This is a genomic window from Pectobacterium carotovorum, from assembly GCA_016415585.1.
Lineage (GTDB): Bacteria > Pseudomonadota > Gammaproteobacteria > Enterobacterales > Enterobacteriaceae > Pectobacterium > Pectobacterium carotovorum_K.
The window spans coordinates 4,035,351-4,496,723 of sequence record CP066552.1 but is presented as its reverse complement, the minus strand read 5'-3'; the positions used below and the strand labels follow the sequence as shown (position 1 = coordinate 4,496,723).

391 protein-coding genes, 14 tRNA genes, 6 rRNA genes, 5 pseudogenes and 1 riboswitch are annotated in these 461,373 nt (G+C 51.5%); of the genes and pseudogenes, 279 read left to right on the top strand and 137 right to left on the bottom strand.

The window, feature by feature from the left end; translation table 11 throughout:
* The first annotated feature begins 386 nt into the window (after positions 1-386).
* Both aguB and aguA read left to right on the top strand, forming a co-directional pair.
* On the top strand, positions 387-1,271 hold the full coding sequence (gene aguB, locus JFY74_20090) for an N-carbamoylputrescine amidase (GenBank protein ID QQG28314.1): 885 nt from the start codon (positions 387-389) through the stop codon (positions 1,269-1,271).
* Positions 1,272-1,274: 3 nt separating this feature from the next.
* Positions 1,275-2,378 carry an agmatine deiminase gene (gene aguA / locus JFY74_20085; protein ID QQG28313.1) on the top strand — a complete coding sequence of 368 codons (1,104 nt, stop codon included), beginning with the start codon at positions 1,275-1,277 and terminating at the stop codon, positions 2,376-2,378.
* Positions 2,379-2,500: 122 nt separating this feature from the next.
* Here aguA and JFY74_20080 read toward each other — a convergent pair whose 3' ends face one another.
* The 4 genes from JFY74_20080 to JFY74_20065 form a co-directional block, all read right to left on the bottom strand.
* Complete coding sequence (locus JFY74_20080; protein QQG28312.1) at positions 2,501-2,815, bottom strand: BrnA antitoxin family protein; 315 nt, start codon at positions 2,813-2,815, stop codon at positions 2,501-2,503.
* Positions 2,802-3,092 (bottom strand): BrnT family toxin, encoded by a 291-nt coding sequence (locus JFY74_20075; GenBank protein ID QQG28311.1) that lies wholly within the window; start codon positions 3,090-3,092, stop codon positions 2,802-2,804. The genes JFY74_20080 and JFY74_20075 overlap by 14 nt, the downstream gene beginning before the upstream one ends.
* Positions 3,093-3,266: 174 nt before the next feature.
* Positions 3,267-4,034: a triose-phosphate isomerase gene (gene tpiA, locus JFY74_20070; GenBank protein ID QQG28310.1), complete on the bottom strand. Its 768-nt coding sequence runs from the start codon at positions 4,032-4,034 to the stop codon at positions 3,267-3,269.
* 165 nt (positions 4,035-4,199) lie between these two features.
* A complete protein-coding gene (locus tag JFY74_20065; protein ID QQG28309.1) occupies positions 4,200-4,799 on the bottom strand; it encodes a YiiQ family protein in 600 nt (199 codons plus the stop codon).
* 237 nt (positions 4,800-5,036) lie between these two features.
* Between JFY74_20065 and JFY74_20060 the strand changes: the two genes are divergently transcribed.
* The gene (locus JFY74_20060) at positions 5,037-5,459 is read left to right on the top strand and encodes a DUF805 domain-containing protein (GenBank protein ID QQG28308.1); all 423 of its coding nucleotides are present in this window, start codon (positions 5,037-5,039) and stop codon (positions 5,457-5,459) included.
* A 17-nt stretch (positions 5,460-5,476) separates the two neighbouring features.
* Here JFY74_20060 and fpr read toward each other — a convergent pair whose 3' ends face one another.
* The 4 genes from fpr to JFY74_20040 all read right to left on the bottom strand — a co-directional run bounded on the left by fpr (position 5,477) and on the right by JFY74_20040 (position 10,008).
* Positions 5,477-6,223 carry a ferredoxin--NADP(+) reductase gene (gene fpr / locus JFY74_20055; GenBank protein ID QQG28307.1) on the bottom strand — a complete coding sequence of 249 codons (747 nt, stop codon included), beginning with the start codon at positions 6,221-6,223 and terminating at the stop codon, positions 5,477-5,479.
* Between the two features lie 117 nt (positions 6,224-6,340).
* Positions 6,341-7,351, bottom strand: coding sequence for a class II fructose-bisphosphatase (gene glpX, locus JFY74_20050; protein ID QQG28306.1), 1,011 nt, complete (start codon positions 7,349-7,351; stop codon positions 6,341-6,343).
* Between the two features lie 252 nt (positions 7,352-7,603).
* Positions 7,604-9,115, bottom strand: coding sequence for a glycerol kinase GlpK (gene glpK, locus JFY74_20045; GenBank protein QQG28305.1), 1,512 nt, complete (start codon positions 9,113-9,115; stop codon positions 7,604-7,606).
* A gap of 53 nt (positions 9,116-9,168) precedes the next feature.
* Entirely contained in the window at positions 9,169-10,008 is an 840-nt protein-coding gene (locus JFY74_20040) for an aquaporin family protein (GenBank protein QQG28304.1), read from the bottom strand.
* Positions 10,009-10,834: 826 nt separating this feature from the next.
* Here JFY74_20040 and zapB point away from each other — a divergent pair.
* Positions 10,835-11,074, top strand: a complete 240-nt coding sequence (zapB, locus tag JFY74_20035) for a septal ring assembly protein ZapB (protein QQG28303.1) — start codon at positions 10,835-10,837, stop codon at positions 11,072-11,074.
* Positions 11,075-11,193: 119 nt separating this feature from the next.
* On the opposite strand, the gene rraA is transcribed toward zapB, so the two are convergent.
* The 7 genes from rraA to priA form a co-directional block, all read right to left on the bottom strand.
* Positions 11,194-11,679, bottom strand: coding sequence for a ribonuclease E activity regulator RraA (gene rraA, locus JFY74_20030; GenBank protein QQG28302.1), 486 nt, complete (start codon positions 11,677-11,679; stop codon positions 11,194-11,196).
* Positions 11,680-11,813: 134 nt separating this feature from the next.
* Complete coding sequence (locus tag JFY74_20025) at positions 11,814-12,731, bottom strand: 1,4-dihydroxy-2-naphthoate polyprenyltransferase (protein QQG28301.1); 918 nt, start codon at positions 12,729-12,731, stop codon at positions 11,814-11,816.
* 144 nt (positions 12,732-12,875) lie between these two features.
* Positions 12,876-14,207 carry an HslU--HslV peptidase ATPase subunit gene (gene hslU / locus JFY74_20020; protein QQG28300.1) on the bottom strand — a complete coding sequence of 444 codons (1,332 nt, stop codon included), beginning with the start codon at positions 14,205-14,207 and terminating at the stop codon, positions 12,876-12,878.
* A gap of 9 nt (positions 14,208-14,216) precedes the next feature.
* Positions 14,217-14,747 carry an ATP-dependent protease subunit HslV gene (hslV, locus tag JFY74_20015; GenBank protein ID QQG28299.1) on the bottom strand — a complete coding sequence of 177 codons (531 nt, stop codon included), beginning with the start codon at positions 14,745-14,747 and terminating at the stop codon, positions 14,217-14,219.
* 83 nt (positions 14,748-14,830) lie between these two features.
* The gene (gene ftsN / locus JFY74_20010) at positions 14,831-15,703 is read right to left on the bottom strand and encodes a cell division protein FtsN (protein ID QQG28298.1); all 873 of its coding nucleotides are present in this window, start codon (positions 15,701-15,703) and stop codon (positions 14,831-14,833) included.
* 88 nt (positions 15,704-15,791) lie between these two features.
* Positions 15,792-16,835 carry a DNA-binding transcriptional regulator CytR gene (gene cytR, locus JFY74_20005; GenBank protein QQG28297.1) on the bottom strand — a complete coding sequence of 348 codons (1,044 nt, stop codon included), beginning with the start codon at positions 16,833-16,835 and terminating at the stop codon, positions 15,792-15,794.
* 291 nt (positions 16,836-17,126) lie between these two features.
* Positions 17,127-19,325 (bottom strand): primosomal protein N', encoded by a 2,199-nt coding sequence (priA, locus tag JFY74_20000; protein QQG28296.1) that lies wholly within the window; start codon positions 19,323-19,325, stop codon positions 17,127-17,129.
* Positions 19,326-19,638: 313 nt separating this feature from the next.
* On the opposite strand from priA, the gene rpmE reads away from it, so the two are divergent.
* On the top strand, positions 19,639-19,854 hold the full coding sequence (gene rpmE, locus JFY74_19995) for a 50S ribosomal protein L31 (GenBank protein ID QQG28295.1): 216 nt from the start codon (positions 19,639-19,641) through the stop codon (positions 19,852-19,854).
* Positions 19,855-19,951: 97 nt separating this feature from the next.
* Here the strand turns inward: rpmE and JFY74_19990 are convergent, their stop codons facing one another.
* From JFY74_19990 to metJ, 6 genes and pseudogenes are all read right to left on the bottom strand, one after another.
* Positions 19,952-20,362, bottom strand: coding sequence for a type II toxin-antitoxin system HicB family antitoxin (locus JFY74_19990; GenBank protein ID QQG28294.1), 411 nt, complete (start codon positions 20,360-20,362; stop codon positions 19,952-19,954).
* A 27-nt stretch (positions 20,363-20,389) separates the two neighbouring features.
* On the bottom strand, positions 20,390-20,569 hold the full coding sequence (locus JFY74_19985; GenBank protein QQG28293.1) for a type II toxin-antitoxin system HicA family toxin: 180 nt from the start codon (positions 20,567-20,569) through the stop codon (positions 20,390-20,392).
* 99 nt (positions 20,570-20,668) lie between these two features.
* A pseudogene (locus JFY74_19980) lies at positions 20,669-21,679 on the bottom strand (iron ABC transporter permease).
* On the bottom strand, positions 21,676-22,638 hold the full coding sequence (locus JFY74_19975; GenBank protein ID QQG28292.1) for an ABC transporter substrate-binding protein: 963 nt from the start codon (positions 22,636-22,638) through the stop codon (positions 21,676-21,678). The pseudogene JFY74_19980 and the gene JFY74_19975 overlap by 4 nt, the downstream one beginning before the upstream one ends.
* A 9-nt stretch (positions 22,639-22,647) precedes the next feature.
* Positions 22,648-23,445 carry an ABC transporter ATP-binding protein gene (locus tag JFY74_19970; GenBank protein ID QQG28291.1) on the bottom strand — a complete coding sequence of 266 codons (798 nt, stop codon included), beginning with the start codon at positions 23,443-23,445 and terminating at the stop codon, positions 22,648-22,650.
* Between the two features lie 222 nt (positions 23,446-23,667).
* On the bottom strand, positions 23,668-23,985 hold the full coding sequence (metJ, locus tag JFY74_19965; protein QQG28290.1) for a met regulon transcriptional regulator MetJ: 318 nt from the start codon (positions 23,983-23,985) through the stop codon (positions 23,668-23,670).
* Positions 23,986-24,172: 187 nt separating this feature from the next.
* On the opposite strand from metJ, the gene metB reads away from it, so the two are divergent.
* The 10 genes from metB to oxyR all read left to right on the top strand — a co-directional run bounded on the left by metB (position 24,173) and on the right by oxyR (position 36,904).
* Positions 24,173-25,333 (top strand): cystathionine gamma-synthase, encoded by a 1,161-nt coding sequence (metB, locus tag JFY74_19960; GenBank protein ID QQG28289.1) that lies wholly within the window; start codon positions 24,173-24,175, stop codon positions 25,331-25,333.
* Positions 25,334-25,335: 2 nt separating this feature from the next.
* Entirely contained in the window at positions 25,336-27,771 is a 2,436-nt protein-coding gene (locus JFY74_19955) for a bifunctional aspartate kinase/homoserine dehydrogenase II (GenBank protein ID QQG28288.1), read from the top strand.
* A gap of 218 nt (positions 27,772-27,989) precedes the next feature.
* Positions 27,990-29,156, top strand: a complete 1,167-nt coding sequence (locus tag JFY74_19950; protein QQG28287.1) for an ABC transporter ATP-binding protein — start codon at positions 27,990-27,992, stop codon at positions 29,154-29,156.
* A gap of 22 nt (positions 29,157-29,178) precedes the next feature.
* Complete coding sequence (locus JFY74_19945) at positions 29,179-30,312, top strand: extracellular solute-binding protein (GenBank protein QQG28286.1); 1,134 nt, start codon at positions 29,179-29,181, stop codon at positions 30,310-30,312.
* Between the two features lie 73 nt (positions 30,313-30,385).
* Complete coding sequence (locus JFY74_19940; GenBank protein ID QQG28285.1) at positions 30,386-31,225, top strand: sugar ABC transporter permease; 840 nt, start codon at positions 30,386-30,388, stop codon at positions 31,223-31,225.
* Positions 31,222-32,028 (top strand): ABC transporter permease subunit, encoded by an 807-nt coding sequence (locus JFY74_19935; protein ID QQG28284.1) that lies wholly within the window; start codon positions 31,222-31,224, stop codon positions 32,026-32,028. Before JFY74_19940 ends, JFY74_19935 begins: the two co-directional genes overlap by 4 nt.
* Entirely contained in the window at positions 32,025-33,029 is a 1,005-nt protein-coding gene (locus tag JFY74_19930) for a LacI family DNA-binding transcriptional regulator (GenBank protein QQG28283.1), read from the top strand. Before JFY74_19935 ends, JFY74_19930 begins: the two co-directional genes overlap by 4 nt.
* A gap of 47 nt (positions 33,030-33,076) precedes the next feature.
* On the top strand, positions 33,077-33,838 hold the full coding sequence (locus JFY74_19925) for a phosphodiesterase (GenBank protein QQG28282.1): 762 nt from the start codon (positions 33,077-33,079) through the stop codon (positions 33,836-33,838).
* A gap of 512 nt (positions 33,839-34,350) precedes the next feature.
* A complete protein-coding gene (gene metF, locus JFY74_19920; protein QQG28281.1) occupies positions 34,351-35,247 on the top strand; it encodes a methylenetetrahydrofolate reductase in 897 nt (298 codons plus the stop codon).
* Positions 35,248-35,995: 748 nt separating this feature from the next.
* Positions 35,996-36,904 carry a DNA-binding transcriptional regulator OxyR gene (gene oxyR, locus JFY74_19915; protein ID QQG28280.1) on the top strand — a complete coding sequence of 303 codons (909 nt, stop codon included), beginning with the start codon at positions 35,996-35,998 and terminating at the stop codon, positions 36,902-36,904.
* On the opposite strand, the gene sthA is transcribed toward oxyR, so the two are convergent.
* Positions 36,896-38,302: a Si-specific NAD(P)(+) transhydrogenase gene (sthA, locus tag JFY74_19910; GenBank protein ID QQG28279.1), complete on the bottom strand. Its 1,407-nt coding sequence runs from the start codon at positions 38,300-38,302 to the stop codon at positions 36,896-36,898. The genes oxyR and sthA overlap by 9 nt on opposite strands.
* A gap of 212 nt (positions 38,303-38,514) precedes the next feature.
* Between sthA and fabR the strand changes: the two genes are divergently transcribed.
* Both fabR and JFY74_19900 read left to right on the top strand, forming a co-directional pair.
* A complete protein-coding gene (gene fabR, locus JFY74_19905; GenBank protein QQG28278.1) occupies positions 38,515-39,144 on the top strand; it encodes an HTH-type transcriptional repressor FabR in 630 nt (209 codons plus the stop codon).
* A gap of 32 nt (positions 39,145-39,176) precedes the next feature.
* Entirely contained in the window at positions 39,177-39,563 is a 387-nt protein-coding gene (locus JFY74_19900; GenBank protein ID QQG28277.1) for a YijD family membrane protein, read from the top strand.
* Between the two features lie 40 nt (positions 39,564-39,603).
* Here the strand turns inward: JFY74_19900 and trmA are convergent, their stop codons facing one another.
* Entirely contained in the window at positions 39,604-40,707 is a 1,104-nt protein-coding gene (gene trmA / locus JFY74_19895) for a tRNA (uridine(54)-C5)-methyltransferase TrmA (protein ID QQG28276.1), read from the bottom strand.
* Positions 40,708-40,836: 129 nt separating this feature from the next.
* Positions 40,837-41,070: riboswitch (cobalamin riboswitch) on the top strand.
* 65 nt (positions 41,071-41,135) lie between these two features.
* On the opposite strand from trmA, the gene btuB reads away from it, so the two are divergent.
* From btuB to yjfF, 13 genes are all read left to right on the top strand, one after another.
* Positions 41,136-43,004: a TonB-dependent vitamin B12 receptor BtuB gene (gene btuB / locus JFY74_19890; GenBank protein ID QQG28275.1), complete on the top strand. Its 1,869-nt coding sequence runs from the start codon at positions 41,136-41,138 to the stop codon at positions 43,002-43,004.
* Positions 42,949-43,806, top strand: a complete 858-nt coding sequence (murI, locus tag JFY74_19885; protein ID QQG28274.1) for a glutamate racemase — start codon at positions 42,949-42,951, stop codon at positions 43,804-43,806. The genes btuB and murI overlap by 56 nt, the downstream gene beginning before the upstream one ends.
* A gap of 382 nt (positions 43,807-44,188) precedes the next feature.
* Positions 44,189-45,730 (top strand): 16S ribosomal RNA (locus JFY74_19880).
* Between the two features lie 73 nt (positions 45,731-45,803).
* Positions 45,804-45,880: transfer RNA gene (locus tag JFY74_19875), tRNA-Ile, on the top strand.
* Between the two features lie 42 nt (positions 45,881-45,922).
* Positions 45,923-45,998, top strand: a tRNA-Ala gene (locus tag JFY74_19870).
* Positions 45,999-46,221: 223 nt separating this feature from the next.
* Positions 46,222-49,128: ribosomal RNA gene (locus JFY74_19865) — 23S ribosomal RNA — on the top strand.
* Positions 49,129-49,253: 125 nt separating this feature from the next.
* Positions 49,254-49,369, top strand: a 5S ribosomal RNA gene (rrf, locus tag JFY74_19860).
* The 16S, 23S and 5S rRNA genes sit together here with 4 tRNA genes alongside, the layout of an rRNA operon.
* Positions 49,370-49,421: 52 nt before the next feature.
* A tRNA-Asp gene (locus tag JFY74_19855) sits at positions 49,422-49,498 on the top strand.
* Between the two features lie 54 nt (positions 49,499-49,552).
* Positions 49,553-49,628 (top strand) — tRNA-Trp (locus tag JFY74_19850).
* 441 nt (positions 49,629-50,069) lie between these two features.
* The gene (locus JFY74_19845; GenBank protein QQG28273.1) at positions 50,070-51,026 is read left to right on the top strand and encodes an ABC transporter substrate-binding protein; all 957 of its coding nucleotides are present in this window, start codon (positions 50,070-50,072) and stop codon (positions 51,024-51,026) included.
* A gap of 190 nt (positions 51,027-51,216) precedes the next feature.
* A complete protein-coding gene (locus JFY74_19840; protein QQG28272.1) occupies positions 51,217-52,737 on the top strand; it encodes a sugar ABC transporter ATP-binding protein in 1,521 nt (506 codons plus the stop codon).
* Positions 52,724-53,734, top strand: a complete 1,011-nt coding sequence (locus JFY74_19835) for an ABC transporter permease (protein ID QQG28271.1) — start codon at positions 52,724-52,726, stop codon at positions 53,732-53,734. Before JFY74_19840 ends, JFY74_19835 begins: the two co-directional genes overlap by 14 nt.
* Complete coding sequence (yjfF, locus tag JFY74_19830) at positions 53,734-54,696, top strand: sugar ABC transporter permease YjfF (GenBank protein QQG28270.1); 963 nt, start codon at positions 53,734-53,736, stop codon at positions 54,694-54,696. The genes JFY74_19835 and yjfF overlap by 1 nt, the downstream gene beginning before the upstream one ends.
* Positions 54,697-54,717: 21 nt before the next feature.
* On the opposite strand, the gene hdfR is transcribed toward yjfF, so the two are convergent.
* Positions 54,718-55,545, bottom strand: a complete 828-nt coding sequence (gene hdfR, locus JFY74_19825; GenBank protein ID QQG28269.1) for an HTH-type transcriptional regulator HdfR — start codon at positions 55,543-55,545, stop codon at positions 54,718-54,720.
* Positions 55,546-55,665: 120 nt separating this feature from the next.
* Between hdfR and JFY74_19820 the strand changes: the two genes are divergently transcribed.
* Positions 55,666-56,004, top strand: a complete 339-nt coding sequence (locus JFY74_19820) for a DUF413 domain-containing protein (protein ID QQG28268.1) — start codon at positions 55,666-55,668, stop codon at positions 56,002-56,004.
* Between the two features lie 57 nt (positions 56,005-56,061).
* Here JFY74_19820 and JFY74_19815 read toward each other — a convergent pair whose 3' ends face one another.
* Positions 56,062-57,588, bottom strand: a complete 1,527-nt coding sequence (locus JFY74_19815; GenBank protein ID QQG28267.1) for a YifB family Mg chelatase-like AAA ATPase — start codon at positions 57,586-57,588, stop codon at positions 56,062-56,064.
* Between the two features lie 407 nt (positions 57,589-57,995).
* Here JFY74_19815 and ilvL point away from each other — a divergent pair, with 407 nt between their 5' ends.
* The 6 genes from ilvL to ilvA all read left to right on the top strand — a co-directional run bounded on the left by ilvL (position 57,996) and on the right by ilvA (position 64,841).
* Positions 57,996-58,094: an ilv operon leader peptide gene (ilvL, locus tag JFY74_19810; GenBank protein QQG28266.1), complete on the top strand. Its 99-nt coding sequence runs from the start codon at positions 57,996-57,998 to the stop codon at positions 58,092-58,094.
* 140 nt (positions 58,095-58,234) lie between these two features.
* Positions 58,235-59,881, top strand: coding sequence for an acetolactate synthase 2 catalytic subunit (locus JFY74_19805; GenBank protein ID QQG28265.1), 1,647 nt, complete (start codon positions 58,235-58,237; stop codon positions 59,879-59,881).
* Positions 59,882-59,959: 78 nt separating this feature from the next.
* Positions 59,960-60,220, top strand: a complete 261-nt coding sequence (gene ilvM / locus JFY74_19800) for an acetolactate synthase 2 small subunit (protein ID QQG28264.1) — start codon at positions 59,960-59,962, stop codon at positions 60,218-60,220.
* A gap of 25 nt (positions 60,221-60,245) precedes the next feature.
* On the top strand, positions 60,246-61,172 hold the full coding sequence (locus JFY74_19795; GenBank protein ID QQG28263.1) for a branched-chain amino acid transaminase: 927 nt from the start codon (positions 60,246-60,248) through the stop codon (positions 61,170-61,172).
* A gap of 268 nt (positions 61,173-61,440) precedes the next feature.
* Positions 61,441-63,291 carry a dihydroxy-acid dehydratase gene (gene ilvD, locus JFY74_19790; protein QQG28262.1) on the top strand — a complete coding sequence of 617 codons (1,851 nt, stop codon included), beginning with the start codon at positions 61,441-61,443 and terminating at the stop codon, positions 63,289-63,291.
* Positions 63,292-63,296: 5 nt separating this feature from the next.
* On the top strand, positions 63,297-64,841 hold the full coding sequence (gene ilvA / locus JFY74_19785; GenBank protein ID QQG28261.1) for a threonine ammonia-lyase, biosynthetic: 1,545 nt from the start codon (positions 63,297-63,299) through the stop codon (positions 64,839-64,841).
* Here ilvA and JFY74_19780 read toward each other — a convergent pair.
* The gene (locus tag JFY74_19780) at positions 64,838-64,978 is read right to left on the bottom strand and encodes a hypothetical protein (protein ID QQG28260.1); all 141 of its coding nucleotides are present in this window, start codon (positions 64,976-64,978) and stop codon (positions 64,838-64,840) included. The genes ilvA and JFY74_19780 overlap by 4 nt on opposite strands.
* A 175-nt stretch (positions 64,979-65,153) precedes the next feature.
* On the opposite strand from JFY74_19780, the gene JFY74_19775 reads away from it, so the two are divergent.
* From JFY74_19775 to JFY74_19755, 5 genes are all read left to right on the top strand, one after another.
* Positions 65,154-65,363, top strand: coding sequence for a hypothetical protein (locus JFY74_19775; GenBank protein QQG28259.1), 210 nt, complete (start codon positions 65,154-65,156; stop codon positions 65,361-65,363).
* A gap of 28 nt (positions 65,364-65,391) precedes the next feature.
* A complete protein-coding gene (locus JFY74_19770; GenBank protein QQG28258.1) occupies positions 65,392-65,871 on the top strand; it encodes an Hcp family type VI secretion system effector in 480 nt (159 codons plus the stop codon).
* A 138-nt stretch (positions 65,872-66,009) separates the two neighbouring features.
* Positions 66,010-66,600, top strand: a complete 591-nt coding sequence (locus JFY74_19765; protein QQG28257.1) for a calcium-binding protein — start codon at positions 66,010-66,012, stop codon at positions 66,598-66,600.
* Positions 66,597-67,037 carry a DUF1311 domain-containing protein gene (locus JFY74_19760; GenBank protein QQG28256.1) on the top strand — a complete coding sequence of 147 codons (441 nt, stop codon included), beginning with the start codon at positions 66,597-66,599 and terminating at the stop codon, positions 67,035-67,037. The genes JFY74_19765 and JFY74_19760 overlap by 4 nt, the downstream gene beginning before the upstream one ends.
* A gap of 133 nt (positions 67,038-67,170) precedes the next feature.
* Positions 67,171-67,611, top strand: a complete 441-nt coding sequence (locus JFY74_19755; protein QQG28255.1) for a DUF1311 domain-containing protein — start codon at positions 67,171-67,173, stop codon at positions 67,609-67,611.
* 149 nt (positions 67,612-67,760) lie between these two features.
* Here the strand turns inward: JFY74_19755 and JFY74_19750 are convergent, their stop codons facing one another.
* Positions 67,761-68,660, bottom strand: a complete 900-nt coding sequence (locus tag JFY74_19750; GenBank protein ID QQG28254.1) for a hypothetical protein — start codon at positions 68,658-68,660, stop codon at positions 67,761-67,763.
* A gap of 424 nt (positions 68,661-69,084) precedes the next feature.
* Between JFY74_19750 and JFY74_19745 the strand changes: the two genes are divergently transcribed.
* A complete protein-coding gene (locus tag JFY74_19745) occupies positions 69,085-69,828 on the top strand; it encodes a DUF2461 domain-containing protein (GenBank protein ID QQG28253.1) in 744 nt (247 codons plus the stop codon).
* 18 nt (positions 69,829-69,846) lie between these two features.
* Here JFY74_19745 and JFY74_19740 read toward each other — a convergent pair whose 3' ends face one another.
* Both JFY74_19740 and ilvY read right to left on the bottom strand, forming a co-directional pair.
* Complete coding sequence (locus JFY74_19740; protein ID QQG28252.1) at positions 69,847-70,647, bottom strand: hypothetical protein; 801 nt, start codon at positions 70,645-70,647, stop codon at positions 69,847-69,849.
* Positions 70,644-71,534: an HTH-type transcriptional activator IlvY gene (ilvY, locus tag JFY74_19735; GenBank protein QQG28251.1), complete on the bottom strand. Its 891-nt coding sequence runs from the start codon at positions 71,532-71,534 to the stop codon at positions 70,644-70,646. Before ilvY ends, JFY74_19740 begins: the two co-directional genes overlap by 4 nt.
* A gap of 204 nt (positions 71,535-71,738) precedes the next feature.
* Here ilvY and ilvC point away from each other — a divergent pair, with 204 nt between their 5' ends.
* Complete coding sequence (gene ilvC, locus JFY74_19730; protein QQG28250.1) at positions 71,739-73,217, top strand: ketol-acid reductoisomerase; 1,479 nt, start codon at positions 71,739-71,741, stop codon at positions 73,215-73,217.
* Positions 73,218-73,299: 82 nt separating this feature from the next.
* Here the strand turns inward: ilvC and JFY74_19725 are convergent, their stop codons facing one another.
* Positions 73,300-73,962, bottom strand: coding sequence for an NAD(P)-binding domain-containing protein (locus JFY74_19725; protein ID QQG28249.1), 663 nt, complete (start codon positions 73,960-73,962; stop codon positions 73,300-73,302).
* 102 nt (positions 73,963-74,064) lie between these two features.
* Between JFY74_19725 and JFY74_19720 the strand changes: the two genes are divergently transcribed.
* Together JFY74_19720 and putA are read left to right on the top strand one after the other, a co-directional pair.
* The gene (locus JFY74_19720; protein ID QQG28248.1) at positions 74,065-74,952 is read left to right on the top strand and encodes a LysR family transcriptional regulator; all 888 of its coding nucleotides are present in this window, start codon (positions 74,065-74,067) and stop codon (positions 74,950-74,952) included.
* 220 nt (positions 74,953-75,172) lie between these two features.
* A complete protein-coding gene (gene putA, locus JFY74_19715; GenBank protein QQG28247.1) occupies positions 75,173-79,141 on the top strand; it encodes a trifunctional transcriptional regulator/proline dehydrogenase/L-glutamate gamma-semialdehyde dehydrogenase in 3,969 nt (1,322 codons plus the stop codon).
* A 93-nt stretch (positions 79,142-79,234) separates the two neighbouring features.
* On the opposite strand, the gene JFY74_19710 is transcribed toward putA, so the two are convergent.
* On the bottom strand, positions 79,235-79,516 hold the full coding sequence (locus tag JFY74_19710) for a peptidylprolyl isomerase (protein ID QQG28246.1): 282 nt from the start codon (positions 79,514-79,516) through the stop codon (positions 79,235-79,237).
* Between the two features lie 160 nt (positions 79,517-79,676).
* Here JFY74_19710 and rep point away from each other — a divergent pair, with 160 nt between their 5' ends.
* Positions 79,677-81,698, top strand: coding sequence for a DNA helicase Rep (rep, locus tag JFY74_19705; GenBank protein QQG28245.1), 2,022 nt, complete (start codon positions 79,677-79,679; stop codon positions 81,696-81,698).
* A gap of 20 nt (positions 81,699-81,718) precedes the next feature.
* Here the strand turns inward: rep and ppx are convergent, their stop codons facing one another.
* A complete protein-coding gene (ppx, locus tag JFY74_19700; GenBank protein QQG28244.1) occupies positions 81,719-83,215 on the bottom strand; it encodes an exopolyphosphatase in 1,497 nt (498 codons plus the stop codon).
* Positions 83,216-83,221: 6 nt separating this feature from the next.
* On the bottom strand, positions 83,222-84,511 hold the full coding sequence (rhlB, locus tag JFY74_19695) for an ATP-dependent RNA helicase RhlB (GenBank protein QQG28243.1): 1,290 nt from the start codon (positions 84,509-84,511) through the stop codon (positions 83,222-83,224).
* Between the two features lie 118 nt (positions 84,512-84,629).
* Between rhlB and trxA the strand changes: the two genes are divergently transcribed.
* The 24 genes from trxA to JFY74_19575 all read left to right on the top strand — a co-directional run bounded on the left by trxA (position 84,630) and on the right by JFY74_19575 (position 107,740).
* On the top strand, positions 84,630-84,956 hold the full coding sequence (gene trxA, locus JFY74_19690) for a thioredoxin TrxA (GenBank protein QQG28242.1): 327 nt from the start codon (positions 84,630-84,632) through the stop codon (positions 84,954-84,956).
* 532 nt (positions 84,957-85,488) lie between these two features.
* Entirely contained in the window at positions 85,489-86,748 is a 1,260-nt protein-coding gene (gene rho / locus JFY74_19685; GenBank protein QQG28241.1) for a transcription termination factor Rho, read from the top strand.
* A gap of 344 nt (positions 86,749-87,092) precedes the next feature.
* Positions 87,093-88,190, top strand: a complete 1,098-nt coding sequence (wecA, locus tag JFY74_19680) for a UDP-N-acetylglucosamine--undecaprenyl-phosphate N-acetylglucosaminephosphotransferase (protein ID QQG28240.1) — start codon at positions 87,093-87,095, stop codon at positions 88,188-88,190.
* A 21-nt stretch (positions 88,191-88,211) separates the two neighbouring features.
* Positions 88,212-89,258, top strand: a complete 1,047-nt coding sequence (wzzE, locus tag JFY74_19675; GenBank protein ID QQG28239.1) for an ECA polysaccharide chain length modulation protein — start codon at positions 88,212-88,214, stop codon at positions 89,256-89,258.
* A 67-nt stretch (positions 89,259-89,325) separates the two neighbouring features.
* The gene (gene wecB / locus JFY74_19670) at positions 89,326-90,456 is read left to right on the top strand and encodes a UDP-N-acetylglucosamine 2-epimerase (non-hydrolyzing) (GenBank protein ID QQG28238.1); all 1,131 of its coding nucleotides are present in this window, start codon (positions 89,326-89,328) and stop codon (positions 90,454-90,456) included.
* Between the two features lie 350 nt (positions 90,457-90,806).
* On the top strand, positions 90,807-92,069 hold the full coding sequence (gene wecC / locus JFY74_19665; GenBank protein ID QQG28237.1) for a UDP-N-acetyl-D-mannosamine dehydrogenase: 1,263 nt from the start codon (positions 90,807-90,809) through the stop codon (positions 92,067-92,069).
* Positions 92,060-93,133 carry a dTDP-glucose 4,6-dehydratase gene (rffG, locus tag JFY74_19660; protein ID QQG28236.1) on the top strand — a complete coding sequence of 358 codons (1,074 nt, stop codon included), beginning with the start codon at positions 92,060-92,062 and terminating at the stop codon, positions 93,131-93,133. The genes wecC and rffG overlap by 10 nt, the downstream gene beginning before the upstream one ends.
* 42 nt (positions 93,134-93,175) lie before the next feature.
* Positions 93,176-93,907, top strand: a complete 732-nt coding sequence (wecD, locus tag JFY74_19655) for a dTDP-4-amino-4,6-dideoxy-D-galactose acyltransferase (GenBank protein ID QQG28235.1) — start codon at positions 93,176-93,178, stop codon at positions 93,905-93,907.
* A 4-nt stretch (positions 93,908-93,911) separates the two neighbouring features.
* Positions 93,912-95,042: a dTDP-4-amino-4,6-dideoxygalactose transaminase gene (gene rffA, locus JFY74_19650; GenBank protein QQG28234.1), complete on the top strand. Its 1,131-nt coding sequence runs from the start codon at positions 93,912-93,914 to the stop codon at positions 95,040-95,042.
* Position 95,043: 1 nt separating this feature from the next.
* Positions 95,044-96,294, top strand: a complete 1,251-nt coding sequence (wzxE, locus tag JFY74_19645) for a lipid III flippase WzxE (GenBank protein QQG28233.1) — start codon at positions 95,044-95,046, stop codon at positions 96,292-96,294.
* Entirely contained in the window at positions 96,291-97,376 is a 1,086-nt protein-coding gene (locus JFY74_19640; GenBank protein QQG28232.1) for a TDP-N-acetylfucosamine:lipid II N-acetylfucosaminyltransferase, read from the top strand. The genes wzxE and JFY74_19640 overlap by 4 nt, the downstream gene beginning before the upstream one ends.
* A complete protein-coding gene (gene wzyE / locus JFY74_19635) occupies positions 97,373-98,755 on the top strand; it encodes an ECA oligosaccharide polymerase (protein QQG28231.1) in 1,383 nt (460 codons plus the stop codon). The genes JFY74_19640 and wzyE overlap by 4 nt, the downstream gene beginning before the upstream one ends.
* The gene (gene rffM, locus JFY74_19630) at positions 98,752-99,501 is read left to right on the top strand and encodes a lipopolysaccharide N-acetylmannosaminouronosyltransferase (protein ID QQG28230.1); all 750 of its coding nucleotides are present in this window, start codon (positions 98,752-98,754) and stop codon (positions 99,499-99,501) included. The genes wzyE and rffM overlap by 4 nt, the downstream gene beginning before the upstream one ends.
* Positions 99,502-99,809: 308 nt before the next feature.
* Positions 99,810-101,201 carry an amino acid permease gene (locus JFY74_19625; GenBank protein ID QQG28229.1) on the top strand — a complete coding sequence of 464 codons (1,392 nt, stop codon included), beginning with the start codon at positions 99,810-99,812 and terminating at the stop codon, positions 101,199-101,201.
* Positions 101,202-101,340: 139 nt separating this feature from the next.
* Positions 101,341-101,417: transfer RNA gene (locus JFY74_19620), tRNA-Arg, on the top strand.
* Positions 101,418-101,540: 123 nt separating this feature from the next.
* Positions 101,541-101,616 (top strand) — tRNA-His (locus JFY74_19615).
* Between the two features lie 42 nt (positions 101,617-101,658).
* Positions 101,659-101,745 (top strand) — tRNA-Leu (locus tag JFY74_19610).
* A gap of 44 nt (positions 101,746-101,789) precedes the next feature.
* Positions 101,790-101,866: transfer RNA gene (locus tag JFY74_19605), tRNA-Pro, on the top strand.
* A 353-nt stretch (positions 101,867-102,219) separates the two neighbouring features.
* Positions 102,220-103,584: an adenylosuccinate lyase gene (locus JFY74_19600; protein QQG28228.1), complete on the top strand. Its 1,365-nt coding sequence runs from the start codon at positions 102,220-102,222 to the stop codon at positions 103,582-103,584.
* A gap of 9 nt (positions 103,585-103,593) precedes the next feature.
* Positions 103,594-104,136 (top strand): GNAT family N-acetyltransferase, encoded by a 543-nt coding sequence (locus JFY74_19595; GenBank protein ID QQG28227.1) that lies wholly within the window; start codon positions 103,594-103,596, stop codon positions 104,134-104,136.
* A complete protein-coding gene (locus tag JFY74_19590) occupies positions 104,133-104,924 on the top strand; it encodes an amino acid ABC transporter substrate-binding protein (protein QQG28226.1) in 792 nt (263 codons plus the stop codon). Before JFY74_19595 ends, JFY74_19590 begins: the two co-directional genes overlap by 4 nt.
* 138 nt (positions 104,925-105,062) lie before the next feature.
* Positions 105,063-105,734: an amino acid ABC transporter permease gene (locus JFY74_19585; protein QQG30592.1), complete on the top strand. Its 672-nt coding sequence runs from the start codon at positions 105,063-105,065 to the stop codon at positions 105,732-105,734.
* A 9-nt stretch (positions 105,735-105,743) separates the two neighbouring features.
* On the top strand, positions 105,744-106,505 hold the full coding sequence (locus JFY74_19580) for an amino acid ABC transporter ATP-binding protein (protein QQG28225.1): 762 nt from the start codon (positions 105,744-105,746) through the stop codon (positions 106,503-106,505).
* A gap of 77 nt (positions 106,506-106,582) precedes the next feature.
* Positions 106,583-107,740 (top strand): M20 peptidase aminoacylase family protein, encoded by a 1,158-nt coding sequence (locus JFY74_19575; protein QQG28224.1) that lies wholly within the window; start codon positions 106,583-106,585, stop codon positions 107,738-107,740.
* A gap of 58 nt (positions 107,741-107,798) precedes the next feature.
* On the opposite strand, the gene JFY74_19570 is transcribed toward JFY74_19575, so the two are convergent.
* The 7 genes from JFY74_19570 to JFY74_19540 form a co-directional block, all read right to left on the bottom strand.
* Positions 107,799-108,527 carry an amino acid ABC transporter ATP-binding protein gene (locus tag JFY74_19570; GenBank protein QQG30591.1) on the bottom strand — a complete coding sequence of 243 codons (729 nt, stop codon included), beginning with the start codon at positions 108,525-108,527 and terminating at the stop codon, positions 107,799-107,801.
* Between the two features lie 114 nt (positions 108,528-108,641).
* Positions 108,642-109,751, bottom strand: a complete 1,110-nt coding sequence (locus JFY74_19565) for an amino acid ABC transporter permease (protein QQG28223.1) — start codon at positions 109,749-109,751, stop codon at positions 108,642-108,644.
* Between the two features lie 10 nt (positions 109,752-109,761).
* Complete coding sequence (locus tag JFY74_19560; GenBank protein QQG28222.1) at positions 109,762-110,985, bottom strand: ABC transporter permease subunit; 1,224 nt, start codon at positions 110,983-110,985, stop codon at positions 109,762-109,764.
* A 125-nt stretch (positions 110,986-111,110) separates the two neighbouring features.
* Entirely contained in the window at positions 111,111-112,163 is a 1,053-nt protein-coding gene (locus JFY74_19555) for an amino acid ABC transporter substrate-binding protein (GenBank protein QQG28221.1), read from the bottom strand.
* Between the two features lie 221 nt (positions 112,164-112,384).
* Positions 112,385-113,146 (bottom strand): sulfite exporter TauE/SafE family protein, encoded by a 762-nt coding sequence (locus tag JFY74_19550; GenBank protein QQG30590.1) that lies wholly within the window; start codon positions 113,144-113,146, stop codon positions 112,385-112,387.
* A gap of 75 nt (positions 113,147-113,221) precedes the next feature.
* Positions 113,222-114,547, bottom strand: a complete 1,326-nt coding sequence (locus JFY74_19545) for an MmgE/PrpD family protein (protein ID QQG28220.1) — start codon at positions 114,545-114,547, stop codon at positions 113,222-113,224.
* Between the two features lie 63 nt (positions 114,548-114,610).
* Entirely contained in the window at positions 114,611-115,963 is a 1,353-nt protein-coding gene (locus JFY74_19540) for an MmgE/PrpD family protein (GenBank protein QQG28219.1), read from the bottom strand.
* A 337-nt stretch (positions 115,964-116,300) separates the two neighbouring features.
* Here JFY74_19540 and JFY74_19535 point away from each other — a divergent pair, with 337 nt between their 5' ends.
* Positions 116,301-116,951: a GntR family transcriptional regulator gene (locus JFY74_19535; GenBank protein ID QQG28218.1), complete on the top strand. Its 651-nt coding sequence runs from the start codon at positions 116,301-116,303 to the stop codon at positions 116,949-116,951.
* 600 nt (positions 116,952-117,551) lie between these two features.
* On the opposite strand, the gene hemY is transcribed toward JFY74_19535, so the two are convergent.
* The 4 genes from hemY to hemC are packed head-to-tail and all read right to left on the bottom strand — an operon-like array spanning position 117,552 to position 121,574.
* Positions 117,552-118,745 (bottom strand): protoheme IX biogenesis protein HemY, encoded by a 1,194-nt coding sequence (gene hemY, locus JFY74_19530; protein QQG28217.1) that lies wholly within the window; start codon positions 118,743-118,745, stop codon positions 117,552-117,554.
* 2 nt (positions 118,746-118,747) lie between these two features.
* Entirely contained in the window at positions 118,748-119,872 is a 1,125-nt protein-coding gene (gene hemX / locus JFY74_19525; protein QQG28216.1) for a uroporphyrinogen-III C-methyltransferase, read from the bottom strand.
* A 23-nt stretch (positions 119,873-119,895) separates the two neighbouring features.
* Entirely contained in the window at positions 119,896-120,636 is a 741-nt protein-coding gene (gene hemD, locus JFY74_19520; GenBank protein ID QQG28215.1) for a uroporphyrinogen-III synthase, read from the bottom strand.
* Complete coding sequence (gene hemC, locus JFY74_19515) at positions 120,633-121,574, bottom strand: hydroxymethylbilane synthase (protein QQG28214.1); 942 nt, start codon at positions 121,572-121,574, stop codon at positions 120,633-120,635. The genes hemD and hemC overlap by 4 nt, the downstream gene beginning before the upstream one ends.
* Before the next feature lie 331 nt (positions 121,575-121,905).
* Between hemC and JFY74_19510 the strand changes: the two genes are divergently transcribed.
* On the top strand, positions 121,906-124,464 hold the full coding sequence (locus JFY74_19510) for a class I adenylate cyclase (GenBank protein ID QQG28213.1): 2,559 nt from the start codon (positions 121,906-121,908) through the stop codon (positions 124,462-124,464).
* 240 nt (positions 124,465-124,704) lie between these two features.
* Complete coding sequence (locus JFY74_19505; protein ID QQG28212.1) at positions 124,705-125,877, top strand: MFS transporter; 1,173 nt, start codon at positions 124,705-124,707, stop codon at positions 125,875-125,877.
* A 33-nt stretch (positions 125,878-125,910) separates the two neighbouring features.
* On the opposite strand, the gene cyaY is transcribed toward JFY74_19505, so the two are convergent.
* Positions 125,911-126,231, bottom strand: coding sequence for an iron donor protein CyaY (gene cyaY / locus JFY74_19500; GenBank protein ID QQG28211.1), 321 nt, complete (start codon positions 126,229-126,231; stop codon positions 125,911-125,913).
* A gap of 59 nt (positions 126,232-126,290) precedes the next feature.
* Between cyaY and JFY74_19495 the strand changes: the two genes are divergently transcribed.
* The 9 genes from JFY74_19495 (at position 126,291) to JFY74_19455 (ending at position 135,734) form a co-directional block, all read left to right on the top strand.
* Positions 126,291-126,476: a lipoprotein gene (locus JFY74_19495; GenBank protein QQG28210.1), complete on the top strand. Its 186-nt coding sequence runs from the start codon at positions 126,291-126,293 to the stop codon at positions 126,474-126,476.
* A 64-nt stretch (positions 126,477-126,540) separates the two neighbouring features.
* Positions 126,541-127,365: a diaminopimelate epimerase gene (gene dapF / locus JFY74_19490; GenBank protein ID QQG28209.1), complete on the top strand. Its 825-nt coding sequence runs from the start codon at positions 126,541-126,543 to the stop codon at positions 127,363-127,365.
* Positions 127,362-128,066: a DUF484 domain-containing protein gene (locus tag JFY74_19485; protein ID QQG28208.1), complete on the top strand. Its 705-nt coding sequence runs from the start codon at positions 127,362-127,364 to the stop codon at positions 128,064-128,066. The genes dapF and JFY74_19485 overlap by 4 nt, the downstream gene beginning before the upstream one ends.
* A complete protein-coding gene (xerC, locus tag JFY74_19480; protein ID QQG28207.1) occupies positions 128,063-128,998 on the top strand; it encodes a tyrosine recombinase XerC in 936 nt (311 codons plus the stop codon). The genes JFY74_19485 and xerC overlap by 4 nt, the downstream gene beginning before the upstream one ends.
* Positions 128,998-129,714, top strand: coding sequence for a 5-amino-6-(5-phospho-D-ribitylamino)uracil phosphatase YigB (yigB, locus tag JFY74_19475; GenBank protein QQG28206.1), 717 nt, complete (start codon positions 128,998-129,000; stop codon positions 129,712-129,714). Before xerC ends, yigB begins: the two co-directional genes overlap by 1 nt.
* Before the next feature lie 80 nt (positions 129,715-129,794).
* Positions 129,795-131,957, top strand: coding sequence for a DNA helicase II (gene uvrD, locus JFY74_19470; protein ID QQG28205.1), 2,163 nt, complete (start codon positions 129,795-129,797; stop codon positions 131,955-131,957).
* 144 nt (positions 131,958-132,101) lie between these two features.
* Positions 132,102-132,848 (top strand): cyclase family protein, encoded by a 747-nt coding sequence (locus JFY74_19465; protein ID QQG28204.1) that lies wholly within the window; start codon positions 132,102-132,104, stop codon positions 132,846-132,848.
* A 411-nt stretch (positions 132,849-133,259) separates the two neighbouring features.
* Positions 133,260-134,210, top strand: a complete 951-nt coding sequence (corA, locus tag JFY74_19460) for a magnesium/cobalt transporter CorA (protein QQG28203.1) — start codon at positions 133,260-133,262, stop codon at positions 134,208-134,210.
* Between the two features lie 465 nt (positions 134,211-134,675).
* Positions 134,676-135,734, top strand: a complete 1,059-nt coding sequence (locus JFY74_19455; GenBank protein ID QQG28202.1) for an AbrB family transcriptional regulator — start codon at positions 134,676-134,678, stop codon at positions 135,732-135,734.
* Here JFY74_19455 and rarD read toward each other — a convergent pair.
* Both rarD and JFY74_19445 read right to left on the bottom strand, forming a co-directional pair.
* Positions 135,700-136,629, bottom strand: a complete 930-nt coding sequence (rarD, locus tag JFY74_19450) for an EamA family transporter RarD (protein ID QQG28201.1) — start codon at positions 136,627-136,629, stop codon at positions 135,700-135,702. The genes JFY74_19455 and rarD overlap by 35 nt on opposite strands.
* Before the next feature lie 98 nt (positions 136,630-136,727).
* The gene (locus JFY74_19445; GenBank protein ID QQG28200.1) at positions 136,728-137,216 is read right to left on the bottom strand and encodes a thioesterase family protein; all 489 of its coding nucleotides are present in this window, start codon (positions 137,214-137,216) and stop codon (positions 136,728-136,730) included.
* 270 nt (positions 137,217-137,486) lie between these two features.
* On the opposite strand from JFY74_19445, the gene pldA reads away from it, so the two are divergent.
* The 3 genes from pldA to rhtC all read left to right on the top strand — a co-directional run bounded on the left by pldA (position 137,487) and on the right by rhtC (position 140,983).
* The gene (gene pldA, locus JFY74_19440) at positions 137,487-138,353 is read left to right on the top strand and encodes a phospholipase A (GenBank protein ID QQG28199.1); all 867 of its coding nucleotides are present in this window, start codon (positions 137,487-137,489) and stop codon (positions 138,351-138,353) included.
* 132 nt (positions 138,354-138,485) lie between these two features.
* The gene (gene recQ, locus JFY74_19435) at positions 138,486-140,315 is read left to right on the top strand and encodes an ATP-dependent DNA helicase RecQ (protein ID QQG28198.1); all 1,830 of its coding nucleotides are present in this window, start codon (positions 138,486-138,488) and stop codon (positions 140,313-140,315) included.
* Positions 140,316-140,359: 44 nt separating this feature from the next.
* A complete protein-coding gene (gene rhtC, locus JFY74_19430) occupies positions 140,360-140,983 on the top strand; it encodes a threonine export protein RhtC (protein ID QQG28197.1) in 624 nt (207 codons plus the stop codon).
* 56 nt (positions 140,984-141,039) lie between these two features.
* Here the strand turns inward: rhtC and rhtB are convergent, their stop codons facing one another.
* Complete coding sequence (gene rhtB, locus JFY74_19425; protein QQG28196.1) at positions 141,040-141,660, bottom strand: homoserine/homoserine lactone efflux protein; 621 nt, start codon at positions 141,658-141,660, stop codon at positions 141,040-141,042.
* A 128-nt stretch (positions 141,661-141,788) separates the two neighbouring features.
* Between rhtB and pldB the strand changes: the two genes are divergently transcribed.
* Positions 141,789-142,826, top strand: a complete 1,038-nt coding sequence (gene pldB / locus JFY74_19420) for a lysophospholipase L2 (GenBank protein ID QQG28195.1) — start codon at positions 141,789-141,791, stop codon at positions 142,824-142,826.
* 103 nt (positions 142,827-142,929) lie between these two features.
* Positions 142,930-143,730 (top strand): sugar/pyridoxal phosphate phosphatase YigL, encoded by an 801-nt coding sequence (gene yigL / locus JFY74_19415; GenBank protein QQG28194.1) that lies wholly within the window; start codon positions 142,930-142,932, stop codon positions 143,728-143,730.
* A 178-nt stretch (positions 143,731-143,908) separates the two neighbouring features.
* Here yigL and glpQ read toward each other — a convergent pair whose 3' ends face one another.
* The gene (glpQ, locus tag JFY74_19410) at positions 143,909-144,976 is read right to left on the bottom strand and encodes a glycerophosphodiester phosphodiesterase (protein ID QQG28193.1); all 1,068 of its coding nucleotides are present in this window, start codon (positions 144,974-144,976) and stop codon (positions 143,909-143,911) included.
* A 75-nt stretch (positions 144,977-145,051) separates the two neighbouring features.
* A complete protein-coding gene (gene glpT / locus JFY74_19405; protein ID QQG28192.1) occupies positions 145,052-146,401 on the bottom strand; it encodes a glycerol-3-phosphate transporter in 1,350 nt (449 codons plus the stop codon).
* 314 nt (positions 146,402-146,715) lie between these two features.
* Between glpT and glpA the strand changes: the two genes are divergently transcribed.
* From glpA to gntR, 5 genes are all read left to right on the top strand, one after another.
* Positions 146,716-148,383, top strand: coding sequence for an anaerobic glycerol-3-phosphate dehydrogenase subunit A (gene glpA, locus JFY74_19400; GenBank protein QQG28191.1), 1,668 nt, complete (start codon positions 146,716-146,718; stop codon positions 148,381-148,383).
* On the top strand, positions 148,373-149,635 hold the full coding sequence (glpB, locus tag JFY74_19395; GenBank protein QQG28190.1) for a glycerol-3-phosphate dehydrogenase subunit GlpB: 1,263 nt from the start codon (positions 148,373-148,375) through the stop codon (positions 149,633-149,635). The genes glpA and glpB overlap by 11 nt, the downstream gene beginning before the upstream one ends.
* Positions 149,632-150,843 carry an anaerobic glycerol-3-phosphate dehydrogenase subunit C gene (gene glpC, locus JFY74_19390; protein QQG28189.1) on the top strand — a complete coding sequence of 404 codons (1,212 nt, stop codon included), beginning with the start codon at positions 149,632-149,634 and terminating at the stop codon, positions 150,841-150,843. The genes glpB and glpC overlap by 4 nt, the downstream gene beginning before the upstream one ends.
* Before the next feature lie 366 nt (positions 150,844-151,209).
* Entirely contained in the window at positions 151,210-151,905 is a 696-nt protein-coding gene (locus JFY74_19385) for a pirin family protein (protein QQG28188.1), read from the top strand.
* 161 nt (positions 151,906-152,066) lie between these two features.
* Positions 152,067-153,062 carry a gluconate operon transcriptional repressor GntR gene (gene gntR, locus JFY74_19380; protein ID QQG28187.1) on the top strand — a complete coding sequence of 332 codons (996 nt, stop codon included), beginning with the start codon at positions 152,067-152,069 and terminating at the stop codon, positions 153,060-153,062.
* A 9-nt stretch (positions 153,063-153,071) separates the two neighbouring features.
* On the opposite strand, the gene JFY74_19375 is transcribed toward gntR, so the two are convergent.
* Positions 153,072-153,584, bottom strand: coding sequence for a gluconokinase (locus JFY74_19375; protein ID QQG28186.1), 513 nt, complete (start codon positions 153,582-153,584; stop codon positions 153,072-153,074).
* Positions 153,585-153,742: 158 nt separating this feature from the next.
* Between JFY74_19375 and JFY74_19370 the strand changes: the two genes are divergently transcribed.
* Positions 153,743-155,119 (top strand): GntP family permease, encoded by a 1,377-nt coding sequence (locus tag JFY74_19370; GenBank protein ID QQG28185.1) that lies wholly within the window; start codon positions 153,743-153,745, stop codon positions 155,117-155,119.
* A 215-nt stretch (positions 155,120-155,334) separates the two neighbouring features.
* Here the strand turns inward: JFY74_19370 and JFY74_19365 are convergent, their stop codons facing one another.
* Positions 155,335-155,928 carry a YhgN family NAAT transporter gene (locus JFY74_19365; GenBank protein ID QQG28184.1) on the bottom strand — a complete coding sequence of 198 codons (594 nt, stop codon included), beginning with the start codon at positions 155,926-155,928 and terminating at the stop codon, positions 155,335-155,337.
* A gap of 299 nt (positions 155,929-156,227) precedes the next feature.
* Here JFY74_19365 and asd point away from each other — a divergent pair, with 299 nt between their 5' ends.
* Both asd and JFY74_19355 read left to right on the top strand, forming a co-directional pair.
* Entirely contained in the window at positions 156,228-157,331 is a 1,104-nt protein-coding gene (gene asd, locus JFY74_19360) for an aspartate-semialdehyde dehydrogenase (GenBank protein ID QQG28183.1), read from the top strand.
* Between the two features lie 172 nt (positions 157,332-157,503).
* Positions 157,504-158,304 (top strand): MBL fold metallo-hydrolase, encoded by an 801-nt coding sequence (locus JFY74_19355; GenBank protein ID QQG28182.1) that lies wholly within the window; start codon positions 157,504-157,506, stop codon positions 158,302-158,304.
* A gap of 4 nt (positions 158,305-158,308) precedes the next feature.
* Here JFY74_19355 and JFY74_19350 read toward each other — a convergent pair whose 3' ends face one another.
* On the bottom strand, positions 158,309-158,797 hold the full coding sequence (locus tag JFY74_19350) for a hypothetical protein (GenBank protein ID QQG28181.1): 489 nt from the start codon (positions 158,795-158,797) through the stop codon (positions 158,309-158,311).
* A gap of 40 nt (positions 158,798-158,837) precedes the next feature.
* On the opposite strand from JFY74_19350, the gene JFY74_19345 reads away from it, so the two are divergent.
* Positions 158,838-159,233: a hypothetical protein gene (locus tag JFY74_19345; GenBank protein QQG28180.1), complete on the top strand. Its 396-nt coding sequence runs from the start codon at positions 158,838-158,840 to the stop codon at positions 159,231-159,233.
* A gap of 334 nt (positions 159,234-159,567) precedes the next feature.
* Here JFY74_19345 and JFY74_19340 read toward each other — a convergent pair whose 3' ends face one another.
* Both JFY74_19340 and JFY74_19335 read right to left on the bottom strand, forming a co-directional pair.
* Entirely contained in the window at positions 159,568-160,458 is an 891-nt protein-coding gene (locus JFY74_19340; protein QQG28179.1) for a hypothetical protein, read from the bottom strand.
* 370 nt (positions 160,459-160,828) lie between these two features.
* Positions 160,829-162,547: a sensor histidine kinase gene (locus tag JFY74_19335; GenBank protein QQG28178.1), complete on the bottom strand. Its 1,719-nt coding sequence runs from the start codon at positions 162,545-162,547 to the stop codon at positions 160,829-160,831.
* Positions 162,548-162,919: 372 nt separating this feature from the next.
* On the opposite strand from JFY74_19335, the gene glgB reads away from it, so the two are divergent.
* From glgB to glgP, 5 genes are all read left to right on the top strand, one after another.
* Positions 162,920-165,097: a 1,4-alpha-glucan branching enzyme gene (gene glgB / locus JFY74_19330; protein ID QQG28177.1), complete on the top strand. Its 2,178-nt coding sequence runs from the start codon at positions 162,920-162,922 to the stop codon at positions 165,095-165,097.
* On the top strand, positions 165,098-167,074 hold the full coding sequence (gene glgX / locus JFY74_19325; GenBank protein ID QQG28176.1) for a glycogen debranching protein GlgX: 1,977 nt from the start codon (positions 165,098-165,100) through the stop codon (positions 167,072-167,074). It begins immediately after the preceding gene.
* A 35-nt stretch (positions 167,075-167,109) separates the two neighbouring features.
* Positions 167,110-168,387: a glucose-1-phosphate adenylyltransferase gene (gene glgC, locus JFY74_19320; GenBank protein QQG28175.1), complete on the top strand. Its 1,278-nt coding sequence runs from the start codon at positions 167,110-167,112 to the stop codon at positions 168,385-168,387.
* Positions 168,388-168,415: 28 nt separating this feature from the next.
* Complete coding sequence (glgA, locus tag JFY74_19315) at positions 168,416-169,855, top strand: glycogen synthase GlgA (GenBank protein ID QQG28174.1); 1,440 nt, start codon at positions 168,416-168,418, stop codon at positions 169,853-169,855.
* Positions 169,856-169,930: 75 nt separating this feature from the next.
* A complete protein-coding gene (gene glgP / locus JFY74_19310) occupies positions 169,931-172,378 on the top strand; it encodes a glycogen phosphorylase (GenBank protein QQG30589.1) in 2,448 nt (815 codons plus the stop codon).
* Between the two features lie 107 nt (positions 172,379-172,485).
* On the opposite strand, the gene JFY74_19305 is transcribed toward glgP, so the two are convergent.
* The 4 genes from JFY74_19305 to glpD all read right to left on the bottom strand — a co-directional run bounded on the left by JFY74_19305 (position 172,486) and on the right by glpD (position 176,863).
* Complete coding sequence (locus JFY74_19305; GenBank protein ID QQG28173.1) at positions 172,486-174,198, bottom strand: DUF2235 domain-containing protein; 1,713 nt, start codon at positions 174,196-174,198, stop codon at positions 172,486-172,488.
* Between the two features lie 5 nt (positions 174,199-174,203).
* The gene (locus JFY74_19300) at positions 174,204-174,722 is read right to left on the bottom strand and encodes a hypothetical protein (protein QQG28172.1); all 519 of its coding nucleotides are present in this window, start codon (positions 174,720-174,722) and stop codon (positions 174,204-174,206) included.
* A complete protein-coding gene (locus JFY74_19295; GenBank protein QQG30605.1) occupies positions 174,719-174,955 on the bottom strand; it encodes a hypothetical protein in 237 nt (78 codons plus the stop codon). The genes JFY74_19300 and JFY74_19295 overlap by 4 nt, the downstream gene beginning before the upstream one ends.
* Before the next feature lie 408 nt (positions 174,956-175,363).
* Positions 175,364-176,863, bottom strand: coding sequence for a glycerol-3-phosphate dehydrogenase (gene glpD / locus JFY74_19290; GenBank protein ID QQG28171.1), 1,500 nt, complete (start codon positions 176,861-176,863; stop codon positions 175,364-175,366).
* Between the two features lie 338 nt (positions 176,864-177,201).
* On the opposite strand from glpD, the gene glpE reads away from it, so the two are divergent.
* The 5 genes from glpE (at position 177,202) to malQ (ending at position 183,894) form a co-directional block, all read left to right on the top strand.
* Positions 177,202-177,525 (top strand): thiosulfate sulfurtransferase GlpE, encoded by a 324-nt coding sequence (gene glpE / locus JFY74_19285; GenBank protein QQG28170.1) that lies wholly within the window; start codon positions 177,202-177,204, stop codon positions 177,523-177,525.
* 66 nt (positions 177,526-177,591) lie between these two features.
* Complete coding sequence (gene glpG / locus JFY74_19280; GenBank protein ID QQG28169.1) at positions 177,592-178,425, top strand: rhomboid family intramembrane serine protease GlpG; 834 nt, start codon at positions 177,592-177,594, stop codon at positions 178,423-178,425.
* Positions 178,426-178,449: 24 nt separating this feature from the next.
* Positions 178,450-179,208: a DeoR/GlpR family transcriptional regulator gene (locus tag JFY74_19275; GenBank protein QQG28168.1), complete on the top strand. Its 759-nt coding sequence runs from the start codon at positions 178,450-178,452 to the stop codon at positions 179,206-179,208.
* Between the two features lie 42 nt (positions 179,209-179,250).
* Positions 179,251-181,797 (top strand): maltodextrin phosphorylase, encoded by a 2,547-nt coding sequence (gene malP / locus JFY74_19270; protein QQG28167.1) that lies wholly within the window; start codon positions 179,251-179,253, stop codon positions 181,795-181,797.
* A 12-nt stretch (positions 181,798-181,809) separates the two neighbouring features.
* A complete protein-coding gene (gene malQ, locus JFY74_19265; protein ID QQG28166.1) occupies positions 181,810-183,894 on the top strand; it encodes a 4-alpha-glucanotransferase in 2,085 nt (694 codons plus the stop codon).
* Positions 183,895-183,964: 70 nt separating this feature from the next.
* On the opposite strand, the gene nfuA is transcribed toward malQ, so the two are convergent.
* Positions 183,965-184,540 (bottom strand): Fe-S biogenesis protein NfuA, encoded by a 576-nt coding sequence (gene nfuA, locus JFY74_19260; protein ID QQG28165.1) that lies wholly within the window; start codon positions 184,538-184,540, stop codon positions 183,965-183,967.
* 60 nt (positions 184,541-184,600) lie between these two features.
* Positions 184,601-185,302 carry a DNA utilization protein GntX gene (gntX, locus tag JFY74_19255; protein QQG28164.1) on the bottom strand — a complete coding sequence of 234 codons (702 nt, stop codon included), beginning with the start codon at positions 185,300-185,302 and terminating at the stop codon, positions 184,601-184,603.
* A gap of 99 nt (positions 185,303-185,401) precedes the next feature.
* Here gntX and bioH point away from each other — a divergent pair, with 99 nt between their 5' ends.
* From bioH to JFY74_19180, 15 genes are all read left to right on the top strand, one after another.
* The gene (gene bioH / locus JFY74_19250; protein ID QQG28163.1) at positions 185,402-186,169 is read left to right on the top strand and encodes a pimeloyl-ACP methyl ester esterase BioH; all 768 of its coding nucleotides are present in this window, start codon (positions 185,402-185,404) and stop codon (positions 186,167-186,169) included.
* Positions 186,170-186,351: 182 nt separating this feature from the next.
* Positions 186,352-189,465 carry a multidrug efflux RND transporter permease AcrD gene (gene acrD, locus JFY74_19245; GenBank protein QQG28162.1) on the top strand — a complete coding sequence of 1,038 codons (3,114 nt, stop codon included), beginning with the start codon at positions 186,352-186,354 and terminating at the stop codon, positions 189,463-189,465.
* Between the two features lie 99 nt (positions 189,466-189,564).
* Entirely contained in the window at positions 189,565-191,310 is a 1,746-nt protein-coding gene (locus tag JFY74_19240) for an alkaline phosphatase (GenBank protein QQG28161.1), read from the top strand.
* A gap of 12 nt (positions 191,311-191,322) precedes the next feature.
* Complete coding sequence (locus JFY74_19235) at positions 191,323-191,802, top strand: hypothetical protein (GenBank protein QQG28160.1); 480 nt, start codon at positions 191,323-191,325, stop codon at positions 191,800-191,802.
* A gap of 8 nt (positions 191,803-191,810) precedes the next feature.
* Positions 191,811-192,503 (top strand): ABC transporter ATP-binding protein, encoded by a 693-nt coding sequence (locus tag JFY74_19230; GenBank protein ID QQG28159.1) that lies wholly within the window; start codon positions 191,811-191,813, stop codon positions 192,501-192,503.
* Complete coding sequence (locus JFY74_19225; GenBank protein ID QQG28158.1) at positions 192,500-193,921, top strand: FtsX-like permease family protein; 1,422 nt, start codon at positions 192,500-192,502, stop codon at positions 193,919-193,921. The genes JFY74_19230 and JFY74_19225 overlap by 4 nt, the downstream gene beginning before the upstream one ends.
* A gap of 334 nt (positions 193,922-194,255) precedes the next feature.
* Positions 194,256-194,993, top strand: a complete 738-nt coding sequence (locus JFY74_19220) for a LuxR family transcriptional regulator (GenBank protein QQG28157.1) — start codon at positions 194,256-194,258, stop codon at positions 194,991-194,993.
* Positions 194,994-195,172: 179 nt separating this feature from the next.
* On the top strand, positions 195,173-196,684 hold the full coding sequence (locus tag JFY74_19215) for a DUF1933 domain-containing protein (protein QQG28156.1): 1,512 nt from the start codon (positions 195,173-195,175) through the stop codon (positions 196,682-196,684).
* A gap of 2 nt (positions 196,685-196,686) precedes the next feature.
* Entirely contained in the window at positions 196,687-197,439 is a 753-nt protein-coding gene (locus JFY74_19210) for an enoyl-CoA hydratase/isomerase family protein (GenBank protein QQG28155.1), read from the top strand.
* Positions 197,440-197,453: 14 nt separating this feature from the next.
* Complete coding sequence (locus JFY74_19205; GenBank protein ID QQG28154.1) at positions 197,454-198,275, top strand: TauD/TfdA family dioxygenase; 822 nt, start codon at positions 197,454-197,456, stop codon at positions 198,273-198,275.
* A 54-nt stretch (positions 198,276-198,329) separates the two neighbouring features.
* Positions 198,330-199,460, top strand: coding sequence for a proline dehydrogenase family protein (locus JFY74_19200; GenBank protein QQG28153.1), 1,131 nt, complete (start codon positions 198,330-198,332; stop codon positions 199,458-199,460).
* Positions 199,460-199,738 carry a 2Fe-2S iron-sulfur cluster binding domain-containing protein gene (locus JFY74_19195; GenBank protein QQG28152.1) on the top strand — a complete coding sequence of 93 codons (279 nt, stop codon included), beginning with the start codon at positions 199,460-199,462 and terminating at the stop codon, positions 199,736-199,738. The genes JFY74_19200 and JFY74_19195 overlap by 1 nt, the downstream gene beginning before the upstream one ends.
* A gap of 5 nt (positions 199,739-199,743) precedes the next feature.
* Positions 199,744-200,589: a formylglycine-generating enzyme family protein gene (locus JFY74_19190; GenBank protein ID QQG28151.1), complete on the top strand. Its 846-nt coding sequence runs from the start codon at positions 199,744-199,746 to the stop codon at positions 200,587-200,589.
* Positions 200,579-201,112 (top strand): CpmJ protein, encoded by a 534-nt coding sequence (locus tag JFY74_19185; protein QQG28150.1) that lies wholly within the window; start codon positions 200,579-200,581, stop codon positions 201,110-201,112. Before JFY74_19190 ends, JFY74_19185 begins: the two co-directional genes overlap by 11 nt.
* Positions 201,109-201,663, top strand: coding sequence for a carbapenem biosynthesis protein CpmH (locus JFY74_19180; GenBank protein QQG28149.1), 555 nt, complete (start codon positions 201,109-201,111; stop codon positions 201,661-201,663). The genes JFY74_19185 and JFY74_19180 overlap by 4 nt, the downstream gene beginning before the upstream one ends.
* A gap of 92 nt (positions 201,664-201,755) precedes the next feature.
* Here JFY74_19180 and JFY74_19175 read toward each other — a convergent pair whose 3' ends face one another.
* From JFY74_19175 to JFY74_19155, 5 genes are all read right to left on the bottom strand, one after another.
* On the bottom strand, positions 201,756-202,610 hold the full coding sequence (locus tag JFY74_19175) for an asparaginase (protein ID QQG28148.1): 855 nt from the start codon (positions 202,608-202,610) through the stop codon (positions 201,756-201,758).
* 257 nt (positions 202,611-202,867) lie between these two features.
* The gene (gene kduI / locus JFY74_19170) at positions 202,868-203,704 is read right to left on the bottom strand and encodes a 5-dehydro-4-deoxy-D-glucuronate isomerase (protein ID QQG28147.1); all 837 of its coding nucleotides are present in this window, start codon (positions 203,702-203,704) and stop codon (positions 202,868-202,870) included.
* A 12-nt stretch (positions 203,705-203,716) separates the two neighbouring features.
* Positions 203,717-204,673, bottom strand: a complete 957-nt coding sequence (kdgT, locus tag JFY74_19165) for a 2-keto-3-deoxygluconate transporter (GenBank protein QQG28146.1) — start codon at positions 204,671-204,673, stop codon at positions 203,717-203,719.
* 332 nt (positions 204,674-205,005) lie between these two features.
* Positions 205,006-205,794 (bottom strand): IclR family transcriptional regulator, encoded by a 789-nt coding sequence (locus JFY74_19160; protein QQG28145.1) that lies wholly within the window; start codon positions 205,792-205,794, stop codon positions 205,006-205,008.
* 227 nt (positions 205,795-206,021) lie between these two features.
* Positions 206,022-208,355 (bottom strand): RNA-binding transcriptional accessory protein, encoded by a 2,334-nt coding sequence (locus JFY74_19155; protein ID QQG28144.1) that lies wholly within the window; start codon positions 208,353-208,355, stop codon positions 206,022-206,024.
* A gap of 314 nt (positions 208,356-208,669) precedes the next feature.
* Here JFY74_19155 and JFY74_19150 point away from each other — a divergent pair, with 314 nt between their 5' ends.
* The gene (locus JFY74_19150; GenBank protein QQG28143.1) at positions 208,670-209,953 is read left to right on the top strand and encodes a citrate synthase; all 1,284 of its coding nucleotides are present in this window, start codon (positions 208,670-208,672) and stop codon (positions 209,951-209,953) included.
* Positions 209,954-210,069: 116 nt separating this feature from the next.
* Here JFY74_19150 and JFY74_19145 read toward each other — a convergent pair whose 3' ends face one another.
* Both JFY74_19145 and JFY74_19140 read right to left on the bottom strand, forming a co-directional pair.
* On the bottom strand, positions 210,070-211,737 hold the full coding sequence (locus JFY74_19145; protein ID QQG28142.1) for an MCP four helix bundle domain-containing protein: 1,668 nt from the start codon (positions 211,735-211,737) through the stop codon (positions 210,070-210,072).
* 312 nt (positions 211,738-212,049) lie between these two features.
* Positions 212,050-213,765: a lysophospholipid acyltransferase family protein gene (locus JFY74_19140; protein ID QQG28141.1), complete on the bottom strand. Its 1,716-nt coding sequence runs from the start codon at positions 213,763-213,765 to the stop codon at positions 212,050-212,052.
* Between the two features lie 174 nt (positions 213,766-213,939).
* Between JFY74_19140 and greB the strand changes: the two genes are divergently transcribed.
* The 3 genes from greB (at position 213,940) to envZ (ending at position 216,699) form a co-directional block, all read left to right on the top strand.
* Positions 213,940-214,422 carry a transcription elongation factor GreB gene (greB, locus tag JFY74_19135; GenBank protein QQG28140.1) on the top strand — a complete coding sequence of 161 codons (483 nt, stop codon included), beginning with the start codon at positions 213,940-213,942 and terminating at the stop codon, positions 214,420-214,422.
* Positions 214,423-214,621: 199 nt separating this feature from the next.
* Positions 214,622-215,341, top strand: a complete 720-nt coding sequence (gene ompR, locus JFY74_19130; protein QQG28139.1) for a two-component system response regulator OmpR — start codon at positions 214,622-214,624, stop codon at positions 215,339-215,341.
* Positions 215,338-216,699 carry a two-component system sensor histidine kinase EnvZ gene (gene envZ / locus JFY74_19125; GenBank protein QQG28138.1) on the top strand — a complete coding sequence of 454 codons (1,362 nt, stop codon included), beginning with the start codon at positions 215,338-215,340 and terminating at the stop codon, positions 216,697-216,699. Before ompR ends, envZ begins: the two co-directional genes overlap by 4 nt.
* Before the next feature lie 96 nt (positions 216,700-216,795).
* On the opposite strand, the gene pckA is transcribed toward envZ, so the two are convergent.
* The 5 genes from pckA to JFY74_19100 form a co-directional block, all read right to left on the bottom strand.
* Positions 216,796-218,415 carry a phosphoenolpyruvate carboxykinase (ATP) gene (gene pckA / locus JFY74_19120; GenBank protein ID QQG28137.1) on the bottom strand — a complete coding sequence of 540 codons (1,620 nt, stop codon included), beginning with the start codon at positions 218,413-218,415 and terminating at the stop codon, positions 216,796-216,798.
* Between the two features lie 198 nt (positions 218,416-218,613).
* Complete coding sequence (gene hslO / locus JFY74_19115; protein QQG28136.1) at positions 218,614-219,483, bottom strand: Hsp33 family molecular chaperone HslO; 870 nt, start codon at positions 219,481-219,483, stop codon at positions 218,614-218,616.
* Positions 219,484-219,598: 115 nt separating this feature from the next.
* Positions 219,599-220,009, bottom strand: a complete 411-nt coding sequence (gene hslR, locus JFY74_19110; GenBank protein QQG28135.1) for a ribosome-associated heat shock protein Hsp15 — start codon at positions 220,007-220,009, stop codon at positions 219,599-219,601.
* Between the two features lie 12 nt (positions 220,010-220,021).
* Positions 220,022-220,708, bottom strand: a complete 687-nt coding sequence (yrfG, locus tag JFY74_19105) for a GMP/IMP nucleotidase (protein ID QQG28134.1) — start codon at positions 220,706-220,708, stop codon at positions 220,022-220,024.
* Between the two features lie 117 nt (positions 220,709-220,825).
* A complete protein-coding gene (locus JFY74_19100) occupies positions 220,826-222,973 on the bottom strand; it encodes an intracellular growth attenuator family protein (protein ID QQG28133.1) in 2,148 nt (715 codons plus the stop codon).
* Positions 222,974-223,410: 437 nt separating this feature from the next.
* Here JFY74_19100 and nudE point away from each other — a divergent pair, with 437 nt between their 5' ends.
* Positions 223,411-223,968, top strand: coding sequence for an ADP compounds hydrolase NudE (nudE, locus tag JFY74_19095; GenBank protein QQG28132.1), 558 nt, complete (start codon positions 223,411-223,413; stop codon positions 223,966-223,968).
* A gap of 100 nt (positions 223,969-224,068) precedes the next feature.
* Here nudE and mrcA read toward each other — a convergent pair whose 3' ends face one another.
* Positions 224,069-226,624, bottom strand: coding sequence for a peptidoglycan glycosyltransferase/peptidoglycan DD-transpeptidase MrcA (gene mrcA, locus JFY74_19090; protein QQG28131.1), 2,556 nt, complete (start codon positions 226,622-226,624; stop codon positions 224,069-224,071).
* A 111-nt stretch (positions 226,625-226,735) separates the two neighbouring features.
* Here mrcA and pilM point away from each other — a divergent pair, with 111 nt between their 5' ends.
* The 12 genes from pilM to trpS all read left to right on the top strand — a co-directional run bounded on the left by pilM (position 226,736) and on the right by trpS (position 237,073).
* Entirely contained in the window at positions 226,736-227,587 is an 852-nt protein-coding gene (pilM, locus tag JFY74_19085; GenBank protein QQG28130.1) for a pilus assembly protein PilM, read from the top strand.
* Positions 227,588-227,589: 2 nt separating this feature from the next.
* Complete coding sequence (locus JFY74_19080; GenBank protein ID QQG28129.1) at positions 227,590-228,159, top strand: PilN domain-containing protein; 570 nt, start codon at positions 227,590-227,592, stop codon at positions 228,157-228,159.
* Positions 228,152-228,739, top strand: coding sequence for a hypothetical protein (locus JFY74_19075; protein QQG28128.1), 588 nt, complete (start codon positions 228,152-228,154; stop codon positions 228,737-228,739). The genes JFY74_19080 and JFY74_19075 overlap by 8 nt, the downstream gene beginning before the upstream one ends.
* On the top strand, positions 228,736-229,113 hold the full coding sequence (locus tag JFY74_19070) for a DUF2531 family protein (protein ID QQG28127.1): 378 nt from the start codon (positions 228,736-228,738) through the stop codon (positions 229,111-229,113). The genes JFY74_19075 and JFY74_19070 overlap by 4 nt, the downstream gene beginning before the upstream one ends.
* Positions 229,114-229,213: 100 nt before the next feature.
* Positions 229,214-230,488, top strand: a complete 1,275-nt coding sequence (gene hofQ, locus JFY74_19065; protein ID QQG28126.1) for a DNA uptake porin HofQ — start codon at positions 229,214-229,216, stop codon at positions 230,486-230,488.
* A 351-nt stretch (positions 230,489-230,839) separates the two neighbouring features.
* Positions 230,840-231,361, top strand: coding sequence for a shikimate kinase AroK (gene aroK / locus JFY74_19060; GenBank protein QQG28125.1), 522 nt, complete (start codon positions 230,840-230,842; stop codon positions 231,359-231,361).
* Between the two features lie 51 nt (positions 231,362-231,412).
* The gene (gene aroB, locus JFY74_19055; protein QQG28124.1) at positions 231,413-232,498 is read left to right on the top strand and encodes a 3-dehydroquinate synthase; all 1,086 of its coding nucleotides are present in this window, start codon (positions 231,413-231,415) and stop codon (positions 232,496-232,498) included.
* Positions 232,499-232,681: 183 nt separating this feature from the next.
* On the top strand, positions 232,682-233,692 hold the full coding sequence (locus JFY74_19050; protein QQG28123.1) for an SPOR domain-containing protein: 1,011 nt from the start codon (positions 232,682-232,684) through the stop codon (positions 233,690-233,692).
* A gap of 79 nt (positions 233,693-233,771) precedes the next feature.
* Positions 233,772-234,584, top strand: coding sequence for an adenine-specific DNA-methyltransferase (gene dam / locus JFY74_19045; GenBank protein QQG28122.1), 813 nt, complete (start codon positions 233,772-233,774; stop codon positions 234,582-234,584).
* A gap of 113 nt (positions 234,585-234,697) precedes the next feature.
* A complete protein-coding gene (gene rpe / locus JFY74_19040; protein ID QQG28121.1) occupies positions 234,698-235,375 on the top strand; it encodes a ribulose-phosphate 3-epimerase in 678 nt (225 codons plus the stop codon).
* Positions 235,368-236,072, top strand: a complete 705-nt coding sequence (locus JFY74_19035; protein QQG28120.1) for a phosphoglycolate phosphatase — start codon at positions 235,368-235,370, stop codon at positions 236,070-236,072. Before rpe ends, JFY74_19035 begins: the two co-directional genes overlap by 8 nt.
* Entirely contained in the window at positions 236,069-237,073 is a 1,005-nt protein-coding gene (gene trpS, locus JFY74_19030; protein QQG28119.1) for a tryptophan--tRNA ligase, read from the top strand. Before JFY74_19035 ends, trpS begins: the two co-directional genes overlap by 4 nt.
* Before the next feature lie 75 nt (positions 237,074-237,148).
* On the opposite strand, the gene JFY74_19025 is transcribed toward trpS, so the two are convergent.
* From JFY74_19025 to JFY74_18990, 8 genes are all read right to left on the bottom strand, one after another.
* Positions 237,149-238,606 carry an amidohydrolase gene (locus JFY74_19025; GenBank protein QQG28118.1) on the bottom strand — a complete coding sequence of 486 codons (1,458 nt, stop codon included), beginning with the start codon at positions 238,604-238,606 and terminating at the stop codon, positions 237,149-237,151.
* A 94-nt stretch (positions 238,607-238,700) separates the two neighbouring features.
* Positions 238,701-239,570: a transporter substrate-binding domain-containing protein gene (locus tag JFY74_19020; protein ID QQG28117.1), complete on the bottom strand. Its 870-nt coding sequence runs from the start codon at positions 239,568-239,570 to the stop codon at positions 238,701-238,703.
* Positions 239,571-239,648: 78 nt separating this feature from the next.
* A complete protein-coding gene (locus tag JFY74_19015) occupies positions 239,649-240,413 on the bottom strand; it encodes an ATP-binding cassette domain-containing protein (GenBank protein QQG28116.1) in 765 nt (254 codons plus the stop codon).
* Positions 240,410-241,144 carry an ABC transporter permease gene (locus JFY74_19010; protein ID QQG28115.1) on the bottom strand — a complete coding sequence of 245 codons (735 nt, stop codon included), beginning with the start codon at positions 241,142-241,144 and terminating at the stop codon, positions 240,410-240,412. The genes JFY74_19015 and JFY74_19010 overlap by 4 nt, the downstream gene beginning before the upstream one ends.
* Positions 241,144-241,860 (bottom strand): ABC transporter permease subunit, encoded by a 717-nt coding sequence (locus JFY74_19005; protein QQG28114.1) that lies wholly within the window; start codon positions 241,858-241,860, stop codon positions 241,144-241,146. Before JFY74_19005 ends, JFY74_19010 begins: the two co-directional genes overlap by 1 nt.
* Before the next feature lie 487 nt (positions 241,861-242,347).
* The gene (gene cobA, locus JFY74_19000) at positions 242,348-243,727 is read right to left on the bottom strand and encodes a uroporphyrinogen-III C-methyltransferase (GenBank protein QQG28113.1); all 1,380 of its coding nucleotides are present in this window, start codon (positions 243,725-243,727) and stop codon (positions 242,348-242,350) included.
* A 26-nt stretch (positions 243,728-243,753) separates the two neighbouring features.
* Positions 243,754-244,122, bottom strand: a complete 369-nt coding sequence (gene nirD / locus JFY74_18995; protein QQG28112.1) for a nitrite reductase small subunit NirD — start codon at positions 244,120-244,122, stop codon at positions 243,754-243,756.
* Positions 244,119-246,671, bottom strand: coding sequence for a nitrite reductase large subunit (locus JFY74_18990; GenBank protein QQG28111.1), 2,553 nt, complete (start codon positions 246,669-246,671; stop codon positions 244,119-244,121). The genes nirD and JFY74_18990 overlap by 4 nt, the downstream gene beginning before the upstream one ends.
* A 635-nt stretch (positions 246,672-247,306) precedes the next feature.
* On the opposite strand from JFY74_18990, the gene JFY74_18985 reads away from it, so the two are divergent.
* The 7 genes from JFY74_18985 to ppiA all read left to right on the top strand — a co-directional run bounded on the left by JFY74_18985 (position 247,307) and on the right by ppiA (position 254,740).
* Positions 247,307-248,461 (top strand): mandelate racemase family protein, encoded by a 1,155-nt coding sequence (locus JFY74_18985; GenBank protein ID QQG28110.1) that lies wholly within the window; start codon positions 247,307-247,309, stop codon positions 248,459-248,461.
* Positions 248,462-248,563: 102 nt separating this feature from the next.
* Positions 248,564-250,174: an ABC transporter substrate-binding protein gene (locus tag JFY74_18980; GenBank protein QQG30588.1), complete on the top strand. Its 1,611-nt coding sequence runs from the start codon at positions 248,564-248,566 to the stop codon at positions 250,172-250,174.
* A 131-nt stretch (positions 250,175-250,305) separates the two neighbouring features.
* Entirely contained in the window at positions 250,306-251,346 is a 1,041-nt protein-coding gene (locus tag JFY74_18975) for an ABC transporter permease (protein ID QQG28109.1), read from the top strand.
* 38 nt (positions 251,347-251,384) lie between these two features.
* Positions 251,385-252,266 carry an ABC transporter permease gene (locus JFY74_18970; protein ID QQG30586.1) on the top strand — a complete coding sequence of 294 codons (882 nt, stop codon included), beginning with the start codon at positions 251,385-251,387 and terminating at the stop codon, positions 252,264-252,266.
* Positions 252,267-252,300: 34 nt separating this feature from the next.
* Complete coding sequence (locus tag JFY74_18965) at positions 252,301-253,125, top strand: ABC transporter ATP-binding protein (GenBank protein QQG30587.1); 825 nt, start codon at positions 252,301-252,303, stop codon at positions 253,123-253,125.
* A 44-nt stretch (positions 253,126-253,169) separates the two neighbouring features.
* Positions 253,170-253,946, top strand: a complete 777-nt coding sequence (locus JFY74_18960) for an ABC transporter ATP-binding protein (protein ID QQG30585.1) — start codon at positions 253,170-253,172, stop codon at positions 253,944-253,946.
* A 209-nt stretch (positions 253,947-254,155) separates the two neighbouring features.
* The gene (ppiA, locus tag JFY74_18955) at positions 254,156-254,740 is read left to right on the top strand and encodes a peptidylprolyl isomerase A (GenBank protein QQG28108.1); all 585 of its coding nucleotides are present in this window, start codon (positions 254,156-254,158) and stop codon (positions 254,738-254,740) included.
* An 80-nt stretch (positions 254,741-254,820) separates the two neighbouring features.
* Here ppiA and JFY74_18950 read toward each other — a convergent pair whose 3' ends face one another.
* From JFY74_18950 to JFY74_18935, 4 genes are all read right to left on the bottom strand, one after another.
* Complete coding sequence (locus tag JFY74_18950; protein ID QQG28107.1) at positions 254,821-256,098, bottom strand: right-handed parallel beta-helix repeat-containing protein; 1,278 nt, start codon at positions 256,096-256,098, stop codon at positions 254,821-254,823.
* A gap of 176 nt (positions 256,099-256,274) precedes the next feature.
* Complete coding sequence (locus tag JFY74_18945; protein ID QQG28106.1) at positions 256,275-257,399, bottom strand: polysaccharide lyase; 1,125 nt, start codon at positions 257,397-257,399, stop codon at positions 256,275-256,277.
* Between the two features lie 710 nt (positions 257,400-258,109).
* Positions 258,110-259,234, bottom strand: coding sequence for a polysaccharide lyase (locus tag JFY74_18940; GenBank protein ID QQG28105.1), 1,125 nt, complete (start codon positions 259,232-259,234; stop codon positions 258,110-258,112).
* A 668-nt stretch (positions 259,235-259,902) separates the two neighbouring features.
* A complete protein-coding gene (locus tag JFY74_18935) occupies positions 259,903-261,027 on the bottom strand; it encodes a polysaccharide lyase (GenBank protein ID QQG28104.1) in 1,125 nt (374 codons plus the stop codon).
* 844 nt (positions 261,028-261,871) lie between these two features.
* Between JFY74_18935 and JFY74_18930 the strand changes: the two genes are divergently transcribed.
* The 5 genes from JFY74_18930 to JFY74_18910 all read left to right on the top strand — a co-directional run bounded on the left by JFY74_18930 (position 261,872) and on the right by JFY74_18910 (position 265,846).
* A complete protein-coding gene (locus tag JFY74_18930) occupies positions 261,872-262,123 on the top strand; it encodes a hypothetical protein (GenBank protein ID QQG28103.1) in 252 nt (83 codons plus the stop codon).
* A gap of 548 nt (positions 262,124-262,671) precedes the next feature.
* Positions 262,672-262,965: a 2Fe-2S iron-sulfur cluster binding domain-containing protein gene (locus tag JFY74_18925; GenBank protein QQG28102.1), complete on the top strand. Its 294-nt coding sequence runs from the start codon at positions 262,672-262,674 to the stop codon at positions 262,963-262,965.
* A 12-nt stretch (positions 262,966-262,977) separates the two neighbouring features.
* Positions 262,978-263,652 (top strand): hypothetical protein, encoded by a 675-nt coding sequence (locus JFY74_18920; GenBank protein QQG28101.1) that lies wholly within the window; start codon positions 262,978-262,980, stop codon positions 263,650-263,652.
* A 272-nt stretch (positions 263,653-263,924) separates the two neighbouring features.
* Complete coding sequence (locus tag JFY74_18915) at positions 263,925-264,500, top strand: aminodeoxychorismate synthase component II (GenBank protein ID QQG28100.1); 576 nt, start codon at positions 263,925-263,927, stop codon at positions 264,498-264,500.
* Between the two features lie 119 nt (positions 264,501-264,619).
* Entirely contained in the window at positions 264,620-265,846 is a 1,227-nt protein-coding gene (locus JFY74_18910) for an aspartate aminotransferase family protein (protein QQG28099.1), read from the top strand.
* A 158-nt stretch (positions 265,847-266,004) separates the two neighbouring features.
* Here JFY74_18910 and crp read toward each other — a convergent pair whose 3' ends face one another.
* Positions 266,005-266,637, bottom strand: coding sequence for a cAMP-activated global transcriptional regulator CRP (gene crp, locus JFY74_18905; GenBank protein QQG28098.1), 633 nt, complete (start codon positions 266,635-266,637; stop codon positions 266,005-266,007).
* 373 nt (positions 266,638-267,010) lie between these two features.
* Here crp and JFY74_18900 point away from each other — a divergent pair, with 373 nt between their 5' ends.
* The gene (locus JFY74_18900) at positions 267,011-267,418 is read left to right on the top strand and encodes an OsmC family protein (GenBank protein QQG28097.1); all 408 of its coding nucleotides are present in this window, start codon (positions 267,011-267,013) and stop codon (positions 267,416-267,418) included.
* A gap of 115 nt (positions 267,419-267,533) precedes the next feature.
* Here the strand turns inward: JFY74_18900 and JFY74_18895 are convergent, their stop codons facing one another.
* The 3 genes from JFY74_18895 to JFY74_18885 form a co-directional block, all read right to left on the bottom strand.
* A complete protein-coding gene (locus JFY74_18895; protein ID QQG28096.1) occupies positions 267,534-268,403 on the bottom strand; it encodes a phosphoribulokinase in 870 nt (289 codons plus the stop codon).
* Between the two features lie 125 nt (positions 268,404-268,528).
* The gene (locus tag JFY74_18890; GenBank protein QQG28095.1) at positions 268,529-268,765 is read right to left on the bottom strand and encodes a YheU family protein; all 237 of its coding nucleotides are present in this window, start codon (positions 268,763-268,765) and stop codon (positions 268,529-268,531) included.
* Positions 268,762-269,799, bottom strand: coding sequence for a hydrolase (locus tag JFY74_18885; GenBank protein ID QQG28094.1), 1,038 nt, complete (start codon positions 269,797-269,799; stop codon positions 268,762-268,764). Before JFY74_18885 ends, JFY74_18890 begins: the two co-directional genes overlap by 4 nt.
* Positions 269,800-269,905: 106 nt before the next feature.
* Between JFY74_18885 and JFY74_18880 the strand changes: the two genes are divergently transcribed.
* Positions 269,906-270,508 (top strand): LysE family translocator, encoded by a 603-nt coding sequence (locus JFY74_18880; GenBank protein QQG28093.1) that lies wholly within the window; start codon positions 269,906-269,908, stop codon positions 270,506-270,508.
* Between the two features lie 61 nt (positions 270,509-270,569).
* Here the strand turns inward: JFY74_18880 and JFY74_18875 are convergent, their stop codons facing one another.
* Positions 270,570-272,483, bottom strand: a complete 1,914-nt coding sequence (locus JFY74_18875; protein ID QQG28092.1) for an ABC transporter ATP-binding protein — start codon at positions 272,481-272,483, stop codon at positions 270,570-270,572.
* Between the two features lie 125 nt (positions 272,484-272,608).
* Between JFY74_18875 and kefG the strand changes: the two genes are divergently transcribed.
* From kefG to slyD, 4 genes are all read left to right on the top strand, one after another.
* Positions 272,609-273,160, top strand: a complete 552-nt coding sequence (gene kefG, locus JFY74_18870; GenBank protein QQG30584.1) for a glutathione-regulated potassium-efflux system ancillary protein KefG — start codon at positions 272,609-272,611, stop codon at positions 273,158-273,160.
* A gap of 1 nt (position 273,161) precedes the next feature.
* Entirely contained in the window at positions 273,162-274,973 is a 1,812-nt protein-coding gene (gene kefB / locus JFY74_18865; protein ID QQG28091.1) for a glutathione-regulated potassium-efflux system protein KefB, read from the top strand.
* 250 nt (positions 274,974-275,223) lie between these two features.
* Positions 275,224-275,418 carry a YheV family putative metal-binding protein gene (locus JFY74_18860; protein ID QQG28090.1) on the top strand — a complete coding sequence of 65 codons (195 nt, stop codon included), beginning with the start codon at positions 275,224-275,226 and terminating at the stop codon, positions 275,416-275,418.
* Positions 275,419-275,538: 120 nt separating this feature from the next.
* On the top strand, positions 275,539-276,111 hold the full coding sequence (gene slyD / locus JFY74_18855; protein ID QQG28089.1) for a peptidylprolyl isomerase: 573 nt from the start codon (positions 275,539-275,541) through the stop codon (positions 276,109-276,111).
* 98 nt (positions 276,112-276,209) lie between these two features.
* On the opposite strand, the gene JFY74_18850 is transcribed toward slyD, so the two are convergent.
* Positions 276,210-276,428 (bottom strand): SlyX family protein, encoded by a 219-nt coding sequence (locus tag JFY74_18850; GenBank protein QQG28088.1) that lies wholly within the window; start codon positions 276,426-276,428, stop codon positions 276,210-276,212.
* A 282-nt stretch (positions 276,429-276,710) separates the two neighbouring features.
* Between JFY74_18850 and fkpA the strand changes: the two genes are divergently transcribed.
* Positions 276,711-277,529, top strand: a complete 819-nt coding sequence (fkpA, locus tag JFY74_18845) for an FKBP-type peptidyl-prolyl cis-trans isomerase (protein ID QQG28087.1) — start codon at positions 276,711-276,713, stop codon at positions 277,527-277,529.
* A gap of 135 nt (positions 277,530-277,664) precedes the next feature.
* Here fkpA and JFY74_18840 read toward each other — a convergent pair whose 3' ends face one another.
* Positions 277,665-279,158, bottom strand: a complete 1,494-nt coding sequence (locus tag JFY74_18840) for a PLP-dependent aminotransferase family protein (GenBank protein QQG28086.1) — start codon at positions 279,156-279,158, stop codon at positions 277,665-277,667.
* A 103-nt stretch (positions 279,159-279,261) separates the two neighbouring features.
* Between JFY74_18840 and JFY74_18835 the strand changes: the two genes are divergently transcribed.
* Both JFY74_18835 and JFY74_18830 read left to right on the top strand, forming a co-directional pair.
* Entirely contained in the window at positions 279,262-280,074 is an 813-nt protein-coding gene (locus tag JFY74_18835; protein ID QQG28085.1) for a YggS family pyridoxal phosphate-dependent enzyme, read from the top strand.
* A 32-nt stretch (positions 280,075-280,106) separates the two neighbouring features.
* On the top strand, positions 280,107-281,378 hold the full coding sequence (locus JFY74_18830) for a serine hydroxymethyltransferase (GenBank protein QQG28084.1): 1,272 nt from the start codon (positions 280,107-280,109) through the stop codon (positions 281,376-281,378).
* Between the two features lie 70 nt (positions 281,379-281,448).
* Here the strand turns inward: JFY74_18830 and pmrB are convergent, their stop codons facing one another.
* The 3 genes from pmrB to eptA are packed head-to-tail and all read right to left on the bottom strand — an operon-like array spanning position 281,449 to position 284,851.
* Entirely contained in the window at positions 281,449-282,543 is a 1,095-nt protein-coding gene (pmrB, locus tag JFY74_18825; GenBank protein ID QQG28083.1) for a two-component system sensor histidine kinase PmrB, read from the bottom strand.
* Positions 282,540-283,208, bottom strand: a complete 669-nt coding sequence (pmrA, locus tag JFY74_18820; GenBank protein ID QQG28082.1) for a two-component system response regulator PmrA — start codon at positions 283,206-283,208, stop codon at positions 282,540-282,542. The genes pmrB and pmrA overlap by 4 nt, the downstream gene beginning before the upstream one ends.
* Positions 283,205-284,851: a phosphoethanolamine transferase EptA gene (gene eptA / locus JFY74_18815; GenBank protein QQG28081.1), complete on the bottom strand. Its 1,647-nt coding sequence runs from the start codon at positions 284,849-284,851 to the stop codon at positions 283,205-283,207. Before eptA ends, pmrA begins: the two co-directional genes overlap by 4 nt.
* A gap of 370 nt (positions 284,852-285,221) precedes the next feature.
* Between eptA and JFY74_18810 the strand changes: the two genes are divergently transcribed.
* The 39 genes from JFY74_18810 to JFY74_18620 all read left to right on the top strand — a co-directional run bounded on the left by JFY74_18810 (position 285,222) and on the right by JFY74_18620 (position 306,871).
* Positions 285,222-285,944, top strand: coding sequence for a transcriptional regulator (locus tag JFY74_18810; GenBank protein QQG28080.1), 723 nt, complete (start codon positions 285,222-285,224; stop codon positions 285,942-285,944).
* On the top strand, positions 285,944-286,333 hold the full coding sequence (tusD, locus tag JFY74_18805) for a sulfurtransferase complex subunit TusD (protein ID QQG28079.1): 390 nt from the start codon (positions 285,944-285,946) through the stop codon (positions 286,331-286,333). The genes JFY74_18810 and tusD overlap by 1 nt, the downstream gene beginning before the upstream one ends.
* Positions 286,334-286,342: 9 nt before the next feature.
* Positions 286,343-286,702: a sulfurtransferase complex subunit TusC gene (gene tusC / locus JFY74_18800; GenBank protein QQG28078.1), complete on the top strand. Its 360-nt coding sequence runs from the start codon at positions 286,343-286,345 to the stop codon at positions 286,700-286,702.
* Between the two features lie 17 nt (positions 286,703-286,719).
* Positions 286,720-287,007, top strand: a complete 288-nt coding sequence (gene tusB, locus JFY74_18795; protein ID QQG28077.1) for a sulfurtransferase complex subunit TusB — start codon at positions 286,720-286,722, stop codon at positions 287,005-287,007.
* Positions 287,008-287,138: 131 nt separating this feature from the next.
* On the top strand, positions 287,139-287,513 hold the full coding sequence (gene rpsL, locus JFY74_18790) for a 30S ribosomal protein S12 (GenBank protein ID QQG28076.1): 375 nt from the start codon (positions 287,139-287,141) through the stop codon (positions 287,511-287,513).
* Positions 287,514-287,609: 96 nt separating this feature from the next.
* The gene (gene rpsG, locus JFY74_18785) at positions 287,610-288,080 is read left to right on the top strand and encodes a 30S ribosomal protein S7 (protein QQG28075.1); all 471 of its coding nucleotides are present in this window, start codon (positions 287,610-287,612) and stop codon (positions 288,078-288,080) included.
* Between the two features lie 96 nt (positions 288,081-288,176).
* The gene (fusA, locus tag JFY74_18780; GenBank protein ID QQG28074.1) at positions 288,177-290,291 is read left to right on the top strand and encodes an elongation factor G; all 2,115 of its coding nucleotides are present in this window, start codon (positions 288,177-288,179) and stop codon (positions 290,289-290,291) included.
* A gap of 69 nt (positions 290,292-290,360) precedes the next feature.
* Positions 290,361-291,545 carry an elongation factor Tu gene (gene tuf / locus JFY74_18775; protein ID QQG28073.1) on the top strand — a complete coding sequence of 395 codons (1,185 nt, stop codon included), beginning with the start codon at positions 290,361-290,363 and terminating at the stop codon, positions 291,543-291,545.
* 203 nt (positions 291,546-291,748) lie between these two features.
* On the top strand, positions 291,749-291,943 hold the full coding sequence (bfd, locus tag JFY74_18770; protein QQG30583.1) for a bacterioferritin-associated ferredoxin: 195 nt from the start codon (positions 291,749-291,751) through the stop codon (positions 291,941-291,943).
* A 72-nt stretch (positions 291,944-292,015) separates the two neighbouring features.
* Positions 292,016-292,489 (top strand): bacterioferritin, encoded by a 474-nt coding sequence (gene bfr / locus JFY74_18765; protein QQG28072.1) that lies wholly within the window; start codon positions 292,016-292,018, stop codon positions 292,487-292,489.
* Positions 292,490-292,793: 304 nt separating this feature from the next.
* Positions 292,794-293,105 carry a 30S ribosomal protein S10 gene (gene rpsJ, locus JFY74_18760; protein QQG28071.1) on the top strand — a complete coding sequence of 104 codons (312 nt, stop codon included), beginning with the start codon at positions 292,794-292,796 and terminating at the stop codon, positions 293,103-293,105.
* 32 nt (positions 293,106-293,137) lie between these two features.
* A complete protein-coding gene (rplC, locus tag JFY74_18755; protein ID QQG28070.1) occupies positions 293,138-293,767 on the top strand; it encodes a 50S ribosomal protein L3 in 630 nt (209 codons plus the stop codon).
* A gap of 10 nt (positions 293,768-293,777) precedes the next feature.
* The gene (gene rplD, locus JFY74_18750) at positions 293,778-294,383 is read left to right on the top strand and encodes a 50S ribosomal protein L4 (GenBank protein ID QQG28069.1); all 606 of its coding nucleotides are present in this window, start codon (positions 293,778-293,780) and stop codon (positions 294,381-294,383) included.
* Positions 294,380-294,682 carry a 50S ribosomal protein L23 gene (rplW, locus tag JFY74_18745; protein QQG28068.1) on the top strand — a complete coding sequence of 101 codons (303 nt, stop codon included), beginning with the start codon at positions 294,380-294,382 and terminating at the stop codon, positions 294,680-294,682. The genes rplD and rplW overlap by 4 nt, the downstream gene beginning before the upstream one ends.
* A 17-nt stretch (positions 294,683-294,699) precedes the next feature.
* Positions 294,700-295,521 carry a 50S ribosomal protein L2 gene (gene rplB, locus JFY74_18740; protein ID QQG28067.1) on the top strand — a complete coding sequence of 274 codons (822 nt, stop codon included), beginning with the start codon at positions 294,700-294,702 and terminating at the stop codon, positions 295,519-295,521.
* A 16-nt stretch (positions 295,522-295,537) separates the two neighbouring features.
* The gene (rpsS, locus tag JFY74_18735; protein ID QQG28066.1) at positions 295,538-295,816 is read left to right on the top strand and encodes a 30S ribosomal protein S19; all 279 of its coding nucleotides are present in this window, start codon (positions 295,538-295,540) and stop codon (positions 295,814-295,816) included.
* Positions 295,817-295,830: 14 nt separating this feature from the next.
* Positions 295,831-296,163, top strand: a complete 333-nt coding sequence (rplV, locus tag JFY74_18730; GenBank protein ID QQG28065.1) for a 50S ribosomal protein L22 — start codon at positions 295,831-295,833, stop codon at positions 296,161-296,163.
* A gap of 17 nt (positions 296,164-296,180) precedes the next feature.
* Positions 296,181-296,882 (top strand): 30S ribosomal protein S3, encoded by a 702-nt coding sequence (rpsC, locus tag JFY74_18725; GenBank protein ID QQG28064.1) that lies wholly within the window; start codon positions 296,181-296,183, stop codon positions 296,880-296,882.
* A 12-nt stretch (positions 296,883-296,894) separates the two neighbouring features.
* Positions 296,895-297,305, top strand: a complete 411-nt coding sequence (gene rplP, locus JFY74_18720) for a 50S ribosomal protein L16 (GenBank protein ID QQG28063.1) — start codon at positions 296,895-296,897, stop codon at positions 297,303-297,305.
* Entirely contained in the window at positions 297,305-297,496 is a 192-nt protein-coding gene (gene rpmC, locus JFY74_18715; GenBank protein ID QQG28062.1) for a 50S ribosomal protein L29, read from the top strand. The genes rplP and rpmC overlap by 1 nt, the downstream gene beginning before the upstream one ends.
* Positions 297,496-297,750 carry a 30S ribosomal protein S17 gene (gene rpsQ / locus JFY74_18710; protein QQG28061.1) on the top strand — a complete coding sequence of 85 codons (255 nt, stop codon included), beginning with the start codon at positions 297,496-297,498 and terminating at the stop codon, positions 297,748-297,750. Before rpmC ends, rpsQ begins: the two co-directional genes overlap by 1 nt.
* A 161-nt stretch (positions 297,751-297,911) precedes the next feature.
* The gene (rplN, locus tag JFY74_18705) at positions 297,912-298,283 is read left to right on the top strand and encodes a 50S ribosomal protein L14 (GenBank protein QQG28060.1); all 372 of its coding nucleotides are present in this window, start codon (positions 297,912-297,914) and stop codon (positions 298,281-298,283) included.
* A 10-nt stretch (positions 298,284-298,293) separates the two neighbouring features.
* Positions 298,294-298,608: a 50S ribosomal protein L24 gene (rplX, locus tag JFY74_18700; GenBank protein ID QQG28059.1), complete on the top strand. Its 315-nt coding sequence runs from the start codon at positions 298,294-298,296 to the stop codon at positions 298,606-298,608.
* A 14-nt stretch (positions 298,609-298,622) separates the two neighbouring features.
* Positions 298,623-299,162 (top strand): 50S ribosomal protein L5, encoded by a 540-nt coding sequence (gene rplE / locus JFY74_18695; protein QQG28058.1) that lies wholly within the window; start codon positions 298,623-298,625, stop codon positions 299,160-299,162.
* Positions 299,163-299,175: 13 nt separating this feature from the next.
* Positions 299,176-299,481: a 30S ribosomal protein S14 gene (rpsN, locus tag JFY74_18690; protein QQG28057.1), complete on the top strand. Its 306-nt coding sequence runs from the start codon at positions 299,176-299,178 to the stop codon at positions 299,479-299,481.
* A 33-nt stretch (positions 299,482-299,514) separates the two neighbouring features.
* The gene (gene rpsH / locus JFY74_18685; protein ID QQG28056.1) at positions 299,515-299,907 is read left to right on the top strand and encodes a 30S ribosomal protein S8; all 393 of its coding nucleotides are present in this window, start codon (positions 299,515-299,517) and stop codon (positions 299,905-299,907) included.
* Positions 299,908-299,919: 12 nt separating this feature from the next.
* Positions 299,920-300,453, top strand: coding sequence for a 50S ribosomal protein L6 (gene rplF, locus JFY74_18680; GenBank protein QQG28055.1), 534 nt, complete (start codon positions 299,920-299,922; stop codon positions 300,451-300,453).
* Positions 300,454-300,462: 9 nt separating this feature from the next.
* On the top strand, positions 300,463-300,816 hold the full coding sequence (gene rplR / locus JFY74_18675) for a 50S ribosomal protein L18 (protein ID QQG28054.1): 354 nt from the start codon (positions 300,463-300,465) through the stop codon (positions 300,814-300,816).
* Positions 300,817-300,830: 14 nt separating this feature from the next.
* The gene (gene rpsE / locus JFY74_18670; protein ID QQG28053.1) at positions 300,831-301,331 is read left to right on the top strand and encodes a 30S ribosomal protein S5; all 501 of its coding nucleotides are present in this window, start codon (positions 300,831-300,833) and stop codon (positions 301,329-301,331) included.
* A 5-nt stretch (positions 301,332-301,336) separates the two neighbouring features.
* The gene (gene rpmD / locus JFY74_18665) at positions 301,337-301,516 is read left to right on the top strand and encodes a 50S ribosomal protein L30 (protein QQG28052.1); all 180 of its coding nucleotides are present in this window, start codon (positions 301,337-301,339) and stop codon (positions 301,514-301,516) included.
* A gap of 3 nt (positions 301,517-301,519) precedes the next feature.
* Positions 301,520-301,954, top strand: coding sequence for a 50S ribosomal protein L15 (rplO, locus tag JFY74_18660; protein QQG28051.1), 435 nt, complete (start codon positions 301,520-301,522; stop codon positions 301,952-301,954).
* 7 nt (positions 301,955-301,961) lie between these two features.
* Positions 301,962-303,293 carry a preprotein translocase subunit SecY gene (gene secY / locus JFY74_18655; GenBank protein ID QQG28050.1) on the top strand — a complete coding sequence of 444 codons (1,332 nt, stop codon included), beginning with the start codon at positions 301,962-301,964 and terminating at the stop codon, positions 303,291-303,293.
* Positions 303,294-303,326: 33 nt separating this feature from the next.
* Positions 303,327-303,443 carry a 50S ribosomal protein L36 gene (gene rpmJ, locus JFY74_18650; GenBank protein ID QQG28049.1) on the top strand — a complete coding sequence of 39 codons (117 nt, stop codon included), beginning with the start codon at positions 303,327-303,329 and terminating at the stop codon, positions 303,441-303,443.
* 146 nt (positions 303,444-303,589) lie between these two features.
* Positions 303,590-303,946: a 30S ribosomal protein S13 gene (gene rpsM, locus JFY74_18645; GenBank protein ID QQG28048.1), complete on the top strand. Its 357-nt coding sequence runs from the start codon at positions 303,590-303,592 to the stop codon at positions 303,944-303,946.
* A gap of 16 nt (positions 303,947-303,962) precedes the next feature.
* Positions 303,963-304,352 (top strand): 30S ribosomal protein S11, encoded by a 390-nt coding sequence (gene rpsK, locus JFY74_18640; GenBank protein ID QQG28047.1) that lies wholly within the window; start codon positions 303,963-303,965, stop codon positions 304,350-304,352.
* Between the two features lie 30 nt (positions 304,353-304,382).
* Complete coding sequence (gene rpsD / locus JFY74_18635; protein QQG28046.1) at positions 304,383-305,003, top strand: 30S ribosomal protein S4; 621 nt, start codon at positions 304,383-304,385, stop codon at positions 305,001-305,003.
* Positions 305,004-305,028: 25 nt separating this feature from the next.
* Positions 305,029-306,018 (top strand): DNA-directed RNA polymerase subunit alpha, encoded by a 990-nt coding sequence (gene rpoA, locus JFY74_18630; GenBank protein ID QQG28045.1) that lies wholly within the window; start codon positions 305,029-305,031, stop codon positions 306,016-306,018.
* Positions 306,019-306,058: 40 nt separating this feature from the next.
* On the top strand, positions 306,059-306,451 hold the full coding sequence (gene rplQ / locus JFY74_18625; protein ID QQG28044.1) for a 50S ribosomal protein L17: 393 nt from the start codon (positions 306,059-306,061) through the stop codon (positions 306,449-306,451).
* Between the two features lie 207 nt (positions 306,452-306,658).
* Positions 306,659-306,871: an alternative ribosome-rescue factor A gene (locus tag JFY74_18620; protein QQG28043.1), complete on the top strand. Its 213-nt coding sequence runs from the start codon at positions 306,659-306,661 to the stop codon at positions 306,869-306,871.
* 30 nt (positions 306,872-306,901) lie between these two features.
* Here JFY74_18620 and mscL read toward each other — a convergent pair whose 3' ends face one another.
* From mscL to def, 5 genes are all read right to left on the bottom strand, one after another.
* The gene (gene mscL, locus JFY74_18615) at positions 306,902-307,315 is read right to left on the bottom strand and encodes a large-conductance mechanosensitive channel protein MscL (GenBank protein QQG28042.1); all 414 of its coding nucleotides are present in this window, start codon (positions 307,313-307,315) and stop codon (positions 306,902-306,904) included.
* Positions 307,316-307,407: 92 nt separating this feature from the next.
* A complete protein-coding gene (trkA, locus tag JFY74_18610) occupies positions 307,408-308,784 on the bottom strand; it encodes a Trk system potassium transporter TrkA (GenBank protein ID QQG28041.1) in 1,377 nt (458 codons plus the stop codon).
* Between the two features lie 56 nt (positions 308,785-308,840).
* Positions 308,841-310,130, bottom strand: coding sequence for a 16S rRNA (cytosine(967)-C(5))-methyltransferase RsmB (gene rsmB, locus JFY74_18605; GenBank protein ID QQG28040.1), 1,290 nt, complete (start codon positions 310,128-310,130; stop codon positions 308,841-308,843).
* A gap of 67 nt (positions 310,131-310,197) precedes the next feature.
* The gene (fmt, locus tag JFY74_18600) at positions 310,198-311,145 is read right to left on the bottom strand and encodes a methionyl-tRNA formyltransferase (GenBank protein ID QQG28039.1); all 948 of its coding nucleotides are present in this window, start codon (positions 311,143-311,145) and stop codon (positions 310,198-310,200) included.
* 23 nt (positions 311,146-311,168) lie between these two features.
* Positions 311,169-311,681, bottom strand: coding sequence for a peptide deformylase (def, locus tag JFY74_18595; protein QQG28038.1), 513 nt, complete (start codon positions 311,679-311,681; stop codon positions 311,169-311,171).
* Between the two features lie 128 nt (positions 311,682-311,809).
* Here def and dprA point away from each other — a divergent pair, with 128 nt between their 5' ends.
* The 6 genes from dprA to JFY74_18565 are packed head-to-tail and all read left to right on the top strand — an operon-like array spanning position 311,810 to position 315,617.
* Positions 311,810-312,931 carry a DNA-protecting protein DprA gene (gene dprA / locus JFY74_18590; protein QQG28037.1) on the top strand — a complete coding sequence of 374 codons (1,122 nt, stop codon included), beginning with the start codon at positions 311,810-311,812 and terminating at the stop codon, positions 312,929-312,931.
* Complete coding sequence (locus tag JFY74_18585; GenBank protein QQG28036.1) at positions 312,903-313,376, top strand: DUF494 domain-containing protein; 474 nt, start codon at positions 312,903-312,905, stop codon at positions 313,374-313,376. Before dprA ends, JFY74_18585 begins: the two co-directional genes overlap by 29 nt.
* Before the next feature lie 20 nt (positions 313,377-313,396).
* On the top strand, positions 313,397-313,954 hold the full coding sequence (locus JFY74_18580) for a topoisomerase DNA-binding C4 zinc finger domain-containing protein (protein ID QQG28035.1): 558 nt from the start codon (positions 313,397-313,399) through the stop codon (positions 313,952-313,954).
* Complete coding sequence (tsaC, locus tag JFY74_18575) at positions 313,947-314,516, top strand: L-threonylcarbamoyladenylate synthase type 1 TsaC (GenBank protein ID QQG28034.1); 570 nt, start codon at positions 313,947-313,949, stop codon at positions 314,514-314,516. Before JFY74_18580 ends, tsaC begins: the two co-directional genes overlap by 8 nt.
* 19 nt (positions 314,517-314,535) lie before the next feature.
* Entirely contained in the window at positions 314,536-315,363 is an 828-nt protein-coding gene (aroE, locus tag JFY74_18570) for a shikimate dehydrogenase (protein ID QQG28033.1), read from the top strand.
* Entirely contained in the window at positions 315,360-315,617 is a 258-nt protein-coding gene (locus JFY74_18565) for a DUF1488 domain-containing protein (GenBank protein ID QQG28032.1), read from the top strand. The genes aroE and JFY74_18565 overlap by 4 nt, the downstream gene beginning before the upstream one ends.
* On the opposite strand, the gene JFY74_18560 is transcribed toward JFY74_18565, so the two are convergent.
* The gene (locus JFY74_18560) at positions 315,602-316,150 is read right to left on the bottom strand and encodes a gamma carbonic anhydrase family protein (GenBank protein QQG28031.1); all 549 of its coding nucleotides are present in this window, start codon (positions 316,148-316,150) and stop codon (positions 315,602-315,604) included. The two genes, JFY74_18565 and JFY74_18560, sit on opposite strands and share 16 nt — an antisense overlap.
* 488 nt (positions 316,151-316,638) lie before the next feature.
* Between JFY74_18560 and JFY74_18555 the strand changes: the two genes are divergently transcribed.
* From JFY74_18555 to aceK, 9 genes are all read left to right on the top strand, one after another.
* Positions 316,639-318,180, top strand: a 16S ribosomal RNA gene (locus JFY74_18555).
* A gap of 140 nt (positions 318,181-318,320) precedes the next feature.
* Positions 318,321-318,396, top strand: a tRNA-Glu gene (locus JFY74_18550).
* Between the two features lie 232 nt (positions 318,397-318,628).
* Positions 318,629-321,538, top strand: a 23S ribosomal RNA gene (locus JFY74_18545).
* 125 nt (positions 321,539-321,663) lie between these two features.
* Positions 321,664-321,779, top strand: a 5S ribosomal RNA gene (rrf, locus tag JFY74_18540).
* 132 nt (positions 321,780-321,911) lie between these two features.
* Positions 321,912-322,283 carry a hypothetical protein gene (locus JFY74_18535; protein ID QQG28030.1) on the top strand — a complete coding sequence of 124 codons (372 nt, stop codon included), beginning with the start codon at positions 321,912-321,914 and terminating at the stop codon, positions 322,281-322,283.
* Positions 322,284-322,421: 138 nt separating this feature from the next.
* Positions 322,422-323,351, top strand: a complete 930-nt coding sequence (metA, locus tag JFY74_18530; protein ID QQG28029.1) for a homoserine O-succinyltransferase — start codon at positions 322,422-322,424, stop codon at positions 323,349-323,351.
* A 284-nt stretch (positions 323,352-323,635) separates the two neighbouring features.
* Complete coding sequence (gene aceB / locus JFY74_18525; GenBank protein QQG28028.1) at positions 323,636-325,234, top strand: malate synthase A; 1,599 nt, start codon at positions 323,636-323,638, stop codon at positions 325,232-325,234.
* 29 nt (positions 325,235-325,263) lie between these two features.
* Positions 325,264-326,571: an isocitrate lyase gene (gene aceA, locus JFY74_18520; protein QQG28027.1), complete on the top strand. Its 1,308-nt coding sequence runs from the start codon at positions 325,264-325,266 to the stop codon at positions 326,569-326,571.
* Positions 326,572-326,619: 48 nt separating this feature from the next.
* Complete coding sequence (gene aceK, locus JFY74_18515; protein ID QQG28026.1) at positions 326,620-328,395, top strand: bifunctional isocitrate dehydrogenase kinase/phosphatase; 1,776 nt, start codon at positions 326,620-326,622, stop codon at positions 328,393-328,395.
* Between the two features lie 272 nt (positions 328,396-328,667).
* Here aceK and iclR read toward each other — a convergent pair whose 3' ends face one another.
* Positions 328,668-329,498, bottom strand: a complete 831-nt coding sequence (gene iclR, locus JFY74_18510; GenBank protein QQG28025.1) for a glyoxylate bypass operon transcriptional repressor IclR — start codon at positions 329,496-329,498, stop codon at positions 328,668-328,670.
* Positions 329,499-329,883: 385 nt separating this feature from the next.
* On the opposite strand from iclR, the gene metH reads away from it, so the two are divergent.
* The 3 genes from metH to JFY74_18495 all read left to right on the top strand — a co-directional run bounded on the left by metH (position 329,884) and on the right by JFY74_18495 (position 337,347).
* Complete coding sequence (metH, locus tag JFY74_18505) at positions 329,884-333,567, top strand: methionine synthase (GenBank protein QQG28024.1); 3,684 nt, start codon at positions 329,884-329,886, stop codon at positions 333,565-333,567.
* 516 nt (positions 333,568-334,083) lie between these two features.
* On the top strand, positions 334,084-335,040 hold the full coding sequence (locus tag JFY74_18500) for a helix-turn-helix transcriptional regulator (protein QQG28023.1): 957 nt from the start codon (positions 334,084-334,086) through the stop codon (positions 335,038-335,040).
* A gap of 204 nt (positions 335,041-335,244) precedes the next feature.
* Positions 335,245-337,347 carry a TonB-dependent siderophore receptor gene (locus tag JFY74_18495; GenBank protein QQG28022.1) on the top strand — a complete coding sequence of 701 codons (2,103 nt, stop codon included), beginning with the start codon at positions 335,245-335,247 and terminating at the stop codon, positions 337,345-337,347.
* A gap of 73 nt (positions 337,348-337,420) precedes the next feature.
* Here the strand turns inward: JFY74_18495 and JFY74_18490 are convergent, their stop codons facing one another.
* The gene (locus tag JFY74_18490) at positions 337,421-338,875 is read right to left on the bottom strand and encodes a DASS family sodium-coupled anion symporter (GenBank protein ID QQG28021.1); all 1,455 of its coding nucleotides are present in this window, start codon (positions 338,873-338,875) and stop codon (positions 337,421-337,423) included.
* Positions 338,876-339,180: 305 nt separating this feature from the next.
* Here JFY74_18490 and JFY74_18485 point away from each other — a divergent pair, with 305 nt between their 5' ends.
* Positions 339,181-340,827: a Na/Pi cotransporter family protein gene (locus tag JFY74_18485; protein ID QQG28020.1), complete on the top strand. Its 1,647-nt coding sequence runs from the start codon at positions 339,181-339,183 to the stop codon at positions 340,825-340,827.
* 366 nt (positions 340,828-341,193) lie between these two features.
* Here the strand turns inward: JFY74_18485 and lysC are convergent, their stop codons facing one another.
* Complete coding sequence (lysC, locus tag JFY74_18480) at positions 341,194-342,570, bottom strand: lysine-sensitive aspartokinase 3 (protein ID QQG28019.1); 1,377 nt, start codon at positions 342,568-342,570, stop codon at positions 341,194-341,196.
* Between the two features lie 511 nt (positions 342,571-343,081).
* On the opposite strand from lysC, the gene pgi reads away from it, so the two are divergent.
* Both pgi and JFY74_18470 read left to right on the top strand, forming a co-directional pair.
* Positions 343,082-344,731, top strand: coding sequence for a glucose-6-phosphate isomerase (pgi, locus tag JFY74_18475; GenBank protein ID QQG28018.1), 1,650 nt, complete (start codon positions 343,082-343,084; stop codon positions 344,729-344,731).
* 43 nt (positions 344,732-344,774) lie between these two features.
* Entirely contained in the window at positions 344,775-345,119 is a 345-nt protein-coding gene (locus tag JFY74_18470) for a DUF4156 domain-containing protein (GenBank protein QQG28017.1), read from the top strand.
* A gap of 60 nt (positions 345,120-345,179) precedes the next feature.
* Here the strand turns inward: JFY74_18470 and epmB are convergent, their stop codons facing one another.
* Positions 345,180-346,232, bottom strand: a complete 1,053-nt coding sequence (epmB, locus tag JFY74_18465; protein ID QQG28016.1) for an EF-P beta-lysylation protein EpmB — start codon at positions 346,230-346,232, stop codon at positions 345,180-345,182.
* 40 nt (positions 346,233-346,272) lie between these two features.
* Here epmB and efp point away from each other — a divergent pair, with 40 nt between their 5' ends.
* The 3 genes from efp (at position 346,273) to JFY74_18450 (ending at position 347,814) form a co-directional block, all read left to right on the top strand.
* Positions 346,273-346,839 (top strand): elongation factor P, encoded by a 567-nt coding sequence (gene efp / locus JFY74_18460; GenBank protein QQG28015.1) that lies wholly within the window; start codon positions 346,273-346,275, stop codon positions 346,837-346,839.
* A gap of 376 nt (positions 346,840-347,215) precedes the next feature.
* Positions 347,216-347,347, top strand: a complete 132-nt coding sequence (locus tag JFY74_18455; protein ID QQG28014.1) for an entericidin A/B family lipoprotein — start codon at positions 347,216-347,218, stop codon at positions 347,345-347,347.
* Between the two features lie 113 nt (positions 347,348-347,460).
* Positions 347,461-347,814, top strand: a complete 354-nt coding sequence (locus JFY74_18450) for a DMT family protein (GenBank protein ID QQG28013.1) — start codon at positions 347,461-347,463, stop codon at positions 347,812-347,814.
* 39 nt (positions 347,815-347,853) lie between these two features.
* Here JFY74_18450 and JFY74_18445 read toward each other — a convergent pair whose 3' ends face one another.
* The 5 genes from JFY74_18445 to frdA all read right to left on the bottom strand — a co-directional run bounded on the left by JFY74_18445 (position 347,854) and on the right by frdA (position 351,866).
* A complete protein-coding gene (locus JFY74_18445; protein QQG30582.1) occupies positions 347,854-348,378 on the bottom strand; it encodes a lipocalin family protein in 525 nt (174 codons plus the stop codon).
* A gap of 181 nt (positions 348,379-348,559) precedes the next feature.
* Positions 348,560-348,916 (bottom strand): fumarate reductase subunit FrdD, encoded by a 357-nt coding sequence (gene frdD / locus JFY74_18440; protein ID QQG28012.1) that lies wholly within the window; start codon positions 348,914-348,916, stop codon positions 348,560-348,562.
* 14 nt (positions 348,917-348,930) lie between these two features.
* Positions 348,931-349,326 carry a fumarate reductase subunit FrdC gene (gene frdC / locus JFY74_18435; protein ID QQG30581.1) on the bottom strand — a complete coding sequence of 132 codons (396 nt, stop codon included), beginning with the start codon at positions 349,324-349,326 and terminating at the stop codon, positions 348,931-348,933.
* A gap of 13 nt (positions 349,327-349,339) precedes the next feature.
* Positions 349,340-350,077: a succinate dehydrogenase/fumarate reductase iron-sulfur subunit gene (locus JFY74_18430; protein ID QQG28011.1), complete on the bottom strand. Its 738-nt coding sequence runs from the start codon at positions 350,075-350,077 to the stop codon at positions 349,340-349,342.
* Positions 350,070-351,866 (bottom strand): fumarate reductase (quinol) flavoprotein subunit, encoded by a 1,797-nt coding sequence (frdA, locus tag JFY74_18425; GenBank protein QQG28010.1) that lies wholly within the window; start codon positions 351,864-351,866, stop codon positions 350,070-350,072. Before frdA ends, JFY74_18430 begins: the two co-directional genes overlap by 8 nt.
* A 477-nt stretch (positions 351,867-352,343) precedes the next feature.
* Here frdA and epmA point away from each other — a divergent pair, with 477 nt between their 5' ends.
* The gene (gene epmA / locus JFY74_18420) at positions 352,344-353,321 is read left to right on the top strand and encodes an elongation factor P--(R)-beta-lysine ligase (GenBank protein ID QQG28009.1); all 978 of its coding nucleotides are present in this window, start codon (positions 352,344-352,346) and stop codon (positions 353,319-353,321) included.
* A gap of 51 nt (positions 353,322-353,372) precedes the next feature.
* On the opposite strand, the gene mscM is transcribed toward epmA, so the two are convergent.
* The 3 genes from mscM to rsgA all read right to left on the bottom strand — a co-directional run bounded on the left by mscM (position 353,373) and on the right by rsgA (position 358,965).
* Positions 353,373-356,690 carry a miniconductance mechanosensitive channel MscM gene (mscM, locus tag JFY74_18415; protein QQG28008.1) on the bottom strand — a complete coding sequence of 1,106 codons (3,318 nt, stop codon included), beginning with the start codon at positions 356,688-356,690 and terminating at the stop codon, positions 353,373-353,375.
* A 55-nt stretch (positions 356,691-356,745) separates the two neighbouring features.
* Positions 356,746-357,774, bottom strand: coding sequence for a phosphatidylserine decarboxylase (gene psd, locus JFY74_18410; GenBank protein ID QQG28007.1), 1,029 nt, complete (start codon positions 357,772-357,774; stop codon positions 356,746-356,748).
* A gap of 141 nt (positions 357,775-357,915) precedes the next feature.
* Positions 357,916-358,965 (bottom strand): small ribosomal subunit biogenesis GTPase RsgA, encoded by a 1,050-nt coding sequence (rsgA, locus tag JFY74_18405; protein ID QQG28006.1) that lies wholly within the window; start codon positions 358,963-358,965, stop codon positions 357,916-357,918.
* A 183-nt stretch (positions 358,966-359,148) separates the two neighbouring features.
* Here rsgA and orn point away from each other — a divergent pair, with 183 nt between their 5' ends.
* From orn to JFY74_18385, 4 genes are all read left to right on the top strand, one after another.
* The gene (gene orn / locus JFY74_18400) at positions 359,149-359,691 is read left to right on the top strand and encodes an oligoribonuclease (protein ID QQG28005.1); all 543 of its coding nucleotides are present in this window, start codon (positions 359,149-359,151) and stop codon (positions 359,689-359,691) included.
* Between the two features lie 220 nt (positions 359,692-359,911).
* A tRNA-Gly gene (locus tag JFY74_18395) sits at positions 359,912-359,987 on the top strand.
* A 76-nt stretch (positions 359,988-360,063) separates the two neighbouring features.
* A tRNA-Gly gene (locus tag JFY74_18390) sits at positions 360,064-360,139 on the top strand.
* Between the two features lie 446 nt (positions 360,140-360,585).
* A complete protein-coding gene (locus tag JFY74_18385) occupies positions 360,586-361,131 on the top strand; it encodes a hypothetical protein (GenBank protein ID QQG28004.1) in 546 nt (181 codons plus the stop codon).
* A gap of 399 nt (positions 361,132-361,530) precedes the next feature.
* On the opposite strand, the gene JFY74_18380 is transcribed toward JFY74_18385, so the two are convergent.
* The 4 genes from JFY74_18380 to JFY74_18365 all read right to left on the bottom strand — a co-directional run bounded on the left by JFY74_18380 (position 361,531) and on the right by JFY74_18365 (position 366,081).
* A complete protein-coding gene (locus tag JFY74_18380; protein QQG28003.1) occupies positions 361,531-362,124 on the bottom strand; it encodes an aminotransferase class III-fold pyridoxal phosphate-dependent enzyme in 594 nt (197 codons plus the stop codon).
* Entirely contained in the window at positions 362,088-362,837 is a 750-nt protein-coding gene (locus tag JFY74_18375) for an aminotransferase class III-fold pyridoxal phosphate-dependent enzyme (protein QQG28002.1), read from the bottom strand. Before JFY74_18375 ends, JFY74_18380 begins: the two co-directional genes overlap by 37 nt.
* Before the next feature lie 93 nt (positions 362,838-362,930).
* Complete coding sequence (locus JFY74_18370) at positions 362,931-365,102, bottom strand: hypothetical protein (protein QQG28001.1); 2,172 nt, start codon at positions 365,100-365,102, stop codon at positions 362,931-362,933.
* A gap of 637 nt (positions 365,103-365,739) precedes the next feature.
* Positions 365,740-366,081, bottom strand: a complete 342-nt coding sequence (locus tag JFY74_18365) for a hypothetical protein (GenBank protein QQG28000.1) — start codon at positions 366,079-366,081, stop codon at positions 365,740-365,742.
* A gap of 1,051 nt (positions 366,082-367,132) precedes the next feature.
* Between JFY74_18365 and JFY74_18360 the strand changes: the two genes are divergently transcribed.
* Entirely contained in the window at positions 367,133-367,762 is a 630-nt protein-coding gene (locus JFY74_18360) for a hypothetical protein (protein ID QQG27999.1), read from the top strand.
* A 128-nt stretch (positions 367,763-367,890) separates the two neighbouring features.
* Here JFY74_18360 and JFY74_18355 read toward each other — a convergent pair.
* Positions 367,891-369,003 (bottom strand): annotated as a pseudogene (locus JFY74_18355) (IS256 family transposase).
* A gap of 348 nt (positions 369,004-369,351) precedes the next feature.
* Here JFY74_18355 and JFY74_18350 point away from each other — a divergent pair.
* The 4 genes from JFY74_18350 to JFY74_18335 all read left to right on the top strand — a co-directional run bounded on the left by JFY74_18350 (position 369,352) and on the right by JFY74_18335 (position 374,761).
* Positions 369,352-369,981: a hypothetical protein gene (locus tag JFY74_18350; GenBank protein QQG27998.1), complete on the top strand. Its 630-nt coding sequence runs from the start codon at positions 369,352-369,354 to the stop codon at positions 369,979-369,981.
* 732 nt (positions 369,982-370,713) lie between these two features.
* On the top strand, positions 370,714-371,343 hold the full coding sequence (locus JFY74_18345) for a hypothetical protein (protein QQG27997.1): 630 nt from the start codon (positions 370,714-370,716) through the stop codon (positions 371,341-371,343).
* A gap of 1,079 nt (positions 371,344-372,422) precedes the next feature.
* A complete protein-coding gene (locus tag JFY74_18340; protein ID QQG27996.1) occupies positions 372,423-373,052 on the top strand; it encodes a hypothetical protein in 630 nt (209 codons plus the stop codon).
* A gap of 1,079 nt (positions 373,053-374,131) precedes the next feature.
* Positions 374,132-374,761 carry a hypothetical protein gene (locus JFY74_18335; GenBank protein ID QQG27995.1) on the top strand — a complete coding sequence of 210 codons (630 nt, stop codon included), beginning with the start codon at positions 374,132-374,134 and terminating at the stop codon, positions 374,759-374,761.
* A gap of 118 nt (positions 374,762-374,879) precedes the next feature.
* Here JFY74_18335 and JFY74_18330 read toward each other — a convergent pair whose 3' ends face one another.
* From JFY74_18330 to JFY74_18315, 4 genes are all read right to left on the bottom strand, one after another.
* Complete coding sequence (locus JFY74_18330; protein ID QQG27994.1) at positions 374,880-375,368, bottom strand: hypothetical protein; 489 nt, start codon at positions 375,366-375,368, stop codon at positions 374,880-374,882.
* 1,048 nt (positions 375,369-376,416) lie between these two features.
* Positions 376,417-378,561, bottom strand: a complete 2,145-nt coding sequence (locus tag JFY74_18325) for an alpha-galactosidase (GenBank protein QQG27993.1) — start codon at positions 378,559-378,561, stop codon at positions 376,417-376,419.
* Between the two features lie 223 nt (positions 378,562-378,784).
* Entirely contained in the window at positions 378,785-379,789 is a 1,005-nt protein-coding gene (locus tag JFY74_18320; GenBank protein ID QQG27992.1) for a LacI family DNA-binding transcriptional regulator, read from the bottom strand.
* Positions 379,790-379,843: 54 nt separating this feature from the next.
* Positions 379,844-380,452 (bottom strand): HD domain-containing protein, encoded by a 609-nt coding sequence (locus tag JFY74_18315; GenBank protein ID QQG27991.1) that lies wholly within the window; start codon positions 380,450-380,452, stop codon positions 379,844-379,846.
* 278 nt (positions 380,453-380,730) lie between these two features.
* On the opposite strand from JFY74_18315, the gene JFY74_18310 reads away from it, so the two are divergent.
* Positions 380,731-381,378, top strand: coding sequence for a hemolysin III family protein (locus JFY74_18310; GenBank protein QQG27990.1), 648 nt, complete (start codon positions 380,731-380,733; stop codon positions 381,376-381,378).
* Between the two features lie 54 nt (positions 381,379-381,432).
* Here the strand turns inward: JFY74_18310 and ygfZ are convergent, their stop codons facing one another.
* Entirely contained in the window at positions 381,433-382,434 is a 1,002-nt protein-coding gene (gene ygfZ, locus JFY74_18305) for a tRNA-modifying protein YgfZ (GenBank protein ID QQG27989.1), read from the bottom strand.
* Positions 382,435-382,669: 235 nt separating this feature from the next.
* Here ygfZ and sdhE point away from each other — a divergent pair, with 235 nt between their 5' ends.
* The 3 genes from sdhE to rlmF all read left to right on the top strand — a co-directional run bounded on the left by sdhE (position 382,670) and on the right by rlmF (position 384,334).
* Positions 382,670-382,936 (top strand): FAD assembly factor SdhE, encoded by a 267-nt coding sequence (gene sdhE / locus JFY74_18300; protein ID QQG27988.1) that lies wholly within the window; start codon positions 382,670-382,672, stop codon positions 382,934-382,936.
* The gene (locus JFY74_18295; GenBank protein QQG27987.1) at positions 382,917-383,330 is read left to right on the top strand and encodes a protein YgfX; all 414 of its coding nucleotides are present in this window, start codon (positions 382,917-382,919) and stop codon (positions 383,328-383,330) included. The genes sdhE and JFY74_18295 overlap by 20 nt, the downstream gene beginning before the upstream one ends.
* A gap of 68 nt (positions 383,331-383,398) precedes the next feature.
* Positions 383,399-384,334, top strand: a complete 936-nt coding sequence (gene rlmF, locus JFY74_18290) for a 23S rRNA (adenine(1618)-N(6))-methyltransferase RlmF (GenBank protein QQG27986.1) — start codon at positions 383,399-383,401, stop codon at positions 384,332-384,334.
* Between the two features lie 80 nt (positions 384,335-384,414).
* On the opposite strand, the gene fldB is transcribed toward rlmF, so the two are convergent.
* Both fldB and JFY74_18280 read right to left on the bottom strand, forming a co-directional pair.
* Positions 384,415-384,933, bottom strand: coding sequence for a flavodoxin FldB (fldB, locus tag JFY74_18285; GenBank protein ID QQG27985.1), 519 nt, complete (start codon positions 384,931-384,933; stop codon positions 384,415-384,417).
* Positions 384,934-385,094: 161 nt separating this feature from the next.
* On the bottom strand, positions 385,095-386,423 hold the full coding sequence (locus JFY74_18280; GenBank protein QQG27984.1) for an MHS family MFS transporter: 1,329 nt from the start codon (positions 386,421-386,423) through the stop codon (positions 385,095-385,097).
* Between the two features lie 311 nt (positions 386,424-386,734).
* Between JFY74_18280 and xerD the strand changes: the two genes are divergently transcribed.
* The 18 genes and pseudogenes from xerD (at position 386,735) to JFY74_18190 (ending at position 423,183) form a co-directional block, all read left to right on the top strand.
* Positions 386,735-387,634: a site-specific tyrosine recombinase XerD gene (gene xerD / locus JFY74_18275; GenBank protein QQG27983.1), complete on the top strand. Its 900-nt coding sequence runs from the start codon at positions 386,735-386,737 to the stop codon at positions 387,632-387,634.
* Between the two features lie 138 nt (positions 387,635-387,772).
* The gene (gene dsbC / locus JFY74_18270) at positions 387,773-388,489 is read left to right on the top strand and encodes a bifunctional protein-disulfide isomerase/oxidoreductase DsbC (GenBank protein ID QQG27982.1); all 717 of its coding nucleotides are present in this window, start codon (positions 387,773-387,775) and stop codon (positions 388,487-388,489) included.
* A gap of 6 nt (positions 388,490-388,495) precedes the next feature.
* Entirely contained in the window at positions 388,496-390,259 is a 1,764-nt protein-coding gene (recJ, locus tag JFY74_18265; protein ID QQG27981.1) for a single-stranded-DNA-specific exonuclease RecJ, read from the top strand.
* Positions 390,260-390,365: 106 nt separating this feature from the next.
* A protein-coding gene (gene prfB / locus JFY74_18260) for a peptide chain release factor 2 (protein ID QQG27980.1) occupies positions 390,366-391,464 on the top strand; the annotation gives its coding sequence in 2 pieces (ribosomal slippage) (positions 390,366-390,440 and positions 390,442-391,464; 1,098 coding nt in all).
* Between the two features lie 8 nt (positions 391,465-391,472).
* Complete coding sequence (gene lysS, locus JFY74_18255; protein ID QQG27979.1) at positions 391,473-392,990, top strand: lysine--tRNA ligase; 1,518 nt, start codon at positions 391,473-391,475, stop codon at positions 392,988-392,990.
* A gap of 276 nt (positions 392,991-393,266) precedes the next feature.
* Positions 393,267-394,022, top strand: a complete 756-nt coding sequence (locus JFY74_18250; GenBank protein ID QQG27978.1) for an AraC family transcriptional regulator — start codon at positions 393,267-393,269, stop codon at positions 394,020-394,022.
* A gap of 62 nt (positions 394,023-394,084) precedes the next feature.
* Complete coding sequence (locus JFY74_18245) at positions 394,085-394,768, top strand: LysE family transporter (protein QQG27977.1); 684 nt, start codon at positions 394,085-394,087, stop codon at positions 394,766-394,768.
* Positions 394,769-394,850: 82 nt separating this feature from the next.
* A tRNA-Gly gene (locus JFY74_18240) sits at positions 394,851-394,924 on the top strand.
* A 456-nt stretch (positions 394,925-395,380) separates the two neighbouring features.
* Positions 395,381-397,087, top strand: coding sequence for a hypothetical protein (locus tag JFY74_18235; protein QQG27976.1), 1,707 nt, complete (start codon positions 395,381-395,383; stop codon positions 397,085-397,087).
* A gap of 69 nt (positions 397,088-397,156) precedes the next feature.
* The gene (locus JFY74_18230; protein QQG27975.1) at positions 397,157-398,083 is read left to right on the top strand and encodes a D-2-hydroxyacid dehydrogenase; all 927 of its coding nucleotides are present in this window, start codon (positions 397,157-397,159) and stop codon (positions 398,081-398,083) included.
* Positions 398,084-398,306: 223 nt separating this feature from the next.
* Positions 398,307-399,785 (top strand): hypothetical protein, encoded by a 1,479-nt coding sequence (locus tag JFY74_18225; protein QQG27974.1) that lies wholly within the window; start codon positions 398,307-398,309, stop codon positions 399,783-399,785.
* A gap of 289 nt (positions 399,786-400,074) precedes the next feature.
* A tRNA-Gly gene (locus JFY74_18220) sits at positions 400,075-400,150 on the top strand.
* Positions 400,151-400,365: 215 nt separating this feature from the next.
* A pseudogene (locus tag JFY74_18215) lies at positions 400,366-401,532 on the top strand (integrase arm-type DNA-binding domain-containing protein).
* 212 nt (positions 401,533-401,744) lie between these two features.
* Positions 401,745-401,906: a hypothetical protein gene (locus JFY74_18210; GenBank protein ID QQG27973.1), complete on the top strand. Its 162-nt coding sequence runs from the start codon at positions 401,745-401,747 to the stop codon at positions 401,904-401,906.
* Between the two features lie 778 nt (positions 401,907-402,684).
* Positions 402,685-404,385 (top strand): hypothetical protein, encoded by a 1,701-nt coding sequence (locus JFY74_18205; GenBank protein QQG27972.1) that lies wholly within the window; start codon positions 402,685-402,687, stop codon positions 404,383-404,385.
* A 105-nt stretch (positions 404,386-404,490) separates the two neighbouring features.
* Positions 404,491-408,162, top strand: coding sequence for a hypothetical protein (locus tag JFY74_18200; GenBank protein ID QQG27971.1), 3,672 nt, complete (start codon positions 404,491-404,493; stop codon positions 408,160-408,162).
* Between the two features lie 12 nt (positions 408,163-408,174).
* On the top strand, positions 408,175-414,552 hold the full coding sequence (locus tag JFY74_18195; protein QQG27970.1) for a hypothetical protein: 6,378 nt from the start codon (positions 408,175-408,177) through the stop codon (positions 414,550-414,552).
* A 27-nt stretch (positions 414,553-414,579) separates the two neighbouring features.
* Positions 414,580-423,183: a hypothetical protein gene (locus tag JFY74_18190; protein QQG27969.1), complete on the top strand. Its 8,604-nt coding sequence runs from the start codon at positions 414,580-414,582 to the stop codon at positions 423,181-423,183.
* A gap of 133 nt (positions 423,184-423,316) precedes the next feature.
* On the opposite strand, the pseudogene JFY74_18185 reads toward JFY74_18190, so the two are convergent.
* Positions 423,317-424,519, bottom strand: a pseudogene (locus tag JFY74_18185) (IS3 family transposase).
* Positions 424,520-424,696: 177 nt separating this feature from the next.
* Here JFY74_18185 and JFY74_18180 point away from each other — a divergent pair.
* The 7 genes from JFY74_18180 to JFY74_18150 all read left to right on the top strand — a co-directional run bounded on the left by JFY74_18180 (position 424,697) and on the right by JFY74_18150 (position 430,492).
* Entirely contained in the window at positions 424,697-424,795 is a 99-nt protein-coding gene (locus tag JFY74_18180; GenBank protein ID QQG27968.1) for a transposase, read from the top strand.
* A gap of 31 nt (positions 424,796-424,826) precedes the next feature.
* Entirely contained in the window at positions 424,827-425,333 is a 507-nt protein-coding gene (locus JFY74_18175; protein QQG27967.1) for a hypothetical protein, read from the top strand.
* 12 nt (positions 425,334-425,345) lie between these two features.
* Positions 425,346-425,669 (top strand): hypothetical protein, encoded by a 324-nt coding sequence (locus JFY74_18170; protein QQG27966.1) that lies wholly within the window; start codon positions 425,346-425,348, stop codon positions 425,667-425,669.
* 188 nt (positions 425,670-425,857) lie between these two features.
* Positions 425,858-426,535, top strand: a complete 678-nt coding sequence (locus JFY74_18165) for an ABC transporter ATP-binding protein (GenBank protein ID QQG30580.1) — start codon at positions 425,858-425,860, stop codon at positions 426,533-426,535.
* Complete coding sequence (locus JFY74_18160) at positions 426,528-427,775, top strand: ABC transporter permease (protein ID QQG27965.1); 1,248 nt, start codon at positions 426,528-426,530, stop codon at positions 427,773-427,775. The genes JFY74_18165 and JFY74_18160 overlap by 8 nt, the downstream gene beginning before the upstream one ends.
* Entirely contained in the window at positions 427,768-429,234 is a 1,467-nt protein-coding gene (locus JFY74_18155) for a TolC family protein (protein ID QQG27964.1), read from the top strand. The genes JFY74_18160 and JFY74_18155 overlap by 8 nt, the downstream gene beginning before the upstream one ends.
* Positions 429,227-430,492 carry an HlyD family efflux transporter periplasmic adaptor subunit gene (locus JFY74_18150; protein QQG27963.1) on the top strand — a complete coding sequence of 422 codons (1,266 nt, stop codon included), beginning with the start codon at positions 429,227-429,229 and terminating at the stop codon, positions 430,490-430,492. The genes JFY74_18155 and JFY74_18150 overlap by 8 nt, the downstream gene beginning before the upstream one ends.
* A 100-nt stretch (positions 430,493-430,592) precedes the next feature.
* Here JFY74_18150 and JFY74_18145 read toward each other — a convergent pair.
* Positions 430,593-431,705: pseudogene (locus JFY74_18145) on the bottom strand (IS256 family transposase).
* Positions 431,706-432,350: 645 nt separating this feature from the next.
* Between JFY74_18145 and JFY74_18140 the strand changes: the two are divergent.
* From JFY74_18140 to JFY74_18090, 11 genes are all read left to right on the top strand, one after another.
* Positions 432,351-432,427, top strand: a tRNA-Met gene (locus JFY74_18140).
* 217 nt (positions 432,428-432,644) lie between these two features.
* The gene (rimP, locus tag JFY74_18135) at positions 432,645-433,097 is read left to right on the top strand and encodes a ribosome maturation factor RimP (GenBank protein ID QQG27962.1); all 453 of its coding nucleotides are present in this window, start codon (positions 432,645-432,647) and stop codon (positions 433,095-433,097) included.
* A gap of 21 nt (positions 433,098-433,118) precedes the next feature.
* The gene (nusA, locus tag JFY74_18130) at positions 433,119-434,648 is read left to right on the top strand and encodes a transcription termination/antitermination protein NusA (GenBank protein ID QQG27961.1); all 1,530 of its coding nucleotides are present in this window, start codon (positions 433,119-433,121) and stop codon (positions 434,646-434,648) included.
* Positions 434,649-434,673: 25 nt separating this feature from the next.
* Complete coding sequence (gene infB / locus JFY74_18125) at positions 434,674-437,373, top strand: translation initiation factor IF-2 (GenBank protein QQG27960.1); 2,700 nt, start codon at positions 434,674-434,676, stop codon at positions 437,371-437,373.
* 74 nt (positions 437,374-437,447) lie between these two features.
* Positions 437,448-437,846: a 30S ribosome-binding factor RbfA gene (gene rbfA, locus JFY74_18120; GenBank protein QQG27959.1), complete on the top strand. Its 399-nt coding sequence runs from the start codon at positions 437,448-437,450 to the stop codon at positions 437,844-437,846.
* Entirely contained in the window at positions 437,846-438,790 is a 945-nt protein-coding gene (gene truB / locus JFY74_18115; protein ID QQG27958.1) for a tRNA pseudouridine(55) synthase TruB, read from the top strand. Before rbfA ends, truB begins: the two co-directional genes overlap by 1 nt.
* 123 nt (positions 438,791-438,913) lie before the next feature.
* Positions 438,914-439,183 carry a 30S ribosomal protein S15 gene (rpsO, locus tag JFY74_18110; GenBank protein ID QQG27957.1) on the top strand — a complete coding sequence of 90 codons (270 nt, stop codon included), beginning with the start codon at positions 438,914-438,916 and terminating at the stop codon, positions 439,181-439,183.
* Between the two features lie 250 nt (positions 439,184-439,433).
* Positions 439,434-441,554: a polyribonucleotide nucleotidyltransferase gene (pnp, locus tag JFY74_18105; protein QQG27956.1), complete on the top strand. Its 2,121-nt coding sequence runs from the start codon at positions 439,434-439,436 to the stop codon at positions 441,552-441,554.
* A gap of 137 nt (positions 441,555-441,691) precedes the next feature.
* Entirely contained in the window at positions 441,692-442,576 is an 885-nt protein-coding gene (gene nlpI, locus JFY74_18100) for a lipoprotein NlpI (GenBank protein QQG27955.1), read from the top strand.
* A 104-nt stretch (positions 442,577-442,680) separates the two neighbouring features.
* Positions 442,681-442,758, top strand: a complete 78-nt coding sequence (gene yrbN, locus JFY74_18095) for a protein YrbN (GenBank protein ID QQG30579.1) — start codon at positions 442,681-442,683, stop codon at positions 442,756-442,758.
* Entirely contained in the window at positions 442,751-444,649 is a 1,899-nt protein-coding gene (locus tag JFY74_18090) for a DEAD/DEAH family ATP-dependent RNA helicase (GenBank protein ID QQG27954.1), read from the top strand. Before yrbN ends, JFY74_18090 begins: the two co-directional genes overlap by 8 nt.
* An 89-nt stretch (positions 444,650-444,738) precedes the next feature.
* Here the strand turns inward: JFY74_18090 and JFY74_18085 are convergent, their stop codons facing one another.
* The 3 genes from JFY74_18085 to JFY74_18075 all read right to left on the bottom strand — a co-directional run bounded on the left by JFY74_18085 (position 444,739) and on the right by JFY74_18075 (position 447,796).
* Positions 444,739-445,746 carry a luciferase-like monooxygenase gene (locus tag JFY74_18085; GenBank protein ID QQG27953.1) on the bottom strand — a complete coding sequence of 336 codons (1,008 nt, stop codon included), beginning with the start codon at positions 445,744-445,746 and terminating at the stop codon, positions 444,739-444,741.
* A 164-nt stretch (positions 445,747-445,910) separates the two neighbouring features.
* The gene (locus JFY74_18080; GenBank protein QQG27952.1) at positions 445,911-446,789 is read right to left on the bottom strand and encodes a U32 family peptidase; all 879 of its coding nucleotides are present in this window, start codon (positions 446,787-446,789) and stop codon (positions 445,911-445,913) included.
* An 11-nt stretch (positions 446,790-446,800) separates the two neighbouring features.
* A complete protein-coding gene (locus JFY74_18075; GenBank protein ID QQG27951.1) occupies positions 446,801-447,796 on the bottom strand; it encodes a U32 family peptidase in 996 nt (331 codons plus the stop codon).
* 356 nt (positions 447,797-448,152) lie between these two features.
* Between JFY74_18075 and JFY74_18070 the strand changes: the two genes are divergently transcribed.
* Positions 448,153-448,677: an SCP2 domain-containing protein gene (locus JFY74_18070; protein QQG27950.1), complete on the top strand. Its 525-nt coding sequence runs from the start codon at positions 448,153-448,155 to the stop codon at positions 448,675-448,677.
* Complete coding sequence (locus tag JFY74_18065; GenBank protein QQG27949.1) at positions 448,671-449,213, top strand: N-acetyltransferase; 543 nt, start codon at positions 448,671-448,673, stop codon at positions 449,211-449,213. Before JFY74_18070 ends, JFY74_18065 begins: the two co-directional genes overlap by 7 nt.
* 24 nt (positions 449,214-449,237) lie before the next feature.
* Here the strand turns inward: JFY74_18065 and JFY74_18060 are convergent, their stop codons facing one another.
* Positions 449,238-449,537, bottom strand: coding sequence for a GIY-YIG nuclease family protein (locus tag JFY74_18060; protein ID QQG27948.1), 300 nt, complete (start codon positions 449,535-449,537; stop codon positions 449,238-449,240).
* 688 nt (positions 449,538-450,225) lie between these two features.
* Between JFY74_18060 and deoC the strand changes: the two genes are divergently transcribed.
* From deoC to deoD, 4 genes are all read left to right on the top strand, one after another.
* Positions 450,226-451,005 carry a deoxyribose-phosphate aldolase gene (gene deoC, locus JFY74_18055; protein ID QQG27947.1) on the top strand — a complete coding sequence of 260 codons (780 nt, stop codon included), beginning with the start codon at positions 450,226-450,228 and terminating at the stop codon, positions 451,003-451,005.
* A 93-nt stretch (positions 451,006-451,098) separates the two neighbouring features.
* On the top strand, positions 451,099-452,427 hold the full coding sequence (gene deoA / locus JFY74_18050) for a thymidine phosphorylase (GenBank protein QQG27946.1): 1,329 nt from the start codon (positions 451,099-451,101) through the stop codon (positions 452,425-452,427).
* A gap of 89 nt (positions 452,428-452,516) precedes the next feature.
* Positions 452,517-453,740: a phosphopentomutase gene (gene deoB, locus JFY74_18045; GenBank protein ID QQG27945.1), complete on the top strand. Its 1,224-nt coding sequence runs from the start codon at positions 452,517-452,519 to the stop codon at positions 453,738-453,740.
* A 47-nt stretch (positions 453,741-453,787) separates the two neighbouring features.
* Positions 453,788-454,507 (top strand): purine-nucleoside phosphorylase, encoded by a 720-nt coding sequence (gene deoD, locus JFY74_18040; protein QQG27944.1) that lies wholly within the window; start codon positions 453,788-453,790, stop codon positions 454,505-454,507.
* Between the two features lie 80 nt (positions 454,508-454,587).
* Here deoD and JFY74_18035 read toward each other — a convergent pair whose 3' ends face one another.
* The 5 genes from JFY74_18035 to JFY74_18015 form a co-directional block, all read right to left on the bottom strand.
* A complete protein-coding gene (locus JFY74_18035) occupies positions 454,588-456,336 on the bottom strand; it encodes an ABC transporter ATP-binding protein/permease (protein ID QQG27943.1) in 1,749 nt (582 codons plus the stop codon).
* Between the two features lie 48 nt (positions 456,337-456,384).
* Positions 456,385-458,880: a TonB-dependent siderophore receptor gene (locus JFY74_18030; GenBank protein QQG27942.1), complete on the bottom strand. Its 2,496-nt coding sequence runs from the start codon at positions 458,878-458,880 to the stop codon at positions 456,385-456,387.
* Between the two features lie 120 nt (positions 458,881-459,000).
* Positions 459,001-459,963: a FecR domain-containing protein gene (locus JFY74_18025; GenBank protein QQG27941.1), complete on the bottom strand. Its 963-nt coding sequence runs from the start codon at positions 459,961-459,963 to the stop codon at positions 459,001-459,003.
* Positions 459,960-460,502 carry a sigma-70 family RNA polymerase sigma factor gene (locus JFY74_18020; protein QQG27940.1) on the bottom strand — a complete coding sequence of 181 codons (543 nt, stop codon included), beginning with the start codon at positions 460,500-460,502 and terminating at the stop codon, positions 459,960-459,962. Before JFY74_18020 ends, JFY74_18025 begins: the two co-directional genes overlap by 4 nt.
* Positions 460,503-460,741: 239 nt before the next feature.
* Entirely contained in the window at positions 460,742-461,221 is a 480-nt protein-coding gene (locus JFY74_18015; protein QQG27939.1) for a discoidin domain-containing protein, read from the bottom strand.
* Positions 461,222-461,373: the final 152 nt, after the last annotated feature.

Sequence of the window (461,373 nt, the reverse complement as noted above, 5' to 3'; positions counted from 1 at the left end):
GTGGGTGCTTACTCACATTTGGTGAAAAAATGTATATCTAAAAATTGAGGTTTTCGTAAGAAAAACGGGTGCTGTTATGGTTAGGGAAAGTCGATGATTTTGAAGGTGTCGCCAAATTACGCGCCGATTTTTCCTGTGGAATTCATCACGCGAGATCATTCATTTTCAGCATAGTGAAGTGCCGCCATTAACTGGCATAATGCACATGTCATTTTCGGTGAATAGGCTACCTTCGTATCGGGCATAGGGTGGTGTGTTGGCCTAAACTCGTCGGGGTTGAACTCGTTAATGCAGACGAATAGCTGTCATTATCCTGAACGAGCGCACTCACTATTGATATCTGCCGCGCAGGAGCGGGTATACATCGCTATTATTGAGGTTTTCGCATGAAAAAAGTTACCGTTGCCGCAACACAAATGGCGTGTTCCTGGGATCTGCCCAAGAATATCGAAAACGCCGAAAAACTGGTGCGACAAGCGCATGCAAAGGGCGCGCAGGTTATCCTGATTCAGGAACTGTTTGCCGCACCGTATTTCTGTATCGATCAAAGCCCAGAGCACTATGCGCTGGCGCAGGAGCTGGAAACCAGCCCGCTGATTAAGCATTTTTCCGCACTGGCGGCGGAGCTGAACGTGGTGTTGCCGTTGAGCTTCTTTGAGCGTGCCAATAACGCCTATTACAACTCGCTGGTGATGATTGACGCGGACGGCTCCGTGCTGGATGTTTATCGCAAAACGCACATTCCGAATGGCCCGGCGTATCAGGAGAAGCAATTCTTCATTCCGGGCGATACTGGCTTTAAAGTCTGGCAGACGCGCTACGCAAAAATCGGCGTGGGCATTTGCTGGGATCAGTGGTTCCCAGAAACCGCACGCAGCCTGGCGTTGCAGGGTGCCGAGCTGATTTTCTATCCTACCGCGATTGGTTCTGAACCCGCTTACCCAGACATCGACAGCCAGCCGCACTGGACCCGCGTTCAGCAAGGTCACGCCGCTGCGAATCTGGTGCCGGTAATCGCATCCAACCGTATTGGTACAGAAGCCAGCAAATACATCGACGGTCTGGAAATGACGTTCTACGGTTCGTCCTTCATTGCCGACCAAACGGGTGCGCTGTTGGCACAGGCCAATAAGACGGATGAAGCGATTCTGGTGCATGAATTTGATTTAGAAGCCATTGCGGCACAGCGTGCGTCATGGGGCCTGTTCCGCGACCGTCGCCCGGAAATGTACGGCACGATTGCCACCTCTGACGGCAAGACCCGGAGATAAGTGATGTCACAGTTAGCTACTCCTCATCTCACCACGCCGCAGCAGGATGGCTTTGCGATGCCCGCCGAATGGGCACCGCATGATGCCGTGTGGATGATTTGGCCGTATCGTACCGACAACTGGCGCGAGCAGGGCGTTCCGGCGCAGAAAACGTTCGCGCGCGTGGCGGAAGCCATCGCCCAGAACACGCCGGTGATTATGGGCGTGCCTGCACGCTACATGGCAGATGCGCAAAAAGTGATGCCGGTGAACGTCACACTGGTGGAAATGGAAAGTGACGACGCCTGGATGCGTGACACCGGTCCAACCATTGTGCTGAATCAGGCCGGTGAGCGTCGGGGTATCGACTGGCAGTTCAACGCCTGGGGCGGCGAACTGGGCGGTCTGTATGAAGACTGGCGTCAGGATGAGAAAGTCGCAGCACAGGTGCTGGACTATCATCAGGCCGCACGCTATGCCGCTCCGCTGATTCTGGAAGGTGGCTCGATCCATGTTGATGGTGAAGGCACCCTGCTGACTACGGCGGAATGCTTGCTCAATCCGAACCGTAACCCGCATTTAAGCAAGGCGGAAATCGAACAGTTGATGCGTGATTACCTCGATATTTCGACGGTTATCTGGCTGGAAGAAGGTGTGTATAACGACGAAACCGACGGGCATATCGATAACATGTGCTGTTTCGTGCGCCCCGGCGAAGTGGCGCTGCACTGGACGGATGATGAAAACGATCCGCAGTATGTGCGCTCTATGGCCGCTTATCGTGTGTTATCTACGGCCAAAGATGCTCAGGGTCGACAGTTGAAAATCTGGAAATTACCTGCCCCCGGTCCGCTGTATGCAACCAAAGAGGAAGCACAGGGCGTGGACAGCGGCGATGCCGTCGAACGCCTTGCCGGTTCCCGTCTGGCGGGTTCTTATGTGAATTTCCTGATCAGCAACCAGCAGATTATTTTCCCGCTGCTGGATGAGAAGACGGATGACGTTGCACGCGATCTGCTGCAACAGATGTTCCCTGGCTACCTGATTAGCGGCGTGCCTGCGCGGGAAATCCTGCTGGGTGGGGGAAATATTCACTGCATTACGCAGCAAATCCCTGCGACGAAGTAACGTTTCCTATTCTCTGACGGTGGGCGATCACGCTAGCCGTGATTATTCCCCCTGTTAGCATGCTGCTCACAGGGGGATCATCTCATCAGGATTAGCTTAAAAGGCTGGCTTTAGAAGTTGCATCAAATTTTGATGTCGTTTGGGGAATGGTTTTTAAGCCAATCCGCCATCGCTGCATCCATGCGGGTTTGCCAACCGCGACCAGTCGCTTTGAAGGCTGCGATAACTTCTGGAGAGTATCGAATACTGACTTGTACTTTTGGTGCAGGTTTAACGGGGCGTCCCTGTTTGCGCATTGCTTTCAATTTACTGAAAGGCATAAGCTGCACGTTCTCACCTTCAAGCGAGCGTGTATCAGGGTCTTGTGCAATAGCTTCCTGAATTTTACGGTCTTCCTCATCCGTAGGGAGGATAGTACCCTGCTTAAGTTTTGGCATATTTTTCCACCTCCGCTTTAGTGGCTTTCCGCAAACTGATGATGCGGTAAATTTCTTCGTCGTCTCCATCGCTGTAAGTAAATACTACGACATAAATTCGGTTGTTGAGATAAGCAAGGCCGTAAGTGATACCTATGTAACGGTCTTCGCTGTAGTTACCAAGAGAGTCAGATGCGGCAACCATTCGGTCCCAATCAAGATATTTAGCGTCGGCCAAGTAAACGCCGTGTTTTTGCTTATTGCTCTCATTCTTAATCGGGTCGAATATGATTTTCATTTATTTATTGTAGCTACAATAAATATGAAGTCAAACGTGTGGGAACAGGCAGATAAGCTGACTGTGAATCTAGTAGTACTGACAGTTGAATGAGATCAAAAAAAGCCGGTTGCGCGACAGCGTGAACCGGCTTTTTGATTAGACGAACCTTTATCCGCCCGTTTTCGATAAAGCTTAGCCGCGTTTAGCGTCGGCTGCGGCTTTCACGATGACAGCAAAGGCGTCAGCTTTCAGTGATGCACCGCCAACCAGCGCGCCATCGATGTCCGGCTGGGTGAACAGCTCTGCCGCATTCGCCGCATTCACCGAACCGCCGTACTGGATGATCACTTGTTCAGCAACGGCAGCATCTTGCTTGGCGATATGGTCACGGATGAATTTGTGAACAGCCTGTGCTTGAGCAGGGGTGGCAGATTTGCCGGTACCGATAGCCCATACAGGTTCGTAGGCGATAACGGTGTTTTCAAATGCTTTTGCGCCCAGCGTATTCAGCACGGCGTCCAGTTGACGCGCACAAACGGCTTCCGTCTGGCCCGCTTCGTTTTCAGCTTCAGTTTCGCCAATGCACAGCACCGGAATCAGGCCCGCGTCTTTCAGCACGCCAAATTTCTTCGCAATGAATTCATCGCTTTCTTTGTGGTAGGTGCGGCGCTCAGAGTGGCCGATGATGATGTATTTCGCGCTGATGTCTTTCAGCATCTCGGCAGACGTTTCGCCGGTGAAAGCACCGGAAAGGTTCACGTCAACGTTCTGTGCGCCCAGAGCAATGCGGCTGCCGGCCAGTTGGTGATTAGCCTGATCGAGGTAGATAGCAGGTGGTGCAATCGCTACGCCACAGCCGTCAACGGTGCTGAGCGCTTTACGCAGACCCGCGATCAGTTCGTTGACCATGTGAGTGCTGCCGTTCAGCTTCCAGTTACCCATAACTAATGGATGTCGCATCTTTTTTCCTCCAGCCGGAATCGCGAATGAATCAATATGTTAATAAATCAAGGTGTCAATGAACCGATGTATAAATTTTACTGCCGTCAGGCAATATGACCTGCCCACAGTATAGAGACGAAATGTGACCGTGGCTCTGTTTTTCGTCATTAATTACCGGGTTGATCACGGTTCAGATAGCGTTAGCTTAATCGGTTCAACAGCAAAAGTTAGCCCTTTTTCACCATCATCTGCAACAACATAACGCAAGGCTCCTTCCGTTTGCTGATGAAAGCGCTGTCCTTTGCCTTTTTCCAGTAGTCCGGTGACTTTTTTCACACTCTGTTCTTCCGTTAGTGACGGTGCGAACGTGCGTGCCAGCGCAGCCATATAGTCGATAGCCTGCTTACGACGCACTGCGGTTTCTTGTTCGCTCTGCGGCTGCGGCAACCAGGTAATTTGCATCGTTTTGATTTTCCCAGTGCCTTTCTCCAGCGCGGTTGAGGCATAGAGGTGATCGTTAATGCGGCTGGCTGCGCGGGTCAACATGCTGGTGATATTACCGGTGTCGACAACCCGAAATTCACCGATCGGCAGCGTCGGGTTACTCAGGTTGTAGCGAGAACGGAACTGCGTGATGGTTTGATCGAAGGTGGGGGCACCAGCCAGCAGATACGGCGCATTAGCTGAGGTTTTAGGCGGAAACGTCGGATCGGCCCCCGCGAGAGTTTGGTACAGCACCAGCGATGATATAACCAAAAGTGAAGCGATGCGTTTTCGTGTCATAGGGATTCGGGTCAGCCACTTCAGAAGATGTCCAGGCCGATAACGGCAGAATACATTCGATTAAAGCGGCATTTGTACGTCGTTGTCAAAAATAGTACGAGGTTGTGAGAAATCGAACACGGCTGACAAAAATCGCGTAAAGATTGCAGGCAAATACTCGGGTTGAGGTAAAATCAGCCACGATTAAATATAGATTAATTCGGCCAGACAGGCTGACAATTCAGGGCGTTATCGTTAATGACATTACAGCAGTGGTGCTTCTCGTTTAAAGGCCGGGTCGGTCGTCGTGATTTCTGGCTTTGGATGGCGATTTGGGTCGCATTGATGGCGGTGCTGTTTACGCTCTCCGGCCAAAGCTGGCTGGATACGCAATCGACGGCGTTTGGTTTGGTGGTACTGCTGTGGCCGACGGCGGCGATTATGGTGAAACGGCTGCATGACCGTAATAAGAGCGGCTGGTGGGCGCTGTTGTTAGTGGTGGCGTGGATGTTGGCCTCAGGGAATTGGACGATGTTTTCGTCCATCTGGCAGTGGGGCATTGGCCGCTTTTTGCCGATCCTGATTGTCGTGATGACGCTGCTCGACTGCGGCGTTTTTCTGGGGACAAAAGGGGAAAATCGTTTTGGAGCAGCGGCGGAGCCGTTTCGTTTCCGCCGCTAGTTGGTATAAAACGCGGTTTACCAATAGTTTTCGGCGGTCATATGACCGGGCCTGCGGCGCAGGTGCTTGGTCATTTGACGCTCTTCTTTCAGCAACAGTTGAGTGTCGCGTACCATCTGCGGGTTACCGCACAGCATGACGTGGCTGGTTGCTGCATCCATCGGCAAGCCCACGGCGGCTTCCAGCGTACCGCTGCTGATAAGCTGGGGAATGCGGCCCGTCAGCGAGCCCGTTTCCTCTTCCCGGCTGACGACCGTTTGAATACGCAGTTGACCGTGGTAGCGCTGCTGTAATTGCTGCATCAGCGGCAGATAGCTCAGATCGCGTGAGAAGCGGGCGGCGTGAACCAGTACGATGTTCTTAAAACGCTCCAGATCCTTGCCTTCCTGAAGAATCGACAGGTAAGGGCCAATGCCCGTGCCTGTTGCCAGCATCCACAGCGTTTCACAATCAGGCACTTCTTCCAGCACGAAAAAGCCGGCAGCCTCTTTGACGATCATGACGTCTGAACCGGGCTGCAGCGCATGCAGATGCGGGCTGAGCTTGCCTTCTGGTACCGTCACCAGATAGAACTCAAGCGTGGGATCGCTAGGCGCATTCACGTAGGAATAAGCGCGCTGCACTTTCTCGCCATCAATCTCCAGCGCCAGTTTGCCATACTGCCCGGCAGTGAATGCATCGGTGGGCGCGTGAACCCGAACGCTAAACAGACTTTCTGTCCAGTTTTCCACCTGAACCACCTTGCCTGTCACCCATTCAGCCATATTTTTCTGCTCCTGTTGCTTGCATTAGACGCTGCTATTTTTGCATGTAAGTCGTGCATCTACGATACGCCATTTATTAACAACTGTGAAACAATCTGTTAGCCAGGCAGTCGTCTGCTACAGCAGGAATTCGTGCAGCGTGCGATCCTTACGATCCAGGTAGTGCGTTGATTTAATCCGGCGGATCGTGCGGGATTTGCCGCGGATTAGCAGTGTTTCTGTGGTAGCCATATTGCCTTTACGCGCGATCCCGTCTAGCAAATCACCTTTGGTGATGCCGGTCGCGGAGAAAATCACGTTATCGTTGCGCGCCATGTCATCAAGCTTGAGGACACCACCCGCTTTGATGCCCATTTGGCGGCAGCGTGCCAGCTCATCTTCACCGATGCGGCGGTTTTCAACGCTACCGCCTTTGACCTGATGACGTGCCAGCAAACGCCCCTGCATGTCGCCATCAAGCGCACGGATAACGGCCGCTGAAATCACGCCTTCGGGTGCTCCGCCGATGCCGTACAGCACGTCAACTTCGCTGTCCGGCATGCAGGTGAGGATGGATGCGGCGACGTCACCGTCTGGAATCGCGAACACTTTCACGCCCAGTTGCTGCATTTCTGCGATGCAGGCATCGTGGCGCGGTTTAGCCAGCGTTGTCACGGTTAACTGGCTGAGCGGCTTGCCCAGTTTCAGTGCGACATTGCGCAGGTTGTCCGCCAGCGGCAGGTTGAGGTCAATCGACCCTTTCGCCTCGGGGCCGACGATCAGCTTTTCCATGTACATGTCTGGTGCGTGCAAAAACGCCCCTTTTTCGCCGACGGCCAGCACGGCCAGCGCATTCGCCTGACCCATTGCCGTCATCCGCGTGCCTTCAATCGGATCGACGGCGATGTCTACGGCATCGCCCTGACCAGTGCCGACCTGCTCGCCGATGAACAGCATAGGCGCTTCGTCGATTTCCCCTTCGCCGATGACAATCTGACCGTTGATATTGACCTGATTCAGCATGATGCGCATCGCCTGTACGGCAGCATTGTCGGCGGCATTCTTGTCGCCACGGCCTAACCATTTATAGCCTGCCAGCGCGGCTGCTTCGGTGACGCGTGAGAACTCAATGGCTAATTCACGTTTCATAAATACCTGTCTGTTGTCGATCGGGAAAAGAAGCGGCCTCATGTTAGCCACTTAAGCATGGATTTAGGGGAAACACGGTGATGAGGTTCCCGCAGGGACACCTCGCACTGTGGTCGCTCCGGTATCTCGGTTCTTAAACGATCAACATTAGGATGTGGGCGGGGATTTTATCACAATGGGGGAGGGGCGGTTGAGCGAGATTAAAAAACGGGCGCGACAAGCGCGCCCGTTGTTGATGGATTAGTGGATGGATTAGGCGTTGTGATCTTCCCAGCTACGGGCACGGGCGACGGCTTTCTGCCAGCCGCTGTAGCGAACGTTGCGCTCTACCGTTTCGATGCTGGGGCGGAATTCCCGCTCGATAGTCGCTTTGCTCTTCACTTCATCCAGATCGTTCCAGAAGCCAGTAGCAAGGCCAGCGAGGAAAGCTGCACCCAACGCGGTGGATTCACGCACTTCTGGACGTTCCACGCGCGTGCCGAGAATATCGGACTGGAACTGCATCAGGAAGTTGTTGGCAACCGCGCCACCGTCGACACGCAGCGCTTTCAGGCGCGTATTGGCGTCCGCCTGCATGGCATCCAGTACGTCGCGGGTCTGGAAGGCAATCGATTCCAGCGTTGCGCGGATGATGTGGTTAGCATTCACGCCACGGGTCAGACCGAAGATCGCGCCACGGGCATACGGGTCCCAGTAAGGGGCACCCAAGCCGGTGAAGGCAGGGACGACATAGACGCCGTTAGAATCCTTCACTTTCGTCGCGAAGTATTCGGAGTCCATTGAGTCGCCGATCAGCTTCAGCTCGTCGCGTAGCCATTGGATGGAAGCACCACCAACGAACACGGAGCCTTCCAGCGCGTAGTTAACTTCGCCGCGTGGGCCGCAGGCGATGGTGGTCAGCAGGCCGTGTTTGGACAGCACCGCTTCTTTACCGGTGTTCATCAGCAGGAAGCAGCCCGTACCGTAGGTGTTTTTCGCCTGTCCTGGGTTGACGCAAAGCTGGCCGTACAGCGCCGCCTGTTGGTCACCTGCGATACCGGCGATAGGAATACGCGTACCGCCTTTACCACCAATGTTGGTCTGGCCGTAGACTTCTGAAGACGCGCGCACTTCCGGCAGCATCTCGTGTGGAATATCCAGCGCTTCCAGCATGCGGGTATCCCATTCCAGCGTATGAATGTTAAACAGCATGGTGCGGGAGGCGTTGGTGTAATCCGTTACGTGAACACGCCCTTGCGTCATTTTCCAAATCAGCCAGGTATCGATGGTACCAAACAGCAGTTCACCGCGTTTGGCGCGCTCACGGGAGCCTTCAACGTGATCCAAAATCCATTTCACCTTGGTGCCAGAGAAGTAGGGATCGACCACCAGCCCGGTGGTGTTGCGAACATACTCTTCCAGACCGTCTTTCTTCAGCTTTTCGCAGATCTCAGTGGTACGACGACACTGCCAGACAATGGCGTTATAAATCGGCTTACCGCTCTCTTTTTCCCATACGACGGTGGTTTCACGCTGGTTGGTGATACCAATGCCCGCGACTTCATCCGCGTTGATATCGGCTTTAGCCAGTACTTCGACCAGCGTTGAGCTTTGTGATGCCCAAATCTCCATTGGGTCGTGCTCTACCCAACCTGCTTTTGGATAGATTTGGGTGAATTCACGCTGCGAGACGCTAACGATATTGGCATCGTGATCCAGTACGACGGCGCGGGAGCTGGTTGTGCCCTGGTCGATTGCGACAATGTATTTTTTTTCCGGGTTCATAAATCCAATCCTGTAATGATTAACCGTGAAATAGGATGGTCGTGGCGTTAAGTTTAACGGCTTTCACGACGGGGGGTAGTTTCTGCCTCGGGTTCACACACATCGCATGGCAGATTGCGGCCAATCAGTGCGCGATAGCCGAAGGCACCCAGACAGGCACCGATAATGGGGCCGAAGATGGGAACCAGGAAGTAAGGAATGTCGCGTGCACCGGTGAAGGCTACGTTGCCCCAGCCCGCCAGGAAAGCGAACAGCTTAGGACCAAAGTCACGCGCTGGGTTAAGGGCGAAGCCGGTCAACGGCCCCATAGATGCACCGATAACGGCAATCAAAATACCGATCAGCAGCGGAGCGAGTGGCCCACGTGGGATGCCGTTACCATCATCGGTCAGCGCCAGAATCAGGCACATCAGGATAGCGGTGATGACGGTCTCAACCAGCAGTGCCTGCATGACAGAAATGTGCGGATTCGGATAGGTTGAGAAAATGCCCGCTAAACTCAGGCTTTCCGTGCTGCCGCGCACCATATTGTTGGTTTGTTCAAAATCCACGAACAGATTGTGATACAGACCGTAGACCAGTGCCGCGGCACAAAATGCCCCTGCAATCTGCGCCAGAATGTAAGGCACCACCTTGCGGCCATCGAAACAGGCAAACAGCCACAGGGCAATAGTGACGGCCGGGTTGAGGTGAGCACCGGAAATGGCGGCGGTCAGGTAGATTGCCATCGCAACTCCCAGACCCCAAATGATGCTGATCTCCCACTGTCCGAAACTGGCTCCCGCCAGTTTCAAGGCGGCGACACAGCCGACACCGAAGAAAATCAGCAGGCCAGTGCCGAGAAACTCGGCGATGCACTGGCCTTTTAGCGTTGAACGTTCTACTTGGCTCATATTTTTTTCCTGCTGGGTAACATACAGAGTGGTAGGTCTAAGGATACCGTTGGGAGCATCCTCTGTTTTAAATGTATTTATGATGTGAATTTATCGTTAATGCTCGAAAACGAGAAATATCGAAATTAAAATGTGTGTTGTGCGTCAAGAAAATGAGCGTATTCGCTTATAAGATGACTCACGGTGGTTTTTCGCCCATGGTTGATAGTAACGCTCAGGTTAAATTTATTAACACTTCCCGTCATACTTCAAGCTGTAGATGCGTTGGCAATACTCGGCTCATCACTGAGCCTCGCCCTGAAGGGCCGCCGCAAGCGGCGTTCAAATCGGCTAGGCCGATTTGTCTTTACTCACCCCAGTTACTTACTGGTATTAGCTCCTGGGGATTAATGAGGCCCACCCTTCGGGCCAGCGCTAGCGCTGTTCAAATCGGTCTGGAACCGATTTGTCGTGCGATTGCCGCCTTCCTACAACTTGAATTATTTGGGGTCTATAGGAGTAATGGGGAAGCGAACAGGAGTCATTTTCAGTTTACGCCGCTCATTTTTCCGTTTCGGCTGTCCGTTTTTCAGTTTGTACTGCCTGTTTTTCAGTTTGTACTGATAGTGTTACGTAAGAAAAGCTGCCACACTCGCGTAGTGGGGGATGTGCGCTAGACAGGTGGCGGTTGGCTACATACAATTTCGCTATGGTCTGTCTTGTCAGCCGTCCCGCGGTCAGGATTATGCTTACGGGCGGATGGCGACACCGTTGGGTGTTGGTTACAGAGTTCGAAAGCCAGCGTTAACCGATCTTTGCCTTGTTGCGATTAAAAGGGGTTTGAAGAATGTCATTTGAAGTGTTTGAAAAGCTGGAAGCGAAAGTTCAGCAGGCGATTGATACCATCACGCTGTTGCAAATGGAAATTGAAGAGCTGAAAGAGCAGAACAACGCGCTGTCGCAGGATGTTCAGGCGGCAGCGGGTTCACGTGAAGCGCTGGTGCGCGAGAACGAGCAATTGAAAGAAGAGCAAGTGGTATGGCAAGAGCGCCTGCGCGCGCTGTTAGGCAAAATGGAAGAAGTCTAATCGGACTTGCTGGCTCAGACGAAGGAACGGCTTATCGATTGAGCCAAATAAAAAAGGGCGTGTATCGCCCTTTTTTGTGGTGAGGTTTCCGCAATAAAAATGCGACCAACTCAACGATATTATTCAATATCCAGCGGGTCTTCCGCCAAAATAATACCGGTATTATCGGCATACAGATGGTCACCAGAGAAGAAGGTGACGCCACCGAAGTTGACGCGAATATCGCTCTCGCCGATGCCTTCGCTACCTGCACCGACAGGAATCGCTGCCATCGCCTGAATACCGATATCCAGCTCAGCCAAATCGTCAACCTGACGCACTGCGCCATAAACGACAATGCCTTCCCACTCATTTTGCGTCGCCAACCGGGCGATTTCCGCGTTGATCAACGCGCGGCGCACCGAGCCCCCGCCATCGATCAGAAGCACGCGCCCGAGGCCGTTCTCTTCAAGGAGATCGAACAGCAGGCCGTTATCTTCAAAACATTTCACCGTGGTGATTTTGCCACCAAATGAAGTACGCCCGCCAAAATTAGAGAACAGAGGCTCAACAACATTCACCTCTTCGTGGTAGATATCGCACAGTTCGGAAGTATCGTATTTCATAGGATTAACGTCTGTTTGCCGCCGGAATCATGAGTATATCCCTTTCTGGCGGCTGTTGGCAAAATCATCAAATGTTAACTTGATGCGTATCAGTAAATACGCGCTGCTTTTCGCCTGTGCTCACTTTACCCGCACTAACTCAATATCACGCCGACAGCGAACAGAATGTTGGTCAGCAGCGCGCCTTTTACCGTTTTTTCAAGCATCGGGCGCATACTGAACGCACTGGTTTCACGCAGCACATAGCGTGCCTGCTGAATCAGCAACGGGAGCGTCAGAATAAAGAGCCAGCCCGCCAGACTGTGCAGATAAAACGTGGCAAACAGGCCGAGGCAAACCGGAGCCAGCAACAGCAGCATCGTGTGGTAGAAGCGCGCTTTTTCCGCACCCAGACGCACCGCTAGCGTGTTCTTTCCACTGATACGATCGTTGTCGATATCGCGCAGGTTGTTGATGTTGAGCACCGCCGTCGCCAATAGACCGCAGGCTGTCGCAGGTAGCATCACGACGCTGTCGAAATGCCCGGTTTGCAGGTAATACGACCCCGCGACGCTGAGCCAGCCGAAAAAGATCAGCACCGAGATATCGCCGAGCCCGATGTAGCCATAGGGTTTATTACCGACGGTATAGGTGATAGCGGCGAAAATTGCCAGTAGTCCCAGAATCAGAAAACCGAAGATATCCGCTGGTTTTTCACACGCGAGAATGACCAGCGCCACACCGGAAATAATGGTGAGCGCGATGGTTACGATCAGCGCAGTGCGCAGTTGTGCCAGCGTAATAGCACCGGTCTGGATGCCGCGCAATGGCCCGATACGTTCCTCGGTGTCGCTGCCTTTTATCGCATCCCCATAGTCGTTCGCCAGATTGGAAAGGATTTGTAGCAGTCCGGCGGTCAACAATGCTAGTAATGCTACGCCCGGTTTAAAGCTGCTATGCCAGCTCGCAATCGCCGAGCCAGTGACGATGGACGCAAAAGCTAATGGCAACGTCTTTGGACGCAGACTATCCAGCCAGGCTTTGGTTTTGCTGCTATGGATCGATAAGGTCATGGTGTGCTTCAATTTTTATTGACGATTCACTTGCGTGAATCATCCGTTTATAAACAAAAAAGTCAGTGATGGCGGTGTCAGAAACAAAAGTGGGAGGCCAACGCCTCCCACTTTATCGTTAATCGTGCGATCCGCGAAAACGGATTATAAGATAAATCGACTCAGATCTTCATCTGCTACTAATTCATCCAGATGATTACGTACATAATCTGCGTCAATGGTAACGCTTTGACCGTTCATTTCGCTGGCGTCGTAAGAGACGTCTTCGATCAAACGCTCCATCACGGTATGCAGACGGCGCGCACCGATATTCTCGGTGCTTTCGTTTACCTGCCAGGCTGCTTCGGCAATACGGCGGATACCATCGGCGGTGAATGAAATCTCCACGCCTTCTGTCGCCATCAGCGCTTTGTACTGCTCGGTCAGCGAGGCGCTGGGTTCCGTCAGAATGCGCTCGAAATCTTCTGTGGTCAGTGCCTGCAACTCTACGCGAATCGGCAGACGCCCCTGCAATTCTGGAATCAGATCGGACGGGCTGGCAACCTGGAACGCACCGGACGCGATAAACAGGATGTGGTCGGTTTTGACCATACCGTGCTTGGTCGATACAGTGCAGCCTTCAACCAGAGGCAGCAAATCGCGCTGAACGCCTTCACGGGACACATCCGGGCCGGAGCTTTCGCCGCGCTTACAGATTTTGTCGATCTCATCGATGAATACGATACCGTGCTGTTCGACCGCGTCAATCGCCTGCTGTTTCAGCTCTTCTGGATTCACCAGCTTAGCGGCTTCTTCTTCTATCAACAGCTTGAAGGCATCTTTGATTTTGACCTTACGGGCTTTCTGCTTCTGTCCTGCCAGATTCTGGAACATGGACTGTAGCTGATTGGTCATCTCTTCCATGCCCGGTGGTGCCATGATCTCTACGCCAACAGGAGCGGCAGCCAGATCGATCTCGATCTCTTTGTCGTCCAACTGGCCTTCACGCAGTTTCTTGCGGAATGCCTGACGTGCGGCGGAAGGCTCCGGTGTGTTTTCTGCCTGTCCCCAGTTGTTTTTCGCCGGAGGAATCAGCACGTCGAGAATGCGATCTTCCGCCATCTCTTCCGCACGGAAGCGGTTTTTTTCGATGGACTGAAGGCGCACCATTTTGATCGCGGAATCCGTCAGATCGCGGATGATGGAGTCAACTTCTTTACCAACATAGCCGACTTCGGTGAATTTGGTTGCTTCTACTTTGATGAACGGCGCATTGGCAAGCTTCGCCAGACGACGAGCGATTTCGGTTTTACCGACGCCGGTCGGGCCGATCATGAGAATGTTTTTAGGCGTCACTTCATGGCGGAGAGCTTCATCCAACTGCATACGGCGCCAGCGGTTACGCAGCGCGATGGAGACGGCGCGTTTCGCTTTATGCTGGCCGATGATGTAGCTGTCGAGTTCGCTGACTATCTCGCGCGGGGTCATTTCAGACATAGTTGATCCTTACGCCTTGGAGGCTAATTCTTCTATCGTGTGGAATTGGTTGGTGTAGATACAGATGTCGCCAGCAATCCCCAGAGATTTCTCTACAATATCACGGGCACCCAGTTCGGTATTTTCCAGTAAAGCGCGTGCGGAGGCCTGTGCATAAGGGCCACCAGAACCAATGGCGATAAGATCGTCCTCAGGCTGTATAACATCACCATTACCGGTAATGATCAGTGAGGAATTTTCGTCCGCGACGGCCAGCAAGGCTTCCAGTTTGCGCAGCATACGGTCGGTACGCCAGTCTTTCGCCAGCTCGACAGCGGCTTTCACCAGATGACCCTGATGCAATTCCAGCTTGCGCTCAAAAAGCTCAAAAAGGGTGAAGGCATCTGCTGTACCGCCTGCGAAGCCCGCGATGACGCGGTCATGGTAGAGACGACGTACCTTACGCACGTTGCCTTTCATCACGGTGTTGCCCAGAGTGGCTTGTCCATCACCGCCAATGACCACTAGGCCTTTGCGGCGTACGCTTACAATTGTTGTCACGAGTCAGTCCCCGTTTGAAGAAAAAGATCCCCGTATGATTCGGGGCACATTGATTTTATAAATGGGGGAAAGCGCGGGTTTTTTCAACCCCCGCTGGCAAGAGGAATACAGTTTGATGCGCCCGCGCCCTTAAGACGTTGGAGCATGCTATCTGCGGCAGCACGGTTGTTATAAGGCCCCAGCATAATACGATTCCAGCCACCGTTAGAGGTGATGCGGCTTTCAATACCCGCAAACGCTAGCTGTGCTCTTACTGACTCGGCAGGATCGAGGGTTTTGAAGGAGCCGCACTGAATTGCCCAGCGTTGCGTTTTCTCGACTTTTGGTGCTTCAGGCTGTTTGATGGGTTGCTGCTTCGGCGCTTCCTGTTTTGGCGTTTCTGGTCTTGGAATGTCTTGTCTTGGTACCACAGGCGTCGTTTGCGTGACCACAGGTGCCCGCGTGGTGGGCTGCGTCGTCACGACAGGCTGCTGCATCGGTTGTGTCTGCGGCTTAATCGTCACCTGAGAGCGCGGAACCTGCGTCTGGTCGTTATATGGCACCTCGGAAAGCTGCGTTGGCTGACGACGCATATCAGACTGCATCTGCTCCAGCAGTTGGCGCTGTTCGTTCGTCAACTGCACTGGTGACCGAATCTCGCCACCTGCGGAAGGCTCCGTTGGTGTGGTTACGCCCAACTGACGATTTTCCAGCTCTTTGATGTAGCGCCAGCGTTCTTCCGGCTTGGGCGGTAGCCCGTTCCCTTTGCCTACGTTTTGATGCGGCAGGACGGGGGATTCTTCGGGTTTATTATGGGCGATGAAGTACAGACCGCCCGCGAAGGTGACCAAAACGGCAACAGCAAGCGCGACCATCGTTTTGGACGCACCTGAAGCGTTGCCTTTTTTTCGGCTATTTGTCGTTTTCCGACGTGTCCCTGATGAACGTCCTCGGCTCACGTAGTCTCTTTGTGCCACTGTTGTTTCGCTGTGAATTGATAGGTAATTAACATAATTAGGGGGTCATGTTACTGAACCCTCAAATATTTGACCAGCACCTGAAGTCTTAAAGCCTGTTACGGGCGTAATTCGGGGCGGCAACGCTGTCGCGTATGACCAGTTCACTGGACAACAGACGGGAGCCGTTCTGTACCGTGTTACCTTGCAATTGCTCTAAGAGTAGCAGCATTGCTTCGCGTCCGATCTGATAACGGGGCTGGGCGACAGAAGTCAGAGGCGGCCAGCTGTACTGCGCCTGTTCGATATCATCGAAACCGATAACGGAGAGATCGCGCGGGATGTCCAGCCCCATCTTTCTGGCCTGCGCCAGCACGCCCAGTGCCATGAGGTCGCTATGACAGAAGACCGCGCTGGGCGGCTGCGGATGCTGCATCAGCGCAATCAGGCCGTTAATCCCGGTTTCATAGGTGAAATCGCCCCGAAAAATGTATTGGTTATCGATGAGAATCCCGTTGCGGCGCAGAGCCTGAATATAGCCCTGTAGACGATATTGGCTCAGATGCATATGCTCTGGGCCAGCAATGCAGGCGATGCGCTGATGACCCGCCTGATGCAGATGATGTACGGCTTCAAAGGCAGCGGTCAGGTTATCGATATGCACGGTGGGTAATGCCAGATCCGGCGAGAACTCATTGGCCATCACCATCGGTGGGAAATGACGTTGTTCTTCCTGGCCTGCATCAAACGGCAGATTGGAGCCGAGTAACACCATGCCGTCGATCTGCTTGGTAATAATCAGGTCGACGAAGGTTTTTTCTTTCTGATGCTGGTGAGCGCAATCGCCAATGAGTACCAGATAGCCGTGTTCAGCGGCGGTTTCCTCGATCCCGCGAAATATTTCGGAGAAATAGGGATCGCAGATATCCGGGACGATCGCCAGGATCGTGCGTGATTCGTTACGCTTGAGGTTTCTGTTGAGTGCGTGGGGCGAATAGCCAACGGTGATAACGGCCTGTTCGACCTTCTTGCGGGTGGTCGCAGAGACTTTCTCCGGATTCATTAGCGTTCGGGATACGGTGGCGGTGGAAACACCGGCCTCATCCGCCACGTCTTTCATCGTCGCCGTGGTGACGCCTTTCTTCTGCTTCAACGCTTTTCTCCTTGCGTCAGCGTTAAACTGGCGCTGACAGTCAGCAGAACGCTCCTGCCTGCTGACGCTTCTATGATTACGGATAACGCTTTTCGGCGTGGCATGCCGACTGAATAGCACGGTACGTCAGTACCCGACCCAGTTTCAGCATACTGCCTGCGCAGACAGTGATAACAGATTGAACGCTGGTTTTGTTGCTTAATTTGCACAGAAAGTGTGATGAATGTCGTGTTTTCGACGCCGATCGCAAAAAATGAGTGGCAAGAAACCGAAATGATCTAACAGGAAACGCTAACCGTCCGTGGGGTCGACATCCAGCATCCATTTCACTTTACGCGCCTGCGGTAGCGTGCCGATCAGCGTCAGCGACGTTCTGACCAGTTTCTGCAATAGCGCTCTGGAAGGGTGCTGTAGCAAGAGCTGCCAGCGGAAGCGTCCCGCGCGTTTGGGCTGTAAGGCGGGCACTGGGCCCAGCAGCCAGAGTGATTCATCCCGCAGTGGACTCGCCTCCAGCAAATTACGCAGTTGCTGGAGGAATAACGCGGCCTGCTGGTTATCGTGATCGTCAGCGCGGAAGAGAATATGGCTGGTAAACGGCGGCAGAAAGACGCTTTTCCGTTCGGTAAGCGCCTGGCTGGCAAAGGCATCGTAGCCCTGTTGCAGCAGCGTTTGTAATAGCGGATGTTCTGGGTGGTGCGTTTGCAGTGCCACTTCGCCCGCCTTGCCCGCACGTCCTGCGCGACCCGCCACCTGAGTGTAGAGCTGTGCAAAACGCTCCGCCGCGCGGAAGTCGGCAGAGAACAGCGAGCCGTCAACGTCCAGCAAAGCCACCAACGTCACGTCAGGGAAGTGATGCCCTTTCGCCAACATCTGTGTGCCGATGAGAAGGCGTGCACCTCCCTGCCTGACCTGCGAGAGCTGCTGCTCAAGCGCACCTTTACGGCTGGTGGTATCACGGTCGATGCGGGTGATCGGGACATCTGGAAAGATCGGCACAAGGCTTTGTTCCAACTGCTCGGTACCCAGACCGACCGGCACCATATTGGTCGAACCGCAGCCGGGGCACTGTTGTGGAACCGGACGCTGGCTGTCGCAGTGGTGGCAGCGCAACATCTTCTGATGCTGATGATAGGTATAGTAGTGATTGCAGCGCTGACACTCTGCAATCCAGCCGCATTCGTGGCACATCACCACGGGGGCGAACCCGCGCCGATTGAGGAACAAAATAACCTGATTATCATTCGTCAGATGGTGGCGGATGCGGGTAATCAACGGCTGAGATAACCCGGCCGTCAGCGGCAACCCTTTCAGATCGATAACGTGCTGTTTGGCCAGTGCGGCATTGCCCGCTCTTTTGGTCAGATTCAAGCGTCGATACTTGCCGATCTGGACGTTATACAGTGTTTCCAGCGCGGGCGTCGCCGTTCCCATGACGATGGGAATGTCTTCTTCTCTGGCGCGGAAAACCGCCAAATCACGGGCGTGATAGCGCCAGCCTTCCTGCTGCTTGTAGGAACTGTCGTGTTCTTCATCGATCACAATCAGCCCCAAACGGGCAAAGGGAGTAAATAACGCTGACCGCGTTCCGATGACGATAGCAGCTTCACCGCTGCGGGCGCGTAGCCAGACGGCGAGGCGTTCGCTGTCGTTGAGTGCCGAGTGCAGTACATCCACCGGAGCGTTAAATCGTTCGCGAAAGCGGGAGATCGTTTGCGGCGTCAGGCCAATTTCCGGCACTAATACCAGCGCCTGTTTGCCCTGTGCCAGCACGTTTTCCAGCACGCTGAGATAGACTTCGGTTTTGCCCGAACCGGTGATGCCTGCGAGCAGCCAGGCGGCAAAGTGGTTATCTTCGCTGCGGATCGCGCCGACAGCAGTGGCCTGTTCAGTATTCAGGCGCAGGCGGTCGGTTGCCATGCTAAAACTTTGACGCCAGTCATGAAGCGTTTGCTCTGCGGCCTGTAATTCGCATAGCCCTTTGCTACGCAGCGCCTGCAACGCTGTCTCCGTCAGCCCGATTTCGCTCACCTGATGACGATAAAGCGGCGACTGAAGTAAGGCCGCCAGTGCCTGCTGCTGTTTCGAGGCCCGTTTGAGCGTGCTGAGCGGTGTCGTCCGGCCTTGTTCGGTGGCAAACCACTGCCAGAGCGGCGCGCGGTGTGCGGGTTTCCCCTGACGCAGTAGTATCGGCAGCGCGTGGAACAGCACTTCACCAATCGGGTAGTGATAGTACTCGACTGCCCACAGCAAAATGCGCCACAGGCTGGGCGGGAACAGCGGCTGTTCGTCCAGCACGTCATGCACGGGTTTTAATTGCTCAAGCGGAAGTTCGCTGGTGTCGCTCAGCGCGGTAATAATGCCGATCGCTTTACGGTGACCAAAAGAGACGCTGACGCGTGCGCCGACCTGCGGAGCGATGCCTCCTGCGGGTAGCAAATAATCGAATGTACGTGCCAGTGGCACGGGCAAAGCGACCTGAGCGACAGACATAACCTCTCCGTGATAGTTGATGTGGATTTGCGCGGCGATCCACGACATAACTGGATGGTTTTTATCATGTGCGGCGCAGGGTGAAAATAATGCAAGGCGCTAGTGTACATGCTGCGAGGGATAATGTGTGAATGCGATTGCATCGGGGTATCAGATTCTGTATGATCCGCCGCCACTATGCTGTTCGCGCAAATGATGGGTCGCTCACGAAAATCATTGCGCCGTTCGCATAATGAAACTTACTTATACAACTTTCGTGTGGTGTCTGGCGGAACAGGGCTGGATAGCGACACGGCCTTAACTGAGGTTTCCCATGAAAAAAGGTATTCACCCGAATTATTCTGCAGTTACTGTAACTTGCTCTTGCGGTAACGTGATCAAAACCCACTCTACTGTGGGTCGTGACCTGAACCTAGACGTTTGTGGCGAATGCCACCCGTTCTATACCGGCAAACAACGTGATGTTGCAACCGGTGGCCGTGTTGACCGCTTCAACAAGCGTTTCTCCGTACCAGGCGCTAAAAAATAAGTTTTACTGGCCTCATTGGCACAGTAACTTTCGACAAAGGCACCGACAGGTGCCTTTGTTGTTTCTGGGGTGTCAGCATTGTTCATCGAGAAATGGTTCATCGAGAAGACGAGATTCGTTCTAATGCTGCCTGTGCGAGAAAACCCGAACGACTTTTAAATTCTGGGTTACTCGCCACGCAACGATCAATGCGGTCAATCAGCGACTTAGGCAGCGTGACGTTAATTTTTTCTGAACCGCCCATTAAACGCGTCACATCAATATCAACAACCGCCCACGTGTACCCAGCGTATTCTGAGTTTTTTGCTAGTTGGCCTACTGACGACACGGTGGGAATATCCTGACCCATCTCGATCAGCAGTTCGATATGTCCGGTAATCGCCTCTTTAGCATTCGCGATGGCATCGTCTAGCGTATCGCCTGCAGAAAAACAGCCCGGTAGATCTGGCACGGTTACACCGTATGCGTGGGTATCGTCGCCTGCTTCAATTGCAATCGGATAAAACATAATTAAGCCTCTTCGAGTCAGCGATGATCATATTCCTGCCTGTTTCCTGATGCTTTTTACCGTGCCTATCGGTAAATCCTTCTTCGGGTGGGGGATGGTGACTAACCCCGGTTTGCTGGGGTGCATAAAATGGTGGTGGCTTCCGTTCACTCTTATCAGCTTCCACCCATCGGCCTTGATTTCTGCTATTAACGTCCTGCTATCCATCCCTGCACCCCGTTGCCCTTTACTACGATAACGATAACCCCGATAACTCCATCTGGCAATATTTTGGGGTTATTGGAGTTATTTTTAAACCTGCATTTTTCATCCCTGCTGGCGTTTTACCAGCATCCCCAGAACGAAGATGCCGCCCAATCCCGCTGTAATAATCCCGATGGGTAATTCCTAGGGGGCCAGCAACTGTCGGCTGAGCCAATCGCCGCCGCACAGTAGTATCGCGCCCAGTACGGCGGTCAGCGGCAGCAGCTTCTTGTGCAATACGCCACTCAACGGGCGAGCCAGATGGGGAATCATCAGGCCGATAAAACCGATCACGCCAGTCAGCGCGACTAACAGTGAAGTGGCAAACGCGCAGCAGATAAAAATTTCCACCCGTACGCGGGACAGATTAACGCCCATTGAGGCCGCCGTTTGTCCGCCCGCCAGCAGAGCATCGAGCGCACGCCAGCGCAAGGCAGTGAGGCCGAATAGCAGCAGGACGCTGAACACCGCGAACGGTAATGTATCCCAGCGGGCAAGACCCAGCCCGCCCAGTGACCAGAAAAGAATCGAGCTGGCAGCCCGCTGATCGCCGGAAAACACCAGGTAGTTCGTCAGTGCGCCGAACAGAAACGAGATCGCCAATCCGCAGATGATCAGTCGCTCTGCACCCCGCGCCTGTTGCAGCAGGAACAACACCGTTACGGCGACGGCCGATAAAATGCCGCCACAGAAGGCCGCCATCGGCAGCGCCCAGTCACCGAGTTGCTCGCCAAAGCGGGTGATGACGGCGACCGCGCCCGCTGAGGCACCGGCAGACAGGCCGAATAGAAAAGGGTCGGCCAGATCGTTGCGGGTTGCCGTTTGCAAAAAGGCACCGACCATCTCTAAACCCGCACCGCACAACGCTGCCAGCAGGCTGCGGGGAATGCGCAGTTCCAGAATGATGCGTGACGTCATCGGCGAGACGTCTGCCGATGATAACCCCAATACGCTGGCGACCTGCGTAAGGGGAATCGTTGTGCTGCCTGTCGCAATATTTAACAGCATCAGCCCAGCCAATATCAGCAGCGCGATAACGACGGTAGCGGCATAACGTGAAGACGTTGGGTTCACTTAAAGGCATCCGGGTAGAGTGCGCGTGCCAGTTTATCAATAGCGGCGATATTCGCGGGTCCCGGCGTAAGCTCTGCATACTGCAGCTTTAGATAGTGATGCTGCTGTACGGCTGGGGTAAATTTCATTAGCAGATGTGATTCCAGAAAGCGCCTTAACGCATCCGCCCCGTTGCCCGTCTGGTAATCCAGTAAAATAATAAAGTCAGGCTCGCGTGCTGCCACGCTTTCCCACGAGGTGGAAGCCCAGCTCGTTTCCATATCGTCCATTACGTTCTTTCCGCCTGCTGCTTCAATGATGGCGGTTGGCATAGCGAATTTCCCACTGGTAAAGGGCTTATCGTCGCCAGAGTCATACAGAAAAACCTTCTGCTTTGGCTGATTGCCAATGCGGGTTTGCCGTTCGGCAATCTGCTGTTTCCAGCCGTCAATTTGTTCCTGAGCCTGTTCCTGCTTACCGAAGATTTTCCCCAGTTTCAGCATGTCGCCGTAGAGCAGATCCATGCTGGCACGTGGACGCTGTGGCTGTTGGTCGGTGAACACGCAGCTTTCGCTGAGTACCAGCGTCTGAATGCCGTATTTTTTCAGCGATTGCGGGGTGACTTCGCCGCCCACTTTCATGCCGTAGTTCCACCCTGCAAAGAAGAAATCCGGGTGTACGGCCAGCAGGTTTTCTAACGTCGGGTATTTTGCTGCCAGTTCAGGGATCGTGCCCTGCTGCTTGATAAAGTCTGGGGGCGCCTTATACCAGCCAGTGATCCCAGTCAGCCCGACGATATTCTTTTGCAGCCCAAGCGCAAACGCCATTTCCGTCATATTCAGGTCATGGATAACGGCTCGCTGCGGCGGCTGGGTGAAAGTGAGCGGTTGTCCACAACTGTCGACCGTGACCGGAAAACCAGAAGCGTGCGCCCAGCACGACGTCAATGCCAGCAGTCCAGACAGAAGCGTTATTTTCATCATGGTTCCTTAGTGCAGTTCAGGGGCTTCAAAGATGCGAATGGGCGAGCCGTTTAGCGGATGCGGCACCGTAAAGCTTTCCATCCCAAATACGGATTTCACACAGTCGGCGCTTAGCGCGTGTGCGGGCGTTCCCCAGCGGAGTAGCGTTCCCTGCTGCAAAACGGCGACGCGGTCGGCAAAGGGGGTTATCAGTGGCAGATCGTGCAGCACCGCCAGCGTTGAAATACCGCGCTTCCGCGCGAGAGACAGCAACTGCGCACGCGCTAACGGATCGAGATGGTTAGTCGGTTCATCCAGCAGCAGGAGTTGCGGCGTTTGTGCGAAAGCACGCGCCAGTGCCGCACGTTGACGTTCCCCGCCGGAGAGCGTGCCCAGCAGGCGGTGGCGCAGCGATAATAAGCCAGTATCGTCCAGCGCTTCTTCGATGAGCTGGCGATCCTGCGCGGGTGTGCTGAATCCGTGGTGTGGAATTCGTCCTAAGGCGACGTATTCCGCGACCCGCAAGCGCAGATCCGGTGCATCGTTCTGCGCCAGAATTGCGATGCGTTTTGCTCGCTCATGGCGGCTGAGTGTGTTCAACGGCTGGCCGTTCAACTGGATGTACCCCGTTGTCGCGCCGAGTTCGCTGGTTAACACGCGTAGCAGCGTGGACTTGCCGCTGCCGTTGGGCCCAACCAGCGCCAAACGCTCTCCAGTTTGCATGGACAGAGAAATATCACTGAGCCTAGGCGTGCGATTGGCGTCGGCAACGGAAACATGGTGAAGTTGTAGCAGCACGGGTTTAGTGGAGAGAAGCTCTGTCATGATGCGGGCATATCACCGTCATACGCTAAAGATGATGTGTTATAACATAACAAATTAAATGCAATCCCAATTCACAATGTGAGCGGAAAGAAAGGAAGAAGCGCGAGCAGCGAGGTTGAGGTTCAGGTTAATGAGGAGTGATGTGTTAAGCGGGATTCTCTGCATAGCAAAACCCCGCCAGAGGAGGCGGGGTTAGCAAGAAAATCGATAGTGCAAACGCGATCAGTATTCCCACGTATCTGGGTCGATACCCATTTCACGCATGATGATTTTCGCGGCTTCAGGAATTTCATCGCTGCGTTCTTTACGCAGGTCTTCGTCATTCGGTAACGGTTGTCCCGTGAACGCGTGCAGAAACGCCTCGCACAGCAGCTCGCTGTTGGTGGCGTGGCGCAGGTTGTTCACCTGACGACGCGTGCGTTCGTCAGTCAATATTTTTAATACTTTCAATGGGATAGATACTGTTATCTTCTTGACTTGCTCGCTTTTTTTACCGTGTTCAGCGTAAGGGCTGACATACTCGCCGTTCCACTCAGCCATGGGATACCTTAAAAATTAATCTAATGAAGACAGCATCTGTCATGAAATGCCACAATTCTAGCGGTTATTATGCTTATGCTCAATCTATACGCAAAGAAGTTTAGATGTCTAGATGTGTTGACGTCCATTAAAACTGCGTTTACTCTTAAGTTCCTATCTTTTCAGCCTCCAGCCAGGAAATGAGCCGATGACGCGTAAACAGGCAACGATCGCAGTCCGCAGTGGGTTAAATGATGATGAGCAGTATGGCTGCGTCGTCCCACCCATTCACCTTTCCAGCACGTATAACTTTACCGGATTCAACCAGCCACGCGTACACGACTATTCGCGTCGCGGTAACCCCACGCGTGATGTCGTGCAGCGTGCGCTTGCCGAACTGGAAGGTGGTGCAGGTGCGGTAATGACGAGCAGCGGAATGTCGGCGATTATGCTGGTTTGCACGGTATTCCTGCGTCCCGGCGATCTGCTGGTGGCACCGCATGATTGCTACGGCGGCAGTTATCGTCTGTTTGACAGCCTGAGCAAGCGTGGCGCGTTTCGCGTCAAATTTGTCGATCAAAGTGATACCGATGCGCTCAATGCGGCGCTGGTAGAAAAGCCGAAGCTGGTGCTGGTGGAAAGCCCGAGCAATCCGCTGCTGCGCGTTGTGGATATTGCCGCGATTTGTCAGGCTGCGCGGGAAGCAGGCGCGGTCAGCGTAGTGGATAACACCTTCCTGAGCCCAGCGTTGCAGAAGCCGCTGGAGCTGGGTGCCGATCTGGTGGTGCATTCCTGTACCAAGTACCTGAATGGTCACTCTGACGTGGTGGCGGGTGCGGTGATCGCCAAAGATACCGATACCATCACTGAACTGGCCTGGTGGGCGAACAACATTGGCGTTACGGGCGCGGCGTTTGACAGCTATCTGCTGCTACGCGGCCTGCGTACCTTATCGCCACGTATGGCAGCCGCGCAGCGTAATGCGCAACAAGTAGTTGAGTTCTTACAGACGCAGCCGCTGGTGAAGGCGCTGTACCATCCTTCACTGCCGAACAATCCCGGCCATGATATTGCCCGCCGTCAACAATCCGGCTTTGGCGCTATGCTAAGTTTTGAGCTGGATGGAGATGAAGACACACTGCGCCGTTTTCTGGCGTCGCTGGAGCTGTTCACGCTGGCTGAATCGCTGGGCGGCGTTGAGAGCCTCATCTCTCATGCGGCAACGATGACGCATGCTGGCATGGCGCCAGAAGCGCGTGCCGCAGCGGGTATCTCTGAAACATTACTGCGTATTTCCACCGGCATTGAAGACGGCGATGATCTGGTTGCCGATCTGGATCGTGCGTTTCAAGCCGCTGCCAAGAGGTAAGAATGAGTGCATTAGGAGTAGCGCCATCGGTAATAGGGCGACAGCTGCATAAGTTTGGCGGTAGCAGTCTGGCCGATGTGAAGTGTTACCTGCGCGTAGCCGGTATTATGGCGGAGTATAGCCACCCCGGTGATTTGATGGTGGTGTCTGCCGCAGGCAGTACCACAAACCAGCTGATTAGCTGGTTGAAACTGAGCCAGAGCGATCGCCTGTCGGCACATCAGGTTCAGCAGGCATTACGCCGCTACCATAGTGAACTGATTGCCGGGCTTCTGCCTGCGCAAGAGGCAGAAGCGCTGACCGCCCAGTTTATTCGCGATCTGGAGCGTTTGGCTGCGCTGCTGGATGGCAAGATTACGGATGCCGTCTACGCCGAAGTGGTCGGGCACGGTGAAATCTGGTCGGCTCGCCTGATGTCTGCCGTGTTGAATCATCTGAATATGAATGCAGCGTGGCTGGATGCGCGTGATTTTCTTTGTGCGGAACGTGCCGCGCAGCCGCAGGTGGATGAAGGCCGTTCCTGGCCGCTGTTGCAGCAATATCTGACACAACACGCAGGGCAGCGTTTAGTGGTAACGGGTTTTATCAGCCGCAATGACGCGGGTGAAACGGTGCTGCTGGGGCGCAACGGGAGTGACTATTCCGCCACACAAATTGGTGCGTTGGCGGGCGTTGAGCGCGTGACCATCTGGAGCGATGTCGCCGGGGTGTATAGCGCTGACCCGCGCAAAGTGAAAGATGCCTGCCTGCTGCCGCTGCTGCGTCTGGATGAAGCCAGCGAACTGGCACGTCTGGCCGCACCGGTATTACATACGCGTACCTTACAGCCTGTTTCCGGTAGCGATATCGATTTGCAACTGCGTTGCAGCTATCAGCCTGAACAGGGATCGACGCGCATTGAACGCGTGTTGGCCTCAGGTACGGGTGCCAAAATTGTCACCAGCCACGACGATGTCTGCCTGATTGAAGTTCAGGTTCCTTCCGAACACGATTTCGCGCTGCTGCAAAAAGAAGTCGAACAGCTTCTGAACCGTGCACAGTTGAAACCGCTGGCGATCGGCGTTCATCAGGATCGTAACCTGCTGCAACTGTGCTACACCTCCGAAGTGGTGGATAGCGCGCTGCAATTGCTGGCACAGGCTGCGTTACCCGTTGAGCTCAACCAGCGTGACGGATTGGCGATGGTCGCGATGGTCGGTGCAGGCGTGGGTAAAAATCCGCTGCACAGTCACCGTTTCTATCAGCAGTTGAAAGATCAGCCGATTGAATTTGTCCGCCAGGCCGATGATGGCATCAGTCTGGTTGCTGTGCTGCGCGTTGGTCCGACGGAGCATTTGATTCGTGGGCTGCACCATTCGCTGTTCCGGGCAGAAAAACGTATCGGGCTAGTGCTGTTTGGCAAAGGGAATATTGGTTCACGCTGGCTGGAGCTGTTTGCGCGTGAGCAGAGTAACCTGTCTGCACGTACCGGTTTTGAGTTTGTACTCGCTGGCGTGGTGGACAGTACGCGCAGCCTGTTGAACTATGACGGACTGGATGCCAGCCGTGCGTTGGCTTTCTTCGAAAGTGAAGCGCAAGAGCGGGATGGCGAAGATCTGTTCCTGTGGATGCGTTCGCATCCCTTCGATGATTTGGTGGTGCTGGACGTCACCGCCAGTGAATCGGTCGCCGATCTGTATCTGGATTTCGCCAGCTATGGTTTCCATGTCATCAGTGCCAATAAATTGGCGGGTGCATCAGGCGGCAATAACTATCGCCAGATCCGCGACGCGTTCGCGAAAACGGATCGTCACTGGTTGTATAACGCGACCGTTGGCGCAGGGTTGCCAGTCAACTTTGCGGTACGCGATCTGCGGGAAAGTGGCGACAGTATTCTGGCGATTAGCGGGATTTTCTCCGGTACGCTTTCCTGGCTGTTCTTGCAGTTTGACGGCACCGTGCCGTTCACCGAACTGGTCGATCAGGCTTGCCAACAGGGGCTGACCGAGCCGGATCCGCGTGTTGACCTTTCCGGTCAGGACGTCATGCGTAAGCTGGTGATTCTGGCGCGTGAGGCTGGCTATGATATCGAACCGAGTCAGGTTCGGGTTGAGTCGCTGGTGCCGCCGGGCTGTGAACAGGGCTCTGTCGATTACTTCTTCGAGAACGGCGATTCGCTGAACGAACAGATGCTGCAACGTCTGGAAGCAGCACAGGAAATGGGCTTGGTTCTGCGTCACGTCGCACGCTTTGACAGCAATGGTAAAGCGCGCGTGGGCGTTGAAGCGGTTCGCCCCGATCATCCGCTGGCCTCGCTGCTGCCGGGTGATAATGTGTTTGCAATTGAAAGCCGTTGGTATCGGGATAACCCGCTGGTTATCCGTGGGCCGGGCGCGGGGCGCGATGTCACTGCGGGTGCGCTTCAATCTGACCTAAACCGTTTGGCGCAGCTGTTGTAGAACCTGTTGTAAGCGCAACACACCGTTGGCCATCTCCGCGTATGGGGAGATGGCCAATACTCAAGAGACCCATTCCCTCGTTTCCCTTCTCGCTAAAACGTTTTCGCTGCTATTTTCCCCGTAATTCGTGTCATTGAAATGTCACGATGGCAACACGCCACTGACACGATGTCACCGCACAATCAGCGCATTGTTTGATTATCGTGGAATGCACAGCTGTGCAAAAAACAACTTCCTCTGCGGCAGCCCCGCACATTGTCATCGACCATCTACATGTTGGATACGGCACGACAGCCGTATTGAACGATATCCATCTGGAGATTGCACAGGGCGAGTTCGTGGCGTTGCTCGGTTCGTCAGGGTGCGGTAAGACGACGTTACTGCGTACGGTTGCTGGCTTCTCGTCACCGCGTGCGGGGGCGATTCGCGTTAACGGACAGGATATGACGCAAGCGCCGCCAGAGAAACGTGGAATGGCGCTGGTGTTTCAGAGCTATGCGCTGTGGCCGCACATGACGGTGGCACAGCATATTGCTTATGGACTGCGTTTGCGCCGCGTCCCGCGTGCGGAGATTGCCAGCCGTGTAGCGGAACTGGAAACGATGCTGGGTTTGACGGGCCTGAGCGCTCGTAAACCTGCGGAACTGTCCGGTGGACAGCGGCAGCGCGTCGCCTTGGGCCGTGCGCTGGCGGTGCGGCCCGATATTCTGCTGCTCGACGAACCGCTCTCCAATCTGGATACCCGTATTCGCCTACAGCTACGTGATGAGATTCGTGCGCTGCAACAGCGGCTGGGGCTGACTGCGATCCACGTGACGCACGATCGGGAAGAAGCGATGGTGATGGCGGATCGCATCGTGATTTTGAATCAGGGCCGCATCATGCAGGCGGGTAACCCGCAAGAGGTGTACCACCATCCGGCCAGCGCGTTTGTCGCGGCGTTTATGGGCGCGGAAAATCGGCTGGTGCTGGAAGCGCGTTATGACGGCGATACGCTGATGATTCCCGGTGATGCCGAGAGCCATTCGCTGGTCCCTGACAATACGTCGCTACCGCCCGGCCCGATAGAAGCGCGCTTTCGTGCGGAAGCCGCTCGTCTTTACGATCCGGCAGATGTCCCGCTCATCCAGCCCGGCATGTTGATACGCTACGGCACGGTACAAGCACAGAGCTACCCCGGCGGATACTGGCAGCATACGATTTCCAGCGGCGCCTGGCGGATACAGGTTCATGCCTCGCATCCCTATGCCATCGGGCAGCGGGTTGCCGTGCAGATCCCTGCCGAGGCGCTGTTTCTTTTCCCGCTGGCAGAAGAGGCTATGCCTTTGACGGCGGTACCAAATACCACTTCACGTTATTCCTCGCTTCCCGGCCTGACGGCCTGATCCTGAATTGGAGACAAATGAGATGAAACGCATTTTTGCTGCAACGCTGATGATGAGTACGCCGCTGGCGGCGGTACAGGCACAGGAATTAACGGTGTTGACGGCGGGTGACCAAAACATGGTCGACTATGTGAATGAATACTTAGGGCCGCTGTTTGAGAAGCAGCATCCCGGCGTAAAAGTACGCGCCGTCGGTACTGGGCCAGGTGATGCGGGGTCGCAGAAGATTCTTGAGCGTTTCAATGCACAGCAGGCCGCTGGTGCCAAAGTCTGGGACACTGATGTGGCGGTTGTGCATGAGAAGTTTGTCGGTCCGATGGTGCAAAAGGGCGATCTCCTGAAATATCGCGATGATATCGCCAGCGGCAAGCTGGTCAGCATGGCTGCTGCGGATAAAGCCATGGGTACAGACGTGAAAGGCTACGTCATGCCGATGTTCAGTAGCCAGACGGCGCTGGCCTATAACCCCAGCATGGTAGCGAATCCGCCTAAAAGCTATGACGAAATCCAACAGTGGGCAGCCGCAAATCCGAAAATGTTCGGCTACAACGGCATTAAAGGCGGCGCATCGGGAGTGAGCTTCGTCATGGGCTGGATTTACGCTTACGGCGGCGATGCCCAGAAGCTGATGAACGGACCGTTTGATGAGGCGGAAGCGAAGAAATGGCAACCCGCGTTTGAACGCCTGAAAGCCTTTAACAAGAACGTGACGCTGACGCCGGGCAACGCTGGCACGCTCGACATGCTGAGCCGTGGTGAAATCGCGATGGGGCCGGTGTGGGTCGACATGTTCTATTCCTGGAAAGCGAGTGGACAACTGCCGGACAATTTCAAGTTGCTGCTTCCTGCGCCCGGTATGCCGGGGCAGCCGATGCACTATGTCATCCCCGCGCAGGCACCGAACCGCGAGCTGGCTAAACAGTTTGTCGAACTGGCAACCAGCGCCAAAGTGCAGGCCGAAGGGATCGTTGAACGCTTTAACTGGTATCCGGGGATCGATGCCAAGTACGTTCAGGCCGAGCTGAAGCCCGCTGTCTGGCAGCGTCTCTTCACGGACGTAACGCCTGATGAACTGGCGAGCAAAGGCAAGACGTTCCCTATCGCGCCTTATCATACTGCGATTTTGAACGCCTATGAGCAGGCGATGGCGAAGTAATCATTCCCTAAATTTTTATACCCTTAGCATCACATGCGCACTGGCGGGATGAGGCCAGAGCGCGGAGACATTCATGTTGCAAGTATCCCAATTCTCTTCCCGACTGGCGGGTATCGCGCTTGTGTTACCCGCGCTGGCAGTGGTGGCTGTCTGTTTTATCACGCCGCTGGGGCTGTCGGTTGGGGGCGCTTTTGTCAGTCAGAATGGCGTGGGCATTGATAATTTTGTCACGGCATTGACGCTGTACCTGCCCGATATCCTGTTTACCTTACTGATTGTGAGCCTCGCGACGCTGCTGATCGGCCTGCTGTCTGTCATGATCGGCGGCTACCTGACGCTAGGGGAAAGCCCGCGCATGGTGGCGCTGCTGCGCTGGGTCTATCGCTGGCCGCTGTTTATCCCGTTTATCGTGACCGGGCAAATTTTACGCACGTTTCTGGCCAAGAACGGCTGGTTGAATGGCGCGCTGGATACGCTCGGTATTGTCGATATGGCCAGCGCCAGCAACTGGCTGGATTGGCGCGGCATTGTGTTCGCTTTCGTCTGGAAGCAGACGCCGTTTGTGGCATTGCTGGTTGCGGGCGCGATGGCATCGCTGGATCGCACGATGATAGAGTCCGCCCGTAATTTAGGCGCATCTCGCCTGCGTATCCTGTGTGAAATTGTGGTGCCTCAGGTTGGGCAAACGCTGCTCACCGGGCTCATTCTCTCTTTCGTCACCATGATGTCGGTGCTGTCCGTACCGATGATGATCAATGCCCAATCGCCGACGATGCTCACTGCCAACATTGCCTTTCGCATTAACGCCTACGGCGATTACGGCGTCGCGAATGCGTTGGGGGTGATTTCCCTGCTGATGACTGGCCTGTTTGCCGTGATTTATCTCCGCTTGAACATGAGGGAGAAGGCATGAAGAACGTATTGTGGTGGATCCCGAGGATGCTGATTCTGGGGACGCTGATCTTCTTGATCTTTGGGCCATTGGCTAACCTCCTGCTGTGGTCGGTAGCGGAGAAATGGTTCTATCCTCATCTGCTGCCCAATGAGTGGGGCTTCGCCTTCTGGAAGCGGGTGTTTTCGCCGCGCAGTGTGGCCTGGGAAGCGTTGGGGAATAGCGTGCTGGTGGCGGTGTTCACCGTGCTGGCCTCGTTGTCTCTGGCGATTCCGGCGGGATATGCACTGGCGCGACTGCCGTTGCCTGCTCGTGGATTGATACTGCTGGTATTCCTGATCCCGCAGGCGTTCCCGAATTTGACGGTGTACGTCAACATCGCCCGCCTGTTTTATCAGTGGGGACTGAACGGCACGCTGCTGGGCGTCGTGCTGGTTCACACGGTTCACGGGCTGGTGTTTGCGGTCTGGATTGCCTCGGCGGCGTTCTCGGCGGTGGGGCGTGAAATGGAACAGGCGGCACGGTCGATTGGTGCCGGTCCGTGGCGTGCCTTTGTCGATATCACCCTGCCGCTGGCTATGCCAGGACTGATGGCATCTGCCATCTTCGTTTTCCTCGAATCGCTGGATGAGTTTACTGGCAGCTACTTTGTGGGAGCACCGGATGTGCAGATGATGCCGCTGCTGCTCTATACCGCTGGGGCGGGCGGTAACTATCAGATCGCTTCTATTACTGCGCTAGTGCTGCTGATTCCTTCCGTCCTATTCATGCTGGTGGTGGAGCGTTTTTTGAAGGCCGACGTAATGGCAAGGATAGGGAAATGACGGTGGGTAAACAGGGTTACGTCAGCGCACAGGATGTTGCGCGTCGGGCTGGTGTATCGCGCTCGGCGGTGTCCCGCAGTTTTACTCCCGGTGCCAGCGTGTCGGCTGCCACCTATGCCAAAGTGATGACGGCAGCGCAGGAACTGGGGTATCAGGTTAACGATCTGGCGCGCGGCCTGCTGGCGAACAGCAGCCGTCTGGTTGGGCTGGTGGTGACGCACCCTGAGGTCGGGTTTCGCGCCAATTTGGTCGCAGAGCTGTCGCAGGCGTTAATCCAACGTGGTTCGATTCCGGTGCTCATCAATACCGGCCATGTGCGGGAAGCGATGGCCGCTGCGCGCTCGATCCTGTTTGGTCACCGTGCGGAAGCGACGATTGTGCTTTCCGGCTCGCCGCCAAAAGAATTTGTCGAACTGGCGCAGCTAAATGGCCAGCCGCTGATTGTTATTGGGCGGCACGAACCGGCGTGTGACAGCGTACACATCGATAATGACACAGCCGCGCGTATGGCTGCGCGGCTGCTTGCCTCGTCGGGCAGAACGCGTCTGGCTTTGGCCGGAGCAGCGTCGGCAACGCCCAATATCATCGAACGTGAACAGGCATTTTGTGAAGAGGCGCGTTTGTTAGGGCTGCCCGTGGCCGTGGTGCGCGGTGATGATACAGATTATGACGACGGGCTGGCGGTGGGGCAGACGCTGTTTTCGCTCCCAGAAGGTGTCAGACCAGATGCGGTGTTCTGCGTTAACGATTTGGTCGCGTTCGGCGTGATCGATCGCGCAAAGCAGTGTGGGCTTGCCGTTCCGCAGGATCTTATGGTCATCGGGTTTGATGATATTCCGGCCGCGGGGTGGGATGCCTATGCGTTGACGACGTTTCGTCAGGATCCCGCAACGATGGCGGCTCAGGCGTTGGCGTTGCTCGATCGACGCCAGTCTCAGGTACAAGAACCCGCGTGTCGAGCGAAAGTGGCTGCCCCGCTCATCCGCCGCCAGTCGGCGTAACGGTACTGGCAGGCGATAGTGCGTGGATAGTGAAACCGAGGATAAATATGAAACTGATTCAACTTTCCGACCTCCATTTGACCGCACAAGGCGGCAACTTGCATGGCCGTGACCCGGAACAGCAACTGAAAGCGGCGATTGCCGACATCAACACACACCATCGCGATGCCGATCTGGTGGTCATCTCCGGCGATCTGTCCGATGACGGCAGTGCGGCATCCTATGCGTTTCTGGCCTCGGCGCTGGCTGAACTACAGCTTCCCTGGCGTGTGACAATGGGAAATCACGACGACCGGGAGACGTTTTTGGCCCAGTTCCCGACGCTGGTGGATGAAAACGGGTTTGTGCAGAGCGTGACAGCAGTTGGGGAGGATTGCGTCATTCTGCTGGACTCGTTGCAGGCTGGTGAGGTGGCCGGAACGCTGTGTTCAGTGCGGCTAGCGTGGCTGGAACAGCAGCTTCATGCTGCGGAAGGAAAGAACGTGTTCCTGTTCCTGCATCATCCTCCTATGGCGATTGGGCTTCCGGCGCTGGATAGCGTTCGATTGGCACCCGAAGCGGCAGAGGCGCTATATCATGTGTGCCACCGCTTCGGTAATGTGCGGCATATTTCTGCGGGGCACGTGCATCGGCCTGCCAGCGGCGGCTGGCGAGGAATATCATTCAGTACGGTACGCGGCACCAACCATCAATCCGCGCTGCGTTTCGCTCCCGGATTTGAGGTCAGTCTGGAAGCCCCACAGTACGCTATTTTTCTGACGACAGAGGAAGGGCATACCGTACATTTTCACGATTTTCCTGGTGGCTGACGGCGTGTTTCCTTTCGTTCATGCAGCCTGAGAGATGGTTTTGCTGTTATCCGGCGTAAAAAATTATGCTGAGGAGATAGCTGGATTAGGATGAGCCGCAGGACGCGGCGAGAGCTTGCGCCACGTCGGGAACGTGTCGCAAGCGGTCCGTAAAGCCAGATACCGACGAAGGCACCGCGTCAGCGGCATAATTTCCGCCGAAAGCCTGGGGTCACGGGGCGAGCGGCGTCTGAGCCGCCCCGTGTCGGGCGTGTGCGACGAAGTAGCATGGAATAGCAATATTGTGACGCACGAAACCGTCTCCGCATCTACATAACAATGTGACGAAGAGGCAGCACTTTTGCTGGAAACCCATCATGAACTTTTTTCATTTACCGTGAGCAATCATCACGGCTTGTCGTGCTAAAAAACGTTGACTCTTTAAGCGGATTACGTCATTTTCTATATAGACGTCTAAACGTATAGACGTGTAGCGAATGATAATAACAGTCACGGTCAACGGGGTAGCAGGTATGAGCTTTTTTCACGCAAACCAGCGGGAAGCGCTGAATCAAAGTCTGGCGGAATTACAGGGACGCATTAATGTGTCATTCGAATTTTTCCCGCCGCGTACCAGCGAGATGGAAGACACCCTGTGGAGTTCTATTGATCGACTGAGCAGCCTGAAGCCCAAGTTTGTTTCCGTGACCTACGGGGCGAATTCTGGCGAGCGTGACCGTACTCACAGCATTATCAAAACGATTAAAGAGCGTACTGGTCTGGAAGCGGCACCTCACCTGACCTGCATTGATGCTTCACGCGAACAGCTGCGTGACATCGCACAAGATTACTGGGAGAGCGGTATCCGTCATATTGTCGCGCTGCGCGGCGACTTGCCTCCAGAAGGCGGCAAACCGGACATGTACGCGGCGGATCTGGTATCCCTGCTGAAAGAGGTCGGTGATTTCGATATTTCCGTTGCTGCCTATCCTGAAGTACACCCTGAAGCGAAAAGCGCACAGGCTGACCTGATTAACCTGAAACACAAGATTGATGCTGGTGCGAATCGCGCTATCACACAGTTCTTTTTCGACGTAGAAAGCTATCTGCGATTCCGTGACCGCTGCGTGGCGACCGGCATCGATGTAGAAATTGTGCCAGGCATTCTGCCGGTATCGAACTTCAAGCAGTTGCAGAAATTTGCCACGATGACCAACGTCCGCGTGCCGAACTGGATGACGACCATGTTTGACGGTCTGGATAACGATCCAGAAACCCGCAAAATGGTGGGCGCGTCTATCGCCATGGATATGGTGAAAATTCTCAGCCGCGAAGGCGTAAAAGATTTCCATTTCTATACGCTGAACCGCGCGGAGCTGAGCTATGCGATTTGCCATACGCTGGGCGTCCGCCCTGATGTGGCACGCTGAGGCAGCACGCAATATTTCAGGAAGAAAGAGGCCGCAACGCGGTGACGAAGAGTAACGGTATTGGAATGCCTTTCAACGTCACTCACGGCGGCTCTGAAAAGGAGGAGTCTCAGGGATGAGATTCCTATTCATGCGGTTTGACCGATTGCTACTGACCGATTTAATGATTATCTCCAGCGCCTGTTTTTATCTCTTATCCCGTTTTTATCGCTAGTAGTTCCTATAAATAATCGTTTCTATCATTCATAACAGTACGATGACCGCTCGCGGTGTTATGAGCACTTCCCTGACTATTCGAATCCTCTATTTCTCTCCGGCTATTCCCATACCGTTAATTGCTTTGCCTGCTGGTCAGATTTCCCGGTGTCGATCGCCGGAGTATCGTTGGCCGACACACACAAAATGCTGTCGCTGCCAAATCGCTTGAAGAGGTTAGTCTGCTTGTTATAGCGTGGCTGAAGGCTAGTAGGTATACCCGTCATACTTCAAGGTGCATGTGCGTTGGCTGCGCTACTCGCCCTAGCGGGCCAACGCTTTGCGTTGTTCAAACGTTAACGTTTGTCCTGCAACGCGAATTATTTAGGGTATATATCCGTGGTACCGAAATCGTAAAAATATTGTTTTATTCCTGTAGAAATAAATAGATACGCTTTGGTGGGATATATTATTCATTTTGGATATTGATAGGGATTGTCGTTCATTGATATCCTATCTATCGTTGTTAGCTATCATGATAAGGAGAATAATAATGAATATTCGGGACTTAGAGTATCTTGTCGCGCTGGCAGAACATCGTCACTTTCGGCGCGCGGCAGATTCCTGCCATGTGAGTCAGCCAACGCTCAGTGGACAGATTCGTAAACTGGAAGATGAACTCGGCGTGATGCTGCTTGAGCGCACCAGCCGCAAGGTTTTGTTTACGCAAGCCGGTCTGCTGCTGGTCGAGCAGGCACGAACGGTATTACGCGAGGTCAAAGTATTAAAAGAGATGGCGAGCCAGCAGGGCGAAACCATGTCTGGGCCACTGCATATCGGCCTGATCCCCACCGTGGGGCCTTATCTTTTGCCGCAAATTATTCCGATGCTGCATCGCACGTTTCCCAAACTCGAAATGTACCTGCACGAAGCGCAAACCCATCAACTGCTGGCCCAGTTGGACAGCGGCAAACTGGACTGCGCCATTCTGGCGATGGTGAAAGAGTCCGAAGCCTTTATCGAAGTTCCTCTGTTTGACGAGCCGATGAAGCTGGCGATTTATCAGGATCACCCTTGGGCGAACCGCGAACGCGTGGCAATGTCCGATCTGGCGGGCGAAAAACTGTTGATGCTGGAAGACGGCCACTGCCTGCGCGATCAGGCGATGGGCTTCTGTTTTCAGGCGGGGGCGGATGAAGATACGCATTTCCGGGCGACCAGTCTGGAGACGCTGCGCAACATGGTCGCAGCCGGAAGCGGGATTACGCTGCTGCCAGCATTGTCTGTTCCGCGCGAACGCGAACGTGATGGCGTCTGCTATTTGCCGTGCTATAAACCGGAGCCCAAGCGCACTATCGCGCTGGTGTACCGCCCTGGTTCACCGCTGCGCGGACGCTATGAGCAACTTGCTGATACCATCCGCGAGCATATGCAGGGCTATATGGAAACCCTGTCAAAATAAGCGGTTAAGCCCGTTTAGCGCCGCTACGCGGTACGCTTCTGCCATGGTTGGATAGTTGAAGGTGGTATTAACGAAATATTCGATAGTATTACCTTCACCTTTCTGTTCCATGATGGCCTGCCCGATGTGGATAATCTCCGCGGCGCGCTCACCAAAGCAGTGAATACCCAGAATCTGTTTCGTTTCGCGGTGAAACAGAATCTTCAAACTCCCCACATTCATCCCGACAATCTGCGCCCGTGCCAGATGTTTAAACTGTGCCCGCCCGACTTCGTAAGGCACTTTCATCGCGGTGAGCTCTTGCTCGGTTTTCCCCACGGAGCTGATTTCCGGGATGGTATAAATACCGGTCGGGATATCTTCGATCAGATGCGCGCTGGCATCGCCTTTGATAATCGCCTGTGCGGCAAGCCTACCCTGATCGTACGCTGCCGATGCCAGGCTCGGATAGCCAATGACATCGCCGATGGCATAAATATGCGCCAGCGCCGTCTGGTACATGCTGTTGACCTTGAGCTGCCCGCGGCTGTCGGTGCTCAGGCCGATATTCTCTAGCCCCAGCGTTTCCGTGTTCCCCGTGCGTCCGTTGGCATAGAGCAGGCAATCCGCCTTCATCTTTTTGCCTGATTTCAGGTTGACGATAACGCCGTCAGCCAGCCCTTCAATACTCTCGAATTCTTCGTTGTGGCGGATAACCACGCCGTTGTTCCAGAAATGGTAGGACAGCGCATCCGACATTTCCTGATCGAGAAAGGCCAGCAGCCTGTCGCGGGTGTTGACTAAATCGACCTTAACGCTCAGGCCGCGAAAGATAGAAGCATATTCGCAGCCGATGACACCCGCACCATAGATGATGACGTGCTGGGGTTCGTGGTCGAGTTGCAGTATAGAGTCGCTATCGTAAATGCGCGGGTGATCGAAATCGACATCTGCCGGATGATATGGACGTGAACCGGTCGCAATGATGATATTCGCGGCGGTCAGCGTCTCATGGGTATTGTCTGGATAGTGAACGGCAATCGTGTGTGCATCGATGAAACTGGCTTCACCGGAAAACAACTCGCACTGATTACGCTCATAAAATCCTTGTCGCATACGGGTTTGCTGACCAATGACGCTGTCGGCATGGCGTAGGATATCGGAAAATGAGGAGCGAATAATGCGGGAGTTGTCACTGTAGAGGGGGTTTTGATTGAACTCGATAATACGGCTGACGGCGTGGCGGAGGGCTTTGGAAGGAATCGTACCCCAGTGGGTACAACCGCCGCCGACATTGTAGTGACGTTCAATCACCGCAATTTTGGCACCATGCTTGGCCAATCCCATTGCTGCACCTTCACCGCCGGGACCGGAGCCAATCACAATGGCATCATAATCGAATTGATGTTGTAGAGTCATGGTAGGTTAAACCTGTTTTTATACAAAATAATAACGTGGCCTTAACATCGTGCGATTGTAACATCGACTGAGACAGAACCCAATCATCCCTGCCTTTACTATGGAAACAGATTCTCACATTCTTAATATGGCAAACTTTGTCTCATTCTGCGGACAATAAAGTTTGCTATAGTGCCCCTCTGGAAAAGGGAGTAGATCATTTGGGCAGCATAATGGGTGTCAGAGCACAACAAAAAGAACGGACTCGTCGTTCCCTTATTGAAGCTGCATTTAGCCAGTTAAGCGCTGAGCGCAGCTTTGCTAGCCTGAGCCTGCGTGAAGTTGCCCGCGAGGCGGGTATCGCGCCGACCTCTTTCTATCGTCATTTTCGTGACGTAGATGAGCTGGGGCTGACAATGGTCGACGAAAGCGGGCTGATGCTGCGCCAGTTAATGCGGCAGGCTCGGCAACGTATCGCCAAAACCGGTAGCGTAATCAGGACATCGGTTTCCACCTTCATGGAATTTATCGGCAATAATCCTAATGCGTTCCGGCTGTTGCTGCGTGAACGTTCAGGTACATCGGCGGCATTCCGTGCGGCGGTCGCGCGGGAGATTCAGCATTTTATCGCTGAACTGGCGGATTATCTTGAGGTGGAAAACCACATTCCCCGCAGTTTTGCGGAAGCGCAGTCGGAAGCGATGGTGACCATTGTTTTCAGCGCGGGGGCGGAAGCCCTGGATGTTTCCTTGGAACAGCGTAAACAGCTAGAAGAGCGGCTAGTACTGCAACTGCGGATGATCGCTAAAGGTGCTTATTACTGGTACAGAAAAGAACACGATAGTAGCTTTACCGTGCCATAAATCCTCTATACCAACATGAGAAGGGATAAACCATGACACACAAACCTCATCAAGAAAAAGGTACGCTGGTGCTGGCGTTGATTGCGGGCCTATCCGTAAACGGCGCATTTTCCGCCCTGTTTAGCAGCATTGTTCCATTCTCGATTTTTCCCCTGCTTGCGCTGATATTATCCATTTATTGTCTGCATCAACGTTATTTGCACCACAGTATGCCGGAAGGTATTCCGATGCTGGCAGCGGCCAGTTTTCTGCTGGGATTGTTGATTTACAGCGCCATCGTGCGCGTTGAATATCCCGCGATTGGATCGAACTTTATTCCTTCAATCCTGTGCGTGGTGTTAGTTTTCTGGATTGGCCTGAAGCTGCGTCGCAGAAAAGAGACGGATGCTGTATCTGCAGAAGAGAGCGAGACGCTGTAGCGGATGGATACTGGCGGGGTGACCCGCCAGATTATGTGCGTTACTGACGTTTTTCCAACAGCACGCCGCACTCCATATGATGGGTGTAAGGGAATTGATCAAACAGCGCCAGACGGCGAATGTCGTGGGTTTCCGATAGCGTTTGCAGGTTGTTGCTCAGCGTTTCCGGGTTGCAGGAAATATAAAGAATGCGCGGATACGCCTGCACCAGTTTCACCGTTTCGTCATCCAGTCCGCTGCGCGGCGGGTCAACAAAAATGGTCTCGCACTGGTAGCTCGTCAGATCGATACCCTGTAAGCGGTTAAACTGGCGTACGCCCTGCATAGCCTGAGTAAATTCTTCCGCTGCCATACGGATAATCTGCACGTTCTCTATCTGGTTCGCCGCGATATTATACTGTGCCGCCGCGACGGAGGGCTTGGCGATCTCCGTCGCCAGTACGCGTTCGAAATTTCTTGCCAGCGCGAGTGAAAAATTGCCGTTACCGCAATACAGCTCCAGTAAATCTCCTGTTGATCCCGCTGTCGCATCCAGCGCCCATTCCAGCATCTGAATATTTATCGCGGCATTCGGCTGCGTGAAGCTGTTTTCTACCTGTCGGTAAATCATATCCCGACCTGCAACCGGCAGGCACTCATCGACATAATCGCGATCGAGGCAGATTTTGGTTTTTGTCGCGCGACCAATCAACTGTAGACGGAACCCCTGCGCTGTCAGGCTATCGCGCAGCGCGCGGGCATGTTCCTGCCATTCCTCATCCAGTGCGCGGTGATACAGCAGCGAAACGATCACTTCGCCGCTCAGGGTGGACAGGTAGTCTATCTGGAACAGTTTGCGGCGCAGGACAGAATCGGGCTGAATGACGGTAAGCAGCTCCGGCATCAGGCGGTTGATCAGTTCACTGGCAGCCGGAAAGCGATCAACCCGAATGCGCTGTTTGGTTTGCTGGTCAAACATGATGTGATAAAGCTCGTCGCCATCGTGCCAGATACGGAATTCGGCACGCATCCGATAGTGAGTGACGGGAGAACGGAAGACGACAGGCTCCGGTGCATTGAACGGTGCCATCATCCCACGCAGACGCTCGGTTTTCTCTGCAAGCTGGTCGTCGTATTGTTCGATGGGCAGGATTTCTGGCGTCATGGTTTTCTCGTCAACAGCGTCTAAAAGGGTGTTATTGGCCGGGAATTGTAGGGAATCCGGCCAGGAAGTCCAGTTTTGTTACGTGATTATCCTGTAGTGATATAGAAGTCTAGACTTCCACAATTCGCGATTGTAGGATGAGCGTCCGGCCTTGTACCACAAGTTAAAAGGGAATCCAGTGTAAATCTGGAGCTGACGCGCAGCGGTAAGGAATGCCCCGGCGATAGCATTATTATGCAGACACTGTCTTCAACTTTTGAGGATGGGAAGTCATCGCTTTCGTTGTATCCCCTACCGTTGTTGACGGTTTGTGGCGACAACGGCATCCAAGCCCGAAGACCTGCCGGAATACGTCGCAATTGGTTCTGCATATCGCGTGCTATTAACAGAGCCTGCGGCATCCTTATTATTTCTCGGATGCTTTAACAATGATTAAAAAAGTTTCGCTGCTGACGGCGCTTTCCGTCACGGCATTTTCTGGCTGGGCACAGGAAAGCCAAAATCCGTCATCGGAAAAAAATGCCGATGATATGGTAGTCACAGCAAATCGTTTCGCACAGCCGGTTTCTTCGGTGCTGGCGCCTACGACTGTAGTGACAAGAGAAGAGATCGACCGCTGGCAGGCGAAAAACCTGACTGATGTTATGCGCCGTTTGCCTGGTGTGGATATTGAACAGAGTGGTGGATTGGGACAACAAAGTGCATTACGCATTAGAGGTTCTGAGAGCAGACATGTTCTTATTTTGATAGATGGCATTCGTTTGAATCAAGCTGGTATTAGCGGTTCTTCCGACCTCAGCCAGATTCCTCTTTCTTTGGTTCAAAAGATAGAATATATCCGTGGTGCACGTTCCGCTGTCTATGGTTCTGATGCTATTGGTGGTGTTGTAAACATCATTACCACCAGAGAGAAAAATGGCACAACATTGGTTGCTGGTGTTGGCTCAAAAGGCTACCAAGCCTATGATTTGGCAACCCAACAGACTTTGGATAGTGGCACAACAGTCACGTTAGCGGGTAATTACACCTATACCAAAGGATTTGATGTCGCTGCTGCTGATGCGCCGCGTCAGCCAGATCGTGATGGATTCATGAGTAAATCCATCTATGGTGCTGTAAAGCAGCAGTTCAATGATGAATTTAGTGGTTTCGTGCGTGGATATGGTTTTGATAATCGAACCGATTATGATGGTTATGATGCCCTTGAGGACGTAACGTGGGTTTTTTTGGGTACACCAAGTATTCGGCAGCTTTATAGTCAAACGTGGGATGCAGGCCTGCAATTTAACCGAGATATTTATTCGAGCCAATTAGTCGCCAGTTATAGCTACACCAAGGATCTAAATTTTGATCCTGCTAAGGGACGTTATAGCCCTGCATCATCGTTGGATGATGTAAAACAATATAACCTGCAATGGGGCAATACATTTGCTGTTGGCGCGGGGAGTGTTAGCGCGGGTGTGGATTGGCAAAAACAGATATCACAACCAGGTACAGGTCGCGTAACGGCTGGGCATGAGCAACGTAACGCTGGTATCTACGCCACCGCCCAACAAAAAATAAGCAGTGTGACGCTAGAAGGGGCTGTTAGGGGCGATGACAATAATGTTTTTGGCTGGCATAACACTTGGCAATCGAGCGCTGCGTGGGAGTTTATTGAGGGGTACAGCATTTTTGCCTCTTATGGAACTGCTTATAAAGCGCCGAACCTGAATCAGGTCTATAGCGAAAAATACGGTAACCTCAATCTTAAGCCAGAAGAAAGTAAGCAGTGGGAAGGCGGCTTCGAAGGTTTGACTGGCCCGGTTAACTGGAGGCTGTCTGGCTATCGCAATGATATTGACAACCTCATCAATTTTGACTCAACAAATCGTTACGGCAATATCCAAAAAGCGCGTATCAAAGGTGCTGAAGCAACGGCATCTTTCGATACTGGTCCTCTGGCTCACACAGTTTCTTTTGATTACCTTGACCCGCGTAATAGCCAGACGAATAAAGTGTTATTACGTCGCGCCAAGCAGCAGGTTAAGTATCAGTTGGATTGGGCGGTGGCTGATATTGATTGGTCGGTGACTTACCAGTATCTCGGACAACGTTATGACACGGACTACAACACGTTCCAGCCTGTGAAATTAGGCGGCGTAAGCCTTTGGGATCTCGCAGCCTCATATCCGATCACCTCTCATCTGACAGTTCGTGGTAGAATCGCCAACCTGTTTGATAAAGATTATGAGACGGCATATGGCTACCGCACGGCAGGGCGAGAATACTATCTCACAGGAAGCTATACCTTCTAACTTGCCATCCCGTCCTACGATTCTGGTCTTCGATTCCGGCGTAGGCGGGCTGTCTGTTTATGATGAGATCCGGCAACTCCTGCCGGATCTTCACTATATATACGCATTCGATAATGAAGCGTTTCCCTATGGTGAGAAATCACAGCAGTTTATTATCGAGCGCGTGGTTGAGATTGTTAGCGCAGTCCAACAACGTCATCAGCTCGCATTGGTTGTGATTGCTTGCAATACGGCGAGTACGATTTCCCTTCCTGCGCTACGTGAGCGCTTTACTTTCCCTGTCGTGGGCGTCGTCCCAGCGGTTAAACCGGCGGCTAAGCTGACACGCAACGGTGTTGTTGGCCTATTGGCGACGCGCGCAACGGTTCAACGTCCCTATACGCATGAACTGATTGCCCGTTTTGCGACGGATTGCCAGATTCTGTCATTGGGATCGTCAGAACTGGTTGAGTTAGCAGAAGCGAAATTGCAGGGTGAGGCGATCTCAATTTCCGAACTGCAAAAAATTCTGCGCCCTTGGCTACGTTTACCGGAACCGCCAGACACGGTCGTGCTCGGGTGTACGCATTTTCCATTATTAGCAGAAGAGCTGAAAATGGCCTTGCCAGATGGTACACGTCTTGTAGATTCTGGTGCTGCTATAGCCAAAAGAACAGCATGGCTGATTGCTAATCTGGATAATCCTCCACTTTCGACAGATAAGAATCTGGTTTACTGCCTGGCGATTACGCCTAAAGTCGCTACGCTGTGGTCAATATTGCAGCGTTATGGCTTCGATTCGCTGGAAAAACTGCCACTTTGATAGCCTTGTGGGCAAATAGTAGACAAACGATAATTTTTTTGCATTTAGCGCTTGTCAGTGGCCGAGAAGTCCCTATAATGCGCCTCCACTGACACGGCAACAGCGACACGCGGTTGTGGTGACAGGAAAAAAGATTCAACGAAGGCGGTCAGTAATGACTTGACTTCACAGCGGAAAAGCATAATATATGCGGCCCGCGCCACGGAAGATGTGGCACTGCTCTTTAACAATTTAATCAGACAATCTGTGTGGGCACTCACAAGACCGTATCTTAACGATATAAAAAAGTCTTGAAGAGTGAACAACAGTAAAATTCATTACGAATGAACAGTGACTAATTCTTTGAGCATCGCTGACGAGTTCAGCAAATCAAACAAATCTTAAATTGAAGAGTTTGATCATGGCTCAGATTGAACGCTGGCGGCAGGCCTAACACATGCAAGTCGAGCGGTAGCACAGGAGAGCTTGCTCTCTGGGTGACGAGCGGCGGACGGGTGAGTAATGTCTGGGAAACTGCCTGATGGAGGGGGATAACTACTGGAAACGGTAGCTAATACCGCATAACGTCTTCGGACCAAAGAGGGGGACCTTAGGGCCTCTCGCCATCGGATGTGCCCAGATGGGATTAGCTAGTAGGTGAGGTAATGGCTCACCTAGGCGACGATCCCTAGCTGGTCTGAGAGGATGACCAGCCACACTGGAACTGAGACACGGTCCAGACTCCTACGGGAGGCAGCAGTGGGGAATATTGCACAATGGGCGCAAGCCTGATGCAGCCATGCCGCGTGTGTGAAGAAGGCCTTCGGGTTGTAAAGCACTTTCAGCGAGGAGGAAGGCGGTAAGGTTAATAACCTTATCGATTGACGTTACTCGCAGAAGAAGCACCGGCTAACTCCGTGCCAGCAGCCGCGGTAATACGGAGGGTGCAAGCGTTAATCGGAATGACTGGGCGTAAAGCGCACGCAGGCGGTCTGTTAAGTTGGATGTGAAATCCCCGGGCTTAACCTGGGAACTGCATTCAAAACTGACAGGCTAGAGTCTTGTAGAGGGGGGTAGAATTCCAGGTGTAGCGGTGAAATGCGTAGAGATCTGGAGGAATACCGGTGGCGAAGGCGGCCCCCTGGACAAAGACTGACGCTCAGGTGCGAAAGCGTGGGGAGCAAACAGGATTAGATACCCTGGTAGTCCACGCTGTAAACGATGTCGATTTGGAGGTTGTGCCCTTGAGGCGTGGCTTCCGGAGCTAACGCGTTAAATCGACCGCCTGGGGAGTACGGCCGCAAGGTTAAAACTCAAATGAATTGACGGGGGCCCGCACAAGCGGTGGAGCATGTGGTTTAATTCGATGCAACGCGAAGAACCTTACCTACTCTTGACATCCACAGAATTTGGTAGAGATACCTTAGTGCCTTCGGGAACTGTGAGACAGGTGCTGCATGGCTGTCGTCAGCTCGTGTTGTGAAATGTTGGGTTAAGTCCCGCAACGAGCGCAACCCTTATCCTTTGTTGCCAGCGATTCGGTCGGGAACTCAAAGGAGACTGCCGGTGATAAACCGGAGGAAGGTGGGGATGACGTCAAGTCATCATGGCCCTTACGAGTAGGGCTACACACGTGCTACAATGGCGTATACAAAGAGAAGCGACCTCGCGAGAGCAAGCGGACCTCATAAAGTACGTCGTAGTCCGGATTGGAGTCTGCAACTCGACTCCATGAAGTCGGAATCGCTAGTAATCGTAGATCAGAATGCTACGGTGAATACGTTCCCGGGCCTTGTACACACCGCCCGTCACACCATGGGAGTGGGTTGCAAAAGAAGTAGGTAGCTTAACCTTCGGGAGGGCGCTTACCACTTTGTGATTCATGACTGGGGTGAAGTCGTAACAAGGTAACCGTAGGGGAACCTGCGGTTGGATCACCTCCTTACCAAGAAGATGTGTGTTAAGTGAAGTGCTCACACAGATTGTCTGATGAAAATAACGAGCAGAAATACCTTAATAGGCTTGTAGCTCAGGTGGTTAGAGCGCACCCCTGATAAGGGTGAGGTCGGTGGTTCAAGTCCACTCAGGCCTACCAACTCTTCCGTGAGTGGTATCTAAGGTATCTGTAAGCAACGATGGGGTTATAGCTCAGCTGGGAGAGCGCCTGCCTTGCACGCAGGAGGTCTGCGGTTCGATCCCGCATAGCTCCACCATCACTACTCGCTGCATAGAAAACTTCAGAGTGTACCTGCTTGGGTGCACTGCGACGTTTTGCTCTTTAACAATCTGGAACAAGCTGAAAATTGAAACATGACAGCTGAACATACTGACACAACAGTAATGTGGTGTGAGTGATGCATCAGTCTGTCAATGAGTCTCTCAAATAATCACAGCGCGATGTTGGCTTTATTTATTAAAGACACCTTCGGGTTGTGAGGTTAAGCGACTAAGCGTACACGGTGGATGCCTAGGCAGTCAGAGGCGATGAAGGGCGTGCTAATCTGCGATAAGCGTCGGTAAGCTGATATGAAGCGTTATACCCGACGATACCCGAATGGGGAAACCCAGTGTGTTTCGACACACTATCATGACATGAATACATAGTGTCATGAGGCGAACCGGGGGAACTGAAACATCTCAGTACCCCGAGGAAAAGAAATCAACCGAGATTCCCCCAGTAGCGGCGAGCGAACGGGGAGGAGCCCAGAACCTAAATCAGTTTGTGTGTTAGTGGAAGCGTCTGGAAAGTCGCACAGTAAAGGGTGATAGTCCCGTACACAAAAATGCACAAGCTGTGAGTTCGATGAGTAGGGCGGGACACGTGACATCCTGTCTGAATATGGGGGGACCATCCTCCAAGGCTAAATACTCCTGACTGACCGATAGTGAACCAGTACCGTGAGGGAAAGGCGAAAAGAACCCCGGCGAGGGGAGTGAAATAGAACCTGAAACCGTGTACGTACAAGCAGTGGGAGCCTACTTGTTAGGTGACTGCGTACCTTTTGTATAATGGGTCAGCGACTTATATTCTGTAGCAAGGTTAACCGAATAGGGGAGCCGCAGGGAAACCGAGTCTTAACTGGGCGTTAAGTTGCAGGGTATAGACCCGAAACCCGGTGATCTAGCCATGGGCAGGTTGAAGGTTGGGTAACACTAACTGGAGGACCGAACCGACTAATGTTGAAAAATTAGCGGATGACTTGTGGCTGGGGGTGAAAGGCCAATCAAACCGGGAGATAGCTGGTTCTCCCCGAAAGCTATTTAGGTAGCGCCTCGTGAACTCATCTTCGGGGGTAGAGCACTGTTTCGGCTAGGGGGTCATCCCGACTTACCAACCCGATGCAAACTACGAATACCGAAGAATGTTATCACGGGAGACACACGGCGGGTGCTAACGTTCGTCGTGAAGAGGGAAACAACCCAGACCGCCAGCTAAGGTCCCAAAGTCATGGTTAAGTGGGAAACGATGTGGGAAGGCACAGACAGCCAGGATGTTGGCTTAGAAGCAGCCATCATTTAAAGAAAGCGTAATAGCTCACTGGTCGAGTCGGCCTGCGCGGAAGATGTAACGGGGCTAAACCATGCACCGAAGCTGCGGCAGCGACACTCAGGTGTTGTTGGGTAGGGGAGCGTTCTGTAAGCCGTCGAAGGTGGCCTGTGAGGGTTGCTGGAGGTATCAGAAGTGCGAATGCTGACATAAGTAACGATAATGCGGGTGAAAAACCCGCACGCCGGAAGACCAAGGGTTCCTGTCCAACGTTAATCGGGGCAGGGTGAGTCGACCCCTAAGGCGAGGCTGAAAAGCGTAGTCGATGGGAAACAGGTTAATATTCCTGTACTCGGTGTTACTGCGAAGGGGGGACGGAGAAAGCTAGGTTATCCGGGCGACGGTTGTCCCGGTTTAAGCGTGAAGGTGGATGACTTTGGTAAATCCGGGTCATTATTAACACTGAGGCGTGATGACGAGTCACTACGGTGATGAAGTAACCAATGCTACGCTTCCAGGAAAAGCCTCTAAGCTCCAGGTAACATCAAATCGTACCCCAAACCGACACAGGTGGTCAGGTAGAGAATACTCAGGCGCTTGAGAGAACTCGGGTGAAGGAACTAGGCAAAATGGTGCCGTAACTTCGGGAGAAGGCACGCTGATGGTAGGTGAAGTGACTTGCTCATGGAGCTGAAATCAGTCGAAGATACCAGCTGGCTGCAACTGTTTAATAAAAACACAGCACTGTGCAAACACGAAAGTGGACGTATACGGTGTGACGCCTGCCCGGTGCCGGAAGGTTAATTGATGGGGTCAGCCGCAAGGCGAAGCTCTTGATCGAAGCCCCGGTAAACGGCGGCCGTAACTATAACGGTCCTAAGGTAGCGAAATTCCTTGTCGGGTAAGTTCCGACCTGCACGAATGGCGTAATGATGGCCAGGCTGTCTCCACCCGAGACTCAGTGAAATTGAACTCGCTGTGAAGATGCAGTGTACCCGCGGCAAGACGGAAAGACCCCGTGAACCTTTACTATAGCTTGACACTGAACCTTGAGCCTTGATGTGTAGGATAGGTGGGAGGCTTTGAAGCGTGGACGCCAGTCTGCGTGGAGCCAACCTTGAAATACCACCCTTTAATGTTTGATGTTCTAACGTAGACCCGTAATCCGGGTTGCGGACAGTGTCTGGTGGGTAGTTTGACTGGGGCGGTCTCCTCCCAAAGCGTAACGGAGGAGCACGAAGGTTAGCTAATCCTGGTCGGACATCAGGAGGTTAGTGCAAAGGCATAAGCTAGCTTGACTGCGAGAGTGACAGCTCGAGCAGGTGCGAAAGCAGGTCTTAGTGATCCGGTGGTTCTGAATGGAAGGGCCATCGCTCAACGGATAAAAGGTACTCCGGGGATAACAGGCTGATACCGCCCAAGAGTTCATATCGACGGCGGTGTTTGGCACCTCGATGTCGGCTCATCACATCCTGGGGCTGAAGTAGGTCCCAAGGGTATGGCTGTTCGCCATTTAAAGTGGTACGCGAGCTGGGTTTAGAACGTCGTGAGACAGTTCGGTCCCTATCTGCCGTGGGCGTTGGAAGATTGAGAGGGGTTGCTCCTAGTACGAGAGGACCGGAGTGAACGCACCACTGGTGTACGGGTTGTGATGCCAATTGCATTGCCCGGTAGCTAAGTGCGGAAGAGATAACCGCTGAAAGCATCTAAGCGGGAAACTTGCCTCGAGATGAGTCTTCCCTGGGCACTAGATGCCCCTGAAGGGCCGTTGAAGACGACGACGTAGATAGGCTGGGTGTGTAAGCGTAGCGATACGTTGAGCTAACCAGTACTAATGACCCGAGAGGCTTAACCTTACAACACCGAAGGTGTTTTGAGAGTGACTCAAAGAGATTTTGATAATCAGCTTGTTTTAGGATTGGTTCTGATGGTTATGCGAGAGCGAGAGCAAAGCATGACGGTTGGAATGAAACAGAATTTGCCTGGCGGCGATAGCGCGGTGGTCCCACCTGACCCCATGCCGAACTCAGAAGTGAAACGCCGTAGCGCCGATGGTAGTGTGGGGCTTCCCCATGTGAGAGTAGGGAACTGCCAGGCATCAAATTAAGCAGTAAGCCGGAGCGATCTGGTGGTTGTAGAGAAATTCGGTGGAGCGGTAGTTCAGTTGGTTAGAATACCTGCCTGTCACGCAGGGGGTCGCGGGTTCGAGCCCCGTCCGTTCCGCCACTTATTTAACATTATGTCTGCTAACTTTAGCAGGCATAATGTTAAGCGTAATTTAGGGGCGTAGCTCAGTTGGTAGAGCACCGGTCTCCAAAACCGGGTGTCGCGAGTTCGAGTCTCTCCGCCCCTGCCAAATAAAACCCTTCACGTTATCGTGAAGGGTTTTTTTTGATCTGTACTTTATGCTCGATCCTGTCTCGTATCCCTCTTTCCAATTTCTCCGTTATTTCTCCCCTCTGGATGTCTAATTAATCTAACGTGTTGTTATTTAATAGATAAATTTTTCTGATGTGTTGTTGATAGATCGTGCTGATTTAGCTGTAAATATGCACAAAATCACCGTAATACCAGGTTGTGAACTTGCTCATTCACCTTGTTCGATATTTGAACTAAAACTATCTACAACCTGAGTGAACGGTAAATCGTTTTTTCAGAACGATCCTTCAGGTCGCATTCACTTGTTAGTGATACCTGCCAACATCACATCGGTAGCGCTATAGCAGAAATTCGTAGCGCTATTTTGTACCTGAAATCTGACTAAGTAGCTGTAAGACTACGCAGAAGGAGTTTAAGTATGTACAGACGTTTACTGGTAGCTGTTGCTGTAAGCACTGCGTTGTGTGGTGCCGTACAGGCAAAACCCTTAACTGTTGGTTTTTCCCAGATTGGTTCAGAATCAGGATGGCGCTCTGCGGAAACTAAAGTATCAAAGCAGGAAGCCGAGAAGCGTGGAATAACGTTAAAAATAGCTGATGCTCAGCAGAAGCAGGAGAATCAGATTAAGGCTGTGCGGTCGTTCATCGCTCAGGGCGTAGATGCCATATTTATTGCGCCAGTCGTCGCGACAGGTTGGGCACCAGTCTTACAGGAAGCTAAAGAAGCAAAAACCCCAGTGTTCCTGCTTGATAGAACGATTGAGGTTAGCGATCCATCGTTGTACACCGCTGCTATCGTCTCTGATAGCGTCTATGAAGGAAAAGTAGCAGGGGAGTGGCTTGTGAAAGAAGCCGCAGGCAAACCTTGTAATGTTGTTGAATTACAGGGAACGGTTGGGGCTAGCGTTGCGATAAACCGTAAGAAAGGGTTTGCTGACGGTATAGCTTCAGATCCACAGATAAAAATTATTCGCTCACAGTCGGGAGACTTTACTCGCAGTAAGGGTAAAGAGGTTATGGAAAGCTTTATTAAAGCTGAGCAGAACGGAAAGAATATCTGTGCGGTTTATGCACATAATGATGACATGGCTATAGGCGCTATTCAGGCAATTAAAGAAGCTGGCCTGAAACCTGGTTCACAAATAAAAGTTGTCTCCATTGATGGTGTCCCTGATATTTTCAAAGCCATGATGAATGGCGAAGCTAATGCCACCGTTGAATTAACACCTAATATGGCCGGGCCTGCTTTTGATGCTTTATTAGCGATGAAGAAAGACGGAAAACAGCCTGAAAAATTCATTCAAACCGAATCACGTTTATTACTGCCTGACACAGCAAAACAGGAATATGAAACCAAGAAAGACCTTGGTTATTGATATTTATATTGTGGATTTATCATTGATATAAATTTTGCTAAATACCTGGCAGAAATATGAATATGGGAAAGTGGGCTTGCGATGCTTTCTGTACCGTTAAATGACAGGACAGTGAATATTGTCAGCCTACTTACCATAATATTGCTCAGGTGTGACGTAGCCTTGTTAAGTTGTCGCATAGGTGATGCTGATGGAAACGACACGGTTGTTAGATATTCGGGGCATGAGCGTTGAGTTTCCGGGGGTAAAAGCATTAGATCAAGTGGACTTCACGCTTAATCGTGGCGAAATAGTGGCGCTATTAGGAGAGAATGGCGCAGGGAAATCAACATTAATTAAGGCGTTGACTGGCGTTTACCATCGCTCAGCTGGTGAAGTTATCCTCGATGGTATCGCGATTAATCCTGTAAATACGGCTCATGCTCAGTCGTTGGGTATTGGTACTGTCTATCAGGAGGTCAATCTATTACCGAACCTGTCCGTTGCAGCAAATCTATTTATTGGCCGTGAACCCACACGCTGGGGTATCGTGGATCAACATAAAATCTTACATCAGGCCGAAGCACTTTTATTGAATTATGGGCTGATGATCGATGTTAGCCATCCGCTTGGTAATTACTCCATCGCAGTTCAACAAATTGTAGCCATTGCCAGAGCTATCGATCTTTCCGCTAAAGTTTTAATTCTTGATGAACCGACCGCAAGCCTTGATGCAAAAGAAGTCGATATGCTACTGGATATATTACGGAAGTTGCGCGACCGCGGAATCGGTATGATATTTGTGACGCACTTTCTGGATCAGGTTTATCGCATTAGCGACAGAATTACCGTTTTGCGTAATGGAAAACTAGTGGGGACATTACCTGCCGCAGAATTGCCACGTATTGAATTAGTCCAAATGATGTTGGGGCACAGTTTTGATGAAACATTATTGAAGCGTGGCGAACATAGTGACGTCTCAGGTGAGCCCATCGTGCAGTTTAAACACTATGGTCGGCGTGGCTCGATTAATGACTTCGAGCTTTCCGTGCGCCCAGGAGAAATTGTTGGCCTCGCTGGTCTACTGGGTTCCGGCCGGACAGAAACCGCGCAGCTGATATTTGGTATTAACGTGCCTGATGCTGGCGAAGCCAGAGTTGATGGCAAACAAGTCAGCATCCGTACGCCGCGTGCAGCAGGAAAGCTCGGCTTTGGCTATTGCCCTGAGGATCGCAAGACTGATGGCATTGTCGGTGCTGCAACGGTACGAGAGAACATCATTTTGGCGCTTCAGGCGCAGCGCGGCTGGCTGAAGCCCATTTCCTTACGTGAGCAAACCCGTATCGCTGAAAAATTTATCAGCCTATTAGGGATTCGTACGCCCGGTCCAGAGCAGGAAATTCAGTATCTATCAGGAGGGAATCAGCAAAAAGTATTGCTATCGCGCTGGCTGGCAACAGAACCGCGCTTCTTGATTTTGGATGAACCAACACGAGGGATCGATGTTGGTGCGCATGCTGAAATTATTCGCCTGATCGAAAAACTGTGTGAGCAGGGGATGGCCTTACTCGTGATCTCTTCTGAATTGGAAGAACTGACCGGTTATGCGGATCGCATCATTGTACTGCGTGACAGGCAGCACGTTGCGCATCTCGAACATAATGAGATCTCGGTTGCCGCAGTGATGCAGGCAATCGCAGTACAAGCGGGAGCAACTGATGACAGACAATAACGTCAAACCTGCCAAAAAAGTCCGCCTAACGTTCACCAAAGGGGTGCCACAGCTTCTCGCGCTCGTTGCCATCTTGTTGATTGATAGCATGGTCGCGCCCAACTTCTTCTCCCTCCATATTCAGGACGGGCGCTTGTTCGGTAGCCTTATCGACATCCTTAACCGCGGTGCACCCGTTGCGCTGCTGGCATTAGGTATGACGTTGGTGATTGCCACTGGCGGTATCGACTTATCGGTGGGCGCAGTTATGGCGATTGCTGGAGCGACAGCCGCAACACTGACCGCTGCTGGTCATCCACTCCCTTCTGTATTACTGATTGCGCTATTGGTTGGTGCGCTGTGTGGGCTATGGAACGGTTTTCTGGTTGCGGTGTTACAGATTCAGCCGATTGTAGCGACGTTAATGCTGATGGTTGCTGGGCGAGGCATTGCTCAGTTGATTACCGAAGGTCAAATTATCACGTTTGATAACGCCGGGTTGGCTAAGCTGGGCAGCGGAACCCTGTTCTATCTACCCATGCCAGTGATTATTGCCTGCGTAATGCTGTTGGCGCTGTGGATTTTGACGCGTAAAACGGCGCTTGGGCTATTTATCGAATCAGTCGGTATTAATTTGCGATCGGCTCGCAACGCTGGCGTGAGTACGAAGCTGGTATTGGTCGCAGCTTATGTCATATGCGGCGTGTGTGCGGCCGTAGCGGGCGTTATCGTGACGGCAGATATCCGTGGGGCGGATGCGAACAACGCGGGCCTCTGGTTGGAATTAGACGCGATTCTGGCCGTGGTGATCGGTGGCGGGTCGCTACTTGGGGGGCGTTTTAATTTGCTGCTCTCTGTCGTCGGTGCCTTGATTATTCAGAGTATGAATACCGGCATCCTGCTGTCTGGCTATCGGCCGGAATTCAACCTGGTTCTGAAGGCTCTCGTCGTTCTGCTGGTTTTGGTTATGCAATCTCCACGTATTTCGCTGCACCACCTGTTCAGGAGGAAAACATAATGTTGAAACGCCACTTCCCCCTGTTGATGACGATTCTGGTCTTTATTGCTGGCTATTTATTCTGTCTCAGCCAGTTTCCCGGCTTTGCGTCGACGCGAGTTTTCTTTGATTTACTGACGGATAACGCTTTTTTGGGGATCGTGGCGGTTGGGATGACGTTTGTCATCCTGTCTGGTGGGATCGATCTCTCTGTAGGGTCAGTGATTGCATTTACGGGTGTGTTACTGGCCAAACTGATTGGTACGTATGGCATTGATCCTTTCTTTGCGTTCGCAATAGCGCTGGTGATGGGCGCCATGTTTGGCGGGTTGATGGGATGGATTATCGATACGCTCAAATTGCCAGCCTTTATTATCACGCTGGCGGGTATGTTCTTTGTCCGAGGAATGAGCTTTATCGTCTCACAGGAGTCGATTCCAATCGATCACCCGGTCTATAGCCAACTGGCGGGTTTAGCATGGCGCATGCCGGATGGAGGACGGTTTACCTTTCTGGCGCTGGTTATGTTGATTGTGGTACTGCTGGGGATCGTGATGGCGCACCGTACCCGTTTCGGTAACCGTGTTTATGCGATCGGGGGTAGCAGCTATTCAGCGGAACTGATGGGGGTGCCCGTCAGGCGGACGACGATTCATATCTACATGCTTTCCAGTACGTTAGCGGTGCTGTCAGGTATTGTTTTCTCTCTCTACACCTCTGCCGGTTATGCTCTGGCGGCAAGCGGTGTAGAATTGGATGCCATCGCTGCCGTTGTAATCGGCGGCACGCTACTGACCGGCGGTGTCGGAACCGTATTGGGAACCCTGTTTGGCGTGCTGATTCAGGGCCTGATTCAGACGTATATCACGTTTGACGGCACCTTGAGCTCATGGTGGACAAAAATCGTCATTGGTTTCCTGCTGTTTGCTTTCATTGGGTTACAGAAGGCGTTAAGCACATTCTGGTTAGCCAGACGTGCTTAAGTGGGTTGTGAGCAAAATAGCTCATGGATTAATCACAATAGGCGTTTTCAGCAATTGACGAATCATCGTCTGCTGATCGCTGTTTTGTAACCAAACGGCGTAAAACGGGCGCACGACGGGCTGACTGTCGCCAACTATCCGCAGGTTGGAATAGGTTTGTAACCAATGGCTGGGTAAAAACGCGCAGCCGCCGGTTGTTTCAAGCAGTTGGCGGGTCAACTGGGCTGATGTTGTTGTCAAAACGGGAAGCTGATCGCTGGCTAATAGGCGATGTTCCTGCTGATGAAAGTCTGCGCCCCACTCCAATTTTATATAGGGCAGTTCCTGCCCGGGTGGGTGCGCTTCTGCAGCAAACAGCGAAAGGGAGAAGTTGCCCAGCAGCTGACTTGCCAATTCTTCCATTTTTGGTTGTTCGGTCGTAATCAACAGATCCAACTGACGCTCATGGAGTTGTTTTACCAGCGAGTGACGTAAGGCAATGCGCGCTTCTAGCTGGAGCAGCGGGCGCTGTTGATACAGCGATTGTAGCCAGGGAGTCAGATATGCCTCCCAGAGTGACGCCGTTGCTCCTACCGAAAGCAGGCTGTGTTGCTGCGAGCGTGCGACTTCTTTTTTGGCAATCTGCCAGGTACCGATAAGGCTTTCCGCATAGGGCAGAAGCCGTTCTCCAGCGGGCGTCAGGCGTATGTTGTTCCGATGGCGCGTGAACAGGTTGGCACCAAGCTGCGTCTCTAACTGGCGAATCCGAAAACTCACCGCTGACTGCGTGAGATACAGGGATTCGGCGGCACGGCCAAAGTGTCTTGTCCTGCTGACTTCCAGAAAGGTTTTTAGTAATTCGGTATCCACGCCCATCTCCAAAAAATTTTTGTCGTAATGATTTAAATGTTTTGTTTTACACAATGTCAAGCCTATCTAATACTCCGCGCCATAAACAACACGACCATAGAAGAATTAGGAGCGTGTAAGATGGCAGAAAGCTTCTCTACCACTAATCGTTTTTTTGATAACAAGTTCTACCCGCGTGGTTTTTCCCGACATGGCGACTTTACGATTAAAGAAGCACAATTGTTGGAGCGCCACGGTTACGCGTTTAACGAGCTGGATTTGGGTAAACGTGAACCAGTGACTGAGGAAGAGACATCGTTTGTTGCAATGTGCCGCGGCGAACGTAAAGCGGAAACGGAACTGGAAAAAATTTGGTCCAAATATCTGGATCGTATCCGTCGTCCTAAACGCTTCCATACGTTGTCTGGTGGTAAGCCGCAGATGGATGCGGTGGAAGAATACACTGAAAGCGATGATTAATTAAGAATGGGGCGTTAGCCCCATTTCCTTTTGTGGCGAACCCATATAGCGCTCTCGCTATTCAAGGCTTTTGTGGAGCTGGATGAGCAATCGATCCATACAGCGATAGCTCAGCGCTTCGGCAAGGTGTTTTCTCTCTATGTTGTCCCGATCGCCGAGGTCAGCTATCGTGCGCGCGACTTTCAATATCCTGTGCCACGCACGTACAGATAAGCCAAGTTTGTTCATCACCTCTTCCAGATAGGCCGCATCAGCCATCTCCAATCCGCAGTGTTTTTCTATTTCGCGTGAAGTGAGCAGTGCGTTGATTTTATTTGCCCGCTTCAGCTGTATTTGCCGTGCGGTCAGCACGCGTTCGCGAATCGTCGCGCTGCTTTCGCCTTGATAATGCTGCTGAGATAACACCCCAGGTGGCAGCAAAGGGACTTCGATAGAAAGGTCAAAGCGATCCAAAAAGGGGCCGGAAAGTTTGCTGAGATAGCGCAGTATTTGTTGTGCTGGCAATCGGTTATGAACGCCCTGATAGTGGCCTGAAGGGCTGGGGTTCATTGCGGCGACGAGCTGCACCCGTGCTGGGTAGCACACTTTAGCCCGAGTGCGGGAAATGATAATTTCACCGGACTCCAGAGGCTCTCGTAGTGAGTCTAAAACGCGTCGCTCAAACTCCGGTAATTCATCCAGAAATAGCACGCCGTTGTGGGCGAGCGAGATCTCTCCGGGTTTGGGCAGCGACCCTCCGCCCACGAGCGCAGCCATGGAGGAACTATGGTGAGGTGCTCTGAATGGCCTGGCTCGCCAGCGCGTCATGGTGGCATCAATGTTGATTAGACTGTTGATAGCGGCGCTTTCCAGCGCTTCTTCATCGCTTAATGACGGCATCAGATTGCCTAATCGGCTTGCCAGCATGGTTTTCCCGGTTCCCGGTGGCCCCAGTAAGAGCAAGTTATGGCCGCCTGCCGCCGCGATTTCCAACGCGCGTTTAGCCTGCTCCTGACCGATGATATCCTTCAGATCGAGGGTATCTTCCTCGATCGGTGGAACGGGCGTCATGTCGGAGCAACTGAGCAATTCCTCTTCCCCACTGAGAAAAGCACACACGTCCAACAAATGCCCGGCCATTAGCGCTTCACCCTGTGGTATCAGTGTCATCTCCCGTTTATTGTCATCTGGCAGGATAAGCTGGCGGCCTGCTTTTATGGCTTCTAATGCGGCGGGAATCGCGCCATTGACGCCACGTAAGGTGCCAGACAGACCGAGTTCGCCAAGAAACTCGTAGCGGCTTAGCTTTTCACCATCGATTTGTTCTGAGGCCGCCAGAATCGCCAGAGCAATCGGCAGATCGTAGCGTCCCCCTTCTTTTGGCAAGTCTGCGGGAGCGAGATTGACCGTGATGCGCTTTGCTGGAAAGGTAAATCCGCAATTGATGAGTGCGCTGCGCACGCGATCGCGCGCTTCCTTGACGGTGGTTTCAGGTAAGCCCACCAGCGTTAGGGCCGGCAGCCCGCTGCTGATGTGAACTTCGATATAAACGTCCGGTGCTTGTACACCAATCATTGCCCGAGTATAGGTAACTGCCAATGACATGCTATTTCCCCTTTGCTGATGGTTTGCATCATGTCTGGCAAGGGAGAAGAAGTAGAGACCGTCTTCGCCACTCTGCGCGGCGGTGTCATGAAATAATTCACTGTTGCAGTAATGAGTAACATTTGTGCGCGATGCGCCGCAATTATCTAAGGTGAACCGATCGCTTAACGCTATCCGACGATCGACGGCTCCCGCTTTTATCTGCCACGTTTCTCGGACAACGCTCATTTTTACGCCAATGAGCGAAAATAATTTGGTGTGCTTCTACCTTATGATTACGTTGTATTTTTTCCCGTATCATAGGTAATCCTTACGGGTGGCAATGAAAAAAAATGGTTGTCAGGCCATGTCTGACTGTGATAACTCTGTAGGCATTCGTTCGACAGAAGATTAATGAACAACCTATTATGAAAGCCCTATCCCTAGTGATTAGCCTAGTCGTGATTAGCGTGGTGGTGATTATTATCCCACCGTGCGGGGCTGCACTTGGACGAAGAATGGCTTAGAAATCAAGGCCTAATTCAAGAAAACCCCCGCACCGAAAGGTCGGGGGTTTTTTGTTGGGCGTAATCTATAACGGAAAGGAACAGAAAATGAACATCAGCATAAAATTCTGTTATTCCCATAAGATGTCGGGGAAATAACTATGAATGGAGCACAGTGGGTGGTTCAAGCGTTGCGAGCGCAGGGAGTGGAAACCGTTTTTGGTTATCCGGGGGGCGCGATAATGCCAGTCTATGATGCACTTTATGACGGCGGCGTTAAACACCTGCTGTGTCGCCACGAGCAAGGCGCGGTGATGGCGGCGATTGGCTATGCTCGCTCCACAGGCAACGTGGGCGTCTGCATTGCGACATCTGGCCCAGGAGCAACGAACCTGATCACCGGTTTGGCCGATGCGCTGCTGGATTCTGTCCCTGTGGTCGCGATCACTGGGCAGGTGGGATCGGCGCTGATCGGCACCGATGCTTTTCAGGAGATCGACGTGCTGGGGCTGTCGCTGGCCTGTACGAAACACAGTTTTCTGGTTGAGTCTCTTGAATCACTGCCGGAAGTGATGGCAGAAGCGTTCGCGATTGCCAACAGTGGTCGCCCTGGCCCTGTTCTGGTCGATATTCCTAAAGATATCCAACTGGCGGTGGGGGATTTCACTCCAAACTTTGCGCCCGTTGCTAACGATGTTGATTTCCCCGAGCAAGATATTGCGCAGGCGTACGCTCTGTTAGCGAAAGCGCAAAAACCGGTGCTGTACGTTGGCGGTGGGGTCGGCATGGCGAATGCGGTTCCGGCACTGCGTGAATTCCTGAGCGTAACGGATATCCCTTCCGTTTCTACCCTGAAAGGGCTGGGTGCCGTGGATGCCAATCATCCCTATTACCTCGGTATGATTGGTATGCACGGCACGAAGGCGGCGAACCTGATTGTGCAGGAGTGCGATTTGTTAATCGCGGTCGGGGCGCGTTTTGATGACCGCGTGACCGGCAAACTGAACGCCTTCGCGCCTCACGCCAGTGTTATTCATATGGATATCGACCCAGCAGAATTGAGCAAATTGCGTCATGCTAATGTCGCGTTGCAAGGCGATCTGAAAACGATATTACCTGCGCTGCAACAGCCGCTGAACGTCAGCGCGTGGCGCCAGCAGGCGGCCATGATGAAGGCAGAATACCCGTGGCGTTATGATCATCCCGGTCAGGCGATTTATGCGCCTGCGCTGCTGAAAACGATCTCCGAACGAATGGATGCGGATACGGTGGTCACGACCGATGTGGGCCAGCACCAGATGTGGGCCGCACAGCATATGACGTTCAGCCGTCCTGAGAATTTCATCACCTCCAGCGGCCTCGGCACGATGGGCTTTGGTGTACCCGCTGCGGTAGGCGCACAGGTTGCGCGCCCGGACGACATGGTTATCTGCATTTCCGGCGATGGTTCTTTCATGATGAATGTTCAGGAATTGGGCACCATCAAACGAAAACGGCTGCCGTTGAAGATCGTGCTGCTGGATAACCAACGGTTAGGTATGGTGCGCCAGTGGCAGCAGTTATTCTTTGATGAACGCTACAGTGAAACCGACCTCTCCGATAACCCTGATTTCCTGACGCTGGCAAGCGCGTTTGATATCCCTGGCCAGCGCATCACCCGTAAAGATCAAATTGATGTCGCGCTGGATGCCCTGTTTAACAGCGAAGGACCCTATTTATTACACGTATCGATTGATGAGTACGAAAACGTTTGGCCACTGGTTCCGCCGGGTGCGGGCAACGAAACGATGCTTGATAAAACCAAGTAAGGCTCGATAAAACCAAACTAAGCTCGACAAAACCGAACAATGGCCGACTTACACAGAATAAGTGCTGGAGACAACAGAATGACACACCATCAACTTTCGATTCAGGCGCGCTTTCGTCCCGAGGTTCTGGAGCGTGTATTGCGTGTTACCCGCCATCGCGGTTTCAAAGTTTGCGCGATGAATATGGTGCAAACCACCAATACCGATCACATTAATATTGAACTGACCGTTGCCAGCCATCGTTCGGTAGATTTATTGTCAACGCAATTGAGCAAGCTGTTGGATATTGCCTGCGTTGACATTAAACCGATGACGACATCACAGCAGATCAGCGCCTAACGTAAAAGAGTAAGGAAAAAGAAGAATGACAAAAAAAGCGGATTACATTTGGTTCAATGGCGAGATGGTTCCATGGGCTGAGGCAAAAGTACACGTCATGTCGCATGCCCTACATTATGGCACCTCCGTCTTTGAAGGCGTTCGTTGCTACAATTCACATAAGGGCCCGGTGGTTTTCCGTCACCGTGAGCACATGCAACGTCTGCGTGATTCGGCAAAAATCTACCGTATGCCCGTCGCGCAAAGCGTAGATGAGCTGATGGAAGCCTGCCGTGAAACGCTGCGTAAAAATAACCTGACCAGCGCCTATATTCGTCCACTGGTGTTCATTGGTGATGTGGGTATGGGTGTTAACCCGCCAGATGGTTATCAAACCGATGTGATCATCGCCGCCTTCCCGTGGGGCGCGTATCTGGGTGAAGAGGCGCTGGAAGCAGGCATCGATGCGATGGTGTCGTCCTGGAATCGCGTGGCGGCGAATACCATTCCAACCGCCGCAAAAGCGGGTGGCAATTATCTGTCCTCTCTGCTGGTGGGTAGCGAAGCGCGTCGCCACGGCTATCAAGAAGGGATCGCGTTGGATGTCCACGGTTATGTTTCCGAAGGTGCTGGCGAGAACTTGTTTGAAGTGAAGGACGGTATTATCTTCACGCCGCCGTTTACCTCTTCGGCGCTGCCAGGTATTACGCGTGACGCTATCATCAAACTGGCGAAAGACGCAGGTTATGAAGTGCGTGAGCAAGTGCTGTCCCGCGAGTCACTGTATCTGGCCGATGAAGTTTTCATGTCCGGTACTGCGGCAGAAATTACCCCCGTGCGCAGCGTCGACGGCATTCAGGTCGGTGCTGGCAAACGCGGCCCGGTCACCAAAGCCTTGCAGCAGGCGTTCTTCGGCCTCTTTACGGGTGAAACCGAAGATAAATGGGGCTGGTTGGATCCGATAAATCGTTAAATTATATACCCTAAATAGTTCGAGTTGCAGGACAAAACGTGTTCGTTTTGAATAACGCAAAGCGTTAGCCCTTTAGGGCGATGCTCAGTCATGAGCATCGTAACGCGGCGACGCAGAGAATCCTCAGGAGCTTACATCAGTAAGTGACTGAGGTGAGCGATGAATGCCAACGCACATGCAGCTTGAAATATAACGGGTATAGAGACAGACAGTCAGGCGGTGACTCGTTCCGTCATCGCCAAATTCGTAATTTTTGGAGTAAAAGAGCATGCCTAAGTACCGTTCAGCCACAACCACACACGGCCGTAATATGGCGGGTGCCCGAGCCTTGTGGCGCGCCACCGGGATGACCGACGACGATTTTGGTAAACCGATTATCGCGGTGGTTAACTCCTTCACCCAATTCGTGCCGGGCCATGTGCACTTGCGCGATCTGGGGAAACTGGTTGCCGAGCAGATCGAAGCCTCCGGCGGCGTCGCGAAAGAATTTAACACCATTGCAGTTGATGACGGTATCGCGATGGGACACGGCGGCATGCTCTATTCCCTGCCTTCTCGTGAACTGATCGCCGACTCCGTGGAATACATGGTCAATGCCCACTGTGCGGATGCAATGGTGTGTATTTCCAACTGCGACAAAATCACCCCGGGGATGTTAATGGCGTCTCTGCGCCTGAATATTCCGGTGATTTTTGTTTCCGGTGGCCCGATGGAAGCGGGGAAAACCAAGCTATCCGATCAGATCATCAAGCTGGATCTGGTGGATGCGATGATTCAGGGCGCGGACCCGAAAGTCTCTGATGAACAGAGCGAGCAGGTGGAGCGTTCTGCCTGTCCGACCTGCGGCTCCTGCTCCGGTATGTTTACCGCTAACTCCATGAACTGCCTGACCGAAGCGCTGGGCTTATCTCAACCGGGCAACGGTTCGCTGTTGGCGACGCACGCCGACCGTAAGCAACTGTTCCTGAACGCAGGCAAACGCATTGTCGGTCTGGCGAAGCGTTACTACGAGCAGGATGATGCAAGCGTATTACCGCGCAATATCGCTAATAAAGCCGCATTTGAAAACGCCATGGTTCTGGATATCGCGATGGGCGGTTCCACTAATACCGTTCTGCATCTGTTAGCCGCAGCGCAGGAAGGTGAAGTGGACTTCACCATGACCGACATCGACAGACTGTCACGTCAGGTTCCTCATCTGTGTAAGGTGGCGCCGAGTACGCAGAAATACCACATGGAAGACGTACACCGCGCGGGCGGCGTGATCGGTATTCTGGGCGAGCTGGACAGAGCGGGTCTGCTGAACCGTGAAGTGAACAACGTGCTGGGCAAAACGCTGCCGGAAACGCTGGAAGCCTACGACGTCATGCTGACGCAGGATGACAGTGTGAAAAGCATGTATTCCGCTGGCCCTGCGGGTATCCGTACGACCAAAGCGTTTTCTCAGGATTGCCGCTGGGATTCACTGGATACCGATCGTCAGGAAGGCTGCATCCGCTCGCGTGAATATGCCTACAGTCAGGATGGCGGTCTGGCCGTGCTGTACGGCAATCTGGCAGAGAATGGCTGTATTGTGAAAACTGCAGGCGTGGATGAAGGTAGCCTGGTATTCCGCGGTCCGGCAAAAGTTTATGAAAGTCAGGATGATGCGGTAGAAGCTATTCTGGGCGGTAAAGTTGTGGCGGGCGATGTGGTTGTGATTCGCTACGAAGGGCCAAAAGGCGGGCCGGGCATGCAGGAAATGCTGTATCCGACCACCTACCTGAAATCGATGGGACTGGGTAAAAGTTGTGCGCTGATCACTGACGGCCGCTTCTCCGGCGGTACCTCGGGTCTGTCTATCGGCCATGCGTCTCCTGAAGCGGCCAGCGGCGGCACCATTGCTCTGGTACAGGACGGTGACACCATCGCGATTGATATTCCGAACCGCAGCATTGCGCTGGTTCTAGATGATGCAGAGTTAGCGAGCCGCCGCGAAGCGGAAGAGGCGAGAGGTGAGCAGGCCTGGACGCCACATAACCGTGAACGTCAGGTCTCTTTTGCGCTGCGTGCGTATGCCATGCTGGCAACCAGCGCAGATAAAGGCGCTGTGCGGGATAAAAGCAAGCTGGGAGGCTAATGCTGATGGCTGTGTCACAACCTCTTCCTGCCGCGCCGGGGGGCGCGGAGTACCTGCGGGCGATCTTGCGGTCGCCAGTGTATGAAATCACGCAGGTCACACCGCTGGAGAAGATGGATAAGATCTCTTCGCGGCTGGGTAATGTCATTCTGGTAAAACGTGAAGACAGACACGCGGTGCACAGTTTCAAACTGCGTGGCGCGTACGCGATGATGGCGGGTCTGAGCGATGAGCAAAAATCACACGGTGTGGTAACGGCATCAGCCGGTAACCATGCGCAGGGTGTTGCGCTCTCTTCCAGCAAGCTGGGGATTAAATCTCTGATTGTGATGCCAGTGGCGACGGCTGATATCAAGGTGGATGCGGTGCGGGGTTTTGGCGGCGAAGTGCTGCTACACGGTGCCAACTTTGATGAGGCCAAGGCTAAAGCCATTGAACTGTCACAGCAGCAACATATGACCTTTCTGCCTCCGTTCGATCACCCTGCAGTGATTGCTGGACAGGGCACGTTGGCGATGGAACTACTACAGCAGGATGCGCATCTGGATCGCGTGTTTGTGCCGGTCGGCGGTGGTGGTTTGGCGGCAGGTGTTGCTGTGCTGATCAAACAGCTGATGCCGCAGATTCAGGTGATCGGCGTAGAAGCGGAAGATTCCGCCTGTCTGCGTGCGGCGCTGGATGCGGGTCAACCGGTCGATTTGGCACGTGTCGGGCTGTTTGCCGAAGGCGTGGCGGTGAAACGTATCGGCGATGAGACTTTCCGCCTGTGTCGGGAATATCTGGACGACGTGATTACCGTCGACAGCGATGCCATTTGTGCGGCAGTGAAAGATCTGTTCGAAGATGTCCGTGCGATTGCTGAACCCTCTGGGGCGTTAGCCTTGGCGGGGATGAAAAAATACATCCAACAGCATCAGATTAAGGGCGAGCGTCTGGCTCATATTCTGTCCGGTGCAAACGTCAACTTCCACGGGTTACGTTACGTTTCCGAGCGTTGCGAGCTAGGTGAACAGCGTGAGGCCTTGCTGGCCGTGACGATCCCCGAGAAACAGGGAAGCTTCCTGAAGTTTTGCCAACTGTTGGGCGGCCGTTCTGTTACCGAGTTCAACTATCGCTACGCGGATGCCAAAGACGCCTGTATTTTTGTCGGTGTGCGTTTGACGCGCGGCTATGCGGAACGGCAGGAGATTATCGCCGAGCTGTCCGCAGACGGTTATGAAGTGGTGGATTTGTCCGATGATGAAATGGCGAAGCTGCACGTTCGCTATATGGTCGGCGGACGCCCTTCCAAACCGCTACAAGAACGGCTGTACAGCTTTGAGTTTCCAGAGTCGCCGGGGGCGTTACTGAAATTCCTGCATACGCTGGGGGCGCACTGGAATATTTCGCTGTTCCATTACCGCAGCCACGGTACGGATTTTGGCCGCGTTTTGGCTGCGTTCGAACTGAATGCGGGCGATCGGGAATTCGAGCAGCACCTACAGGCACTGGGCTATGAATGCCACGATGAAACCAATAACCCGGCGTTCCGCTTCTTTTTAGCGGGTTAAGTTAGTTGATTACGCGCTGAGTTTTCTCCTAACGCCGCCGATGGTGTTTCGCCGTCGGCGGCGTTATCTTTAATGCCATCTGACAGCAACAGGGATGGCATTTCTTTATGGCAACGCAGTTCACGGGTTTTTCTCAAGCGGGTTTAACGTTTCTTCAGCAGTTTTCTCAAGGCGTTGTTGAATAAATCTAATTACGGCGTGTTATTAATTTAAAATCAATTATTCATTGCTTTTCTAATTCTCTTTAATATTGATAATTATTATTTTCTAGGTTAGCTTGGTGAAACGTGGACTAACACATGGAGACCGAGTGTGAAAAATAAAGAGAAACTTGCCATTCAGTTAAATGAACAATTAAAAAGTAGCCTTATTAATAGTTCGTTACCTCCTGAGGAAATACTCGCATTGATGATGAGGTTATGCCTTTCTCTGATGCAAGTGACCCAAAGTAATCTTGTTGAAATGAAGACGTCAGACGGGCGAAAGCTTTCACTCAAGCTCGATACACCGTCAGTGCATTAATAGTATTTACTCTTAGAGGCCGCTAAAAATGTCGAGTATTATCTATTTAGAGTTGACGGGTGATAAACAGGGGTTAATTTCTTCTGGTTGTTCAACATTACAGTCAATTGGTAATAGAAGCCAAATTGGTCATGAAGATCAAATTCAAGTATTAAGTTTAAACCATTCAATGAGTCATGCTGATAATCTATCTTGTCATCCCGTTGAAATAATTAAGCTTATCGACAAATCTTCCCCGTTGCTGGGTGTTTCTACTTCTTCCAATGAAAAGCTAAGTGCAAATTTCTTTTTGTATAGAATAAATGCCGCTGGGCAATTAGAGTTGTTTTATGTCATTAAATTAACCGATGCCCGCATTGTTGATATTTCTTGTAGCTATCCGCATTCGATTAATGATAATGACGTCATGCCATATGAAAAAGTTTTATTGAAGTATGGTTCTATATCATGGGAGCATAAAGTCGCGGGAACATCAGGTTATAGTATCTGGAATGATAGTGGCATTTAGTTTTATTTGGCAATAAAACATACAGCCATTGATAATTATGTTATTTGTGGCTGTTTTTATTGATTAATCACTAACCGAAAGAGATGCTAAATAATTTTGTACATTGGCGCTACGTATTAATAAAAAGGAATTTACTCAATGCTAAGAGTACCTCAAGGACAAATAACCTTCGATGGAGAGGGGGATGATGTCTCTGGTAGCCCTTTTTTTAGCCGAGTCATTCACTGGCCGGGAAATCCTGAATCAGGTGTGACACTGGGGCGGGGTTATGACATGGGGAAGAGAACCAAGGGCGAAATTTATTCGGATATGCTCAGAATTGGTATTGGAAGTGAAAAAACGAGTTTAATAGTGACGGCGGCTGGATTAAAGAGCAGTGCTGCCGCCACTTTCGTGAAAGAGTACAAAGGAAAAATTGGTGTGATTACACATCAACAGCAGGTGGATTTGTTTAATATGATTTATGGTGGGTATATAAAAATAGCGAAAAATCGATACGCAGATTATTCCGCTAATGTACCTGATAGGGCGAACTGGAATGAGCTTCACCCTGCTATCAGAGATATTCTGGTGGATCTTGCCTATCAAGGGATTCCTGGAAGGAAGACGATTCCTGTTGCCGCAAAAAATGATATCGATCTGTTAATAAAGTTTATAGAGAATGAGCCTGAGTTGCTAAAATATGAGGCTGCAAGAAATCGAGCGGGCTATTTAAGGATGAAAAAATGAAAAATGTCTATTTATGTATGTTGATGCTATTTTCTGTAAGCGGTATATCGCCTGCGTTTGGCGAGATTTACTGGAGCAAACTGGACGTAATGGAAAAAACGCTATGTAAAGATCTGATGAAAGAGGGCGGTTATAATAAAGTTGATCTATGTATTAATCTGATGCTCTCGGATTCGACAGAAAAACTGGAGAAGAGGAATAAAGAAATAACAGATGATTTATCTAAACTTGAATCTTTTGAAAATTTTGAAGATCTTTCTAAGTTTTTAAAGATGGAGCAAGCTGCGTGGAAAGATTATATTGATAGCCGTTGTTCATATAAACAATTGGTATTCATAAAAGATAGTCCTATTTATTTTTCCAGTCATCGTCTTTGCCATGCTGTAGAAAATTACAGACGGATCGAGTCGCTAGAAGGTGAGCTTAATATCCCTTAATGCTCATCCTTTGGATAAGTGTGTCACGCCGCCGATGGTGTTTCATAGACGGCGTAAATAAAATAGAGACTGATGCTTATTTATTGAGATTTGAGGCAGGAAGAAATCGAGCGGGTTATTTAAGGATGAAAAAATGAAAAATGTCTATTTATGTATGTTGATGCTATTTGCGGTGAACGGTATATCGCCTGCATTTGGTGAGATTTACTGGAGTAAATTAGATTCGATGGAAAAAATATTATGTAAAGATATTATGAAAGGGAAAAGCTATCACGAAGTGGATATTTGTATTGAGCGAATGCTTGCCGATTCTACAGAAAAACTAGAACAAAAAAATAAAGAAGTAATAAGCTTTCTGTCCACACTTATTACTATGGAAGATGAGGAAAGTGCAGTTAAGCTCTTCAAAACAGATCAAGCCGCGTGGAAAAATTATGTTGTCCATCGTTGTGCGTATAAAGTACACCCGTATATTAAAGATAGCCCTATTTATTTCTCAGATAAAAGCCTTTGCGAGGCGGTCGAAAACTACAGACGGATCGAGTCGCTAGACGGTGAACTCAATATCCCTTAATACTTATCCCTTGGATAAGTGTGTAACACCGCCGACGGTGTTTCTCATACGGATTATTTAAGGATGAGGGGGGTGAAATATATACTTATTTCTATGTTATTATCACAAAGGCCATTTCATTATGGCCTTTGTGTAAAAATAAAATTTAATTATTTAGCCAAAATACCATAGCTGAATAAATATCCTGTTTGATGAATGAAATCGTTATATTTCTCATTTTGCTCAACGGAGTGGGAGGATGTTTTTCTGGTACTGGTAGAGGCTTTTACTAGATCAATGTTCAGTTGAGTGAATTGTTTTCTTAATTTTTCATGAATAGCGGTGTCATCAGTTTCTTTTAGGTTTTTTAATAGCTCTACTAGTTTTTCTGCTGGTGCCTGAATACTAGGGTTAAGCCCATTCGTGGCAGGAACATCATAACTAAATACCATATTTATGGAGTCTTTATTTTTTTCTTCGATAGAATTAGCCGCAAGGTTCTCACCATATACCTCTGCAATGTATTCGACTAACTCTGGCTTATCAAAGCATTTAGATTGGATGTTACCACTCGATGTTCTATCATGGACGGTGATTGATTCAGGAAATACTTCGCCTAATTGATAGGTACATTTGAACATGTTTGCATCAATTACAGAAGCATTGGCGCTTCTGACAGCCATCTCTAATTGGTGACCATTAATCATTACCTCATAGGTCATGGGGTTAAATCTTTTTTCCTTGCCTTCGACAGCATAAGCTTCTGATAACGTATAATAAGTATAATTATTGGGATTGATAATTCCACCGTTGTTATTATCAAAAACCATGAATGAAAAACTCTCACCTTTGCTATTTTCTAATATATGTTTGCCTGGTGAAAGTTTTATCGTGTCGCGATGATTCGGTAAAACATCATAATTTTTTCCATCAACCTTAAATGTAAGGTTACTGGCAGTGGGGTTGCTGTAATAAAATACGCCTTTCTGACTGGTTGGATCTAAACTATCACAAGCAGAAACGGAAAGGACGACAATACCGATTAACCCAACTTTTAATGCTGTCTTCATTATATGATTGCCTTGTTACAGATATTTTGTTGTTAATAATTATCGAGATTAAATTATACTAATGTTAACATATTGGTTGCAGTGGTATGTTCTAAATTAAGTCAAATCCTACGGTTATTTGCCTATGACGCCTCAGAAATAAATCACATAGATGTATTCTGGGGGAGTCCGTGAAGAAAAACGGTAATTATAAAATGGTTAACGTTTGTAGAAGGTCAGCAGGGAGCCCTTATTCCTCCTTTGGGAAAATAAAAAATATGTTGGTTTGGGTGGTGAAGTGCCGTCATGCGTGACTAACGTTAATAAGACTAGGTTGATTGCCTTGTTGTCACGGTAGAATATGGCCTTCCACCGCTGATGGTGTTTCACCGTCGGCGGCGTTATCTTTAATGCCATCTGACAGCAACAGGGATGGCATTTCTTTATGGCAACGCAGTTCACAGGTTTTTCTCAAGCGGGTTTAACGTTTCTTCAGCAGGTGCGTCAGTACAACGATAAAGCGTGGTTTGACGAGCATCGTGCAATTTACGACGAGCAACTGGTTGCGCCGTTCCGTACGCTGGTGGATGAGCTCAGTCTGACCATGTTGCAGATTGACGACCATTTTGAAACGCGTCCTGCCATCGGCAAAACGCTCTCCCGTATTCACCGCGACACGCGCTTTTCTCACGATAAATCACGTTATCGCAGCCATATGTGGCTCACTTTCAAACGGACACGTAAGGACTGGACGGACGCGCCGGTGTATTTCTTTGAAATCACGCCGGATACCTGGCGTTACGGGCTGGGCTATTACAGCGCGACGCGTAATACGATGGACCTGTTCCGTCAGACGCTGCGCGGGAATCCGTCACAGTTTCTTGAAGTGGCGAGTTGTTTAGGCAATACCTTCACGCTGGAAGGCGAAAGCTACAAACGCCCGCTGATTAAAGGTCAGGATCCGGAGCTGGCTGACTGGTATAACCGTAAGTCGTTTGCTGCGATATGTACCCGACAGGATATGGACGCGCTGTTTTCCGGTGACCTGGTGACGGTTCTGTCACAGGGTTTTACCCAGCTTGAACCGCTCTATCATTACCTGATGAATGTCGAGACCATGAAGAAAGCCGCGCAGGAAACGGAGTCCGATACGCGGGCATTTTCGCCGGATAAGTGGTTTGAACGCTAGAGCCAAAGTGAGCCAACGCTACGGCGTTTTCTGCTGCTCCAGTGGGTTTTTATCGCGCTCCAGCAAATAGTTAAACAGGTAACCTTCTTCCCGATTGCTGCCGAAGGTGGCGATTTGCAGATGATCATCGTCAATGCAGGTGAGCAGTATTTTCACCTGCTGGCCGAAGCTGCTTTCGCCTTTGCCAATCGCTTGTACATCGCTCATCTGACGGGCCGTGAAGGCAGAATCATCCAGCTTGTTACCGTAGCGGAATGCAATGGATGCGCCGCCCTCAATCTTGCCGCGCTGGTTGGTCATCGTCAGGCTGACGGCGTGGTAGGGCGCTTTCTGGTCATACATTTCCCGAAAATAATCACCCAACTCGCGGTACTCTTCGGCAGAAAGCCCTGACATCACATACTCATAGCTGAATGAACCGTGGAAGCAGGACGTATTTTTCACCGGCGTAATCGGTGAAGGGAGTGCGTGCTGCGCGATGTCATTCAGATAGCGCAGCCGGTTTAACTGCTGCTGATAGCGTTGGCGCAGACAGTCTTCGTCTTTGCATTGATCGCGTGTGGTCAGCCAACTGCGTTGAAACTGGTTGAGCGTTTTTTCCCACGGTGTGCTGTTGTCGTACGCTGTCAGGGACGCACGGGAGGTCTTCCATGCCTGTGCCAGTTCTTCATCCAACTGTCCGAGCAGCGGGCTGGCGCAAATCAGCTTCTCCTGCGCTGAGGCGGCTTTTTCGCAGGGAAAACTGGCGGCTTGCGCAGTGTGGCAGAGGGAGGCTAACGTCACCGCTGCGGCGATGAGGGCAGTGAAGGCTATCTTCATGGCGTGTCCTGTAATATGTCCCAAAAGGCGGCAATCAGCGGTTCGCTAAGCCGTTTTTTCTGTACGCACACGCCGAGTTCTAGCGGTTCCATCACCTGTTCGACAAGGACAGAAACGCGGTTGCGTACCGGTTCTGGGCTGTTCTCCAGCACGACGTTGGGAATCAGCGCGATGCCGCAGCCCAGCGCGACCATCGATACCATCGCTTCATGCCCGGAGATGGTGGCGTAAATTTGCGGATTGGTGATGTGGTTGCGTCGGAACCACAGATCGATGCGCTTACGCACCGGACCGTGTTCCGGCAGGATGAATGGAATCTGCGACCAGTCTGGGTCTGTTTGCCGCACCAGCGACTGCACGGGGCAAGGAAGTGCCGGGATAATCAACGCCAGAGGCAGCTTATCGAGCGGCATGAAGTCAACGCTGGCCGGGAGCGCCTCCGGGCGTCCTGCAATCCCTAAATCCCCATCATTCGACTGAATTTTCTCAACGGCATCAGCGGCATCGCCGGTTGTCAGCTTAATTTCTACCAGCGGGTGCAGCGCCCGAAAGCGATCCAGAATCGGCGGCAGGTGGCTGTAGGCGGCGGTGACGGAACAGAAGATCCGCAGTTCGCCGCTTAATGACGGCCCATGCTGGTCTATCGTGTGGCGTAGCTGCTGGTATTGCAGCAGCGTTTGCTGGGCGAACAGCTTTAGGTGCTCTCCGGCATCGGTGAGCTGTACGGTACGGTTATCACGCAGAAACAGCGTCTGCCCTAAATCCTCTTCCAGCCGCTGAATTTGCCGCGACAGCGTGGACGGGCTGATGTGCATCGCCTTGGCGGTACGGCCAAAGTGTCGGCTTTCCGCGAGGTGCAGGAATAATTTGAGATCACGTAAATCCATGCGATGCAGGCCCCGTTTTTTATCTTGCAGCCGCTTTTTATCTTGCAACCGCTTTTGATCTTGCAAATAGTGCAATGTGACGTTGTTAATATATCAATTTAAGCAACGCAATTCCTGTCATATGATGGGGTCATAGTGAATTCCCATCTGACGGGAATCCTTTTTACGAATAATAGACAAACAAAACCGTATACGGAGCACAACATGGCTAACTATTTCAACACATTAAACCTGCGTCAGCAGCTGGAGCAATTGGGCAAGTGCCGCTTTATGGGGCGTGATGAATTTGCCGATGAGGCGAGCTACCTGAAAGGGAAGAAAGTGGTGATCGTCGGCTGTGGTGCTCAGGGGCTGAACCAGGGTCTGAACATGCGCGATTCTGGTCTGGATATCGCTTACGCCCTGCGTGCTGAAGCGATTGCCGAAAAACGCGCATCATGGCGCAAAGCGACCGAAAACGGCTTCACCGTTGGTACATACGAAGGTCTGATCCCGCAGGCTGATCTGGTGGTTAACCTGACACCGGACAAACAGCACTCCGCAGTGGTTCAGGCGGTACAACCGCTGATGAAACAGGGCGCAGCGCTGGGCTATTCTCACGGTTTCAACATCGTTGAAGTGGGCGAGCAAATCCGTAAAGACATCACCGTTGTGATGGTGGCTCCGAAGTGCCCAGGTACAGAAGTACGTGAAGAATACAAACGTGGTTTCGGCGTGCCAACGCTGATCGCGGTTCACCCAGAAAACGATCCGAAAGGCGAAGGCATGGCCATCGCTAAAGCCTGGGCTGCGGCCACCGGCGGTCACCGTGCTGGCGTTCTGCAATCTTCTTTCGTTGCAGAAGTGAAATCTGACCTGATGGGTGAGCAAACTATTCTGTGTGGTATGTTGCAAGCGGGCTCGCTGCTGAGCTTCGACAAACTGGTTGCTGAAGGCACCGATCCGGCTTATGCAGAAAAACTGATTCAGTTCGGCTGGGAAACCATCACCGAAGCGCTGAAGCAAGGCGGGATCACGCTGATGATGGATCGCCTGTCTAACCCAGCGAAACTGCGTGCTTACGCACTGTCTGAGCAGCTGAAAGGCATCATGGCGCCGCTGTTCCAGAAACATATGGATGACATCATCTCCGGCGAATTCTCCAGTGGCATGATGGCTGACTGGGCGAACGATGACGTGAAACTGCTGACCTGGCGTGAAGAGACCGGTAAAACGGCATTCGAAAACGCACCGCAGTTCGACGGTAAAATCGCTGAGCAGGAATACTTTGATAACGGCGTGCTGATGGTTGCGATGGTGAAAGCGGGCGTTGAGCTGGCGTTTGAAACCATGGTGAGCTCTGGCATCATCGAAGAGTCGGCTTACTACGAATCACTGCATGAGCTGCCGCTGATCGCCAACACCATTGCGCGTAAGCGTCTGTATGAAATGAACGTGGTTATCTCTGATACTGCAGAATACGGTAACTACCTGTTCGCTAATGCCGCTGTTCCATTGCTGAAAGATGCGTTCATGGCATCTCTGCAACCGGGCGATCTGGGCAAAGCGGTCGCGGGTACCGAAGTGGACAACGCACAGCTGCGTGATGTTAACGAAGCTATCCGTAACCACCCAATCGAAACCGTAGGACACACGCTGCGCGGTTACATGAAAGACATGAAGCGTATCGCCGTTGCGGGTTAATGTTGTTTTGACGTTTACCGAAACACGATGATTTCTATGCTGCTCCCTTGGGGAGCAGCATTTTTTTATCCACGGTTATCCCTCACCTCGCGTTATCTAGATCCTGTACTGGCCGTGTGTTGCGTGAGGCTAGCGCCAGCGCAGTAGTTAATTCTGCTTTTGTCATCCGTACGCAGTAAGACGGCATGTTTCTTTCAAAACGCCAGCCTTCATACAAAGCTCCAGCGTCTACCACATCAAATCCGAACGCGTCATAAAGCTCAGCCACCATCGCTTTTCCTTGAGAATCATCACCCGCAAGCGGTAGCGCTCGTCGATTAGGATGACCTGCGGATAAACCGTCTTTTTCCAGGTCCGTCATCGGGATCGCGTTAAATGCTTTGATGATTTTTGCACCGGGTAACGTCTCGGCCAGGAGTTCACTGGTCGTTGTTTTCTGTGCATCAAGCGTTATCACGCTGCCATCTCGTTCTGGGTAATAGTTGACGGCATCGATCGCTAACTTACCGTGTAATGCCTGCGCAGGAAGATTGCCGATAGCGGAGAGCGGAACCGCGATAACGACAATATCGCCAAACGCTGCGGCTTGTGTTGGGGTGCCAATGTCGCAGCCAATCATCGGCCGTAGGCTGAAAAGCGTTTGAGGGTCGCGTGAGTTGCTAAGCATGGTTTGATGTCCGGCTTGGATCGCCAGTTTAGCGATCGCCCGTCCGACAAAACCCGCGCCAATAATGCCAATTTTCATCTTTTTTCACCTTAATGGTTTTGAGATGAAAAGGTTAACCCTCTACTTTTTGAAGATAAAGTGTGTTATCTGAGAAGGATAAACAACAAAAATGAGGGAATCATGGATCGGTTTACCAGTATGAACATTTTTGTCAAAACTGTGGAGCTGGGATCTTTTGCTGCCGCCGCTGATGCACTCACCCTTTCGCCACAGATGGTCGCAAAGTATGTGGCGTGGCTTGAGGCCCGGCTTGGTTCTCGGTTACTCAACCGTACGACCCGTCGTCAGAGCTTGACCGATGTCGGTCAGCGCTATTACGAACGCTGCAAAGTCGTGCTTGCTGAATTGCAGACGGCGGATGATATTGCCCGGGAAATGCAGACGACGCCTTCGGGCATTATTCAGGTTAACGCCCCTGTAACCTGGGGATCGCATTTGCTTGCGCCGTTCATCACTCGTTATCTCGAACGTTATCCAGATACGCAGATCGCGTTAACGTTAAACGATCGTCAGGTTGACCCCATCGAAGAGGGGTTTGAAGTTGTTATCCGCATCGGAGAGTTGGCCGATAGTACAATGGTAGCCTGGCCGCTTCAGCCTTACTCGCTCATTGCCTGTGCATCGCCAGATTATGTGGCGCGCGCTGGTCTGCCTGATACGCCATCAAGCCTCGTCAATCATACATGCCTGATTTATGGCATGAAATCCGTCCTTACGCCGTGCCGATGGATTTTTCAAAAAGAGGGAAAAACGGAAGAAGTCAGGCCGAAGGGCAGATTGTATGCAAATGACTGGAATGCGTTATTGCATGCCGCGATAGAAGGGTACGGCGTGACTCTTGGGCCAGAAGCGGTGTTGCGCAAGGAAATTCAACGTGGGCGTCTGATTCAGGTGTTGTCTGATTATGACGGGCCTGTGCGTCCCGTACATGTCATGGTGCCTTCTGTGAGGCGATCAACGGTCAAAGTGAAAACGTTTGTTGATGCGATCAGAACGAATTTCGGATAGTGGCGGTATGCTGCTTCTGCTTGATTGAAGCGGTCGGTAATCGCTTTTGATGGTGCTTTACCCAGCAGGCTGAGGATGAAAATAGTCAGGCAGTTGAAGATAAAACCGGAGATGATGGGCTGCAATCGCTCCATTTGTTAACAAGGTTGCACAAAGTTGCAACATGGTCGATATTGACGTTTCCCCGATGTGCATCTTCTAAATTACAGGAGTGGACGCTATGGGCTTTACCACGATGGGTGTAAAACTCGATGAGGAAACGCGCGAAAGCATTAAAGCCGCAGCACAGCGTATTGATCGCACGCCACACTGGCTGATTAAACAGGCCATTTTCCATTATCTCGAACGCCTCGAAAGCGGCCTCGACACTCCTGAAATACCGCAATGGACGAACGCCAGCCACATTGAAGCGGAAGAGATTATGCCGCAATCTCGGGAAGAAGAAACCCACCCACCCTTTCTTGGTTTCGCTGAACAGGTGCTTCCTCAGTCGGTTATCCGTGCTGCCATTACGTCCGCTTATCGCCGCCCTGAAAATGAATTAGTGCCTATCTTGCTTGAACAGGCAAGACTTACCGATGAAATGTCGCAGTTAACGCAGAAACTGGCTTATCAACTGGCAGAAAAATTACGCGGTCAGAAAGCCGGAAATGGGCGTGCGGGCATTGTGCAAGGGCTGCTACAGGAATTCTCACTTTCTTCTCAGGAAGGGGTGGCGTTGATGTGTTTAGCCGAAGCGCTGCTGCGTATTCCTGATAAATCCACGCGTGATGCGCTGATCCGCGACAAGATCAGTCGGGGAAATTGGCAGGCGCATCTTGGTCACAGTCCGTCTCTCTTTGTGAATGCTGCAACCTGGGGGCTGCTGTTTACCGGAAAGCTGGTGGCGACGCACAACGAAGTGAATCTTTCGAATTCGCTGAACCGCATTATCGGGAAAAGTGGTGAGCCGCTTGTCCGCAAAGGCGTCGATATGGCTATGCGGCTGATGGGGGAGCAGTTTGTCACAGGGGAAACCATGGGTGAAGCGCTGGCGAATGCCCGCGAATGGGAGAGTAAAGGCTTCCGTTACTCCTACGATATGTTAGGTGAAGCCGCGCTGACGGAGCACGATGCTGCCGCCTATCTGACGGCCTATCAGCAGGCGATTCATGCTATCGGCAAAGCCTCGAACGGGCGCGGGATTTATGAAGGGCCGGGCATCTCCATCAAGCTGTCGGCGCTGCACCCGCGCTATAGCCGGTCACAGTATGACCGTGTGATGGAAGAGCTTTATCCACGTTTGTTGATGCTGACGCTGCTGGCGCGTCAGTACGATATCGGGATCAATATCGACGCAGAGGAAGCCGACCGACTGGAGATCTCGCTCGATCTGCTGGAAAAACTCTGCATGGAGCCACAGCTGGCGGGGTGGAACGGTATCGGATTTGTCATTCAGGCTTATCAAAAACGCTGCCCGTATGTAATCGATGCGCTGATTGAGCTGGCACAGCGCAGCCGTCGACGGCTGATGATTCGTCTGGTGAAAGGGGCGTACTGGGACAGCGAAATCAAGCGCGCGCAGGTTGACGGGCTAGAAGGCTACCCGGTTTACACGCGTAAGGTCTATACCGATGTGGCTTATCTGGCGTGCGCCCGCAAGCTGCTGGCCGTACCGAATCTGATTTACCCGCAGTTCGCCACGCACAACGCGCAGACGGTAAGCGCGATCTACCACATGGCGGGCAACAATTATTATCCCGGTCAGTATGAGTTTCAGTGCCTGCACGGCATGGGTGAACCGCTCTACGATCAGGTGGTGGGCGCGGTTGCTGACGGAAAAATGAACCGTCCGTGTCGTATTTATGCTCCGGTCGGAACCCATGAAACGCTGCTGGCTTATCTGGTACGACGCCTGCTGGAAAACGGCTCGAATACCTCATTTGTTAATCGCATTGCGGATACCTCAATGGCTCTGGAAACGCTGATTGCCGATCCGATTCGTGGCGTAGAGGCGCTGGCAAAAGTGGAATGGATCATGGGCGCACCGCATCCCAAGATTCCTCTGCCACGTCAGCTATATGGGCGGGAACGGCAAAATTCGAGCGGGCTGGATCTCTCGAACGAGCATCGGCTGGCTTCGCTTTCCAGCGCGTTGCTAAATCACGCGTCACAGCCGTGGTATGCCGCACTGATGATTGAGGGGGAAAGCGAGGTAAGTGAAGAAAGGCCTGTCGTGAATCCCGCCGATGTGCACGATGTGGTGGGCTATGTTCGCGATGCCTCCGTGGCAGATGTTGAGCAGGCGGTAGAAGCCGCGGTGCATGCGGGTACTATCTGGTTTGCGACGCCGCCCGCAGAGCGTGCTGCGATATTGAATCAGGCTGCCTCACTGATGGAAAGGCAGTTGCAAAGCCTGCTGGGGCTGCTGGTGCGGGAAGCGGGTAAATCCTTCAGTAACGCGATTGCGGAAGTGCGCGAAGCGGTGGACTTTTTACGCTATTACGCGGCTCAGATTCGGGATTCATTCACCAATGATACCCATCGTCCGCTGGGGCCGGTGGTTTGCATCAGTCCGTGGAATTTCCCGCTGGCGATCTTCACCGGTCAAATTTCTGCCGCACTGGCGGCAGGAAACAGCGTGCTGGCCAAACCGGCTGAACAGACGCCGCTGGTTGCGGCACAGGCGGTGCGTATTTTGCATGAGGCGGGCATTCCTCAGGGTGTGCTGCAACTGCTGCCCGGCCAGGGAGAAACGATTGGTGCCGCGTTGGTGAACGATGAACGGGTACGCGGCGTGGTGTTTACCGGATCGACGGCCGTTGCCAAAACCTTGCAACGTAGCATCGCGGGCAGGCTCGATCCGCAGGGGCGTTTGACGCCGCTGATTGCCGAAACGGGTGGCCTGAATGCGATGATTGTCGATTCGTCTGCGCTGACGGAGCAGGTAGTGAATGACGTTATCGCCTCTGCGTTCGACAGCGCCGGACAGCGTTGCTCGGCGCTGCGCCTGCTGTGCCTGCAAGAGGATATTGCGGATCGCACTCTGGCTATGCTGCGTGGCGCGATGGCGGAATGTCGAATGGGGAATCCTGAGCGGCTATCGACCGATATCGGCCCGCTGATTGACGCGGAAGCGAAAGAGAACGTGGAGCTGCATATCCAGACGATGCGGGCGAAAGGCCATACGGTATTTCAGGCAGCGTATCCGCAGGATGAGGATACGTGGCGGCACGGGACGTTTGTGAAACCGACCCTGATCGAACTGGGCAAGATAGACGAGCTGAAAAAAGAAGTTTTTGGTCCAGTTTTACACGTCGTTCGCTATCAAAGCCAGCAGTTGGATGCAGTGATTGAGCAGATCAACGCGGCTGGATACGGTCTGACGCTGGGTGTGCATACCCGTATTGATGAAACTATCCTGCGTGTGACGGGCAAGGCGAAAGTGGGCAACCAATATGTGAATCGCAATATGGTCGGTGCCGTTGTCGGCGTTCAACCGTTTGGCGGGGAAGGCTTATCGGGAACCGGGCCAAAGGCGGGCGGGCCGCTTTACCTGTATCGCTTGCTGGCACATCGGCCGGACGACGCGCTTGCGGCTGAATTCGCACAGCAGAACCGTGAGCAGGCACTGGATGCGTCTGCTCGATCGTCGCTGCTGGCGGGGCTACAGGCGCTGGAAGGCTGGGCGATTGCCGGGGAGCGTCACGGGCTAGCGACGTTATGCCAACGCTACAGAGAATATAGCGTCAGCGGGACAACGCGATTGCTGCCCGGCCCGACAGGAGAACGTAATTCCTATACGCTACTGCCGCGTGAGCGGATTCTGTGTCTGGCGGATAATGAGGACGATCGCTTGATTCAGACGGCAGCGGTGCTGGCGACAGGCGGGAAACTGCTGTGGCCGGAAGGTGAGCAGGAGAAAACGCTTTATGGCCGTTTACCCGCAGGTGTGCAGTCGCATATTCAGTTCACGCCTGACTGGCAGCGGCACGAGGTGTCTTTTCATGGCGTCATTTATCATGGGGATGCCGATCGGTTACGGCAGTTGAGTGAGGGGCTTGCAGAGCGCGATGGCCCGATTATCCTGCTGTTAGGCTATGCGCAGGGCGATACCTACATTCAGTTGGAACGTCTGTTGATTGAACGTTCTCTGAGTATCAATACCGCCGCCGCAGGCGGCAATGCCAGCCTGATGACGATAGGCTAGTCAGGCATTTAATAGAAAAAGCGCGCTAAACCAGAAGGTGGGCGCGCTTTTTATGTTCGGGACGTCGGCGTGACGACTGAGTTGCAGGACAACTTAGTTGCGGTATAGCACTTTGATCACATGGTAGCCAAACTGGGTTTTCACCGGACCAAATGGTTTCAGCAACTCGCAGGAAAACACCGCTTTATCGAAAGCCGGCACCATGTCGCCTTTACGAAACTCACCTAAATCGCCGCCGTTGCGTTTTGACGGGCAGGTCGAGTGCTTCTGTGCCAGTTTCTGGAAGTCTGCACCTTTTTCCAGTTGCGCAAGAATGTCATTAGCTTCCTGCTCAGTGTCTACCAGGATGTGTAGGGCTGCTGCGGTATTTGCCATGTTATTACCTTTTTTGCAAAAGAGATTCCGGCGCGCAATGTAACATTTGCAACGCAAGATGTGGACTGCGATGTGCTTTCCTTAATAACAAATCCCTGGTCAAGATCGATACGGCTTTCTGCTACAATCGCCTTCCGTTTTATGAGTGAGCAAGATCGTTATGCGCTTAAACCCCAGCCAACAACACGCCGTCGAATTCGTCACCGGACCTTGTCTGGTGCTGGCGGGCGCAGGTTCAGGCAAGACCCGCGTTATCACCAACAAAATCGCGCACCTTATTCGCCAGTGTGGCTATCAGGCTAAGCACATTGCCGCCGTGACGTTTACCAACAAAGCGGCGCGTGAGATGAAAGAGCGCGTGGCGCAAACGCTGGGGCGCAAAGAAACGCGTGGGCTGATGATCGCGACCTTCCATACGCTGGGGCTGGAGATCATCAAACGTGAATACGTCGCGCTGGGCATGAAATCTAATTTCTCCCTGTTTGACGATCAGGACCAGATGGCGTTGCTGAAAGAGCTGACGGAACAGTGGCTGGAAAACGATAAGGTTCTGCTGCAACAGCTGATCTCGACGATCTCAAACTGGAAAAACGATCTTATCGATCCTGCCGGTGCGGCAGCAACCGCTCGCTCCGAACGCGACAAGCTGTTTGTGCATTGCTACTCGCTCTATCACGACCACCTTCGTGCCTGTAACGTACTGGACTTCGACGATCTGATTTTGCTGCCCACGCTGTTGCTGAAGCAGAACGCGGAGGTGCGTGAACGCTGGCAGAACCGCTTACGCTACCTGCTGGTGGATGAATATCAGGACACCAATACCAGCCAGTATGAGCTGGTTAAGCTGCTGGTCGGCACCCGTGCGCGTTTTACCGTGGTAGGGGATGACGATCAGTCGATTTACTCCTGGCGCGGTGCGCGACCACAGAATTTGGTGTTGCTACAGCAGGATTTCCCCGCGCTTGATGTGATCAAGCTGGAACAAAATTACCGTTCATCAGGGCGTATTCTGAAAGCCGCCAATATTCTCATCGCCAATAACCCGCACGTCTTTGAAAAGCGTCTGTTCTCGGAGTTGGGTTACGGTGATGAACTTAAAGTGATTACCGCCAACAACGAAGATCACGAAGCAGAGCGGGTCGTGGGTGAGCTGATTGCCCATCACTTTATTAAAAAGACCCAGTACGGCGATTATGCCATTTTGTATCGTGGTAACCATCAGTCGCGTCTGTTTGAAAAGATGCTGATGCAGAACCGTATTCCGTATCGGATCTCTGGTGGCACGTCGTTTTTCTCCCGACCTGAAATCAAAGATTTACTGGCCTACTTACGCGTACTGACCAACCCAGAAGATGACAGTGCGTTCTTACGCATTGTGAACACGCCTAAGCGTGAGATTGGCCCGGCAACGATGAAGAAGCTAGGCGAGTGGGCAGGGCAACGCAATAAAGGCCTGTTCAGCGCGAGTTTTGATCTCGGGCTGAGCCAGTCGCTGACTGGTCGTGGGCTGGAATCCCTACAACGGTTCACCCAGTGGCTGGCGGAGATTGCCCGTCTGGCAGAGCATGAACCGGTTGCCGCCGTGCGGGATCTGATTCATGGGCTGGACTACGAAAGCTGGCTGTATGAAACCTCACCCAGCCCAAAAGCCGCAGAAATGCGGATGAAGAACGTTAATCAGCTATTCAGCTGGATGACGGAAATGCTGGAAGGATCCGATCTGGATGAACCGATGACACTGACGCAGGTGGTGACGCGTTTCACGCTACGGGACATGATGGAACGTGGAGAGAGTGAAGAGGAACTGGATCAAGTTCAGCTAATGACGTTGCATGCGTCCAAAGGTTTGGAATTCCCGTACGTCTTTTTAGTGGGGATGGAAGAAGGTCTGTTGCCGCATCAGAGCAGTATTGATGAAGATAACGTCGATGAAGAGCGGCGTCTGGCATACGTAGGAATTACGCGTGCCCAGCGTGAACTATTCTTCACATTGTGCAAAGAGCGCCGCCAGTATGGCGAGTTGGTGCGCCCCGAACCGAGTCGTTTCCTGCTTGAACTGCCGCAGGATGATGTGGTGTGGGAAACGGAAAGAAAAGTGGTTAGCGCACAAGAGCGCATGCAGAAAGGTCAGACGAACGTCGCCAATATCCGGGCGATGTTGGCGAAAGCAAAAGGGGGATAATCCTCCCCCTTATATGCTCGTTAAGCCGGGGTTTCTTCCAGCATCAGCGGCCAGTGTACGTAACTCTGCCAGCGGCTTTCCTGTTCCAGCATTTCTGCCCGTAACGGGTGCTGAGCCAGCCATCCAGCAGGCAGAATCAAACGCAATGCTTCACCTTCTACGCGCAGCCGTACTGCTGGCAGCGTGTCATCGCGGCGGCGGCTTGCAAAAATAATCGCCAGACGCAACAGCCGGCACAGGCGCTGTGCTTGATTGACCGGCAGCGCATTTTGCTGACTGAGCGGCATTAAATCGACAGGGTTAATCTGGTTTTGCAGGAGTGTAGCTAACAACTTCTTCTGGGCGGGTGTAAAGCCGGGGAGATCGCTATGGCGAATCAAATAGGCTGCATGCTGGGGTGATTGGCGAAAATCAATGCTCAAACCGATTTCGTGCACCAGACAGGCGCTGCGCAGTAACTCGCGACATCGGTTATCTAACTGCCAGTCACGGGCAACCTGTTGCAGAAAGTTGTCCGCCAGTGTGCTGACACGTTTAGCCTGCTCGGTATCCAGCAAATAGCGGCGTTGCAGCGTCGCTAACGTACGGTGACGGATATCTTGATCGACGGGCAGATGCAGCATGCCATAGACCAGTCCTTCACGCAGCGCGCCTCCGGCCAGCGTCATCGTTTTGATATCGAGTTCCTGGAAGATCGCCAGCAGAATAGCCAATCCGCTGGGGAAAACCAGCGCGCGTTCCAGTGTCAGGCCATCAATTTCCAATTCTTCCAGCTTATCGCATTGAATCGCATGCTCTTTAAGCTGTCTGAGCTTCGGCAGAGTAATGTATTCATCCATTCCCTGCGCGACCATAATTTCCTGTAGCGCTTGAACTGTGCCGGAAGCACCGACGCAGATTTGCCAGCCCTGTTCGCGCAGAGAAGCCGCGACAGGACGCAGCATTTCACGCGCCGCCTGTTCAGCGCGTTCAAAGTTACCGGCTTCCAGATTGCGGTCGCTGAAATAACGATCCAGCCAGGTTACGCATCCCATCGGGAGGCTGATTAACTGAGTCGTCTTTGCGCCGATTCCCGTTGCCAGTTCGGTACTGCCACCGCCAATATCCACGACCAGACGCGCATCTGAGCCACCTGTCGTATGTGCCACACCTTGATAAATCAAGCGTGCTTCTTCTTCACCGCTGATAACTTGAATCGGCAAGCCCAGAATTTCCTGAGCCCGTTGCAGAAACTCGTCAGCGTTCGTTGCCAGACGCAGGGTTGCGGTCGCGACGACGCGCACCTGATCCTGCGGAATGTCCTGCAACCGTTCGGAGAACAGTTGTAGACACTGCCAGCCACGCTGCATCGCTTCCTGCGAGAGCCGATTCTGTTTATCCAGCCCTGCCGCAAGGCGGACTTTACGCTTTATTTTCGCCAGCGTCTGAATGCTGCCTGCGGTTTCCTGGGTGACCAGCATATGGAAGCTGTTCGAGCCGAGATCGATGGCAGCGTAAAGTGAAGAAGAGCTCAGCATCGACGGTTATTCCGCTCGTTTACGGTTATTACGGGGCGCTCCGCTGCGGCGCGGCGCATTGTGTCGGCGCGGGCCATTATTGGAACGCGGTGGACGCGTTAAACGCTTCGGCGCAGGCAAATTATTCATCAGCGCGTCACTGTTATATTTGCTGACCGGGATACCGTGACCGATATAGGTTTCGATAGCCGGGAGGTTCAGCGCATACTCTTCACAGGCCAGGCTGATAGAGAATCCGCTTTGTCCCGCACGGCCCGTACGACCAATACGGTGAACGTAGTCTTCGCAGTCGTCCGGCAGGTCGTAGTTGAAAACGTGGGTAACAGAAGGGATGTGCAAACCACGCGCTGCCACGTCCGTTGCTACGAGAATATCCAGATTACCCTGAGTAAAATCTTCCAGAATACGCAGACGTTTTTTCTGTGCGACGTCACCCGTCAGCAATCCAACACGATGACCATCGGCAGCCAGATGGCCCCAGATATCTTCGCAGCGATGTTTGGTGTTCGCGAAAATAATGCAGCGGTCAGGCCACTCTTCTTCCAGCAGCGTCTGGAGCAGGCGCATTTTTTCTTCGTTGGACGGATAAAACAGTTCTTCTTTAATCCGGTGGCCGGTTTTCTGTTCCGGTTCAACTTCCACATACTCTGCGTTATTCATTTGTTCAAACGCGAGTTCACGCACCCGGTAGGAGAGCGTAGCGGAAAAGAGCATATTCAGACGCTGTGACGCTGCCGGCATACGGCGGAACAGCCAGCGAATATCTTTGATGAAACCGAGATCGTACATGCGATCGGCTTCGTCCAGCACGACGACCTGAATCGCGCCCAGATTGATATGGTTTTGTTTGGCGTAATCGATCAGGCGGCCAGTGGTGCCGATCAGAATATCAACGCCGTTTTCCAGCACTTTAAGTTGCTTGTCGTAGCCGTCTCCACCGTAGGCTAAACCCAGTTTTAACCCGGTTAGGTGAGATAGCGCTTCTGCATCAGAGTGAATCTGGACAGCCAGTTCACGGGTTGGTGCCATAATTAAAGCACGTGGCTGATTGGTCTGGCGCTCTGCGTTTGCAGGGTGTGAAAGCAAATAATGGAAAGTAGACGCGAGAAAAGCCAGCGTCTTGCCGGTACCGGTTTGCGCCTGACCTGCCACATCACGCCCTGACAGAGCCAATGGCAGAGCTAACGCCTGAATAGGCGTACAGTTATGAAACCCTTTATTTTCAAGAGCTTCAATAACCTGCGGGTGCAGGGCGAAGTCGGAAAACTTCTGTTCAGTTAAGTGTGTTTTGCTCATAGTGTGGTAGAATATCAGCTAACTATTGCTTTACGAAAGCGTATCCGGTGAAATAAAGTCAAGCCGTTGTTGGTTAATGCTACACCAACAAGGTAGAAATAATCCTGCGGAGTAAAATATGAGCGATAAAATAATTCACCTGACTGATGACAGCTTCGGCACGAAAGTATTGCAAGCTGAGGGCGCTATCTTGGTTGATTTCTGGGCTGAGTGGTGTGGTCCTTGCAAAATGATCGCTCCTATTCTGGATGAAATTGCTGAAGAGTTTGAAGGTAAACTGACGGTTACCAAGTTGAACATTGATGAAAACCCGGCTACCGCACCAAAATATGGTATCCGTGGCATCCCTACTCTGCTGCTGTTTAAAAACGGCGAAGTCGCTGCGACGAAAGTCGGCGCGCTGTCCAAAGGGCAACTGAAAGAGTTCCTGACGGCAAATCTGTAATTAGCTTGATACCCTTCTAAAGGGTGTTGCCGACGGGCGCAATTGGGCAATATGTAATTCTCATATTGACTGCTTGCCGCTCGTCGGGAAGCATGTTAGATTCTTCATCACTGCATATCGTACTTGCCTATGTTTAAGCCCTTAGGCTTAAGCCTAAAAGTTAGAGTCTAAAGCATTATTCTGTGTCGAAATCGAAAAATCGTTGTTTTGCAAAGTAATTTTTTACAGAGCGATTTTTTTCAAACATGACGATTTTTTTCAAACATGATGATTGTTTTATAGCACGTTTGTTATCCGATTTGGACAGTCTGCTAGTTTTACAATAATTGGTTTTATGTGTCTTCGATCTCCTGCCGTTGATTTATGCAGATATCGTTTATGCGGATGTCGTTTTGCGCGGATTTAATGCGCTTCAGGTGTGAAACCAGACAGGAATCCGGTGGTTGAAGGCAGCTATAGAGGCACGGATGATCCTGCCATACCATTCACGTTAATAGTTCGAGATTTACCCCGAGTTAAAGAACCCACCACTATGAATCTTACCGAATTAAAGAATACGCCAGTTTCTGAGTTAATTACTCTTGGCGAAAATATGGGCCTGGAAAACCAGGTTCGCATGCGCAAACAGGATATTATCTTCGCGATTCTGAAACAGCATGCAAAAAGCGGCGAGGATATTTTCGGCGATGGTGTGCTGGAGATATTGCAGGATGGCTTCGGCTTTCTCCGCTCCGCAGACAGCTCCTACCTCGCAGGCCCCGATGATATCTACGTTTCTCCCAGCCAAATCCGCCGTTTTAACCTCCGCACTGGTGACACCATTTCTGGCAAGATTCGTCCGCCGAAAGAGGGTGAACGCTACTTTGCGCTGCTGAAAGTTAACGAAGTCAACTACGACAAACCTGAAAACGCCCGCAACAAGATCCTGTTCGAAAACTTAACACCGCTGCATGCAAACTCTCGTCTGCGTATGGAGCGTGGTAACGGTTCGACAGAAGATCTGACGGCGCGTGTGCTGGATCTGGCTTCGCCGATCGGCCGTGGTCAACGTGGTCTGATCGTTGCACCGCCAAAAGCGGGTAAAACTATGCTGCTGCAGAACATCGCACAGAGCATCGCTTACAACCATCCTGACTGTGTGCTGATGGTGCTGCTGATTGACGAACGTCCGGAAGAAGTTACCGAGATGCAGCGTCTGGTGAAGGGTGAAGTGGTTGCGTCAACGTTTGACGAACCGGCTTCCCGTCACGTTCAGGTTGCTGAAATGGTGATCGAAAAAGCGAAGCGTCTGGTTGAGCATAAGAAAGACGTTATCATCCTGCTGGACTCCATTACCCGTCTGGCGCGTGCCTACAACACCGTGGTTCCGGCTTCGGGCAAAGTGTTGACCGGTGGTGTTGATGCTAACGCCCTACATCGTCCGAAGCGTTTCTTCGGTGCGGCGCGTAACGTCGAGGAAGGCGGTAGCCTGACAATCATCGCCACCGCGCTGGTTGATACCGGTTCCAAGATGGACGAAGTGATTTACGAAGAATTTAAAGGTACAGGTAATATGGAACTGCACCTGGCGCGTAAAATCGCAGAAAAACGCGTGTTCCCGGCGATTGATTACAACCGTTCCGGTACGCGTAAAGAAGAACTGCTTACCACCTCTGAAGAATTGCAGAAGATGTGGATTCTACGCAAGATCATCCACCCAATGGGTGAGATCGACGCGATGGAATTCCTCATCAACAAGTTGGCGATGACAAAAACCAACGATGAATTCTTCGATATGATGAAACGTTCATAAATCCGGGCGTTCATCTATATATACCCTAAATAATTCGAGTTGCAGGACAAAACGTTAACGTTTTGAACAACGTGAAGCGTTGACCCTTTAGGACGAGGCTCAGAGATGAGCCGAGTATTGCCAACGCACATGCGACTTGAAGTATGACGGGTACATTACGGATAACTCGGGGAACGCCACGCTGGGTCGTGGCGTTTTTTTATCCCCTAATTGATCGGATGTGGAGGGGCTTTCTACCGGGAAGTCTCGGTTATCACTCAATTTGTACTGGCGATCAACGTGGGCGATAGGATATAAGGCGTAAACCGAGTCTATACTGAACAGCTACAGCGCAGCTGTTAACGGTGAACTTACTCACTATGAGTACCGAATTACTATTTATTTTCTTGTTTTCTTTAGGCTTCCTTTTTTTTGCTCGCAGCATCGCGGGTAAAATAGGGCTTGTCGATCGTCCCAACTACCGTAAACGCCATCGGGGTCTTGTGCCTCTGGTTGGTGGTATCTCCGTGTATGCGGGTATCTGCTTTACTTACTTCATTACCGATCAATATATCCCCAACTTCCGTCTTTACCTGCTGTGCGCGGGTGTGCTGGTATTTATCGGCATGCTGGACGATCGTTTTGATATCAGTGTGAAAATTCGTGCTGTTGTGCAGGCGTTTGTTGCCGTCGTGATGATGGCTTTCGCTGGTTTGACGATACACAATCTGGGATATATTTTCGGTCCGTGGCAGATGGGGCTGGGGCCGTTTGGCTATCTGGTCACGCTGTTTGCCGTTTGGGCGGCGATCAATGCGTTCAATATGGTGGACGGGATCGATGGATTGCTCGGCGGATTGTCCAGTGTCTCATTTGGGGCGATGGGGATTTTGCTGTATCTGAGTGGCCATACGAATTTGGCATTATGGTGTTTCGCCATGATTGCCGCGACCTTACCTTATATTCTGCTTAATCTCGGCATGTTTGGACCCCGCTACAAGGTGTTCATGGGCGATGCAGGTAGCACGATGATTGGCTTCACGGCCATCTGGCTGCTGATTCAAATAACGCAAGGCCCACGGCATCCGATTAACCCGGTTACGGCACTGTGGATCATCGCTATCCCGCTGATCGATATGATTGCCATTATGTACCGGCGCTTGCGCAAAGGGATGAGCCCGTTCTCGCCTGACCGACAGCATATCCATCATTTAATGATGCGGGCTGGCTTTTCTTCCCGCCAGGCATTTGTGTTGATTACGCTTGCCGCCGCCTTGTTGGCAGCGGTCGGCGTGTTGGGAGAATATTTCTTTTTCATACCCGAATGGTTCATGTTGGCATTGTTCTTGCTTGCATTTCTACTGTATGGCTACTGCCTGAAACGAGCATGGCGGGTCGCCCGTTTTATCAAGCGAATCAAACGCCGTATGCGGCATTCTGATGAGCAAAAGCAGTCATCCTGACCAAATAATTTTGGGGAAGTAATGAAATCAGAGAACTTGTCTACCGGGAATGCGTTGATTGATAACGAATTGGATATCCGTGGTTTATTTCGCCTGCTGTGGCGTGGAAAGGTATGGCCGATAGCGATCGGCCTGCTTTTTGCCATTGTGGCATTATGCTATTCCTATCTTGTTAAACAGGAGTGGAGCGCGACAGCGATTACTGACAAGCCGACGGTCAATATGCTGGGCGGGTATTATTCGCAACAGCAATTCCTGCGTAACCTCGACGCTCGCTCTTTTTCCACGCCTCAGCCAGAGCAACCGTCTATTTCGGCTGATGCTTATGACGAATTCATCATGCAATTAGCGGCCTATGATACTCGCCGCGATTTCTGGTTACAGACTGACTATTATAAGCAGCGTCTGGAAGGTGATGGAAAAGCTGATGCGGCTCTGCTGGATGAACTGGTCAACAATATTCAGTTTACGCCGCGTGACGACGGGAAAAAAACCAATGATTCCGTGAAGCTGGTGGCGGAAACCTCTAAAGATTCCAACACGTTGCTTCGTCAGTATGTGGCTTTTGCCAGCCAGCGTGCAGCCAGCCACCTGAATGAAGAGATCAAGGGTGCCTGGGCGGCCAGAACCATTTTCATGAAGTCACAAATCAAGCGTCAGGAAGCGGTAGCAAAAGCGATTTACGATCGCGAAGTCCGCAGCGTTGAACTGGCGTTGAAAATTGCCCAGCAGCAAGGTATTAGCCGTAGCCAGACGGATACACCCGCAGACGAAATCCCCGCATCGGAAATGTTCCTGCTTGGCAGGCCGATGCTTCAAGCCCGACTGGAAACGTTGCAGACCAGCGGCCCGCACTACGAACTGGATTATGATCAAAATCGCGCGATGTTGGCGACGCTGAACGTTGGCCCAACGCTTGAGGCGGCTTTCCAGACGTATCGTTATTTGCGTACGCCGGAAGAACCGGTGAAGCGAGACAGCCCACGCCGGGCATTCCTGATGGTGATGTGGGGGGCGATTGGTGCGCTCGTCGGTGCGGGTGTTGCCTTGGCTCGCCGTCCGCGCTAACCAGCTTGCTGATTCGCGTCTGATGCTCTGCGAGCGTCTGCGTCTAACCTGATTAAAGAGATTCAATGTGAAAGTATTGACTGTTTTCGGCACCCGGCCGGAAGCCATAAAAATGGCACCGCTGGTTCATGCCTTGGCTCAGGATGGAGCCTTTGAATCGAGAATTTGCGTAACAGCCCAGCACCGGGAGATGCTGGATCAGGTGCTGCGTTTGTTCGATATTACGCCGGATTACGATCTGGATATTATGCGACCGGGACAGGGACTCAGTGAGATATCCTGCCGGATTTTATCGGGACTTGAACCCGTTATGGCGGAATTCAAACCGGACTTGGTGTTGGTACACGGCGATACCACCACAACGTTGGCAACCAGTCTTGCGGCGTTTTATCAGCGTATCCCCGTCGGCCACGTAGAAGCGGGATTGCGTACTGGCAATCTCTACTCGCCCTGGCCGGAAGAAGCTAACCGCAAACTGACCGGACATTTGGCGATGTACCATTTCGCCCCGACGGAAAATTCCCGCCAAAATTTACTGCGTGAGCATCTGTCTGACCGGCATATTTTTGTGACGGGTAATACGGTGATTGATGCGTTGTTCTGGGTGCGCGATCGCATTCTAGGGGACGCCGCATTACGCCGCAGCCTCGATGAAAAATATGCTTTTTTAGACGACAACAAGAAGCTGATTCTGGTTACCGGACACCGTCGCGAGAGTTTTGGCGGTGGTTTTGAACGCATTTGCAGTGCGCTGGCCGATATCGCCCGTCGACACCCTGAAGTACAAATTGTGTATCCGGTCCATTTGAATCCTAACGTCAGTGAACCTGTGAATCGCATCCTGAGCGGCATTGATAATGTGATGCTGATTGCGCCACAGGACTATCTGCCTTTCGTGTACCTGATGAATCGTTCTTACATGATTTTGACCGACTCGGGCGGCATTCAGGAAGAAGCGCCGTCGTTAGGCAAGCCCGTATTGGTGATGCGTGATACGACAGAACGGCCGGAGGCGGTTGAAGCGGGTACGGTCAAGCTGGTAGGTACGGAAGTAACCAGTATTGTCGATGCGGTATCTATGCTGTTGACGGATGAAGAGGCGTATCAGGCAATGAGTCGCGCTCATAACCCTTATGGTGATGGACAAGCCTGTCAACGCATCGTTGATGCTTTAAAAAATCGCCAGGAGCGATTTTAAACGTCGCTATGCGACGGCCCGACATAAAAAATCGCTAAGTACATTTTCGGGCTGCGAAGAGCCGATTTACAGAATGCAAACGGTGATAATGGGATAGAAGAGTAAAGCGTTTGCGCCATGGACAAAAACGTCAGGAACGTTTTTGAACGTCGCTAGCGACGGCCCTGAAAGGGTGAATCTCAGGGATGAGATTCATATCTGCGCAATCCGAGCGTACAGGGAGGTATTCACAGCGTCTTTACGATCTACCCATTATCACCGCTCAATGCATCTATCAGCATCCGAGAATTACTCAGATCCATGTTAAACGCCGCTCTGCGGTGCAGACATAAAAATTATCAGGTGACACTATGAGCTTTACTACCATTTCCGTAATCGGTTTGGGCTACATCGGTTTACCCACCGCCGCGGCGTTTGCGTCGCGCCAAAAAAAAGTCATCGGTATCGATGTGAACAAACTGGCGGTCGAAACCATTAATCGCGGCGAAATCCATATCGTCGAGCCCGATCTGGATTCGTTGGTCAAAGTGGCAGTGGAAAATGGTTACCTCCAGGCGATGATAAAGCCTGTGCCAGCAGATGCTTTCCTGATCGCCGTTCCTACCCCTTTCAAAGGCGATCACGAACCCGATCTGGCCTATGTTCAGGCTGCTGCGGCGTCCATCGCGCCTGTTCTGAAGAAAGGCGATCTGGTGATTCTGGAATCGACATCCCCCGTGGGGGCGACGGAGCAAATGGCCGAGTGGCTGGCTGACGCGCGTCCTGACTTGACGTTTCCGCAGCAGGTTGGGGAAACGGCGGATATCAATATTGCCTATTGTCCTGAACGCGTGCTGCCGGGGCAGGTCGTGGTCGAGCTGATTAAAAACGATCGCGTCATTGGCGGCATGACTCCAGTGTGCTCTGCTCGCGCGAGCGAACTGTACAAAATCTTCCTCGAAGGTGAGTGTGTGGTTACTAACTCCCGCACCGCCGAAATGTGCAAGCTGACGGAAAACAGCTTCCGCGACGTCAATATTGCTTTCGCCAATGAGCTCTCGCTGATTTGTGCCGAACAAAACATTAACGTATGGGAACTTATCCGATTGGCAAACCGCCATCCCCGCGTCAATATCCTGCAACCCGGCCCTGGCGTCGGCGGGCACTGCATCGCTGTCGACCCCTGGTTCATCGTGGCGCAGAATCCGCAGCAGGCTCGGTTGATTCATACCGCCAGACTGGTGAACGATGGCAAACCGCTCTGGGTGGTGGATCGCGTAAAAGCAGCCGTGGCGGATTATCTGGCGCAAACGGATAAACGCGCGAGCGAGGTTACGGTGGCCTGCTTCGGGCTGGCGTTCAAGCCCGATATTGACGATCTGCGTGAAAGTCCCGCGGTAGGGATTACGTCCATGATTGCACAGTGGAATACCGGCGTGACGTTAGCCGTCGAACCGAATGTCAAACACCTGCCGTCCGTGTTGGCCGGACAGGTAAAACTGGTCGATACCAGCAGTGCATTAAAAGAAGCCGATGTGCTGGTAATGCTGGTCGACCACCGTCAGTTTAAAGCGGTTAACCCAGAAGATGTGAAACAACAGTGGGTTATTGATACCAAAGGAGTATGGCGTTGAAACGTATTTTAATTACCGGTGGTGCTGGATTTATTGGTTCGGCGTTGGTCAGATACATTCTGACGGAAACGCAGGACAGCGTCGTTGTTGTCGATAAGCTGACCTATGCGGGCAACCTGTCTTCGCTGGCTCCCGTTGCTGATAGTTCACGCTTCGCGTTCGAGCAGGTGGATATCTGCGATCGTGCTGAATTGGACCGTGTCTTTACGGCTTACCAGCCTGCGCTGGTGATGCATCTGGCGGCAGAAAGCCACGTCGATCGCTCTATTGATGGCCCGGCGGCGTTTATCGAAACTAATATTGTCGGCACCTATACGATGTTGGAAGCGGCACGCCACTACTGGCAGAACTTGGCTGATGCGGACAAGCGTGCGTTCCGTTTTCACCATATCTCTACCGATGAAGTGTTTGGTGACCTGCACGGGACGGACGATCTGTTTACAGAAACCACGCCTTATGCGCCAAGCAGCCCTTATTCCGCATCGAAAGCCTCCAGCGACCATCTGGTTCGCGCCTGGCTGCGCACCTACGGGTTCCCGACGGTTATCACCAACTGCTCGAATAACTACGGCCCTTACCATTTCCCAGAGAAGCTGATTCCGCTGGTGATCCTGAATGCGGTCGCGGGCAAACCGTTACCGGTTTACGGTGACGGCGCGCAAATCCGTGACTGGCTGTTTGTCGAAGACCACGCTCGTGCATTGTACAAAGTAGTAACGGAAGGCGAAATCGGTGAGACGTACAACATCGGTGGTCACAACGAGCGCAAAAACATTGAAGTGGTGCAGACCATTTGCGCGCTGCTGGAAGAGCTGGCACCGAATAAGCCCGCTGGCGTGGCGCATTACCGCGATCTCATCACCTACGTGAAAGACCGTCCAGGTCACGATATGCGTTACGCGATCGATGCCGGGAAAATTGAACGTGAGCTGGGCTGGCGTCCAGAAGAAACGTTTGAGACGGGCATGAGAAAAACCGTCAGTTGGTATCTGAATAACGAAAAATGGTGGCGCAGCGTGCAGGATGGTTCTTATACCGGCGAGCGTTTAGGGCTGAACGACTAAACCCGTGCCTGAACCAGATGGCGGAAACGAAGGAGCGAAACGATGACCCATCCGATATCAATAGGAAAGGAAGAGATTCGTGCCACGGTTGAACCACTGGGCTGGGAGAGTGAATTCTTCCAGATTGACAGCGGTAAGCTGAATTTTTCGCCTTCTGCACCTGCGTTGACGCCCGATGCGCTGAACGCATTGACGCTGACGCAGGCCAAAATTGCGGCGGACAATTTGGTGCTGGCGGATGCGCTTGCCGATCTTGGTTTTCGATTGGTGGAAGGCGAGATCGATCTCAGTCTGCCGCTGCAACGGGCGACTGTTGTGACACCGCTACCGTGCTGGCGTGAAGCTACGCTCGACGATATCCCTGCACTGAGGGATGCAGCGTCACGTGTTTTTGCACTGAGCCGTTTTCGTTCTCCGTGGTATCAGTCGGAGGATAGCGGACGTTTCTATGCGCAGTGGATTGAAAACGCCGTGCGCGGTACGTTCGACCACTGCTGTTTACTGGCGGAAGATGCCGCTGGCAATCCGCAAGGATGGGTCACGTTACGTAGAATGGATGACACGGATGCACGTATCGGGCTACTGGGCGTCTGGCCGGGCGTTACGGTACAGGGCATTGGTTCACAGCTGATGGCGCTGGCGGAAGCGTGGTGTCGACAACAAGAGTTGATATGTCTTCGGGTCGCGACGCAGGTTAGCAACGTGGCGGCGCTTCGTCTTTATCTTCGCCGTGGTGCCATGATTGAGAGCACGGCGTATTGGTTATACAGGTGATCACATGATTCCATTTAACGCGCCACCGATTGTCGGTACGGAACTGGATTATATGCAGGCTGCTATGAGCAGCGGCAAATTGTGCGGCGATGGTGGCTTTACCCGCCGTTGTCAGCAGTGGCTGGAACATTATTCCGGCAGCAAAAAAGTCCTGCTCACGCCTTCCTGCACCGCTTCGTTGGAGATGGCTGCGATACTGCTCGACGTTAAGCCTGGCGATGAAGTGATCATGCCGAGCTATACCTTCGTTTCTACCGCCAACGCCTTTGTGCTGCGCGGTGCGAAAATCGTGTTTGTCGATATCCGCCCGGATACCATGAACATTGATGAGACGAAGATCGAAGCAGCAATCACGGAAAAGACGCGCATTATCGTGCCGGTTCACTATGCGGGCGTGGCCTGCGAGATGGACGCGATTATGGCGCTGGCGAAGAAATACGATTTATATGTCGTGGAAGATGCCGCGCAGGGCGTGATGTCCAGCTACAAGGGCCGTGTTCTTGGCTCCATCGGCCATATCGGCTGTTTCAGCTTTCACGAAACCAAGAACTACACCTCGGGCGGTGAGGGCGGAGCCACGCTGATTAATGACGCAAGGTTGGTGGAGCGCGCGGAAATCATCCGTGAAAAAGGCACCAACCGGAGCCAGTTTTTCCGCGGACAGGTGGACAAATACACCTGGCGGGATATCGGTTCAAGCTATCTGATGGCGGATATTCAGGCTGCCTACCTCTGGGCCCAGTTGGAAGCGGCGCGGCCGATCAACGAGCGTCGCCTGAAACTGTGGCAGAACTACTACGCGGCATTTAAATCGCTAGCTGATGCCGGGCGTATTACCCTGCCGACCGTACCTGCCAATGGGATTCACAACGCGCACATGTTTTATATCAAACTGCGCGATCAGGACGACCGCAGCGCGTTTATCAATTACATGAAAGAAGCGGAAATCATGACGGTCTTTCATTATATCCCCCTACATAGCTGCCCTGCTGGCCTGAACTTTGGTCGTTTCTCCGGTGACGATCGCTACACCACGCAGGAAAGCGAACGGTTGGTGCGGTTACCCTTGTTCTACAACCTCTCGGACGTCAACCAGCGGACGGTCATCAATACTATTCTGAGCTTCTTCTCCTGATATGTCGTTGGCGAAAGCATCGATATGGACGGCAGGCTCCACGCTGATAAAAATCGGCGCAGGGCTGGTTGTTGTCAAACTGCTGGCGGTCGCTTTTGGCCCCAGCGGCGTGGGGATGGCAGGAAATTTCCGCCAGCTTATTACGGTGTTGGGCGTATTAGCCGGTGCCGGGATCTTCAACGGCGTCACCAAATACGTGGCGGAGTATCAGCAACAGCCGGAACGGCTGAGGCCGCTGCTCGGTACGTCTGTCACGCTGGTGCTGGGCTTCTCCACGCTGCTGGCGATTCTCTTTCTGGCGGCCGCAACGCCTATCGCTAATCTGCTATTTGGGCATGACGACTATCACGACGTAGTGCGGGCGCTGGCGTTTATCCAAATGGGTATCGCCTACGCCAACCTATGTCTGGCGATCCTTAAAGGCTATCGGGATGCGATAGGCAACGCGCTGGCCGTCATCGGTGGCAGCCTGATCGGGCTGGTGGCCTTTTGGCTCTGCCTGCAACTGGGTGGCTATGTTGGTGCGTTGGCAGGGCTGGCGCTGGTGCCTGCGCTGCTGGTGATTCCGGCAGGAATCATGCTATTGCGGCGTACGCCGCTGGCGCTGACATCGCTAAAACCCGCGTGGGATCGTGCGATTGCTGGACAGTTGGGCAAATTTACGCTGATGGCGTTAATGACGGCGGTGACGCTGCCCGTTGCGTACATCATGATGCGTAACCTGTTGGCGGCACATTACAGCTGGGATGAAGTGGGTATTTGGCAGGGCGTCAGCAGTATTTCCGATGCTTACCTGCAATTCATTACCGCCTCCTTTACCGTGTATTTGTTGCCGACACTCTCGCGTCTGACGGATAAAGCCGCGTTGGCGCAGGAGATTGTTCGCTCTCTGAAATTTGTGCTGCCCGTCGTGGCAGGCGTCAGCTTTTGTGTGTGGCTGCTGCGAGATTTTGCCATCTGGCTGCTGTTCTCCAGCGAGTTCACGGCAATGCGAGATCTTTTCGTTTGGCAATTGGTAGGCGATGTAATGAAAGTGGGCGCTTACGTCTTTGGCTATCTGGTCATTGCGAAAGCGGCGTTGCGCTTTTATCTGCTCACTGAAGTGAGCCAGTTTCTCCTGCTGACTGGGTTTTCCCACTGGCTGATTCCGCTTTATGGCGCACAAGGTGCGGCGCAGGCCTATATGGCAACCTACCTGGTCTATTTTTTGCTTTGTTGTTGCGTATTCATTATTTACCGTAGGCGAACATGACGACACTGATTCATGTATTGGGATCTGACATCCCGCATCATAACCAGACCGTTTTACGTTTTTTTAACGACGTACTGGCGACGGAACTCCCCGAACAGCAGATTCGGCATTTCATCGTGGCGTCCCGCGACGGCATTTCATCGGCCGATTTCCCCGCGCTGCGTATCGAAACCTGCGTGGATAAGAAAACGCTGGCTGAGGCGGTCATCGCCAGAGCGAAAGCAAACCGCAAGATGCGTTTTTTCCTGCATGGGCAGTTTAACCCCACGCTGTGGCTGGCGTTGCTGAGCGGAAAAATCAAATCTGAGCAGGTTTACTGGCACGTTTGGGGGGCGGATTTGTATGAAGAGGCGAGCAGCCTGAAGTATCGCCTGTTTTATCTGCTGCGGCGTATGGCGCAAAAGCGTGTCGGGCATGTATTTGCCACGCGTGGCGATCTGGCGTGGTATCAGCAGCGTTCACCTCGGGTTCCGACGTCATTGCTGTACTTTCCAACGAGAATGAATCCAGCACTAACGGGCATGGAGGTGGATAAACCACTGGCTGGGCCGATGACGATTCTGGTCGGCAATTCTGGCGATCGCACCAATCGCCATCAGGAAGCGCTGCGGGCGATTCACAAGCAGTTCGGGAAAAATGTGCGGGTGATTGTGCCGATGGGCTACCCCGCGAATAACGCGCTCTACATCGCACAGGTGGAAAAGGACGGTTTGGCGCTGTTCGGCGTGAAAAATTTCCAACTGCTGAAAGACCAACTGGCGTTTGATGATTACCTCAATATGCTGCGCACCTGTGATTTGGGCTATTTTATTTTCGATCGCCAGCAGGGGATCGGGACGTTATGTCTGCTGATTCAGTTTGGCGTGCCGTTCGTGATCAGTCGGCAAAATCCGTTCTGGCAGGATCTGACGGAGCAAGGGCTGCCCGTGCTGTTTTACGGTGACGAGCTGGATGAGGCGTTGGTGCGTGAAGCGCAGCGCCAGCTGGCATCGGTCGATAAGCACCAGATCGCGTTCTTCAATCCCAATTATCTGCAAGGCTGGCGGGATGCGCTGGCGTTGGCAGCGGGAGAACCGACATGACGCTGGGGCAATTTGGTGGGCTGTTTGTCGTCTACCTGATTTCAGTCATCTTTATCCTGAGCCTGACCTGGATGGAGTTTCGGCGGGTGCGTTTTAATTTTAACGTGCTGTTTTCCCTGCTCTATTTATTGACGTTCTATTTTGGTTTTCCATTTACCTGCGTGCTGGTGTTCCGGTTTGGCGTTGAAGTGGTTCCCGTGCAGTTTCTGCTGCAGGCGATGCTGTCTGCGACGGCGTTCTATGCGATCTATTACGTCAGCTATAAGACACGGCTACGCCAGAAAGCCTCCGCGCCGCGTGCGCCACTCCTGACGGTAAACCGGGTTGAAGCCAATCTGACCTGGCTGCTGCTGGCGTTGATTGCGGTAGCCACCGTCGGTATTTTCTTCCTCAACAATGGCTTCTTGTTGTTTAAGCTGCGTTCGTACAGCCAGATATTTTCCAGCGATGTGTCTGGCGTGGCGTTGAAGCGCTTCTTCTACTTCTTCATTCCGGCGATGCTGGTCGTGTATTTCCTGCGCCAGACGCAGCGTGCGTGGCTACTGTTCCTCATCGGAACGGTCGCGTTCGGAATGCTGACGTATGTGATTGTCGGCGGAACGCGTGCGAATCTGATCATCGCCTTCGCCCTGTTTTTGTTTATTGGTATTGTGCGCGGCTGGATTACGCTTTGGATGCTGGTTGCCGCTGGTGCATTCGGGATTGTCGGGATGTTCTGGCTGGCGCTGAAGCGCTATGGGCTGGACGTCAGCGGTGATTACGCATTTTATACGTTCCTTTATTTAACCCGCGACACCTTCTCGCCCTGGGAAAATCTGGCGCTGCTGTGGCAGAACTACGACAAGATTGAATTCCAGGGACTGGCACCGATTGCCCGTGATTTCTACGTCTTTATTCCCTCTTGGCTATGGCCGGATCGTCCGAATCTGGTGTTAAACAGTGCGAACTATTTCACCTGGGAAGTGTTGAATAACCACTCTGGGCTGGCTATATCTCCCACGCTGTTGGGCTCGCTGGTGGTGATGGGGGGCGTGCTGTTTATCCCGCTCGGCGCGATTGCCGTAGGGTTGGTTATCAAGTGGTTCGACTGGGTGTACGAGTTAGGGAAGAACGACAGCAATCGCTATAAGGCCGCTATTTTGCAGGCGTTCTGCTTCGGGGCGGTGTTCAATATTATTGTGCTGACGCGTGAAGGCGTTGATTCTTTTGTTTCGCGTGTGGTGTTTTTCTGTCTGGTCTTCGGCCTGTGCCTGCTCGTTGCCAAGCTGCTCTACTGGCTGCTGGAAAGCGCCGGGCTAATCCGGCAACGTCTGATGCGTATGCGTGCCACGCCGACACCCAACACCGTACAGGATCCTGTGATAAAGGAGCAGGTATGACAGCGTTAAAAACCACAGAGACCATTCCTCTGTATACCATTCGTGGTTTGCCCATTCACGGTTTTCGTAACATGGCGCAGTTTGTTGATTACCTGTTTGCGGGCGAGCGGGTTGAAACGGGCACGCTCGTTGCGATTAACGCTGAGAAAGTGCTAACGGCGGAAAAAGACGTGGCGCTGCGTGCATTGCTCGATCGTGCAGAGTACAAGTATGCGGACGGCATCAGCATCGTGCGCTCCATTCGGCGCAAGTATCCGCAGGCTGACGTCACGCGAGTTGCGGGCGCTGACCTGTGGGAAGCGCTAATGGAGCGGGCAGGCAAATTAGGCACGCCGGTTTTTCTGGTGGGCGGCAAACCTGATGTGTTGGCACAAACGCAGGCGAAGCTGCGGGCGCAGTGGAACGTGAATATTGTCGGCAGTCAGGATGGCTATTTTGCGCCAGAGCAGCGTGATGCCCTGTTCGAACGTATCCGCACCAGCGGTGCACAGATTGTTACCGTCGCGATGGGGTCGCCACGACAGGAAATCCTGATGCGCGATTGTCGCCACCACTATCCTGATGCGCTCTATATGGGCGTGGGTGGAACCTATGACGTCTTTACCGGGCATGTGAAGCGCGCCCCGCTCGTGTGGCAAAACTTAGGGTTGGAATGGCTGTATCGCTTGCTGTCCCAGCCGAGCCGTATTTTTCGGCAGCTTAGGCTGTTGAAATATGTTGCCTATCACTACAGCGGCCACCTGTAGCGTCATTGAATTGGCGCGTTAAACGCGCCAACCTTGCTCCACAATCTTTCCTCGCAATATATAAACCTGATTTCTCATTCCTATTCGATTTTAATTGTCTGTTTGCTAGTCAATCAGAAATACAGAATTCTATCTTTGGCGTATTCGTCATCCCTTATGTGTTATTCAAACCTACATTACGGTATTTTCATGGCCGCTAATTTGAGGCGAAGGGTACGTTCTTTCTCATCGGCAGTCGGCAGTATTTCTGAAATAAGAACAATAACTGGCAGCAGCCGGGATAAGCACAACATAAAGACAGAGGATATATGGCAGAAGATGTAAAGCAGGAAAAACTCCATCGAGGGTTGGAAGCCCGGCATATTGAGCTGATTGCGCTGGGCGGCACGATCGGCGTTGGGCTGTTTATGGGTGCCGCCAGCGCGCTGAAGTGGGCGGGGCCGTCAGTATTGCTGGCCTATATTGTCGCCGGAATCTTCGTTTTCTTCATCATGCGCTCAATGGGCGAAATGCTCTATCTGGAGCCGGTTGCGGGATCGTTTGCCGTCTACGCACACAAATACATGAATCCCTTTTTCGGTTATCTCACCGCATGGGGCTATTGGTTTATGTGGATGGCGGTCGGAATTTCGGAAATTACCGCTATTGGCGTGTATGTTCAGTACTGGTTCCCCGATTTGCCGCAATGGATACCGGCTATTGCTGCAGTTGCGCTGGTGGCGGGCGCAAACCTTGCTGCGGTCAGGCTGTATGGCGAAATCGAATTCTGGTTCGCGATGATAAAAATCACCACCATCGTCGTGATGATCGTCGTCGGCGTGGGCATTATTTTCTTCGGCTTCGGTAACCACGGTCAGGCAACCGGATTCAGTAACCTGACCGAACACGGTGGCTTCCTCGCGGGAGGCTGGAAAGGCCTGCTGTTCGCACTCTGTCTGGTCGTGGCGTCTTATCAGGGCGTGGAACTGGTCGGCATTACGGCGGGTGAGGCGAAAAACCCACAGGTGACGCTGAAGCGCGCGATCAACAACATCCTATGGCGCATCCTGATTTTCTATGTGGGCGCGATCTTCGTTATCGTCACGATTTTCCCCTGGAATGAAATCGGCACCTCGGGCAGCCCGTTTGTGCTGACCTTTGCGAAAATTGGTATCACCGCAGCGGCAGGGATCATCAACTTTGTGGTGCTGACAGCCGCGCTGTCCGGCTGCAACAGCGGCATGTATAGCTGCGGACGTATGCTGTATTCGCTGGCCAACAACCGTCAGCTTCCCGCCTGGCTAGGTAAAGTGACGGCCAGCGGCGTACCCGCAGCAGGCGTCATGATTTCTATTCTTTGCCTGATGGCGGGGTCGGTGTTGAATTACATCATCCCTAATCCGGAAAAAGTGTTTGTTTATGTTTATAGCGCCAGCGTACTGCCGGGCATGGTGCCGTGGTTTGTGGTGTTAATCAGCCAATTGCGTTTTCGTGAGCAGCATCGTGCCGCGCTGGTCGCACATCCGTTTAAATCGGTGTTGTTCCCGTGGGTAAACTACCTGACGATGGCGTTTTTGCTGTGTGTGCTGGTGGGCATGTACATCAATATCGATACGCGGATGTCTTTATTGGTCGGCGTCGCGTTTTTAGCTGTGGTTAGCCTGTGTTATTTTGCGTTAGGACTGGGCAAAAAAATGTCGCTGACAGAGGGTAAATCGTAGTAGTTGGGGGTGGGAAGGGCGGAACTGTGTGTTATTTAGCTTGGAATGAGCAAATCATAATCAAACGCATCATTTCGATAAAAAAGCACTAGACAGCCAGTCACTAAGCCCGTAATATCCCGCCCCGCAACGGCGCTAAGCGCCCGTAGCTCAGCTGGATAGAGCGCTGCCCTCCGGAGGCAGAGGTCTCAGGTTCGAATCCTGTCGGGCGCACCATTATATTGTGTAAACGAGTATGTTGTGTGCAAGAGCTGCGGTGGTACACTTTTCTTCGTAAAGAAAGTATCCCGTAAAAAGGAAGTACCGCGTAATAAGTAGTTGATGTAAAGTGTGGTGATGGTGGCTATAGCTCAGTTGGTAGAGCCCTGGATTGTGATTCCAGTTGTCGTGGGTTCGAGTCCCATTAGCCACCCCAGATTTTGCAGCGATAGTAGTTGATTGACGGTTTGTGAGTTATGCGAAGGTGGCGGAATTGGTAGACGCGCTAGCTTCAGGTGTTAGTGTTCTTACGGACGTGAGGGTTCAAGTCCCTCTCTTCGCACCACACACAAACGAGAACATCAGTGATGTTCAAAAAAGCAGTACATTCGGCGAGTAGCGCAGCTTGGTAGCGCAACTGGTTTGGGACCAGTGGGTCGGAGGTTCGAATCCTCTCTCGCCGACCAATTACAAAAAAAAGCACATCGAAAGGTGTGCTTTTTTTTCGTCGGTGATCCTCCAGTAAATGGCGTTGACACATTTAACTCGTACACTGAGGAAAATGTTATGAACCAATATGTTAAATGCACTCAGTGAGATTACCCTCTATCCTGTAAATTGGCTGTTGCCGCCCCGCTTTGGAAAGCATGCTAGCGAACATTTCTGCATGCATATCTATATGCATAGTTTGCAATCAAACTTTTTGATCTAAGATAGATCCCAAAGGTATAAGGCGCATAATTTCCGCATGTTATATTTTTAAAAATTAAAAAGACGACATAAATCCCCGCCTGATAAATCCAACACTAACGAGTTAATTATGGCATCACATCTTATTGATTTTCTTCTTATAGGGAATAATTTTGGCACGCCTGAAATGCGCGGCGTATGGTCCGAGCATAACCGCCTGACTAAACAGGTCGAAGTCGAAGTTGCCCTAGCACTTGCCGAGGGTGAACTGGGTGTCATTCCGCTGGATGCGGCAAAAACCATTGCAGAAAACGCTGACGCAAGCGCGCTTAACGTTGAAGAGATTGCAAAAGATGCCGCGCGCATGAAGCATTCTCTGATGCCGACGATTGCCGCGATTCAGAAACAGTGCGGTGCCGCGGGTGAGTTTATTCACTACGGCGTGACCACGCAGGACATCGTTGATACTGCGACGGTGTTACAGCTGAAACAATCTTTTGATATTGTCGTCAGAGATACACAACTGCTGGCCGTTGAATTGAAACGTCTCGCCAAGAAATACCAGCATACGCTGATGGCCGGTCGTACCCACGGTATGCAGGCGCTGCCCACCACGTTTGGCTTCAAACTGGCTGTCTGGCTGGATGAATTTATCCGTCACCTCGAACGTCTGGGTGAAATCAAAGAACGTGTTTTGGTTGGCAACATCAACGGTGCGATTTGTACCTATGCCTCTTTTGGCGAGAAAGGGCCGGAAATCGAGCGTCTGACGCTGGATAAGCTGGGGCTGAATACGCCGAATATCGGTTGGCAGTCTGCCCGCGATCGCTTCTCCGAATATGCTTCTGTTACGGTTCTGATCAGCGGTACGCTGGGCAAAATCGGCAACGAGCTGTACAACCTGATGCGCACCGAGATTAACGAAATCGAAGAGCCGTTCTCCGAAGGGAAAATCGGTTCTACTACGATGCCGCATAAACGCAACCCTGCCGCGCTAGAAGGGCTGGCGAGCCTGACGGCTCCGCTGTTTAAGAGCGCAGCGTTGATTCATGAATCCATGAAAGTTGAGCATGAGCGTGATGCGATGAGCTGGCGTGCGGAGTGGATCGCGCTGCCGGAAATCAATATCTATCTGTCTGCTCAGCTTCAGAACGCGCTTGGCATCCTGCGTGGCATGTCCGTCAATGAGAAGCAGATGCTGGCGAACCTCGATCTACAAAATGGCCTGCTGCTGTCCGAGAAAGTGATGTTCGAGATTGGCAAACGTCTCGGCAAGCAGACTGCTCACCATCTGGTTTACGAATGTTCTATGCAGGCATTCGAGCAGAATCAGTCCTTTAAATCGGTACTGCTGGCCCACTCGGTGCTTTCTGAACAGGTGACCGCCGCCGATCTGGACGAATGGCTGAATCCGGCTAACTACGTTGGCAGTGCGCCGCAGAAGGTTGATGACGTGATTCGCTATGCGGATAACTCCGGCCTGCTGCCAGCATAAGGTGACATCATGAGTATCGTATTTCGTCAGGCTACGCTTGCGGACGATGAGACCTATCTGGCACTGGCGCTGGCGGCATTTGAGCCGATTCGCCAACTGGGTATCAACTTTTCCGCCGCCCATGCGGATATCGACATGGTGCGTACGCATATTGCCTCACACGGCGTTTATGTGATGGAAAAAGACGGCGAAATGGTGTCGTCATTTACCATCCGCTATCCGTGGGGGCCGGAGCCTGGCCCGCTCGGTTTGCCCCATTTGGGCTGGTTTGCGACGCACCCTGGCTATAAAAAACAGGGGCTGGGTAAGCAAATGATGAACTGGCTGGAAGAAGAGATTCTGATTAACCAGCTCAAAGCCCCTGCGGTGTCGCTTGGCACCGCGCAAAACCACCCGTGGCTGATTGAGATGTACAGAAATTATGGTTTCAAGGAAGTCGGGCAGACGAATCTGGGAAAAGGACACCTGACAATCTGGATGGAAAAAATCCTTGATAACCAATTGTATGACCAGTGGAAAGATAAAAAATCAAAAAGAGAGGCAGTAAAATGATGAAAAAAGTAACGTTGTCTGTTCTGGCGCTGACGACCGCCTTTCTTGTTGCTGGCTGTGATTCTGGGAAGAGCGGCTCTGAGCAGGAAAAAGTATTGAAAGTGGGTTCAACAGGCCAAAGTTATCCAAGTGGCTTCAAGCAGGATAACAAGCTGGTCGGGTTTGACGTTGAAGTCACGGAAGCCATCGCGAAAGATCTGAACTACAAAGTTGAGTGGGTCACCGCCGATTTCAGCGGCCTGATGGGTCAACTGGAAGCGAGAAAACTGGATACTGTGGCGAACGTGGTAGCCATTACGCCGGCGCGTCAGGAAAAATACAACTTCGCCCAGCCGTACAGCTTCTACGGCAGCCAGATTGTGACGCACAAAGACAACGCGGACATTAATACACTGGCCGACCTGAAAGGCAAGACGGTTGCCGGGGTTCTGGGTTCTAACCACGTTAACAACCTGAAAAAAGCGTTTGCCGATGGCAGCGTGAATATTCGCACCTATGAAACACGCGATGGCGCGATGAACGATGCGCTGTCTAAACGCGTTGAAGGCTACGTGAATTCACGTCCGATTCTGCTGGCCGAAATCAATAAGCGTAACCTGCCGTTCAAGCTGGTTGGCGAGCCGCTGGTGATTGAAGAAGTGAGCTTCCCGTTCCATAAGGACGAGAAAGGTGATGCATTGCGTAAACAGTTCGATGCGGAATTGACGAAAATGCGTGCAGATGGACGCCTGAAAGCGTTCTCCGAAAAATATTTTGGTGAAGACATCACGGTATCACCGGCTAAATAACCTCACGCCGTCATTCTGGCGAGCCGTTACGTAGCCAGATGATTTGTTATGTAGCTAGATGGTTCGTTATGTAGCAAATAGTTATAACCCTGTTCCACCGGTGCAATATGGCCGGTGGAAGCATTAATGGTATTACTCATGAATATCGATCTTGCCTACCTGCTAAAGGTCTTTCCCCAGGTACTAATGTATTTGCCAACCACGCTGTTCCTTGCCGTGGTTTCGATGTTTTTTGCTATGGTGCTCGGCCTTCTCCTGGCGTTAGTCCGTGAAAGCAAGATCGTCGTGGTCGTAAAAATCGTCGAACTGTATATCTCGCTGTTCCGCGGTATTCCGTCGCTGGTTCAGCTGTTTATCATCTACTTCGGCCTGCCGCAGCTATTCCCTGGCTTATCCAATCTGGATGCGATGACGGCCGCGATTATCGGCTTTAGCCTGAAAACGTCCGCCTACATGGCTGAGATTTTCCGCGCGGGCTTGGCCTCTGTGGATTTCGGCCAGACGGAAGCAGGCCTATCCATTGGCATGAGTAAAGCGCAGGTCTATCGCCGCATCGTGTTGCCTCAGGCCATGCTGAATGCGCTGCCAGCGACGGGGAACACCTTCATTTCCCTGATTAAAGATACCTCGGTAGCCTTTGCGCTGGGCGTCTCCGAACTGTTCGCGGAAGGCAAGATGATTGCCGCCGAATCTCTGCGTTTCTTTGAGACCTTCCTGGTTGTGGGTCTGATTTACTGGTTGGTGATCATTGTTTACTCCTGGCTGCAAAAACAGCTGGAGAAGAAACTGAATCACTCGCTACAGCGATAAGGGGCTGACATGATCAGTGTAAAGAATCTTTCTAAACGCTTTGGCGATCAGGTGGTGTTGGACAACATTAGCCTGGATATCGCGAAAGGCGAAGTCGTCGCGATCATCGGTCCATCGGGTTCGGGTAAGTCCACGCTGCTGCGCTGTCTTAACCTGCTGGAAACGCCAGAGTCGGGCACGATCGAAATTGGCGAACAAACGCTGGATACGCGCCGTTACAGCTCTAAAGAAGCCTATGCGCTGCGCCGCCAGACGGCGATGGTATTCCAGAGTTACAACCTGTTTAAGAACAAAACAGCGCTGGAGAATGTGACGGAAGCGCTGATTGTCGTGAAAAAAATGCCGAAGAAGCAGGCGGATGAAATTGGTTTGGCGCTGCTGGAGCAGGTCGGTCTGCTGCCGCAGGCGGCGCAGTATCCGGTAACGCTGTCCGGCGGACAGCAACAGCGCGTCAGTATTGCGCGCGCGCTGGCGGTGGATCCGAAGGCGATTTTGTTTGATGAACCGACCTCGGCACTTGACCCGGAAAGGGTACACGAAGTGCTTCAGGTGATTCAGAAGCTGGCGAAAAACGACACCACGATGGTGATCGTCACCCATGAAATGCAGTTTGCGAAAGAAGTGGCTGATCGCGTGATCTTCATGGCGGACGGGCACATCGTTGAGGAAGGCCCGGCGGAGCAGGTGATTAGCTTCTCGGACAACCCGCAAACCCAGCGTTTCCTGCGTCAGTTGACCAAGCTGCCTGAGCCGCTTGAGTACGATATTTAACGCATACGTAGATACACCTGCACGCCTGAACAAGGCAGCCCTGTCAGGCAGGGCACGATAATGTGGAGCAAGTATTCATGAGAACAGCATCTCAGCACGAGCCTCTGGCTCAGTTTATTCAGGCGTTTCGCCACGATTTACATCGCCATCCTGAACTGTCGAATCAGGAGTTCGAGACCACGAAGAAGATTCGTGCGGTATTGGAAAAAGAAGGGATTCGTATCCTCGACCTGCCGTTGAAAACCGGTCTGGTTGCGGAAGTGGGCGGCTTACAGGAAGGTCCACTGGTCGTGGTGCGTTCCGACATCGACGCCCTGCCGATTGAGGAAGAATCTGGCGTAGAATTTACGTCGCTCAACAAGGGCGTGATGCACGCCTGCGGTCATGATTTTCACTCTTCCGCGGCGCTGGGCGCGGCGATTCTGTTGAAGAAAATTGAGCCGGAGCTGAAAGGCACGGTGCGAATTTTGTTCCAGGCTGCTGAAGAGACTGGATTGGGCGCGCCGGAAGTCATCGCCGTTGGTGCGTTGGACAATGCGGTAGCGATTTTTGGCATTCACAACGATCCAACGCTGCCGGTTGGCGTTATCGGTGGGAAAGACGGCGCATTGACGGCGGGCGTTGACCGCTTTGAGATCAAGATCGCAGCGAAAGGCTGTCACGCCGCGAAGCCGCATGAAGGCAACGATCCGATTATCATTCTGGGTCAGCTGATTTCTGCTGTACAGACCATTATCAGTCGCACGGTATCGTCCGACAATAATGCAGTCGTGTCGATTACGCAGGTGCATAGCGGCAGCACCTGGAACGTGATCCCAGACACGGCCTATGTTGAAGGCACGGTCAGAACGTTCAATCAGGCCGCGCGTGATTTAATTGAACAGCGTTTCCGTCAGATCGTAGCGGGTATCGCCAGCACCTTTGGTGCAGAAATTGAATTCCTGTGGCATGCCGGGCCGCCGTCGGTGATCAACACGCCAGAGTGGGTTGAGTTTGCGCTGAATGTGGCGAGTGATGAAGGGTTTGAAGCGCGTCGCGTGGAAGCCAGCCCGATTGGTGAAGATTTTGCGTTCTATCAGCAGAAATTGCCGGGTACGTTCATGATGGTCGGCTCCGGCGGGCCGTATGCGCTGCATCACCCGAAATTCCGCGTCGATGATAGCGCGCTGTTCCCGACTGCGCATTATCTGTATCAGGTGGCGAAGCAGAGTTTAGAACAGCTGTCCTCCCGCTAATTCACGGTTAAGCCATGCTATCCGCGCCGATTCCTCGACGCGGATATTTTTTTGCTTATCAATGGCTCAGAATCTGATCCAGGAATTGGCGCGTACGCGGGTGTGATGGCGTGTTGAAGAAGTCTTGCGGCGGGGCGGATTCCACAATGCTGCCATCTGCCATCAGAATGACTTTGTCCGCGACCGTTTTGGCAAAACCCATTTCATGGGTGACGACGATCATCGTCATGCCGGATTCCGCCAGATCGAGCATCACATCCAGCACCTCTTTAATCATCTCTGGGTCCAGCGCAGACGTGGGCTCATCAAACAACATAATTTCCGGCTGCATGCACAGTGCCCGGGCAATGGCCACGCGCTGCTGCTGGCCGCCAGAGAGCTGTAGCGGGAATTTATGCGCCTGATTGGCGATATGCACCTTTTTCAGGTAGTGCATCGCTAAATCAATGGCTTCCTGCTTCTTACGCTGTTTGACCAGCGTCGGGCCGATCGTCAGATTATCCAGCACGCTCAGGTGGGGAAACAAATTGAACTGCTGGAACAGCATACCGATGCCGGAGCGCACGCGGTTGATGTTCTTGATATTGTCGTTAACTTCAATGCCGTTCACGCGGATATGCCCGTCGTGGTGCTCTTCTAATCGATTAATGCAGCGGATGAGCGTGGATTTGCCGGAGCCGGAAGGGCCGCAAATCACCACGCGTTCTCCCTTCTCTACGTTCAGCGTCACGTTATTCAGCGCCTGAAATGCACCGTACCACTTGCTGACAGCGTCGATCTCAATAATGACGTTGTTGTTTGTAACGATACTGTTTGTCACTGCATTGTCTGTAACGAAAGCGTCTGCGGCTAAGCTCATGATAACAAAGCTCCTGTCTGTGTTTTCATCAACGGCTATCGCTTAACCGTGATACGTTTCTGGGTTACGGCTGGCATCGATGCGTTTTTCCACCCACAGCGCGTAGCGTGAGAGCAAGAAGCCAAACAGCAGATAGATAGCCGAGATGAAAAGGTACGTTTCAATGTAATAACGCCGCCATAGCGGGTCCTGCATCACCGAACTGGTGGCGGTGAGGATGTCGAACAGCCCGATAATGATGACGAATGAAGTATTCTTCATGGCGGCGATAATATGGTTGGTCATGGCGGGCAGGCAGATACGCAGCGCCTGCGGCAGGATGATTTTGGTCGTCGTGTGCCAATAGCCGAGGTTGAGCGCCATCGCCGCTTCGTATTGCCCGCGTGGAACGGACTGTAAACCACCGCGAATCACCTCAGCCTGATAGCAGGCGAAAAACAGCGCGATGCCGATGATGATGCGCAGTAGCTTGTTGATTTCCATGCCTGCGGGCAGAAATAACGGGAAGACGTTAACCGCGACGAACAGAATCGTGATGAGCGGTACGCCGCGCAGGCCTTCGATAAAAATAACCGACAGACCGCGCAGAAAGGGCAGCGGTGAGCGTCGGCCTAACGCCAATAAAACCGAAACCGGCATACCGATGACGACCGTGCCGCTAAACAACAGAATTGTCAGCGGCAGTCCGCCCCATTCGCTGGAAGGCACGTAAGATAGGCCAAACACGCCACCAGACATCAGGATGGCGATGCTCACTACCGCGACGATCCACAGCGGTAAGAGGATGCGCGAATGCCAGAAGCGCGGCATCAGCGACAGGCCAAGCGCCAGAAACCAGATTCCCATCGCCAACACCAGACGCCAGTGTTCATCGTAAGGATAAAGGCCAAACAGGATGGGGCGATGTTTTTCCACGATTACCGCCCAGCAGGCACCAGCGGCTACACGGCAGATGTCTGGGTCAGTGGTGTACCACACGGCATCGAGAATGCCCCAGTGCAGCAGTTTATTGCCGACGTTCCACATCAGCACCGCTAGTAGCAGTGTGAGTACGGTTTGCGGCACGCTGCTGAACAGGTGGCGACGCAGCCACAGCAGCGGCGTGCGTAAGCGGCTGGGAACGGCGGAGAGTGACAGTACCGGAAATAACATTCAGTGCTCCTCAGCGCTCTTTGATGGCGACGACGCGGTTAAACAGGTTCATCAGCAGCGATGTCACGATGCTGACCGTCAGGTAAACCACCATCATGATGGCAATCACTTCGAGCGCCTGACCGGTCTGATTCATCAGCGTGTTACTGATGTTTGCCAGCTCTGGGTAACCCACCACGACTGCGATTGAGCTGTTTTTTGACAGGCTGACATATTGGCTGGTCAACGGTGGAACGATGACGCGCATGGCCTGTGGAATGATGATATGGCGCATCATATGCCAGGGCGAAAAAGACAGCGCGCGCGCCGCTTCCAGTTGGCCTTTGGGGATAGATTGAATGCCTGCCCGCACGATTTCCGCGATAAACGCAGAGGAATAGAGCGCAATGCCAAGCAGCAGCGCAGTGAATTCAGGGCTGACGGTAAAGCCACCGCGGAAGTTAAAGCCGCGCAGGATAGGTCGGTCAAGCTCTGCTGGAGCGCCAGAAAGCCACCAGACCAGCAGCGGTAACCCGATGATTGCGGCCAGCGTCAGGCGACCTGTAGGCAGAGAGCGGCCCGCATTTTCCCGCATGTAGCGGGCCACGCGCTTCTGGATCAGACTAATCAGGACGGCGGCGAGTAGCGCGATCCCCGTCCACAGCCAGCCGTGATGCGCGGCGGGGACGGAAAAAGACAGCCCGCGATTGGTCAGAAATCCCAGGCTACCAAGCTCGATGGCGTCGCGTGGCGAGGGCAAATTACGGATCACCACCGACCAGAAAATCACCTGCAAGATCACGGGGATATTGCGCATCAGCTCGATGTATCCCCCGGCAAGCCGCGCCAGTAGCCAGTTGCGGGAGACGCGGGCGATCCCGACGGAGAAACCGAGCAACGTGGCGAGTACGATGCCGCAGAGCGTGACGTACAGGGTATTCAATAACCCGACGCCAAGTGCGCGCAGATAGCTGTCTCGCGGGGTAAACGCGATGAGCTTTTCACCAATCTCAAACTGTGCGGTGTGATCAAGAAAACCGAAGCCGGTGGCAATGTTTTGCGAACGCAGGTTTTCGACCACGTTGGCGTACAGCCAGTAGCTGAAAGCGACAATCAGGAGGCCGAGCAGGCACTGATAAATCCAGGCGCGTAGGGACTTGCTGTCAAACGCATTCAACAGACGGCGCGAATAAGGTAGTGTTCCCAGCCACGGTGGTGCAGAGGCTGACGATAGCGTCTTCTGTGATGATTTCATTACCGGCGGTCTTTTCTTCTGGTCAGTACCGCTGCTCAACATGCGATCTGATAGCGGTAGGGCGTGAATGCGATGGCATGGCATCAGCTCAGAGATTTCCGGGCTGATGCCGATGGTGTAGCGAATTAACGAATGGGCAGGCCGTAGAGCAGACCGCCTTTCGTCCAGAGATTATTCAGGTCGCGCTCCAGTGGTGCCGGAGTATCTGGCCCGAAGTGGCGGTTATAAATATCGCCGTAATTGCCTACCTGCTTAATCAGGTTGTAAGCCCACTGGTTATTCAATCCCAGCTTCTGACCGTAATCGCCAGTGACCCCAAGCAGTGCCTGTATATCCGGGTCTGTTGATTTGAGCTTGCTGTCCACGTTCTGCTGGCCGATTTCCATCTCTTCCGCGTTGAACGTGGCATACACCACCCATTTCACGATGTCGTACCACTGGTCGTCACCCTGACGGACTGCCATTGCCAACGGCTCTTTTGAGTAAATCCCCGGTAGAATGACGTGGTCAGAGGGCTTTTCCGCGTCGAAGGTGCGCACGCCGGGCAGCGCCACTTTATCGCGGGCAATGACATCGCAGCGTCCAGACAGGTAGGCTGCGACGTACTCTTTATTGTTCTCGATGACCACTGGGGTGTAATGCAGGTTGCGTGATGCAAAAATCTGCGCCACGTTGCGTTCGGTGCTGCTGCCCGGTGTGATGCAGACGGTTGCGCCGTCCAAATCTTCCACCTTCTTCACATTGGCGCTGGTGCGCACCATAAAGCCTGTTCCGGTATAGAAGGTCGGCGGTGCGAAGTTCAGGCCCAGCGACGTATCGCGCGACAAATCGGCAGTGATATTGCGTGACAGCACGTCAACTTCACCAGACTGAATCGCCGGGAAGCGCTGTGCGGTAGACAGGGCGGCAAAACGTACTTTGTTGGCATCGCCAAAAATAGCGGCAGCTAACGCGCGGCAATAATCGACGTCCAGCCCGGTCCACTGTCCTTTGCTATCAATCGCAGAAAAGCCGTGGCGCGCCGGGTGCACGCCGCAAACCAGCTCACCGCGTGCTTTGATTTTTTTGAGTGTTTCACCATTTCCAGCGTCAGCGGCAGTGGCCTGAGCAACAGGCAGCAGGAGACTCCCTAAAGTTAGCGCTGTGGCGGTCGTCAATGAGAGTAGTTTTCTCAGCATAGTATCCTCAGAATAGTCGGTGTTGTTTTAACGTGTTGTAATTAATTGTTTTTATTATGGTGCGTTCATTTGTATACAAATGTTCTCAATGTTACATTCAAATGGCAAATAGCATATTTCTCTATCTAAAGCTGAATAGTGGATATAGCCATTTTGGGGATAACGTGAAGGGGAAAAGAGAACTGTGCCTCGCACGCTAAGCAAGGCACAGAAGGGAGAGATTAGTGAGCGAGCAGGCCTTGTACGCCTTGCCAAATGAGCTGAGCGCTGAGAATCAACATGGTGAGGCGAAAGGTGGTACGGAAAAGTTTTTCGGGCAGATTATCCAGCAGACGCGTGCCCAGCCAGGTACCCAGCACACCGCTGGCAATCATTGCGGCCAGCATCGGCAGCCAGTCGTGATAGGCAAACCCCATCATCCCGAATGCCAGAATCTTCAAGCAGTGCTGTAACACCATGCAGAGCGCATGAGTGGCGATCAGCGGCTGTTTGGTCAGCCCTTGAGAACTGATAAGCCCGGCGACCATCGGGCCTGTTGCGCCGACGATCATAGTGCCGAGGCTGGTGAGCGCGCCGCCCAGAATGAAGAACAGCCGGTTAACCGGTTTTGGTGCGGTACGTTTACGAAAAACTGACCACAGAATGAAAAGAGCCAGCGCGATTTTTGCCACGTTGTCTGGGATCCAGACTGCAATAGGGGCACCCACTGCGATGCCAATGACGCTGCCAATAAGAAACCACAGCGCCAGCGGCCAGACGATATACAAACGTTGGATTAGGCTACGGCTGAGGTTGGAGCCTAGCTGGACAATGCCGTGAACCGGCAGCAGGCTGCTGACTGGCATACCCAGTCCCATGATGGCAAGCAAGGTGACGCCGCCGCCCAAGCCCAGCGCTGCCGTTAGCGCCGATGTCAGGAAGCTGCAAAAAATCAGGATACCGGCAAAGAGCGGAGAGATGTCGGGTGGAACAAGATCTAGCATGGTGGAACCCATCGCGTGGTAGAGCGAATGATAGTGCCTGATGCGATCAAGGCGTATCAAGCATCCTTCCTGTTGTTAACGATAATCGTCGCGTAACAGGCGTTGGTATAACGCCAGCGCTTCGGTGCGCGGCAACGCCTGACTGGCGCAATCGATAAATTTCTCCGCGATCAGGTTGTCCGGCAGCGGGTTCTCTGCGCTGGAGCCGAGTGCGCCCGTCACGCGACGATGATAGGTGTTCCCATCATGAGCCACCAGCGTGACGTGCGCCGTATGCGTAGTGGTTTCGTCATGGCAGATCAGCTCAACGCGTGCCATCAGCGACTGCGTGGTTGGGTCGTGTAGTGCTGTATCGTCAATAAAATCATCCAGCGTCAGCTTCCCTTGCACCCAAGCGCGGGCAATGCAGTAATGCAGGCTAAACTTCCCTGCCAACGGTGTATCTGGCGTAGGAATGTTGATATGTGGAAAGCGAATGGGGTGAATGGCAATCTGAATGCGCTCCAAGGATTTGGGAGCCAGCCCAGTTTCCTCACGCAGCGCCAGCAGCCCGTCCAGCGGTGCCAGAATGGCGTAGCAGCAGGGGAAATATTTAAAATTATTGCCTTTTACGGGGTCCAGAATATGGGACGGTGCAGACCAGGGCTCGGTTAACGGCGTGGTGTCGACGTTTTCAGCTGCACGGTTGTAGACGTTGAAATAGCCGTGGTGATGTTCAAACGCGGTATCTCCCGCACTGTATCCCTGACGCGCCAATAATACTGCCATGACGGCGCTGCGGTTGGCGTGGCCGACCGCCAGTGATTTCGTCTGGCTGCCAAAGTTGGATTTTATGCCGGAGGCTAGCGATGCGGTGATTGCAAAGGCGGTCGCCGTTTCTGCTTCGCTAAGCTTCAACAGCACCGCGCAGGCGGCTACGCCCGCGAAAATGCCGACGGACGTTGTCGGGTGCCAGCCGTTGCGATATTGGAAAGGGCTGACGGCTTTGCCCATGCGTGCCGCGGTTTCATAGCCGCACAGATAGGCGTGCAGGACGGCTTCTCCATCGGCTTCCTGCTCATCAGCCAGTGCCAGCAGCGCGGGAAGCACGGCAACGGAAATATGCCCGTGCAGCCAGGAATTGGAATCGTCAAAATCAAGTAAATGTGCAGATGTGCCGTTCAGCAACGCGGCGTCCAGCGCGTTGAGTTTGAGGTCCGTACCGAAAATCCGGCTCTTTCCCACAGCAGCAGAGGGAACTATCACCGCCCTGAGTTTTTGCGCGCCGTCCTGAATCCCCCCGGCGAGTGTGACGCCCAGCGTGTCAATCACAGCGGTTCGTGCGTGTGCCAATACGTCGGCAGGGAACGTCTGGCGAGAAAATTCCAGCAGATTATGGGCAAGCTGGCGGGCAATGGTCATGAAAGTATCCTGTCGTTATCGTGAAATTTTTATATCGAATCGTTTATGCCGAACGGCAACGCGTTAGCCCGCTAATAGCTCAGTGAGTGCTGCGAGTGAACCCGGCTGCTCAAAGTGGAAAGCTGCCTGATAGAGTCGATCGCTACGGGCTTCTCCTAACACGGGAATAGCCAGGGCGTCGAACTTGGCACGCAGCTCGGCGTCGGTCAGGGGATTTTGCGGATGGCCGCGATAAACATCGGTTTCCGCATGCAGTGTTTGGCCGTCTTCCAGTTCGATATCGATAAACGCGGAACTGGCCGATTGCCCCTCGACTGCGTCGATCTGCAAGCGCGACAGCAGTTGGCGCGGTGCTGGGTCGTCGACGGTCTGCTGCGTGAAATCGGTATCGTTGAGGCGATAGCCGCTCAGCGCCAGCGCAATGCAGTGTGGAATGCTGAATTTGCTCTCCAGCGGATTTTGCGGGTTGGCGGTCCCAGCGTTTACCATCCCCATTGGATGGACCTTGGCATGAATGCGGGCGATAGCGCGGCCTTTTAGCTGTGGATAGAGCTTAAGCGCGGTTTCGATTGATGCATGCGTTCCCCGACAGCTGGCATACAGCTTGTAGCCGTTACCCAGTAGCTCCCAGCTCTCGCCAAAATCGAGCGGCGGGATGACGGCACTACCGTCTTGCACAAATGTTTTCACCCAGCCATCGGTTTCATAAAAGTGATGGGCGGCAACAAAGCCCTCATCAGCCAGTTCTGCTGCTGTGATGCCGTCCATTGCCGCTTTGCCAGCATGAAACGGTTTGCCGTGCGTACCGGATGATTTCTGTAATCCCCCCATCATGGTCGCAGCTGCGCCCAACGCATTGGCAATCGCGTTGGGTTCAAGGCGAAGAATGGAAGCGGCGACGGCAGCAGCCCCCGCGCGCCCGACAATCGACGTCGGGTGAAAGCCTCGGCGTTGTAAGTTGCGGCCCACGCCGGGCACCCAGCCGCCACCCAGTCTGGCCATGACTTCAAAGCCGGTGATGAAAGCGATAAGCGTTGTGCGCTCGTCCGCGCCGTAGTGCTGCGCCATCGCCAGCGCGGTAGACCAGCACGGGCCGCTGGGGTGTCCTGCGCCAGCCGGATGCGTATCGTCATAGTCGGCCGCATGAGACAGCGTGCCGTTGATCAGGGCTGCCAGCGACGGTGTAGTTTTCGCACCGAGAATGATTTGCGCATTGCCCTGAGCCTGCCAGCGTTGTGCCACGCGCTGAACCGCGCTGGCCGCGTCGTCCCCTACTGCGCCAATAGAGACGCCAAGGTAGTCAATGAGTGCTCGCTTGGCTTCGTGCCAGACGGCGTCGGGTATCGTAATCGTGGAGGCGGTGTGAATAAACTGGCTGAGCGCGTTGCCGCGAGGAAACGTCGGAGTGGCAGACATCGTAGGAGCTCCTTAGGCGAAAACGCGATGATATTGCCAGCACAGTTGAACGGTTCTGGGATTCACGTTTTGTCTTGTTGAATGCATTTGTATACAGTGTGTGGCGAAAAGCATATGCAATCGTCCATTCACTGACAAAGACGCTTTTTCGCTAAGCTAAGCACAAAATATGCGATTCGATATCTTGCTAAAGGCAGGGCGTCGGGCAAACTTGAATTTTTCTCAATGCATGACGATCCACGGCGTAGCATAAATGCGCGAACCGCCATAAAGGCGAGGTGTTTTACCCGTCTGCGCGTGCTCCCGTTTTGATCGTCACACGACATATCAAGGGATTATGAACTTAACACTTAACGACAAAGAGCTGGCGCTGTCGCCGTTCGAGATACTGATTAACGCGATCGAGAAGGGCGAGCTGCTGCCTGGTGAACGTTTGCAGGAAACACGGCTGGCGCAGCAGTTTGGGCTGAGCCGTACGCCGATTCGTGAGGCATTGCATCGGCTTGAAGCGCTGGGATTGGTGGAACCGGGCCCGCAGCGCGGGCTGATGATTGCGCAGATCAGCTATGAGCGGCTGCGTCAGCTTTTCGCCGTGCGTGAAGGGTTAGAGAGATTGGCGATGGAACTCGCCGTGGCTTCTGCGTCGGCAGAAGAACTGGAACTACTGCAAGATATGGTTGAAGTGGAGAAGACGCTCACCGGCAGTAGAAAACTGCACGATCACAACCGTCTTTTCCATCGGCAGATTTATCGGGCGACGCATAATCCCTATCTGAACGAGATGCTGGAAAATCTGCGTATTCATCTGTCACTACTGCGCGGAACCACCTATGAGTCGACGGAACGTACCGAGGAAGCGCGGCGTGAACATCAGGCGATTGTTGAAGCGTTGGTGCGGCGTGATAAGGACGCCGCACAAGAGGCGGCTTGCCAGCATATTCGTAACGGTTACCGCGCCCGGTTAAGCATGTTGAATCAACAGCTTTGATAAGGCTGTCTGAAAAACACGACACTCCAGGGGTTCTGCTGTCGCAAAAAAGAGACATTTAATTCATTGATTAATAATCATTAATATTTTATCTGATAAATGCGTCTCTGAATGGCGACAGATTTTGTGAGCGCGATCTCGTTTTTGTCGCCCATCGCGTCTTGAACTCTCTCCCAGTGGATAAATAAAAATATTATTTATTATTAGCTGGTTATTATGATTTTATGAGTCGATAGCAATAAAATTATGCATGTTGGCATAATTTATGCTTAAATAAATGGGTAGATGCTCATTCCACCTTCTATGCTTGCTTCGGCTTCATAATCCTGGGAATGACGCAGAGCCAATTTGAGGTGCCTATCGTCCAACTCCAGATGAAGATGCAAATCTCCATCGGGCTTTCCGGACATAACGTTGAGTGAGGCACCATTATGTTGTCTGACAGACCTGAAATTTTCAACGCTTACCGTTTATCGGTAAGCGTTTTTTTTCGTCTGAGGAAAATATTCGTTAACCGCCTTCTGTCGGGCTATTCAGGACGGGTCATACAAAAGAATAAGGCTCCAAAAAAGGAGCCTTATGAAAGGAACCGCGCAGTGACTAGTCGGTAGGCTGCTGTAGCGTGAGCAACAGCCCTTCGCGCCGCATTTGGGCCGCTTCATCCGGCAGACGTAACCGATCGAGTGCATCGGCACGCCAGGCATAATCATAAGCGTCTGGGCGTAACTCTAGCGCGGTGCGGAAGGCATCGCTGGCCTGCTGCCATTCGCCGTGTTTCATCAGCAATTGGCCTAACGTGCTGCTCAACAGCGGCGTTGCTCCCTGTTGCTTGATGTACTGATGCAGCATTTTTTCCAACTGTTCCGGGTTTCCGGCTTTGAGGCGTGGCATTAGCAGGATCAATCGTTCGTCATACTGACGTTTGAGACCGTCGAGAATGATCTTCTGGGCGGTATCATGATCGTCACACTCGATCAGATGCTCAACCATCGCGACCTGAAGCGGGATCTCATGGCGAACTTTACGGCTCTGATTATTCCACCACGACTTCAGCCCTTCGCTGCCGCCATCCGCCATCGCCTGATTCATCAGACCGATATAGGCCTGCTGTTGCAGATCCAGCAAACGTTCTTCAGGGTACAGATTGATCTTGCGCATCGCAGGCAGAATATCCAGCAGCGCACTATAGGCGTGAGTGCGCAGGAAAGCCTGCTCCGCTAAACGCAGTACCTCAGGATGGCGGGGCGCAACCTCCAGCAGTTTGTCCACGCCGTGACGTGCAGCATGATCTTCATTACGCGCCAACTGAATACGCACGCGCGTAATATCCACCGGAAGCTGATCGGTATCTGCAACCTCGGCGGCACGCTCCAGATATTGCTTGGTGCGGAATTCGTCGCCGCGCTGCTGAGCGGCTTCGGCTGCCAGTAAATAGTTCACCACGGGCTGCTCGGCATGGTCGGCATTGCGAGTCAGCAGCTTCTCTACCTGCAAATAATCTCCCTCGGCCAGCTTGAGCAGTGCGGCTTTGGTCTGTTTTCTGGCGCGACTACGCTTGCGGCCGAGGAACCAACCGCGCGTGCGGGAACCGGTACGAAAGATCCTGCGGAGCACCCATTCCACCGCCAAAAAGGCGAGGAAGAACAGCACCAGCATGATGACCAGACCGGTCACGCTGGTTTGAATATCGTAGTTATCCGTCTGGATCAGGACGTAGCCTTGGTGACCCGCGACGATCGGGCCGATCACCACGCCTGCGATCAGGATCAGGAACAGCAATAAGACTTTCAGCATGTTCACTCTCCCTGCTGTGTGGCTGGCGCCTGAGCCAGCAGGTTACGAACGCGCGTTTGCATCAGCTTTTCCAACAGCACCTGACTTTGTAGCTCCGTTGGGACATCCAGTGAAACTGACTGCTGGCTTAAGGCATCGAGCTGATCCAAAAAGGCCTGCGTCGTGGGGTCGGTGGTATTGAAGTAGGCGCGAACCCAGGTTGCTGCCGTTTCCAGCGACTGTTTGTACACTTCATTCTGGTGGCGAGGAATGGCCTGTGCGGCAACCAGCAGACGTGAGCGGATATTCTCGCGCAGATACACATCCTGATTCGGTGCCAGCAGCGGTTCGGCCGCGCTGTCGCGGCGGCGAATGGTGATAAAATCAGCCAGGAAATTGTGCCAGCTCTTGCTTAGATTTTGTCGCCACTCGCTCAAAGAGGCGGACAGCTCTGTGCTGTTGGCGTCCATCGGCGCTTCATCGGTGTTGTTGTCGGCGAGCTGCAAGTTATCCAACTGATCGGTGAGCTGATTTACTTTCAGGATGATGCCGTCAAAATCGACCTGACTGACGCCAGCCAGTGCCCCAATATCGTTGGTCAGCGCGCGGCGGATTTCTATCAGGCTGGGATCGTTCATTTCCGCCAGACTAGCATCCGCGCTTTTCAGCAACGCGCCTGCGGTGGTGACGTCTTTGTCGCTCCACAGCTTGCGCCCTGCCAGTTTCACCAGAAAATCTGCCTGAGCGATTAGCCAGGTATTGGTGTCATGGCTGGAAAGCGCTGCTAGCTTATCGCGCAGCTCGTCTGATTGACGCGTTAGCGCCTCAAGACGCTGTGCGGCAGTCTCCTGTGCTTTGCTTTGCTGTTGTTGAGCGTCCAACCATTGCTGCTGCTCTTGCTTGTGCTGCTGCTGCAATGTGTTTAACTGCGTTTCCAGGCGTTGAAGCGCGGCAGTTTCTTTCTGCGCCTGCTGGTGGCCGTGGTAATACAATCCCGCGCCTATTGCCAGCGCAATCACAATCGCGATCGCCCCCAGCACGGCACCGCTACGTTTCGGCTGTGGTGCGGGATCCTGCTGCTGATGCGCGGGTTCAACCCGTTCAGCAACCTCGTCGGATGGAGCTGTGGGGGTATTGTGTTCCGTCATAATGGTACATCCCATGATCAGGTTTATTGTAGTGCGCGCACGAGCGCATCGTTATCGGCGTTATCGGCCACCCGGATATCGCGCCAGCCAAGCTGACGAGCCTGTTCTGCCAGCCGTTCGCTGACGACGATCAGTTGGCAGCCGAGTAACCAGGAAGCCCGATAGTAATCAGGTACTAAAGTATAGATCCGTTGTAGCATTTCTCCGCTGGTGATCACCAGTTTGTCGATGCCTATTTGTTGCCAGTGGCGGCTTTGCTCCGGCCCATCATAGTGAACGTCCCTACGCTGATAGCATTCACAGTAGGTTACCTGCGCGCCTCGCTCGGTTAGCGTCTCTCCCAGCAGTTCCCTTCCACCATTGCCACGTAATAATAGTGCACGTTTCCCAGCAACATCTTGTAGGTCAGGCAGTTGCAATAGCGTTTCGCTGGTTTCGCGCTCAGGCGGATAGGTTACCGGATGTGCGCTGATTTTATGTAACGCCAGTGCCGTGGTACGGCCGATGGCGTAATAAGCGAGGTGGGCAGGCCAGCTGATGCTCGTACGTGCCAGCATCGGATCGGCGTAATGAATCGCGTGTTGTGAGAGCGCAAACACCAGATCGTCGGCGCTCAGTGCCTGCAACAAGGTCGGCAGGCTGGCGAGTTCTCGTCCGGGCGAAAACTCGATCAGCGGGCTGTGCCAGGCGTTGTAGCCGAGCTTTCTTAAACGGGTCACCAGTTGTTCGCCAGTTGGTGACGGACGGGTAACCAGAATAGTCATGATAAGCTTGACCCTTGATAAACGGCTTGAAGGATGGCGCTGGCCCCTTTTGCCAGTAGCTCTTCAGCCAGTGCAATCCCGAGTTGTTCGGCATCAGAGACGCTTCCTCTCCGTTCACCGACGATCATTTGGCTGCCGTCTGGCGCGCCAACCAGCGCACGCAGCCACAGCGTATCGCCTTCCAGTTCAGCGTAGCTGCCAATCGGTACCTGACAGCCGCCTTCAAGGCGCACATTCATCGCGCGTTCAGCCAGTACGCGGGCCGCGGTAGCGGGGTGATTCAGCGGGGCAAGGAGTTGACGGACATGCTCGTCATCCAAACGGCATTCGATGCCGATAGCACCTTGTCCGACGGCTGGCAGAGATTCTTCCGGGCTTAACGGACAGCGGATGCGCTCTTCAAGGCCGAGACGTTTCAGACCGGCGACCGCAAGAATAATGGCGTCATACTCGCCGTTGTCCAGTTTTGACAGGCGTGTGCCGACATTGCCGCGCAAATCACGAATCACCAGACCGGGGCGTCGGGCGCGCAGCTGGCACTGACGGCGCAGGCTGGAGGTGCCGACGCAGCTGCCTTCCGGTAACTGTTCGAGGCTGTCGTAATGATTGGAAACAAAAGCGTCGCGCGGGTCGTCGCGTTCGCAAATGGTGGTCAGGCCTAGGCCATCAGGGAATTCGACGGGCACATCTTTCATGGAGTGGACGGCAATATCGGCACGCCCTTCAAGCAGCGCCAATTCCAGCTCTTTAACAAACAATCCCTTACCGCCGACCTTCGCCAGTGGCGTATCGAGGATGATGTCGCCGCGGGTTACCATCGGCACCAGCTCCACGTGTAAATCTGGGTAGAGGTGATTCAGACACTGCTGAACATATCGTGCTTGCCACAGGGCGAGCGGGCTTTGTCGGGTGGCAATTCTAATAATATTGGCTAACATGCTTGATACCGTTTTTATCATTTTCCGCCATCGTATCATTGATGGTGCGTTGGTGTCAGGTTGTGGGCATTAGCGGTGCGCCTTTTAAAACGGTCTGAAATTCGGGTGCCGCAAGTCGAGTAAGAAGCCGTGCTGATGCAGTCGGGTAGGGAAATTCGTAATAAAGCAAGATAGGTAAGTCTAACTTTCTTTACTTTCTTTACGCCCAATCAGCAAGGTGTTAAATTGATCACGTTTCCAGCAATAATTCGCTAAACATTCTTCTAATTTCATCATGCGGATTTGGAACACGGGGTTTTTCTAGGCACTGGGATAAATCAGGCGAGACGTCTTGTACTTCTACATCGAGACTTTGAAGCAAAGACTGGATGCGATCAACCAACTGCGTGTTGATCGTGCTCTGGGAGCAATGAAGCCCGCTTTTCAGCAGGTTTACAGTCTTCTGCCCATTTTATTACATCATCATCACCCGTTGATGCCCGGCTACCTTGAAGGCAAGGTGCCTCACGGTATCTGCACTCACACGCCTGATGAAAAACAACAACAGTACCTTGATGGCATTGCGCTGCGCTGGGGTCAGTTTGACTGTTCTCATCCGCAGGGCGAACTGCCGATCACGGGCATCTATTCAATGGGAAGCACCTCATCTATCGGGCAGAGCTGTAATTCCGATCTCGATATCTGGGTGTGCCACCAATCTTGGCTGGATAGCGAAGAACGCCAACTCCTACAGAAGAAATGTACGCTGCTAGAGCAGTGGGCCGCGGCGCAGGGCGCTGAAGTCAGCTTCTTCCTGATGGATGAAAGCCGGTTCCGCCACAATGAAAGCGGCAGCCTGAGCGGTGAAGACTGCGGCACCACGCAGCATATCCTGTTACTCGACGAATTTTACCGTACCGCCGTGCGTATGGCCGGTAAACGTATTCTGTGGAACATGGTGCCGGTCGAAGAAGAATCTCACTACGACGAATATGTGCTGTCGCTGTACTCACAAGGGGCGCTGGCACCTAATGAGTGGATGGATTTAGGGGGCTTAAGTTCACTGTCGGCGGAAGAGTATTTCGGCGCGAGCCTCTGGCAGCTTTATAAGAGTATCGACTCTCCTTATAAAGCCGTACTGAAAACGCTGCTGCTGGAAGCCTATTCCTGGGAATACCCCGATACCAGTCTGCTGTCGACTGAGATTAAAAAACGCCTGCATGATGGAGAGATCGTCTCTTTCGGTCTGGATCCTTACTGCATGATGCTGGATCGCGTGACGCACTATCTGACGGCGATCAATGATCCCACGCGCCTCGATCTGGTGCGTCGATGTTTCTATTTAAAAGTGTGTGAAAAGCTCTCCAGAGAAAAAGCTTGTGTCGGCTGGCGTCGCCAGATTCTGAGCCAACTGGTGCAAGAATGGGGATGGAGCGACGAACATCTGGCCATGCTGGATAACCGCGCTAACTGGAAAATCGAACAGGTACGCGAAGCACATAATGAGCTGTTGGATGCGATGATGCAGACCTATCGCAACCTGATTCGCTTCGCCCGCCGCAATAATCTGAGCGTCAGCGCCAGCCCGCAGGATATCGGTGTGTTGACCCGTAAACTGTACGCTGCGTTTGAAGCGCTGCCGGGTAAAGTTACCCTGCTGAACCCACAAATTTCGCCCGATTTGTCGGAGCCGAATTTAACCTTTATCTATGTTCCACCGGGTCGTGCGAACCGTTCTGGCTGGTATCTGTATAACCAGGCACCGTCGATGGATGCGATCGTCAGCCATCAACCGTTGGAATATAACCGCTATCTGAACAAGCTGGTAGCGTGGGCTTATTTTAATGGCCTGCTGACGCCAAGCACGCGTCTGTATATTAAAGGCAACGAGCTGTGCGATATCACGCGTCTGCAAGTGCTGGTGGACGACGTCGCCAGCCACTTCCCGCTGCGTCTGCCTGCACCGACGCCGAAGGCGTTGTACAGCCCGTGTGAAATTCGTCATTTGGCGATTATCGTCAATCTGGAACACGATCCGACAGCGGCCTTCCGCAATCAGGTCGTGCATTTCGATTTCCGTCATCTGGATGTCTTTAGCTTCGGCCAGCAGCAGCAGTGTCTGGTTGGCAGTATCGACCTGCTGTATCGCAACTCGTGGAATGAAGTGCGTACGCTGCATTTCAGCGGCGAGCAGGCGGTGTTGGAAGCGCTGAAAACCATTCTGGGCAAAATGCATCAGGATGCCGCGCTGCCGGAATCACTGGAAGTCTTCTGCTACAGCCAGCATCTGCGCGGGCTGATCCGTACCCGTGTGCAGCAGTTGGTGTCCGAATGTATTGAGCTGCGCCTGACCAGTACGCGTCAGCAGGAGCCAGGGCGTTTCAAAGCAGTGAAAGTCGCGGGTCAAACCTGGGGCCTGTTCTTCGAACGGCTAAGTGTCTCGGTGCAGAAGCTGGAAAATGCGGTCGAGTTTTATGGCGCGATTTCCAACAACAAACTGCAAGGCCAGCCGGTTCAGGTTGAAACCAACCATATACATTTACCGCCAGTGGTCGATGGCGTCGCCAGCGAAGGGATCATCCAGTTCTTCTTTGAAGACCTGACAGAAAATCAGGGCTTTAATATCTATATTCTGGATGAGTCGAACCGCGTTGAGGTCTACCACCACTGTGAGGGCAGTAAAGAAGAGCTGGTGCGCGATGTCAGCCGCTTCTATTCGTCTTCGCATGACCGCTTTACCTACGGCTCCAGCTTTATCAATTTCAATCTGCCGCAGTTCTACCAAATCGTACAGCTGGACGGCCGCACGCAGGTGATTCCGTTCCGCAGCAGTGCGCTTTCTCATCTGTGCATTACGCCCGTGGTGGATGATGAAGCGATGACGATGAAGCAGCGGCTACAGATTTTATAACCACTCTATACCCTAAATAATTCGAGTTTCAGGACAAAAACGGCAAGGCGTTTTTGAACAGCGCTTGCGCTGACCCCGAAGGGGTGAGGCCATAAGGCCGAATAACGCGGCGAATGAGGGAATCCCGATGAGCTTACTCAAGTAAGTGATTCGGGTGACCGAATGAAGCCAACGCACATGCAACTTGAAGTATGACGGGTATATACTCGGGTTTCAGCGTATTCAGCAAAGGATGTATTGATGGATTCGTTGCAACGCCGAAACCTGATACTGCTGGCGCTCGGACAAGGGCTGACCGGCAGTATTATTTCCCTGATGACGCTGTGTTCTACGCTGGTTGGCGTATCGATGACGCCCGTTCCGCTGTTGACCACGCTACCGATTACCGCGACGGTGTGCGGTGCAGCGCTGATGATCTACAGCGTTTCATCGCTGATGAAAAAACATGGCAGGCGCAATGCGTTTATCATCGGCACGCTGATCGGGCTAGTGGGCGCATTTTTGGCGGCGCTGGCGATTGCGCTACACAGTTTCTCCCTCTTTGTCTTTTCGACATTTATTCTGGGGACGTCCTGCGCCTTCAATCAGTATTATCGCTTCGCCGCGGCTGAGATATTTACCGATAATCAGCAGAAAAACCGGGCGATTTCATGGGTGATCAGCGGCGGTATCCTGGGCGGTTTTCTCGGCCCGTTCGCGGCGAGCCAATCTTCTCAGCTCTGGGCGTCGTACCCGTTTCTCGGCAGTTTTATTGCGGCGGCCTTCATCTGTGTTATCACGTCTCTGTTGTTGCTTGGCCTTAAACTGCCTCCAATGTCCGTTACCATGCCCAGCACCCAGCGTAGTGAACCGCTGGCGGCGATTCTGAAAAGCCGGGCGTTTGTGTTGGGAACGGCAAGCTGTTTCGTCGGGTTTGTGGTGATGACGCTATTGATGAACTCTGTGCCATTGGCAATGCACCAGCACCACTTTTCCGTCAGCCACAGCGCGACGGTGTTGCAATGGCATTTTGTGGCCATGTATGCGCCCGCGCTGCTGTTAGTGCTGCTGGCGAAGCGGCTGACGCCGGTTCAGGTCGTGGTGATTGGCATGGTGTGCAACGTTGTCGGGGTGGTGATAGCGCTGAGTGGCTTGACGTTCTGGCACTTCCTCTTTGCACTGATGTTGTTCGGCATCGGGTGGGCGTTTATGTTCAACGGCGGGACATTCATGCTGAATGCGTTTACCCATTCCGTGCATAAATCCCGTTTGCAGGGGATTAACTCGCTGGTGATTTATGTGCCTAACGCGCTAGCCTCGTTGTCTGCTGGTAGCCTGATGGCGCTGGCCAGCGGCTGGCCGTTGGTCAATATGGTGGGTATCGGCATGCTGTTGTTGCTGGTTATGGGGTTGATAATTCTGGGACGGCGCTGATGTGTGGAGCGCCGTGAAGTCGTTGAAAGACCGTTACCCGAAGTGAACGGTTTCCCCAGCCTGAGCCGAACAGGCTGCTGACAGCAACGCGATAAAATCTTCACCGCTGCGGTCGCATACCCAGCATGCTTCCTGACGGTTGAAGTGGTAACCGCCCGTTTTGGTCGCCAGCCAGATTTGGTGCAGCGGTTCCTGCCGATTAATCACGATTTTGCTGCCGTTTTCAAAACTCAGCGTCATCACACCGCCGTTGGTTTCGTAATCGATGTCGGCATCACCCTCAAACCGATCCAGTGTTTCTTCCAGTTGAAGCATGAGTTCGTCGGTTAATTGGTGGAACTCGCTATCGTTCATTTTCGATTCCTATTGATTTTCATGATCCACCTGCGATTATAGAGAGCATACGAGTATTAATGACAGGTCTTAACGTGATGAAGAACGTATTTCGCCAGTCTTTTCTGGTGTTAGCCGTAGTGAGTTTATTCGGTTGTGGTCTGAAAGGTCCGCTTTATATGCCTGCCGATGGCAAATCCGGTGCGTCAACAACTCAGCAAAATGAGAACCAGCCGCCGCAAAAGAAAACGTCAATGCGTCCTTAGTGCGTGACGACAGTAATAAATAACAGGTCACGCGCCCGGTTAAGCAAGCGGGGGAGTCAGGATAATGCAGTTCGCTAAGATGCACGGGTTAGGCAACGATTTCATGGTTGTTGATGCCGTTACGCAAAACGTTTATTTTTCACCCGAATTGATTCGCCGTTTGGCGGATCGACACTGTGGTGTAGGGTTCGACCAACTGCTGGTTGTCGAGCCGCCCTACGATCCTGAACTGGATTTTCATTACCGCATTTTTAACGCGGATGGCAGCGAAGTGGCACAGTGCGGTAATGGCGCGCGCTGCTTTGCTCGCTTTGTCCGCTTGAAAGGGCTGACCAACAAGCGTGATATTGCCGTCAGTACGCAGACTGGCCGGATGGTACTGTCGGTGACGGACGATGAACTGGTGCGCGTCAACATGGGTGAACCGAATTTCGAGCCGCAACAGGTGCCTTTTCGCGCGGTCAAAGCGGAGAAAACCTACATCATGCGTGCCGACGAGCACACGGTGCTGTGTGGCGTGGTGTCGATGGGCAACCCGCACTGTGTGATTCAGGTTGAGGATGTGGACACGGCGAAGGTGGAAACGCTGGGGCCGCTGCTGGAAAGCCACGAGCGTTTTCCCGAGCGCGCCAACATCGGTTTTATGCAAATTGTTGATAGCCACACTGTCCGTCTGCGGGTGTATGAACGCGGTGCGGGAGAAACGCAGGCGTGCGGTAGCGGCGCGTGTGCTGCTGTGGCGGTAGGGATCCAGCAGGGGTTATTGTCCGCGAACGTTCGCGTATCTCTGCCGGGCGGGGAGTTGGATATCCAGTGGGATGGGCCGGGACATCCGTTATTCATGACCGGGCCTGCAACGCATGTCTACGATGGATTTATTCATTTATGAAGAATGTCGAGGAACAGGCAGAACGCGAGATCGCACTCAGTGACGAGATGGTTTTGCAGTTCCTGCAACAGAATCCCGATTTTTTTATCCGCAATGCGCGTCCCGTCGAGCAGATGCGCATTCCCCACCCTGTGAGGGGAACCGTGTCGCTGGTGGAATGGCAACTGGCACGTCAGCGTAACCACATTACTCAGCTTGAGGAAGAAATCACGCTGTTGATGGAACAGGCGGGGGCGAACGAAGTGTTGTTCAATCGCCTGCTTGAGTTACAAACTGAATTGGCATTAGCGGACAGCCTGACAGACATGTTGGAGCGCTTGCAGCGTTGGGCGCGTCAGCTTGGTCTGGCGGGCGCAACTGTTCGTCTGTTCAGCGATAAATGGCGCCTTGGCGCGCCTTCTGGTTTTACCCACCTTGGGCTAAATCACTCCACCTTTGAGCCGTTGCGCATTCAGCGCTTCGGACAACATAACCACTATCTTGGCAGTCTGAACGGGCCAGAGCTGTTGCTTCTGCTGCCGCAGGCCAGACAGGTTGGGTCGGTCGCGCTATCGCTGATGGGAAATCATCACGATTTGGGCGTGCTGATTTTCAGCAGCCGCGACAGCCACCATTATCAGGATGGCATGGGAACCGTGCTGCTCCAGCAAATGGCCATGATGCTGCCAGCGATGCTGGCGCGCTGGGTTGAGCGGGTATGAGCCGGCAGCCTGCGCCATCGGAGGCTCCTTCCTCTTCGCCGTTACAAACCGATGTTGATGCGTTCCTGCGCTACCTGAAAGTCGAACGTCAGCTAAGCCCGCTGACGCAGACCAGCTATTTACGTCAACTGTCAGCGGTTATCACGATACTCTCCGCTGCGGGTGTGGCTGACTGGCGCAAGCTAGACGCCTCTGGCGTGCGTTCCGTGGTGTCTCGCAGTAAGCGCGATGGGCTCCATTCCAGCAGTCTGGCGCTACGTTTATCGGCATTACGCAGTTTTCTCGACTGGATGGTGTCACGCGGTGCGCTGGTAGCAAACCCGGCTAAAGGGGTATCCACGCCGCGAGCGGGTCGTCCATTGCCCAAGAATATGGATGTGGATGAGACGAATCGCCTGCTGGAAATCAATTTGGACGATCCCCTTGCGGTGCGCGACCGCACGATGCTGGAAGTGATGTACGGCGCAGGGCTACGTCTGGCGGAGCTGGTGGGCATGGACTGCCAGCATATCGATCTGGCAAGTGGTGAAGTCTGGGTGATGGGGAAAGGCAGTAAAGAACGTAAATTGCCGATAGGAAAAACGGCGGTAACCTGGCTGGAACGTTGGCTGGCGTTGCGCGAATTGTTTGGTCCGCAGGATGATGCCGTGTTTGTTTCCAATCAGGGGCGACGCATTTCGATGCGTAACGTGCAGAAGCGTTTTGCCGAATGGGGGGTTAAACAGGGCGTTAATAGTCATGTGCATCCGCATAAGCTGCGTCACTCCTTTGCGACGCATATGCTGGAGTCCAGCGGTGATTTACGGGCGGTACAAGAGCTGCTCGGCCATGCCAACCTGTCCACGACGCAGATTTATACCCATCTTGATTTTCAACATTTAGCCTCCGTGTACGATGCCGCGCATCCACGCGCCAAACGAGGGAAACCCTGATGCATTTTTACCGATCTCTTGGCCCGATCCGGGCGATCACGTTCGATCTGGATGATACGCTGTACGATAATGCGGAGGTCATCCGGCGCACGGGGAAAGAGTCAATCCGCTTCCTGCAACAGTACCATCCCGCGCTTCGTGATTTTCAGGCGGATGATTTCCAGGACTTACGCCAGACCTTACTTGAGCGCGAACCGGGCATTTACCATGACGTGACCGAATGGCGTCGTCGTGCGGTTGAACTGGCAATGCTGGAACGTGGACTGAGTGCCACAGAAGCTAAGGATGGCGCAAAAGCGGCAATGGAAAACTTTGCCCACTGGCGTAGCCAAATTACGATTACGGAAGAGACGCACCAGACGTTGGCGGCGTTAGCCGAGAAAGTGCCGCTGGCGGCAATCACCAATGGCAATGCTGAACCGCACCGATTTGGCTTGGATCGCTATTTTTCGTTCATCCTGCGAGCTGGCCCACATGGTCGTGCTAAACCGTTTGATGATATGTACCATCTGGCGGCAGAAAAGCTCAATCTGCCGTTGCAGGAAATCTTACATGTCGGTGACGATCTCACCACCGATGTGGCTGGGTCGATCCGCTGCGGTATGCAGGCCTGCTGGATTAACCTGCGTGAAGGCAGTCTGATGCAAATTGGTGACGTCCGACTGTTGCCGCATATTGAAATTTCGCGGTTGGCATCGCTGTCGGCATTGCTATAATCACGGCATTAATCTGTATAAATCACCAGTGGAAATGCCTTTGTTATGCGGTGTTTCCCGCCACCGGATAACCCGTACCTATGGACGTTTCTGATCTGCTCGATGGCCTCAACGACAAACAGCGTGACGCGGTAGCCGCGCCGTGCAGCAATTTATTGGTGCTGGCGGGGGCAGGCAGCGGCAAAACTCGGGTACTGGTACATCGTATTGCCTGGCTCTTGTCCGTCGAAAACTGTTCGCCGTACTCCATCATGGCGGTGACGTTTACCAACAAAGCGGCGGCGGAGATGCGCCACCGTATCGATCACCTGATCGGCACCAGCCAAGGCGGCATGTGGATCGGCACCTTCCACGGGCTGGCACACCGCCTGCTGCGTGCGCACCATATGGACGCCAATCTGCCGCAGGATTTCCAGATTCTGGACAGTGAAGATCAGCTGCGCCTGCTGAAGCGCCTGATTCGGGCGCTCAATCTGGATGAGAAACAGTGGCCACCGCGTCAGGCGATGTGGTTCATCAACGGGAAGAAAGATGAAGGCCTGCGTCCGCAGCACATTGAAAGCTACGGCAACCCGATCGAGCAAACGTGGCAGCGCGTGTATCAGGCCTATCAGGAAGCGTGCGATCGCGCCGGGCTGGTGGATTTCGCCGAACTGCTGCTGCGTGCGCACGAGCTGTGGCTGAACAAGCCGCATGTGCTGAATCACTATCGCGAACGTTTTACCAATATTCTGGTGGACGAATTCCAGGACACCAACCGTATTCAGTATGCCTGGATCCGTATGCTGGCGGGCGACAGCGCCAAGGTGATGATCGTTGGGGATGACGACCAGTCGATTTACGGCTGGCGTGGGGCGCAGGTCGAAAATATTCAGCTGTTCCTGAAAGATTTCGCCGGCGCAGAAACGATCCGTCTGGAGCAGAACTACCGCTCGACCAGCAATATCCTGAAAGCGGCGAATGCGCTGATTGCCCACAACGGTGGACGTCTCGGCAAGAACCTGTGGACCGATGGCGCAGAAGGCGAGCCGATTTCGCTGTATTGCGCATTCAACGAGCTGGATGAGGCGCGTTACGTCGTCAACCGAATTAAAGCCTGGCAGGAAAATGGCGGTGCGCTGAGCGATAACGCCATTCTGTATCGGAGCAACGCCCAGTCGCGTGTACTGGAAGAGGCGTTGTTACAGCAGAGTATGCCGTACCGTATCTACGGCGGCATGCGCTTCTTCGAACGGCAGGAAATCAAAGATGCGCTGTCTTATCTGCGCCTGATCTCTAATCGTAACGATGATGCGGCGTTCGAGCGTGTGGTGAATACGCCGACGCGCGGCATCGGCGATCGTACGCTGGACGTGGTGCGCCAGACTGCGCGCGATCGTCAGTTGACGTTGTGGCAATCCACACGGGCGCTGTTGCAGGAGAAAGTGCTGGCTGGGCGCGCGGCGGCCTCGCTGCAACGCTTTATCGAACTGATTGATGCGCTGGCCTATGAAACCTCTGAGCTGCCGCTGCATATTCAAACCGACCGGGCGATTAAGGATTCCGGCCTGTGGAGCATGTACGAACAGGAAAAAGGTGAGAAAGGGCAGGCACGAGTAGAAAACCTGGAGGAATTGGTGACGGCTACGCGCCAGTTCAGCTATCAGGAAGAAGAGCAGGATCTGATGCCGCTTCAGGCTTTCCTGTCGCATGCTGCGCTGGAAGCAGGCGAAGGTCAGGCTGACGCCAATCAGGACGCAGTGCAGCTTATGACGCTGCACTCGGCGAAAGGGCTGGAGTTCCCGCAGGTGTTTATCGTCGGTATGGAAGAAGGCATGTTCCCAAGCCAGATGTCGCTGGATGAAGGTGGGCGTTTGGAAGAAGAGCGTCGTTTGGCTTATGTCGGCGTCACGCGTGCGATGCAAAAGCTCACGATAACCTACGCTGAATCCCGCCGTTTATACGGCAAAGAAGCCTATCACCGACCTTCCCGGTTTGTCGGCGAACTGCCGGAAGAGTGTGTTGAAGAAGTGCGGCTACGCGCCAGCGTCTCTCGCCCTGTCAATCACCAGCGCCTCGGCACACCAATCACGCAAAACGACAGCGGCTACAAACTGGGGCAGCGGGTTCGCCATGCCAAGTTCGGCGAAGGCACGATCGTGAATCTGGAGGGCAGCGGCGATCACGCTCGTCTTCAGGTTGCGTTTCAGGGGCAGGGTATTAAATGGCTGGTCGCCGCTTACGCCAGACTGGAAACGGTGTAATCGTCACGATGCGACCAGGAGTATGACGGGGTTATATAACTTATAAAAACCCTGTCTTAGTCTTTATCGTCATTTTCGACAATGCTAGGTGGCCTGCCGCGTATCCATGGATGTGTGGTATCACAATAAAAAAGGAGCCTGCCCATGACGCTAGACCAGATTATTGCCGAGTTACAGAAGAAAAAATGGGTCGATCTCACGCATACGGTGACGGAGTCGATTCCTATTTTTAGCGCGTTTGAAGGCGTGTTGCAGCGTAAGACCCTATTCAACGTTGAAGATCATGGCTTTTTCGCTCAATCCGTGACGTTTGCGACACAGACGGGAACGCATATTGATGCGCCGGGGCACTTTGTCGCGGGTAAGCGCTATCTGGATCGCATTGATAATAAAGAGCTGTTGCTACCGCTGGTGGTGATCCACAAACAAGACGCCGTCGCGCACGATCCCGATTACCGCCTGTCGGTTGACGACATTCTGACGTTTGAGCGCGAATACGGGGAAATCCCGTCAGGCAGCTTTGTCGCGTTTGCCAGCGGCTGGAGTACGCGCTGGCCTGATATTGACGCCTTCGCCAATAAAGATGAAGAAGGCAACAGCCATACGCCGGGGTGGTCGCTTGAGGCACTGACGTTCCTGTTTGAAGAGCGCGGCATTAGCGCGGTGGGGCACGAAACGCTGGATACGGATTCCGCCGCGGATTTCCGTCGCAATAACGGGCTTATTGGCGAGTTCTTCGTGCTGAACCAAAATGCCTGGCAGGTTGAGGTCCTGAATAACCTGCATCAGCTGCCGTCTACCGGCGCTTATATTCACGTCAGCTACCCTAATTTCGCTGGTGCGCCCGGCTTCCCCGTCCGTGCCATCGCCTATTTACCCGACAACGCTTAATCGATAAACGCAGTTCTTTTTTTACTCTTAGGACTGCGTTTTTTACCACTTTCCGCGCCGAATTTATTGGATAAACCTTATCCATTTAACCAATATTTTACAGCGTGTTTCAGCCGCGGTTTTAAAGTTGAAGTCTTTTTCATCTCGGCGTAACATGCGCGCATCATTATTCTCGGAGGACTAACGCCTTGGACACACCCAGTCGATACTGGCTCACTAACCTGTTCATTAGGTACAACTTCTAAGGCTATCTTCCTCTGCTGATACCCTTCGTGGTTGTCAGCGATGCTGTTTTTGTCGCTACGAGTCAGATCCGTCGAACGGACTGAAACCTGCTGGTGACACCTCACCTTTGTTTCTGTGCTTCAATCGCGTTGTCCATCTCTGCTACTGAAAGGGGAGCTATGGCCCATGCTGAGCGCATTTAAACTGGATAATTGCCGTTTATCTCGTCTGGAACTGGATGACTCCGATGATCTCACCACGTCAGTTTGGGTCGATTTGATCGAGCCGGAAGACGATGAGCGTGAAAAAGTACAAAACGAACTGGGACAAAGCCTGGCAACCCGCCCGGAACTGGAAGACATTGAAGCGTCGGCACGTTTTTTTGAAGATGAAGACGGCCTGCACATCCACTCCTTTTTCTTTTTTGAAGATGCTGACGATCACGCGGGTAATTCGACCGTGGCATTTACCATTCGCGATGGTCGCTTGTACACGTTACGCGAGCGTGAACTCCCTGCGTTCCGCCTGTACCGCATGCGCGCCCGTAACCAAACTCTGGTAGACGGTAATGCTTACGAACTGCTGCTCGACCTCTTTGAAACTAAAATTGAGCAACTGGCGGACGAAATCGAGAATATCTACAGCGATCTGGAATCGCTGAGCCGCATCATTATGGAAGGGCGTCAAGGCGAAGAGTACGACGATGCGTTGTCCACGTTGGCGGAACAGGAAGATGTGGGCTGGAAAGTTCGCCTGTGTCTGATGGATACCCAACGTGCGCTGAACTTCCTGGTGCGTAAAGCCCGCCTGCCATCCGGTCAGTTGGAACAGGCGCGTGAAATCTTACGCGATATCGAATCTCTGTTGCCGCACAACGAATCCCTGTTCCAGAAGGTTAACTTCCTGATGCAGGCGGCGATGGGCTTCATCAATATCGAACAGAGCCGGATTATCAAGATCTTCTCGGTGGTCTCCGTGGTGTTCCTGCCACCGACGCTGGTGGCGTCCAGCTACGGGATGAACTTTGAATTTATGCCAGAACTGAAGTGGTCGTTTGGCTATCCGGGCGCGATTGTGCTGATGATTCTCGCTGGACTGGCGCCGTACCTCTACTTCAAACGTAAGAACTGGCTCTAAACCTGTCCGAATGCGCCTGATGGGATTGACCATCAGGCGCATCGCGTTTCTTCCCTTCAATGCAAAATTCCTTTCCTACTTGATAGTTTACGACCTTACTATTTCTGTTTATTCTCCAACTATTCTGTTTATACTCGTCATACTTCAAGTTGCATGTGCGTTGGCTGCGTTCAGTCACCCGAATCACTTACGTGAGTAAGCTCATCGGGATGAGGGAGAGACATCCTGTCTCTCACCGAAGGCCAGCCGTTGGCTGGTCAAATTCGTTCCCGACGAATTTGTCCTTCGCTTGCCGCGTTATTCGGCCTTATGGCCTCACCCCTTCGGGATCAGCGCAAGCGCTGTTCAAAAACGCCTTGCCGTTTTTGTCCTGAAACTCGAATTATTTAGAGTATGGAATGGTGGACTGCTTTTCTGTTCTTGCTTTCTATTTTTACTCTTTATTCCTAAACAAGGGTCGTGTGCATGAAAGGGATGTCACCGTGGGTGCAATGGGGAATCCTGCTGTCGGTCTCATTAATTCTGGGGTTTGGGTTACAGGTTTACCACGTTCCTGCCGCGCTGTTGCTGGGGCCGATGATGGTCGGCGTCGTCATGGGGTTAAACGGTGCGACGATTCGCATCCCGCCCGTCTGCTTTGCTGGCAGCAATGCCGTTCTGGGCTGTCTGGTTGCACAAAGCCTATCATTTTCCATCCTGAAACCGCTGATGAGCGAATGGCCGCTGGTGCTGTTCATTCTGCTCGCGACGCTGGCTGCCAGCGGGCTATCTGGCTGGTTACTGGTCAAATTTAGCGAGCTGCCCGGAACGACCGGAACCTGGGGGGCATCGCCGGGCGGTGCGTCTGCGATGGTCGCGATGGCCGGAGAGTTCGGTGCGGACGTGCGGTTGGTCGCCTTCATGCAATATTTACGCGTATTGATGGTCACCGCTTCAGCTGCGTTTGTGGCGCGCCTGAGTTTGGGCGACGAGGCGGCGGAAAACAGCGCGATGCTGGTCTGGTTTCCCGCACTGGACTGGCGCTTTCTGGCAACGCTCGGCGTGGCATTTGGCAGCGCCTGGCTGGGAAGACGTTTGCGCATTCCATCCGGTGCGCTGTTAGGGCCAATGATTATCGGCTCGATGCTGCATGCCAGCGGCACCTTGCAGCTGCAAACCCCGGAGTGGCTGCTGGCGTTGGCCTATGCCTTTATCGGCTGGAGTGTCGGGCTATGCTTTACTCGCCCCATCTTTTTACTGGCGATACGCACGCTGCCGCACATGATGGCGTCGATAGTCGGATTGATGCTGCTGTGCGGTGGAATGGCGTGGATGGTGACGAAAATGATGCCGGTGGATATGCTGACCGCCTTTCTGGCGACCAGCCCCGGCGGGCTGGATTCGATTGCGATTATCGCCGCAGGCAGTCGGGTCGATATGGCGTTTGTCATCGCCATGCAGACGCTGCGGCTGTTTTCGACGCTGTTGTTCAGCCCGATCTTATCGCGCTTTATTTCCCGTCGTGTTGAGGCAGGGACGTTGTAGCTGGCGTGCGACGTAGCTTACGCTGCGTATAAAGCGCATCCAGAATAAACAGCGCCAGCGCACCCCAGATAAAGCCAAACGTCACCAGTTTGTCGCTGCTAAACGCTTCACCGTAGAACACCACTGCCAGCATAAACATGATGGTAGGGCCGAGGTACTGGAAAAAGCCGAGCGTCGACAGGCGCAGACGCATCGCTGCCGAGGTAAAGAACAATAGTGGTACCGTGGTGACGATGCCTGCCGAGAGCAGCAGCAGATTCAGCGACCAAGGGTTGGCTGTCAGGTGGCTGCTTGGCGTGTCGGCAATGAAAAACAGATAAATGACGGCTACTGGCAGCAGCCACAGCGTTTCGATCAGCATGCCGGTTTGCCCGTCGATGCCAATCTTCTTACGCAGCAAGCCGTATAACGCGAAGCTGAATGCCAGCCCTAGCGCGATAATCGGCAACGATCCAAACGTCCACAGCTGAACCAGTACGCCAGTCACGGCAAGCAGCACGGCCAGCCATTGCAGGCGGCGAAAGCGTTCGCCCAGAAAGATCATGCCTAACATGACGTTGACCAGCGGGTTGATAAAATACCCCAGACTGGCTTCCAGCATGTGATGGTTGTTGACTGCCCAGATATACAACAGCCAGTTTCCGCCGATAAGCACCGCCGTTAATGCCAACAGAAACAGATGCTTGACGTTGCGGCAGGCTAGGCTCACCTGACGCCACTTCCGACCGATGGTCAGCAGGATCAGCATAAAGAAGAATGACCAGATAATACGGTGCGTCAGTATTTCATTGGGCGGAACGTGCTCAAGCAGCTTGAAGTAAACGGGAGCAATTCCCCAAATGAAATACGCGGCGAGGGCGAAAAAGATCCCCTCACGGGTTTGTTGCGCGTTCATGGGTGACTCGATAAGGACGGCGGGAAAACGCTAAGTCTACCCAAAACGGTGAGCGCTTTCACGTAAAGTGTTGATGACAATTTTTTCTAACGTAAAGGTTACCCGACAATATAGGTTGCGGTGGCGCTGGCGAGATGTGAACCCTGTTCGTTATGCAATTCGGCGCGTGCAACGGCGATTTTATTGCCGCCGCGCAGCAGCGTGCTGGTAATGGTGAAGTGTTCTCCATAGCCCGGACGCAGATAATCTACCCGCATATCAATCGTTCCCATGCGGGCGAGCCGATGATGAAACTCCTGATCGCTGATCGTCTCATGGCGCAGCAGCGTGTTGCCGACGCAGACCAGTCCTGCAGCCACGTCCAGCCCGGCAGCAATCACGCCGCCATGCAGGATTTTTTGTGCTGCGTTGCCGATGAGCTTCTCTTGCCGGGCGAACGTCAAGACGGCTTTGTCGGCTTCAAATTGCTGTAACTCAAGGCCCAGCTCAATGTTGAAGGGCATTTTGTAAATGAAAATCTCCCCAACGAGCTGGCGCACGGTCTCTCTGGTTAGTGTGGTTCCGTGAAACGATGGAATGTCAGCCATAGTGGTTTCCTGTTTGGGTGAGAGAGACTTGTTAAATGTAGTTGATTTGATGCGGTAAGGTTATGTGATTGTTTGTTTTGTGCGTTGATTTTGTTTCTTTCCAGAAAAGGCAGAGAAACGGGAGAACGATAATTCAAACGTCGCTGAACTGTGTAGAATGGCGGGCTTGAGTGGGGAAGGCTTATCACTATTTAGATAAATGAGTTTATTTAGATAAAAGATTTTATTTGGATAAAAGCATGCTGGAGAAAAACATGTCGGAGAAAATGAATGCATAAAATCGGATTCGTACTGGCAGTATTACTGACAGCACAGGCTCATGCCGAAGACACAACAAACGCACCTGCGCCAAATCAACCTGCGGTACGTGGCAGCATTATTGCCAGCTTGTTAGAAGAGCACAACACCCCGTTTGTTCTCTATCCTTACGAGAGCAACTACATACTGTATACCTATACCAGCAACATCAATAAAACGGCGATACAGAGCTATAACTGGGGCGATGAAGCACGTAAAGATGAAGTGCATTACCAGTTGAGTCTGGGATTCCCGATCTGGCGTGGCATTCTGGGTGATAACTCGTTACTGGGGGCTTCCTATACGCAGCGCTCGTGGTGGCAGTTGTCTAATAAGAGCGAGTCTTCTCCGTTCCGTGAAACCAACTATGAGCCACAGGTCTTTTTGGGCTGGGCAACGAACTACACATTAGCAGGCTGGACGCTGCGGGATGTGGAAACGGGCTTTAATCACCAGTCTAATGGCCGCTCTGACCCGACGTCGCGTAGCTGGAACCGCGCTTATGTCCGCCTGATGGCGCAGAACGGCAACTGGCAGGTTGATGTGAAGCCGTGGGTGCGTTTCTCCGACAGTCAGGATGACAATCCAGATATCACCAAATACATGGGCCATTACCGTTTGCGCGTCGGCTATGTGTGGGGCGACAGCGTGTTTAGCGCAGAAGGGCGCTATAACTGGAATAGCGGCTACGGTGGCGGTGAACTGGGTTGGAGTTACCCGCTGACGCGTCATGTCCGTTTCTACACCAAGGTGTTTAGCGGCTACGGCGAATCCCTGATTGATTACAACCACCGCCAGACCCGCTTTGGCGTTGGTGTGACGCTGAACGACATGTTCTAACGACCATGTTTTCGCGATCGGGGTTTTAGCGATTACCGCTTTAGCCCTGTCGTTTTACCAAACTAACGATTGCAGTTTTACCCAACGGCGCTGAAAATAGCGCCTGTTTGATTTCATTGAATTGGGGAAGGCGTGTCTACGGCGGAAGTATTGAATAAGGAAGCGCTGGCGGTTCAGGTTCTGCGGGACACGTTCGGCTACCAGCAATTCCGACCGGGTCAGCAGGAAATTATCAGCGCGACGCTCAGTGGGCAAGATTGTCTGGTTATCATGCCGACAGGCGGCGGCAAATCGCTGTGCTATCAAATCCCCGCGCTGGTGATGGACGGGCTGACGCTGGTGGTGTCCCCGTTGATTTCTCTGATGAAAGATCAGGTCGATCAGCTTCAGGCCTATGGTGTCTCCGCCGCTTGCCTTAATTCGACGCAGACGCGCGAGCAGCAGCTTGAGGTGATGGCAGGTTGTCGTACTGGTCATATCAAGCTGCTTTATATTGCGCCGGAACGTCTGACGACGGACAGCTTCCTCGATCATCTTGCCCATTGGCAGATTTCCCTGATCGCGGTGGATGAAGCGCACTGCATTTCTCAATGGGGACACGATTTCCGCCCCGAATACCGGACGCTGGGGCAGATTAAACAGCGCTTCCCTCATCTTCCTTTTATTGCGTTGACCGCTACCGCCGACGAGGCCACGCGTAACGATATCGTTCGCCTGTTGGATCTCCAGTCGCCGCTGATTCAGATCAGCAGCTTTGACCGCCCGAATATTCGCTACACGCTGGTGGAAAAGTTCAAGCCGCTCGACCAGCTCTGGATGTTCGTGCAGGCGCAGCGTGGAAAAAGTGGCATCATCTACTGCAATAGCCGTTCCCGCGTGGAGGACATTAGCGCGCGTTTGCAGGCGCGTGGGTTGAGTGCAGGGGCTTACCACGCTGGATTGGATAACGAACGACGTGCACAGGTGCAGGAAGCGTTCCTGCGTGACGATCTCCAAGTAGTCGTGGCGACTGTGGCGTTTGGTATGGGTATCAACAAGCCTAACGTTCGGTTCGTGGTGCATTTTGATATTCCGCGCAACATCGAATCCTACTATCAGGAAACGGGGCGAGCTGGACGTGACGGCCTCGCCGCCGAAGCTGCGCTGTTCTACGACCCAGCGGATATGGCGTGGCTGCGTCGTTGTCTGGAAGAAAAATCGGCTGGGCCGCAGTTGGATATCGAGCGTCATAAGCTCAATGCGATGGGCGCATTTGCCGAAGCGCAAACCTGCCGGCGTCTGGTGTTGCTGAATTATTTCGGTGAAGGACGTCAACAGGCCTGCGGCAACTGCGATATTTGTCTCGATCCGCCGAAGCGCTATGACGGGCTGGTAGATGCGCAAAAAGCGCTCTCCTGCGTATACCGCGTTGGGCAGCGTTTTGGTTTAGGGTATATCGTTGAGGTGCTGCGCGGGGCGAATAACCAGCGTATCCGTGACTTCGGCCATGACAAACTGCCGGTTTACGGTATTGGTAAAGAGAAATCGCAGGAACACTGGGTCAGCGTGCTGCGCCAGCTGATTCATCTGGGCTTGCTGAACCAGAACATTACAATGCATTCTGCTGTACAGCTTACCGAATCTGCGCGTCCGGTACTGCGGGGAGAAATGCCGCTACAACTGGCCGTGCCGCGTGTGATTAACCTGAAGCCCCGCGCCAATCAAAAATCGTACGGTGGAAATTACGATCGTAAGCTGTTTGCCAAATTGCGCAAACTGCGTAAATCCATCGCGGATGAAGACAATATTCCGCCTTACGTGGTGTTCAGCGATGCCACGCTGCTGGAGATGGCCGAAATGATGCCGATCACCGCAGGTGAACTGCTGAATATCAACGGGGTTGGACACCGTAAACTCGAACGTTTCGGTGCGCCTTTCATGAACATGATTCGCGATCATGTCGATAATAATGATGACGAGTGATGCTCGTCTTGTCTGACTGCATTTAAAAAAACAGGAAAACCAACATGCTGATGCTATTTATGACGGTGGCGCTGGTGCATTTCATTGCGCTGATGAGTCCAGGGCCGGATTTCTTTTTCGTTTCACAAACGGCGGCCAGCCGTTCCCGCCGTGAAGCGATGATGGGCGTGTTAGGTATTTCGCTGGGCGTTATGGTTTGGGCGGCTATCGCGTTGCTGGGGCTGCATCTGCTGTTGCAAAAAATGGCCTGGCTGCATACGGCAGTTACCGTCGGCGGCGGGCTGTACCTGTGCTGGATGGGCTGGCAGATGCTGCGCTCCGCACGAAATAAAGCACAGTTAGAAACCACGCAGGAAACGGCGGCGGTACTGCCTCAGCGCGGTAAAACCTTCATGCGTGGATTATTGACGAATCTGGCTAACCCGAAGGCGCTGATCTATTTCGGCAGCGTGTTCTCGCTGTTTGTTGGCGACAGCATCGGCAGCGGCGCGCGTTGGGGCTTGTTCGCACTGATCTCGATTGAAACGCTGATCTGGTTCAGCCTGGTCGCGATGGTTTTTGCCCTACCGGCAATGCGTCGTGGCTATCAGCGTTTGGCTAAATGGGTGGATGGCGTGGCGGGCGTGTTGTTTACTGGGTTCGGCCTGCACCTGATTTTCTCTCGCTAACCTTTCCCTCTGAACGATAGGCGTGCGCCGCTAGCCGATACGGCGCACTGCCTTCATCAGGCCTTTCTCGCCGTGGCGAGTAACGCGCCGACCAGCACGAACAGCGATCCGAATATCCGGTTGAGTGTCTTCATCTGTCGTGGGCCTTTCAGCCACCCAGCGATACGCGTGGCTAGCGTGGCGTAGCCAATCATCACGATGATATCGACCACAACGGTGGTGATGCCCAATACCAGATACTGTGCGGCCTGCGGCTGGTGGGGGATAATGAATTGCGGGAACAGCGCCGCCAGAAACACGATGCTTTTCGGGTTGGTCAGATTCACCAGCACCGCACGTTTAAAGAGCCTGCGACGCGGCATAGCGCTGGCGATCGCCTGAAGGTCAAGTGCGCCTGCGGCGCGCCACTGCTGAATTCCCAGCCAAATCAGATACGCCGCGCCCAGCCATTTCAGTACATCGAAAGCCAGTACAGATTGGTTAAGCAACGCGCCTAGCCCAATGCCGACCAACACGATATGAATCGCTAGCCCGACCTGTAAACCACAGATCGAGGCCGCCGCACCGCGATAGCCGTGGCTAATTCCGGTGCTCATGGTGTTGATGGCACCAGAGCCGGGCGACAGGCTGAGAATAAGCGTTGTGAGTAAGTAAGTTAACCACCAGTCCAATGTCATGAAGCATGCCCCTGAATCACGTTCTGTATTACGAGAGTCTGTCTGTTTTTTATGTCACAATACGCTTGTGCTCCACAGCTTGTCATGTTCTTCCGCTAGCTTTTTTTCCCGCGTCACCGGAGGGTGTGATGATTCAACGCCACAATACGTTGTTTACGTCGGAACGGTTAACGCCCGAATGGTTAACCTCGAACCTGTTAACGCGAGAAGCGCAGTTTGCCGCTTTTGCGACCGGAGAATTACTGGATTTCTGGCGTCAGCGCGAAGAGGGCGAATTCTCTGGCGTAGACGATGTGCCGATCCGGTTCGTTCGCTTTACTGCGCCGCAGCACGACAAAATTGTCGTTGTCTTTTCAGGCCGTATCGAAAGCTATGTCAAATATAGCGAAGTGGCTTACGATCTCTTTCATAGCGGCTATGATGTGCTCATCATGGATCACCGTGGGCAAGGGCGGTCGGGGCGAGTATTGCAAGACGGCCACCGTGGACACGTGCTGCGCTTTAGTGACTATGTCGATGATGCCGAAATGCTGTGTCAGCAGCATATTGGCCCGAAACACTATACCCGCCGGTTTGCCTTGGCGCATTCAATGGGTGGGGCGATTCTGGCGCAGCTTTTGATCCGCCAACCTGAAACGTTTGATGCCGTGGCGCTGTGCGCGCCGATGTTTGGTATTCGTTTGCCGCTTCCTCACTGCGTTGCTGGCTGGATCGTCGATTGGGCGGAGCGTCGCCCAGCAATACGTGATTACTACGCTATCGGCACTGGGCAATGGCGTCCTTTGCCTTACCGGATGAATGTGCTGACGCACAGCCGTGAACGCTACCAGCGCGGTATTCGCTTTTATGCGGATTCACCGGATTTACGCATCGGCGGCCCCACCTATCATTGGGTGCGAGAGGCGATACTGACGGGGAAACAGCTACTGGCTCAGGCCAGCGCCGTCACCACGCCGCTTCTGCTGTTACAGGCGGGAGAAGAGCGCGTGGTGGATAACCGCAGCCAGAATGCGTTTTGTCAGGCACTGGCACAAAGCGGTAACGCCAATTCAAACGGTGTTTTGCAGGTTATCCACGGTGCGCGGCATGAAATTCTCTTTGAAACGGATAACCTCCGCGCTCAGGCATTTGCGCTGATTCTGGCGCACTTTGCGCGTTATCATTAATTTTAGCCTGCTGGCAGGCCGTTCAACGGACGCTGCCAGCAACTTCGTTAATTTTTTTGCGGCGGGTGCCGCCGCAACACACCAGAAGTGAGATCTCATCGCTATGTACCATGTCGTTGCTTCCGATTTAGATGGCACACTGCTGTCACCTGACCACTCGCTGTCCCCCTATGCGAAAGAAACCCTCAGGCTGCTGACGGAAAAAGGGATTCACTTTGTGTTCGCTACCGGACGGCATCACATGGATGTCGCGCAGATCCGCGATAACCTCGGCATCAGCGCGTTTATGATTACCTCGAATGGTGCGCGTGTGCACAACTCGCAGGGCGAGCTGATTTTCAGCCACAATCTGGATCAGGACATTGCCCGCGACCTTTACAGCGTCGTACACAATAACCCCGATATGCTGACGCACGTTTACCGCGATGATGAGTGGTTTATGAACCGTCCGCGTGCGGAAGAAGAACGTTTCTTCAAAGAGTCGATCTTTAAATACAAGCTGTTCGAGCCTGCCCTGCTCGAAACCGATGGCGTCAGCAAAGTGTTCTTTACCTGCGATTCCCATGAACAGCTGTTGCCGCTGGAAGAAGCGATCAACGCGCGCTGGGGTGACCGCGTCAACGTGAGCTTTTCGACGCTGACCTGTCTGGAAGTGATGGCGGGCGGCGTGTCTAAAGGCCATGCGTTGGAGCAGGTGGCGAAGATTATCGGCTTCTCGCTCAAAGAGTGCGTGGCGTTTGGTGATGGCATGAACGACTACGAAATGCTGTCGATGGCCGGAAAAGGCTGTGTGATGCAGAACGCGCATCAGCGCCTGAAAGATATGCTGCCGGATCGCGAAGTGATTGGCTCTAACGCGGACAGCGCGGTGCCGAATTACCTGCGTGAACTGTTTCTGAAATAATCGATGTGTTATCGAGCCAACGCATCATCGGGCACACCGTGCCCGATGGGAAAGCTGAGCCTCAGCGATTGTTTAAGGATCGAGATACCGAGGGCGACCACGGTGCGAGGCATCCCTGCGGGAGCATCATCATCGTGTTTCCCTCTAAATCCATGCTTAAGCGATCAGTATTAGCGCTTCAGCGCGGTTTTTTCAGGAAATCGACCGCTTTGTCGGGAAAGTCGGTGAACAGGCCGTCAACATCCGCCTGATAGTAGAGGATGTCGTAGAGACGATCGATATCCTTGGCGTACGCCGGTAGCCTGTCGGCTCTTGTCGTAAACGGGTGTACCTGAAGTTTATGCTGATGGGCTTCCTTCACCATGTCGGTAAAGGTGATGCTGTCAGGCGTCGAACCTTTCTGGACGAGCATGTGATAGTCCGGGCCAATACCGTCGGCATAGGTCGCAATTTGCTGCATAGCGCCGGGCTTTTGCATCCAGTCGTAGTGGTAATTCGCCCACGTTCCATCGGCCTGCTTCTCGTAGGTTTCATGCCAGTCGGTATAGGCAATCAGTTGAATCAGGTTCAGATCCATCTTCATCTGCGGCTGCAATTCGGTTTTGATGCGCTTTAGCTCGGCAACATCAAACGATTGCAGGAAGACCTTATCGCTTTTTTTCGTATAGCCATACTGCTTCAACACGGCCAGCGTTTCGCGCGCGATGTCTTTTCCTTCCTGATGGTGAAACCACGGCGCTTTGATTTCGGGATAGAGTCCGATGTTTTTGCCAGTTGAGTGGTTCAGCCCCTGAATAAATTCAATTTCTTCCTGAAAGGTATGAATACGGAAGTCGGATTTCCACATCGGAAAACGGTTCGGGTAGCTCTGTACCTGCTTGCCGTCTTTGATGTCGAACCCTTCGGTAAATTTCAGTGACTTGATTTCTTTCAGCGTGAAATCGATGGCGTAAAAGCGTCCATCTTTGCGGGCGCGCTGCGGAAAGCGTTCTGCCACGTCGGTCACGCGATCCAGATAGTGATCATGCAGGACAATGAGCGCGTTATCTTTGGTGAGCACCAGATCTTGCTCCAGATAATCGGCCCCCTGAGCGTAGGCCATCGCTTTCGCCGGAAGCGTATGCTCGGGCAGATAGCCGCTGGTACCGCGGTGGGCAATAACGATTTTGTCGGTAGATGAAGCGAAAGCACTAAAGGATACGGAGAGCGCGAGGGCGGAGAGTAGGGATGTTACAGTAACGTTCATGCGATCAAACCTCTTTCTGTTGAGAGAAAGGCGGCGTCATCAGGACGCCGCCAGAGGGATGCTTACAAGAGCGGGTTAGGCGCGGTTGGCTAACTCTGCTTTATGCTTTTTCTCATTCAGCATAACAACAACCAGCAGAAGTACAGCCAGAATGCTGCCGCCGATCATGACTATAAAGCCGCCGTCCCAACCGAAGAAGTCAACGGTGTAGCCGACGATGGCGCTAGCGGCAACAGAACCGCCGAGGTAGCCGAACAGGCCGGTGAAGCCCGCAGCGGTACCCGCTGCTTTTTTCGGTGCCAGTTCCAGTGCATGCAGACCAATCAGCATGACTGGGCCGTAAATCAGGAAGCCGATGACGATCATACAGGCCATGTCCACACCCGGGTTACCGGCTGGGTTCATCCAGTAAACGATAGTTGCTATTGTCACCAGCGTCATGAAGAACACGCCTGTTGCACCACGGTTGCCTTTGAAGACCTTGTCGGACATCCAGCCGCACAGCAGCGTGCCCGGAATACCCGCATATTCGTAGAAGAAATAGGCCCAGGAAGACTTATCCAGTGCGAAGTGTTTAACTTCCTTCAGGTAGGTCGGTGACCAGTCGAGGATACCGTAACGCAGCAGGTAAACGAAGACGTTGGCGATCGCGATGTACCACAGCAGTTTGTTGGGGAAAACGTACTGCATGAAGATCTGCTTAGCCGTCAGTTCTTCTTCCGCTTTTTCATTGTAATCAACCGGATAATCGTTTTTGTACTCTTCAATCGGTGGCAGACCACAGGATTGCGGCGTGTCACGCATCAGTGCAAAAGCGATCATGGCAATCAGAATGGCGGCGAAGGCCGGCATATAGAGTGCTGCTTTCCAGTCGTTGAACCAGGCCATACCCAGCAGGAACAGCAGAGGAGGAATACCACCGCCGACGTTGTGAGCACAGTTCCATACGGACACGATGCCACCACGTTCTTTCTGCGACCACCAGTGAACCATCGTACGTCCGCACGGCGGCCAACCCATACCCTGGAACCATCCGCACAGGAACAGCAGGACGAACATAATCGCAATGCTGGACGTTGCCCACGGCACGAAGCCCATGAACAGCATGACCGCACCTGACAGAATCAGACCCGCAGGCAGAAACACGCGCGGGTTAGAGCGGTCAGATATCGACCCCATGATGAATTTGGAAAAGCCGTAGGCGATGGAAATGCCGGACAGCGCAAAGCCAAGATCGCCGCGTGAGAAGCCCTGTTCAATCAGATAAGGCATGGCGAGTGCGAAGTTTTTACGCACCAGATAGTAGGCGGCGTAGCCAAAAAAGATCCCCATGAAAATCTGCCAGCGCAGGCGGCGATAGAGCGGATCAACGTGTTCTTGCGACACGCGCGGCTGGTGGGCTGCGGGCCTAAAAATACTCAGCATAGATATCTCCAATACGAAAAAAAACGATAGCTTTTTTGTTCTATTACGAACGTTATTGTAAGGGGATAGCGTGCAAATGAGTGTGATTCATGACGCTAATGTTACACTTTTATGAAACTGTGACGATTTTTGCGCTCATGTTAACAGAATAGGAAAATTCCACAGTGTGGTTTTAGTGACCTAAATCACACTTATTGTTTTTAAATCCCACTTTATTTTCGTTTAGTGTTCGTTTTTGCTCTTTATCAAACATTAACCCTTCTTTCTGTGTCCCAATAGCAACATGTATACCCTCCGCCTGAAGTGAGAGCAGAATGAAAAACATGGGGAACTGGCGTGAAACTGACGTGGTTGTCATCGGCGGTGGTGCGACGGGTGCGGGTACAGCACGAGACTGTGCTCTGCGCGGACTGCGCTGCCTGCTGCTTGAACGTTATGACATTGCGACCGGGGCGACCGGGCGTAATCACGGCTTATTACACAGCGGCGCCCGCTATGCGGTAACCGATGGCGAGTCTGCCCGCGAATGTATTGAAGAAAACCAGATTCTCCGGCGGATTGCTCGCCACTGTATTGAGCCTACCGACGGTCTGTTTATCACCTTGCCAGAAGACGATCTCGGCTGGCAGGCGCAGTTTATTACCGCCTGCCAGCAGGCTGGGATTCACGCTCAGGCGTTGGATCCACAGGAAGCGCTACGGCTGGAACCGGCGGCAAACCCAGCGCTGATTGGCGCGGTGCGTGTGCCGGATGGCTCCGTCGATCCCTTTCGCCTGACGGCGGCCAACATGATTGATGCCTGCGAGCACGGTGCGGAAGTGCTGACCTATCATGAGGTTATCGGGCTGATTCGTCAGGGCGACCGTATTACCGGTGTGCGCGTTTTCGACCATAAAAAAGGTATAGAAACAGAAATCTATGCACAGGTGGTGGTCAACGCGGGCGGTATTTGGGGGCAACACATTGCGGAATATGCCGATCTGCGCGTGCGCATGTTCCCGGCAAAAGGCGCGCTACTGATTCTTGGACACCGCATTAACAACATGGTGATCAACCGCTGCCGTAAGCCGGCGGATGCCGACATTTTGGTGCCGGGCGATACCATTTCGCTGATTGGTACCACCTCAACTCACATCGATTACGATCAAATCGACAACATGCTGGTGACGCCTGCCGAGGTGGAAACGCTGATGCGGGAAGGCTCGATGCTGGCACCGACGTTGGCGAGTACGCGCATTCTACGTGCCTATGCGGGCGTCCGACCGTTGGTTGCCAGCGATAGTGACCCCAGCGGGCGTAGCGTGAGCCGCGGTATTGTGCTGCTCGACCATGCCATCCGCGACGGGCTGGAAGGATTTATTACCATCACCGGCGGCAAGCTGATGACCTACCGCCTTATGGCGGAATGGGTGACTGACGCCATCTGCAAAAAACTGGGTCATGACGTGGCCTGCTCGACGGCACAGACGCCGCTGCCCGGTTCTGAATCGCTGGAGGAAGTGAAATCTGCCCCTCACGCCCTGTCTGCTTATCCTGTGGCAAAACCGTTATCTGCACCGCTGCGCGGTTCGGCGATTTATCGTCACGGTGAACGAGCAGGACGAATGCTGTCCGGTGAGCGTCTGGATCGCAGCCTAGTGTGTGAATGTGAGGCGGTGACGGCGGGGGAAGTGCGCTACGCTGTGGAGTCGTTGCAGGTGAATAACCTGATTGATTTACGTCGACGCACTCGCGTGGGTATGGGCACCTGTCAGGGGGAGCTGTGCGCCTGTCGTGCGGCGGGTCTGCTGTGCCGTTTGGGTACCGCGACGCCGGAGCAGTCGCTCACGCAGCTCAGCCAGTTTTTGAACGAACGCTGGAAAGGCATTCGCCCGATTGCGTGGGGCAATGCGCTGCGCGAAAGCGAGTTTACCAGTTGGATTTATCAGGGATTGTGCGGCCTGACGGCCAGCGACAGTCAGGAGGATCGTCATGCGCTATGACGTTGTGATTATCGGTGGCGGGCTGGCGGGATTGACCTGCGGCATTCGCTTAGCGGAGCAGGGAAAACGCTGTGCGATTGTCAGCGCGGGGCAGAATGCGCTGCATTTTTCTTCCGGTGCGCTGGATTTACTTTCCCATCTCCCTGACAGACAGCCCGTGAGCCAGCCGCTCGATGCGCTGGATGAGTTGGCGCGTCAGGCTCCTCATCATCCTTATTCCCGTATGGGCGCGACGGCAGTGGCGGCCCTGTTGCCACAAGTTGAGGCGCTGCTGGAACGCAGCAATATCACCCTGCAAGGCAGTCATCACCAGAACCACTGGCGCATGACGCCGTTAGGTAAGTTTCGTTCATGCTGGCTGAGCCCGGTCGATGGCGTCACGCGTGGTCTGCCGGATGCCCGCTTTGGCGACAATCCGCTGATTGCCGGTATCGAAGGCTTTCTGGATTTTCAGTCCCGTATTGTGTCCGGCACGCTTCAGGCGCAGGGTATTGCGGCACGCAGCGATGAACTCAAGCTGCCCGTGCTGGATCGGCTACGCCAGAACCCCAGCGAATTCCGCGCGGTAAATATCGCCCGCGTGCTGGATCGGCCGGAAAGCCGCTCGGCGCTGGTAGAAGAGCTGTCGCTTCTGGCTAACGGTAACGATGCCATCATCATGCCTGCATGTCTGGGATTAGACAGCCCTGAAATCATCAATGAACTCGCTGATGCGTTAGGGAAACCGGTACTGCTGTTACCGACATTACCGCCGTCAGTACTCGGATTACGGCTGCATCAGGCACTGTCGCAGCGCTTTCGCCAACTGGGTGGCATGGTGATGCCGGGCGATCGCGCGGTGCGCGCCTCGCTGTCGCCGCAGGAGATTGCGATCCATAGCCTCCACCACCGTGATATTCCGCTGCGGGCGAAGCATGCGGTGCTGGCGAGCGGTAGCTTCTTTAGTAACGGACTGGTGACGCAGTTCGATCGCGTGACCGAACCGGTCTTTGGGCTGGACGTTCGGTTTGCTGACCAGCGCGAGGGCTGGAGCCAGCAGGATGTGTTTGCGCCGCAGCCTTATCTACAATTTGGTGCGATTGTCAATGAACACCTGCATCCGCGCATTGAGGGTGAAACGGTCAATAATCTGTACGCGATTGGTGCGGTGCTGGAAGGCTTTGACCCCATTGTGCAGGGGTGTGGAGCGGGGGTTTCCTTGCTCAGCGCACTTCATGTTGCCGAACAGATTTTGAAGGAGGGCAATCCATGAGCCTGCTTAGCGATAACAGTTTTGAAGATTGCATCAAGTGTACGGTCTGTACCACGTACTGTCCGGTGTCGCGCGTGAATCCGCTTTATCCCGGTCCGAAACAGGCTGGCCCGGACGGCGAACGCCTGCGGCGTAAAGATCCGGCGCTGTATGATGATGCGCTGAAATACTGCACCAACTGCAAACGCTGTGAAGTCGCATGTCCGTCGGATGTCAAAATTGGCGACATTATTCAGCGTGCGAAAGCCACGCACAGCAGTCACAAGCCGACATTGCGTGATGCGATTCTGAGTCATACCGACTTCATGGGGTCAATTGCTACACCGTTTGCGCCTCTGGTGAATACGGCGACTAGCCTGAAACCGGTACGCCAACTGCTGGATAAGGCGTTGAAAATCGACCACCGTCGCCAGTTGCCGAAATACTCGTTCGGCACCTTCCGGCGCTGGTATCGCCAACAGGCGGCAAAACAGCAGGCCTATGATGAGCAGATCGCTTACTTCCACGGCTGCTATGTGAACTACAACCATCCACAGCTAGGTAAAGATCTGGTTCAGGTCTTTAACGCGATGGGTATTGGCGTCCAGTTGCTGAATAAAGAGAAGTGCTGCGGCGTGCCGCTGATCGCCAATGGTTTTCACGACAAGGCCAGAAAGCAGGCGCACGCGAATATCAAATCGCTGGATGAGGCGATTAATCAGAAATCCCTGTCGGTGGTTGCGACGTCATCCAGCTGTACGTTCACGCTGCGGGACGAGTATCCACATCTGCTGGGCGTGGATAACGGTCACGTACGCGATGGCGTCGAACTGGTGACGCGTCAGCTCTACCGTCTGCTGGAAGAAGAAGGGCGAACGCTGCCGCTGGGTAAATTGCCGCTGCGGGTGGCGTATCACACGCCTTGCCATCTGGAACGAATGGGCTGGACGGCGTATACCCTGGCGCTGCTGCAACGCATTCCCGGTCTTGAGCTGGTGATGTTGGATTCCCAGTGCTGTGGCATTGCGGGTACCTACGGCTTCAAGAAAGAGAATTACGCCACGTCGCAAGGTATTGGTGCACCGCTGTTTCAGCAGATTGAAGAGAGCGGAGTTGATATCGTGGTGACGGACTGCGAAACCTGTAAATGGCAGATTGAGATGTCGACCAGCAAAAAGTGTGAACACCCGATCACCCTGCTGGCAAGGGCATTAGCGCAGCCAGAGTAGCAAACAAAAGGGGAGCAAAACGGGCTGTTCCGCAGTCCGTATTGAGAATAAGAATTTATCGCAAAAAGCACTTTACAAGTGCGAATGATAATGATTATTATTGCTGTGCATTCTGGGGAACGATGTCATGCGCCTGTGTTAGTTATTGATGGTGTTCACGACGATCCGGCTTCCCTGTGAAGGCACGACATTGCTCACATTGCTTCCAGTATTATTTAGCCAGCTCGGGTGCTGGCTTTTTTTTTGCAATTCCTTTCCAGCCATTATCCCGTTCTGATTTTTCGAACAGAGCGATGAGTTTTTTGCGCTATCTTATTTACCACCGCCCGTTACACTTTCCTTATCAAAAACGCGGGAGGAAATAACATGATCTATTTACGTCAAGCGCAAGATCGCGGACATGCGAATCACGGCTGGCTCGACAGCTGGCACACATTCTCATTCGCCGATTATTACGATCCTGATTTCATGGGATTTTCGGCACTGCGCGTCATTAATGAAGACTATATCGAAGGCGGTCAGGGCTTTGGTACGCATCCACATAAAGATATGGAAATTCTGACCTATGTTTTGTCCGGTGCGGTTGAACATCAGGACAGCATGGGAAATAAAGAGCAGGTGCCAGCGGGCGAATTCCAGATTATGAGTGCGGGAACGGGTATTCGTCATTCTGAATACAATGCCAGCAAGGACGAGCAACTGCACCTGTATCAAATCTGGATTATCCCGGAAAAAACCGGTCTGACGCCGCGCTACGAGCAGAAACGCTTTGATGTGCTGCAAGGGCGTCAACTGGTGCTGTCTCCGGATGCGCGTGAAGGCTCGCTGAAGGTCTTTCAGGACATGACGCTGTGGCGCTGGGCGCTGAAAGCGCAGGAGCAATCGGTGTATCAGATTCAGGCTGACCGCCGCGTCTGGGTTCAGGTGGTGCGCGGTACGGTAGAGATTAACGGCCAGAAAGCGGAAACCAGCGATGCGTTTGCCGTGTGGGATGAAACGGCGATCTCCGTACACGCCAGCGAGGACAGCGAAATCCTGCTGTTTGATCTGCCGCCGGTATAATGACGAGTGAGAAAAATGAAGAAGCCCGCGTAGGAAAAGACGCGGGTTTTTTATTTGTCACTGCCTGACGTCATCATTCAGATTCTGCCCCTTTGCCTTTACTTTCTTTATGCTTTTTTTGTTAGACTTAGCTTACTGTTTTTCAGGCATTTTAGTCGACGATGAAGAAAAAAAGACCCGTTCTCCAGGACGTTGCTGACCGCGTTGGGATTACCAAAATGACGGTAAGCCGTTATTTGCGTAATCCCGCTCAGGTGTCCGCCGCGTTGCAGGAAAAGATCGCTATTGCATTGGATGAGCTGGGCTATATCCCCAATCTCGCGCCGAATATGCTCGCCAGCTCCACCAGTCGGGCGATTGGCGTGCTGCTGCCGTCATTAACCAATCAGGTTTTCGCCGAAGTCTTGCGCGGGATTGAACGCACGGCGGAAGCGCACGGCTACCAGACTATGCTGGCGCACTATGGCTATCATCCTGACAGAGAAGAACAGCGTCTGACCTCACTGCTGTCGTATCACATCGATGGGCTGATTTTGGCTGAACGTACCCACACGCCGCGCACGCGCCAGATGCTGGACGTTGCCGGCATTCCGGTAGTCGAGTTGATGGATTCTGTCTCACCCTGTCTGGATATGGCTGTCGGTTTTGATAACGTCGAAGCCGCGCGGCAGATGACATTGCGTATGGTCGTGCTGGGGCATCGTCATATCGTTTATCTAGGCGCACGGCAGGATGAGCGTACGATTATGCGTTGCCGAGGCTATGAGCAAGCGATGTGGGAAAGCGGACTCAAGAGCTATTGCGTGATGAGCGAGCGGGCGTCTTCCTATTCGCTTGGTGGCGAACTGCTGCGGCAGACGCAGGCGGAATACCCGCAGGTCGATAGCGTATTTTGCACTAATGACGACTTAGCCGTCGGTGCGATGTTCGAATGCCAGCGGCAGGAGCTGCGTGTGCCGGATGACATTGGCGTAGCGGGTTTCCACGGGCACGACATTGGTCAGGCGATGGTGCCGAAGCTGGCTAGCGTACTGACGCCGCGTGAACACATGGGGCGCGTCGGCACCGAACAACTGCTGGCTCGTCTGCGGGGCAAGCCAGTCGCACAGGATAGAATCGATGTCGGTTTCACCGTGCTGGACGGTGAAAGCCTCTAAGCAGAGGCGTTAGCCTGCCGCACGCAGTGCTTCAACGCAGCGCTGTACGACGTCCTCTCGGGTGCCGTCAATATCGACCTTCAGGACATCCGGTTCATCGCTGCCCGGTTCTTCCAGCGCATCGAACTGGCTTTTCAGTAGATCTGTCGGCATGAAGTGGCCTGCTCTAGCTTTGTGACGCTCAAGAACCAGCTCAAAGCTGCCTTTCAAATAGAGAAACACCATCTTTTCGTTCCCTTCGCGCAGGCGGTCGCGGTAACGCTTTTTCAGCGCGGAACAGACGATGATGCCCGTCTCATTTTTGTGCGCCAGGCTGTAGGCAACATCGCTCAGTCGCTCCAGCCACGGTGCGCGGTCGTCGTCATTCAACGGCGTACCGCTGGCCATCTTCTGGATATTTGCGCGCGGATGCAGATCGTCGCCGTCAATAAATTTTGCCTGAATGGCGCGGCCAAGTTCAGCGCCAACTGAGGATTTTCCACTGCCTGATACGCCCATCAGAATAATGCTTCGACCCGACATAATTTGATCTCTATCCCAAACTGTAAATTAAATGATACTTAATGGTTCCATACTTTAACATGTTACCCGTATCATGTTACCGGTATCAAATGATGATGTGATACACCTCACAAACAATTAGCCAACCCAGACCGAGTGCCCTAAAGAGATTATTAACGATGACAGAAATCACCTCCGCCTATAGCGCCAGTGTGTTGTTGACCATTGCCGCTGGTGCAGTCGCACTGTTACTGGTACTGATTATGCGCTTTAAAATCCATGCGTTCCTGGCGCTGACGTTGGTCAGTGTGGTCACCGCACTGGTAACGAAAACGCCTTATGAAAAAGTGGTTCCCATGCTGCTCAGTGGTTTCGGCAGTACGTTGGCATCTGTCGCGCTGCTGGTGGGGCTGGGAGCCATGATTGGTCGCCTGTTGGAGGTGACTGGGGGGGCGAATGTCTTAGCCGATACCCTGATTAATAAATTTGGTGAACACCGTGCGCCTTTCGCGCTGGGTGTTGCTTCGCTCTTGTTTGGTTTTCCGATCTTCTTTGACGCGGGTCTGGTTGTGATGCTGCCGATTATTTTTAGTGTCGCGAAACGCTTCGGTGGTTCGACATTAAAATATGCTTTCCCTGCTGCGGGTGCGTTTGCGGCAATGCACGCCTTAGTTCCACCGCATCCCGGTCCGGTCGCGGCGAGCGAATTATTGGGCGCTAACATTGGATTACTGGTGATTGTCGGTACCATCATTGCGCTGCCAACCTGGTATTTCGGCGGTTATCTCTATGGCCTGTACGCGGGGAAAAAATTCGATATCAAGCTGCCATCGAGCTTCCTGTCTGCGGTTGAAACCGATTCTACGGTTGAACCACCGCGTTTTGCCGTGGTACTGAGCATTTTGCTGCTGCCACTGGTGTTGATTTTCCTCGATACCGGCCTGAATACGCTGACGGTTATGGGGATGGTGAGTGGCGATAATGGTGTTGTTCAGTTCTTGCGGATGCTGGGGAAAACCCCGATTGCGCTATTGATTACGGTGTTTTTCGCGCTGATGGTCTTTAGCGGTCGCAAGAGTGGAGCGCATCTTGAAAAGATTTGTGACGGAGCGTTAGGTCCGATTTGTGCCATTATTTTGGTAACGGGTGCAGGTGGGATGTTCGGTGGCGTTCTGCGTTCCAGCGGCATTGGTAATGCGCTGTCAGGCGCACTGGCGGATACGGGAATGCCCGTCATTGTTGCCGCATTTGTGGTATCGATGGCACTTCGCGTAGCGCAGGGGTCTGCCACTGTAGCGCTGACAACCACGGCTGCCTTGATGGCACCAATGGTGGCGGCGACGCCTGGCCTCAGCCAGTTCGATCTGTGCTTTATCGTGGTGGCGATTGCGGGTGGTGCAACCGTGCTGTCGCATGTGAATGACTCGGGTTTCTGGTTGGTCAGTCGTTTCCTCGAAATGGATGAGAAAACGACCCTGAAAACCTGGACGGTGATGGAAACGCTGCTCGGCACCATCGCGTTCCTGATAGCGCTGGTGGGGAGTATTCTCCTCTAACGCTCCTGCGCGGAGGGCGTTAAGCAAGCCTGACGCGCGGTGATAATGGATAGATCGTAAAGACGCTGTAAATACATCCCTGTACGCTCGGATTGCGCCATCCCTGGCGCAAACGCTTTACTCTTCTATTCCATTATCACCGTTTTCATTCTGAGAATCGTTTTGTAATGATTAGAGTAGAGCTTCGTTATCTGCATGATGGCGAAGCGCTATTTCTATAACTTCATATAAGCACGCACGCCGTCGAGGAACATCTGCGTCGATAGCATCACCAGAATTAACCCCATCAATTTCTCCAACGCACTCACGCCTTTCTCACCCAGCAAACGCAAGAACAAATCAGACATCAGCAGGATGATGAACGAGATCGTCCAGGCGATAAACAGCGCCAGCGTCAGGTGGGGGAGCTGATCGGGATACTGGTGGGAAAGCAGCATCAGCGCCGCGAGGATCGACGGCCCTGCGACCAGCGGAATCGCCATGGGCACCAGAAACGGTTCCTCTCCGGCTGGCAGACCGCTGCTATTGCCTTCCTGCGAAGGGAAAATCATACGAATCGCGATGAGGAACAGCACGATACCGCCGGAAATCGACACGGTTTCGGTGCGCAGATTCAGGAACGCCAGAATGTGTTCACCAGCGAACAGGAAAATCAGCATCAGCCCGAGTGCGATCAGCATTTCACGGATCAGCACCACACGTCGGCGTTTGGGGTCGAGGTGTTTGAGTACGGACATGAAAATCGGCAGGTTGCCGAGTGGATCCATAATGAGCAACAGCAGCACTGTTGCGGAGATCATTTCTGTCATTTTGGTTTTTTACTCCCGAAACCTTGTTTCCTGACCTGGGCCATCTTTACGGGCTGACCAACATTGTTATCCTGTGCCAGGTTGATGATATTAGAATGACTGCTGAAAATTGCCGTACTATCGAATAAATTCACTTGCGACTTTATGTACATTTTGTAAGGTTGAATGACACGATTATTTACAGGTTTACGACACGACGCGCGCGCGACCTCTGCGGGAGATCACCGAGCCAGCAATCACTAAGCGCTATCGACGTTAGCCAGAATTCTTTTTGTTACCCCCAAAGCAGGACAGTTACCATGAAAAATGTTGGTTTTATTGGCTGGCGCGGTATGGTCGGCTCGGTTCTCATGCAGCGCATGGTGGAAGAACGCGACTTTGATGTGATTCACCCGGTATTCTTTTCGACTTCTCAGCACGGCGACGCTGCTCCAGCGCTGGGCGGTCATAAAGGCGTGTTGCAGGATGCTTATAATATCGAAGCCCTGCGCGCGCTGGACATCATCATTACCTGTCAGGGCGGCGATTATACCAATGAAGTTTACCCAAAGCTGCGTGAAAGTGGCTGGCAGGGTTACTGGATCGACGCCGCATCCTCACTGCGTATGAAAGACGACGCGATTATTATTCTGGATCCGGTGAACCACGGGGTGATTCAACAGGGTCTGGATAAAGGCATCAAAACCTTTGCAGGCGGTAACTGTACCGTCAGCCTGATGCTGATGTCATTGGGCGGCCTGTTTGCTAACAATCTGGTGGAGTGGGTTTCTGCTGCGACGTATCAAGCGGCTTCTGGCGGCGGTGCGCGTCACATGCGTGAACTGCTGGCCCAGATGGGTTCGTTACACGGTGAAGTGGCGAAAGAGCTACAGGATCCGGCTTCTGCGATTCTAGATATTGAGCGTAAAGTGACAGCGCTGACCCGTAGCGGCTCACTGCCGACCGATAACTTCGGTGTGCCATTGGCGGGCAGCCTGATTCCGTGGATCGACAAACAGCTGGATAACGGCCAGAGCCGTGAAGAGTGGAAAGGTCAGGCGGAAACCAACAAGATTCTGAGCACCAGCAGCGTCATTCCTGTTGACGGTCTTTGCGTCCGTGTCGGCGCACTGCGCTGCCACAGCCAGGCGTTCACCATCAAACTGAAAAAAGACGTCGCGCTGCCGGAAATCGAACAGCTGCTGGCAACCCACAACGACTGGGTGAAAGTGGTGCCGAATGATCGCGACATCACCATGCGTGAACTGACGCCTGCTGCGGTAACGGGCACGCTCTCCACGCCGGTGGGTCGTCTGCGTAAGCTGAACATGGGGCCGGAATACCTGTCCGCCTTCACGGTCGGCGATCAGCTGCTGTGGGGAGCCGCTGAACCGCTGCGCCGTATGCTGCGCATCCTGCTGTAATCCTGCTGCTTTTCTGGCGCAACATCGGTTGGTGTTGCGTCATATCTTGATGAACGTCATACGTGTTACATGAATGCCGCAAAGCGTCAACCGTCTGTTAGATTAGTTAGCGACAGTTGCCCAGTCCGCGCTCATAATGCATTGAACTATAGTGGAATGGGATTCCCTGTATATGACATTAAAAATGAGCGTGTTAGTTGATAACCATAAAGCTGTTGGTGCTGATAATAATCTGATAACCAGACCAGGATTTAGCCTCCTTCTTCGCTCTGGTACCGATTCCGTTTTATTTGATACAGGTCCAGACGACACTTTCCTTCACAACGCGAAATTGATGGGGATATCATTGGATTCGTTATCTGCTGTTGTGTTGTCTCATGGTCATTATGATCACTGTGGTGGTGTAAAATGGTTGCTTGATAATACGAAAATCATTTGCCATCCGAATATAAACAGTAAGCGTTATGCGGCACTTGATTTTATGGGGCACATAAAAAAAGTAAAATCTTTATCAGTCAATAACGATTATTCTCGGTTTGCTATGCAATACACTCGCGTGCCTTTTCAAATAAGCGAAAAATTGATATGGTCTGGTGAAATCAAAGTTGATAATCCTGTCGCTTACGGTTATTTAGAAAAAGAAGAGAGTGTGCCTGACTATATTGATGATGAAGGTGCGCTCATCTATCTTTCTTCAAAAGGTCTCGTTATTATTACGGGGTGTGGGCATCGAGGGATTATTAATATTGTTCGTCATTGCCAGAATATTACTGGGGTCCGTCATATCCATGCTTTGGTCGGTGGTTTTCATCTCAGACGTGCATCAGTTATGAAATTATTGGAAATAAGGCGATTTCTGAAAATAATAAATCCAGACTTTATTATGGGATGCCATTGTACTGGTCACTGGGGACGATTGTGGCTACCAGAATGTAGCCATCCAGCAACCGGAAGTGAGATTGTAATTTCATGATTTTTTATGGGTAAATAAAAAATAATACGGTAATTCCACTGCATAATACAAAAGATGCAGTGGCCTTCATTACATATCTCCCATTTTTTATAAAATAAACTGAAGGGATGATAAATACGGTTGCTATAATGATAGGAACAGACAGGTTGGAGATTATTTTTATAATGCTTGGATTTATTGTTCCAACAGCGATACAAATTATAGCATTAACAATAAGAACAAAAAATCTATTTTTAAAACCTAGTGACTCAGCACTGTCTACTATTCCCATTAATGTTCCGGCATATGCACCGGAGGTTACGCAAGCTATCAAAAGCGTAGATGCGATACAGATAATGTAGTTATTGGTGTGTTTTGCCGCATATGATAGAGCGTCATTATTATTTTCTTTTATAATAAATAAATCATGGATAGAAAGCACCTTGCTTAGAGAAAATATTGTCAGAGACACAAATAAAAAAATAATAATTACTCCAGTAATAATTGTGCTCACATCTTTCTTCGCATGGCTATCCATTCTGGAAAAACGCTGGATGCATGGTGAAAAATTAAATATAAATAAAACAATTGGGATAAGTGAAAATAGGTTTATGTTACTATCCATAATCGTTGATGGGGGAGTATATCTAGGCTGCGAAGTTATAAAAAAAGTAGAAATAATTAGAATGATAATCACGGAGGGTAAAAATATTTTTGATATTAATTTCTCTATTTCTTTGTTGTATTTGAATGAACCCATTGAAAGTATATATATTATTATGCACGAAATTAAAAATCGATTAGTGAGCGAGTCTTCAAAATATCCAATGATAAGATTGACGAGAGTGATGAAATTTATTAAAGCAATCAATAGCATAGAAAACAAAAATAGCAAACATAAAACTCTAGCAGCATGTTTTCCTATGAATAGTGATGTGGAGGTAAGATAATCATTCTGTGGGCATGCTCTGATGAATTTTAAAAAAAGAATATGTGCCAAACATGAGGTGATTGCTGCAGAGATCATAAGGAATAAAAAATAGTTTGTTCCAACAATATTAGGCCCGACAGACTGGGGGAGAAAAAATATTCCGGCACCAAATGCGGTCGAAAAAAAAGTTACGGGCCAATAAAAGTAAGATATTCTCATATCAATCTTCCTAGTGTTGCTAGTTGCAAATGTTCAACTAACTCAGTCCATATGTGTCATATTTCAAGCTGTATGTGCGTTGGCAATGCTTCACCGTTTGCCTACAACTCGAGCTATTTAGGGCATAAATGTGTCTATTGAAAGCAAGATTTACCAAAAAATACTAATAGTGAGGGAAGTTCAAAGTCATCGTAAAATGCTGATGCTGCACGATAACCGTTAAGAACGTTTTGCTTTGAGCATAAAGGGAATACACCAATATGTGACGTATAGTTGTCTGCAGTTTTATTTGGGGAGATTCGATATCTTATCGCTCGGAATGTCGCTGCATTACCTGCTACACAGGTTGGTTTATTGTTTTTTATAACTTCGAATTCTTCTCCTCCTACATTCATGTATAAAGTTTCGTTTATTTTTTTAAATAACACATTATTCTTTTGGTTTTTTATATGTCGTTTAAAACGATCCGCCATATTTTTTTCACTAACGTAAAACGATGTGATATCCGTGTTGTTTTTCATACAGCTATCTTTAATATAACGGTTGATCCTCTCTGATATAATATAGGGGGATGTCGCTATTTTTCTAAAATGATTTTCTTTACCTATTTCACTTCCATCACTTTTTTCCATGTAAAAATCATTAATTTCCATTAAAAAATCAGGTTTTATTTTAAACTTCTTTATAGATTTTATGATGTAATCGATACAAAATTTTGCAGACCTTTCAACTTCTGGACTTACAGAAAATCGGTCATTAAGATTCACAACGGTGTGCCCACCTGATATGATAATTTTCTCACTGAGATAATGTGGTGATAGTTCAAGCAGTGTATTTAAATTATTTTCATTTATGTTGTTGTTAATAACTTCAGTGATACCTGATTTGTCCGCTTTGTACACAATGAAACGATCCTCATCTTTCCAGCCTTTTTTACAGTTACACTGATAATCTTCAAAAATAATTTTTTCTGCTGTTTTATAAAACTCAATATTTTTTAAAGGCATTAATTCAAGATCTGGCATTTCCTATTCCTCACAATAAAAGACATTATTATAGTCTAATTGAAACTAAAATTTGTGAGCAGTAAGTTTTTATTATCGATGGTAGATAGGAATGTTTATGGGGATTGATGTATGTCAATTTTTCAGCAAAAAAATTACTTTCTTGATAATCATCTCATTTTTTTATATTAAAGCGCCCCGAATACCTATAAGTAAACGCTGATCTTTCCGACGTAGACTTCTCTCTTCAACTGAGATTTTTCTACATAGATGTAAAAATAAGCCTTGTTAGCACACGTTAGGCTATATTTAAAATAAAATAGATAATGCAAATATTATTGCATTATCTATAAGGATGGCAGGTAAGGAGAGATCGTCTCTGATTGTGCGTTTACGCCACGCTATCCAACTGTTCCAATGCCTGACGGGGTGAGATCAGTGGGACGCGAACTTCTACGCGGGTGAATTTATCCGCTTCGCTGACTACCGTGATGCCATAGCGGTTGCCGTAGCGTGCTTTGATGCGGCGGTCGACCAGATTCATACCTAGCCCATCGCCGCCGCTGCGGGGCTGATAGGTGCCAGCGTTATCTTCTACGGACAGTTCCAGCGTGTTGGCGTGCAGGTGTCCGCTGATGTGGATGTGCCCGTTTTCAATCATCTGCGAGATACCGTGCTTAATCGCATTTTCGACAATCGGTTGCAGGGAAAACGCGGGTAATCGCGCCTCACGCAGCGCTTCCGGCAGCGAAATGTCTACGGTCAGGTGATCGGCAAAGCGCGCCTTTTCGATTTCGAGGTAGGCGTTAACGTGCTCCAGCTCGTCATTAAGCGACACTTCATCGTTGCTGCGCTTGAGGTTTTTACGGAAAAACGTCGATAGGGACAGCACCAGCTGGCGAGCGTGAGCAGGATCGCGTCGTATCACCGCGGACAGCGTATTCAGTGCGTTAAACAGAAAATGCGGGTTGACCTGCGCGTGTAGCAGCTTGATTTCCGACTGGGCCAGCAGCTGTTTCTGCTGTTCAAAACGGCCCGTCAGAATCTGTGCGGAAAGCAGGTGGGCGATCCCTTCCCCTAGCGTGCGGTTAATGCTGGAAAATAGCTTATTCTTGGGCTCATAAAGCTTGATCGTGCCGACAACGCGCTGATCTTCGCCCCGCAGCGGGATCACCAGCGTGGAACCGAGTTTGCAGTGTGATGAAACCGAACAGGTATAAGACACCTCGTTGCCGTCGGCGTACACCACCTGATTGTTATCTATCGCCCGACGGGTGTGTGATGACGTGATAGGCGCGCCGACGTTGTGGTGGTCGTCGCCCAGTCCGATGAAGGCCAGCAGCTTGTCACGATCGGTAATGGCTACGGCACCCACACCTAACTCTTCATATAAAATACGGGCAACGCGCATACTGTTTTGCGGGTTAAATCCCTGACGCAGCGCCCCTTCGGCGCGGGCGGCGATTTGCAGCGCCTTGGCGGAAAACGCGGAGGTGTATTTTTCAAAAATGGCGCGTCTGTCGAGCAGGATGCGCATGAACATGGCAGCACCGATGGTGTTGGTGATCATCATCGGTAAGGCGATATCTCGAACCAGTTCAACCGCATTATCAAACGGACGGGCGACCAGCAGGATAATCGCCATTTGTAGTATCTCCGCAACCAGCGCGGTCAGACCGACGACGAGGGGCTGAAACAGCAAATCGATACGGTTGCGGCGTGCCAGATAGCGGTGTAACAGCCCACCGAGCAAGCCTTCGGCAATCGTCGACAGCATACAGGCCAGCGCGGTCATTCCGCCCATCGAATAACGGTGTAATCCGCCCGTTAATCCGACGAGAAAACCGACGGAAGGGCCGCCCAGCATGCCGCCGAGCACGGCGCCCGTCGCGCGGGTATTGGCAATAGAATCGTCTATATGCAGGCCGAAATAGGTTCCCATAATGCAAAACACGGAAAAAACCAGATAGCAGACCAACTTGTGCGGCAGGCGGATGGTGACCTGCATCAGCGGGATAAAAAGCGGTGTTTTACTGAGCAAATAAGCGATAACCAGATACACACACATCTGCTGTAAAAGGGAAAGAATCAGATCAATCTGGCTAACCATGGACGGGGTCTCATCATACGCAATCCGCCAAATTGTACTGCTTTTTGCTAGCGGACGAATCGATCTTTAAACAAAAGATGCTAATTATCCCGTGTCATCACTTATTCATATAAATATAAACGGAAAAATTTCATCAGTTCTCTGATATTTCTCCGTTCTTTGACTACGCTGAATTAGGGGGCGTGGTTCAAGAACTCTTTCATAGTATTCATTATTTTTACACGTCGCTGTTATTCATTAGCAAGCTAATAACCCGTTATTTTTATTGGTTTTTTGTTAAAAATAAGTAACGGGGGAATATAAACGCAACGTAATGCGCTTTTTATATTACTTATTTATTTAATTCAAATGGTTAATCAGAGGATGGATACCATGTCAGCGTTTTCTGAGGCGATTAATTCACTTATTTCTGGGCACTATGCCGACCCATTTTCGCTGTTAGGTATGCATCATTCCTCCAAAGGTCTTGAAGTTCGGGCACTGCTGCCAGATGCGCAGGCAGTCTGGGTTGTGGATGCCAGCAATGGACGAAAAATCGTCGAGCTGGATCGTGTAGACGAACGCGGTTTTTTTTGTGGCCTGGTGCCACGTCGGAAGCAGGCTTTTCACTATCAATTAGCCGTGACCTGGGGTGAAGAAACCTGGGTCATTGAAGATCCTTACCGTTTTGGCCCGCTGTTGCAGGATATGGATATTTGGCTTTTGGCTGAAGGCACCCACCTGCGCCCTTACGAGCGACTGGGCGCACATCTGGAAACGCTGGACGGGGTCGAAGGCACGCGCTTTGCCGTCTGGGCACCGAATGCGCAGCGCGTTTCAGTGGTGGGGCAGTTCAACTTCTGGGACGGTCGACGTCACCCGATGCGGTTGCGACAGGAAAACGGCATTTGGGAACTGTTTCTGCCCGATGTGAAAGCGGGACAGCTCTACAAATATGAAATGATCGACAGCCACGGCAGCGTCCGACTGAAGGCCGATCCGTATGCGTTTGAAGCGCAGATGCGCCCGGATACCGCGTCGCTGATTACACCGCTGCCTGAGAAAGTCCCGACCAGCGACGCCCGGCGTGAGGCGAATGGGCTGCGTTCACCGATCTCCATTTATGAAGTTCACCTGGGTTCCTGGCGGCGGCATACGGATAACAATTTCTGGCTGAGCTATCAGGAATTGGCGAATCAGCTGATTGATTATGTTCAGTACATGGGCTTCACACACGTTGAGCTGATGCCGATTAACGAACATCCGTTCGATGGCAGCTGGGGTTATCAACCGCTGGGGCTGTATGCGCCAACCCGCCGTTTCGGCACGGCGTCGGAGTTCAGAGCCTTTGTTGATGCGCTCCATGACGCGGGCATCAACGTCCTGCTGGACTGGGTGCCGGGGCATTTTCCCGGCGACGAATACGGTTTGGCACAGTTTGACGGCACCGCGCTGTATGAATACGCCGATCCGCGCGAAGGCTATCATCAGGACTGGAACACGCTGATTTATAACTATGGCCGCCATGAGGTGCGTAACTATCTGGCGGGTAATACGCTGTTCTGGATGGAGCGCTATGGCATCGATGGGCTGCGGGTAGACGCCGTGGCGTCCATGATTTACCGCGACTACAGTCGTAGCGAAGGCGAATGGGTGCCGAACCATTATGGTGGTAAAGAGAATCTCGAAGCTATCGCGTTTCTGCGCTACACCAACCACATGCTGGGTCATGCCGCACCGGCGGCGATCACGCTTGCTGAAGAGTCCACCGATTATCCGGGCGTCACGCTGCCGCCGGACTGCAACGGCTTAGGGTTTCACTACAAGTGGAACATGGGCTGGATGCACGACACGCTGGCCTACATGCAACTCGATCCGGTTCACCGCAAATACCATCACGATTTGCTGACATTCGGCATGTTGTACGCCTATAGCGAGAACTTCGTGCTGCCGCTGTCTCACGATGAAGTGGTGCACGGCAAGCACTCGCTGCTGGATCGCATGCCCGGCGATGTCTGGCAGAAGTTTGCCAATTTACGTGCTTATTACGGCTTTATGTGGGCGTATCCCGGCAAGAAGCTGCTGTTTATGGGCGGCGAATTTGCGCAAGGGCGTGAGTGGAACCACGATGCCAGTCTGGACTGGCATCTGTTGGATGAACCGGAAGGCTGGCACCGTGGCGTGCAGACACTGGTGCGCGATCTCAACCACTACTATCGCCAGCAGCCGTCGCTGTATCAGCTGGATTTTCAGCCGCAGGGCTTTGAGTGGCTGGTGGTGGACGACCGGGAAAACTCGGTCTTTGCCTTTGTCCGGCGTGATGAGCAAGGCAATGAAGTGCTGGTCGTCAGCAACTTTACGCCGGTTCCGCGCTATGGATACCGGATTGGCATCAACCAGCCTGGCGGCTGGCGAGAAGCGATCAACACAGATTCTGTCCACTACAACGGTAGCGATGTGGGCAATGTCGGGACGATTTACAGCGAAGAGCACGCCAGCCACCAGCGCCAGCATTCTCTGGTGCTGACCATTCCGCCGCTTGCCACGCTGTACTTGGTGAAGGAGGCGTAAATGGCGGAATTGCAGACGGGCAAGCCGACGCCGCTGGGGGCCAGTTTTGATGGGCAGGGCGTGAATTTCGCCCTGTTTTCGGCGGATGCTGAGCGGGTCGAGCTGTGCGTGTTTGATGAACGTCAGCAGGAACAGCGTATTGAGCTGACGGCACGCAGCGGCGATATCTGGCATGGCTATCTCCCCGATGCGCAGCCGGGGCTACGCTACGGTTTCCGAGTCGATGGGCCGTTCGAGCCTTCTCTGGGTTTGCGTTTCAATCCGCATAAGCTGCTGTTGGATCCGTGCGCACGTCAGCTTGATGGCTGGGTGGTGGATGACGCTTGCCTGCAAGGCGGGATTGACCAACGAGATGAGCGCGATAGCGCTGCCATCATGGCGAAGTGCGTGGTTACGGCTGAGGATTACGACTGGCAGGATGACCAGCATCCGCAAACGCCCTGGAATCAGACGGTGATCTATGAGGCGCACGTTCGCGGGCTGACGCAGTTGCACCCTGATATTCCCGAAGACATTCGCGGTAGCTATGCGGCGTTAGGCCATCCGGTGATGATTGACTATCTGACGTCGCTGGGCGTGACGGCGCTGGAGTTGCTCCCGGTGCAGCAGCATGCCGATGAACCCCGACTTCAACAGTTGGGGCTGCGTAACTACTGGGGCTATAACGTGCTGCTGCCGTTTGCCGTCGATAACAGCCTGGCGGCGGGTGACGACGCGCTGAATGAATTTCGGGATGCGGTGAAAGCGCTGCATCACGCGGGTATCGAAGTCATTCTGGATGTGGTGTTCAACCACAGCGCCGAGCTGGACGTCGAAGGGCCTACGCTGTGCCAGCGCGGCATCGACAACCGCAGTTATTACTGGCTGGGTGACAACGGCGAATACCATAACTGGACCGGCTGCGGCAATGTGCTGCGCCTGAATCATCCGGCGGTAATTGATTGGGTGATGGACTGCCTGCGCTTCTGGCGCGAGGTGTGCCACGTTGACGGTTTCCGCTTCGATCTGGCAACGGTGCTGGGGCGTACCCCGGATTTTACCGCCGCCGCGCCGCTGCTGTCCGCCATGAAAAATGATAGCCGCTTGCAGGGCTGCAAGCTGATCGCCGAACCGTGGGACATCGGGCATGGCGGTTATCAGCTCGGTCAGTTCCCAACACCGTTTGCCGAGTGGAGTGACCGCTACCGTGACGACATGCGCCGCTTTTGGCTGCATGGTGATATTTCTCTCGGCGCATTTGCCCGCCGCTTTGCCGCCTCCAGCGACATCTTCCAGCAGCGCGACCGCCTACCTTACGCCTCTATCAATAAACTGACCGCCCATGACGGCTTTACGCTGCGCGATCTGGTGAGTTTCAACCACAAGCACAACGATGCCAACGGCGAGGGCAACCGTGACGGCACAGGCAGCAATTTCAGCAATAACCACGGCACGGAAGGACTGGAAGCGGACGACGACATCCTTCAACGCCGACTGGCCAGCCAGAAGGCGCTGCTGACGACGCTGATTCTGTCGCAGGGAACGCCAATGCTGCTGGCAGGTGATGAACTGGGACACAGCCAGCAGGGCAACAACAACGCCTACTGTCAGGATAACGAATTGACCTGGCTACACTGGGAAAACGCGAATAGCGCACTGCGCGAATTTGTCGCCGGATTGATCCAGTTACGCCGCACGATTCCGGCATTACAGCAGGAAACGTGGTGGCAAGAAGGGGATGGTGCGGTGCAGTGGTTGAACCGAGAAGGACAGCCTTTGACGCCGCAACAGTGGGAGCAGGGGGAGCATCAGCTACAGATTTTACTTTCCGGTCGTTGGCTCGTGTTGTTTAACGCCAGCCTGCATGCCGGTGCGTTCATTTTGCCAGAAGGCCACTGGCAGGTTTCACCGCCGTTTGATGAGACGAATCCGCCTGAGGGTGGAATTTGGCACGGACAAGCGCAGGCGGTAGGCGTCTTGATAAAACAGACCGCCTAAGCGCAAGCCATTAAAAGAATAATCAGGAGATAGCCATGGTGAATAACGACAAGCATGACCCTCTGATGTTGGCAAGACAGCTCCCTTTGAAATCCGTGGCATTAATTTTGGCCGGAGGCCGTGGAACGCGACTGAAAGGGCTGACGGCATTGCGTGCCAAGCCCGCCGTCCATTTTGGCGGCAAATTTCGCATCATTGATTTCGCGCTCTCTAACTGCCTGAATTCCGGTATCCGCCGTATTGGCGTGATTACGCAATATCAGTCGCATACGCTGGTGCAGCACATTCAGCGCGGCTGGTCATTTCTGAATGCGGAAATGAACGAATTTGTCGATTTGCTTCCTGCGCAGCAGCGCCATTCTACCGATCACTGGTATCGGGGAACGGCGGACGCGGTTTGTCAGAATCTCGACATTATTCGGCGCTACCGTGCGGAGTATGTGGTGATCCTCGCGGGCGATCACATCTACAAAATGGACTACTCACGTATGCTGATCGATCACGTGGAGAAGGGCGCGGAATGTACCGTCGCCTGCCTGCCCGTGCCGATAGAAGAGGCCAGCGCCTTTGGCGTCATGAGCGTGGACAAACAGCATCGCATCCTCGATTTTGCTGAAAAACCGGATAACCCGACGCCGATGCCGGATAACCCCGATATGGCGCTCGCGAGCATGGGGATCTATGTTTTTAATGCGGACTATCTTTATCAATTACTGGAAGCGGATCGTAACGCGACGGACTCTGCCCACGACTTTGGGCAGGATTTGATCCCGAAGATTGTCTCGCAGCGTCTGGCCTGGGCGCATCCTTTTACGCTGTCGTGCGTCACGTCGGGCGAAGATGAAAACCAGTATTGGCGGGATGTCGGCACGCTGGAAGCCTACTGGCGTGCCAATCTCGATTTGGCGTCAGTGACGCCGGAGCTGGATGTGTACGATCGGCACTGGCCGATTCGTTCCGCGATTGAATCGCTGCCGCCCGCCAAATTTGTTCAGGACCGTTCCGGCAGTCACGGCATGACGATGAACTCGCTGGTGTCCGGGGGCTGCATCGTCTCCGGTTCTGTTGTCACGCATTCGGTGCTGTTCCCGCGCGTGCGGGTGAATTCGTTTTGCAGTATCGATTCGACGGTGATCCTGCCGGACGTCAACGTGGGGCGCTCCTGTCGTTTACGCCGTTGTGTGATCGATCGCGCCTGCCACTTGCCGGAAGGCATGGTGATTGGTGAAAACGCGGAAGAGGATAGCCGCCGTTTTTACCGTTCGGAAGAGGGGATCGTGCTGGTCACACGATCAATGTTGGAAAAGCTGTAAACACCATCGGAACAAAACGGGAGTAATAATGCGGGTCTTACATGTTTGTTCAGAGCTATTTCCACTATTGAAAACCGGTGGACTGGCTGATGTGGCTGGTGCGTTGCCCGGCGCGCAGATTGCGGCGGGGATGGATGCCCGTGTCATCCTGCCTGCCTTCCCCGATCTGAAAAAAGGCATCGCTAACCTAGAGGTCGTGCGTGAGCTGGATACCTTCGCGGGGCATGTCACGTTGCTGTTCGGCCATTTTAACGGCGTCGGTATTTATTTGATTGATGTGCCTGAGCTGTATGAACGCGCGGGCAGCCCTTATCACGACCCGGCGCTTTATGCTTATGCCGACAACTACCTGCGGTTTGCGCTGCTGGGGTGGATGGGATGTGAAATGGCATGCGGTTTGGATCACTATTGGCGACCTGATGTTGTCCATGCTCATGACTGGCACGCGGGGTTGACCTGTGCCTATCTGGCGGCGCGCAACCGTCCGGCGAAATCGGTCTTTACCGTTCACAACCTGGCCTATCAGGGGCTGTTTGATGCCCGGCATATGCCCGATATCCATCTACCGAGCGATTTCTTTCAGGTGTACGGGCTGGAGTTTTACGGTCAGATTTCCTACCTCAAGGCGGGATTGTACTACGCTGACCATATTACGACCGTGAGCCCAACCTACGCGCACGAGATTACGCTGCCAGCTTATGGGTACGGCATGGAGGGCTTGCTGAAAACGCGTGAAGAAGAAGGACGGCTGTCCGGTATTCTCAATGGCGTAGACGAAACGATTTGGAATCCAGCGCACGATCCTTTACTCACCAGCCATTACACCCGAGATGCTTTAGCGGACAAAGCCGCAAACAAGCGGCATCTGCAAACGGCGATGGGCCTGAAGGTTGACGACAAGGCACCGGTTTTTGCCATCGTCAGTCGCCTGACCAGCCAGAAAGGGCTCGATATCGCGCTAAGCGCGGTGCCGGACCTGCTGGAACAGGGCGGGCAACTGGTGGTGCTGGGCGCAGGAGATGCCGATTTGCAGGAGGGCTTTCTGGCGGCGGCGGCAGAATATCACGGTCAGGTTGGCGTACAGATTGGCTATCATGAGTCCTTCTCGCACCGCATTATTGGCGGCGCGGATGTCATCATGGTGCCAAGCCGATTTGAGCCTTGTGGGTTAACACAGCTCTACGGCCTGAAATATGGCACGTTGCCGCTGGTGCGCCGAACCGGCGGGCTGGCGGATACAGTCGCTGACTGTTCTCTGGAGAATCTGGCGGATGGGCTGGCAAGCGGGTTCGTCTTTAACAATTGCAGTGTGGGATCGCTATCCCGCGCGATTCGTCGTGTGTTTGTGTTGTGGTCCCGACCCACGCTATGGCGCTATGTGCAGCGTCAGGCGATGGCGATGGATTTTGGTTGGCAGGTTTCTGCTCAGGCTTATGGTGCGCTATATCAACGCTTGTATACCCACTAGTTTTCCTGCTGCGCGTCATCCTCGTGCAATCTGAAAGCGACAGGGTAGGGTAACACTCACTTGGGAATGAATATTATGAACTCGCCGTTTATCTATACTTCACCAACGCTCAGTGTGGAAGCGCTGAAACACTCCATTGCTTACAAGCTCATGTTTAGCGTAGGGAAAGATCCCTCCATTGCGAATAAACATGACTGGCTGAACGCCACGCTGCTGGCCGTGCGTGACCGGATGGTGGAACGCTGGCTGCGTTCGAATCGGGCACAGCTTTCGCAAGATGTGCGGCAGGTCTATTACCTGTCGATGGAATTTTTGCTGGGGCGGACGTTGTCGAACGCACTGCTGGCGATGGGATTGTATGACGATCTGAAGGCCGCGCTGGATGGTATGGGGCTGGAACTGGACGATCTGCTACAGGAAGAAAACGATCCCGGCTTAGGGAATGGCGGCCTGGGGCGTCTGGCTGCCTGCTTCCTGGATTCGCTGGCGACGATGGCGCTGCCGGGGCGCGGCTACGGTATTCGCTACGAATACGGCATGTTTAAACAAAATATTGTTAACGGCAAGCAGGCGGAATCGCCGGACTACTGGCTGGAATACGGTAATGCGTGGGAATTCCCCCGTCATAGCACGCGTTACAAAGTGCGCTTCGGCGGCCGAATCCAGCAGGAAGGCAGCAAAATGCGCTGGCTGGAAACGGAAGAAGTTATTGCCTGTGCCTACGACCAAATCATTCCCGGTTTTGATACGGATGCCACCAATACACTGCGTCTGTGGGGCGCGCAGGCCAGTAACGAAATCAATCTGGGTAAATTCAATCAGGGCGACTATTTTGCGGCGGTGGAAGATAAAAACCACTCGGAAAACGTGTCGCGTGTGCTGTATCCCGATGATTCCACCTATTCAGGCCGCGAGCTGCGTCTGCGTCAGGAATACTTCCTGGTTTCCGCTACAGTGCAGGACATTCTGAGCCGCCACTGGATGATGCATAAGACCTACGCCAATTTGGCGGAGAAGTTCGCCATCCACCTGAACGATACGCATCCGGTGCTGGCCATCCCTGAGCTGATGCGTTTGCTGATTGATGAGCATAAATTCAAATGGATAGAGGCGTGGACCGTGGTGAGGAAAGTCTTCTCCTATACCAACCACACGCTGATGCAGGAAGCGCTGGAAACCTGGCCGGTTGATATGCTGGGTAAAATTCTGCCGCGCCATCTGCAATTGATTTTCGAAATTAACGAACATTTTCTGGAGTACGTCCAGAAAGAAGTCCCTGATGACAACGAGCTGCTGGCGCGAGTCTCCATCATTGATGAAAACAACGGGCGTAAAGTGCGGATGGCGTGGCTGGCCGTGGTCGCCAGCCATAAGGTGAACGGCGTATCGGAGCTGCATTCGGATCTGATGGTGCAGTCCCTGTTTGCCGACTTTGCCCGACTTTTCCCCAACCGCTTCTGTAATAAAACCAATGGTGTGACGCCGCGACGCTGGCTGGCGCTGGCCAACCCGTCGCTTTCCAAGCTTCTGGATGACACCATTGGGCAGACTTGGCGCACCGATCTGAGCCAGTTGAGCGAACTGAAACAGCACATCGATTATCCGGCATTTGTGCAGAAAATCAGCAAGGTGAAGCTGAAGAATAAAGTGCGTTTAGCGAACTATATGGCGGAAAACCTGAATATTGTGGTTAACCCGGAATCGCTGTTTGATGTGCAGATCAAGCGTATTCACGAATATAAGCGCCAACTGCTGAACGTGTTGCACGTCATGACACTCTATAACCGCATTAAGGATGACCCCGAGGTCGAGCGTGTGCCGCGTGTCGTCATTTTTGCGGGCAAGGCGGCGTCAGCTTATTACATGGCGAAGCACATTATTAACTTGATCAACGACGTCGCGAAGGTGGTCAACAACGATCCGACCCTGCACGATCGGCTGAAAGTGGTCTTCATCCCGAACTACAGCGTGAGTCTGGCGCAGCTGATCATCCCAGCAGCGGATCTCTCTGAACAGATCTCGCTGGCGGGAACGGAAGCATCCGGGACCAGTAATATGAAATTTGCGCTGAACGGCGCACTGACGATCGGCACGCTGGATGGGGCGAATGTCGAAATGCTGGAACATATTGGCGAAGAGAATATGTTTATCTTCGGCAACACGGCCGATCAGGTCGAAGCGCTACGGCAGAACGGTTACAACCCACGGCAATATTACGATCAGGACGAAGAATTACACCGCGTGCTGACGCAAATCACCACGGGCGTTTTCAACCCTGACGATAGCCGACGCTACAGCGATCTGTTTGATTCACTGGTGAATTTTGGTGATTACTACCAGTTACTGGCAGACTATCGCAGCTATGTGGATACGCAGGATCGGGTGGATGAGCTGTATCAGAACAAGGACGAATGGGCGCGCTGTGCCGTCCAGAATATTGCCAACATGGGCTATTTCTCGTCTGACCGTACCATTGGCGAATACGCAAAAGACATCTGGAATATCAAACCGATACGGTTGTGATGAGAGAAGGGCTTCTCTCTTATGACTAAGTTTTAAAAAGACAACAGGCGTTCAATGAACGCCTGTTTACTAAGGTTGGGGGAGAGCCGTGTTTAGAGTTGCAACGATCATGCAGCAGCTTCGTCATCGGCAGCAACTATCTCGATTCCGCGTGGGACGAAGAAGTTATTGTTCCTCAACATCGTACCCGCCTGATCGTTCAGCGTAGCGAACTTGAGTTCCTCTGACGCAAAATCGTGCATAAAATAATTGAAGAAAATATCTACCTCACGCGGCACTCGCTTAGTTTCATCAAAAAACTTCACCAAATTGGCTCCCTGATACATCTGTCGGCGCAGCCCCCGGCTTCTCAACACGTTCTCCGCATCGCGCCCGACCTGTATCAACCAGCCCCACTGCGCGTTCAGCTTCTCCCGCTCACTGCCTGTCGTGTTTTGACGGAGTATCTTGTAATCATGCAGTTTTTCCCCCAGCCAAACGCAATAGTGGATCATGTGCAGTTCAAACGCTTCCGGTGTCGGGTTCATTTGCCCCACCCATTTGCTGTAGAACTCACTGTATGCCTTCGCCGAGTAGCCCAGCCGGCTATCCTGCATGATGAAATATTGGGCTACTCGTGGGTTTTTAGCATCAAGAGTGAGAAAATTGGGGAAAGGCACCTGTGCCTTGCGCGCCGTTTCGAACATCTGTCGCAGCGGCACCCGACACAGCTCGGCGCTGGGGCGCTGTTCGTTGGGGAGCAGCCCACCCGTCACATCTTCACTGATGCCGGGGCAGAGCACTTCACGCCAGCCTGATTTGAGCGGCCCCAACGGCAACAGAGGACGGGATTCTCGCCGTTCATGTGCCGCTATCAGGTGCAAGGCGTTTTTTACTGCCGGATGAAGAGGTTTATCGAACGCAATCACTTTCGCGCCAAAAGCCGTGGTGATCATGCCAACAACAGGGTGCCGGGCAACGAGTCCGGCTCCGTCAGAGACGGTTGCCACCGTATCCCCCATGTCCAGCGAGCTGCGGCGCGTGCAGTCGAACAGGCCAGCAAAAATGACCTCGACTTTACTGTCCTCATAACGGTATTCGTTTCCCACCTTGGTACAGACCGACTCCAATAACTCGTCGATAAAGCGCCGAGCCAACGCCGCTCCCAGATCGGCACCGAACACCGAAATCTGGATCAATTTGATGGGCAGTTGATTAATTTTTTTTACATCCGCCACGTTTAGCTTGAATTGGTTCTTTGCTGAATCCACCCGCGCATCAACGCCAGTCATGAGCAACTCAGCCACGATCGGATTATCCCGAATAGGCTCGGCGGCCTCGAGCAACGAGCGGGTTACCGCCTTTTTGGCAGCGGACGCTGCAGCGTCGAGGCCACTCTTCATGGTCCGCAGGTCGTCCAGTTTATTGGAGAGCGCCTGACTCCAGTCTCCCTTAAAAGCACCCCTAACGGTATCGACCGCCGTTTCTTTCCCCTGTTCAACCAGTGCATCGGCATAGTCCTCAGGCAGCGCCTTCTGTCTGGCGTCCATAATGCTATCTAGTCTCTCGGACGGCGTATCGTCAAGGGGGGTTCCCAGGCCGGGGACATAAATTTTGGCGTAAGAATACGAAGAGGTAAGACCTGCTTTTATCTCCAGAGGGTGAGCACGAAACAAACGGCCCACGTTAGTCAGACGCTGGCTTTCTTCATCCACATTGATATTGCGTTTCAGACCATCGAAGAAGAAACCTATCTGTAACGCCAGAGAGCAGGTGCCTATCCCCGCCTGATGGCGGCTCTCTTCACGCGCAACGCGACATTCAAGATCATCCCAATCCACCTTATTTATCTCCTTGTTCTATAGGTATCGACGATGCTATCCATTTCAACGACACAGCTTTCAGCCCACCGAATCATCGGTTTATTATCAGGTAACATCAGCACACAGAAACCATTCTGCCCCTTATCTCGTTTAGGCATCGGTAAGACCACAGAGTGGATCTCTGGACGATATCCAAGCTCATCATATTGTTTACGAGTCATCGCAAGTTCCCATTTAATATTGACCTTGTCCCCATCTATCCGATAGGGGCCAGCGCTTCCTCCTCCTCCTGCATGAAATCCATCAAACGCATCAGTATTGCTACCCATATTGCCATTGACGTACACATAGCTAATGGGGCGATCGATCACCGAATGAACAACGATTGACGCTCCGCCATGCCGTTCCTGAATCAGAAACGTCCAGCCCAGCCAAAGTACCAGCAGAATGCTTGCCACCCACCGCCCCCAGCGCGGCAAGATCTGCCATATCGCCGTTATCAACCCCGAGATTGCTCTAATCAAACCATTTGCCGCACTCATGTTCGTCCCTTTTGTTTTTCTAAAGCCTGACGACCACCTTCCAGATAGACTAATGCCCACAGCCGTCTTTGAGCTTCTATCGCACCAGCCTGATCGGCTTTTCTCAGCGCCTTGCGAACGATGTTCATTCTTTCACTGGGTGGGAAATGTCTGATGCTATCCTCCATTACCACAGAGTGAGTAGGCGTTGCTCGCCAGAGTGCCTCGTGTTGCTCGACAAGTTGATAAAGCATCACATTGATAACCACGCTACGCAGGCGAAAAGCGCAAAACATTTAAGTTGAGCGGAGAGTCGGTGTGTTCACGTCGTGGGAGACAAGAAGGTTGCAGGGTTGAAGCGGTGTGAAGAGTAATGAAAACGTTCCATGTGGCATCCTTGACGCTATTCCTTTTAAGACAGTACGCGTAAAGGATAACAAGATTTTTTCAGAGTCAATAGCACAAAAAAGGACTAAAACTAAGCAAGTCCATTGATTAATATTGAAATAATCTCATGGGGAATAAATTAGAGGGCGAATCAAAAAGACTCAATCATCATCGGAGAACAGGGTTCGTACGATAAGAGTATTTTGGACGTCTGCTATTTATAGTAGGAAGGCTTCTCGATCAGGAGGCCTGATCGAGAAGTAGGGCTGGAGCAATTAACCCGCTTTTGCCATCTGCTGGTAATGGTTTGCCAGCCAGTCGCTGACGCGTTGTTTCTGGGCGTCATCAAAGCGCATGCCCAGTTTGGTACGGCGCCAGATGACGTCGTCCAGCGTGACAGCCCACTCTTTTTCGACCAGATAACGTAGCTCTGCTTCATACAGGTCATGGCCGAAATCTTCACCCAGATCGCTGAGACCTTTCGCGTTTGCCAGAATCAGTTCGCTGTTTGAACCGTAGGTGCGGCTGTAACGGCGCGTCAGTGATTCAGGCAGATTGAAGCGGCGACGCAGCGCGGCGGCGTAGTCATCACGCGTGCCAGCGATATCGCCACCCGGCAGTACTGCACCTTTCGTCCAGGCTTTACCCGCTTGCGGGTAGTATTTGTGCAGCTTATCCAGCGCGTGTTCTGCCAGCTTACGGTATGTCGTCAGCTTGCCGCCAAATACGGAAAGCAGTGGAGCCTGACCGTTATCATCATCGACTGACAGCGTGTAGTCACGGGTAATCGCCTGCGGAGAATCGGATTCGTCATCACACAGTGGACGCACGCCAGAGTAAGTCCAGACGATATCATCACGCGTAAGCTGCTGTTTGAAATGGTCGTTATACACATCCAACAGGTAGCCGACTTCGTTATCATCGATCTTCACATCGTGCGGATTGCCTTTGTACTCCACGTCGGTCGTGCCGATGATTGAGTAGTCATCCTGCCACGGGATTACGAACACAATACGGTGATCTTTGTTTTGCAGAATATACGCTTGCGGCTGGTTATGGACTTTTGGCACCACAATGTGGCTGCCTTTGATCAAACGGATGCCGTAAGGCGATTTCAGCTGTAGGCCGTCATCAAAGAATTCTTTCACCCACGGACCCGTGGCGTTCACCAGACCTTTGGCGCGCCAGGTGAAGGTTTCGCCGGTCAGTGAATCAACCGCATCCACAATCCACACGCCTTGCTCACGGCGAGCGCGAGTGACTTTGGTGCGGGTACGGACTTCCCCACCGCGTTTTGTCACTTCCTGCGCGTTTAACACCACCAGACGCGCATCGTCCACCCAGCAGTCAGAATATTCAAAGCCCTGTTTCAGCTCAGGCTTAAGCACAGAATCTGCGCCGAATTTCAGGCCTTTACTGGCGGGCAGGCTGACGCGTTTGCCAATGTTGTCGTACATGAACAGGCCGATACGAATCATCCAGGCCGGACGCAGGTGCGGCTGATGGGGCAAACGAAAGCGCATGGGGAAAATAATGTGCGGAGCCATTTTCAGCAGCGTTTCGCGCTCGGACAGTGCTTCGCTGACCAAACGAAACTCATAGTGCTCAAGGTAACGCAGGCCGCCGTGAATCAGCTTGGAACTGGCGGAGGACGTGGCACAGGCAAGATCCTGCGCTTCCAACAACAGGACTGATAACCCTCGCCCAGCCGCATCTGCGGCGATGCCTGCACCGTTAATTCCGCCGCCGATAACGATTAGATCTTTGGTTTCCACGTTTCTTCCTCCACCCTCGAATAAATCAAAATGTTCGTTTTCGAGCATTATAATAATCGAAAACAAACAAATCAGCCAATGGTTAACCAAATAAAAACATTTATGCGTGACGAGCCTAACAATATGATGATAATTGTCACATTAAAAGAAGGGATATTGGGCTGAAATTGTGCTGTTTTGTCGTCACTCTCCACATTAGTGAAGCACTGTTTTTATAAATAACCTTATAATCATATGGGTTTTATGCCGTTGAAGGCGGGTTACAATGACGCCTCGGGTTGCCATGAGGTCAGTGGTTACTAACATCCTGTCCATTATTAACAAGGTTGTCACTTTCGATGGAACAATTTGAAGCTATCAGTATTGAGCAAGCCCATTCCCGCTGGCAGGAAGGGGGCGTTGTCGTTGATATTCGCGATCCACAGAGTTTTGCCGCAGCCCATGTTCCTGGCGCGACGCACCTGACGAACGAGACGCTGTCTGACTTTGTGCGCAGCGCTGACCTCGAAGCACCAGTCATGGTGATTTGCTACCACGGCATTAGCAGCCGCAATGCTGCACAGTACCTGATTAGCCTAGGGTTTGATTCGGTGTTCAGTATCGATGGCGGCTTTGAAGCCTGGCAAAATCGCTACCCACAAGATACGCAGGCACAAGCCTGATCGCATGACGATTAGCTTTTTTATTCTCATGTTCTTTACTCAACCCACACATTGGCGCTTCCCGTTATGACAATCCGCGTTATTGCTCTCTCCAACCCGCGTCTGGCTCAGGCATTTGTTGATTACATGCGTACACAGCAGGTCTATCTGGAAATGCGGCCTCAGGGACATGAAGCTGAACTGTGGCTGGAGGATGAAACCCAACTGAGTAAGGTTCAGGAAGCGCTGGAGATTTTTCTGCGCGACCCGACAAACCCGCGCTATCTGGCGGCCAGTTGGCAAACGGGATCGATGGATACCGGTATTCAATACCAACGCTACTCTTACCTGCAAACGCTGAAACAGAAGGCTGGCCCGCTGACGCTATCCCTGATGGTCGTGACGATTGCGGTGTTCATCCTGATGCAGATTTCGGGCTATGAGAGCGTGATGGTATGGCTGGCGTTCCCGGCTGAAGGGCAACAGGTCGAGGTGTGGCGCTGGTTTAGTCATGTTTTGTTGCACTTTTCCCTGCTGCATATTTTGTTCAATCTGATGTGGTGGTGGTATCTGGGCGGCCCGGTTGAAAAAGTACTGGGAACCGGGAAATTGCTGGTCATCACGCTGGTTTCCGCGCTGGTTAGCGGCTGGGCGCAGTCCTGGTTTAGCGGCACCCATTTTGGTGGCCTGTCTGGCGTGGTTTATGCCCTGATGGGCTATGTCTGGCTGCGAGGGGAACGAGAGCCTGACGGTTATTTATCCATGCCGCGCAGTCTGATGGCCTTCGCTTTACTGTGGCTGATCGCCGGATATTTCGATATTTTAGGCATGTCGATTGCGAATGCGGCGCATGTAGCTGGGCTGGTTGTCGGGCTATTGATGGCCTTTTGGGACACGTATAATAAAACAAACCCCCGGTAAATCGGGGCGTCTTAGGGGATAAATGTGAAGCAGACACAACGGCATGACGCCATTATTGAGCTGGTGCGCCAGCAGGGCTATGTCAGTACTGAAGAGCTAGTGGAGCATTTTGCGGTGAGCCCGCAGACCATTCGTCGCGATCTGAACGAGCTGGCCGAGCAGAATAAAATCCATCGCCACCACGGCGGTGCGGCATTGCCGTCCAGCTCGGTTAACACGGCCTACCATGACCGTAAAATGATGTGGTCGGATGAAAAAGCGCGCATTGCCCGTCGGGTAGCGAGCCAGATTCCAGACGGGGCCACCTTGTTTATCGATATCGGTACCACGCCCGAAGCGGTGGCCTATGCGCTGATGCAGCATAAGGATCTGCGCGTGGTCACCAATAACCTGAATGTGGCAACGCTGCTGACGGCAAAAGAGGATTTTCGCCTGATCTTGGCCGGTGGCGAAGTGCGTACCCGCGATGGCGGCATCATGGGGGAGGCGACGCTGGATTTTATCTCTCAGTTCCGTCTGGATTTCGGCATTTTGGGCATCAGTGGTATTGACATGGATGGGTCATTACTGGAGTTTGATTACCATGAAGTGCGCACAAAACGGGCGATTATTGAAAACTCTCGCTGCGTCATGCTGGTGACGGACCATTCCAAGTTTGGTCGTAATGCGATGGTGAATTTGGGCAACATGGATTTGATCGACTATCTTTTTACCGATCAGTCACCACCACCCAGCGTACTGAAAATCATTGAACAACATAAGGTACAGTTGGAGTTGTGTTGAACCCGATGTGCCTTTTCCATGATGGACAAAGGAGGAGGCACGATGTCAGATTCTTCAAGAAAGTCGCATTCTGCAACGCGATCAGAATCATCAAAAGTATCAGGATCGCCAAAACGTTCAGCGGCTGCAAAAAAACCAGATGCGTTAACGCAGCCCATTTCCTCCGCCCATCCCGCTATCGCCTTTGATGCATCAGAATTTACCGCCGCGCTGCGCCGCCAACAGCGGCTCGGTGGCGTCGCCTCGCTTAACGCGATGACGCCAGTGCAGTGCTGGCGTGCTGTCAGCCTTGCGCTGTCTGAACAGTTGCTGATGCATTCAGCCTCTTCAACGTCTCCTACAGCTAATACCCATACGCCTCAGCGCCATGTGAACTACCTGTCGATGGAATTTCTCCCCGGCCGTTTGACGGGCAACAATCTGTTGAATTTGGGATGGTATGACGCGGTAGCCGCCGTGCTGGCCGAGCAAGGGTTGAACCTGAGTGATATTCTGGAGCAGGAAACCGATCCGGGGTTAGGCAACGGCGGGTTAGGTCGGCTGGCGTCCTGCTTTTTGGATTCGATGGCGACGGTGGGGCAGCCCGCAACGGGTTACGGCCTCAACTATCAGTATGGCCTGTTCCGCCAGCACTTTGCGCAGGAAAAGCAGCAGGAAACGGCCGATGACTGGCAGCGCGATACCTATCCGTGGTTTTTACCGCGCGCGGAGCTGGCGGTGGATGTCGGGTTTGGCGGGCGTCTGCAACCCCAAACTGACGGAACCTTGCGCTGGCTGCCGGATACCGTTTTCAGAGGTGAAGCCTGTGACCTGTCGGTGATTGGCTATCACAACGGCGCTGCGCAGCCGCTGCGTTTGTGGCGTGCGACGCATCGCGATCCGTTTGATTTGACGCTATTCAACGAAGGGCACTATCTGCGTGCGGCACAGGCGGGGATTTCCGCCTCCAGCCTGACCAGCGTGCTGTATCCGAATGACAATCACGCGGCGGGTAAACGCCTGCGCCTGATGCAGCAGTATTTCCACTGCGCCTGTTCGGTGGCCGACATTCTGCGTCGTCATCTCAACGCGGGGCGCGCGCTGTCCACGCTGCCGGATTATGAAGTCATCCAGCTTAATGACACCCACCCGACGTTGGCGATCCCTGAACTGATGCGTCTGCTGCTGGATGAGCATCAGATACCGTGGGATGAAGCCTGGTCGATAACCGGACGCACCTTTGCCTATACCAACCACACGCTGATGCCGGAAGCGCTTGAGCACTGGGACGAACGACTGTTTAGCCGGCTGCTTCCTCGCCACCTGTCTATCATCCGGCAAATTGATACGCAGTTTAAGGCGCAGGTTGAGCAGAAATGGCCCGGCGATCGGCAGGTATGGGCGAAGCTCGCGATTCGCCATCAGCGCCAGATTCGCATGGCAAACCTGTGCGTCGTCAGTTGCTTTGCGGTCAACGGCGTGGCGGCGCTGCACTCGGAACTGGTGGTGAAAGATCTGTTCCCGGAATACCACCAGTTGTGGCCGACCAAATTCCATAATGTCACCAACGGCATTACGCCACGCCGCTGGCTAAAACAGTGTAACCCGGCACTGTCCGCGCTGATCGACGACACACTGCACACGCCGTGGGTGAATGACCTGCCTGCGCTGCAAGGGCTGGAACCTTACGCTGACGATGCTGGCTTTCGTGAGCGCTATCGACAAATCAAAGCCGAGAATAAAACGCAGTTGGCGACCTATCTCCGCCAGCAGTACGACATTGTTATCGATCCGCAAGCGCTGTTTGATGTGCAAATCAAGCGATTGCATGAGTACAAACGCCAGCATTTGAATCTGCTTCATATCCTCGCGCTATATCGTCAATTGCGTGACAATCCGCATCTGGATATAGTGCCGCACGTCTTTTTGTTCGGTGCCAAAGCGGCACCGGGCTATGTATTAGCGAAAAATATCATTTATGCCATTAACCGGGTCGCTGCGGTCATTAATCAGGATCGCCGCGTTAACGATCGCCTGAAGGTGATCTTCCCGTCGGACTATCGCGTCTCGCTGGCTGAACGGATGATTCCTGCTGCGGATGTCTCTGAACAGATTTCGACGGCAGGTAAAGAAGCGTCCGGTACGGGCAATATGAAGCTGGCGCTGAACGGCGCGCTGACCGTCGGTACGCTGGACGGAGCGAATGTAGAAATGGCGCAGCAGGTCGGTGAAGACAATCTGTTCATTTTCGGTCACACCGTCGAACAGGTAAAAGCGCTACAGACGCAGGGCTATGATCCGTCTGACTACCTCGCCGTGACGCCGCTGCTACGTGAAGTACTGAACGAGCTAGCGAGTGGAGCGTTCAGTCAGGGGGATAAAAACGCGTTTGCTCCGCTGTTGGATAGCCTGCTGAAGCTGGGCGATCCCTATATGTTAATGGCCGATTTTGCACCGTATTGTGAGGTGCAGCAGCGTGTTGATGCGCTTTACCGTGAGCCGGATGAATGGACGCGCCGCTGTGTGCTGAATACCGCCAGAATGGGGATGTTCAGTTCGGACCGGGCGATTCATGATTACCAGACGCGCATTTGGCAGGCGCATCGTTAGGAAAAGGAGAGGGTGTTCAAGGTGGATAAACTGGCAAGCCAGCAGACAGGCATCGCGGAAAGCTACACCGATGCGTATGGCAAAGAGCACATGGTTGCGGCCGCAATCAGAAACCAGATTCAGGCAATGATGGACGTTTCTGATAGCGGTAATGCACCCTTGCCGCCCGTTCGGGTCTTTTTGCAAGGCCGGGATGCGGTCATCGAACTTGCTGGTCACGGTGAATTCCTCTGGACGCTGATGTATGAAAATGGCGGTCAAATTCAAGGACAGATCACCGGCGGTTCAACGCTGGCTCTGCCGGGTGTGCTGCCGCTGGGTTACCACTACCTGACGTTAACGCAAGCCGACCAACGCTGGAGCTGCCGGATTATTGTCGCGCCGCACCGCTGCTATGAACCCGAAGCCTTATTACAGGGTAAACGCTGGTGGGGCGTGACCGTCCAGCTTTACACCTTACGTTCGCAGAACAACTGGGGCGTCGGGGATTTTGGCGACCTGCGCCAACTGGTGGAGCAAATTGCCCGACGCGGCGGTGCCTTTGTGGGGCTGAACCCACTGCATTCGCTGTATCCCGCATTGCCAGAGGCTGCGAGCCCTTACAGTCCTTCATCCAGACACTGGCTGAACATTATTTATATCGATGTCAATTGGATCGATGATTTTCAGCAGAGCGGGGAAGCGCAGGCATGGTGGCACCGTGAGGATACGCAAAGCGCAATCGTTTCGCTGCGAGCGGGGCGCTGGGTCGATTATGAACCGGTGACGGCGCTTAAGCTGACCGCTTTACGGCTGGCTTTCCGCTACTTTACGACACGCAGTGCGCTGGACCCGCGCATTAGCGCCTTTCGTCAGTTTGTCGTCAGCGGCGGGCAGAGTTTACAGCTTCAGGCGACGTTTGATGCGTTGCAGGCTCACCTGAAAAAACAGGGCGAGAATTATGCGGACTGGCACCAGTGGCCGGCCAGCTATCATGATGTACACAGCGAAACCGTAAAATCCTTCCGCCGTGAATACCACGACGAGATTACGTTCTACAGCTGGCTGCAATGGGTGGCGCACGAGCAACTCGCGGAGTGCTACGCGCACAGTAAACAGCTTGGCTTACCGCTCGGCCTGTATCGTGATTTAGCCGTTGGCGTTGCACAAGGTGGCGCGGAAACGTGGGACGAACGGCAGCTCTATTGTCTTGATGCCTCTATCGGCGCACCGCCGGACCCGCTCGGGCCACAGGGACAAGACTGGCAGCTTGCGCCGATGAATCCCACCATGATGCAACTGCGTGGCTATCAACCGTTTATCGACGTACTGCGCAGCAACATGGCGCATTGTGGTGCCCTGCGTATCGATCATGTGATGGCGCTCTTGCGCCTGTGGTGGATACCCAAGGCGGAATCGGCGGGCAACGGAGCTTACGTGCATTATCCGGTCGACGACCTGCTGGCCGTGCTGGCGTTGGAAAGTCAGCGTCATCGCTGCCTGGTTATCGGCGAGGATTTAGGCACGGTGCCGCCGGAAATTATCAGTAAGCTACATGACTACGGTATTTATTCTTACAAGGTGCTGTTCTTTGAAAAGGACGACGAGAACCACTTCCGCGCACCGGAAGATTACCCACGTCAGGCAATGACAACCATTACCACGCACGATCTCCCAACGCTGCGCGGCTACTGGCAGACCGTGGATTTATCACTGGGGCGGGAATTGGGGCTGTATCCGACGGAAGCGTTACTGCAAGAACAAATGCAGCAGCGTGAGAAAGCAAAACAGGGGTTGCTCAACGCGTTGCACGAATTCGGGCTATTGCCGCAGCGGGTTGGCCGCAACTCGGCGCTGACGACAATGGGCGCACCGCTAAGCCGTGGCGTTCATCGCTATGTCGCCGACAGCGCAAGCGCACTGGTGGGATTCCAGTTGGAAGACTGGCTGGATATGGCGACACCGGTCAATGTGCCGGGCACCAATCGTGAATACCCCAACTGGCGGCGTAAGCTCACGCGTCCGCTGGAGTCGATCTTCGCTGACCGCTGCCTTGAGCGACTGGTTCGGGATATGGATTTGCGTCGTGGCGCGCCGATGAAAGCGCAGAAAGCCTGACAACAGAACAAATACTCTTCCTCCCCTGAATCGGGGAGGAAAAGCAAAGATAAATCAGCAGGGGAGACGATTAATAGTAGGAGTGCTCGCCGCGCTGGTGTTCGGTGAGATCTCTCACGCCTTTCAGATCGGGGAATTTTTCCAGTAGCTCTTTCTCAATCCCTTCTTTCAGCGTGACGTCAACCATAGAACAGCCGTTACAGCCGCCGCCAAATTGCAGAATCGCCAGACCATCGTCGGTAATTTCCATCAGCGTCACACGGCCGCCGTGGCCCGCCAGCTGTGGGTTGATCTGCGATTGCAGCACATACTCCACGCGTTCCATCAGCGGGGCGCTGTCGTCCACTTTACGCATTTTGGCGTTCGGCGCTTTCAGCGTGAGCTGAGAACCTAGCTGGTCGGTCACGAAGTCGATTTCAGCGTCTTCCAAATAAGGCGCGCTGAGTTCGTCCACGTAAGCGGAAATCTTCTCAAACTTCAGTACGGTATCGCTGGCTTCTACGGCATCCGGCGGGCAATACGACACACCGCACTCGGCGTTTGGCGTACCTGGATTGATAACAAATACGCGAATCTGTGTGCCTTCTTCCTGTTTTGCCAACAGTTTCAGGAAATGCTCCTGAGCAGCATCGGTAATACGGATCATAATAGTAAGCTCGATAGTTGACTGCACTTATCGGTTATAATACGCCCATCCTCCCCCCGACTACAAGGTTCGGCACAAACACCAGACCTGAACGCCCGCTGCACCTTGGGCCAGCAGCAGCCTGCTGATTTCGGCTGCGGTACTACCCGTCGTAACCACATCATCCAGTAAAACCACCTGTTGCCCAGACAGCGAGACATCACAGGAAAACGCGCCCCGTAGGTTTCGCCGCCGCGCGCTGGCGCTGAGCGTTTGCTGTAGCGGCGTGCGTCGGGTGCGCTGCAATTCGCGTGGCTCGTAAGTACAGTTCAGCCAGCGGGCGAGAGGCCGAGCGAGCAGCTCGGTCTGGTTGAAGCCACGCCGCCACTGGCGGTTCCGGTGCAGGGGAACGGTAAACAGGCGGTCAGGGCGAAACAGGGGAACGTGTCCGGTGAGCTTTCGTTCGCGGTAGGTCATCTGCCAGCGCAATAACAGCTGTCGGGCGAGTACCGCTGCCAGTTCGGTTTTACCGTGAAATTTGAAATGCTTCAGCAGCGTGTTGAACGGTGGCGCGTAGTCGCTGATAAAGGTCATCGACTGCCAGGGCGGCGGGTTCTGTAGGCAGCGTCCGCACTGATGCGTGGTGTCGGCTGAGGGCAAGCCACAGCGCGGGCAGCAGAGAGGCAAGCGGGGCAAATGGCGCTGGCAGTACGAGCAAATACCCTGCTGGCTGTGATGAAGCGGCAATAAGCATAGCCAGCAGCGTGCGGAGATGGTTAACATTGTTTTCCTTAAAGATCGTTTTTCCTAAATATGGTTTTCCCTGAAATATATTGACCCCATGCAAGCGTTAAGGGGTTCCCTGAGAAAGGAAGATAACTGATGGCGGCGTTGTATTGGCAGACCGAAGGTGCAGGAAACACGGATCTTGTGTTGCTGCACGGATGGGGATTGAATGCGCAGGTATGGCAAAGCATTATTGCGCGACTCGCCCCGCATTTTCGTCTGCATCTGGTCGATCTGCCGGGCTATGGCAGAAGTCAGGGATTTGGGCCGATGTCGCTGAGCGACATGGCGGACTACGTGCTCGCGCAGGCACCGGAGCGTGCCGTCTGGTTAGGGTGGTCGCTGGGTGGACTGGTTGCCAGCCAGATTGCGTTGAGCGCCCCTGCGCGGGTGGAAAAGCTGATTACCGTGGCGTCATCGCCCTGTTTCAGCGCACAGGACGGCTGGCCGGGAATCAAGCCAGACGTCTTGCAGGGGTTTCAACAGCAGCTTAGTGAAGATTTCCAGCGTACGGTCGAACGGTTTCTGGCGCTGCAAACACTGGGAACGGAAAGCGCACGGCAGGATGCCCGACTGTTAAAAAGTGTGGTGCTGGAACAGCCGATGCCGTCAGTCGAGGTATTAAACGGCGGGCTGGCCATTTTGCGTGAAGCGGATTTACGCCAGCCGTTAGCTGACTTGGCCGTGCCATTCCTGCGGCTCTATGGTGCCTTAGATGGGCTGGTACCACGCAAGGTGGCTGGGTTGTTGGATGATCAGTGGTCGGACTCAACCTCGGTAGTGATTCCAAAGGCTGCGCATGCACCGTTTATCTCGCATCCTGACGCTTTTATCGAGCAGGTGATCACGTTCGCTCAGGCGTAGCCGACGATAATTTACATTTTCTCCTCAATTTCTCCACGATTTAGCTGACGTCGGCAGTTAAGGTAACTTGGCACCCTGTGCGCAGGGTTTTTCTCTGGGGTGAGTGAATCTATTCCGGTTGATAATAAGTAGGCTGCTCGTGAAGCAGCCACGTCAAAATAGGGCTGAGGAGTGTAGGAGAGATGGCGAACTTTTTTGTCGACCGTCCCATTTTTGCGTGGGTGCTGGCTATCCTTCTCAGCCTGTGCGGTATGTTGGCCATCAAGTCATTGCCGCTGGAACAGTATCCCGATCTGGCACCGCCCAGCGTGCGGATCACGGCGAGCTACCCCGGTGCATCGGCGCAGACGCTGGAAAATACCGTTACACAGGTTATCGAACAGAGCATGACCGGGCTGGATAACCTGATGTACATGTCCTCGGACAGCAGCAATACCGGGCAAGCCAGAGTCATGCTGACCTTCGAGGCAGGCACCGATCCCGATGAAGCCCGCCAGCAGGTGCAAAACCAGCTTCAGTCTGCTATCCGCAAACTGCCGCAGGAAGTCCAGCAGCAGGGCGTCACCGTCAGTAAAACTGGCGATACCAATATCCTGATGGTCGCGTTTGTCTCTACCGATGGCAGTATGGATAAACAGGATATCGCCGATTATGTCGCAACCAATATTCAGGAGCCGATCAGCCGCATCAGCGGGGTGGGCGAGGTTTCTGCCTATGGATCGCAGTATGCGATGCGCATCTGGCTGGATCCGGCCAAACTGATGGATTATGCGCTGACCACCAGCGACGTGGTACGGGCCATCGAATCGCAGAACAGTCAGGTCTCGGTAGGGCAGGTTGGCGGTGTACCGTCGGTGGATAATCAGGCGCTGAACGCTACGATCAACGCACAATCGCTGTTAGAGACGCCACAGCAGTTTCGTGATATCACGCTGCGCGTCAATCAAGACGGCTCTGCCGTGACGCTCGGCAATGTCGCAGAAGTCGAGCTTGGTGCCGAACGCTACGATTTTCTCAGCCGTTTCAACGGTCAGTCCGCCTCCGGTCTGGGGGTGACGCTGGCGTCTGGCGCGAATGAGCTGGAAACGGATAAGCGCGTCAGAGAACGTATCGAGGAGCTGTCGCAGTACTTCCCGCACGGGCTAGAAGCCAAAATTGCCTTCGAAACCTCCCCCTTTGTAAAAGCTTCGATTACCGATGTGGTGAAAACCCTGTTTGAAGCGGTGCTGCTAGTCTTTCTGGTGATGTACCTGTTTTTGCAGAATTTCCGCGCCACCCTGATTCCCACGATTGCGGTGCCGGTGGTGTTGCTCGGCACGTTTGCCGTGCTGTATGCCTTCGGCTTTAGCCTGAACACCCTGACGATGTTCGCGATGGTGCTGGCGATTGGCCTGCTGGTTGACGATGCCATTGTGGTGGTGGAAAACGTAGAGCGAGTGATGAGCGAGGAAGGGCTCTCACCACGGGACGCGACGCGAAAATCGATGGGGCAGGTGCAAGGGGCACTGGTCGGGATTGCGCTGGTGCTGTCCGCCGTGTTTGTGCCGATGGCCTTCTTTGGCGGCACCACAGGGGCGATTTACCGCCAGTTCTCCATCACGATTGTGACCTCAATGATCCTATCGGTGCTGGTGGCGATGACGCTGACGCCTGCGCTGTGTGCGACGCTGCTCAAGCCGCTCGCCAAGGGCCAACACCACGGCCGCAAAGGGTTCTTCGGCTGGTTTAACCAGAGCTTTACCCGCACATCGCTGAAGTATGAGCGTGGCGTCGGCAAGATATTAATTAGCAGCGGACGCTGGCTGCTGCTGTATATGGGCATCATCGGGATTATGGCCTTTCTGTTTTTCCGGCTGCCGACTTCGTTTTTGCCGCAGGAAGATCGGGGCGTGTTCACGACACAAGTACAGCTCCCGCCGGGCTCGACGCAGCAGCAGACCTTACAGGTGGTCAACAAGATCGAGCAGTACTATCTCACGCAGGAAAAAGACACTGTGACGTCTGTGTTTTCCACCATCGGTTCGGGGCCGGGTGGAAATGGGCAGAACGTCGCGCGGCTGTTTGTGCGCCTTAAAGACTGGAATGAACGCACGACGCCGGAGAGCAGCTCGTTTGCTGTGATCGAACGCGCGACCAAAGCCTTTCGCAAGATTCAGGAAGCGCGGGTGTTCGCCAGCAGCCCGCCATCGATTAACGGGCTGGGGAGTGCCGCGGGTTTCGGTATGCAGCTACAGGATCGCGGTGGGCTGGGGCACGACGCACTGATGGCCGCGCGGGATCAGTTGTTAAGTATGGCCGACAGTAATCCTGAGCTGACACGTGTGCGTCACAATGGTCTGGACGACAGCTCGCAGCTGCGGATTCATATCGATCAGCGCAAAGCACAGGCGCTGGGCGTGTCGGTGGATGACATTAACAGCACGCTGAAAACGGGCTGGGGATCGACCTATGTGAATGACTTCCTTGACCGTGGTCGTGTGAAAAAAGTTTACGTTCAGGCGGCGGCGAAGTTCCGCATGCTGCCGGACGATGTCAGTAAATGGTATGTGCGCAACAACAGCGGCGGAATGGTGCCGTTCAGCGCCTTTGCGCAAACCGTCTGGGAAACCGGATCGCCGCGCCTTGAGCGTTACAACGGTTATTCCTCGCTGGAGATTGTTGGCGAGGCGACGCCGGGCGTCAGTACCGGTACGGCGATGAATATTATGGAATCGCTGGTGGCGCAACTGCCGGAAGGTTTTGGATTGCAATGGACGGGCATGTCGTTACAGGAGCGGTTGAGCGGGGCGCAGGCACCTGCGCTGTATGCGATTTCGCTGCTGGTGGTATTTCTGTGTCTGGCCGCACTATATGAAAGCTGGACGGTGCCATTCTCCGTCATGCTGGTGGTGCCGATGGGCGTGCTGGGGGCGCTGGTAGCAACCTGGGCGCGCGGTCTGGAAAACGATGTCTATTTTCAGGTTGGGCTACTGACGGTGGTCGGGCTATCGGCGAAGAACGCCATCCTGATCGTGGAATTCGCCAACGAGATGAACCAGAAAGGGAAGGATCTGGTCGAGGCTACGCTGGAAGCCTCCCGTCAGCGACTGCGGCCGATATTGATGACGTCACTGGCGTTTATTTTCGGCGTCTTACCGATGGCGACCAGCAGCGGCGCGGGTTCGGCGAGTCAGCATGCTGTGGGAACGGGCGTGATCGGTGGCATGCTAGCCGCGACCTTCCTCGCTATCTTCTTTGTGCCGCTGTTCTTTGTCGTCGTGCGCCGCCGCTTTCCGTTAAAGGAAAGAGCGGAGTAGGTTAGATATAAGTGAAATAATTTATGGTGAAATTCATCAAACTGTAAAAAAAGGTAACTACGTTATGTCCTGCTCAATGACGCAACCAAGGACATAACAATGAAAGCTCGCTGGTTACTGCCTTTACTGATTTCTGCTGCTTTGCCGGGGATGGTTCAGGCTCAGGCCATTTATCCCATTGACCGCGCCACCATGCTGGCAGGCGGAAAATTCGATTTTAAAGTCGAGTTTGATGAAGTACTTAAGCCGGAAGATATCCGTATTCTGATCAACGGCAAGGATTACCAGCAGGTGCTGGGCAAAACGGCCTCGTTTGTTGAGCGTGAAGACGGCGGCAACGCGTCCACGATCTGGCTGCGCGACGTGAACTTGCCGGAAGCAGGCAAGTATGTGGTAGAGGCGGAAGCCAAAGGTAAAAAGACGCAGGTGAACTGGGACGTTTATTCGGCGTCCGGTACGCGTAAAGCCAAAAACGTGATTCTGTTTATCGGCGATGGCCTGTCCGTTGCGCACCGTACTGGCGCGCGCATCCTGTCCAAAGGGGTAACGGAAGGGAAAGCGGACGGTCGTCTGGCAATTGATGACCTGCAATATATGGCGTTTGCCGGTACGTCCAGTACCGACTCTATCGCGGCCGACAGCGCCAACACCATGAGCGCCTACATGACCGGCCACAAATCCGGCGTAAACGCATTGGGTGTGTACGTCAGCCGTAGCAAAAATTCACTGGAACACCCGAAGCAGGAAACGCTGGGTGAGCTGTTGACGCGTTCTACCAAGATGTCTGTCGGTGTAGTCAGCGATGCTGAACTTCAGGACGCCACGCCAGCGGCAGTTGTCTCTCATACTCGCCGTCGTGCGGATAAAGCTGAAATCGTCGAGATGTTCTACAACGTGCAGCCTACCGTCATGCTGGGCGGCGGTTCTGCTTACTTCCTGCCGAAAAGCACGCCGGGTTCGAAGCGTAAAGATGAAACCAACTACGTTGAGAAATTCCAGCAGGCGGGTTATTCACTGGTTACCGACGCAGATTCACTGAAGAAAAACGCGGCGCAGGCTACCAAACTGCTGGGGCTGTTCCACACCGGCAACATGGATGGCGTGATAGATCGTCGTTTCCTGAAAAATGACGTCGCCAAGAAATTCCCGAACCAGCCTGACCTGACGGACATGACGCAGGCGGCGCTGGATGTGCTGTCCAAAAACCAAGACGGCTTCTTCCTGATGGTGGAATCCGCGCTGATCGACAAAGCGTCTCACCCGCTGGATTGGGAACGCGCCTTCACTAACACCATCATGCTGGATCAGTCTGTCGCGATCGCCAAGAAATTCGCCGAGAAAAACCCCGATACGATGATTATCGTGACGGGCGACCACACGCACGGTCTGTCCATCATCGGAACCGTTGATGACAACAAACCGGGCACCGAGATGCGTGAGAAGGTCGGCGTGTATGAAGATGCGGGTTACCCGAACTATAAGGATGCCAACAAAGACGGCTATCCGGATGACCTGAACGTTTCTAAACGTCTGGCTGTATTCTTCAACAACTTCCCTGACTATTACGAGACGTTCCGTCCGAAGCTGGATGGTCAGTTCGTTCCTGCTATCAAGAACGAAAAAGATGAATACGTAGCCAACAAAGCCTACGAGAAAGTGCAGGGTGCGGTATTCCGCGAAGGGATTCTGCCACGCTCTTCCGATACGGGTGTTCATGCCGTTGACGATATGGTGATTCAGGCGAGCGGCCCAGGCGCAGAGCGTATCCGTGGTTACATGGAAAACACCGATCTGTTCCGCGTGATTGTTGATGCACTGGCGGTGAAACCGCAGGACAAAAAGTAATCCTACGACGCTATGAATAATGCGAAATGCAGCAAAGCGGGGGCAACCCCGCTTTTATTCTCTTGGTTGCGTGCGGTGCTGGTGATCCTCCTCCTTGGTGGCATCACTCCGGTAAACGCTGCGCAGCCTGAACTCTCCTTCGATAAGCTGTACGCCTCTTACGGCGTGCTGGGTCTGGAATTCTCCAATGACGTTAAAGCGCTCTCCGGTAAACGGGTCAAGATGCGCGGCTTCATGGCACCGCCGCTCAAGGCAGAGTCACAATTCTTTGTCTTAACCAAAATGCCGATGGCGCTGTGCCCCTTCTGTTCGTCTGATGCGGACTGGCCTGAAGATATCCTCGTCGTTTACCTCGCCAAACGTCAGACCTTCGTACAGAACAACACCATGATTGAGGTGGAAGGCGTGCTGGAACACGGATCGTGGACCGACCCTGAAACGGGTTTTGTCAGCCTGCTGCGACTGCGTGAAGCCACGTTCGATACCCTTTAGGAGCGCTGATGGCTGAGTTATTGATTCAACACCTGAGTGTGACTTTTCCCGATACGTCCGAGGCGGTGCTGGATATTCCTGCGCTGTCTATTCGTTCTGGCGAGCGGGTCGCGGTGATGGGGCCTTCCGGCTCCGGTAAGACCACGCTGGTGAATGCCATCACTGGGATGGATCACAGCGGAACGGGCTGTGTGCAGTGGGAAAAGCAGGATATCTGGCAGATGAACGAAGCGGAACGCGACCGCTGGCGGGCACAACACATCGGGCTGGTGATGCAAGATTTCCATCTTTTCCCCGGCCTGAGTGCGATAGAGAACGTCTTACTGCCCGCGCAGTTTCACCACTGGCGGATCCCCGCGGCGCTCAGGCAGCGGGCGGCAGATCTGCTGGCGCAGGTCGGGCTGGATACCGCGAAACGTCCGATTGAAGTGCTATCACGCGGCGAGAAGCAGCGGGTGGCCGTCGCGAGAGCCTTGCTCAGCAAGCCGGACATCATCGTCGCCGATGAGCCGACGGCCAGTCTGGACGCGCAGAGCGGTGAACAGATTGCCGATCTGCTGGTGACGCTGGCGCGCGATAGCCGTGCGACGCTTATTGCCATTACGCACGATGCACGTCTGGCATCGCAGATGTCGCGCCGTATTCAACTGGAAAAAGGACGCCTCATGGCGGACACGCCGTATCAGGAGGATCGCGCATGATTCCTTGGCGTCTTATCTGGGTCGACTGGCGTCGGCTCTGGCCGGGTGTGCTGGTCGTGGTGTTGCTGATCGCGACGGCGACAGCGTTAAGTATTTCAGTGAGCTTGCAGGAAAGGGCGCTGCGCATGGGTAGCGCCAAAGCAGCTGACCGTTTCGATCTGGTGATCGGTGCGCCGGGGAGTGAAACCCAGTTGGTGCTGTCGTCCGTGTTTCTGCAACCGTCGGCGCTGACGTTGGTTCCCGCGCAGGTGTTGACCGATCTGGAGAAGAACCCGCTGGTCGCCTGGGCGGCACCGGTTGCGTTTGGTGATTTTTATCAGGGGATGCCGATTATCGGCACCACGCCGCCACTGGTCACGGATAACGGTAAGCGACAACTCACTGCCGGACGTGTGTTCAACGACGGCTTTGAAGCCGTGGTGGGGGCGCAAACGGGGCTGACGGTTGGGAGTACATTTAGCCCAATTCATGGTCAGGTGGGGACGGAAGGGGCGCACGCGCACGATGACGTCACCTACACCGTAGTTGGTGTTTTGCCTGCTGACGGCAGCGCGTGGGATAAAGCGATTCTGGTACCAGTGAACGCGGTGTGGCGAGTACACGGCATCCATCCACCGCATGGTGCGGACGATGATCACGACCATAATGAGCATGCCGATCATGATCATGGCGCGCATGAGCATGAGGGGGAACATGATCATGAGAGTGAACATGGCGACCATGCGCATGATGAAACCGCGCATGCCGATGAGCATCACAACGACGTGCATCCAGCGGAAGGCGCGGAAAGTGATGATCATCATGCTGCTGTCGCTCAACCGGTAACGGCTCCACACGATGACGAGCACGGCGAAGCAGAAGCTCACGGGCACGCGCATCAGGCTGGTTTGCCCGCGATTGTCGTTAAACCGAAAACGATCGCTGGCGCTTATCAACTGCGTTCGCTGTATCGCAGCAACACGACGCTGGCGGTGTTCCCCGGCGAAGTGCTGGTGAAGCTTTACTCGATGCTGGGCGATATTCGTGAACTACTGACCTATATCTCGCTGGGTACGCAGGGGTTAGTCGGTGTCGCGGTGGCGATGGTGGCGGTTATCCACCTGCGGCAGCGACAGAAACAGATTGGTGCACTCCGTGCCTTTGGCGCACCGCGCTACGGCATTTTCACGCTGATTTGGAGCGGGTTGATGTCGCTGGTGAGCGTCGGCGTGCTGCTGGGCGTCGGTCTGGGTTACGTTGCCGCACGCGGTATTGCAGTGGTGATGAGCGAGAAAAGCGGCTTCGTCCTGCCAGTAACGCTGGAATGGGAGGATATCCACTTCGTCCTGCTCCTGTTGCTGGTTGCTGCTGTCGTCCTGACGATTCCGGCGATGTTATCCTATCGTCAGTCTCCTGCTACGGCGCTGCGTGGTGAGTAGGTCGCTAGGCTAGTTGTATTCACATCGGATGTGTCGTTTCTGCGTCCGATGCTCTTTTTTTTCCTTACCTATTAACGCCTTCCGATTTTCATACTCAGTAAATGATCTGCGGCACTTCGGTATTATGGCTTGGGGGCAGTAGCGCACAGCAATCCTGTTACTATTATTTATTGCGTTAAGTTATGTATATAAAATGTTGACTATTTGTACGGTAGTTGATAACTTCTGGCCTTGATAAATATTAGTGATTATTCTGATATAACTAAAAATAATTATATTTACTCTTTGGGAATTATTTTTTTAATCTTTTAGCAAAGTCGGTAAGAGAGGTAATATGGATCATGAAATCCATTATTTTATTAAAAGGAAGTTGAAAGGGGTCGGTGATGTATGGTTTTCTTATTTTATGATGAGTAAAAACTCCACCGGTAAACCTTATATTATTTCAAATTACCCAGAATCATGGATGAGAGAATATATAAAAAAAGAAATGTTTCTGAATGACCCTGTAATTGTTGCTTCATTAGCCCGTATCACACCGTTTTCCTGGGATGATAACGATCTTGTGATGCTAAGAGCCAAGAATCAGGATGTCTTTATTTCTTCAGTACAGCACGATATAAGTTCAGGCTATACTTTTGTTTTGCACGACCATGATAATAATGTGGCGACGCTGAGTATAGCGAACCATTTGGAAGATGTGAATTTCGAAAAATGTATGAAAAATCATGAAAATGATTTGCAGATGTTACTTGTGAACGTACATGAAAAAGTGATGGCCTATCAGCGAGCTATCAACGATCAAGATAAATCCCCCGATAAGTCAAGAAATGCTTTACTCTCCCCGCGTGAAACCGAAGTGCTTTTCCTGGTTAGCAGTGGACGAACTTACAAAGAAGTTTCTCGTATATTAGGTATTAGTGAAGTCACCGTTAAGTTCCACATTAACAACTCAGTCCGTAAATTGGATGTTATCAATTCCCGCCATGCTATCACTAAAGCACTTGAGTTAAATCTTTTCCATTCCCCTTGTGAACCTGTAATAATGATGAAAAATATAGACGCCCGTTAGCCCGTATGAATCATTGCTAATAGGGAGGGACCTATCCAAAAGAATAGTTACTCCCTATCTAAAGGAAATACATTAGCTGAACTTTTAAACGGTTAATATTTACCTTTGCTTTTTCTATGATATGTGACGAATTCAAACGTTGTTTCTCTCATGTTGTTATTAAGGTAAGGGTTATTACTGTGAGCAATAGTTTTTGCGTTGTTTATAAAGGTTCTGATGCCGATATAAATAATATCCAACGCGACTTCGACGGAAAGGGCGAAGCATTATTTAATGGCTATCTTTTTATCGAACAGAATGGCCATTATCAGAAGTGTGAGATGGAAAGAGGGTCGGCCTACCTGATAGGGGCGCTATACAATCGGACGTTTCTGATCGGATTGGCTGGCGTGTGGGAAGGCGAGGCTTATCTGGCTAATGATGCCGAGCTGCTGGCGTTGTTGTTCACGCGTCTGGGTGCGAATGCACTGGCGCTGGCTGAAGGTGACTTCTGCTTTTTCATTGATGAACCAAACGGCGAATTGACGGTGATTACCGAGTCGCGTGGTTTCTCACCGGTTCATGTCGTACAGGGCAAAAAAACCTGGGTGACCAATAGCCTGAAGCTGGTTACTGCGGCGGAAGGTGAAGACGCGCTGTGGTTTGAAGAAGAGGCGTTGGTGTGCCAGTCGATGATGCGGGCGGATACCTATACGCCGGTGAAAAATGCGCAGCGTCTTAAACCGGGTGCGGTGCATGTCCTTACGCACGATAGTGAAGGTTATCCTTTCGTTGAAAGCCGTACGCTGACCACACCAGCCAGCAACCAATTGCTAGCGCTCCCGCGTGAACCGCTGCTGGCATTGATTGAGCGCTACCTGAATGCGCCGCTTGAGGATTTAGCGCCGCGCTTTGATACTGTGGGGATTCCGTTGTCAGGCGGTCTGGATTCCAGCCTGGTAACGGCGCTCGCCAGTCGTCATTTCAAACAGTTGAATACATATTCGATTGGTACGGAACTCAGCAATGAGTTTGAGTTTTCTCAACAGGTTGCTGATGCACTCGGCACGCACCATCAGGTGAAAATTCTGTCCGAAACCGAGGTGATCAATGGCATCATCGAATCCATCTATTACAACGAAATATTTGACGGCTTATCCGCTGAAATCCAATCCGGATTGTTCAATGTCTATCGTCAGGCGCAGGGGCAGGTGTCTTGCATGCTCACCGGATACGGTTCCGACCTGCTCTTTGGCGGCATACTGAAACCGGGAGCGCGGTATGACAATCCGAATCAGCTGCTTGCCGAACAAGTGTATCGGACGCGTTGGACGGGGGAGTTCGCCACTCACGGCGCTTCCCGTTACGGCATTGATATTCGCCATCCCTTCTGGAGCCATTCCTTAATTTCGTTGTGTCATGCGCTACATCCTGATTACAAAATTTTCGATAACGAAGTCAAAAACATCCTGCGTGAATACGCCGATTCGCTGCAATTACTGCCGAAAGACATTGTCTGGCGCAAGAAAATCGGCATTCACGAAGGTTCTTCCGTTAATCAGGCCTTTGCGAATGTTCTCGGTTCAACGGTTGATAACTACCAGACTAAAAGTCGCTTTACCTACCGTGTTTATCAAGCCTTCCTCCGTGGCCGTCTCTCCATTACAGATGTGACGTCATTTCAGCTTAAAGAATTGATTAAAAAGGACTAATTATGGTTTTGGCAGAGAATGCCGGTGAGGTTCGAGTGATCACGCTGGATCATCCGAACAAGCATAACCCCTTTAGTCGTTCGCTGGAAACTAGTGTGAAGGACGCGCTGGCGCGGGCCAACGCTGACGATAACGTGCGAGCTGTCGTGGTCTATGGCGGGGTAGAGCGCTCCTTTTCCGCTGGCGGAGATTTCAACGAGGTTAAGCAGCTATCGCGAAGTGAGGACATCGAAGAGTGGATTGACCGCGTGATTGATTTGTATCAGGCCGTCCTGAATGTGGATAAACCAACGATCGCGGCAGTGGATGGCTATGCGATTGGTATGGGGTTCCAATTCGCCCTGATGTTTGACCAGCGACTGATGGCATCGACAGCAAATTTTGTGATGCCGGAGCTTAAGCATGGTATCGGGTGTTCGGTTGGCGCCGCCATTCTGGGATTCACCCACGGATTTAGCACGATGCAGGAAATCATTTACCAGTGCCAGTCGCTTGATGCTTCCCGCTGTATGGACTATCGGCTAATTAATCAGGTCGTTGAGGGTTCTGCGTTGCTGGATGCTGCCATCACACAGGCGCACGTGATGGCCAGCTATCCGGCTTCTGCATTCATTAATACGAAACGAGCGGTCAACAAGCCGTTCATCCATTTACTGGAACAAACCCGCGACGCTTCCAAAGCTGTCCATAAGGCAGCGTTCCAGGCTCGTGATGCTCAAGGGCATTTCAAAAATGTGCTTGGCAAAAAATACTGAGGATAAGGAAGAAAATGAGCGAAATAGTGAAGTTTAATCCGATTATGGCGTCCGGTTTTGGCGCGTATATTGAGCATCGGGATTTTCTGGAAGCCAAGACAGAAACAATTAAGAACTTACTGATGCGTCAGGGATTTGTCGTGGTCAAAAATCTCGATATTGATGGTGATACATTCCGCGATATCTACTCGGCTTACGGTACGATCGTGGAGTATGCGGATGAAAAGATCGGCGTAGGCTTCGGCTATCGCGATACGTTGAAGCTGGAAGGGGAAAAAGGAAAGATCGTAACCGGTCGCGGTCAACTTCCTTTCCACGCTGACGGTGGCCTGCTGTTGTCACAGGTGGATCAGGTTTTCCTCTACGCGGCCGAGATTAAAAACGTCAAATTCCGTGGTGCGACGACGGTATGCGACCATGCACTGGCCTGTCAGGAAATGCCGGCTCATCTGCTGCGCGTACTGGAAGAAGAAACATTCGAAGTTCGTGTGCTGGAGCGAGGCTATTATGTGGATGTTTCTCCGGACGGTTGGTTCAAGGTTCCGGTCTTCACCGATCTGGGATGGGTTAGAAAGATGCTGATTTATTTCCCATTTGATGAAGGGCAACCGGCTAGCTGGGAGCCGCGGATTGTCGGTTTCACCGATCACGAAACCCACACGTTCTTCCAAGAGCTTGGGGCGTTTTTGAAACAGCCACGCTACTACTACAAACACTTCTGGGAAGATAGTGACCTGCTGATTATGGACAACCGTCGTGTCATTCATGAGCGTGAAGAGTTTAACGATGACGCCATCGTTCGTCGTCTGTATCGCGGACAAACCGCTGATATCTAATTCTCATGATTCCGGCACGAAAACGTGCCGGATTGATATGGATCTGGAACCATCATGCCTAACGATCTTTACGCTATCTACAATCGTTACACGTCAAGAACCCTGTTTTTTAAATACTGTGCGACAGCAACGCTAACGCACAGGCTGACACGTCGGCTGTCGCTTTTTACGTTGAAAAAGTGCCTTGCCCGGCCACGGGGACGCCTTTTCTCTCTGGTTAATAGCATTTATTTTGGCGGAGAAACGCTGGAGGAGGTAAAGAGCACGGCAACCTTTCTGGCGCGCTCTGGCATTGCCTGCGTGCTGGACTACGCCGTGGAAGGGGAAAATGATGAGACGCAGTTCGATAAGGCGATGGAAAATACGCTGCGCCTTATCGAGATGTCGCAGCAAACGGATAGCTTGCCTTTTGTCGTGATCAAACCGTCGTCACTGGGTAGTGTTACCGTCTATGCCCGGCTAAGCGAAGGATTAGCGCTGGATGAAATATCCGCTAGCGCGTGGTCACGCATCGTCGCGCGTTTCTCACACCTATTCGACTATGCCCGCTCCCATGGCGTGCGTGTGATGGTTGACGCGGAGCAAACCGCGATTCAGCCCGCGGTAGATCGTCTGGTTCTGGACATGATGCGTGAGTTTAATCGCGAGAGCGCGGTGATCACGCTGACGCTGCAATTTTATCTGAAGGATCAACTGCGTTTTCTCGATGAGTGCTATCAGCAAGCCTGTCAGGATAATTTCCTGCTGGGAGTGAAAGTCGTGCGCGGTGCTTATCTGGAAGAAGAGAAACGCGTGAACGGTGGCGTACGCTGTTTTGCGACCAAGCAGGAAACTGACCGTAGTTATAACGCGGCGGTGGACTATATTGCACAACGCTTAGATCGAATAGCCCCGTTTTTTGCCACGCACAATGAAGAAAGCCTCGCATTGATTATGAAAAATGAGTCGCTACGAGCGGGGCGAACCTGGGTAGGTCAGCTTTACGGGTTGGGCGATCATATTACGTATTCGCTGCTGCAAACTGGTTTCCGCGTGTGTAAATACCTGCCTTACGGCCCACTTGACAAGTCGTTGCCCTATTTACTCCGAAGGATTGAAGAAAACGCGGTTGCCTCAGCAACCTTCAAAAAGGAAAATAAACTCTTGCAGAAGGAGTTGCTGCGCCGTCTCGTAGGAGGGATGTAATGTCAAAATTTCACTGTCATATTCGCGATACGACTATCGATTTTCCGGTATCGGAGAATGAAAGTGTGCTCAGTTCAGCCTATAAGGCCGGTGTCGAACTGCCTTATCGCTGTGCCTCTGGCTACTGTGGCGTATGCAAAGTGCGACTGACATCCGGCAACGTCAACATGGATCATTCTGGTGGGATCTCGCGTAAAGATATCGCTGATGGTTACATTCTACCTTGCTGTTCCGTGCCACACTCTGACCTCGAAATTGAACCCGTATCGCCATGTTGAAGAAAATGCTAATCGTTGGACTGTGCTGTGCCTTTTCCGCTCAAGCAGCGAATGTTGTTCCCGACGAGGTGGTGGTTAAGGGTGGCAATTTCTATGTTGGATCGGTCTTCGGCTCGGAAGACTATGTCGCCCATACCAACACGTCTGTCGCATCTTTCGCCATGACGAAAACGGAAATCACCTATCAGCAATACCATGCTTTGCTGGAGTGGGCTGACGCGCACGGTTATCAGCTCAGCGGCGGTTGCAATGGTGCCACCTTCGAGGATTGCTTACCGCCTGAACAGGATGGTGGCCTTCATCCTGTCACCAATGTGTCGTGGTGGGATGCGGTGATTTTTGCCAATGTGCTCAGCGAACGGCAGCAGTTGCAACCCTATTACCTCACGATTGACGGTAAAACGTTGAAACGCGTGCCGGAGGACGATAACGATAAACTCATTCGTGAGAATCCGCAGGCCTCAGGTTACCGTTTACCGACGCTGGCAGAATGGCAGATTGCAGCCAGAGGTGGAAAGAAGGGACTGGCACAAGGAACGTACGGACAGCGCTATGCCGGTAGCGAACAGCCAGGGAGTGTGGCGCATTTTCCCTCTGAATCCTCCTCGTTTGGCACGGTGCCAGTGGCGTCGAAGTGCCCCAATGCACTCGGGCTTTACGACATGAGCGGTAATGTATCCGAATGGCTGAATGAGCCTTATGCGGTGGAGGGCGGCAAAACGATGTACTACTTTTGCGGCGGAAGTTATCTGGAACAGACGCACAGTCTTGCAAGCTGCGATCTGCACACGCCCGGTTTTTTCATGCCAGATATTGGTTTTCGATTAGTAAGGACTCTTGATGCTAAGTAAATTTGTAGGGTGGTTGGCACTTTGCGCGATTAGCAGTACGGCTGCGGCACTATCCCCAGTGGCGTTGAAAGACGGTATTAACTGGGTTGATCTCAATCAGGGGGGCGGGAAAGATTATGTCGTCGTTGCCCAGTTTGATAACAATACCTCGCACCCTAATCTTGGTATGACTTTTTTCGTTCGCCGTCCAGATGGGGGACATAGCATTATGCCGGTTGCCAACAGTAATACGTTTACCTGGTTTGACTATCGCCTGTCCGCGGCGGCGGATTTTCTGGTGCAGGATAATCGACTGTTCCTATCTGGAAAACATTACTTTCTGGTGACGGCAAGGAAGCAAGGGGAAAACGTCTTTGATCCGACAAAAGTCATTTTAACGATTTACGACTTTAAAGCTTCACGGGACGATCCCGGTGTACCGCTTTATGAATGGTCGGAGCGCAAGCGTGTGGTAACGCAAAGTGCCTACCAATCAGTTGATGAGGCCTACAAAGAAGTGGATGAGGCGATGCTGAAGAAATGAAAACATCGGTATTAATTGCATTCGGGTTATTGGCACCCTTCTCTGTGTGGGCGCAGCTCAGCGAGCAAGATTATCAGCAACGTGTACAGGAATTTTTTGATGCGGAGCCGCCGTTGTGTCTGGGCGAGAAGCAGTGGCCAGTTCATAGTCCTAAAGGTGATTCCCCCTGGAGCAGTGGACGTTTGCATGCGCTCGTGGAAGCGGGATTGGCACACGCGACGTCTGAGGGAACCGACAAGGTATACCGACTATCGCCTGTAGGTGAGAAGAATTGGCGTCAACATGGTGACCTGTGCTACGGCCGTATGCAGGTGAGCCGTATTGAGAAAATTGATCGTGTGAATCAGGAACTGACAGTGGTGTATTTCACTTATCACCTGGCACCGTTGGAAAGTTGGGCTCACAACCGTTCGTTACGTTTTGCCTTTAGCGAGCTGGATAATCTTGTTGGAGGAATGGAAATCACACGCTATTCAGCCACGATTCGTGAGACGTTAGGCGGGGCGGCAAAATTGCAGGATTACCCCGTGCCAGTAGAACTGGATTACTAACGCGATCATAGCGGAAATCATAAGCCATTTTGAAAAGATATCCCGACAGATTAACGTGGCGGGATACCTCAGTATTACGGTTTACCCTGCGATTATTGCTCGAAATAGGTGCGGATTTTCTCGATGTTGCCACCATTAGACAGTGCCAGCGAAAGCAGAATGCGTGCTTTCTGCGGGTTGTAGAATCCGCTGCCGATAGCGCCGTCTTTCTTCTTATCGGTCACATAGCCGTTGCCAGTACGCGTGCTTATCACCACCGGAATGCCTTTAGCGACAGCTTTCTTGATGTCTTCTTTGATACGCGTTGGCGTAGAGCCGTTACCGCTACCCGCGATAATGATGCCTTTTGCGCCCTGTTCAATAGCGGCATTTAGCAGGCCGCTGTCTTGATCTTGATAGCCGTACAGAATGTCGACCTTCGCCAGCGACTCCTTACTGCTTACATCAAAGAACGGCTTGTGTTCGGGAGCGGCTGGCTGGTAAAAGAAGCGTGGAACGCCGCCGTAGAATGCGCCCAGATAACCTTGTTCATTGGCTTTGAACGTATCCAGCGACGCGGCATTGGTTTTGGTGGTGTAGAAGGCGGAACCGATGCGGTCATTCAGCAGAACCATCGCGCCGCGTTTTTCTGCGTTCTTGCTCGACGCCAGCGTGACGGCTTCCAGCAGGTTCATGGAGCCGTCCGCGCTGATGGCGGTGTTGGCGATTTGCTCGCCCGTTACCGTCGCAACATCGCCAATAGCTGGCACGGCGTTCAGCAGTTCCTGAATGCCGATAGTCCCTGCCTGATAGCCTGTCGTTGCCGTATTGGATTCTGCTTTTCCGGCGATGGTGCCACCGGTTGCGTATATCGTGATGCTTGGTTTGGCGTCATCGGCCAGCAGCGCATGACACGACAGCATCAGGCAAGCGGCAGTGATGGTGCGGGCGATGGATGAGAGTTGCATTAGCAGGTTCTTGCTTTTGGTATGGGGAAACAAGAACAAAGCAACTTCTATACCAATGTTTATTCATATGTTAGTCAGCTAATTAATTGCAGGGAGTCTTTGGTTTGGTACACTGCGTGGGGCGTTGGCGGCTGTATTGCAACCGCAATGGTGAGTGCGGTAGCAGCAGAAGTGGGTTACTGGCACCACATAAAAAAACAGGGTGAATAGGGTTCACCCTGCTGTATTTTACTGTGTCGGCGTAATGCCAGAGGGGATTAGCGTAAATCCAACATCGCGATATGGTCCATATCGTCAAATGTCAGGTTTTCGCCGATCATGCCCCAAATAAAGGCGTAGTTTTTAGTGCCGACGCCGGTGTGAATCGACCAGCTCGGGGAGATCACCGCCTGTTCGTTGTGCATCACTAGATGGCGCGTTTCATGCGGTTCACCCATCATATGGAAAATAATGGTGTCTTCCGCCATGTCAAAATAGAAGTACACTTCCATTCTGCGCTCATGGGTATGCGTCGGCATGGAATTCCAGTTGCTGCCTTCCGCCAGACGCGTTAATCCCATGCTCAGCTGGCAGGTTTCCACCACTTCTGGCACCAGATATTTGCAAATCGTCCGCTTGTTACAGGTTTTAACATCGCCCAGTGGTGCCTTGATCGCTTGATCCTGCGTAATGATGCGTGTCGGGAAAACGGCATGCGCTGGTGCGCTGTTATAATACAGTTTCGCTGGCTTGGCGCTATCCAAACTGCTGAACGCTAAGGCTTTGGCTCCCTTTCCAACATAGAGCGCTTCCTCATTACCAACTTCGTAGCTTGTGCCGTCGATGACAATTTTTGCCGGGCCGCCGATATTGATAAGCCCCAGCTCGCGACGCTCAAGAAAATAGTTCACGCCAAATTGTTTGCCGATGCCATCATCAAACGTTATCTCGCCATCCACCGGCATGATCCCGCCCACCACGATACGGTCGATGTGGCTGTAGGTCATGGTGTATTGGTTTGGCGTAAATATCTGCTCAATAAGAAATTTCTTTCTCAGCTCAGTGGTATCAAGCGTTTTCGCATGTTCACTGTGTACACTTTGTCGTACGTCCATTTTGCTACCTTCTTATGCGGTTTTAGGTGAAAAGCGTTTTGCCCATACTGCCGTAAGGATGGGCACCAGTACTGATGTCACGATCACACTGGTGGCGACTAACGCTGTTGCCTGTTGAGCGACCGGAGCGAATTCCGGAGCCATATTCGCGATCAACAGGGGAGTGGCGACGGCGGCACCGGCGCTGCTGGATGCGGCTACGCCTGCGGTGCCATTACCACCGCCGATAAATTTATCCGCCAGAATCAACGGGATACCTGTAACAACAATCACCAACAGGCCGAGGAAGATACCTGCGAAGCCCGTCTGGAGGATCACTGATAAATTAATGGTGTTACCCAACGCAAAGGCGAAGAAAGGAATCAGCGTTTGTACTGAATTACCGAACAGCTTTCTCAGGTCTGGGTCCAGGTTGCCCAATGCAAAACCAATCAGGAACGGCAGTACGGCACCGACAAATAACTGAGGTTCAAAGGTGGCTATACCGCTGGCACCCAGAATGACCATGGTCATCAACGGACCGGATTCCAGAGACATCAGTACGAAGGCGCCCGCTTCTTCTTTAGAACCGTATTGGTTCATCAATGCAGCGTACAAACCACCGTTAGTCATGTCCATTGCCGCGACCAGTGCCAGCACGGAGATCCCAGCCAGCATGCCGTTTTGGATGCCGTCTCCCGGCAAGAATGTGCCAGCGATCAGCGCCACAATCCAGGCGGTAGCGATTTTGGTGACCACCAGAACGCCTGATTTTCTCAGCATCGTTCCCGTTGCTTTAAATTCAATGGATGCACCCATGCAGAAAAACCATACCGCCAGAATCGGGATTGTGCCAGTAATCAGCCCGTTACTGAAAGAACCTAAGTATTTTCCGGCTCCTGGCGTAAAGGTATTACAGAGTGCGCCCAAAAAGAGCGGCACTAGCATTAATCCCCCAGGGATTTTATCAATAGCTTGTTTGATTTTCATAAAAGACCTCATTAAAAGATAAAAGCATGTTCAGCCCGCTTTCAGTGAAAGCGGATGGAGTATTGGTATTCAGTAATAAATAGGGGGAAATAAAACCCAAGGGGTTATTACCCGATTTCATTAACTAGTGAAGATGGTTGTCCCCATTATAAAATTGATAATTACTATTTTTCGTCATCTTAATGATGGCTTATGTAATGCTTTTTTAGTTATAGAGAGTCTTCCTGTAATGCTTAATTAGCGTTTACAGGTAATTATGTTGTGGCTATTTCCTACTTGGATTTCAATAAATTACAAATTGAAATTCACTAGGGTTATTTCCGATAAATATATTATCTACTATCAATATTCCGACTGTTAATATGAGCGGTAATCGCTTTGCTGGTTTTAATCAGGCTTGCCAGATGTTTTTCTTTTTTTCCATTAGCATATTGCGACTGCATACCGTTAACGCCGATAGCGGCGATGACTTCACCATTTTGGTTAAAGATTGGCGCGGCCATGCAGCAGATCTCTTCTATATCTTCGCCGTCGTCTATTGCCCAGCCCTGTTCCTTGACGATTTTCAGATGTTGTAGGAAATCTTCTTTGTTGGTAATCGTCCGGGGCGTCAAATACTCAAAGGTGCAATCGGCAATCAGTGATTCAATTCTTTCCTGTGGCAGCCAGGCGACGAGCACTTTCCCCAGAGACATACGGTTAAATACAATTTTCTTACCTTCCCAGGATGTTTTTACAATGGCCTTGGGAGATTCCACTTTACTCAGGAAGAAACCGTTATCGCCGTCCATAATACCAAGATGGCAGGTCAACTCCGTCTCTTTGACTAATTCATGCATAAAGTTAATCGTGTCTTTACGCAGATCAATATTCTTTATTACCAAACCGCCAAGCTCAAACAGTCTTAACCCCAAAACATAACGACCGTCAGCGCGCTGACGTAACAATTGCGTCACCACCAGCACTTCCAGTAGATGATGTACGCTGCTTTTAGGTATAGACAAATCAGTGCAAATCTCAGTGAAGCTGGCTTCGTCATGTTTGGCGATGTAGTCAATAATCATCACTAAACGGACGGCTGCCGGCGCTTTACTGTGTTCGAGCTGTTGGAATATATTCATGTTGTTCTATATATAAAACTATGGTTTCCTATATAGAACAATAATAACGCAGCGGTAATTTATTTACCTAGATGCAGATCACAAAACACTCGTGAAGTGGTTGAATATTTCAATATAAATGAAACGTAGTTTTATTAGGGAAACAGAATAGCGATATTTTGGCAGGAAAGATGCCTGACCTTATGAAAACGAGGTCAGGCATCTTTTAAATAATAGTGGGGGTTGCGTTAACGTTTTTTAAAGGCGGCGGCCAGGGCGTCGCCCATCGCGCTGTTGCCTGCGACAGGGGCGCTAGCGGGACGAGGACGTGATTTACCGGCTGGCTGACGTGATGACGTATTGCTATCGCCACGCGCACTGCCACCGCCACGACGTGATGCGGTGTCGCCCGGCTGCTCATCAAGGCGCATGGTCAACGCGATACGCTTACGTTGCAGATCCACTTCCATCACTTTCACTTTGACGATATCGCCTGCTTTCACGACCTTGTGCGGATCGTCGACGAAATGGTCGGCCAGTGACGAAATATGTACTAAACCATCCTGATGGACGCCGATATCCACAAACGCGCCAAAGTTGGTGACGTTGGTGACTGCGCCTTCCAGAATCATGCCCGGCAGCAGATCGTTTAAGGTTTCCACCCCGTCGGCGAAGCTGGCGGTTTTGAACTCAGGGCGCGGATCGCGACCCGGTTTTTCCAGCTCCTTGATGATGTCGGTTACCGTTGGTACGCCGAAACGCTCGTCGGTGAAATCCGAGGGTTTCAAGTTACGCAGTGCGTTAGGGTTCCCCATTAGCTCCTGCAACGCCTGTTCCGTCGCGGCCAGAATACGCTCCACAATCGGATAGGCTTCTGGGTGAACGGTAGAGGCATCCAGCGGGTTATTGCCGTGGTTGATGCGCAGGAAGCCTGCACATTGTTCAAAGGCTTTTGGCCCCAGACGGCTGACTTTCAGCAGCTGTTCGCGGTTATGGAAGCGGCCATTCTCATCACGCCAGGTCACAATATTCTGCGCCATCATGCGCGTCAGCCCGGCGACACGCGTTAACAGCGCCACGGACGCGGTGTTCAGATCAACGCCCACGGCGTTTACGCAGTCTTCGACCACCGCATCCAGCTTCTTCGCCAGCAGGCTTTGGCTTACGTCATGCTGATACTGACCCACGCCGATGGATTTCGGATCGATCTTCACCAGTTCCGCCAGCGGATCCTGCAAACGACGGGCGATAGACACCGCACCGCGCAGCGAGACATCCAGATCGGGGAATTCCAGCGCGGCCAGCTCGGACGCGGAGTACACCGATGCGCCTGCTTCGCTGACGATCACTTTCTGTGCTTTGATATCCGGGAACTGCTTCTGCGTGTCGAGGAAGAAACGCTCGGTTTCACGTGAGGCAGTTCCGTTACCAATCGCCACCAGCTCAACCTGATATTTGAGGCATAGTGCGGCCACAATAGGAGCGGCTTTCGCTGCCTGACCGGTATGCGGATAAATCGTGTCGGTTGCGACCAGCTTGCCAGTAGCGTCCACCACCGCAACTTTCACGCCAGTACGCAGGCCGGGATCGAGACCCATCGTCGCGCGCATGCCCGCCGGAGCGGCCATCAGCAGGTCGTGCATGTTGCGGGCGAAAACGTTGATCGCTTCGTCTTCAGCCTTTTCACGCACGCTGCCCATCAGCTCGGTTTCAAGGTGCAGCAGCACTTTAATGCGCCACGTCCAGCTAATGACGGCGCGTCGCCAGCTGTCTGCTGCGGCATTCCCTAAACGCAGATTCAGGTGGTCGATAATAATTTGTTCGCAGTAGCTCTCGCGAGGCGCTTCTTCGTGCTGCGGATCGGCGTTCAGCGCCAGTTGTAGCACGCCTTCGTTACGGCCACGGAACATTGCCAGCGCGCGGTGTGAAGGCACCTGAGCAATCGGCTCGTGATGATCAAAATAGTCACGGAACTTCGCGCCTTCTTCCTCTTTCCCTTCTACGACGCGAGAAACCAGATGGGCATTTTTCCACAGGTAGTTACGCACTTTTGCCAGCAGCGTGGCGTCTTCGGCAAAGCGTTCCATCAGAATGTAACGTGCGCCGTCCAGTGCGGCTTTCACGTCCGCGACGCCTTTCTCGGCATCGACATAAGCCTGTGCCGTCAGCTCCGGCTCCTGGCTTGGGTCTTGCCACAGGCTGTCGGCCAGCGGTTCCAGACCCGCTTCAATCGCGATTTGTCCACGCGTGCGGCGTTTAGGTTTGTACGGCAGGTAGAGGTCTTCCAGCTCGGTTTTGCTCAGCGTGCCTTTTATGGCGGTAGCGAGCTGCGCGGTTAACTTTCCCTGATCGTCGATGGATTTCAGAATAGTCTGGCGTCGGTCTTCCAGTTCACGCAGGTAACCGAGGCGTGTTTCGAGCTGGCGCAGTTGGGTGTCATCCAGCCCGCCGGTCACTTCTTTACGGTAACGGGCGATAAAAGGGACGGTGTTTCCTTCGTCCAGCAGGCGGACTGCCGCGTCTACCTGCTCCGTACGCGCCTGCAATTCGCTGGCGATAATGTGGCTTAATGAATCATTCATGGGTCTGATATCAATCGTCATCAAGTGAATTAAATAAGTGGGGACAGTTATACGGATTGAGCGTGCAAAATGCCAGCCGCTGCCGTCTGGAAAACGCGGATGATCTCGCGTTGTTCAGTGCAACAAAATTTACCTACATCAATATTCCGTCAGATTCTTGCAACCCACTCACTATTTTAGCGTATGACATACGTTGGCTTTATGCCGTTGTAAATCGAGTATTACTTTACATTGAGTGCCGCACGGGATGACCTATCCAGAAGCCCGTGAGAGCGGACGGGAACAACATCATTATTCGGGCAGGAGAACGGTTCATGACAGTCAGAACGTCCACGTTGACGGCAGAAGGGCAGGCGGATATCACGCTGGATATGCGTTCCGGCGTGCTGGGAAAAACAGCGGTGGATATTCGTCCACTCGGTGAACACGGGCTGTGCAGTTATGACCCCGGTTTTGCCAATACGGCAGGGTGCGAGTCGGCGATTACCTATATTGATGCGGTGAATAGCGTGCTGCTGCATCGGGGCTTCCCTGTCGAACAGCTCGCTGAGCAGTGTGACTTTACTGAAGTCTGTTACATCCTGCTGCATGGCGAAGCGCCTTCGGCGGAAGCGTATGCGAAATTTGCCGACAACATCACCCGCCATACGCTGGTTCATGAGCAAATTACCCGGATGTTCAGCGGCTTTCGTCGCGATTCCCACCCGATGGCGCTGATGTGCGCGGTGGTGGGCGCGCTGGCCGCGTTCTATCACGATGTCTTGGATATCCATAACGCGGAACACCGCGAGCTGGCGGCGGTGCGACTGCTGTCGAAAATGCCGACGCTGGCGGCGATGTGCTACAAATATTCCATCGAACAGCCGTCCGTGTACCCCCGTAATTCGCTTTCCTATACGAGCAACTTCCTGCACATGCTGTTTTCGATTCCGGCGGAGAAATATGAAGTGAATCCGGTGCTGGAACGGGCGATGAACCGCATCCTGATTTTGCATGCCGATCATGGTCAGTGTCCGTCTACGATGGCGGTCAGAGCATCGGGTTCTTCCGGTGCGAACCCGTTTGCCTGCATTGCGGCTGGGCTGGCGTCGATGTGGGGGCCGTTACACGGTGGGGCGAACGAGGCCTGTATGCGCATGCTGGAAGAAATTAAAACGGTCGATCGCGTCCCTGAATTTGTACGACGCGCGAAAGACCGCTGTGATTCATTCCGCCTGATGGGATTCGGTAACTCTGTCTACCAGCATTTCGATCCACGCGCGGCGATTCTGCGTAAAACTTGTTATGAAGTGCTCAATGAACTCGGCACGGAAGACAGCCTGTTGCAGGTGGCGATGGAGCTGGAACATATCGCCATGACTGATGCCTATTTTCTGGAGAATAGACTCTACCCGAGCGTCGATTTCTACACCTCGGTCATTCTCAAAGCGATGGGGCTGCCTTCATCGATGTTTACGGTTATCTCCACCGTCGGCAGAACGATCGGCTGGATTGCGCATTGGGATGAGATGCATAAACAGGAAGACATCAGCATCTACCGTCCACGCCAGATTTATACCGGGCAGCCTCGCCGGGACTATATTTCTCAAAAAGCGTAAGTTTCCAAAAAACCATTTAGTTTCCTAAAAATGGCTTTTCTTAAGGGAAAGACTGACGTGATTGTCACCATGATACCGATACCGGGTATCATGGTGAGTGTGGGCAGGGAAAGGCGCTAGAATTTTTCCCAGTTATCCTGTGTGTTGCTGGCTTGCGCGAGGGCTAAACGGGCGGGTTGTGCTTGCTTCGCCACTGGTGCTGGTCGCGCCGCTGGCGTGCCTCGCAGGTGGAAGTGGTTCATGAGCGTGACCAGATGGGATGACTGCTCGCGCAGGCTGGTTGCTGCATTGGCTGACTCTTCTACCAACGTCGCGTTCTGCTGGGTGACCTGATCGAGCTGGTTCACCGCGTCATGAATTTGCGAAATGCCGGATTCTTGTTCCTGCGTGGTTGTCCCGATCTCGTTGATTAAATCTGCCACGCTGCGAGCCTGACGTACCAGCTCATCAATGGTGCTGCCGGTGTCTTCGACCAGACGATTCCCCGCTTCTACTTTCTCGACGCTGGTGTTAATCAGCACCGCGATCTCTTTCGCGGCAGAGGCGGAGCGCTGTGCCAGTGAACGCACTTCTCCAGCCACCACGGCAAAGCCACGACCTTGCTCACCCGCGCGTGCCGCTTCGACCGCCGCATTTAGCGCCAGAATGTTAGTCTGGAAAGCGATGCCATCAATGACGCTGATGATATCCCGGATTTTGTGCGAGCTGACAGAGATCTCTTTCATCGTAATGACCATGTCGCTGACGGCCTCGCCGCCTTTCGTCGCCGTTTCGCTGGTTTGGCTGGCGAGTCGGGTGGCGTTACGCACGGTATCCGAATTCTGACGAATAGCCTGACTCATTTGCTCCATCGACGCTGCGGTTTGCTGCAAGCTGGCGGCCTGCTCTTCCGTGCGCTGACTCAGGTTTTCGCTGCCTGCGGCGATTTGGCTAGAACCGGAAGCGATAGCTTCGCTGCTTTGCCGCACCTGTTCGACGATATCGCCCAGGTTATGACTCATGTGGTGCATGGTGGCTAACAGGCTGCTCTGATCATGTGGCTTGATGTCGATGTCGACGGCCAGATCGCCATCGGCCACCTGCCGAGCAATGTGAGTAGCGTAGAGCGGCTCACCACCCAGTTGGTTTTTCAACGTGCGGGTAATCAGCCAGGCGACGACAGCGGCCATGGCGGCGGCGGCAAGCGCGAGAATCAGCATGATGACGCTGCCGGAGTACGCGCCAGTCTGTGCGTGGCTGACAATCTCGTTGGTATCCTGCTGCTGTGAGGCCATCATCGCATCCAGCACGTTGAACAGCGCGTTTTGTGCGGGCTGCATCTCATTGAGAATAATGGCATTACCCTGTAGGCGTTGCTGCGGGTCGGTGGATTGCACCAGCTCCATGGCTTTCAAAAAGGCCGCAAGGTAAGGTGGGCGGGTGTCCTGAAACTGCTTCAGCAGCGCGCTGGTACCTTCGGTATCCAGCTGTTGCCCCAGCTTTTTCAGGTTGGCGGTATTGCGGGCGATTTGCTCGTCGACGAACTGCTTTTCCTGCTTGATTTGCGCAGGGTCGTTACTGATTGCAATGTTGCGGATCAGACGAGCATTAGCGTCAAAACCGGCTTTAACTTCCTGAATCAATAACATATTTGCTAGCGTAGTGCCGGAAAGTCGGTTGATGTCGTTACCCAGCCCAACCAGTTGGAGCCGTCCGAAGAATGCCACCATCAGACTGATGATGATAACCAGAGAAAATCCCATACCCAGCATCTTGCCGAGTTTGATTCTGTTCAGCATATTCATAAACATCCTTAATTTTTTGACATGCTATGAAGGCATAACGGAGGGGGCTTGCTATCGTAATCGATGCAAGTAATGACAAGGTATTATAGCTAATTTTCGCGTTTTCGGGATACATCGGTAACTCCCGCGTTCAAAACAGATAGATAAGAATATCTTTAATATCGGCAAGAAAAGCGTTCAGTTGATCACGTAAATTACGACAAATGGGATTTCGTATGAAATGTGTGATCTGAGAGACAAAATGCGCGGGATTATGGTGTTGGTTAATGGGAGTGGTGCGTTAACCCTTTTAGAGGGTAACGCACCAATCAATCAAGACGTTTGCTCGCTGGTAAAAGGGGCGATATAGCGCTGATAGCGTGACGCTTTCAACTGCTTCAGATCGACGAGCACCAGACCGTCGATGCAGTTATTGAAATCGGGATCGATGCCAAAGTCGATAAACCGCACGCCTCCCGGCTCACACAGCTCTGAATACTGCTTGTAGAGCGTGGGGATCGCACACCCCATGTTGCTGAGCATGCTTTTCAACCGCGTGAGATCCTGCTGGTAGTCTGTTCCCTCAAACTGTTTCAGCACGTCAGGCAGCGAGGCCGGATAAGGGCGGCGTGACGTAGCCAGCGGCTGATCGGGCGTGAAGTGCAGACGATAAAATGCAACCAGCAAGTCGCGTGCATGCGGCGGCAAGGTGCCGGAAAGTGACACCGGGCCGAACAAATAGCGGTGTTCTGGATAGCGCGCCAGATAGGCACCGATACCCAGCCAGAGATAATCCAGTCCACGCTTACCCCAGTATTTGGGCTGGATGAAACTGCGTCCCAGCTCAATCCCTGACGCCAGTATCGGATCCATTTCGTCACCGTACTGGAACAGACTATGGCTGTAGAGGCCGCTTTTCCCTTTTTCTGCGATCAAATTGGCCGTCGAGACAAAGCGATAGGCACCGACAATCTCCAACTCGCGGTCATCCCATAGGATCAGATGCAAATAGTCATCGTCATAGCTGTCCAGATCGCGGCGTTGGCCGGATCCTTCGCCCACCGCGCGGAAGGCGATTTCGCGCAGGCGTCCGAGTTCGCGCAATAGCGGCACGTAATCTTCTTCACCGCGCCGATACAGATAGACAATCTTGCCATCCGGCGTGCTGCCCAGCGTTTCACACTCTGACAGCGCGCGCTTCAGCAGCACGCGGTCTTCGGCCAGCGCAATGGGTTTTTCACCGGCAAAACAGCCGGGCTTTCCTTGTCCCAACCGATAAACGTGACGTCGGAAACGGGCCGCCAGATCATTGGCGTTCCACTCGCCCTGACTCCAGGACGCATAGGGAACTCGGGCACCGATACGCAGCTTGAGAGTTTGTCCGCGCTGACCAAACATTTCTCTCACCAACAGAAGGGTGGACAGCGGGCGATAAACCATGGAGGAGAGATAGAACAGCGTACTGTTGCGTCCGCCGATATGAATCGGAACCACGGGCGCGCGGGCTTTGCTCGCCATGCGGATAAAACCATTATGCCAGTGACCGTCGCGAATCCCTTGCAGGCTAGCGCGTGAAACCTCGCCTGCCGGGAAGACGATGATCGCGCCGTCACCTTCCAAATGCTGCTGGATGGCGTTGACCTGTTGGCGTTTGGTGCGGTTATTGAAGTTATCGACGGAAAAAAACAGATTTTTGAGTGGGGCGACATAAGAGAGTAGCTGGCTGGCGACGATGCGGACATCGGGCCTGACGCTGGCAACGGTGCGGAGTAGCGCCAGCCCGTCCAGTGAGCCAATAGGGTGGTTGGCAACCAATACCACCGGCCCTTGACTGGGGATATTTTCTAAATCCCCTTCGACCATTTCACAATTGAAGTTGAAGTAATCAAGAATCTGTTCGACCAGATCCAATCCTTTCAAATGCGGGTAACGCCGCGCAAATTGCTGCATTTCATTTTCAAATAGCAGAGAACGCAAAACCGTTTTCTGCCAGGGTGGCGTATGGCGATGCGGGACAAGATCTTGCAGAATGGCGTCTAAGCTAAACATAAATCGTTCTCCGTAGCTCTCCGTGGCTAAAAGTACGGGATAGAAATGACATATTTATGTCTGTCGATAGATTATTAGCCAAAACTGTAAATCTGTGTAATGAACGCGCGATTTTTTGCGTGTAGAGATAGTGAAGAACGTGGTACGCGCTAAGCGCCTAACGGGGTTAACGACTTGAAAACCAATCTGATTACCCGCGAGGGGTATGACAAACTGCGGGCAGAGCATGATCATCTCTGGAATGTAAAGCGCCCGGAAATTACGAAAATTGTCTCTTGGGCGGCCAGCCTGGGGGATCGCTCAGAAAATGCTGACTACACCTACAACAAGCGTTTATTGCGCCAGATCGACAGGCGTGTGCGCTACCTGAGAAAATGCCTGACGGAATTGAAAATCGTCGATTACTCGCCACAGCAGGACGGCTGCGTATTCTTTGGTGCCTGGGTCGAGATCGAGAATGAACAAGGGGATGTGAAGCGTTTGCGGATTGTCGGGCCGGACGAGATCTACGGTGATAATAAAGACTATATTTCGATCGACTCCCCCATGGCGCGTGCGATGCTGAAAAAAGCAGTTGATGAGGAGTTCACTGTAAACACGCCAGACGGTCCACGTGAGTGGTGCGTTAACGCGATTGATTACGTTAAATCGTCGTAAACGACAATCCTCGCTAACCACAACCTGTGTAAATCGCCGATGGTTTTATGACTGACAGCAAAGGAAATGATTGATTACACGAATTTTAATATGCTTTGTAACAATTTTGCCTAGAATGTATACCAGAAACGACTGTCAGTAATTCGTATGTTTCTGAACAATAGCAGCGTCGGCGCTATTACGCCTTTGGAGAAAGAGAATGCAAGAGAACTATAAAATTCTGGTTGTAGATGACGACATGCGTTTGCGGGCGCTATTAGAGCGTTATCTGACCGAGCAGGGTTTTCAGGTACGTAGCGTAGCCAATGCTGAACAGATGGACCGTTTACTGACCCGTGAATCCTTTCACCTTATGGTGCTGGATTTAATGCTGCCGGGCGAAGATGGGCTGTCCATCTGCCGTCGCTTGCGTAGCCAGAGCAACCCAATGCCGATCATTATGGTGACGGCGAAAGGGGAAGAAGTTGATCGTATCGTCGGACTGGAAATCGGCGCGGACGACTATATTCCTAAACCTTTCAACCCGCGTGAACTGCTGGCGCGCATCCGTGCGGTGCTGCGTCGTCAGGCGAATGAACTGCCAGGTGCGCCGTCGCAGGAAGAAGCCATTATCGCGTTTGGTAAATTCAAGCTGAACCTGGGCACGCGCGAAATGTTCCGCGATGATGAACCGATGCCGTTAACCAGCGGCGAGTTTGCCGTGCTTAAGGCGCTGGTGAGCCACCCGCGTGAACCGCTGTCTCGCGATAAGCTGATGAATCTGGCCCGTGGTCGTGAATACAGCGCGATGGAGCGTTCCATCGACGTACAAATTTCTCGTCTGCGCCGCATGGTGGAAGAGGATCCGGCGCATCCGCGCTATATCCAGACCGTGTGGGGTCTTGGCTACGTGTTTGTCCCGGACGGCAGTAAGGCATGATGCAATGGCGCTTTTCTCCGCGCAGCTCATTTGCACGGACGTTGCTACTGATTGTCACGTTGTTGTTTGTCAGTTTGGTCACCACCTATTTGGTGGTGCTCAACTTCGCTATTCTGCCGAGTTTGCAGCAGTTTAATAAGGTGCTGGCATATGAAGTAAGAATGCTGATGACGGACAGTCTGCAACTGGAAGATGGCACCACGCTTGAGGTGCCGCCAGCGTTCCGGCGTGAGATTTACCGCGAATTGGGTATATCGCTGTACACCAATGCAGCGGCGGAAGAAAGCGGCCTGCGTTGGGCCCAGCACTACAAGTTTTTGAGTGACCAGATGGCGCAACAGCTGGGTGGCCCGACGGATGTGCGGGTTGAGGTCAGCAAGAATACGCCGGTGGTGTGGCTGAAAACCTGGCTTTCACCGGATATCTGGGTGCGCGTTCCCCTCACTGAAATTCATCAGGGCGATTTCTCGCCGCTCTTCCGCTATACGCTGGCGATAATGCTGCTGGTGATTGGCGGCGCGTGGCTATTTATTCGGGTGCAGAACCGACCCTTGGTTGAGCTGGAGCATGCGGCTTTGCAGGTCGGGAAGGGCATTATTCCGCCGCCGCTGCGTGAATATGGTGCCTCCGAAGTGCGTTCCGTGACGCGCGCCTTTAACCAGATGGCCTCCGGCGTGAAGCTGCTGGCCGATGACCGTACGCTGTTAATGGCGGGCGTTAGCCATGACCTGCGTACGCCGCTGACGCGAATTCGTCTGGCGACCGAAATGATGGGCAAGGAAGATGACTATCTGGCGGAGTCGATCAATAAGGACATTGAAGAGTGTAATGCGATTATTGAGCAGTTCCTCGACTACCTGCGCACCGGTCAGGAAATGCAGACGGAAGTGGCCGACCTGAACGCCATTATGGGCGAAGTGGTAGCATCGGAAAGCGGTTATGAACGCCAGATCGACAGCGAGTTTGCTACTGGCGAGTTGCTGGTGCGTATCAGTTCGCTTTCGATCAAACGTGCGGCGTTGAATCTGGTCGTGAATGCGGCGCGTTATGGGAACGGCTGGATAAAAGTCAGTACCGGACGTGAGCTACAGCGCGTCTGGTTTCAGGTAGAAGATGACGGAGAAGGCATTGCGCCCGATCAGTTGAAGCACCTGTTCCAGCCTTTTGTTCGCGGCGACAGCGCGCGAACCACCAGCGGTACAGGGCTGGGGCTGGCGATTGTGCAGCGTATTATCGATGCACACAATGGCGTGCTGGATGTCGGCAGCAGCGAACGCGGTGGGCTCTGCGTCCGCGCGTATCTGCCGCTGCTCTCGGACGTCGCAGTAGCGGATACGGGAGCCGCGAAAGAGTCATAAGCATTGTTAGGCAGCACTGGCATTAAAGCTGTTCAGATATGAATAAAAGAAAGGCGCGGAATCCGCGCCTTTTTCGTGATTGATACTCTTCCGCGTTTACCGCTTTGGTCCTGCTTTCACCAGCGCTGCGCCTGCCGGAGCATCGGTGTATTTATCGAAGTTGGTGATAAAGCGCTGTGCCAGATCGTCCGCTTTTTCCTGCCACTGTTCGACGCTCGCGTAGGTATCACGTGGGTCGAGAATGTCAGGATTGACGCCGGGCAGCGAGGTCGGGATTGCCAGGTCGAAGACGGGCAGCGTCTGCATTTCTGCATCATCAATACTGCCGTTCAGAATAGCGTCAATAATCCCGCGCGTATCCTTAATCGAGATACGTTTGCCGCTGCCGTTCCAGCCAGTGTTCACCAGATAGGCCTGTGCGCCAGCCGCCTTCATGCGCTTCACCAGCACTTCAGCGTACTGCGTCGGGTGCAGCATCAGGAATGCCGCGCCAAAGCAGGCGGAGAAAGTCGGTGTGGGTTCCGTCACGCCGCGCTCGGTTCCCGCTAGCTTGGCGGTAAAGCCGGACAGGAAGTGATACTGCGTTTGATCGGACGTCAGGCGAGAAACCGGTGGTAACACGCCGAACGCGTCCGCCGTCAGGAAGATCACTTTCGTGGCATGGCCCGCTTTGGAGACCGGTTTAACGATGTTGTGAATGTGGTAGATCGGATAAGAAACGCGGGTGTTCTCGGTTTTGGAACCGTCGTTGAAGTCCACGTTGCCGTCTGCCAGCACGGTGACGTTCTCCAGCAGCGCATCGCGTTTGATGGCACCAAAGATATCCGGTTCTGCTTCCTTAGACAGCTTGATGGTTTTGGCATAGCAGCCGCCTTCAAAGTTGAAGACGCCATCGTCGTCCCAGCCGTGCTCGTCATCGCCAATCAGCTGGCGTTTCGGATCGGTGGACAGCGTGGTTTTACCCGTACCGGATAGGCCGAAGAAGACCGCCACATCGCCTTTTTCGCCAACGTTTGCCGAGCAGTGCATGGAGGCGATACCTTTCAGCGGCAGCAGGTAGTTCATGATGGAGAACATCCCTTTCTTCATTTCGCCGCCGTACCAGGTGCCGCCAATCAGCTGAATGCGCTCTGTCAGGTTGAACGCAACAAAGTTCTCAGAGTTCAGACCCTGTTCCTGCCAGTTCGGGTTGGTGCATTTTGCGCCGTTCATCACGATGAAATCCGGCTCAAAGCCTTCCAGTTCTTCATCGCTCGGGTGGATAAACATGTTTTTAACGAAATGCGCCTGCCAGGCCACTTCCGTCACGAAACGTACGCTGAGGCGGCTGTCTGGGTTGGCACCGCAGAAAGCATCGATGATGAACAACCGCTTGCCGGACAACTGCGTGGTGACGAGTTGCTTCAGCTGCGTCCAGGTTTCCTGGCTCAACGGGTGGTTATCGTTCTTACCTTTGCCTTGATCGGACCACCACACGGTGTCGCGGGTCACGTCATCGCGCACGATGTATTTGTCTTTCGGGGAACGACCGGTAAAGATGCCGGTATCGACGGCGACGGCACCCAGTTGGGTTTCGATGCCGCGTTCATAGCCTTGTAGGGTAGGGGAGAGTTCTTCTTCAAAAAGCAGTTCATAGCTGGGATTGTAGACAATATCGCGGACATCGTGGATTCCATAACCCGCCAAGGCTTGCGGGGTAATACCGTTGATCTGCATGTTGCTACTCCTCAAGTTATAGTCGTACTACTAAACATTGTAGGGAGTGAGCTTATTTTAACCGCGATAGCAGTCATAAAATTAAATAAATTCATTAATAACTTTGCTTATTTAGGGTGTTTGAAAAATAACCACGGTGGTTTGCAGGTGGGGAAAATAAGCAAAATAAAACGAGTACTTTCGTACCCGTTAAAATGATTAATGTAACAAATTTCCTGATGAGTCGTGCCGTATGGCGCGGATGTCCAGCGAATTAAACAGGTAGTGCGTACCACAATAATCACAGTGCATGTCAATTTCGCCGTCCTGCTCGATCATCTCATTCACTTCCTGATCGGACAGCGTCATTAATGCATCGGCGCAACGATCGCGCGAGCAGTGGCAGCGGAATTCGACATCTTGTGGTTCATACACGGTAACCTCTTCCTGATGGTAAAGGCGGTACAGAACCTCGGTGGCAGGCAGGGAAAATAGCTCTTCGGCTTTAACCGTCGTGGTGAGCTGGGCCAGATGATCAAAATCGTTACGATCGGCATCCTGTGCAGGTAATACCTGTAGCAGCATGCCTGCGGCAGCCTGATTGCCCTCGTGTTGGCCAGTGCGGATAAATAACCGCGTCGGCAGCTGCTCGGACTGCTGGAAATAGCTTTCCAGACATTCGGCAACGGTGTCACCTTCTAAACCGACGACGCCCTGATAACGCTCGCCGTCAGTCGGTGTAATGGTAATGACCAGATAGCCATTGCCCACCATCTCTTTCAGCGAACTCCCCGGTGCGATATCCCCTTGCAGACGGGCAACGCCGCGCATCTGCTGCTGGTGATTACCGTTAATCACCGCCAGTTTCAGTGGGCCATCGCCCTGAAGCTGAACGGTAATATCACCGCTGAATTTCAGCGTGGCCGTCAACAGGCTGGTGGCAACCAGCATTTCGCCTAGCAGCGTTTGTACCGCAGCTGGGTAGTCGTGGTTGGTTAAAATACGTTGATACGTCTCGTTAACTGTCACCAACTCGCCACGAACGGCATAATTTTCAAACAGATAACGATGTAGTTGGTCGTGAGCCATAATATTTTCTCGTATTTGTGCGGAGATCAGTGGTGCGACGATGAGTAGTGCGGCAATCGCTGAGTCTTCTCTCTGTGGTCATCAGTTTGATGACCAACAAATGAAGGGCAGAGCGCTATTCCTGATCGCTGTATTTAAATTTAATCAGATCGCGTCGCTCTTTTTTATCAGGGCGGCGATCGGGGTGTGGCATTGTCAGCGCATTCATTTTCCGCGCCTGCGCCAGCTTTTCTCGTTTCTCAATGCTTGCAGCCGTTTCCTGATACAGCGCCTGCGCCTCTGTCGCGCTTCTGCGCTGGCCGCTGACGGCCAAAATGATGACGGTGCGTTCATCATTGCCCTGACGCAGTTTAATCTCGGCATTCAGTTCAACCTGTTTGCTTGGCTTACCGCGTTGACCGTTATAGTGCACTTTGCCGCCGTCGATCATCTCGCGGGCCATTGCTCGGGTTTTGTAGAAGCGGGCGGCCCAGAGCCATTTATCCAGACGAACGGCGTCGTCGGCCTGTTCGGTAGCTTTCACCATAAATCCCCCTGATTACCCTGCATTAACGGAGTGACGCAGAGCGGGTAGCAACGCAAGGTAGTCATTCATTGACGGATGTTGCAGGAATACCTTTTCCGGCTGGCCGGAATCTGGATTACGCACACCCAGACAGTAATGTATGCCGAAGGTTTTCGCGGCATCCAGAATCGGCTCGCTGTCATCCACGAACAGGGTTCTGGCAGGATCGAAGCCGGTTTGCTGCTGTACGGCCTGCCACAAGCGCTGATTCTCTTTCGGATACCCATAAGTATGGGTGGAAAGTAATAAATCAAGGTGCTGATCCAGCCCCGTGTGTTCGATTTTTACTGCCAGACTGTGTGGGTGGGCGTTGGTCAGCAGAATTGTCTCTTTACCGCATTCTCGCAGCGCCGCTAAAAACGGCGTGGTGTCATCGCGCAATCGGGCTCGCGCGCCGATATCCGTCGTCATTTGATAGATATCCAGATCGAGACGTTCTGACCAGTAATCGAAACAGTACCAGTTTAGCGTGTGCTGAACGGCTCGGTACTCCTGTTCGATAAGCTGGTGCGCTTGTTCAAGGCTGATGCGACGTTTTTCACTGAGCGACTGCGGCACCAGTTGAAGCCAGAAATAGCTGTCAAACGCCAGATCGAGCAGCGTGCCATCCATATCCAGTATCACGGTGTCGATATCGTGCCAGTTAACGTGGGGATTCATAACGACTCCAGATGTCGCGCCGTGCTATAGGGGTGATGCAGCAGAAGACGCGCAATGCAATTGTGACAAGAGTGACGGCCGCTAGGTTAGCATAACCGCAGAGCGGGCACGATGCCGTTAGCGGGGGAGCTGGGGACGATTGTCCGGGAACGAATTCGTCATCATATTGAACCGTGAGGCGTAATAGCGCTGAATATCGGTCACTCGCTTCTGGCTTTTACGCATCTTAATGCCGGTCAGAACCGCATTAACGATAAACGTCGCAGAAAAGAGCAGTAGCAGCAGACACGTGCCGAGATAGCGCCAGACGGTAATGACGTCGGGTTCGCTGTACAGGCTGATGTGCTGGGTTCCATTGGCATCGGTATTAAGCTGTGTGATAACGCCCGTGGCATTAAATGGTGTATGCAACAGCATCGCGGAAAGCCGCTGGAGTTCCTGCCACTGATCCGATGGACGATATTCATTGAGCGGCATCGGAGGGAGCGGGTGGCTAACGAACTGCCGTCCTTCATCGCTGCGAATCAGGAATCCACCGGGCGGTGGGCTGTTTAGTGACTCTGTTGCACTATTGATTTCCTGATAGAAGAATTGATCGGTAGAACTGTTGACCAATGACTCCAGCGTTTCTGCACTGACGGCGGGCAGTACCACATTCATGCCTTTCAGCGTGCCTGAATTTGCGTCTTTGACCAGAGTATTCCAGTTCTTGACGTCGCTTAGGTTCACCAGCGCATTTTTCAGGCGGGAGCAATCGTTTTCCTGCCAACACAAATCTTGTGTTCTCAAAACGACGTCAGCGAAGTTTTTCATCAAAATCAGCCCTGATTTCTGGATCGTAGAGGCTAATTGAGAGTTGACCTGGCCCTCTTTGTCCGTTTGTGGATGAAGCTGGCTGTTGACTGATTTAAGCAAGGCGGAGGCTTTTTCAATCGTCTCGGATTCCGGTAATGGCAGCGGCGCGGCTTTATTCCAGTATATGGCCGAACAGTCGAAAGGGCTGAACGCATAAGGGGACGGTGTGGAAACGGGACGAATGCCTGCAGGCACATAACACATGCCGCTGCCACGCACTGCTAGCGTGTCGCCAATATGGAGTTGAGCCTTTTCCAGATCGCTGACCTGTGTGACCTGAATACGTTGCGCGCCTTGCAGCCAAGCCAGACTGAGCTTTAACGGCAGTTCAAGCGGCACGTTAGTAACAAGCAAAATCAGGCTGAGCAGTGAGCCAACGGATAGCAGTAGATTCTTGCCCCAGCGCTGTAGTGGAAAGTTTTTTACTTCATCATGCAACGACAGGTGTTCCCCTTGACGGATCACCTGTCGGTTGAGATAGATATCGACATCTGTTTTTCGCCCCAAGTCTTGCGTGATATAGGGTTGCCAATGAGGTGGGTAAATCAGATCGATATTACCAAGCGAGATATTACCGAGCGGCCCCTGATTGGATTCGCCAAACAGACCCAAGCCTTGCGGCGTGCCATGAAGGCAGTGCACATCGCGCAATTCCTGAGCGGACGGCGAGCGGAAAAGTTGCCACAGGCTCCAGACTGCTAATAATGATGCGGTACCGATCAGCCATGGGAGCAGGGCGATAGGGCTATTCAGGCTGATGAAAAAAAGCAGAAAAGATACGCAGAGCACAGCCGTTTCCTTCAAGCCCCCAGAGTGATGCATCGCATGTTCTTCACGCGTTTCCTTACGGATGGTGACCAACTCGGCATGTTCACTACCTGCCTGACGGATGGAGGCATTCGGGACGGGAACTTTGCTCGGTAGTGGGGTCAGCGGCTGAGCGTCGAGACACTCGGTTAGCGAGTGCCCGTTCAAGGAAATGACTAGCGGAATCGAGCGTGTCTTAATCAGTTCGACGGTGTTATTTTCGGTAATGAACTGTTCCCAACTGGGCGGCAGATGGATTTCTTGCGTATCGATATAATAGCGCCACTTACTCTGAGTATCAGTGCTCAGGCCGTAGCGTGTAATTGTATGGGTGACAGGGTAAACCCGATTGTTTTGCAGGGAACGCGGCAATTTAGGCTGCTCATTGGGAGTATCAAGTGGCGTGGTTTGCTGACTGTTTTCCTGAGCCAGATAACGCTCAACGGCGATCCGTTCGTTTTCAGTTAACCGCCGGGGCAGCGATTGCGAAACGGGTAATGGCGGAGTGGATAAGAAACGGTGTCGCATGCGGTAGGCGATAAGGCCTCCGACAACGATCAGACAGGCAAGCAATATCGCCAATAGGATAAATATTGTGCTCATCTCATATCCCTTCCAACACGCGAGGCTCCTTGTTCTTGTCGGAGTTTAACAAACTTATACAATCGATGATAACCCGTATGACATTGTTTTCTTAGATTAATAACGCAATTGGGAATAAAATTCATCATATAAGGTGATGATAGTAACAAGCAAAAAATGCCTATTGAATGAGGATATTCTTATTTTTTTTAAGTTATTGACTTTTACTGGTGGTTTCTCATACAGGATGTATCCTTCATGTTGCCCATACGTAAATTCATCGTCACGATAGTTGCAGCGAAGGTGACTGTTAACGCACAATGTGAGCAGAATCAAAAAGGAATATTTACGATCTCTTCTTAATTTCCACCGCATGTCGTATTCAGGTTGTGGTAAACGCAGCCTCCAGACGCGTTGGTCTAAGATGTTGTTTTGGTCGTAACGCTCTGGGGGCATCAATGAGTCATAATCTGCAAAAACCTAAAATCCTCAAGGTGGAAACGGTAGCGCGTTCGCGCCTGTTCAATGTGGAATCCGTCGATCTTGAATTTAGCAACGGGGTACGTCGGGTTTATGAACGGATGCGTTCAAGTGGCCGACAGGCAGTGATGGTTGTTCCGATCATTGATGATGAATTGTTGTTGATCCGTGAATACGCTGTCGGCATTGAGGAATACGAACTAGGGTTTCCCAAAGGGCTGATCGATTCCGGCGAAACGGTCTTTGAAGCCGCGAACCGTGAACTGATGGAAGAAGTCGGTTTTGGGGCGGAAAAACTGGAATTGCTGGCGACGTTAACCATGGCACCCTCCTATTTTTCCAGCCAGATGAATATTGTGGTGGCTCGCGGGCTTTACCCGCAGAGCCTCGAAGGCGATGAGCCGGAGCCGATGCCGCAAGTTCGCTGGCCGATGCATGACATGATGTCGCTGTTGCAAGAACCTGATTTCCGTGAGGCTCGGAATGTCAGTGCGCTATTTTTGGCTCAGGACTGGCTGCGCCGTACACCCCGCTGATTTTTAATAAACCAACCTGTTTTTAATAAGCCAACATAGCAAGAAAGAAGGCGCAGTTTCCTGCGCCTTCTTTGCTTTGTCTGATGCTATCGAACGCTGGCTAGAATAGCTCTTCGCTTTGTCCGTTATCCATCAGCGTGGTGCCGACTTCATGCACTTCGTATTCTTTCGGCTGTGTACCGTCAATGAAGTATTCGGAACGGCTGTTCCCGCCACCGTTAGACAGCTTGCCGCTGCTGCGGTCAATGACGACACTGACGATGCCTGGTGGCGGCGTCAGCGGTTGTTCCGGTACGCCATCTAGCGCGGCTTTCATGAAATCATCCCACGCAGGCTGCGCTGATTTCGCACCGCCTTCATAGCCGGAGATTTGATCTTTGATGACGCCAGATGCGCTGCTGGCACCCAGATCGCGACGGTGATCGTCGAAGCCAATCCAGACCGACGTCACCAGATTCGGGCCATAGCCGGAGAACCAGGCGTCTTTGGAACTGTTCGTTGTACCGGTTTTACCGCCGATATCACGACGTTTCAAATCACGACCTGCGCGCCAGCCTGTTCCCATCCAACCCGGTTCGCCAAAGACGTTACTGTTCATCGCATCTTTAATCAGGAATGCCAACGGTGTGTTGATAACGTGCGGGGCGTAAGGTTGCGCGGCGCTTTGCTGTGCGGCTTCTGGTGTGACAGGCTCCAGCTCGGGCTGTGGCAAGCCTACCGGCGGTGCTTCGTTTGACGTGGCAACATCTTCAACGTTAGTGGTCGCTAACACCGGAGAACGTGGCGTGTCACCGTAGACCAGCGGTAGATTACAGGTATCGCAGACCACTTTCGGCGTCGCGGTAAATACCGTACCGCCTGCCTCGCTCTCTATCTTACTGATCAGATAAGGGTCGACCAGATAGCCGCCGTTTGCCATGACGGCATAACCACGTACGACCTGTAGCGGCGTAAATGAGGCCGCACCCAGCGCCAGCGATTCGGTATGGACGATATTCTGCGCCGGGAAACCGAAGCGTTGCAGGTAATCCGCCGCATAGTCCACGCCCATCGCACGCATGGCACGTACCATCACTACGTTTTTGGATTGACCCAGTCCCTGACGCAAACGGATCGGACCATCGTAGGTTGCCGGTGAGTTTTTCGGCCGCCAGTCAGATCCTGCACCAGCATCCCAACGGGTGATTGGGACGTCGTTCAGAATCGTTGCCAGCGTTAAACCTTTGTCCATCGCCGCGGTGTACAGGAACGGTTTGATGTTGGAGCCAATCTGGCGAAGTGCCTGCGTCGCACGGTTGAATTTGCTTTGGTTAAAGTCAAAACCGCCAACCAGTGCTTCTATCGCACCGTTTTTCGGGTTAAGCGAGACAATCGCAGAGTTGACGTCCGGCACCTGTGCCAGCCACCAATCATCGTTCACTTTACGTACCCAGACCTGCTGGCCTGCCTGTACCACGTCCGTGACGCGCTTCGGCGTTGGCCCTTGCTGCGTATCGGAACGGTATGCACGTGCCCAGCGCATGCCTGCCATCGGCAAGGCAATATTGCTGCCGTCAGACAGGATCGCAATCGCGTTGTCAGCCGTGGTGCTGGTGACGATGGCCGGAGAGAGCGGGCCGTAGACCGGCAACGCTTTCAGGGCGGCAATCATCTTCGCCTGATCCCAGACGCCTTCGCCTACTTTCCATAGCACTTTGCTTGGGCCGCGGTAACCGTGGCGCATGTCATAGGCGAGGATGTTATTACGCAGCGCATCCTGTGCGGCGGTTTGCAATTTTTTGGTGACCGTCGTGTAGACCTTATAACCGTCGTTATAAGCATCTTCGCCGTAGCGTTTGACCATCTCCTGTCGTGCCATTTCTGCGACATACGGTGCGGAGAACGAAATATCCGGCGCGTGGTAATTCGCGACCAGTTTTTCGTTACGTGCCGCATCGTATTGCGACTGCGTGATGTAGTTTTCATCCTTCATACGCGCAAGGACGACGTTGCGACGGGCAACGGCACGGTCGTAGGAATAGAGCGGGTTGAACGTCGATGGCGCCTTCGGCAGACCGGCGATCATCGCCATTTCGCTTAGCGTCAACTGGTCAACTGGGCGGCCAAAGTAAACCTGTGCCGACGCGCCAACGCCATAGGCGCGATAGCCGAGGTAAATCTTGTTCAGATAGAGCTCAAGGATTTCATCCTTGGTCAGCAACTGCTCAATACGGATAGCCAGAAACACTTCCTTGATCTTACGAATCAGGGTGCGCTCTGGGCTCAGGAAGAAGTTCCTGGCGAGCTGTTGCGTAATGGTACTCGCCCCTTGAGAGGCATGACCCGATGTGAGCGCGATGGATGCGGCACGGATGATCCCGACGGGATCGACACCGTGGTGATCATAGAAGCGGCTATCTTCGGTCGCGATAAAAGCGTGTACCAATTCAGGGGGAATCTGGTCCAGCTTGAGCGGGATACGGCGCTTTTCACCAAACTGAGCGATCAGTTCGCCATCGGCACTGTAGACCTGCATAGGCGTTTGCAGCCGAATGTCTTTCAGCGTGGCGACATCGGGCAGTTGGGGTTCGATATAACGGTACAAACCATATATCGAGGCAGCTCCCAGCAGAATGCAAGAGACTGCAAGGATGAATAGATACTTTACGAACTTCACCTGGGATTTTCCATTCAGTAGCGTTTGGACAGTTTATAAACAATCGGGCGCTAGTATAAAGGTAAGCCAGCACTGTGGATATGTTTATTGGATAAGGAAATCGGGTTGAACATGGCTTATCACATCTGGCAGGTTGGAGTAGATATACAAAACGGCTTCATGCGCGCGCTGGCGGTTCAACGCCGCCGCGATGGCTGGCAGCTTCGTCATTGGTGGCAATATCCACTACCCGACGATACGTTGCGCTCGGGTAGTTTACACCATACTGAGGCGCTTTGTGAGGCCTTACATACATGGCGTCGTTTGCTGCCTGCACACATTTCGCTACGGGTGGGGTTTCCTGCTCAACTGATTTTGCAGCAGCATTTACCGCTGCCTGACTCACATTTACGAGAACCGGAACGTAGCCTCTACATTGAAACCATGGCGGCGCGTAAGCTGCCGATCAGCAGCGAATCACTGGCGATAGACTATCGGGAGGACCCGCAGAAGCAAGGTTCGCTGCTGGTGACGGCAGCACGCCGACAGGAAATCGATAAATGGTTGGCCTGCCTCAATAGTGCGGGGTTACACCCTGATGTTCTTGATGTCTCAACTTGTGCGCTTCGAGCGATGGCGCAGCGAGCTAGGCTTGACGCTAACCGTCTGCTGCTGCATCGCCTGTTGGATGGCTGGCTGTGGGTCTCTCCGTTGAACCATGCCTTTCACTCAGGCGTGATACACCTTGATGAGCTGAATGACGAAACGGATATCTTATCGGTTGTAAGTACTCGCTATCAGCATGATGTAGATGACATAGCCTATTACTCTAGCGTCTCGCCTGATTTACCCAGTCAGCAGACCGATGTATTACAGACGTGGTCGCCGTTAACGGTGTGTAATCACATGCAGCCGCCTCTGCCGAGTTTCCCTTCGGCTTATGCGATCGCGGGTGGGTTGGCATTGCGTCCTGAGGATGTCTGACTATGCTGCTGATTAATCTTTTACCCTGGCGTAACACCCTGATGCGCCAGCGAGCACGTCGTTGGTTGGGGCTGCTGTGGCTACAGACGGGGTTGATGCTATGCCTTATCGCCACGAGCTATCTGTTTTGGCAGCACAGACAGCAACGTGCGCAGGATGAACTCAATGTAGCGCTGACCCAGCAACAGCAACTGACGGCATTGTATCAGCAAACGCATCAGGCGCGGGAAGCGTTGCGTCGCTATCAGGCGCAAGAACGCGCCGAGGTGATGGTCCGGCATGACAATCGTCGTAACCTCCACTTGCTCGAGCAGCTTGCTGGCATGATGCCCGCGCGTCTGTGGCTGACGGAAATTGCCGACCGTGGCTCGCACCTGCTGCTTTCCGGCGTGAGCGAAAACTATCACTACATCATTACGCTACAGCACGCGTTATTACGCCATGCTTCCGTCGAACGCGTACAGCTGCTGCAGACGTCCCGAGAGCGCGGTGTGAATACCGGGCTGCGCTTTTCCTTTCAGGCCAATTGGCGCGATACAGGCGCTTCCCTGCGGGAGGAAGGCCATGATTAATCCATCGGTTTTGACTGACGTCGTGCTGAATCGGCCTGAGCTAGTGAATAAACCGCTCTGGCAGCAGTTGGCGCTTCAATTGGCGTTTGTCGCCGCTGCCGGGCTGCTATCTGGCTGGCTCCTCATCGGTGACGTTCGTAGGGCCGTGATTGGCATAGAAAAGCAAACCGTTCAGGCGCGTCTGGATAGACAGGACGTCCAGCAAAAGCTCGATGCGATGCCGTTACTGTCGGTGCTACGCGAGCAATTAGCGGAGAAAACTGCGCAAGACGATCCCTTTCAGCCTGACAGGCTGGCACAGCTTATCGTCGAGCCTCTGTCGCAGGCAGGGGCTTCGCTTCTATCCTGGCAGCCCGCTCCGCCTCACGCGGAGGCATCTCATCAGGAACGTTGGCAATTGGCATTTAGCGCGAATTACACGGGCGTGTTGCAGGTGCTTCGTGCGCTGGCGGAGTTACCTTATGTGCTGCGAATAACGCAACTGACCGTAAAGCCTGATGCCGTTTCAACGGAGTCGTCGTCAGAAATACCACGGTTACAGGTTGAGCTGTCGCTAATCAGGCCGGAGGGAATGCCATGAGTCATATCTCGATCCGTATCGCCTTGATGTTGCTCTTCGTGCCCCATAGCGTGCAGGCAGAAAAACTCGAAGAACGCATCGACCCTTTTCAGCCTCTGGCTACTGCGCGTTGTCTGCCCTCAGCGACATTGCCACCGTGGCAGCTAAAAGGCGTGATTGGCTCTGGCGATCGCTGGATTGGTTGGCTAGCACAGCCGGAGGTTGGTTGGATCAAGCTGACAAGTGGCGAAACGATCCCACCGGGATACTGGCTAGTCAGCCAATTGGATAAATCAGGGGCCAAACTTGTCCCGACAGCGCGTGAGGCAGGTTGTGATGGTCTGCCAGATAGCCTGCTGCTGGTTTCTCCGTTTATCACTAAGCCCGCGGAATAGGTGAGATTTGTCTGGCGACACGTATTTTGAACGTAATTTTTGGACAACCGTTCGTTGAAAACAATGTTGATAACAGCGTATCTCGATAACAAGGAAGGTTATGAATATGAATAGGTTATGTCGAGTGGCGGCGTGGAGCTGGCAACTTCTTCTCGCCGCGCCGTTTCAGGCCAGTGCGGAAAGCTCGGTATCGATGGCGTTTGAAGATTCACCGATACCTCGGGTGCTACAGGCGTTAGCCGATCACCAGCAGCTCAATGTGGTGATCGCTCCGGGCGTGACGGGGAATCTTAGCCTGAGGCTGGCAGATATTCCCTGGCAGCAGGCACTGGATATTGTTTTACGCATGGGGAAGCTTAGCGTCGAACGGAACGGCAACGTGCTGATGGTTTTCCCTGCCGATCACCTTGAGTCCTTGCAGAAAGAACGGGACGAACATGCGGCGGAGCAGGCGCAGAAATTACCGCTGCATAATATCTCTGTTGCATTGCAGTATGCTGACGCGACGGAAGTGGCGGCCAGTGTTCAGGCTCAGCGTGGAACGCTACTCTCTACGCGTGGCAGCGTAACCGTGGATAAACGGATGAATACTTTATTGATTCGTGATACGGAAGAGGCTTTGGCACAGCTCGAACCGTGGGTGAAGGAGCTTGATCTGCCCTTGGCACAGGTACAGCTGGCAGCGCATATTGTCACTATCAGCAGCGAGCACCTGCAGGCGCTGGGCGTAAACTGGGGTCTGGGAGAAGGGGACGCGGCGAACAAGGCGCTCAGGCTGAATAATTTTAACGTTGGCCTGCCTGTGGATACGCCAGCGATCAATGCCGGGTTCCATTTGGCGCGGCTGAATGGCCGCTTGCTGGATCTGGAGTTAATGGCGCTGGAACAGGAAAGTCAGGTCGAGATTATCGCCAGCCCTCGCTTGTTTACTGCGCACCAGCAGACCGCCAGTATTAAACAAGGCACGGAAATTCCGTATCAGGTCTCCAGCGGTGCCAGCGGCTCGACGTCTATCGAGTTCAAAGAAGCGGTATTAGGGATGGAGGTTACGCCGGACATCCTGCGTGCCGGGCGGATTACGCTGAACCTGAAAATTAGCCAAAACATGCCGGGGCAGACGATCAAGCAGGGTGATAATGGTGAAGCGTTAGCGATCGACAAACAGGAAATCCAAACCCAGGTGACGGTTGCTGATGGAGAAACTATCGTTTTAGGCGGCATTTTCCAGCAGCAAAAAAAGAACAGTGACAGACAGGTACCACTATTGGGCGAGGTTCCCGTATTTGGTCATCTGTTCAGAAACCATACTCAGCAGCATACGCGACGAGAATTGGTCATTTTCATTACGCCGACGTTGATACCCGCATCATCATGAGTAAACCCAGGCGGGCTCTGATGTCATACGGTGTTTTTTTTTCGGATTGGGCGCAATATTTTGTCACGTTCAGCGCTTATGAGTTTGACGCTGCGGCGGATTTAGCTTACAAGGGTTAGCGAATTGAGCACTGAAGTGTTGTTCCACCGAAAATGTCGATAAAACATACTACATTGACCACCTGTGGTCGGTGTGACATTTTATTCGGTTGCCAAACTACCCTGAGTCTTGAGATAATTTTTTGTCTGATTCTCGCACTATCGCTCATGAGGTTTCAGTTTAGGTCCCGCCGCTGGGTTGATTGGCGGGGCGGGTTATCATTAACGAATTGTCTTAGTAATACCAAAAAACATGGCAGAGAAACGCAATATCTTTCTGGTTGGGCCTATGGGTGCCGGCAAAAGCACTATTGGCCGTCAGTTAGCTCAACAACTCAATATGGAGTTTTTCGACTCCGATCAAGAAATTGAGCGACGCACTGGGGCTGATGTGGGCTGGGTATTCGATGTGGAAGGCGAAGAAGGCTTCCGCGATCGTGAAGAGAAAGTCATTAATGAATTGACGGAAAAGCAAGGCATCGTACTGGCGACAGGCGGTGGCTCAGTCAAATCACGTGAGACGCGCAATCGTCTTTCCGCGCGCGGCGTTGTCGTTTATTTGGAAACGACAATCGAGAAACAGCTTGCCCGCACGCAGCGTGACAAGAAGCGTCCGTTACTTCAGGTTGAAACCCCTCCACGTGAAGTATTGGAAGCGTTGGCGAAAGAGCGGAACCCGCTTTATGAAGAAATCGCTGACGTGACCATTCGGACTGACGAGCAAAGTGCCAAGGTCGTTGCTAACCAGATTATCAATATGCTGGAAAGTAACTAAGAGCATACCTTATCCGCATTGAGCGGATCCTGAACGGGTTGTTTAACGCGCATGGAAAGAATTACCGTAACACTAGGGGAACGTAGTTATCCCATTACGATAGCCGCTGGATTATTTGATGATTCGGCTTCTTTTATGCCGTTGAAAGCGGGGGAGCAGGCCATGCTGGTGACGAACCAGACGTTGGCTCCTCTGTACCTTGACCGCGTTCGTGGTGTGTTGGAAAACAGTGGCGTGCATGTCGATCAGGTTATCTTACCTGACGGCGAGCAGCACAAATCGCTGACCGTATTGGATCAGGTTTTTACCGCACTGTTGGCGAAACCGCATGGTCGTGATACGACAATTGTTGCCTTGGGTGGCGGTGTCATCGGCGATTTAGCCGGTTTTGCCGCGGCCAGTTATCAGCGTGGCGTCCGGTTTATCCAGGTGCCGACAACGCTGTTATCGCAGGTAGATTCCTCCGTCGGTGGTAAAACCGCCGTCAATCACCCGTTGGGTAAAAATATGATCGGGGCGTTCTACCAGCCCGTATCAGTTGTGATCGATCTGGACTGCCTGAAATCTTTACCGGCACGGGAGTTGTCATCCGGGCTGGCGGAAGTCATCAAGTACGGCATTATTCTGGATCGCGATTTCTTTCTTTGGCTCGAAGAAAACATTGAAGCCGTGCGTGCGCTACAGCATGACGCGCTAGCTTACTGCATTCGACGCTGCTGCGAAATTAAAGCCGCAGTGGTTGCTGCTGATGAACGTGAAAGCGGCATGCGTGCGTTGCTTAATCTGGGCCATACTTATGGGCATGCTATCGAAGCGGAAATGGGCTACGGTAACTGGCTTCACGGCGAAGCGGTTGCGGCAGGCATGGTGATGGCTGCGCATACGGCACGTCGCCTTGGGCAGTTTTCCGTTGAGGATGTCGAACGAGTCAAATCTCTGCTGGTTCGTGCTGGTCTGCCGGTGAACGGCCCGACGCAAATGGCACCTGAGGCCTATCTTCCCCATATGATGCGCGACAAGAAAGTTCTGGCGGGTGAGTTGCGTTTGGTACTGCCAACGGCAATTGGTCAATCAGAAGTTCGTGGCGGCGTAGCGCATGACATGGTATTGGCTTCGATAGCAGATTGCCTTGCCTGATGCGTAATGCTACCGGGTTATGAGAGACAATCCATTATGAAAGACTATCCGTTATGAAAGATAAGTATTAACGACAGACACGCCCTGATGGGTTATGGTTAATAAAATACAATGCGTTACGATTTAATGATTCGCCTTGGCGACCGCGTGGCGAATTCGAGCTTTTTAGTGGGGAGATGTTAAATGGATGAGTTCAAGCCGGAAGATGAGCTGAAGCCTGATACCAGTGACCGTCGACCTACTCGTCAGCAGAAAAGCAGCAACTTTGCGGTACCCAAGATCGCACTTTCTAGACAGCACCTGATGATTGGCATCGGGATTGTGGTGCTGGTGTTGCTGATCGTGGGCATTGGATCTGCTTTGCAGGCACCTTCTCAGCCACAAACATCACAGACGCAGAATCAAGCGAGTGGCGAGCGAAATATCGATCTCTCTTCATCGTCCTCCATGGCTCAGGGCGCTCAGCCTTCTTCGCTGGGGGAAAGTCCTGCGGCGATTTCTGGCGATGCCAGCCATGGTCAAACACCAGCACAGGCGTCTTCTCAAGCGCCGATGTCGCCTCAAACGTTAAGCGCTCCACCGATTTCTGGTACGCCGACTGATGCGCAGGTTCAACCGCCTGTGGCAGGCCAGCAGCGTATTGAGCTGCCTGGCAATATCACTGATGCGCTGTCGCAACAGCAAGGGCGCGTTAGCGAATTCTCTCAGGGTGCGACAGGAAACTCGACGTTGCCGACCGCACCTGCGACGGTAGCTCCGACGGGAAAAACGCCAGCGACCTCATCAGCGAAAAATACACATAATACGACCCCTGCGTATGCTGGTAGCAACGCTACGAATAATGCATCGAAAGCGCCAGTAGCAAGCAAACCTGCAACTAACGCAAAGGTTGCTCCTGCGGCTGCCGGACAGAATGTATCCGTGCAGAGTGCGCCTGCGAGCCACTTTACGCTGCAACTGAGCAGCGCCTCACGCGCGGACACATTGAAAGCCTACGCGAAACAGAACAACCTCACCCATTCATGGGTGTATGAAACCAAACGAGACGGAAAATCCTGGTATGTGCTAGTGACCGGAGTCTATGCGTCTTCTGCTGAGGCGAAACAGGCAATTGCTACGTTGCCCGCAGAAGTACAAGCGAAAAAACCATGGGTTAAGCCGATCCGTCAGGTGAAGCAGGACTTGAATAAGTAACACCAATTTTAGCCCTGATGTGCTGTCTGACACAGAGTACAATCCGCGGCTCTGAAACGTATGAGTAACTAACGACGGCATGAAGAAGAACCGCGCTTTTTTAAAATGGGCTGGTGGTAAATATCCGCTGGTAGAAGAAATTCGTCGCTATTTACCCGCAGGAGACTGTCTTATCGAGCCCTTTGTTGGCGCGGGTTCCGTATTTCTGAATACGGAATACGAGCGCTACATACTGGCTGATATTAATAGCGACCTGATTAACCTGTACAATATCGTCAAATCGAATGCCGATGAGTTTGTTCTCGACGCCCGTAAACTTTTTACGGATGAAGTGAACACGTCTGAGGCATTTTATCTGCTGCGTGACGAATTTAACCTTTGCAGTGATGCTTATCGGCGCGCGCTGTTGTTTCTCTATTTGAATCGCCACTGTTATAACGGCCTGTGCCGCTACAATATGCGCGGTGAATTCAATGTCCCTTTCGGGCGCTATAAGAAGCCCTATTTTCCTGAAGAGGAAATTCGCTGGTTCGCCTTTAAAGCGCAAAATGCCACCTTCGTCTGTGAGCATTATCAGGACACGCTGGAAAAAGCAGAGAAGGGATCGGTTATTTATTGCGATCCGCCTTATGCTCCGCTGTCTGCTACCGCAAATTTCACTGCCTATCACACTAATAATTTTAGCCGTGCCGACCAGCAGAGTTTGGCGCAATTGGCACGCCGCCTGTCTGTAGAAAGCCAGATTCCGGTTCTGATTTCCAATCATGACACGTTGCTGACCCGTGAGTGGTATCAGGAAGCCGTGCTTTATGTGGTGAAAGCGCGCCGAACGATTAGCCGTAATATTTTAGGGCGTAGTAAAGTAAACGAGTTATTAGCCCTATATCGGTGATTCCGTTTGGGGTAAAACAGAGCGAGGTGAATCGGCTAATGTCGTCTGAAAGGCGTTATTAGCCGAGAAGAGGTTACCCGCAGGCATTCAGACTTTACCGTTTGGAGAAATGAATGAAACCGTTTTTAATCGCGCCGTCCATTTTGTCGGCTGATTTTGCCCGTCTTGGTGAAGATACCGCTAACGTATTAGCTGCCGGGGCTGATGTGGTCCATTTTGATGTCATGGATAACCACTATGTGCCAAATTTGACGATTGGCCCACTGGTACTGAAATCCCTGCGCGATTACGGCATTACCGCGCCGATTGACGTTCATTTGATGGTGAAACCAGTCGATCGTATCATCCCTGATTTCGCCAATGCGGGAGCCAGTTTCATAACCTTTCATCCCGAAGCCACGGATCACCTCGATCGTTCACTCCAACTGATCAAAGATCACGGCTGTAAAGCCGGGCTGGTTTTTAACCCGGCGACCCCGCTAAGTTATCTTGATTACGTCATGGACAAGCTGGATATCATTCTGCTGATGTCAGTTAACCCAGGATTTGGCGGTCAGTCCTTTATTCCCAGCACGTTGGATAAACTGCGTCAGGTTCGTCGCTTGATCGACGACAGCGGTTACGACATTCGACTGGAAGTCGATGGCGGCGTAAAAGTAGAAAATATCGGCGCGATTGCTGAAGCGGGCGCGGATATGTTTGTGGCGGGATCGGCTATTTTTGGTCATCCAGATTACCGTGCCGTCATTGATCAAATGCGTAGTGAAATTTCAAGGACGACACATGACTGAATTAACCGCAGTTCGCGGATTAGCTTTTGATTTGGATGGGACGCTGATTCACAGTGCACCGGGTCTGGCGGCGGCTATCGATCAGGCCTTAGTGGCGCAGTCGTTGCCTGCTGCGGGCGAAGCGCGTGTCGCAACCTGGATTGGTAACGGTGCGGACGTGATGGTTGAACGGGCGCTGCGTTGGGCTGGTGTTGAGCCAACGGCTGCACGCTTGCAGGAAACCCGTGAGCGGTTCGATAGCTATTATGCGCAGACGGTGGATAGCGGTAGCACGCTGTTCCCGCAGGTAAAAGAGACGCTGGCGCAGTTAGCGCAGCAGGGCGTTCCGATGGCGGTGGTGACCAATAAACCCACGCCGTTCGTTGCGCCGTTGCTGGCAGGATTAGGGATCGGCGACTATTTCTCGCTGATCATCGGTGGCGATGACGTTATTGTGAAAAAGCCGCATCCTGCGCCGCTCTATCTGGTACTCGGTAAGCTGGGGCTGCGTGCCAGCGAACTCCTGTTCGTCGGCGATTCCCGCAATGATATTCAGGCGGCACAGGCGGCGGGTTGCCGCAGTGTCGGCATGACGTATGGTTATAACTATGGTGAAGCGATCGAGCTGAGTCAGCCGGATGTCGTTCTGGATCGTTTTGCCGATATTTTGCCCCTGATCGGGCATTCTTCTTCACACAATCAGGAACCCTTAGTATGAGCAAGCCCATTGTATTTAGCGGTGCGCAGCCGTCTGGTGAATTGACCATTGGTAACTACATGGGGGCGTTACGTCAGTGGGTCAACATGCAGGACGATTACGACTGCATCTATTGCATTGTGGATTTGCATGCCATCACGGTACGTCAGGATCCGCAGGCGCTGAGAAAAGCGACGCTGGATACGCTGGCGCTGTATCTGGCCTGTGGTATCGATCCGAAAAAGAGCACCATTTTTGTTCAGTCGCACGTGCCTGAGCACAGCCAACTGAGCTGGATACTGAACTGCTACGCGTATTTCGGCGAACTGAGCCGCATGACGCAGTTCAAGGATAAATCCGCGCGTTACGAAGAGAACATTAACGCCGGTCTGTTTAGTTATCCGGTGCTGATGGCGGCAGATATCCTGCTGTACCAAACGAATCAGGTACCAGTGGGTGAAGATCAAAAACAGCACCTGGAGCTGAGCCGTGACGTTGGTCAGCGCTTCAACAGCCTGTATGGCGATATTTTCAAAGTACCAGAGCCGTTCATTCCGAAATCGGGTGCCCGCGTGATGTCGCTGCTGGAACCGACCAAGAAGATGTCCAAGTCTGACGATAACCGCAATAACGTTATCGGGCTGCTGGAAGATCCGAAAGCGGTGGTGAAGAAGATCAAACGCGCGATGACAGATTCCGACGAGCCACCCGTCATTCGCTATGATGTGAAGAATAAAGCTGGGGTATCCAACCTGTTGGATATTCTGTCTGGCGTGACGGGAAAACCCATCCCTGAGCTGGAGCAGGAATTTAACGGCCAGATGTATGGTCACCTGAAAGGCGCGGTGGCGGATGCCGTATCCGGTATGCTGTCTGAGCTGCAAGAGCGTTATCATCGCTACCGTAACGATGAGGCGTTCCTGCAACAGATCATGCGTGAAGGGGCTGACAAAGCCAGCGCTCGCGCACAGGAAACGCTGAAGAAAGTCTACGACGCTATCGGTTTTGTTGGCCGCCCGTAAGTCTTAATTACCGTCAGGAGGCTCTCTCCTGACGGTTTCCTGCTACTACTTATCTATCCCTTCGAATCCGCTACCTTATCCCCGTGGGATAGGCGGAAACACGTCGTCTGGAATCGGGTTCTCAAACGGTGTCTGCTGCAATCTTTCCTGATGGTCGGCTTTTGCCTGTGCAATCAGTTCGGGCGTGACCAGCAGGTCGATAGCCAGTGAGGCCATCGCTTTCGCCGCGTATTCCGTGCCCTTGTGTGCGGCACCGGTTTTTCCCTGTGCGACCAACTGCCACGAATGCGCTGGTGTGCCGATGGCGTAAGTGGCGCTGCGAATCTGCACGGTCGGCACAACCCAACTGACCGTCCCCACGTCGGTAGAGCCAATGAAGGCGTCATTCGGGCTATACAGCGGATAAATTCCGTCGTGTAGCGTTAAACCCGGCTGCGGTTTAACGCCGAAACGCGCGTAGGATTCGGCAATGTCTTCGGCGCTCAGCGCGGTCTGGAACATCGCTGCCATTTTGCGGTCTTCGTCATCGAACGGTATCGGGCCGAGCGCCAGCAGATGTTCGTGCATACGCGCTTCCAGCGGCGGGTTCGCCAGCAGATTGGCATCACCGCTAATCACTTCGCTGCTGACTTCGGTTTCCGTCATCAGCGCCGCGCCTTCGGCAATTTTCTTCACGCGTTTGACCAACTGGTGCAGCTCCGGCAACTGACGTGCTCTTACGAGGTAACGCACGGTGGCGTTGGCCTGAACGACGTTCGGGGCGTGGCCGCCGCTGTCGGTAATCGCATAGTGGATGCGGGCAGAGGACGGCATGTGCTCGCGCATGTAGTTCACGCCAACGTTCATGAGTTCCACGGCATCCAGCGCGCTGCGTCCCAGATGTGGGCTGCTGGCGGCATGAGCCGCACGACCTTTGAAGTAAAAATTCAGTTCGTTACAGGCCAGCGATACCGGGCTGTTGACGCCGGTGAAGGTCGCCGGGTGCCAGCAGAGGGCGATATCGACGTCGTCAAAAACGCCTTCCTTGACCATAAAGCCTTTGGACGATCCGCCTTCTTCCGCAGGGCAGCCGTAAAAGCGTATGGTTCCGGCCAGGGCGTGCTTTTGCAGATAATCTTTCACTGCCGTCGCCGCCTGTAGCGCTGCGGTACCGAGCAGGTTGTGTCCGCAGCCGTGGCCGTTGCCACCGTTTTCCAGCGGCTTTGGCTCAGCGACATTCGCCTGCTGGCTCAGGCCCGGCAGCGCATCGTATTCACCCAGAATGGCGATAATCGGCAGACCTTCGCCGAATTCACCCAGCAGTGCAGTCGGCATGTCGGCGATGCCTTTCGTCAGACGGAAGCCTTCTGCTTTCAGGATGGTTTCGTGCTGTGCCGCTGAACGATGCTCTTCGTAGTTCAGTTCCGGCGTATCCCAGATGCCGTCGCTCAGCGTACAGAACTGCTGTCGCTTGGTGGCAATCAGATCGCAGATCTCTTCCACGTTCTGGTGATTAACGGCCGGCAGCGTTCCTTCAGTGTGTGTTGCATTCATGCGTGGTGTGCTCGTTTGATTTCTTTGATGGCATTAGCGAGGGGCGTGTCACAGCCAGTCAGCCATGACACGCGATTTAGCGATTGAGTAACGCTTAGAGCGGCGTGGTGTCCATGCCGAACCATTTTTCGCTCAGCTTTCTGATGGTACCGTCTTGTTTAGCCTGATCGATTGCCTTGTCGAACATAGCTTTCAGCTCAGGATCGCTTTTACGCAGGCCAACGGAAGAACCGCTGCCCAGAATACCGCCGATGAACTGTGGCCCTGGCATCACGATGTTCTCATTGCCTGGTTTGTCCGTTGTGCTTTTCAGGTACGGTGCGGAAGCGATGACCAGATCCACACGGCCTGCTTTCAGATCCAGATCGTGTTCCTGTGTGGTTTTATATTCGCGTACTTTCATCACGCCTTTCATATATTTATCCAAAAAGGCGCTGGCAATAGAGGCGGATTGTACGCCAATAGTTTTGCCTTCCAGCAGCGGTTTCAGCTTCTCAACCTCTGCCAGTGCTTTCGCTTCATCGGCGGGCTCAATGGAGAAACGCACGCCCGCGTCTGGGAAATCTTTGGCGAGCGAGCTGGATTTCAGCACGGCGAAAGTCTGCCCTGCCTGCGTGTACGGCTGGCTGAAATCAATCACCTCACGGCGTTTTGCTGTGGCGGACATACCTGCGATGATCGCATCATATTTACCCGCGTTCAGCGCAGGAATAGCGCTGGCGAAGGGCTGAACCATGATCTCGCATTTCACCTGCATGTTGTTACACAGCACTTTGTACAGCTCGATCTCCATACCATCCAGCGTGCCGTCTGGTTTGGTGAAGTTATACGGGTGGTAAGCGCCTTCGGTTGCGATGCGGACGGTCGTCCATTTTTTCTCTTCTGCTGAGGCAGTGAATGAGGCAGCTAGCGTTCCTGCCATACACAGCGAGCAGGCGAGCAGTGTGAGTTTTGATTTGATCATATTATTTTTCTCCCGGCATTTTATATCGTTATATTTTGTTTATTTCCCACCACTGTAACGAGAGTGGTGGGGTTGTGTTTACCAACTGGCAATAAATTGCCGGAAGCGAGCCGACTGGCTGGCAGTGAAAACGTGCTCCGGCGTTCCCTGTTCTTCAATTTCCCCCTGATGGAGGAAGACGATGCGGTTGGAGACTTCGCGGGCAAAATCCATTTCGTGAGTCACGACCAGCATGGTCATCCCTTCGTCCGCCAGCGTGCGCATGACGCGCAGCACTTCACCGACCAGCTCTGGGTCGAGCGCGGAGGTCGGCTCATCAAACAGCATCACTTTCGGTTCCATCGCGAGCGCACGGGCAATCGCGGCGCGCTGCTGCTGTCCACCGGACAAATGCGCAGGATAGTAGTGACGCTTATCCGCCAGACCGACTTTCTCTAACAGCTGCTCGGCGTGCTCTACGCACTCTGCCTGTGGACGCTTTAAGACGTGCACGGGCGCTTCGATGATGTTTTCTAGCACGGTCTTGTGTGACCAGAGGTTAAAATTCTGGAACACCATGCCTAACTGAGTGCGAATTCTGTCGATCTGTTTGAGGTTCGACGGGCGGTTCTGCCCTTTGCGGTTCGGCTTCATTTCAATGGCTTCTCCGCCGACGATAATCTCGCCCTGATCGGGAAGCTCAAGCAGGTTGCTACAGCGCAGCAGCGTCGATTTACCTGAACCGGACGATCCCAGAATTGAGATGACTTCCCCCTGATTGGCTTCAATCGAAATCCCTTTCAGGACGTCCAGAGAGCCGAAGCTTTTATGAATGTTGCGCAGGCTAATGGCGGGTGTCGTCATTGCAGATCTCCCAATTTCTTAATTTTTTTCGCTGCCGGTTGCGCACCCGGCGCACGGAGATGAGGGGTAAGCGTAAATTCTGTCCACATCAGTAAACGTGTCAGAATAAGGTTAATAAACAGATAAATAGCACCTGCGACCAGGAACACTTCAAGCGCCCGATAAGTTTCCGCGATGAGGCGTGCAGCGATCCCAGTGATTTCCATCAGCGTGATGATGGAAGCCAGCGAGGTCGACTTGACCATCGAGATCAGCTCATTACCGTAGGCGGGAAGCGCCTGACGGATTGCCAGCGGAAAAACGATACGCTTGAAAATCATGAACGACGGCATGCCGCAGGCGCGTGCAGATTCGATCTGGCCAATCGGAACGGACTGCAATCCGCCACGGATAATTTCACTGGCATAGGCACCGGTACACAGGCTGAGCGACAGCAGGGCGCACCAGTGTGGCTCCCGCAGGAATGGCCAAAGCATACTTTCCCGAACCCAGGGGAATTGCCCCAGCCCGTAGTAAATCAGGAATAGCTGAACCAGCAGCGGCGTACCGCGGAAAAACAGCACGTAGGTTCGGGCAATGGAGCGCAGGACGGCAAAGGATGACAACTGCATCAACGCCAAGCCTAGCGCCAGAAAGAAGCCCAGAAAGACCGAGCTGACTGCCAGTTGCAGGGTTAACGGGATACCGGGAATAATCTCCAGAAACGTTTCGTACAGAAAAGGAAAATCCATCAGCGTTTCACACCCCGGGAATAATGAGACTCAGCACGGCGCATAATCCAGCCGGAACAGATTGAGATAGCCAGATAAAGCAGCGCGGCCGCCATGAAGAAATCAAACGGTTTGCCGGTAGAACCCGCACCCGTTTGCGCCTGCGTCAATAGTTCAGCGACGCCGGTAACGGAAACCAACGCGGAGGTTTTCAGCACCAGCTGCCACACGTTGCCGAGTGGGGGGATCGCGTGGCGCAGCAGGAGCGGTATGATGATGCGGCGCAGGCGCAGTAGCGTTGGCATACCGCAGGCTTTGGCTGCCTCAATTTCCCCTTTGGAGACGGCGTAAAACGCGCCGCGGTAGACTTCCGTCTGCTGTGCGCCGGAGGAAATGCCGACGGCGATTACCCCTGCGAGGAAGCCGGGAAAGCCAAAGAACTCATTGCTGCCAAACAGTTTGGCGAGCAGGGTTAACGCAGAGCTGCCGCCGAAATACAGCAGGTAGATGATGAGTAGATCGGGGACGCCACGGATAAGCGTCGTGTAGCCATCAGCCAGATAGCGCACGGGGCGATTGCCGCAAATTTTGGACCAGGCACCGATCGTGCCGATCACCGCTCCCAGCAGGAAGCCGCCGATCGCCAGTGCGAGCGTCATTCCTGCCCCAATCAGTAATAATTTCCCCCAGCCATGTTCACCAAAACTGATGAGCTGCCAGAAAGTAACGTCTTCCACAAGTGACTCCAAACTGCTTGCTTATTGTTCTGTTAAACAGAACTGTTTTTGTGATGAGAGGACTACATACTCCGTTCAGGAACGAGAGTAGAAATACGTAATGACGCGATGTATCACCCTTCGATATGGACTCGTTAGATGAGGCACTCATTTCGATAACCGCGATGGCTTGACGATGAAATCGGTTCGATAGGAACGATTCAGAGGTCGTGCCGCGAATCTATTAGAAAGCTAAGCAATAGTCGGGCCACGTTTTACGTAAACGATTATTGATTATTTATTCATATAGTCTGCTTATTAATGGGTTTTGTTTTAGCCAAAATAAGGCAGATGTGGCCTGCGGTAAAGCATTAAAGTGACATTTTGTAAGGGAGTATGTTTAAAATAGTGCATTGTTATGCTATCTGGCGGGGCGTTGCATTATGATGGTGCAATAACCGCTATCCGGCAGAACGGATAGCGGGTGAGTAGGGTGGTAGGGAGAGGATTATGCTGTCTGGTCAGAGAACCAGCTCAATTTTTCCCGCAGCCCGACAACGTTGCCGATGATGATCAAACTTGGACTGCTGGCTTGTTGTGCTAATTCACTCAGTTGCGAGAGTTGTCCACTCAGGACTCGCTGTTTAGTTGAGGTGCCGTTTTCGATAATGGCGACAGGTACGGTTTCCGGTAGCTGTTGCTCGATCAGCTTGTTTTGAATGTACTCGGCCTGCTGAAGCCCCATATAAAATACCAGCGTTTGCTTTTCCGCGGCGAGGCTGGACCAGTCCAGATCGGTGTCGTGCTTGACGTGTCCGGTGATCAGCCTGACGCCCTGCGAGTGATCGCGATGGGTGAGCGGGATACCGCTGTAGGCTGAACAGCCCGACGCGGCAGTAATACCGGGGACGACGGAGAACGGTATGCCCGCCTGTTGCAGGTGCTCTAGCTCTTCAGCACCGCGGCCAAAGATAAAGGGGTCACCGCCTTTCAGCCTGACAACGCGATGGCCAGCCCGCGCCTTTTCTTCCAATAGCTGATTGATTTGATCCTGAGGGACGCTGTGATAGCCAGAGGCTTTGCCGACGAAGATTCGCTCGGCGTCACGGCGTGACAGATTGAGAATCTCTTTCGATACCAGCCGATCGTAAACGACGATGTCGGCCTGCTGGAGATGCTGTAGCCCTTTCAGCGTCAGTAATCCTGCGTCGCCCGGCCCTGCACCGACCAGCGTGACTTCACCCCGGTCATCGAGCGGCGCGGAGAAAAGTAGCTCCGTCAGCTGGTTAACACTTTGGCTATTGTCATTGGCCAGCGCCTGCGCCAGCCGATCGTGTACGAAGAGCTTTTCCCAGAAGCGACGGCGCGCGCTCATATTGCGGAACCGGCTTTTGACCCGACTGCGCAATTCACCTGCGTATGTCGCCAGCTTACCGAGATTTTGCGGCAGAATACTCTCCAGTTTTTCCCGCAGTAGCCGAGCCAATACCGGTGCTGCGCCGCCAGAAGACACCGCGACCATCAGCGGTGAACGGTCAATGATCGACGGCATAATGAAGCTGGCGCGTTCTGGTGAATCCACTACGTTACAGAAAATCCGGCGCTCGCTGGCGCTGGCATAGACATGGTTATTGACGCCCTGATCGTCGGTAGCGGCAATCACCAGCCACACCTCGTCCAGTAACGTGGGATCGAAGGTGCCGTGTACCAGCGTTAATTGAGCATCCTGCTCCCAGGCTCGAAATTGATCGTTAAAATCTAGCGCATTGACGGTAATCACTGCGCCAGCATCCAGCAATAGCCGGGCTTTACGCTCGGCTATTTCCCCTCCTCCTACCAATAGACAAGGTTTATCGTGCAACTGACAGAATATTGGCAGGTAATCCATGTAATGCCTCTTGAAAGCTCAGGTTATTAGGGTAATGGTTGGCTATTATCAACCGCGATGTCACGGTCTGCGATAGATATTTGCACATTACCGTTTGTTACCTGAGTATCATAAGCTGCAACAGAATAGGCTCCATCCTCCAGACAGAAGCCATCATAAAGGCGGAAATGCTGTTTTTTCAATGGGCTTGCGACCCAAAGATCGTCTTGATGCTCGCCTACTATCCCACGGCTTAACACGCTAGCCTGCGCGAACGGATCGATATTGCTGATGGCGTAAACCTGCTCATCGTTACGTGGGCGGAACACGGCAATCTGTTGCTGCTCGACGAGTGCGCAAACGCCGGTGCCGGGCAGGATGTCGTCTAACTTACATACGGTTGTCCACTGGCTCATGCGCTTTCCCCTTCCAGTTCAATCTGTTTCACCGGAATGCGCTCGGCAGGGCGCGCCGGACGGTGTTGTTGACGTTCACTCACCATTTGCACATTCGGGTCACGTACTGGGCTGTTAATGAAGTGGGCAAAGCGTTTCTGTGCTTCTGGATCTTCCAGCGTCGCCTGCCATTCGCAGGTATAGCCTTCTCGCAGCCGTGCGATATCCGCTTCAAGCTGATCGTTAATGCCAAGCTTGTCTTTCACAATCACATTGCGCAGATAGTCGATGCCGCCTTCGAGGTTATCCAGCCAGACAGACGTGCGTTGGAGCTTATCGGCTGTACGGATATAGAACATCATGAAACGGTCCAGGTAGCTGACTACCGTTTCGCGATCTAAGTCGGCTGCCAGCAGGTCGGCGTGGCGCGGCTTCATCCCGCCGTTGCCGCATACATAGAGGTTCCAGCCTTTTTCGGTGGCGATAATCCCCACGTCTTTACCCTGTGCTTCTGCACATTCCCGCGTACAGCCGGAGACGCCAAATTTCATTTTGTGTGGGGTGCGGATGCCTTTGTAGCGGTTTTCCAGTTCTACGCCAAAGCCCACGCTGTCGCCGACGCCAAAGCGGCACCAGGTGCTGCCGACGCAGGTTTTTGCCATACGTAACGCCTTGGCGTAAGCGTGGCCGGTTTCAAACCCGGCTTCGATGAGCTGAGCCCACACGTCAGGTAGATCGTCTTTCTGTACGCCGAATAGCGCCATGCGCTGAGAGCCGGTCATTTTGGTGTACAGGTTGTATTGCTTCGCGATGCGGCCAATGGCGATCAGGCCATCCGGTGTGATTTCCCCGCCTGCGGAGCGTGGGATCACGGAGTAGGTGCCGTCTTTCTGGATATTGCCGAGGAAGTTATCGTTAGAATCCTGCAACGGCGTGTGCTGCGGTTTGAGCACGTACTCGTTCCAGCAGGAAGCCAACAGAGACGCGGCGGTTGGTTTACAGACTTCACAGCCGTAGCCTGAACCGTGTTTCTCCAGCAGTTGATCGAACGTTTTGATTTTTTCGATTTGGATCAGGTGGTACAGCTCCTGACGCGAATAGGCGAAGTGTTCACACAGGTGATTATTGACTTCGATCCCCTGTTTGCTGAGTTCCGCGTTTAACACCTGCGTAAGCAGCGGGATACAGCCGCCGCAGCCAGTACCGGCTTTGGTGGTTTCTTTAAGCGCCGCGACGGTATGACAGCCGCCGTTAATCGCTTTGATGATGTCGCCTTTAGACACGTCGAAGCAGGAGCAGATTTGCGCACTTTCTGGCAGCGCATCGACACCCAGCGTCGGTTTCGCACTGCCAGCGGATGCCGGAAGAATCAGCGCTTCAGGAGAATCCGGCAGCGGGATTTTGTTCAGCATGAATTGCAGCAGGTTGCCGTAATCCCGCGTGTCGCCGACCAATACGGCCCCGAGCAGCGTTTTATTGTCGGCGCTGACGATCAGGCGTTTGTAGGTTTCTTTATTTTCATCCAGCCACATGTAGCTGCGAGAGCCCGGCGTATGGCCGTGTGCATCACCAATCCCGCCAACATCCACGCCCATCAGCTTGAGTTTGGCGCTCATGTCGGCACCCTGGAATCGGTTTTCATGCCCTAACAGGTGGTCGACGGCAACCTGCGCCATCTTGTAGCCGGGTGCGACCAGCCCAAATGGACGGCCCTGCCAGGCGGCACATTCGCCGATAGCGTAGACGTCCGGATCGGAGGTTTGGCACCAGTCGTTAATCGCGATACCGCCGCGTGGGCCGATTTCCAGTGCACACTGACGCGCCAGTTTGTCCTGTGCACGGATACCGGTCGAGAACACGATGAAGTCGACTTCCAGCGTGCTGCCGTCGGCAAACACCATCGTCTTGCGGTTTTCCAGACCGGAATGCTGAATGGCCTGCGTATTCTTGCTGGTGTGCACACGCACACCCATGTTTTCAATCTTGCGTTGCAGCAGGGCGCCGCCCTGTGCATCCAGCTGTTCAGCCATGAGCACCGGGGCGAACTCAATGACGTGCGTTTCCACGCCAAGGTGTTTCAGCGCGCCAGCCGCTTCCAGACCTAATAGACCCCCGCCTATTACTGCGCCGCGTTTGCTGCGGCGTGCGCAGTTTTCGATGGCGTTCAGATCTTCAATGGTGCGGTAGACGAAACAGTCCTGCCCGTTTGATCCTTTGATTGACGGGATCCACGGATAGGAGCCGGTGGCCATGATTAACTTGTCGTAATACACGGTACGGCCGGAATTGGAGTGAATGGCTTTTTCACTGCGGTTGATGGTGATGGCGCGTTCACCGAGCAGGACTTTAACGCCATTCTTTTCGTAGTAGCCTTCGCGTACTAAAGAGAGCTCTTCTACCGTGTGGTGAGCGAAGTAGGAAGAGAGGTGGACACGATCGTAGGCAACGCGGGGTTCTTCACAAAAAACGGTAATATCGTAGGTGGACGTTGGGGCCTTATCCAGCAACTCTTCGATAAAACGGTGGCCAACCATCCCGTTACCGATAACAGCGAGTCTGACTTTGTTCATTTTTGCCTCAAAATTGCTTCTTCTGAGGTTACCTTATCGCTCCACCGTGGGCGCTTATTGATGTACATCAAATTGTCTTTTATATACTACTTTATGAGTATCTTGCTGATTTTGCTTATTTTTTCTTAAGCCTTGGTTTTTGTTGGGGTTTTAGCGACTGACAAAAATGAGACCTATAGCACGCTTTTGGTCAGAAGCCGACTGGTTAGCGGCCAATCTGCTATCAGAGTAATCGTCCCCCTCGTCAATCATTCACGTTCCTGAGCGTTTAAAAATAAAACTAAGGGATTATCCATTTGTTTAATAAGGATATGAAATTTTCTGGTGATAATGCTCACAAGGTTGTGTGCAATTGCACAGTTATCGGCGACATAATTTCGTCATATGGAAGAAATTGCCTAATGACTAACGGCGTCGCAACCTTAATAATTGAAAATAAAACGCCATTTTTTTTTAATTAGCACACTATTTCTTTTCTGTGATGTTGATCGACTTATGAGGCCGTACCAGAAAGATAGTGATGTTTTTTATCGACAGGACCAACACAGTTAGTGAAGTTATTCTTTAATTATTTATGTGGCTTACATTCGTCATCGTGTACATGAGTTGTGTTAAACATCAAGGCAGGTAACAACGTGAAAATAGAATCAATTGATGTCACCGTCTTCACTTATCCCACACGCCGGGTTTCCGACAGTGCGGGTCATTCACACCCGGGAGCCGAGAATCAGGCCAAGATGGCGCTGTTAACCATCACGGCAGATGACGGCCAAAAAGGTTACGCTTTCGCTCCGCCGGAAGTGATTCGTCCTCATATCGTTAATGCTTTCTTCCGCAAAGTGCTGATCGGGCAGAATCCGTTCGATCGTGAGCGCCTGTGGCAGGATCTGGTGCACTGGCAGCGCGGTAGCGCCAACCAATTGACCGACCGTGCGCTGTCGATTGTGGAATCCGCACTGTGGGATCTGCAAGGCCGTGTGCTGAACATGCCTGTGCATAAACTGCTCGGCGGCTACCGTGAAAAAGTCCCTGCTTACGGCAGTACCATGTGTGGCGATGAGCTGGAAGGCGGTTTATCTACGCCAGACGAATACGGCCAGTTTGCCGAAAAGCTGGTGCAGCGCGGCTATAAAGCCATCAAGTTGCATACCTGGATGCCACCGGTGTCGTTCGCGCCTAGCCCGAAGATTGATGTACAAGCCTGTGCAGCGGTGCGTGAAGCGGTTGGTCCGGATATCTGCCTGATGCTGGATGGCTACCACTGGTATAGCCGTAGCGATGCGCTGTACATCGGTCGTGAACTGCAAAAGCTCGATTTCACTTGGTTCGAAGAGCCGATGGAAGAACAGAGTATGGCGTCCTACAGCTGGCTGACCAAGAGCCTGGATATCGATGTCATCGGGCCGGAAAGTCTGTCAGGTAAATACTTCAGCCGTGCTGACTGGGTTAAAGAAGGCGCATGCGACATTTTACGTGCGGGCGTGCAAGGCGTGGGCGGTCTCTGGCCGTGTATGAAGGTCGCGAGCCTGGCAGAATCCTTCGGTATGGACTGCGAAGTCCACGGTAACGGTGCGCCAAACCTCAACGTCGTTGGGGCGATCAAAAACTGTCGCTGGTATGAGCGCGGGCTGCTGCATCCTTTCCTCGATTATGACGAACCTGCTGCGTATCTGAATTCGATTGTCGATCCGATGGACAGCGAGGGCTTTGTGCATCTGCCGCAGCGTCCAGGGCTGGGAGAAGATATTAATTTTGACTGGATTGAGGAGCATACCCTAAGTAAAGAATAGCTTTGTGTTCTATATGAATAGTTTTGTTCGATCTGAAAGATAGCCTTACCTAAAAAATAAAAAGTTGTCGTCTTCCATGCTCCCACACCTTGGAGAATAATGATGAAAGCACGAGCAATACTCCGTACCCTGCTGTTAGGTTCACTCTGTATGGCCGCCACACCGGCCATTCTATCGGCAAAAACCCCTGACGATCAGCTGATCGTGGGGATGAACATGAACAACATGCTCTCACTCGATCCGGCTGCCATGACCGGTAACGAAGTGGTGGGCATTATCGTCAACCTCTATGACTCGCTGGTGGTGTTGGATCCCGCCAATCTGAGTAACATCCAGCCTTCTCTGGCGAAAAGCTGGAGCGTCAATGATGCGGGCAACGTCATTACCTTCAATCTGGTGGATAACGCCAAGTTTCATTCCGGTAACCCCGTGACGGCGCAAGACTTTGCCTGGTCGATGAAGCGTCTGCTTAACCTCAACATGGCACAGGCAACGACGTGGAAATCCTACGGCTTCACTGCGGAAAACGTGGAGAAGATGATCCGCGCCAAAGACGCACACACCGTTGAAATCGAACTGCCAAAACCGAACGATCCAAAACTGGTGCTTTACTCGTTGGCGACGCTGGGTAGCGGTTCCGTGCTGGACAGCAAAACGGTTCTGCAGCATGAGAAAAACGGTGACTGGGGTAATGGCTGGCTGACCACGAACGAAGCCGGCTCTGGCCCGTTCAAGCTGGACGTGTGGCAGGCGAAAGACGTTCTGCGCATCAGCAAGGTTGAGAACAACTGGCAGGGCGACGCGAAAATGCGCCGCGTGATTTTCCGTCACATGACTGAGTCACAGGCGCTGCGCCTGATGATTGAAAAAGGCGATATTGATGTTGCCTCTGGGATGTCGGTGCCGGATATCAATGCATTGAAACAAGATAAAGACGTTGTGGTTGATGAGGTGAAAAAAGGCACGTTGTACTACGTTGCAATGAGCCTGAAAAACGAATACTTCGCTAAACCGAAAGTGCGCGAAGCGGTTCGTTACCTGATTGATTACGATGGCGTCAATAAGACGGTAATGCCTGGCTATGGTTTCTATCATCAGCGCCCTATCCAGAAAGGGATGGATGCGACGTTGCCGGATCCTGGCTACAAGCTAGATGTGCCACGCGCCAAGGCGCTGCTGGCCGAAGCGGGCTACCCGAATGGATTTGAAACTACGCTGCGTGTCCTGTCGGATCAGCCGTTCCTGAATTTGGCGACGTCGGTACAGTCCACGCTGGCACAGGCGGGCATCAAAGCCAAAATCATCTCCGGCACCGGTAATCAGGTTTACGGCGCGATGCGCGATCGTAACTTCGATATGCTGGTCGGCCGCGGCGGTGGCGGCGTCGATCCGCATCCTCACTCCAGCCTGCGTTCTGTTGTCTATAACCCAGATAACAGCGACGAAGCCAAACTGACCAACTTCCAGGGCTGGCGCACCTCTTTCTACGACAAACCTCTGAACGACATGATCGATCAGGCGCTGTTGGAGAAAGATCCTCAGAAACAGAAGCAGATGTATATCAACGTGCAGAATCGCTATGAAGAACTGTTCCCGGCCATCATTCCGGTGTCGCAGATGATCGATTCTGTGGTGTTGCGTAAGGACGTGAAAGGCTATGTGCCGCATCCGTCTTCTACGACGCATCTGCGTGAGGTGTATAAGCAGCGCTAGTGTCCACACGTTCAACCGGATAATTAGCCGATACGTTCGCGGCTAATTATCCCGATCAGATTCGTTAAAAGAGATAACCGCGTGAGTGGTGGTTTGCTGTCGCCGCTCACCGGGATATCAGGAGAAAGAACATGGTTTTCTCTGATTGGATCAAGCCGGGTGGAGTACTACGTCGTTTGGCAAAACGTCTGTTTCAGGTGGTCGTCACGCTGTTCGGGTTATTAATCCTGACGTTCGTGATCGGTCGCGTGATGCCAATCGATCCAGTCCTGGCTATTGTCGGACAGGATGCCGACCAAAGTACCTATCAACAGGTTTACCAACAACTGGGGTTGGATAAACCACTGTATGTGCAGTTCTTTATTTACTTCAATTCGTTGATGCATGGGGATTTGGGCAATGCACTCCTGACTGGGCGACCGGTGATGGATGACATTATCCGTGTTTTCCCTGCCACCATCGAACTTGCCACCATGGCCATTATCGTCGGTGCTGGTTTGGGCGTGCCGCTAGGCGTGCTGGCTGCGGCGCGACGCGGCAAATGGGCAGATTATGTGGTGCGTTTTATCAGTCTGGCCGGTTATTCCACGCCGATATTCTGGGTCGGGATGATGGGGTTGCTGGTGTTTTATGCCTGGCTGAACTGGGTTGGCGGCGCCGGACGGGTTGATATGGCCTACGACGGTCTGGTGGAGAACCGTACTGGCTTGCTGCTGGTAGATTCGCTACTGGCGGGTGAGTGGGATGTGTTCCGTAGCGCGCTGAACCATCTGGTGTTGCCAGCCACGATTCTTGGTTTCCACTCGCTGGCCTATATCAGCCGTATGACGCGCAGCTTCATGCTGGCGCAGCTTTCGCAGGAATACATCATTACCGCACGAGTGAAAGGGCTGTCTGAGTTCCGTGTCGTCTGGGCGCACGCGTTTCGCAATATTCTGGTTCAGCTTTTGACGGTGGTGGCGCTGGCGTATGGCTCGCTGCTGGAAGGGGCGGTACTGATCGAAACGGTCTTCTCATGGCCGGGCTTTGGTTCCTATCTGACAGGCAGCCTGCTGCTGGGGGATATGAACGCGGTTATGGGATGTGTGCTGCTAGTCGGGTTGATCTTCGTGACGCTTAACCTGCTGTCGGACATGTTGTATCAAATCTTTGATCCGAGGACGAACGCATGAATATTTCCTCTGAGCCGCCGGTCAGCCGTGAATCGGTAATGCGGACACCGCCGGAAAAACGTGTGAGCCGCCTGCGGCTACGCGGTGCGCGAATCGGCGGGTTTCTCTTGACGATGATGCGCAATCCGCTTACCGCGATTGGTTCCGCGATTGTGCTGATGTTGATGCTGGTTGCCATCTTCGCGCCGTGGATCGCCACGCACGACCCACTGGTACAGGATTTGGCTAACGCGTTACAGGCTCCAAGTGCGGCGCATTACTTTGGCACCGATGAGTTTGGGCGCGATGTGTTTAGCCGTCTGGTCTATGGTTCACGCATCACGCTGTATATCGTGGCGCTGGTGTCGGTCACTGTCGGGCCTATCGGGCTGGCGCTGGGCGTGGTAGCGGGGTATTACGGCGGTATCGTCGATACCATCCTGATGCGTATCACCGATATCTTCATCTCTTTCCCTAGTCTGGTGTTGGCACTGGCGTTCGTTGCAGCGCTCGGCCCCGGTCTGGAGCATGTGGTGATCGCCATTACGCTGACGGCTTGGCCGCCGATTGCCCGTCTGGCAAGGGCGGAGACGCTGTCACTGCGTCACGCGGACTTTGTTTCTGCCGTGAAGCTGCAAGGCGCATCCTCTATCCGTATCCTGCTGCACCACATTGTGCCGCTGTGTCTGCCGTCGGTGATTATTCGTATCACGATGAATATGGCGGGCATCATTCTGACAGCGGCGGGTCTGGGCTTTCTGGGGTTGGGGGCACAGCCGCCCGATCCTGAATGGGGCGCGATGATCTCTGCGGGTCGTCGTTACATGATGGAGTGCTGGTGGTTAGTAACTATTCCGGGGCTGGCGATTTTAATTAACAGCCTGGCGTTCAACTTCCTTGGAGACGGCCTACGTGACATCCTCGATCCCAGAACTGAATAAGTCTTCTCAACGTGCGCCGGGAAGCTCGCCCCTGATGGAAGTGGAAAATCTGCGGGTAAGCTTCGTGAACCGTGGTGCTGTGACGGATGCCGTGCGCGGCGTCTCCTTCACGCTGGGCTGTGAAAAGCTGGCGATTGTTGGTGAATCCGGCTCCGGTAAATCGACGGTCGGCCGTGCGCTGTTGCAGTTGCATCCGCACAGCGCGCGGATTACGGCGGATAAACTGCGCTTCGGCGATACTGACCTGCTGAAAGCGGATGAGGCGCGGATGCGTCAGATCCGCGGCAAGCGCATCTCCATGATTATGCAGGACCCAAAATATTCGCTGAATCCGGTGGTGTGTGTTGGCGATCAGATTGCCGAAGCCTATCTGGCGCACCATCGGGTGTCGCACCGCGATGCGAAGGAAAAGGTCATGGCGATGCTAGACGTGGTACGTATTCGTCAGCCAGAGCGCGTATACAATCTGTACCCTCATGAGATCTCGGGCGGACAGGGGCAGCGCATCATGATTGCGATGATGCTGATTACTGAACCCGAAATCGTGATTGCCGATGAACCGACCTCCGCACTGGATGTGTCCGTGCGACTGCAAGTGCTAGCGATGCTGGACGATCTGGTCAGCGAGCGCGGTCTGGGGCTGATTTTCATCAGCCACGATATCAATCTGGTACGTAGCTTCTGCGATCGGGTGCTGGTGATGTATGCCGGACGCGTCGTGGAATCCATTGCCGCCGCCGATCTGGACAACGCGCAGCATCCATACACGCGTGGGCTGCTGAATTCGCTGCCGGATATCGACCATCGACGCCCGCGTTTGCCGGTGATGAATCGCGATCCAGCCTGGATCAATGGATAAAGGGGATAATCATGGCAACTGAAGCAATGAGTCAGCGCAAGCCGATGATCGAAGTGAATAACCTGAATCTCTCTTTTGGGCAGGGCAGCACGGCGAATCAGGTATTGTACGATGTGAATCTTACCGTCAACGACGGCGATATCTTTGGTCTGGTAGGGGAATCGGGTTCCGGTAAAACCACAGTGCTGAAGTGTTTGGCCGGGCTTTTTAATCATTGGGAAGGCACGTTGCATATTGACGGGAAGAAACTGGCACACCGAATCGATCAGGCGCGTTGTCGCCGGGTGCAGATGGTGTTTCAGGATCCGTACGGATCGCTGCATCCTCGTCATACCGTGGAGTCGATTCTGGAAGAGCCGCTGTCGATCCACCGCTTTGACGATCGTGACGATCGTATCGATACCTTGCTGGAGAAGGTGGGGCTGGGAACGCACTTCCGCCGGCGTTATCCGCACCAGCTTTCGGGTGGACAGCGTCAGCGTGTGGCGATTGCCCGAGCGCTGATTCTGGAGCCGAGAGTTCTGCTGTTGGATGAGCCGACGTCGGCGCTGGATGTGTCGGTGCAGGCGGAAATTCTCAATCTGCTAACGGAGTTGCAGCAGCAGGAAAAGCTGACCTACCTGATGGTGACGCATGACTTAGGCGTGATTTCCCACCTGTGCCATAAAGTGGCGGTGATGCAATACGGTAAGATACTGGAAACGTTGGAAACCGACGACCTGACCAGCGATATGCCGAAGGATGCCTATACTTCCATGCTGGTGGACGCCAGCCGTCAGTACAGCCGCGATCTGGCGGTGCGTTCGGAGCGCATGGGCTAGGTACTTATTGACTCGTCGCGCTGCGTGATAATCATCATGATGAGGGCCGAGGAATCGGCCCTTTTTTTATCTTGGGCACAGGTTTTTGCTCACAGTTGGTTACGAACAGACTTTTATACGTAAAAAAAGGTAAATGGGTAGCGTTGAAGAGTGCGGATACTTACAATCATTACGCTTTCTGTAGTCGGCCTCTTCAAAAAGGAATTCTCATGTTCAAACGTACTCTGGTTGCTGCGGCAGCCCTTATTTCACTGACGGCATTTTCTTCCGCCTTTGCGGCTTCCGACGCCACCACGCGTGTGCTGTTGACGACGTCCGCAGGTAATATCGAACTGTCTTTAGATAACCAAAAGGCACCCGTTTCGGTAAAAAATTTCGTCGAGTACGTTAACAATGGCTTTTATGACGGGACGACATTTCACCGTGTGATCCCTGGCTTTATGGTTCAGGGCGGCGGCTTTTCTGGCGAAATGAGCCAAAAAGCGACCAATGCACCGATCAAGAATGAAGCCGATAATGGTTTACGTAACCAGCGCGGCACGATCGCCATGGCGCGCACGTCTGATAAAGACAGTGCGACCAGCCAGTTCTTTATCAACGTCGCGGACAACGCGTTCCTCGATCACGGCCAGCGTGATTTTGGTTACGCAGTGTTCGGTAAAGTGGTGAAGGGCATGGAAGTTGTAGATAAGATCTCTCAGGTGCCAACGAAGAATGTCGGGCCTTACCAGAATGTGCCGACCACGCCAGTCGTGATTCAGTCTGCGAAAGTGCTGCCTGGATTGGCAAAATAGATAAGCAAAGAACCGAGAATACGACAAAGGCCACTGATGTGGCCTTTGTCGATCTTAACGTTAACGTACCAACGACTGCATTATTCCAACGCTTTAGCCATTTGCTGTAGCCACGCGTCCACGCCAGTGCTAGGTACGTTCAACTGACGGTAGGTCGCTGTTGCAACGGGATAGCCGCCGACGTCTTCCTGGCTGTTCACGAAGCCACCTTTCCGCTGTTTGAAATTCTCCACGATACGTTTATCAACGGCATCACGATCTTTAGGACGCGCGCCTGCGCTTTGCAGTACCTGATTGGTGACGGCGCTGGCCGGTGATGCCGTTAAGCCCGCAGGCCAAATAGGGGACACTTTGAGTAAATTAATCCCGCTGCCTGACGTTTGCGGTGCCGCTTTGCCCTTGGCATCGTACGCGAGATTATCTGACATCCAGACATCGCCGGAGCTGTTGCTGCCTACCAGCCCTAAACCTGCTTTGGTATTCGCACCGTAGTGCATCACGTTACCCACAACGGAGACGCGTGGGCTGGCGGGCATGGTTTTCCCTTCCCACTCTCCTTTTACGCCACCGACGCGAACGCCCCAAATGCCGGGGTTGTAGATCAGGTTATTGACCATGACACCTGTAGAACCGGCTTTAAACCAGGCATTGCGCTCGTTGTTGTGCGCATACAGGCTGCCCACGATCGATACGTCGGTCACGTTATCGTGAACCAGCGTCCCCATCGAGTGAATACCTTTGGTGTGAGCCGAATCATATAGGCCTTCAGCAACGATATTATTCGAAAGCGTGATGCGGTGTGCGGTGCCCTGCGGCCCGTCATAACGTGGGCCGGAAATAGACAGGTTTTCGTCCGTACCCCAGGCGAAACTAGAGTGGTCGATCACGACGTTGTAGGCATCTTTGCCGTTGATGGAAACATCGCGTTCAAAGCCGCTTTTTTTACCCGTCCCGGCATCGCCGATGCGAAAACGAATATGCTGCATCAGCACATCATGTGTGCTGATCCCCATTCCGCCGCGAATGATGGTGATACCGGGAGAGGGAGCGGTCTGGCCAGCGATGGTGACAAATGGCTCGCTTAATCTAAGATCACTTTTATTTAGGTCGATAATGCCGCCAACCTCAAAAACGATAATGCGCGGACCTTTGGCAGCCAGTGCTTCCCTGAGTGAACCAGCTCCAGAAGAGGCTAGCGTGGTGACGCGAATAATGCGTCCACCGCTGCCTGCTACGGTATCCGCTCCGAATCCTTTCAACTCTGGTGCAGCCGGTGTGGCGGCGCTCGCCATCGGTATGCCAACACTAAACACTAAGCCGGTGCTGAACAGTGCGGCGAACAGAAGAGAACGTTTCATTTCATTTCCTTGAATATTAACGATAAAAATGAGCGAGCCCTTAGGGCTCGCTCAAGTGCGGCCCGAACGATAAACCGACGGGCGTTAAGCTCGCTTGCAGGCTCCGGTTAGCACAGGGCAATGAGGGTCGGAGCCTGAAGTCCGCTTATTTACCTTTCATGCTTTACACATCGCAATTAGTTGCAATTTGCTGCCGTCAGCACCGCAAGATTTTTGTTCACGCCAGCATAGTTCGCCAGTTTGTCCTTCACGCACTGTGCCGAAACCGGAGAGTAGCTGTAAGGAACAGAAGCGAACGTACCGGTGCTTTTCCAGTCTTCGGCATTCACGTAGGGTTTGGCATCTTTATCCCAAGTGATGTTGTATTTAGCGAAGTCGGCTGGGCTCATGACGTTGTTATTACGCAGTTCCCACGTACCGAAGTTGGAACCATCGTAACGTGAGGTCACTGGGTTTTTCGCATTCTCGAACCAGTTACGTTCGATCAGCGCAATCCCTTTCTGACGCACGTTCAGGCCAGAGCTGGTGATGCCAGTATACAAGTTGTTGTACGCGTGAACCTGACCACCACGTTGCAGTGGGAGGCGAGCGTTAACGTCGTCGTAAATATTGTGATGATAAGTCAGGTCACGGCCCGTATCGCTGCTGCTGAAGCCGCTCAGCCCCACTTTTTTGATGCCATGAATGTAGTTGTACGACACGGTCACGTTGGTTGACGCTTTCTTAATATCAATTGCGGATTCGAATGTCGTGTCACCGTCTTTTGTACCTGCGCATTCAAAGTTTTTGGCGAAGATTTCGTTGTGGTCGATCCAGACGTTCGGCGTGTTATCGATACGAATGGCATCACCATCCTGCGCGCCGCCTGGCATGTAACCAAAGCGCATGTTACGTATGACGATATCGGATGATTTTGTCAGCCAGATCCCGAAGTTGGCGGACGATCCATTGGTTCCGATGATGGTAATCCCTTTGGTGAATTCTTTGATTTCCACACCGCGTGCGTCTTTCTTCCATTGACCACAGATGTCGTTCTCTGCGGCTTTGATCAGCGCGTCTTCATTACCGTTATAGGTGATGACGAGCGGATAAGCGCCACCTTTGACTTTCTTACCATTGGAATCCAGCTTCGCGGCTTCGATGATATCAATGATGTCTTGCATGGAGCGCGCCGTTTTTTTCACGGCACCGGCAACGTCACCACCGTCAGTGGTAGCATAACCCCCCGTATTTGCCGCCATCGTTGGTTGGGCCGCAAGCAATAACAGCCCAGCGGCTGCAGAAGGTAGTAGGTATTTCATTAAGGTACTCTCCTTGGAATTGAATTTTTGTTTGGGCATTTATGATCCACATAACCCAGATTATATTATTTAGGTGTTTCAATAAAAATGAAATCAGGGTTTATTGAAATCCCAATTAAGTCTTACCATAAAAATAAAAGAATTCAATATTTCGATATTAAATATATAGGATGAATAACGATGGAAATACGTATGGATAATAAGTAACTATTTTAAAAGATAATATTTTTTTCATTTTTTCTAAAATTAAGCCGCTTTGAATTTTTATGAAAAATAAAATTATATTTCGTTTTATTACTTACTGTTGGATGCGATTTGATAGAGGCGATAACTGTGAGCGACATCAATAAATAAGTAAAAATTTCTCATTGAGAGGATGGCGTAAGAAATATTTGATGCCGATCAAATTATTAATTAATCATGTGTTGATTGAATGCTGTTATTTTTATCGATTAATCCTTAATTAAAGGATGGTTTCTTCATTAATAAATCAAGCCATTAATTTACCATAAAAATAATTAGCTTGGTATTTAATGTATGCATACTTTTTAGGAATGCCTATCCACTCTCATGCGTAGATTCCATAAAAAACGAGCGAGCTCTTAGAGCTCGCTCGGATAGAACCATGTCTTAGCGCGAAGAGTCATGGCCGCGAAACATTCAGGCTTATTGCTTCCGGTCTTGATTCGACAGAGAAAGCCTGACCACGTTTATTTGCAGTTAGCCGCTGTCAGTACTGCCAGGTTTTTGCCTACACCAGCATAGTTTGCCAGTTTATCCTTCACGCACTGCGCAGAAACTGGGGTGTACTTATAGGAGATGGAAGGGAACTTACCAGTACTCTTCCAGTCATCTGCATTGATGTGAGGAGAGGAGGGTTTGCCCCAGGTGATTTTGTATTTAGCAAAATCAGATGGGCTGGTAATGTTGTTGTTACGGAGTTCCCAAGTACCGAAGTTGGAACTGTCGTTACGTGCTGTCACTGGGTTGAGCGCATTTTCGAACCAGTTGCTTTCAATCAGCGCGATCCCTTTCTGACGCACGTTAAAGCCTGAACCGGTGATGCCGTCATACAGGTTGTTGTACGCGTGAACCAGACCACCACGCTGCAGCGGCAGACGTGAGTTAACATCGCGATAGATATTGTGATGGTAAGTCAGGTTACGACCCGTATCTGTATTGCTTGCACCGCTCAGGCCAACTTTCTTGATGCCATGAATATAGTTGTAGGATACGGTGACGTTAGTTGACCCTTTCTTGATATCAATCGCTGATTCAAAGGTGGTGTCATTGTCTGGCGTACCTTTACACTCAAAATTCTTGGCAAAGATCTCGTTGTGGTCGATCCAGACGTTCGGTGAGTTATCGATACGAATGGCATCGCCGTCTTGCGCGCCGCCCGGCATATAGCCAAAGCGCATGTTACGTACCACGACGTTAGAAGAATTCACGATCCAAACACCGAAGTTGGCAGATGAGCCATTGGTGCCTTGGATAGTAATGCCTTTGGTGAACTCTTTGATTTGTACGCCGCGTGCGTCCTTACTCCACTGGCCGCAGATATTCTTTTCAGCCGCTTTGATTAATGAATCTTCGTTACCGCTATAGGTGATGATGAGCGGGTAAGCACCGCCTTTGACTTTCTTGCCTTTTGAATCCACTTGCGCGGCTTCAATAATATCCACAATTTCTTTCATAGAACGTGCCGTTTTTTTCACGGCACCGGACACGTCCCCACCATCCGTAGTGGCATAGCCGCCCGTATTGGCGGCCATTGTGGGTTGAGCCGCGAGTAATAGCAATCCGGCGGCTGCCGTAGGCAATAGGTATTTCATTATCACAGTCTCCTTGGAATAGAATTTTCATGGGCATTTATCGATCCCTATGCCCGATGTAACAGATACAAATTTTTCAACAAAAATGAATTTCAATTTTTGTGAAAAACCAAGGGGAGTGTGGTCAAAAAATAAGATCAGTTCAAGGGTGAAATGTTAAATGTATTGCAGTTGAAACATTTTGTAATATTGATGATTGGATAATTATGATTTTATAGGAAACAGTTTTCTTTTAAAATAACCTTAAATCATAAGGTTAGTTTTTTAGCGGATGATAAATGCACTCGGGTTTCTTTATTGGTTGGGTTTTAAATGGTTATTTTCTCTTGTGGCAATCGCTGTTGCTAGGGTAAGGAAGTCATCTTAAGTCAAAATATACTATCACAGGCCTATTCAATATTGTTTACGTGATGAATCAATTTTATAGTGAATTTTAGTTTGTTAAAAAATAATTATTATGAGTCGCTATATGGCGTTTCTTTATGTGATAAGCGGAAAATAGACTTCATCATTCATCGCGGTTTATTGGCTAAATGATCATTAGCATGACGTCTGTTTTCATGAAGGTCACGCTGACAACCTTGCGCTGGTCCCTTAAAAATGAGCGAGGCCGAAGCACTCGCTCAGGAAGCACCCGGCGCAGAATGAATGCGTCGGGCTTAACGCGTTTATTTACAGTTGGCTGCTGTCAGTACTGCCAGGTTTTTACCTACGCCTGCGTAGCTTGCCAGTTTATCCTTCACGCACTGTGCAGAAACTGGAGAGTAGCTATATGGGACGGCTGGGAATTTACCGGTGCTCTTCCAGTCATCCGCATTGATGTGCGGTGTGGATGGTTTACCCCAGGTGATGTTGTATTTAGCAAAATCAGATGGGCTGGTAATGTTGTTGTTACGGAGTTCCCAAGTACCGAAGTTGGAATCGTCATTACGTGCGGTCACTGGGTTGAGCGCATTTTCGAACCAGTTACTTTCGATCAGTGCGATCCCTTTCTGACGGACGTTAAAGCCTGAACTTTTGATGCCGTCATACAGGTTGTTATAAGCATGGACTTGGCCACCACGTTGCAGCGGCAGACGTGAGTTAACATCGCTGTAAATATTGTGATGGTAAGTCAGGTTACGCCCTGTATCCGTGTTGCTTGAACCGCTCAACCCTACCTTTTTCACGCCATGGATATAGTTGTACGACACGGTGACGTTGGTTGAGGCTTTCTTGATATCAACCGCGGATTCAAAAGTGGTGTCGTTGTCTGGCGTCCCAGCACATTCGAAGTTTTTGGCGAAGATCTCGTTGTGATCGATCCAAACGTTCGGTGTGTTATCAATACGGATGGCATCGCCGTCTTTTGCGCCGCCCGGCATATAGCCGAAGCGCATGTTACGTACGATAACGTTGGAAGAGTTAACCATCCAGATACCGAAGTTAGCGGAAGAACCGTTGGTTCCGAGGATAGTGATCCCTTTGGTGAACTCTTTGATTTCCACACCGCGTGGATCTTTGCTCCACTGGCCGCAGATGTTAGCTTCGGCGGCTTTGATTAGCGCATCTTCATTACCGTTATAGGTAATCACGAGTGGGTAGGCCCCACCTTTTACCGCTTTACCGCTTGAGTCCTTTTTCGCAGCCTCAATGATATCGACGATCTCTTGCAGAGAACGCGCAGTTTTTTTCACAGCACCAGAAACGTCGCCGCCGTCAGTGGTGGCATAACCCCCCGTATTTGCCGCCATTGTCGGTTGGGCAGCGAGCAGCAACAGCCCAGCTGCTGCAGAAGGCAGTAGGTATTTCATTATGTACTCTCCTTGACATAGAATTTTTTTGGGTATTTATCACTACACACCCTGTGTAATTTAAAAAGGCCATTTCAACAAAAATGAAATTAAGGTTTGTCTATAAAGCCAAGCTAAGTGTTAACAGAAAAAATAAACAATACAAGATGGGGCGTTAAATATATTAATTAAATAACAGAGGACAGTTGAGAGGATTTGTGTCTATCTATTTTAAATAGAAACCAATTTCTATTTAAATCATTTTAATTCATGGTGTTATGTTTTTTTATCTTTGTTCTTTCAATCTGGATTCTTTATTTTTCATCCATTTGATATGCGTGATTTATTCGCTTATTGAGCAACTGTGATCGCCATCAAAAATATTACTTTAAAGCTAATTTTCTTAGCTTTCCTGCCTTTTTAAAAACTGAGTTAATTCATAGGCGGTTTTTGTTTATTATTTTTTTTGTTAAAAATAATTTCAAAGTAATCGTTTTTTATATTGAATCTAATAAATAATACCTATTAATAAAGGTGGTGGTTGCGGAAATAAATTATTAATTACATATATAATTATTATCTTGCTAATTTTATGTTCTGACATCGCGTAAACACATAGCCCCGATTTTCCTCTGTCTGCAGAGAAGTTGTACCGCTGAATATTGTCGCTCACTGCTGTGAGGCGCTAAGAAAAAACTAAAAAATAGAGAAGCCATCGATGGGCCGCAGACGTTGAACTGCATAAATATTTTTCGCCACATATTTTTTGTTGACAAGGTATGTTTTTCTTGACTGTTAAATGTGTGAGGGGTAGCGTTATTAGAATGCATGAAAGCCATTTTCGACACGCCACTAGGATCGTAAGATGTTCATCTCAGATAAAAATATCGCAGAAAATTTAATTGAAAAATCAATTGTTCTTATCGAGCAAATCAAAGCAGAATTAGTCGTGCTGAAAAGCTCTTTGCCTCAGGATGAATATGAAAAGTGTCGGCATATTGCTGGGCACTTAATTTATACGTTAACGGGTAAGGTTATAAATGATATTTCAATTGATCATCCAGATTTAAAACCAGATGGCTTCACGGTTTATGTGAATAAGGATGTCAATCTGTAGGTTATTTGTAAAATGGTTGATTTTTTTCATAAAAATTATGATTTCCCTAAGTTTTCTTGGCTGTGGAAGTATAAATCCAAGAGTTAAAAATATTAATTAACATACTTTTAAAGGATTGAGTTTTGTTGAACGTATCCCCTCCGATGGCATTAATTTTATTGTTGTTTTCTGGTAACGCAATTAGCTCGGATAGCAAACCACTTCCTATCGATTTTTTAAAAGGAAAGATAAATTTTATAGAAAGAAACAATTCTTGCATTGTTAAAAATAGAAAAGTGAATAAGGTTTTCATTAATGAGAAATATTCGCTATCCGAAGTTGATAGATGTATCGCCGAATGTTCATACCTATTAAATATACCTGGTGATTATGGAAGTACAAATTTTCATAGTTGCGTTGCACAATGTAAAGGACAGATTCCGTCGTGTGACTTCTAATTTTTATATAAATAAGATATAAAATTGGTAATTTAATATTGTTTTTATTTTGTTAATTATTAATTAATGTGGCTAATTTTTATTAATTATTTTAAAAGGATGATATAAGTCATGGCTTCATATAAGATAAAGATTTTGGGGTGCAGTGGTACCCAAGAAATAATGTGTCCAGATGATCAATATATACTTGATGCTGCTGAAGAGGCTGGGGTTGATCTTCCTTATAGTTGCCGGGCTGGGGCGTGCTCATCATGTGCATGTAGGGTGATTTTTGGAAGTTATGATGATAGTGACCAATCTTTCCTCAATGGAACTCAGAAAGGAACGTTTATATTGTCTTGTGTAACATATCCTTTATCAGATATGACAATAATGTCTCACGCTGAGGCTGATTTGGTTGGGTAGGAGGATTGACTAATGATTAGCAGAAGGAATTTTATCTTATCTAGTGTAGCACTTAGTCTGTGCGGTCTGACATATCGTGCCAATAGTGAACCCAATGAAAAATTTATAATAATAAATGCAGCATTAATTAATAACAAGGATGATATTAATGAACGGTTGGATAAATTTATATTTAAAAACGGGCAATGTAATTCTGTTAAATCAATACAACAGAGTGCTGTAAAAGTTATTATTAACGTTATCCGTAAGTCTACGATGGAACCTTTAACCGGAAGCAAAGTGGGTTTATGCCTTTCGGATGCTTTCAAATCCAAAGGAAAGCTTGCTTCTGCGGCTGAGAGCTGCAATGTAACGTGGGCTGAAATTAGAGATGAAGCACCTGTTGAGTTCATTACCTACATTCCTAAATTGTCCTTAAAAGGTAAGAAGGTGATGAATCCTATGGATGTTATCATTAGAGAGGGAAATAAATTTGGCGTCTATCGGTTTAATTTCCCCTTGGATTATTTATCATCGATCGGTGTATTCCAATCGAGTGCGAAAGAAGCGGTAACAACGACTACCCTGACAGATAAAGCAATCGAGCTATATGGGGCAAAGCCAGATACCTCAGTTGCTGAGCTAAGGCCTGAATATGTTGATGGTTTTTATCGGGTACCGATAACCTTTATCCTGGATGACGTTTAACGATCTTGCTTGTCGCTCTAATAAATATCGAATCAAACCAGAGATTCCGCGATGTTTTCAAATTTCCTTCGGAATCTCTGCCTCCTATCATCTGCCCCCTAGATTTAGACAGCATTAATCTCTTGTCATCATGCTAATCACGTATACAGGTACAATAGCCTGTGTTACACCCGCTTATGAAAAACGCATCGACATAATTTTCAGGTATTATTGCGGGTATCAAAAGTAGGATGAATTAAAATAACCAATATCTATCAATATATTAAGTCAATATGCTGCTAATTATCGATAACTACGACTCCTTTACCTACAACCTTTACCAATACTTTTGTGAGCTTGGCGCACAGGTCGTGGTGAAGCGTAATGATGAACTGACGCTGCGCGAGATTGAACGGCTTGCGCCTGAGCGATTGGTCATTTCACCTGGCCCTTGTACGCCGGATGAGGCGGGCATTTCACTGGCTGCTATCCGTCACTTTGCCGATAAACTGCCTATTCTGGGCGTGTGTCTTGGCCATCAGGCGATGGGGCAGGCGTTCGGCGCGCGTGTGGTGCGAGCACGGCAGGTCATGCATGGGAAAACCTCTGCGATTGCGCATAGCGATACGGGGGTTTTCACGGGGCTGGCTCAGCCTTTGACGGTCACCCGTTATCATTCGCTCATTATTGATTCTACCTCGCTACCCGATTGCTTTGAGGTCACGGCCTGGAGCGAACATGAAGGAAAGCGTGATGAGATTATGGGGATCCGCCATCGCACATTGCCGCTGGAAGGGGTGCAGTTTCACCCAGAGAGCATTCTTAGCCAGCAAGGGCATCAGCTTTTGGATAATTTCCTTAAAATTTAGCCATATAAAAAGTTATTCTCCTCAGTAGCCGATTTAATATTGCCTGAAATTGATTTTTTATGCATATTTATTGACTATATTTTCATTCCGATATGATGGACAGCAGAGTGAGGCAGCAAATGGCAGCAGAGCAGAAAGCAGTGACACGGGATACTCACGATAAAGTGATTTTGCCGGTTTATGCACCCGCGAAGTTTGTACCTGTGAAAGGTAAAGGGAGCCGCGTCTGGGATCAGGAAGGCCGCGAGTATATCGATTTCTCCGGCGGTATTGCGGTCACGGCGCTGGGCCACTGCCATCCTGCATTGGTGAACGCGTTGCAGCAGCAGGGTGAAAAGCTGTGGCACACCAGCAATATTTTCACTAATGAGCCTGCGCTACGCCTCGCCAGCAAATTGATTGATGCCACTTTTGCCGATCGCGTGTTCTTTGTTAACTCCGGTGCTGAGGCTAACGAAGCCGCCTTTAAGCTGGCGCGTCACTATGCGGTTAAACGCCATAGTCCGTATAAAACCAAGATCATCGCCTTCTACAATGCGTTCCATGGCCGGACGCTGTTTACCGTCTCGGTTGGCGGACAGCCTAAATATGCTGATGGTTTCGGGCCTAAGCCTGCGGATATTGTGCATGTTCCTTTCAACGATCTGGCTGCGGTAAAAGCGGTGATGGACGATCACACCTGTGCGGTCGTGCTGGAGCCGATTCAAGGCGAGGGCGGGATTACGCCTGCGACGCCTGAGTTTTTACAAGGCGTGCGCGATCTGTGCGATCAACACAAAGCACTGCTGGTATTTGATGAAGTGCAGAGCGGGATGGGGCGTACCGGTAAATTATTCAGCTACATGCACTACGGTATTACGCCGGATATTCTCACAACGGCTAAAGCATTGGGCGGCGGGTTCCCGATTAGCGCGATGCTGACGACGGAAGAGATCGCATCAGCCATGACGGTTGGGGTACACGGCACGACCTATGGCGGCAACCCGTTGGCCTGTGCGGTGGCGGAAGCCGCGCTGGATATAATTAACACGCCGGACGTGTTGTCGGGCGTGGCGGATCGTCACGATCGCTTTGTCAGTGAGCTTGAGAAAATCAATCAGCAGTACGGCGTATTCGAACAGGTTCGCGGTATGGGGCTGCTGCTGGGTGCAGAACTGAAACCGCAATGGCACGGTCGCGCGGGCGAGTTCCTGGCTGCCGCAACGGCTCAGGGGCTTATGGTGCTGATGGCTGGGCCTAACGTTATCCGCTTTGTACCGTCTTTGATCATTGATGAAGACGATATTGCGCAGGGGATGGCGAAGTTCGCCAAAGCTGTCGCGCAGGTCGTTAACGCAGCAAACTGATTATGCTCTCAAAAGATCAGCCATAAAAAAACGTAGGGAACGTTTTTCAACGTTGCGTCAGCAACGGCCCCAAGGGTGGCGAGCAGGAAGCTCGCCATAAAAAAAGCGTGAGGCCGAGGCTTCACGCTTTTTTATTGGTAGGGTACAGCGACAGGGGTTTAGCGAGTGCCGTAAACGACAATCGTTTTACCGTGTGCAGAGATCAGGTTCTGGTCTTCTAACATTTTCAGAATGCGGCCCACGGTTTCACGCGAGCAGCCAACGATTTGCCCAATTTCCTGACGGGTAATTTTAATTTGCATGCCATCTGGATGCGTCATGGCATCAGGTTGTTTGGCCAGGTTTAGTAGGGTTTGGGCAATACGGCCGGTCACATCAAGGAAGGCGAGGTTGCCGACTTTCTCAGAGGTAACCTGAAGTCTGCTTGCCATTTGCGCAGACAGACGCATGAGAATATCCGGGTTAACCTGGATGAGCTGGCGGAATTTTTTATAGGAAATTTCAGCCACTTCACAGGCGGTTTTGGCCCGTACCCAAGCGCTGCGTTCCTGACCTTCTTCAAACAAGCCGAGCTCGCCGATAAAATCGCCCTGATTGAGGTAGGAGAGAATCATTTCCTTACCTTCTTCATCTTTGATTAGCACTGCGACAGAGCCTTTCACGATGTAGTAAAGCGTTTCTGCTTTTTCACCTTGGTGAATCAGCGTGCTCTTCGATGGATATTTGTGAATATGACAATGGGAAAGGAACCATTCGAGAGTTGGGTCTGTTTGCGGTTTGCCGAGAACCATTCGCTATCATCCTCTGTTGTAATTCACTGCGCAAATTACAGGGGTCAGAGTTCCCTGTACGGCGTGTTTAACTGCTAAAAAATAAAATTCAGTCTAGGCAGAATGACGTCAGGGAATATACTGGAACCACTGTACCCTTGATTTTCCGGTTGCTGCCTTGCCGCATCGTAAACGTGGCTGGGTATGTCTGGTCACGTAATCATCTTCTTCGTTTCTGGGTTTGTCCAGAAAAGGTCTATTCTATTTTTGTTTTAACACAGCTTTAAGGATGTGTCTTGTGTTGTCTCGCTTCAGCATGACAAAGCGCTGATTAACGCTGGTTTTTGTACAGTAACGATATAAATTTTCAAAAAATTTTTAGTGGAGAGGCATCATGCAGGCTCGGGTAAAATGGGTTGAAGGCTTAACGTTTTTGGGCGAATCCGCATCAGGGCATCAGATATTGATGGACGGCAATTCTGGCGATAAAGCGCCCAGTCCGATGGAAATGGTATTGATGTCTGTAGGAGGATGCAGCGCGATTGACGTGGTGTCGATTCTGCAAAAAGGTCGCAACGATGTGGCTGATTGTGAGGTGAAATTAACGTCAGAGCGTCGGTCTGACGCGCCGCGTTTATTTACCCACATCAATCTGCATTTTATCGTGACGGGAAAAGGACTGACTGACAAAGTTGTTGAGCGAGCTGTCGCCCTGTCGGCGGAAAAGTACTGTTCTGTGGCATTGATGCTGGGCAAAGCCGTTGAGGTGACGCACAGCCACGAAGTTAGGGTGCTGGCTTAATCTCTCTTTCACTGGGTACTAATTCTGGTCACTTAAGCCCGTTATTAGGGGAAACACAGGGGGAGGTTCCCGTAGGGAGGCCTCACCCCTGTGGTCGCCCCGTGTATCTCGATGCTTATTCGATCGTTTTCCCTTCGATTAACCGCTGCACCAGCGGGGCCATGATTAATTCCATCGCCAACCCCATCTTCCCGCCGGGAACGACCAGCGTGTTGATATGGGAGATAAATGAACCCTGCAACATGGCGAGCAGATAGGGATAATCAATATTATCCAATCCCTGAAAGTGAATCACGACGAAGCTTTCGTCCAGTGAGGGAATCGACTTGGCGGCGAACGGGTTGGAGGTGTCCACGGTAGGCACGCGCTGGAAGTTGATGTGTGTGCGAGAGAACTGTGGCGTGATGTAGGTGATGTAGTCTTCCATAGAGCGGACGACGGAATCCATCACCGCTTCACGCGAGTGGCCGCGCTCATTGACGTCACGAATCAGCTTTTGGATCCATTCCAGGTTGACGATTGGCACCACGCCGACGAGCAAATCGACATGCTGCGCTACGTCGTTTTGCTCGGTGACCACGCCGCCGTGCAGCCCTTCATAGAACAGAATGTCGGTGGGTTCCGGCATCGGTTCCCACGGTGTGAACGTCCCAGGAACCTGATTATAGGGAATCGCTTCATCGTAGGTATGCAGATATTTGCGCGTCTGGCCGCGCCCGTGCAGGCCATATTCGATAAACGACTGTTCCAGCAGGCTGAAATCATTCGCTTCTGGGCCGAAATAGCTGATGTGGCGTCCTGAATCACGCGCTTTACGAATCGCCATATCCATTTCCGGGCGGGTATAGCGGTGAAAGCTATCGCCTTCCAACTGGGCTGCACGCAGATCAAACTGCTGGAAAATCTTACGGAAGGCCAGACTGGTTGTTGTGGTTCCTGCTCCGCTGGAGCCGGTAACCGCAATAATCGGATGCTGATGTGACATAAGGCGCGTGACTCCGTGATCGCGAGGTTAGCATAGACCGAAGGCCTGCGCGTATCCTCAAAAAAGACGTAATTAGTTATCATTGTTAGCATGTTTGGAGCGTTCTTTCACGACTTTCGCCATGCTCAATAAGGGGCATGTCCTCCGGCATTGAGCTGGTTGCGGGGCATGATATTGAGGGTTTCATGTAACTCAGACCACACCAACACCACCTCGCCAGATTGGAGCTGGCTGCGGATATCTTCCACTTTCTGCGCCAGCGATCGTTCCTGTTCGCCGTAATCGGTGCCTTCCCGCAGGACGAAAGATTCAATGATGTTATCCAACGTTTCTGGATCGAGCTGTTGCCAGGGAATAATCACGCTATTCCTCCTGAATGAAAAGTTCCTGAATAAGAGGTTCCTGAAGAAAAAGAATCGGTGGCATGGTCCAAAAATGGGCTAAGCCAATTGGGAATGCGCTGTTCCAGCCACATTTCCGGTTTCAGCAACGTTCCACCGACGAAGCCGACATGACCACCATGTTCCGTCAGCTGATACTCAATATTAGACGGTAACTGCGACAGATCGGGAATCACCTCAGGCGTCATGAAGGGATCGTCCTTCGCATGGATGATGAGCAGCGGTTTGCGTATCTGAGGTAACAGCGGCAGGGCGCTACAGCGTCGATAATAGTCGGCCGCATCGCGGAAGCCGTGGATACGTGAAGTAATGACGTCATCAAACTCTCGCAGTTGGCGGATTTGCTTCAACTGTGGCAACTGAATCGGCAGCGTGTCTGGATAAGCTGCTAGCTTGCGCCCGGCGTTTTGTTTCAACAGTCGCAGCAGGTAGTGCTGATAGACGCGGGAGAAGCCTTGCTCCATTCGACGGCTACAGGGTTCGAGCATCAAAGGGGCGGAAACGATAACGGCGGCAGATAGGGTACAGGCTGCGCCCTGCTGAGCGAGCAGGTAGGCCAGCATGTTACCGCCGAGAGAAATGCCAATAGCGGCGGTAGGCGCATTGCCCAGTGTCTCCTGCATCCAGTGCAGAAAATAGCTCGCATCACCGGTTTCGCCGGAATGATAGATACGCTTCATCCGATTGGGCTTACCGCTGCATCCGCGGAAATGCATGATGACGGCCAGCCAGCCGCGCTGTTTACAGGCGTGCAGCAGGCCGTGAGCGTAAGGGCTGTGAAAGCTGCCTTCCAGCCCGTGAAACAGTACCACTCGCGGTTTGTGCCGCGCCTGTTCAGGCGCTTCGCTCCACGCCAGATCGACGAAATCGCCGTCGGGTAATTCGAGCGCTTGCCAGATTGGCAAGAACTTCGCGTGACGGCGAATCAGGCGCGGCAATAGCGTTTGCAGATGTGGGTTACGAGCGCCGCTTAGCGGACGGAAATGGTCATGCATAAAGGATATGAAAATCTTGTTGTCGGCTCTTGTACGATCAATATCACACTGTTAGCTTCAATGCTGCCAGTTGGTACGACATTTGGGTCAGGAGCGCCCACAAATCATGGAACTGAGTTTATTTCTTTCGATGTTGGGGTTTTTGTGGGTAGCGGCCATCACGCCGGGGCCAAATAATATGCTGTTGACCACCTCGGGCGCGAATTTTGGCTTTATGCGTTCGCTGTGGCTGATGGTCGGCATCATGCTGGGCATGCAGAGCATTTTGCTGCTGGTGGCATTCGGTGTCGGTGGGTTGATTCTGATTTATCCTTCGCTGCACTTTATCCTGAAAGTCCTCGGTAGCGCTTATCTGTTCTGGCTGGCGTGGAAAATCGCCACGGCGGCTTATGAACGGCTGGAAACATCCGCTGCGCCGCCGCAGCCGATCCGGTTTTATCAAGGGTGGTTGCTGCAATTCCTGAACCCAAAAGCGTGGCTCATGGCGCTTGGCGCGGTTGCCAGCTTTAGTCTGGCGGGGGAAGGCTATAACCAGTCCGTGATCGCGATAAGCATCGGGATTGTGCTGGTCAATCTGGTGTCCGGCGTCATCTGGCTCGGGTTTGGCACGATGATTGGGCGACTGCTGCGTAGTAAGAAAGCGTGGATTATCTTTAATGTATCAATGGGACTGCTGACCGCCGCCTGCGTGCTGTTGATTTGGCATTAATGCTTCGTTCACGAGTATAGCGAGCGGTTTTCCGCTCGCTATGCCTTTCAGGACACAAATCTTAAAGCGAGTCGCTCTGCATCATCTGCTCTAGCTGTTCCTGCGCGTCCAGCCAGGACATTTCCGTTTCTTCCAGCTCGATTTTGACTTTGGTTTGTTGTTGCAGGCAGTCGGTGAGCTCGGCTTTGCGGCTGATGTCATAGATGGCGCTGTCCGCCAGTCGGGTTTCCAGCGCCGCCAGCGTTTCCCCCAACTTTTCCATCTGCTGCTCAAGCTTGGTTATCTGTTTGCGCAGCGGCTGCGTTTGCGTTCTCAACTCGGCTTCGCGGCGTTTCTGATCTTTTCTGCCCTGCGCACTGTTGGCGGTATTCTCTTTTGGCGTTTCATCGGCCATATTTTCCTGACGTTGCAGGCCGACCAGCCACTGCTGGTAGTCTTCCAAATCGCCGTCAAATGGTTCCACTTTCTGGTCGTGTACCAGATAGAGATCGTCCGTAGTAGAACGGATCAGGTGTCGATCGTGCGAGACGACAACCAGCGCGCCTTCAAAATCGATTAACGCTTCGGTCAGTGCCTGACGCATATCCAGATCGAGGTGGTTGGTGGGTTCGTCGAGCAGCAGGAGATTCGGACGCTGCCAGACGATCAGTGCCAGCACCAGACGGGCTTTTTCGCCGCCGGAGAAGCGCTCGGTGATCTCCGTGACTTTGTCGCCTTGAAAACCGAAGCCGCCAAGGTAGTCGCGCAGTTGCTGTTCCGTTTCCCGCTCTGCCAGACGTACCAGATGCTGCAAGGGCGATTCGTCCGCACGCAGAAACTCTAACTGATGCTGAGCGAAATAACCGAGCTTCACGCCTTTCGCCAGCCCAATTTCCCCTTTCAGTGGGGCAAGTGTGCCAGCAAGCAGCTTGATCAGCGTGGACTTACCCGCGCCGTTATGGCCGAGGAGCCCAATGCGGGAACCCGGCACTAAATTAAGTTTGATCGATTCCAGAATCAGCTTGTCGTTATAGCCTGCGCTGACCTTTTCCATCTTCATAAGTGGATTGGGCAACGATTCTGGGGCGCGAAAACTGAAGCGGAAAGGGTTATCAACATGTGCTGGCGCAATCATCTCCATGCGTTCCAGCATTTTTATTCGGCTTTGCGCCTGCTTGGCTTTGGTCGCCTGCGCGCGGAAGCGGTCAATGTAGTGTTGCAGGTGCGCGACACGCTCCTGCTGGTGCTCATAGAGCGATTGCTGCTGTGCGAGGCGAGTAGCGCGCTGGCGTTCAAACGAAGAATAGTTACCGGTGTACTCGTTGAGCGACTGCTGTTCGATGTGCAGAATCTTGGTCACGACCGGATCGAGGAAATCGCGGTCGTGCGAGATCAGTACCAGCGTACCGGCGTAGTTTTTCAGCCACTTTTCCAGCCAGATAACCGCATCCAGATCGAGGTGGTTGGTCGGTTCATCCAGCAACAGCAGATCTGAACGACAGATCAGCGCCTGTGCCAGATTCAAACGCATCCGCCAGCCGCCGGAAAAGGCGCTGACGGGCTGTTGTAACTGTGACTGAGAAAATCCTAGCCCATTGAGCAGGCTTGATGCTCTGGCCTGAATCGTCCAGGCTTGGATGGCATCCAGCTTGCCGTGCAGCGTGGCAATTGCGTTACCATCGTTCTCTTCGTTGGCGGTCTGCAACGCGGCTTCCAGTTGGCGAAACTCGCGGTCGCCGTCAATCACGTAGTCCAGCGCGGGTTTATCCAACGCGGGGGTTTCCTGATTAACCCACGCCAGTGACCAGTTTTGCGGGAATGTTGCGCTGCCACCGTCGGCGCTGATTTCACCTTTCAGTAATGACAGCAGCGTAGATTTACCACAGCCGTTCTTGCCAACCAGGCCGACTTTCTGGCCGGGATTAACTGTTGCTGTCGCGTTGTCGATCAGAACGCGTACACCACGTCGAATTTGCAGCGAAGAGAAAACAATCATAAAGCGCCGTATGTTCAGAGTATGTTAAATTGTGGACATCTCAGGACACGCGGTGTCCTGTTTTTAGTCGTTGCGCTGCATGGTAACGGAAAACGATTATCATGACGACGCTTTGGAGGGGAATGATGTCGCAGCCACCGAAGATTTTGCTGCTGTATGCCCATCCGGAACCACAGGACTCGGTAGCAAACCGGGTCTTATTGCAACCGGCTCAGCAGTTGGCGAATGTAACCGTGCACGATCTTTACGCACACTATCCTGATTTTTTTATCGATATTCATCACGAACAACAGCTGCTGCGTGAGCATCAGGTCATTGTTTTCCAACATCCGTTTTATACCTACAGCTGTCCGGCTTTGTTGAAAGAGTGGCTCGACAGGGTGTTATCCCGCGGTTTTGCCAATGGGATCGGCGGTAATGCGCTGGCGGGGAAATACTGGCGTTCGGTGATTACGACCGGTGAGCCGGAAGATGCTTACCATCCCAACGGGAACAATCGCTACCCGATGGAAGATTTGCTACGCCCGTTTGAGCTAACGGCAGCAATGTGCCGTATGCATTGGATGCACCCCATGATTGTTTACTGGGCGCGTCGTTTACAGCCCGATGTGTTGTCGAGTCAAGCCAGAGCTTACGGTGAATGGCTATCCTCCCCTTTACCTGAAGAGGAACGCTAGTATGGAGAGTTCTGCGCTACTGACCGCCAGCGTCTTATTTTTGTTTGTGGCGGTAGTAGCCGTACCGATCGCTGCCCGATTAGGGATTGGTGCCGTATTGGGCTATTTGATCGCTGGGATTGCCATTGGCCCCTGGGGGCTCGGCTTTATTCGCGATGTGGAAGCCATCCTGCATTTCTCGGAGCTGGGCGTCGTTTTCCTGATGTTCATCATCGGGCTGGAGTTGAATCCCTCCAAGCTCTGGACGCTGCGCCGCTCGATCTTTGGTGTGGGGGCCGCTCAGGTTGGCCTGAGTGCGCTGATTTTAGGCGGAGCCTTGTATCTGACGGACTTCTCGTGGCAGTCCGCGCTGATCGGCGGCGTGGGGCTGGCGATGTCGTCAACGGCCATGGCGCTGCAGCTGATGCGCGAGAAGGGCATGAACCGCAATGAATCGGGGCAATTAGGTTTCTCCGTTCTGCTGTTTCAGGATTTGGCGGTTATCCCTGCGTTAGCGCTGATTCCGATTTTGGCTGGTGTGCAGGGTGATTTCGGCGATTGGGAACGGATTGGTCTTAAGGTCGCTGCGTTTCTCGGCATGTTAATCGGCGGCCGCTATCTGGTGCGCCCGCTGTTCCGTTTTATTGCGGCATCCGGCGTGCGTGAGGTGTTCACCGCCGCCGCGCTGTTGCTGGTGCTCGGCTCTGCGCTGTTTATGGAAGCATTAGGGCTTTCCATGGCGTTAGGCACCTTTATCGCTGGTATTCTGCTGGCGGAAAGTGAGTATCGGCATGAACTGGAAATCGCTATTGAGCCGTTCAAAGGTTTGCTGCTTGGCCTGTTCTTTATCTCTGTCGGCATGGCGCTGAATCTCGGGATTCTCTACACCCACATCGTGAAGATTATGGTTGCGGTATTGGTGCTGGTGGCGGTGAAAGCGGCTGTTTTATACTTTCTGGCGCGGATTAACCGAATGCGCCGCTCCGAGCGCTTGCAGTTTGCCGGGGTGCTGAGTCAGGGCGGCGAGTTCGCTTTCGTCCTGTTTTCCGCTGCGGCTTCATTCAACGTATTGAAAGGTGAGCAATTGCCGCTGTTGTTGGTGACGGTGACGCTATCAATGATGACGACGCCGCTGCTGATGCAGTTAATCGACCGCATTCTGGTGCGTCGTTATAACGTGCAGGATGTACCGGATGAGAAGCCCTATGTCGAGGATGACGAACCGCAGGTGATCGTGGTGGGCTTCGGGCGTTTCGGGCAGGTGATTGGCCGCTTATTAATGGCGAACAAAATGCGGATTACCGTTCTGGAGCGTGATATCAGCGCCGTGAGCTTGATGCGCAGCTATGGTTATAAGGTTTATTATGGAGATGCCACGGAGCTGGAACTGCTGCGTTCGGCGGGGGCGGATAAAGCGCGTTCCATTGTGATCACCTGTAATGCGCCGGAAGATACGATGGAGATTGTGCATCTCTGTCAGCAACACTTTCCAAATCTGGAGATTCTGGCGCGGGCTCGCGGACGTGTTGAAGCTCATGAGCTGTTACAGACAGGCGTAAAACATTTCTCGCGCGAAACCTTTTCCAGCGCGCTGGAGCTAGGGCGGAAAACGCTGGTGACGGTGGGCATGCACCCACATCAGGCGATGCGTGCACAACAGCATTTCCGCCGTCTGGATATGCGCATGCTGCGTGAGCTGATGCCGCAATTGACGGGGGATGTCGCGCAAATCTCCCGTGTCAAAGAGGCACGCCGTGAGCTGGAGGATATTTTTCAGCGGGAAATGCTGCGCGAGCGCCGTCGGCCGAGTGTATGGGATGAGGACGACGAGTAAGAACCTATTCTCTAGGCTATTTTACTTGCCATTTTGAACCTGGGCAGTGCTCGCACAAACGCAATTGCGTTTGAACGCCTCTTGGGGCGGCCCGTAGGGTGAGCGAAGCGAATAAATCCTCACGTACTACGTGTACGCTCCGGTTTCTGCGCGCTGTCCGAGTCCAAACTGTCTGCGCCAATAACGCCTAGTAGAATAGGTTCTAGATTCCAGGTTCTAGGTTTTAGAACGGCGATAAATTGGAGTTATCATGCGTAAACGCTTTATTGCAGGGGCCGTGTGCCCGACGTGTCAGGCTCAGGATACGCTGGCGGTTGGACGAGAGGATGATGTCGAGGTTGTGGTGTGTGTGAAGTGCGGATATCGCCAGAGCCAGGCAGATGAGCCCACGACGGCACTCGCCCCACAGGCTAACGAGATTATCGGGATTTTCCGGCCAGAATGAGGGATGAGTCTCATGGTGGCATTGTCGCCAACCGTTGACGTTTTTTGATTCCAGACGGTACATAGGGATATTTTTCAGCTACAATTTGCGCCAGTTTGATTTCCAACGGTAGGAGATATCATGAAAGTAGCAAAAGATCTGGTGGTCAGCCTGGCCTACCAGGTACGTACAGAAGACGGTGTGTTGGTTGATGAGTCTCCGGTGAGCGCGCCGTTGGACTATCTGCATGGTCACGGTTCCCTGATTTCTGGTCTGGAAACTGCGTTGGAAGGCCGTGAAGCGGGCGCGAAGTTTGATGTGAACATTGGTTCCAGCGACGCTTACGGCAACTACGATGAAAATCTGGTTCAGCGCGTACCGAAAGATGTCTTTATGGGTGTTGACGAGTTGCAGGTTGGCATGCGTTTCCTGGCTGAAACCGATCAGGGTCCAGTACCCGTTGAAATCACCGAAGTTGAAGACGACCACGTTGTTGTCGACGGCAACCACATGCTGGCAGGTCAAAACCTGAGCTTCAACGTTGAAGTTGTGGCTATCCGCGAAGCGACGGAAGAAGAGCTGGCGCACGGTCACGTTCACGGTGAACACGATCATGAACACGGCGACGGCTGCTGTGGCGGTCACGGCCATGATCACGGTCACCAACATGGTAAAGGCGGCTGCGGCGGCAAGGGTGGATGCGGTTGCCACTAATGAGTCGTAGCGCATAAAAAAAACCTCAGGTTGATGAACATCGCCTGAGGTTTTTTTATATTTGGCTTACGTTGATTTTCAGTGTAACGACGCGCCTCTCAGTAATGCGGTGGTGGCGTTTCTTCCGACTGGGGGGCAACGAGCGAGGTTTGCTGGCTTCGCAGCCGGTCGGTGAGTAGACGGACATGCTCACGCAGGCGGCTAATTTCCCGCTCGTGTTGAATAACCGTTTGGTTAAGCTCTTCTATGGTTAATTCCTGAAAGGCCTGTCGGCTTTCCAACTGTTCAAGTCGTTCTTCAAGTGCTGATGGTGACATCGGTGTTCCCCTTACTTCTTGTTACCCGCGAGTTTGTCAGAAAGCGGAAACTTCTGGTAGTAAAAACGGTCGCAGTAGGGCGCAATGCACTATCCGGATTGGGGCATATTGTTGCCAGAAGGCCTTAGGACGACACAAATGATGTCGGAAAAGCTTCCTGACGTTTTTTATCAAAGGATTGTCGCGTGCGTCGTTGTGTTGTCTTCGTCCGCACAGTTATAGTAGGCGCGAATTTATTTTAATGATGGCTGGAGCGCGTCGCTCCAGATGCTGGAGAAATGGATGAAATCACTGTTTAAAGTAACGCTGTTAGCAACAACGATGGCTCTGGCTCTGAACGCAGGCCAGGCTCTGGCGGCAGACAAGGCGCAGGCATCTGATACCACTGCGGCAGCCAAATTCAAGAACGATGAGCAGGCAGCGGCTTATGCGTTAGGTGCATCTTTAGGGCGTTACATGGATAACTCTCTGAAAGAGCAAGAAAAATTAGGTATCAAACTGGATAAGGATCAGCTGATTGCAGGCGTTCAGGATGCCTTTGCTGATAAGAGCAAGCTGACTGACGAAGAAATCGAAAAAACGTTGCAAGGCTTTGAAGGTAAAGTGAAAGCTGCGGCTGAAGCCAAGATGAAGCAAGATGCGAAAGATAACGCGGATAAAGGCACTAAGTATCTTGAGTCCTTCGCCAAAGAAAAAGGCGTGAAGAAAACTGAATCTGGCCTTCTGTATCAGGTTGAGAAAGAAGGTAGCGGCAACGCGCCGAAAGACAGCGATACTGTAGTCGTTAACTACAAAGGTACGCTGGTTGACGGTAGCGAGTTCGACAACTCCTACAAACGTGGTGAGCCACTTTCTTTCCGTCTGGACGGCGTGATCCCAGGTTGGACTGAAGGTCTGAAGCACGTTAAGAAAGGCGGCAAAATCAAGCTGGCTATCCCACCGGCACTGGCCTATGGCGAAAATGGTGTGCCTGGCATTCCAGCTAACTCCACGCTGGTGTTTGACGTTGAACTGCTGGACATTAAATCTGAAGCTGACCTGAAAGCAGCGGATGATGCGAAAGCTGAAAAACCAGCAGCCGAAGAGAAAGCCGCTAAGTAAGCATCTCGATAGTCGCAATATGACCGCAGGCACTGGCCTGCGGTTTTTTTTGTTTCACCATCACTTCCCTGCAATTGAATCCCTTTCCCGTTAACTGTGACGGCCTATCTGTCATCCACCACCTGCTACCCATCATCAGCACAGCGCGCGTAGTACCTTCGCCAATGTCTTGACCGCAGCTTCCAGTTCATGCGGTGCGTGGGCGGCAAATCCCATGAGGAAACCAGCTTTATGCTGGCCCGATGCATACAGCGCTGTCAGCCCGAGCAGATCGATACCGGCCCGACGCGCGGATTCCACCGCGTTGTGCTCAGGGATGTCACGGATAAAGATACAGGGCATCTGCATGCCTCCGGTTGGCACTCGTGGCTCCACGAAGTCCGTCAGATGCTGACGCACCAGCCGTGCCAGCACATCGCGGCGTTCGGCATAAACGGTACGCATCGTGCGTACGTGGGCACCGAAGTGGCCTCCTTCGATAAAACGTGCCAACGTGAGCTGTGGAATGGGTGCGCTGTGTCCATCCATCAGCGTACGGGCCACGGTCATTGGGGCAACCAGCTGTGGCGGCAGTACCATGTAGCCGATACGCAGGCCGGGAAACAGCGATTTGGTGAAGGTGCCGATATAGATCGTTCGATCGTGCGGGTCGAGCCCCTGCACGCAGGCAGTAGGTTTGCCTGCATAGTGGAACTCGCTGTCGTAGTCGTCTTCAATAATCCAGCTCTGTTGTTGCCAGGCCCATTCAATCACGGCCAGCCGTCGATCCAACGTCAGCGTCGCGCCGGTTGGGAACTGGTGTGAGGGTGTCAGGAATACAGCTTTAGCGGGCACACTGTGTGCGTTGCTTGTCTCAAGCAGGTGATCAATCTGCAAACCATCGGCATCTAATGGAATCGGTACACAGGCAAGTCCGGCGGCTTCGAATGCCTTGCGGGCACCGTGGTATACGGGATCTTCAAGGAAGATCGGGTCGCCAGCATCCAACAATACGGTCGCACACAGGGTGAGCGCTTGCTGGGAACTGGTCAGCACCAGTACGCGATCGGGCGTAGCACGGGCTCCCCGTTCGAGATTGACATAATCTGCGATGGCACGTCTCAGCACTTCCATGCCCTGTGGCGGGCTATGTAGCAGCGCCCGCGTGCCATATTCTTTTAGCACCTGTCGTTCTAGCCGTTCCCATATCTGGAGGGGAAAGCTGCGGGTTTCCGGCACGCCGGGCGCGAACGCACGCGGTATGATGAAATCGCGAACTCCACCATTCTGGAACATAGCGCTGCCGCGTTGACTGAGGTGCAGTTCTGCTTTGCTATCTCCCGTTTTTCGGGCTTTGCCACGTCCCGGCAGACGTTTTGCCCGCGCTGACACGAAACTGCCGCTGCCGACGCGACGTTCGATAAATCCTTCTGCATGAAGCTGGCTGTAAGCCGATTCGACCGTATCACGTGAAACCCCGAGTGATGTAGCCAGCGCGCGCGAGGCGGGTAGGGGCTTGCCCACGTCGAGAACGCCATCGAGGATTAACTGGCGAATCGCTCGCTGGATACGAGCGTGTAAGGGTAAAGCACCGTGCGCGGGGTCGCCAATCCAGGCTTTGACCGATTCAAGCTGGGCGTGTTTGAACAATTGGTCTGCCTCTTATCAAGAAAATGGTGGGGAACATCCGGCTATTTTAAATCTATAAATACGTTTCACAATCCATTCATCTTCTTCATCAGGAGTTAAGCTGATGCCGATACCTTCCGATACACCCACTCGCCACGATAGCCACGGTTGCTATCCCGAAGCCGCCACGGTTGAGGATTTCCAACTTAATCTGGCGGCGGTACAGGTGCGCATCGCAGCAGCTTGTCAGCGCGCTGGTCGCGATCCTGCCACCGTACGACTGCTGCCTGTCAGCAAGACCAAGCCCGAAAGTCGCCTACGCATGGCCCATGCGGCAGGTTGTCGGATATTGGGCGAAAACAAGGTGCAGGAGGCGTTTCGTAAATGGGAAACCATGCAGGATTTAACCGATTTACAGTGGTCGGTCATTGGTCATCTGCAAACCAACAAGGCTAAGCTGGTGGCACGCTTTGCTACCGAATTTCAAGCGTTGGACAGCCTGCGACTGGCTGAAGCGCTGGATCGTCGCTTGCAGATTGAAGGACGTTCGCTGGATGTATTCGTGCAGGTTAATACCTCTGGTGAGGCCAGTAAGTACGGCCTGTCTCCTGAAAACGTATCCGCTTTTATTCAGGCTCTTCCCGCATTCCCTACGCTACGTGTGCGTGGGCTTATGACGCTGGCGTTGTTCTCCAGCGAGGCTGAACGCGTGCGCCAGTGTTTCATCCGACTACGTAACCTACGCGATAAATTGCAGCAAAACGCCCCTGTTGGTATTGGGCTGGATGAATTATCTATGGGGATGTCTGGCGATTTTGAAATAGCCATTGAGGAAGGTGCCACCGTTGTACGCGTCGGTCAGGCGATCTTTGGCGCACGGCCTCTGCTGGATAGCTACTACTGGCCTGATAGCTCCATTACAGAATCACATTGTTAAGAACCCCATGATTAACGCATAGGACGATGCCCATGTATGACACCTCTTTGACTCTCACGGATTTTGACCCCGAGTTGGCCGATGCCATCCTGTATGAAGAACACCGTCAGGAAACCCATATTGAACTTATCGCTTCAGAGAACTATGCCAGTCCGCTGGTGATGGCGATCCAGAATTCCGTGTTCACCAACAAATATGCAGAAGGTTACCCCGGCAAGCGCTACTACAGCGGCTGCGAGTATGTAGACGTAGCCGAACGTCTGGCTATCGATCGAGCTAAAGTGCTGTTTGACTGCGATTATGCCAACGTCCAGCCTCATGCCGGTGCTCAGGCTAATGCGGCCGTGTTTCTGGCATTGACTAACCCGGGTGATACCGTGATGGGCATGAATCTCGCTCAAGGCGGGCATTTGACTCACGGTAACCCATCCAACTTTTCTGGTCGCCACTATAAGATCGTACCTTATGGGCTTGATTCTGAAACAGGGTTGATCGACTACGACGAAATGGAACGTATTGCCTTGGAAACCCGGCCAAAAATGCTTATTGGAGGGTTCTCTGCCTATTCACGCCACAAGGATTGGGCGCGGATGCGCGCGATTGCTGACAAGGTGGGCGCGATCTTTTGGGTGGATATGGCGCATGTTGCTGGTTTAGTCGCCGCAGGTGAATACCCGAATCCGCTTCCTCACGCACATGTCGTAACGAGTACAACCCATAAAACCCTACGTGGCCCGCGTGGTGGGATTATTTTAGCAAAAGGGCAGAGCGAGGATTTCTACAAAAAGCTCAATTCCGCCGTGTTCCCTGGTATTCAGGGCGGCCCGTTGATGCATGTTATCGCTGCTAAAGCCGTGGCATTCAAGGAGGCATTACGTCCTGAATTCACGGTGTACCAGCGTCAGGTTGTGGCCAACGCCCGGGCCATGGCTCATGTTCTCCAGCAGCGCGGTTACAAGATCGTCTCTGGTGGCACCGACAACCACTTGCTGCTGATCGACCTGTCCGACAAGCCGTATACCGGTAAGGATGCCGATGCTGCGCTGAGCGATGCTTACATCACTGCAAATAAGAATTCGGTGCCTAACGACCCACGTTCGCCTTTTGTTACCTCGGGCCTGCGTATTGGTACGCCAGCCGTGACGACGCGCGGTTTCGGTGTAGCGGAGTGTGAGCAATTGGCGGGGTGGCTCTGTGACGTGCTGGATGGGCTTGGCGCGGGTGATGAAGCGTTAACGGCAATACGCGATCGGGTACGCCAGCAAGTGGTGACGTTGTGCGGCCGCTATCCTGTATACCGGTAGGGCACTCGAGGCTGAGCACAGGGAGGTGTTCCGTCTCTATATTGCTGAGTAGACCCACTATTATTGCTCTTCAGGCCTCATCCGGGGATTCGTCAGGGGCGGTGAGTACCACGCGAGCGAGGGCGCCGGAACGTTGTGGCCGGTTGCAGAGGAAAAATTTTCCATCGTGTAACTGAGCAATGCGTGTCACGATACTTAGCCCGAGGCCGATACCGCCATAGCGGCTATCCATACGAACAAACGCCTTACTCAATTCACCGACTTTGCTTTCATCAATACCCGATCCTTCATCCTCAACCTGGAGTTCAATATGTGGCAGCTTGCTCAGGCTCACGGTGATCTGACTTGCTTCTGGGCTATAGCGATAGGCGTTTTCTACCAGATTGCGTAGCAGTAGTTGGAGCAACGTCGCATCGCCGCGCAGAGTGATATCTTCTGGTGGCAATACCCATTTCAGCGTCTGCTGACGCTTTTGCAGCATCTCGGCCAGTTCATCCTGCATAGGAAAAATGACGTCTTGCAGGAACGCGACATTCTGGTGGTGGCCCGCCGAAAACTCCTGTCCGACACGGGCAAGCAGCAAAAGCTGCTCTACCGTCTTCACCATTTTATCGATACGTTTGATGAGCGAACTGCAATCAATCTGATGTTGCTGCTGGTGTAGTTCAAGGTGCAGACGAATTCCGGCTAGCGGGGTTCGTAACTCATGCGCGACATCCGCAGTAAATTGCCTGTCGCGTTTCAACGTTTCGTCCAGACGCTGAAAAAGCTGGTTGATGGTATGCGTGACCGCCGCAACCTCTTTTATGTCACTCTGCTGCGGCAGCGGTTCCAGGTTTTCTGCCGTGCGATCTTGTAATTCTTCCTGTAGGCGGGAAAGCGGGCGTGTGATCCAACTGACCGCCTGAAAGCACATGAGCAACGTCAGGATGACCATTACCAGACTTGGAATACTGAGCGAGGCGATCGCCTCATTGATCTCTTGATCGATCTGCATGTTCTGGGCGCTGGCGCTCAGGGATTTATCAACCAGCAGGCCAATCTGTTCTTCGCTTTCGTGCCAAAGCCAGAATACGCTAATCATCTGGCAGACGAGCAGGATGCCGCCTAGAGCCAGCACCAAACGACGACGCATGCTAGTGACGGCGTCGGTATCGCCCTTCATGGTTGTTCACCTTTAGTCAGCAGATAGCCAAAGCCTCGCAGGGTTCGGATGCGATCTTTCCCTATCTTGTGCCGCAGATTGTGGATATGCACTTCCAGCGAGTTGGAAGACGGATCATCGTTCCAGGCGTAAATATCCTGATGCAGAACCTCGCGATGTACCTGGGAACCGGCTTTCAACACCAGACGGGACAGGATCGCAAACTCTTTTGGCGTCAGCACCACCGGCTTGTCATCCAGCAACACCTGTTGATTGTTTAAATCCAGCGTAATGTTGTCGACCTGTATTGTGCTGTTGCTTGAACCCTGATTGCGGCGAATTAGCGCGCGTACGCGCGCTTGTAATTCCGTCAGAGCGAAAGGCTTGGCAAGGTAATCGTCTGCGCCGACATCCAGCCCGCTGACGCGATCATTTACCTTATCCCGCGCGGTTAAGATGAGCACGGGATGCTGGTAATGATTCTTACGCCAGCGTGACAGCAAGGTGAGTCCATCTTCATCTGGTAGGCCAAGATCGAGAATAACCAGACTGTAATGTGCGCTGCTGATGAGCGCGTCCGCTTCTTTGGCCGTGCCTGCGCAATCGCAGGCATAACCTTCATGACTCAACGCCAATAATAATCCTTCCTGCAACAGTTTATCGTCTTCAACAATCAATAATTTCATGTTGCCTTATCCCTGCACGGCTGAAGGATATCGAGCTGAGGCTGATATTCTTTCGTGGCGATAGTAAACATCCCCAGTATGGTATGGAAAAGATTATCTTGCGAGTAATCCAGCTGTTTCGCGTTCTGGCGCAGGCAGGTGTCCTGAATGGCGTGTTGTTGCTGATAACCCGTTGATAACCACATCAACATCGGGACGTGCGTTTGCTGCTTCGGCGCAATAGAGTAGGGCATGCTATGCAGGTAGATGCCGTTTTCCCCTAACGATTCGCCGTGGTCAGACAGGTAAACCAGTGACGTATTAAATTTATCCTGATGCTGTTTTAGTACATTGATCGTTTTATCCAGAACAAAATCGACATACAGGATCGTGTTGTCATACGTATTGGTCAGCGCTTCCTGCGTACAAGTTTGAATCTGATTGGTATCACACGTTGGGGGAAATTTCTTAAAGGCGTCAGGATAGCGCTGGTAATAGCTCGGGCCGTGGCTGCCTATCGTATGTAATACGATAATGCCGTCGTTATCGAGCTTATTAATATAGTCTTCGACGCCGTGGAATAACGCTTCATCGTGGCATTCGCCGTTGGTGCATAGTCCTGGCAGTTTCAGCGATGTCACATCAACCGTTGGCACACGTGTACAGGCATCTTTGCAGCCGCCATCATTTTCCTGCCAGAGCACGTTAACTTTTGCCCGCTGTAATATATCCAGCAACCCTTCCTGATGGTTGGCTACGTCACCATTAAAGCTTTGGCGCGGCATGTTGGAAAACATGCAGGGAACGGAAACGCCCGTTGAGGTGCCACACGATGACGTGTTTTCAAAATAGATAACGTTGTCTTTCGCCAGCAGCGGATTGGTCTCTTTCCCGTAGCCTCCCAGCGAAAAGTTTTGCGCTCGCGAGGTTTCACCTACGACCAGAATAACCAGATTCTTTTTTGCCGTCGGGGAGGGTGGGGCCGCTTTGTGGGCATCCAGACCAATTTGGTCCAGAGGCAAATTAGCCAGAACGCTATGTTTATGGTACGACAAGCTGGCTGCTACAATATTGCTAGGCGTAATCGCTTTGACCAACTCTTTGTTATTACGCATGAACGAGGCGTAATCTTTATAAAAGAATGCTGCGACAGATAAAATGGCGAATAATGAAATAATGACGCTGAGAAAGCGCATGCCAATATAGAGCGTTGTCGGCTTGGCGGGCTTTATTTTTATCCAGACGGCGAGCGCCGCAGGAATGACGCCAATAAAGAATACCCAAGCGACAAGCTGCGGCGTAAGTAGTGAAAAGGATTCGCCAGCTGTTGTCTCCAGGATATTCTGGATCATGGTTCGGTCAATGATAATGCCGTAGTTCAGCATAAAGTATTGCGCGGCGGCACCAGTCAGCAGGAAAAGAACAATGACGGCCTTACGCAGATAAGGGACTGCCAGCAGTGTGAAAATAATATTCAGCACCGCGAAAATCACAACGGGCATGCTGAGAAAGAAAGGAATACTGACCCAGTCTGTCATATCCAGCAGTTGCAGCGTCTGACGATAGTAGGCGATGTTCTGAACCAGAGTAATAAAGGCAGAAAATATCAGCACGAAGGTGATGCTGCTCACGTGTGGTCTACCCATCGGTATTGGATTTTTCATACACGTCTCTCGTGATTTCCATTATGGAGAGGAAAGAAGACGCTGACTCTAGCGGGGTTAAATTAATACAACCTTAAGAGGTAGCCCGTTAAATTCAGGGACGCGAGTGTGGACATTTGCTAGACTATGCCCCTTGTCAATACAAAATAAATAGACCCGTCATACTTCAAGCTGCTTGTGCGTTGGCCGCTCTTACTCACCTCAGTCACTTACTGAGTAAGCTCCTGGGGATTTACGCAGTTGCCGCGTTACAAGGCCATAAATGGGTCTTGCCCTAAAGGGGCAACGCAGAGCGTTGTTCAAAACGCTAACGTTTTGTCACGCAGCTCGAATTATTTAGGGGATAATGACGTTGAGGGTGGTGTCTGCCATGTCTAATTCGCTTGTATCTGGCGAATCTTATGAGCTTGATTTGCTGGATGAACGTCCTTTCAGTCAAACGGACTATGAGATCCTGAAATCGTATGAAGCGGTGGTTGATGGCTTGGCCATGTTGATTGGCGAGCACTGTGAGATTGTGTTGCACTCGCTTGAGGATCTTAAATGTTCCGCCGTGCGTATTGCGAATGGGGAACATACTGGTAGGAAGATTGGCTCGCCGATTACAGATCTTGCATTGCGCATGCTGCATGACATGGCAGGTGAAGATAGCAGCGTGTCGAAAGCCTATTTTACCCGTGCAAAAAGCGGCGTGTTGATGAAGTCAGTGACGATTGCGATCCGTAATCGCGATCAGCGCGTGATTGGGCTGCTGTGTATCAACATGAATCTGGATGTGCCTTTCTCTCAGATCGTGCAGACCTTTATTCCACCTGAAACGAACGATGCCGCTTCTTCCGTTAACTTTGCGTCATCCGTTGATGATCTCGTGGCACAAACGCTGGAATTTTCGATTGAGGAAGTTAATGCGGATCGCAACGTCTCCAATAATGCGAAAAATCGCCAAATCGTACTGAGCCTGTATGAGAAAGGCATCTTTGATATTAAAGACGCCATCAACCAGGTCGCCGAACGCCTCAATATCTCCAAACACACGGTCTACCTTTATATCCGTCAATTCAAAAGCGGTGACTTCAGCGGGCACGAACGTTAATGCTGAGTTACTGTTTGCTGGTGACTGGCCCGGCTTATGGCACACAGCAGGCAAGCAGCGCGTTGCAGTTTGCACAGGTGCTGTTGGCTGAAGGGCACAGACTGAAAAGTGTGTTCTTCTATCGCGAGGGCGTGCTAAATGCCAACCAGCTAACGTCACCCGCTAATGATGAGTTTGATCTTGTACGCGCCTGGCAGAAGTTGGGTGAAATGCATCAGGTTGCGCTGAATGTCTGTGTCGCCGCTGCATTACGCAGAGGTGTGACCGATGCACAGCAAGCGACTCAGCTCAATCTTGCTGGCGCGAATCTGCAACCCGGCTTTGTTCTGAGCGGGCTGGGGGAGCTGGCGCAATCGGTGCTGACCTGCGATCGGGTTATTCAGTTTTAAGGTAGCGTTATGAAGCGAGTCGCATTTGTTTTTACGCATTCTCCACATGGGAGTGCTGCTGGGCGAGAGGGGCTGGATGCACTATTGGCTATGTCAGCACTGACGGAAGAGATTGGCGTATTTTTTGTTGGCGATGGCGTGCTTCAACTGCTGCCGCATCAACAGCCGGAAAAGATTTTGATGCGTAATTACATCGCAACGTTTGGTGTGCTGCCATTGTACGATATCGAATGTTGCTATCTGTGCGAGACTTCTGTGCGTCAGCGCGGGCTGAGTATAGAGACAGACTGGGTTTTGGATGTCGAACTATTAGCGCCGCAAGCATGGCGCAGTAAGCTGGCCGATTATCATTCCATCCTTTCATTCTAGCGACGGGTTTCCCCTTTATGCTGCATACGCTCTCACGTTCTCCTTATCACGTTGACTTGGATGCACTTCTGCTCGCTTTGGGTCAGGGTGATGCGTTGGTCTTATTGCAAGACGGTGTGATCGCTGCGCTAGCTGGTGGAGATATTATTCAGCGTCTCCTTGATTCAGCTGTTCTTCTCTACGCGCTCCAGCCTGATACGGCGGCAAGAGGAATGACTGAACAAATTTCAAACAATGTGACGCTCATTGACTATAATCAGTTTGTTCAACTGACAGTGGAACACCCGCAGCAACTCGCGTGGTAACGCCGAATTTTTGTATATTTCTTGACTCCTTCCACTGCCAGCCCTAAAATTCTGCGTCCTCATACTTTGCCTTGCGCAAACATGAGGCGATTTATTACGTGTTTACGAAGCAAAACCCAGGAGCTTTTTGAATGGCAACGATTAACCAGCTGGTACGCAAACCACGCTCCCTGAAGGCTGCTAAAAGCAACGTTCCGGCGCTGGAAGCATGCCCGCAGAAACGTGGCGTATGTACCCGTGTATATACTACCACCCCTAAAAAACCGAACTCCGCACTGCGTAAAGTATGTCGTGTTCGTTTAACTAACGGTTTTGAAGTTACCTCCTATATTGGTGGTGAAGGTCATAACCTGCAGGAGCACTCCGTGATCCTGATCCGTGGCGGTCGTGTTAAAGACCTGCCAGGTGTGCGTTACCACACCGTTCGTGGCGCGCTGGACTGCTCAGGTGTTAAAGACCGTAAGCAATCCCGTTCCAAATACGGCGTGAAGAAGCCAAAGGCTTAATGGTTCTCCGTTAAGTAAGGCCAAACGTTTTAACTTAAATGTCAAACTAAACTCGTAGAGTTTTGGACAATCCTGAATTAACAACGGAGTATTTCCATGCCACGTCGTCGCGTCATTGGTCAACGTAAAATTCTGCCGGATCCTAAGTTCGGATCAGAACTGTTGGCCAAATTTGTAAACATCCTGATGGTAGATGGTAAAAAATCTACTGCTGAAGCAATCGTCTATACCGCGCTGGAGACCCTGGCTCAGCGCTCTGGTAAAGATCATCTGGAAGCTTTTGAAGTAGCTCTGGACAACGTTCGCCCGACTGTCGAAGTTAAGTCGCGCCGCGTTGGTGGTTCTACTTATCAGGTACCAGTAGAAGTCCGTCCGGTTCGTCGTAATGCGTTGGCAATGCGTTGGATCGTAGAAGCTGCTCGTAAACGCGGTGATAAATCTATGGCTCTGCGCCTGGCGAACGAACTTTCTGATGCAGCAGAGAACAAAGGTACTGCTGTTAAGAAACGTGAAGACGTTCACCGTATGGCCGAAGCTAACAAGGCGTTCGCTCACTACCGTTGGTAATCCCTTCGTTGTAGTCATGCTAACCAAGCGGGCGCTAAAGATAGCCAACCCGCTTGGGTTAACTAAATTGAACGCCCTAGTAAACAGAGGATACAAATGGCTCGTACAACACCCATCGCACGCTACCGTAACATTGGTATCAGTGCGCACATCGACGCCGGTAAAACCACTACTACCGAACGTATTCTGTTCTACACTGGTGTAAACCATAAAATCGGTGAAGTTCATGACGGCGCAGCTACCATGGACTGGATGGAGCAGGAGCAGGAGCGTGGTATTACTATCACCTCCGCAGCGACTACTGCATTCTGGTCTGGTATGGCTAAGCAGTATGAACCGCATCGCGTAAACATCATCGACACCCCGGGACACGTTGACTTCACTATCGAAGTAGAACGTTCCATGCGTGTACTGGATGGTGCGGTAATGGTTTACTGCGCAGTTGGTGGTGTTCAGCCGCAGTCTGAAACCGTATGGCGTCAGGCAAACAAATATAAAGTTCCACGCATTGCGTTCGTTAACAAAATGGACCGCATGGGTGCGAATTTCCTGAAAGTTGTTGGTCAGATCAAATCCCGTCTGGGCGCGAACCCTGTTCCGCTGCAGCTGGCAATTGGTGCTGAAGAAGGTTTCACTGGTGTTGTTGACCTGGTGAAAATGAAAGCCATCAACTGGAACGATGCCGATCAGGGCGTGACCTTCGAATACGAAGAGATCCCAGCTGATATGCAGGATCTGGCTGAAGAATGGCACCAAAACCTGATCGAATCCGCAGCAGAAGCTTCTGAAGAGCTGATGGAGAAATACCTGGGTGGTGAAGAACTGACTGAAGAAGAGATCAAAAAAGCTCTGCGTCAGCGCGTTCTGAACAACGAAATCATCCTAGTAACCTGTGGTTCTGCATTTAAGAACAAAGGTGTTCAGGCGATGCTGGATGCGGTAGTTGACTACCTGCCATCCCCAGTTGACGTACCTGCAATCAATGGTCTTTTGGATGACGGTAAAGACACTCCAGCTGAGCGTCACGCAAGTGACGAAGAGCCATTTGCTGCACTGGCGTTCAAAATTGCTACCGACCCGTTTGTTGGTAACCTGACGTTCTTCCGCGTGTACTCTGGTGTAGTTAACTCCGGCGACACCGTACTGAACCCAGTTAAATCAGCACGTGAGCGTTTTGGTCGTATCGTTCAGATGCACGCTAACAAGCGTGAAGAGATCAAAGAAGTTCGTGCGGGCGATATCGCTGCTGCTATCGGTCTGAAAGATGTAACGACGGGTGACACTCTGTGTGATCCAGATAACGTCATCATTTTGGAACGTATGGAATTCCCTGAGCCGGTAATCTCCATCGCGGTAGAACCGAAAACCAAAGCTGACCAAGAAAAAATGGGTCTGGCATTGGGCCGTCTGGCTAAAGAAGACCCGTCTTTCCGCGTATGGACTGACGAAGAATCTAACCAGACTATCATCGCTGGTATGGGTGAATTGCACCTCGATATCATCGTTGACCGTATGAAGCGTGAATTCAACGTTGAAGCGAACGTGGGTAAACCACAGGTTGCTTATCGTGAAGCGATTCGTGCGAAAGTTACCGATATCGAAGGTAAACACGCCAAGCAGTCTGGTGGTCGTGGTCAGTATGGTCATGTTGTTATCGACATGTATCCGCTGGAGCCGGGCTCAAATCCGAAAGGTTACGAGTTCATCAACGACATCAAAGGTGGTGTAATTCCTGGCGAATACATCCCTGCCGTTGATAAAGGTATTCAGGAACAGCTGAAAGCGGGTCCGCTGGCTGGTTACCCAGTGGTTGATCTCGGCGTGCGTCTGCACTTCGGTTCTTTCCATGACGTTGACTCCTCTGAATTGGCGTTTAAACTGGCTGCTTCTATCGCCTTTAAAGATGGCTTTAAGAAAGCAAAACCTGTTCTGCTTGAGCCGATCATGAAGGTTGAAGTTGAAACGCCGGAAGAGAACACTGGTGACGTCATCGGTGACCTTAGCCGTCGTCGTGGTATGCTGCGTGGTCAGGAATCTAACGTTACTGGCGTTGTGATTCACGCTGAAGTTCCGTTGTCTGAAATGTTCGGATACGCAACTCAACTGCGTTCTCTGACCAAAGGCCGTGCTTCTTACTCCATGGAGTTCCTGAAGTACGATGATGCACCTAACAACGTTGCTCAGGCCGTAATTGAAGCCCGTGGTAAATAAACCTCAGGGTTAAAACAAAATCCCGTGCTCTCTCCATAGGGGGAGAGCATTTGAGTAAGGAATATCGCCGTGTCTAAAGAAAAATTTGAACGTACAAAACCCCACGTTAACGTCGGTACTATCGGCCACGTTGACCATGGTAAAACTACTCTGACCGCTGCAATCACTACCGTTCTGGCTAAAACCTACGGTGGTAACGCGCGTGCATTCGACCAGATCGATAACGCACCGGAAGAAAAAGCACGTGGTATCACCATCAACACCTCTCACGTTGAATACGATACCCCGTCTCGCCACTATGCGCACGTTGACTGCCCAGGACACGCCGACTATGTGAAAAACATGATCACCGGTGCTGCTCAGATGGACGGCGCGATCCTGGTTGTTGCTGCGACTGACGGCCCAATGCCTCAGACCCGTGAGCACATCCTGCTGGGTCGTCAGGTTGGCGTTCCTTTCATCATCGTGTTCCTGAACAAATGTGACATGGTTGATGATGAAGAGCTGCTGGAACTGGTTGAGATGGAAGTGCGTGAGCTGCTGTCTCAGTACGACTTCCCAGGCGACGACACCCCAGTGGTTCGTGGTTCTGCTCTGAAAGCGCTGGAAGGCGAAGCTGAGTGGGAAGCCAAAATCATCGAACTGGCAGGCTACCTGGATTCTTATATTCCAGAACCAGAGCGTGCGATTGACAAGCCGTTCCTGCTGCCAATCGAAGACGTATTCTCCATCTCCGGTCGTGGTACCGTTGTTACCGGTCGTGTAGAGCGCGGTATCGTTAAAGTGGGTGAAGAAGTTGAAATCGTAGGTATCAAAGATACTGCGAAATCTACCTGTACTGGCGTAGAAATGTTCCGCAAACTGCTGGACGAAGGTCGTGCAGGCGAGAACGTTGGTGTTCTGCTGCGTGGTATCAAGCGTGAAGAAATCGAGCGTGGTCAGGTACTGGCTAAGCCGGGTTCAATCAAGCCGCACACTCAGTTCGAATCAGAAGTGTATATCCTGAGCAAAGATGAAGGCGGCCGTCATACTCCGTTCTTCAAAGGCTACCGTCCTCAGTTCTACTTCCGTACGACTGACGTAACGGGCACCATCGAACTGCCAGAAGGCGTAGAGATGGTCATGCCGGGCGACAACATCAAAATGGTTGTTACCCTGATCCACCCAATCGCGATGGACGATGGTTTGCGTTTCGCAATCCGTGAAGGCGGCCGTACAGTAGGCGCGGGCGTTGTTGCTAAAGTTATCGCTTAATCGCTGATAAACTCAATGCATGAAAAAGGCACTCCGGTGCCTTTTTTACGTCTTAATGATTAAATGGAAATTGAAATAAAAATAATTCTTATTTAGAATAACTTCGTTGGTTAAAAAATCGCTAGGAGCGGTTTCAAATACCGTTTGCAGTGTCCCGAAAGGTAGCGTGAAAGACACTCGCGATAACAATGAGTCATTCTGGTATGTATGTTTGTTTGTGTAACGCAATTTCTGACAAAGTCATTCGTAATGCTGTTCGTCAGCACCAGCCTCAATCTATGCAACAATTACGCAAGCTCGTTCCTATTGGGACAGATTGTGGTAAGTGTATTCGCCAGGCGCGTGTCATTTTTGAGGAAGAGCAGGCTAAAATTCCTGATATGTATGAAGTAGCATAAAATGTAGGGTCGTTTTTTTGACTCTCTGCTTACCGGTTCTACACTTTAAGAACTGGAGCGGAGGAGCATGTCATGAAAGGCGATAAAAAAGTCATCACCCACCTGAATAAATTATTGGGCAACGAGCTGGTAGCCATTAACCAATATTTTCTTCATGCCCGAATGTTTAAAAACTGGGGCTTAACCCGTCTAAACGATCACGAATATCATGAGTCTATTGACGAAATGAAGCATGCTGATCGCTACATCGAACGAATCCTATTTCTTGAAGGCATCCCGAATCTACAGGATTTGGGTAAGTTAAATATTGGCGAGGATGTCGAAGAGATTTTACGTTCTGACCTTCAACTTGAATTGGATGGTGCAAAGAATTTGCGTGAGGCAATTGCCTATGCTGATTCGGTGCATGACTACGTCAGTAGGGATTTAATGATAGAAATTCTTGCCGATGAAGAAGGTCACATAGACTGGCTGGAAACAGAATTAGATTTGATTTCACGTCTTGGCATACAAAACTATCTTCAAGCTCAGCTAAAAGCTGAGTAACATAGCAGGTACGATGCTATGTATTGTTATCCCCAATCCGGCTGGAGTCGCACACATCGTCCGGCCGGATTTAAAATCATTTCATCCCGCTTGTTGCTTCCCCTGCCAATTTGCGTATAATGCGCGAGCTTACCGAAACTAGGTAAGCCTGATTCAATCCGAATCAGACGGTCAATATTCATTTATTGCCCAAAACAATACTCCCGATATGGGGGTTATGTGCTGACGATTACACTCCCCCATCAATCGAAATGGGTGTGAGGAGTAGTCATTTACGTTTATAAATAATTGGAGCTCTGGTCTCATGCAGAACCAAAGAATCCGTATCCGCCTGAAAGCGTTTGATCATCGTCTGATTGATCAATCAACTGCGGAAATCGTCGAGACTGCTAAGCGCACTGGTGCGCAAGTACGTGGTCCGATCCCGCTGCCGACCCGCAAAGAGCGCTTTACCGTTCTGATTTCTCCGCACGTCAATAAAGATGCGCGCGATCAGTACGAGATTCGCACTCACAAGCGTCTGGTTGACATCGTTGAGCCAACCGAGAAAACCGTTGATGCTCTGATGCGTCTGGATCTGGCTGCTGGTGTAGACGTGCAGATCAGCCTGGGTTAATCAGGTCATTGAGCGATTGAGAGGTTGAAACAATGATTGGTTTAGTCGGTAAAAAAGTGGGCATGACCCGTATCTTCACTGAAGATGGCGTATCTATCCCCGTAACCGTTATCGAAATTGAAGCAAACCGCGTAACTCAGGTTAAAGACCTGGCTAACGACGGTTACCGCGCTGTGCAAGTAACTACTGGTGCTAAAAAAGCAAACCGTGTTACCAAGCCAGAAGCAGGTCACTTTGCTAAAGCTGGCGTAGAAGCTGGCCGTACTCTGCGTGAATTCCGTCTTTCTGAAGGCGAAGAGTTCACTGTAGGTCAGAGCATCAGTGTCGAAATTTTCGCAGACGTTAAAAAAGTAGACGTTACTGGTACATCTAAAGGTAAAGGTTTTGCTGGCACAGTTAAGCGCTGGAATTTCCGTACTCAGGATGCTACTCACGGTAACTCCTTGTCCCACCGCGTTCCGGGTTCTATCGGTCAGAACCAGACTCCGGGCAAAGTGTTCAAAGGCAAGAAAATGGCAGGCCAGCTGGGTAACGAACGTGTAACCGTTCAGAGCCTGGACGTAGTGCGTGTTGACGCTGAGCGCAACCTGCTGCTGGTTAAAGGTGCTGTTCCGGGAGCTACCGGTAGCGACCTGATCGTTAAACCAGCTGTGAAGGCGTGAGGAGATAGCAATGGAATTAGTATTGAAAGACGCGCAAAGCGCGCTGACTGTTTCCGAAACTACCTTCGGTCGTGATTTCAACGAAGCGCTGGTACATCAGGTTGTTGTTGCTTATGCAGCAGGTGCCCGTCAAGGTACTCGCGCCCAGAAGACCCGTGCTGAAGTAACTGGTTCCGGTAAAAAACCTTGGCGTCAGAAAGGTACTGGCCGTGCGCGTTCTGGTTCTGTTAAGAGCCCGATCTGGCGTTCCGGTGGTGTGACCTTCGCTGCTAAGCCACAGGACCACAGTCAGAAAGTTAACAAAAAGATGTACCGCGGTGCGCTGAAAAGCATTCTGTCCGAACTGGTACGTCAAGATCGTCTGATCGTTGTCGAGACGTTCTCTGTAGAAGCACCTAAAACTAAGTTGCTGGCGCAGAAACTGAAAGATATGGCACTGGAAGACGTGTTGATCATCACCGGTGAACTGGATGAGAATCTGTTCCTGGCTGCGCGTAACCTGTACAAGGTTGACGTGCGTGATGCAGCAGGTATCGACCCAGTTAGCTTGATCGCCTTCGACAAAGTCGTTATGACTGCTGATGCAGTTAAGCAAGTTGAGGAGATGCTGGCATGATCCGTGAAGAACGTCTGCTGAAAGTACTGCGCGCGCCGCACGTATCTGAAAAAGCATCTACCGCGATGGAAAAAACTAACACCATCGTTCTCAAAGTTGCTAAAGACGCGACTAAAGCAGAGATTGTTGCTGCTGTAGAGAAACTGTTCGAAGTAGAAGTTAAAGACGTAAACACCCTGGTAGTTAAGGGTAAAGTTAAGCGTCACGGACAGCGTATTGGTCGTCGCAGCGACTGGAAAAAAGCTTACGTCACCCTGAAAGAAGGCCAGAATCTGGACTTCATCGGCGGCGCTGAGTAAGTCGGAGGAGAAAGACAATGGCAGTTGTTAAATGTAAACCGACATCTCCGGGTCGTCGCCACGTTGTTAAAGTGGTTAACCCTGAGCTGCACAAGGGCAAACCTTATGCCCCGTTGCTGGAAAAGAACAGCAAATCCGGTGGCCGTAACAACAATGGCCGCATCACTACCCGTCACATCGGTGGTGGTCACAAACAGCAATACCGTCTGATTGACTTCAAACGCAATAAAGATGGTATTCCTGCGGTTGTTGAGCGTCTGGAGTATGATCCGAACCGTTCCGCGAATATCGCGCTGGTTCTGTACAAAGACGGCGAACGTCGTTACATCCTGGCGCCGAAAGGCCTGAAAGCCGGCGATCAGATTCAATCTGGCGTTGATGCTGCGATTAAAGCGGGTAACACCCTGCCGATGCGTAACATTCCAGTCGGTTCAACGGTTCATAACGTAGAAATGAAACCAGGTAAAGGCGGCCAATTGGCTCGCTCTGCTGGTGCTTACGTTCAGATCGTTGCTCGTGACGGTTCTTACGTTACCCTGCGTCTGCGTTCTGGCGAAATGCGTAAAGTCGAATCCGACTGCCGCGCTACGCTGGGCGAAGTCGGCAACGCTGAGCACATGCTTCGCGTTCTGGGTAAAGCTGGTGCTGCACGCTGGCGTGGTGTTCGTCCTACCGTTCGCGGTACGGCAATGAACCCAGTCGACCACCCACACGGTGGTGGTGAAGGTCGTAACTTTGGTAAGCACCCGGTTAGTCCGTGGGGCGTTCAGACCAAAGGTAAGAAGACCCGCAGCAACAAGCGTACTGATAAATTTATCGTACGTCGCCGTACTAAATAATCTTAGAGGATAAACCATGCCACGTTCTCTCAAGAAAGGTCCATTTATTGACCTGCACTTGCTGAAGAAGGTAGAGAAAGCGGTGGAAAGCGGAGACAAGAAGCCTTTGCGCACTTGGTCCCGTCGTTCAACGATCTTTCCAAATATGATCGGTTTGACCATCGCTGTCCATAATGGTCGTCAGCACGTTCCGGTGTTTGTTTCCGATGAAATGGTCGGTCACAAACTGGGTGAATTCGCGCCGACTCGTACTTATCGCGGCCATGCGGCCGACAAAAAGGCCAAGAAGCGCTAAGGTAGGAGGAAGAGATGGAAACTATCGCTAAACATTGCCACGCTCGTTCTTCTGCTCAAAAGGTTCGCCTGGTGGCAGACCTGATTCGCGGTAAGAAAGTGTCGCAAGCTCTGGAAGTTCTGACCTACACCAACAAGAAAGCTGCTGGTCTGGTTAAAAAAGTGCTGGAGTCTGCTATTGCTAACGCAGAACACAACGATGGCGCTGACATTGATGATCTGAAAGTCGCGAAAATCTTCGTTGACGAAGGCCCAAGCATGAAGCGCATTATGCCGCGTGCTAAAGGTCGTGCGGATCGCATCCTGAAGCGTACCAGCCACATTACTGTGGTTGTGTCCGATCGCTGAGACTCTGGAGACTAGCAATGGGTCAGAAAGTACATCCTAATGGTATTCGCCTGGGTATTGTCAAACCTTGGAACTCTACCTGGTATGCGAATACCAAAGAATTCGCTGACAACCTGGACAGCGATTTTAAAGTTCGTAAATACCTGACGAAGGAACTGGAGAAGGCTTCCGTTTCTCGTATCGTTATCGAACGTCCGGCCAAAAGCATCCGTGTGACTATTCACACTGCTCGCCCGGGTATCGTGATCGGTAAAAAAGGTGAAGATGTTGAGAAACTGCGTAAAGTCGTAGCGGATATCGCTGGCGTACCTGCACAGATCAATATCGCAGAAGTTCGTAAACCTGAACTGGACGCAAAACTGGTTGCTGACAGCATCACTTCTCAGCTGGAGCGTCGTGTGATGTTCCGTCGTGCTATGAAGCGTGCGGTACAGAACGCCATGCGTCTGGGCGCTAAAGGTATTAAAGTTGAAGTAAGTGGCCGTCTTGGCGGCGCTGAAATCGCGCGTACTGAATGGTACCGTGAAGGTCGTGTTCCGTTGCACACACTGCGTGCGGATATCGACTACAACACCTCCGAAGCGCACACCACTTATGGTGTTATCGGTGTGAAAGTGTGGATCTTCAAAGGTGAGATCCTGGGTGGTATGGCTGCCGTTGAACAACCGGAAAAACCGGCTGCTCAACCTAAAAAGCAGCAGCGTAAAGGCCGCAAGTAAGGAGAGTCGCTGATGTTACAACCAAAGCGTACAAAATTCCGTAAGGTGCACAAGGGCCGCAACCGTGGTCTGGCGCAGGGTACGGATGTTAGCTTCGGCACTTTCGGTCTGAAAGCTGTTGGCCGCGGTCGCCTGACTGCTCGTCAAATCGAAGCTGCACGTCGTGCCATGACCCGTGCTGTTAAGCGTCAAGGTAAGATCTGGATCCGTGTATTCCCGGACAAACCGATCACCGAGAAACCGCTTGAAGTTCGTATGGGTAAAGGTAAAGGTAACGTAGAATATTGGGTTGCCTTGATTCAGCCAGGTAAAGTCCTGTACGAAATGGACGGTGTGCCGGAAGAGTTAGCCCGTGAGGCATTCCAACTGGCAGCAGCGAAACTGCCTATCAAAACCACCTTTGTAACTAAGACGGTGATGTAATGAAAGCAAATGAGCTGCGTGAAAAAAGCGTCGAAGAGCTGAACACTGAACTGCTCGGCCTGCTGCGCGAGCAATTTAACCTGCGTATGCAGGCTGCCAGTGGTCAGTTGCAACAGACTCACCTGGTAAAACAAGTGCGTCACAATATTGCACGTGTTAAGACTTTACTGACTGAGAAGGCGGGTGCGTAATGACCGATAAAATCCGTACTCTGCAAGGTCGTGTTGTAAGCGACAAAATGGAGAAATCCATGGTTGTTGCTATCGAACGTTTTGTGAAACACCCGCTTTACGGTAAATTCATTAAGCGTACGACTAAGCTGCACGTACATGACGAGAACAATGAATGCGGTATCGGTGACGTGGTTGAAATCCGCGAATGCCGTCCGCTGTCCAAAAATAAGTCTTGGACACTTGTTCGCGTTGTAGAGAAAGCGATTCTGTAATAAAGTAGCGCTCTTCTCTTATGATAAACGGCTCTGCAAAGGGCCGTTTATTTTTTCTACCCATACCAAGGAAGCGGTGTTATAATGCTGCGCCCTCAATTATGGGGTATTTAATGGCCCGAAAGGGTCCTAGAGTAGTAGTTGACAAGCGGAGCACTAAAATGATCCAAGAACAGACTATGCTGAACGTGGCCGATAATTCCGGTGCACGTCGCGTAATGTGTATCAAGGTTCTAGGTGGCTCGCACCGTCGCTACGCAGGCGTCGGCGATATCATCAAAATTACCATCAAGGAAGCAATTCCTCGCGGTAAGGTGAAGAAAGGCGATGTTCTGAAGGCGGTAGTGGTGCGCACCAAGAAGGGTGTTCGTCGCCCGGACGGTTCTGTCATTCGCTTCGATGGCAATGCTTGCGTTATTTTAAACAATAACAGCGAACAGCCTATCGGTACGCGTATTTTTGGGCCGGTAACTCGTGAACTGCGTAATGAGAAGTTCATGAAAATTATCTCTCTGGCACCAGAAGTACTTTAAGGAGCGAATCATGGCAGCGAAAATCCGTCGTGATGACGAAGTTATTGTGCTAACCGGTAAAGATAAAGGTAAGCGCGGTAAAGTAAAAAATGTCCTGTCTGCTAGTAAGGTCATTGTTGAAGGTATTAACCTGGTTAAAAAACATCAGAAGCCGGTTCCGGCCCTGAATCAACCAGGTGGCATCGTTGAAAAAGAAGCTGCAATTCAAGTTTCTAACCTTGCAATCTTCAATGCGGCAACTGGTAAGGCTGACCGTGTAGGCTTTAGATTCGAAGACGGAAAAAAAGTCCGTTTCTTTAAATCTAATAGCGAAACTATCAAGTAATTTGGAGTAGTACGATGGCGAAACTGCATGATTACTACAAAGACGAAGTAGTTAAAAAACTCATGACTGAGTTTAACTACAATTCTGTCATGCAAGTCCCTCGGGTCGAGAAGATCACCCTGAATATGGGTGTTGGTGAAGCGATCGCTGACAAGAAACTGCTGGATAACGCAGCAGCTGATCTGGCAGCAATCTCCGGTCAAAAACCGTTGATCACCAAAGCACGCAAATCTGTTGCAGGCTTCAAAATCCGTCAGGGCTATCCGATCGGCTGTAAAGTAACTCTGCGTGGCGAACGCATGTGGGAGTTCCTTGAGCGTCTGATTTCCATTGCTGTACCGCGTATTCGTGACTTCCGTGGCTTGTCCGCTAAGTCATTCGATGGTCGTGGTAACTACAGCATGGGTGTGCGTGAGCAGATCATCTTCCCGGAAATCGACTACGATAAAGTCGATCGCGTTCGTGGTTTGGACATTACCATCACCACTACTGCGAAATCCGATGATGAAGGCCGTGCGCTGTTGGCCGCCTTTAACTTCCCATTCCGCAAGTAAGGTAGGGTTACTAATGGCTAAGCAATCCATGAAAGCACGCGAAGTTGTTCGTGTGAAACTGGCTGAAAAATACCGCGCTAAACGCGAGGAATTGAAAGCTATCATCTCTGGTGTGAACTCATCCGACGAAGATCGTTGGGATGCGGTTCTTAAGCTGCAGACTCTGCCGCGTGATTCCAGCCCGTCTCGTCAGCGTAATCGCTGCCGCCAAACTGGCCGTCCACATGGTTATGTGGGCAAATTCGGGTTGAGCCGTATTAAGCTGCGTGAAGCCGCCATGCGCGGTGAAGTACCTGGCTTGAAAAAGGCTAGCTGGTAATTGTCACCAATTGAATCACGGGAGTAAAGACAGATGAGCATGCAAGATCCGATCGCGGATATGCTGACCCGTATCCGTAACGGTCAAGCCGCGAACAAAGTTGCGGTCACCATGCCTTCCTCCAAGCTGAAAGTGGCAATTGCCAACGTGCTGAAGGAAGAAGGTTACATTGAAGATTTCAAAATCGAAGGCGACACCAAGCCAGTTCTGGAATTAGAACTTAAATATTTCCAGGGTAAGGCTGTGGTAGAAAGTATTCAGCGAGTAAGCCGTCCAGGTCTGCGCATCTATAAAAGAAAAGATGAGCTGCCAAAAGTTATGGCCGGTTTAGGTATCGCAGTTGTTTCTACCTCTAAAGGTGTTATGACTGATCGTGCAGCTCGCCAGGCTGGTCTTGGTGGCGAGATTATCTGCTACGTAGCTTAATCGGGAGGAAAAATGTCTCGTGTTGCAAAAGCACCCGTCGTCATTCCTGCCGGCGTAGAGGTAAAACTCAACGGTCAGGATGTTTCGATTAAGGGTAAAAACGGCGAGCTGAGTCGTAAAATCCACGATGCTGTTGAAGTGAAACAAGCTGACAACGCTTTAACTTTCGCCCCGCGCGAAGGTTTCGTTGATGGATGGGCTCAAGCGGGTACTACTCGTGCTCTGTTGAACGCAATGGTTATCGGTGTTACCGAAGGCTTCACTAAGAAGCTGCAGTTGGTTGGTGTGGGTTACCGTGCTGCTGTTAAGGGCAACGCTGTTAACCTGTCTCTCGGGTTTTCTCACCCAATAGAGCATGCACTGCCGGCAGGTATTACTGCAGAATGCCCAAGCCAAACTGAAATCGTACTGAAAGGTGCTGATAAGCAGGTTATTGGTCAGGTTGCTGCGGAATTACGCGCCTACCGTCGTCCTGAGCCTTATAAAGGCAAGGGTGTCCGTTACGCCGACGAAGTCGTGCGTACCAAAGAGGCTAAGAAGAAGTAAGGTAACACTATGGATAAGAAAGCAGCTCGTATCCGTCGTGCGACCCGCGCACGCCGCAAGCTCCAGGAACTGGGTGCGACGCGTCTGGTGGTACATCGTACACCACGCCATATTTATGCGCAGGTCATTGCACCGAACGGTTCTGAAGTCCTGGTAGCCGCTTCTACTGTAGAAAAAGCTATCGCTGAACAACTGAAGTCTACCGGTAATAAAGACGCAGCAAGTGCAATAGGTAAAGCTATTGCAGAACGCGCGTTAGAAAAAGGCATCAAAGATGTCTCTTTCGACCGTTCCGGTTTCCAATATCATGGTCGAGTCCAAGCACTGGCAGATGCTGCCCGTGAAGCTGGCCTTCAGTTCTAAGGTAGAGGTGTAAGATGGCTCACATCGAGAAACAAGCTGGCGAACTGCAGGAAAAGCTGATCGCGGTAAATCGCGTATCTAAAACCGTTAAAGGTGGTCGTATTTTCAGCTTCACCGCGCTGACTGTAGTGGGTGATGGCAACGGCCGCGTTGGTTTTGGTTACGGTAAAGCTCGCGAAGTTCCAGCAGCGATCCAGAAAGCGATGGAAAAAGCCCGTCGCAATATGATGAATGTCGCGCTGAACAACGGCACCCTGCAGCACCCAGTTAAAGGTGCTCACACGGGTTCTCGTGTGTTCATGCAGCCAGCTTCCGAAGGTACTGGTATTATTGCCGGTGGTGCAATGCGCGCCGTTTTGGAAGTTGCAGGGGTTCACAACGTATTGGCTAAAGCCTATGGTTCCACTAACCCGATTAACGTGGTTCGTGCAACGATTGATGGTTTGGCCAATATGAAGTCCCCGGAAATGGTCGCTGCCAAGCGTGGTAAATCCGTTGAAGAAATTCTGGGGTAATGACCGTGGCAAAGACTATTAAAATTACTCAAACCCGTAGTGCAATCGGTCGTCTGCCGAAACATAAGGCGACACTGCTTGGCCTGGGTCTGCGTCGTATTGGGCATACAGTTGAACGTGAGGATACTCCTGCGGTTCGCGGTATGGTCAACGCGGTTTCCTACATGGTTAAAGTAGAGGAGTAACAGATGCGTTTAAATACTCTGTCTCCGGCCGAAGGTGCTAAACACGCACCGAAGCGTTTAGGTCGTGGTATCGGTTCTGGCTTGGGCAAAACCAGTGGTCGTGGTCACAAAGGTCAGAACTCTCGTTCTGGCGGTGGCGTACGTCGTGGTTTTGAAGGTGGTCAGATGCCTTTATATCGTCGTCTGCCGAAATTCGGTTTTACTTCTCGCAAAGCTATGATCACGGCAGAAGTTCGTCTGTCTGATTTAGCTAAAGTAGAAGGCGACGTGGTTGACCTGAATACGCTGAAAGCCGCTAATGTTATTGGCATTCAGATTGAGTTCGCGAAAGTGATTCTGTCTGGTGAAGTTGCTCGTCCGGTAACGATTCGTGGTCTGCGTGTCACTAAAGGTGCTCGTGCTGCTATCGAAACTGCTGGCGGTAAAATTGAGGAATAAGTAGCAGATGGCTAAGCAACCAGGATTAGATTTTCAAAGTGCTAAAGGCGGAGTTGGTGAACTGAAGCGCAGACTTTTGTTTGTTATCGGTGCGCTGATTGTTTTCCGTATTGGCTCTTTTATCCCAATTCCTGGTATTGATGCCACTGTGCTTGCCAAATTGCTTGAACAGCAGCGAGGCACCATCATTGAAATGTTTAACATGTTCTCTGGTGGTGCTCTCAGCCGTGCTTCTATCTTTGCACTGGGTATTATGCCGTATATTTCGGCGTCGATTATTATCCAATTGCTGACGGTGGTTCATCCAGCGTTGGCTGAAATAAAGAAAGAAGGGGAAGCTGGCCGTCGTAAGATAAGCCAGTATACTCGCTACGGTACCTTGGTATTGGCTATATTCCAGTCGATCGGTATTGCTACCGGTTTGCCGAATATGCCTGGGATGCAAGACTTGGTGATAAATCCAGGTTTTGCTTTCTACTTTACCGCTGTTGTGAGCCTGGTTACTGGGACAATGTTCCTGATGTGGCTGGGAGAACAGATTACGGAACGTGGTATCGGTAACGGTATCTCGATCATAATCTTCGCTGGTATTGTTGCGGGACTACCGTCGGCCATTGGCCATACCATCGAGCAAGCTCGGCAAGGCGACCTGCACTTCCTCCTGTTGCTGTTGGTTGCAGTTTTAGTGTTTGCAGTAACCTTCTTCGTTGTTTTCGTTGAGCGTGGTCAACGTCGTATCGTCGTTAACTATGCAAAACGTCAACAGGGTCGTCGTGTTTATGCAGCACAGAGTACGCATTTACCGCTGAAGGTGAACATGGCTGGGGTTATCCCTGCAATTTTCGCCTCCAGTATTATTCTGTTCCCAGCCACGATTGCATCTTGGTTTGGGGGCGGTACCGGTTGGAACTGGCTGACAACTATTTCGCTGTATTTGCAGCCCGGACAACCGCTTTATGTGTTACTCTATGCGTCTGCAATCATCTTCTTCTGTTTCTTCTACACTGCGTTGGTTTTCAACCCACGCGAAACAGCAGATAACCTGAAGAAGTCCGGTGCATTCGTGCCAGGAATTCGTCCGGGAGAGCAAACGGCGAAATATATCGATAAAGTGATGACTCGCCTGACTCTGATTGGTGCGATGTATATTACTTTTATCTGCCTGATCCCGGAGTTTATGCGTGACGCAATGAAAGTACCTTTCTATTTCGGGGGTACATCTTTATTGATCGTTGTTGTCGTCATCATGGACTTTATGGCTCAAGTGCAAACTCTGATGATGTCAAGTCAATATGAGTCTGCATTGAAGAAAGCAAACCTGAAAGGCTATAACCGTTAATTAGGTGAGCTTGAGAAGTTACGGAGAGTAAAAATGAAAGTTCGTGCTTCCGTCAAGAAATTATGTCGTAACTGTAAGATTGTTAAGCGTAACGGTGTCGTTCGTGTGATCTGCAGTGCCGAGCCGAAGCATAAACAGCGTCAAGGCTGATTATCTCGCATATTTTTCTTGCAAAGTTGGATTGAGCTGGCTAGATTAGCCAGCCAATCTTTTGTATGTAGCTGCAACATTATTTGAGTATCCTGAAAACGGGCTTTTCAGAATGGTGTTGCTGTATAAAATTGTAGGAGTGCATAGTGGCCCGTATAGCAGGCATTAACATTCCTGATCATAAACATACCGTTATTGCGTTAACGTCGATTTTCGGTATCGGTAAAACCCGGTCGCAGGCTATTTGTGCTGCAACAGGGATTGCCGAAGATGTTAAGATCAGTGAGCTGTCTGAAGAGCAAATCGATAAGCTGCGTGACGAAGTTGCCAAGTTTGTTGTAGAAGGTGATCTGCGTCGTGAAGTTACCCTGAGCATCAAGCGTCTTATGGACCTTGGTACTTATCGTGGTTTGCGTCATCGTCGTGGTCTGCCGGTTCGCGGTCAGCGTACCAAGACTAACGCCCGTACCCGCAAGGGTCCGCGCAAACCGATCAAGAAATAATCGGGGTGATTGAATAATGGCAAAGGCACCTATTCGTGCACGTAAGCGTGTAAGAAAGCAAGTCTCTGACGGTGTGGCTCATATCCATGCTTCTTTCAACAACACCATCGTAACCATTACTGATCGTCAGGGTAATGCGCTGGGTTGGGCAACTGCCGGTGGTTCCGGCTTCCGTGGTTCTCGTAAATCTACGCCGTTCGCTGCTCAGGTAGCTGCAGAACGTTGCGCAGAGGCCGTGAAAGAGTACGGTATTAAGAACCTGGAAGTTATGGTTAAAGGACCTGGTCCGGGCCGTGAGTCTACTATCCGCGCATTGAACGCGGCTGGTTTCCGCATCACTAATATTACTGATGTGACTCCGATCCCTCATAACGGTTGTCGTCCGCCGAAAAAGCGCCGCGTATAACGCCGCTTTTAGGATTGTTGGAGAAAGAAAATGGCAAGATATTTGGGTCCTAAGCTCAAGCTGAGCCGTCGTGAAGGCACCGACCTGTTCCTGAAGTCTGGTGTTCGTGCGATCGATTCCAAGTGTAAAATTGAACAAGCTCCTGGCCAGCACGGTGCGCGTAAACCGCGTCTGTCTGACTATGGTGTACAGTTGCGTGAAAAGCAAAAAGTTCGCCGTATCTACGGTGTTCTGGAGCGTCAGTTCCGTAACTATTATAAAGAAGCTGCACGTCTGAAAGGCAACACAGGTGCAAACCTGCTGCAACTGCTGGAAGGTCGTCTGGATAACGTTGTTTATCGTATGGGTTTTGGTGCCACTCGTGCTGAAGCACGTCAGATGGTAAGCCACAAAGCTATCATGGTAAACGGTCGCGTTGTTAGCATCGCTTCTTATCAGGTATCCCCGAATGACGTAGTCAGCATCCGTGAGAAAGCGAAAAAGCAATCTCGCGTGAAAGCCGCTCTGGAGCTGGCTGAACAGCGTGAAAAGCCAACTTGGCTGGAAGTTGATGCTGCCAAGATGGAAGGTGTGTTCAAACGTATTCCTGAACGTACCGATCTGTCTGCGGACATTAATGAACACCTGATCGTCGAGCTTTACTCCAAGTAAAGCTTAGTACCAAAGAGAGGACACAATGCAGGGTTCTGTGACAGAGTTTCTAAAACCGCGCCTGGTTGATATCGAGCAAGTGAGTTCGACGCACGCCAAGGTGACCCTTGAGCCATTAGAGCGGGGCTTCGGCCATACTCTTGGCAACGCACTGCGCCGTATTCTGCTTTCATCCATGCCAGGTTGCGCGGTGACCGAGGTTGAGATTGATGGTGTACTGCATGAGTACAGCACCAAAGAAGGCGTACAGGAAGATATCCTGGAAATCCTGCTCAACCTGAAAGGGCTGGCGGTGAGAGTTCAAGGCAAAGATGAAGTTATTCTTACCCTGAATAAATCTGGCATTGGCCCTGTGACTGCAGCCGACATCATCCATGATGGTGATGTCGAAATCGTCAAGCCGCAGCACTTAATTTGCCATCTGACCGATGAAAACGCATCTATTAGCATGCGTATCAAAGTTCAACGTGGTCGTGGTTATGTGCCGGCATCTGCCCGTATTCATACGGAAGAAGATGAGCGCCCGATTGGTCGTCTGTTAGTTGATGCTTGCTACAGCCCTGTAGAGCGTATTGCCTACAATGTTGAAGCAGCTCGTGTAGAACAGCGTACTGACCTGGACAAGCTAGTCATCGAAATGGAAACCAATGGCACGATCGATCCTGAAGAGGCGATCCGCCGTGCGGCTACCATTCTGGCTGAACAACTTGAAGCTTTTGTTGACTTACGTGATGTTCGTCAGCCAGAAGTTAAAGAAGAGAAACCAGAATTCGATCCGATCCTGCTGCGCCCTGTTGACGATCTGGAATTGACTGTCCGCTCTGCTAACTGCCTTAAGGCAGAAGCTATCCACTACATCGGTGATCTGGTACAGCGTACCGAGGTTGAGCTGCTCAAAACGCCTAACCTTGGTAAAAAATCTCTTACTGAGATTAAAGACGTACTGGCTTCCCGTGGTTTGTCTCTGGGCATGCGCTTGGAAAACTGGCCACCGGCAAGCATTGCTGATGAGTAACCAGATCACAGGTTAAGGTTTTACTGAGAAGGATAAGGTCATGCGCCATCGTAAGAGTGGTCGTCAACTGAACCGTAACAGCAGCCATCGCCAGGCTATGTTCCGTAACATGGCTAGTTCTTTGGTTCGTCATGAAATCATCAAGACGACCCTGCCGAAAGCGAAAGAGCTGCGTCGCGTTGTTGAACCGCTGATTACTCTTGCCAAGACCGACAGCGTTGCTAATCGTCGTCTGGCATTCGCCCGTACTCGTGATAACGAGATCGTGGCAAAACTGTTTAATGAACTGGGCCCGCGTTTCGCGAGCCGTGCCGGTGGTTACACTCGTATTCTGAAGTGTGGCTTCCGTGCTGGTGACAATGCGCCGATGGCATACATCGAGCTCGTTGATCGCTCAGTTTCGCAGACAGAAGAAGTTGCTACTGCAGAGTAATCTGTAAGAGCGTAAAAAAACCGGGGAAACCCGGTTTTTTTATATCTGAAATAAGTCATGCTTTTGCATAAATATACATGGTGGGCAACTACCTGTGTCTGAGTGAACTGAAAAATACACCCCACCTGTTCTCATCTACCCATTTCGACTATATACTCTGCACGTTTTATTGATGTACATATCCCCCCGAGTTTCTTAGGAGTAATGATGACCACATACCGACATAAACGTGGGAAAATCCAAGACAACGCCATTGAGGCATTGCTACATGACCCACTGTTTCGCCAACGAATTGAAGTGAATGAAAAAGGGAAGGGAAGTTATCGTAGAAAAGAGAAGCACATGAAGAAAGGTAATTGGGAGGCCAGTGGTAAGCAATCAAATGATTATTTACCTCTGGCCTTTCTACTTTCTGCGTAATGAAGCAGAGGTCTAATAGAAACTCAATTTTTACTGTTTGGGCTGCTGTTCTTTAAGTAAATCGCGAATTTCAGCTAATAGCTTCTCTTCTGCGCTAGGTTTTGGCGGTGCGGCAGGCGTATCTTCCTGTTTCCGACGCATTTTATTCATAAGCTTGATCGCTATAAAAATCGCGAAAGCGACGATGATAAAGTCGAAAATATTCTGGATGAAAGCGCCATAGTTCATGACAACGGCGGGAATTTCACCTTGGGCGTCACGAAGAATAAGGCTGAATTGTTTAAAATCGACCCCACCAATCAAAAGTCCAAGTGGCGGCATAATAATATCTGATACCAGAGAAGAAACGATCTTGCCGAAAGCTGCACCAATAATGACACCCACCGCCAAATCGACAACGTTGCCACGCATGGCAAACTCTCTGAATTCTTTAATGATGCTCATATCCGTTCTCCTTGCCAAAAAATTATAAATTAATTCTAACCAATAGCCGTATCTTTGCCAGATTATCGATTAGCAATAAATCTGTTCCTACATTACAAAAAGAAGGGACTTGGTTGAAATAGACGTTCAACATCAGGCACAAACTTCTTGTCAGCCAAGAACATGATGACATGATCACCTTGTTCAATTTTGCTATTTGCGTTGGCAATGATGACGTCATCACCGCGAACAATTGCGCCGATAGTGGTACCGGGTGGAAGCTTAATATCTTCGATCATTCTGCCGACAACTTTCGATGTGCCCTCATCACCGTGGGCGATGGCCTCGATTGCTTCGGCTACACCACGACGTAAAGAGGATACGCTTACGATATCCGCTTTACGGACATGGCTGAGTAGCGCAGAAATTGTTGCCTGCTGCGGAGATATTGCGACATCGATGACGCTGCCCTGAACCAGATCGACATAGGCTCGACGCTGAATAAGTACCATTACTTTTTTCGCGCCCATGCGTTTAGCCAGCATTGCTGACATAATATTCGCTTCGTCATCGTTGGTAATGGCGATGAATACATCGATCTGCTCGATATGTTCTTCGGCGAGGAGCTCTTGATCTGAAGCATCACCATGGAATACGACCGTGTTTTGCAGAAGCTCAGCCAGTTCCACAGCTCGGTCTGCATTTCGTTCTATCAACTTAATGCTGTAATCTTTTTCTAACCGCTGCGCTAACCCTGCACCGACATTCCCGCCACCAACGATCATGATCCTTTTATAGGGTTTTTCAAGGCGCTGCAATTCGCTCATCACCGCGCGAATATGCTGCGAAGCGGCGACAAAAAACACTTCATCTCCAGCTTCGATGATGGTGGAACCCTGTGGGCGAATAGGTCGATCGTGACGAAAAATAGCCGCAACGCGGGTATCTACGTGCGGAATGTGTTCGCGGAGGGAGGTAAGGGCATTACCCACTAGTGGGCCACCATAGTAGGCATTAACTGCGGCAAGACTCACTTTGCCTTCAGCGAAGTTGACGACCTGAAGTGCTCCAGGATATTCGATCAGTTTGTAAATGTTATCGATAACCAACTGTTCTGGGGAGATCAAGTGATCGATGGGAACCGCTTCTGGTAAAAACAGCTGTTCTGACTCACGAATGTATTCAGCGGCGCGAATGCGTGCAATCCGGTTTGGGGTTTTAAAAAGAGAATAAGCAATCTGGCAGGCTACCATATTCGTTTCATCTGAATTGGTAACGGCGACCAGCATATCGGCATCTTCTGCCCCTGCTTCACGCAGCACTCGTGGGTGAGAGGCATACCCTGTAACGACACGCAGGTCAAACTTATCCTGAAGCTGGCGTAACCGATTTGCATCAGTATCAACGACAGTAATGTCATTGTTTTCACCCGCTAGATTTTCCGCCAGTGTTCCGCCGACCTGACCCGCGCCAAGAATGATAATTTTCATAATAAGCCATGCCGTTTATTGATTGCCGTCTGTTGCAGACAATACTGGGTTCAATATCAGTTTTTTACCAGCTTCGCATAAAAGAAACCATCACCACCATCTGCATGAGGAAGCATCTGTATACCTGGCATTTCTCTTGTACCTGTATCAACCAGTTTTGCATCGGCATGGCGAGTTAGGAAATCTGTAACTTGTTGAGCATTTTCTTGCGGCAGAATGGAGCAGGTAGCATAGACCATTGTGCCGCCGGTTTTGAGATGTGGCCAGATGGCATCAAGGATCTCTTTTTGTAGCGCAACCAGCTCTTCAATATCTCTGTCTCGGCGCAACCACTTAATGTCAGGATGACGACGAATCACACCTGTGGCTGAGCATGGGGCATCCAACAGAATGCGATCAAACACACGTCCTTCGTACCATGAATCGGGGTAACGTCCATCGCCTTGTTTTACTTCGGCATGCATTTGTAGCCGTAGTAAATTTTCTTTTACCCGACCTAAACGTGTTTCATCTACATCGACAGCGAGCACATGAGATTTTGGTGCCGCTTCTAAAATGTGTGTCGTTTTGCCACCGGGTGCAGCGCAGAGATCGAGGATCTGTTCGCCATCTTGTGGATCGAGCCAATAGACGCAGCCTTGAGCCGATGCATCCTGTACTGTTGCCCATCCTTGCGAAAATCCTGGCAATTGATCGACCGCACAGGGAGAGGCAAGTCGTATCGCATCGCTGTATTCAGCATGAGGAAATGCCTCGATTCCCTCTTGTACTAACAAGTTTAAATATGCTTCACGTGTGTGGTGTAACCGATTTACACGTAGCCACATCGGAGGGCGTTGATTATTCGCCTCAACGATGTTTTGCCAGTGATTTGGATAGGCACGCTCAATGCGCGCCAGCAGCCAACTCGGGTGCAGGTAGTGAGATGAGTGAGTTGCCTCACGTTGGATCAGTTCTTCCTGCTGACGCTGGAATTGGCGTAATACGCCATTAATCAGCCCCTTGAGTTGCGGTTTTTTTAACGCTACAGCACCTTCTACTGTTTCAGCCAGCGCTGCATGTGGCGGGATCCGCGTATATTGCAGTTGATAGATGCCGACCATAATGAGGTAATGCAATGTGCGTTGTTTGCCCGTCAGGGGTTTAGCCATCAGTTGTTGAATACACCATTCCAACTGCGGTAAAACGCGTAATACGCCGAAGCAAAGCTCTTGCAAAAGTGCGCGATCTTTATCGGAGACTTCACGCTGATGGACAGGTAATAAGGCACTGAGTGATTGTCCCTGATCCAGAACCTGTCCCACCACTTTTGCGGCAATACTGCGTAGATTGTATGAGCTTTTCATGTGTTAGCGATGACGTATACGTAAAAGAGAGAGGATATACCGGCATAGCGCCGGTATGAAAAATAGATTAGTCCAGTGTATTACCGGGAACGAACCACTCACGACGTGAGTTAAGCAGATCCTGCGCACCCATGACTTTTTTGCCTGCGGGCTGCAATTCCTGAATATTCAGGATGCCATCGGCTGTTGCTACCTGAATGCCCTGCTTGTCTGCCTGTATGATTGTACCGGGCTGTGAGGCATGTGCTTTGGCGATGACCTCAGCTTTCCAGACTTTCACTGGCTGTTCATCTACGATGAAATAGCTGACTGGCCAAGGATTAAAAGCACGAATACAGCGCTCAAGCTGCTCGGCAGATAACTGCCAGTTTAAACGAGCTTCTTCTTTGCTGAGCTTTTCTGCATAGGTGGCAAGGGCATCATTTTGCGCTTCAGAAACAGCGCTGCCATCAGCAAGCTGTTCCAGCGTTTCCAATAAGCCACGTGGGCCCAGCTCCGCAAGTTTATCGTATAACGTTGCGCTGGTATCCTGCGGCAGGATAGGGCACGAAATTTTGTGCAGCATTGCGCCAGTATCGAGCCCAACATCCATTTGCATGATCGTCACACCGGTTTCACTATCTCCAGCCCATAATGCACGCTGAATAGGGGCTGCACCACGCCAAAGAGGCAACAGAGAACCGTGGACATTAATGCAGCCGAGACGAGGCATGGATAATACGGGCTGCGGCAGAATTAAGCCGTAGGCGACAACGACCATAACATCGGCATCTAACGCCTGAACCATCGCCTGATTTTCTTCTGGTCGCAGAGATTTAGGCTGGAAAACGGGGATGCTATGTTGTTCTGCCAGTACTTTTACTGGACTGGGAGTGAGCTTGTTGCCTCTGCCTGCTGGGCGATCGGGTTGGGTGAAAACGCCAACGACCTCATGGCCCGATGATAAAAGCGCGTCAAGGTGACGCGCTGCAAAGTCAGGGGTTCCGGCAAAGATTATGCGTAAAGAATCAGACACGGTGCTTCCTGTCAGGATGAAAATTATCGGGCTCGGCTATTCTGCTTAGCCAGTTTTTCCAGTTTTTGACGAATGCGCTGGCGTTTAAGTGGGGAAAGGTAATCGATAAACAGTTTCCCAACCAGATGGTCCATTTCATGCTGAATACAAATGGCGAGTAGTTCGCTTGCTTCAAGTTCGAACGCTTTACCTTCACGATCCAATGCGCGCACTTTCACATGCTCTGCACGAGGAACCAGCGCACGCGTTTCAGGGATCGACAGGCAACCTTCTTCGATGCCCGTATCACCGCTCTTTTCAATCAACTCAGGATTGATCAGCACCAGTCGTTGGTCTCGTTCTTCAGAGACGTCAATAACAATAATACGTTGATGAATATCGACTTGTGTCGCTGCCAGGCCAATACCTTCTTCTTCGTACATGGTATCGAACATATCATCCACGATACGTTGAATATCTGCATTGACTTCTTTTACGGGCTGCGCAGTGATGCGGAGCCGCTCGTCTGGAAAATGTAATACCTGCAAAACTGACATATATGTTTAGATCTGTATCTGAATAGTGAGAGAGTCTTAACGCTCATTCTAGACATTTCCTGCCCCGATTGACAGCATCAGCACTGAATTGCAGCACTTATCTGAACAGAGTTGAGTAAGGGACGCCGATGCTATCAACGGAAATCTGGCTACGTATGACGGGCGTACGGCACCTCGGTGTCAGGCGTGCCCGGGCGATTGTCAGAAAGCTTATTGATTTAAACACGTTCGATAACGAGACCTTGAGAGCGTTAGGCCTGTCTGATGCTCAAATAGCCCAATTCTGTACCTATGATCGTAAGATTCTGGAAGGAACACTCAATTGGTTGTCTTACCCCAATCACCATATCGTTACGTGTGAAGATGCCTTGTATCCCTTTCTGCTGAGCAATGTTCGTGATTTTCCGCTTCTGCTCTTTGTTTCTGGTTCTCCTGAGTTGCTGGCATCGCCACAAATATCGATTATTGGTAGCCGGGGGAACAGTGCTTACGGTGAACGCTGGGGATGCTTTTTTGCTCAGGAGCTGGCCGCAAATGAACTCACGGTGACAAGCGGGCTCGCGATTGGCATTGATGGTATTGCTCATCGTGCCGCTTTGGATACGGGAGGGAGAACCATTGCCGTGCTGGGAAGCGGACTGGAGAATATTTATCCTAAGCGGCACGCTAAGCTTGCCGAACGTATTTGTGGTGATGGTGGCGCGCTGGTTTCCGAATTTCCCCTCGCTATGCCGCCTTTCCCAACTAACTTTCCCAGAAGAAATCGTATTATCAGCGGGCTAGGGCTGGGTGTCCTGGTCATTGAAGCGTCTATCCGCAGTGGGTCGTTGGTTACAGCGCGTTATGCGTTGGAACAAGGACGGGAAGTTTTTGCTCTGCCGGGGCCTATCGGTAACCCTATGACTGAGGGGACACACTGGCTGATCCAGCAAGGGGCGAGCTTGGTTACACATCCTAAGGATATTCTTGAACAGTTGGTGAGTGAATTGCAGTGGCTACCGATGCAAAGCGGACAAACTATTTCTAACGAAGAAGAGGATGGCGAATTGCCATTTGCCGACGTGTTGGCTAACGTAGGAGATGAGGTTACACCTGTTGACGTTGTCGCTGAACGTGCCGGCCAACCTGTGCCAGAGATAGTCACTAAGCTATTAGAGCTGGAGTTAGCAGGGTGGATCGCAGCAGTACCCGGCGGCTATGTCCGATTAAGGAGGGCAGGCCATGTTCGACGTACTCATGTACTTGTTTGAGAGTTACATCCACAATGAAACTGAAATGCGTGTCGATCAGGATACGTTAACTGATGACCTCACCCGCGCTGGATTCCATCGTAACGATATCTATAGCGCGTTGAGTTGGCTGGAAAAACTGGCCGATATTCAGGAAGGGCAGACTGCGCCGCTTTATTTAGCGAACGATCCTCTGGCTATGCGGATCTATACGCAGGATGAGGCGCTGCGTCTTGATGCGGAATGTCGTGGCTTTTTATTGTTCCTTGAGCAAATTCAGGTTCTGAACCTTGAAACGCGGGAAATGATTATTGAACGCGTCATGGCGTTAGAAACGCAGGAGTTTGATCTGGAAGATCTGAAGTGGGTCATTCTCATGGTGCTTTTCAATGTACCTGGTTGTGAGAATGCTTATCAGCAAATGGAAGAATTACTCTTTGAGGTCAATGACGGTTATGTGCAATAGCCAGAGGAATAACAGTTCGAATGGCTAAACCTGCACTGTTTGCTGAAAAAAAACAGGAAATATGTCCAGACTGTGGGTCAGTGCTGGTTATCCGTTCTGGTCGGCACGGCCCATTTCTTGGCTGTTCTGCGTATCCAGAATGTGAGTTCATTCGCCCGCTGAAAGCACAAGCTGACGGACATATTGTCAAAGTGTTAGATGGGCAACAATGTCCGCTTTGTCAGTCGACCTTGGTCTTACGACAAGGTCGTTATGGGATGTTCATCGGCTGTGGCAATTACCCCGAATGCCATCATACCGAGACTATCGATCGCCCTGATGAAACGGCGATTCGATGTCCACAGTGTAATGAAGGCACGCTGTTGCAGCGTAAATCTCGCTACGGCAAGGTGTTTCATTCTTGCGATCGCTATCCCGATTGCCAGTTTACGTTAAACCATAAGCCGATAGCGGGTGAATGTCCTTCTTGCCATTACGCTTTATTGTTTGAGAAAAAAACGGCACAGGGCATTAAGCTATTTTGTGCCAGTAAATTATGTGGAAAACCGATAGCGGCAGAAGTTGATAAGAATGAGTGATGTATCTGATGAACTAATGACTCCCGTTTTGCGGGAATTATACAACGAGCAGGTTATTGCGTACCCGACTGAAGCGGTATTTGGGCTGGGATGCGATCCTGATAGTGAAGTGGCGGTTAATCGCCTGCTGGCGTTAAAACAACGCCCCTGGCAAAAAGGGTTGATCCTGATTGCAGCAGATTTTAGCCAACTGGCTCCTTATATTGATGACAGTGCGTTATCCGATGAGCAGAAGGCGGTGATGTTTTCCACATGGCCAGGTCCGGTTACTTGGGTATTGCCAGCAAAACGCACGACTCCGCAGTGGCTAACAGGGCAATTTTCTTCGCTTGCGGTGCGTGTTAGTGACCATCCGCTAGTCAAGGAACTATGCCAGCGTTACGGTAAACCGTTGGTGTCGACCAGTGCCAATTTAAGTGGTCAACCGCCCTGCCGTACTGCTCAGGAAGTCTCTCAGCAGTTTGGTGATGATTTTCCTGTGCTAGTTGGGGACGTAGGTGGAAGAATGAACCCATCAGAAATCAGGGATGTATTAACAGGCGAGCTTATTCGTCAGGGGTAACGACAAGTTGGAGAGGAACGTGTCTGAAGTAACGTCTTTTGCGGTTTTTGGTAATCCGATTGCGCATAGTAAATCACCTCGCATACATGAGCTATTTGCTGCACAGACGGGGATAACGTTGACGTACCAGCGCGTGTTAGCGCCTCTGGATAATTTTGAGCAGATGCTGCGCCAGTATTTTCGTGATGGTGCTGGTGGGGCGAATGTGACAGCGCCCTTTAAGGAGCTGGCCTTTGCCGAAGCCGATGAGTGTAGCGAGTGTGCTGCGCTTGCGGGGGCGGTCAATACATTGAAGAGATTGAGCGACGGTCGCCTGTTTGGTGATAATACCGATGGCATCGGTTTGCTCAGCGATCTACAACGATTGGCGCTGGTGAAACCGTTGGATCGTGTTTTGCTAGTTGGTGCAGGTGGTGCGGCGAGGGGTGTTATCCAACCCCTGCTTGCCTATGATTGTACAGTGGTGCTGGCGAATAGGACCTTTTCCAAGGCCGATGCCTTAGCTAAGATCTTCCGTGACATTGGTGATATTCACGCTGTTGCTCTCGATGATTTACAGGGGCAGTCGTTCGATCTGATCATCAACGCTACATCGTCTAGTATGTACGACAGCGTTCCTAACTTACCGCCAGAACTCATTTCGCCGGAAACGTGCTGTTATGACATGTTTTACCTGCCACAACTAACCCCCTTTTTGTCATGGTGCGTACAGCATGGCGCTCTCCATTATGCAGATGGTTTGGGAATGCTGGTGGGGCAAGCGGCACATGCGTTTAAACTTTGGCATGGTGTTATGCCGGACGTGGAGCCAGTGATTGCTTTACTAAAGCAGGATCTTGCTAAATGAATCAGGCGATCCAGTTCCCCGATCGTGAAAGCTGGGATGATAAGGTCATGGCGATCCGCTTTCCCGTTTTAGTGAATGGCTTTCAGCAGGAATGTTTAGTGAGCGCGGAGCTGCTCCAGCAACGTTATGGCGGTGATAGCCCTGAACGGTGGCTGGCACTGTTCAGGGAATATCGATGGGATCTTGAAGATGAACTGGAGCAAATGATCGTTGCTGAAGAATGGGATGATGAAGGTTGTTACTCGTTGTCCTGAGCAAGGTATTCATCTTTCCAACGAACATAGTTTTTTGCCGAGTAAATCAATCCCTCTATTTCTTCTTGTGTGAGTGGTCGAATTTTTTTGACTGGGCTGCCGAGGTATAGATGCCCCTTCTCCAGTCGTTTTCCTGGGGGGACCAAGCTACCAGCGCCAATCATGACATCATCTTCAACAACCGCTCCATCCAGAAGTATTGATCCCATTCCGACCAGAACCCGATTTCCTATTTGGCAACCGTGCAGCATCGCTTTATGGCCTACCGTGACGTCTTCACCAATAATAAGTGGATTACCTTCTGGTTTTTTCTCTGAGCAGTGGGTGATGTGAAGTACAGATCCGTCCTGAACATTACTCCTTGCACCAATAGTAATGTAGTTAACATCACCGCGTATGGCGACAAGAGGCCATATGCCGACATCATCGCCTAGTGTTACCTTACCAATCACCACGCTGGAATGATCGACCATGACTCTTTCGCCTAAAACGGGAGAAATGCCGTTATAACGACGGAATGTTTTTGTACTCATCGACAGCCTCGTAGTTATTTGCCACATACTGATTACTCGTTATTAGACAAAATATCGACAGATATGGGATGTCGGCAACTGAAAAGTGGCGTGGATCGAGTAAGATCTCATCGAAAGGGGCGAAAAACACGCGAACAGAAAAAAAGATCAAGAAAGTTGTTGTGTAACGAAAACGGATCCCTATAATGCGCCTCCATCGACACGGCGCTGTGAACACACAACCGGGTCGATAAAGAAAGAGAAAACACTTTAAAATAAGCGTTGACTCTGAAGGTGAAAAGCGTAATATACGCCACCTCGCGAAGTGGTTAAGACTACAACGCACTGCTCTTTAACAATTTAATCAGACAATCTGTGTGGGCACTCACAAGACCGTATCTTAACGATATAAAAAAGTCTTGAAGAGTGAACAACAGTAAATTCATTACGAATAAACAGTTTTAATTCTTTGAGCATCGCTGACGAGTTCAGCAAATCAAACAAATCTTAAATTGAAGAGTTTGATCATGGCTCAGATTGAACGCTGGCGGCAGGCCTAACACATGCAAGTCGAGCGGTAGCACAAGAGAGCTTGCTCTCTGGGTGACGAGCGGCGGACGGGTGAGTAATGTCTGGGAAACTGCCTGATGGAGGGGGATAACTACTGGAAACGGTAGCTAATACCGCATAACCTCGCAAGAGCAAAGAGGGGGACCTTCGGGCCTCTCGCCATCAGATGTGCCCAGATGGGATTAGCTAGTAGGTGAGGTAATGGCTCACCTAGGCGACGATCCCTAGCTGGTCTGAGAGGATGACCAGCCACACTGGAACTGAGACACGGTCCAGACTCCTACGGGAGGCAGCAGTGGGGAATATTGCACAATGGGCGCAAGCCTGATGCAGCCATGCCGCGTGTGTGAAGAAGGCCTTCGGGTTGTAAAGCACTTTCAGCGAGGAGGAAGGCGGTAAGGTTAATAACCTTATCGATTGACGTTACTCGCAGAAGAAGCACCGGCTAACTCCGTGCCAGCAGCCGCGGTAATACGGAGGGTGCAAGCGTTAATCGGAATGACTGGGCGTAAAGCGCACGCAGGCGGTCTGTTAAGTTGGATGTGAAATCCCCGGGCTTAACCTGGGAACTGCATTCAAAACTGACAGGCTAGAGTCTTGTAGAGGGGGGTAGAATTCCAGGTGTAGCGGTGAAATGCGTAGAGATCTGGAGGAATACCGGTGGCGAAGGCGGCCCCCTGGACAAAGACTGACGCTCAGGTGCGAAAGCGTGGGGAGCAAACAGGATTAGATACCCTGGTAGTCCACGCTGTAAACGATGTCGATTTGGAGGTTGTGCCCTTGAGGCGTGGCTTCCGGAGCTAACGCGTTAAATCGACCGCCTGGGGAGTACGGCCGCAAGGTTAAAACTCAAATGAATTGACGGGGGCCCGCACAAGCGGTGGAGCATGTGGTTTAATTCGATGCAACGCGAAGAACCTTACCTACTCTTGACATCCAGAGAATTAGCTAGAGATAGCTGAGTGCCTTCGGGAACTCTGAGACAGGTGCTGCATGGCTGTCGTCAGCTCGTGTTGTGAAATGTTGGGTTAAGTCCCGCAACGAGCGCAACCCTTATCCTTTGTTGCCAGCGATTCGGTCGGGAACTCAAAGGAGACTGCCGGTGATAAACCGGAGGAAGGTGGGGATGACGTCAAGTCATCATGGCCCTTACGAGTAGGGCTACACACGTGCTACAATGGCGTATACAAAGAGAAGCGACCTCGCGAGAGCAAGCGGACCTCATAAAGTACGTCGTAGTCCGGATTGGAGTCTGCAACTCGACTCCATGAAGTCGGAATCGCTAGTAATCGTAGATCAGAATGCTACGGTGAATACGTTCCCGGGCCTTGTACACACCGCCCGTCACACCATGGGAGTGGGTTGCAAAAGAAGTAGGTAGCTTAACCTTCGGGAGGGCGCTTACCACTTTGTGATTCATGACTGGGGTGAAGTCGTAACAAGGTAACCGTAGGGGAACCTGCGGTTGGATCACCTCCTTACCAAGAAGATGTGTGTTAAGTGAAGTGCTCACACAGATTGTCTGATGAAAATACTGAGCAAGCGCACCTGTTGATGCGATGAGTGTAAACTCATGCTGACACGATAGTGCCGAATTTCTGATTCGGTACGGATTTTTCGTGTCCCCATCGTCTAGAGGCCTAGGACACTGCCCTTTCACGGCTGTAACAGGGGTTCGAATCCCCTTGGGGACGCCAATCCGATAATGAGTGAAAGACATTATCATGAATATCTTAAAGATGATTCTTCGGAGTCATGTTTACGATATTGCTCTTTAACAATCTGGAACAAGCTGAAAATTGAAACATGACAGCTGAACATGCATTGGTACCTTCAGGTATGAATGGTGTATCAGTGTGTCAATGAGTCTCTCAAATAATCGCAGCACGACAGTGACTTTGATTTATCAAAGACACCTTCGGGTTGTGAGGTTAAGCGACTAAGCGTACACGGTGGATGCCTAGGCAGTCAGAGGCGATGAAGGGCGTGCTAATCTGCGATAAGCGTCGGTAAGCTGATATGAAGCGTTATACCCGACGATACCCGAATGGGGAAACCCAGTGTGTTTCGACACACTATCATTACGTGAATACATAGCGTAATGAGGCGAACCGGGGGAACTGAAACATCTCAGTACCCCGAGGAAAAGAAATCAACCGAGATTCCCCTAGTAGCGGCGAGCGAACGGGGAGGAGCCCAGAACCTGAATCAGTTTGTGTGTTAGTGGAAGCGTCTGGAAAGTCGCACAGTAAAGGGTGATAGTCCCGTACACAAAAATGCACAAATTGTGAGTTCGATGAGTAGGGCGGGACACGTGACATCCTGTCTGAATATGGGGGGACCATCCTCCAAGGCTAAATACTCCTGACTGACCGATAGTGAACCAGTACCGTGAGGGAAAGGCGAAAAGAACCCCGGCGAGGGGAGTGAAATAGAACCTGAAACCGTGTACGTACAAGCAGTGGGAGCCTTGATTAATCAGGGTGACTGCGTACCTTTTGTATAATGGGTCAGCGACTTATATTCTGTAGCAAGGTTAACCGTATAGGGGAGCCGTAGGGAAACCGAGTCTTAACTGGGCGTTAAGTTGCAGGGTATAGACCCGAAACCCGGTGATCTAGCCATGGGCAGGTTGAAGGTTGGGTAACACTAACTGGAGGACCGAACCGACTAATGTTGAAAAATTAGCGGATGACTTGTGGCTGGGGGTGAAAGGCCAATCAAACCGGGAGATAGCTGGTTCTCCCCGAAAGCTATTTAGGTAGCGCCTCGTGAATTCATCTTCGGGGGTAGAGCACTGTTTCGGCTAGGGGGTCATCCCGACTTACCAACCCGATGCAAACTACGAATACCGAAGAATGTTATCACGGGAGACACACGGCGGGTGCTAACGTTCGTCGTGAAGAGGGAAACAACCCAGACCGCCAGCTAAGGTCCCAAAGTCATGGTTAAGTGGGAAACGATGTGGGAAGGCACAGACAGCCAGGATGTTGGCTTAGAAGCAGCCATCATTTAAAGAAAGCGTAATAGCTCACTGGTCGAGTCGGCCTGCGCGGAAGATGTAACGGGGCTAAACCATGCACCGAAGCTGCGGCAGCGACACTCAGGTGTTGTTGGGTAGGGGAGCGTTCTGTAAGCCGTCGAAGGTGGCCTGTGAGGGTTGCTGGAGGTATCAGAAGTGCGAATGCTGACATAAGTAACGATAATGCGGGTGAAAAACCCGCACGCCGGAAGACCAAGGGTTCCTGTCCAACGTTAATCGGGGCAGGGTGAGTCGACCCCTAAGGCGAGGCTGAAAAGCGTAGTCGATGGGAAACAGGTTAATATTCCTGTACTCGGTGTTACTGCGAAGGGGGGACGGAGAAAGCTAGGTTATCCGGGCGACGGTTGTCCCGGTTTAAGCGTGAAGGTGGATGACTTTGGTAAATCCGGGTCGTCATTAACACTGAGGCGTGATGACGAGTCACTACGGTGATGAAGTAACCAATGCTACGCTTCCAGGAAAAGCCTCTAAGCTCCAGGTAACATCAAATCGTACCCCAAACCGACACAGGTGGTCAGGTAGAGAATACTCAGGCGCTTGAGAGAACTCGGGTGAAGGAACTAGGCAAAATGGTGCCGTAACTTCGGGAGAAGGCACGCTGATGGTAGGTGAAGTGACTTGCTCACGGAGCTGAAATCAGTCGAAGATACCAGCTGGCTGCAACTGTTTAATAAAAACACAGCACTGTGCAAACACGAAAGTGGACGTATACGGTGTGACGCCTGCCCGGTGCCGGAAGGTTAATTGATGGGGTCAGCCGCAAGGCGAAGCTCTTGATCGAAGCCCCGGTAAACGGCGGCCGTAACTATAACGGTCCTAAGGTAGCGAAATTCCTTGTCGGGTAAGTTCCGACCTGCACGAATGGCGTAATGATGGCCAGGCTGTCTCCACCCGAGACTCAGTGAAATTGAACTCGCTGTGAAGATGCAGTGTACCCGCGGCAAGACGGAAAGACCCCGTGAACCTTTACTATAGCTTGACACTGAACCTTGAGCCTTGATGTGTAGGATAGGTGGGAGGCTTTGAAGCGTGGACGCCAGTCTGCGTGGAGCCAACCTTGAAATACCACCCTTTAATGTTTGATGTTCTAACGTGGGCCCGTGATCCGGGTTGCGGACAGTGTCTGGTGGGTAGTTTGACTGGGGCGGTCTCCTCCCAAAGCGTAACGGAGGAGCACGAAGGTTAGCTAATCCTGGTCGGACATCAGGAGGTTAGTGCAAAGGCATAAGCTAGCTTGACTGCGAGAGTGACAGCTCGAGCAGGTGCGAAAGCAGGTCTTAGTGATCCGGTGGTTCTGAATGGAAGGGCCATCGCTCAACGGATAAAAGGTACTCCGGGGATAACAGGCTGATACCGCCCAAGAGTTCATATCGACGGCGGTGTTTGGCACCTCGATGTCGGCTCATCACATCCTGGGGCTGAAGTAGGTCCCAAGGGTATGGCTGTTCGCCATTTAAAGTGGTACGCGAGCTGGGTTTAGAACGTCGTGAGACAGTTCGGTCCCTATCTGCCGTGGGCGTTGGAAGATTGAGAGGGGTTGCTCCTAGTACGAGAGGACCGGAGTGAACGCACCACTGGTGTTCGGGTTGTGATGCCAATTGCATTGCCCGGTAGCTAAGTGCGGAAGAGATAACCGCTGAAAGCATCTAAGCGGGAAACTTGCCTCGAGATGAGTCTTCCCTGGGTACTTGATACCCCTGAAGGGCCGTTGAAGACTACGACGTAGATAGGCTGGGTGTGTAAGCGTAGCGATACGTTGAGCTAACCAGTACTAATGACCCGAGAGGCTTAACCTTACAACACCGAAGGTGTTTTGAGATGGACTCAGAGAGATTTTGATAATCAGCTTGTTTTAGGATTGGTTCTGATGGTTATGCGAGAGCGAAAGCGAAGCATGACGATTGGAATGAAACAGAATTTGCCTGGCGGCGATAGCGCGGTGGTCCCACCTGACCCCATGCCGAACTCAGAAGTGAAACGCCGTAGCGCCGATGGTAGTGTGGGGCTTCCCCATGTGAGAGTAGGGAACTGCCAGGCATCAAACAAGTGGAAAGCCCCTGTCGGAAGACAGGGGCTTTTTGCTATGGGAAATTTTTGGTGTTAGCTGCAAAGATTTGCTCACCGTTTGTACGTAGAAACCCATACGGAATAATAAATATAGGGAAATAAATGACGATCTTATATATCCAGATCCGTAAGAATAAAATGGTTGTTCGTGATCCTGAAACGTCTCAGGAGCTAAGTGATTCCAGCCAGGTTTTTAGTAATTCACGCTTACTGGTTGCTGATTTTTTTCGTGCAGAGAAAGTTCTTCAAGATTTAGCCGACAAGTTTATAAAACGTAGCTGGTTTAAATTTGGTCAGGATGTGCTGATTATTCATGCTCTTGAAATGAATGAGGGTGGATTGTCTCAGGTTGAGGAACGTATTCTTCAGGAAATAGCCGTAGCTGCTTCACCGAGGGCGCGATTGATTGTAATAGAAAGCTCTCAGGCGTTAGTCGATGCAGAACTTATTGAACTGGCAAGGAAAAAAAGATAAAGCATGTGGCTCGTTCTCTGGACACAGTGAAACATTTTCACCTTATGCGTTGAGCGCTCGACATTAGTACGAAAACTCGCTATCTTCGGGCATCTGGATGTCTAAACGTTTAAACGTATGCTTTGAGGATATAAGGTTATGCCAATTCGGGTTCCTGATGAGTTACCAGCTGTCAATTTTCTGCGTAATGAGAACGTCTTTGTGATGACGTCCTCGCGTGCTAAAACGCAGGAAATTCGTCCCCTCAAAGTGCTGGTTCTGAACCTGATGCCTAAAAAGATCGAGACTGAAAACCAGTTTCTGCGCCTGTTATCTAACTCCCCCTTACAGATCGATATCCAACTGCTACGTATCGATAGCCGTGAGTCGAAGAACACGCCAACCGAGCATTTGAATAACTTTTACTGCAATTTCGACGATATTCAGGACGAAAATTTTGATGGCTTGATTGTGACCGGTGCACCGTTGGGATTGGTCGATTTCTGTGATGTTGTCTATTGGCCGCAGATCGCACGTGTCATCGAATGGGCAAAAGAGCATGTTACCTCCACATTATTCGTGTGTTGGGCTGTACAGGCTGCTCTCAATATCCTCTACGGCATTCCCAAGATGACCCGTAAGGAAAAGCTATCTGGTGTTTACTCGCATCACACGTTGCAACCTCACGCTTTGCTGACCCGCGGCTTTGACGAAACATTCCTGGCTCCACATTCGCGCTATGCAGATTTTCCGGTTGATGTGATTCGGGAGCATACGGATTTGGATATTCTGGTCGAGTCGGAGCAGGCTGGTGCTTACCTGTTTGCCAGTAAAGATAAACGTCTGGCGTTCGTTACCGGGCATCCAGAGTATGATGTCTTGACGCTCGCAGGAGAGTTTTTCCGTGATTGTGATGCTGGGCTGGATCCGACTGTTCCGGTTAACTATTTCCCCGATGACAATCCTGAGCTGGAACCGAAAGCGAGCTGGCGTAGCCACGGTCATCTGCTTTTTGTTAACTGGCTGAATTACTATGTTTACCAGATTACGCCTTACGATTTACGTAGGATGAACCCTACGCTGGACTAGCTCATCCCAATTCTTTTCTCTGAGGCACCTTTAAGGGTGCCTTTCTTTTTTTCTGCTGAACCATTCCATTCTCATTATTTGGTGAAAGTCATTTCTCTTCTTTTTTTATTTTAATCTTCATTTTTATCATAATCTTACTTTTGCTTTTACATAAAAATGGAAATTGTTTTTGATTTTGTTTTTTCTTGTATTACGCTTAATTCTGTCGGCTAAGAAATGTACATACTGATTTGCCGATCTGGCGGTTGTTGATAAATGAAGCGGAATCTGAAAAGGAACCACGAATGATGCAGCAGACGATAAACAGAGAATTGGCGTTTAGTCAGCGTTTTGGCGAAGGTGAGAAGCAAATTCTTACGGAAGAAGCGATTGATTTCTTAACGGAGCTGGTCGCACATTTCACGCCAGCACGTAATCAATTACTCGCCGAACGGCAGGTACAACAGCGTAATATCGATCAGGGTAAGTTACCTGATTTTATTTCAGAAACGGCTTCCATTCGTGAAAAGGCATGGACAATACGCGGCATTCCCGATGACCTTCAGGATCGTCGCGTTGAAATTACCGGTCCGGTCGAACGCAAGATGGTGATCAACGCATTGAATGCAAACGTGAAAGTGTTCATGGCGGATTTTGAGGATTCGCTGTCGCCGGGATGGGAAAAGGTGATCGACGGGCAAACCAACTTACGTGATGCCGTACGCGGTACGATTTCCTACATCAATGAAACTGGAAAGATCTACCAACTGAAACCCAATCCTGCCGTGTTGATTTGTCGTGTACGCGGTTTACATTTGCCCGAGAAACACGTGTCCTGGCAGGGGGAAGCGATTCCCGGCAGCTTGTTTGACTTCGCGCTGTATTTTTTCCACAACTATCAGGAACTGCTGAAGAAGGGGAGTGGCCCTTATTTCTATCTGCCAAAGACGCAGTCATGGCAGGAAGCGGCCTGGTGGAACGATGTCTTCTGCTACACGGAAGATCGTTTTGATCTGCCGCGCGGGACGATCAAAGCAACTGTATTGATTGAAACGTTGCCCGCCGTTTTTCAGATGGACGAGATCCTCTACCATCTACGCGATCATATTGTTGGGCTGAACTGTGGCCGCTGGGATTACATCTTCAGTTATATCAAAACATTAAAGAACCACAGCGATCGCGTTCTACCCGATCGTCAGTCGGTGACGATGGAAAAACCCTTCCTTAGCGCTTATTCGCGGCTGTTGATCAAAACCTGTCACCGTCGCGGTGCATTCGCCATGGGCGGGATGGCGGCGTTCATTCCGAGTAAGGATGCGGAACGCAATAATTGGGTGTTGGATAAGGTACGTAAAGACAAAGAGCTGGAAGCTCACAATGGTCACGATGGCACCTGGGTGGCTCATCCGGGGTTAGCTGATGCCGTGATGGAGGTGTTCGACCGAGCATTAGGTGAGCGTAAAAATCAGCTTGATATCAGCCGTGAACAAGATGCGCCTATTCGTGCAGAAGAGCTGCTGGAGCCTTGCTCGGGAGATCGCACGGAAGTGGGGATGCGCGCGAATATCCGCGTTGCGGTGCAGTACATCGAAGCATGGATATCCGGTAATGGCTGCGTCCCGATTTATGGACTGATGGAAGATGCGGCGACGGCAGAAATTTCTCGCACGTCAATCTGGCAGTGGATTCGCCACGGCAAGACGTTGAGCGATGGTCGTGTGATCACCAAAGCACTGTTCCACCAAATGCTGGCCGAAGAGATGTTTGTGATTCAAGAGGAGCTCGGTGATGCCCGTTTCAGCGGAGGGCGCTTTGATGAAGCCGCTCGGCTGATGGAAAAAATTACCACGCAAGATGAGCTGATCGACTTCCTGACGCTACCTGGCTACGCATTGCTTGATTAATCCTGACTGATAATAAAGGAACCTCTGCTATGACGACCTCTCGTACCCAACAAGTCCAGCATATCGAAAAAGAGTGGAAAACCGCCCGCTGGGAAGGTATTACGCGCCCCTACAGCGCAGAAGATGTGATTAATCTACGGGGATCGGTGAACCCGGAATGCACGCTCGCGCAGCTCGGCGCGGCAAAGCTATGGAACCTGCTGCATGGTGATTCTCGCAAAGGCTACGTTAACTGTCTGGGCGCGCTGACGGGTGGGCAGGCTTTACAGCAGGCGAAAGCGGGTATCGAAGCGATTTATCTTTCCGGCTGGCAGGTGGCGGCGGATGCCAATCTGGCATCCAGCATGTATCCCGATCAGTCGCTCTACCCAGCAAACTCCGTACCTGCGGTGATTGAACGCATCAACAACACCTTCCGGCGCGCCGATCAGATTCAGTGGGCGAACCGCATTGAGCCGGGTGATAAACGTTATACCGACTACTTTTTGCCGATTGTTGCGGATGCAGAGGCGGGATTTGGCGGCGTGCTTAATGCGTTTGAGCTGATGAAGTCGATGATTGAAGCGGGTGCGGCGGCGGTTCACTTTGAAGATCAACTGGCATCGGCGAAGAAATGTGGCCATATGGGCGGCAAAGTACTGGTGCCGACTCAGGAAGCCGTTCAGAAGCTGGTGGCAGCGCGTCTGGCTGCGGATGTTTTGGGGGTGCCCACCTTACTGGTTGCGAGAACCGATGCGGATGCGGCAGATTTGTTGACCTCCGACTGTGATGAGTATGACCGTGACTTCATTACCGGAGAGCGCACGGTGGAAGGTTTTTACCGTACGCGTGCCGGGATCGAGCAGGCGATCAGCCGGGGTCTGGCGTATGCGCCTTATGCCGATTTGGTGTGGTGCGAAACTTCAACGCCGGATTTATCGCTGGCGCGCCGTTTTGCCGAGGCTATCCATGCGAAATTCCCTGGTAAGCTGCTGGCGTACAACTGCTCGCCTTCCTTTAACTGGAAGAAGAATCTGGATGACAGCACGATTGCGCGTTTTCAGGATGAGCTGTCGGCAATGGGCTACAAATACCAATTTATTACGCTGGCTGGCATCCACAGCATGTGGTTCAACATGTTTGACCTGGCACATGCCTATGCGCAGGGAGAGGGGATGAGGCACTATGTAGAAAAAGTACAACAGCCTGAATTTGAAGCGATTAAAGACGGTTATACCTTCTCATCGCATCAGCAGGAGGTCGGTACTGGCTACTTTGATAAGGTGACGAACATTATTCAAGGAGGCGAGTCTTCGGTGACGGCGCTGACGGGATCGACGGAAGAACAGCAGTTCTGATCCTGCCCGGTCAGCGTTTGGCTGGCCGGGTCTCATCTGGAGATCATGATGACGCGTGACCTTGAAAAGCTGGTGGCGCAAACGATCCTGCAAGGGTTTGATGCGCAATATGGACGTTTTCTCGAAGTGACAGCGGGTGCACAGCAGCGCTTTGAACAGGCTGACTGGCCCGCCGTACAGCAGGCAATGAAACAGCGTATTCACTTATACGATCACCACGTTGGTCTGGTGGTCGAACAGCTGCGCTGTATTACCGGTATTCGCTGCGATGATGCGGATTTTTTGGCTCGCGTGAAGCATATCTACACCCGTTTATTGCCGGATTATCCGCGTTTTGAGATTGCAGAGAGTTTCTTTAATTCCGTCTACTGTCGGCTGTTTAACCATCGGGAACTGGCGCCTGACAAACTGTTTGTTTTCAGTTCTCAGCCTGAACAGCGATTTCGCGAGATTCCCCGGCCTATCGCCAAGACGTTTGTGCCCACTGACGGCTGGCAGAGCATGCTGGAAAAGCTGCTGGGTGACGTGCCGCTGCGTTTGCCGTGGGAAGATTTGCCGCGTGATATTGGCTATATCACTGCGTATTTACAGCGCACTTTCTCAACGGAGCAGCTTGCGCACGCGACGTTACAGGTGGCGAATGAGCTGTTTTATCGTAACAAAGCGGCCTGGCTGGTGGGCAAACTGTCGCTCCCTGACGGTGTTTTTCCGTTCCTGCTGCCGATTCACCACAACGAACGCGGTGCGTTATTTATTGATACCTGCTTAACCAGTCAGGCTGATGCCAGCATTGTGTTCGGTTTCGCCCGCTCTTACTTCATGGTGTATGCCCCTCTGCCGTCGGCGCTGGTGGCTTGGCTGCGTGACATTTTACCGGGGAAGACGACAGCGGAGCTTTATCTGGCCATCGGCTGCCAGAAGCACAGTAAAACTGAGTATTACCGCGAATATCTGCACTACATTGCCGAATCAAAAGAGCAGTTTATTATCGCTCCCGGCGTGAAAGGTATGGTGATGCTGGTGTTTACGCTGCCTTCGTTCGATCGCGTATTTAAAGTCATCAAAGATCGTTTTGCGCCGCAGAAAGAGGTGAGCGCCGAGCGCGTCATGGCATGCTATCAGTTGGTGAAAGAGCACGATCGTGTTGGGCGTATGGCAGATACGCAGGAATATGAAAACTTCGTCATTGATAAGCATCGCATCAGCCCAGAATTGTTGGATGAGCTGTGGCGGGAGGTGCCGGAAAAACTGGAGGATCTGGGCGATCAACTGGTGATCCGACACTTGTACATGGAGCGCAGGATGACGCCGCTGAACCTCTATCTGGAGCAGGCAAGCGCTCAGCAGCTGCATGATGTGATTGAAGAATACGGCAATGCCATCAAACAGCTGGCTGCGGCGAATATTTTCCCCGGCGACATGCTATTCAAGAATTTCGGCGTCACGCGTCATGGGCGAGTCGTCTTTTATGACTACGATGAGATCTGCTACATGACTGAGGTGAATTTCCGCAAGATTCCGCCGCCACGTTACCCAGAGGACGAACTGGCCGCAGAGCCGTGGTACAGCGTTGCACCGAATGATGTCTTTCCCGAAGAGTTCCCCCATTTTCTGTGCAGTGACCGCCATATTCGTACGCTGTTTGAGGAAATGCACGGCGATCTGTTTTGTGCGGACTACTGGCGAGCACTACAGCAGCGTATTAGAGAAGGGCACATTGAGGATGTTTACGCCTACCGACGGAGGAAGCGTTTTAGTCAACGTGTTGAGCCGGTACATACAACGGCTGAGAATGGTTCTGACTTTTGTCGTTATCCGGCGTAAAAAATTATGCTGAGGAGATAGCAGGCTTCGGATGAGCCGCAGGACGCGGCGAAAGCTTGCGCCACGTCGGGAACGTGTCGCAAGCGGTCCGTTAAGCCTGATACCGACGAAGGCACCGCGTCAGCGGCATAATTCCCGCCGAAAGCCTGGGTACACAGGGCGGCGGCGACTGAGCGCCCTGTGTCGGGCGCGTGCTACGAGGTAGCATTAAATAACGATATTATTGCGCACGAAACCTTCCCACAGTCTGCGTAAACATGCGGCTAAAAGGCTCATAACCCGCTGTATTCCTGCATGACCTGCTTAGCGGCTTTGATCACCAGCGCGCCGAGTTCTGTGACACGGTCGTCCGTGATGCGCGACACAGGGCCAGAGATGGAAATGGCGGCGAAGGCTTCATGATGTTCATCCAAAATACAGGCTGCGATACAGCGTAGCCCCAGCGCGTGCTCTTCGTCATCAAACGAATAGCCCTGCTTGCGAATCAGAGACAGGTTTTCTTTCAGGGCTTGTGGTGAGCTAAATGTGTGTGGCGTATAGCCATGCAGCCCTTTCTTGTGCAGCAGTTGAGTGACCTGAGCATCGGGTAAATGCGCCAGAAATGCTTTCCCAGCCCCCGAAGCATGCATCGGCAATTTACCGCCGATGGGGGCAGACATGCGCATCAGCGCCGTACATTGCACCTGATCGATGATGATCGCCTGGCTATCGGTCTGATCGAGCACGGCCAGATTGACGGTTTCGCCAGAATCTTCCATTAGCTTGCGTAGTATCGGATGCACAATGGCCAGCAGGTTGCGGCTTTGCAGAAAGCTGCTGCCGACGATAAACGCGTGTGAAGCAATCGTCCACAGCCCCAAGTCGCCAACCTGACGCACAAAGCCCTGTTGCTGCATGGTGGTGAGCAGGCGGTGGGTTGTGGAATTCGGTAAACCGGCCTGTTGAGCGAGATCGGTTAGCGCCACGCTGCCGTTTGCTTTGGCGATATATTCAAGCAGCGTCAGGCCACGGGTCAGCGACTGAACCTGCCCGGTTGGCTGCGCGGTGGTGCCCGTACTGGCTCTGGGTTTCTTCCCGCGTTTGGCTGGCTCTGGTGGCGTCATGGCGTCGATTCCTTTTTAGGGTTATGGAATTGATTTTCGTTTTTTTACCACAGAATGCAACTCTTCTTTCTCTGCGCTTTTTATCGGCGAATGATCTGAAAAAGTCTCATGCTACACGGCGTTAGCGTGCTCATAACTTATGCTAGGATATACCCGTCATACTCCAAGCTACATGTGCGTTGGCAATACTCGGCTCTCTGAGCCTCGCTCTGAAGAGCCGCCGCAAGCGACGTTCAAATCGGCTTAGCCGATTTGTCCTTACTCACCCCAGTCACTTACTTATGTAAGCTCCTGGGGATTCGTGCGGTTGCCGCCTGCATGCAACTCGGATTATTTTGGGTATAGACACTACATATCGTATTTATTGGCCGGGGATGGGGTTCGCGTGAGTAATCGGGTAGACGAATTGCGGCGTCAGTTGGCGCAACGCATTATGGTACTGGATGGTGGTATGGGAACCATGATCCAGGGTTATCGCCTGCAGGAAGCAGATTACCGCGGTGAGCGCTTTGCCGACTGGCCGAGCGATGTGAAGGGAAATAACGATCTGCTAGTGCTGACCAAGCCGCAGGTGATTAGTGAAATCCATGACGCCTATCTGGAAGCCGGTGCCGACATTCTCGAAACCAACACCTTCAACGCCACCACCATTGCGATGGCGGACTATGACATGGAAGCGCTGTCGGCGGAAATCAACACCGTCGCCGCACAGCTGGCGCGTGCCAGCGCGGACAAATGGACTGCCTTAACGCCGGATAAGCCGCGCTATGTTGCCGGTGTGCTTGGCCCGACGAACCGCACCGCGTCGATCTCCCCCGATGTTAACGATCCCGCGTTTCGTAACGTGAGTTTTGATCAACTGGTGGAAGCGTATCGCGAATCGACACGTGCATTGATCGCGGGCGGTGTCGATCTGATCATGATCGAAACCATTTTCGATACATTGAATGCTAAAGCAGCGAGTTTCGCCGTCGAAAGTGAATTTGAAGCGCTAGGGATCGTGCTGCCCGTGATGATTTCCGGCACGATCACGGATGCGTCAGGGCGTACGCTATCCGGCCAAACGACGGAAGCCTTTTACAACTCCCTGCGTCACTCCCGTCCGCTTTCCTTCGGCCTGAACTGTGCATTGGGACCGGATGAGCTGCGCCAGTATGTCGCCGAACTATCACGTATTTCAGAATGCTATGTGAGCGCACACCCGAATGCGGGGCTGCCTAATGCCTTCGGGGAATACGATCTGGATCCGGCCGATATGGCGAAACATATCGGAGAATGGGCGCGATCCGGCTTCCTGAATATCGTGGGCGGTTGCTGTGGTTCGACGCCTGCGCACATTGCCGCTATGGCGAAAGTGGTGGAAGGCGTGCCGCCACGTAAGCTGCCAGAGATTCCAGTGGCCTGCCGTTTATCCGGCCTGGAACCGCTGACTATCGATGCCAACACGCTGTTTGTTAACGTCGGGGAGCGGACGAACGTTACCGGCTCCGCACGTTTTAAACGTCTGATCAAAGAAGAGAAATACAACGAAGCGCTGGATGTCGCCCGTCAGCAGGTGGAAAGCGGCGCGCAGATCATCGATATCAACATGGATGAAGGCATGCTGGATGCGGAAGCGGCAATGATTCGCTTCCTGAATTTGATTGCCGGTGAGCCTGATATCGCCCGTGTGCCGATCATGATCGACTCCTCAAAATGGGATGTGGTTGAGAAAGGGCTTAAATGCATTCAGGGCAAAGGGATTGTTAACTCAATCTCCATGAAGGAAGGCGTTGAGGCCTTTATCCATCACGCTAAGCTGGTGCGGCGCTATGGCGCCGCCGTGGTAGTGATGGCCTTCGATGAAGTCGGGCAGGCAGATACCCGTGCGCGTAAAATTGAAATTTGTAGCCGGGCGTACCGCATCCTGACGGAAGAAGTCGGCTTCCCGCCTGAAGACATTATTTTCGACCCGAACATTTTCGCCGTGGCAACGGGGATTGATGAGCACAACAACTACGCGGTGGATTTCATCGAAGCCTGTGCGGACATCAAGGCGCAATTGCCGCATGCGATGATCTCTGGCGGCGTCTCCAACGTGTCGTTCTCATTCCGTGGTAACGATCTGGTCCGTGAGGCGATCCACGCCGTCTTCCTGTATTACGCGATCCGCAATGGGATGGACATGGGGATCGTGAACGCCAGCCAGTTGGCGATCTATGACGATCTGCCTGTTGAACTGCGCGATGCGGTTGAAGACGTGATCCTTAACCGTCGCAGCGATGCCACCGAGCGCATGCTCGATCTGGCCGAGAAATATCGCGGCAGCAAAACGGAAGATGAAGGCAGCAAAACGCAGGCGGAGTGGCGCGGCTGGGACGTTAAGAAGCGTCTGGAGTATTCGCTGGTTAAAGGCATTACTGAGTTTATCGAACTGGATACCGAAGAAGCACGCCAGCAGGCGACGCGGCCGATCGAGGTGATCGAAGGCCCGCTGATGGACGGCATGAACGTGGTCGGCGATCTGTTTGGTGCAGGCAAAATGTTTTTGCCGCAGGTCGTGAAATCCGCTCGCGTCATGAAGCAGGCCGTGGCCTACCTCGAACCCTATATTGAAGCCAGTAAAGACAAAGGTTCGTCCGCTGGGAAAATCCTGCTGGCGACCGTAAAAGGTGACGTCCACGATATCGGCAAGAATATCGTCGGTGTGGTGCTGCAATGTAACAACTACGAAATTATCGATCTGGGCGTGATGGTACCGACGGATAAAATCCTGAAGACCGCGCGTGAAGAGAATGTCGATATCATCGGGCTGTCCGGGCTGATTACGCCGTCGTTGGATGAAATGGTCAACGTGGCGAAAGAGATGGAGCGTCAGGGCTTCACGCTGCCGCTGCTGATTGGCGGCGCAACGACTTCTAAAGCGCATACCGCTGTGAAGATTGAGCAGAACTATAGCGGCCCAACGGTTTATGTGCAGAATGCCTCGCGCTCTGTTGGTGTGGTGTCTGCCCTGCTGTCCAGTACGCAGTATGACGACTTTGTTGCGCGCACTCGTAAAGAGTATGAAACCGTGCGTATTCAGCACGCGCGTAAAAAACCGAGAACGCCGCCCGTGACGCTGGAAGCGGCTCGTGCTAACGCCTCCGATTTAGATTGGGAAAACTACACGCCGCCAGTTGCGCATCGTCTGGGTGTCCAGGGAGTGACGGCCAGCATTGAAACGCTGCGTAACTACATCGACTGGACGCCGTTCTTCATGACCTGGTCGCTGGCGGGGAAATATCCTCGCATTCTGGAAGATGAGGTTGTGGGGGAGGAAGCGAAGCGCCTATTTGCCGATGCCAACGTGATGCTGGACGACTTATCCGCACGTGGCGCACTGAATCCTCGCGGCGTGGTAGGGCTCTTCCCGGCGAACCGCGTGGGTGATGACGTGGTGATTTATACCGATGAACGGCGTGAAACGGTGCTGTCAGTGAGCCACCATCTGCGTCAACAGACGGAAAAAACCGACTTCCCGAACTACTGCCTGTCCGACTTTGTCGCGCCGAAGTCCAGCGGCAAGCCGGATTATCTGGGAGCCTTTGCCGTGACCGGCGGGCTGGAAGAGGATACGTTGGCCGATCTGTGGGAAGCTCAACATGATGATTACAACAAGATCATGGTGAAAGCGATCTCTGACCGTCTGGCGGAAGCCTTTGCGGAATATCTACATGAGCGCGTGCGCAAGGTGTACTGGGGCTATGCGCCGAATGAGAACCTCAGTAATGAGCTGCTGATCCGCGAAAACTATCAAGGCATTCGTCCTGCACCGGGCTATCCGGCTTGTCCTGACCACACGGAGAAAGTGCAAATCTGGCAGTTGCTCGATGTGGAAAAGCATACCGGCATGAAGCTCACTGAATCCTATGCCATGTGGCCGGGTGCGTCGGTATCCGGCTGGTATTTCAGCCATCCTGACAGCAAATATTTCGCCGTCGCGCAAATCCAACACGATCAGGTGGAAGATTACGCGGTACGTAAAGGGATGAGCGTGAGTGAAGTTGAGCGCTGGCTGGCGCCGAATTTGGGCTATGATGCGGATTAAGGAATTGAGTAAGTGACTTACTGATATTGTTGTCTGAATTATGTATTGCAGGGGGGCGTTTCGTGCGTGATAAGCCACATTTTTCTCTGTGACACTAGCGCCACGCCCGACATAGGGCAGCTCAAACGCCGCTTGCCCTATGTACCCAGGCTATTGGCTGAAATCCTGCCGCTACGCGGTGCCTTCGGAATCATTGAACGCTTATCGAGCCGCCAGTGACGCGTTCCCTACGCGGCACTGGCTTTCGCGACGTCCTGTCGCTCACTCGGCGTTCACTGATACCTCAGCATGATTTCTGATGCCAGCCAAAGAACCTTCCCTACGCTAACTAAGGTGTTCAGGATTTAGAATGTATTTCAATGAGAATAGTTATCAGTCTTATTGATGCGATTTCATGGTAATGGTAAGGTGAGCATCAATTAAGCAGAAAGCGCTGTTCTGTTTTCATTCCACGCATTTCCACTAACCGCAGGCCTGATTCTGGGCGTTAAACAGGATGAGGGTATCTTCCCGCTCATGCTAAAACGACTCTTTTCCATTGAGGATTTCTTCGATATCGGTGAACGTTACGGGATTGATTACCACTTCCCGCAGCTGTCGTCCTGTCGTGAGCGCGCGAAAGAAAAGCGTATCGTGGTGCAGGGCGATGTCGAAGAGATGACGCTGTCCTCTGGGATTTGCCTGACAAATTCCAACGTGCGTGTGTTGCAGCCTTACGAATCGACGTCTTTGCACTGCTGTCCGTTCTATACGCTGGTGGTGCTGGAAGGTCGCGTCGCGCTGCGTCTGAACAGCAAGGAATTTGTTGTGCGTTCAGGTATGGCATTCAGCACCCGACTGGGTGACCCATTAGTCATGAACGCCAGCCACCTTGCGGACTGTCACCTTCGTACCGTGTCGCTGGGTATCTTCCCCACCACTTTCGCTTTGGAGCCGCTGTTGGGCTCGCTGCTGAGCGAGTGGGAACAGGGCGGTAATCCGACGTTTTTATGGCAGGTTCCCGGCTATTTATTATCTGGGCTACAGCACGCGCTGGAAAACACCGTGTCGGGATTATCGCGCCAACTGATGCTGGAAGGTGTGATGCTACAGTTGCTAGGGCAAGGCCTGTCATTCGGGCAACGTGGGGGAGAACGGCGCGTATTGCCCCCGCCCGGCGAACAGGATCGACTGGAGAACGTTCGTCGGCTTCTGGCGCAACAGCCTGAAAAAGAGTACACCCTCAATGAACTGGCGCAGATGGCGGCGATGAGCACCAGTAGCCTGCGAACCAAGTTTCGTCAGGCGTATGGTCATTCGGTTTTTGACTACCTGCGTGACTGCCGGCTGGAACTGGCCCGGCGCTATCTGGTGCAGGGATACAGCGTTCAGCAGGCGGCCTGGATGTCGGGCTACCAGCACGCGACCAACTTTGCCACGGCTTTCCGGCGGCGTTACGGTATGGCGCCGAGCGATGCACGCATGGTCAGCTAACGTTTCCTTCCTTATCAACATCAATCCATATCAACTCATTGACCCTTTACGCCTGACTTTTCCGCAGTGCCGCTCATCTGGGGTTTTCTCGCTGAGTTCCCGTTTTGTCATTGCGCATACGTAAGCTGTCACTGCGCATAGCTATCGCCAGACCGAAAACGGTAATAATTCTTATTTACAATAATAAGGTCTGTGGAGATTCCCATGTTCAGAAAAACGCGGCTGGCGCTGGTGGTTAGCTGTTTCACCAGTGGATTTACGGTGTCGGCACTCGCGCAGGATACGCCCTCTTCCTCTCAGGGCGAGACGCTAGTCGTGACGTCTCAAACACAACGTGGTGCAACCAAGCTGGAAACGCCCGATATTGAGACTCCTCAGGCCGTTTCTATCATTACGCGCGACCAGATTCAGGAGCAGGGTGCGACCAGCGTTCGTCAGGCGGTCGGTTATACGCCGGGCGTGTATAACAACCAAATCGGCGCGTCCAACCGTTTTGACTACATGGTACTGCGCGGCTTTTCCGATGGCAGCCTTGATAACGTCTATCTCGACGGGCTGAAGATGATGGGGGATACCAACTCCCATAGCTCACTGGTTATCGATCCCTGGTTCCTCGACAGCATTGAAGTGGTCAGAGGCCCGGCGTCCGTACTCTACGGGCGTTCTTCTCCGGGCGGGATTGTGGCGCTGAATTCCCGTCAGCCGTCGTTCGATCGCAGCGGGCAGATCAAACTGTTCGCAGGCAATAATGCGCAGCGTGGCGCGGCGTTTGACGTTACCGGACCGTTAGATGATGACGAACGTTTTGCGTTCCGCCTAGGCGGGATGGTGCGTGAGGCGGATACGCAATTTGGGCCGCTGAAAGAAGAACGCTATGCGATTGCGCCTAGCCTGCTGTGGCGGATTTCCGACAAAACCCGTCTGGAATTTATGGCTTACCTGCAACGCGATCCTGAGGGCGGTAGCCATTCAGGTTTACCGTATGAAGGCACCGTGGTGGCGCATAACGGGCAGAAAATCTCAAACACCTTCTATGAAGGGGAAGAGAATTATGAGAAATACGACCGTAAGCAAAACATGGTGGGATACAACTTTGAACATGGTTTTGATAGCGGCTGGGCTGTACGTCAAAAAGTGCGTTATCTGCGTACCAAAGTGCATTTGGATCAGGTTTACGCCTATGGTTGGACGCAGCCTAACGCCGACACGTTGACCCGTTATTACTCGGGTTCCCGCGAGTCGCTGTCTGCGTTAACGTTAGATAATCAGCTCGATGGCAGCGTGGATACCGGTGCGGTGAACCACCGTCTGCTGGTGGGAATCGACTATCAGCAGCGTAATAATAATGTGGACTGGCCTTCGGGTTCTTTCCCTGCGATCGATGCGTTTAACCCTGTCTACGGTTCTGGCCCAACGGCCATGTCCGGCACGCTGGAAAAGCACAAGCTGCAACAGACGGGCATCTATATGCAGGATCAAATGAGCTGGGAACGTTGGCGCTTAACGCTGGGCGGTCGCCACGATCGGGTGAAAGTGACCCACGTTAACCATACCAACGGCACACACAGTGAGTTGGATAAAAACAACTTTAGCTCGCGCGCCGCCTTACTCTACCTATTTGATAATGGCCTTGCGCCGTATGTCAGCTATTCCACGGCCTTTACGCCAACCAGCTTCGCCGATGATAACGGCAACGTGCTGGAACCGATGAAAGGCAAGCAGTGGGAAGCCGGGATGAAATATCAGCCTGAAGGTTCTCAGGATCAATACAGCCTGTCGGTATTCCGTATTAACCAGAAGAATGTGGCGACGAAAGTTCAGCCTAACGATCCTTATCGCTCCGTGGGTGAAATCGAATCTGAAGGGGTGGAACTGGAGGCTGTGAGCCATATTACCGACAATCTGCGTCTGCAAGCGGCCTATACCTATACGGATATTCGCTATAAGAAAAGCAGCGTAGCCGAGCAAGGAAAACGTGCGGTGTACGCGCCGCGCAATCAGGCCAGCGCCTGGGCCAGCTATGATGTTAAAAGCGGTCCGCTGGACGGTCTGACGCTTGGTTCTGGCGTGCGTTACGTGAACGGTGTGACTTCCGATCGTGCCAATACTCACACGCTGCCTTCTTATACGCTGGTGGATATAGCGGTGGGGTACGATCTCTCGAAGGTCGGTCTGAAAGGGCTAAGTGCGCAGCTTAACGTCAACAACCTGACTGACAAACGCTACGTAGCGGCCTGTAACTCGCTGGAGTTCTGCTACTTCGGTGCAGAGCGCAGTGTCGTCGGCAGCGTCTCTTATTCGTTCTGATCGCGCGTGTTGCGGCAATGAAATGAAAAAGCCGGGGTAACCCAGCTTTTTCACATCTTATGTGAGCTAACGATCAATACAGGCCAATCGCTTTCCACCACAATAGGCCTGCGCTCATGAAAATCGCCTGATTCACCAGACTGACGACGAAACCGGTGCGCCACCAGACGGCGGTGGGCACGTAGCCCGCGCCGAACAGGATTGGGCCACGCGCGTGCGTATATTGCGTCAGTGAACAGTACAGGCTGCTGGTAAACGCCAGCATGAACGCCATTGGCACCGCTGGAATATTCAGGTTGATCCCGACACCGAGGAACACGGCAAAAAGCGCGGCGATCTGCGCGTTGCCGCTGGCGAAGAAATAGTGAGTGTAGAAATAGGCGGCATTCAGTAGTAACAGGACCAATACCCAGCTGGTTCCCTGCATTAAATGACCGATGTTGCTGCCGATGAGATCGCCAAACCAGTTGGTGAAGCCGAGCTTTTTCAACTGATTTGCCATCATCAATAGGGCGGCGAACCAAATCAACGTATCCCATGCCCCTTTCTCGCTCTTCACGTCTTCCCAGCTTAGTACGCCGGTTAACAGCAGGAAGGAAAGCCCGACGAACGAGGCCGTTGTCGCATCCACACCTAAGCGGTCGCCAAAAATCCACAGCACCAGTAGCAGGATAACAGTGAACGCCATCAGCCATTCACCACGGCTCATGCTGCCCATCTTTGTCAGTTCGGCGACGGCCAGTTTTGGGGCATCCGGCGTATGGCGAATTTCTGGCTTGGTCAGCCAGTAGACGAGCAGCGGGACGACCGCCAGAGAGATTAAGCAGGGGACGAGCGCTGCCAGAAACCAGCTTCCCCAGGTAATCGTCACGCCTGCGTTGGCTGCCAGTTTCACCGCTAGCAGGTTGCCGGTGTAGGCGGTCATAAACATCGCCGCCGTCACATCGTTAACGTTACCGATACAAGTGATCAGAAAGGTGCCGATTTTACTGCGTGACGCGTCTTCTGGTTTGGAATCGAAGCTGCGTGACAGCGAATCGGCAATGGGATAAATAATCCCGCCACAGCGTGCGGTATTGCTTGGCATCGCGGGAGAAAGCACCAGATCGGCAAAGGCTAACCCGTAAGCCAGACCCAGCGTGCGTTTTCCCAACATGCGGATCATCTGCAAGGCGATGCGGCGACCCAGCCCTGTTTTGATAAAACCGCGTGCGATCATGAAGGCAACAACAATTAGCCAGATCAGCGAGCTGTTCAGATCGCTGAGTGCGGTTTGTATCGCGCCGCTGGCCGTTTTATCCCCCGCGGCGTAGGTCAGCGCAAAGAGCGTGATGCTGATAATGCCGATAGCTCCAATTGGGAGTACGTTAGCGACAATACACACGATCGTTGCCACGAAAATGACGGCAGAGTGCCAAGCTGCGGGATTTAAGCCTGTCGGGGGTTCCATTTGCCAAAAAAAAGCGGCGATGGCAAGAATAACGATCAGCGGGAACCAGTTCAGTCCATATGAAGTTTTTGTTTTCATCCATTTTCCTTACTTGGAGCGAAAAAATTTTACGGGGACATAACCCATAAGAATTATAGGGATAAAAAGAGCATAGCGTTAACCAGGAAAGGTGTGAGGTGAAATCGTTGGCTTATTGATTTGGATTCTGTTTTTTTTAAATTGTCAGTTAATTAATTTTTATCATTAATTGATTATTGGATGATTTTTCTTTGGTGCGGCCTGCCTCGCAGTACAGTCAGTCAACATCTGGTAAGATAGCTGTTCATTACGTCATCAACACATTGTATCTATCAACATATGGCTTAATTGGAGGCGCGGACTTTTTGTTAACACTGCTGAATCTCCTCTCTGCGATTGCGTTACTGGTGTGGGGCACTCACATTGTCCGTAGCGGCATCATGCGGGTTTATGGTACCCAGCTACGGCGCGTTCTCAGCGATAGCGTTGAGAAAAAACCGTTGGCTTTTATGGCTGGTATTGGCGTCACTGCGCTGGTGCAGAGCAGCAATGCGACCGCGTTGCTGACCACCTCTTTTGTCTCACAGGGGCTGGTGGCATTAACACCAGCGTTGGTGATTATTCTCGGGGCTGATGTCGGTACGGCACTGATGGTGCGAATTCTGACGTTCGATCTCTCCTGGCTTTCTCCGCTGCTGATTTTTCTGGGCGTGATATTTTTCCTCAGCCGTAAGCAGACGCGAGTTGGTCAGGTTGGTCGCGTGGCGATTGGGCTCGGGCTGATTTTGCTGGCGCTGGAAATGATTGTCGTGGCTGCGGCCCCGATCACGCAAACGTCTGGCGTGAAAGTGCTGTTTTCCTCGTTGACGGGCGACGTCATGCTGGATGCACTGGCTGGTGCGCTGTTTGCAGTGATCACCTATTCCAGTCTGGCAGCCGTGCTGCTGACGGCAACCTTGACGGCAAGCGGTGTGATCTCGCTGGAAGTGGCGATGTGCTTGGTCATTGGTGCCAATCTGGGCAGCGGATTACTGACGATGATGAGCACCTCGACGCAGAATGCGGCAGGCCGACGCGTCGCGCTCGGCAGTATGCTGTTCAAGCTGATCGGCTGTTTGGTTGTGCTGCCGCTGGTTGAACCGCTGTCGCGCTGGCTGACACGTATTCCGTTGGGTGCCGAAGAGCTGGTGATCTACTTTCATCTGTTCTACAACCTGATTCGTTGCTTGCTGCTGATCCCGCTTACCGGCGTGGTGGCGCGGCTGTCCTGCGTGATGATTGCTGACTCGCCGCAGGTCGATCTCCAGATGAAACCGCGTCATCTGGACACCAGCTCGCTGGACACGCCAGCGCTGGCGCTGACCAATGCTGCACGAGAAACGCTGCGCATTGGCGATGTGCTGGAGCAAATGCTGCGTTTGTACCGCGAAGTCTTGCAGGGCGACCCTATGCAGCGGCGGGAGATTCGTCGACTTGATGATGATGTCGATATCCTTTACACCGCGATTAAGCTCTATCTGGCGCAGATTCAGAAAGACGGATTGGATGAGCGGGATTCTCGGCGTTGGGCTGAGGTGATCGAGGTGGCGCTGAATCTGGAACAGGCGGGAGACATTATCGAACGCATGGCAGATGACATTGCCAATCATTCCTCTGGCGTACGCATGGCGTTTTCCGCGCAGGGGCTGGAAGAGTTGAACCACCTGCATGAACAGCTGCTGGCGAATCTGCGTCTGGGGTTGTCGGTTTTCTTGTCTGAGGATGTCACCAGTGCTAAACGTCTGCGCCGTGCCAAACATCGCTTCCGTATTATGAACCGCCGTTATGCGCATGCGCATGTCGATCGTTTACATCAGCACAACGTACAGAGTCTGGAAACCAGTTCGCTTCATTTGAGCTTGCTTGGAGACATGAACCGACTGAATTCACTGTTCTGTGCAGTAGCGTATAACGTCTTGATTGTGCAACAGGATGGGGAAGAGGAACGCGAAGAGTCACCGCTGACGTTGTGACCCCTTTGTGGGGTTTCACTGGACACAGCAGTCTATTTTTATGCTGACTGAGAGATAGTTTCGTGCGCGATAATGCTGCCATTTTCATGCTACCTTGTAGCACGCGCCCGACTCGGGACGGCTCAAACGCCGCTCGCCCCGAGACCCCAGGCTTTTGGCGGGAATTATGCCGCTGGCGCGGTGCCTTCGTCGATATCAGGCTTAACGGACCGCTTGCGACACGCTCCCGGCGTGGCGAAAGCTTTCGCCGCGTCCATGCGGCTCATCCTAAGCCTGCTATCTCCTCAGCATAATTTTTTACGCCGGATAACGGCAAAATCGCGTCCCCATAAAATATGACGAGGAGACCGACTAGACGTCGTGAATCTACTCGAACAGGCTGCGGTGCAGTGTCTGTACCACACGCTCGGCGTCGTCTCCCGGTACCAAGAAGCACAGGTTGTTGCTGCTGGCGCCGTAGCAGATCAGGCGAATACGGAAAGGTTCCAGTACGCCAAATACTTCCTTCCCGACGCCACAGGCCTGAGACAGATTGTTGCCGATCAGTGCGACCAGCGACAGATTCTCTTCAACCTCAACCCGACACAGCGATGACAGCTCGGTCAGCAAGGCGCTGGAGAGCAGGCTGTCGCCCGTTGAGGTGGAGCCGGTTGTGTCGAGCGTCAGCGCGACGTTGACTTCTGACGTCGTGATCAGGTCAACGGAGATGTTGTGACGCGCCAGAATGCTGAACACTTCGGCCAGAAAACCGCGTGCGTGCAGCATGTTCAGGCTATACAGCTTAAGCAGCGTTTGTTTACGACGCAGCGCCAGTGCGCGGAACAGCGGCGGGTTTTCGGTTTTATTGCACACCAGAGTACCGCCAGCGGCCGGATCTTTGCTTGAACCAACAAACACCGGAATATCGCTACGCACCGCAGGCAGCAGCGTGGCTGGGTGCAGGACTTTCGCGCCAAATGTCGCCATTTCGGCGGCTTCTTCAAACATAATTTGGTCGATGCGTTTTGCGGTCGGCACCACGCGTGGATCGGTGGTGTAGATGCCTGGAACATCGGTCCAGATATCAATCCGGCTGACGTTGAGCGCTTCGCCCAGCAGTGCCGCCGTATAATCGCTACCGCCGCGACCCAACGTGGTCGTGCGACCTTTCGCTTCGCTGCCGATAAAGCCCTGAGTGATCACCAGACCTTGATCAAGACGCGGCTGTAACTGGCTGCGAGTCAGTTCACCTAAAACCTCGAAGTCTGGCTGTGCACGGCCAAAGTGATCGTCGGTACGCATGATCTTGCGTACATCAAACCACTCAGCTACAACATCACGCTGGCGCAGAATCTCGACAAACAGCAGGGTAGACATGAGTTCGCCGTGGCTGACCAGTTCATCGGTCAGGGCGTTAGATGTTGCGAGTGCCGCCGCTTCAGACAGCGTGGTGACGCTGTCCAGCATGCGATCAATCTCATCGCGAATCACGCTTTGGTTGGTCAGTTTGTCGATGATGGCGTATTGGATTTGGCGGATTTTCGCCAGATGCTCGGCACGCGTTTCGGGCGTTTGACCTTCCGCGAGCGCGACCAGTAAATTGGTGATACCTGCCGACGCCGACAGCACCACAACGCGCACATTCGGGTTGGATAACACCACATCGGCACTGCGATTCATGGCGTCAAAGTCCGCCACGCTGGTGCCGCCAAATTTGGCAATAACGGTAGAGTTCGCGTTTGCGGATACTTCAATTGCAGACATGTCAAAAAACCTCGTGTCAGGGGGTAGGCTGTTTTCAGTAAACAGCATTCCATTAATCAGCCTTGGCACAGGGGGAGAGCAAAAGTAGGGGGCAGGCGTAGAAAAAATTACTACGATACACCCAGAAGCGCTCCACCTTGCTGGACGTCCGTCAGGACTAATCCGGTGACAACCCAGAGGATTCAGCCTCTGTAGTCGATAGGGTGAAAGCCGTATTTCACCGCATCTCGGCGTCGCTCCCCCTCGGATATCATCAGCGGATTACGGTTCCTCCGATATCTTACCTGGGCGACGCGCCTCTTCTGGCTTGCACACTGAGTGTGCAAGTACGGTGTTAGAAATAACGGGTTATGCCGTTTCTGTCAATAAACAATCTGCCTGCAAACGACAAGCTGTCAGTAAACGACAGGGCATAAACCGCTTTTAGCAAGAAAAGGGATCTCAATCGGGATTTTAAGGGATACAATCGATTCAGTCACTTTGAACTCATGCTTAGAGAGAAAGTCGCATTATGAAAAATATTAATCCAAGCCAAACTGCCGCCTGGCAGGCATTACAAACCCATTTTGATACGATGAAAGAGGTGCAAATCAGCGAGCTGTTTGCACAAGATAGCGATCGTTTCGCGCATTTTTCCGCGACGTTCGACGATCAGATGCTGGTGGATTTCTCCAAAAACCGCATCACGGCAGAAACGATGGAAAAACTGCACGCGCTGGCACGAGAAACCGACCTGTCTGCGGCGATTCAGTCCATGTTTGCCGGTGAGAAAATCAACCGTACGGAAGACCGCGCGGTTCTGCACGTTGCCCTGCGTAACCGCAGCAACACGCCGATTCTGGTGGATGGCAAAGATGTGATGCCGGAAGTCAACGCGGTGCTGGCGAAGATGAAAGATTTCAGCGAGCGCGTGATTGGCGGTGAGTGGAAAGGCTATACCGGCAAAACAATTACCGACGTGGTTAACATCGGTATCGGCGGCTCCGATCTGGGCCCGTTCATGGTAACGGAAGCGCTGAAGCCTTATAAAAACCACCTCAATATGCACTTTGTCTCTAACGTTGATGGCACGCATATCGCAGAAACGTTGAAGCCGCTGAACCCAGAAACCACGCTGTTCCTCGTCGCGTCGAAAACGTTCACCACACAGGAAACCATGACCAACGCGCACAGCGCTCGCGACTGGTTCCTGAAAACGGCGCAGGACGATAAACATGTTGCCAAGCACTTTGCTGCGCTGTCCACCAACGCGAAAGCCGTCGGCGAATTTGGTATCGATACCGACAACATGTTCGAATTCTGGGACTGGGTTGGCGGACGCTACTCCCTGTGGTCGGCGATTGGGCTGTCGATCATTCTCTCTCTGGGCTTTGATAACTTTGAAAAACTGCTCAGCGGTGCGCACGCGATGGACAAGCACTTTGCTTCCACTCCAGCGGAGAAAAACCTGCCCGTGCTGCTGGCGCTGATCGGCATTTGGTACAACAATTTCTTCGGTGCCGAAACTGAAGCGATTCTGCCGTACGACCAATACATGCACCGTTTTGCCGCCTATTTCCAACAGGGAAATATGGAATCCAACGGGAAATCTGCCGATCGCAACGGCAATCCAGTGGATTACCAGACCGGGCCGATTATCTGGGGTGAGCCGGGCACGAACGGCCAGCATGCGTTCTACCAGTTGATCCATCAGGGCACCAAGCTGGTTCCGTGTGATTTCATTGCGCCAGCGGTTAGCCATAACCCATTAAGCGATCATCACAGCAAGCTGCTGTCGAACTTCTTTGCACAGACGGAAGCGCTGGCGTTCGGTAAGAGCCGTGAGGTGGTGGAAGCGGAATTTGCGGCGGCAGGCAAAAGTACAAAAGAGGTGGAACACGTCGCGCCGTTTAAAGTATTCGAAGGCAATCGTCCAACCAACTCTATCCTGCTGCGTGAAATCACCCCGTACAGCCTGGGCGCGCTGATTGCGCTGTATGAGCACAAGATCTTCACTCAGGGCGCGATCCTGAACATCTTCACATTCGATCAATGGGGCGTGGAGTTAGGGAAACAACTGGCGAACCGTATTCTGCCAGAGCTGGAAAATGACAGTACGATCGACAGCCATGACAGTTCTACCAACGGACTGATCAACCGCTTCAAAGCGTGGCGTAACTAATCGGGCCTGTGCCCTTTGGTTTTTCAATCGCAAGGAGGAAGACATGCAGGTTCGTATTTTGTTGGGGCTATCAGCGGCAGTTTTGTTGGCGGGGTGCAGTAGCACCAGTCAACTCAGCGCAGCCGGGCAAGCCGTGACGTTCACGGATACCAAGCCAGGAAGCGAATGTCAGCTGTTGGGGCAAGCCAGCGGTAGCCAGTCTAATTGGCTGGCGGGGAATCATAGCGACGGCAGTTCTATGCGCAGTGCGGCAAACGATCTGCGTAATAAAGCAGCGGCAATGGGAGGCAATACCATCTATGGCGCTACCAGCCCAAGTGAAACTTTCTGGTCAAGTTTTGCGCCGCTGGACAGCAAGATGAACGGCAGCGTCTACAAATGTCCTTAAGCTAAAGAAAAACCCGGTGAGAGTGACATGATGCTCTCACCGCTTTTCCTAACGTATTGTTCAACCGACTATCCCAGCGTCATCCTGATGCTGCTTCATCCCTAAATCCAGCGGCGTTTTGCTGGCTTCCCCACCGATTTCCCGCGCCAGACGGGGCACCAGATAGCCGGATACCTTCTTCAGCAGCGCTTTAACTAAGACGCGCGCCTCGTTGTCATCTACCAGAAAATGCGCGGCACCCTGAACCTTATCCAGTACGTGCAGGTAATAAGGCAGAATTCCTGCGTCAAATAGCGCATTGCTGAGCCGGGCGAGCGTCTCTGCGTTGTCATTCACCCCGCGCAGCAGCACGCTTTGGTTGAGCAGCGTCACACCTGCGCGGCGCAAACGCGCCATACTTTGTGTTAAATCAGGATCAATTTCCTGCGGATGATTAATATGCGTCACCAGCAGCACCTGAAGCGAACTGCGTGACAGGCGATCGCACAGTGCGTCGGTAATGCGTGCAGGGATCACCACAGGCAAACGGCTGTGAATGCGCAGGCGTTTCAGATGTGGGATGTGTTCCAACTCGGTGATCAGCCAGTCCAACTCGTGGTCTTTGGCCATCAGCGGGTCGCCACCGGAAAAAATAATTTCATCCAGTTCTGGGTGCTGGCGGATATAATCCAGCGCCTGACGCCAGTTTGCCTTGTTGCCCTGATTATCCTGATAGGGGAAATGGCGGCGGAAGCAGTAGCGGCAGTTTACCGCACAGCCGCCTTTTACCAGCAGCAGGGCGCGGTTGTGATATTTGTGCAGTAACCCCGGAACGACGCTGTGTTGTTCATCAAGCGGGTCATGGGTGAAGCCTGGGGTGGCGATAAACTCCTCACGCGCGGTCAATACCTGTAGCAGCAACGGATCGTCAGGATTACCTTTTTGCATCCGTGCAGCGAATGCGCGCGGTACACGCAACGCAAAAAGCCTGCGAGCATCACTGCCTTGCCGGAGTTTAGCGTGATCGTTCAGAGCCAAAAGTTGCAGTAATTCATCAGGATCGGTAATTACGTCCGCAAGTTGCTGCAACCAATCTTCTCTGGAAGGTATATTTAGGGTTACAATGTGTGCCATTTTTTGGCTTCGTACCAGTATCAAATTGTAGAGGGCCTTTATGGCGACTTATTCTAGCAACGATTTCCGTTCCGGTCTTAAAATCATATTCGAAGGCGAGCCGTATGCCGTCGAATCCAGTGAGTTTGTTAAGCCGGGTAAAGGCCAGGCTTTTGCTCGCGTAAAAATGCGTCGCCTGTTGACGGGCTCTCGCGTTGAAAAAACCTTCAAGTCTACCGATTCTGCAGAAGGCGCAGATGTCGTTGATACCAACATGAACTACCTGTACAACGACGGTGAGTTCTACCACTTCATGCACCCTGAGACGTTTGAACAGCATCAGGTTGAAGAGAAGACTGTTGGTGATGCGGCAAAATGGCTGCAAGACAACGCCGAATGTATCGTTACCCTGTGGGATGGTCGTCCTATCGCTGTTCAGCCACCGAATTTCATCGAAGCTGAAATCACCGATACCGATCCAGGCCTGAAAGGCGACACTGCCGGTACCGGCGGTAAGCCAGCAACGCTGAGCACTGGCGCAGTCGTTAAAGTACCATTGTTCGTGCAGATCGGCGAAGTTGTCAAAGTTGACACGCGTTCTGGCGAATACGTATCACGCGTTAAGTAATTTATACCCTTCATACTTCAAGCTGCGCGTGTGTTGGCTTTCCTCGCTCACCCCAGTCACTTACTGATGTAAGCTCCTGGGGATTAATGGACCTCATAAATGAGGTCCACCCTTCGGGCCAGCGCTAGCGCTGTTCAAATCGGTCTCGAACCGATTTGTCACTGCGTCGCCGCCTTCCCGCAGCTCGAATTATTTTGGGTATACTCTAAAAGGCCGCCTTCTGTGAGGGCGGCCTTTTGGTTTACTCCTCACTTCAGTCTTCCTTTTTTATTTCCCCGCCTTATAAAGTCTTCCACAACAATCAAAATTGGCTACGCTTAAAAAGCAGTCACTTTCGTACCGTTGAAATCCTACTCTCATAAAGAAGGAACCGAGTATGTTGAAGAAAGCGTTTGTTGCCATTTTCTCTCTGGTTATTCTCTCTGCGGTGGTTGGATGCAATACCACCCGAGGCGTTGGGCAAGATGTTGAAGCGGGTGGGAAGGCTATTCAGCGCAGCGCCCAATAGCCCAACGTGGGAAATAAATCGTAATAACTTTTCCGGGTGGAAGAAAATGCCGTGATGGTGTTTTCTTCCCCGCGGCGAGATAATGTGAAAGTGGATCACTCGGAGAAGTAATAATGTCGCCTCTTTTCATTACTGTCGGCATGCTGACGTTGAGTAATATATTTATGACGTTTGCCTGGTACGGGCATCTACGCTATTTCAGTGGCCGAACCTGGATAATTGCTGCGTTGATCAGTTGGGGGATCGCATTATTTGAATACCTCTTGCAGGTGCCAGCAAATCGGATTGGTTATCAGGTTGCCTCTGCCGGTCAATTGAAAATATTACAGGAAGTGATCAGCCTTTCCGTATTTATCCCTTTTTCTATGTTCATTTTAAAAGAACCGTTCCGCACCGATTATATTTGGGCGGGGCTGTGCCTGCTGGGCGCGGTTTTCTTTATGTTCCGCGATAAGATTATGGGATAACCCACCGGTTACCCCATTGTTGCGGTCGATATGCACCGATTACTGATTGACCCAGATAAGTGCTTCTGTCGGGAAACCGTAGCGTTTGGCTGTAGCGACCAGTTTGTCGCGTGTTGCAGCATCCAACGTTGGCGTGCGTGAGAGTATCCACAGGTAGTCGCGGTTCGGCCCACAAATCAGGGCGTAGCGGTAGTCGTCGTCCAGTTCAATAATGTTGTAACCGCCATAGAACGGCCCGAAGAACGACACTTTTAGTGCGCCCCGCTGAGGTGAACCCGTGAAATACGCTTTCCCGATGCTTTCTTTCCATTCCTGTTTTTCGACGTTAAAGCCACGATTGATCACCTTGATGCCGCCGTCATCCCGCGGGCTGTAGGTTGCCGTCACACGTTCCATATTGCGTTCAAAGCGGTGGTCGAGGCGGGCAATCTCATACCATGTGCCGAGGTAGCGATTAACGTCAAAATTTTCCACGACGGTGACGTTATCGGGCGGCGTTACGCTACAGGCGACAGAAAAGAGTGCTATCAGCGCGGCAACGCACGCTTTCCCACGTCGTCTGATTTTGAAGAGAAGGTTTTTGAATAACGTGGTGTTAAAGCGAATAGCGTTAAAGGGCATCATATTGACATCTCATCGTTTTCATCTCTGTTCCAGTGTAGACGATGGATGTAGTCAGGCGGGGAAAATAAAACGGCCTGCAATATTGTGCAGGCCATTAAGCATTACATTTATAGCGCTGTATCTACAGCGTAACCACACCGATAACGGTAACCACGGTCAGGATTGCCGCCAGACCGTAGAACACCCACTTCCCGGCAGGAACGTGGATTTTCAGGTCATGCATCGCATGGTGGATACGGTGCAGGCCACACCAGAGCGGCAGCACAATCATCAGCAGTAAAAAGACGCGACCGATGAAGCTCTGGCTGAACGCGGCGATGCGCTCATAGGTTAACGCGTCTGGGAACAAGCCCAGAGGCAGCATCACACCGACCAGCAGGATGATCACTGGAGCGAAGAACGCGCTCCACATCCCACCGGCACCGAACAGGCCCCAGAAAGGCGGTTCGTCAGAACGTTTTGGCGTTGGGTTAATCACGTTATTTCTCCTGTTCAGAATAGTAAGGCGATCGCCAGAACGGCTACGGTTACCACCACGGTGACAGCCCACAGCCCTTTAATGATCGGCTCTGGCCCCATTTTTTCATCTTTAATCACGATGATGCTGGCCTTCGGTGCCAGTTCAAACCAGGTTTTGGTATGCAGCGCAGCAGCGAGCAGAGCAACGATATTAATCAGCAGTACCAGCGGGTTTTGCAGGAAGCTGACGAAGTTTGCCCAGCCTTCCGGCCCATTTTTCAGCGCGAAAACGCCAAACATCAGTACGATGCTGAACCAGACGGCAGGGACAGCAGTCCCTTCACGCAACATATAAAAGCGGTAGAACCCCAGCTTTTTCCACCAGGTCGGCGACATACCGCGAACATACGCTTTACGTTTAGATGTCATCATTGTCCCTCCCTTATTGTGGTTTCAGCATCGCGATCATGAAGTCTTTCGCACTTTCGACTTTGCCTTGCTGAATAGCTGCGGCAGGGTCGACGTGCTTCGGACACACTTCTGAGCAGTAGCCCACAAACGTACAGGTCCAGACGCCATTATTCCCGTTCAACTGCGCCATACGCTCTTTCTTGCCATGATCGCGGTTGTCCAGGTTATAACGGTGCGCCAGCGTAATTGCCGCCGGGCCGATGAACTCAGGGTTCAGGCCGAACTGCGGGCACGCCGCATAGCACAGACCACAGTTAATACAGCCGGAGAACTGGTGATACTTCGCCATTTGCGCCGGAGTTTGCTTGTTCGGGCCGTCAGCCGGTTTACGATTGTTGCCGATGATATACGGTTTGATGGCTTCCAGACTCTCGATAAAGTGGGTCATATCGACCACTAAATCGCGCTCGATGGGGAAGTTGCCCAGCGCTTCGACTTTCAGACCGTTCGTGTATTCACGCAGAAAGGTTTTACAGGCCAGTTTAGGGACGTTATTCACCATCATGCCGCAGGAACCACAGATCGCCATACGGCAGGACCAGCGGTAGGAGAGGTCCGGTGCCAGGTTATCTTTGATATAACCCAGCGCATCCAGCAGGGATGTCTGCGTGTTGTACGGGACATCGAACGTCTCAAAATACGGTTCGTTGTCCTGCTCAGGGTTATAGCGCATGACTTCCATTTTCAGGGTTTTGATCATCTCAGCCATTCGCCTGCTCCTTCTTGCTGCCTTCCTGCGTATCACCTTCTGCACCGTATACGCGTTTGGCCGGTGGAAGTTTGGTAATCTTCACATCGCTATACTCCAGATGAGGTGCGCCTTCCGGGTTATAGAACGCCAGCGTATGCTTCAGGAAGTTAACGTCATCACGCTCGGTGCAACCTTCATCCAGACGCTGGTGTGCGCCGCGGGATTCTTTACGGTTGATCGCCGAGTGCGCCATACATTCCGCCACATCCAGGCTATGGCCCAGCTCAACGGTGTACAGCAGGTCGGTGTTGAACACGCTGGAGCGGTCGGTGATTTTCACGCGTTTGAAGCGTTCTTTCAGCTCTGCCATCTTATCGACGGTTTTCTGCATCAGATCGGTGGTGCGGTAAATACCACAGCCTTCTTCCATCGACATGCCCATTTCGTCGCGGATTTTCGCCCAGCTTTCGGTGCCTTCCTGATTCATCAGGTCATGCAGACGCTGTTCGATGTCGCGCGTCTGTGCATCCAGCGCCGTGCCGTTGGCCGGTGCCGCCGCCTGTGCGCGCTGTACGGCATGCTCACCCGCAACGCGACCGAAGACCACCAATTCGGCCAGCGAGTTGGAACCGAGACGGTTCGCACCGTGCAGGCCAACCGAGGAGCATTCGCCGACGGCAAATAGACCTTTGATGCGGGTTTCGCAGTTTTGATCGGTTTCAATGCCGCCCATCGTATAGTGCGCGGTAGGACGGATAGGAATCGGCTCTTTCACTGGATCGACGCCGACATAGGCTTTTGCCAGTTCACAGATGAACGGCAGACGTTCCAGAAGCTTCTTCTCGCCGAGGTGGCGCAGATCGAGGTAAACCACGTCGCCCAACGGGGTTGAGACGGTGCGGCCTGCGCGCCATTCGTGCCAGAACGCCTGCGAGACTTTATCGCGCGGCCCCAGCTCCATGTATTTGTTTTTCGGTTCGCCGAGCGGCGTTTCCGGGCCCATGCCGTAGTCTTGCAGGTAACGGTAGCCGTCTTTGTTGACCATGATGCCGCCTTCGCCGCGACAGCCTTCGGTCATCAGGATACCGGAGCCGGGCAAACCGGTCGGATGATATTGAACGAATTCCATATCACGCAACGGTACGCCGTGGCGGAATGCCATGCCCATGCCATCACCCGTGACGATGCCGCCGTTGGTGTTGTAACGGTACACGCGACCTGCGCCGCCTGTCGCCAGCACCACGGCGTTAGCGCGGATCTGAATCAGCGAACCTTCCATCATATTGATGGCAACAAGACCGCGCGCCTGGCCGTCATCGACCAGAACGTCGAGGACAAAGTGCTCATCGAAACGTTGGATTTGTGGATATTTAAGGGAAGTTTGGAACAGGGTATGCAGCATATGGAAGCCGGTTTTATCGGCAGCAAACCAGGTGCGTTCGATCTTCATTCCACCAAAGCGGCGAACGTTGACTGAACCATCCGGTTTACGGCTCCAGGGGCAGCCCCACTGTTCTAATTGAATCATCTCTTCCGGGCAGCGTTTGACGAAGTGCTCAACAACGTCTTGTTCACACAGCCAGTCCCCACCAGACACGGTGTCGTTGAAGTGATAATCGAAACTATCGTGTTCCTGAGTCACTGCTGCTGACCCACCTTCTGCCGCCACGGTATGGCTACGCATTGGGTAGACTTTTGAGATCAGCGCAATTTTCAGTTGAGGGTTGGCTTCTGCGGCAGCAATTGCCGCTCGTAGGCCAGCGCCTCCAGCCCCGATAATGGCTAAATCGGCGTTAAAGGTTTGCAATGCATTCCTCCAGTTACTTAAGTTAATTAAGTTAAAATAAAAAAATAATATCTATTCGTTTCTGTCTTTATATCCGAGCTTAATATCAAACCCGCTGAAAATTATGTGATAGATGTATAAAGAATAGATAAACCTATAATTTTTGTGTGGGAATGATTATACCGAATTATAGGTAGATTAATTTGATGTGATCCCGCATTTTGTCGTTTTTTCAGCGAGTCTCGTATTCAAGGGTAAAAATGTGATCGAAAGGATTATGTACGAAAAAATAGCGCGTTTATGTTTTCAATAATAACCCTTTAGAGAAAGATATAAGAAAACGCTTCACTGAGTATAATTGACGGCTGCTATCCTAGTCGCCTCTTCCTGAAGGGGAGATTCAGCTTTGCTGAAAAACACGTCTGACCTTTTTTCCGCTGGAAATTTGGGCTGATGCGGGTAGACTGCCCCCCCTATTTTGACTTTGGAGTAAGAACCATGAGTGAGACGACAAGTTGGCAGCCAACTGCTTCTGTCGCTAATTTGTTGAAACGAGCGCCGATCGTTACGGCTGTCCGACGTTTCTTCACCGATCGTGGGGTACTCGAAGTTGAAACACCGGCGATGAGTCAAGCGACGGTAACGGATGTTTTCTTATGTCCATTCCAGACTCGCTTCGTTGGTCCCGGTGCTGCGGATGGTATGACGCTGTATTTGATGACCAGCCCGGAGTACCACATGAAGCGCCTGCTGGCTGCTGGCAGCGGTCCGATCTTTCAACTGTGTCGCAGTTTCCGTAATGAAGAATCAGGCCGACACCACAACCCAGAATTCACTATGCTGGAATGGTATCGCCCTCACTATGATATGTACCGCCTAATGAATGAGGTCGATGACCTGTTGCAGCAGGTACTGGATTGTGAAAGTGCGGAAATGCTCTCCTATCAGCAAGCGTTTTTACGCCATCTGGAGATCGACCCCCTATCTGTTGATAAAGCGCAACTGCGCGAAGCGGCAGAAAAACTCGGGCTGGGCGATATCGCCTGCCGTGAAGACGATAGTGATTCACTGGTGCAGATGCTGTTTACTTTCGGTGTTGAGCCGAACATTGGTCGCGATAAACCAACGTTTGTCTACCATTTCCCTGCAACGCAAGCCTCGCTGGCGGAGATCAGTTCGGAAGATCATCGCGTTGCCGAGCGTTTTGAGGTCTATTTCAAGGGGATCGAGCTGGCGAACGGCTTTCGCGAATTGACTGATGCGAATGAGCAACGTCAGCGTTTTGAACAGGATAACCGCAAGCGTGCCGCGCGTGGTTTGCCGCAACAGCCGATTGATGAAAACCTGCTGGCAGCGCTGAAACATGGCCTGCCAGATTGTTCCGGTGTGGCATTGGGCGTGGATCGTTTGATTATGCTGGCGCTGAATGCCGAAAAGCTGAGTGACGTGATTGCGTTCTCCGTAGAGCGTGCGTAACCGGTTTGAAGCAGGGCGGTGCCACATCTGGCTGCCGCCCGTTTTCCTTTCTTATAAGCTGCCCGGCTGCCGTGGCGTCAGCGTTTTTCCACTGCGCGACAGATTGTCCATTTTCACCTGGAACGGTGGGAAAGGAAGCTCCAGATTGTGTTTACGGTAGTTTTCCAGAATCAGCTGATGCAGTTCGTGACGCAGCGGCATACGGTGGCCCATTTCGGCGGCGAACACGCGCAGCTCGAAAATCTGGATGCCTTGTTGCAGGTCAACGAGGAAGGCTTCGGGCTCTGGCGTATCCAGAATCAGCGAACAGCGCTTCACTGCGTCCATCAGCAGTTCCGTGACTTCCTGACTGTTCGCGTTTGCGGGAGCAGGCACCGTCATCACAACACGCGTGACCGAATCTGACAGCGACCAGTTGATAAACTGCTCGGTGATAAAGGCCTTGTTCGGCACGATGATCTCTTTGCGATCCCAGTCTGAAATCGTGGTGGCACGGGTGTTAATCCGCATGACGCTACCCGTGAGATCGCGGATGGTGACCGTATCGCCGATACGGATCGGTTTCTCGAACAGGATGATCAGGCCGGAGATAAAGTTGGCGAAGATCTCCTGTAAACCGAATCCGAGCCCCACACCCAGTGCAGCAACCAGCCATTGCAGTTTCGACCATTCGATCCCGATCAACGAGAACCCCATCAGACAGCCGATCAGCATCAGAATATATTTGCTGATGGTGGTGATGGCGTAACCGCTGCCCGGCGATAGATCCAGATGCTGTAGAATCGCCAGCTCCAGCAGGGCGGGCAGGTTACGCACCAGCTGCGCGGTAATAATGAAGATCAGAATCGCGATCAGTACCGATCCCAGCGTAATCGCCTGTACGCTTTCCACGCCCTTGACCGTGCTGGAGACATCCCACAGGCTAATATTTTCCATGAACGCGAAGGCGGAATGAATTTCCGACCACAGTGCGATAACGGAAACCAGTGCGATCAGCGTTAGGATGGAACGCACCAGCTGCAAGGATTTGGCGCTGATGGCGTCCAGATCGACAACGGGTTCTTCCACCGCTTCCGAACTGCTTTCATGGGATGATGCAGACGGCGTGTCTTCCTCACCTTTGGCACGCTGCGCCAGAATTTCCGAACGTCGCTGTTTGGCGCGATCGAAGGCGATGCGGCGTCGCTGAATTAACATCCAGCGGCGAATAATGTGGTAAACCACCAGCAGGAAGAACCAGATAGAGACGGAGGTTTCCAGACGGGCTAGCAGCGCCTGTGCGGTTGCCAGATAGCCGATGCAGGAGGCTAGTGCGGCAACGAGCGGCATGGCGATCAGGATGTTCCACATCGCACGGTTAACGGAGTTTTCCCCCGAGCCTTCTTTATCCAGATACAGCGGGATACCCGCGCGTTTTAATCCGGTTGTGACCAAACTCAACGCCATACAAAGCAGGATGAAACAGAGCCGCCCGAGCGTGCTAGAGAACTCGCGATCGTTGAGCTTATCGAAAGTAATTAGCGCCATAATCAGCGGCACGATAAAGGCGATGGAGAGACGATAGTAGCGCATCGCTCTGGCTACGCGCTCCGGCGACCAGCGGAAGTGGATAATGAACAGCCCCTGCGGATGCGAGAATGAGGCACTGATCATCACCAGCCACATCAGCGGCACGGTGGCGGTCACGCTGTCGCCGATAGCGACAGCAATCGGGTAAGGCCAAGCGTTTTGCAGCCCGTATCCCAGAGCGGCCCAGAGCACTGGCAGCGGCAGAGCGGTAAGGATGGACCAGAACACGGTACGCAGCGTCAGCATAAAGTGATCGAGCGTGACCTTGCCGACGCGGCTGCTGGCGCGCTCCATAAACGCATGATAGTGGCGACGTGAGCTGATACTAAAACCAACCAGCAGCAGTGCGCCCAGCAGCGGCAGCACGGTTTCCTGACTGGTTACCATCATCACCAGCGCGCCACCCAGCTGCGTCAGCGTATCTAATGACAACAGGCGCGTCAGATCCTGTACCAACTTGAGCGGATAGGCGAACGTTACGGGGTTGACATCCGCAACCCAGAACAGGTCGCGATGGGCTGCTTCCCGTGTTTCGGTTAGCGCATCCGCTAGTTGGTTATTGGCGACTTTGAGCTTGGTCAGTTCTAGTATCTGTGTATCACAGCCGGATATCAGTGACGTCAGCAGGTCGCGTTGGGTTCGCATCTGATCGGCCAGAATACGCTGCTGTGCGCTGGTCAGCGGATCGCCGTTATCCAGTTTGGCATTATCAAGATCTTGCGGTTTGTTGATCAGGTCCTCAAAGTGCAAGCGCTGTACGCGCAGCTGCGCCATGTCACTATCCAGTAGCTGAGGTTTGGGCATTTCCGGCAGGCGGGCAATTTGCGCCCGTAGCGTTTCTCCCAATATCGGTGACACGCCGAGCCACTGTGCCTGCTCGCGGATGGTGCTCAGCGCCTGGCGAACCTGAATGGTGTGCGTGGCTGCCTGACGCTGCTGAGAAGCGATAAGATCCATCCGCTGCGCCTGTTGGTTCAGTGCGACGGATAGCTCGCGGTTAACTTGTAGCTGCTTGCTGATGACGCTGGGTAAGTCGCCACTTTGTTCCGCCAGAAGCTCTGTACGTTCTAATGCTTGCTCGGCTTCGCGCTGGCGCAGATTGTTGAGTCTGCTGCGTAAATTTTGTTGCAGCAGATCCAGCCTGTCGTGACGCTTTTTATATAGTTCGACGCGTAGCCGGGACAGCTCTTGACGATTGCTGGCTGAAAGCTGCGCCAGCTCCAGTTCGTCCACTCGGCTTTTGCGCAGTGAGGATTCGGCCTGAAGCGCAGTGAGTTGTGCTTGTCCCAGTGGGGTCGCAGGTGTGCCGAGCGATTGAATACGGCGTTCCGCCTCACTTTGCATGCGGCTGGCTTCAGTTTGCTGCTGCGGAAGCTGGCTCAGTGAATCGCCGATTTCACGCAGCCGGTCCTGTTCCTGCTGGAGCTGGCGAGCTTGTTCCAACAGCTGGCTGCTCGTTTGCAGCAGTTGCTGTTCAAGATCGTTACTGGAGAGACTCTCTGGAATAGACGAAGGCTTGCCGTCTTCGGCATTAAGCTGGCGGCGCAGTTCCTGAACCAGCTTGGGGAAATCATCAATAACGCGCTGATACTGTGTGGCGCGCTCCTGCGCCTCTTTACGATCCTGTAAAGTATTCAGTGCCGCCTGATATTCTTCAACGATTTTTGCCTGATCGGCCGCGCCTTTGTTGGCTTCCGCTTGCTGCAACTGCTGGCGTAACTGCGCCTCATTGGGCGCAGTGGCAGCCAACGCGGCAGTTGATAATAAACATCCCAAAAGAAAAGTCAGAATCAGACGCACGTTAGCTACCTTATTGCAAACAACAATCTTACAAACGACCAAGGTCGGCCGTTATTTACGGCGCGTCGGGCTTGTGTCTCGTCTGGCCGGATGCGTCTGCCGCAGGATTTTTCGCCTCAGCCTGAGCTGACTCAGACGGTGCAGCGGCAGGTGATAGTGCAGACTCATGTGTTTCCAGCTCGGTTCCTTCCGGGAAGACGACAGACGCTTGCTCATCTTGGCGTATTTCGGCAAACGGTTCACCCATGCGGGTCACACTCATGGTATTCAGATGTGCGGCAAACTGGAGATCATTGCCTGCGGCAAACAGGTTAATCACGGTTGAACCCAGTTTGAAGCGACCCATTTCCTCGCCTTTCGCCAGCACGACTGCGCCTTCTTCACCCGCCTGCGGGTAAGTCCAACGCTTGATGATGCCTTCACGCGGTGGCGTGACCACGCCTGACCATACGGTTTCGATGCTGCCAACAATGGTTGCGCCCACCAGAATCTGTGCCAATGGACCGAATTCAGTATCAAACAGGCAAATGACGCGCTCGTTACGAGCAAACAGGTTCGGCACGTTATCCGCCGTCAACAGATTGACGGAGAATAGGTCGCCCGGTACGTAAATCATTTCGCGTAGCACGCCATCACACGGCATGTGAAGGCGGTGATAATCACGTGGCGACAGGTAAATGGTTGCGAACAGGCCATCGCGGAACAGGTCGGCCATCATGTAGTTGCCTGCCAGCAATGCTTCCAGCGTGTAGTCGTGGTTCTTTGCCTGAATCAGCTTGCTGTCGGTAATCGAACCAAACTGCGACAGCACGCCGTCAGCGGGCTGCACCAGACGATGCGCATGAGGATCGACTGGGCGAATGCCAGGACGCAACGGGCGAACGAAAAATTCGTTAAACGTGCGATAGGATGCGGTATCCGGCTGCAATGCTTCCTGCATGTTGACGTTGTATTGGCGGACAAACAGATCGATCACCAGCTTGGTGAGTCTTCCCGCACGCTTATTCGCTCCCCAGCCCGCTAAGCGGGTCAGCCAGATCTTGGGAAGCCAATACTGTAATTTGATTTTGATATTATCCAGCACTGTGAGCCTCTTGGATTAATAGTGCGCCATGAATGTTTCCGCCGGTTAGTATGACAGAGCTGTCAGCGGTATCCCGGCGAACGGTGGGCTGCGTTGCTCACCAATAAAGGGTGCGCATTGTAACGATGGTCATGATAAATGTCAGTTATCTGTATCCGAAAAGCCTTTACGCGTTTTTACTTGCGCCATGCTCTCCAGAATCCGGTGATAGTTATCAAAGCGCTCTGTGGCAATCTCGCCGCGCGCAAGTGCGGCATTGATCGCGCAGCCTGGATCGTTTTCATGTTTACAGTCGCGGAACTTACACGAGCCGATGTGTTTACGTAACTCAATGAAACCACTCGTCACTTGTTCAGGCTCCAGATGCCACAGACCAAATTCCCGCACGCCCGGTGAGTCGATCACGTCGCCGCCGTGCGGGAAGTGATAAAGCCGAGAGGCGGTGGTGGTGTGTTGCCCCAATCCTGAGTTATCAGAAACCTCATTCACCAGAATGCGTTCTTCACCCAGTGCGAGCAGCGCATTAAGCAGGCTGGATTTCCCGACACCTGACTGTCCGGCGAAAATACTGATACGGTCAGTGAGTGCCTGCTCCAGTTCAGGGATACCCTGTTGAGTATGGCTGGAAACCATCAGCACGCGATAGTCGAGGGCGCGGTAGATATCCATTTGTTTATCAACAAACTGGCGGGATTTGTCATCCAGCAGGTCAATTTTGTTCAGCACGATCAGCGGGTCTATCTCCAGCGTTTCGCAGGCGACCAGATAGCGATCGATAATGTTCAGCGACAGCTCAGGCAAGATCGCTGAGACGATCACGATCTGATCGATATTGGCGGCGATCGGTTTAATGCCATCGTAATAGTCGGGGCGGGTCAGGACGGAATGGCGAGGGTGAACGGCTTCCACGATCCCGCTGATGCCAGCGAGTGATTCATGGCCGGGTCGCCAGACGACGCGGTCGCCCGTGACCAGCGATGAAATGGTCCGACGAATGTTGCAGCGGCGCACCACACCATCGGTGGCTTCGACATCGGCGTGCATACCGAATCGGCTGATGATAATACCTTCCTGCGCATCGCCCAGTTGGCTATCTTCCCATTCGACTTTGCTTTCCGTTTTTTTCAGGCGACGCTGGTGGTTTGCGCTAACCCGACGCTGCTGACCTTTCGACAGTTTTTTTTTGCTCACTGAGCCTCACTTAAGACGATTTATCGTTCACGACAGCGGGTTATCGCTCGCCGCGTTTGAACAGACTATAATACACCCTATTTGATTTTAATTAACTGATACCACCTTATCGGTATCAGCATTGAGATTGATACTGGTATCCTTGCCTCGACGACAGGGCACAATGCAACAGGAATTCCCACGATGGTAGATGAAAATAACCTGATCTGGATCGATCTCGAAATGACTGGTCTGAACCCGGATCACGATCGCATCATTGAGATCGCAACGCTGGTGACGGATGCAAACTTGAATGTGTTGGCCGAAGGACCGGTAATGACGGTGCACCAGTCAGATAGCCAGTTGGCACTGATGGATGACTGGAATGTGCGTACGCACGGTGCCAGCGGCCTGACGGATCGCGTCAAAGCCAGCACGACAGATGAACGCGCTGCTGAGCTGGAAACGTTGGCGTTTCTACAAAAATGGGTACCAGCGGGTAAATCACCAATCTGTGGCAACAGCATCGGTCAGGATCGCCGCTTCCTGTTCCGCTATATGCCAGAGCTGGAAGCTTACTTCCACTATCGCTATCTGGATGTCAGCACGCTCAAAGAACTGGCGCGACGCTGGAAGCCAGAAATCCTGACGGGTTTTAAGAAGCAAGGCACGCATCAGGCGATGGACGATATTCGCGAATCACTGGCGGAATTGGCCTATTACCGTGAGAACTTTCTGCGACTGTAGTTGGTTGGTGACGCAAAACGTGCAGTGCGTGATGTCCAGCTATCTGCTGCTATTTACGCCATAACGCCTGTTTTGTCAGCGCATTGTTTTTTTTATCAGCAGTCAGACAATTTTTCATTTTTGGGGGCTTGCGGTTAAACGGATTTCTCGTATAATGCGCACCCCATACCGATGAAGAATTTCAATTAAAGAACGTCAACATCGTATGAAAGTTTCCCGAGCGGGAATAGCTCAGTTGGTAGAGCACGACCTTGCCAAGGTCGGGGTCGCGAGTTCGAGTCTCGTTTCCCGCTCCAAGTTTTCTCACGGTTTGTCACCATACAAACCGTGTGCAGTAGTCAGACGTAACACCTGTTATTGTCTATCCAATATGCGGGAATAGCTCAGTTGGTAGAGCACGACCTTGCCAAGGTCGGGGTCGCGAGTTCGAGTCTCGTTTCCCGCTCCAAATTTTTAGTATCCCACCCTGATTCAGTATCCTTTTTTATGATGTGTAATGCACATTAAACGACTTCTTCTTTTTTCACACTTCATTGCGTAGAAACATGTACTGTATGCTGAACGCTTTCTCAAGGTTGAGCATTGATATCGTAGATAAATAAATTTACTAAATACTTAGCTTGATCATATTTATTTATGATTTTTATTTTTTATCGATTTGATTTTGACGTAATATTAATATTTGACTATGTTTATAACCAGAATGAATTTATAAAATTCACATCATTTAAAATGATATTGATTGTTATTGTCTTTTTCAGTGGTTTTTCTCTTTTAATTTATCTGAGAAGTATTATTTAAATTTCATGAGGTACTCCGGCTAGTTATTTAATAATTAACGGATTCTTATCATGAATCATATGGTTATCCCTAAAGATAAAAGAGGATGGAAAAATGAATGCAATGAATAATACGATTTTACATATTGTAGCAACGGCGACTCTAGTGATGAGCAGTTTTGCTCAAGCTGATGATATGGCAAAAGCACATACCGGAAAAGAGCAAGTTGAATTAAAACATATTCATGCTGTACTGCAAAACGGAACGCCCAGCCCTCAGCACGATACGATGTGTGAGAAACAGCTTAATATGCCTGAATCTAAATACGTTGGCATGAAAGTGACAACAGAATATAACATTAATACCCAGTCAATGATGATGTCAGCAAAATCCATGTTCCCTTCGCCACACAGTACGCAACCAATGGAGTTAACGGCCGATTTGTCCGCTTTGGGGCTATCTGATAGCTATTCATTTGGTGCATTTAGTCCCAGTGTTTTACCTGAAGCTAATGTTCTTTTCTCTCTTGATAAAAAAATGAAAAATCCTGTTAGCACTTTCATGATTATTAATAAAAATGAAAGTTACAATTGTGTTATTAGCAGTTCAACACATGGGTTAAGTAAAAATGAGATAAAAAGCATTGAAATGAAGAAATAATAATTTTTATTTTCTACCGTAGATTACAGGCAATCATCTGCAATCTACGGTTATTCACCGGACAATCAAGTTTAGTGAGCAAAGGCTCAATGTCGTCGGTATAGCTCTGATCCATCTGGGTTGCCAGTGTCGATCATAACGTTACTATTATTTAGTATCCTGATCGTGATTAATTACGCTCCTTTAAGAAAAACACCCCGCCAGCGTGATGCTTACAGGGTGCGGTCGTCGATCTCATTAATCTGGAAATTTAACGTTCCCAGATTTTTCATACTATTGGGATCGGTCTATGGCTTCTTAACCGATCGATATCAGGTAGTTAGGCTTTTTTAGTAGAATCCATCTCTCTCCTGAATGGCTAATCTATTGCAACGTTTTGGGGGGCGGGGTTCATCTGACTTATGATTCAAAGGTTGATAGCTCCTCGCATACCTTACTCAGTGCCCTAACAAAGGTGTCAGCTTCTTCCAGTGATAAAATCAACGGTGGCTGTATGCGCATCACGCGGTTGTTATTTGCTGTCACGAAGGTCAGCATATGATGCTCTTTGGAAAGCTTGGTCATAATTCTCAGTACGAACATGTCCGCCAGTGTGGACTCCAATGCCTTTATTGTGGCTTCCAGCTGTTTCCGCAGGAGCGTGGCATTCTCGGCCAGATTTTCACGTTCGATTACATCCGGCGCCGCCATCGCGGCAGCGGCGGCAAAGTTACCCCCGCCAAACGTCGATGTGTGGAGCGCGAAACGATCGATATTGCCATAGGCTCGCTGCCAAACGTGCTTTGATGATAGTGTCGCCCCAATAGGGATAAGGCCACCAGATAGGGACTTTGATTGCACCATGATGTCGGGAGAAACTTCCTCCCACTGGCAGGCGAACATTATTCCAGTACGACCAAGCCCTGTCTGAATTTCGTCGAGAATCCATAGACACTCATGCTCGGAACATAGTGCTCTCACGGCGTTAAGATAACCATTTGGCGGTATAACCACGCCCCTTCACCCTGCATAGGTTCCATGATAAAGGCTGCGATGTCTCCTTTTTGTAGTCTGGCTTGCAAGGCTACGACATCACCAAACGGAATTTCCTCACAGCGGGGTAACAGAGGCTCGAATACCTGCCGATGTTTCGCTCGTCCTGTTACGGACAACGCTCCCAGCGTTTTACCGTGATAACCGTTGGTGCAATAGAGCAGTGTTGGTTTATCACTGGCTGCTAGCGCTAATTTTAACGCAGCTTCCACAGCTTCTGTGCCCGAGTTGCTCAGGAACACACGTTCCAGCCCATCAGGCGCAAGTGCCGCTAAACGTTTCGCCAGCAGGCTGGCGTGAAGCGGTGCAGACAGGTACTGGACAAAGGTGGGGTGCTGCTGCGCCAGATATTGTTGCAGATTGGCTGCAATATCTGGATGGTTATGCCCAGTATTGAGGCAGCCATAGCCTGCCACAAAGTCCAGATAATGCTGCCCATCCAGATCCGTCAGCCAGCCGCCTTGTCCGTGGCTGAAAAACCGCTCGACATGGTTGAAAGCATAAAACTCTCGTAGAACGGGGTTGATGTGTTCCCCGAAGAATCTCAGCACTTCTTCACGAAGGTGTTCAGGGTTTAGTTCACGATCATCGGGGATTGTGTTTCGTTGCTTGCCATGGAATCGACGTAGTTCGTTGAGTTTCACTTCATCCACATTTTCACCGCGACTTGACATAGGACGGGGCAGAAAGCCATGCCGTTCGGCAATCCGGCCAATCTCCAGAACCCGTTCGACTGGCAGCTCCCGACCAATCGAGAACGGTTCGGCCTAGCCTTCCAGAGCCAAAATGATGGTCTCTGCCAGGCAACCGTTGAGATTACGTTTGGGATCCAATCCTAATGTCATCGCACCGAAGCTGACGGCATCGGTTGCCGAGACTAATCCACCATCAATCACCAGAATGTCATCACGAGTTTCCCAACCCTTTTGGCAGGGCACCATTGCCCGGGCGCCATCGCCGATGAAAGCTAAAATATTGTGCTCGTTCTTCAGGGCGATATAGGGTAAGGACATCAGGCCATCCCCCATTAATGCGCGGCCATACCAGCCGGAGAAACCAGGATCGGTACGTGGTACATTACGGATAGCTGATAAGCTGCAACGACCCACATCGTAGATCCCTGTATACCGGTAGCCGTGGTTCTCAATAAGTTCGGTGATGAGTTGGCCGAGCTTGTGGAAGAAGTGATTGGATGTCATTGGCATTGTCTCGATCATATTGCTTGGCAGCGCTGTCGGCAGCTGCCGCAGCCGCTTAAGGCGAGCCTGACGACAAGATAATACGGCGTTGTCTATTTGCAGACGAGGTTCCAGGTAGTCTAGAAAATCAGATAGCTGAATATCCATCCCCAGATCGGTAAAGGGGGAAATGTGTACTGGGTTTCGGTTAACCTGAGCGATACGAAAATTACGTTTGAGCTTACCTTCGGAGTAAGGCGTTGCTGACTGTTCAACTTTACCTTTTAAGAAAAACAGCCAAGTCGTACCTTCTCCTTCTTCGGCTGGTGTTTCCAGAAACTCATAGACGGCACGGTTGAAGCCATACATGGAAAGTGTACCTAGGTAGTTCTCCACTGGAACCCCATTACTATAAGCAGACACACTTCCGGGATGAATGATGCTGTCAACGAGTCCTATACCAGCACGCTCTGCCAGTGCCAGGATGCGTTTGCGTTCTCCATCAGTAAGCCGCCCGCAGTGCCACAGAATGCGGGTGTTATCATGTTTGATGGTTGACACTGCCTGATCCATTTGTTCGCGCTGCTGTGCGGAAAGTTTCTCCTCCCTGAAAATGGGGGGGGGGGGAATCTCGATTGTGAGATTGTCCGCTTGTGATTCAAGTACGTTTTGCGTGGCTAAAACAAAGGTAGGTGCCGGGCGTTCATCCAGTGAGCGAAAAGCGCTTTCCAAGCTGGTTGGCAATTCATTGGGCGTGCGAATGAAGCAGTACCATAAGCCACGGGCGGCAATAACCTCATGCCCGTCATTGTCGGCATCAAGCGTCCCCTGAAACGGATACCAAATGGTTTGTGGCGAATCTGCGCAGACAATCAGGCCAGGTGCGGCAGCACGTTTGAGGTTTGCTAATGTACAGCGTGCTTCGTCGATCATACCGGATGTTATTGCAATCACATAAGCACGCCCATATAGCTGCCATCCCGCTAGTGTGCTGACGGTAAGCGCGTGCTCATTGTTACCCGTCAGACAGCGGTTTCCTGAACCGTGAAGTAATGTTTTCATAGAGTCAATGAACCCTGCCACCATTGACCCGGTGTAGAAGTGAAAGTCCCATTGCTCTCCCCAGCGCTCGGTCATATGACGATAAATTGTCTGCGCTAATATCCCCGGGCTTTCAGTTTTTTGGCAAGCACGTACTAGCAGGCGATTGAAGTGTGCATGTTCAAGATGGTCTAACACCAAGCGAAGGATATCGGCTCTCCGTTGCCACGGGCAGTTGTGAAGTATCCTGACTAATCGATTTCTTCCCAGCCTGCACATCCATTTCCCCAGAAGCTCCTCTTTGCAGAGCAACATGGCTGAGCATGGTGAAAATCGCGACTCAGATGATCTTTGTGTGAATTGAGTAAAGGGATCTTCTGAACCATGCAAATCTTCATGGTGTGTATCCAATAACACGTATTCGATAGGCGGTGGTGGATGATGTGCTGTCATCGCATGATTGGCCATTGCTATTGAATCAAAGCGCTGCAACGCCAGTGATAACGTTTTGTCACGCCGTTGTGATGATAGGTATTGACTTGCCTGGGACAGAATCCGTCGATAAGGCAGACAGGTTCCGTCTGACGATATACTGGCAGGTACACCAATATTGCCACAGAGCAAGTTATTGACACTCTTCAATACGACATCCAAGTCTTGTGTTAATTCGTCGTCTTGGCTAACCAGACAAACGCCAATGGTTTGTATGTCTTGCCGCATAAGCAGGTACTCCTCTTTTTTTGGTTGCTGCTAATGACATTAATCTTTTTAAGATCACAATTTCCCTTGGCTCAGTCTTCAATTGACGTAAACGGAAGTGATGTTTTCCGTGACGTCTTAGAATAAAATAATTAACTAAAACAGCATGATATGTCACCAAATTGATGCGCCGTCAATCCGGTGGCGTAGAAATGCTATCTGACAGCAGAACATCGCAATGGTTTTTTATTATATATTTTCACTGCCTTTTATAGGCGACATGATTCCTAGCGAAAATATATCTTCGCCTCTAAGGTTTAGTTTATTTTTTATTATAAATTGCGAATGTTATTTATAGCTGATGCTGATGAAATGGCAATGAGCTAGATGAGTTTTTTACCTTTTCGTGCTTTATATTGAATAGTATGATAATAATGAATGAGTAATTAAATTTTTATCAGGGTTTTATTCACAACTATGTCTTGATTATTTAAATTGACAAGGCTAAATGTCTAACATGGCGATACTCGGTAGTCAAAAATAATAAAAAATCCATCAATAAATGGAAAGGAATTTAACTAACCGGAAAAATGCATTAGATTCGCCTTCGATAGTCATTTTTGAGAATAGTAAACGATAGTCACAGCAATATAGCATTTCAAAAGAGACATAAGGCTCGCCCCCTTCCTATTGAAAGGCCATTTCCGGCATTCTCATCGAGATAAAAATAGTTTTTAAAAACAATATTCAGCTTTTTATTATGATAACCAATAACATAATCTTTCTCATAAAAATGAAAGTCGGTCGGATCGCCGACTAACTCGCATCCTTGGGAAACCAGTTCTAGCGGAGAAAAATCCTTAAGCCGAAAAATGTCTGGATGCCGAATGGTCGATTCTTTCTTATATCTGATAAAGAGATTAAAGAAAGATATTTTCAACATTGTTTTATCACTGGCTGCCTGCTTTGCCGTCGGGGCAACGCTTGCGTTGATCCTCACCTACAATCACGCATAATCGATGTCTACTACACCGTGGAACAGACTATTGACACTATCATTCCTCGTCGTGCTTTTGGGGGTTAACTGTGTGCTGACAGCCGCGAAGCCCGTCCCTGTGAAGAAACGATTCATTGATGCGGAGTAACCTGCATTTATGAAATACCACCGTTTCCTGTTTGATCTGTACTGCATAGGTAGCTACTGGTTCAATGCTGGTGGAGCCCCTACAAGGTCACACGCCTTAGGAGGCACGGAGAACGGCTTTGATGCAGACATTAACATTCGACCTTTTGCCCGGTGGTGATAAATATTTTCACGTTAGAAAGCATGCTTTTCTTGTTACATGAAGCCGAGTACCATTCAATGAATACGGGTATATACCCGTCATACTTCAAGCTGCATGTGCGTTGGCTACGCTACTCGGCCCACTTTCGTGGACCTCGCCCCGTTGGGGCCGCTGCAAGCAGCGTTCAAATCTGCCCTTGGCAGATTTGTCACTCACCCGAATCACTTACGTGAGTAAGCTCATCGGGATGAGGGAGAGACATCCTGTCACTCACCGAAGGCCAGCCGTTGGCTGGTCAAATTCGTTCCCGACGAATTTGTCCCTCGCTTGCCGCGTTATTCGGCCTTATGGCCTCACCCCTTCGGGGTCAGCGCAAGCGCTGTTCAAAAACGCCTTGCCGTTTTTGTCCTGCAACTCGAATTTTCAATGTTATCTAATTATATAATGAGAGGGGGGCTAACAGGTTTGAAGTAAGGCTTTTTATTGAATATTTCAAATAAAAGATGGAGGTAAATATGTTTTGTTAATAGGGGGGGGTATATTATTGAATATGTTGTGGTGATTTTTATTTTTCAAAGGTTAATTTGGGGGGTTATTATTTATTTTCCTATTTAATAGGGGGGTGTTTTTTAAATTTTAAAACACATTTGCAAAGCTCAAGATTATTGACAATAATTAAATTGTTAATTCTGGTAGAGGATATGTTTTTACGTTGTCTTTAACTACCGTTCCCATATCTCATTTATACTGAAAGGAAATAAATTCATGTCTTCCTATCGTGTTTCTGTGTCAAATGAAAGTGGTGCTGCAGCAAACATTGCCATCTATCAAACTTACCCTAATATCACTAGTGGTTTTCCCCTGATCTGGTTACGGCAAACGGTCAACGATGGAAATACCAATGTCTACAGTTGGTCTGTCGATTGGGCGCTGAATTGGGGGACAACTGACCAGCCCTTGGCTCCGGGGGTTCAATGGCGTTCTGGTGGGCCGATGCAAAACATGGACCCTACAACGTCCAGCGGATACAACGCGATGGGAATCCGTTACTCCGGTGATCAGTTCCAAACACTGCCTTTGGCGCACTATAATAAAGACGTACCTAGTGGCAGTATGTTAATAAGTACAGACACATCATTTACCGTAAGAGACTCAAATGCGTTGAGTATTGCTATTTACATGAATTCTTTGCCAGCATTTGCTATGCAAGGTAAACCAAATGGGAATTTCATGTTTAATGCACGTCCAGTCTATTGGATTTGTTGCACTGACTCAAAACAGGGTGTTGCTGTCCAAGGTACATTTGTTAGCAGTCCAACTCAGCTTTCCTTCCCTGATGGGGTAACCTCGTTAAATTTCAAACTCAATGAAACGTTGAAATTTATCAAAAACTAATATTTTAGCTTTCTTCGGAAAAAATAGAGCCTCATTATGCATGAATAAGTATCCTCTTGGTGTAGCTGGGGACGTGTGCGTTTGTAAAAGGCTGACCCTGTTAATAATCCAGTGTAATTGCCATCCCATTAAAGGTGGTCGTCCAGGCGATCACCGAACTCAATAATAAAACGGCTCATCGCCAGCCGCCAGTTCTGGAGCGGCATGCTCCATTTTTTTGACGCCGATTGTATCGCCAGATAAATAACCTTCCGCACAGAGTCGTCGTTCGTGGTGTAAATAGCCTTGCGAATATCCGGCGGGTAGCCAAAGAAGGTATTGATATTTTCCCAGTGCGCCCGCCTGGTTTTGCTGATTTGCGGGTATTTCTCATCCCAGACACCGGAGAATTCATCCAGCGCCATCAGCGCGGCTTCCTCTGTCGAAGCCTGATACACCGCTTTCAACCCGCTGGTGACCCCTTTGTAATCTTTCCACGACACGTATTTCAGGCAGTTGCGCACCATGTGGATGATGCACAACTGGATATGTGTCTGGGGATACACGCGGTTTATCGCATCCGGGAAGCCTTTCAGACCGTCCACGCAGGCAATGAGAATATCCTGAAGCCCCCGATTTTTTAGCTCACTCAGGACACTCAACCAGAACTTCGCGCCTTCATGTTCTGCCAGCCACATGCCCAGCGCGAGGAACACCGGCTTGTTTATCACGCTGCCACTGTGCCGAACCTTCACCACGATACAGTAAAGATAAACAATGGGATACAGCGAGTCTAACGGAAGATTTTGCCATTCGGCCACCTGTTCTTTAACGGCATCAGTCACTTTGGATATCAGCGTGGGCGAGACATCTGCGTCATACATCTCTTTGAAGGTAGCGACGATTTCCCGCGTGGTCATGCCTTTGGCGTACAGGGATAAAATCTTGCTGTCCATCTGCGTGATGCGCGTCTGATTTTTCTTAATTAACTGAGGCTCAAAAGAGCTTTCACGGTCACGTGGTGTATTGATTTCAAGCTCACCGTCATCGCAGAGCCACGTTTTTGTCGAGTAACCGTTTCGGGTATTAGAGCCTGTTTGAGGGGGGTTTTTCTCGTGACCGAGATGGTCGGTGAGTTCCGCACTGAGCGCGGTTTAGACGGTGAGTTTCGTCAGCATACGTGAAAACGGGTTGAGAGCCGCTTCTGTTTTGAGGCCTTTGGCCAATTCGGCAGCGAGTGCCTTAAGCTTCTTTTCGTCCATATTTTGCCTGTCTCCGTTGTTGGAGTGAACATATCAAAAACAGGCAATGACACTATTTAAATTACTGCCTCCTCTAGGTACAACGCTAAGCCACCATTTAATTAGCATTATTACATCTTATTGAATGTGTTGTAATAATTATTTGTGAATCGATAATTAAATTTACAAATAACTATTGGTTTTTCTATTAAATAGGCTGGTGTTGTTTTTAAAGTTTCAAAAAAACATATTTGCAAAATACGAAATATTGACAATAATTAAATTGTTATTTCTGGAATTGAATGTTTTTTTTAATTTGGCTTGAAATACCGTTTCCATACCTAATTTATACTGAAAGGAAATAAACTCATGTCTTCCTATGATATCTCTGTGTCAAATGAAAGTGGCGCTGCAGCAAACATTGCTATCTATCAAACTTACCCTAATATCACTAATGGTTTGCCCCTGGTCTGGTTACGGCAAACCATCAATGATGGAAATAATAATACCTATAGCTGGTCCGTCGACTGGGCGCTAAATTGGGGGACAAGTGAGAAGACCTTGGTTCCGGGTGTTCTTTGGCAATCTGGTGGGCCGATACAAAACATGAATCCCACTGTACCCGAAGGAAAAAATGCGATAGGTGTTAGTTACTCCGACGGCCAGTTTCAAACATCGTCTTTGGCGCACTACAATAAAGACGTATCTAGTGGCAGTATGCTAATAAGTACAGATACATCATTTACCGTAACAGAATCAAAATTGATGAGTGTTGCTGTTTACATGAATGCTTTGCCGACATTTGCTATGCAAGGTAAACCAAATGGGAATTTCTTGTTTGACACACATCCAATTTATTGGATTTGTTGCACTGATTCAAACGTGGGCGTTGCTGTCCAGGGGACATTTGTCAGTAGCCCAACCCAATTTTCCTTCCCGGATGGGGTAACCTCGTTGAATTTCACACTTGATGAAACGTTGAAGTTTGTTCGATCCTAATATTGTGGTTTTCTTCGGAAGAGAATAGAGTCTCTTGAGCATGAGAAAACCAATTTGTAATAAACGACAGATTGGTTTTCTCAATTTCACATTAAGTTCTAATATCATATATAAATATGATGCTTCCAATTATTTTGGCTCATTATATAATGCTCGCGTCTAAAATTCTTTCATAATCAGCGTTAATATTCATTATCCCCATTGCTAGTCTGCTCAGGTTTATCATCATCAGATTTCGCTATCATGATGACCACGTTTGTACGTTTGTACGCTTGTTAAGCCCGCAAGCCAGCTATCAAAGAGCGGAGCGCCGAAATGGCTGTCAATAATGTCGTTTTTGCGGTGGATTTAACGTAGTGAGTGCAACTTATGTTTGATCGATTTGCATGAAACTCATAGGCGCATTCATTAAAAAATAGACGCGCTATTAATTTTAATTACTGTTGTTTATAATAATATATATAAATAAAAGAAAGGTGATTTAATTTTTAACTAATATGATAGTCTGTTAATTGTTTTTAAGGTTATTTATTTTTGTTTTTATTGTTGTGTTCAGATTGTTTTTGAGAAAAGTTAAATTTTAAATAACTACTTAACTCATTATTAAATGATTTTTATTTTTTAAATTTTCAATATATATTTGCAAAATACGAGATGTTAGCAATAATTAAATTGTTCCCTCTGGATTGGAATATCGCTCTTATACCTCATTTTACTGAAAGGAAATAAATTATGTCTTCCTATAATATTTCTGTGTTAAATAAAAGTGGTGATGCAGCAAACATTGCCATCTATCAAACTTACCCTAAGATCTCCAACGGTTTGTCTCTGGTTTGGTTACGGCAAACGGTCAATGATGGAAACACCAATGTCTATAATTGGTCTGTCGATTGGGCGCTGAATTGGGGGACAAGTGACCAGCCGTTGGCTCCGGGGGTTCAATGGAAATCTGGTGGGCCAATACAAAACATGGATCCTACAACCGCTGGGGGTAAAAACGCGATGGGCGTCAGTTACTCAGGTGGTCAGTTCAAAACAGAACGTCCAGCGCACAATAATCAAACTATATCTAGTGGCAGTATGCTAATAAATACAGATGCATCATTTACCGTAACAGAATCAAAGGCACTGAGTTTTGCTGTTTACATGAATGCTTTGCCGACCTTTGTTATGCAAGGCAAACCAAATGGGAATTTCTTGTTTGATACACACCCAGTCTATTGGATTTGTACCACTGATTCAAAACAAGGTGTTGCTGTTGAGGGTACATTTGTCAGTAGCCCAACCCAGTTTTCTTTCCCAGATGGGGTAACATCGTTGAATTTCATACTGGATGAAACGCTAAAATTTGTTCGAGCCTAATATCGTAGCCTTCTCCGGAAGGAAATAGAGCATTTTGCGTATGATAAAACCAATCTGTAATAAACGACAGATTGGTTTTATCAATGTTACATTGGGACCTAAGAGTTTATGTAGTTCCCCTGTTTTGAGTACCCCCTCAAGAAGCCCCGAAACTGGCTGAACGCATTAGCTGAGGTGTGTCGTGCTGTCAGGAAAAACAGCGTTATGGTGCGCCACGTCTGACGGACGAACTTCGTGCTCAGAGTCTGATGTACAACGTAAAAACCGTGGCGTGCAGTACTGCTCGGCAAATTATCAGGCACTGCTGAAACGGGGTTATCTACGTGGCAGCACGAGTGCCTGTGGTGGATTTAGCCCAGAACAGTTTGAAAAGTAGCCCTTCGCTTAGGGCTGCGTCCACATTACGTGGGTAAGAACAGTATTATTTTCAGTGAAATGCGCTTTCTTCATGACGAATCTTAATTGGTTGCATTTTAATCAATAAGGGATGATTACACAAAAGTGGTGAATAAAACGCGTGACAAAGCAATGGAAAAAATTTCATGAGTATAAATTTTTGACTGTAAACATCTATGAATTATAAAATATAATTAGGAACGTATTATTTCATAGGCAGGATGTGAAAACTAAACCTTATTTTCAACTGGTTTAACATTTAAATGATTTTTTTATAATATTAACTCATGGTGTTTTTTATTTTAATGATTAAAAAATAAAATCTTATCAAATTATATGGTGGTTTATGTATGTCGATTATATTGAATGAATTATAATAAAATTAAGTGCATTAAAATAATGATGAACGCAAATTAATTTTTTGGGTTAATAAATGATTGTTTTTTGTTGTTGTTAATTTATTATCCTATTTAATGTGTTGAAGTGATCTTTATGGTTAAATTTATAAATAATTATTCTTTTTGCTATTAAATAGGGTGATGTTGTTTTTTAAATTTAAAGAATATATTTGCAAAATATGAATTTTTGGCAATAATTAAATTGTTCCTTCTGAGTTGGAATATCTCTGTGAATTGGTTTTGAATGCCGTTTTTATACCTCATTTTACTGAAAGGAAATAAATTATGTCTTCCTATAATATTTCTGTGTTAAATAAAAGTGGTGATGCAGCAAACATTGCCATCTATCAAACTTACCCTAATATCTCCAACGGTTTGCCTCTGGTTTGGTTACGGCAAACGGTCAATAATGGAAATACCAATGTCTATAATTGGTCTGTCGATTGGGCGCTGAATTGGGGGACAAGTGACCAGCCGTTGGCTCTGGGGGTTCAATGGAAATCTGGTGGGCCGATGCAAAACATGGATCCTACAACCTCTGGGGGTAAAAACGCGATGGGCATCAGTTACTCTGGTGGTCAGTTCAAAACAGAGCATCCAGCGCACCATAATCAAACTATATCTAGTGGCAGTATGCTAATAAATACAGATGCATCATTTACCGTAAAAGAATCAAAAGCGATGAGTGTTGCTGTTTACATGAATGCTTTGCCGACATTTGCTATGCAAGGTAAACCAAATGGGAATTTCTTGTTTGATACACACCCAGTCTATTGGATTTGTACCACTGATTCAAAACAAGGTGTTGCTGTCGAGGGTACATTTGTCAGTAGCCCAACCCAGTTTTCCTTCCCAAATGGGGTAACATCGTTGAATTTCATACTGGATGAAACGCTAAAATTTGTTCGAGCCTAATATCGTAGCCTTCTCCGGAAGGAAATAGAGCATTTTGCGTATGATAAAACCAATCTGTAATAAACGACAGATTGGTTTTATCAATGTTACATTGGGACCTAAGAGTTTATGTAGTTCCCCTGTTTTGAGTACCCCCTCAAGAAGCCCCGAAACTGGCTGAACGCATTAGCTGAGGTGTGTCGTGCTGTCAGGAAAAACAGCGTTATGGTGCGCCACGTCTGACGGACGAACTTCGTGCTCAGAGTCTGATGTACAACGTAAAAACCGTGGCGTGCAGTACTGCTCGGCAGATGATCAGGCACTGCTGAAACGGGGTTATCTACGTGGCAGCACGAGTGCCTGTGGTGGATTTAGCCCAGAACAGTTTGAAAAGTAGCCCTTCGCTTAGGGCTGCGTCCACATTACGTGGGTAAGAACAGTATTATTTTCAGTGAAATGCGCTTTCTTCATGACGAATCTTAATTGGTTGCATTTTAATCAATAAGGGATGATTACACAAAAGTGGTGAATAAAACGCGTGACAAAGCAATGGAAAAAATTTCATGAGTATAAATTTTTGACTGTAAACATCTATGAATTATAAAATATAATTAGGAACGTATTATTTCATAGGCAGGATGTGAAAACTAAACCTTATTTTCAACTGGTTTAACATTTAAATGATTTTTTTATAATATTAACTCATGGTGTTTTTTATTTTAATGATTAAAAAATAAAATCTTATCAAATTATATGGTGGTTTATGTATGTCGATTATATTGAATGAATTATCATAAAATTAAGTGCATTAAAATAATGATGAACGCAAATTAATTTTTTGGGTTAATAAATGATTGTTTTTTGTTGTTGTTAATTTATTATCCTATTTAATGTGTTGAAGTGATCTTTATGGTTAAATTTATAAATAATTATTCTCTTTGCTATTAAATAGGGTGGTGTTGTTTTTTAAATTTAAAGAATATATTTGCAAAATATGAATTTTTGGCAATAATTAAATTGTTCCTTCTGAGTTGGAATATCTCTGTGAATTGGTTTTGAATGCCGTTTTTATATCTCATTTTACTGAAAGGAAATAAATTATGTCTTCCTATAATATTTCTGTGTTAAATAAAAGTGGTGATGCAGCAAACATTGCCATCTATCAAACTTACCCTAATGTCATCAGTGGTTTGCCTCTGGTTTGGTTACGGCAAACGGTCAATGATGGAAATACCAATGTCTATAGTTGGTCTGTCGATTGGGCGCTGAATTGGGGGACAAGTGACCAGCCGTTGGCTCCGGGGGTTCAATGGCAGTCTGGTGGGCCGATGCAAAACATGGATCCTACAACCGCTGGGGGTAAAAACGCGATGGGCATCAGTTACTCTGGTGGTCAGTTCAAAACAGAGCATCCAGCGTACCATAATCAAACTATATCTAGTGGCAGTATGCTAATAAATACAGATACATCATTTACCGTAACAGAATCAAAAGCGATGAGTCTTGCTGTTTACATGAATGCTTTGCCGACCTTTGCTATGCAAGGCAAACCAAATGGGAATTTCTTGTTTGATACACACCCACTCTATTGGATTTGTACCACTGATTCAAAAGTGGGTGTTGCTGTCGAGGGTACATTTGTCAGTAGCCCAACCCCGTTTTCCTTCCCAAATGGGGTAACATCGTTGAATTTCATACTGGATGGAACGTTAAAATTTGTTCCAGCTTAATATTGTGGTCTTCTTCGGAAGAAAATAGGGTATCTTGAGCATGATAAAACCAATCTGTAATAAACGACAGATTGGTTTTATCAATTTTATCTTGAGGGCTGATTATACACTGCTCATTTCAATACTGACTGCGCCAATAATACTTGCTGGGATAGGCTGTTACATGGTTTTGTGCATAAGATAAATGTGTTGTATTTATGTCATGAGGGTGAGGTGGGGTAGTTGTTAAATTCGACGGTTGTAATTGGCTGTTGCCCATAATGAAATTTATTTTCTCTATTCTCTCGTTGTTTTTATTTATGAATTTTCTTTCCAGTGTTATTCTCTTGATGTTATTCCCATGTGTGTATTTCTCTATCGAAGATGTATCTATCGAAGGTGTATTTTTCGAAGATATATCTATCGAAGATATACTTTTCGCTATTGATTCTATTTCTCTGTTTTTTTTCTGCATTTTTATTATTTTTTTATCGGCTATTCCATTTTCTTTATTAATTATTGAAATTGCAATGGCGCTATACTTTTTGGGATCTTTCAGCGCTAGTTTATAAGCGGAATTACTATTGTTGTTGAATAAATGAACTCGTAAGTAGCTTGAAATTCTCATTTGAAAAAATTCCTTTTGTATCTGTTGAATTTTGTCGTTGGCAAAGGCTAGTTGTTTTTTAGGTTTCTTCTATCAAAAAACAATTGTGCTTGATAATTTTCTAATAGATGCAATGTATAATGATGGCACTGGTATTCAGCGCATGGTCTGCGGTAAAATGCAACATATCCCTCATTTAATCCCGATAGGCCGTAATTTTTTATCTGTCAAGGAAAAATATCAAGTGTGGCTGTTGAGGAGGACTATAAGTACGCCGTAATTTGATAGCTTACTCGGATCTTCTTTAATTTTTTCATTTAGATGCGATGTAATGCCATTGTTAATGCACTTAAGTTCCTAAATTATGGAGATATTAAAGTATGATTGGAATAATTAATTCAACAAAAAGTCAATGCGTAAACGCATATAAAAGTTCACTGCTTAATAACAAATTTGACATAAGAGGGATTTTATCCCAGAATAAGTAAAATTTCTAGTTCTCCGTCTGGAATAAGCTTATTTCGAGGAAACCATAAGCTAACTATTCAACACCAATGCCCCCCAATGGAAAAGGTAATAAATAAACACGGTACCCTTTTTCAGGGGCTAAAATCTGATCCTCAAATACCCATTTCAGAAAATGGCGAAAACCTTAAAAAGGTTAATACTGGATTTACCTCTGAATACTATAGGCTCACCTACTAGTAAATTGGTCTCTGATGAAGGATTGGGTTATTCCCTCGAAAGTAACACCTGTGACGCCTAAATAACTTGAAATACGCGAGCTCAGGAAGCGGTTTTCTGTTGCACATTTTGTGCAATGTGTTCGGGCTCATCGTCGTCGCTATAAATACTGGCGCAAGCCAAAAGAGCGCGATGCCACTCGAGCGGTGTTACTGAGTCTGGTGCGTGACGTTCATTGTGCAAGTAGTTGAAAGAACGATTCTGAGTGACACAGATCGCGAATAAACCTGCTTGCAAGTGTCTTTACGATCTACTCTGTATCACCGCTCGACATTACTTTTAATGTGAAGCCTAAAAATTCATACCCGTTGTACTGGGAAAAAGACTAACTTCTGGTGGTATCCGGCACCGCAGAAAGCGCGACCAGAATGGCGGTTTCCGGCGTCAGGACGGGTAGGGCAAGGCCGGCCTGCATCAGCCAATCACCGGAAACCACGATCGGTTGACGTAACCAAGGCGGGAGCTCACGCATGGTGCCGCCGCCTTCTCGCACCGTTTTGATTTCTGGGCCGTCCAGCAGTGTGACTTCATAGCGTGCGTCGGGCAGCAGACCAGGGACGCGGAGCGTCCCCGCCAGCGAATAAGCCGGCATACGTAGCTGAGCTACCTGGAAAACGGCGTGTTGCTGATTGCGGCTCACTACTCCGGTGGCCTGCACCGTATCGGCCGGCATCTCGACCCGCCAGGTGGTGCCGCTGTGCAGCAGCGGGCGCAGCGTTTTGTGCAACTGGATGTAGTGGCGATAGCCTTCTAGCTCGTCGTCATCGGCCTTCACGGGATCCAGCTCAATGCCCATGTGACCGAACAGGGCGGTCAGGCCGCGAAAGGCGATGGTGTGACGCCGATAGGTGGCGTGACAGCGAGCGTGCCCGATGTGTTGCCCCATCACCTCCGGCGGGAAGAAGTAGCTCATGCCGCGCTGAATGGTCTGGCGTTCTAATGCATCGTTGTTATCCGACACCCAGAAGCGCTGGGTACGCTCCAGCACGCCGTAGTCGATGCGGCCGCCGCCGGAGGCGCAGGATTCGAATTCAACATGGGGAAAACGCTGGCGCAGGGTATCGAGCAGACGATAGAACTGTCGGGTTTGCGCATCGGCTGCCAGACGCCCCTCATGGCCGGGTTGCACCAGTTCGCGGTTCATATCCCACTTCACATAATCGATCGGATGCTCACCCAACAGCCAGCTCAGCCGCTCCAGCAGATAAGCGAAGACCTCGGGCTGGTTTAAATTCAGTACGTACTGGTAGCGGCCCGTTGGCTGCGCGTAGCCGGGTAATTGCAGCACCCAGTCTGGATGGGTGCGGAACAGGTCGGAATCGGGATTGATCATCTCTGGTTCGACCCAAATGCCGAACTCCATCCCCAAGGCTTTGACATGCTCAATCACGGGCATCAGCCCGTTAGGGTACTTTTCCTCGTCCAGATACCAGTCGCCGAGCGCGGCTTGGTCGTGGTGACGCCCACGGAACCAGCCGTCATCGATAATGAAGCGCTCTACGCCGACGTCGGCGGCTTTGCTCGCCATCTGCATGATGTACTCGGGGTCATGATCGAAATAGATCCCTTCCCACGTATTGAGATGTACCGGACGTGGCTTATCGCCGCTGAATTGGATCAGGGACTGGCGCAAGAAGGTGTGATAGCGCTGGCTCATGCCGTTTAAACCGGCATCGGAGAAGGCGGCGTAGACCCACGGCGTCGTGAGGGATTCCGACTGTGCCAGCGTGATTTCACCCGGCAGATACAGGGCTTCCGCCTGTATGACGCGACGGCCATCCGTTTTGATATCAGCACGCAGGCGGTGGTTGCCGCTCCAGCCTAAATGCACGCCCCAGACAGCGCCACGCTGTTCGCTGAATGCGGACTCGCCGAGGATAAAGGCGGGGAAATACTCGTGGGAGCTTCTTCCCCGACGGCTTTCCTGAATAAAACCGCCGTGCTGTAACGTGAGGCGGTGAGTCTGAAACTCGCGCAGCCAGCGGCCGTGAAACGCCATGACGTCGCTCGCCCGTTCTGGGACAGGCAGCGTGACGGCGAGGCGCTGCACTTGCCAGGCATCCGCACGCAGATTCTCTAGCGTGTGGCGCAGTTGCAGGACGTCGGTCTGCGGATCCAGACGCAGTTCGCTGATCAGTCGCAGTCCTGCCTGTGCATCTTCCGCCGTGATGGTGAGCGTATTGTCCTGAACGTCAGTCTGCGTCGTCGTGAAGATCGGCGCGGCGTCATAGCCTGAACGGTGCCCCTCAATACCCGGCGAACCGAACTGACCACGCCCGTATTCCATCGCCAGCGTCAGAGGAAGATCCACGTCCAGACGACCATTAGCGACGGGGCGTTGTAGAGAAACGATATCTTCTGGCGAAAAACCGCGCAGCCGTGGTCCCCAGTAGAGAATTTCCGCTGCCGGGGCGCAGCGTACGATGACATCGCACTGCGCGCTGGTTAATTGAACAATATCACGCTTCATGAGGAAGGCTCCAAATTACGACGACCAAATGATGAATAGTGGATCTTAGTAAGAACTTAAACGTTTAAGTTATCAACTTAAACGTTTAAGAAATGTGATATTGTTAAAATAATCGTTAGAAAATGGAAAAAGGTTGCGATGAGGATGTGAAGGGCATCTCGCTGACGGCTGGCGTAACAAACCAACCGGTGGCTTTATAAAATGTGGCAGAGAGCGGAATAGATTAGGCGGGAAAGCTCGTGTTGCCGAGGCGTAATATTGGTTGCCACAACACCTGCAAGTTTTCTACGGCTTCGCCCGCGATCAGCGCCTGCATCATGCTGGCAATCTGTTCGCCAACCTGCTCGCGTGTCGCCTGCTCGATGGCGGTCACGGTGATGTCGGTCAGGCTATCCTGCGGCAGGCCGTCATACATCACTAACGCGATAGGGTGTGAACCGGAAAGCCGACCCGCCTGCTGCAATGCGGCAACGGCACCGTCGCCGTGGACGTTGCCGTCCATCACCATCGCGGTGGGTGGCTCAGGCAGCGCCAGAAGGTCGAGCATGGCCTGATAGCCCGCGCGGCGCGTGGGGTTAACACAGCGCAGATAGGCATCGTGAAACGGCAGGCCGTGGCGTTGCAGGGCATCGCGATAGCCCTGACGACGCTGCATAATAAACGCCTGCGGGTGGTCTTCACTTAAGATAGCGATACGGCGATGGCCGAGCGCGATCAGGTGTTCGGTTGCCAGCATCATGCCAGCGCGGTTGTCAAAATCGAACCAGGCGTAAGGGTGGGGAAGCTGGCTGCGCCCCAGCGCCAGAAAAGGCACGTTGTGGCGTTGCAGTAACGTCAGCCGTGCATCCTGTTCACACGTATGCGCGACGATCAGCGCATCGATACGGCGGCTGGCGATCAACCGGGCAGCGCCCTGACAGGCATCTTGCTCGCCAGCTAGCAGGAGAAAATCGACCTCATGCTGCGCCAGTTTGCGGCTGATCGCGCCAACCATCTCAAAAAAAATATCGTTACTCAGGGAAGAGGCATAGGGATAGACCAGCCCGACGGCGTTGCTTTTGCCCGTTTTTAGGCGGCGTGCGTGCGTATTGGGACGATAGCCAATACGTTCCGCTTCCTCCTGAATACGCTGGCGCGTGGCGTCGGAGATATCCCGATGGCCGTTCAGCGCACGACTCACCGCCGCCACGGACAAACCCAGGTTATTCGCGATTGTTTTTAAAGACATCACCCTCTCCTGACGTGAATGCCCGGCGACGGGGCGTCTAGCGGGAAAACCGAATTATAGCAACCAGCCCTTGGCTTTGGCGTCTTCCAGATGCTGTTGGAGGTATTGCCACAGTTCCGGGTTGATCGTGGCGATGAACTCGGCGCGGTCAAGAACCTGTTCCAGACGGATGCCGTTTTCTACCCAGCTTTGGCCGCCGTTGTACAGGTTCATCAGCATCGGCATGACGCGATCGAGCACCAGAGCGAACTGGGCGCTCGGAGTTTCATTCGCTTCGTATTCTTCCCACAGATCGTGGAATTGTTGGCGCTGTGGTTCTGGCAGCAGGCCGAAAATACGGGCAGCAGCAGCCACTTCCTGATCGTGAATCGCCAGACGAGCGGAAAGATCGTAAACGATCACATCGCCCGCATCGATTTCGACGATGTCGTGAATCAGCGCCATTTGGATCACGCGCTGGATATCGACGCCTTCACCGGCATAAGGCGCCAGCGCCATCGCGGCGACGGCAAAATGCCAGCTGTGTTCGGCAGAATCTTCGTGACGTTCGCTGCCGATAATCTTGGTGCGGCGCTGTACGCTTTTTAATTTATCGATTTCTATCAGAAAGCCGAAGACATCGGTCATGGAACCGAAATTCAGAGTAGATGGGGCAGATGACATGAAAAACTTACCTCTAAACAGGGAGATATCGACGTCGATCATTGTAGGGGATGTCGCCCGAGATTGACATGCATGATTACAGGCTAAGCGAGAGAGCAAGCCGGAAGCAAGGCAAGAGTAAATATTTTAGCTTACACGTGTACACTGAAACTATTCTCAGTTAATCTGCTCAAAGGTTAAACACCTACGCCTGTTTCATCCTGTACGAAAGCAGGAAAGGCGGGCGAATAACGTCAGCACACGACGTGTTCTGTTGCCGAATACTGCGGAATCGATTGATGTCAAAAAATGAACAAATGTCGGATTACTCTCTGGCAGAGGAAATTGCGAACAGCATAAGCCACGGAATCGGTGTGATTTTCGGGATTGTGGGGCTGGTTTTATTGCTGGTGCAGGCAGTCAACAATGACGCCGGCAGCGTGGCGATTACCAGCTACAGCCTCTATGGCGGCAGCATTATTCTGCTGTTTCTGGCGTCGACGTTGTATCACGCGATTCCGTCTCAGCGTATTAAGCCGTGGCTGAAGAAATTCGATCACTGCGCCATCTATCTGTTGATTGCCGGAACCTATACGCCATTTTTGCTGGTGGGGCTGGATTCGCCGCTGGCGCATGGCCTGATGGTCGTCATCTGGAGCATGGCGCTGCTGGGCGTGATTTTCAAACTGGCGTTTGCTCACCGTTTTGAAGTACTGTCGTTGATTACCTATCTGGTGATGGGCTGGCTGTCGCTGGTGGTGATTTACCAGATGGTGATGAAGCTGGCGGCGGGGAGTGTGACGCTGCTGGCGGTGGGCGGCGTGGTGTACACGCTGGGGGTGATTTTCTACGCCTGCAAGCGGATTCCCTATAATCACGCGATTTGGCACGGCTTTGTGTTGGGCGGCAGCATCTGCCACTTTCTGGCGATTTATCTTTATATTTAAGTCTACATAAAGCGCATGAACCAACCTGACTCATGCGCAGTACCGCTTGTCAGATTAATCCGTTATTTCATACGGCAGAGGCTGGACCGTGAGCTGGCTTTCGGCATCTTCACGTACGCGCAGAAGGTTCTCTGCGTTCAGATCGTTATTCAATACCGCCTGAACCCACACATCATCGTTCTGCAATTGGCTAGCGGCCAACACGGTACCGGTACGACGCCAGTTTTCACCGAGTTGCAATTCGAGATCGTCCCCCGCCTGCGGCACCTTATTTGCCTTGCCCGCCAGCCAATAAAGCGCGCGCTTATTAGCCCCGCGATATTTTGCCCGAGCGACCATTTCCTGACCGGTATAGCACCCTTTGCTGAAGCTAATCCCATTTAATGCCTGTAAATTAGTCGCTTGCGGGATGAACTGCGCACTGTTTGCGCTGTCAATGATGGGCTGACCTGCTTCAATATCCAGCGTCAGCCATTGGCGGCTGTCATTCAGGCTGACTTTATCGCCGAGTTGTTCAAGCAGCGACGCACTGTGCTCAGGAGACAGTACCAGCAAGAAACGTTCTGCAGGATGGGCAAAATGCAGTAAGGTAGCCCCTTCGTGCTGCACGACAGGGTGTTCAGCGTCTGGAAGCTGGTTAAATACAGAGGCCAGAAGCTCACGGATGCCCGCACCCGCTGCGCCCAGCAGGATGGTGTTATCGTCTGGTGCGATGGTCGTTTTTGAGAAAACGGCGTATTTTTTCAGTTCGCTAAGCTGGGCGTCGCGTAGATTACGGCGCTCAATAAACGCAAAGCCTTCGCCGTGATGGAACAGACGCAGGTTGCTCCACATTTTCCCTTTCGCGTCGCAGTGGGCGCAAAGGATGTGCCGATCGTCAGGCAGCGCCCCGACATCTGCGGTGACCTGTCCCTGAAGATATTTGACGGTATCCGGCCCGACCAGCGTGGCGAGTGCCCAGTCATCCAGCGAGATGAGCGTGGCGGCCAGTTGGGCGGAAGCAAATGGGGGCTGTGAGGCAAAAGGAAGTTGATGAGCCGTATGTTGATTAACCATATAGTACAATCCTGCGCTAAGGGCGATACCCGAATGGCCTAATGGTAAAAGAGCGCTCAGGGTTTGCAAGTGGTTATTCACGCAGCGTTACGGCATAGCACATCCTGATACTGCTGAGCGCATTCGGCGCGGTGCGCGTCGGTAAATTATGTCAAAATGTTACTATCAGTTGATACCCGCTACCGGAATCGGAGTACACTAGCGGCAAGCAGCGATAACAAGGTGGACATGAAATATGGAAATCGATAATAAATCACGCATTCATTGGGCATGCCGCCGTGGTATGCGCGAATTGGATATCGCGATCATGCCGTTTTTTGAGCATGACTATGACACACTTAATGATACTGATAAGCGTACGTTTGTACGTTTGTTACAAAGCGACGATCCCGATTTATTCAACTGGCTGATGAACCACGGTGAGCCGGAAGACGGAGAGCTGAGACACATGATTTCCCTTATTCAGACGCGAAATAAAGACCGTGGCCCAGTGGCAATGTGATCTTCGCGTTTCCTGGCGTATGCAACTGCTGTCGTTGGTGGTGCATGGTCTATTAGTATTACTCATTCTGCTGGCACCGTGGCCGGACGGTTATGCATGGCTGTGGCTTTGTCTGGTCACGATGGTGATGTTCGGTTTTATCCGTAGCCAACGGAATATCAAATCCCGACAGGGGGAAATCGTTCTGCTCAGCGAAACGACCCTGAACTGGCGGCAGCAGGAATGGCAAATCGTTAAGCGACCGTGGCTGCTGAAGAATGGCGTGTTGCTGTCATTGCAGGCGGTTAACGCTAAAGACAAGCAACAACTGTGGCTGGCATCGGACAGCATGGGCGATGACGAGTGGCGCCATCTACGTCAGCTTCTTTTGCAGCAGAAACACTGGGCGAGATAGCAGTGCGTTGGAAATGTTTTTATTCGGCCAATATTTGGCCGTGCTTTGAAATTGATTGGATATAACTGATGACTAAGCCCGCAGTGCAAAAAAATGGTCTGCATCCTCGTAATCGCCATCGTGACCGTTATGATTTTCCCGCGCTCAAACAGAGCTATCCTGCACTGATTCCGTTTGTAAAGGTGAATGCCTACGGTGATGAATCCGTGGATTTTGCCAATCCCGAGGCGGTGAAAACGCTGAATCAGGCGTTGTTGCAGCATTTTTATCAGATTGAGCACTGGACGATTCCAGACGGCTTTTTGTGCCCACCCATCCCCGGTCGTGCTGACTACGTCCATCATCTTGCCGATTTATTGGCGGAAGATAACCGTTCGGTGGTGCCGCGCGATGCGTCCGTGCTGGATGTCGGCTGCGGTGCCAACTGCGTCTACCCGCTGATTGGGCATCGTGAGTACGGCTGGCGTTTTACCGGCAGTGATATCAATCCGCTGGCGATGAAAGCGGCTAATGAAACGATTGAGGCAAACCTCGGTTTGAATCGGTCGATTCGCCTGCGCCGTCAGAAAAATAGCAAAGCAATACTGGCAGGGATTATTCATAAGAACGACACGTTTGATGCCGTCATGTGTAATCCGCCGTTCCATGCGTCTGCAGAGGATGCCCGTCAGGGATCGCAGCGCAAACTGCACAATCTGGGGCTGGATAAGCGTTCACCGCTGAATTTTGGCGGGCAACAGGATGAGCTGTGGTGTGAAGGTGGCGAGTCCGCTTTTATTGGTCAGATGATCAAAGAGAGCGCCGGTTTTGCCCGTCAGTGCCTGTGGTTTACGTCGCTGGTGTCACGTAAAGAGAACCTGCCGGAGATTTATCGTGCGCTGGAAGCGGTTGATGCGGAGAAGGTCAGAACGATAGATATGGCGCAAGGCCAGAAGCAAAGCCGCTTTGTGGCGTGGAGCTTCCTTGATACCGCTGCGCGTACCCGCTGGTTACAAAAGCGCTAAACGACTTCAACCTTTACGGATATCAATATTCGCGGATACCTGTTGCAAAGGTATCCGCTCACATCACCATTCAGCTCAGATTACAGTAATGACGCCATCTCTTGCAGGATCTGTTCGCACCACTGTTCCAGCCGTTCATCGCTGAGATCGTATTGGTTCACTTCGTCCAGCGCCAGCCCGACAAAGTGTTTGCCGTCGGCAGTCAGCGGTTTCGGACTGGTGAAGTCGTAGCCCTCTATTGGCCAATATCCAATAAATGTTACGCCCAGCGGCAGCAGTTGGTCATGCAGCATGCCCAGCGCATCAAGGAACCATTCGCTATAGCCAAGCTGGTCGCCCATACCGTAGAGCGCGACGACTTTGCCGTTGAGGCTTAGCGTCGCTAATTGACCCCAAATGTTCTCCCAGTCTTCCTGAATCTCACCGAAATCCCAGGTTGGGATGCCGAGAATCAGCGTACTGTAATCTTCCATACGTTGAGGGCCGACATCCTTAACGTTGTGCAGATCCACCAGTTCTTCACCCAGAATGTCGCGAATTTTTTCCGCCGCCATTTCGGTGTAGCAGGTGCTTGAGCCGTAAAATAGACCGATTTTCATATTCAGTTCTTTATAAACAATTGCTATCAGTAAGGGCGCACTCGCTTCAGGCCATAGAGATAACGTGACAGGCGAAGGGTGCCGCTGGATGTCGGTATTCTAAAAGGAGAACAGGAGTAAGAAAAGGTGCAGTGAGGGCCGTGGCCCCCACTGAAGGGAAATTATCCCAAAGACTGGTGACGCGTTTCTTTGGTGAGAAGCAGTGCAATCAGCGTCAGTGATGCCATAGCAGCCAGATAAACGCCGACATAGAACAGGCCGTAGTTGGCCGTCAGCCATGCGGCGATATACGGTGCGACTGATGCGCCCAGAATCGACGAGACGTTATAGGAGAATGATGCGCCTGTGTAGCGCACTTCCGTCGGGAACAGCTCCGGCAGCAGGGCACCCATCGGGCCGAACGTCAGCCCCATGATGCTCAGACCCAGCACCAGGAAGCCCATCACCAGCGCCTGATTACCTGAACCGAGCATATAAGGGAACAGCATAGCGAAGACGATCATGAGGCAGGTGATGGTAATCATGGTCTTACGGCGGCCAAAAGCATCCGCCAGATAGCCCGCTACCGGCACCATCAGACCAAAGCCGATCACCGCGATCATCAGCATCAACAGGAAACTGTTACGTGAGAAGCCAAGCCCCTTAGGTTCTGGCGTCGTACCGTACGTCATGGAGTAAACGGTCATGATGTAGAACAGCGTGTAGGTCGCCAGCATGATGAAGGTGCCGAGGATCGTGACTTTCATATGCTTGCTGAGCAGCGTGCCCAGCGGCATACGCACCTGCTTACCGGCTTTGACTGCTTTGGTAAAGACCGGGGCTTCATGCAGAGAGATACGGACATACAGGCCAACCAGCACCAGCGCGGCGGACGCGACGAACGGCACACGCCAGCCCCAGGTCATGAACTGCTCTTCCGTCAGCAGCCAGGACAACAGCAGAAAGGTACCGTTAGCGAAGAAGAAGCCAATCGGCGCGCCAAGCTGGGGGAACGACCCATACAGCGCACGTTTATGGGACGGGGCATTTTCGGTCGCCAGCAGCGCCGCGCCGCCCCATTCACCGCCCAGACCCAGACCCTGGCCGAAGCGCGCCAGTGCCAGCAGAATCGGTGCAAAAATACCAATGGTTTCGTAGGTCGGTAACAGCCCAATCAGAACGGTTGAAATCCCCATGGTCAGCAGAGAAGCGACCAGCGTGACTTTACGTCCAACGCGGTCACCAAAGTGACCGAAGACTGCCGAGCCAATAGGGCGAGCCACAAAGGCAATCGCAAAAGTGGCAAGCGACTGTAGCGTCGCGGCAGTCGGATCGCCTTGTGGGAAGAAAATGTGCGGGAAAATCAGCACCGCAGCAGTGGCGTAGATATAAAAATCGAAAAATTCGATAGCGGTGCCAATTAATGACGCAACAATCACTTTATTGCGTGAGTTTACGGGTGGCGCTTCCGCTTCGGCATCGAGAGTGGGAGTGATGGTGGTGGCTTGCATAATGTTTCTTTATTTTAACAACACGAACAGCCATTCTACGCACAGAAAAATCGGCTTTTCAACGTTGATTCAGTAAGGTCAATGCCAGTAGACACACGGCTTCAAGGAGCCTGTTCCGATATATTGACGATACATAAAATATAATGTGCCGTGGCCTTATTTTTGCCGGAGAATGTTATGGTGATGTTGATGCTCGCGGAATATGTGAGATCACGCACAATTCTGTTTACGAGAGAATGCGGACCTGATGAAGGTGTAAAGTCGCTGCTTCATCGGCATAATATTGCCAATCAGTGAAGAAGGACACGGCGATGCAAGAACACGATCGGGCGCTTATCGAACAGTTTCTCGATGCGCTGTGGCTGGAAAGAAATCTGGCAGAGAATACGCTGGCCTCTTATCGGCTGGATCTGCGAACGCTCGCGGAGTGGCTTGCACATCATGAGAATGGTTTGCTACAGGCGCAGTCGCTCGATCTTCAGGCGTTTCTCGCTGACAGAGTCGAGGGGGGCTACAAGGCAACCAGCTCGGCCCGCTTGCTGAGTGCGATGCGCCGTTTCTTTCAGTACCTTTATCGGGAAAAGCTTCGCAGCGACGATCCGAGCGCAGTGCTGTCATCGCCAAAACTGCCACAGCGTCTACCCAAAGATTTGAGCGAAGCGCAGGTTGATGCGTTGCTCAACGCCCCAAGCATTGAACAACCGCTGGAATTACGCGATAAGGCCATGCTTGAGGTATTGTATGCGACGGGGCTGCGTGTTTCCGAGCTGGTTAGTTTGACGATGAGCGATGTCAGCCTGCGGCAGGGCGTGGTACGAGTGCTGGGGAAAGGGAATAAAGAACGACTGGTACCGTTGGGTGAAGAAGCGGTGTACTGGATCGAGTATTATCTGGAACATGGTCGCCCGTGGCTGCTGAATGGGCAGACGCTGGATGTGCTGTTTCCTAGCAGTCGCGCACGGCAAATGACGCGCCAGACGTTCTGGCACCGCATCAAGCATTATGCGGTACTGGCGTCCATCGACAGCGAAAAGCTCTCGCCGCACGTCTTGCGCCACGCGTTTGCGACCCATTTATTGAACCACGGCGCGGATTTACGGGTCGTACAGATGCTCTTGGGGCACAGCGATCTTTCCACGACGCAGATTTACACCCATGTCGCGACGGAACGGCTGAAGCAGCTTCATCAGCAGCACCATCCGCGCGCATAGGGATAACGTAACCACCAAGTCATTATACAGAGTAACAGGATGTTATCTGGCTGGCGGGATTTCCCGCTTACTATCACAGCGCATTGGTACAATGCTATTTTGCTACGAACCATGTTGCGAAAACACAGGATTGATGAAATGAAAAAAGGGTTATTACTGCTTTCTTTGCTGGTGGCCACGGCGACCCATTTTGCACACGCCGATGATGCTGCGATCAAGCAGACGTTGACGCGTCTGGATATGCAAGGGGCGGAAATCCTGCCTTCGCCGATGGCGGGTATGAAAACCGTCATTACTGATAGCGGCGTGCTGTACATCAGCGAAGACGGCAAGCATTTGCTGCAAGGCCCGCTTTACGACGTGAGCGGCACCATGCCGGTTAACACCACTAATAAGATCCTGATCGGCAAGCTGGATGCACTACAGGAACAAATGATTGTTTATAAAGCCGCGCAGGAAAAACACGTTATCACCGTGTTCACCGACATCACCTGCGGCTATTGCCACAAACTGCATGAACAGATGAAAGACTACAACGCGCTAGGCATTACCGTGCGCTATCTGGCCTTCCCGCGTCAGGGCATGAAATCGCCGGCAGCGAAAGATATGCAGTCCATCTGGTGCGTGGCCGATCGCAATAAAGCGTTTGATAGCGCGATGAAGGGTGACGCGATCTCGGCAGCAACGTGCAAAACCGATATCGCCGCGCATTACCAACTGGGCATCCAGTTTGGCGTGCAGGGCACCCCTGCCATCGTGCTGCAAGACGGCCTGGTCGTGCCGGGATATCAAGGGCCGAAAGAAATGCTGGCGATGCTGGAAGCACACAACGCTTCGAAGAAAACCGGCGGTTAATGCTACGTGGATATGATTACCCAACTCCGTCGGCGTCCGCTGGCGGAGGACATTGATTTACCTGACACCGTTCCGCCCTTGCTGCGTCGCCTTTATGCGCAGCGCGGCGTGAAAGGTGCGCAGGAGCTGGAACGTAGTCTGAGTGGTTTACTCAATTACCGTTTGCTCAGCGGCATTGATAAAGCGATTGATCTGCTGCAACACACGCTGGCAGAGAAGCGCTGCATCGTCATCGTTGGCGATTTTGATGCCGATGGCGCCACCAGCACCGCGCTTACCGTATTAGCGCTGCGCAGTATGGGCGGCGTGAACGTGAAATATCTGGTGCCGAACCGTTTTGAAAACGGCTACGGGCTAAGCCCTGAAGTGGTGGCGCAGGCTGCCGCGCTGGGTGCGGAAGTGATTGTGACCGTGGATAACGGAATCTCTTCTCACGCGGGGGTCGAAGATGCGCATCGGCGCGGTATCTCGGTGCTGGTGACCGATCACCATCTGCCAGGCGAAGTTTTGCCTGCTGCCGATGCCATGATTAACCCCAATCTGCCTGACTGTCAGTTTCCCTCCAAATCACTGGCTGGCGTGGGCGTCGCGTTTTACCTGATGATGGCGCTGTTCGTGCGCTTGCGTGATAGCGACTGGTTTACGCAGCCCTTTTTTACGCAACAGGGTCTGGCGAAGCCGAATCTCACTGAATTACTGGATCTGGTCGCGCTGGGCACGGTGGCTGACGTCGTACCGCTGGATGCCAATAATCGAATTCTGGTTGCACAGGGGCTGAACCGCATTCGTGCGGGCGAGTGTCGCCCGGGCATTCGTGCACTGCTGGAAGTGGCTAACCGCGATGCCAGCCAACTGGTCTCCAGCGATCTAGGTTTTGCGCTTGGGCCACGATTGAACGCCGCCGGTCGGTTGGATGACATGACGGTCGGCGTTGAGCTGTTATTGAGTAACGATATTACTCAGGCGCGCATGCTGGCTAATGATTTAGATGCGTTGAATCAGGACAGGCGGGAGATCGAACAGGGAATGCAGGTCGAAGCGCTGCGTCTGTGTGAATCGCTGGAGCGCACTCGTACTGAATTGCCTTACGGGCTGGCGATGTATCACCCAGAGTGGCATCAGGGCGTCGTCGGTATTCTGGCTTCGCGCATTAAAGAACGCTTTCATCGTCCGGTAATTGCCTTTGCGCCCGCGGGCGACGGCATGTTGAAAGGGTCGGGGCGTTCTATTTCTGGTCTGCATCTGCGTGATGCGCTGGAGCGGCTGGATACACTGTACCCCGGTATGATGGATAAATTCGGCGGACACGCGATGGCGGCAGGGTTATCGCTGCATGAAGATCGGTTCGACGATTTCCGGCTGCGTTTCGGCGAACTGGTTGGCGAATGGCTGGACCCATCTCAGCTTGAAGGCGTTGTCTGGTCTGATGGTGAACTGGCTCTGCCGGAGCTGGATTTGTTATCGACGGCAGAAATGCTGCGCTACGCCGGGCCGTGGGGGCAGGCATTCCCTGAACCGACGTTCGATGGTTGCTTCCGTATTCTGCAACCCCGTCTACTCAAAGAACGCCATTTGAAAGCGATGTTTGAACCGATAGGCGCAACTGGCGCTGTGCCGCTGTTAGATGGTATCGCATTCAATGTCGATACCACCATCTGGCCGGATCCGAGCATTAAAGAAGTGGAAATGGTGTATCGGCTGGATATTAATGAGTTTCGTGGTAAACGCTCGGTGCAATTGATGATCCAACATCTGTGGCCGCGCGCGTGAACCACATACGGTGGGCAGAAAGTCTATAAAATGCGCCTTTTATCCGCTAGAATGGCGGGTTACACCATTCCGTTGTCAACGACTTAACGTAAGAATATAAAAAATCATGTTTGAAATTAATCCGGTAAAAAACCGCATTCAGGATCTGTCTGAACGTAGTGCCGTTCTTAGGGGGTATCTTTGACTATGATGCCAAGAAAGAACGCCTCGAAGAAGTAAACGCAGAACTGGAACAGCCTGATGTCTGGAATGAGCCTGAACGCGCTCAGGCATTGGGGAAAGAACGCTCCTCGCTGGAAGCTATCGTAGACACTATCGATCAACTGACTCAGGGTCTGGAAGATGTGAATGGTCTGCTTGAGCTCGCGGTGGAAGAAGAAGACGAAGACACCTTTAATGAGACGTCGGTAGAACTGGATACGCTGGAAAATAAATTAGGCCAGCTCGAATTCCGTCGTATGTTCTCCGGCCAGTATGACAGTGCGGATTGCTATCTGGATATTCAGGCGGGTTCTGGCGGTACGGAAGCGCAGGACTGGGCCAGCATGCTAGTGCGTATGTACCTGCGTTGGGCGGAAGCCAAAGGGTTTAAAACCGAAATTATTGAAGAGTCAGACGGTGACGTGGCCGGTACGAAATCCGCCACCATCAAGATCATCGGTGACTATGCGTTTGGCTGGCTGCGTACTGAAACTGGCGTACACCGTCTGGTGCGTAAGAGCCCGTTCGATTCCGGCGGCCGCCGTCACACCTCATTCAGCTCCGCGTTTGTCTACCCGGAAGTGGATGACGATATTGATATCGAAATCAATCCAGCCGACCTGCGTATTGACGTGTACCGCGCATCCGGTGCGGGTGGTCAGCACGTTAACCGGACAGAATCTGCGGTGCGTATTACCCACATTCCGACCAACATTGTCACGCAGTGTCAGAATGACCGTTCCCAGCATAAAAACAAAGATCAGGCGATGAAACAGCTGAAAGCCAAGCTGTACGAGTTTGAGATGCAAAAGAAAAATGCTGAGAAACAGGTGATGGAAGACAACAAATCTGATATCGGCTGGGGTAGTCAAATTCGTTCCTATGTTCTGGATGATTCGCGCATCAAAGATTTACGTACCGGAGTGGAAACACGTAACACTCAGGCGGTACTGGATGGCGATCTGGACAAATTTATTGAAGCAAGTTTAAAAGCGGGGTTATAAGAATTCACATGGCTGAATCACAATCACAGGGTGCCGATCAGGCGCAAGATCTGAATAATGAATTAAAAGCGCGTCGTGAAAAGCTGGTGGCGCTGCGTGAAACTGGGATCGCATTCCCGAATGATTTCCGCCGTGACAGCACGTCCGATCGTCTGCACGCTGAGTTCGATGCCAAAGAGAACGAAGAGCTGGAAGAACTGGGCATCGAAGTGACCGTTGCGGGCCGTATGATGACCCGTCGCATCATGGGTAAAGCCTCTTTCGTGACCTTGCAGGACGTCGGTGGCCGTATTCAGCTGTATGTTTCCCGCGACGATCTGGCGGAAGGCATCTATAACGAGCAGTTCAAGAAGTGGGATCTGGGCGATATTCTGGGCGCGCGCGGCAAGCTGTTCAAAACCAAAACTGGCGAGCTGTCTATCCACTGTACCGAACTGCGTCTGCTGACCAAAGCGCTGCGTCCACTGCCGGATAAGTTTCACGGTCTGGCCGATCAGGAAACCCGCTATCGTCAACGCTATCTGGATCTGATTGCCAACGACGAATCACGCAATACCTTCCGCATCCGTTCTAACGTGATGGCTGCCATCCGCCGCTTCATGGTGGATAACGGCTTTATGGAAGTGGAAACGCCAATGATGCAGGTGATCCCCGGCGGCGCGTCTGCCCGTCCGTTCATCACGCACCATAACGCGCTGGACATCGACATGTACCTGCGCATCGCGCCGGAACTGTACCTGAAGCGTCTGGTTGTGGGTGGTTTTGAGCGTGTGTTCGAGATCAACCGTAACTTCCGTAACGAAGGCGTTTCGCCACGTCACAACCCTGAATTCACCATGATGGAACTTTATATGGCGTATGCCGATTATAAAGACCTGATTGTGTTGACGGAAAACCTGTTCCGTACGCTGACGCAGGACGTGCTGGGCTCGACGATGGTGGAATACGGCGACCAGACATTCGACTTCGGTAAGCCGTTCGAGAAGCTGACGATGCGCGAAGCGATCTGCAAATACCGTCCTGAAACCCACGTTGCCGATCTGGACGATCTGGAGAAAGCGACCGCGATCGCCCAGTCTCTGGGCATCAAAATCGAGAAAAGCTGGGGTCTGGGCCGTATCGTTACCGAGATCTTCGAAGAGACGGCAGAAAGCAGCCTGATTCAACCGACCTTCATCACCGAATATCCGGCTGAAGTGTCGCCGCTGGCGCGCCGTAACGATCAGAATCCAGAAATCACCGATCGCTTTGAGTTCTTCATCGGCGGCCGTGAAATCGGTAACGGCTTCTCCGAGCTGAATGATGCCGAAGATCAGGCAGAGCGTTTTGCTCAGCAGGTGAATGCTAAAGATGCAGGCGATGACGAAGCGATGTTCTACGACGAAGACTACGTAACCGCGCTGGAACACGGCCTGCCGCCAACTGCGGGTCTGGGTATCGGTATCGACCGCATGGTGATGTTGTTCACGAACAGCCACACCATCCGCGACGTTATTCTGTTCCCAGCGATGCGTCCGCAGAAGTAAGGCAGAGAAAGCCAGCTTGACGTTGTTGTCATACTTTATTAAACCGGTGCAATCGCACCGGTTTTTTTACTATCGACAATGCCAAATTTTAGGGGAAACATTGGGATGAGGTTCTTGTAGGGACACCTCGCACCGTGGTAGCCCCGTGTATCTCGAGCCCACCTCGATAGTATTATCATCTCGTTTTACCTTCGCATTCTTGGCGCCATTCTGTGATTGTCGCCCGACGGGGGAAGATGCTATTTTCAGGCATTCCTTCACTGTCGGAACACCCCCATGATGACGTACCGCGATGTCTGGTTTGAACTGGCGCTGTTAACCAACGGCCGCAGTTTTCCACGGCATACACACGACGAATTCGTTATCAGCGCTAATCTCAGTGGGTTGGAGACGGTCTGGCTGGATGGCGAAACCTTTGTTGCCACCAACGATATGGTGACGACCTACAATCCCGATCAGCTACAGGGCAGCGACAACGCGTTTGACCGCTGGCAGTGCGCATCCTTGTACGTTCACCCGCGGGCATTCGAGCATTATTTCCACCAAACCTTTCGGTTCTCACGGGGCTGGAATCCGTCGGCACAATTGGCGTCTGAGTTAAAACAGCTGGTCACCTCTGATTTGGACGACAACACGCGTCAGGAGCGCATTATCCTGCTGCTCGCGGGGTTGATGGAAAATCAGCATCATGTGCCGTCTCAAGGTCAGGTCAAAGAGGCTGAGCGGATCACGCGGATCAAAGATGGGTTGCTAAACGATCTCAGTGATGTCCCGACGCTCGACCAGCTCGCGCAGCAGGAGAACCTGTCGGTCGCACATCTGGTGCGCTCGTTTAATCAGGCGGTCGGGTTACCGCCGCTGGCATGGCTGATGCAGCGACGTATGTGTAAAGCGCGAGAACTGTTGCGGCAGGGTACTGCGATTAGTCAGGTTGCGGGCGATGTTGGGTTTGCCGATCAGGCGCATTTCACTAAAGCCTTCAACCGCTATAACGCGATGACACCGGGGCAGTTCCGCCGTATCAATTTTTGACAATACAGTATTTCCCTTGGGCTCTACACTCGCCTTATTGCTTAACGCTCGAAGGGAATACCATGCTGTTAGTTGTCTTCACGGGGATGCTGCTGTCCCTGTCACTCTGTCTCGATCTGGGAATGGTCAATACTGCGATTATTAACCGTGGGCTGCGGCATGGGGCGCGTTCGGCGTTTTATATCGGGCTGGGCTCCTGCTTCGGCGATCTGTTTTATGCCACGCTGTCAGTTCTGGGTCTGGCGGTGGTCTTTAACCTGACGCCCGTCCGCTGGGTGCTATGGATTGGCGGGGGGCTTATTCTGATCTGGATGACGTTTAGCATGGCGCGTGCAGCATGGCGTGACTATCAGGTTAAACGCTTCGCTGACCTGTCTGTGACAGCGAATGCGGCGGATTTTACAGTGCCACCAGCGCGGTATACCGAGTTTCTCAGCGGCGTTGGCATGGCGTTGGCGTCACCGACGGCGTTACTGTGGTTTGCGGCGATCGGCGGCACGATTATTGCGCAGTCTACCGATGGCTCTGCCTTCATGATTACTCTGTTTCTGTTGGGCTTTTTCGTCGGTGGTGTACTGTGGACGTTTTTCCTTGCCGCGCTGGTGAAGTACGGCCAGCGTCTGTTGAAAGAACGGATCTCATTCTATTGCAGCCTGATTTCCGCACTGCTATTTGCCTACTTTGCCTGGCACGTCATTTCCAATGGCTATGAAACGTTGTTCCTACCGCTATCCGAAGCTGCATGACTGGCTAAAACAGCAGCGCTTTGCCGGGTTTTTTTACTTGCTCGGCAACAGCATAGCGCTATAATGCCACGCGCTTCTCTGTGCGAGTGTAGTTCAATGGTAGAACGGCAGCTTCCCAAGCTGCATACGAGGGTTCGATTCCCTTCACTCGCTCCATGACCTTCTTTCTGTACCTATCTTATTGAATCCCTTAGGGACGTGGCGTAAAGCCTCTTGGCAGTCGCTGACTGTAACCTACGGTGTAACCCTTATGGGCTTACAAGCATGATTCAAAGCAATGTAACTAATTCGCCCAATGTTTATCTTTACCAGCGGAAGGGTATTTACTATTTCAGGGTTAAGAACCGTCACAAGATGACCTCATTTTCACTGCGTACGCGAGACAGAAGAACAGCTATGACCCACTCACGGTAAATCAAAGCGGCACTTAAGATTGTCCATGCTGATAATCCCAATATGGCTTATGAAGCTGAGAGAATATCTCAAGTAAGGGTCGTGTCCGCTTTATGTGGGAATGTCATTGGGATATTTTTTGGCGGTTGGTAAATCTCATCAATACCGGGCTTTGGGGCAACATTTCATCTGCGATAAATAATAAGGAAAAAGAGAAAAATGACGGAGAGGCACTCGAACGAAGCTGGAGTATCACTACCACACGAACGACCTATGCAGGATGAAGTGCTGGCGATAATCAGCGAATGGTTTGATGCGCTGGAGAAAAGAGTCGATGTCGATAAGGTCGTATTGCGAACAACGCTGCAGGCGGGCATCCATAACGATGTGATACTGGATTATGCGCCCGGGCGGACGTCGATATCCGCTAAGTCGAAGCGTGATGCTGATGGCCTATCGATCGGTAGCAGAAAAGGGGCATTGAGCGTCGCGCAGATACAGGAAAATCTCGTTCCTGTGTTGACTCAGGCTATCGCGCAGCGTGTTGAGAAACTGGCAGAGACTGCGGTGATTGACTATCGGTTTTGCTTTCGTGCCATCTTCCCAGCAACCGAAGGCCGGCTGCTGATTACGCTGTTTACGTTCATCAACGAGGTGAAAAAACAGCGGCTACTTGAGTTTATTCACGACTATATCGAGCAGCATCTTACTCATGGCACTGCGCCGACAGAACCGTTACAAACGTTCTTTCTGGTTCGTCATTTGCTTGATGTGCATCTCTTTCCCTCGCTGGATATCCGCTGGATCATGACTCTGCTTGAGCAGATTCAGCAGCGAAACGCAGGGAGTGCGGAATTGTCTGAGCATCGACGCACGATTACCCGCGTGTTAAGAACGTGGGTTGATCAGCAGTTTTTGTTGCGCTACTGCGATGTGTCCCAGCCTGAGCATTTTTTTGAGCCGGATATTTATATCCTCAAACCTGGCATCGCACTGGATGTGCAGGATTCACAAACGCTTCATCCCGTTGAATTAGTCCTCTATGCGGCCATCATGATTCTGCGTTATGAGCCTTCCTACAGTAAGTCTCAGGCGCTGGAATATCTGGATATCGCGAAGCAGTTGGGCTACCCGCGGGCGCTAAGCATCATGGAAGAGGGAAGTGGTGCGTTTGAGAACGCGCAGATTAACCTGAAGAACGAATCGGTCGAATGCGTGGCGAATGATGTGTTTTCGACCATCACGGTACGTATTCGTAAGGAAAGCGCCGAAGCGTATGAGCAGGCGCTGCTTTTCATTACGCGCTTACTGACGCTCGGTTTTCCAAAGAGCTACAAGATCGTTCTGAAATCGTCGGCGCGACAGTATCTTCCTATCAAGGGGCTGGCAAAATCGGATACCCACCGCTTTTTTGCTAACGCGTTGCAATATGCATCGAACTACCCGCTTCTTGAGGATTATGCGCGTACCGCGATTGAGGAATTTGAATGGTACGCGGATTCGGAAGGCGAAAAGTGCTGCATGCCGGGAAGCTATGCGGTGTTCGGGCTGGGTCTGAGCGATGCTGGGTATTTCCCACTCGTAAAAGAATATATGGAAAGCGTGGATGACGAACATCAATCGGTACAAGATGCCTTCATTCGTGCATTTTTCGATAAGCATGGTGTGACGGCACAGAACGTGGCGACTTTGGTTGCTTGCCTGAGCCATGCGACGGAAAGGCTAAAGCTGAATGTGCTGCCTGCGTTAGAGAGTGATGCGCTGTTCGAACAGCTCGTCGAAGAAGTACGGATGCGAGAACCCGCCGTGATAGAACATATTTTGTATCTCATCTGGGGCAATACCAAGAAACTCGCGGCGTTGGTGAAAAAATCGGAAGCGAAGCGTGGCGCGCTACTGACGTCGCTCATTCAGGCTTCTGCCTAATCTTAAACGTAATGACGACAATCATCGGGATGAAGCCAAAGGTGCTTCACCCTATTAAGGAACGTGCTTATGACCGCTATTCTGCTACTGGATTCGCGTGCCGATGAGATTGGCTCTGTCTTACATCATGCTGCGCCAGAGCTTGAGCTGGTGCTCTCAAACGGTACGGCAGAGCAGGCCGCGAGCTGCCCGATTTGGCTGGGTGAACCTGATACCGCCGCTGCATTGCTGGCTCAGGGAGCTAAACCACAGTGGCTACAGTCGACGTGGGCAGGGTTCAAACCGCTGTTGGCCGATAGGCTACCGCGAGATTACCGCTTAAGCCGCGCCGTTGGCGTGTTTGGTCAGCCTATCGCCGAATACGTGATTGCCTACATGCTCAGGCATGAGCTTCGCCTGGGGGAACGGCAAATCAGTCAGGAAGAGCGGCGCTGGGATCACCGTTTACCGGGATCGCTGGCGGATAAAAAGGTGCTGATTGTCGGTGCGGGAGAGATCGGCTGCGAGGTTGCTGGCTTTTTACGGCCTTTTGGCGTTGAGCTATATGGCATCGTCAGTACGCCAAGACAGCAGCCTGATTTTAAACGGATCATGAGTTTAGCGGAACTGCCTGCCGCGGTGCCGGAGGCCGATTATGTGATCAACCTTCTGCCGGACACTTCGGCAACCACCGATATTTATGATGCAAGTCTGTTTGCCGCCATGAAGCCTTCGGCGCTGTTTATCAATGTCGGGCGCGGTAGTGCCGTGGTGGATGATGATTTACGGGCGGCGCTATGTGATGCGCAAATTGCGGAAGCGGTGCTGGATGTCTTCAGGCAAGAACCGTTGCCGTACAGCCATCCGTTCTGGAAAACACCGAATCTGACGTTGACGGCGCACATTGCGGGACCAATGGTGCCGGGGCTGATGGGACGATTATTCCTAGAGAATCTTGCTCGTTTCCAGGCTGATAATACGCTGCGTGGCGAGGTGGATTTTAATCGCGAATATTGAATAATTATTGAGTAAATTATCAATGATCGAATTAATTGTATTTAATAATAATTTCAATTCGCTCATTTAAAAAAATTCATTTTAAATATTTTTGTAAGATTTTATTGAGATTATACGGCGTGTCGGTGTAATACTACTTTCGCTTAACATTCAGTATTTGTTAATTATTAAATAATAAGTCTGCGTTCTATTTGAGAATACTCAAAGATAAGGAAATATTGGGATGAAATACCATCGTTTAAATGTATATCTTGCGGCTGCCGGATTGGCATTCTGCATGGGTTCAGCGATTGCTGAAACCAGCGTTTCTGTCGAAGTGAAGGATATTGGGAAACTGCAAAAGAAAGGCTCGGTTTCTGTATTTGAGGCCCCTAATAGCATACAGGCCCATGCCGCAAGTCATTATAAATTTCACAAGGCTGAAAATGAGGGAGTTGTCGTTATTACTCCCAATGCTCCCACTGCGCAGGCTGATGCAAATAACGCACAAAAAAAACCGTTATCCAGTACTCAACCTCTTGCTAATAACGCTGCATTTACCCCTTTGTGCCCAACCCTTGCCGTAAACACCATTTATACGCTGGACGGACTGCAAAGTGGAGGCAGCGCCTGTTATCACTTTGAAATCACTCAGCGTTCTAAAACAACCGCGTTCGTCGTAGGCATGAGCCCTGAAACCGATATTGCTCTTAGTTTGATGCGGGATGATGGTCAGAATAATGTGACAGCAATTAATTATTCAAATCAGGCGGGAAATGCTGATGAGGCTACGTTGGATTTAACTCCGCCGGGGCACTATTACTGGTTTATGGAGGCCAATACGGCAGATGGTTCTGCTTTTAATTTTGGCGCTATCGTTAATACGAATGTTGATGCCTATGAGTTAAATGATATTCCTTCTCTGGCATATCCTTTGTCAGATAATCTGAGGGAAATTGAAGGTAACTCTGATAGTGACTCTGATGCGGATTACTACGTATTTACCGCAACCCGTGGCCAGCATGTTTTACTTCGCTTTGATGGCGTAACAAGTGGAACCAATAATAACTGGTTACTGGCGTCTTCCACTGATGGCGGTAATACCTGGACAACTCGTAATGCCGGACAGGAAATTACCATCATTCCATCTCAGCCGAATGAGAAGGTTTTGGTGAGAGTGCTGCCTAATCCAGCAAGATTGCCGACGGTGTCTCAGAAATATAAGTTAACTCTGGGCTCAAAAATTGTCAGGTTTAGCCATTCTGTTACGGGGGAAAGTACCGTCCTGCGTATCCCAAGTTCTGCACCGACAGCTTTTGGTTTTATGACCACGCAAGCCTATCGGGATGTGACCTGGGGAGTGACGATGGCGGATTCCACCGGCGCGGGTATTCCAAATATCGTGGCGATTCTTATACTCGACCAACGAGAAAACAACGGTGAGTTAGAGTTTAATGCTGCCAACGCCCACGGAATAATCACTGATGCAAACGGCAAGGCTTCTGGGTCTGTGAAATTGGATAACTGTTATGCTGATTACACGACGCAGTTCCAGGACTACAGCCAAGGTTATATTAATACGTGGAGAACAACCTACGATGTGGGCGCATGGCGTATTGAAGTCCCGGCTCAGAGCGGTGTTGGTGTGGGAGGTAATATCTCTACTCACGTCACATTTGGGCACATTTGTAAGCAAACCTTGGTTAGCAGCGTAAGATCCTGATACGCATAAACCAATGAAATATCAGGCCGCCTTAAACTCGGGCGGCCTTGTTGCAGGAGCTCTCATTGCTCTATCGCCACGGCACATCGCTGGTTAAAACTGGACGGTAAGGTTTTCAGTGAAAAGGGCTTGCCACGTTAAGTTGATTGGTACATAATGCTGACCGTCGAATTACTTAGTCAGTAAATAGTGATTAAATTCATTGTGTTACATGTGATTTGGCAGGATTTAATGGGTTTTGGTTTCGGCACTTTTTGCTGAAAGTAAAAGATAATAAATCCGATTCTCTGCGGGAATAGCTCAGTTGGTAGAGCACGACCTTGCCAAGGTCGGGGTCGCGAGTTCGAGTCTCGTTTCCCGCTCCAATTTATGATCTGTAGACTGCTACTGAAGTCTGCAAGTCGTTGAAAATAGGACCTTATGGTCCTTTTTTCGTTCGAGCGCGGTCTACTGGAATCCACCCACATCCAGGACTTTTTAGTCCATAAAAACGGGTGTGTGGGGTTCCGTATTGTTGCTGGGTCGGAGCGTGCCATAGGTCGAGAATCTCGTCTAACTCTTCAAGTTAGGAGCTGGAACTATGGCACTATCAGATATGGCAGTTCGCCAAGCCAGAGCAACAGGCAAAGCCTATACACTTGGTGACATTGATGGTTTCTCCTTGGCGGTGACCGACATGGGCGGTCGGTCTTGGCACTTCCGCTATTCGTGGGCGGGCAAACAGAAGCGTATGTCTTTGGGCTCCTACCCAGAGGTCGGTTTACGCGAAGCGCGAACGCTGCGCGATCAGGTCCGTGCCCTGCTTGCCAAGGGTATCAATCCCAAGCTCGATCGTAAGTATAAACGGCAGTTCGTACGACTTGCCGACGAGCACACATTCAAGGCTGTTTTTCTTCAATGGCTTGAGTATCGCAAACTAGAGCTCAAAGAAGGGCGTAACAGTACCTTGTCGCAGATCCTGCGTATCTTTGAGCGCCAAGCCTGAGTAAACTATCTATTTACGACGTTCGTCGTGCCGATTTGCTGAATATACTCCCCAAGATTGAGCAACGTGAGGCGTTTACTACTGCCGAGAAAGTACGCTCCTGACTCAATCAATTGTTCCGCTTTGCGCAGGTGAACGTCGAATGACTGGAGATAAATCCGGCATCTGACTTGGATGTGGTGGCTGTTCCTGCACCACCTGTGATTCACAATCCTTTCCTGCGTTTACCTGAGCTATCTGAACTTCTGCAAAAAGTACGAAGTTATCGTGGAGCGATCACGACGAAACTCGGAATCCGCTTGTTACTACTGACGGGGGCGTACGGGCGAGTTGCGGTTGGCGACCCCAGAGCAATTCGATTTGGAACAAGAGCTGTGGGTTATTCCTCCAGACGTGGTCAAGCAGTTGCAAACCGATATGCGCAAGAAGGGCAAACGGCCTCAGGATGTCCTCTCCTACATCGTACCGCTGTCTATTCAGGCGATTGAGATCGTTCGCTACCTTCTCGGAGAGGTTAGGCCAGCACAACGGTATCTTTTCTCGCACCGCAGCGATCTGAAAAAGCGTATCAGCGGTGCTCTCAAACGTATGGGCTATCAGGATTTGCTCACAGGTCATGGCATCCGTGGCACGATCTCCACGGCGCCCAACGAAGTGGGCTACCCCAAAGTTTTGGTGAACGCCCAGCTTTCGCATTGCGATCCCAACCAGGTGAGCGCAGCTTATAACCATACACTCTACGTTGAGCCCCGGCGCAAGATATCGTGCAGCTATTGATATTATTGCGCCTAGCAATATGGGCAACATTGTGCAGGTTTTGCTGCCATTACAAGCGTTTGAGGCTGACCGAAAGGTGTGAAGATTTGTGGCCTATGGACTAAGCTGTGGGCTCTCTAGCCATAGGGGAGCATCAATCATAACAACGATCAAAGGCACTATATCTATTTACGGTAAGTCCAGCTAATGGATAATATATGCGTCTAACTACAAAATGGGCGATTCCTATGACAGATTGTCCTGTGCTAAAACTTCAAGATATGGCTGGTTCAAGCTCTACCAATATTGAAGATTTGCGATCCAGAGCAAAAATGATATCAGTAAAGCTTGGTTTAAAAGATATTTCAGAATGGCTATAGTACGAGTTAAATAATTATCCTGGATACGATTTTCTACCTGATTATAGAGTTCTTACTGAAACTCTCATCAGAGCCTTTAATCCTTATGTGGGGTGGATACCTTATCATCTTGGTAATATTAATAATCAAGATAAATAAATATATGACTCGCTAACTAAGTTTCATATAAGTAACCCCGTATCGATGTTGACTGAATATTCTAGAAGTGAATCTACACTCTATACAGATTTGCTTTTTTTATGGTTGGTTTTTTACAGAAAACCTCTGGAACCGATTTTCGATTGTGCTGGGAAATAAACCAAAAGCAAATTACTGAAATAATATAAAATATCAGATGAAAAATCTTGGATTGAGTGTTTGCATCTATGTGGCATCTCAGCGCTGCAGCACTCAGAAAAGCTGTTTCAACGTTATTAAAATGGAGTGTTTTCTATACCCAAAAATGAACCAAAAATAATTTTGTTCCCACATTGGAAAAATCCTAAAGTCAGACCCATAATGGATACAACTCACATGTTGGATGTGGTCGATTCGGTTATCTTTCCATAGAAAACCTAATAACCCGCCTTGTTTTCAATGAGTTGAACGTAATGCTTAAACGTTACAGCTCGCAGCTTATTCTGCAGAATTTCGCTTAACGTGGGCTTGTTTCGGAATTTGTACTTTCAAAGTCAAATAGCTTATGTGATGTAAGCTTTTTCGTCCGTTCAGTATTCACGCCATGATCGCCTAAACGCCATTCGTGTCAGGTATTGCTAATTCATATTGAGGGATCGTAATGAACTTTAGAACCTGTTTTGCATCTTTTTTAATCCTGCTCAATGTTGCAGCTTATAGCTCAGAAGCTATAGGTGACGAGAGTGTTGCTGAACGCCAAAACAAAAGTGATTTGGCGCAATTGGTACAGGAGTCCAAGCCTGGTGTACCATATGCGCTGGATTTATCAAAAGCACATCACTATCGCTATGTACAAAACCAACTCGCAAAAGCGGGGCATACTCCAGCCAGTTCTCCACAACTATTTCAAACATTAGAAACGCTACAAACTCAGCACGCCTCGTCTCCTCCGGATCAGCAAGCCTATTCACTGTTATCCGAAACGGGAATGTCGCCAGAGTCAATAAATGCAATTATTGAGTTGGGTCGAGAGTCAACTCAAAATTACAACTATACAGCAACGCTTATAAGTTCGGTTCCTGAGGGTACAATAGCCACCGCACTGACTCTACAGCTGTTTGACAATACCACTAAAACTGCAATTGGCACACACACAACGACGACTCAATATGGAGCTGGTCAAGACGCCGCATTAGGTGCTGCAGGCAGCTGGCAGAGTGTACCTACAACAACGGATGAAGTACTTGCAACAGGTACAGTATTTATACAGCCAAAAACAGGTTCACCTGTTTTCCTTAATGTCCAAAATACCGCATTAGCAATAGAGGTTCCGCAGTCGCCGCCAGTGGTCTCAGCACCAGTGCAGAAACCCGGCCGCCAAGTACCCTACATTCTGACATGCTTGCAAAGGTCACCTGGTAACACTGCCGACTGCGACTACGGCCCGTATGGTGGTGGTAGCGTTGTGCAGTTCCCAATGCAAGGAAGTGTTACCTATGCTAGCGCTGTTCCCACAACATTGAACCTCAGTAATGCTAGTGTGAACTTCATAATTTGGGATGATGCATCTGGTGGTGGCTGTACGCTGGGTGAAACCAGTGCCGATATGCTGAGCTATTTTACAACTAACGGAAATACTGTGAGCTGGAATTTCGCAAACGCTAATTTTGGACAGGCTTGCTTTAATGCATTAACTCGTGTCGATATGAGTTTCATGATCGCTGTACAAACAGCAACAAGTGGCTTTGATAAAGTTTCTGCCTATGTCACAACACAAGGCGGTAGCACACCATTTGATACCACAGAAATTGATTATTTAGAGTTTGCTTGGGGCTGTTTAACTCCGGGCACCAAAGTGCGGATGGCTGACGGCTCATTGAAGCGAGTGGAGGATATCGAGGTCGGAGATATGGTCTTATCCAACCAAAATAAAAAGCCTAAAAAGGTAACCAGCACAATTCCAGGGTATGAGGAGGGGGTTATTTACGTGGTCACGGATGCCAAAGGTAACAGCGTAGAAATGACGGCAGAACACCCAGTTTTATCCGGCAAAAATAGCGTGCTGCTGGCACGTCAACTCAAAGTAGGTACAGAGATCTACAATGCAGAAGGTCAAACTAAAATAGTTTCGATAAAAAACAAAAATTACAGCGGAAAAGTTTGGAACTTAGTCTTAGAGGGAGAGGATAAGAACGACCATACCTCCACAGGGTTTTATGCTGAAAATATTCTGGTAGGCGATAACTCAATGCAGGAATACTGGGGTAAATATTACCGGAAAGATCACGATGACATTCTGCAGCGCCTTCCAAAAGAATGGCATGCAGACTACAAAAACTGGAAAAAAGAAACAAGTAATTAGTTGATTAATATCCATTCATCTATCGGTGTTGCTATTGCCCGATAGATGAGCTGTAGGGTAGCAGGGAAGAAAAACTGTTCTACTTACAATGGAGAGGATCAGATCTTGGCTGATGAAACAAACACCAAAGTTATCATTGATAGTGTTTCTGTCTCCAATCTTATTGGAAAAGACCAGACAATAAATGCGACATGGCATTTAAGTGATCCTTTGCTGCAGATGGATGGTTACATCTTGTCCATCATGTCTGCAGGTAAATCCCTATACAATTTCACCAGTGAAGTCACAACTGGTACGTTTAGCATCCCCAATAATTTGCTCACTTCAGGGGTGATTTATAGTTTGCAGATCTGGTACAAGAAAGTGGGTGGCGGCTACGGAACAGGATCTGATTTAATCCAGCTCGTTTTAGAAGCACCCACAATCTCCGCTACGACTGGTTATGATCTCAACGTTACGCTAGCTTACACAGTCCCAGCTATCTATAACGGTTACCAGAGTTGTCAGTTTACCCTCGAAGCTAAGACCCCGAAAGCTGTGGTTGGCGTAGGTAATGCATCCCAGTCTCCAGCCACCATAACAACAGTTGCACCATTATCCTCTCAGCCAGGAACGTATGTTACTTATGGAAAAATTGTATTGTCTGGAAAATCCTCAGGGCCCAGTTCAGATAGTGTCGACGTAACCATTTTTGGTGTACCAAGCATTCTTTCTTCGAAATACCAAGCGAACAAAATAACCGTTACTTATGATTACGTGAATCCAACCAGTTCGCAGCAGTATCAAATCACGGTCTACGAGAACGGTACCATCGTACAAACGGTGTTAGCAGCCGGCTTGTTATCTAAGTCATTTACTATAGGTTTTACTCCCTCAGACACAAAACAGTACACATTGACCGTACAGGCGCTATCAGGGAGTTTCAGCGGTCCAGCAAGTGCACTTGCTGCAGTTTATATCGTTAAACCAACGATATCTTTAGTGAGTAATAACCAGCAGAAAGTGATCACCGGGCAAGTAACGTACCCTGCAGGATCTGTTTACGGAGACAGTGTATTACTTTCACTTTTTGTGAACGACAACGTCGTACAAAATGCTCCGATAACTGTGGGATCTCAAGCTAGTTTGACCTATACCGGTAACTTTACCACTGCGTCTAGTTACTCTGTTGCTATGGCCACCGTCGACGGAGTAAGTATTGGCGAGTTGTCTGACCGAGTTGAAGTGATCTGGCAAGTTGATACGCTCTCGAATGTCACCTTCGATGGCCAGGTGTTTAGGGGTATCGTCAACTTGAATCAAAATTCAGGCAGCGGTACCTGCGCACAAGTTGCATTCAATAAAAATGGCGTCATTGTTGACACCATTAATGTAACACCAGTGAACGGTGAAATAGCTGTAAACTTCAGCTACACGCCAAATACACCACTTACATTGACTGATGTTTATTCGTTTACAGTGTTTTCAACGACCGCGGTCAGCATAGGTCCATCCTCAAGCGCAGCTATTATTTTTCAGGCAACTCCAACTATTTCATTAGTTACTTTCAACGGTTCGAACATCACCGCGAGTTGGAGTAAAAACCCAACTTCTGTTAACGCAACGTCAATGAACATTGGATTATACAAAGATGGGACCTTGGTACAGACCGTTGCTGGCTCGGGATTAAAATACACATTCACGCCTTCAGCACCCTTGGTGAATACGTCAACGTACCAGATCAAAATTGCATATAAGAGTGCTGTCGCTCTAGGACCATCTTCTAGTCCCCAAACTTTGATAACTCAATTACCTGTGTTTAACCTGATAAATTACGACGGCACAACCGTGAATGCGGGTTTAACCTATCCAGATAATTTGAACGCAGGAGAATATGGTTATCTGCTATCGCTTTATAAGGCAGGTACACTTGTTCAAAATAGCCAAGGTAGTGGAACTAATGCAACGTTAATCCCCGCATCCCCCCTTTCTACAACAGATACTTATTCAGTAAAAGCCGCAATTACTCAAGAACATGCAATAGGTCCTTATTGTGACGCAGTGACAATTTATACATTGCCACTCAACATATCCTCGGTTGATTATCGTTCTGGAACAGTATCAGTTTCAGTTTCGAATCTTCCAAATAACGTCATCACCTATACGATAGCGCTCTACAAAAATGGGAGCCTACAAGAAACAATCGAAGGAAATACTCCAACGACTCATTTTACACCCAATCCTCCTTTGACCAGTGATAATAGCTACTTGATAGGCTGCGCTATCCATGTCGGTATTTCAACGGGACCATATGGCGGCAAGAAGTCGATTACTGTTTTGTCGCCGCCGACTATCGACAGTGCAATTTATAACGGGTCGGATTTGTTGGTAAATTGGACGTTAGCGGCAGGTGTTGATACGAATACCTTTCTTGCTTCTATTTTTGCAGGAACCGTTATCAAGTTAAACAAGCAAGGCAGTGGATTAACCACGAATTTCAACAACCTTGCAGGCCAACTTACTGGTGATCAGACCTTTGTAGTTAAAGTAGCAAGCACGAATGCTAACCAGATTGGAGAGTACTCCACGCCTGCGCTAATTATTTATCAACTTCCAGCCATCACTGCAGCAACCTACAGTCACAATACCTTGAGTGTAAATTGGACACTGCCTGACGTAACTTACACTGGAATGGGCTATCAATTAGATTTGTTTAAAAATGGGGTCAAGCAGGAGACATTCGAAGGTTCCGGTACGTCGATGTCAGCAACTCCGACAACGGTATTCGTCACTGGAAGTGTCTATTCTGTCAATCTTTCATCGGTAAATGGTGTTGCCATTGGTCCGAGAAGTGCTAGCGTTGAGATCGTTGCATTGGATGCTCCGGTGTTGACTGCCGTCAGTTACAGCGGAAACGATGTTACGCTTACCTTTACTTATTCAGGCCTAACCACTCCCACAAACTATATCATCACTGTTTATAAGCAAGGCATTGAGTATTTCTCTCTAACGACTACAGAGAAAACAACCTCATTTGTACCACTTCAAACATTATACGCAGAAGAAAATTATACCATTGCAGTTGCCGCTACTTATAACGGCATAACTGGCGAGGAATCTGCGCCTGCAGTATTGATTGCTGGCGCGCCGACCATTACTTCAACCCAGTATGACATCACCACATTGTCAGTCGCCTGGACCCTACTCAATCCTTCAGTGGGGAGTGGTTATAAAGCAACCATTTCAGACAGTGCTGGTGGAGTGGAAATGAGTTACACAGGAAACGGCACTAACACACAATTTCCGATAGAGAGTTTCGTTGGAAATTCGCCATATAGCGTTGCGGTACAATCAACAAACAGCATTTCTTTGGGAGTGATGTCACAACAAGTCGCTCTGGTGTTGTTTAAGCCTATTGATCCGATGCTGAGTTTGGTCGCTCTGCGCTTTAACGGTTCATTTACTACGTCAAATGATGTGTTGTCCTACAAAGCCAACTTGTATGACAACGGCGAACAAACTGAGCAAAAAATCGTATCTTCGAGCCCTTTAACATTTGAAACTGCATTACAAGCCGGCCACATCTATACCTTTAATGTCGTAGCGGAATCGGGCATTTCATCTGGGCCAGTATCTGATATCGCTTATGGACCCTTCAGCGCGAACCGAATTTTTACCTTTGATGATTTGTCACGCTTGGTTGCGATTGACAGCAGTAACTACAAAAAAACGGTATTTACAGTCGACGCAAAGGGCAATATCACCAGCTCCGATATTCAAGCGCCAACACAGGCCTGAGGAAACGTACCCATGCCAGCTCCAGCCGCTCCCAGTTTAACTTTAGATTACCAAACCAGTCTTTTAGCTGATGTTAGCGTGATAAATTTGACCGCGACTGATTCAGTCACAAGTAATTCATTGACCAATTTTCCTGTGGATGGCTTCACATTATCGCTATGGATTAAAACGAGTTCGGTAACAGGGACAATCTGCCGTTATCAAACAGGTTCAGGCTCTGAAGCATTGACTCTAACAATCAGTAATCCAGCGAATGTGCAAATTAGCTATGCCAGCGGAGGGTCGATAACAACCGGAGTTTGCATAAATCAGGATGTTTGGACACATTTTGCCATTACGTTGTATCCCAGCGGATTTAATCACTTTGCAGTTGAGGTACTTAAGGACGGTCAATCTTTATATAAATCAATTGGTGCGCTCTCATACACGGGGTCTGGCTTGACAAGCGGAGGGACTATTGCACTCGGTGGTGGCGCTACGGGCATCGTCGCAAAGATGTCCGAATTTATAATTTGGGACACGCCACGAACAGCAAATAATATTGCGACCTGGATGCAGCGCAGACTTAATAGTAATTTTGCCGGATTATTTTTGTGGTGGGGTTTGTCTTCTGCAAGCGATTCAGGAACCTTACATGGTTCGACGTTTGTTGCATCTGATTTGTCTTTTAGACAACTGCCTACTGGCAGGCAGGACTATATGCTGGCGTCTTGGACTGAAGTCAGTAGTGCAGCCACATACCAATTACAACTGATAACGACTGACGGCGAAATTATAGAAAACATTTCGAACTTAAATTATCAAAATAATCAGCCTTATAGTGTTGCACTGGCTCCACTTAACAAGGTCTACAAGGCACAGATACGAGCTATTTCATCGGACGATATTTATGGTGAATGGAGTACTACCTCTGAAGCGGTCCCGATTAATTTATTGGTGACTGATATAACCAGCGCTTATGCCAACTCTCAGCTTACCGCAACCTGGACAGCTGTTGATCAGGCAAGCGTTTATCAAACCTACATCAATAGTGTAGCTTCAGGCAGTCCAATCGAATCTCAGCCTTATCAATTTGACCTGACGTCCTATCTGAACGCCACAACGGCAACATCTTTACAAGTGTCAGCATCGTCGTCTGGGTCTTTTGGGCCATTAAGTGAACTAAGTACACCAACACCAGCCAGTCAAATTACAACGCAATACAATGCTGGTGGAACTCCAGCAACACTTACTATTCAGTTCTCAGGTGCTTCAGACACGGACTACTATGTGCGAGTTGTCAGAAAAAGTGACAGCAGTTTGCTCGGTAGCTACTACCTCAATAAAACCTCTAGCGGTTACACGGTAGTCATAAGCAGTGGACTTCAGGATACCACTTACACTGTCGCAATTAAGGGGGTGAAAGGCGGAAACCTTGGTACCTTTGTCAGTCAAGATGTAACCCTAACTACATTGGTAGGACCTACACTAAATCCGCTCACGCAAGATATCGCCAATCTCTCTATTACGGCTTCGTACCAGTATGGGGGTTCAGCTAACCTCTATAACTTGTCGATATTACCTAATCCTACTGGAGCTACTTATACCAGTACAACTCAAAGTAAAACTTTTACAGGCCTGACAACGGGTAGCTCTTATACAGTCAAAGTTCAAGCAGTTGAGGGCGGCAACCTTTCTCTTTGGTCAGCTCCACAATCAATAACTCTTGGCAGCCAAATACCACAAGTGGTGGGGGTGAGCGCGACATCGGATAGTAATGGCAACATCACAATCAATTGGTCTGCGTTAACAATCAGTGGAGTGAGTATCGTCTACAAGGTGCGGATCACTGGGCCCGATAACTATGATCGAACATTCTCCGGAGGAACAGGGACTAGCACAGTCATTAATGCAAGCACCTCGGGTGTTAGCCTTGGAAAACATTATTGTGTTACGGTTTGTGGCACAGCCACTGGACTCACTGATGGTCCGTGGTCTGAAGCAAGTTGTGTCGATACAGGTACGCCAGCACCAAGCCCTCCAGTCAATCCACCAGGATCTGACAACAAGGGTGATCCTGTTTCTGTCGCCAACGGCTCTTACGGCTACAATTTTATAGCTCTAAGTGCAAATACTATAAACGAGCTCAATTTTGAGTTGTTTTACAATACTGAAATTGCGCTACCAAGTGATACTCCACCTGGTAGAAATATTCCTGTGGGGAATCGCTGGGATCATATTTTTAACAGCTACATTTTAAAGTCTGTTGATAATAAACATGCTTACGTGAAATTAGGCAATGGCCAAGTTTTCACTTATAGCGTACCCAGCTCGATAACAGGCAATTATCCCATAGTTGGAGCCAACAATGGTTCAAGCCTCTATGTTAATAACCAATTACAGTACGAGCTAACACAGGCAAACCAAACTAAATTTCTTTTTGATAGCAACGGTGTTCTACAGCAAATTCAATCACCCATTGGCAATGCGACCAACTTAAATTACACAAATAGCCTCTTAACTTCCGTAGTTGACCAAGTCTCAGGCCGTGGTTTTTCTATTCGTTATTATTCGACTTCATCTGACAATGGAAGAATTCAAAGTATATCTTTACTTGGTGGCACTGCGGTCACAGTCAGCTTGGCCTATGCAAATGGTGATTTAATCAGTTTTACCGATATGAACAATAAGACGATGAGCTTCACTTACTATGCTCGTTCGCTTATGAGAACAACGGTAGATGTTGATGGGTATACCTTTATCACAAACACATACGACAATAAAAATCGGGTCATTACACAAAAAGACGCTCGCGCTACAGCACATGGTGAAAACTATCAGACCACATTTACTTATCAAGACATAACCTATAACGGTGTCGATTGTTTACAAACAGATTTTACAGACCGTTTAGGGGTGACCACGAGGACAATAAATCAAAAAGCAAATTTAACAACGCTCTACAGTAAAATAGATATCGGCAACGGCAATATTCAAGCTATTTACAAATCGTTTAACGGCAATAACCAACTGGCATCAGTGACGGTTTACGAAGGTCCAGCTATTCCCAGTACGACAGTGAAAGGCAACACAACGTCCTATCAATATACCGGTGTAGGGTTTTTACAAACAGTAACCTATGCGGATGGAGGGCAAGAGCATTACACTTATGACGATAACAACAATAAGCTGACCGAGACCGATATCTACGGTAATGTCACCAGATATACCTATAACAGTGATAACACATTACAGACCGTGACTTCTCCGGGAGGGGGCGTTACTACTTATACATATAAAATTGGTGGTTTCAAAGGCGAGATTGCGACCAAAATAGACTCACTCGGTAACGTATGGCAGTTTAATTATAAAAGTAATGGCGACATTGATTATGTAGTAGATCCGTACAGCAATAAAACCAGCTATGAATTTGATAACTACGGAAGGCTTACTTCAACAGTGGTCACTGATGTCAATTCAACAGTGATTAGAAAGGATGTCTATGTCCTCGACCCAAAAACCGGCCGTATCGACACTTCGCAAGTATTTTTTAAAGATCAGCCCGCAAGCAACCCGTTCTCAACTATGTACACCTATACCAATTCAGGGCAACTTCAGTCGGAAACAGACGTCGCTGGAAACACGATAACCTATGCCTACACTGAGGATTTATTGCTGGAAACTATTACGTATCCACCTGTCAACGGAGTCTCTGCAATCACTCGATATCAATACGATCGTGAGAACAGAAAAATAGGTGTGAACTACATCACCTCGGCTTCAGCAGCTCCACTTTATAGCGAATCTTTTAGATACGACAACATCAACAGACCAATCAGCTTCACCGATGGCAATCAGAATATATGGGCAACTAGCTACAGCAGTGTCAAAGAAGCATCAGGTGAGGTTTATAACCAACAAACCACGTATTTCACCCCATCAATAGATGGTATGAACTATCAGCAACTAGAAGTACGGGATATATACAGTCGCCTTATTTTATCGACCGTGCAGCATGAGGCAGGCACTGCAGATGTTACGACCAGGATAAGCTACGAGGTCATACCTATGCAGCAAGACGGTTCAACATTAAAAGTAACCGTTACCCAACCTAAAGAACAAAATGACTCGGTAACTAATTACACTGTCATTACGCAATACAACGCTGCAGGCATGGCAACGGTTAAAACAGATCAATCAGGATATAGTGCCTTCTATGCTTACAGCATCGAGTCCGACAGTAAAAGCGGCAAAAATGTGCGTCATATACAAACCACAGAGCCAACTGGCAAAAAGTTTTCAAGATTTTTAGATAGTTACGGTAACACCGTATGCTACACCGCTGGCAGCGGAACGGCAGCAATAAGTAGCTACTTTAGTTATGACGCGGTCAATCGCTTGATTGCTACAGAAGAAAATCTCAATGGCGTCGCCGTACAAAGTACCACTGTCTACGCTTATGACGCGGTTAAACAGCTATTGAAAGCTGAAGTAAGTAGTTATGGCAGTGTACAGTCGACCTACTTTTATAATGGGTTAGGACAACTCATGGAGGAGAGTTTTTCCGGTGGCACTACATTGTACACCTATAATGAGCGCAATCTACTTGCAAGTCTCACCAACGCAAAAGCGCAAACGTTGACCTACGGCTACGACATTGCTGGTCGCTTTGTATCCACCACATTACCTGATGGCAGCTCTATTGATTTCACTCTTGATGGCAATGGCAATAGACTATTCACTAAGCTTAATACCACTGAAGTAAACATCGCTCAAACCTTCGACCCCATTAACCGACTTCAAACTAGGACAGATCTCTACGGAAACACGGTAAGTTACACATATTCGGCTTCAAATCAGGTATTAACAGTTGGTTACCCTGACGACACGACGGTTAGTTATACATACGATAACCTACAGCGATTGAGGACTGTAACTGATTTTAATGAGAATCTAACGACATACATTTATTACCCTAACGGCTTTTTACAGACTACGCATCTACCAGGAAATATTAATGTTTACACAGTGTTTGACCAGGCAGGTAGGTTGCAATCCAAGGAAACTACCTGTGGAGAGACGTTATTAGCGTATGGCTCGTATACTTTTGACGATTATGGTCGAGTTGCCACTTCGACCGAAATATTGCCACTATCCAGTAGCCAAGCAATACAGAGCACATCATTTTCCTACGAAGGAGACCGGCTAACCGCAATTAATGGTGAATTACTTACATACGACGCTGACGGCAATATTCTTAGCGTTCCTACGATGCCAAACCATTTCACCTACAACATATTCAATCAGTTGAAAACAGCGGGCGATTATACCTATACCTATGACGGTGATGGGCTTCGTGTTGAAAGTGTATCTGATGCTAAAACAACCCGATTTGTGCAAGACCCACAAGCTTATTTCTCACTGTCTGCAAACCGCCCTTACGCCAGTAACTATTTAGATACTTTTGGCACTACCATCAGCTCAATGGGTGTCGCCTATGGAACCGAGATAGGGATTAGCGCAAACGGCAACCAAGGTTTGAACCGCTTGTTGGCTGTTACCGATCCAGACAATCATATTTTAGCTAAGTACGTTTACGGACAAAATCTGATTTCGAGAACTGACGAGAATGGGAGCTACAATTTATACCTAGACGATTTCATCGGTAATGTGATTGCACTAGCTGATAATTCCGGCCGTATCACGGACCGATACGCTTATGGTCCTTATGGAGAGTTAGCGGCAAGTGTTGGTAATACAGACAACCCCTTCCGTTTTGCAGGTATGTTAGGTGTGACCACAGATGAAACTGGGTTGCTATACATGCGCTCACGCTATTACCTTCCTGAGATTTATCGATTTGTTGGGCGTGACATCTACATAGGTGACGGCTTTAACCCCCAAACACTTAATCGCTACAGTTACGCCTTGGGTAATCCTTTGCAATATGCGGATCCAACAGGGCTTGGCTTTTTCAGTGATGTATGGGATGCCATCGGCAAAGTAGGCCGCTGGGTGGTGAAAGGCGCGGCTATTGGTGTTGCGGCTGTAGGTTTGGGTGTAGGTATTGGTCTTGGACTTACCTCCGCTGGCTTTGGAGTTCCCGCTGCTGGTGCGGGTATTTTAGGCAGGGCCGCAAGTGGGTGGCGTGGACTGTTCAATCGACTAAATGGTCGGTCTGGTTATAGGCCTTTAGCGCAAGAAGAGCCTGGAACTGAAATGTTTGAGATTCCAAACCAAGAAATGTCGCCAAGTGCGTATCCGCCAGGCAGTTCTGGTTCAGGTTCAGGTGTGAGATTCAGAAACGTCTCTGCAAGTAGAGGCGTAAATGCTACAACCCGCGTTCGTGGGCCTGAGTCAAGCTCAACACGACCAGCAAGACCGACAACGACACATTTCAAATTGGACTAAGTGATCAGGCTATCAACGGAGAGTAACATGCTAAGTCTGGAAGAGCTAAAAAGTGCTGTTAATCATTACAACGGTAATCTGAGTTTTAGCTTCCCTGTGCTAGAAATGGCATCGATAGGGGGAACGACTATTCCATTCTCGATTGGATATTCAAGTAATGTTCAATCCAGCGTTGTTAAAGACAATCTTTTAGCTCCAACCTCGGTACTCGGTCTGGGTTGGTGGATCGAGTCATGCTCAATTGTAGCGTTACCCAATTGGAATTATAGCGATGGGTCTGTTGACTATTATCTGAACGATGGTGGGACATTTTACGGACTGGAACTGGAAAGTGATAATGGTTCAACGCGAGTCTATAGCACCAAAATCAAGACGGCATGGCTTGTATCGTACGTTATTCAATCAGACCATTTTGTCGTCACCAAGGAGAACGGCAACCGTTATATTTTCGGTGATGATAAACAACTAACCGGATATCGTTCGAAATCTGTCATTTGGAATAATTGGGTCGGCAACAGTGCACAAACGACTGGGCAATCTGCCGTCACAACGGCGTGGCATCTAAAATCAATTACCGATTTGTGGAATAACAAAGTCTCGTATACCTACAGTTTTGTTGATGTGGCAATAGGAACTAATGGATTAGCCTATACAAGAGCCGTTTATCTGAAGTCAATTCAGTCGCCGAGTGGGCAAATAGCTACTTTTAACTACATGCCCAAATACCCTGAGGAGTTTTCCAACCCTGATATTACGGTACCAAACTGTTCGCAATACAGATTTGAAGAGAACTATCTCAGCGACATTACGCTTGCCACTAAAGACTCAACTTATATCTACAAAGTGAGATTTGATTACGACAAGTCAAAGTTTATTGGCAGTCAATCGTTCACCAAACGTGTACTCAGCGGGATCACAATCGTTAATACAGGCGATAATTCTCTGCCTAATACGTTGTTTAACTACGGATCGGACAATACCACTATAAGTTACGGTGCGATGACCAGTGTTGTCACCCCAGATGGTGGAGAGATCGACTTTGAGTATCAAAGCGTCACACCATCAAACTCATGTGTCAGCATGACTCTAACCAGACCATCTAAGTCTGGTGTTACCTATTCCAAACCACGCTTTTGGATCAAGGATTATCAGTTCTTAGTGACTTGGTTTGGCAGTGACAACAGTGGTGTCGCACAAATCTATCAATGGTCCGGTTTTTGGTCGTTGGCAAAAACCTTCGATTTTCCGGTGGGTAATTTGACAGCTTACAATGGTATTTCACCAGCACTGTCTTCTTACATCGTTGGGTTTGCAGTCAATACTCGAATTTATTGTTTTAGGCGGTCGGACAATAGCACTGCAGTTTGGGAAGGCAATTCGGATGGTTTAGTCATAGACGTTACCAGTGGTGAACCATTATTAGTTACTGCAGAAGATAATTTCATCGCGGTTCTTGGGAGTACGAGTAGCAAACTGAATGTAGTCAGTTGGATGAGTGGCGCCTTTGTACAACAGCCAGTTGAAATTTTAGAGAGCACACCAGGAAATATAGTCTGTAACCTAGCCTCCAAAGGTAATTACCTGATAACAGGTTCTATAAATAACAGTATAGGCAGTGCAGGCAAGGCGCTGACTTTAAAATTGCGATGGCAGAATGCGTCACTCATTTGGCAAACTGTTCGCAAAACCATCTCATCTCCCTCTTATGATGTAAGCGAGATAAATCTTCAAGCATCCGCAGCTTTCACTTATCTTCGCTATAGTGGAGTGCTCCCGTCCGTGGGCACCTCGTACGTGGACTCAGTGATCAACTGGCCGAGCGACTTTTCGGTATTGAACCTCACGAATTTAAGCTCAATAACATTACCTAGCGGAACCACTGAGCCTATCGCATATGTAAATAATGCAGATATCTACATTGGTCAAAACTTATTCCGTTATGATGGTAGCCTCTGGAACAATCAAGATATCAGCACTTTAAATGCAACAGGGCAAGCATCTTTAACCCCCGTGGCTTACGGTGTTGACCGCGTCGTTAGAAAGCGAGCGGCCACAGGAGGAGCAATATCCTACGATTTGATTGCATATGACGCTTCATCCGTGGCCAGTACAGGTCGGTGGTCAGCTGTAACCAGCCTCAATAATATACCCGCTGTAACTGGTATCCCAATTGTTTCCATCGACAATAATAAAGCGGAAAAGAATCGGTATGTCTTGATAAATAACACGATCTATTATCAGGCAAGCGATGGCACCTATAGCAACATACGCAACATTTCCAGAACGTTTACCAACACTGATGCAAGCACGGCACGTCTTCTACACAGCGATTTTCTGATCTATCAGTTCTCCGGCAATACCTATGTGACGAATCTAAGGAATGGCGTCGCGAGCACTGAAACTCAGTTGAACGCTCAGCAAATTTATACCGCCGAAAACATTGGGGGTGGTCTGGTCGCCGATAAGTGCTTCATTACCTATTCCGGGGTATGGGGGGACACTATGACCCTCAAAGCCTGGGTGGTCAGAGACCAATTTGCTACAACGACTCTTTCACACACTGTCATACAAAACTATAGTTGCTTCCAAATGGGTAAGGGCCCTACCGTGGTCGATGGTACACAGGGAAAAACTGTGGCAGCCTATCTATTTGATGCCTCTACAGCGGTATCTAGTCCAAGCGGAACAGCCGTCGGTTTCAATCACTCAGCGATGGCTGAAGGCACGTTAGCGATTAGTGACGCCGCGAGCACGCCCTACGGAAAAGTTGACTATTATTTCTTTAACGGCTTGCTTGCTTCCAACTCACCCAGCAGCCCTTATCCGACCGACGGGTCGAATACTAATGTGGTCAATAATTTAAAATTCTTAGCTGGACAACGCTATCAAAGTCAAACCACCAAATATTTAAGTGCATCAAACACATTGAGTGTTATTGCTGAGACAATAAACTACTTGAATGTCATGTCTTTTTCTCCGTCAACCAATGTCACCGGATACTATGCACAGACTTATAAAACAGTAAGCTCGTTAAATAATGTGCCCAAAACAACAAGCTATACATTTAAAACCGATAGTGGTTTTCCCGCATCTATTTCAACCACCTACTACGATGCCGTCGGCACAGTGGTGACAACAACGCAAATACTCAGTTATGCGTATGAAAAATACACAGACCTGTTAGCGAAAAATTTACTTTTGCCTATTGTTGAAACCATCACCCAGAGTAATGCCATAACTATCTCCGATAGTATTACGACCTGGAATAACAATTGGCCGTCAGGGGGAGCTTTTTGGGGAGAATATGAAACTTACGAAGCAACGCAGGCTGTACCAGCGGCATTTAATCGGTGGACGGATAATCAATCCCCATTGTCTGCTGGCTGGAAGTTAACGAATCGAGTTGAAGATAGAAACAGTGTGGGTACAGCAATGTACTCTGTCGATGCGATCGGAAGAGTCAGTTCTAGCCTTTTTGACAATGAAAACAATTTTTTAGTCACGTCATTCCAAAACTCGAATTGTTATGCGGGCGAGGGGAATTACTTCGGATTTGAACCGTATGAAAATTCATCCGGTTGGATTTATGTCGGTAGCTCAATTTCAGCCAATACTGTCACCGGAGAGGCTTATGCGGGAAGCCGGTCGCTGAGGGTCGTTTCAAGCACTTCGGCCTCAAAACTGGGCCCCTATAACCGTTTCAAACCTAACGATCAAGATCGTATTTATCAGTTTTCTGCCTATGTTCAAACTGGGTCTAATTTCAGTAGTGTGCCAGGCGAATGTCTGTGGCAAATCTCGATCTACAACGGCTCCACCCAGGTGGGGAATTCTATCACACTGAACTTTGTTGCGACGTTAGGTACCTGGAGCAATATAAGTCAGTTGATCGACCTGCCTGCAATACGAAAAGCGAATGGAATACCAGCCAACACACTCCTTGATATTCATGTTTTTGCTTATAATTTGAAGGCTGGAGTTGATGTTTTTGTTGATTGCTTGATGTTCTCTGCAATCGATGCAACATGTAATGCGCAAGTTTATGATGCTAGCTTAAATCTGGTGACCGCTGCGTTATCGAACAATGGCCAGAGCACACAATACGTGAGAGATATCTATAACCGAGTCGTGTCCGAAGTCTCATCAGGGAACATCGTAAAAAGTATCGGGGCTTTTAAGCAGTCCAGAGCAATAACTGGAACAAGTATCTACAACCCCAGCTACCCCAACTCTCAGCTCAATATCCAATCAGTGATAGGTGGAAGCTACCATAATTTTGAGGCCAGCGATGCAATTCAGTGGGCGTTAGCTCCCGGTTTTACAATATCAGACGGAAAACTATCGTTTGATGAGGCCCACGCAGGCACCCAGGTTCCCCCCTTGGGCAGCAAGGCGCAACTTAATCAGTTTGGTCAATACAGCTTTGCAGCATATGTGAAGGTATCACCGAGGAATCCAGCCTTAATACCGAATACCGGGATAGGAGCAAATAACCTTTACGTCTACTGGGATAATTCAAATAACCAGAAACGTTGGAATCTTTGCTACAACTCAGGTTCTGGTGTGCAAACCATACTCAGCAAAACAGGCGTAGGTTATCAAAACGATCTATTACTGTTAGTTGTGGATAATCTGGTTTCGTTTTATGTGGACGGGGTAGAAATCTTCTCCTACAACATGAATCAACAGTCCAATTCCGCACGTCCAGATGGGACATTCTTCCTATCTCTGGATAATAGCGCTGACTTCAGCGAACTCTGTATCTCTTATAATCCCAAAATATCACTTTCATTTTTCGATGGTGCCGGAAAGAATTTTCAAACATTGCACCTCATGGATGGCAGTTCAGTCTTAGCTGCAGGCTATGTAATGGATGAAAAAGGTACACCGGCATATAAGAAAAATCCGGCCTCACATGCCATTGATATAAAAGGAAATTTATTCAACGGCTCTCAAGAAGATTACCTTCCCAATGACCCAGCCGGAGGTCAGATGTCTCTGAGCACCTACCTGAGCGCGCAAGGTGGTTATCAGTATGACCAGTATGCTTTTGAAAGTTCGCCTTTGGGTCGAGTCGTTGCTATTGGTCAACCAGGCGCCAGTTATTCGATAGCTGGAGGCAACGCAACGACAATAAGCTATGCATCTCATATTAATACAGACCCGATGAGAGGTATCGTGCCGGATGCCGTTGCTGGGAACTATATGCTTGTGTCCATGGTAACACCAAACAATGTGAACGTTTACCAACTAAAGAACAACCTTGGACAAATTATTGCGCAAAAGACAGTCAGTAATTCCGTAACATTAATGACCCAAACATTGTATAACTCAGCCGGGCAAGTAATAGAGTTAAGATCTGCCAACTATTTTTCTCCACCGGCAGGAACGGTCGCAACTGATTGGGTAGAAACCAATAGCTACAATTTTTTAGGGCTACTAGCCAGCTCCAACACGGCCAATACAGGCACAACACAATATCAGTATGATGCCGTTGATAGGATGCGTTTTTCGATGGACGCGCAGGGAGCTAGCCTGTCTCCTGTAAGAATAAACTATGTAAAATATGATACGTTGAACAGACCAATAGAAAATGGTTACATCCAGGATACGAATGTAAATTGGTCAAATGTCAGTGGACACGTCAATGATCAAAGCTGGCCCGGAACCGGTGTAAACTACAGTTGGTACCAACGCTTTTACTATGACTATAACCCTGAAAAAATCAATGAGAGTAATTCAGTTGAGTTCCTGATTGGCCGTGTTTGGCAGTCGCAGTTGAATCCAAAAAGAGATGGCACTTCACTGAACGTCATTAGCTACAGCTATGATGTAAATGGAAATGTAGTTAGCAAAAAAGAAAAAGTAGCCGATTACAACAGTGTTAGTTATCTCTCAACTTATCGATATAACGTACTCAACAGTCTAACGTCGATTACATACCCCCGATCGCTTGGAAATGATGGCAATCCAGTAGGGCCAGCATTTGAAGTAACTTATGTATACAACCGACTTGGTCAACTTGCAGGTGTTGGAAACTCTGGCTCAGGCTCAGAGCTGGTTGATCCTGACAATCCAATTACTGGTCCGGAGGGAGCATATGCTTCATATAGCTATGACGCGCAAGGCTCCGTGTCGACAGAGGTTTTTAACAATGCCTATGCCGATAGAACCATTACAAGGGTGTACACCAGGAATGAAGCCGGTTGGTTAACCTCCTCCTCTGGCGAATTTTATGCACAACAACTGACCTATGATATAGGCGGTTACAATGGCGCCAAGTACTACAATGGATACATTGCTTCATCACTGTCAAACTACATAAATAGTTATAAAGACCCGACCAAAGTTGAAGCGTTTTTAAGTGCGGGCTGCCAAACGGACCATTGGCAATTCAAATATAATCAAACTGGTAATATTCTCACTGCTTACAACTCCAAAGACTCAATTGACCAATCATTATCTTTAGGTGCTAGTGGCGGAGAAATCTCTTACGATCCTAATGGCAACCTCCTCCAAGTTCCAAGAGGAGGACTTTCTGAGTCGTATATTTACAATGATTCGACAGGTAAAAATCAAAAAGGCAGGGTGCAATCAGTTTCAGATGCTTTAAATATCACGAACAACTTCTCCGCAAACTTGCCTTCCGGTTGGCAAATCGGCTCATCCAATAAAGGTCCTTCATCGTCTAGCATAGTGAACTCACCAAGTGGAAGTGGTGTTACACCATCAGCGAAGTGTTTAATGTTAAGTGGTAGCGCACTTGGACGATATGAATATCTAAAATACACAGGTTATTTAAATCCCAATAGCAATGGCAAATACACATTATCTTTTACAGTGAAGACCGATGCTAACCTTGGAAACCTACCTGGTGATTGTGGCTGGTATATTGAGCTAATAAGCCAAGGCAAAGTTGTTGCAAAGGCTCCAATTCAGGCCATCCCAACAGGGTCTTCGAATTGGCAAACGGTCAGTAATAACCAGATTGATTTGAAGAGTCTTTTTACGATTGACGCCATGTCAGTAGAACTTACAGCTTTTAATCTGGTGCTCATCAACGCAAAATCAAGCGAGAGCTCAGCGACAGGTCCGAGCCTGTGGATCACGGATATAACGTTTAGTGGAGGCGGGCTGAAAGGCAATTACAGTTATGATTCCAACGGCTTCGTAAACGCTATTGATTCAATGTCTATAAGCAATTTAAGTTATATTCCAGAAACAAACCAGTTAACCGGAGCAACCTTAACTGGAGGCCGAGCGTTGACACTCACCCAAAGCTACAACGATAAAGGTTCTCCACTTTGCGAAACGATTACTAGCGGTAGTACTATTACGAAAAAAATAACGCTATCAGGGCCTAGTGGTGAGCCCTTGCTGTCAATCATTGATAATGGCAGTAGCACCACAAGCTTTAAAACGATCTATGGCGTTAATGGTGAAATAGCGCATCAGACTGACAGCAACACAGTTTATCTACTGCGTGATAACCAACTAAGCCCGCGAGTCTTGGTGGATCAGGACGCGAATCTGGTGGGCAAATATTGCTACTCTCCCTATGGAGAACAGTTACTTTCACCCGAAGGTGATGGTGTCGACAGGCAATTTAGTGGCAATTTGTATCTGAAGGAATTGGAACTGTATTCCGTTAACCAACGTCTTTTCAGTGCCGCTCTAAGACGTTTTTTAAATGCACCTTATATTTTTTCGGTGAACACAGCAGATAATTATGCAATTCCGAATGCCCGACCTAACGGTAGAGCATTAACCCCTGCCAGTTATCCATCTATGCATTCCTCAATATCAGAGTGGTTAAAAGACTCAATATTCACTAATCGTCGTAATTTGCATGAATTAAATGCGATTAAACGACAAGATCTGTCACTTTGGGACTGGCTCATTTATGCCCCTGGCTGGTTTTTATTGCCATATACAAAATTCTCTCCCACAGAGATTGCGGCGGCGGGTATAAATTCTTTGCCGCATTACTTCGCACGTTTACAAGGTAATTCCATTAAAATTTTAGTGGAAGGTTGGCGCGGAACGATGAATGCATTCATTGGCGGACATGCGGGTCATGCTGCATTCATGGCAGGCACAGCTGTGAAAAAACTTGTCATACAAACTGGTAAAGAAACGTTCTACTTTTTAAAGGATACTTATAATCAGATCCAACGACTCAATCAAGATGCCCGAGATTTTCGGAGAGATCTGGCATCTCAGGTATGGATTAAAAATTCGTATCGACATTCGTACTGGATGTGTACTTTCACCCAAGAGTTAGGCGCTTCATTTTCCTCAGACGTTGGTTATGCTCATGAGTATTCACATATAGACCTCACGATAGAGGGACCGTATGACTCAATTGTTGATAAAATAAATAACTTGGTAGGTATCAAACTCGGCTTAATTAATGGAGGAAACTGTTCAGCATTGGTTGAGCAAGCGTGGAAAGATGGAGCATTGGCTTGGGCATGGAATTATGCAGAGGTCGATGGTATCTATCGACCGGTTAATAGTAATTTACAAAAGCCGTTGGATCTTCTCTACCAAAGGTATGGGGAACTGCCATCCTTTAACTCATACGATTTAAATATATTACGCCTAGAAAATATCAATCTGCCTGGTTAGGTATAGATTCGATACGTTTACTTGTGAAGATAAACTTCATCTGATATCGATAGATACTCAAATGTGTATGACATGTGAAGGTAGAAATACCTCCACATGTCTATTGAGTCATTTAAATTGAGGGGTGTAGTGGTCAACAAAAACTGGCCACGGCTTTAGAGTTTTTCCAGAACAATCTTTCTGATTCATTCGGCGTCAAACCACCATTATATTGATGAGGTCTGAGCTGGCTGTAATATCCTGTGATGTAATTCGTTATTGCCGTGCTGGCTTGGCTAAAATTCGCGTAGCCATTATCCGGTACCCACTCTGTTTTCAGGCTTCTGAAGAACCGTTCCATTGGGCTGTTATCCCAGCAATTTCCCCGGCGACTCAGACTTTGCTTTATCTGATATCTCCACAGTAACTGCCTGAAATTCCTGCTGGTATAGTAACTGCCTGAAATTCCTGCTGGTATAGTGACTGCCTTGATCCGAGTGATACAGTAAATTAGCCGGTTTTCCCCGTGCTTCCCAGGCCATCGACAGGGCTTTACCTGTCAGTGCTGAATCAGGGAAAAATGACATCGCCCAGCCAACCGGTTTACGGGAAAACAAATCGAGTACTACAGCCAGATAAGCCCAGCGTTTTCCCGTCCAGATATAAGTCACATCACCGCACCAGGCCTGATTAGGCTCGGTAACAGCAAACTGGCAATCCAGATAATTAGGGATCTCAATGTGTTCCTTAGACGCCTTCTTATAACGATGGCCAGGTTGCTGACAGCTGATAATATTGAGCGCTTTCATCAGCTTTGTTGCCCGCCAGCGGCTCAGTTTTATACCTTTGGTGGTGACCATCGCGGCAATGCTTCGCGCTCCTGCTGAGCCGTTACTTTCGCGATAAACTTCACGCACAAGGCTCAGTAATGCCACTCTCGTGGCGTCAGGCTTCCTGGGCTGCCGCCAGTATTTATAACTGCTGCGATGAACCCCAAACACGTTGCACACAACGGCAACAGGAAACCGCGCCCTGAGTTTCTCAACTAATGAGAATTGTTCAGGGAGTCTGACATCAAGAGCGCGGTAGCCTTTTTTAATATATCCCTTTCCATTTCAACGCGTTGAAGTCTTTTCTTTAGCTCACGTATTTCAATCTGCTCAGGTGTCATGGGTGAAGCAGTGGGTGATTTTCCCGCTCGCTCTTCTTTCAGTTGTCGAACCCATTTGTCCATCGTGGATTTGCCGACATTCATTGCCGTAGCAGCGGCGGCAACGGTGTAGTGCTGATCGAGTACAAGCTGGGCAGCTTCGAGGCGAAACTCGGGGCTAAAATTACGTCTGTTACGTCCGGTCATAATGTCACCTGTTTTGACTGTGAGGTGATGATATCACCTCTATTCAGGTGGCCAAATTCAGTGTGCCACTACAGGGGGTAATTCAATCTATAAGTAAGGGCTATGTCGTTCCCTGAATCGCCATGAGTTTAACAGACACCTTAGGGTCATTTAAGATGACTTAAAAGAGAGGTGCCCATGAGCGGTAAACGTTATCCTGAAGAGTTCAAAATTGAAGCGGTCAAACAGGTTGTTGAGCGCGGCCATTCCATTGCAAGTGTTGCCATTGCCACTTGATTTCGGCTAAAAAAATAAAGAGGCATATAACATGAAAGTCAGCATGGCGACAACGGCTTATACCCAGAAGACGAATTCAGAAAATACTATTCAAAAATCAAAAACATTATCGACTTCACAAACGGAAAGTACGCAAAGCCAAGCCTCCTCAAATTCTGAGCCCTCAGTGCAAACACAACTGACACAGACCACAATGTCTTTGCCTTCCACCCATTTTCTTACCCGTAGTGACCGTGACATGCTCTCCGAACTCTATTCCGAAGCAGAACAACAGGGCGTGGATTTGAATTATGTTGATGATCTTGCGAGCGATCTAGGGAGTTATCGTATGTTCGGTGGTGTGATGGCGAATGTAAACTCTGGGGGCATGTACGATGTGAACGGGCATGCGCAACGTTTTCATTTCACTGATTCCGACGATGCGATTGCCACGCGAATTCTAACGGGGCAAGGTATATCATCTACGAGTTTGGATCAGGGATTTCTGCGTTATCAGCTCGATCCCGGTTTTTCATTCAACCACCGGACAAATTTTTAGTTTCTTGAACAGGTGGTCAATAAATTCGGTTCGGGGACAGTTGAAGCTGGCCAATCTATTAATGCGAAATTTTCTACTTATACACATGAGAGGAAGGATAACTTTGTTATCGAAACTTCCAATGAAGTTGTGCTTTCTGTCGAAGAACCGGATGTGCGTTCTGTAGACGGTGTTTTCATCATTACAGATACTGGGCGAAAAAATGGGTTTGAGATGGTTAATGGTGAACCTGTTCAACGCCTTGTCGAAGGCTCTCATTCCATTATCGATATCCTACGTGCTGCTGAAACCAGCGAGACAAGTATTCGACGCTGGTGGCAGAATTTTTTGCAGTAACGTGAAGTATGAATCAGAGCATATAAGAATCGCGTCATTCACTGAAAAACAATGATCGAGTCTACGATTGACGTGGAAAGCGCTTTAAGCCGCTTTTCCTAAAGCACAAACAGTAGGATAATTCGACTACTGTGATGCTTTCGGGGATCAGTAAAGAGGCAAGGATGTCTAATGAAAGAGTAACGGATCTGATCTGTTTACAAGGTATTTCACACCTCTACAGTACCGGTGCTTCCTCTCAATCGGTGCTGCACGATATTTCACTGTCCATTCCTGCCGGGCAAAGTTGTGCGATCGTGGGCGCATCGGGTTCCGGCAAAAGTACCTTGCTCAATATCATCGGTTTGCTCGATCAGCCTGTATCTGGCCGTTTATTGATCGCTGGGCAAGATATGGCTCAGGCGAACGCTGATGAACGTGCGATCGTGCGTAATCAAGTCATTGGTTTCGTGTTCCAGAGTTTTAATTTACTGCCACGCCTGGATGCGTTGGATAACGTCGCGCTTCCCCTGACCTACCGTGGCGTCTCGCGTCAGGCTGCTCGGCAAGCCGCTCAAGTACAGCTGGCGCGCGTTGGCCTTGCAGAACGAACCCACCATCGGCCAGCCGATCTGTCTGGCGGCCAACGCCAGCGGGTGGCAATTGCGCGAGCACTGGTTGGTGAACCCGCACTTTTGCTAGCGGATGAACCGACTGGCAACCTCGACAGCCAAACGGCCGATGACATCATCACACTATTGCTGGCATTGAACCGCGAACAGGGGACGACGCTCGTGATGGTGACGCATGACGAAAGCATGGCTTGCCGCATGACCCGACGCATTCAGGTGCAAGATGGTCGAATCTATGAGGTGAATCATGTCTGATCCTCGTTCACAGAGGGAAGATCGTCAGATGCGCCGATGTCACTATGGCCCTTCACTGCAACAACGTCTGCTCGAGCCGTTGAACAGCCTTATGCTTCTGGGACGACGTGCTGTTCTGGCCCTCCTTGGGATTGCGGTTGGATGTGGATCGGTTGTCGCTTTGCTTAACATCGGACACAACGCAGAAGCCGAAGCCATGGGCGTATTCCGAGGCATGGGCAGTGACTTGCTGGTTGCCACCGTTCAGAACCGGGTGGGGAGTCATGCAATTGGCTCTGCCCCCGATGATTTGGATATCCCTGCTTTGCGACAGGCTTTGCCCGATATTCAAGCCGCAACGGCCTTAATTGTTACCTCGACTGAAGCACGGCTACACGGGCGTTCACAAAGCACCATGGTGGTGGGAAGCGGGGCTGAATTGTCGGACGTTTTAGGATTAAAGCTCGCGCAAGGCCGCTACCTGAGTGATTTCGATGAGCAAAGTACCTACATCGTGTTGGGGGCGAATGTTGCAGTACAGTGGGCATCGCAGGGTGGCGTAGCTGCCTTAGGTGAGCGTGTGCAGGTGAGTGGATACTTGTTTGAGATTGTGGGAATCCTTCAGCCACAGGGACACAACCCTCTGGTTCCCATCTCGGTTGATGACTCTATTCTGATGCCTATCTCAGGTATGCGCCGTGTCATGCCAACACCGCAGATCGTCAGTGTGATTGCGCGTAACGGCAACAGTGACACGCTGATGCAAACGGGAGCACAGTTAAAGGATTATTTGTCCCCCCTGATGCCGAAACTTGATATCGGTGTACAAATCCCACAGCAGCTACTGGAGGGAATGGCGCAGCAGTCCCGAATGTTTTCATGGCTGCTGGCGGGGCTAGGAGGGATTTCCCTGCTGGTGGGGGGAGTAGGGGTGATGAACGTCATGGTGATGAATGTGTCTGAGCGCCGTCGTGAAATTGGTGTTCGTATGGCGCTGGGCGCGCGACCGCGCGATATTGCGGGGCTGTTTTTGCTGGAGGCCGTCGTGCTGTCCGCCTGTGGAGCTCTGATTGGGGCGGTGTGTGGCGTTGTGGCGGCGTGGCTGTTTGTCTTTTTTTCAGACTGGTCAGCTTTTTCACTTTCGGCATTGTCACTTCCCCTTGGCATTGGCAGTTCATTGGCGATTGGTCTGTTTTTTGGACTTAACCCAGCAATGACTGCGGCTCGGCTCGAACCCGTACAGGCGCTACGCGATGCGTAAATCTATCCTGTGTTTACTGATTTTGTTTTCTGCCCATCAAGGGTATGCAGAAACGGATTTGACTCCTTCTCAGGCGACGCGACAGGGGCAGGCGACAGTCAGCACATCGCTGAATGCACAAACTATCGATCTCACGCTGAGCGATGCTATTTATCTTGGATTGCGTGACAACCGCGCGATCCGTAGCGCCTATCTGGATCGTATCGCGCAGAAATTTGATCTTCGTGTTGCGGAGGATCGTTTTACTCCCAAACTGTCGCTGACGGGCAGCTACCTTTCCAATCGCAATCAAAGCGATCGTTATCGGCAGGGCAATCTAACGCCGACATCGACACTGCTCACGCCGTATGGCACCCGTTTCAGCCTTGGCTGGACCTACCGCCACACGCAGGCTGATAGTGTGGGGCTGTCACGTAATGATGGAGCGAACATCACGGTAATTCAGCCTTTGCTTCGCGGTGCCGGTAAAGAGGTCACCACCGCCCCCGTTCATATTGCGCAGTTGACTGAGCAGTTAAATCGTCTGACGCTGAAATCCACCGTTTCACAGACGATTACCCAGATTATCTCCGCTTATCGTGAGCTGCTGCGCTCGCAGGAGCAACTGCAAATCGCTCGTGATGCGCTGGCACGTGCGCGCCAACTGGTTGAGGTCAACCGTGCGATGATTGCTGCAGGGCGCATGGCTGAATTTGAAATTGTGCAAACCGAAGCTGAAGTTGCCACGCAGGAACTGGCGCATGAGGAAGCCAGAAACCAGCTGGATACCGCGCGCCTTGCGCTGTTGCAATTTCTGGCACTGGATTTAAATACGCTGATTGTGGCAACGGAATCGATGCAGGCACAGCGCGTTGATGTCAACGCCGCACAGGCATTGAAACAGGCCGAAGCCTCCCGGCCGGCTTATCTCGCCCAGCTCATCGCTAACGAGCAGGCTGCACTTGGTCTGGCGGTGGCACGTAACGATCGCCTGTGGGATGTCTCGCTAATCGGGGGCGCGAGTCAGGTGCGCGACCGCGCAGCACAGAGCAGCACCTCACGAACCTGGGAGAATTATGTTGGCGTGCAGGTGGAGATCCCTATCGGCGATCTGAGTACCCGTCAGGCGGAGGTGCAAGCGCGAGTCAATGTGCGTAACCAGCATATTCAACTGGATGAAGTCAGGCAGCAGCTTGAACGCGATGTTGCCAATGCGGTGCGTGATATCGGTACGCGCTGGCGGCAGTTCGAGATCTCCCAACGTGCACGCGATTTATCGCGCCGCAAGCTGGAAATTGAACGAGAAAAGCTCACGGTTGGGCGTTCCAGTAACTTTCAGGTGCTGAGCTTCGAGAACGATTTACGCAACGCTGAAAACGCCCGTCTCAATGCGCTGATTGGCTACCTCAATGCGCAAGCTGAACTGGATGAGACGCTGGGCACCACATTACAAAGCTGGGATATCGCACTCAATGATTAGGCATCACTTTTGGTCTCAACTGCGCCGGCGTCACCTTATTGTATTGCTGTTGATTGTGGCGTTCGGCATGCTTACTTGGCTGCTGGCAGGGCGCGCGAATGAACAGGAAAGCGCGCCTCAGGGGCAATGGTTACCTGTCCAACCCCAATTATTGGAGAATCAATTAGGATTGGTTGGACGCATTCAGGCCGCGAAGCAGACAACGCTGGCGGCTCCTTTTGAAGGCACTATCCGCGAGGTATTGGTGCGTGAGGGACAACGAGTCGAACAAGGGCAAACGTTACTGATACTGGATCCCAGGCAAATTGAGATTCAGCTACGTCAGGCGCAGGCGGAAGTGCTCAAGACGCAGCGCGAGGTACAATCGCTCAGGCAGTGGGAGCAAAGCGCTGAGGTATCACGTGCGCGGCGTGCGGTAAGCTCAGCTCGGTCTACTTTTAGCAATACGCAAGCCAATCTTCGGGATACACAGGCGCTGTTCGAACGTGGCATCGTCGCGCGTATGGAGGTTGATACGTTAAAGCAGCAAATTCGTTCGCAGGAGCAGGACCTGAGCGCCGCACAAGAGGAGTTGCGAACGGTGCAGGCGCGTGGGAACGGTGAAGATCGTAAGATTGCGGAGATGGAGTTGACCAACGCACAGGCACGCTATCAGATGCTGGCTACTCAGGTTGAACGGCAGACGGTCAAAGCGCCGTTTAGCGGTTTTGTGGTGCGCCCGGCGACGCCTGATAACGGCAAACCGGTGGTCATTCAACCCGGTTTGCTGGTCAGTCAGGGGGCACCGCTGTTTGATGTCATTGCTCAGGGGCGTTTTCAGGTGGCGACTCGGGTCGAAGAGACAGACCTGCATCAGCTGAAAGAAGGGATGGCGGTCAACGTGAGTGGGGATGGTTTTGCCGGGCAAATACTCACAGGCAAGGTGACCTCGATTGACATGCAGGCCAATGTTGCTGATATATCTGGTAGCGGTGCTTACTATGATGTGGTGGTATCTCTTGATACGCCGTTGTCGGATTTAGGGCAAAACATTCGGCTGGGGATGAGCGCGCGGCTAGCCATCATTGTCTATCGTAACGAACAGGGCATCGCAGTGCCTGCGCTGGCGGTACAGACCGATGAGAAGGGGCGTACTTATGTGGTTTATCGTCCGACTGCTGATGCACCGTCAAAGAAAATCAATGTGATGTTAGGGGGCTCCGTAGCACAGGGTATTGAAATCAATGGCGTGGAGGCTGGTGAGGTGCTGATTCCTTGAGCATCCGCTAAAGCACATGACCCTGCGCCAGAAACGCTAATGGTGAGTATGCCTATTCTATTTTTGACCCTGTTAATAATCCAGTGTAATTGCCATCCCATTAAAGGTGGTCGTCCAGGCGATCACCGAACTCAATAATAAAACGGCTCATCGCCAGCCGCCAGTTCTGGAGCGGCATGCTCCATTTTTTTGACGCCGATTGTATCGCCAGATAAATAACCTTCCGCACAGAGTCGTCGTTCGTGGTGTAAATAGCCTTGCGAATATCCGGCGGGTAGCCAAAGAAGGTATTGATATTTTCCCAGTGCGCCCGCCTGGTTTTGCTGATTTGCGGGTATTTCTCATCCCAGACACCGGAGAATTCATCCAGCGCCATCAGCGCGGCTTCCTCTGTCGAAGCCTGATACACCGCTTTCAACCCGCTGGTGACCCCTTTGTAATCTTTCCACGACACGTATTTCAGGCAGTTGCGCACCATGTGGATGATGCACAACTGGATATGTGTCTGGGGATACACGCGGTTTATCGCATCCGGGAAGCCTTTCAGACCGTCCACGCAGGCAATGAGAATATCCTGAAGCCCCCGATTTTTTAGCTCACTCAGGACACTCAACCAGAACTTCGCGCCTTCATGTTCTGCCAGCCACATGCCCAGCGCGAGGAACACCGGCTTGTTTATCACGCTGCCACTGTGCCGAACCTTCACCACGATACAGTAAAGATAAACAATGGGATACAGCGAGTCTAACGGAAGATTTTGCCATTCGGCCACCTGTTCTTTAACGGCATCAGTCACTTTGGATATCAGCGTGGGCGAGACATCTGCGTCATACATCTCTTTGAAGGTAGCGACGATTTCCCGCGTGGTCATGCCTTTGGCGTACAGGGATAAAATCTTGCTGTCCATCTGCGTGATGCGCGTCTGATTTTTCTTAATTAACTGAGGCTCAAAAGAGCTTTCACGGTCACGTGGTGTATTGATTTCAAGCTCACCGTCATCGCAGAGCCACGTTTTTGTCGAGTAACCGTTTCGGGTATTAGAGCCTGTTTGAGGGGGGTTTTTCTCGTGACCGAGATGGTCGGTGAGTTCCGCACTGAGCGCGGTTTAGACGGTGAGTTTCGTCAGCATACGTGAAAACGGGTTGAGAGCCGCTTCTGTTTTGAGGCCTTTGGCCAATTCGGCAGCGAGTGCCTTAAGCTTCTTTTCGTCCATATTTTGCCTGTCTCCGTTGTTGGAGTGAACATATCAAAAACAGGCAATGACACTATTTAAATTACTGCCTGATGATTAGCCTGGCAATAAAAACGGTTCTTTGAAGCTGAGGCTTTTTTCAGGTTCACTAGGCGTAGCTCTCATCATGGCGTGGGAGCACGTTCCTATCAGACGCCGGATAGATTTAAGCAAGACTGCAAGACATCAAGATCAGTGCTGCAAAAATGGAGGTGATCATAGATTTAATATCTCTCATTCATCAGTAACCCGCTTTAGTTCCTTCTGGATCGCCGTATCTTGGCCTTAGCATCAGGCAGGGTTTAGTTGGCCGCAGAATTTGAGCCGTACTACCTTATCCTTGCATCACCTGTAAAGATGGTGAAGGTGACATCAAGGTATGTTGCCACGCTTGAAACAGAGTGATCACGAGTCGCAACCTATTTAATTGCTTTAATTTTAAAGGCGCCGGGATAGCGTTTACCGCTAATGGGTATCTCCTTTTTAAGCCATTTAAAATGACGCTGAGAGCGATGGCTGATTCTTGACAAAGGTATGTATTTCACGTATAAGAATCCCCTTCGAACCAATCCTATGGATGACTTGCATTTCTGCAGTTGTCAGCGTAGTATTTGCCACGCTTTCGGACGCGGGGTGGAGCAGCTTGGTAGCTCGTCGGGCTCATAACCCGAAGGTCGTCGGTTCAAATCCGGCCCCCGCAACCACTTAACTTCCAGTAAAGTGTTTTTTCAAATGCGTTCTTCACTCAATTTCTATCTTTTTTGCAGTGATTTTTGAAAAAATCCTTCACCGAAAGTTATGCCGCGCTAGTTTGCGGTATTAGGGTCCAGTTGCATAAAGCCCCGATTTTTCGGGGTTTTTTGTTATTTGGCAACAAACAACTGGGCTATTAGGCCCTTTTTTTATGTCTTGGGGGTGGACTTGTCCACATTAGAGCAAAAATTAACAGAGATGATTTCAGCACCCGTTGCCGCATTAGGTTACGAATTAGTTGGGATTGAGTTCATCCGCAGTCGCCAATCGACACTGCGTATCTATATTGATAGTGAAGATGGGATCACTGTTGATGATTGTGCTGATGTCAGCCACCAGGTCAGTGCGGTATTGGACGTCGAAGATCCAATCACTGTCGCCTATAACTTGGAAGTTTCGTCTCCAGGGCTTGAGCGTCCCTTATTCACGGCGGCACATTATCTGCATTTCGTCGGTGAAGAGGTGACAGTGGTGCTGCGTATGGCAGTCCAGAATCGCCGTAAATGGTTGGGTGTAATCAAAGCTGTTGACGGCGAAATGATCACCATAACAGTGGAAGGCAAAGATGAAGTATTCGCGCTGAGCAACATTCAGAAAGCGAATCTTGTACCCCACTTTTAAAGTTTGGATGAGGCAACTAGGATGAACAAAGAGATTCTGGCTGTTGTTGAAGCAGTTTCCAATGAGAAATCCCTTCCGCGCGAGAAGATTTTTGAAGCGCTGGAAACCGCACTGGCGACAGCGACCAAGAAAAAATATGAGCAGGAAATTGATGTCCGCGTCAGTATCGATCGCAAAACGGGCGATTTTGATACCTTCCGTCGTTGGTTAGTGGTGAATGAAGTCACTCAGCCAACTCGCGAAATTACGCTTGAAGCGGCGCAGTTTGACGATCCAGCTCTTGATGTTGGTGGTTACGTTGAAGATCAAATCGAATCTGTAACTTTTGATCGCATCACAACGCAAACGGCGAAACAGGTTATCGTACAGAAAGTTCGTGAAGCAGAACGTGCGATGGTTGTTGATCAGTTCCGTGAGCAAGAAGGCGAAATTATCACCGGTGTCGTGAAGAAGGTGAATCGTGATAATATTTCGCTTGAAGTCAGACCAATCGATGGTTCTAGCACCAGCGCAGAAGCGGTAATTGGCCGTGAAGATATGCTGCCTCGTGAAAATTTCCGCCCTGGCGACCGTATTCGTGGCGTGCTGTACTCTGTTCGCCCTGAAGCGCGTGGTGCTCAACTGTTTGTCAGCCGTTCCCGTCCGGAAATGTTGGTTGAACTCTTCCGCATTGAAGTGCCAGAAATCGGTGAAGAAGTTATCGAGATTAAGGCTGCGGCTCGCGATCCGGGTTCACGTGCAAAAATTGCCGTGAAGACGAATGATAAGCGTATCGATCCCGTCGGTGCTTGTGTTGGTATGCGTGGTGCGCGCGTACAGGCTGTTTCCAGCGAGCTGGGCGGCGAGCGTATTGATATCATTCTGTGGGATGATAATCCTGCTCAGTTTGTGATCAATGCCATGGCGCCTGCCGATGTGGTATCGATCGTGGTTGATGAAGATACCTGCACGATGGATATCGCTGTTGAGTCGAGCAATCTGGCTCAGGCGATTGGTCGAAACGGGCAGAACGTACGTTTGGCTTCCCAACTGTTGAAACAGCATCGTTCAGACGATCGTTGGGAACTGAACGTGATGACAGTGGAAGATCTTCAAGCCAAGCATCAGGCTGAGGCTCATGCTGCAATCGACGTCTTTACCAAGCACCTTGATATTGATGAAGAGTTTGCCACCGTGCTGGTTGAAGAAGGTTTCTCCTCACTTGAAGAACTGGCTTACGTGCCAATCAAGGAACTGTTGGCTATCGAAGGCTTTGATGAAGAAACCGTTGAGGCATTGCGTGAGCGTGCGAAAGCCGCATTAACAACGCTGGCACTGGCGCATGAAGAAAGCCTTGGTGACGGTCAACCTGCTGAAGACTTGCTTGGCTTGCCTGGGCTGTCGCGTGAGTTGGCGTTCAAGCTTGCTGCGATCGGTGTTTGTACGCTGGAAGATCTTGCTGAACAGGGCGTTGACGACCTGACAGATATTGAAGAGCTCAATGATGAGCAAGCGGGCGAATTGATTATGGCCGCACGTAATATCTGTTGGTTTGGCGACGACAACGAATAACGAACTGTAGCAGGAAAGGAACAGCATGACAGATGTAACCGTAAAATCGCTGGCAGCAGAGATTCAGACGCCGGTTGACCGCCTGATACAGCAGTTTGCTGATGCGGGAATGACCAAGTCTGCATCAGACTCTGTGACCCAGCATGAAAAAGAAACGTTATTGGCGCATTTGAACCGCGATCGCGGTAATGCGCCGAGTAAATTGACGCTGCAACGCAAAACGCGCAGCACGTTAAATGTCCCTAGCACCGGCGGAAAAAGTAAGTCGGTGCAGATCGAAGTCCGCAAGACACGCACTTATGTAAAACGCGATCCGATTGATGCCCAACAGGCTGAAGAGGAAGAGCAGGCACGGCGTGAAGCGGAAGAACAGGCACAACGTGCCGCTGAAGAGCAGGCTAAACGCGAGGCCGATCTGCGCGAAGCTGCTGAGAAAGCGAAGCGTGCTGCCGACGAGCAAGCCAAACGTGAGGCCGCTGAAAAAGCTAAGCGTGATGTAGCGGAAAAAGAAAAAGTGACGAACCAACAAAACGAAAATATGACCAAGCCGGCTCAGTCTGAGAAAGCGAAACGTGAAGCGGAAGCTGCCGAACTTAAGCGTAAAGCAGAAGAAACTGCACGCCTTAAGGTTGAAGAAGAAGCTCGTCGTATTGCTGAAGAAGCTCGCCGTATGGCTGAAGAAAATGCCGGGCGTTGGGAAGCGGAAAGCGCTAAACCTGAAGAATCTGCCGATTATCATGTGACGACTTCTCATCATGCCCGCGAAGCGGAAGATGAAAATGACCGTCAGGTTGAAGGTGAGCGCCGTACCCGTACTCGCGCAGCCAAAGTCACCAAGCAGAAGAAAGGTAATCGCCAGTCTGAGTCCAAGGCTGACCGTGAAGAAGCGCGTGCTGTTACCCGTGGTGGTAAAGGTAAACGTAAGCCAAGTACACTGCAGCAGAGCTTCAATAAGCCCGCTCAGGCAGTGAACCGCGATGTGATCATCGGCGAAACGGTTACCGTTGCTGAACTGGCTAACAAAATGGCCGTTAAAGGCTCTCAGGTCATCAAGACGATGATGAAACTGGGCGCAATGGCAACCATCAACCAGGTCATCGACCAGGAAACCGCACAGCTTGTAGCGGAAGAGATGGGCCATAAAGTCATCCTGCGTCGTGAGAACGAGCTGGAAGAAGCGGTAATGAGCGACCGTGACACGGGGGTTGCAGCCGAATCGCGCGCGCCGGTTGTGACCATCATGGGTCACGTTGACCACGGTAAAACCTCACTGCTTGACTATATCCGTTCAACCAAGGTAGCGGCTGGTGAAGCGGGTGGTATTACCCAGCACATCGGTGCTTACCACGTTGAAACCGACAACGGTATGATTACGTTCCTTGATACGCCGGGACACGCCGCGTTTACCGCAATGCGTGCCCGTGGTGCTCAGGCAACGGATATCGTGGTACTGGTTGTCGCAGCGGATGATGGCGTGATGCCTCAGACCATCGAAGCGATCCAGCACGCCAAAGCGGCTCAGGTTCCGGTTGTTGTTGCAGTAAACAAAATCGATAAGCCTGACTCTGATCCAGACCGTGTGAAAACTGAACTGTCTCAGTACGGCATTATGCCGGAAGAGTGGGGCGGCGAATCTCAGTTTGTCCACGTATCCGCTAAAGCAGGTACCGGTATCGACGAACTGCTGGATGCGATTCTGTTGCAGGCCGAAGTTCTGGAACTGAAGGCAGTCCGTAGCGGCATGGCGAACGGTGTCGTGATCGAATCCTTCCTGGATAAAGGTCGTGGCCCAGTTGCAACCGTACTGGTACGTGAAGGTACGCTGAATAAAGGCGATATCGTTCTGTGCGGCTTTGAATATGGCCGTGTCCGTGCGATGCGTGATGAATTGGGTCGTGAAATCACGTCCGCAGGCCCTTCTATTCCTGTAGAAATTCTCGGTATGTCCGGTGTACCTGCCGCAGGTGACGAAGCAACGGTTGTTCGTGACGAGAAGAAAGCACGCGAAGTGGCCTTGTATCGTCAGGGTAAATTCCGTGAAGTTAAACTGGCTCGTCAGCAGAAATCTAAACTGGAAAACATGTTTGCCAACATGACGGAAGGTGAAGTTTCTGAACTGAACATCGTTCTGAAATCTGACGTTCAGGGTTCTTGTGAAGCGATTTCCGATTCACTGCAGAAACTGTCTACTGATGAAGTGAAAGTGAAGATCGTTGGCTCCGGTGTGGGCGGTATCACAGAAACGGACGCTACGCTGGCAGCAGCATCGAATGCGATTATCCTTGGCTTTAACGTTCGTGCAGATGCATCAGCTCGCCGCGTAGTCGAAGCGGAAAGTTTGGATCTGCGTTATTACTCCGTCATCTATGATTTGATCGACGAAGTGAAACAGGCGATGAGCGGTATGCTGGCGCCGGAATATAAGCAAGAGATCATCGGTCTGGCTGAAGTACGTGACGTCTTTAAATCACCGAAATTTGGTGCCGTCGCGGGTTGTATGGTGACTGAAGGTATCGTTAAACGTCACAACAAGATCCGTGTACTGCGTGACAACGTGGTTATCTATGAAGGCGAGCTGGAATCTCTGCGCCGCTTCAAAGATGACGTTGGCGAAGTCCGTAACGGCATGGAATGTGGTATCGCTGTGAAGAACTACAACGACGTTCGTCCTGGCGATATGATCGAAGTCTTTGAAACGATTGAGATCAAACGTACGATCGCATAATCCGTTTTCAGCGACGATGTAAGTTATTAGTAAGGGGGGCCTAGTGCCCCCCGATTTTTACTTGAGGATTTATCATGGCAAAAGAATTCAGCCGCACCCAGCGCGTCGCGCAGGAAATGCAAAAAGAAATCGCCATTATTATTCAGCGTGAAGTGAAAGATCCGCGCATCGGCATGGCGACCGTCTCCGGTGTGGAAGTGTCTCGCGATCTGGCGTATGCCAAGGTTTTTGTGACCTTCCTGAATGATAACGAACCAGAGCAAGTTCAGACGGCAATCAAAGCACTGCAGGATGCGTCTGGTTTTATCCGTACCCTGGTTGGCAAAGCAATGCGCCTGCGTGTTGTCCCGGCACTGACATTTTCCTACGACAACTCGTTGGTTGAAGGGATGAGAATGTCCAATCTGGTGACCAATGTGATCAAAAACGATACGGAACGCCGTTCTGTTACGGGCGAAGATCAGGAGGATTAATGAGTCGTCCTCGTCGCCGTGGCCGTGATATACACGGCGTATTGCTATTAGATAAGCCGCAGGGCGTGTCGTCTAATGATGTTTTGCAGAAGGTAAAACGGATTTTTAACGCTAACAGAGCGGGCCATACGGGGGCGTTGGATCCATTAGCCACCGGTATGTTGCCGATTTGCCTTGGGGAAGCGACGAAATTTTCCCAGTATTTGCTCGATTCTGATAAACGCTACCGTGTTATTGCTCGCCTTGGGCAACGGACCGATACCTCTGATGCCGATGGCAACGTGATTGAAGAACGTGCGATTGGTTTTTCTGCTACCGATCTGGAGCAGGCGCTGGAGGGCTTCCGTGGTACCACGCAGCAAGTGCCATCCATGTACTCGGCGCTGAAGTATCAGGGGCGTAAGCTGTATGAGTATGCGCGTCAGGGGCTGACGGTTCCGCGTGAAGCACGTGAAATCACCGTGTACGAACTGCAGTTCATTCGCTGGAAAGGGGATGAGCTAGAGCTGGAGATTCACTGCTCGAAAGGCACGTACATCCGTACCATTATTGACGATCTGGGCGAAAAGCTGGGCTGTGGCGCGCATGTGATTTACCTGCGTCGTTTACAGGTTGCCACCTATCCTACCGAAAGAATGGTGACGCTGGAGCAGCTAGCGGCTTTGGCCGAGCAGGCTCAAACACAAGAGCACCCACTTTCGCAGAGTCTCGATCCGCTCCTCATGCCGATGGAAAGCCCGGTTATTGATTTCCCTGAAGTGAATTTGCCTCCAGTTGTTGCCAGCTATTTGAAGCTGGGGCAAGCCGTTCAGGCAGCGAATGCGCCTTTGACCGGCATGGTGAGAATCACTGAAGGTGACGCGCATAAATTTATCGGAATGGGTAAAATTGACGACGATGGCCGCGTTGCACCACGGCGTTTGGTTGTTGAGTTTCCGGCGTAAACCCGCCCGTTGCTGCCTTGCTATCGCAGAACGCTGAGGGTAGAATAGCGCGGCTTGACTATTGGGTGGCTGAATTAGAGATCGGCGCCTGTTTTTTTATCTATAATGTTTTGGAGTATGACAATGTCTCTAAGTGTTGAAGCTAAAGCTAAAATCGTAGCAGACTTCGGTCGTGGCACTAACGATAGTGGTTCTACTGAAGTTCAGGTTGCTTTGCTGACTGCGCAGATCAACCATCTGCAAGGCCACTTTTCTGAGCACAAAAAAGATCACCACAGCCGTCGTGGTCTGCTGCGTATGGTTTCTCAGCGTCGTAAGCTGCTGGACTACCTGAAGCGTAAAGATGTAGCACGTTACACCAGTCTGATCGAGCGTCTGGGTCTGCGTCGCTAAGTCTTCTGAGTTTCAGTGGGAAGGGGCCTCTTTTGGCCCCTTTCTTCTAGGAAGCATTAGCAAAACAGAGTAGTGTATTGTTGTTAAATATGATCTTTCATTACAGAGGTTCGCGCGGCTAATGAGAGGCTTTATCTGCATAAGCAAGATAAGGGTTGTCATTAGTCGTGAGGGTGTAGTGTAAAGATCGGGAGTTCACTGGTGCGTTTATCTTGAATACGTATAACGCGCCCCAGCTAAGGATATTATTTTGCTGAATCCGATCGTTCGTAAGTTTCAATATGGTCAGCATACCGTCACATTAGAGACAGGTATGATGGCACGTCAGGCTACCGCAGCGGTAATGGTAAGCATGGATGACACCGCGGTATTCGTTACCGTTGTCGGAGCTAAAAACGCTAAACCCGGCCAAAGTTTCTTCCCATTGACGGTTAACTATCAGGAGCGTACCTACGCTGCTGGACGTTTCCCTGGTGGTTTTTTCCGCCGTGAAGGTCGTCCAAGCGAAGGTGAAACGCTGACCTCTCGTCTGATTGACCGCCCGATCCGCCCTCTGTTCCCAGAAGGTTTCCTGAATGAAGTTCAGGTGATTGCGACCGTCGTTTCTGTTAACCCACAGGTTAGCCCTGACATCGTTGCCATGATCGGTGCCTCTGCGGCGCTGAGCCTGTCTGGTATTCCGTTCAACGGTCCTATCGGTGTTGCACGCGTCGGTTACCTGAACGATCAATATGTCCTGAACCCAACGATGGATGAGCTGAAAGAAAGCCGTCTGGATCTGGTGGTTGCCGGTACAGAAGGCGCGGTTCTGATGGTGGAATCCGAAGCTGAGCTGCTGAGCGAAGATCAGATGCTGGGTGCTGTGGTGTTTGGTCACGAGCAACAACAGATCGTTATCCAGAATATCAACGCTCTGGTTGCTGAAGCAGGCAAACCGAAGTGGGAATGGCATGCGCCAGAAGTTAACGTTTCTTTAGAGCAGCGTGTACAGGCTTTGTCTGAAGCACGTCTGGGTGACGCTTACCGCATCACTGAAAAACAAGAGCGTTATGCACAAGTTGACGTCATCAAAGCGGATGTTGTTGCCGCTCTGCAAGCCGAAGAAGAAACGCTGAATGCGGGCGATATCCAGGAAATTCTGGGTAACGTTGAGAAAAATGTCGTACGTAGCCGCGTGCTGGCTGGCGAACCGCGTATCGATGGCCGTGAAAAAGACATGATTCGTGGTCTGGATGTGCGTACTGGTGTACTGCCGCGTACCCACGGTTCTGCGCTGTTCACCCGTGGTGAAACGCAGGCGTTGGTAACTGCAACGTTGGGGACTGAGCGTGATGCGCAGAATATCGACGAACTGACCGGTGAACGTACCGATCGCTTCCTGCTGCACTACAACTTCCCTCCGTACTCTGTTGGTGAAACCGGTATGGTCGGTTCACCTAAGCGTCGTGAAATCGGTCACGGTCGTCTGGCTAAGCGTGGCGTGTTAGCAGTTATGCCGAAGGCGAACGAATTTCCGTACACCGTGCGTGTGGTGTCTGAAATCACGGAATCCAACGGTTCTTCTTCCATGGCGTCTGTCTGCGGTGCTTCTCTGGCACTGATGGATGCAGGCGTGCCAATCAAATCAGCCGTTGCGGGTATCGCGATGGGTCTGGTGAAAGAAGGCGACAACTTTGTTGTTCTGTCCGACATTCTGGGTGACGAAGACCACCTGGGCGATATGGACTTTAAAGTTGCCGGTAGCCGTGAAGGTATCACCGCGCTGCAGATGGATATCAAGATCGAAGGGATTACCCGTGAGATCATGCAGGTTGCTTTGAATCAGGCCAAAGGTGCACGTTTGCACATTCTGGGCGTGATGGAGCAGGCGATCAGCACACCACGTGGCGATATCTCTGAATTCGCACCGCGTATTCACACCATCAAGATCAGTACCGATAAGATTAAAGACGTGATCGGTAAAGGTGGTTCTGTGATTCGTGCACTGACGGAAGAAACTGGCACGACCATTGAAATTGAAGACGATGGTACGGTGAAGATCGCTTCAACCGATGGCGAAAAAGCGAAACACGCCATTCGTCGTATTGAAGAGATCACTGCCGAAATCGAAGTCGGCCGCGTGTATCAGGGTAAAGTTACCCGCATCGTTGATTTTGGTGCTTTCGTCGCTATTGGTGGCGGCAAAGAAGGCTTGGTGCACATTTCTCAGATCGCCGACAAGCGTGTAGAGAAAGTGACTGACTACCTGCAAATGGGTCAGGAAGTACCGGTCAAAGTTCTGGAAGTTGATCGTCAGGGCCGCGTGCGCTTAAGCATCAAAGAAGCAAATGCGCAAACTCAGGAAGCGGCAGTCCCGTCTTCTGAGGAATAACGACTGTTAGAAAACGGTCTTATGGCACCTTGCCTGATTATGGCAAGGTGCTACGTGTATCGTAAGGGTATGGATGTCCTTGCGTTGAGCGGTCCGGGACAGGATGTTCATCCAATGTTTGTCTTCGGGAGTGGGAAATGAAGCCTTTCTTACGCTGGTGTTATGTTGCAACAGCACTCATGCTGGCAGGATGCAGCAACACGGATTGGCGTAAAGAGGCAGTATTGGCGATTCCGTTACAGCCTACTTTGCAGCAGGAAGTGATTCTGGCACGCATGGAACAAATCCTTGCAAGCCGGGCATTAACCGATGATGAGCGAGCACAGCTATTATATGAGCGCGGAGTGCTGTATGATAGTCTCGGGTTGCGGGCATTAGCGCGGAATGATTTTTCACAAGCGCTGACGATCCGCCCTGATATTCCAGAAGTTTTTAACTATTTGGGTATTTATTTAACGCAGGCAGGCAATTTTGATGCTGCCTATGAAGCGTTTGATTCTGTACTAGAGCTTGATCCAACTTACAATTACGCGCGTTTAAACCGTGGCATCGCTTTGTATTACGGCGGTCGCTATCTGTTAGCGCAGGATGATCTGCTGGCGTTTTATCGAGACGATCCAAATGATCCTTTCCGTTCGTTGTGGCTGTATCTTGTGGAGCGAGAAATCAATCCAGAGACGGCCAAAATAGCGTTGAATAAACGCTATGACGATGCCAAGAAAGGGCCTTGGGGATGGAATATTGTCGAATTCTACCTGAGCAATATCAGTGAAAAAACACTGATGCAGCGTTTACAGGAAGAAGCTACGGATAACACTTCGCTCGCTGAGCATCTCAGTGAAACTGACTTCTATTTAGGTAAGCACTACCTAAGTCTGGGGGACAAGAACACCGCTTTGGCGCTGTTCAAGCTGACGGTTGCCAACAACGTCCATAACTTTGTTGAGCACCGCTATGCATTGTTGGAATTGGCGCTATTAGGCCAAGAGCAAGACGACCTATCAGGATCGGACCAGCAATAGCTGACGAACACTTAATCAGCCTGAAAAACTTCGGTTATCACCTTTGCGGGTGAGGGCTTTTTTGTTCGCTTTTTAATCCAATTTGAGCCGGTTCACACTTTTCAATGAAAATGACTGAAAATTTTCACGACGAGTTATGTAGACTGGCCGCCATGTTTAATGAGGCACGTGTACATGACTGATTTATTTACTTCTTTTTCCGATTTGGGGCTGTCTGCTCCTATTATTAACGCCCTGACCGATCTGGGCTATGAAAAACCGTCGCCAATTCAGGCTGAATGTATTCCCCACCTGCTGAACGGTCGCGATGTGCTGGGTATGGCACAGACCGGCAGTGGTAAAACTGCGGCTTTTGCTCTGCCATTACTCAATAATTTAAAGCCTGAGTTAAAAGCGCCGCAGATGCTGGTGTTGGCTCCAACCCGCGAACTGGCTGTTCAGGTTGCTGAAGCCTGTACTGATTTTGCCAAGCATATGCATGGCGTTAACGTCGTCGCACTGTACGGTGGCCAGCGTTATGACGTGCAACTGCGCGCTTTGCGTGGTGGAGCACAGATCGTTGTTGGTACGCCGGGCCGTCTGTTGGATCACCTGAAGCGTGGTACGCTGGATCTGTCCAACCTGAGTGGTTTGGTGCTGGACGAAGCCGATGAGATGCTGCGTATGGGCTTCATCGAAGATGTTGAAAACATCATGGCTCAGATCCCTGCTGCGCATCAGACTGCGCTGTTCTCTGCAACCATGCCAGAAGCGATTCGCCGCATTACGCGTCGTTTCATGAAAGATCCGCAAGAAGTTCGCATTCAATCAAGCGTGACTACGCGTCCAGACATCAGCCAGAGCTACTGGACGGTGCAGGGTATGCGTAAAAATGAAGCGCTGGTACGTTTCCTTGAAGCGGAAGATTTTGATGCGGCGATTATTTTCGTTCGTACCAAGAATGCGACGCTGGAAGTGGCTGAAGCACTGGAACGTAGTGGATACAACAGTGCTGCACTGAACGGTGACATGAATCAGGCGCTGCGCGAACAAACGCTGGAGCGCCTGAAAGATGGTCGTTTGGATATCCTGATTGCGACCGACGTTGCGGCGCGTGGTCTGGATGTTGAGCGTATCAGCCTGGTAGTGAACTACGATATCCCGATGGATTCCGAATCTTATGTTCACCGGATCGGTCGTACTGGTCGTGCTGGTCGTGCGGGCCGTGCTCTGCTGTTCGTCGAAAACCGTGAACGTCGCCTGCTGCGCAACGTTGAGCGCACAATGAAGCTGACAATTCCAGAAGTTGAATTGCCAAATGCAGAATTGCTGGGTCAACGTCGTCTGGCTAAGTTTGCCGCTAAAGTACAGCAACAGCTGGAAAGCAGCGATCTGGATATGTACCGTGCGCTGCTGACAAAACTGCAGCCGCAGGAAGAGCTGGATGTTGAAACGCTGGCTGCTGCGCTGCTGAAAATGGCGCAGGGCGAACGTCCTCTGATTCTGCCACCCGATCCGGTATTCCGTCCTCGTCGTGAATTCCGCGATCGTGATGAGTCTCGCACTGATTCACGTGGCGATCGTCGTCGTGAGCCTCGCGATGCTCGCGATTCCCGTGAACCTCGTGACGGCGATCGTCCGCAGCGTCGTGAACGTCGTGATGCTGGTGAGATGGAACTGTATCGTATTGAAGTGGGTCGTGATGATGGCGTTGAAGTGCGTCACATTGTTGGCGCCATCGCCAACGAAGGTGATATCAGCAGCCGTTATATCGGTAACATCAAGCTGTTCGCGTCTCACTCGACGATTGAATTGCCGAAAGGTATGCCGGGCGACCTGTTATCACATTTCACCCGCACGCGTATTCTGAACAAACCAATGAATATGCAGTTGATGGGTGATGCAGTTGCACAGCCAGAACGTCGTGGCGGTGGTCGTCCTGGTGGCGAACGTCGTGATGGCGCTGCGCCACGTCGCTCTTTCGGTGGTGGTGAACGCCGTGAAGGCAACGGTAACGGCGGTGAACGTCGTGAACGTTCTTTCAACCGTGATGCTGCACCGCGTGCTCCACGTCGTCGTCCTGCTGACGCATAAGCTACGATTGATTTAAAAAATCTGCTGCAATATAAAACGACCCTGAACGGGTCGTTTTTTTTGGTCAGAACAAACTCACTCGTTCGATATTACAGCGTCTGCCGTACATCCATCGCGATTTCAAACGAGCGCAGTCGCGCCTGATGGTCAAAGATTTGGCCATTGATCATCACTTCATCCGCCTGCGTTTCACGCAAAAGGCTCTGCAATCCATGACGGACTTTCGCGCTATCGCCAACAATCGACAGTCGCAGTGCTTGCTCAGCGCCAAACTGCTCGGCAGGCGATCCGACCGTATCGATGTGTTCTACCGGGGCGGGCAGCGGGCCCGGCGTGCCACGGCGCAGGTTGATGAACTGCTGCTGCATTGAGGTGAAGAGGAAGCGCGCATCCCGATCGCTATCGGCTGCCACCACATTGACGCAAACCATCGCGTAGGGTTTGGCGTGGGTGGCTGAAGGGACAAAATTTTCACGGTAGAGGCGGAAGGCTTCCAGCAACATATCGGGTGCGAAATGGGCGGCAAAAGCGAAAGGTAAACCTAGTCTCGCGGCTAGCTGTGCGCTGTACAGGCTCGATCCCAATAGCCAAATTGGAACGTGCAGACCTTGCCCAGGGACGGCTTGCACCGGTTGACCCGGCTGTGCGTCGGCAAAATAGCGCTGCAATTCCTGCACATCGCGTGGGAAATCTTCGATATCGGCATTGAGGTGACGGCGCAGCGCCATCATGGTGCGCTGGTCGGTGCCGGGTGCGCGACCTAATCCCAAATCGATACGGCCAGGATACAGCGATTCCAGCGTACCGAACTGCTCGGCGATGACGAGCGGTGAGTGGTTCGGTAGCATCACGCCGCCGGAGCCGAGACGGATGCGTTGTGTACCCGAGGCAAGATAGCCGAGCAGCACCGACGTCGCCGCGCTGGCGATACCCGTCATGCTGTGATGTTCCGCCAGCCAATAGCGGTGATAGCCCCATTTTTCTGTCTGTTGCGCCAGATCTAGCGAGCGATGGAAGGCGTCACGCGCTGTTGCACCCTGCGGAATAGGCGCAAGATCGAGGACGGAAAACACGGTGGATTGAGAAGGTGTGGACATAATATGGCTCACTTTGTTGTTCACTGACTCCACCCATCACGGTGGATGCTAACGCCGTCAGTCAATGATGAAAGTCAGAGCAGTATGAGGGAATGTGTCTGTTATGCGTAATTCAAAAGGTGCGTTTGAGAAAAGGGCGGCTGACCGCCCTGATAGGAAATGAGTTACTGAACGAGTTCAAGGCCGGCGACGCGGCGCCAGTAGCCGTTGCAATCTGCCTGATTTTCCAGCGTTAATGGTGCATTGCCTTGTTCGTTAGCGCGGAATTTATCCAGCATCGCTGGGGTACTGATATCGTTCGGGGACAGCCGGACAATATCGACCAGATCCTGCATTGATGCCAGTTCGTTGCCGAGGTTGTAGCAATAGCCGCTTTGCGTCTGAATGCCATTGAGGACAAACACCTGCTGGTTCTCCTGCGACAGCATTTTTCTGCCTTGTGGATAGCTGAGGCAGCAGGTTTCGCATTCATCCTTCGGCCGATCTTCTGAGCGGGCGGTAAAGCAGCGGGCGGAATAGGCTAACGGTAAATGGCCGTAGCTGAGCACTTCCACTTCAAACTGATGGCGAAAGCCAAGCTCGTCACACTGATTCAGCAAGTTTTGCAGCCAGTCTCGAGATAGCTCAACTGGCATGCACCAGCGCACCATGCCTTGTTTATGCAGAACTCGCAGGGTGTACGCGTTGTAGCAGTTGAGTGCGTGTCCGGCGACAAACGGCAGGTTACGTTCGGCGGCGATATTAACTGCGCCCAGATCGTTCGCTTCCAGCAAGAACTCGCCGTTCTCCACATAGCGTTTTAGCTCGGTAAGTTCAGACGGCGCTTGTAAGAGCGCGAGCGTAGAGATCACCACCTGCTTACCGCTGTTGGCGACCTCGCGGGCAACGTTGAACCAGTCCGCCACCTTCATCAAACGGCGTTTGCTGCACACCGTTTCGCCGAGATAAATGATATCGGCGCTGCTGTTCACCGCGGCCTGATAAAACGCCTCAACATCCTCTTTCGGCCAATAGTAGAGGATATTCCCTAATGCGTATTTCATGTGTTCTCCTGCTACTGCCATTTACGGTGATAAGCGCCAAGCGTGGTCTGCGTGCCTTCTGCCACCGCACCTAACGCATCCATCCAGGCCTGAGTGGGAACGAATGTGTCAGGATTGGCGCGGCAGCGATCGATAGCCTGTCGCCACACCTGCGTAATCTGGCTGACGTAGGCCGGGCTGCGCTGGCGGCCTTCTATCTTCACAGAGGCAATATTGGCAGCCATCAATTCAGGCAGCAGTTCCAGCGTGTTCAGGCTGGTTGGTTCTTCCAGAGCATGGTAGCGCTGTCCATCGACTACATAACGGCCTTTGCACAGTGTGGGGTAACCAGCGTTTTCATCGTCCTGATAGCGATCGATCAGGATGTTGTTCAGGCGTGATTCCATACCGTTTTCGGTCTGCTGCCAGCGTACAAATCGCGCTGGCGAGCAGGCACCCACGGTATTCGGTGATTCGCCGGTCAGATAAGAAGAGAGATAGCAGCGGCCTTCCGCCATGATACACAGGCTGCCGAAGGCGAACACTTCGAGCGGCACGGGGCTGGTACGAGCGATTTGTTTCACTTGATGAATGGACAGCACGCGCGGTAGTACGATGCGTGAGACATCGAAATGGCGATGATAGAAACGGATCGCTTCGGTGTTTGTCGCGGAAGCCTGAACCGACACGTGACGCTCAATGTGGGGATAGCGCTCGGCGGCATATTCCAGCATGGCGAGATCGGCGAGGATCAGCACGTCGGCCCCGATCTGCGCGGCCATGTCCACGGCGCGCTGCCAGCGCTGATAACCGTCCGGGTGAGCAAACGTATTGATGGCGATGTGCAGCTTACGCCGGTGGCGGTGCACGTACTCGCGCGCTTCCTGTAGCTTCTTATCGGTAAAATTCAGCCCGGCAAAATGACGTGCGTTGGTGTCATCTTTTAGGCCGATATAGACCGCATCTGCGCCATTATCGATGGCAGCTTTCAGTGCTGGCAGGTTGCCAGCGGGGCAAAGCAGTTCCATACACAATCCTTCATTAATCCCTTCGGGGCCGTAGCTGCTCGGTACGATCAATGATGTTCAGACTGACGATCGCGTTTATGACGGGCATTCAGCCTCTCGCCCTTGCGGGTTGCCGTAAGCGATTTTTTATCAGTCGGTGAATGTTGTTAATGATTGGGAATCTTAATTAACCAAATCGGTAAGGACTTTGATTTAAGGCAGTTTATGGTGCTAATCGTCGCGCAAGGACAAAATCTGTTGGGCATAATCGGATAACCGACTAAATTATTGACATAGACCTCTGCCGCGTGCGGTGGATGTGGCAAAATGTTTGCAGATTATCTGAACAGTCAGATTGCTTTAAGAGGAGTACGCCAGTGTTGGAAAAACTACGAGCGCAGATTGTGCGTCAGGGACCGAGCTTATTAGGTAAGCCACTCAAGTTCACTCCCTTTGCGCTACAGCGTCAGGTTTTGGAACAGATGTTGGGCTGGCAGTTCCGTCAGGCGCTGGAAGAGGGCGATCTGGCATTTCTCGAAAGCCGCTGGCTGAAAATTGAGGTGCGTGACGTTGGCTTGCAGTGGTTTATGACGCTGCGCGACGGGCGTCTGGTCGTGAGTCATGCTGAGACGCCGGATGTCAGCTTCAGCGCAGACGCGAACGATCTGATTTTGATTGCCGCGCGTAAAGAAGATCCTGATACGCTCTTTTTCCAGCGTCGTCTGCGCATTGAGGGCGATACCGAGTTAGGGTTGTATGTGAAGAACCTGATGGACGCCATTGAGCTGGAATCTATGCCTGCGCCGCTGCGCATTGGCCTGCTGCAACTGGCGAACTTTGTTGAAGCTGGCTTACAGGAGGGCGTAGTGCAACCAACGAATCACACGCCAGTATCATGCTAGTTCGGGTGGAAATTCCCGTTGATGCCGCAGGGATCGACAACTTATTGCGCCGTGCTTTTCCAACGGGCGCGGAAGCGGATCTGGTTCATCAACTGCGTGAAGATGGCTTATTGACGCTCGGCGTTGTGGCGACTGACGATGAAGGTGGTGTGGTGGGCTACGCGGCATTCAGCCCGGTGCTGATCGACGGTGAGGATCGCCAGTGGGTGGCGCTTGCGCCGTTGGCGGTAGACGAAAGCCTGCGTCGGCAAGGCGTGGGGGAGAAGCTGGTCTACGAAGGGCTGGATGCGCTGAATGAATTTAGCTATACCGCCGTCGTCGTGCTGGGTGAGCCTACGTACTATTCTCGTTTTGGCTTCGTTCCGGCTACAGATCATCAGTTGTACTGCCGCTGGCCGGGCAGTGCATCGGCTTTTCAGGTCTATCCGCTGGCGGATAACCATGTCGTCGGTGAAGGTCGTCCTGAGGGCGAAAGCGGGTTTGAAAGCGCGAGCGGGCTGGTGGAATACGCTGAACCGTTTAACCGCTTTCTCTAGCGTGATTCGTTAGCCGATAGCGTATCAATACAAATTGTTTGAGATACAAAGCGTCTTGGGCTGGTCTTGTACCAGCCTTTCTTTTTGGTTTTTGCTCAACTGCTTAATGCGATATTCCAGTTTGAGTGCGTCTGAGCGATCGCCCACCAGACAGTGAAACACCAGCGTTAACTCGCCTTTTCCCCGCAGTGCTTTTGCCCCTTTTCCCGTTTGATGCTGATTCAGGCGGCGGCTGACATCTGTCGTGATACCCGTGTACAGCGACCCAGCGACCGTGCGCAGTATGTACAGATACCAGTGAGAATCTTCGGCGTGTTCAGTCATTGCGTTGTCTGCGGCTTCTCGGAAACAGTCGTGTTAGCGCTCAGTTTAGGGCGCTTATCCTGCTGCGTGAAGTAGCACGTTGCTGTTGTTTTGCGGATTGCCACCTTTCCGCAGGGAAATAATTTCCTGCTCTGCCAGCGGTTTCTCTCTGTACCTAGGGAGAAGCCGCTATGCTTATTATATGACTTCAACCAGAAGCGTCGGGCGATCTTCGACCGTGTGCTGCCGCCTCTTTTTCCCGATATAGAGGGATCATCTGGCCGACAAGGTTGTCACTGTTAATTCATCGAACGCATCTTATCTGGAGAAGTATGTGTGATAAAAATCACATATAATCACTATCTATTGCATTTCTCTTACATCAAGTGTGAGTGGATGCACAAAATAGTCCGGCATGGCGTGTTCAAATATCCGATGAATCGTTTGTTGTCTGATGAATAATTTTTTGTTTGATGAATAATTGTTTGATGAATAAATAGTTTCTTTCGATGTCGTTCTTTCGGTGTTGAAATAATCACAGAATGAAAGGTAAAGGAAGGCTGATTGCGGTGAGAAGGATCTCGGTGCCGCTACAGGTTGTTTCTCCTGAGCGCTATCTTCAAGGAACCAAGTCCGCTCGCCAAACGTGCTGGTTTACACCAGTTAATGTTCAGGGTCGGTTAGACCGGCTGACGAGTTGGAGTGTTGTATGACCAAGCTGACCACGGCCGCGCAACGCGCGCTGGCGCTGATGGATTTAACCACGCTGAATGAGGATGATACGGATGAAAAAGTGACGGCACTCTGCCGTCAGGCAAACAGCCCGGCAGGGAAAACTGCTGCTATCTGTATCTATCCACGTTTTATCCCTCTGGCGAAAAAGATCCTGCGTGAGCAGGGTACGCCGGATATCCGCATCGCGACGGTGACCAACTTCCCGCACGGCAATGATGATGTGGGCATTGCTGTTGCGGAAACCAAGGCAGCGATAGCCTACGGTGCTGATGAAGTTGATGTCGTATTCCCTTACCGCGCACTGATAGCTGGCAACGCTCAAATCGGTTTTGAGCTGGTGCAGGCATGTAAAGCCGTGTGTCAGGATGCCCATGTGCTGCTGAAGGTGATCATCGAAACGGGTGAGCTAAAACAAGAAGCGCTGATCCGTCAGGCGAGCGAGATTGCCATCGATGCGGGGGCCGATTTCATTAAAACCTCGACTGGTAAAGTGCCGGTGAACGCGACGCCAGAAAGTGCGGCGATCATGCTGAAGGCGATACGCGATAAAGGCGTGGGAGAGCGCGTTGGCTTTAAAGCGGCGGGCGGCGTGCGTAACGCGGAAGATGCCGCCATCTACCTGCAACTGGCGGACGATATCATGGGCGCTGAATGGGCGACGGCGCAGCATTTTCGCTTTGGCGCATCCAGTCTACTGGCGAGCCTGCTGACAACGCTTGGCCACGCGACAGCGGCTCCGCAGGGCGGCTACTAATTACGTGCACACAGCGTACGATTTTGTTCACAGCAAATGTGCTCGCAGCGACAGGCTGCTGAGCCATATCAGAATTCATCAGGAGTACAGACCTTGTTTCTGATTCAAGAAATTATTCGTAAGAAGCGTGATGGAAAAGCTCTGAGCGAAGAGGAAATCCGCTTCTTTATCAATGGTATTCGTGACAATACCGTCTCTGAAGGCCAGATAGCAGCACTGGCAATGACCATTTATTTTCACGACATGTCGATGGATGAGCGCGTGGCGCTGACGTTGGCGATGCGTGACTCCGGCACGGTACTGGACTGGAAGAGTCTGAACCTGAACGGCCCGCTGGTGGACAAACACTCTACCGGCGGCGTCGGGGATGTCACCTCGTTGATGCTGGGGCCGATGGTTGCCGCCTGTGGGGGTTACGTCCCGATGATCTCTGGGCGCGGCTTAGGGCATACCGGCGGCACGTTAGATAAACTTGAAGCGATTCCGGGACTGGATATTTTCCCGAACGATGAAGATTTTCGTCGCATCATTCAGCAGGTTGGTGTTGCGATCATTGGGCAGACTTCCTCGCTGGCTCCGGCGGATAAACGCTTTTACGCCACGCGTGACATTACCGCTACGGTCGATTCAATCCCGCTGATCACTGCGTCGATTCTGGCGAAGAAGCTGGCGGAAGGGCTGGATGCGCTGGTGATGGACGTCAAAGTGGGGTCCGGGGCGTTTATGCCGACCTATGAACTGTCCGAACAGCTGGCACAGGCGATTGTCGGCGTAGCAAATAACGCGGGATGTCGCACCAGCGCATTGCTGACTGACATGAATCAGGTGCTGGCCTCGAGTGCGGGTAACGCGCTGGAAGTGCGAGAAGCCGTGCGTTTCCTGACGGGGGAGAGCCGCAATCCACGCCTGTATGATGTTACTATGGCGCTATGTGGCGAGATGCTGCTGGCGGGCGGACTGGCAAGCTCGGCGGACGACGCGCATTCACGTCTGCAAGCCGTATTGGATAACGGCAAAGCTGCCGAAGTCTTTGGTCGCATGGTCGCCGCACAGCGTGGCCCGGGCGATTTTGTCGAACACTACGATCGTTACCTGCCGGTGGCGACACTAAGTAAGCCGGTGTTCGCGACGCGTGAAGGCATTGTGACCGCAATGGATACGCGCGCGCTGGGTATGGCAGTCGTATCGCTGGGCGGCGGACGCCGTCAGGCCACGGATACGATCGATTACAGCGTCGGTCTGGATAGCATGATCAGTTTGGGTGAGCGCGTTGATGCGCAGCGCCCGCTGGCGGTGATCCACGCCAATACGGAAGCGCAGTGGCAGCAGGCGGCGAATGAAGTCCGTGCTGCGATCCAACTGGGCGACACGGCACCAGAAAAGACCCCGATGGTCTATCGTCGAGTGAGCGCAGAAGCGTGATCGCACAGGGCCGGTTAGTGGTCGTCTTGAATTGATTTTCCCCTGCCTGTCGGCAGGGCGTTAGCGCATAGCTGCGCAGGAGAAAAAGAATGAAACGTGCATATATTATGGTGCTTGACTCGTTTGGGATCGGCAGCAGTGCTGATGCAGAACGTTTTGGCGATGTGGGTTCGGATACGCTGGGTCATATCGCTCAGGCGTGTGCAGCAGGGACGGCGGATAAAGGGCGCAGCGGCAAGCTGCATTTGCCTAACCTGAGCCGTCTGGGGCTGGGTAAAGCTGCTGAGGCCTCAACGGGGACGTTCCCGGCAGGGCTGGATGAAAACGCAGACATCATCGGTGCTTACGCGCACGCCAGCGAAATCTCCTCGGGTAAAGATACGCCGTCTGGTCACTGGGAAATTGCCGGAGTGCCTGTCCTGTTCGACTGGGGCTATTTTAAAGATGAAGAAAACAGTTTTCCGCAGGAACTGCTGGATAAGCTGGTAAAACGCGCCAATCTGCCGGGCTATCTGGGCAACTGCCACTCTTCCGGTACGGTGATTCTGGATCAACTGGCTGAAGAACATATGAAAACCGGCAAGCCAATTTTCTACACCTCTGCGGATTCGGTGTTTCAGATTGCCTGCCATGAAGAAACGTTCGGTCTGGATAAGCTGTACGAGCTGTGTGAAATCGCCCGTGAAGAGCTGACCGAAGGGAATTACAACATCGGGCGCGTGATCGCACGTCCGTTTATCGGTGATAAACCCGGCAACTTCGAGCGTACTGGCAACCGTCACGATCTGGCTGTTGAACCGCCTGCGCCAACTATCCTGAAAAAAATGGTGGATGAAAAAGGCGGTGAAGTGGTTTCCGTCGGTAAAATTGCGGACATCTACGCGCAGGTCGGCATTACCAAGAAAGTGAAAGCCACTGGCATCGATGCGCTGTTTGACGCCACGCTGAAAGAAATGGATAGCGCGGGCGACAACACTATCGTGTTTACCAACTTTGTTGATTTCGACTCTGCCTACGGCCACCGCCGTGATATTCCGGGCTACGCTGCCGCGCTGGAGCTGTTTGACCGTCGCCTGCCAGAAATGCTGTCCCGCGTGAAGGGTGACGACATCCTGATTCTGACGGCTGACCACGGCTGTGATCCGAGCTGGCATGGCACCGATCACACCCGTGAGAACGTCCCAGTATTGATCTATGGCCCGAACGTGAAGCCAGGGTCATATGGCCACCGTGAAACCTTCGCCGATATCGGGCAGACGGTCGCGGCCTACTTTGGCCTGTCGCCTATGGACTACGGCAAATCGATACTGTAAAACACACCGTTTTTTACGTGAAACTTGATTAATTAAGGAATAAACGCATGGCTACGCCACATATTAATGCAGAAATGGGTGATTTCGCGGACGTTGTACTGATGCCGGGCGACCCGCTGCGTGCTAAGTACATTGCAGAAACCTTTCTGGATGATGCCCGCGAAGTGAACAACGTGCGTGGCATGTTAGGGTTCACCGGGACTTACAAAGGCCGTAAAATTTCGGTAATGGGCCACGGTATGGGTATCCCATCCTGCTCAATTTATGCGAAAGAACTGATCACCGAATTCGGCGTGAAGAAGATCATTCGTGTGGGTTCCTGCGGTGCGGTACGTGAAGATGTTAAGCTGCGCGACGTGGTAATCGGCATGGGTGCCTGTACGGATTCCAAAGTGAACCGTATGCGTTTCAAAGATCACGACTACGCGGCGATTGCCGATTTCGATATGGTGCGTAATGCCGTTGATGCTGCCAAAGCACGCGATGTTTCTGTCCGCGTCGGTAACATCTTCTCCGCCGATCTGTTCTACACGCCAGATCCGCAGATGTTCGACGTGATGGAAAAATACGGCATTCTGGGTGTGGAAATGGAAGCGGCCGGTATCTATGGCGTCGCGGCTGAGTTCGGTGCGAAAGCGCTGGCAATCTGTACCGTTTCTGACCACATTCGTACCGGTGCACAAACCACGTCAGAAGAGCGTCAAAACACGTTCAACGAGATGATCGAAATCGCGCTGGAATCCGTTCTACTGGGCGATAACGAGTAACATCACGACAGCCCGGACATCAGCTCCGGGCTCCATTTTCCTGCTGTTTCCTTCACATCGTTTCCTTCAAACGGTGCCTTTCAAATCCTTCCGTAAGCAACCTGCTGTACATCCGCCGCTGGCGGCGCAACAGAAGGATCGACAATACGGTTCTCTGTGTGCGCTTTCTTCTCTGGTGCAAGTGGCGTTAACCGTACCTGATGTTTGAAACTGGCCAGTACGGCAGGCTGATGGCTGACGGCCAAAACAATGGTTTGTGGCAGCGTAGTCCTGATGTGTTCTAGTAGTTGAAGCGCCGCTGCGTCGTCGAGCTGGCTGGTGGCCTCATCCAGACAAAGTAGCGTCGGGCGCAGCAGTAACGCACGCGCGAGCGACAGACGCTGTTGTTCACCGCCTGATAGTTCCCGGCTCCAGTTCGCCTTGTCGTCCAGACGGGGAATCAGCGCGGCCAGCCCGGTTTGTTCTAGTACCGCGATCAACCGTGCGGTATCCGCTAACTGTGCCTGCGGATAACACAGTACCTGACGCAGCGTGTCCTGCGGTAAATAGGCCTTTTGCGGTAAAAACAGCGCGCGGCCCGCAGGGAAATGCCTCTCTCCTTGCGAGGTTGGCCACAGCCCCGCCAGCGCCCGCAGCAGCGTGGTTTTTCCACTGCCGCTGACTGCGCTGAGTACCGCCCATTCGCCAGCCTGAAGCGTGAGCGTCAGCGGGGAGAAGTACGGTGACCCTTCGGGGCGCGAGACTGACAGCGCGTTGATGTGCAGAGCATGGCCTTCATGGAGCGGTTCCTCTGGCGTCGGTAATTGCTGTAAGCGGTGCTGGAATTCCCACAGCCGTTCAATCGTAGAAGACCACTGAACCAACTGGCGATAGGCATCGATAAACCAGCCAAAGGCATCCAGCACATAACCGAAGGCGGATCGCGCCTGCATAATCGCCCCGAGGCTAACCTGACGGGCGAGAAACAGTGGCAGGGTAGCGAAAACCGGAATAATCAGGCTGAAACGGAAATAGCTGGTCGTAAAGCTTTCCAGCCGGAATTCTCGCGTCATTAAACGCTGCCAATTTTGCACGATGGGCAGGAAGTGTTGCCGCATCCGCTGCTGCTCGGCGTCGCTCCCTTGGTAAAACGCGATTTGCTCGCTGTTGTCTCGCACCCGCAGCAGCGTGGCGCGGTAGTCGGCTTCTGCCTGCTGACGTTCAATATTCAGCTTGTGCAGGCGATGCCCTAGCAGGTGCGTCACCACGCTGGCTACTGCGGCGTAAACCAGCGCGATCCACACCAGATAGCCGTGTACCGTGATGGTATAACCGATTAGCGTGAAGGTATGGACGCCGGAAAGCTGCCAGAGAATGGCGATGAAAGAGAAAAAACGGGCGGTATTTTTCAGCAGCGAAAGCAGGAGTTCGAGACTCTGTTCGATCAGCAGACGGATATCTTCCGCGATGCGCTGATCGGGGTTATCCAGCCCGGCGCTGAGCTGATAGTGGGCATGATTACGCAGCCAATCCTGCTCATACTGATGCGCCATGGTATCGCGCCAGCGGATAATCAGCTGTTTCTTGAGCCAGTTGCCACAGATGATCACCAGCACGAACAGCAGCGTATAGGCCAGATAGCGCACGGCCATGTCGTAGATTGACGCGTGCTGAAAGTAGTCGGCCAGCGCGTCGTAAAAATCCCGGCTCCAGTTGTTGTACTGCACACTGATCCACACGACAGAGAGCGTCAGGCTCATAATCAGCAGCAGTAGCAACCAGAGCAGCGTGGCTCGCGTGGTCAGCCAGAAAGGTGCGACCAGTGCATAAAAGCGTTTAAGCGTTTGCATAATGGGTGAGGCGATGGCCTGCCAGCCTCGGCTGGCAGGCGTGCTCGCTTAGAAATTCCACTTCGCGGTTAGCATGAAATTACGCGGGTCGCCGTAATAGTTGTTGCCGCTAAGATGGCGGTTGTTCAGGTTTAAGTAGTAGGTTTTATCCGTCAGATTATTGCCCACCAGATTGAAGCTCAGGTTTTTGCTGTACTGATAGCGGACATTGGCGTTAAACAGGGTGTAACCGCCCTGATGCAGACCATAAACCCGATTAGGGTAGGTTTGTGTCTCGGTCTGCGCCGTTATGCCTGCGCCAATCGTCCATTGGTTCAACTCACCCGGCAGATTGTATGAGGTGTAGAGTTTGAACATATGTTTCGGCGTACGCGGGCTGAACTGTGCCGCTCTTTCGCTCGCGCTACCTTCAAGATATTTACTGTTGGTCAGGGTATAACCCGCCTGAATCTGCCAGCCTTCGGCCAGTTTGCCTGTGACATCCAGCTCCACACCCTGACTACGTACTTCGCCTTGAGCTTGCGAGCAGCTTGTCCCGATCAGGCAAACTGAACTATCCGCCACGGCCATCGCACGGTTCGCCTGAATGATGCGGAACAGCGCCAGCGAGCTATTCAGATCGCCATCAAAGAACTCGCCCTTCACGCCAGTTTCATAGTTGGTGCCGGTAATGGCGGGCAGCAGCTTACCGTTGCGATCTTTTTCGCTCTGCGGCTTGTAGATCTCGGCGTAGCTCAGGTACCAGGTGTAGTTGTCGGCAAAGTCCCACAGCAGACCGCCGTAAGGCACAAACTCATTGCTGGCATGCAGGCTGCTGAGTGAGGAGGTATTGCGGAGATGGTTAGTGAAATACTCGTCATAGCTGTAGGCGCTGTAACGGCCGCCCAGAATCAGCTTCCAGTCATCCGCCAGTTCGAATCTGGCCGTGGCGAACGCGCCGCGCTGATACAGATTAAAGCGGTCGTTATAGTGGTTGTTGTAGAGACTCGTATTTGACCAGTCTGGTTCTGCCAACGAATTCGGCTGCCAGTTGAAAATATTCACGCTGCTGGTGTTGTTGATGCGGATGTGGTTGTTATCGAAATTCTCTTTTTGATAATCACCGCCCACCACCAGTTCATGATTACGCCCCAATAGCTCGAACGGACCGTTCAGGCTCAGGTTGTAACCCCACTGTTCAGCCTTATTGTCGTAGCGCAGATTATTGTTTAGCGATGACGTCCCCGTTGCCGGATTGACGCCGCTGGTGCCGTTCATGATACCGATATAGCTGCTTGCTGCGCGGGAGTGGATATAGTTCAGCGCGGTTTTCAGCGTCCAGTCGTTATCGAAGTGGTGCTCCAGTTCGACAAACGGGTTAATTTTTTCAAATTCAACACGGTTCCAGCTGGCGCCCAGATAGGTGGATCGCGGCAGGTTCAGGCTGCTTTTATTGGTGGCGAACGGGATGCCATAGACATCAGGCACGCCCCGGGTCTTTTGCCAGTTGATGCCGCCAGTGACTGTAGTGGACGGCGTCAGGTCGTAGGCCAGCGTACCGAACAGCACTTTTCTTTCACTGTGCTCGTAATCTTTAAAGCTTTGTTTATCCTGATAAACGCCAACGAGACGGCCGCGCAGGCTGGCATCGTCGTTTAGCGGCCCGGAAACATCGAGCTCGCTGCGGTAATTATCCCAACTGCCTGCGCCAACGCTGCCGGATGCCTGAAAATTGTGAGTAGGCTGCTTGCGCACCAGATTAACGGTGCCGCCGGGTTCGCCATTGCCTTGTGACAGGCCGGACGCGCCGCGCAGGATTTCGACGCGGTCATAAATCGCCAGATCGGGTGATTCGCTGGAGGACTGAACTGCACCCATGTTGGAGACGCTGTTCTGGCTGGAGAAGTTCACGCCGTCTTCCTTGATATTATCCATCACGAAAGCACGCGATTCGTACTTCACCTGATAGCTGTTTTGATTGACCACGTTAATGCCGGTGGTTTGTTTCATGGCCTCATCCAGTGAGGTCATGTTCTGATCGTCCATGCGCTGGCGTGTCACGACGCTCACCGACTGCGGCGTTTCTCGCGGTGACAGATTCAGCTGTGTCGCGGTATTCATGCTGCGCGTGGTGTAGGATTGAGTGCCTTCGGTCACGCCGTTGCGGTTGACACCTGCCACGACCAGCATCTCATCCCCTTGCGGTATTCTCTGCAAGCGCCAAACGCTATTAGGCTGCGGAATCACCTGAAGCCCGCTTCCTGCCAGCAGCGCCGCAAATCCGTCCTCCACGCTGTAGTTCCCTTGCAGGGATTTCCCTGCTTTGCCTGTCGTCAGCTGTGCATCACCGACCAGATAAACGCCCGACTGGGCAGCAAACTGGTTTAGCTGCTGGTTAAGTGGCCCGGCAGAAATCGCGTAGGTTTTGGTGGTCGCTGCGGCTGTCGTTTCTGCTGCGATTGCGGTGGAATTCGCGAGTAGCGGTGCGCCGCACAGCAACAGATGAACGACAATTGCCAGTTTGGAAGGAGTGCGCTGTGTAGAGAAAAATGGAATCAATGCCATGAAAATTCGCCTTCTGACCCAGAGTAAAAATTGGTGGTTTTACTGTGAATCGAACGACCGCGGAGAAAGGGGAACTCAAAAGAGCAAATTTTTTGTCTGCATCTAAAAAAGAAGGTGATATCAGCGCGGCTCGACGGTTACCCACCACGGAAAACGCCGCTGGATGCGGACCGGGAAGGCCTGCGCCAGCATGTTCAGTGCCATGTCGGTATCGGTTAAGGGGAAAGTACCCATCACACGTAAATCCGCGATGGCAGGCTGGCACGCCAGATAGCCGCGGCGATAGCGGGACAGCTGTGCCACGACCTCTCCCAACGGCATGTTGTCCGCCTGGAGCACGCCGTGTGACCAGTCGGCATCATTCTGCTGGTTGGGCACGATGTTACCCTGACCATCGGCGTTAAAGCGCAGGTGATAGCCCGCATTAACCCGACGTGTGGCGGAGGCGGATGTGGCGCTGATCTCAACCGCGTGTTGGTAAACGGTGAGCGTGGTAGCGTCTGGTTCCTGCGCGACGCTGAAGCGCGTGCCCAGCGCCTGCATACGCCCTTGCGCGGTGGTGACGAAGAAGGGGCGAGCGTCGGCGGCGGTCTCAATCAGAATATCCCCCGCCAGCAGGGCAATTTCCCGCCGCTGGTCGCTGTAGCGGATATCAATCGCGCTGGCGGTGTTCAGCCACAGTCGGGTGTTGTCCGGTAAGGTGAGCGGTTTGATTTCTCCAACCGCGCTGTGATGATCGGCCGTCATCGCCAGCAGCGAGTCTTTTAGCGGCGTATGGCGGTAAGTCAGCCAGGAAAGCAGTGAACCGGTGCTGAGTAGCGCGGCGAGCTTGAGCGCACGGCGGCGTGTCATCGGCGCAGGTTGGTGCAGTAGCGTATTCAGCGCGGGCTGCTGGCCGTCGCCACGCAGCGGTTGGAAGCGCTGGCTGACCGTTTGCACGTACTCCCAGGCCTGACGGTGTTCCTCGCTTTCGTCCATCCAACGCTGCCAGTGGTGGTAGTGTTCATCGTCAGGTTCCCGATCGCACAGTTGGGCGTACCATTGCGATGCCTGCTGCAAGGCGATGAAGCTGGGCTTATTCATGAATCAACGGCCTGACCGTCCGCGTCTATCTCCGCTTCCAACAGCACACAATGCAGCATGGCCTGTGCCATGTATTTTTTCACCATGCGCTCGGAAACGCCCAGCGTTTCGGCAATGTCTCGATAGGGTAACCCCTGTACCTGCGCCATGATAAAGGCCGCGCGTACCTTCTCTGGCAGCGCTCGCAGCATGGCATCGACCTGATACAGGGTTTCGAGAATGATGTTGCTGTCTTCCGCCGACAGCGCAACCGGTTCTGGCTGTTCGGCCAGCGAGGTGAGCCAGGCGCGTTCAATTTCCCGTTTGCGCCAGAGGTCGACACACATGCCTTGCGCCATTACGCTCATATAAGCCCGCGCCCCCGCGTGGCTGTCAAACTGGCGTGGTTTCAGTAAGAGCCGTAAAAATACATCCTGCGCCAGATCGGCCGCATCACACAGATTCCCCAGCCGTTTGCGCAATAGCCCCTGTAACCAGCCATGATGCTGACAATAGAGCTGATGCAGATCTGATGAGGTATCAATATTGGCTGATGACATGTCTGGTGCCTGAAACGGAGCGATAGGAGGTCAAATTTCAGGCGCATATTAATTGAGAATGATTTTTATTTCAACGCTAAGGAAAATGTGGATAACGGTGTCGGAGGGGAAGGTGAGGGAAGCGGTAAGCATGCAGGGGGCGCAAGGTTGGAATGCACCACACTCGATAGCCGTATCGGGCGTGGTGCGTTCAACGACAGCGGAATCGACTGACCTAAGCGCCAGACGATTCCAGCACGTTACTTGATGGCCTGAGCCGGAACCTGTGCGGCACTGTTAAAGCTGATCTCGTTGATGGCACTCCATTTGTTCACATCGGTGCCGAACGTATCCAGCTTGAAGAATTTCGCTTTCACGGCAGGGAAGGTGAATTTTTCACCGTCTTTGGCATTGTTGGAGGTGACCAGATTGTCAGCCAGTTTTTGCCAGGTTTTCCCGTCGGTGGAGTAGGAAACGGAGAATTTCAGTTTGCGCTCGTCCGCTTTGAAAGGAACCAGAACAAAGTTTTCAACCGACTGTTCTTTATCCAGTTCTACCTGAACCCAGCTCTCACCATTTGCCGCCCAGCGCGTTTTTACGTCGCCATCGGCAATGTTGGCAGGTTTGTGGCCCTTGTCTGAATCATAAGCGGAAGCTGTCACCGCCGTTACTTGTACCGCGTGAGCGGAAAGAGAGAATAAACCGCACAGGAGCGTCGTAGCCAGAGTGTATTTTTTCATATTATTCCTCGTAGATAACGGATAAACCATGCATGCCTGCAAACCAGAAACATGAAATGGAATCTCATTGTGATAAAAAAGAAACAAGGTTTTATTTATAGCGATCACGTTGCGGGGATTTTTCTATCAGAAAAAAAGGCAGAGCGGGATGG

Bases quoted from the DNA above. Each gene is read 5' to 3' on its own strand.
- sdhE (QQG27988.1), top strand. From the start codon at position 382,670: ATGGAAATCGATAATAAATCACGCATTCATTGGGCATGCCGCCGTGGT.
- JFY74_18990 (QQG28111.1), bottom strand. From the start codon at position 246,671: ATGAACAAAGTCAGACTCGCTGTTATCGGTAACGGGATGGTTGGCCAC.
- iclR (QQG28025.1), bottom strand. From the start codon at position 329,498: ATGACGCCACCAGAGCCAGCCAAACGCGGGAAGAAACCCAGAGCCAGT.
- corA (QQG28203.1), top strand. From the start codon at position 133,260: ATGCTGAGCGCATTTAAACTGGATAATTGCCGTTTATCTCGTCTGGAA.
- JFY74_18020 (QQG27940.1), bottom strand. From the start codon at position 460,502: ATGTCATCAGCCAATATTGATACCTCATCAGATCTGCATCAGCTCTAT.
- JFY74_20080 (QQG28312.1), bottom strand. From the start codon at position 2,815: ATGCCAAAACTTAAGCAGGGTACTATCCTCCCTACGGATGAGGAAGAC.
- JFY74_18025 (QQG27941.1), bottom strand. From the start codon at position 459,963: ATGAATAAGCCCAGCTTCATCGCCTTGCAGCAGGCATCGCAATGGTAC.
- acrD (QQG28162.1), top strand. From the start codon at position 186,352: ATGGCGAACTTTTTTGTCGACCGTCCCATTTTTGCGTGGGTGCTGGCT.
- JFY74_18455 (QQG28014.1), top strand. From the start codon at position 347,216: ATGTTGAAGAAAGCGTTTGTTGCCATTTTCTCTCTGGTTATTCTCTCT.
- JFY74_19190 (QQG28151.1), top strand. From the start codon at position 199,744: ATGCTAATCGTTGGACTGTGCTGTGCCTTTTCCGCTCAAGCAGCGAAT.
- JFY74_18060 (QQG27948.1), bottom strand. From the start codon at position 449,537: ATGACTGAACACGCCGAAGATTCTCACTGGTATCTGTACATACTGCGC.
- JFY74_19540 (QQG28219.1), bottom strand. From the start codon at position 115,963: ATGTCTGCCACTCCGACGTTTCCTCGCGGCAACGCGCTCAGCCAGTTT.
- JFY74_19945 (QQG28286.1), top strand. From the start codon at position 29,179: ATGAAACGCATTTTTGCTGCAACGCTGATGATGAGTACGCCGCTGGCG.
- JFY74_19940 (QQG28285.1), top strand. From the start codon at position 30,386: ATGTTGCAAGTATCCCAATTCTCTTCCCGACTGGCGGGTATCGCGCTT.
- hofQ (QQG28126.1), top strand. From the start codon at position 229,214: ATGAATATGAATAGGTTATGTCGAGTGGCGGCGTGGAGCTGGCAACTT.
- bfr (QQG28072.1), top strand. From the start codon at position 292,016: ATGAAAGGCGATAAAAAAGTCATCACCCACCTGAATAAATTATTGGGC.
- JFY74_18430 (QQG28011.1), bottom strand. From the start codon at position 350,077: ATGGCTGAGATGATCAAAACCCTGAAAATGGAAGTCATGCGCTATAAC.
- JFY74_19575 (QQG28224.1), top strand. From the start codon at position 106,583: ATGAGAACAGCATCTCAGCACGAGCCTCTGGCTCAGTTTATTCAGGCG.
- JFY74_19175 (QQG28148.1), bottom strand. From the start codon at position 202,610: ATGCAACTCTCATCCATCGCCCGCACCATCACTGCCGCTTGCCTGATG.
- pmrB (QQG28083.1), bottom strand. From the start codon at position 282,543: ATGAAGGGCGATACCGACGCCGTCACTAGCATGCGTCGTCGTTTGGTG.
- JFY74_18970 (QQG30586.1), top strand. From the start codon at position 251,385: ATGCGGACACCGCCGGAAAAACGTGTGAGCCGCCTGCGGCTACGCGGT.
- lysS (QQG27979.1), top strand. From the start codon at position 391,473: ATGGCTGAATCACAATCACAGGGTGCCGATCAGGCGCAAGATCTGAAT.
- rplR (QQG28054.1), top strand. From the start codon at position 300,463: ATGGATAAGAAAGCAGCTCGTATCCGTCGTGCGACCCGCGCACGCCGC.
- rplN (QQG28060.1), top strand. From the start codon at position 297,912: ATGATCCAAGAACAGACTATGCTGAACGTGGCCGATAATTCCGGTGCA.
- trkA (QQG28041.1), bottom strand. From the start codon at position 308,784: ATGAAAATTATCATTCTTGGCGCGGGTCAGGTCGGCGGAACACTGGCG.
- uvrD (QQG28205.1), top strand. From the start codon at position 129,795: ATGGACGTTTCTGATCTGCTCGATGGCCTCAACGACAAACAGCGTGAC.
- JFY74_18310 (QQG27990.1), top strand. From the start codon at position 380,731: ATGTCAAAAAATGAACAAATGTCGGATTACTCTCTGGCAGAGGAAATT.
- JFY74_20065 (QQG28309.1), bottom strand. From the start codon at position 4,799: ATGACACGAAAACGCATCGCTTCACTTTTGGTTATATCATCGCTGGTG.
- rpsQ (QQG28061.1), top strand. From the start codon at position 297,496: ATGACCGATAAAATCCGTACTCTGCAAGGTCGTGTTGTAAGCGACAAA.
- JFY74_19975 (QQG28292.1), bottom strand. From the start codon at position 22,638: ATGAAAATAACGCTTCTGTCTGGACTGCTGGCATTGACGTCGTGCTGG.
- dapF (QQG28209.1), top strand. From the start codon at position 126,541: ATGCAGTTCGCTAAGATGCACGGGTTAGGCAACGATTTCATGGTTGTT.
- oxyR (QQG28280.1), top strand. From the start codon at position 35,996: ATGAATATTCGGGACTTAGAGTATCTTGTCGCGCTGGCAGAACATCGT.
- murI (QQG28274.1), top strand. From the start codon at position 42,949: ATGGCTACCGCACGGCAGGGCGAGAATACTATCTCACAGGAAGCTATA.
- JFY74_19025 (QQG28118.1), bottom strand. From the start codon at position 238,606: ATGAATGCAACACACACTGAAGGAACGCTGCCGGCCGTTAATCACCAG.
- JFY74_18620 (QQG28043.1), top strand. From the start codon at position 306,659: ATGACCACATACCGACATAAACGTGGGAAAATCCAAGACAACGCCATT.
- wzzE (QQG28239.1), top strand. From the start codon at position 88,212: ATGAAATCAGAGAACTTGTCTACCGGGAATGCGTTGATTGATAACGAA.
- truB (QQG27958.1), top strand. From the start codon at position 437,846: ATGAGTCGTCCTCGTCGCCGTGGCCGTGATATACACGGCGTATTGCTA.
- JFY74_19955 (QQG28288.1), top strand. From the start codon at position 25,336: ATGAGTGCATTAGGAGTAGCGCCATCGGTAATAGGGCGACAGCTGCAT.
- JFY74_18580 (QQG28035.1), top strand. From the start codon at position 313,397: ATGGCTAAACCTGCACTGTTTGCTGAAAAAAAACAGGAAATATGTCCA.
- infB (QQG27960.1), top strand. From the start codon at position 434,674: ATGACAGATGTAACCGTAAAATCGCTGGCAGCAGAGATTCAGACGCCG.
- wecD (QQG28235.1), top strand. From the start codon at position 93,176: ATGACCCATCCGATATCAATAGGAAAGGAAGAGATTCGTGCCACGGTT.
- JFY74_18830 (QQG28084.1), top strand. From the start codon at position 280,107: ATGTATGACACCTCTTTGACTCTCACGGATTTTGACCCCGAGTTGGCC.
- glpA (QQG28191.1), top strand. From the start codon at position 146,716: ATGAAAAACATGGGGAACTGGCGTGAAACTGACGTGGTTGTCATCGGC.
- JFY74_18875 (QQG28092.1), bottom strand. From the start codon at position 272,483: ATGATTGTTTTCTCTTCGCTGCAAATTCGACGTGGTGTACGCGTTCTG.
- JFY74_19455 (QQG28202.1), top strand. From the start codon at position 134,676: ATGAAAGGGATGTCACCGTGGGTGCAATGGGGAATCCTGCTGTCGGTC.
- gntX (QQG28164.1), bottom strand. From the start codon at position 185,302: ATGTTAACCATCTCCGCACGCTGCTGGCTATGCTTATTGCCGCTTCAT.
- def (QQG28038.1), bottom strand. From the start codon at position 311,681: ATGTCAGTTTTGCAGGTATTACATTTTCCAGACGAGCGGCTCCGCATC.
- envZ (QQG28138.1), top strand. From the start codon at position 215,338: ATGATGCAATGGCGCTTTTCTCCGCGCAGCTCATTTGCACGGACGTTG.
- eptA (QQG28081.1), bottom strand. From the start codon at position 284,851: ATGAAAAATCCAATACCGATGGGTAGACCACACGTGAGCAGCATCACC.
- JFY74_18350 (QQG27998.1), top strand. From the start codon at position 369,352: ATGTCTTCCTATGATATCTCTGTGTCAAATGAAAGTGGCGCTGCAGCA.
- JFY74_18180 (QQG27968.1), top strand. From the start codon at position 424,697: ATGAGCGGTAAACGTTATCCTGAAGAGTTCAAAATTGAAGCGGTCAAA.
- tusC (QQG28078.1), top strand. From the start codon at position 286,343: ATGAAGCGAGTCGCATTTGTTTTTACGCATTCTCCACATGGGAGTGCT.
- JFY74_19195 (QQG28152.1), top strand. From the start codon at position 199,460: ATGTCAAAATTTCACTGTCATATTCGCGATACGACTATCGATTTTCCG.
- rffG (QQG28236.1), top strand. From the start codon at position 92,060: ATGGCGTTGAAACGTATTTTAATTACCGGTGGTGCTGGATTTATTGGT.
- yigB (QQG28206.1), top strand. From the start codon at position 128,998: ATGCATTTTTACCGATCTCTTGGCCCGATCCGGGCGATCACGTTCGAT.
- JFY74_18585 (QQG28036.1), top strand. From the start codon at position 312,903: ATGTTCGACGTACTCATGTACTTGTTTGAGAGTTACATCCACAATGAA.
- rsmB (QQG28040.1), bottom strand. From the start codon at position 310,130: ATGAAAAGCTCATACAATCTACGCAGTATTGCCGCAAAAGTGGTGGGA.
- rlmF (QQG27986.1), top strand. From the start codon at position 383,399: ATGACTAAGCCCGCAGTGCAAAAAAATGGTCTGCATCCTCGTAATCGC.
- JFY74_18065 (QQG27949.1), top strand. From the start codon at position 448,671: ATGCTAGTTCGGGTGGAAATTCCCGTTGATGCCGCAGGGATCGACAAC.
- dam (QQG28122.1), top strand. From the start codon at position 233,772: ATGAAGAAGAACCGCGCTTTTTTAAAATGGGCTGGTGGTAAATATCCG.
- cobA (QQG28113.1), bottom strand. From the start codon at position 243,727: ATGGATTACCTGCCAATATTCTGTCAGTTGCACGATAAACCTTGTCTA.
- ppx (QQG28244.1), bottom strand. From the start codon at position 83,215: ATGCTGAGCTCTTCTTCACTTTACGCTGCCATCGATCTCGGCTCGAAC.
- rplO (QQG28051.1), top strand. From the start codon at position 301,520: ATGCGTTTAAATACTCTGTCTCCGGCCGAAGGTGCTAAACACGCACCG.
- rplB (QQG28067.1), top strand. From the start codon at position 294,700: ATGGCAGTTGTTAAATGTAAACCGACATCTCCGGGTCGTCGCCACGTT.
- ppiA (QQG28108.1), top strand. From the start codon at position 254,156: ATGTTCAAACGTACTCTGGTTGCTGCGGCAGCCCTTATTTCACTGACG.
- nfuA (QQG28165.1), bottom strand. From the start codon at position 184,540: ATGATCCGTATTACCGATGCTGCTCAGGAGCATTTCCTGAAACTGTTG.
- wzxE (QQG28233.1), top strand. From the start codon at position 95,044: ATGTCGTTGGCGAAAGCATCGATATGGACGGCAGGCTCCACGCTGATA.
- pldB (QQG28195.1), top strand. From the start codon at position 141,789: ATGATTCAACGCCACAATACGTTGTTTACGTCGGAACGGTTAACGCCC.
- JFY74_19815 (QQG28267.1), bottom strand. From the start codon at position 57,588: ATGTCATTGGCAGTTACCTATACTCGGGCAATGATTGGTGTACAAGCA.
- JFY74_18850 (QQG28088.1), bottom strand. From the start codon at position 276,428: ATGTCACCATCAGCACTTGAAGAACGACTTGAACAGTTGGAAAGCCGA.
- JFY74_19375 (QQG28186.1), bottom strand. From the start codon at position 153,584: ATGTCGGGTCGAAGCATTATTCTGATGGGCGTATCAGGCAGTGGAAAA.
- rhlB (QQG28243.1), bottom strand. From the start codon at position 84,511: ATGAGCAAAACACACTTAACTGAACAGAAGTTTTCCGACTTCGCCCTG.
- bfd (QQG30583.1), top strand. From the start codon at position 291,749: ATGTATGTTTGTTTGTGTAACGCAATTTCTGACAAAGTCATTCGTAAT.
- JFY74_18205 (QQG27972.1), top strand. From the start codon at position 402,685: ATGAACTTTAGAACCTGTTTTGCATCTTTTTTAATCCTGCTCAATGTT.
- rho (QQG28241.1), top strand. From the start codon at position 85,489: ATGAATCTTACCGAATTAAAGAATACGCCAGTTTCTGAGTTAATTACT.
- JFY74_18230 (QQG27975.1), top strand. From the start codon at position 397,157: ATGACCGCTATTCTGCTACTGGATTCGCGTGCCGATGAGATTGGCTCT.
- aroB (QQG28124.1), top strand. From the start codon at position 231,413: ATGGAAAGAATTACCGTAACACTAGGGGAACGTAGTTATCCCATTACG.
- rpsC (QQG28064.1), top strand. From the start codon at position 296,181: ATGGGTCAGAAAGTACATCCTAATGGTATTCGCCTGGGTATTGTCAAA.
- gntR (QQG28187.1), top strand. From the start codon at position 152,067: ATGAAGAAAAAAAGACCCGTTCTCCAGGACGTTGCTGACCGCGTTGGG.
- rpsH (QQG28056.1), top strand. From the start codon at position 299,515: ATGAGCATGCAAGATCCGATCGCGGATATGCTGACCCGTATCCGTAAC.
- trpS (QQG28119.1), top strand. From the start codon at position 236,069: ATGAGCAAGCCCATTGTATTTAGCGGTGCGCAGCCGTCTGGTGAATTG.
- JFY74_18315 (QQG27991.1), bottom strand. From the start codon at position 380,452: ATGTCATCTGCCCCATCTACTCTGAATTTCGGTTCCATGACCGATGTC.
- glpQ (QQG28193.1), bottom strand. From the start codon at position 144,976: ATGAACGTTACTGTAACATCCCTACTCTCCGCCCTCGCGCTCTCCGTA.
- glpC (QQG28189.1), top strand. From the start codon at position 149,632: ATGAGCCTGCTTAGCGATAACAGTTTTGAAGATTGCATCAAGTGTACG.
- pmrA (QQG28082.1), bottom strand. From the start codon at position 283,208: ATGAAATTATTGATTGTTGAAGACGATAAACTGTTGCAGGAAGGATTA.
- JFY74_18015 (QQG27939.1), bottom strand. From the start codon at position 461,221: ATGAAAAAATACACTCTGGCTACGACGCTCCTGTGCGGTTTATTCTCT.
- xerC (QQG28207.1), top strand. From the start codon at position 128,063: ATGAGCCGGCAGCCTGCGCCATCGGAGGCTCCTTCCTCTTCGCCGTTA.
- glgB (QQG28177.1), top strand. From the start codon at position 162,920: ATGTCAGCGTTTTCTGAGGCGATTAATTCACTTATTTCTGGGCACTAT.
- JFY74_19555 (QQG28221.1), bottom strand. From the start codon at position 112,163: ATGCTGAGAAAACTACTCTCATTGACGACCGCCACAGCGCTAACTTTA.
- epmB (QQG28016.1), bottom strand. From the start codon at position 346,232: ATGGCACACATTGTAACCCTAAATATACCTTCCAGAGAAGATTGGTTG.
- priA (QQG28296.1), bottom strand. From the start codon at position 19,325: ATGTCTGTCGCTCAGGTCGCTTTGCCCGTGCCACTGGCACGTACATTC.
- JFY74_18965 (QQG30587.1), top strand. From the start codon at position 252,301: ATGGAAGTGGAAAATCTGCGGGTAAGCTTCGTGAACCGTGGTGCTGTG.
- JFY74_19750 (QQG28254.1), bottom strand. From the start codon at position 68,660: ATGAAGACAGCATTAAAAGTTGGGTTAATCGGTATTGTCGTCCTTTCC.
- glpE (QQG28170.1), top strand. From the start codon at position 177,202: ATGGAACAATTTGAAGCTATCAGTATTGAGCAAGCCCATTCCCGCTGG.
- JFY74_19595 (QQG28227.1), top strand. From the start codon at position 103,594: ATGAGTATCGTATTTCGTCAGGCTACGCTTGCGGACGATGAGACCTAT.
- JFY74_18225 (QQG27974.1), top strand. From the start codon at position 398,307: ATGAAATACCATCGTTTAAATGTATATCTTGCGGCTGCCGGATTGGCA.
- JFY74_19485 (QQG28208.1), top strand. From the start codon at position 127,362: ATGAAGAATGTCGAGGAACAGGCAGAACGCGAGATCGCACTCAGTGAC.
- glgA (QQG28174.1), top strand. From the start codon at position 168,416: ATGCGGGTCTTACATGTTTGTTCAGAGCTATTTCCACTATTGAAAACC.
- JFY74_19155 (QQG28144.1), bottom strand. From the start codon at position 208,355: ATGAATGATTCATTAAGCCACATTATCGCCAGCGAATTGCAGGCGCGT.
- glpB (QQG28190.1), top strand. From the start codon at position 148,373: ATGCGCTATGACGTTGTGATTATCGGTGGCGGGCTGGCGGGATTGACC.
- JFY74_18495 (QQG28022.1), top strand. From the start codon at position 335,245: ATGTTCAGAAAAACGCGGCTGGCGCTGGTGGTTAGCTGTTTCACCAGT.
- JFY74_18280 (QQG27984.1), bottom strand. From the start codon at position 386,423: ATGCAAGCCACCACCATCACTCCCACTCTCGATGCCGAAGCGGAAGCG.
- rplD (QQG28069.1), top strand. From the start codon at position 293,778: ATGGAATTAGTATTGAAAGACGCGCAAAGCGCGCTGACTGTTTCCGAA.
- pgi (QQG28018.1), top strand. From the start codon at position 343,082: ATGAAAAATATTAATCCAAGCCAAACTGCCGCCTGGCAGGCATTACAA.
- JFY74_18535 (QQG28030.1), top strand. From the start codon at position 321,912: ATGACGATCTTATATATCCAGATCCGTAAGAATAAAATGGTTGTTCGT.
- JFY74_19180 (QQG28149.1), top strand. From the start codon at position 201,109: ATGAAAACATCGGTATTAATTGCATTCGGGTTATTGGCACCCTTCTCT.
- zapB (QQG28303.1), top strand. From the start codon at position 10,835: ATGTCATTTGAAGTGTTTGAAAAGCTGGAAGCGAAAGTTCAGCAGGCG.
- JFY74_19505 (QQG28212.1), top strand. From the start codon at position 124,705: ATGGATTCGTTGCAACGCCGAAACCTGATACTGCTGGCGCTCGGACAA.
- JFY74_19725 (QQG28249.1), bottom strand. From the start codon at position 73,962: ATGAAAATTGGCATTATTGGCGCGGGTTTTGTCGGACGGGCGATCGCT.
- rhtC (QQG28197.1), top strand. From the start codon at position 140,360: ATGCTGATGCTATTTATGACGGTGGCGCTGGTGCATTTCATTGCGCTG.
- hslR (QQG28135.1), bottom strand. From the start codon at position 220,009: ATGGTGAAAGCTACCGAACAGGCCGACGACGCCGTTCGTCTGGATAAA.
- glpX (QQG28306.1), bottom strand. From the start codon at position 7,351: ATGAAACGTGAATTAGCCATTGAGTTCTCACGCGTCACCGAAGCAGCC.
- yigL (QQG28194.1), top strand. From the start codon at position 142,930: ATGTACCATGTCGTTGCTTCCGATTTAGATGGCACACTGCTGTCACCT.
- JFY74_19930 (QQG28283.1), top strand. From the start codon at position 32,025: ATGACGGTGGGTAAACAGGGTTACGTCAGCGCACAGGATGTTGCGCGT.
- yrfG (QQG28134.1), bottom strand. From the start codon at position 220,708: ATGAATCCCCACGTTAACTGGCACGATATCGACACCGTGATACTGGAT.
- rep (QQG28245.1), top strand. From the start codon at position 79,677: ATGCGCTTAAACCCCAGCCAACAACACGCCGTCGAATTCGTCACCGGA.
- rplQ (QQG28044.1), top strand. From the start codon at position 306,059: ATGCGCCATCGTAAGAGTGGTCGTCAACTGAACCGTAACAGCAGCCAT.
- JFY74_18880 (QQG28093.1), top strand. From the start codon at position 269,906: ATGGAACTGAGTTTATTTCTTTCGATGTTGGGGTTTTTGTGGGTAGCG.
- JFY74_18190 (QQG27969.1), top strand. From the start codon at position 414,580: ATGCTAAGTCTGGAAGAGCTAAAAAGTGCTGTTAATCATTACAACGGT.
- JFY74_18860 (QQG28090.1), top strand. From the start codon at position 275,224: ATGCGTAAACGCTTTATTGCAGGGGCCGTGTGCCCGACGTGTCAGGCT.
- hemX (QQG28216.1), bottom strand. From the start codon at position 119,872: ATGACGGAACACAATACCCCCACAGCTCCATCCGACGAGGTTGCTGAA.
- fpr (QQG28307.1), bottom strand. From the start codon at position 6,223: ATGGCTGAATGGGTGACAGGCAAGGTGGTTCAGGTGGAAAACTGGACA.
- pckA (QQG28137.1), bottom strand. From the start codon at position 218,415: ATGCAGATCAACGGTATTACCCCGCAAGCCTTGGCGGGTTATGGAATC.
- bioH (QQG28163.1), top strand. From the start codon at position 185,402: ATGGCGGCGTTGTATTGGCAGACCGAAGGTGCAGGAAACACGGATCTT.
- asd (QQG28183.1), top strand. From the start codon at position 156,228: ATGAAAAATGTTGGTTTTATTGGCTGGCGCGGTATGGTCGGCTCGGTT.
- wecC (QQG28237.1), top strand. From the start codon at position 90,807: ATGAGCTTTACTACCATTTCCGTAATCGGTTTGGGCTACATCGGTTTA.
- JFY74_19370 (QQG28185.1), top strand. From the start codon at position 153,743: ATGACAGAAATCACCTCCGCCTATAGCGCCAGTGTGTTGTTGACCATT.
- tpiA (QQG28310.1), bottom strand. From the start codon at position 4,034: ATGCGACATCCATTAGTTATGGGTAACTGGAAGCTGAACGGCAGCACT.
- JFY74_18565 (QQG28032.1), top strand. From the start codon at position 315,360: ATGAATCAGGCGATCCAGTTCCCCGATCGTGAAAGCTGGGATGATAAG.
- JFY74_18945 (QQG28106.1), bottom strand. From the start codon at position 257,399: ATGAAATACCTACTACCTTCTGCAGCCGCTGGGCTGTTATTGCTTGCG.
- JFY74_19600 (QQG28228.1), top strand. From the start codon at position 102,220: ATGGCATCACATCTTATTGATTTTCTTCTTATAGGGAATAATTTTGGC.
- JFY74_19755 (QQG28255.1), top strand. From the start codon at position 67,171: ATGAAAAATGTCTATTTATGTATGTTGATGCTATTTGCGGTGAACGGT.
- JFY74_18030 (QQG27942.1), bottom strand. From the start codon at position 458,880: ATGGCATTGATTCCATTTTTCTCTACACAGCGCACTCCTTCCAAACTG.
- hslU (QQG28300.1), bottom strand. From the start codon at position 14,207: ATGTCTGAAATGACCCCGCGCGAGATAGTCAGCGAACTCGACAGCTAC.
- rpmE (QQG28295.1), top strand. From the start codon at position 19,639: ATGAAAAAAGGTATTCACCCGAATTATTCTGCAGTTACTGTAACTTGC.
- JFY74_18210 (QQG27973.1), top strand. From the start codon at position 401,745: ATGCGTCTAACTACAAAATGGGCGATTCCTATGACAGATTGTCCTGTG.
- frdC (QQG30581.1), bottom strand. From the start codon at position 349,326: ATGACATCTAAACGTAAAGCGTATGTTCGCGGTATGTCGCCGACCTGG.
- nirD (QQG28112.1), bottom strand. From the start codon at position 244,122: ATGAGCCAGTGGACAACCGTATGTAAGTTAGACGACATCCTGCCCGGC.
- rarD (QQG28201.1), bottom strand. From the start codon at position 136,629: ATGAACGCGCAACAAACCCGTGAGGGGATCTTTTTCGCCCTCGCCGCG.
- JFY74_18160 (QQG27965.1), top strand. From the start codon at position 426,528: ATGTCTGATCCTCGTTCACAGAGGGAAGATCGTCAGATGCGCCGATGT.
- kdgT (QQG28146.1), bottom strand. From the start codon at position 204,673: ATGAAAATCAAACAAGCTATTGATAAAATCCCTGGGGGATTAATGCTA.
- rpsE (QQG28053.1), top strand. From the start codon at position 300,831: ATGGCTCACATCGAGAAACAAGCTGGCGAACTGCAGGAAAAGCTGATC.
- JFY74_19205 (QQG28154.1), top strand. From the start codon at position 197,454: ATGAGCGAAATAGTGAAGTTTAATCCGATTATGGCGTCCGGTTTTGGC.
- JFY74_19160 (QQG28145.1), bottom strand. From the start codon at position 205,794: ATGAATATATTCCAACAGCTCGAACACAGTAAAGCGCCGGCAGCCGTC.
- hslO (QQG28136.1), bottom strand. From the start codon at position 219,483: ATGGCTCACGACCAACTACATCGTTATCTGTTTGAAAATTATGCCGTT.
- JFY74_19335 (QQG28178.1), bottom strand. From the start codon at position 162,547: ATGGTTAGCCAGATTGATCTGATTCTTTCCCTTTTACAGCAGATGTGT.
- JFY74_18900 (QQG28097.1), top strand. From the start codon at position 267,011: ATGCAGGCTCGGGTAAAATGGGTTGAAGGCTTAACGTTTTTGGGCGAA.
- JFY74_19845 (QQG28273.1), top strand. From the start codon at position 50,070: ATGTACAGACGTTTACTGGTAGCTGTTGCTGTAAGCACTGCGTTGTGT.
- JFY74_18915 (QQG28100.1), top strand. From the start codon at position 263,925: ATGCTGCTAATTATCGATAACTACGACTCCTTTACCTACAACCTTTAC.
- JFY74_19710 (QQG28246.1), bottom strand. From the start codon at position 79,516: ATGGCAAATACCGCAGCAGCCCTACACATCCTGGTAGACACTGAGCAG.
- ilvD (QQG28262.1), top strand. From the start codon at position 61,441: ATGCCTAAGTACCGTTCAGCCACAACCACACACGGCCGTAATATGGCG.
- JFY74_19770 (QQG28258.1), top strand. From the start codon at position 65,392: ATGTCGAGTATTATCTATTTAGAGTTGACGGGTGATAAACAGGGGTTA.
- tusD (QQG28079.1), top strand. From the start codon at position 285,944: ATGCTGAGTTACTGTTTGCTGGTGACTGGCCCGGCTTATGGCACACAG.
- rplX (QQG28059.1), top strand. From the start codon at position 298,294: ATGGCAGCGAAAATCCGTCGTGATGACGAAGTTATTGTGCTAACCGGT.
- rplV (QQG28065.1), top strand. From the start codon at position 295,831: ATGGAAACTATCGCTAAACATTGCCACGCTCGTTCTTCTGCTCAAAAG.
- JFY74_19355 (QQG28182.1), top strand. From the start codon at position 157,504: ATGACATTAAAAATGAGCGTGTTAGTTGATAACCATAAAGCTGTTGGT.
- aroK (QQG28125.1), top strand. From the start codon at position 230,840: ATGGCAGAGAAACGCAATATCTTTCTGGTTGGGCCTATGGGTGCCGGC.
- JFY74_19385 (QQG28188.1), top strand. From the start codon at position 151,210: ATGATCTATTTACGTCAAGCGCAAGATCGCGGACATGCGAATCACGGC.
- rpmC (QQG28062.1), top strand. From the start codon at position 297,305: ATGAAAGCAAATGAGCTGCGTGAAAAAAGCGTCGAAGAGCTGAACACT.
- JFY74_18325 (QQG27993.1), bottom strand. From the start codon at position 378,561: ATGAAGCGTGATATTGTTCAATTAACCAGCGCGCAGTGCGATGTCATC.
- JFY74_18035 (QQG27943.1), bottom strand. From the start codon at position 456,336: ATGCAAACGCTTAAACGCTTTTATGCACTGGTCGCACCTTTCTGGCTG.
- JFY74_18920 (QQG28101.1), top strand. From the start codon at position 262,978: ATGATTAGCAGAAGGAATTTTATCTTATCTAGTGTAGCACTTAGTCTG.
- glpK (QQG28305.1), bottom strand. From the start codon at position 9,115: ATGAACCCGGAAAAAAAATACATTGTCGCAATCGACCAGGGCACAACC.
- epmA (QQG28009.1), top strand. From the start codon at position 352,344: ATGAGTGAGACGACAAGTTGGCAGCCAACTGCTTCTGTCGCTAATTTG.
- rhtB (QQG28196.1), bottom strand. From the start codon at position 141,660: ATGACATTGGACTGGTGGTTAACTTACTTACTCACAACGCTTATTCTC.
- aguB (QQG28314.1), top strand. From the start codon at position 387: ATGAAAAAAGTTACCGTTGCCGCAACACAAATGGCGTGTTCCTGGGAT.
- JFY74_19185 (QQG28150.1), top strand. From the start codon at position 200,579: ATGCTAAGTAAATTTGTAGGGTGGTTGGCACTTTGCGCGATTAGCAGT.
- JFY74_18910 (QQG28099.1), top strand. From the start codon at position 264,620: ATGGCAGCAGAGCAGAAAGCAGTGACACGGGATACTCACGATAAAGTG.
- tsaC (QQG28034.1), top strand. From the start codon at position 313,947: ATGAGTGATGTATCTGATGAACTAATGACTCCCGTTTTGCGGGAATTA.
- JFY74_19210 (QQG28155.1), top strand. From the start codon at position 196,687: ATGGTTTTGGCAGAGAATGCCGGTGAGGTTCGAGTGATCACGCTGGAT.
- putA (QQG28247.1), top strand. From the start codon at position 75,173: ATGGGCTTTACCACGATGGGTGTAAAACTCGATGAGGAAACGCGCGAA.
- JFY74_19565 (QQG28223.1), bottom strand. From the start codon at position 109,751: ATGTTATTTCCGGTACTGTCACTCTCCGCCGTTCCCAGCCGCTTACGC.
- ilvL (QQG28266.1), top strand. From the start codon at position 57,996: ATGAAAGCCCTATCCCTAGTGATTAGCCTAGTCGTGATTAGCGTGGTG.
- rplF (QQG28055.1), top strand. From the start codon at position 299,920: ATGTCTCGTGTTGCAAAAGCACCCGTCGTCATTCCTGCCGGCGTAGAG.
- dsbC (QQG27982.1), top strand. From the start codon at position 387,773: ATGAAAAAAGGGTTATTACTGCTTTCTTTGCTGGTGGCCACGGCGACC.
- rpsS (QQG28066.1), top strand. From the start codon at position 295,538: ATGCCACGTTCTCTCAAGAAAGGTCCATTTATTGACCTGCACTTGCTG.
- nusA (QQG27961.1), top strand. From the start codon at position 433,119: ATGAACAAAGAGATTCTGGCTGTTGTTGAAGCAGTTTCCAATGAGAAA.
- JFY74_19145 (QQG28142.1), bottom strand. From the start codon at position 211,737: ATGAATATGCTGAACAGAATCAAACTCGGCAAGATGCTGGGTATGGGA.
- JFY74_18360 (QQG27999.1), top strand. From the start codon at position 367,133: ATGTCTTCCTATCGTGTTTCTGTGTCAAATGAAAGTGGTGCTGCAGCA.
- rraA (QQG28302.1), bottom strand. From the start codon at position 11,679: ATGAAATACGATACTTCCGAACTGTGCGATATCTACCACGAAGAGGTG.
- rplE (QQG28058.1), top strand. From the start codon at position 298,623: ATGGCGAAACTGCATGATTACTACAAAGACGAAGTAGTTAAAAAACTC.
- JFY74_19340 (QQG28179.1), bottom strand. From the start codon at position 160,458: ATGCCAGATCTTGAATTAATGCCTTTAAAAAATATTGAGTTTTATAAA.
- JFY74_19010 (QQG28115.1), bottom strand. From the start codon at position 241,144: ATGGATTTTCCTTTTCTGTACGAAACGTTTCTGGAGATTATTCCCGGT.
- fabR (QQG28278.1), top strand. From the start codon at position 38,515: ATGGGTGTCAGAGCACAACAAAAAGAACGGACTCGTCGTTCCCTTATT.
- kefG (QQG30584.1), top strand. From the start codon at position 272,609: ATGTCGCAGCCACCGAAGATTTTGCTGCTGTATGCCCATCCGGAACCA.
- JFY74_19200 (QQG28153.1), top strand. From the start codon at position 198,330: ATGCCTAACGATCTTTACGCTATCTACAATCGTTACACGTCAAGAACC.
- JFY74_18375 (QQG28002.1), bottom strand. From the start codon at position 362,837: ATGTCAAGTCGCGGTGAAAATGTGGATGAAGTGAAACTCAACGAACTA.
- JFY74_18810 (QQG28080.1), top strand. From the start codon at position 285,222: ATGTCTAATTCGCTTGTATCTGGCGAATCTTATGAGCTTGATTTGCTG.
- crp (QQG28098.1), bottom strand. From the start codon at position 266,637: ATGGTTCTCGGCAAACCGCAAACAGACCCAACTCTCGAATGGTTCCTT.
- JFY74_19765 (QQG28257.1), top strand. From the start codon at position 66,010: ATGCTAAGAGTACCTCAAGGACAAATAACCTTCGATGGAGAGGGGGAT.
- dprA (QQG28037.1), top strand. From the start codon at position 311,810: ATGCTATCAACGGAAATCTGGCTACGTATGACGGGCGTACGGCACCTC.
- mscL (QQG28042.1), bottom strand. From the start codon at position 307,315: ATGAGCATCATTAAAGAATTCAGAGAGTTTGCCATGCGTGGCAACGTT.
- aceB (QQG28028.1), top strand. From the start codon at position 323,636: ATGATGCAGCAGACGATAAACAGAGAATTGGCGTTTAGTCAGCGTTTT.
- nudE (QQG28132.1), top strand. From the start codon at position 223,411: ATGAGTCATAATCTGCAAAAACCTAAAATCCTCAAGGTGGAAACGGTA.
- JFY74_18335 (QQG27995.1), top strand. From the start codon at position 374,132: ATGTCTTCCTATAATATTTCTGTGTTAAATAAAAGTGGTGATGCAGCA.
- JFY74_18560 (QQG28031.1), bottom strand. From the start codon at position 316,150: ATGAGTACAAAAACATTCCGTCGTTATAACGGCATTTCTCCCGTTTTA.
- JFY74_19230 (QQG28159.1), top strand. From the start codon at position 191,811: ATGGCTGAGTTATTGATTCAACACCTGAGTGTGACTTTTCCCGATACG.
- ilvC (QQG28250.1), top strand. From the start codon at position 71,739: ATGGCTAACTATTTCAACACATTAAACCTGCGTCAGCAGCTGGAGCAA.
- rpsG (QQG28075.1), top strand. From the start codon at position 287,610: ATGCCACGTCGTCGCGTCATTGGTCAACGTAAAATTCTGCCGGATCCT.
- fusA (QQG28074.1), top strand. From the start codon at position 288,177: ATGGCTCGTACAACACCCATCGCACGCTACCGTAACATTGGTATCAGT.
- JFY74_18500 (QQG28023.1), top strand. From the start codon at position 334,084: ATGCTAAAACGACTCTTTTCCATTGAGGATTTCTTCGATATCGGTGAA.
- JFY74_18320 (QQG27992.1), bottom strand. From the start codon at position 379,789: ATGTCTTTAAAAACAATCGCGAATAACCTGGGTTTGTCCGTGGCGGCG.
- aceA (QQG28027.1), top strand. From the start codon at position 325,264: ATGACGACCTCTCGTACCCAACAAGTCCAGCATATCGAAAAAGAGTGG.
- JFY74_19925 (QQG28282.1), top strand. From the start codon at position 33,077: ATGAAACTGATTCAACTTTCCGACCTCCATTTGACCGCACAAGGCGGC.
- JFY74_19070 (QQG28127.1), top strand. From the start codon at position 228,736: ATGAGTCATATCTCGATCCGTATCGCCTTGATGTTGCTCTTCGTGCCC.
- efp (QQG28015.1), top strand. From the start codon at position 346,273: ATGGCGACTTATTCTAGCAACGATTTCCGTTCCGGTCTTAAAATCATA.
- JFY74_19740 (QQG28252.1), bottom strand. From the start codon at position 70,647: ATGAAGATAGCCTTCACTGCCCTCATCGCCGCAGCGGTGACGTTAGCC.
- JFY74_19225 (QQG28158.1), top strand. From the start codon at position 192,500: ATGATTCCTTGGCGTCTTATCTGGGTCGACTGGCGTCGGCTCTGGCCG.
- JFY74_19820 (QQG28268.1), top strand. From the start codon at position 55,666: ATGGCAGAAAGCTTCTCTACCACTAATCGTTTTTTTGATAACAAGTTC.
- ygfZ (QQG27989.1), bottom strand. From the start codon at position 382,434: ATGGTTAATCAACATACGGCTCATCAACTTCCTTTTGCCTCACAGCCC.
- JFY74_18930 (QQG28103.1), top strand. From the start codon at position 261,872: ATGTTCATCTCAGATAAAAATATCGCAGAAAATTTAATTGAAAAATCA.
- JFY74_19035 (QQG28120.1), top strand. From the start codon at position 235,368: ATGACTGAATTAACCGCAGTTCGCGGATTAGCTTTTGATTTGGATGGG.
- rffM (QQG28230.1), top strand. From the start codon at position 98,752: ATGACAGCGTTAAAAACCACAGAGACCATTCCTCTGTATACCATTCGT.
- JFY74_19585 (QQG30592.1), top strand. From the start codon at position 105,063: ATGAATATCGATCTTGCCTACCTGCTAAAGGTCTTTCCCCAGGTACTA.
- JFY74_18085 (QQG27953.1), bottom strand. From the start codon at position 445,746: ATGTCCACACCTTCTCAATCCACCGTGTTTTCCGTCCTCGATCTTGCG.
- rpsK (QQG28047.1), top strand. From the start codon at position 303,963: ATGGCAAAGGCACCTATTCGTGCACGTAAGCGTGTAAGAAAGCAAGTC.
- JFY74_18150 (QQG27963.1), top strand. From the start codon at position 429,227: ATGATTAGGCATCACTTTTGGTCTCAACTGCGCCGGCGTCACCTTATT.
- JFY74_19970 (QQG28291.1), bottom strand. From the start codon at position 23,445: ATGACAGAGCTTCTCTCCACTAAACCCGTGCTGCTACAACTTCACCAT.
- JFY74_18835 (QQG28085.1), top strand. From the start codon at position 279,262: ATGCCGATACCTTCCGATACACCCACTCGCCACGATAGCCACGGTTGC.
- metB (QQG28289.1), top strand. From the start codon at position 24,173: ATGACGCGTAAACAGGCAACGATCGCAGTCCGCAGTGGGTTAAATGAT.
- JFY74_18885 (QQG28094.1), bottom strand. From the start codon at position 269,799: ATGCATGACCATTTCCGTCCGCTAAGCGGCGCTCGTAACCCACATCTG.
- JFY74_19720 (QQG28248.1), top strand. From the start codon at position 74,065: ATGGATCGGTTTACCAGTATGAACATTTTTGTCAAAACTGTGGAGCTG.
- JFY74_19300 (QQG28172.1), bottom strand. From the start codon at position 174,722: ATGAGTGCGGCAAATGGTTTGATTAGAGCAATCTCGGGGTTGATAACG.
- JFY74_18345 (QQG27997.1), top strand. From the start codon at position 370,714: ATGTCTTCCTATAATATTTCTGTGTTAAATAAAAGTGGTGATGCAGCA.
- JFY74_19625 (QQG28229.1), top strand. From the start codon at position 99,810: ATGGCAGAAGATGTAAAGCAGGAAAAACTCCATCGAGGGTTGGAAGCC.
- JFY74_18250 (QQG27978.1), top strand. From the start codon at position 393,267: ATGATGACGTACCGCGATGTCTGGTTTGAACTGGCGCTGTTAACCAAC.
- JFY74_18090 (QQG27954.1), top strand. From the start codon at position 442,751: ATGACTGATTTATTTACTTCTTTTTCCGATTTGGGGCTGTCTGCTCCT.
- JFY74_19935 (QQG28284.1), top strand. From the start codon at position 31,222: ATGAAGAACGTATTGTGGTGGATCCCGAGGATGCTGATTCTGGGGACG.
- JFY74_19580 (QQG28225.1), top strand. From the start codon at position 105,744: ATGATCAGTGTAAAGAATCTTTCTAAACGCTTTGGCGATCAGGTGGTG.
- JFY74_19015 (QQG28116.1), bottom strand. From the start codon at position 240,413: ATGACGACACCCGCCATTAGCCTGCGCAACATTCATAAAAGCTTCGGC.
- kduI (QQG28147.1), bottom strand. From the start codon at position 203,704: ATGGACGTACGACAAAGTGTACACAGTGAACATGCGAAAACGCTTGAT.
- JFY74_18075 (QQG27951.1), bottom strand. From the start codon at position 447,796: ATGGAACTGCTTTGCCCCGCTGGCAACCTGCCAGCACTGAAAGCTGCC.
- hemC (QQG28214.1), bottom strand. From the start codon at position 121,574: ATGTTAGCCAATATTATTAGAATTGCCACCCGACAAAGCCCGCTCGCC.
- glpG (QQG28169.1), top strand. From the start codon at position 177,592: ATGACAATCCGCGTTATTGCTCTCTCCAACCCGCGTCTGGCTCAGGCA.
- rplW (QQG28068.1), top strand. From the start codon at position 294,380: ATGATCCGTGAAGAACGTCTGCTGAAAGTACTGCGCGCGCCGCACGTA.
- JFY74_18925 (QQG28102.1), top strand. From the start codon at position 262,672: ATGGCTTCATATAAGATAAAGATTTTGGGGTGCAGTGGTACCCAAGAA.
- JFY74_19140 (QQG28141.1), bottom strand. From the start codon at position 213,765: ATGTTTAGCTTAGACGCCATTCTGCAAGATCTTGTCCCGCATCGCCAT.
- orn (QQG28005.1), top strand. From the start codon at position 359,149: ATGGTAGATGAAAATAACCTGATCTGGATCGATCTCGAAATGACTGGT.
- JFY74_18490 (QQG28021.1), bottom strand. From the start codon at position 338,875: ATGAAAACAAAAACTTCATATGGACTGAACTGGTTCCCGCTGATCGTT.
- lysC (QQG28019.1), bottom strand. From the start codon at position 342,570: ATGTCTGCAATTGAAGTATCCGCAAACGCGAACTCTACCGTTATTGCC.
- hemY (QQG28217.1), bottom strand. From the start codon at position 118,745: ATGCTGAAAGTCTTATTGCTGTTCCTGATCCTGATCGCAGGCGTGGTG.
- JFY74_20060 (QQG28308.1), top strand. From the start codon at position 5,037: ATGACATTACAGCAGTGGTGCTTCTCGTTTAAAGGCCGGGTCGGTCGT.
- JFY74_18895 (QQG28096.1), bottom strand. From the start codon at position 268,403: ATGTCACATCAGCATCCGATTATTGCGGTTACCGGCTCCAGCGGAGCA.
- trxA (QQG28242.1), top strand. From the start codon at position 84,630: ATGAGCGATAAAATAATTCACCTGACTGATGACAGCTTCGGCACGAAA.
- malP (QQG28167.1), top strand. From the start codon at position 179,251: ATGTCAGATTCTTCAAGAAAGTCGCATTCTGCAACGCGATCAGAATCA.
- JFY74_19235 (QQG28160.1), top strand. From the start codon at position 191,323: ATGAATAATGCGAAATGCAGCAAAGCGGGGGCAACCCCGCTTTTATTC.
- rpsJ (QQG28071.1), top strand. From the start codon at position 292,794: ATGCAGAACCAAAGAATCCGTATCCGCCTGAAAGCGTTTGATCATCGT.
- JFY74_19985 (QQG28293.1), bottom strand. From the start codon at position 20,569: ATGGATAGCAGGACGTTAATAGCAGAAATCAAGGCCGATGGGTGGAAG.
- JFY74_19795 (QQG28263.1), top strand. From the start codon at position 60,246: ATGACAAAAAAAGCGGATTACATTTGGTTCAATGGCGAGATGGTTCCA.
- rpsL (QQG28076.1), top strand. From the start codon at position 287,139: ATGGCAACGATTAACCAGCTGGTACGCAAACCACGCTCCCTGAAGGCT.
- JFY74_19745 (QQG28253.1), top strand. From the start codon at position 69,085: ATGGCAACGCAGTTCACAGGTTTTTCTCAAGCGGGTTTAACGTTTCTT.
- JFY74_19805 (QQG28265.1), top strand. From the start codon at position 58,235: ATGAATGGAGCACAGTGGGTGGTTCAAGCGTTGCGAGCGCAGGGAGTG.
- rplP (QQG28063.1), top strand. From the start codon at position 296,895: ATGTTACAACCAAAGCGTACAAAATTCCGTAAGGTGCACAAGGGCCGC.
- JFY74_19150 (QQG28143.1), top strand. From the start codon at position 208,670: ATGACAGTCAGAACGTCCACGTTGACGGCAGAAGGGCAGGCGGATATC.
- pldA (QQG28199.1), top strand. From the start codon at position 137,487: ATGCATAAAATCGGATTCGTACTGGCAGTATTACTGACAGCACAGGCT.
- JFY74_18340 (QQG27996.1), top strand. From the start codon at position 372,423: ATGTCTTCCTATAATATTTCTGTGTTAAATAAAAGTGGTGATGCAGCA.
- rpoA (QQG28045.1), top strand. From the start codon at position 305,029: ATGCAGGGTTCTGTGACAGAGTTTCTAAAACCGCGCCTGGTTGATATC.
- JFY74_19760 (QQG28256.1), top strand. From the start codon at position 66,597: ATGAAAAATGTCTATTTATGTATGTTGATGCTATTTTCTGTAAGCGGT.
- aguA (QQG28313.1), top strand. From the start codon at position 1,275: ATGTCACAGTTAGCTACTCCTCATCTCACCACGCCGCAGCAGGATGGC.
- JFY74_18960 (QQG30585.1), top strand. From the start codon at position 253,170: ATGATCGAAGTGAATAACCTGAATCTCTCTTTTGGGCAGGGCAGCACG.
- JFY74_19495 (QQG28210.1), top strand. From the start codon at position 126,291: ATGACAGGTCTTAACGTGATGAAGAACGTATTTCGCCAGTCTTTTCTG.
- rpsD (QQG28046.1), top strand. From the start codon at position 304,383: ATGGCAAGATATTTGGGTCCTAAGCTCAAGCTGAGCCGTCGTGAAGGC.
- JFY74_19445 (QQG28200.1), bottom strand. From the start codon at position 137,216: ATGGCTGACATTCCATCGTTTCACGGAACCACACTAACCAGAGAGACC.
- aceK (QQG28026.1), top strand. From the start codon at position 326,620: ATGACGCGTGACCTTGAAAAGCTGGTGGCGCAAACGATCCTGCAAGGG.
- wzyE (QQG28231.1), top strand. From the start codon at position 97,373: ATGACGCTGGGGCAATTTGGTGGGCTGTTTGTCGTCTACCTGATTTCA.
- yjfF (QQG28270.1), top strand. From the start codon at position 53,734: ATGTTGAAACGCCACTTCCCCCTGTTGATGACGATTCTGGTCTTTATT.
- glgP (QQG30589.1), top strand. From the start codon at position 169,931: ATGAACTCGCCGTTTATCTATACTTCACCAACGCTCAGTGTGGAAGCG.
- JFY74_19295 (QQG30605.1), bottom strand. From the start codon at position 174,955: ATGCTTTATCAACTTGTCGAGCAACACGAGGCACTCTGGCGAGCAACG.
- ilvA (QQG28261.1), top strand. From the start codon at position 63,297: ATGGCTGTGTCACAACCTCTTCCTGCCGCGCCGGGGGGCGCGGAGTAC.
- slyD (QQG28089.1), top strand. From the start codon at position 275,539: ATGAAAGTAGCAAAAGATCTGGTGGTCAGCCTGGCCTACCAGGTACGT.
- JFY74_19640 (QQG28232.1), top strand. From the start codon at position 96,291: ATGACGACACTGATTCATGTATTGGGATCTGACATCCCGCATCATAAC.
- pilM (QQG28130.1), top strand. From the start codon at position 226,736: ATGGCTTATCACATCTGGCAGGTTGGAGTAGATATACAAAACGGCTTC.
- kefB (QQG28091.1), top strand. From the start codon at position 273,162: ATGGAGAGTTCTGCGCTACTGACCGCCAGCGTCTTATTTTTGTTTGTG.
- JFY74_18975 (QQG28109.1), top strand. From the start codon at position 250,306: ATGGTTTTCTCTGATTGGATCAAGCCGGGTGGAGTACTACGTCGTTTG.
- rbfA (QQG27959.1), top strand. From the start codon at position 437,448: ATGGCAAAAGAATTCAGCCGCACCCAGCGCGTCGCGCAGGAAATGCAA.
- JFY74_19835 (QQG28271.1), top strand. From the start codon at position 52,724: ATGACAGACAATAACGTCAAACCTGCCAAAAAAGTCCGCCTAACGTTC.
- JFY74_19100 (QQG28133.1), bottom strand. From the start codon at position 222,973: ATGAGCACAATATTTATCCTATTGGCGATATTGCTTGCCTGTCTGATC.
- JFY74_19545 (QQG28220.1), bottom strand. From the start codon at position 114,547: ATGACCATTGCCCGCCAGCTTGCCCATAATCTGCTGGAATTTTCTCGC.
- deoB (QQG27945.1), top strand. From the start codon at position 452,517: ATGAAACGTGCATATATTATGGTGCTTGACTCGTTTGGGATCGGCAGC.
- rplC (QQG28070.1), top strand. From the start codon at position 293,138: ATGATTGGTTTAGTCGGTAAAAAAGTGGGCATGACCCGTATCTTCACT.
- JFY74_20040 (QQG28304.1), bottom strand. From the start codon at position 10,008: ATGAGCCAAGTAGAACGTTCAACGCTAAAAGGCCAGTGCATCGCCGAG.
- JFY74_19075 (QQG28128.1), top strand. From the start codon at position 228,152: ATGATTAATCCATCGGTTTTGACTGACGTCGTGCTGAATCGGCCTGAG.
- JFY74_18195 (QQG27970.1), top strand. From the start codon at position 408,175: ATGCCAGCTCCAGCCGCTCCCAGTTTAACTTTAGATTACCAAACCAGT.
- JFY74_19240 (QQG28161.1), top strand. From the start codon at position 189,565: ATGAAAGCTCGCTGGTTACTGCCTTTACTGATTTCTGCTGCTTTGCCG.
- deoC (QQG27947.1), top strand. From the start codon at position 450,226: ATGACCAAGCTGACCACGGCCGCGCAACGCGCGCTGGCGCTGATGGAT.
- JFY74_18080 (QQG27952.1), bottom strand. From the start codon at position 446,789: ATGAAATACGCATTAGGGAATATCCTCTACTATTGGCCGAAAGAGGAT.
- xerD (QQG27983.1), top strand. From the start codon at position 386,735: ATGCAAGAACACGATCGGGCGCTTATCGAACAGTTTCTCGATGCGCTG.
- JFY74_19900 (QQG28277.1), top strand. From the start codon at position 39,177: ATGACACACAAACCTCATCAAGAAAAAGGTACGCTGGTGCTGGCGTTG.
- JFY74_18155 (QQG27964.1), top strand. From the start codon at position 427,768: ATGCGTAAATCTATCCTGTGTTTACTGATTTTGTTTTCTGCCCATCAA.
- trmA (QQG28276.1), bottom strand. From the start codon at position 40,707: ATGACGCCAGAAATCCTGCCCATCGAACAATACGACGACCAGCTTGCA.
- ompR (QQG28139.1), top strand. From the start codon at position 214,622: ATGCAAGAGAACTATAAAATTCTGGTTGTAGATGACGACATGCGTTTG.
- rpsO (QQG27957.1), top strand. From the start codon at position 438,914: ATGTCTCTAAGTGTTGAAGCTAAAGCTAAAATCGTAGCAGACTTCGGT.
- JFY74_19840 (QQG28272.1), top strand. From the start codon at position 51,217: ATGGAAACGACACGGTTGTTAGATATTCGGGGCATGAGCGTTGAGTTT.
- fldB (QQG27985.1), bottom strand. From the start codon at position 384,933: ATGAAAATCGGTCTATTTTACGGCTCAAGCACCTGCTACACCGAAATG.
- nlpI (QQG27955.1), top strand. From the start codon at position 441,692: ATGAAGCCTTTCTTACGCTGGTGTTATGTTGCAACAGCACTCATGCTG.
- cyaY (QQG28211.1), bottom strand. From the start codon at position 126,231: ATGAACGATAGCGAGTTCCACCAATTAACCGACGAACTCATGCTTCAA.
- JFY74_18935 (QQG28104.1), bottom strand. From the start codon at position 261,027: ATGAAATACCTACTGCCTTCTGCAGCAGCTGGGCTGTTGCTGCTCGCT.
- metF (QQG28281.1), top strand. From the start codon at position 34,351: ATGAGCTTTTTTCACGCAAACCAGCGGGAAGCGCTGAATCAAAGTCTG.
- rffA (QQG28234.1), top strand. From the start codon at position 93,912: ATGATTCCATTTAACGCGCCACCGATTGTCGGTACGGAACTGGATTAT.
- JFY74_18980 (QQG30588.1), top strand. From the start codon at position 248,564: ATGAAAGCACGAGCAATACTCCGTACCCTGCTGTTAGGTTCACTCTGT.
- glgC (QQG28175.1), top strand. From the start codon at position 167,110: ATGGTGAATAACGACAAGCATGACCCTCTGATGTTGGCAAGACAGCTC.
- JFY74_19050 (QQG28123.1), top strand. From the start codon at position 232,682: ATGGATGAGTTCAAGCCGGAAGATGAGCTGAAGCCTGATACCAGTGAC.
- btuB (QQG28275.1), top strand. From the start codon at position 41,136: ATGATTAAAAAAGTTTCGCTGCTGACGGCGCTTTCCGTCACGGCATTT.
- yrbN (QQG30579.1), top strand. From the start codon at position 442,681: ATGAAAATGACTGAAAATTTTCACGACGAGTTATGTAGACTGGCCGCC.
- JFY74_19990 (QQG28294.1), bottom strand. From the start codon at position 20,362: ATGTTTTATCCGATTGCAATTGAAGCAGGCGACGATACCCACGCATAC.
- rpe (QQG28121.1), top strand. From the start codon at position 234,698: ATGAAACCGTTTTTAATCGCGCCGTCCATTTTGTCGGCTGATTTTGCC.
- JFY74_18385 (QQG28004.1), top strand. From the start codon at position 360,586: ATGAATGCAATGAATAATACGATTTTACATATTGTAGCAACGGCGACT.
- JFY74_18235 (QQG27976.1), top strand. From the start codon at position 395,381: ATGACGGAGAGGCACTCGAACGAAGCTGGAGTATCACTACCACACGAA.
- JFY74_18950 (QQG28107.1), bottom strand. From the start codon at position 256,098: ATGAAACGTTCTCTTCTGTTCGCCGCACTGTTCAGCACCGGCTTAGTG.
- JFY74_19535 (QQG28218.1), top strand. From the start codon at position 116,301: ATGAACTTAACACTTAACGACAAAGAGCTGGCGCTGTCGCCGTTCGAG.
- JFY74_18175 (QQG27967.1), top strand. From the start codon at position 424,827: ATGAAAGTCAGCATGGCGACAACGGCTTATACCCAGAAGACGAATTCA.
- JFY74_18245 (QQG27977.1), top strand. From the start codon at position 394,085: ATGCTGTTAGTTGTCTTCACGGGGATGCTGCTGTCCCTGTCACTCTGT.
- JFY74_19020 (QQG28117.1), bottom strand. From the start codon at position 239,570: ATGATCAAATCAAAACTCACACTGCTCGCCTGCTCGCTGTGTATGGCA.
- JFY74_20025 (QQG28301.1), bottom strand. From the start codon at position 12,731: ATGACCTTATCGATCCATAGCAGCAAAACCAAAGCCTGGCTGGATAGT.
- JFY74_18330 (QQG27994.1), bottom strand. From the start codon at position 375,368: ATGAGAATTTCAAGCTACTTACGAGTTCATTTATTCAACAACAATAGT.
- JFY74_19590 (QQG28226.1), top strand. From the start codon at position 104,133: ATGATGAAAAAAGTAACGTTGTCTGTTCTGGCGCTGACGACCGCCTTT.
- glpT (QQG28192.1), bottom strand. From the start codon at position 146,401: ATGCTGAGTATTTTTAGGCCCGCAGCCCACCAGCCGCGCGTGTCGCAA.
- rpsN (QQG28057.1), top strand. From the start codon at position 299,176: ATGGCTAAGCAATCCATGAAAGCACGCGAAGTTGTTCGTGTGAAACTG.
- JFY74_18940 (QQG28105.1), bottom strand. From the start codon at position 259,234: ATGAAATACCTATTGCCTACGGCAGCCGCCGGATTGCTATTACTCGCG.
- JFY74_19345 (QQG28180.1), top strand. From the start codon at position 158,838: ATGCATGGTGAAAAATTAAATATAAATAAAACAATTGGGATAAGTGAA.
- ilvY (QQG28251.1), bottom strand. From the start codon at position 71,534: ATGGATTTACGTGATCTCAAATTATTCCTGCACCTCGCGGAAAGCCGA.
- ilvM (QQG28264.1), top strand. From the start codon at position 59,960: ATGACACACCATCAACTTTCGATTCAGGCGCGCTTTCGTCCCGAGGTT.
- JFY74_19465 (QQG28204.1), top strand. From the start codon at position 132,102: ATGACGCTAGACCAGATTATTGCCGAGTTACAGAAGAAAAAATGGGTC.
- deoD (QQG27944.1), top strand. From the start codon at position 453,788: ATGGCTACGCCACATATTAATGCAGAAATGGGTGATTTCGCGGACGTT.
- metA (QQG28029.1), top strand. From the start codon at position 322,422: ATGCCAATTCGGGTTCCTGATGAGTTACCAGCTGTCAATTTTCTGCGT.
- JFY74_18370 (QQG28001.1), bottom strand. From the start codon at position 365,102: ATGCGGCAAGACATACAAACCATTGGCGTTTGTCTGGTTAGCCAAGAC.
- JFY74_20075 (QQG28311.1), bottom strand. From the start codon at position 3,092: ATGAAAATCATATTCGACCCGATTAAGAATGAGAGCAATAAGCAAAAA.
- JFY74_19550 (QQG30590.1), bottom strand. From the start codon at position 113,146: ATGCTAGATCTTGTTCCACCCGACATCTCTCCGCTCTTTGCCGGTATC.
- fkpA (QQG28087.1), top strand. From the start codon at position 276,711: ATGAAATCACTGTTTAAAGTAACGCTGTTAGCAACAACGATGGCTCTG.
- rpmJ (QQG28049.1), top strand. From the start codon at position 303,327: ATGAAAGTTCGTGCTTCCGTCAAGAAATTATGTCGTAACTGTAAGATT.
- hemD (QQG28215.1), bottom strand. From the start codon at position 120,636: ATGACTATTCTGGTTACCCGTCCGTCACCAACTGGCGAACAACTGGTG.
- JFY74_18470 (QQG28017.1), top strand. From the start codon at position 344,775: ATGCAGGTTCGTATTTTGTTGGGGCTATCAGCGGCAGTTTTGTTGGCG.
- JFY74_19365 (QQG28184.1), bottom strand. From the start codon at position 155,928: ATGACAGAAATGATCTCCGCAACAGTGCTGCTGTTGCTCATTATGGAT.
- sthA (QQG28279.1), bottom strand. From the start codon at position 38,302: ATGACTCTACAACATCAATTCGATTATGATGCCATTGTGATTGGCTCC.
- secY (QQG28050.1), top strand. From the start codon at position 301,962: ATGGCTAAGCAACCAGGATTAGATTTTCAAAGTGCTAAAGGCGGAGTT.
- JFY74_19560 (QQG28222.1), bottom strand. From the start codon at position 110,985: ATGAAATCATCACAGAAGACGCTATCGTCAGCCTCTGCACCACCGTGG.
- JFY74_19080 (QQG28129.1), top strand. From the start codon at position 227,590: ATGCTGCTGATTAATCTTTTACCCTGGCGTAACACCCTGATGCGCCAG.
- JFY74_18450 (QQG28013.1), top strand. From the start codon at position 347,461: ATGTCGCCTCTTTTCATTACTGTCGGCATGCTGACGTTGAGTAATATA.
- JFY74_19220 (QQG28157.1), top strand. From the start codon at position 194,256: ATGGATCATGAAATCCATTATTTTATTAAAAGGAAGTTGAAAGGGGTC.
- glgX (QQG28176.1), top strand. From the start codon at position 165,098: ATGGCGGAATTGCAGACGGGCAAGCCGACGCCGCTGGGGGCCAGTTTT.
- tusB (QQG28077.1), top strand. From the start codon at position 286,720: ATGCTGCATACGCTCTCACGTTCTCCTTATCACGTTGACTTGGATGCA.
- metJ (QQG28290.1), bottom strand. From the start codon at position 23,985: ATGGCTGAGTGGAACGGCGAGTATGTCAGCCCTTACGCTGAACACGGT.